The sequence below is a fragment of the Sporosarcina sp. FSL K6-5500 genome, assembly GCF_038005665.1.
In the GTDB taxonomy this organism is placed as follows: Bacteria; Bacillota; Bacilli; order Bacillales_A; family Planococcaceae; genus Sporosarcina; species Sporosarcina psychrophila.
The window spans coordinates 1,875,686-2,252,500 of sequence record NZ_JBBOTP010000001.1 but is presented as its reverse complement, the minus strand read 5'-3'; the positions used below and the strand labels follow the sequence as shown (position 1 = coordinate 2,252,500).

At 42.0% G+C, this 376,815-nt stretch carries 375 protein-coding genes, 12 tRNA genes, 4 rRNA genes, 3 pseudogenes, 6 riboswitches and 2 other annotated features (2 of these 402 only partly in view); of the genes and pseudogenes, 85 read left to right on the top strand and 309 right to left on the bottom strand.

Going from position 1 to position 376,815, the window contains the following annotated elements; all coding sequences use genetic code 11:
* From MKX62_RS10625 to MKX62_RS10595, 7 genes are all read right to left on the bottom strand, one after another.
* Positions 1-560, bottom strand: the start of a protein-coding gene (locus MKX62_RS10625) for an NCS2 family permease (protein ID WP_067205559.1). 775 nt of this gene lie to the left of the window's left edge; 560 of the gene's 1,335 nt are visible here — the first part of the coding sequence; its start codon is at positions 558-560; the stop codon falls past the left edge of the window.
* Between the two features lie 94 nt (positions 561-654).
* A riboswitch (purine riboswitch) is annotated at positions 655-756 on the bottom strand.
* Complete coding sequence (gene guaA, locus MKX62_RS10620; protein ID WP_340742574.1) at positions 748-2,055, bottom strand: glutamine-hydrolyzing GMP synthase; 1,308 nt, start codon at positions 2,053-2,055, stop codon at positions 748-750. Its footprint overlaps the riboswitch before it by 9 nt.
* Positions 2,056-2,241: 186 nt before the next feature.
* Positions 2,242-2,342: riboswitch (purine riboswitch) on the bottom strand.
* 31 nt (positions 2,343-2,373) lie between these two features.
* Positions 2,374-4,560: a DUF4129 domain-containing transglutaminase family protein gene (locus MKX62_RS10615; RefSeq protein ID WP_340741373.1), complete on the bottom strand. Its 2,187-nt coding sequence runs from the start codon at positions 4,558-4,560 to the stop codon at positions 2,374-2,376.
* Complete coding sequence (locus MKX62_RS10610; RefSeq protein WP_340741372.1) at positions 4,557-5,762, bottom strand: DUF58 domain-containing protein; 1,206 nt, start codon at positions 5,760-5,762, stop codon at positions 4,557-4,559. The genes MKX62_RS10615 and MKX62_RS10610 overlap by 4 nt, the downstream gene beginning before the upstream one ends.
* On the bottom strand, positions 5,759-6,709 hold the full coding sequence (locus MKX62_RS10605) for an AAA family ATPase (RefSeq protein WP_067205537.1): 951 nt from the start codon (positions 6,707-6,709) through the stop codon (positions 5,759-5,761). The genes MKX62_RS10610 and MKX62_RS10605 overlap by 4 nt, the downstream gene beginning before the upstream one ends.
* A gap of 144 nt (positions 6,710-6,853) precedes the next feature.
* Positions 6,854-7,678: an ammonia-dependent NAD(+) synthetase gene (gene nadE, locus MKX62_RS10600; RefSeq protein WP_340741371.1), complete on the bottom strand. Its 825-nt coding sequence runs from the start codon at positions 7,676-7,678 to the stop codon at positions 6,854-6,856.
* A 15-nt stretch (positions 7,679-7,693) separates the two neighbouring features.
* Positions 7,694-9,163 (bottom strand): nicotinate phosphoribosyltransferase, encoded by a 1,470-nt coding sequence (locus tag MKX62_RS10595; RefSeq protein ID WP_340741370.1) that lies wholly within the window; start codon positions 9,161-9,163, stop codon positions 7,694-7,696.
* 175 nt (positions 9,164-9,338) lie between these two features.
* On the opposite strand from MKX62_RS10595, the gene MKX62_RS10590 reads away from it, so the two are divergent.
* Positions 9,339-9,509, top strand: coding sequence for a hypothetical protein (locus tag MKX62_RS10590; protein WP_187046592.1), 171 nt, complete (start codon positions 9,339-9,341; stop codon positions 9,507-9,509).
* Positions 9,510-9,587: 78 nt separating this feature from the next.
* Here MKX62_RS10590 and MKX62_RS10585 read toward each other — a convergent pair whose 3' ends face one another.
* The 3 genes from MKX62_RS10585 to MKX62_RS10575 are packed head-to-tail and all read right to left on the bottom strand — an operon-like array spanning position 9,588 to position 14,391.
* Positions 9,588-11,399: an ABC transporter substrate-binding protein gene (locus MKX62_RS10585; protein WP_340741369.1), complete on the bottom strand. Its 1,812-nt coding sequence runs from the start codon at positions 11,397-11,399 to the stop codon at positions 9,588-9,590.
* 36 nt (positions 11,400-11,435) lie between these two features.
* The gene (locus MKX62_RS10580; RefSeq protein WP_338653669.1) at positions 11,436-12,932 is read right to left on the bottom strand and encodes an ABC transporter permease; all 1,497 of its coding nucleotides are present in this window, start codon (positions 12,930-12,932) and stop codon (positions 11,436-11,438) included.
* Positions 12,933-12,945: 13 nt separating this feature from the next.
* Complete coding sequence (locus MKX62_RS10575; protein ID WP_340741368.1) at positions 12,946-14,391, bottom strand: ABC transporter permease; 1,446 nt, start codon at positions 14,389-14,391, stop codon at positions 12,946-12,948.
* A gap of 127 nt (positions 14,392-14,518) precedes the next feature.
* Between MKX62_RS10575 and MKX62_RS10570 the strand changes: the two genes are divergently transcribed.
* Entirely contained in the window at positions 14,519-16,258 is a 1,740-nt protein-coding gene (locus MKX62_RS10570) for an ABC transporter ATP-binding protein (protein ID WP_340741367.1), read from the top strand.
* Between the two features lie 240 nt (positions 16,259-16,498).
* A complete protein-coding gene (locus MKX62_RS10565) occupies positions 16,499-17,542 on the top strand; it encodes an AI-2E family transporter (protein ID WP_067205520.1) in 1,044 nt (347 codons plus the stop codon).
* A 37-nt stretch (positions 17,543-17,579) separates the two neighbouring features.
* Here the strand turns inward: MKX62_RS10565 and MKX62_RS10560 are convergent, their stop codons facing one another.
* Both MKX62_RS10560 and MKX62_RS10555 read right to left on the bottom strand, forming a co-directional pair.
* Positions 17,580-18,092 (bottom strand): methylated-DNA--[protein]-cysteine S-methyltransferase, encoded by a 513-nt coding sequence (locus MKX62_RS10560; protein WP_370569954.1) that lies wholly within the window; start codon positions 18,090-18,092, stop codon positions 17,580-17,582.
* Positions 18,076-18,709: pseudogene (locus MKX62_RS10555) on the bottom strand (bifunctional transcriptional activator/DNA repair enzyme AdaA). Before MKX62_RS10555 ends, MKX62_RS10560 begins: the two are co-directional and overlap by 17 nt.
* Before the next feature lie 119 nt (positions 18,710-18,828).
* Here MKX62_RS10555 and MKX62_RS10550 point away from each other — a divergent pair.
* A complete protein-coding gene (locus tag MKX62_RS10550; RefSeq protein ID WP_067205513.1) occupies positions 18,829-19,740 on the top strand; it encodes a DNA-3-methyladenine glycosylase family protein in 912 nt (303 codons plus the stop codon).
* A 257-nt stretch (positions 19,741-19,997) separates the two neighbouring features.
* Here MKX62_RS10550 and MKX62_RS10545 read toward each other — a convergent pair whose 3' ends face one another.
* Together MKX62_RS10545 and MKX62_RS10540 are read right to left on the bottom strand one after the other, a co-directional pair.
* Positions 19,998-20,498 (bottom strand): DUF2812 domain-containing protein, encoded by a 501-nt coding sequence (locus MKX62_RS10545; protein WP_340741366.1) that lies wholly within the window; start codon positions 20,496-20,498, stop codon positions 19,998-20,000.
* Positions 20,488-20,835, bottom strand: a complete 348-nt coding sequence (locus MKX62_RS10540; RefSeq protein ID WP_067205508.1) for a PadR family transcriptional regulator — start codon at positions 20,833-20,835, stop codon at positions 20,488-20,490. Before MKX62_RS10540 ends, MKX62_RS10545 begins: the two co-directional genes overlap by 11 nt.
* Before the next feature lie 149 nt (positions 20,836-20,984).
* On the opposite strand from MKX62_RS10540, the gene MKX62_RS10535 reads away from it, so the two are divergent.
* The 8 genes and pseudogenes from MKX62_RS10535 (at position 20,985) to MKX62_RS10500 (ending at position 28,661) form a co-directional block, all read left to right on the top strand.
* Positions 20,985-21,716 carry an ABC transporter ATP-binding protein gene (locus MKX62_RS10535; RefSeq protein WP_067205506.1) on the top strand — a complete coding sequence of 244 codons (732 nt, stop codon included), beginning with the start codon at positions 20,985-20,987 and terminating at the stop codon, positions 21,714-21,716.
* Complete coding sequence (locus MKX62_RS10530) at positions 21,713-22,468, top strand: ABC transporter permease (RefSeq protein ID WP_067205503.1); 756 nt, start codon at positions 21,713-21,715, stop codon at positions 22,466-22,468. Before MKX62_RS10535 ends, MKX62_RS10530 begins: the two co-directional genes overlap by 4 nt.
* Positions 22,469-22,545: 77 nt before the next feature.
* Positions 22,546-22,652: riboswitch (SAM riboswitch) on the top strand.
* Between the two features lie 77 nt (positions 22,653-22,729).
* Entirely contained in the window at positions 22,730-23,851 is a 1,122-nt protein-coding gene (locus tag MKX62_RS10525) for a methionine biosynthesis PLP-dependent protein (RefSeq protein ID WP_340741365.1), read from the top strand.
* Complete coding sequence (gene metC, locus MKX62_RS10520) at positions 23,848-25,032, top strand: cystathionine beta-lyase (RefSeq protein WP_187046583.1); 1,185 nt, start codon at positions 23,848-23,850, stop codon at positions 25,030-25,032. The genes MKX62_RS10525 and metC overlap by 4 nt, the downstream gene beginning before the upstream one ends.
* Positions 25,033-25,078: 46 nt before the next feature.
* Positions 25,079-26,197, top strand: coding sequence for a 5-methyltetrahydropteroyltriglutamate--homocysteine S-methyltransferase (locus MKX62_RS10515; RefSeq protein ID WP_340741364.1), 1,119 nt, complete (start codon positions 25,079-25,081; stop codon positions 26,195-26,197).
* Between the two features lie 28 nt (positions 26,198-26,225).
* A riboswitch (SAM riboswitch) is annotated at positions 26,226-26,336 on the top strand.
* An 82-nt stretch (positions 26,337-26,418) separates the two neighbouring features.
* Positions 26,419-27,876: an MFS transporter gene (locus MKX62_RS10510; protein ID WP_338653684.1), complete on the top strand. Its 1,458-nt coding sequence runs from the start codon at positions 26,419-26,421 to the stop codon at positions 27,874-27,876.
* Between the two features lie 122 nt (positions 27,877-27,998).
* Positions 27,999-28,208: pseudogene (locus MKX62_RS10505) on the top strand (hypothetical protein); the annotation flags it as partial.
* Between the two features lie 135 nt (positions 28,209-28,343).
* The gene (locus MKX62_RS10500) at positions 28,344-28,661 is read left to right on the top strand and encodes a hypothetical protein (protein ID WP_082786473.1); all 318 of its coding nucleotides are present in this window, start codon (positions 28,344-28,346) and stop codon (positions 28,659-28,661) included.
* Between the two features lie 199 nt (positions 28,662-28,860).
* Here the strand turns inward: MKX62_RS10500 and MKX62_RS10495 are convergent, their stop codons facing one another.
* Both MKX62_RS10495 and MKX62_RS10490 read right to left on the bottom strand, forming a co-directional pair.
* Positions 28,861-29,358: a flavin reductase family protein gene (locus MKX62_RS10495; RefSeq protein ID WP_255428568.1), complete on the bottom strand. Its 498-nt coding sequence runs from the start codon at positions 29,356-29,358 to the stop codon at positions 28,861-28,863.
* Positions 29,359-29,456: 98 nt separating this feature from the next.
* Positions 29,457-30,299: a pirin family protein gene (locus tag MKX62_RS10490; protein WP_067205490.1), complete on the bottom strand. Its 843-nt coding sequence runs from the start codon at positions 30,297-30,299 to the stop codon at positions 29,457-29,459.
* A 284-nt stretch (positions 30,300-30,583) separates the two neighbouring features.
* Between MKX62_RS10490 and MKX62_RS10485 the strand changes: the two genes are divergently transcribed.
* The gene (locus tag MKX62_RS10485) at positions 30,584-30,943 is read left to right on the top strand and encodes a winged helix-turn-helix transcriptional regulator (RefSeq protein ID WP_187046581.1); all 360 of its coding nucleotides are present in this window, start codon (positions 30,584-30,586) and stop codon (positions 30,941-30,943) included.
* Between the two features lie 61 nt (positions 30,944-31,004).
* On the opposite strand, the gene MKX62_RS10480 is transcribed toward MKX62_RS10485, so the two are convergent.
* The 4 genes from MKX62_RS10480 to MKX62_RS10465 form a co-directional block, all read right to left on the bottom strand.
* A complete protein-coding gene (locus MKX62_RS10480; RefSeq protein ID WP_082786472.1) occupies positions 31,005-31,571 on the bottom strand; it encodes an NADPH-dependent FMN reductase in 567 nt (188 codons plus the stop codon).
* Positions 31,572-31,989: 418 nt separating this feature from the next.
* Positions 31,990-32,139: a hypothetical protein gene (locus MKX62_RS10475; RefSeq protein ID WP_340741363.1), complete on the bottom strand. Its 150-nt coding sequence runs from the start codon at positions 32,137-32,139 to the stop codon at positions 31,990-31,992.
* Between the two features lie 242 nt (positions 32,140-32,381).
* On the bottom strand, positions 32,382-34,676 hold the full coding sequence (gene metE, locus MKX62_RS10470; protein ID WP_340741362.1) for a 5-methyltetrahydropteroyltriglutamate--homocysteine S-methyltransferase: 2,295 nt from the start codon (positions 34,674-34,676) through the stop codon (positions 32,382-32,384).
* Positions 34,677-34,721: 45 nt separating this feature from the next.
* Positions 34,722-36,593: a bifunctional homocysteine S-methyltransferase/methylenetetrahydrofolate reductase gene (locus MKX62_RS10465; RefSeq protein WP_340741361.1), complete on the bottom strand. Its 1,872-nt coding sequence runs from the start codon at positions 36,591-36,593 to the stop codon at positions 34,722-34,724.
* Between the two features lie 159 nt (positions 36,594-36,752).
* A riboswitch (SAM riboswitch) is annotated at positions 36,753-36,861 on the bottom strand.
* Between the two features lie 439 nt (positions 36,862-37,300).
* Here MKX62_RS10465 and MKX62_RS10460 point away from each other — a divergent pair.
* Positions 37,301-37,498, top strand: coding sequence for a hypothetical protein (locus MKX62_RS10460; protein ID WP_197485359.1), 198 nt, complete (start codon positions 37,301-37,303; stop codon positions 37,496-37,498).
* A 219-nt stretch (positions 37,499-37,717) separates the two neighbouring features.
* On the opposite strand, the gene MKX62_RS10455 is transcribed toward MKX62_RS10460, so the two are convergent.
* Positions 37,718-38,674, bottom strand: a complete 957-nt coding sequence (locus tag MKX62_RS10455; protein WP_067205476.1) for an ABC transporter substrate-binding protein — start codon at positions 38,672-38,674, stop codon at positions 37,718-37,720.
* Between the two features lie 112 nt (positions 38,675-38,786).
* Here MKX62_RS10455 and MKX62_RS10450 point away from each other — a divergent pair, with 112 nt between their 5' ends.
* A complete protein-coding gene (locus MKX62_RS10450) occupies positions 38,787-39,785 on the top strand; it encodes a FecCD family ABC transporter permease (RefSeq protein WP_067205474.1) in 999 nt (332 codons plus the stop codon).
* Positions 39,782-40,834, top strand: a complete 1,053-nt coding sequence (locus tag MKX62_RS10445) for a FecCD family ABC transporter permease (RefSeq protein ID WP_187046579.1) — start codon at positions 39,782-39,784, stop codon at positions 40,832-40,834. The genes MKX62_RS10450 and MKX62_RS10445 overlap by 4 nt, the downstream gene beginning before the upstream one ends.
* A 564-nt stretch (positions 40,835-41,398) precedes the next feature.
* Here MKX62_RS10445 and gntK read toward each other — a convergent pair.
* The 7 genes from gntK to MKX62_RS10410 all read right to left on the bottom strand — a co-directional run bounded on the left by gntK (position 41,399) and on the right by MKX62_RS10410 (position 49,399).
* Positions 41,399-42,943 carry a gluconokinase gene (gene gntK / locus MKX62_RS10440; RefSeq protein ID WP_067205469.1) on the bottom strand — a complete coding sequence of 515 codons (1,545 nt, stop codon included), beginning with the start codon at positions 42,941-42,943 and terminating at the stop codon, positions 41,399-41,401.
* Positions 42,944-42,945: 2 nt separating this feature from the next.
* Positions 42,946-43,668: a GntR family transcriptional regulator gene (locus tag MKX62_RS10435; protein WP_067205466.1), complete on the bottom strand. Its 723-nt coding sequence runs from the start codon at positions 43,666-43,668 to the stop codon at positions 42,946-42,948.
* 319 nt (positions 43,669-43,987) lie between these two features.
* Positions 43,988-45,721 carry a hypothetical protein gene (locus MKX62_RS10430; RefSeq protein ID WP_340741360.1) on the bottom strand — a complete coding sequence of 578 codons (1,734 nt, stop codon included), beginning with the start codon at positions 45,719-45,721 and terminating at the stop codon, positions 43,988-43,990.
* A 54-nt stretch (positions 45,722-45,775) separates the two neighbouring features.
* Positions 45,776-46,072, bottom strand: a complete 297-nt coding sequence (locus MKX62_RS10425; RefSeq protein ID WP_067205462.1) for a hypothetical protein — start codon at positions 46,070-46,072, stop codon at positions 45,776-45,778.
* Positions 46,065-46,640 (bottom strand): hypothetical protein, encoded by a 576-nt coding sequence (locus MKX62_RS10420; protein WP_067205459.1) that lies wholly within the window; start codon positions 46,638-46,640, stop codon positions 46,065-46,067. The genes MKX62_RS10425 and MKX62_RS10420 overlap by 8 nt, the downstream gene beginning before the upstream one ends.
* 187 nt (positions 46,641-46,827) lie before the next feature.
* A complete protein-coding gene (gene ltrA, locus MKX62_RS10415; RefSeq protein WP_340741359.1) occupies positions 46,828-48,090 on the bottom strand; it encodes a group II intron reverse transcriptase/maturase in 1,263 nt (420 codons plus the stop codon).
* 625 nt (positions 48,091-48,715) lie between these two features.
* On the bottom strand, positions 48,716-49,399 hold the full coding sequence (locus tag MKX62_RS10410; RefSeq protein ID WP_067205457.1) for a hypothetical protein: 684 nt from the start codon (positions 49,397-49,399) through the stop codon (positions 48,716-48,718).
* Positions 49,400-49,722: 323 nt separating this feature from the next.
* Between MKX62_RS10410 and MKX62_RS10405 the strand changes: the two genes are divergently transcribed.
* Positions 49,723-50,766, top strand: a complete 1,044-nt coding sequence (locus MKX62_RS10405) for a hypothetical protein (protein WP_340741358.1) — start codon at positions 49,723-49,725, stop codon at positions 50,764-50,766.
* 290 nt (positions 50,767-51,056) lie between these two features.
* Positions 51,057-51,719, top strand: coding sequence for an exosporium glycoprotein BclB-related protein (locus MKX62_RS10400; RefSeq protein WP_187046575.1), 663 nt, complete (start codon positions 51,057-51,059; stop codon positions 51,717-51,719).
* Between the two features lie 557 nt (positions 51,720-52,276).
* Here MKX62_RS10400 and MKX62_RS10395 read toward each other — a convergent pair.
* The 5 genes from MKX62_RS10395 to MKX62_RS10375 form a co-directional block, all read right to left on the bottom strand.
* The gene (locus MKX62_RS10395) at positions 52,277-54,505 is read right to left on the bottom strand and encodes an S-layer homology domain-containing protein (protein ID WP_340741357.1); all 2,229 of its coding nucleotides are present in this window, start codon (positions 54,503-54,505) and stop codon (positions 52,277-52,279) included.
* A gap of 301 nt (positions 54,506-54,806) precedes the next feature.
* Positions 54,807-55,397, bottom strand: a complete 591-nt coding sequence (locus tag MKX62_RS10390) for a superoxide dismutase family protein (RefSeq protein ID WP_187046573.1) — start codon at positions 55,395-55,397, stop codon at positions 54,807-54,809.
* Positions 55,398-55,641: 244 nt separating this feature from the next.
* Positions 55,642-56,688 (bottom strand): anti-sigma factor domain-containing protein, encoded by a 1,047-nt coding sequence (locus MKX62_RS10385; protein ID WP_340741356.1) that lies wholly within the window; start codon positions 56,686-56,688, stop codon positions 55,642-55,644.
* 22 nt (positions 56,689-56,710) lie between these two features.
* Positions 56,711-57,415, bottom strand: a complete 705-nt coding sequence (gene sigI, locus MKX62_RS10380; protein ID WP_340741355.1) for an RNA polymerase sigma-I factor — start codon at positions 57,413-57,415, stop codon at positions 56,711-56,713.
* Between the two features lie 136 nt (positions 57,416-57,551).
* Positions 57,552-58,232, bottom strand: coding sequence for a hypothetical protein (locus MKX62_RS10375; RefSeq protein WP_340741354.1), 681 nt, complete (start codon positions 58,230-58,232; stop codon positions 57,552-57,554).
* Between the two features lie 886 nt (positions 58,233-59,118).
* Here MKX62_RS10375 and MKX62_RS10370 point away from each other — a divergent pair.
* On the top strand, positions 59,119-60,498 hold the full coding sequence (locus tag MKX62_RS10370; RefSeq protein WP_340741353.1) for a hypothetical protein: 1,380 nt from the start codon (positions 59,119-59,121) through the stop codon (positions 60,496-60,498).
* Between the two features lie 362 nt (positions 60,499-60,860).
* Here MKX62_RS10370 and groL read toward each other — a convergent pair whose 3' ends face one another.
* Positions 60,861-62,495, bottom strand: coding sequence for a chaperonin GroEL (gene groL, locus MKX62_RS10365; protein WP_340741352.1), 1,635 nt, complete (start codon positions 62,493-62,495; stop codon positions 60,861-60,863).
* A 56-nt stretch (positions 62,496-62,551) separates the two neighbouring features.
* Positions 62,552-62,836 (bottom strand): co-chaperone GroES, encoded by a 285-nt coding sequence (gene groES / locus MKX62_RS10360; protein ID WP_067205358.1) that lies wholly within the window; start codon positions 62,834-62,836, stop codon positions 62,552-62,554.
* A 185-nt stretch (positions 62,837-63,021) separates the two neighbouring features.
* Here groES and MKX62_RS10355 point away from each other — a divergent pair, with 185 nt between their 5' ends.
* Positions 63,022-63,759: a CPBP family intramembrane glutamic endopeptidase gene (locus tag MKX62_RS10355; protein ID WP_222618001.1), complete on the top strand. Its 738-nt coding sequence runs from the start codon at positions 63,022-63,024 to the stop codon at positions 63,757-63,759.
* A 43-nt stretch (positions 63,760-63,802) separates the two neighbouring features.
* Here the strand turns inward: MKX62_RS10355 and tatC are convergent, their stop codons facing one another.
* The 3 genes from tatC to MKX62_RS10340 form a co-directional block, all read right to left on the bottom strand.
* Entirely contained in the window at positions 63,803-64,603 is an 801-nt protein-coding gene (gene tatC, locus MKX62_RS10350; protein WP_187046560.1) for a twin-arginine translocase subunit TatC, read from the bottom strand.
* A gap of 17 nt (positions 64,604-64,620) precedes the next feature.
* On the bottom strand, positions 64,621-64,806 hold the full coding sequence (locus MKX62_RS10345) for a twin-arginine translocase TatA/TatE family subunit (RefSeq protein ID WP_187046559.1): 186 nt from the start codon (positions 64,804-64,806) through the stop codon (positions 64,621-64,623).
* Positions 64,807-64,899: 93 nt separating this feature from the next.
* The gene (locus tag MKX62_RS10340) at positions 64,900-65,550 is read right to left on the bottom strand and encodes a redox-sensing transcriptional repressor Rex (RefSeq protein WP_067205350.1); all 651 of its coding nucleotides are present in this window, start codon (positions 65,548-65,550) and stop codon (positions 64,900-64,902) included.
* A gap of 123 nt (positions 65,551-65,673) precedes the next feature.
* On the opposite strand from MKX62_RS10340, the gene MKX62_RS10335 reads away from it, so the two are divergent.
* Complete coding sequence (locus MKX62_RS10335) at positions 65,674-67,602, top strand: ABC-F family ATP-binding cassette domain-containing protein (RefSeq protein ID WP_067213814.1); 1,929 nt, start codon at positions 65,674-65,676, stop codon at positions 67,600-67,602.
* 376 nt (positions 67,603-67,978) lie between these two features.
* On the opposite strand, the gene tsaD is transcribed toward MKX62_RS10335, so the two are convergent.
* The 30 genes from tsaD to acpS all read right to left on the bottom strand — a co-directional run bounded on the left by tsaD (position 67,979) and on the right by acpS (position 89,722).
* Entirely contained in the window at positions 67,979-69,001 is a 1,023-nt protein-coding gene (tsaD, locus tag MKX62_RS10330) for a tRNA (adenosine(37)-N6)-threonylcarbamoyltransferase complex transferase subunit TsaD (RefSeq protein WP_338653722.1), read from the bottom strand.
* Positions 68,998-69,456, bottom strand: coding sequence for a ribosomal protein S18-alanine N-acetyltransferase (gene rimI / locus MKX62_RS10325; RefSeq protein ID WP_067205345.1), 459 nt, complete (start codon positions 69,454-69,456; stop codon positions 68,998-69,000). The genes tsaD and rimI overlap by 4 nt, the downstream gene beginning before the upstream one ends.
* Complete coding sequence (gene tsaB, locus MKX62_RS10320) at positions 69,443-70,153, bottom strand: tRNA (adenosine(37)-N6)-threonylcarbamoyltransferase complex dimerization subunit type 1 TsaB (RefSeq protein WP_338653726.1); 711 nt, start codon at positions 70,151-70,153, stop codon at positions 69,443-69,445. Before tsaB ends, rimI begins: the two co-directional genes overlap by 14 nt.
* Positions 70,150-70,602, bottom strand: coding sequence for a tRNA (adenosine(37)-N6)-threonylcarbamoyltransferase complex ATPase subunit type 1 TsaE (gene tsaE, locus MKX62_RS10315; RefSeq protein ID WP_067205339.1), 453 nt, complete (start codon positions 70,600-70,602; stop codon positions 70,150-70,152). Before tsaE ends, tsaB begins: the two co-directional genes overlap by 4 nt.
* 289 nt (positions 70,603-70,891) lie before the next feature.
* Positions 70,892-70,967, bottom strand: a tRNA-Asp gene (locus tag MKX62_RS10310).
* A 67-nt stretch (positions 70,968-71,034) separates the two neighbouring features.
* Positions 71,035-71,150, bottom strand: a 5S ribosomal RNA gene (gene rrf, locus MKX62_RS10305).
* A 300-nt stretch (positions 71,151-71,450) separates the two neighbouring features.
* Positions 71,451-71,526 (bottom strand) — tRNA-Asp (locus MKX62_RS10300).
* A 68-nt stretch (positions 71,527-71,594) separates the two neighbouring features.
* Positions 71,595-71,710 (bottom strand): 5S ribosomal RNA (gene rrf, locus MKX62_RS10295).
* An 80-nt stretch (positions 71,711-71,790) separates the two neighbouring features.
* Positions 71,791-74,722 (bottom strand): 23S ribosomal RNA (locus tag MKX62_RS10290).
* Positions 74,723-75,047: 325 nt separating this feature from the next.
* Positions 75,048-76,599 (bottom strand): 16S ribosomal RNA (locus tag MKX62_RS10285).
* The 16S, 23S and 5S rRNA genes sit together here with 7 tRNA genes alongside, the layout of an rRNA operon.
* A 318-nt stretch (positions 76,600-76,917) precedes the next feature.
* A tRNA-Gly gene (locus MKX62_RS10280) sits at positions 76,918-76,991 on the bottom strand.
* A 103-nt stretch (positions 76,992-77,094) separates the two neighbouring features.
* Positions 77,095-77,181: transfer RNA gene (locus MKX62_RS10275), tRNA-Leu, on the bottom strand.
* Between the two features lie 69 nt (positions 77,182-77,250).
* A tRNA-Lys gene (locus MKX62_RS10270) sits at positions 77,251-77,323 on the bottom strand.
* Between the two features lie 96 nt (positions 77,324-77,419).
* Positions 77,420-77,493 (bottom strand) — tRNA-Gln (locus MKX62_RS10265).
* Between the two features lie 104 nt (positions 77,494-77,597).
* Positions 77,598-77,672, bottom strand: a tRNA-Glu gene (locus tag MKX62_RS10260).
* Between the two features lie 186 nt (positions 77,673-77,858).
* Entirely contained in the window at positions 77,859-78,320 is a 462-nt protein-coding gene (locus MKX62_RS10255) for a SprT family protein (protein ID WP_067205335.1), read from the bottom strand.
* A 20-nt stretch (positions 78,321-78,340) separates the two neighbouring features.
* The gene (locus MKX62_RS10250) at positions 78,341-80,497 is read right to left on the bottom strand and encodes a Tex family protein (protein WP_340741351.1); all 2,157 of its coding nucleotides are present in this window, start codon (positions 80,495-80,497) and stop codon (positions 78,341-78,343) included.
* Between the two features lie 729 nt (positions 80,498-81,226).
* Positions 81,227-81,823: a PP2C family serine/threonine-protein phosphatase gene (locus tag MKX62_RS10245; protein ID WP_067205329.1), complete on the bottom strand. Its 597-nt coding sequence runs from the start codon at positions 81,821-81,823 to the stop codon at positions 81,227-81,229.
* Positions 81,823-82,668, bottom strand: a complete 846-nt coding sequence (gene sigB, locus MKX62_RS10240; protein WP_340741350.1) for an RNA polymerase sigma factor SigB — start codon at positions 82,666-82,668, stop codon at positions 81,823-81,825. Before sigB ends, MKX62_RS10245 begins: the two co-directional genes overlap by 1 nt.
* Positions 82,643-83,122, bottom strand: coding sequence for an anti-sigma B factor RsbW (gene rsbW / locus MKX62_RS10235; protein ID WP_067205326.1), 480 nt, complete (start codon positions 83,120-83,122; stop codon positions 82,643-82,645). The genes sigB and rsbW overlap by 26 nt, the downstream gene beginning before the upstream one ends.
* A complete protein-coding gene (locus MKX62_RS10230) occupies positions 83,109-83,450 on the bottom strand; it encodes an STAS domain-containing protein (protein ID WP_187046556.1) in 342 nt (113 codons plus the stop codon). The genes rsbW and MKX62_RS10230 overlap by 14 nt, the downstream gene beginning before the upstream one ends.
* Positions 83,451-83,517: 67 nt before the next feature.
* Complete coding sequence (locus MKX62_RS10225) at positions 83,518-84,531, bottom strand: PP2C family protein-serine/threonine phosphatase (protein WP_338653739.1); 1,014 nt, start codon at positions 84,529-84,531, stop codon at positions 83,518-83,520.
* 14 nt (positions 84,532-84,545) lie between these two features.
* The gene (locus MKX62_RS10220; protein ID WP_338653740.1) at positions 84,546-84,947 is read right to left on the bottom strand and encodes an anti-sigma regulatory factor; all 402 of its coding nucleotides are present in this window, start codon (positions 84,945-84,947) and stop codon (positions 84,546-84,548) included.
* Positions 84,948-84,949: 2 nt separating this feature from the next.
* Positions 84,950-85,312: an STAS domain-containing protein gene (locus tag MKX62_RS10215; protein ID WP_067205320.1), complete on the bottom strand. Its 363-nt coding sequence runs from the start codon at positions 85,310-85,312 to the stop codon at positions 84,950-84,952.
* Positions 85,309-86,139 carry an STAS domain-containing protein gene (locus MKX62_RS10210; protein ID WP_067205318.1) on the bottom strand — a complete coding sequence of 277 codons (831 nt, stop codon included), beginning with the start codon at positions 86,137-86,139 and terminating at the stop codon, positions 85,309-85,311. The genes MKX62_RS10215 and MKX62_RS10210 overlap by 4 nt, the downstream gene beginning before the upstream one ends.
* 170 nt (positions 86,140-86,309) lie before the next feature.
* On the bottom strand, positions 86,310-86,660 hold the full coding sequence (locus MKX62_RS10205; RefSeq protein ID WP_067205315.1) for a type II toxin-antitoxin system PemK/MazF family toxin: 351 nt from the start codon (positions 86,658-86,660) through the stop codon (positions 86,310-86,312).
* A 4-nt stretch (positions 86,661-86,664) separates the two neighbouring features.
* Complete coding sequence (locus MKX62_RS10200; RefSeq protein WP_231885814.1) at positions 86,665-86,955, bottom strand: transcriptional regulator; 291 nt, start codon at positions 86,953-86,955, stop codon at positions 86,665-86,667.
* 134 nt (positions 86,956-87,089) lie between these two features.
* The gene (gene alr, locus MKX62_RS10195; RefSeq protein WP_340741349.1) at positions 87,090-88,229 is read right to left on the bottom strand and encodes an alanine racemase; all 1,140 of its coding nucleotides are present in this window, start codon (positions 88,227-88,229) and stop codon (positions 87,090-87,092) included.
* 73 nt (positions 88,230-88,302) lie between these two features.
* Positions 88,303-89,310 (bottom strand): LolA family protein, encoded by a 1,008-nt coding sequence (locus tag MKX62_RS10190; protein ID WP_067205307.1) that lies wholly within the window; start codon positions 89,308-89,310, stop codon positions 88,303-88,305.
* A 58-nt stretch (positions 89,311-89,368) separates the two neighbouring features.
* Entirely contained in the window at positions 89,369-89,722 is a 354-nt protein-coding gene (gene acpS / locus MKX62_RS10185; RefSeq protein WP_067205304.1) for a holo-ACP synthase, read from the bottom strand.
* A gap of 108 nt (positions 89,723-89,830) precedes the next feature.
* Here acpS and MKX62_RS10180 point away from each other — a divergent pair, with 108 nt between their 5' ends.
* Positions 89,831-90,442, top strand: coding sequence for a rhomboid family intramembrane serine protease (locus MKX62_RS10180; protein WP_067205301.1), 612 nt, complete (start codon positions 89,831-89,833; stop codon positions 90,440-90,442).
* Positions 90,443-90,542: 100 nt separating this feature from the next.
* Here MKX62_RS10180 and MKX62_RS10175 read toward each other — a convergent pair whose 3' ends face one another.
* The 8 genes from MKX62_RS10175 to MKX62_RS10140 form a co-directional block, all read right to left on the bottom strand.
* Positions 90,543-92,030, bottom strand: coding sequence for a PH domain-containing protein (locus MKX62_RS10175; RefSeq protein ID WP_340741348.1), 1,488 nt, complete (start codon positions 92,028-92,030; stop codon positions 90,543-90,545).
* The gene (locus tag MKX62_RS10170) at positions 92,023-92,502 is read right to left on the bottom strand and encodes a PH domain-containing protein (protein WP_067205295.1); all 480 of its coding nucleotides are present in this window, start codon (positions 92,500-92,502) and stop codon (positions 92,023-92,025) included. Before MKX62_RS10170 ends, MKX62_RS10175 begins: the two co-directional genes overlap by 8 nt.
* Before the next feature lie 356 nt (positions 92,503-92,858).
* A complete protein-coding gene (locus MKX62_RS10165) occupies positions 92,859-94,382 on the bottom strand; it encodes a DEAD/DEAH box helicase (protein WP_304627121.1) in 1,524 nt (507 codons plus the stop codon).
* Between the two features lie 413 nt (positions 94,383-94,795).
* Positions 94,796-95,488, bottom strand: a complete 693-nt coding sequence (locus tag MKX62_RS10160) for an alpha/beta hydrolase (RefSeq protein ID WP_067205289.1) — start codon at positions 95,486-95,488, stop codon at positions 94,796-94,798.
* Positions 95,485-96,870 carry a UDP-N-acetylmuramoyl-tripeptide--D-alanyl-D-alanine ligase gene (locus MKX62_RS10155; protein WP_340741347.1) on the bottom strand — a complete coding sequence of 462 codons (1,386 nt, stop codon included), beginning with the start codon at positions 96,868-96,870 and terminating at the stop codon, positions 95,485-95,487. The genes MKX62_RS10160 and MKX62_RS10155 overlap by 4 nt, the downstream gene beginning before the upstream one ends.
* 12 nt (positions 96,871-96,882) lie before the next feature.
* A complete protein-coding gene (locus tag MKX62_RS10150) occupies positions 96,883-97,953 on the bottom strand; it encodes a D-alanine--D-alanine ligase (protein ID WP_340741346.1) in 1,071 nt (356 codons plus the stop codon).
* Positions 97,954-98,035: 82 nt separating this feature from the next.
* Positions 98,036-98,350: a DMT family transporter gene (locus MKX62_RS10145; RefSeq protein ID WP_067205281.1), complete on the bottom strand. Its 315-nt coding sequence runs from the start codon at positions 98,348-98,350 to the stop codon at positions 98,036-98,038.
* Complete coding sequence (locus MKX62_RS10140) at positions 98,350-98,682, bottom strand: DMT family transporter (RefSeq protein ID WP_067205278.1); 333 nt, start codon at positions 98,680-98,682, stop codon at positions 98,350-98,352. The genes MKX62_RS10145 and MKX62_RS10140 overlap by 1 nt, the downstream gene beginning before the upstream one ends.
* A gap of 184 nt (positions 98,683-98,866) precedes the next feature.
* Here MKX62_RS10140 and MKX62_RS10135 point away from each other — a divergent pair, with 184 nt between their 5' ends.
* Positions 98,867-100,054: an FtsW/RodA/SpoVE family cell cycle protein gene (locus MKX62_RS10135; protein WP_340741345.1), complete on the top strand. Its 1,188-nt coding sequence runs from the start codon at positions 98,867-98,869 to the stop codon at positions 100,052-100,054.
* A 111-nt stretch (positions 100,055-100,165) separates the two neighbouring features.
* Positions 100,166-101,350, top strand: a complete 1,185-nt coding sequence (locus MKX62_RS10130) for an FtsW/RodA/SpoVE family cell cycle protein (RefSeq protein ID WP_067205272.1) — start codon at positions 100,166-100,168, stop codon at positions 101,348-101,350.
* Positions 101,351-101,538: 188 nt separating this feature from the next.
* Here MKX62_RS10130 and MKX62_RS10125 read toward each other — a convergent pair whose 3' ends face one another.
* Positions 101,539-101,679 (bottom strand): Lmo0850 family protein, encoded by a 141-nt coding sequence (locus tag MKX62_RS10125; protein ID WP_186672238.1) that lies wholly within the window; start codon positions 101,677-101,679, stop codon positions 101,539-101,541.
* A gap of 383 nt (positions 101,680-102,062) precedes the next feature.
* Between MKX62_RS10125 and MKX62_RS10120 the strand changes: the two genes are divergently transcribed.
* The gene (locus tag MKX62_RS10120) at positions 102,063-103,241 is read left to right on the top strand and encodes an MFS transporter (RefSeq protein WP_340741344.1); all 1,179 of its coding nucleotides are present in this window, start codon (positions 102,063-102,065) and stop codon (positions 103,239-103,241) included.
* A 78-nt stretch (positions 103,242-103,319) separates the two neighbouring features.
* Here the strand turns inward: MKX62_RS10120 and MKX62_RS10115 are convergent, their stop codons facing one another.
* Complete coding sequence (locus tag MKX62_RS10115; RefSeq protein WP_340741343.1) at positions 103,320-104,618, bottom strand: MFS transporter; 1,299 nt, start codon at positions 104,616-104,618, stop codon at positions 103,320-103,322.
* A 123-nt stretch (positions 104,619-104,741) separates the two neighbouring features.
* Here MKX62_RS10115 and MKX62_RS10110 point away from each other — a divergent pair, with 123 nt between their 5' ends.
* The gene (locus tag MKX62_RS10110; protein ID WP_340742573.1) at positions 104,742-105,965 is read left to right on the top strand and encodes a helix-turn-helix transcriptional regulator; all 1,224 of its coding nucleotides are present in this window, start codon (positions 104,742-104,744) and stop codon (positions 105,963-105,965) included.
* Between the two features lie 343 nt (positions 105,966-106,308).
* On the opposite strand, the gene MKX62_RS10105 is transcribed toward MKX62_RS10110, so the two are convergent.
* Positions 106,309-107,634 (bottom strand): L-cystine transporter, encoded by a 1,326-nt coding sequence (locus MKX62_RS10105; protein WP_082786789.1) that lies wholly within the window; start codon positions 107,632-107,634, stop codon positions 106,309-106,311.
* 230 nt (positions 107,635-107,864) lie between these two features.
* On the opposite strand from MKX62_RS10105, the gene cls reads away from it, so the two are divergent.
* Positions 107,865-109,316, top strand: a complete 1,452-nt coding sequence (gene cls, locus MKX62_RS10100; RefSeq protein ID WP_067205257.1) for a cardiolipin synthase — start codon at positions 107,865-107,867, stop codon at positions 109,314-109,316.
* A gap of 201 nt (positions 109,317-109,517) precedes the next feature.
* Here cls and MKX62_RS10095 read toward each other — a convergent pair whose 3' ends face one another.
* Positions 109,518-110,447, bottom strand: coding sequence for a M15 family metallopeptidase (locus MKX62_RS10095; RefSeq protein WP_340742572.1), 930 nt, complete (start codon positions 110,445-110,447; stop codon positions 109,518-109,520).
* Positions 110,448-110,562: 115 nt separating this feature from the next.
* Here MKX62_RS10095 and MKX62_RS10090 point away from each other — a divergent pair, with 115 nt between their 5' ends.
* Positions 110,563-111,717: a 3-phenylpropionate MFS transporter gene (locus MKX62_RS10090; RefSeq protein ID WP_340741342.1), complete on the top strand. Its 1,155-nt coding sequence runs from the start codon at positions 110,563-110,565 to the stop codon at positions 111,715-111,717.
* Positions 111,718-111,877: 160 nt separating this feature from the next.
* Here the strand turns inward: MKX62_RS10090 and MKX62_RS10085 are convergent, their stop codons facing one another.
* The 4 genes from MKX62_RS10085 to MKX62_RS10070 all read right to left on the bottom strand — a co-directional run bounded on the left by MKX62_RS10085 (position 111,878) and on the right by MKX62_RS10070 (position 114,456).
* A complete protein-coding gene (locus MKX62_RS10085) occupies positions 111,878-112,126 on the bottom strand; it encodes a hypothetical protein (protein WP_067205252.1) in 249 nt (82 codons plus the stop codon).
* Positions 112,127-112,227: 101 nt separating this feature from the next.
* Entirely contained in the window at positions 112,228-113,103 is an 876-nt protein-coding gene (gene yidC, locus MKX62_RS10080; RefSeq protein ID WP_340741341.1) for a membrane protein insertase YidC, read from the bottom strand.
* Positions 113,104-113,573: 470 nt separating this feature from the next.
* Positions 113,574-113,927 (bottom strand): hypothetical protein, encoded by a 354-nt coding sequence (locus MKX62_RS10075; protein WP_340741340.1) that lies wholly within the window; start codon positions 113,925-113,927, stop codon positions 113,574-113,576.
* Between the two features lie 82 nt (positions 113,928-114,009).
* Complete coding sequence (locus tag MKX62_RS10070) at positions 114,010-114,456, bottom strand: GNAT family N-acetyltransferase (protein WP_340741339.1); 447 nt, start codon at positions 114,454-114,456, stop codon at positions 114,010-114,012.
* Positions 114,457-114,554: 98 nt separating this feature from the next.
* Between MKX62_RS10070 and MKX62_RS10065 the strand changes: the two genes are divergently transcribed.
* Positions 114,555-115,055 (top strand): GNAT family N-acetyltransferase, encoded by a 501-nt coding sequence (locus MKX62_RS10065; RefSeq protein WP_340741338.1) that lies wholly within the window; start codon positions 114,555-114,557, stop codon positions 115,053-115,055.
* 45 nt (positions 115,056-115,100) lie between these two features.
* Here the strand turns inward: MKX62_RS10065 and MKX62_RS10060 are convergent, their stop codons facing one another.
* The 5 genes from MKX62_RS10060 to mntR form a co-directional block, all read right to left on the bottom strand.
* Positions 115,101-115,574: a DUF4064 domain-containing protein gene (locus MKX62_RS10060; protein ID WP_187046541.1), complete on the bottom strand. Its 474-nt coding sequence runs from the start codon at positions 115,572-115,574 to the stop codon at positions 115,101-115,103.
* A 352-nt stretch (positions 115,575-115,926) separates the two neighbouring features.
* Complete coding sequence (locus MKX62_RS10055) at positions 115,927-116,208, bottom strand: GNAT family N-acetyltransferase (protein ID WP_340741337.1); 282 nt, start codon at positions 116,206-116,208, stop codon at positions 115,927-115,929.
* A 56-nt stretch (positions 116,209-116,264) separates the two neighbouring features.
* Positions 116,265-117,155: a DUF1002 domain-containing protein gene (locus MKX62_RS10050; RefSeq protein ID WP_187046540.1), complete on the bottom strand. Its 891-nt coding sequence runs from the start codon at positions 117,153-117,155 to the stop codon at positions 116,265-116,267.
* A 66-nt stretch (positions 117,156-117,221) separates the two neighbouring features.
* Positions 117,222-118,085: a CvfB family protein gene (locus MKX62_RS10045; protein WP_340741336.1), complete on the bottom strand. Its 864-nt coding sequence runs from the start codon at positions 118,083-118,085 to the stop codon at positions 117,222-117,224.
* On the bottom strand, positions 118,085-118,510 hold the full coding sequence (gene mntR / locus MKX62_RS10040) for a transcriptional regulator MntR (protein WP_067205228.1): 426 nt from the start codon (positions 118,508-118,510) through the stop codon (positions 118,085-118,087). The genes MKX62_RS10045 and mntR overlap by 1 nt, the downstream gene beginning before the upstream one ends.
* Before the next feature lie 121 nt (positions 118,511-118,631).
* On the opposite strand from mntR, the gene MKX62_RS10035 reads away from it, so the two are divergent.
* Positions 118,632-118,787 (top strand): lmo0937 family membrane protein, encoded by a 156-nt coding sequence (locus MKX62_RS10035; protein WP_370569949.1) that lies wholly within the window; start codon positions 118,632-118,634, stop codon positions 118,785-118,787.
* Between the two features lie 182 nt (positions 118,788-118,969).
* On the opposite strand, the gene MKX62_RS10030 is transcribed toward MKX62_RS10035, so the two are convergent.
* From MKX62_RS10030 to MKX62_RS10020, 3 genes are read right to left on the bottom strand one after another with little or no spacing between them, the layout of a single operon-like run.
* Entirely contained in the window at positions 118,970-120,082 is a 1,113-nt protein-coding gene (locus tag MKX62_RS10030; RefSeq protein ID WP_067205225.1) for a GNAT family N-acetyltransferase, read from the bottom strand.
* Between the two features lie 27 nt (positions 120,083-120,109).
* Entirely contained in the window at positions 120,110-122,218 is a 2,109-nt protein-coding gene (locus MKX62_RS10025) for a heavy metal translocating P-type ATPase (RefSeq protein ID WP_340741335.1), read from the bottom strand.
* The gene (locus MKX62_RS10020) at positions 122,205-122,573 is read right to left on the bottom strand and encodes an ArsR/SmtB family transcription factor (RefSeq protein ID WP_067205220.1); all 369 of its coding nucleotides are present in this window, start codon (positions 122,571-122,573) and stop codon (positions 122,205-122,207) included. The genes MKX62_RS10025 and MKX62_RS10020 overlap by 14 nt, the downstream gene beginning before the upstream one ends.
* 205 nt (positions 122,574-122,778) lie before the next feature.
* Here MKX62_RS10020 and MKX62_RS10015 point away from each other — a divergent pair, with 205 nt between their 5' ends.
* A complete protein-coding gene (locus tag MKX62_RS10015; protein WP_067205217.1) occupies positions 122,779-123,198 on the top strand; it encodes a universal stress protein in 420 nt (139 codons plus the stop codon).
* Between the two features lie 81 nt (positions 123,199-123,279).
* Here the strand turns inward: MKX62_RS10015 and MKX62_RS10010 are convergent, their stop codons facing one another.
* The 8 genes from MKX62_RS10010 to MKX62_RS09975 form a co-directional block, all read right to left on the bottom strand.
* Complete coding sequence (locus tag MKX62_RS10010) at positions 123,280-125,664, bottom strand: penicillin acylase family protein (RefSeq protein ID WP_340742571.1); 2,385 nt, start codon at positions 125,662-125,664, stop codon at positions 123,280-123,282.
* A gap of 475 nt (positions 125,665-126,139) precedes the next feature.
* Positions 126,140-126,520, bottom strand: a complete 381-nt coding sequence (locus tag MKX62_RS10005) for a Na+/H+ antiporter subunit G (RefSeq protein ID WP_067205214.1) — start codon at positions 126,518-126,520, stop codon at positions 126,140-126,142.
* Entirely contained in the window at positions 126,498-126,782 is a 285-nt protein-coding gene (locus MKX62_RS10000) for a Na(+)/H(+) antiporter subunit F1 (protein ID WP_067205211.1), read from the bottom strand. Before MKX62_RS10000 ends, MKX62_RS10005 begins: the two co-directional genes overlap by 23 nt.
* A complete protein-coding gene (locus tag MKX62_RS09995; RefSeq protein ID WP_067205208.1) occupies positions 126,782-127,264 on the bottom strand; it encodes a Na+/H+ antiporter subunit E in 483 nt (160 codons plus the stop codon). The genes MKX62_RS10000 and MKX62_RS09995 overlap by 1 nt, the downstream gene beginning before the upstream one ends.
* Before the next feature lie 46 nt (positions 127,265-127,310).
* Complete coding sequence (locus MKX62_RS09990) at positions 127,311-128,795, bottom strand: Na+/H+ antiporter subunit D (protein WP_067205205.1); 1,485 nt, start codon at positions 128,793-128,795, stop codon at positions 127,311-127,313.
* Complete coding sequence (locus MKX62_RS09985; RefSeq protein ID WP_067205202.1) at positions 128,788-129,126, bottom strand: Na(+)/H(+) antiporter subunit C; 339 nt, start codon at positions 129,124-129,126, stop codon at positions 128,788-128,790. The genes MKX62_RS09990 and MKX62_RS09985 overlap by 8 nt, the downstream gene beginning before the upstream one ends.
* A 3-nt stretch (positions 129,127-129,129) precedes the next feature.
* The gene (locus MKX62_RS09980; protein WP_067205198.1) at positions 129,130-129,552 is read right to left on the bottom strand and encodes a Na(+)/H(+) antiporter subunit B; all 423 of its coding nucleotides are present in this window, start codon (positions 129,550-129,552) and stop codon (positions 129,130-129,132) included.
* Positions 129,542-131,953: a Na+/H+ antiporter subunit A gene (locus MKX62_RS09975; RefSeq protein WP_197485357.1), complete on the bottom strand. Its 2,412-nt coding sequence runs from the start codon at positions 131,951-131,953 to the stop codon at positions 129,542-129,544. The genes MKX62_RS09980 and MKX62_RS09975 overlap by 11 nt, the downstream gene beginning before the upstream one ends.
* 534 nt (positions 131,954-132,487) lie before the next feature.
* On the opposite strand from MKX62_RS09975, the gene MKX62_RS09970 reads away from it, so the two are divergent.
* A complete protein-coding gene (locus MKX62_RS09970; protein ID WP_067205195.1) occupies positions 132,488-133,162 on the top strand; it encodes a histidine kinase in 675 nt (224 codons plus the stop codon).
* A 221-nt stretch (positions 133,163-133,383) separates the two neighbouring features.
* On the opposite strand, the gene murB is transcribed toward MKX62_RS09970, so the two are convergent.
* Positions 133,384-134,304, bottom strand: a complete 921-nt coding sequence (gene murB, locus MKX62_RS09965; protein WP_067205193.1) for a UDP-N-acetylmuramate dehydrogenase — start codon at positions 134,302-134,304, stop codon at positions 133,384-133,386.
* Positions 134,305-134,502: 198 nt separating this feature from the next.
* Here murB and MKX62_RS09960 point away from each other — a divergent pair, with 198 nt between their 5' ends.
* Positions 134,503-135,030, top strand: a complete 528-nt coding sequence (locus MKX62_RS09960; RefSeq protein WP_067205190.1) for a YceI family protein — start codon at positions 134,503-134,505, stop codon at positions 135,028-135,030.
* A 238-nt stretch (positions 135,031-135,268) separates the two neighbouring features.
* On the opposite strand, the gene MKX62_RS09955 is transcribed toward MKX62_RS09960, so the two are convergent.
* Entirely contained in the window at positions 135,269-135,907 is a 639-nt protein-coding gene (locus tag MKX62_RS09955; RefSeq protein ID WP_340741334.1) for a DsbA family oxidoreductase, read from the bottom strand.
* A gap of 102 nt (positions 135,908-136,009) precedes the next feature.
* On the opposite strand from MKX62_RS09955, the gene MKX62_RS09950 reads away from it, so the two are divergent.
* Positions 136,010-137,386 (top strand): FAD-dependent oxidoreductase, encoded by a 1,377-nt coding sequence (locus MKX62_RS09950; RefSeq protein ID WP_067205185.1) that lies wholly within the window; start codon positions 136,010-136,012, stop codon positions 137,384-137,386.
* 106 nt (positions 137,387-137,492) lie between these two features.
* Here the strand turns inward: MKX62_RS09950 and MKX62_RS09945 are convergent, their stop codons facing one another.
* Together MKX62_RS09945 and MKX62_RS09940 are read right to left on the bottom strand one after the other, a co-directional pair.
* On the bottom strand, positions 137,493-138,419 hold the full coding sequence (locus MKX62_RS09945; RefSeq protein WP_338653784.1) for a manganese-dependent inorganic pyrophosphatase: 927 nt from the start codon (positions 138,417-138,419) through the stop codon (positions 137,493-137,495).
* A gap of 39 nt (positions 138,420-138,458) precedes the next feature.
* A complete protein-coding gene (locus tag MKX62_RS09940) occupies positions 138,459-138,902 on the bottom strand; it encodes an RrF2 family transcriptional regulator (RefSeq protein ID WP_067205180.1) in 444 nt (147 codons plus the stop codon).
* 162 nt (positions 138,903-139,064) lie between these two features.
* Between MKX62_RS09940 and hmpA the strand changes: the two genes are divergently transcribed.
* Complete coding sequence (gene hmpA / locus MKX62_RS09935) at positions 139,065-140,252, top strand: NO-inducible flavohemoprotein (RefSeq protein WP_067205177.1); 1,188 nt, start codon at positions 139,065-139,067, stop codon at positions 140,250-140,252.
* 729 nt (positions 140,253-140,981) lie between these two features.
* Here hmpA and MKX62_RS09930 read toward each other — a convergent pair.
* The 4 genes from MKX62_RS09930 to MKX62_RS09915 all read right to left on the bottom strand — a co-directional run bounded on the left by MKX62_RS09930 (position 140,982) and on the right by MKX62_RS09915 (position 144,789).
* A complete protein-coding gene (locus MKX62_RS09930; protein ID WP_338653786.1) occupies positions 140,982-141,782 on the bottom strand; it encodes an alpha/beta fold hydrolase in 801 nt (266 codons plus the stop codon).
* A 426-nt stretch (positions 141,783-142,208) separates the two neighbouring features.
* Positions 142,209-143,264, bottom strand: a complete 1,056-nt coding sequence (locus tag MKX62_RS09925; protein WP_340741333.1) for a YkvI family membrane protein — start codon at positions 143,262-143,264, stop codon at positions 142,209-142,211.
* 331 nt (positions 143,265-143,595) lie between these two features.
* Positions 143,596-144,111, bottom strand: a complete 516-nt coding sequence (locus MKX62_RS09920) for a type 1 glutamine amidotransferase domain-containing protein (RefSeq protein WP_340741332.1) — start codon at positions 144,109-144,111, stop codon at positions 143,596-143,598.
* A 63-nt stretch (positions 144,112-144,174) separates the two neighbouring features.
* Positions 144,175-144,789: a DNA-3-methyladenine glycosylase gene (locus MKX62_RS09915; RefSeq protein WP_340741331.1), complete on the bottom strand. Its 615-nt coding sequence runs from the start codon at positions 144,787-144,789 to the stop codon at positions 144,175-144,177.
* Between the two features lie 163 nt (positions 144,790-144,952).
* Here MKX62_RS09915 and MKX62_RS09910 point away from each other — a divergent pair, with 163 nt between their 5' ends.
* Positions 144,953-145,276, top strand: coding sequence for a nucleotide pyrophosphohydrolase (locus MKX62_RS09910; protein WP_445683549.1), 324 nt, complete (start codon positions 144,953-144,955; stop codon positions 145,274-145,276).
* A 586-nt stretch (positions 145,277-145,862) separates the two neighbouring features.
* Here the strand turns inward: MKX62_RS09910 and MKX62_RS09905 are convergent.
* The 14 genes from MKX62_RS09905 to MKX62_RS09840 all read right to left on the bottom strand — a co-directional run bounded on the left by MKX62_RS09905 (position 145,863) and on the right by MKX62_RS09840 (position 159,547).
* Complete coding sequence (locus MKX62_RS09905; protein WP_338653792.1) at positions 145,863-146,753, bottom strand: glycine betaine ABC transporter substrate-binding protein; 891 nt, start codon at positions 146,751-146,753, stop codon at positions 145,863-145,865.
* A gap of 14 nt (positions 146,754-146,767) precedes the next feature.
* Positions 146,768-147,406: an ABC transporter permease gene (locus tag MKX62_RS09900; protein ID WP_067205160.1), complete on the bottom strand. Its 639-nt coding sequence runs from the start codon at positions 147,404-147,406 to the stop codon at positions 146,768-146,770.
* Positions 147,403-148,371 (bottom strand): ABC transporter ATP-binding protein, encoded by a 969-nt coding sequence (locus MKX62_RS09895; RefSeq protein ID WP_067205158.1) that lies wholly within the window; start codon positions 148,369-148,371, stop codon positions 147,403-147,405. Before MKX62_RS09895 ends, MKX62_RS09900 begins: the two co-directional genes overlap by 4 nt.
* The gene (locus MKX62_RS09890; protein WP_340741329.1) at positions 148,368-148,910 is read right to left on the bottom strand and encodes an adenylate kinase; all 543 of its coding nucleotides are present in this window, start codon (positions 148,908-148,910) and stop codon (positions 148,368-148,370) included. Before MKX62_RS09890 ends, MKX62_RS09895 begins: the two co-directional genes overlap by 4 nt.
* Positions 148,910-149,557, bottom strand: coding sequence for a uracil-DNA glycosylase (locus MKX62_RS09885; protein WP_067205154.1), 648 nt, complete (start codon positions 149,555-149,557; stop codon positions 148,910-148,912). The genes MKX62_RS09890 and MKX62_RS09885 overlap by 1 nt, the downstream gene beginning before the upstream one ends.
* 120 nt (positions 149,558-149,677) lie before the next feature.
* Positions 149,678-150,019 (bottom strand): DUF6054 family protein, encoded by a 342-nt coding sequence (locus MKX62_RS09880; protein WP_067205151.1) that lies wholly within the window; start codon positions 150,017-150,019, stop codon positions 149,678-149,680.
* Between the two features lie 108 nt (positions 150,020-150,127).
* Positions 150,128-151,333, bottom strand: a complete 1,206-nt coding sequence (locus tag MKX62_RS09875) for an MFS transporter (RefSeq protein ID WP_338653794.1) — start codon at positions 151,331-151,333, stop codon at positions 150,128-150,130.
* Positions 151,334-151,423: 90 nt separating this feature from the next.
* Entirely contained in the window at positions 151,424-152,233 is an 810-nt protein-coding gene (zupT, locus tag MKX62_RS09870) for a zinc transporter ZupT (protein ID WP_067205145.1), read from the bottom strand.
* 102 nt (positions 152,234-152,335) lie between these two features.
* Positions 152,336-154,390: a FapA family protein gene (locus MKX62_RS09865; RefSeq protein ID WP_340741328.1), complete on the bottom strand. Its 2,055-nt coding sequence runs from the start codon at positions 154,388-154,390 to the stop codon at positions 152,336-152,338.
* A gap of 220 nt (positions 154,391-154,610) precedes the next feature.
* Complete coding sequence (locus MKX62_RS09860) at positions 154,611-155,585, bottom strand: siderophore ABC transporter substrate-binding protein (RefSeq protein ID WP_340741327.1); 975 nt, start codon at positions 155,583-155,585, stop codon at positions 154,611-154,613.
* Between the two features lie 86 nt (positions 155,586-155,671).
* Positions 155,672-156,433, bottom strand: coding sequence for an iron ABC transporter ATP-binding protein (locus MKX62_RS09855; protein ID WP_067205137.1), 762 nt, complete (start codon positions 156,431-156,433; stop codon positions 155,672-155,674).
* Complete coding sequence (locus MKX62_RS09850) at positions 156,430-157,380, bottom strand: iron chelate uptake ABC transporter family permease subunit (protein WP_067205134.1); 951 nt, start codon at positions 157,378-157,380, stop codon at positions 156,430-156,432. The genes MKX62_RS09855 and MKX62_RS09850 overlap by 4 nt, the downstream gene beginning before the upstream one ends.
* Positions 157,373-158,323, bottom strand: a complete 951-nt coding sequence (locus tag MKX62_RS09845; RefSeq protein WP_067205131.1) for an ABC transporter permease — start codon at positions 158,321-158,323, stop codon at positions 157,373-157,375. Before MKX62_RS09845 ends, MKX62_RS09850 begins: the two co-directional genes overlap by 8 nt.
* A 345-nt stretch (positions 158,324-158,668) precedes the next feature.
* Positions 158,669-159,547, bottom strand: coding sequence for a DUF6612 family protein (locus tag MKX62_RS09840; RefSeq protein ID WP_187046527.1), 879 nt, complete (start codon positions 159,545-159,547; stop codon positions 158,669-158,671).
* Between the two features lie 222 nt (positions 159,548-159,769).
* On the opposite strand from MKX62_RS09840, the gene MKX62_RS09835 reads away from it, so the two are divergent.
* Positions 159,770-161,488, top strand: a complete 1,719-nt coding sequence (locus MKX62_RS09835) for an ABC transporter ATP-binding protein (protein ID WP_067205125.1) — start codon at positions 159,770-159,772, stop codon at positions 161,486-161,488.
* A 695-nt stretch (positions 161,489-162,183) separates the two neighbouring features.
* On the opposite strand, the gene hflX is transcribed toward MKX62_RS09835, so the two are convergent.
* The 5 genes from hflX to MKX62_RS09810 form a co-directional block, all read right to left on the bottom strand.
* The gene (gene hflX, locus MKX62_RS09830; RefSeq protein ID WP_067205122.1) at positions 162,184-163,455 is read right to left on the bottom strand and encodes a GTPase HflX; all 1,272 of its coding nucleotides are present in this window, start codon (positions 163,453-163,455) and stop codon (positions 162,184-162,186) included.
* A gap of 94 nt (positions 163,456-163,549) precedes the next feature.
* Positions 163,550-164,251 carry a VOC family protein gene (locus MKX62_RS09825; RefSeq protein ID WP_340741326.1) on the bottom strand — a complete coding sequence of 234 codons (702 nt, stop codon included), beginning with the start codon at positions 164,249-164,251 and terminating at the stop codon, positions 163,550-163,552.
* 71 nt (positions 164,252-164,322) lie between these two features.
* Positions 164,323-165,807 carry a sodium/proline symporter PutP gene (gene putP, locus MKX62_RS09820; protein ID WP_187046525.1) on the bottom strand — a complete coding sequence of 495 codons (1,485 nt, stop codon included), beginning with the start codon at positions 165,805-165,807 and terminating at the stop codon, positions 164,323-164,325.
* A gap of 388 nt (positions 165,808-166,195) precedes the next feature.
* Positions 166,196-167,830: an AMP-binding protein gene (locus tag MKX62_RS09815; protein ID WP_067205116.1), complete on the bottom strand. Its 1,635-nt coding sequence runs from the start codon at positions 167,828-167,830 to the stop codon at positions 166,196-166,198.
* Positions 167,831-168,021: 191 nt separating this feature from the next.
* The gene (locus MKX62_RS09810; protein ID WP_187046524.1) at positions 168,022-169,581 is read right to left on the bottom strand and encodes an FMN-binding glutamate synthase family protein; all 1,560 of its coding nucleotides are present in this window, start codon (positions 169,579-169,581) and stop codon (positions 168,022-168,024) included.
* A gap of 90 nt (positions 169,582-169,671) precedes the next feature.
* Here MKX62_RS09810 and nfsA point away from each other — a divergent pair, with 90 nt between their 5' ends.
* The 3 genes from nfsA (at position 169,672) to MKX62_RS09795 (ending at position 172,019) form a co-directional block, all read left to right on the top strand.
* Positions 169,672-170,403 carry an oxygen-insensitive NADPH nitroreductase gene (gene nfsA, locus MKX62_RS09805; RefSeq protein WP_187046523.1) on the top strand — a complete coding sequence of 244 codons (732 nt, stop codon included), beginning with the start codon at positions 169,672-169,674 and terminating at the stop codon, positions 170,401-170,403.
* A gap of 11 nt (positions 170,404-170,414) precedes the next feature.
* A complete protein-coding gene (locus MKX62_RS09800) occupies positions 170,415-171,581 on the top strand; it encodes a class I SAM-dependent methyltransferase (RefSeq protein WP_187046522.1) in 1,167 nt (388 codons plus the stop codon).
* A gap of 111 nt (positions 171,582-171,692) precedes the next feature.
* The gene (locus MKX62_RS09795; RefSeq protein WP_067205106.1) at positions 171,693-172,019 is read left to right on the top strand and encodes a nucleoside triphosphate pyrophosphohydrolase; all 327 of its coding nucleotides are present in this window, start codon (positions 171,693-171,695) and stop codon (positions 172,017-172,019) included.
* 90 nt (positions 172,020-172,109) lie between these two features.
* Here MKX62_RS09795 and MKX62_RS09790 read toward each other — a convergent pair whose 3' ends face one another.
* Positions 172,110-172,769 carry a Dph6-related ATP pyrophosphatase gene (locus MKX62_RS09790; protein ID WP_340741325.1) on the bottom strand — a complete coding sequence of 220 codons (660 nt, stop codon included), beginning with the start codon at positions 172,767-172,769 and terminating at the stop codon, positions 172,110-172,112.
* Positions 172,770-173,130: 361 nt separating this feature from the next.
* Between MKX62_RS09790 and MKX62_RS09785 the strand changes: the two genes are divergently transcribed.
* The gene (locus MKX62_RS09785; protein ID WP_340741324.1) at positions 173,131-173,628 is read left to right on the top strand and encodes an RNA polymerase sigma factor; all 498 of its coding nucleotides are present in this window, start codon (positions 173,131-173,133) and stop codon (positions 173,626-173,628) included.
* Complete coding sequence (locus MKX62_RS09780) at positions 173,625-174,497, top strand: RsiV family protein (protein WP_340741323.1); 873 nt, start codon at positions 173,625-173,627, stop codon at positions 174,495-174,497. The genes MKX62_RS09785 and MKX62_RS09780 overlap by 4 nt, the downstream gene beginning before the upstream one ends.
* A gap of 56 nt (positions 174,498-174,553) precedes the next feature.
* On the opposite strand, the gene MKX62_RS09775 is transcribed toward MKX62_RS09780, so the two are convergent.
* From MKX62_RS09775 to MKX62_RS09715, 13 genes are all read right to left on the bottom strand, one after another.
* Positions 174,554-175,054, bottom strand: a complete 501-nt coding sequence (locus MKX62_RS09775; protein ID WP_340741322.1) for a PCYCGC motif-containing (lipo)protein — start codon at positions 175,052-175,054, stop codon at positions 174,554-174,556.
* Between the two features lie 131 nt (positions 175,055-175,185).
* The gene (locus MKX62_RS09770) at positions 175,186-175,584 is read right to left on the bottom strand and encodes an HIT family protein (protein ID WP_340741321.1); all 399 of its coding nucleotides are present in this window, start codon (positions 175,582-175,584) and stop codon (positions 175,186-175,188) included.
* A 15-nt stretch (positions 175,585-175,599) separates the two neighbouring features.
* A complete protein-coding gene (gene fumC, locus MKX62_RS09765; protein ID WP_067205095.1) occupies positions 175,600-176,982 on the bottom strand; it encodes a class II fumarate hydratase in 1,383 nt (460 codons plus the stop codon).
* 14 nt (positions 176,983-176,996) lie between these two features.
* Entirely contained in the window at positions 176,997-177,479 is a 483-nt protein-coding gene (locus MKX62_RS09760; RefSeq protein WP_340741320.1) for an NUDIX hydrolase, read from the bottom strand.
* A 59-nt stretch (positions 177,480-177,538) separates the two neighbouring features.
* Positions 177,539-178,471 (bottom strand): HD-GYP domain-containing protein, encoded by a 933-nt coding sequence (locus MKX62_RS09755; RefSeq protein ID WP_340741319.1) that lies wholly within the window; start codon positions 178,469-178,471, stop codon positions 177,539-177,541.
* A 117-nt stretch (positions 178,472-178,588) separates the two neighbouring features.
* Complete coding sequence (locus MKX62_RS09750) at positions 178,589-179,875, bottom strand: ABC transporter permease (RefSeq protein ID WP_340741318.1); 1,287 nt, start codon at positions 179,873-179,875, stop codon at positions 178,589-178,591.
* Entirely contained in the window at positions 179,865-180,563 is a 699-nt protein-coding gene (locus MKX62_RS09745) for an ABC transporter ATP-binding protein (RefSeq protein ID WP_340741317.1), read from the bottom strand. The genes MKX62_RS09750 and MKX62_RS09745 overlap by 11 nt, the downstream gene beginning before the upstream one ends.
* Positions 180,564-181,343: 780 nt before the next feature.
* A complete protein-coding gene (locus tag MKX62_RS09740; RefSeq protein ID WP_340741316.1) occupies positions 181,344-182,906 on the bottom strand; it encodes a flotillin family protein in 1,563 nt (520 codons plus the stop codon).
* Between the two features lie 17 nt (positions 182,907-182,923).
* Positions 182,924-183,457, bottom strand: coding sequence for a hypothetical protein (locus MKX62_RS09735; RefSeq protein WP_067205081.1), 534 nt, complete (start codon positions 183,455-183,457; stop codon positions 182,924-182,926).
* Positions 183,458-183,547: 90 nt separating this feature from the next.
* Positions 183,548-184,159 (bottom strand): response regulator transcription factor, encoded by a 612-nt coding sequence (locus MKX62_RS09730; protein WP_067205079.1) that lies wholly within the window; start codon positions 184,157-184,159, stop codon positions 183,548-183,550.
* A complete protein-coding gene (locus MKX62_RS09725; protein ID WP_067205077.1) occupies positions 184,156-185,259 on the bottom strand; it encodes a sensor histidine kinase in 1,104 nt (367 codons plus the stop codon). The genes MKX62_RS09730 and MKX62_RS09725 overlap by 4 nt, the downstream gene beginning before the upstream one ends.
* Positions 185,259-185,987, bottom strand: a complete 729-nt coding sequence (locus MKX62_RS09720; RefSeq protein WP_340741315.1) for an ABC transporter permease — start codon at positions 185,985-185,987, stop codon at positions 185,259-185,261. The genes MKX62_RS09725 and MKX62_RS09720 overlap by 1 nt, the downstream gene beginning before the upstream one ends.
* On the bottom strand, positions 185,984-186,595 hold the full coding sequence (locus tag MKX62_RS09715; RefSeq protein ID WP_340741314.1) for an ABC transporter ATP-binding protein: 612 nt from the start codon (positions 186,593-186,595) through the stop codon (positions 185,984-185,986). Before MKX62_RS09715 ends, MKX62_RS09720 begins: the two co-directional genes overlap by 4 nt.
* A gap of 249 nt (positions 186,596-186,844) precedes the next feature.
* On the opposite strand from MKX62_RS09715, the gene MKX62_RS09710 reads away from it, so the two are divergent.
* The 4 genes from MKX62_RS09710 (at position 186,845) to MKX62_RS09695 (ending at position 191,342) form a co-directional block, all read left to right on the top strand.
* Positions 186,845-187,465, top strand: coding sequence for a DUF47 domain-containing protein (locus tag MKX62_RS09710; RefSeq protein WP_067205068.1), 621 nt, complete (start codon positions 186,845-186,847; stop codon positions 187,463-187,465).
* 11 nt (positions 187,466-187,476) lie between these two features.
* The gene (locus MKX62_RS09705) at positions 187,477-188,475 is read left to right on the top strand and encodes an inorganic phosphate transporter (RefSeq protein ID WP_067205066.1); all 999 of its coding nucleotides are present in this window, start codon (positions 187,477-187,479) and stop codon (positions 188,473-188,475) included.
* 158 nt (positions 188,476-188,633) lie between these two features.
* Positions 188,634-188,834 (top strand): cold-shock protein, encoded by a 201-nt coding sequence (locus MKX62_RS09700; RefSeq protein ID WP_067205063.1) that lies wholly within the window; start codon positions 188,634-188,636, stop codon positions 188,832-188,834.
* A 375-nt stretch (positions 188,835-189,209) separates the two neighbouring features.
* Positions 189,210-191,342, top strand: coding sequence for an MMPL family transporter (locus MKX62_RS09695; protein WP_340741313.1), 2,133 nt, complete (start codon positions 189,210-189,212; stop codon positions 191,340-191,342).
* 56 nt (positions 191,343-191,398) lie between these two features.
* Here the strand turns inward: MKX62_RS09695 and MKX62_RS09690 are convergent, their stop codons facing one another.
* The 4 genes from MKX62_RS09690 to MKX62_RS09675 all read right to left on the bottom strand — a co-directional run bounded on the left by MKX62_RS09690 (position 191,399) and on the right by MKX62_RS09675 (position 193,727).
* Positions 191,399-191,557 (bottom strand): hypothetical protein, encoded by a 159-nt coding sequence (locus MKX62_RS09690; RefSeq protein WP_156475938.1) that lies wholly within the window; start codon positions 191,555-191,557, stop codon positions 191,399-191,401.
* Positions 191,554-192,030, bottom strand: coding sequence for a hypothetical protein (locus MKX62_RS09685; RefSeq protein ID WP_067205058.1), 477 nt, complete (start codon positions 192,028-192,030; stop codon positions 191,554-191,556). Before MKX62_RS09685 ends, MKX62_RS09690 begins: the two co-directional genes overlap by 4 nt.
* A gap of 43 nt (positions 192,031-192,073) precedes the next feature.
* Positions 192,074-192,727, bottom strand: coding sequence for a pentapeptide repeat-containing protein (locus MKX62_RS09680; protein ID WP_067205055.1), 654 nt, complete (start codon positions 192,725-192,727; stop codon positions 192,074-192,076).
* 130 nt (positions 192,728-192,857) lie between these two features.
* Complete coding sequence (locus MKX62_RS09675) at positions 192,858-193,727, bottom strand: methyltransferase domain-containing protein (protein ID WP_340741312.1); 870 nt, start codon at positions 193,725-193,727, stop codon at positions 192,858-192,860.
* Between the two features lie 158 nt (positions 193,728-193,885).
* Here MKX62_RS09675 and MKX62_RS09670 point away from each other — a divergent pair, with 158 nt between their 5' ends.
* Both MKX62_RS09670 and MKX62_RS09665 read left to right on the top strand, forming a co-directional pair.
* Positions 193,886-195,013 carry a CAP domain-containing protein gene (locus tag MKX62_RS09670; RefSeq protein WP_340741311.1) on the top strand — a complete coding sequence of 376 codons (1,128 nt, stop codon included), beginning with the start codon at positions 193,886-193,888 and terminating at the stop codon, positions 195,011-195,013.
* A 73-nt stretch (positions 195,014-195,086) separates the two neighbouring features.
* Positions 195,087-196,226: a zinc-dependent alcohol dehydrogenase gene (locus MKX62_RS09665; protein WP_187046509.1), complete on the top strand. Its 1,140-nt coding sequence runs from the start codon at positions 195,087-195,089 to the stop codon at positions 196,224-196,226.
* Between the two features lie 81 nt (positions 196,227-196,307).
* Here MKX62_RS09665 and MKX62_RS09660 read toward each other — a convergent pair whose 3' ends face one another.
* Complete coding sequence (locus MKX62_RS09660; RefSeq protein WP_067213806.1) at positions 196,308-196,835, bottom strand: superoxide dismutase family protein; 528 nt, start codon at positions 196,833-196,835, stop codon at positions 196,308-196,310.
* A gap of 314 nt (positions 196,836-197,149) precedes the next feature.
* Here MKX62_RS09660 and MKX62_RS09655 point away from each other — a divergent pair, with 314 nt between their 5' ends.
* Positions 197,150-197,470 carry a hypothetical protein gene (locus tag MKX62_RS09655; protein ID WP_067205045.1) on the top strand — a complete coding sequence of 107 codons (321 nt, stop codon included), beginning with the start codon at positions 197,150-197,152 and terminating at the stop codon, positions 197,468-197,470.
* Positions 197,471-197,536: 66 nt separating this feature from the next.
* Here MKX62_RS09655 and MKX62_RS09650 read toward each other — a convergent pair whose 3' ends face one another.
* The 5 genes from MKX62_RS09650 to MKX62_RS09630 form a co-directional block, all read right to left on the bottom strand.
* Entirely contained in the window at positions 197,537-198,529 is a 993-nt protein-coding gene (locus MKX62_RS09650) for an LLM class flavin-dependent oxidoreductase (protein ID WP_067205042.1), read from the bottom strand.
* A 4-nt stretch (positions 198,530-198,533) separates the two neighbouring features.
* Entirely contained in the window at positions 198,534-198,749 is a 216-nt protein-coding gene (locus tag MKX62_RS09645; RefSeq protein ID WP_067205039.1) for a DUF896 domain-containing protein, read from the bottom strand.
* 40 nt (positions 198,750-198,789) lie between these two features.
* On the bottom strand, positions 198,790-199,743 hold the full coding sequence (locus MKX62_RS09640; RefSeq protein WP_340741310.1) for an LLM class oxidoreductase: 954 nt from the start codon (positions 199,741-199,743) through the stop codon (positions 198,790-198,792).
* Positions 199,744-199,775: 32 nt separating this feature from the next.
* Positions 199,776-200,258, bottom strand: coding sequence for an RrF2 family transcriptional regulator (locus tag MKX62_RS09635; protein ID WP_187046506.1), 483 nt, complete (start codon positions 200,256-200,258; stop codon positions 199,776-199,778).
* A gap of 148 nt (positions 200,259-200,406) precedes the next feature.
* Positions 200,407-201,090, bottom strand: a complete 684-nt coding sequence (locus MKX62_RS09630) for a phosphoribosylaminoimidazolesuccinocarboxamide synthase (RefSeq protein WP_067205032.1) — start codon at positions 201,088-201,090, stop codon at positions 200,407-200,409.
* A gap of 765 nt (positions 201,091-201,855) precedes the next feature.
* Here MKX62_RS09630 and MKX62_RS09625 point away from each other — a divergent pair.
* The 7 genes from MKX62_RS09625 (at position 201,856) to MKX62_RS09595 (ending at position 208,267) form a co-directional block, all read left to right on the top strand.
* A complete protein-coding gene (locus tag MKX62_RS09625; RefSeq protein ID WP_067205029.1) occupies positions 201,856-202,575 on the top strand; it encodes a YebC/PmpR family DNA-binding transcriptional regulator in 720 nt (239 codons plus the stop codon).
* Positions 202,576-202,648: 73 nt separating this feature from the next.
* Positions 202,649-202,757: riboswitch (TPP riboswitch) on the top strand.
* 545 nt (positions 202,758-203,302) lie between these two features.
* A complete protein-coding gene (locus MKX62_RS09620; RefSeq protein WP_067205027.1) occupies positions 203,303-203,908 on the top strand; it encodes a thiamine phosphate synthase in 606 nt (201 codons plus the stop codon).
* The gene (gene thiO, locus MKX62_RS09615; RefSeq protein ID WP_340741309.1) at positions 203,892-204,992 is read left to right on the top strand and encodes a glycine oxidase ThiO; all 1,101 of its coding nucleotides are present in this window, start codon (positions 203,892-203,894) and stop codon (positions 204,990-204,992) included. The genes MKX62_RS09620 and thiO overlap by 17 nt, the downstream gene beginning before the upstream one ends.
* Positions 204,955-205,161 (top strand): sulfur carrier protein ThiS, encoded by a 207-nt coding sequence (thiS, locus tag MKX62_RS09610; protein WP_187046503.1) that lies wholly within the window; start codon positions 204,955-204,957, stop codon positions 205,159-205,161. The genes thiO and thiS overlap by 38 nt, the downstream gene beginning before the upstream one ends.
* On the top strand, positions 205,158-205,931 hold the full coding sequence (locus MKX62_RS09605) for a thiazole synthase (protein WP_340742570.1): 774 nt from the start codon (positions 205,158-205,160) through the stop codon (positions 205,929-205,931). The genes thiS and MKX62_RS09605 overlap by 4 nt, the downstream gene beginning before the upstream one ends.
* Positions 205,928-206,944 carry a ThiF family adenylyltransferase gene (locus MKX62_RS09600; RefSeq protein ID WP_067205017.1) on the top strand — a complete coding sequence of 339 codons (1,017 nt, stop codon included), beginning with the start codon at positions 205,928-205,930 and terminating at the stop codon, positions 206,942-206,944. The genes MKX62_RS09605 and MKX62_RS09600 overlap by 4 nt, the downstream gene beginning before the upstream one ends.
* A 465-nt stretch (positions 206,945-207,409) precedes the next feature.
* A complete protein-coding gene (locus MKX62_RS09595; protein WP_067205014.1) occupies positions 207,410-208,267 on the top strand; it encodes a YitT family protein in 858 nt (285 codons plus the stop codon).
* Positions 208,268-208,460: 193 nt separating this feature from the next.
* Here MKX62_RS09595 and MKX62_RS09590 read toward each other — a convergent pair whose 3' ends face one another.
* From MKX62_RS09590 to MKX62_RS09495, 20 genes and pseudogenes are all read right to left on the bottom strand, one after another.
* The gene (locus MKX62_RS09590) at positions 208,461-209,075 is read right to left on the bottom strand and encodes a TerD family protein (RefSeq protein WP_340741308.1); all 615 of its coding nucleotides are present in this window, start codon (positions 209,073-209,075) and stop codon (positions 208,461-208,463) included.
* A 14-nt stretch (positions 209,076-209,089) separates the two neighbouring features.
* Positions 209,090-210,160, bottom strand: a complete 1,071-nt coding sequence (locus tag MKX62_RS09585; protein WP_067205006.1) for a toxic anion resistance protein — start codon at positions 210,158-210,160, stop codon at positions 209,090-209,092.
* Positions 210,161-210,165: 5 nt separating this feature from the next.
* The gene (locus tag MKX62_RS09580; protein ID WP_067205004.1) at positions 210,166-211,794 is read right to left on the bottom strand and encodes a YceG family protein; all 1,629 of its coding nucleotides are present in this window, start codon (positions 211,792-211,794) and stop codon (positions 210,166-210,168) included.
* A gap of 60 nt (positions 211,795-211,854) precedes the next feature.
* Positions 211,855-212,658 carry a hypothetical protein gene (locus MKX62_RS09575; RefSeq protein WP_067205001.1) on the bottom strand — a complete coding sequence of 268 codons (804 nt, stop codon included), beginning with the start codon at positions 212,656-212,658 and terminating at the stop codon, positions 211,855-211,857.
* Positions 212,655-213,767 (bottom strand): cysteine protease StiP family protein, encoded by a 1,113-nt coding sequence (locus tag MKX62_RS09570; RefSeq protein ID WP_340741307.1) that lies wholly within the window; start codon positions 213,765-213,767, stop codon positions 212,655-212,657. Before MKX62_RS09570 ends, MKX62_RS09575 begins: the two co-directional genes overlap by 4 nt.
* 16 nt (positions 213,768-213,783) lie before the next feature.
* On the bottom strand, positions 213,784-215,160 hold the full coding sequence (locus tag MKX62_RS09565) for a phosphoribosyltransferase family protein (RefSeq protein ID WP_082786462.1): 1,377 nt from the start codon (positions 215,158-215,160) through the stop codon (positions 213,784-213,786).
* Positions 215,123-216,301: an HpcH/HpaI aldolase/citrate lyase family protein gene (locus MKX62_RS09560; protein ID WP_187046499.1), complete on the bottom strand. Its 1,179-nt coding sequence runs from the start codon at positions 216,299-216,301 to the stop codon at positions 215,123-215,125. The genes MKX62_RS09565 and MKX62_RS09560 overlap by 38 nt, the downstream gene beginning before the upstream one ends.
* A gap of 78 nt (positions 216,302-216,379) precedes the next feature.
* Positions 216,380-217,135: a TerC family protein gene (locus MKX62_RS09555; RefSeq protein WP_067204993.1), complete on the bottom strand. Its 756-nt coding sequence runs from the start codon at positions 217,133-217,135 to the stop codon at positions 216,380-216,382.
* A 57-nt stretch (positions 217,136-217,192) separates the two neighbouring features.
* Positions 217,193-217,771 (bottom strand): TerD family protein, encoded by a 579-nt coding sequence (locus MKX62_RS09550; RefSeq protein ID WP_067204991.1) that lies wholly within the window; start codon positions 217,769-217,771, stop codon positions 217,193-217,195.
* Between the two features lie 244 nt (positions 217,772-218,015).
* On the bottom strand, positions 218,016-218,594 hold the full coding sequence (locus tag MKX62_RS09545) for a TerD family protein (RefSeq protein ID WP_067204989.1): 579 nt from the start codon (positions 218,592-218,594) through the stop codon (positions 218,016-218,018).
* Between the two features lie 31 nt (positions 218,595-218,625).
* Positions 218,626-219,243, bottom strand: a complete 618-nt coding sequence (locus MKX62_RS09540; protein ID WP_067204987.1) for a TerD family protein — start codon at positions 219,241-219,243, stop codon at positions 218,626-218,628.
* A gap of 374 nt (positions 219,244-219,617) precedes the next feature.
* Positions 219,618-219,998 (bottom strand): hypothetical protein, encoded by a 381-nt coding sequence (locus tag MKX62_RS09535; protein ID WP_067204984.1) that lies wholly within the window; start codon positions 219,996-219,998, stop codon positions 219,618-219,620.
* Positions 219,999-220,137: 139 nt separating this feature from the next.
* Positions 220,138-220,593 (bottom strand): GNAT family N-acetyltransferase, encoded by a 456-nt coding sequence (locus tag MKX62_RS09530; RefSeq protein ID WP_340741306.1) that lies wholly within the window; start codon positions 220,591-220,593, stop codon positions 220,138-220,140.
* Positions 220,565-221,083, bottom strand: coding sequence for an NUDIX hydrolase (locus MKX62_RS09525; protein ID WP_067204979.1), 519 nt, complete (start codon positions 221,081-221,083; stop codon positions 220,565-220,567). The genes MKX62_RS09530 and MKX62_RS09525 overlap by 29 nt, the downstream gene beginning before the upstream one ends.
* Complete coding sequence (locus MKX62_RS09520; protein WP_340741305.1) at positions 221,080-221,805, bottom strand: nucleotidyltransferase domain-containing protein; 726 nt, start codon at positions 221,803-221,805, stop codon at positions 221,080-221,082. The genes MKX62_RS09525 and MKX62_RS09520 overlap by 4 nt, the downstream gene beginning before the upstream one ends.
* A gap of 15 nt (positions 221,806-221,820) precedes the next feature.
* Entirely contained in the window at positions 221,821-222,189 is a 369-nt protein-coding gene (locus MKX62_RS09515) for an NUDIX hydrolase (RefSeq protein ID WP_340741304.1), read from the bottom strand.
* Between the two features lie 774 nt (positions 222,190-222,963).
* Positions 222,964-223,518 (bottom strand): GNAT family N-acetyltransferase, encoded by a 555-nt coding sequence (locus tag MKX62_RS09510; protein WP_340741303.1) that lies wholly within the window; start codon positions 223,516-223,518, stop codon positions 222,964-222,966.
* Between the two features lie 30 nt (positions 223,519-223,548).
* Positions 223,549-223,749 (bottom strand): annotated as a pseudogene (locus tag MKX62_RS09505) (DUF3977 family protein).
* A 22-nt stretch (positions 223,750-223,771) separates the two neighbouring features.
* On the bottom strand, positions 223,772-224,320 hold the full coding sequence (locus MKX62_RS09500) for a GrpB family protein (RefSeq protein WP_340741302.1): 549 nt from the start codon (positions 224,318-224,320) through the stop codon (positions 223,772-223,774).
* A gap of 57 nt (positions 224,321-224,377) precedes the next feature.
* Entirely contained in the window at positions 224,378-225,199 is an 822-nt protein-coding gene (locus tag MKX62_RS09495) for a VanW family protein (protein WP_340741301.1), read from the bottom strand.
* A gap of 188 nt (positions 225,200-225,387) precedes the next feature.
* On the opposite strand from MKX62_RS09495, the gene MKX62_RS09490 reads away from it, so the two are divergent.
* From MKX62_RS09490 to MKX62_RS09475, 4 genes are read left to right on the top strand one after another with little or no spacing between them, the layout of a single operon-like run.
* Positions 225,388-226,107, top strand: coding sequence for an ABC transporter ATP-binding protein (locus tag MKX62_RS09490; protein WP_340741300.1), 720 nt, complete (start codon positions 225,388-225,390; stop codon positions 226,105-226,107).
* Positions 226,108-226,119: 12 nt separating this feature from the next.
* Positions 226,120-226,863, top strand: a complete 744-nt coding sequence (locus tag MKX62_RS09485; RefSeq protein WP_338653869.1) for an ABC transporter permease — start codon at positions 226,120-226,122, stop codon at positions 226,861-226,863.
* A gap of 60 nt (positions 226,864-226,923) precedes the next feature.
* The gene (locus MKX62_RS09480) at positions 226,924-227,382 is read left to right on the top strand and encodes a LytTR family DNA-binding domain-containing protein (protein WP_338653870.1); all 459 of its coding nucleotides are present in this window, start codon (positions 226,924-226,926) and stop codon (positions 227,380-227,382) included.
* The gene (locus MKX62_RS09475; RefSeq protein WP_067204957.1) at positions 227,379-227,789 is read left to right on the top strand and encodes a DUF3021 domain-containing protein; all 411 of its coding nucleotides are present in this window, start codon (positions 227,379-227,381) and stop codon (positions 227,787-227,789) included. The genes MKX62_RS09480 and MKX62_RS09475 overlap by 4 nt, the downstream gene beginning before the upstream one ends.
* Before the next feature lie 175 nt (positions 227,790-227,964).
* On the opposite strand, the gene MKX62_RS09470 is transcribed toward MKX62_RS09475, so the two are convergent.
* The 13 genes from MKX62_RS09470 to MKX62_RS09410 form a co-directional block, all read right to left on the bottom strand.
* On the bottom strand, positions 227,965-228,585 hold the full coding sequence (locus MKX62_RS09470; protein WP_067204954.1) for a LysE/ArgO family amino acid transporter: 621 nt from the start codon (positions 228,583-228,585) through the stop codon (positions 227,965-227,967).
* Between the two features lie 119 nt (positions 228,586-228,704).
* Positions 228,705-229,907: a class I SAM-dependent rRNA methyltransferase gene (locus MKX62_RS09465; RefSeq protein WP_067204951.1), complete on the bottom strand. Its 1,203-nt coding sequence runs from the start codon at positions 229,905-229,907 to the stop codon at positions 228,705-228,707.
* 74 nt (positions 229,908-229,981) lie between these two features.
* On the bottom strand, positions 229,982-230,425 hold the full coding sequence (locus MKX62_RS09460) for a hypothetical protein (protein WP_340741299.1): 444 nt from the start codon (positions 230,423-230,425) through the stop codon (positions 229,982-229,984).
* A gap of 3 nt (positions 230,426-230,428) precedes the next feature.
* Complete coding sequence (locus MKX62_RS09455; RefSeq protein WP_340741298.1) at positions 230,429-230,626, bottom strand: helix-turn-helix transcriptional regulator; 198 nt, start codon at positions 230,624-230,626, stop codon at positions 230,429-230,431.
* Positions 230,627-230,772: 146 nt separating this feature from the next.
* Positions 230,773-232,848, bottom strand: a complete 2,076-nt coding sequence (locus MKX62_RS09450) for a DUF2339 domain-containing protein (RefSeq protein ID WP_340741297.1) — start codon at positions 232,846-232,848, stop codon at positions 230,773-230,775.
* Positions 232,849-232,950: 102 nt separating this feature from the next.
* A complete protein-coding gene (locus tag MKX62_RS09445) occupies positions 232,951-233,547 on the bottom strand; it encodes a hypothetical protein (protein ID WP_255428558.1) in 597 nt (198 codons plus the stop codon).
* Between the two features lie 544 nt (positions 233,548-234,091).
* Entirely contained in the window at positions 234,092-234,820 is a 729-nt protein-coding gene (locus MKX62_RS09440) for a MerR family transcriptional regulator (RefSeq protein ID WP_340741296.1), read from the bottom strand.
* 75 nt (positions 234,821-234,895) lie between these two features.
* Positions 234,896-235,702 carry a hypothetical protein gene (locus tag MKX62_RS09435; RefSeq protein ID WP_340741295.1) on the bottom strand — a complete coding sequence of 269 codons (807 nt, stop codon included), beginning with the start codon at positions 235,700-235,702 and terminating at the stop codon, positions 234,896-234,898.
* 146 nt (positions 235,703-235,848) lie between these two features.
* Entirely contained in the window at positions 235,849-236,268 is a 420-nt protein-coding gene (locus MKX62_RS09430; RefSeq protein WP_338653882.1) for a GyrI-like domain-containing protein, read from the bottom strand.
* A gap of 101 nt (positions 236,269-236,369) precedes the next feature.
* Complete coding sequence (locus MKX62_RS09425) at positions 236,370-237,800, bottom strand: carbon starvation CstA family protein (protein ID WP_187046485.1); 1,431 nt, start codon at positions 237,798-237,800, stop codon at positions 236,370-236,372.
* 257 nt (positions 237,801-238,057) lie between these two features.
* Positions 238,058-238,786 (bottom strand): LytR/AlgR family response regulator transcription factor, encoded by a 729-nt coding sequence (locus tag MKX62_RS09420; protein ID WP_338653885.1) that lies wholly within the window; start codon positions 238,784-238,786, stop codon positions 238,058-238,060.
* Positions 238,786-240,486, bottom strand: a complete 1,701-nt coding sequence (locus MKX62_RS09415) for a LytS/YhcK type 5TM receptor domain-containing protein (protein ID WP_445683527.1) — start codon at positions 240,484-240,486, stop codon at positions 238,786-238,788. The genes MKX62_RS09420 and MKX62_RS09415 overlap by 1 nt, the downstream gene beginning before the upstream one ends.
* A 75-nt stretch (positions 240,487-240,561) precedes the next feature.
* Positions 240,562-240,708: a hypothetical protein gene (locus tag MKX62_RS09410; protein WP_187046484.1), complete on the bottom strand. Its 147-nt coding sequence runs from the start codon at positions 240,706-240,708 to the stop codon at positions 240,562-240,564.
* 77 nt (positions 240,709-240,785) lie between these two features.
* Here MKX62_RS09410 and MKX62_RS09405 point away from each other — a divergent pair, with 77 nt between their 5' ends.
* Positions 240,786-241,415 carry a hypothetical protein gene (locus tag MKX62_RS09405; protein ID WP_338653888.1) on the top strand — a complete coding sequence of 210 codons (630 nt, stop codon included), beginning with the start codon at positions 240,786-240,788 and terminating at the stop codon, positions 241,413-241,415.
* Between the two features lie 345 nt (positions 241,416-241,760).
* Here the strand turns inward: MKX62_RS09405 and MKX62_RS09400 are convergent, their stop codons facing one another.
* The 17 genes from MKX62_RS09400 to MKX62_RS09320 form a co-directional block, all read right to left on the bottom strand.
* Positions 241,761-242,363 carry a maltose acetyltransferase domain-containing protein gene (locus MKX62_RS09400; protein WP_187046482.1) on the bottom strand — a complete coding sequence of 201 codons (603 nt, stop codon included), beginning with the start codon at positions 242,361-242,363 and terminating at the stop codon, positions 241,761-241,763.
* Between the two features lie 18 nt (positions 242,364-242,381).
* Positions 242,382-244,235 (bottom strand): GH32 C-terminal domain-containing protein, encoded by a 1,854-nt coding sequence (locus MKX62_RS09395; protein WP_340742568.1) that lies wholly within the window; start codon positions 244,233-244,235, stop codon positions 242,382-242,384.
* Positions 244,236-244,419: 184 nt separating this feature from the next.
* Entirely contained in the window at positions 244,420-245,292 is an 873-nt protein-coding gene (locus MKX62_RS09390) for an ROK family protein (protein ID WP_445683548.1), read from the bottom strand.
* Between the two features lie 18 nt (positions 245,293-245,310).
* Complete coding sequence (locus MKX62_RS09385; RefSeq protein WP_340741292.1) at positions 245,311-246,768, bottom strand: glycoside hydrolase family 32 protein; 1,458 nt, start codon at positions 246,766-246,768, stop codon at positions 245,311-245,313.
* Between the two features lie 18 nt (positions 246,769-246,786).
* Positions 246,787-248,391, bottom strand: coding sequence for an extracellular solute-binding protein (locus MKX62_RS09380; RefSeq protein WP_187046480.1), 1,605 nt, complete (start codon positions 248,389-248,391; stop codon positions 246,787-246,789).
* Positions 248,392-248,409: 18 nt separating this feature from the next.
* On the bottom strand, positions 248,410-249,285 hold the full coding sequence (locus MKX62_RS09375) for a carbohydrate ABC transporter permease (protein ID WP_187046479.1): 876 nt from the start codon (positions 249,283-249,285) through the stop codon (positions 248,410-248,412).
* Between the two features lie 20 nt (positions 249,286-249,305).
* Positions 249,306-250,241, bottom strand: coding sequence for an ABC transporter permease (locus MKX62_RS09370; RefSeq protein ID WP_187046478.1), 936 nt, complete (start codon positions 250,239-250,241; stop codon positions 249,306-249,308).
* Positions 250,242-250,357: 116 nt separating this feature from the next.
* Positions 250,358-251,323, bottom strand: coding sequence for a LacI family DNA-binding transcriptional regulator (locus MKX62_RS09365; protein ID WP_340741291.1), 966 nt, complete (start codon positions 251,321-251,323; stop codon positions 250,358-250,360).
* 328 nt (positions 251,324-251,651) lie between these two features.
* Positions 251,652-251,960: a hypothetical protein gene (locus MKX62_RS09360; protein WP_340741290.1), complete on the bottom strand. Its 309-nt coding sequence runs from the start codon at positions 251,958-251,960 to the stop codon at positions 251,652-251,654.
* A 161-nt stretch (positions 251,961-252,121) separates the two neighbouring features.
* Positions 252,122-252,634, bottom strand: coding sequence for a YcxB family protein (locus MKX62_RS09355; RefSeq protein WP_340741289.1), 513 nt, complete (start codon positions 252,632-252,634; stop codon positions 252,122-252,124).
* Positions 252,635-252,722: 88 nt separating this feature from the next.
* Entirely contained in the window at positions 252,723-253,040 is a 318-nt protein-coding gene (locus MKX62_RS09350) for a hypothetical protein (RefSeq protein WP_340741288.1), read from the bottom strand.
* The gene (locus MKX62_RS09345) at positions 253,033-253,935 is read right to left on the bottom strand and encodes a DMT family transporter (protein ID WP_340741287.1); all 903 of its coding nucleotides are present in this window, start codon (positions 253,933-253,935) and stop codon (positions 253,033-253,035) included. Before MKX62_RS09345 ends, MKX62_RS09350 begins: the two co-directional genes overlap by 8 nt.
* A 61-nt stretch (positions 253,936-253,996) precedes the next feature.
* Positions 253,997-255,013, bottom strand: a complete 1,017-nt coding sequence (locus MKX62_RS09340; protein WP_340741286.1) for an NAD(P)H-dependent flavin oxidoreductase — start codon at positions 255,011-255,013, stop codon at positions 253,997-253,999.
* A gap of 516 nt (positions 255,014-255,529) precedes the next feature.
* Positions 255,530-256,618 (bottom strand): copper resistance D family protein, encoded by a 1,089-nt coding sequence (locus MKX62_RS09335; RefSeq protein ID WP_340741285.1) that lies wholly within the window; start codon positions 256,616-256,618, stop codon positions 255,530-255,532.
* 3 nt (positions 256,619-256,621) lie between these two features.
* Complete coding sequence (locus MKX62_RS09330) at positions 256,622-257,176, bottom strand: copper resistance CopC family protein (RefSeq protein ID WP_340741284.1); 555 nt, start codon at positions 257,174-257,176, stop codon at positions 256,622-256,624.
* A gap of 153 nt (positions 257,177-257,329) precedes the next feature.
* Positions 257,330-258,493, bottom strand: coding sequence for a PstS family phosphate ABC transporter substrate-binding protein (locus MKX62_RS09325; protein ID WP_340741283.1), 1,164 nt, complete (start codon positions 258,491-258,493; stop codon positions 257,330-257,332).
* Between the two features lie 56 nt (positions 258,494-258,549).
* A complete protein-coding gene (locus MKX62_RS09320) occupies positions 258,550-258,684 on the bottom strand; it encodes a DUF5412 family protein (protein ID WP_445683526.1) in 135 nt (44 codons plus the stop codon).
* Positions 258,685-259,062: 378 nt separating this feature from the next.
* Here MKX62_RS09320 and MKX62_RS09315 point away from each other — a divergent pair, with 378 nt between their 5' ends.
* Entirely contained in the window at positions 259,063-260,109 is a 1,047-nt protein-coding gene (locus MKX62_RS09315; RefSeq protein WP_340741281.1) for an ArsR/SmtB family transcription factor, read from the top strand.
* Positions 260,110-260,130: 21 nt separating this feature from the next.
* Complete coding sequence (locus MKX62_RS09310; RefSeq protein WP_340741280.1) at positions 260,131-261,375, top strand: MFS transporter; 1,245 nt, start codon at positions 260,131-260,133, stop codon at positions 261,373-261,375.
* A 35-nt stretch (positions 261,376-261,410) separates the two neighbouring features.
* Here the strand turns inward: MKX62_RS09310 and MKX62_RS09305 are convergent, their stop codons facing one another.
* A complete protein-coding gene (locus MKX62_RS09305) occupies positions 261,411-261,602 on the bottom strand; it encodes a YwbE family protein (RefSeq protein WP_338653908.1) in 192 nt (63 codons plus the stop codon).
* Between the two features lie 3 nt (positions 261,603-261,605).
* The gene (locus MKX62_RS09300; RefSeq protein WP_340741279.1) at positions 261,606-262,211 is read right to left on the bottom strand and encodes a class I SAM-dependent methyltransferase; all 606 of its coding nucleotides are present in this window, start codon (positions 262,209-262,211) and stop codon (positions 261,606-261,608) included.
* Between the two features lie 123 nt (positions 262,212-262,334).
* Here MKX62_RS09300 and MKX62_RS09295 point away from each other — a divergent pair, with 123 nt between their 5' ends.
* Complete coding sequence (locus MKX62_RS09295; RefSeq protein WP_067204903.1) at positions 262,335-262,781, top strand: MarR family winged helix-turn-helix transcriptional regulator; 447 nt, start codon at positions 262,335-262,337, stop codon at positions 262,779-262,781.
* A gap of 2 nt (positions 262,782-262,783) precedes the next feature.
* On the top strand, positions 262,784-265,252 hold the full coding sequence (locus MKX62_RS09290) for an MMPL family transporter (RefSeq protein ID WP_340741278.1): 2,469 nt from the start codon (positions 262,784-262,786) through the stop codon (positions 265,250-265,252).
* Positions 265,253-265,308: 56 nt separating this feature from the next.
* Here MKX62_RS09290 and MKX62_RS09285 read toward each other — a convergent pair whose 3' ends face one another.
* Together MKX62_RS09285 and MKX62_RS09280 are read right to left on the bottom strand one after the other, a co-directional pair.
* Positions 265,309-266,199 (bottom strand): aminoglycoside phosphotransferase family protein, encoded by an 891-nt coding sequence (locus tag MKX62_RS09285; RefSeq protein ID WP_340741277.1) that lies wholly within the window; start codon positions 266,197-266,199, stop codon positions 265,309-265,311.
* A 48-nt stretch (positions 266,200-266,247) separates the two neighbouring features.
* Complete coding sequence (locus MKX62_RS09280) at positions 266,248-267,816, bottom strand: amidohydrolase (protein WP_340741276.1); 1,569 nt, start codon at positions 267,814-267,816, stop codon at positions 266,248-266,250.
* Positions 267,817-267,923: 107 nt separating this feature from the next.
* On the opposite strand from MKX62_RS09280, the gene MKX62_RS09275 reads away from it, so the two are divergent.
* From MKX62_RS09275 to pstB, 5 genes are all read left to right on the top strand, one after another.
* On the top strand, positions 267,924-268,364 hold the full coding sequence (locus MKX62_RS09275) for a YtoQ family protein (protein ID WP_338653922.1): 441 nt from the start codon (positions 267,924-267,926) through the stop codon (positions 268,362-268,364).
* 369 nt (positions 268,365-268,733) lie between these two features.
* On the top strand, positions 268,734-269,666 hold the full coding sequence (locus MKX62_RS09270; protein ID WP_067204890.1) for a PstS family phosphate ABC transporter substrate-binding protein: 933 nt from the start codon (positions 268,734-268,736) through the stop codon (positions 269,664-269,666).
* 92 nt (positions 269,667-269,758) lie between these two features.
* Positions 269,759-270,697 (top strand): phosphate ABC transporter permease subunit PstC, encoded by a 939-nt coding sequence (gene pstC, locus MKX62_RS09265; RefSeq protein ID WP_340741275.1) that lies wholly within the window; start codon positions 269,759-269,761, stop codon positions 270,695-270,697.
* A gap of 1 nt (position 270,698) precedes the next feature.
* Complete coding sequence (pstA, locus tag MKX62_RS09260; protein WP_067204887.1) at positions 270,699-271,571, top strand: phosphate ABC transporter permease PstA; 873 nt, start codon at positions 270,699-270,701, stop codon at positions 271,569-271,571.
* Between the two features lie 61 nt (positions 271,572-271,632).
* Positions 271,633-272,406, top strand: a complete 774-nt coding sequence (gene pstB / locus MKX62_RS09255; protein WP_231885811.1) for a phosphate ABC transporter ATP-binding protein PstB — start codon at positions 271,633-271,635, stop codon at positions 272,404-272,406.
* Positions 272,407-272,543: 137 nt separating this feature from the next.
* Here pstB and glmM read toward each other — a convergent pair whose 3' ends face one another.
* From glmM to MKX62_RS09195, 12 genes are all read right to left on the bottom strand, one after another.
* Entirely contained in the window at positions 272,544-273,893 is a 1,350-nt protein-coding gene (gene glmM / locus MKX62_RS09250; RefSeq protein ID WP_340741274.1) for a phosphoglucosamine mutase, read from the bottom strand.
* Between the two features lie 39 nt (positions 273,894-273,932).
* Positions 273,933-275,204, bottom strand: coding sequence for a CdaR family protein (locus tag MKX62_RS09245; protein WP_187046465.1), 1,272 nt, complete (start codon positions 275,202-275,204; stop codon positions 273,933-273,935).
* Positions 275,197-276,033 (bottom strand): diadenylate cyclase CdaA, encoded by an 837-nt coding sequence (cdaA, locus tag MKX62_RS09240; protein WP_067204877.1) that lies wholly within the window; start codon positions 276,031-276,033, stop codon positions 275,197-275,199. The genes MKX62_RS09245 and cdaA overlap by 8 nt, the downstream gene beginning before the upstream one ends.
* Positions 276,034-276,291: 258 nt before the next feature.
* Positions 276,292-276,927 carry an anti-sigma factor gene (locus MKX62_RS09235; RefSeq protein WP_340741273.1) on the bottom strand — a complete coding sequence of 212 codons (636 nt, stop codon included), beginning with the start codon at positions 276,925-276,927 and terminating at the stop codon, positions 276,292-276,294.
* A 12-nt stretch (positions 276,928-276,939) separates the two neighbouring features.
* Positions 276,940-277,503, bottom strand: a complete 564-nt coding sequence (sigW, locus tag MKX62_RS09230) for an RNA polymerase sigma factor SigW (RefSeq protein ID WP_067204872.1) — start codon at positions 277,501-277,503, stop codon at positions 276,940-276,942.
* Between the two features lie 1,019 nt (positions 277,504-278,522).
* Complete coding sequence (gene rocF / locus MKX62_RS09225; RefSeq protein ID WP_067204869.1) at positions 278,523-279,428, bottom strand: arginase; 906 nt, start codon at positions 279,426-279,428, stop codon at positions 278,523-278,525.
* An 88-nt stretch (positions 279,429-279,516) separates the two neighbouring features.
* A complete protein-coding gene (locus tag MKX62_RS09220; protein WP_340741272.1) occupies positions 279,517-281,241 on the bottom strand; it encodes an EAL domain-containing protein in 1,725 nt (574 codons plus the stop codon).
* Positions 281,242-281,563: 322 nt separating this feature from the next.
* Positions 281,564-281,638, bottom strand: a tRNA-Gln gene (locus MKX62_RS09215).
* A gap of 153 nt (positions 281,639-281,791) precedes the next feature.
* A tRNA-Tyr gene (locus MKX62_RS09210) sits at positions 281,792-281,875 on the bottom strand.
* 82 nt (positions 281,876-281,957) lie between these two features.
* Positions 281,958-282,029: transfer RNA gene (locus MKX62_RS09205), tRNA-Glu, on the bottom strand.
* Positions 282,030-282,047: 18 nt separating this feature from the next.
* Positions 282,048-282,123 (bottom strand) — tRNA-Thr (locus MKX62_RS09200).
* 3 nt (positions 282,124-282,126) lie between these two features.
* A tRNA-Asn gene (locus tag MKX62_RS09195) sits at positions 282,127-282,201 on the bottom strand.
* A 196-nt stretch (positions 282,202-282,397) separates the two neighbouring features.
* Here MKX62_RS09195 and MKX62_RS09190 point away from each other — a divergent pair.
* Positions 282,398-283,060 carry a hypothetical protein gene (locus MKX62_RS09190; RefSeq protein WP_340741271.1) on the top strand — a complete coding sequence of 221 codons (663 nt, stop codon included), beginning with the start codon at positions 282,398-282,400 and terminating at the stop codon, positions 283,058-283,060.
* 73 nt (positions 283,061-283,133) lie between these two features.
* Here the strand turns inward: MKX62_RS09190 and MKX62_RS09185 are convergent, their stop codons facing one another.
* Entirely contained in the window at positions 283,134-283,814 is a 681-nt protein-coding gene (locus tag MKX62_RS09185; RefSeq protein ID WP_340741270.1) for a KinB-signaling pathway activation protein, read from the bottom strand.
* 144 nt (positions 283,815-283,958) lie between these two features.
* Between MKX62_RS09185 and gerD the strand changes: the two genes are divergently transcribed.
* On the top strand, positions 283,959-284,579 hold the full coding sequence (gene gerD / locus MKX62_RS09180) for a spore germination lipoprotein GerD (protein ID WP_338653935.1): 621 nt from the start codon (positions 283,959-283,961) through the stop codon (positions 284,577-284,579).
* 23 nt (positions 284,580-284,602) lie between these two features.
* Here gerD and MKX62_RS09175 read toward each other — a convergent pair whose 3' ends face one another.
* The 3 genes from MKX62_RS09175 to MKX62_RS09165 form a co-directional block, all read right to left on the bottom strand.
* Positions 284,603-285,661 carry an Mrp/NBP35 family ATP-binding protein gene (locus MKX62_RS09175; RefSeq protein WP_370569990.1) on the bottom strand — a complete coding sequence of 353 codons (1,059 nt, stop codon included), beginning with the start codon at positions 285,659-285,661 and terminating at the stop codon, positions 284,603-284,605.
* 81 nt (positions 285,662-285,742) lie between these two features.
* On the bottom strand, positions 285,743-286,459 hold the full coding sequence (locus tag MKX62_RS09170; RefSeq protein WP_067204853.1) for an N-acetylmuramoyl-L-alanine amidase: 717 nt from the start codon (positions 286,457-286,459) through the stop codon (positions 285,743-285,745).
* 256 nt (positions 286,460-286,715) lie between these two features.
* Positions 286,716-287,012 (bottom strand): rhodanese-like domain-containing protein, encoded by a 297-nt coding sequence (locus MKX62_RS09165; RefSeq protein WP_338653939.1) that lies wholly within the window; start codon positions 287,010-287,012, stop codon positions 286,716-286,718.
* 448 nt (positions 287,013-287,460) lie between these two features.
* Between MKX62_RS09165 and MKX62_RS09160 the strand changes: the two genes are divergently transcribed.
* Complete coding sequence (locus tag MKX62_RS09160; protein WP_340741269.1) at positions 287,461-288,414, top strand: helix-turn-helix transcriptional regulator; 954 nt, start codon at positions 287,461-287,463, stop codon at positions 288,412-288,414.
* A gap of 60 nt (positions 288,415-288,474) precedes the next feature.
* Here MKX62_RS09160 and MKX62_RS09155 read toward each other — a convergent pair whose 3' ends face one another.
* The 70 genes from MKX62_RS09155 to MKX62_RS08810 form a co-directional block, all read right to left on the bottom strand.
* Positions 288,475-289,149 carry an ATP-binding cassette domain-containing protein gene (locus MKX62_RS09155; protein ID WP_067204845.1) on the bottom strand — a complete coding sequence of 225 codons (675 nt, stop codon included), beginning with the start codon at positions 289,147-289,149 and terminating at the stop codon, positions 288,475-288,477.
* A gap of 12 nt (positions 289,150-289,161) precedes the next feature.
* A complete protein-coding gene (gene modB, locus MKX62_RS09150; protein WP_067204842.1) occupies positions 289,162-289,851 on the bottom strand; it encodes a molybdate ABC transporter permease subunit in 690 nt (229 codons plus the stop codon).
* An 18-nt stretch (positions 289,852-289,869) separates the two neighbouring features.
* The gene (gene modA, locus MKX62_RS09145) at positions 289,870-290,658 is read right to left on the bottom strand and encodes a molybdate ABC transporter substrate-binding protein (RefSeq protein ID WP_187046457.1); all 789 of its coding nucleotides are present in this window, start codon (positions 290,656-290,658) and stop codon (positions 289,870-289,872) included.
* A 197-nt stretch (positions 290,659-290,855) separates the two neighbouring features.
* A complete protein-coding gene (rpsI, locus tag MKX62_RS09140) occupies positions 290,856-291,248 on the bottom strand; it encodes a 30S ribosomal protein S9 (protein ID WP_067204837.1) in 393 nt (130 codons plus the stop codon).
* A gap of 19 nt (positions 291,249-291,267) precedes the next feature.
* Positions 291,268-291,705 carry a 50S ribosomal protein L13 gene (gene rplM / locus MKX62_RS09135; protein WP_067204834.1) on the bottom strand — a complete coding sequence of 146 codons (438 nt, stop codon included), beginning with the start codon at positions 291,703-291,705 and terminating at the stop codon, positions 291,268-291,270.
* A gap of 169 nt (positions 291,706-291,874) precedes the next feature.
* Positions 291,875-292,621, bottom strand: coding sequence for a tRNA pseudouridine(38-40) synthase TruA (truA, locus tag MKX62_RS09130; RefSeq protein ID WP_067204830.1), 747 nt, complete (start codon positions 292,619-292,621; stop codon positions 291,875-291,877).
* Positions 292,622-292,634: 13 nt separating this feature from the next.
* Positions 292,635-293,432 (bottom strand): energy-coupling factor transporter transmembrane component T family protein, encoded by a 798-nt coding sequence (locus MKX62_RS09125; protein WP_067204827.1) that lies wholly within the window; start codon positions 293,430-293,432, stop codon positions 292,635-292,637.
* Positions 293,432-294,301 carry an energy-coupling factor ABC transporter ATP-binding protein gene (locus MKX62_RS09120; RefSeq protein ID WP_340741268.1) on the bottom strand — a complete coding sequence of 290 codons (870 nt, stop codon included), beginning with the start codon at positions 294,299-294,301 and terminating at the stop codon, positions 293,432-293,434. The genes MKX62_RS09125 and MKX62_RS09120 overlap by 1 nt, the downstream gene beginning before the upstream one ends.
* The gene (locus tag MKX62_RS09115; RefSeq protein ID WP_067204821.1) at positions 294,277-295,122 is read right to left on the bottom strand and encodes an energy-coupling factor ABC transporter ATP-binding protein; all 846 of its coding nucleotides are present in this window, start codon (positions 295,120-295,122) and stop codon (positions 294,277-294,279) included. The genes MKX62_RS09120 and MKX62_RS09115 overlap by 25 nt, the downstream gene beginning before the upstream one ends.
* Positions 295,123-295,689: 567 nt before the next feature.
* Positions 295,690-296,070, bottom strand: coding sequence for a 50S ribosomal protein L17 (gene rplQ, locus MKX62_RS09110; protein ID WP_067204818.1), 381 nt, complete (start codon positions 296,068-296,070; stop codon positions 295,690-295,692).
* A gap of 32 nt (positions 296,071-296,102) precedes the next feature.
* Positions 296,103-297,047 carry a DNA-directed RNA polymerase subunit alpha gene (locus tag MKX62_RS09105; RefSeq protein ID WP_067204816.1) on the bottom strand — a complete coding sequence of 315 codons (945 nt, stop codon included), beginning with the start codon at positions 297,045-297,047 and terminating at the stop codon, positions 296,103-296,105.
* A gap of 133 nt (positions 297,048-297,180) precedes the next feature.
* Positions 297,181-297,570, bottom strand: a complete 390-nt coding sequence (gene rpsK / locus MKX62_RS09100) for a 30S ribosomal protein S11 (protein WP_067204813.1) — start codon at positions 297,568-297,570, stop codon at positions 297,181-297,183.
* 25 nt (positions 297,571-297,595) lie between these two features.
* Positions 297,596-297,961, bottom strand: coding sequence for a 30S ribosomal protein S13 (gene rpsM / locus MKX62_RS09095; RefSeq protein WP_067204810.1), 366 nt, complete (start codon positions 297,959-297,961; stop codon positions 297,596-297,598).
* 24 nt (positions 297,962-297,985) lie between these two features.
* The gene (gene rpmJ, locus MKX62_RS09090) at positions 297,986-298,099 is read right to left on the bottom strand and encodes a 50S ribosomal protein L36 (RefSeq protein ID WP_067204807.1); all 114 of its coding nucleotides are present in this window, start codon (positions 298,097-298,099) and stop codon (positions 297,986-297,988) included.
* A gap of 39 nt (positions 298,100-298,138) precedes the next feature.
* Positions 298,139-298,357, bottom strand: coding sequence for a translation initiation factor IF-1 (gene infA / locus MKX62_RS09085; protein ID WP_067204804.1), 219 nt, complete (start codon positions 298,355-298,357; stop codon positions 298,139-298,141).
* 424 nt (positions 298,358-298,781) lie between these two features.
* Positions 298,782-299,435 carry an adenylate kinase gene (locus tag MKX62_RS09080; protein ID WP_067204801.1) on the bottom strand — a complete coding sequence of 218 codons (654 nt, stop codon included), beginning with the start codon at positions 299,433-299,435 and terminating at the stop codon, positions 298,782-298,784.
* A 55-nt stretch (positions 299,436-299,490) separates the two neighbouring features.
* Complete coding sequence (secY, locus tag MKX62_RS09075) at positions 299,491-300,783, bottom strand: preprotein translocase subunit SecY (RefSeq protein WP_067204799.1); 1,293 nt, start codon at positions 300,781-300,783, stop codon at positions 299,491-299,493.
* Entirely contained in the window at positions 300,783-301,223 is a 441-nt protein-coding gene (gene rplO / locus MKX62_RS09070) for a 50S ribosomal protein L15 (protein ID WP_067204796.1), read from the bottom strand. The genes secY and rplO overlap by 1 nt, the downstream gene beginning before the upstream one ends.
* Positions 301,224-301,256: 33 nt before the next feature.
* Entirely contained in the window at positions 301,257-301,439 is a 183-nt protein-coding gene (rpmD, locus tag MKX62_RS09065) for a 50S ribosomal protein L30 (protein WP_067204794.1), read from the bottom strand.
* A 13-nt stretch (positions 301,440-301,452) separates the two neighbouring features.
* Entirely contained in the window at positions 301,453-301,953 is a 501-nt protein-coding gene (rpsE, locus tag MKX62_RS09060; RefSeq protein ID WP_067204791.1) for a 30S ribosomal protein S5, read from the bottom strand.
* Between the two features lie 22 nt (positions 301,954-301,975).
* The gene (rplR, locus tag MKX62_RS09055) at positions 301,976-302,338 is read right to left on the bottom strand and encodes a 50S ribosomal protein L18 (RefSeq protein WP_067204790.1); all 363 of its coding nucleotides are present in this window, start codon (positions 302,336-302,338) and stop codon (positions 301,976-301,978) included.
* Positions 302,339-302,371: 33 nt separating this feature from the next.
* Complete coding sequence (gene rplF / locus MKX62_RS09050; protein ID WP_067204786.1) at positions 302,372-302,911, bottom strand: 50S ribosomal protein L6; 540 nt, start codon at positions 302,909-302,911, stop codon at positions 302,372-302,374.
* Positions 302,912-302,941: 30 nt separating this feature from the next.
* Positions 302,942-303,340 (bottom strand): 30S ribosomal protein S8, encoded by a 399-nt coding sequence (gene rpsH, locus MKX62_RS09045; protein WP_067204783.1) that lies wholly within the window; start codon positions 303,338-303,340, stop codon positions 302,942-302,944.
* Between the two features lie 30 nt (positions 303,341-303,370).
* Complete coding sequence (locus tag MKX62_RS09040; RefSeq protein WP_067204781.1) at positions 303,371-303,556, bottom strand: type Z 30S ribosomal protein S14; 186 nt, start codon at positions 303,554-303,556, stop codon at positions 303,371-303,373.
* A 19-nt stretch (positions 303,557-303,575) separates the two neighbouring features.
* Positions 303,576-304,115, bottom strand: a complete 540-nt coding sequence (rplE, locus tag MKX62_RS09035; protein ID WP_067204779.1) for a 50S ribosomal protein L5 — start codon at positions 304,113-304,115, stop codon at positions 303,576-303,578.
* Between the two features lie 26 nt (positions 304,116-304,141).
* Positions 304,142-304,453 carry a 50S ribosomal protein L24 gene (rplX, locus tag MKX62_RS09030; RefSeq protein ID WP_067204776.1) on the bottom strand — a complete coding sequence of 104 codons (312 nt, stop codon included), beginning with the start codon at positions 304,451-304,453 and terminating at the stop codon, positions 304,142-304,144.
* Positions 304,454-304,489: 36 nt separating this feature from the next.
* Positions 304,490-304,858 (bottom strand): 50S ribosomal protein L14, encoded by a 369-nt coding sequence (gene rplN / locus MKX62_RS09025; protein WP_067204773.1) that lies wholly within the window; start codon positions 304,856-304,858, stop codon positions 304,490-304,492.
* 40 nt (positions 304,859-304,898) lie between these two features.
* Positions 304,899-305,165, bottom strand: coding sequence for a 30S ribosomal protein S17 (rpsQ, locus tag MKX62_RS09020; protein WP_067204770.1), 267 nt, complete (start codon positions 305,163-305,165; stop codon positions 304,899-304,901).
* Positions 305,166-305,182: 17 nt separating this feature from the next.
* Positions 305,183-305,383 carry a 50S ribosomal protein L29 gene (rpmC, locus tag MKX62_RS09015; protein WP_025783856.1) on the bottom strand — a complete coding sequence of 67 codons (201 nt, stop codon included), beginning with the start codon at positions 305,381-305,383 and terminating at the stop codon, positions 305,183-305,185.
* Complete coding sequence (gene rplP, locus MKX62_RS09010) at positions 305,373-305,807, bottom strand: 50S ribosomal protein L16 (protein ID WP_067204766.1); 435 nt, start codon at positions 305,805-305,807, stop codon at positions 305,373-305,375. Before rplP ends, rpmC begins: the two co-directional genes overlap by 11 nt.
* A 1-nt stretch (position 305,808) precedes the next feature.
* Positions 305,809-306,471 (bottom strand): 30S ribosomal protein S3, encoded by a 663-nt coding sequence (rpsC, locus tag MKX62_RS09005; protein ID WP_067204763.1) that lies wholly within the window; start codon positions 306,469-306,471, stop codon positions 305,809-305,811.
* A gap of 3 nt (positions 306,472-306,474) precedes the next feature.
* On the bottom strand, positions 306,475-306,819 hold the full coding sequence (gene rplV, locus MKX62_RS09000; RefSeq protein WP_067204760.1) for a 50S ribosomal protein L22: 345 nt from the start codon (positions 306,817-306,819) through the stop codon (positions 306,475-306,477).
* Positions 306,820-306,838: 19 nt separating this feature from the next.
* Positions 306,839-307,117, bottom strand: a complete 279-nt coding sequence (gene rpsS / locus MKX62_RS08995; protein ID WP_067204757.1) for a 30S ribosomal protein S19 — start codon at positions 307,115-307,117, stop codon at positions 306,839-306,841.
* Positions 307,118-307,177: 60 nt separating this feature from the next.
* Positions 307,178-308,008, bottom strand: coding sequence for a 50S ribosomal protein L2 (gene rplB / locus MKX62_RS08990; RefSeq protein WP_067204755.1), 831 nt, complete (start codon positions 308,006-308,008; stop codon positions 307,178-307,180).
* Positions 308,009-308,054: 46 nt separating this feature from the next.
* Positions 308,055-308,339, bottom strand: a complete 285-nt coding sequence (rplW, locus tag MKX62_RS08985; protein WP_067204752.1) for a 50S ribosomal protein L23 — start codon at positions 308,337-308,339, stop codon at positions 308,055-308,057.
* Positions 308,339-308,962, bottom strand: coding sequence for a 50S ribosomal protein L4 (gene rplD, locus MKX62_RS08980; RefSeq protein WP_067204749.1), 624 nt, complete (start codon positions 308,960-308,962; stop codon positions 308,339-308,341). The genes rplW and rplD overlap by 1 nt, the downstream gene beginning before the upstream one ends.
* A 25-nt stretch (positions 308,963-308,987) precedes the next feature.
* Entirely contained in the window at positions 308,988-309,617 is a 630-nt protein-coding gene (gene rplC / locus MKX62_RS08975) for a 50S ribosomal protein L3 (protein WP_067204747.1), read from the bottom strand.
* Between the two features lie 43 nt (positions 309,618-309,660).
* Positions 309,661-309,969: a 30S ribosomal protein S10 gene (rpsJ, locus tag MKX62_RS08970; protein ID WP_067204744.1), complete on the bottom strand. Its 309-nt coding sequence runs from the start codon at positions 309,967-309,969 to the stop codon at positions 309,661-309,663.
* Positions 309,970-310,223: 254 nt separating this feature from the next.
* Positions 310,224-311,543 carry a Na+/H+ antiporter family protein gene (locus MKX62_RS08965; RefSeq protein WP_067204741.1) on the bottom strand — a complete coding sequence of 440 codons (1,320 nt, stop codon included), beginning with the start codon at positions 311,541-311,543 and terminating at the stop codon, positions 310,224-310,226.
* Positions 311,544-311,763: 220 nt separating this feature from the next.
* A complete protein-coding gene (gene tuf / locus MKX62_RS08960) occupies positions 311,764-312,951 on the bottom strand; it encodes an elongation factor Tu (RefSeq protein ID WP_067204738.1) in 1,188 nt (395 codons plus the stop codon).
* A 129-nt stretch (positions 312,952-313,080) separates the two neighbouring features.
* The gene (fusA, locus tag MKX62_RS08955) at positions 313,081-315,159 is read right to left on the bottom strand and encodes an elongation factor G (RefSeq protein WP_067204735.1); all 2,079 of its coding nucleotides are present in this window, start codon (positions 315,157-315,159) and stop codon (positions 313,081-313,083) included.
* Positions 315,160-315,209: 50 nt separating this feature from the next.
* The gene (gene rpsG, locus MKX62_RS08950) at positions 315,210-315,680 is read right to left on the bottom strand and encodes a 30S ribosomal protein S7 (protein ID WP_067204733.1); all 471 of its coding nucleotides are present in this window, start codon (positions 315,678-315,680) and stop codon (positions 315,210-315,212) included.
* A gap of 68 nt (positions 315,681-315,748) precedes the next feature.
* The gene (gene rpsL, locus MKX62_RS08945; RefSeq protein ID WP_067204730.1) at positions 315,749-316,171 is read right to left on the bottom strand and encodes a 30S ribosomal protein S12; all 423 of its coding nucleotides are present in this window, start codon (positions 316,169-316,171) and stop codon (positions 315,749-315,751) included.
* A gap of 102 nt (positions 316,172-316,273) precedes the next feature.
* A complete protein-coding gene (locus tag MKX62_RS08940; RefSeq protein ID WP_340741267.1) occupies positions 316,274-316,522 on the bottom strand; it encodes a ribosomal L7Ae/L30e/S12e/Gadd45 family protein in 249 nt (82 codons plus the stop codon).
* A 145-nt stretch (positions 316,523-316,667) separates the two neighbouring features.
* Entirely contained in the window at positions 316,668-320,255 is a 3,588-nt protein-coding gene (gene rpoC / locus MKX62_RS08935) for a DNA-directed RNA polymerase subunit beta' (protein ID WP_067204724.1), read from the bottom strand.
* 129 nt (positions 320,256-320,384) lie between these two features.
* A complete protein-coding gene (rpoB, locus tag MKX62_RS08930) occupies positions 320,385-323,918 on the bottom strand; it encodes a DNA-directed RNA polymerase subunit beta (protein WP_067204721.1) in 3,534 nt (1,177 codons plus the stop codon).
* 230 nt (positions 323,919-324,148) lie between these two features.
* Complete coding sequence (locus MKX62_RS08925) at positions 324,149-324,751, bottom strand: class I SAM-dependent methyltransferase (protein WP_067204719.1); 603 nt, start codon at positions 324,749-324,751, stop codon at positions 324,149-324,151.
* A gap of 154 nt (positions 324,752-324,905) precedes the next feature.
* Positions 324,906-325,265 (bottom strand): 50S ribosomal protein L7/L12, encoded by a 360-nt coding sequence (gene rplL / locus MKX62_RS08920; RefSeq protein ID WP_067204716.1) that lies wholly within the window; start codon positions 325,263-325,265, stop codon positions 324,906-324,908.
* Positions 325,266-325,332: 67 nt separating this feature from the next.
* Positions 325,333-325,833 (bottom strand): 50S ribosomal protein L10, encoded by a 501-nt coding sequence (rplJ, locus tag MKX62_RS08915; RefSeq protein WP_067204715.1) that lies wholly within the window; start codon positions 325,831-325,833, stop codon positions 325,333-325,335.
* A 31-nt stretch (positions 325,834-325,864) separates the two neighbouring features.
* Positions 325,865-326,012 (bottom strand) — a sequence feature (ribosomal protein L10 leader region).
* A gap of 42 nt (positions 326,013-326,054) precedes the next feature.
* Positions 326,055-326,756 (bottom strand): 50S ribosomal protein L1, encoded by a 702-nt coding sequence (rplA, locus tag MKX62_RS08910; protein WP_067204712.1) that lies wholly within the window; start codon positions 326,754-326,756, stop codon positions 326,055-326,057.
* Between the two features lie 120 nt (positions 326,757-326,876).
* Entirely contained in the window at positions 326,877-327,302 is a 426-nt protein-coding gene (gene rplK, locus MKX62_RS08905; protein WP_067204710.1) for a 50S ribosomal protein L11, read from the bottom strand.
* A gap of 168 nt (positions 327,303-327,470) precedes the next feature.
* Positions 327,471-328,004, bottom strand: a complete 534-nt coding sequence (gene nusG, locus MKX62_RS08900; protein WP_187046454.1) for a transcription termination/antitermination protein NusG — start codon at positions 328,002-328,004, stop codon at positions 327,471-327,473.
* Positions 328,005-328,168: 164 nt separating this feature from the next.
* Positions 328,169-328,354 (bottom strand): preprotein translocase subunit SecE, encoded by a 186-nt coding sequence (gene secE, locus MKX62_RS08895; protein WP_067204707.1) that lies wholly within the window; start codon positions 328,352-328,354, stop codon positions 328,169-328,171.
* A gap of 52 nt (positions 328,355-328,406) precedes the next feature.
* Complete coding sequence (rpmG, locus tag MKX62_RS08890) at positions 328,407-328,556, bottom strand: 50S ribosomal protein L33 (protein ID WP_082786457.1); 150 nt, start codon at positions 328,554-328,556, stop codon at positions 328,407-328,409.
* A gap of 198 nt (positions 328,557-328,754) precedes the next feature.
* Entirely contained in the window at positions 328,755-329,402 is a 648-nt protein-coding gene (gene sigH / locus MKX62_RS08885) for an RNA polymerase sporulation sigma factor SigH (protein WP_187047753.1), read from the bottom strand.
* 74 nt (positions 329,403-329,476) lie between these two features.
* Entirely contained in the window at positions 329,477-329,992 is a 516-nt protein-coding gene (locus MKX62_RS08880; protein ID WP_067204704.1) for an NYN domain-containing protein, read from the bottom strand.
* Complete coding sequence (gene rlmB / locus MKX62_RS08875; RefSeq protein ID WP_067204702.1) at positions 329,989-330,765, bottom strand: 23S rRNA (guanosine(2251)-2'-O)-methyltransferase RlmB; 777 nt, start codon at positions 330,763-330,765, stop codon at positions 329,989-329,991. The genes MKX62_RS08880 and rlmB overlap by 4 nt, the downstream gene beginning before the upstream one ends.
* Positions 330,762-331,193, bottom strand: a complete 432-nt coding sequence (locus tag MKX62_RS08870; protein ID WP_067204700.1) for a Mini-ribonuclease 3 — start codon at positions 331,191-331,193, stop codon at positions 330,762-330,764. The genes rlmB and MKX62_RS08870 overlap by 4 nt, the downstream gene beginning before the upstream one ends.
* On the bottom strand, positions 331,190-332,590 hold the full coding sequence (gene cysS / locus MKX62_RS08865) for a cysteine--tRNA ligase (protein ID WP_067204697.1): 1,401 nt from the start codon (positions 332,588-332,590) through the stop codon (positions 331,190-331,192). The genes MKX62_RS08870 and cysS overlap by 4 nt, the downstream gene beginning before the upstream one ends.
* Complete coding sequence (gene cysE, locus MKX62_RS08860; protein WP_067204694.1) at positions 332,587-333,249, bottom strand: serine O-acetyltransferase; 663 nt, start codon at positions 333,247-333,249, stop codon at positions 332,587-332,589. Before cysE ends, cysS begins: the two co-directional genes overlap by 4 nt.
* Before the next feature lie 447 nt (positions 333,250-333,696).
* Positions 333,697-333,914 (bottom strand) — a binding site (T-box leader).
* A 41-nt stretch (positions 333,915-333,955) separates the two neighbouring features.
* On the bottom strand, positions 333,956-335,419 hold the full coding sequence (gene gltX, locus MKX62_RS08855; protein ID WP_338654025.1) for a glutamate--tRNA ligase: 1,464 nt from the start codon (positions 335,417-335,419) through the stop codon (positions 333,956-333,958).
* A gap of 70 nt (positions 335,420-335,489) precedes the next feature.
* Positions 335,490-335,966 (bottom strand): 2-C-methyl-D-erythritol 2,4-cyclodiphosphate synthase, encoded by a 477-nt coding sequence (gene ispF / locus MKX62_RS08850; protein WP_338654027.1) that lies wholly within the window; start codon positions 335,964-335,966, stop codon positions 335,490-335,492.
* 226 nt (positions 335,967-336,192) lie between these two features.
* Positions 336,193-336,876, bottom strand: coding sequence for a 2-C-methyl-D-erythritol 4-phosphate cytidylyltransferase (ispD, locus tag MKX62_RS08845; RefSeq protein ID WP_340742567.1), 684 nt, complete (start codon positions 336,874-336,876; stop codon positions 336,193-336,195).
* Between the two features lie 37 nt (positions 336,877-336,913).
* Positions 336,914-338,017, bottom strand: coding sequence for a PIN/TRAM domain-containing protein (locus MKX62_RS08840; RefSeq protein WP_067204683.1), 1,104 nt, complete (start codon positions 338,015-338,017; stop codon positions 336,914-336,916).
* 187 nt (positions 338,018-338,204) lie between these two features.
* Positions 338,205-339,581, bottom strand: coding sequence for a DNA repair protein RadA (gene radA, locus MKX62_RS08835; protein ID WP_067204680.1), 1,377 nt, complete (start codon positions 339,579-339,581; stop codon positions 338,205-338,207).
* A 79-nt stretch (positions 339,582-339,660) separates the two neighbouring features.
* On the bottom strand, positions 339,661-342,135 hold the full coding sequence (locus MKX62_RS08830) for an ATP-dependent Clp protease ATP-binding subunit (RefSeq protein WP_067204678.1): 2,475 nt from the start codon (positions 342,133-342,135) through the stop codon (positions 339,661-339,663).
* 356 nt (positions 342,136-342,491) lie between these two features.
* Positions 342,492-343,580, bottom strand: coding sequence for a protein arginine kinase (locus MKX62_RS08825; protein WP_067204675.1), 1,089 nt, complete (start codon positions 343,578-343,580; stop codon positions 342,492-342,494).
* Complete coding sequence (locus MKX62_RS08820) at positions 343,570-344,124, bottom strand: UvrB/UvrC motif-containing protein (RefSeq protein ID WP_067204672.1); 555 nt, start codon at positions 344,122-344,124, stop codon at positions 343,570-343,572. The genes MKX62_RS08825 and MKX62_RS08820 overlap by 11 nt, the downstream gene beginning before the upstream one ends.
* 32 nt (positions 344,125-344,156) lie before the next feature.
* The gene (locus MKX62_RS08815; protein ID WP_067204668.1) at positions 344,157-344,627 is read right to left on the bottom strand and encodes a CtsR family transcriptional regulator; all 471 of its coding nucleotides are present in this window, start codon (positions 344,625-344,627) and stop codon (positions 344,157-344,159) included.
* Positions 344,628-345,594: 967 nt separating this feature from the next.
* Positions 345,595-347,295, bottom strand: a complete 1,701-nt coding sequence (locus MKX62_RS08810) for a hypothetical protein (protein WP_340741266.1) — start codon at positions 347,293-347,295, stop codon at positions 345,595-345,597.
* 224 nt (positions 347,296-347,519) lie between these two features.
* Between MKX62_RS08810 and MKX62_RS08805 the strand changes: the two genes are divergently transcribed.
* Complete coding sequence (locus MKX62_RS08805; RefSeq protein ID WP_340741265.1) at positions 347,520-348,131, top strand: GNAT family N-acetyltransferase; 612 nt, start codon at positions 347,520-347,522, stop codon at positions 348,129-348,131.
* A 50-nt stretch (positions 348,132-348,181) separates the two neighbouring features.
* Here MKX62_RS08805 and ltrA (MKX62_RS08800) read toward each other — a convergent pair whose 3' ends face one another.
* The 6 genes from ltrA (MKX62_RS08800) to MKX62_RS08775 form a co-directional block, all read right to left on the bottom strand.
* Entirely contained in the window at positions 348,182-349,567 is a 1,386-nt protein-coding gene (ltrA, locus tag MKX62_RS08800) for a group II intron reverse transcriptase/maturase (RefSeq protein ID WP_338652480.1), read from the bottom strand.
* A 478-nt stretch (positions 349,568-350,045) separates the two neighbouring features.
* Positions 350,046-351,050 (bottom strand): biotin synthase BioB, encoded by a 1,005-nt coding sequence (gene bioB, locus MKX62_RS08795; RefSeq protein ID WP_340741264.1) that lies wholly within the window; start codon positions 351,048-351,050, stop codon positions 350,046-350,048.
* A gap of 1 nt (position 351,051) precedes the next feature.
* A complete protein-coding gene (locus MKX62_RS08790; RefSeq protein ID WP_067204657.1) occupies positions 351,052-351,648 on the bottom strand; it encodes a biotin transporter BioY in 597 nt (198 codons plus the stop codon).
* A 148-nt stretch (positions 351,649-351,796) separates the two neighbouring features.
* On the bottom strand, positions 351,797-351,982 hold the full coding sequence (locus tag MKX62_RS08785; protein ID WP_156475936.1) for a histidine kinase: 186 nt from the start codon (positions 351,980-351,982) through the stop codon (positions 351,797-351,799).
* 57 nt (positions 351,983-352,039) lie between these two features.
* The gene (locus MKX62_RS08780; protein ID WP_067204654.1) at positions 352,040-352,426 is read right to left on the bottom strand and encodes a hypothetical protein; all 387 of its coding nucleotides are present in this window, start codon (positions 352,424-352,426) and stop codon (positions 352,040-352,042) included.
* 639 nt (positions 352,427-353,065) lie between these two features.
* The gene (locus MKX62_RS08775) at positions 353,066-353,248 is read right to left on the bottom strand and encodes a hypothetical protein (protein WP_340741263.1); all 183 of its coding nucleotides are present in this window, start codon (positions 353,246-353,248) and stop codon (positions 353,066-353,068) included.
* Between the two features lie 194 nt (positions 353,249-353,442).
* Between MKX62_RS08775 and MKX62_RS08770 the strand changes: the two genes are divergently transcribed.
* Positions 353,443-353,835: a thiol-disulfide oxidoreductase DCC family protein gene (locus MKX62_RS08770; RefSeq protein ID WP_187046448.1), complete on the top strand. Its 393-nt coding sequence runs from the start codon at positions 353,443-353,445 to the stop codon at positions 353,833-353,835.
* 54 nt (positions 353,836-353,889) lie between these two features.
* Here the strand turns inward: MKX62_RS08770 and MKX62_RS08765 are convergent, their stop codons facing one another.
* From MKX62_RS08765 to MKX62_RS08730, 8 genes are all read right to left on the bottom strand, one after another.
* Positions 353,890-354,246, bottom strand: a complete 357-nt coding sequence (locus MKX62_RS08765; protein ID WP_340741262.1) for a DUF779 domain-containing protein — start codon at positions 354,244-354,246, stop codon at positions 353,890-353,892.
* 276 nt (positions 354,247-354,522) lie between these two features.
* Positions 354,523-356,064, bottom strand: coding sequence for an aldehyde dehydrogenase (gene adh / locus MKX62_RS08760; RefSeq protein ID WP_340741261.1), 1,542 nt, complete (start codon positions 356,062-356,064; stop codon positions 354,523-354,525).
* A 308-nt stretch (positions 356,065-356,372) separates the two neighbouring features.
* Positions 356,373-357,140 (bottom strand): 3-hydroxybutyrate dehydrogenase, encoded by a 768-nt coding sequence (locus MKX62_RS08755; RefSeq protein WP_340741260.1) that lies wholly within the window; start codon positions 357,138-357,140, stop codon positions 356,373-356,375.
* Positions 357,141-357,161: 21 nt separating this feature from the next.
* Positions 357,162-357,926: an SDR family NAD(P)-dependent oxidoreductase gene (locus tag MKX62_RS08750; protein ID WP_340741259.1), complete on the bottom strand. Its 765-nt coding sequence runs from the start codon at positions 357,924-357,926 to the stop codon at positions 357,162-357,164.
* A 12-nt stretch (positions 357,927-357,938) separates the two neighbouring features.
* The gene (locus MKX62_RS08745) at positions 357,939-358,871 is read right to left on the bottom strand and encodes a 3-hydroxyacyl-CoA dehydrogenase family protein (protein WP_340741258.1); all 933 of its coding nucleotides are present in this window, start codon (positions 358,869-358,871) and stop codon (positions 357,939-357,941) included.
* Positions 358,872-358,947: 76 nt separating this feature from the next.
* Positions 358,948-360,261, bottom strand: coding sequence for a GntP family permease (locus tag MKX62_RS08740; protein WP_187046443.1), 1,314 nt, complete (start codon positions 360,259-360,261; stop codon positions 358,948-358,950).
* A 31-nt stretch (positions 360,262-360,292) separates the two neighbouring features.
* On the bottom strand, positions 360,293-361,573 hold the full coding sequence (gene hisD, locus MKX62_RS08735) for a histidinol dehydrogenase (protein WP_067204627.1): 1,281 nt from the start codon (positions 361,571-361,573) through the stop codon (positions 360,293-360,295).
* A 90-nt stretch (positions 361,574-361,663) separates the two neighbouring features.
* Positions 361,664-362,650 (bottom strand): LacI family DNA-binding transcriptional regulator, encoded by a 987-nt coding sequence (locus tag MKX62_RS08730; protein WP_340741257.1) that lies wholly within the window; start codon positions 362,648-362,650, stop codon positions 361,664-361,666.
* Positions 362,651-362,793: 143 nt separating this feature from the next.
* Here MKX62_RS08730 and MKX62_RS08725 point away from each other — a divergent pair, with 143 nt between their 5' ends.
* The 8 genes from MKX62_RS08725 (at position 362,794) to MKX62_RS08690 (ending at position 372,065) form a co-directional block, all read left to right on the top strand.
* Positions 362,794-363,960, top strand: a complete 1,167-nt coding sequence (locus MKX62_RS08725) for a S1C family serine protease (protein ID WP_340741256.1) — start codon at positions 362,794-362,796, stop codon at positions 363,958-363,960.
* A 114-nt stretch (positions 363,961-364,074) separates the two neighbouring features.
* Positions 364,075-364,776 carry a response regulator transcription factor gene (locus MKX62_RS08720; protein ID WP_340741255.1) on the top strand — a complete coding sequence of 234 codons (702 nt, stop codon included), beginning with the start codon at positions 364,075-364,077 and terminating at the stop codon, positions 364,774-364,776.
* The gene (locus MKX62_RS08715; protein ID WP_340741254.1) at positions 364,773-366,188 is read left to right on the top strand and encodes a sensor histidine kinase; all 1,416 of its coding nucleotides are present in this window, start codon (positions 364,773-364,775) and stop codon (positions 366,186-366,188) included. Before MKX62_RS08720 ends, MKX62_RS08715 begins: the two co-directional genes overlap by 4 nt.
* A 129-nt stretch (positions 366,189-366,317) precedes the next feature.
* Positions 366,318-367,112, top strand: a complete 795-nt coding sequence (locus MKX62_RS08710) for a hypothetical protein (RefSeq protein ID WP_340741253.1) — start codon at positions 366,318-366,320, stop codon at positions 367,110-367,112.
* A gap of 112 nt (positions 367,113-367,224) precedes the next feature.
* The gene (locus tag MKX62_RS08705) at positions 367,225-368,115 is read left to right on the top strand and encodes a peptidylprolyl isomerase (RefSeq protein ID WP_340741252.1); all 891 of its coding nucleotides are present in this window, start codon (positions 367,225-367,227) and stop codon (positions 368,113-368,115) included.
* 314 nt (positions 368,116-368,429) lie between these two features.
* On the top strand, positions 368,430-369,617 hold the full coding sequence (locus MKX62_RS08700; protein ID WP_340741251.1) for a hypothetical protein: 1,188 nt from the start codon (positions 368,430-368,432) through the stop codon (positions 369,615-369,617).
* Between the two features lie 40 nt (positions 369,618-369,657).
* Positions 369,658-370,893 (top strand): Zn-dependent hydrolase, encoded by a 1,236-nt coding sequence (locus tag MKX62_RS08695; protein WP_340741250.1) that lies wholly within the window; start codon positions 369,658-369,660, stop codon positions 370,891-370,893.
* Entirely contained in the window at positions 370,890-372,065 is a 1,176-nt protein-coding gene (locus MKX62_RS08690; protein WP_340741249.1) for a M20 metallopeptidase family protein, read from the top strand. The genes MKX62_RS08695 and MKX62_RS08690 overlap by 4 nt, the downstream gene beginning before the upstream one ends.
* Here MKX62_RS08690 and MKX62_RS08685 read toward each other — a convergent pair whose 3' ends face one another.
* Complete coding sequence (locus tag MKX62_RS08685) at positions 372,066-372,335, bottom strand: hypothetical protein (RefSeq protein WP_340741248.1); 270 nt, start codon at positions 372,333-372,335, stop codon at positions 372,066-372,068. It lies immediately after the preceding gene.
* A 59-nt stretch (positions 372,336-372,394) separates the two neighbouring features.
* On the opposite strand from MKX62_RS08685, the gene MKX62_RS08680 reads away from it, so the two are divergent.
* A complete protein-coding gene (locus tag MKX62_RS08680; protein ID WP_187046433.1) occupies positions 372,395-372,937 on the top strand; it encodes a hypothetical protein in 543 nt (180 codons plus the stop codon).
* Positions 372,938-373,612: 675 nt separating this feature from the next.
* Here MKX62_RS08680 and MKX62_RS08675 read toward each other — a convergent pair.
* From MKX62_RS08675 to MKX62_RS08665, 3 genes are all read right to left on the bottom strand, one after another.
* Entirely contained in the window at positions 373,613-374,830 is a 1,218-nt protein-coding gene (locus MKX62_RS08675) for an amidohydrolase (protein WP_340741247.1), read from the bottom strand.
* Between the two features lie 18 nt (positions 374,831-374,848).
* Positions 374,849-375,460: a small-conductance mechanosensitive channel gene (locus MKX62_RS08670; protein WP_340741246.1), complete on the bottom strand. Its 612-nt coding sequence runs from the start codon at positions 375,458-375,460 to the stop codon at positions 374,849-374,851.
* 142 nt (positions 375,461-375,602) lie between these two features.
* Entirely contained in the window at positions 375,603-376,310 is a 708-nt protein-coding gene (locus MKX62_RS08665; RefSeq protein ID WP_340741245.1) for a DUF5058 family protein, read from the bottom strand.
* A 230-nt stretch (positions 376,311-376,540) separates the two neighbouring features.
* Here MKX62_RS08665 and MKX62_RS08660 point away from each other — a divergent pair, with 230 nt between their 5' ends.
* Positions 376,541-376,815, top strand: the 5' portion of a protein-coding gene (locus tag MKX62_RS08660) for a helix-turn-helix domain-containing protein (protein ID WP_340741244.1). Its footprint extends 1,537 nt past the window's final position; only the first 275 of its 1,812 coding nucleotides appear in the window; its start codon is at positions 376,541-376,543; its stop codon lies beyond the right edge, outside the window.

The window sequence follows — 376,815 nt, the reverse complement described above, 5'->3', positions numbered from 1 at the left end:
AGACCAAAAATCGCCAGCAATGTCGGCCCCTTCGTTAAATCACCCAAAGTTACAAGCGTGTTAGGGTCAGCAACAATAATGTTGGCATTTTGAAATCCAAGGAATGTAATGAAAAGACCTATACCGGCACCAACTGCATACTTAAGTTGTGTAGGTATTGCATTAATAATCGTTTCGCGGAGACCAGAAAGTGATAATACAATGAATATGAGACCTGAAAAGAGTACACCCGTTAATGCTGTTTGCCAAGGAATCCCCATACCCAATACTACACTGAATGCAAAGAATGCATTTAATCCCATACCCGGCGCAAGTCCAATTGGATATCTCGCGATAAGTCCCATAAATAAAGAACCTACTGCTGCGGCCAATGCTGTTGCGACAAATACAGCGCCTTTGTCCATACGCATTTCGTCCGGAATGCCCGTTATGCCATCAAGCGACAACATTAACGGATTGACAATAAGAATATATGCCATTGCAAGAAACGTTGTCAGACCACCGATAACTTCTCGGCGATAATTTGTTCCGAGCTTATCGAACTCAAAATACTTTTTCATGTATAACTTCCTCTTCAAATAGTTTTTTTAGATAAAAAAAGCATGCGATAGTACTTCGCATGCTTCCCTAAAACAAATTCAAATAGAAGGGTTATCCCCCTTCTATTTGAATCGTAGTCGGGAAATTTAAGGTGTCCCGGTAGAAACTTCCGAGCCATATCCTCGGTTTTATACGATATCTTCTATTTTATTCCCACTCGATTGTGCCGCCTGGCTTTGGAGACAGGTCATAGCATACGCGGTTTACATTTTTCACTTCGTTAATGATCCGGTCAGTGATTTTCAGAAGAATTGGCCAATCGATTTGTTCCACTGTCGCTGTCATCGCATCTACTGTGTTGACGGCACGAATAATGATTGGGTATTCATACGTGCGCTCGTTGTTGCGTACACCGACAGACTTGAAGTTCGGAATGATTGTAAAGTATTGCCAAACTTTCTGATCCAATCCTGCGAGTGCAAATTCTTCGCGTAAAATAGCATCTGATTCGCGTACCGCTTCAAGACGATGAGGCTCAATTTCACCTAAAACGCGCACACCTAGACCAGGTCCTGGGAATGGTTGGCGGTATACCATATCGTGCGGAAGACCTAACTCAACACCACACGCACGGACTTCATCTTTGAATAGTTGGAATAACGGCTCCACTAATTCAAATTGCAAGTCTTCTGGAAGTCCTCCAACATTATGGTGTGACTTCACAACTTTATGCGTTTTTGTACCAGATTCTACGATATCTGGATATATTGTTCCTTGTGCTAAGAAGTCAATTCCTTCAAGTTTACGCGCTTCTTCTTCAAATACGCGAATAAATTCATTGCCGATAATTTTACGCTTCTCTTCTGGCTCGTCTACCCCTTTTAGTTTACCTAAGAAACGCTCGCTTGCATCCACGTAAACAAGGTTATCCCCCAAGTCTTTTTCGAACATTTGAACAACGCCCTCAGACTCGTTTTTACGCATTAAACCATGGTTTACGTGCACACAAATTAATTGCTTGCCGATTGCCTTAACTAATAATGCCGCAACAACAGACGAATCTACACCACCTGAAAGAGCCAATAATACTTTCTTATCGCCTACCTGTTTACGGATTAAAGCAACTTGATCATCAATGAAATTTTTCATATTCCAGTTAGCTTCTGCCTTACATGTATGGAACACGAAATCTTTTAACAGTACTTTCGTTTCCTTTTCACTTGGCCATCGCTCGAATGTTTTAAGTGCTTTCGTAGAAGGATGACCCACACTAATTACCGGAATGTTTAAAGCGAATATTTCATCTAATACGTCAATCGCTTCACCATCAACGATATTATTTTCACCACCATTTAAAATAATTCCTTTTACCGTTTTTAACCCTTCAATCGTTTGTGATGTAATATCATGAGGGTGAATCTCACTATATACACCTAAATCACGAATCCAACGGGCTATTGTCGTATTCTCACTACTACCTAAATCCAATACTAAAATATTGTCCTGCTTCAAGATGATACAACCTCCTTTTAATTTTATTATTCCAGCCTTTTCCGGCTATTTTACCAATATTTCATCGTGCAACATAACTATATTCCAAACGTTCCACAAGGCCTTTTCAAATAGAGAAAAACGCGTCAGAAAGTCCAGCTTTCTGCGCGTCTCATCATCTATAAAAAAGCGAACAAAGCTCATTTATCAATGAGCTAAATCCACCTTCATAGCCAAGTCATTTTCGGTAACTTGTAGAAACATCCGAACCGTATTATCGGATATATATGAGGGCACCTTGGGCTTGTTCTTTTTTCATCTTACTTCTATTTACGACAAAAATCAACCCGAAGACCTATTGATTAAATCTTCCCATATTTCCCGCAACACTACCCATTCGTGTTCAGTTATATTTCCACCGTAAAATCCCTTTTCATATGCAGTTGTAAGCATTTTCATTCTTTCTCCACCGAAGTAGTTGTCAACACTCGTTGCATAATCAGATAATGTCATACCAGTTGCCCGCTTCAAACCAGAACGATCCAGTTGTTTCAATAAACTGTTATAGCGCTTTGTAAATGTTAACCAATCTTCTTGTTTAGTACGATGGACATAAACTAGCACTTTAGGCAGCCACTTTACCCTACTAACGAATATTCGCCAGCCGGCAAAAATGACTATTAACACAATCACACCTATTATCCACATATTATTCCGGATCCAAGTACCCATAGTTTTGAAAATCTCACTATTTTTGAAGTTCCTATCTGCTTTTACCGTTTTTTCAGCCTGCTCTTTCTTTGGTTGTTCAGGCTTTTTCACTTCCGGTGTTAGTGTATCATCAAGGTTCAACTCGATATCATATTCAATATCCGTTAAGCTACTAAATCCAATTGTCGGTTCGTATGGCATCCAGCCAATACCAGGCATATATGCTTCAACCCATGAATGCGCCTCATTATTCGTAATTTGATAAACTTTCTCCCCCTCGTCATTTAAGACAAATTCTCCGGGAGCAAAACCTTTTACCCAACGTGCTGGAATATCAATCGAGCGCAACATGACAACCATAGACGTGGAAAAGTTATCGCAGTATCCCTGTTTGGTATCAAAGAGGAACTGATCTACATAATCATCGCCTGCTTTTGGAATAGCGACACCTTGCTGAGTATAAACAAAGCCATTTCTTCCAAAGTACTTTTCGATTGCCTTCGTCTTCTCGTAAACACTTTCCTGATTTTCTGTTATGTTTTTTGCAAGTTCCTCCACCCGTTCAGGTAATTGCTCTGGAAGTTGTAGGTACTGAGTTAAATCTTCAGCTACCTCTGAAAAATCTTCCATCCTAGTAGCCCTTAACTTTTTCAAGCTGTAATCAGGCTCTGTGAATTCGACTTGATACGAATCTAGGACCCCTTCCTTGCCCTCAATTTCTGTACTGTACTTTCCTGCCCCTTCCAAGTATTGAAAAACAACATCCTTTGTTGCGTATACTTTATTCATCCCATAAGGATAAACGATGAAAGAAAAGTCTTCCGACACCTTCAAATCCGCAAGTTGTTGGGCTGCAGCGTCCACATTTCCTTGACTCGCAATTTCCCCTATCTCCATACCAGGAGTATAACTAGTCTGGGAATCGTCAACAGATACCTGTTCCCAACCTTTTGAGGTGTATGTGTTTTTCGTTTCAATTTTCCAGTATTGTTCATTAGCCACTTTTGCTTCAATGACTAATGTAGAATCCTGCACAAACGAACCACCCAATGTGGAATCATTCGTATCGTATCCACTTTTAGCCACCCCACCTTCCCCACTCCCTTGTACAAATGACTCAAAATAAGGTAGCGGATCTGGCCAGATGGGATCCTGTTTCGGTAGAATGTTTGCAAGCGTTCCACTCACAACAACTGCGAAAAGAAGTGGAACGGATATCGCTAGGAACGCACCTGTTGGGACTGATGTGTTGTGCTTCTCCGCAAGCCTAGTAATGGCAAGCAAACCAAGAAGGAGTAATCCAGTCACCATGATTCTAAAGATAGCGCCACCTGCAGCATATCCACCAAACGTATCAATGAAAGCTATAAATAGAATTGTCATGATATAAAATAGCAAAATACTTTTCCTTACTTCAATCCAATGACGGATAAGATAGGTCGTCATCCATAGTAGCGCGAAAAACAACACAGTCCTAAATGGATTCGTAATACTTTCCCAGTCACCATTCATGATAATTGGGGCATTCGAAAGGAAGTCACCCGATACATGTACTAGTGTTTCCTTTGTAAAAAGTACCTTTTCAAAAAATACATAATGAGTCGCTACTACAATGAAAATCAGCTTTGTAGGAACGACTATCCACCACTTTGCTTTTATTAAGGCCAAAAAAAATGATAGCGCCACAAATAATAAAAACAGTGTTAAATGATCTGAATTGGTCAATTCAATAACCGGAATTAGCCATTCCCTTAAAAGGATCAATGCCAGTATATAAAGAATTAGTAGCAGTTGCCTATCAATTCGCGCTCCAGTCATATTCGCACCGCCTCTTTAAAAGCATCTGAAAACTGCTTCTGTTCTAATAAATGCACGGTAATTCCCTTCGATTTTGCAAGTCTAATATCCTCTTCAATCCTTTGCAATGCTGGATCATCACGTTTCACTACGACCATGCAAATGATAGATTCAACGTTGTCCACACTTAGCAGGACTGATTGTATGAAAGGCCCATCGGGGTTCCCCGTGATCAATACAATACTGCCCCCGTGTTGAAACGTGGTTCCAAAGTCAGCTAATGATGCTTCATTCGCAGGCTTAATCTTTGCCAAGTGAACCAATGCCATATGAAGTTGCTCTTCCGACTGTATAAATGGGAATAAGGAGGGTTTAGGACCCGTCGTCATCAAGGCAAGATCTGCCTGATGATTTGATGCTTCTTTCAATATTGAAGCAGTAAGTTCTACTAGCTCCTCAAACATTTTCGACTCTCTGCCATCCATGATTATAAATAACTCTTGTGATCGTCTATCTTCAAACTCCTTTGTCATCAAGGTCTGCGTTCTAGCAAACGATTTCCAATGAATCCATGTCACCCGATCACCTGACTGGTAATTGCGTACACCCGTTGCCATCGTCGTATCTTTGACGATATTTAATGGCGAGGCCATCGTACCTTGGTCATATTGTGTATTAAATGGTACATAATGAATACCTGTCATTTTGGGATACACTAGAATCATATTCTCTACTTCAATAAATTTCGTTTTTCGGAGCCAGCCAAAAAAGTCGGAAATCTCGACTTTCACCCCTTGAAGTATATGTTCACCCCTGGGTATTTTTTCGATTTCGTATTCCCACTCAACTTCTTGACGTAATCCAAAAACAAACAGGCGTTTTAACTTTTCACCTGCCAAAACAACTATTTCGGGCTCTGCCCACTGTTCACTTACAACGGTATAAAGTAAGGGAAATCGATCTTTACGTTTAATAGATAAAGAAACAATCAACTTCTCACCATTTTGCACATGAGGTGTCCGAATGGTACGTTCCACAGTCATTTTCGACATTGGATAGAAAAATAGTAATAGAGAATAGATTATAAAAGGCAATATAATATAAAAAATAGTCCAACTGACCATGCCGCCTTGGAACATGGCAAAAACAAATGTAGAAACCAAGACGAACAAAACAAATAGTAACCGGCTCGAAATATCAATCATTTTCCTAACAGTTGTCATTTCAGCTGAACCTTATCTACAGGTACACGTACTTTCATCAAAATTCGTTCTATAATTTCCGAAGTGGAAATCCCTTCATACTTGGCTTCAGGGCGTAAAATCATGCGATGTCCAAAAACGAATGGCGATAAGTACTGAACATCATCCGGTGTAACGTAAGTTCTCCCTTTTATCATCGCATACGCCTGACATGCCTTCATAAGCGCAAGAGATCCTCGGGGACTTACACCTAAATAGACATATGGATTATCACGCGTCTGCGAAGCACATTCTACGATATAGGACTTAATAGTATTATCGACTTTAACTTCTGTTACAGCCTTTTGGAGTTCGATTAATTCTTCAAGTGATACTACGGTTTCTAACGTGTCAATTGGAACGGCCTTCTCCGCACGATCAAGTACTTCAATCTCTTCCATTTTCGTCGGATAACCCATCTTCAGTTTAAATAGAAAACGGTCAAGTTGCGCTTCAGGTAGCGGGTATGTACCTTCATATTCAATCGGATTTTGTGTTGCCATGACAAAAAAGGGTTGCGGAATTCGCATCGTTTCACCATCTATCGTCACGGTGGACTCTTCCATCCCTTCCAATAGAGAGGATTGTGTCTTTGGAGAAGTCCTATTAATTTCATCGGCTAGAATAATATTCCCCATGATGGGTCCTGGCCTAAATTCAAATTCCATTTCTTTAGGGTTATATATTGAAACGCCTAGAACATCGGAAGGAAGTAAGTCCGGTGTAAATTGAATTCGCTTAAAATCTGCCCCAATTGACTTAGCCAACGCTTTTACCATCATCGTTTTTCCAACACCTGGCACGTCTTCAAGTAGGACATGCCCTCGGGCAAGAAGTGCGGTAACACTTAATTCGGCGATATCTCTTTTCCCAATCATCACTTTTTCGATATTGGTTAAGACTTTTTCAATCATCTCTTTATGTGTCATTTCAATTCCCCCAATTGTCTATTACGCTAAATTTGTCCGAAAATTAACAAAACATACCTTTATAATACAGGATATCTAATTCTCACACAACTTAAGCACTGATTAGAAAATAAAAAGGAGCCCCAATTAAGGAGCCCCCTGAAGTCATTTCCAAAAATCATCAAAAATTGTAATCGGCATATGCCGTTTATGCTTTGAACGGAGAAAATGATTCTCGATTGCTGTACGGGATCCCTCCGGCAACTTTTTACCTTCAAGATAATTATCGATATCGTCATAGGTAACACCAAGCGCTACTTCATCAGGAATAGCCGGTCTGTTTTCTTCAAGATCCGCTGTCGGAACTTTCAAGTAGAGATGTTCAGGGCATCCAAGTTCCTTAAGTAGTTGTTTCCCTTGCCGTTTGTTCAGCCTGTAGATCGGCATAAGGTCTGCACCGCCATCCCCGAATTTCGTATAAAATCCGGTAATGGCTTCCGCTGCATGATCACTCCCGAGAACAATACAATCATGCATGGCCGCAACTGAGTATTGAACCTTCATACGTTCCCGTGCTTTTTCGTTTCCTTTAGCAAAATCGGTCAACGTAACGCCACCTGCTGTCAATGCACGTTCACTCGCATCGACAGCTTCTTTTATGTTAATCGTGTAGATTAGAGACGGCTTAATGAATTCCAATGCATCCTGGCAATCCTCCTCGTCAAACTGAGAACCATAAGGCAACCGGATTGCAATGAATTTAAATCGCTTAGTGTCCTCTTCATCATTTAATTCATCAACAGCGAGTTGAGCAAGTTTCCCGACAAGCGTCGAGTCTTGCCCACCTGAAATTCCAAGAACAAAGCCATTTAAAAATGGGTTTTCCCTTACATATTCTTTCATGAAGTCAATCGATTTCCGGATTTCCTCTTTAGGTTCAATGATTGGCTGCGCCTTTAACTCAGCGATAATTCTATCTTGTAATGTCAACTTCAACAAACCTCCTTAGCCATTAATAAAGTCTTCCACCATTTCCTGGACTTCCTGGATATTACGCATCTTATTGTCCCAACATTTTTGGCTTAAGTCGACCGGATACTCTTCGGGATTAAGGGATCGTTTATATTCATCCCATAATAATTCCAAGTTTTCTTTTGCGTAATCACGCATTTGTTGAAGAGTCGGATTATTATAGATGATAACCCCTTGTTCTACGACTTTGACGTGTAAGTCCTTCGCTTCAAAATTCGTAACAAACTTCGAGATGAATGTATGGACGGGGTGGAACATTTTGATGCGTTTCTCGGATGCAGGATTTTCATCATGCATCGTAATATAATCCCCTTCTGCCTTACCATTTTCTCGGTCAATAATTCTGTATAACTTTTTACGTCCAGGCGTCGTTACTTTTTCGGTTGTCGACGAAATTTTAATCGTATCTTCCATTTCACCGGCATCGTTTTCTATGGAAACAATTTTATAGACGGCCCCAAGTGCAGGCTGGTCGTACGCTGTGATCAATTTCGTTCCAATTCCCCATACGTCTACCCTTGCACCTTGTGCTTTCAAGTTGAGAATTGTATATTCATCCAAGTCATTTGAAACGAAAACTTTCGCATCCAAGAATCCAGCTTCATCCAACATACGGCGCGCTTCCTTGGATAGGAATGAAATATCACCGCTATCTAAACGAACGCCGATGAAATTGATTTTATCACCAAGTTCTTTAGCTACTTGGATTGCCGTCGGAATGCCTATTTTTACTGTATTATACGTATCGACAAGGAAAACACAGTCCTTATGACGTTTAGCGTATGAATGGAATGCTTCGTATTCACTTTTATAAGCCTGAATCATTGAATGAGCATGCGTTCCCGCTACAGGAATATCGAATCTTTTCCCAGCGCGGACATTACTTGTCGCTTCAACGCCGCCAATGAACGTAGCACGTGCACCCCATATCGCCGCATCCATCTCGTGTGCACGCCGACTGCCAAATTCCATCACTATTTCGTCTTTGACGACTTGTTTGATGCGGCTTGCTTTCGTCGCAATAAGCGTCTGATAATTAACGATATTAAGTAGAGCGGTCTCAATCAGCTGTGCTTCGATAAGTGTCGATTCCACGCGAATAATAGGTTCATTCGCAAAAACCAGCTCCCCTTCAGCCATGGAATAAACAGTGCCTGTAAAACGTAGCTCCTTTAGATAAGAGGTGAAGTCATCTTCATAGCCGAGATCATCCTTTAAGTAAGCAAGATCACTTTCACTAAAATGAAACCCTCTTAAATAATCGAGAACTCGCTCAAGCCCCGCAAATAACGCATAGCCATTACCGAACGGCAAGTTTCTGAAAAAAAGTTCAAAAACCGCTTTTCGTTCATGTATTCCATCCGCCCAGTATGATTCCGCCATATTGATTTGGTATAAATCCGTATGTAAAGCCAAGCTGTCATCCGCATATTTCGAACTCATGTCAATCTCCTTCTTCCGCATTCTAATGGTTCAAGTATACACTATTTACCCTATATTCGACTTAACATAACATGATGTGACATATCCTTTTATACCTTTTTCACAATTATGAATGAATTTGTCCTCCCGAGCCATATTAAAAAGAACTGGTTCTAATATACGAGGAGGTATTTTAATGAAACAAGACAATGAACGAGATGCAAACAAAAACGAGACCTTATCCGAAAAAATAAAAAAAAGAACGATCGATCAAAACGGCATTCATGAAGAATTATCCCGTGAGTTCGCAACCCTCGGTGACCGAAAAAAAGCGATGATTGATTTTTATCGTTCGACAGAAAAGTAAAACATGAATAAAAAAATGTGAGACTAAATCCTAGTAACAACGGATTTAGTCTCACTTCATTAATAATACGAATAGATATTAGTTACCCGCTTTATAATCATTCAGAAACTCTTGAACTTTAGCTGGATCTGCCTTCAATTCATTCCCTGTGTCTACCAGTGGGCTGACCGTAGAAACAGCCTTCTTCTTGTTCCCTTGATAGAAATTCAGAATTTCATCTTGGTTGATAGAGTAAAGAACGGCTTTTCTTAACTCTTCACTCGTTGATACTTCACGATTTTTTGTATTGAAAAGCAAGTAACTTACAGCATTACTATCATTTTTTTGCAAGAACAGTTTGCTGTCACCTTCAACTACGTCGTATTTTGTTTCTGGTACTCCGTTGAAAATATGGATTTCACCATTGCGTAAAGCTGAAAGCGTGCTGTCCGGATCTTGGATGAAGCGAACTGTTACATCTGAAATTTTCGGTTCGTGCTCTGTCCCCACCATATAAGCAGGGTTTTTATAGAAAATACCTTCGTAATCATTTTTGTGTGACAAAATATATGGGCCACTCGCGTACAATGTATTATTGTATTTAGCACCCTCTGTGACTGTGTTCTGATCTCCGTAAGGAATGTCTTTACTCACATCAAACGAAGAAACATCATACGTATTAATACTCTCAACTTGTTTTTTCGAGACAATCCCCGCAGATTGGTGAGCTAAATAGTTCAGTACTTGTGGGAATGGAGCCGTTGTTGTCATTTTTACCACTTGATATTTCCCAGTCGCGTTATCGGCTTCTTTTTTATCAGAAACAAGCTCCCCGATTTTCACATCCAAGTTCTTCTCAAGCCCTTCTCTGACTGTTGCATCGCTTCCTGATTGCAAAATATCGAGATCAGATAGATCTGTGACTACTTCCACTTCGTTAATATGTTCATGTAAACTATACGTACGGTGATCCGGTACTGAATTCGGGTCTTTTGCACGATTCATCGAGAAGATGACATCGTCCGCTCCTACGCGTTCACCAGTATCTACAGCTTTTCCGTCTGTAATTGACGCAAAATTGATATCATCACGAAGAAGGAAGTAATAATCTGAATTGCCCTCTGCGATGCTGTGATTATAAGATAATGAGCCGTCTGAAACAACAACGTCATCATCTGTCAAGTTGACGAGACGCACATACATATTTGTATTCAATGTATTGATAGATCCATCGTTCCCTTTAATAGGATCGAGGGACGTCAAAGTTCCAATAGCTTGCTGAATGATTAATGGATCCGTATCTCTTTTAGATTTGTCAATGAAATCAATAGGTTCCCAGGCAATTGCACGTGATTTAGCAAGCCTAACTGTGTCTACGTCGAGAATGTCTTTATTAACTCCCTGTGCTTTAAATGAATTATAAAGAGGTGCAATGTAAGCTTTGTCAAACACTAAACGCTGTTCTAATTGTTTGTATGTCTCTGCAAACTCATCAGACGTTTCTGTACTTGCCTTTTCAATCAATGCATCAACTTCATCATCAGCCATAATACTGTTATCACCGTCTGATTTGAACAGTGCTCGAACAGCATAATCGGGGTTCCCCGTAACTGTCGTCCAGCTAGATAATGCGACATCATAATTCCCTGCATCTTTCTGTGCAGTGAAGCTTCCGTAATCAGGCTGAATATTCAATTTCACATCAAAGCCATTTTTTATAAGCTGATCTCGTACAATATTCATATCTTCTTCCCCAGAACCCATACCCAAAAGTTCGATGACCACCTTACTTTTATCCGTCTTTGGTTCTGTATTGTCATTCTTTTTATCGGAAACATCCGATTTCGTACTTACACATCCGGCCAACACCACCATAATTGCTATTAAAATCGTCAATAAACTTTTCTTCATTATTAATTCCCCCTTATTATTGTTTGGTATTTATGTTCAATCCATTCTTGGATCAAATGCATCACGCAATCCATCTCCCAAAAAGTTAAACGATAATACAAGTAAGATAATCGCAAGCCCCGGGATAATGGCTAAATAGGAATGCGATTCCAAGTATGTGCTACCGATTTTTAAAATATTTCCCCATTCTGGAATATGCGGTTCCACACCGAGTCCTAAGAAACTTAAGCTACTCGTCGCGATGACAGCGCCCCCGATTGTCAGTGTTGCCTTGACAATCATCGGCGCGAGCGAATTCGGCACTATCTGTCTAAAGATAATAGAGAAGTCCGATGAACCGAGCGCACGTGCTGAATCGACAAATTCATAGTTCGACACCATCATGACATTCGCACGCATCGTTCGGGCATAGGTTGGGATGGACCCCACACTAAGCGCTAAAATAAGATTCGTCGTATTTGCTCCAAATGCCGCAATGATAGCAATTGCCAATAAAATTCCAGGAACGGCATATAGTACATCAAGCAATCGCATTATGATATTGTCCGTCCGCTGACTGTAATACCCGGCTAATGCACCTAAGAATCCACCAATAACTACCGGTATGGCCGTTGAAGCAAACCCTACAAGAAGCGAAATTCTTGCACCAAAGATGATTCTTGAAAACAAATCCCGTCCGAAATTATCAGTGCCAAACGGATAGACAAGGCTCGGTTTTTGAAGTATTGCACCATAATCATTTTCAACTGCCATATCGTAGTCAAACGTAAATACACTGCAAACGGATATGGAAAACATGAGAGTGATGAAAAACAAACCAAGTATCGCCGTTGAATTACGGGTAATCTTCTCCCACATCGTATTCCACTTCGAAATCCTAGACTGATCATGACTGCGAACCTTTAAAATCAAGCTATAGCCAAGCAATAGTGCAAAAATATTACCCGTCAATGCGGTAAACAGAAGTAATATGGCAACAATCATCATCCAAGCTGGCGCACTTTCTTCCTCAACATATTTCGCTGTGAGAACAAGTGTCACGACTTGAAAAATCATTATTCCTAGCAAGATAATCATTGCCGTTAAAAATGAATCCGCCACATATGACTTGAATAAATTAAGTGATGATATCGCGATGATAAAAACCTGAGTAAGCAGCATATAAACGGCAAACGTATATTCAGGTGTCTTCTTCTTTTTAATAAGATTAAATGCAAATGCTACAGTGAAAATATTACCCGTCATTATACTAAACAGCTGTATGTAGCCGAGCTTTCTTGTCGAACTTCGAATTTCACCTATTGTCAGAAGGTCTCGCTTCACCATCCACGTAAGAATCATTTGAAAAATAGTGAACAACGCATAGGCCGCAAATAAGCTGAAGACCGAACTTTTCAACTCCCCTTCTTTGAAATTGAAACTGTTCAGTAGCAAGACGACTGTCAGGATTAAAGAAATAATCCATGTGAAATTTGCTTGTGTATATTCCCTCGATAATTTCAATGCATGTTTTTTATTTAGATTCACCTTCACACCTTCTCCTGCTCTACGATTGCTTCATCTTCGAACGGATGCGAGGATCGAAAAACGCATACAAAATGTCGATGAGCACATTGACTAATGAAATCGTTATTGCAATATAGATAACTCCACCCATAATAGCGGGAATATCGGGAATGAACTGCTTGTCTACGATGTAACTTCCGATTCCGCTAATGTTAAATACTTTCTCAGTCACCGCCGCTCCCCCGAGCATTCCTCCGAATAGCAGACCAATGACTGTAATAATTGGTATCATTGCATTGCCAATCGCATGTTTCCAAAGTACTTGAAGCCGATTGAGGCCCTTCGCTTTAGCGGTAATGATGTAGTCCTCATTGATGATTTCCAACATCGAAGAACGTGTCATCCTCGCGACAGATGCAGTCAATGCAGTTCCAAGCACAACAACGGGCATGATGATAGAAAGCCAGTTTTGAGGACTATATGTGGCCGGTAACCATTGTAATTTAATAGAGAAGTTCAAAATAAATAGTAATCCTTGCCAAAAGTTCGGAATCGATAATCCAATCAATGCAATAAACATGAATGAATAGTCCAAAAATGAATTCGGCCTTGTCGCAGAAATGATGCCTACCGGGATAGCGATGACAACTGCCATCAGTAATGATAAAACCGCAATCGTTAATGTGATTGGGAATTTATTCGCTATACTTGCTGCGACATCCTCATTGCCGGCATAAGAAGCACCTAAATCAAACGTCGCGATTCCTTTTAGCGCATTCCATAATTGTGAAAGATATGATAAATCCAAACCATGTAATTTATTGAATGATGCGATTTGTTCCTTCGTCGCCGCCTCGCCAAGAATATTCGCGGCAGGATCAAACGGCGATAAGTAAAGTATCGTGAACACAAGAACTGCAACGCCAGCAATAACAAAGATACTCATAATCAATCGTTCAACTATAAACTTGATGTACGGATTGCTGAACAAAAGAATAAGTAGATACATAAAGATGCCTGGAATGAATGAAGCAAGCAAGAACAACGGTTTTCCAAGCAATGATTGAAAGTAAGTTGAATACGTAACTTGTTGAACACCTTTCTGTTCCGCTAGCTGATTTGTTTTTTTCGTTAGCGTTTTTCTAAATTGTTCTTCGGCAAGCTCCTCCACTTGCCTATCTATTTCTCGCTCATTTACTTCTTTATTGAAGAATGATTGTTTCCGTAGTAATTGTTCTTTAAAATCAAGCATCGACGCTTCTTTATAACCTGATGCTGTCAATGATGCCCTTACCTCTTCATAAATTGAAGAGTATGTATTGTCTCCTCTTTTCGACAGATAGAATAGAAATACAATAACATGAACCGGCAAACCTAAAATTAGTAGCAAATACTTATAAGTCGGTCGTCTTCCCATTTTGCCAAACGTATATCGGAGAACATCTGATAATCTAAAATAGGATGTCGCTTCTTTATTCACTTCCATTGAAGCAATTCCTCCTTCCCGATATTGTTTAATTCCTATTGGTATAGTAAAGTATAGATTCGGTAACTATTTAAGTCAATGTAATTTTTAGTTAAATATAATTTCAGATAATAGGCAGGTGTTTTTATTGGAAACAGTATTAAAGGTAAGTGATCTACGCGTCTCGTTTTTGGGCCACGACAAGGAATTTGAAGCAGTCCGTGGTGTCAGTTTTGAAGTGAAGAAAGGTGAGACGCTTGGTATTGTAGGTGAATCAGGAAGTGGAAAAAGCGTGACAGCCCGCTCAATTATGCGCCTCCTCCCCTCTCCCCCTTCATATCTAAAAGATGGAGAGATTGAATTCCAAGGTGAAGATCTCGTGCAAAAAACGGAAAAAGAGATGGAGAGTATCCGCGGTCGCGATATAAGTATGATTTTTCAAGATCCGATGACTTCATTAAATCCAACAATTCAAATCGGTAAACAAATTGCGGAAAGTTTAATTAAACATCAGAACTTATCTAAAAGAGATGCGAAAAACCGTACCATTGAACTTTTGAAACTTGTAGGTATCCGTAATAGTGAAGATCGTTTTAGCCAATATCCGCACGAGTTTTCAGGTGGAATGCGGCAGCGCGTCATGATTGCGATTGCACTCGCTTGCCGTCCGACACTACTGATTGCGGATGAACCCACGACTGCACTTGATGTGACAATACAAGCCCAAATCTTAAATTTGATGAAAGATATGCAGCAACGTTTTGGAACATCCATCATATTGATTACCCATGACCTAGGCGTTGTTGCCGGCATGTGTGATCGTGTCGCTGTTATGAAAGACGGGGAAATTGTGGAGACCGGAACGACGGAAGAAATTTTTGATAACCCAAAACATTCCTATACAAAGAAACTGCTCAATGCCCTTCCTCGCCTTGACGAGAAAAAGAAGCCTAAACGCACTCCTTTACGTACCATTGGTATAGAAAAAGGGAAACCCCTGCTAGAAGTGAAATCACTAAAGCAGCATTTCGACGTTGGGAAAGGCAATATAGTGAAAGCCGTGGACGATATCAGTTTTCATATCAAACCCGGAGAGACGCTCGGTCTTGTTGGCGAGTCGGGATCAGGTAAGTCAACGACCGGCCGCGCCATTTTGCGCCTTCACGAACCGACAGACGGAGATGTCTTGTATCAAGGGATGGCCATTAACCGGCTTTCGAAAAATGAAATGAAAACGATGCGGCGCCATATGCAGATGATCTTTCAGGATCCGTACTCTTCACTTAATCCACGCTTTAAAGTGCTTGATATTATCGGTCAAGCATTAGACATTCATCGGTTGAGTAAAAATAAAGAGGAACGAAAAAAGAGGGTAGAAGAGTTGCTTGTTATGGTCGGACTCGAACCTTCCCATGCAATGCGCTATCCACATGAATTTTCCGGTGGACAGCGCCAAAGAATTGGTATTGCACGTGCACTTGCCGTAGAACCTGACTTCATAGTATGCGACGAACCGTTATCCGCACTCGATGTTTCTATCCAGTCGCAAATTGTGGAATTACTGGAAGATCTTCAGCATCGGCTTGGACTCACCTACCTGTTCATTGCGCACGACTTGTCTATGGTTAAGCACATTAGTGACCGGGTCGCAGTTATGTATGCGGGGAAAATTGTTGAGCTTGCCGAAAGCGAAGAGTTGTACTCTAACCCACAGCATCCCTATACAAAATCGTTACTCTCAGCGATTCCAATTCCTGACCCTAAAATAGAATCGAAGAAAAAACGAACGCTAATGGAAGATCAAATTGAGGAGGATAAATATCAACTATTGCAATCTGAGCTAATCGAGGTTTCAAAAGGACATTGGGTAGCCATCCCTATCAATTAAAATATGTTTCAAACTTCATTTATTGCAACAACTATAATATAATAAAACATGAGCTGAGGAGATATAACCTTTTCCTGTGTATAACTCCTTTTTCACAGCTAGTGCTGCATATTCGTTCGTAAGCTATTTTTTAAAAGAGATTTTCTAATTTATAATCTCTACAAATCATGGCAATACTAACAATGAAAGGTCTCATTTCTCGTTTTCACTTGTAATTATTTATGAAGGAGCTAAAGTCATATGAATGGGTTATTAGACATTTTCGAGAAAAAGGGACCACGGCGTATTCTTATTTTCGCTTTGATTATTTTAATTCTTTACAGCGTCAAAAGTATGATGAATATTATATTGCTTACCTTCATTTTCGCTTTTTTGTTGGATCGACTTATTGAGTTTACGCTCAAACGTGTACATTTTAACCGCAAGCTGCTAGTCATTCTCCTGTATACAGTGATTGTTGGCTTACTGACAGTTGGTGTTGTTAAGTATTTGCCTATAATCACAATGGAAATCAGTCAAATTATTGTAAGAATTACAAACTTCTATTCCACACCTCATGATAGTGTACTGCTCACCTACTTAGAATCCGTCATATCTAGTAATCAAATTGCAGCCTATTTGGAAAATGGTTTTTCATTTTTGTTAAAATATTTCTCTGATATTAGTAAAACAAGTATTCAAGTCATACTTGCCCTCGTATTAAGCTTATTTTTCCTGCTAGAAAAACCACGGTTAATAGAGTTTACAAACAAATTTAAAGATAGTAAGATTGCTCCCTTTTACTTCGAAATTGAGTTCTTTGGTAAAAAGTTCACGCGTACATTCGGAAAAGTGATTGAAGCCCAATTTATCATTGCAATTGTTAATACAATATTGTCCGTGATCGTATTACTCATACTCGGATTCCCACAAATAATCGGTTTGGGAATTATGATTTTCTTTTTAGGACTCATTCCCGTTGCCGGGGTCATCATTTCACTTGTCCCTCTGACGATAATTGCTTTTACAATCGGAGGATTCCTGAAAGTTGTTTATGTTCTCATTGCAGTTATGATTATTCATGGCATTGAAGCATATATCTTAAATCCAAAACTGATGTCCTCCAAAACAGATTTACCCGTTTTTTACACGTTTATCGTACTGATTTTCTCACAAAACTTCTTTGGCGTCTGGGGACTCATTATCGGTATTCCCGTGTTTGTCTTCCTACTTGATATACTTGATGTCACGAATAAAGAACCTGCGAATCACATACCTGTTCCAAAAAGCAAAAAGACAAGGTGAGATTAACTTCTCCCTTGTCTTTTTTTATGTCGAAACACTATCTTTCCAGTTCTAGAAGTTGCTCTTTCATCTCTAAACCGGCCCTGAAACCACCTAACTTACCACTTTTCGCAATGACACGATGACAAGGAACAATAATTAAGACCGGATTGGCACCAATAGCGGTTCCAACAGCTCGTACCGCATTCGGCTTTTCAATCCGTTCTGCAATTTCCGAATATGAAACAGTCCGTCCGTACGGAATTTCTTGCAAGGCCTTCCAGACAATTTGTTGAAAAGGAGTACCGTGAAGATCGATTGGCAATGCAAAATCCCTGCGTCGCTCTTTCAAATAACCCATTAACTCAACTGCGTGTGGCTGTAAGATATCCGCTTCTTCTATCAGAACATGACTTGGAAGCCGTTTGTTCACCCACGCTTCCAGTTCTCCGAATGGTGCATTCGGGGTACCTATATAGCAAAGCCCCTCTGTCGTCGCAGCTATATACATATTCCATTGTGAGTGATTAAGTAATGTCCAATACACGTTATTTTTACTGTTCTTCTCCACTAACCTCTACCTCCTTCACTAGTTTTCGATATTGTTTTGGTGTTTGTCCAGTTTTCATTTTGAATAGCGTGATGAAATAGGACGGATTACGAAGCCCCACGCTTACCCCAATTTCAGCAATGGATTTATATGGATTTATCGGTTGTAGTAAGTTCAGACATCGCTTTCGTTATTCTGATCTTTTGGATATATTCAACAGGCGTCAGCCCCGTGATTCTTTTAAATGTTCGCTGTAGGTGATAAGGACTTCCATGGCACATGTCTGCAAGTATTTCTAACGTCAATGGCTCCTGAAAATGCTCGTTTATATATTCTCCAATTTGGATAGTCCATTCTTCATCAGGTAAACGCAGCCCACCCGGCTTACAGCGTTTGCAAGGTCGGAATCCATCCGCTAGCGCTTCCGCCGCATCATTGAAAATACGGACATTCTCTTTTTTTGGATCTCTTGATTTGCAAGATGGTCGGCAAAAGATACCCGTCGATTTCACGGCATAAATGAAGATTTCATCAAACCTTACGTCGTTATGTCTAATTGCTTGCCACTGTTCGTCAGTCAACTGCCTGACTTGTTGATGATCGCTCACGGAATCACCTCTTTCTCTTACCCTAAGTATACCCCCTCTATTTCCAAAATAAATGCTTTTCAGGACGTAACAGCAAGATAGCGAAACTTTTCCACCTGGGATTATGGTACAACTAAACATATAGATAAGATGCAGAGGAGATTTTTAAAATGCTAGTTAATCAACAAGATCATTTGATAATAGCCGTTCCGAAAGAGTTCAATTTCAAAGAAAATATCAGCTATATGTCCAGGTCAAACAATGAGTGTATGTTTGAAATCCGTGATGGTAAAGTGATCAAGGCAATTCCAGTTGGGAATGAGATTCTATTAGTCGAAGTCAGCGAAAATACAGAGGGTAACCTTCTGGTTCGGTTTATAGAAAAATATACACCGTCTAACGATAGCGTCCGGGATATGGTCGTCCATTATGTACGTGATTGGTTCGATCTCGATACTGATTTGAAACCTTATTATGAGATGGCGAAAAGGGATCCATTGCTTCAACAAGCAGTAAGTGAGTTTTACGGATTGCGAAACATCGGAATCCCTGACCTGTTTGAAGCGTTATGTTGGGGAATTCTTGGACAGCAAATCAATCTGACATACGCATATACGTTGAAAAGGCGCTTTGTGGAGACGTTCGGAAATTCGATTGAATGGGAAGGACAGTCATACTGGATATTCCCTGAACCAGAGTACATTGCGAAGCTTACAGTCGAGGATTTATCGTCATTAAAAATGACCGTAAAAAAATGTGAGTACCTGATTGGGGTTGCACAGCTTATCGCAGATGGAAGCCTATCCAAAGCTCAGGTATTGGAAACTGGGAACTTTAAGGAAGCGGAAAACATGCTTATCAAAATCCGTGGAATTGGGCCCTGGACCGCAAACTATGTCTTAATGCGCTGTTTGCGTTTCCCAAATGCATTCCCAATTGCTGACGTCGGACTTCATAACGCCATCAAACATTTGACAGGAGCAGAAGAAAAGCCGACGAAAGAAGAAATTTTAAAGCTTGCTGCACCATGGGAGAACTGGGAGTCCTATGCGACGTTTTACTTGTGGCGTTTTCTTTACTAAGATCAAGTAATTTCATGATTGGTTATTCAATCACTTCCCCTTGGAGATAAAATAGAAGGGCAAACTCAAATTGTTTGCCCTCCACTTTTTCATTAAATCATCTCGCTTTATTTACCAAGGGGGTTTATCTTCATTCGATAATCCAATCATATATATAGAAAAGAATATCGCTAAAAAAGCAGTTACAATCAAGGTTGTAATGACGATTGGTGAATGAATTTCAAATAGTACTTGCTGAAATAAGCATCATTTATTAGTCAATAAAAATCAATTTTTCTCTTCAAGGAAATAAAAACGTACAAGTACAAAAGAATAACAAGCATAATGATAACCGTCATAATTATTTGAGTCAACTGACCTTTCCACGTCAAAAACAATCCAATTTGCGATGTTAAAAAGATTATAAATAATATCAGATAAAATTTCATCATCCGCTGAAACGTTTCTTTTACTGACTCACCATCAGAGTAAATCTTTTTTACCCCTGACTCATTTGCTTCTGTACGAAAATAATGAAATTGCTTTAGAGCGCTGTCTACATATTGCCAACCGGCATCTTTACATAGTTGCATATACACTTCATTCGCATCCCGGAAATCAATTTGATAGACATATGATTCATTAGGATTTTCATCGAAGGTATAGGTAAATAATCCATACTTTTTAAAATGAAATCCTTGGCGTGACATATCCGTCAGCCACTGCTCTTCTTTATCAACACTCGAAGCAAGAAAAATCTTGAACCTTTTAACAGTCATCTTCTTCGCCCTCCATTTCTTTTATGATGCTCCTGGCGTTTTTCACAAGTGATTCAAGCCTCTTAAACTCAAGCTGAAGCACTTCTTTACCTAAGGGTGTCAGCTGATTATACTTGCGGCGTTCTGCATCATCTATGTCTACTTTTTGAATGATTTTCTGCTTTTCTAATTTTCCTAGTGCTCCATATAATGTCCCGGGACCCATTGTAACTTCCCCCTGACTTATTTTTTCTACGTCCTGCATAATGGCATATCCATGACGTACTTCCCTTAAGGACAGTAAAATATAATATGTTGCCTGCGACAATGGTAAAAAACTTTCTGGCTGTTTTATCATTCTTTCACCTTCTCACTATATCGCTTATCGCTATATCGATTAACGATATAGTAACAAACATTTTTTGGAATTGCAATAGATTTTCCTTGCATGACAAAACTACCTAGATTAGAATTATTATAAATAAGAAACTGGTAGGAGAGAATGTAATGTCCAATTTTTATAAACCCGCCCTACACTTTCATGACGCCAATTATTCCATTGGTGACGTACATATTTTAAAAAATATTACGGGCTCCTTTCCGGAAGGGAAAATCACAACGCTCGTCGGCCCTTCTGGAGCAGGAAAAACAACATTGCTTAAATTATGTAACGGGCTGATCTCATCTACTTCAGGAGATATTTTCATTCACGATAAACTCATTTCCACATATGAACCCGTTGAACTACGCCGCCATGTCGGAATCGCACTTCAAAGCGCACCAATGATTAAAGGCACCGTCTATCATAACTTAGCTCTCCCTATGGAACTTCAAGGTAAAAAATTGCCTGAACAGGATGCCATTAAAATTCTAGAAGACGTCGGATTAGATGTGCAATTTTTACATCGTAAAACCAATGAATTATCCGGTGGTCAGCGTCAAAAAGTATCCATTGCTCGCACACTAATCAACCGCTCTGAAATCCTATTACTGGATGAAATCACATCCGCCTTGGACCGAACATCTTTACATGAAATCGAAGAATTAATCGTCAAGATTAACCGGGTGTATGGCACAACCATCATCTGGATAACACATAATTTAGAACAAGCCTTATCAATTGGAGATTACACTTGGGTTCTAATGAATGGTCAAGTCATTGAAACTGGCGAAAGTGACTTATTGAAATCACCAACAAATGAATTTGTGAAGCAGTTTGTGCAAGGAGGCGTAGAATGAGCTATCTTACGTTATCCATTACACTTATATTTGTAATCATACCTTTACTACTATCAAAGACTCTACGTTTAGATTTGGAAAAAGACACAATCATTGCGACAATTCGGTCCATTATCCAATTGCTTATGGTCGGCTATATTCTTAAATTTGTCTTCGATTCTGAAAACATATTGTACATTTTGTTAATGGTTACATTAATGATTGCAGCGGCAACACAAAACACCCGTAAGAAAGGAAAAGCAATCAAGGGAATCACTTGGAAAATCGCGGTCACATTACTTTTTGTAGAAGTACTAACCCAGAGTATTCTACTAGGCTTTCAAATCGTACCGCCAACCGCACAATACATCATTTCAATTAGCGGCATGGTGATTGGCAACTCAATGGTGCTATCAATCCTATTCCTTAACCGGTTCACAGCTGAGATTGAAACGCATCGTGATGAAACCGAACTCATCCTTTCTCTCGGTGGAACGCCAAAACAGGCCATTCATAGACAACTCATCAACGCAATCAAGGCAAGCATGATCCCGACAATCGAAAGTCAGAAGACAATGGGCTTGGTTCAACTTCCAGGTATGATGAGTGGTCAAATCATCGCAGGTGCGGACCCCATCCAAGCGGTTCAGTTCCAATTGCTCATCATATTCCTATTATTGACGACCGCTGCAGTGACAAGTGTATTGCTTGGCTTTTTATCATATCCAAGTCTATTCAATCAACGGATGCAGCTGCTGAAAGACAGATTTTAATAATTCGCTCTTGTTTTATTTTCCATGTCATGATAAAGTTATTGAAATTGTTCTTTTCACATAATTCCATAATTTGATTCTTATCAAGAGAGACCGAGGGATTGGCCCTATGACGTCTCAGCAACCAGCCTGTTCAGGTACGGTGCTAATTCCTTTAGGTGTTCATTTCCCTAGAAGATAAGAAGATAGTCTACGATATTTCGGGGACCCTCTTCTTATAGAGGGTCCCCTTTTGTAATCTAAAAGAAAAGGGTGACTACAATGACAAAACAAAGTTTGAATACAATCCTAGTCCAATTAGGCAACAACAGTGATCCGAAGACGGGCGCTGTCAACCCTCCGATTTATTTATCAACTGCGTACAAACATAAGGGGCTCGGTCAATCGACTGGCTACGACTACACACGGACAAAAAATCCAACCCGCTCCATATTGGAAGATGGAATTGCAAACTTAGAGAGCGGTGATGCAGGGTATGCATGCAGTTCTGGTATGGCGGCGATTCAGCTTATCTTAACGCTGTTCCGTCCTGGAGATGAATTGATTGTCCCAGAAGATATTTACGGTGGCACATATCGCTTGCTCGAACAGTATTCCGACGTTTATTCAATCGGTACAACGTATACGAGTTTCGCCGATGTGAACGAGACCGAAAAGTTGATCACTTCGAAGACAAAAGCGCTCTTCATAGAAACACCGACCAATCCACTCATGCAAGAATTTGATATTCGGCAGTATGCAGAACTGGCTCAAAAGCATGATTTACTGTTGATTGTTGACAATACATTTTTAACGCCTTATTTCCAGAGACCGATTGAATTCGGGGCTGACATTGTCATGCACAGCGCAACGAAATATATCGGTGGACATAACGATGTCCTCGCGGGACTTGTCGTTGCAAAAGGTGAAAAACTTTGCGAACAACTTGCCGCCAACCATAATGCTATCGGCGCAGTCCTCTCCCCTTCCGATTCTTGGCTAATCATCAGAGGGCTGAAAACACTGCATTTAAGAATGAAACAGCATGATGAAAACGCGAAAATAATCGTCAATTATTTGAAAGATGAACCACTTGTTACGGACGTTCTCTATCCAGGAAAAGGTGGAATGCTATCATTTCGGCTGAACGATAGTGAATCGGTCGGGCCATTCCTTGAAAATCTGCAGCTCATTACATTTGCGGAAAGTCTTGGTGGAGTGGAAAGTTTCATCACTTACCCTGCAACGCAAACACATGCCGATATTCCTCGTGAAGAACGAATACGACGTGGCGTCTGCGACCGACTTTTACGTTTCTCTGTCGGAGTCGAAGAGGCTGACGATTTGATCGCAGATTTGAAGCAAGTGTTTGCAACTTTGAATAGCGGGGTGCTACAACGATGAGTTTGAATAAAGAACGGTTGGAAACGACTATTATCCATGCTTCGACCCGCGGAGATTACGAACAAAAAACAGGTGCTGTCAACGTTCCTATCTACTTATCTTCAACGTTCCATCAGGAAAGCTTCGATGCATTCGGGCCGTATGATTATAGCCGTTCGGGCAATCCAACGAGGGATGCGTTGGAAAAAACGATTGCCTCACTAGAAGGCGGTTCGCGCGGATTGGCCTTCGCTTCCGGAATGGCTGCCATCTCAGCTACATTTATGCTCCTTTCTTCGGGTGACCATATCGTGGTTACCGAAGATGTCTACGGCGGCACATACCGATTCGTAACCGAGGTATTACCGAAATTCGGTATCGACCATACTTTTGTAGATCTAGCGAATGTAGATGAAACCGCACGTGCAATCCGTCCAAATACAAAAGTGATCTATATTGAAACACCATCCAACCCGCGTTTGGGCATTACAGATATTGAAGCGATAGTTGACCTTGCAAAATTGAATGACTGTCTGACGTTTCTCGACAACACATTCATGTCGCCACTTTACCAGCGTCCACTAGATCTTGGAGTTGATATCGTTGTTCATAGTGCTACCAAATTTTTATCGGGGCATAGCGATATCATTGCTGGGCTAGCGGTTACAAAGGGGGAAGAACTTGGCAATCGATTGGCATTCATTCAAAACTCTTTCGGCTCTATTCTAGGCGCACAAGATTCTTACGCGTTAATTCAAGGAATTAAAACGCTAGGTGCCCGTTTAACACAGTCATCCGAATCGGCGAGTAAAATAGCCTCGTACTTGAACGACCACCCGTTAGTAGAAGAGGTGTTTTATCCAGGGTTAGCAAGTCATCCAGGACACGTAATCCACTCGAAACAATCGACAAGTCCAGGCGCTGTCTTATCTTTCCGTTTGCCAAACAGAGATGCAGCAAAGGCCTTTGTTGAAAACGTTCGGATACCCGTTTTCGCAGTAAGTCTAGGCGGAGTTGAATCAATTCTCTCCTATCCTGCAACGATGTCCCATGCCGCCATGCCTAAAGAACAACGGGAGAAACGTGGTATTACCGATGGTCTGCTACGTTTTTCTGTTGGACTCGAGCATGTCGATGACTTGATTGCCGATTTTGATCAAGCCTTGATTAAAACAAGTGAAAAAGTTGCCATACCTAATTAAGTACCATTAAAGAAAACATTATTATATTGGAAAGAAGGAATTTAAATTGACAAAACCTATAGCCGAACAAACTTTGACGAAAGCACCATTTAAAGCAGATCACGTCGGGAGCTTTTTAAGACCAGAACGCCTAAAGCAGGCTCGTTTGCAAAGAGAAACCGGTGATATCACTGCCGAGGAATTACGCACAATCGAAGACGAAGAAATTACAAAGCTCGTCGAAAAACAAAAAGAAGCTGGACTAATTTCTGTGACAGACGGAGAATTCCGCCGGAAATGGTGGCATTTTGACTTCCTTTCTGGCTTTGACGGCGTTGAGTTTTTCGAAACAGATAAAGGACTCCAATTCAATGGTGTTGTAACGAAAGCACACGGCATTAGAGTGACAGGAAAAATTGGGTTTAGCGACCATTACATGATTGAACACTTCAAGTTCCTGAAAAGCATCGCAGGTAATGCAGTTGCAAAATTCACGATTCCAAGCCCGAATATGCTGATTCACAGAGCGACATTCGAAGAAGGCATCTATGCAAATGATGAAGAATTATTTGATGACTTGGTTACTGCCTATCAAGACGTAATTCAAGCACTGTACGATGAGGGATGTCGTTATCTTCAAATCGATGACACGTCATGGGCTTCCTTCTTGTCGGAAGAAGGAAGGGAAACATTGAAAGCGAAGGGGCAAGATCCTGACAAACTTGTACAACTATCCGCACGGGCCATCAATGAATCCATCGCGAAAAGGCCTGCCGACTTGCTCGTGACGATGCATATTTGCCGCGGCAACTTCAAATCGACCTATTTTTCTAGTGGTGGCTACGAGGATGTATCCGAAACAATTTTCGGCGGATTAGATGTTGACGGTCTTTTCCTTGAGTTTGACGACGAACGCTCCGGCAGTTTTGAACCGTTGCGCCATGTCAATCGCCCTGACCTTTTCGTCGTATTAGGCTTGATCACCTCTAAATTCGGCGAATTAGAGGCCCCTGAACAGCTTAAAGCAAGAATAGCAGAGGCCACAAAGTATGTTCCTTTAGATCAACTATGCTTAAGCCCACAATGCGGCTTCGCATCAACAGAAGAAGGTAATCAGTTAACTGAAGAACAACAATGGGAAAAAGTTCGTCATGTTGTAACTATCGCGCAAGACGTTTGGCAGTAACCTTTACAAATTAAATAGGCTAATAAAACTCTTATGAAGAGCGGTGGAGGGGCTGGCCCTATGAAACCCGGCAACCATTCAACAATCATGTTGATAAGGTGCTAATTCCTGCAAAGCACTATGCTTTGGAAAATGAGAGGGTATTTTCTCTCGAATGCCTCTCTACTAACACAGTGGAGGGGCATTTTGTTTTATTAACAATAGAATTGGATGTGTGAGGAATGAAAAAGGAAGGCTTGCAAAGGTATCATACGATTTGGGGCTTGTTATTTTTAGGTTGGTTTGTTTCTTACGTTGACCGGGTTGCAACTGGGCCGATCATTACATATATGATTGAAAATGAAGTTTCTTTTTTTGCAGACGTGGCAAACCCCCATGGAATTGGCGGATTGATTGGTAGTTTATTTTTTGCCGGTTTTATGTTAATGCAATTTCCTGGTGGCTACTTTGGGGACAGGTTTGGCTATCGTGCTATTATCATTTTAAGTATTGTTTGGGCTGGAATCGCCACTTTATTAACAGGTTTGGTGGGGGGCCTTGTTGCATTTATTCTTTTCCGAGTCCTACTCGGGCTAGGCGAAGGCGTTTTTTATTCGAATGACCGCTCTTATATTGCCTATCATACACCTCCTGAAAAAATTGGATTAGGAATGGGCGTGGCGCTTACCGGACTTTCTGTTGGTCTGACAGCAGGCACACTTGGCGTCCCTTATCTTATTACAGTCGCAGAACCATTTATGGGTGAAGGGGCTTGGCGCTTTCCTTTTTTCGTGACCGGAACAATTACACTCATTATTGCACTCCTACTATTTAAATATATGAAGCCCAAAAACGATTCAAGTGCTTCTGTAGATTTGTCTTCACCTGGTATTAAAGCACAGTTTGGCAAAGGGCTATTGTACATGTCCATGTACTCAGCCGTTTTTCTTGTCATAGTGATGGGCATCTATTACTTTTCCGTCAAACTAGGTCTATCCTCTATCGCGATTGCGGTCATTCTTGTTGCACTTTGTCCGCTCTTAATACTTTATTTATACACAACGAAGAAGTCTGAAATAAAACCGTTAATAGCGAATAAGAATCTTTTCTTATTGTACTTGTTCTTTATCCCTATCATGTGGCATCTATGGTTTTACGGATTTTGGTCCGTCTCTATCGTCAAAGATTTCGGTGGCGGTGCGTTAATGGCTGCCGCTTTGATTGCATCGTTTAATGGTTTGGCCGGAATCATTGGTTTTCCTCTTGGCGGCAAAATTTCTGACATAGTGGCCAATCGTCCAAATGGGCGACGTAACGTCCTTGCTGTACTAACCGCTGTACTGACTGTAACTATTTTTATATTTGCAGTCTATGTCATGATGGGCAATAACAACCCCATCGTTATGTCTGTCATTTTGTTTGTCTCCGGATTATTCTTTTTTGCATTGCAACCGGTGGCACATGCTCTGGCTTCCGATTTGACGCCCGAAAAAAGCAGAGGATCCATGTTTGGAATGCTCAATTTGATTGGAGAAATCGGAGCAGTTCTCTCACCTGTCGTCTCCGGAGTCATTCGAGATAACACCGGCAGCTGGGGCTTGCCACTTCTACTCGATGGCGCATTAATGGCGGCGGGCCTAGTTCTAGTGCTAGCCATCTCCAGTAAGGCGGTCCGCAAGAACGTTGTATCCTTGGCTTGAGAAAAGCGCAAGATGCCCTTTAAGATGCAACAGGCATAATTCAATCAAAGGAAGTAGGCAGGCTAAGATCGCGATGTTCTGCGGCAATGGCTCGTGGGGCTAGACACTATTCCAGGTGATCTGCAACTAAATATTTGAACAACTATCTCACTTGGTTTCAAGTATTAGAAAGTAGCCAATATCAGAGAAATGAAGTCACTTTGAATGACTTGATTATCAGAGGAAATCTAACACAAAATACAGAAACCTATGATGCACCTATATATGTTGAACTAATGGTTCTATATAATCTCCAGCGAAGGCGCCTCATAGGGGTAGCCGAGCGTTGTTGAGTGGATTCTTTATGTCAACATATATAGGATTCGCACTATAAAAAGTAGTTCTTATTCAACTAACGGACCATTTAATGGAATAAACTATGTTAAAATTGAATCAATTCAAAAGCAAAAGAAAGGAGGGATTATAATATGGGCTCAACTTTGGAATTTGTGCGTATTTTACTACCTATTGTAATAGTGGGTGGAATTGCAGTATTTGTAATTCTAAGAATGAAACATAAGTATAAGAAAGGCACGCTTGGTAAGAAAAAGTCAAAAAGTGCTCAAAATTTATTAGATAGTTTAATACCATTCGGAATGATGATTGGATTCGCTATTGCTGTACTTTTAAACATATTTTCCCTAATTCCCTTACTATCTGCAATTGCTTGGGGACCTGGGATAGGTTTATTAGTTGGCTATTTTGCTTATGAAATTTATAGCAAAAAAGAAGAAATTTATCCCTAACAATTATTTTCCATAAATGGGTACCTTAGTATAAGAAGACTGTACTACGAATTAGAACTTCTGGATAATTGGAAGTTCTAATTTTTTCCTATATCAACATTAAACTTTTACAGAGCCTCTTTTTCAAGAAAAAAAGGCGTGTCATCAGTAGATTAAACTGATGACACGCCTTTCTACACTGAAGATTGTATAGACACTGTCAGCTATAAAATTCTTCTGGAATTGCACCTATAGTTCTACGGTGATACAGAAGAGGTTCTTTACTTTCATTCTGAATATCTAATACTTCGCCTATTAATATCGTATGATCTCCAGCTTCAATTTGTTGCACCGTCTTACATTGTAAAACCGCAAGCGAATTTGAAAGTACTGGTAGGTTTAAATCCGATTCTTTCCAATCACATTGACTAAATCGATCAGCAACCCTGCTCGAGAATAACGTACATAACTCACTTTGATCTGCTGCCAAAATATTCACCGAAAATTTTTCAGCATCTAGAAAGTCACTATAAGTGGATACTCTTTTATCAATGGACCATAAAATTAGTAAAGGCTCTAATGATACCGATGCAAATGAATTGACCGTTAATCCCATCGGTTTTTTATCTGCATCAAATGCTGTAACGACAGTGACTCCCGTCGGGTAATTCCCCATTGCTTCTTTAAAACTCGCTACCTGCTCTATCTTACTTCCCATATCAGCAACTCCCATTTTCTTATTTCACTTAAAATCATATCAAATCTATTAGAATATTTCATACTTTGTGATTCCGCACTAAATTCACTGGTACATGTTCACTCGAATCTTCCTTCTCTGTAATCTTTATAGGCCTGCATAATCTCTTCTTCTGAATTCATCACAAACGGGCCGCGAGCTACTACTTTTTCTCCGACAGGCTTACCTGCATATAACATGATATGCAGTTTCTCTTCTGCGTGAATCTTCACTTCAGTTTGTTCTTCATCTGTTCCACGTTCCAACCAGAGAACCTGCCCCTTCTTCCCCTCCACGCTTTCACTGCCAAATGTCCCTATTCCTTCTATTATATACAGAAATCCATTGTAACTGCCGGGAAGGTCCTGTGTAACAGTGGTACCGGGTTCAATGATCAATTCAACCATCGTAACAGGCACGTGATTTTTCGTGTCAGCCGTAACACCTTCCGAAGAACCGGAAAAGACACGTATCGTAGCGCCGTCTTCATGACGGACCGACATATCTTGTGCACGCATGTTCTGGTAACGCGGTTCCGTCATTTTTTTATCACTTGGAAGATTGACCCACAGTTGCAGGGATTGAACCGTTTCCCCAACAGCCGGATCCTCTGTATGAATGATTCCTTTACCCGCTGTCATCCATTGAACGTCTCCTGGATGTAGTTCTCCTCCCCCAGTCTTATTGTCAAAGTGTTCTAGCGTCCCATCAATGACGTACGTAACAGTTTCAATACCACGGTGTGGATGCATGCCAAATGTTCCACGCACGAAAAAGTCTTCAGCCATCAATAGAAATGGATCGACTTCTTCCCAGTTTCCCGGTTCAATGACCAATCCTACTTTATGAGTTGGCGAGTGTTCCTGATAAACGACATCCCTTACACTTCTGATTCCCCTTGAAAAGACCGATTTATTATTCATATTAAATTCCTCCTTCTGTTTTTGGTTGTATATGTTGAATTAAAAGATCCCATTGTATTAGCAACGGTGCTAAGGAGTGCCCCGTCCTAAGACAGGCTTCAGCTGCCCCTTGCAAGGCTCTTTCGCAAAGTTTAGAAAGGTGTTCATTTGTTCAGCATATATAGCTAAATTTTACCGAATAGTAATGGATCACTATATATGTTATTATGGAATAAATTCACCAAAATGTGAAGTACACACTTCAAAGTGCTATAGTATACAAAAAGATACTAATGGAGGTTATTATGGGGATAAAGCCTGAACTATGTAAAGTTGACGAAGCTTTAGGTATCTTGGTAGGTAAATGGAAACCAATCATTTTACTGCATTTATTTACTGAAGGAACACAGAGGTTTAGTGAATTAAAAAGATTAATGCCAGGGATTACCCAAAAAATGTTGACCAAGCAATTAAGGGAATTGGAAGATGAAGATATTATTAACAGAGTCATCTATCCACAGGTCCCCCCGAAAGTTGAGTATTCTATCTCGGATTACGGAAAAAGCTTACAGCCCATCTTAGCAATTATGCACGAATGGGGCACCGGTCATGCCACACATATTGAAAAGAAAAGAATTAGCCAGAATACCAGCGACGCACTATAATGGATAAATCAAAAACAGACACTCTCCAGGGAGTGTCTGTTTTTGATGATCAGGAGATTTCTTAAGCTTTAACTGTAGTATTTGTTTTGTTATAGAACTCAATAAAGTTAAATACTACTGAATCCAAGAAATCGATCGTAGCTTTATCAGTAAGTTCACCAGCTTCGTTCATTTTCTCATGAACTGAACCGATGTATACTTCGTTACCTGGCAGTAAGATAGGAGCTAACGCCGGATTTGACAGAATTTCTCTTAAGTGGAGTTGCGCACGGATACTTCCGAATGCTCCCATAGATGATCCTACGATGAAGCCAGGTTTGTTTTTAAGTGTGAAATCTCCACCACGTGATAACCAGTCGATTGCATTTTTCATTGCGCCTGGAATAGAGAAGTTATATTCAGGAACTGCAAATAATACAGCATCTGAATCTTTTACATTATTTTTAAAATCAACTACGTTTGCAGATGGGTTGCTTTCTATATCAATTGAAAACATATCAAGATCATTGATAAAGACAGGTGTAATGTCTAATTGATCTGCATAACGACTTCTCATATGTTCAACTATTTTTAAGTTGAATGAAGTTGAACTTGTACTACCGATAATTGCCTTAACTTTAATTGCCATGATGTAAAACTCCTCTATTATATATGATTGTGATTGTAATTCAGCTTCCTATACTAATTATACACAAGTAAATCAAATTAGGTAGTACGCACTTCAAAGTGCCATAGTATACGAAAGGATACCACATAAGCAAAAGTAAAAATGCTGACCTAAGCTCATCATATTTTCCTGCGTAACCGAGCATATCCTTCGCGCGACCAATCATATACCACGCAAACCGATCATATACTTCGCGCGACCAATCATATCCCTCACCAACCAAGCATATACTTCACCCGACCGATCATATACCCCGTCAACCGAGCATATACTTCACCCGACCAATCATATACCACGCAAACCGATCATATACTTCGCTCGACCAATCATATCCCTCACCAACCAAGCATATACTTCACCCAACCGATCATATACCCAGTCAACCGAGCATATACTTCGCTTGACCAATCATCCTACGACAACCGAGCATATACTCCGCGCGACCAATCATATCCTCCGCAAACCGAGCATATACTTCACCCGACCAATCATATATCCCGACAACCGAGCATATACTTCGCTCGACCAATCATATCCCTCGCCAACCGAGCAAATACTTCACGCAACCGATCATATCCCTCACCAACCGAGCATATACTTCGCAGACCAATATTCCCCCGACCACAATAAAAAGGTATCTCCCCGTCATTAATGCACGGGAAGATACCTTTTTTATTGTGAACATATGAATACATGTAATAACAAAGCAATGGTGCCTTACTGAGGTAGCCTAAGCGGATTTGAAATGAATCTTCATTTCAACTTAAATAATTAATTCTTAAGCGTAGCCAATTGACTTTCTCTAACTTCTTTCGCCGCTTCAACCATGATTTTCAAAGCGCCAATTGTCTCTTCTTCTTTTCTTGTTTTCAAACCACAATCCGGATTAATCCAAAATTGTTTTGGATTAATTGTTTTGAGTGCACGATTAATATTTTGTTTCATTTCTTCCTTGCTTGGAACACGTGGACTGTGGATGTCATAAACGCCTAAGCCAATTTCTTTATCATACGTATTGTTCTCAAATGCAGCGATAATTTCGCCATGACTTCTTGACGTTTCGATTGAAATAACATCTGCATCCAGCGCGCTAATGGATTTGATAATACCGCTGAATTCCGAGTAACACATATGCGTATGAATTTGCGTGTCATTTTCAACAGAAGAAGTTGCCAATTTGAATGCATAGACAGCAGCATCTAAGTAACTTTCACGTTTATCTTGATCCAACGGTAAACCTTCTCGAAGCGCAGGTTCATCTACCTGAATCATGCGAATACCGTTCTTTTCAAGCTCTTCAATTTCTTTACGAAGTGCAAATGCAATTTGGTTCAATACGTCGAAACGTGGAATGTCATCTCGGACAAAGGACCAATTCAAAATCGTTACAGGGCCCGTCAGCATACCTTTTACAGGCTTCGTCGTTAACGTTTGAGCATAGACACTTTCTTTCACAGTAATTGGTTCACTAAACGCAACATCACCTAAAATGAGTGGTGGCTTGACGCAACGCGAACCATAAGACTGAACCCAGCCAAACTGTGATACTGCAAATCCTTCGAACTTTTCACCGAAGTATTCAACCATATCTGTTCTTTCAAATTCACCATGGACCAAAACATCAATGCCGATGTCTTCTTGAATTTCAATCCATTTGTCAATCTGATCTTTGATAAATTGCTCGTAGGCCTCGTTTGTAATTTCTCCTTTACGCCATTTAGATCTTGTCTGTCTTACTTCTGGCGTCTGCGGTAAACTCCCGATTGTCGTTGTCGGCAGAAGAGGCAAATTAAAACGTTTTTGCTGCTCGATAATTCGTTTTGCAAATGGCAATGAGCGATTTACATCTTGCTCAGTTAGATTTTCAATCGTTTCTTTAACTTCAACGTTTTGCCGATACTTCGAGTTATTTAGACGAGCAAGTGCGTTCCTGCTCTCCTCAAGTCCTGTCGCAATCGTTTCAGTTCCATCGTGAATCCCCCGACTAAGGAGCACAATTTCAGCTAGCTTCTGATCAGCGAATGACAGACCGCCTTTAATAATTGGATCCAATTTCTCTTCAGTTTCCGTACTGACAGGAACATGAAGAAGTGAAGAGGAAGGTTGAACAATCAAACGGCTTTTATCAACATGTAACTGAATTTCTTCTAATAGCGTTACTTTTTTATCCAGATCCGCTCGCCACACATTTCGACCGTCAATGACACCCGCCGCAAGTACTTTGTCTTGAGGAAAACCATATTTTTGTAGCAATTCAAGCGAATCGCCATGAACAAAGTCTAAACCAAATCCGTGTACTGGCAGCGCAACAACTGCTTCATAATTAGCTACTTTTTCAAAATAGGTTTGTAGGATAATCTTTAATTGTGGCACTGCTTCATGAATTGCTGCGTATGCCTTTTGCACATGTTGGAAATCCTCTTCTGTCAACTTACTTGTAAGAATCGGCTCATCAATCTGAACCCACTCAACGCCTGCCACTACAAGCTCTTTCAATACTTCAATGTACAACGGCGTAAACTGTTGCAATAAAGTAGAAAAATTCTCTTCGCCAAAAGATTTTGCCAGTTTAATATATGTAACTGGGCCTAGGATAACCGGCTTGCCATCAATACCCAGCTTTTCTTTTGCTTCCTTATAAAAAGCGAGCGGGCGGTTCTCTACTAATTGCGGCGTTACACCTTCTAGTTCCGGAACAATATAGTGATAATTTGTATTAAACCATTTTGTCATCTCTGAGGCAACCGCATCTTTAGTTCCACGCGCAATTGCAAAGTATGTTTCCAAAGGTACTTTACCACCCGCATACTCGAAGCGTTTTGGTACGACACCAAACATAATAGATGTGTCCAGCACATGGTCGTATAATGAAAAATCTCCAACCGGAATTAGATCAACACCGAATTCTTTTTGTTTCTGTAGACTTTCTAAACGAAGCGTTTCCGTTGTTTTCAGTAGCTGTTCTTCTGATGTTGCCCCATTCCAAAAACTTTCCAACGCCCTTTTCCATTCACGTTTTCCACCGATTCTTGGATATCCACTAGTTGAACTTTGTACTTTTACCATTGTATGTTAGCCCCTTTATTTTTTATTGTATTTTTTCAACCTGTTTTAATACACGATACTCTCGGTTTGGACCACCTCCCTTGCTACAATCACGTCCACTTTACCGTGTATATACTCCGTCAAATTCACAGTCATGTCATAGCGCATAAAGGGAGTGATTAAATAGATGCCATGAAAATGCTCCAGCGCCACATCGATCAATTCTTTCGAAACCTCTAAACCTTCTTTCGTAGACTGCTCACGATTACCATCAGATAAAGCCATTCTTGCACGTACTTGATCCGTCAACTTAATGCCTGGTACCTCATTGTGTAGAAATTCGGCGTTTTGCGATGAAGTCAGCGGCATAATTCCGATGTAAATTGGCGTCTCAATATGTTTTGTTGCCTCGTATACTTCAATTATCTTCTCCGTGCTATAGATAGGCTGGGTAATAAAATAGTCGGCTCCCGCTTCTATTTTTTTCTCTAATCTCTCCACAGCACGATCTAAATGACGCACGTTCGGATTAAAGGCCGCTGCCACAGTAAAGGATGTTTTCTGTTGCAATGACTTTCCAGACTTTGAAATGCCCTCATTGAATTGCTTTATGAGTTGAATCAATTCAAAGGATGTCACATCGAAAACGGATGTTGCTCCGGGGAAATCACCAATTTTCGTAGGGTCCCCCGTAATCGCTAGCAATTCAGTAATACCCAGTGTGTGTAATCCCATGAGATGTGACTGTAATCCAATTAGATTGCGATCTCGGCATGTAATATGGACCAAAGGTGTTGCACCAATCTTTTGTTTAACAAGAGAAGCCATTGAAGCGTTGCAAATTCTTGGCGTCGCTAGGGAATTATCAGCCAGTGTAATGGCATCCACGCCTGCATCCTTTAACGCCTGAGCCCCCTCAAAGAACTTGCCCGTGTTTAAATGTTTGGGCGCATCAAGTTCAACAATTATCGAATGTCTTTTTCTCACTGTTTCAAGCAATGTTGGGGGTTGAGATTCCTTCAATTCAGACTCCACAACCTCTGTCTTTACCTCCTTCTTCTTAACAAGCTTTTCTTGAATTGGTTCCCGAATTGTAAGTCCTTTCACTAGGGCCCTAATATGTTCTGGCGTCGTCCCACAACATCCTCCTATTAAACTAACTCCTGCCTTCCGAAAACTCAGTGCGAACTTCTCGAAATATTCAGGCTCATTTTCGTAAAAAAGTTTCCCATCCTTATATCCTGGATAACTAGCATTCGGATACACCGAAAGTAAAGCACGCTTCATCAACGGCACAGTTTCTAGAGACTTCAGCATATGGTGAGGGCCAAGGCGACAGTTAATGCCTACTATATCTGCACCTAAATCCTCCAACTGCTGTAAGGCATCTATGAGCTCTATCCCATTTTGGAGCACCCCCGCCTCATGCATTGAAACATTCGTAATAATCGGGATATCTGTCTCCTCACGTGCAATTTTGAGCACGGTTGTTAATTCATCAAAATCGTAATAAGTTTCTAAAAGTAGGCCGTCCACTCCCTCAAGAAGTAAGCAATATAGTTGTTCCCTAAAACTGCGCTTGATTTCATCCTTTGTTCCAATGGATGTTCGAGATCCATGAATACCCCCGATAGTTCCAAGGACGAACGTATTTTTACCCGCTGCTTTTTTCGCAATTTGAACTGCGGCTTTATTTATCTTTTTTACACTGTCCTCTAACCCATGACGTGCTAACTTGATATAATTCGCACCATACGTATTAGTTTGAATAATATCCGCACCTGCCTCTATATAGGCTTGGTGGATGCGAAGCACTTGATCTGGATGTGTCAAGTTCAGCTCTTCAAAACAAAGATCCACACCGTGTGAATAAAGTAGAGTTCCCATTGCACCATCACCGATCAAAATTCGTTCTTTCATAGTATCTAGTAAATTCACGACTATCACTTGCTCCTTTCACTTTCCCAAAGTCCCGTTCCGGAAACTCTCTTCATCATTCTTCAAAATATGTTACTTAATGGGAAAATTAGTTAAAATAAAAAGAGCCTCTTCCTATGTTGAATAAAGGAAGTAGACTCTAAATCTGAATAAGTCTTCTCCTCATCTACCAAGTCGTGTTATCAACTTGCTGGAATTAGCACCATGCCATAAAATGGCGGTTGCTGAGGTGTCATCGGGCCAGTCCCTATACCTCTCTAGATAAGAAAAACTATTAAATTGGATTTGCTTAGTTACGTTATTACAGACTTTACATCATTGTTGGAAAATTAGCAACACCTTTTTGGAAAGTAATTAATTTATTTCACAGATTCAGACTATTGCTTGCCACTTTAAACAACATAGTTGCTAAACAGCCTTTCGCCATCCTTCATTTAAATTCTTACGTCCCTCTTAGCTTAAATAGGTCAATCAAGGTACCAATAAGTCACTTCTGTCAATTGATCCTTTTCCAGAATTGATTGCGTAACCCGCCGCTCTTGCTCCCCCATCCTAAGTGAGCTAAATGCACATAATAATAATATTAATAATGAGTCCATTAACCACTGTCCCCTCTGTAACCCTGCATATAATAAACTATAAGAACAATAACGAACGACCCGTTTACTCAGTTGTTGTTCCCATCAAATTGAAGGGAGGTCATTGACTTGAAAACTTCCTTGGGCATCTGGATTGGTTGGTTAGCAATAATTTTAGCGGCTATAGGGTTCTTTTATGCTCCTTATTGGTTAGGTGGTGGCGCACTCGTTTTAGGCTTAGTCTGTTTAGCTTCTCCACAAAAAGCATTGGCATGGATTTCAATCCTGCTTGGAGCCATCGTATTATTAATCACGATGTTCCAGTAGCCGGATAATTAATGATACTTCAAGGTATGTTTGGGCTCCTACCATACATACCTTTTTTATTTAATTTGTATGCTTACGATTTACTAGTTAGTTTTTTTGCAGTTCGGCCACAGCTGAACAGTAAATTATGTATAAAAAAACAGCCCAGTGAAGCGAGTAAATATCGCATCATCGGGCTGTTTTCTGTTTTCATCTTTTTATTATTTCATTCCATTTAAATTACTTTTTCAAGAAATACTCCTCAATATCATCCAGCATTAAGTTCGCTGCTAATACACCACCAGCAGTGTTCCAAATGATGTCATTTACTTGTGAGACGTTTCCACTTTTCGCGACATTTAGATTTTTAAATAATGGATCCTCAATCCAGTCGTTTGTAAGCTTCGTTGCTTCGTTATCTCCAGTTTCATAAGTGAAGTAAAAGAGCACATCGCCATCCATAGCTGGAATACGTTCTTTCGTGAGGCCTTTTTCAGCAAAATCGTCCACATCTTGTCCATCTGCGCGCGCAAATCCAAGTTGATCTAGAATCACACCCGAGAAGGAATCTTTATGGTAAATGCGTACATCTCCCGCCATAAAGCGAACCATTGATATTTTTTTATTTGTTTGATCCCCTAATTCAGTCTTGATTGTTTCAACGCGATTATTGTATGCACCTAATACCTCGTTACCTTTTTCTTCTTGATTTACTGCTTTCGCATATAATTTAAAGTTTTCCTGCCAATCCCCGCGAAGCGTTTCTGCAAAAACAGTTGGGGCAATTTTGCTTAACTGTTCGTAAACTGCTTCGTGACGCATTTTATTCCCAATGATCAGATCTGGTTTTAAAGATGCTATCTTTTCTAAACTTGGTTCTGATTCAATACCCACAGATTCAGTACCTGTCATGTCCATATGATCATACCAAATTTTCTCAGCGGGTGATTGAACTGCACCTACAGGTTGAATTCCCATTGATAGAAGGGCTTCAGCACCTTCGTTTGTTAAGATTACAATGCGTTTTGGTGTTCCTTTTACATCTGTACTTCCCATTGCATGATCGACAGTATATGTTTCTACATCAGCTGGTTGTGCACTTTCACCTGAATCTTTTGACTCCTTAGTAGCCCCACAAGCCGCTAATACAAGAATACTCATAATAAGTATGAGGGATGATATTTTTCGCATGTACATTATTTCCTCCTGTTAATTGAGAATGAAAATCATTTACACTTAGTATGCTATATGCTAATATATTTCATGTCAACAGTGAATTGAAAATAATTCTCAATGAAGTGAGGAAGTCATGATACATACATCAAGGGGTAAGTGGATTGCTCTTATCGTAAGTAGTTTAGTTTTCATTCTTTGTTTTTTTTCTAGTATTGTATACGGCTATACAGATACAAGCTGGTCCACTGCCTTTTCCGCATTTAAAGAAAATGACGGATCAACTGAACATCTTGTCATTCAAAATGTACGCTTACCACGTGCATTAATTGCTGCAGCTGTTGGAGCTTGTTTAGCCACTTCAGGTGCAATTATGCAATCCATAACGAAAAATCCATTAGCCTCTCCAAGTATTCTAGGTATTAATGCTGGTGCTGTTTTCTTTGTCGTAATTGGGGTTGTGTTCTTCCAAGTGCAAAGCCTTCAATCTTATATGATGTTCGGATTAGTCGGAGCGGCCGTTTCCTTCGGGATTGTCTTTGTTTTAAGTAGTATTGGCAGAGAAGGGTTAACGCCAATGAAGCTTATATTAGCAGGAGCAGCAGTTTCCGCTTTATTCTCATCCATGACACAAGGATTCCTAACAATTAACGAAACAGCACTCGATCAAGTATTATTTTGGCTCGCAGGTTCCGTAGCCAATCGGCCTATCGGTCTATTAATTACAGGATTGCCTTATATGGTGATTGGATTGCTGGTAGCCTTTGTTTTGGCGAAGCAAATGAACCTACTAGCAATGGGTGACGATGTTGCGTCTGGATTAGGTCAGAATGTAGTGCTATTAAAATTTGTTTTTTCTCTTATTGTAGTTGTATTAGCAGGTATTTCTGTAGCAATTGCGGGTCCTATCGGCTTCATCGGAATCATTATTCCTCATATCGTTCGATCATTCATCGGGATCCAACACCAGTGGGTATTTCCATTTTGTGCATTATACGGTGGAATTCTCTTACTCGTATCTGATATTGCAGCCCGATACATTATAATGCCCAAGGAAGTGCCGGTTGGAGTCATGACTGCATTAATCGGTGTTCCATTCTTTATTTATGTGGCAAGAAGGAGATTTGGGGCATGAAAAATAAAGTGACAGTTCGAATAGGAAATGTTGCTTCGTTTATTTTAGATAAGAAATCTTTGTTTACAACGATGATTGCAACGTTGCTTTTAGGGTTAGTAGCTATTCTATCGATGAGTTCTGGTGAGTTTTTCATTTCACCTTTAAATGTCTTAAAAGTTATTTTGGGTATTGGTGAGTCTTTTGATCAAACGATTATCTTTGAATTTCGGCTACCTCGTATTATGATGGCCATTTTAGTTGGAATCGGCTTAGCGACAGCGGGCGCCATTTTGCAAAGTGTATCTAGAAATCCTCTTGGTTCCCCAGATATCATTGGGATTACGGCAGGAGCTTCATTTGCAGTTGTATTATTTCTAGCATTGTTTTCAAATGAAAGTAATGCGCTAACAGTGAGTCAAGATTGGATGCCGTTATTTGCTTTCGGTGGTGCGATGATTACAGCCGCGATTGTGTTCACGTTATCTTGGAAAAACGGCATTGCCCCCTTCCGAATGTTACTTATAGGGATTGGAATTTCAGCATTTATGCATGCTGGAACAACCGTACTTATGCTTGTTGGACCAATCCATCAGGCGAGCCAAGCGAATATTTGGATCACTGGAAGTATCTACGGTTCAAATTGGACTGAAGTTCGAATGATTGCGATATGGATTACTATTCTTTTTTTCATCACGCTTGCCATGACGAGGGAAATGAACGTTTTAGAACTTGGTGATGATTTGGCGAAAAGTGCTGGATCCCCAGTTCAAAAGAACCGAATTATTTTCCTTTTACTTTGTGCCGCCTTGACGGGTGCCTCCGTTTCTTTTGCCGGCGGTATTGGGTTTGTTGGGTTAATCGCACCACATATTGCAAAAAGAATTGTCGGCCCTACCTTTGGTTCAATGGTAGGTTTATCCGCAATCATTGGAGCAATTCTCGTTGTTGTTGCAGACTGGATTGCTCGTGTTGCCTTTGCACCGATTGAAGTGCCTGCAGGTGTATGGACAGCCGTAATAGGGGCACCTTACTTTATCTATTTGCTTATCAAACAAAGAAGTCGATAGAAAGAGGACAAGTAAGTTTAGACAATTTCCAAATAACGCATACGACGATTCTGCACATAGATCATGTCGCTTTCCATGTTAAAGATTTTTTTATTCCCATGACAAGACAAGACACTTTAGTAGATATGAAAGAAGTTCTAGATAATTCAAATCTAGCTGTCACTAACTCTATATTCGGAAAACGTATTGGTTTGTTGGCAGCGATTTTCACCTATGCCTATTTCCAGTCTGGAATAAAATACAGAGTGCGCTAGAATTGTGGCAATGGTCCCTGGAGGCTACATGGGATGTTTGGGGCTAGCGGACTTCACGTTTTTGTTTTTGGCTCCACCATCTCTTCTTCGTTCAATAGGGCAGCTTTGATATGCAATAAACAATAAAAAATGATCTTTCGTAAGTTCAATGTGAACTCATGAAAGATCATTTTTTATTACTTAATTAAAGATGGAAATGACATGCCCTACAACTTTTCTCAAACCTAATTAATAGTCTTTTTTTTCTCCGAAATAATCGTTTCAAGCACCGTCCGTGTTACATTTTTTCTTTTAGGGTCAAACTTTTTTGTTACTCTTTACTTAAGCTTCTCTGATAATCTGCGATGCTTGTGTATTCCTTTTCCAATACTCTGGATAAATTAATGAATATCGGTAATAGTTTTCTATATTCTTGCACATTAGAATCCATAGGTGTGTGCTTATAAGTACTGCCAATCATTTCAGATACCACGTCAAATGATTCAATTTCCCCCGTAGCGTAAAGCCCTAAGATGCAAGCACCTAGACATGAACTTTCATAACTTTCCGGGACAATTACTTCCAAATCGAATATGTCGGCCATCATTTGGCGCCATAAATCAGACCTTGCAAAGCCACCAGTTGCTTGAATTCGGATAACTGGTTCATCCATGACTTCAATTAGTGCTAAAAATACTGTGTACAGATTATAAATCACACCTTCAAGAGCCGCCCGAATCATATGTTCTTTTTTATGTGTCATTGTTAAACCGAAAAATGAGCCGCGCACGTCAGGATTCCACAACGGTGCACGTTCACCCGCTAGGTATGGATGAAATAACAATCCATCAGATCCCGGTCTTACACGTTCAGCAATCTTCGTTAACACTTCATATGGATCAATCCCTAGTCTTTTTGCTGTTTCTACTTCTGATGATGCAAATTCATCTCTAATCCATCGAAGTACCATTCCACCATTGTTTACTGGCCCACCAATGACCCAATGTTTCTCAGTTAATGCATAGCAAAATATCCGTCCTTTCTCATCGGTTTGAGGACGGTCAATGACTGTTCGGATTGCACCACTTGTCCCAATCGTTACCGCTACTTCACCCTTACCAATTGCATTCACACCTATATTAGAAAGCACTCCATCACTTGCGCCAATGACAAATACAGTTTGTGGATCAATGCCAAGCTTACTCGCTATTCCTACGTTACAATTATTAAAAATCTCGGTTGTCGGTACAAGTTCAGATAGCTGCTCCGGCGTGACACCCGCTATCTCCAATGCTTCTTCATCCCAATTCAATCTTTCCAGATTCATCATCCCCATTGCTGAAGCCAAAGAATGATCTACAACATACCGACCAAATAATTTCTTGAAAATATATTCTTTAATGCCTATATATTTTTTAGCCTTTGTCGCTATTTCAGGACGATCATGCACAATCCAAGCAATTTTACTTAAAGGGGACATTGGGTGAATAGGTGTTCCAGTCCGTTTGTATACCTCATGCCCATTTAACTCTTCTTTTATTTTACGTGTCCAAGCTTCACTTCGATTATCTGCCCAGGTGATACACTGCGTTAGGGGCTCATCATTTTCATCCATTACAATAACGCTATGCATCGCACTACTAAATGAAATGAACAATAACTTTTCCGAAGAGATTTGAGATTTCCCCATTATGGTTGAAATTGCTTGTAATACAGCTTGATATATTTCCTCTGGATTCTGTTCAGCTGTCGAAATATCTGGTGTGTAAAGAGGATAACCGATATTCTCCTGTTGAATAATTTCACCTTTTTCTGTAAATAGAACTGCTTTAGTACTCGTTGTACCAATATCTACACCTAGCATATAGTTCGTCATAGTTATCGCTCCCTTCCTTTTTCGAGCATTTGTTGGGACATCCAAAGGTCTGCCACTTTATCTTGAACATCATCAAAGTTTTGATGCAATGCTTGAATCATGATATCTCTATCCTTTATTTTTATGGCTTCAATGTAGATTTCATGATTTTTCAATACACGTGAAAAATCATCGTATTTCTTCTCTAAACGCATTCGCATCGATAAAAGTATTAAACTTTCCATCACAGGTTTCGTATTATTCCAAATCAACATGATGTATGAATGGTCAATTGAACGAATAATCGTTTCATGAAATAAAACATCTTGATAAGAAAATTCATCTGCATCTCCGTATTTAATGGCGACTTCCATCAATTCAAGTATTTTACTTAGTTCTTTCACTAATTCACTTGTATCTATTTTAACAATCCGTTCATAAACGAAGGTTTCTATCAGTAAACGAACATCGTAAATTTCCTCGATATCCTTCTCGGTTAACCCAACTACAACCGCTCCCATTCTTTCTAATCGAATAATATTTTCTGATGCCAATACTTTTAGTGCTTCCCGGATAGGAGAACGACTTACTTCAAATTCCAACGCTAATTTATTTTCCGATAAAACAGTACCCTTTTCTATCATGCCAGAAATAATCCGCATTCTAAGCTCGCACGCTAAACGCGCTCCCATGGAAGCGTTCGCAATCCATTTTTCAGGATATAGTAATTCCTTGTATTCACTCATGATTTCACTTCCCCACTTGCTGCCCGATATACTTGTATACAAGTATGATAGGTCAATTGTGACGAAATGTAAACGCTTAGATTAAGGATTAACAAAGGGGTTCATTTTTTTTGCGGGTGTTACTTTTACAAAAGACGGATTAGTGATAGCTTAATAGTCGCTATGTCCATACTCTATAATAGAACATAACAAAAAAGGCTCAGAACTTTTCGAGAAAAGGTTGAGCCTTATGGGTAATCCTATTGAGTTTCAGGTAAATATAGAACACCAAAATGCAATCTACTTTACTCGCTACCATCCTATTACACACCAATAATCGTCAAAATTCTTTTAAAACCCTCCCCTCTATACTAAAAATCTTTATTCCGTCAATTTCATCAGTAAGTTGATCTAATTTCTGTTCCAAATTATTAACAACAAGCAACTTCGCATCTAATTTCTCTTCGTAATCCAACGTTTTGGCTACTACCTCTTTTATTTGATGGTCTAAGTAGATAAGTGTTTCAGTATCAATAGTAGGTGTAGAAGAATGATAGTCCATCCCTGCTTGACTATCATTCTTCTGGTTCAATTTTATTTCTAGCATTGTAAAAGCTTCATTATGCTTTTCATGTTGTTCTTTTAAATCCGCTATTTCATGCTGGAGTTTTCCTATAGCAGTATTTTTTTCTTCTAGTTCTTTTAGTAATCGCCGTCTCACCTTTTCGAACTGGGTATGCTCTTTGTTGGCTATGGCTAACTTCTCCAGTTGCGTGTGTACTTGTTTATTTTCTCCTTGAATGAGATCCACGAGCTTATATTCAAGCTGCTCTATAGTCGTTTTATTAGTTAGATTTTTTTCTTCTATTGCAATAGCATCAATGTGCTTTTCATGTTGTTCTTTTAAATTCACTATTTCATGTTGGAGTTTTCCAATAGTCGTATTTTTTTCTTCTAGTTCTAGTAGGTATTGTTGTCTCACTTTTTCGAACTGGGTATGCTCTTTATTAGCTATGGCTAACTTCTCCAGTTGCGAGTGTACTTGTTTATTTTCTTCTTGAATGAGATCAACAAGCTTATATTCGAGCTGAGCTATAATCGTTTTATTAGTTAGATTTTTTTCTTCTATTGCAACAGCCACAGTATGCTTTTCATTTTGTTCTTTTAAATTCGATATTTCCTGTTGGAGTTTTCCTATACTATTATTTTTTTCTTCTATTTCTATTAGTAATCGTTGTCTCACTTTCTCGGACTGGGTATGCTCTTTGTTGGCTATGTCTAACTTCTCCAGTTGCGAGTGTACTTGTTTATTTGCTTCTTGAATGAGATCAACAAGCTTATATTCGAGCTGCTCTATAGTCGTTTTATTAGTTAGACTTTTTTCTTCTATTGCAACAGCCACAGTATGCTTTTCATTTTGTTCTTTTAAATTCGATATTTCATGTTGGAGTTTTCCTATAGTATTATTTTTTTCTTCTATTTCTATTAGTAATCGTTGTCTCACTTTCTCGGACTGGGTGCGCTCTTTGTTGGCTATGTCTAACTTCTCCAGTTGGGAGTGTACTTGTTTATTTGTTTCTTGAATGAGATCACCAAGCTTGTATTCGAGCTGTTCTATAGTCGTTTTATTATTAGCAAGTTTTTTATGAAGAGATGTAACTTGCCTGTCATGTTTTTTGTATCTATGTTGATCGGTATTAGCTCCGTCTTTCAATTTATTAATAACTTCAGCTAGCTGTTTGCTAATTGGTAGTAGATCTGTTTTTGTTTTCTGAAAGGAATCAATAGAAGTGATGTATCTTTTCCCTTGTAATCCTTGCAATTGGACAGATCCTTTATAATCGATAGCCCTTTTTTCAAATTCTTGATTTAACTTAACTAACTCCTCAGCCAGTTCTTTTTTTTCGTTAGTCAATTGTATATTTTCTTGCTCAAGGTTTTCTACTAATGAATAGTGATAGCTATCTTGATACTTTTTAACTTCGTATTTATATTTAGCTAATTCCGCCTTTAAAAAGATGATTATTTGTTGAAGTTGTAAGGGATCGTTATTTTTGACGTTCTCACTATTCACGTCATTCCCTCCTATCGCAGCTATTTTCCAAGCAAAAGGCTGTATCAAATGAATTTAGATTCTTTCTTTAAGTAGAGTGATGATTTCCTCAAAGTCCTCTTTGTTGGCCATAATTGCCTGTTCAAGTTCCTCTAAAATCTTCACGTCAGAATCTCCTTTTGCCTCTTTATCAGGCCGACGCTCACCATTCATCAACATATACATAATCAACATATTCAATGTGCTTTTCTCTAAATAGACAAAACTATTGTTGTTTTCCTGTTTATCTTCTGTTTGTTCGTTAAACTGATCTTTCATAATTTGACGTATTATATGCTTCATTATTAATTCTATTTCATCTGTTTTACTCATTCTCTACCCCCTCTACACGTACAGTCCCATTGAGATTGATGGGATTAATCACGGCTATTCCATCTTTCAGTTGATCACTATACGTAAATCCCATAATAGTACCTGCATATGATTCTACTGGTAACCATTTTATCTGGAAGTTTGAAAATGAAATGGTCTCATTAGGTTCAAGGGATGTTTTACCCAAAGGTTTTAGCCAAAATTCCTCTTGATTCGTTTTATCATTTATTCGTTCCCATCCACCGGCATTCTTCAATGACTGTTTGAAGTTTTCATAAACATATCGCCCGGAAAATGAAAATGGAGATTCTTCAGGAATTTTTATACACAAATAAGGATTTGTGATTGGCTGATTCCCCATATTATGTACATGATAAGTTCCTAGGCATAAGCTCTCCTGTTCAGGATCGTGAGAAATGTTTAATGAATAAGTAAAATAGCTAATTATATTCATTCTGGCAGAATCATTGAGCTCATCTACCAGCTTTTTAATTTCATATACATATGATTTTGTTTGATGCTGAAGCTGCGTAATCTTTGTTTCCAAATCTTTGTGATTATTACTCATTATTCTCTACCCCTTTTCCATTAGAAAACTCGACTATTACCGAGCCTTTAGGTGACAGCAGAGCCCTAATTGGCTTAATAAGGTTATTCATGAGCTTATATTTTTTGACGTTAATCGAGTAGGAGGGAGTGATTAACTCCCGACCTCTCACACCACCGTACGTACCGTTCGGTATACGGCGGTTCAATTAAGATTGATAACGCAAAGTTTCGTAACGTGACAGTAGACTTTTGAGCCCTTGGGAACTCCAGTAGGAGTTTCCGAGGGTTCTATGTAATACGGGACTTTTAGAAATTCTCCAGTAACTTTTACGTGAGTTACCCCATTCGTATGCCTTATCTTTCGGCGCACCTAATCCAATGAGTTTCCTCACCTTCGTACTTGGCTTTTTCCAGTTCTTCCACATACACATCCGGAGTCTTCTTTTAATCCAAGAATCGAATTTAATGAACACGCTTGGCGTATCTGCCAATGCGAAATAGCCACACCAACCCATCAGATATTGATTGAGTTTCTTTATCCGATATTCCATGGGATAAGGTTTCTTCCTTGAAGTGATTTCGCGAATTTTATTCTTCATCCGTTTCACACTTTCTTTGGCGATGCGAACCTTCGGTTCTTTACCATTGGTGAAACTGAATCCGAGAAATTTCCTCTTCCATGGACGGTCAACTGCAGATTTACCCAGATTCACTTTCAACTTAAGTTTCCCTTCAATAAATGAAGTGACAGAACTCATGACCCTATTACCTGCTCTCTGTGTTTTCACATAGATGTTACAGTCATCAGCGTATCGGACAAATTTATGTCCTCTTTCCTCCAATTCTTGGTCTAGTTCATCAAGGACAATATTGGAAAGTAATGGACTGAGTGGGCCACCTTGCGGCGTACCTTCCTCACTGGTTGTCACGATACCATTTATCATGATTCCTGATTTCAAATAGTCACGGATTAGCTTAAGCAGACGTTTGTCTTCGATTCGTTTCGAAAGTGTTCCCATTAACCTATCATGGTTCACTTTGTCGAAGAACTTCTCCAAGTCTATATCGATTACCCACCGATTACCTTCCTGTATATATCCTTTCGCTTTCCTTATTGCGCCGTAGGCGCTTCGCTTTGGTCGAAAACCATAGCTATGGTCGGAAAACGTTGGATCATACAAAGTAGATAATACTTGGGCAACGGCTTGCTGAATGAGACGATCCGTCACGGTAGGGATACCTAATAACCGCACGCCACCGTCAGGTTTCGGGATTTCGACCCTGCGGACAGGTTGCGGCTTATAAGTACCCTCAAGAAGTTCCATTTTCATGGATTCCCAGTGTTCCAAGATGTGCTTTCGTAGGTTTTGTACGGGCATTTCATCTACACCATGGCTCCCTTTATTGCGTTCCACCCGTTTCAGGGCAGAAAGCAGATTTTCACGCGACAGTATTCGTTCCATCAACATTGGTTACGCCTCTTTCCGTGAACAACGCTTCTTCTTATACCAGCTCTGCTCCACCATCTCGAAGTCCCCCGTGGGATTCACCACTTCCTCCTTCAAGCATGCCTTATCGGTTATCTGTGTTCTTCGCAGGTTACTGAATGCCAAGATGTTGTTCTCTCTTAATTGTTCAGCCCTTCCCATTCTTCTCGAGTTCGAATGGTACTATGGCTTCTGCTGACTTCTGATTGTTCAGCTACCCATCACTGAGTAGGTTACCAAGTGTACTTGGCGTATCAATCAGACCTCCCCAGGTAAGAACGTAGTCTTTCCCTCCACCTATCTGCTTCATTTACTACATACGACCTTCGGCAGAAAGGGCTTTGTTTTGTTTGGCAAACTCACCCAATCGTACATAGCCTTATATGAAGTTCGTGTTCCTCAGACCGGAGGTTTGCTGCTCGCTTCCTTCAGATTCCACGTCACCATGGACACCCTTGCGTTAAGCTAACTGTTACTTCTGCCTTCACAGTTCGGGACTTGCACCCTATAGACTACACCCATGCTGGGCGCACCAAAAAAATGAAGGGAGGAATATCCTCCCTTCATTATATGTTTGAGGCTTACTCGTTATCACCATTAGCCGACATTAGTGGCAGCAATGTCCGGTATCAGGGAAAACAACAGAGCATTGTTGCGGGCGCAATGGTGGAGGGCACGCAGTTGGTAAATCATCTCTTGGTTCACAGTAATCAGCTAAAAATTCAACAGTTACCGGGAATGTCGATTGAATGCTTTGGCAAGTAGCTACAGAGAGATTTAAGCCAGTAATTACGATTGAACCAGCAGCAGTACCCGTTGGTACAGTGAGTGTCCCAGGAGAACACACGAAACAGTCTAGATCCGTATACGTAATTACAACGTCTGTTCCTTCAGGTGCACATAAGGTAACTTGTTCACAACGGGTAAGCGGAATAGCCGCACTTCTCAGCACCGTTCCGTTTGTTAAAGTCACGACAATTGTTACCACAAAGTTCTTACGAATGTGAAGCTGTTGAAGAAGAACAGTCTTTCCATCAATACAAAACGGGCGATTCTCACGACTTAGAATCTCGATTGGAAACGCCATAGCAGGGCTCACTTCACATGTAACTGTCGCACCAGTAAGCAGTCCTGCAGTTGCTGAAGTTGGTACTGAACCCGTTGGAGTAAAAGCAATTGGTCCCGTTGGAAGTGCAAAATCAAACGAATTTTCTTTCACAATCCAGTCGTACACCTTGTCGACATTTATACAAATTAGTTCTTTCCCATCACAATGATCTTTTCCTTGCATGTTGCAGACACCTCCAAATTTTTTATCTTTCGTTCGTAGCATATGATGTGGAAAAATCAGTGTATGGGCAAAGAAATGATTTATCGAGATATTTATTAACTTAGACACATAAAGGATGGAGGAAGGAAGTAATTAATACTAATTAAGTAGTTCAGAAAGGATATCGTCCCCTGAGAATCCATTTCTTCATCATATATAGAACCGAGGCTGAAAGTGACAAATAATTTATCACTGAGTAACTTTACGTCTAACAGGAAACAATTTGTCACGCAATGAAAACATCATTAATAGAATAGTAATGTACTGCAAAGGGGTGAAAATTGATGGGAGACTCTAAGTTATACTCCGCTGAGGACATTGAAAAATTAAAGCAGAAAATTGCGACTTACAAAGATACACTAACCACATTAAAAATTGGAAATTCGGTTGACGATTATCTAGCCTTGAAGATAGAAGCGAATGGTTTCAAAACAAAAGTCTCAAAATTAGAAGGTGTAATGGAACTAATAAATGAAAAGCAAAGTTTACAACTGGAGGAGTATGAGCAACAAATTAAAAGTTTTTCAGTACAAATGGACTCCCTTAATCAAACAATCGAGGAGTTGAATCAAGACTTTTCCTTAGTCAAGAATAAATTAATAAAAGATGGTAGCAAGGATCTTATAGAAAAAGTAATTTCTCCAGTTGATGTAGCAAGATCTATAAGTATCGCCAATAATATTGAGGAAAAAGAAGAGGTCCATATAGAAGAAACTACATCTAATACTTCCATGAGAAAATCTAATCGCCCACCATCTTATAGGCAACTGCAAAATCTGGTAGGAAACGCTAATAACATCCAAGAAGTTTCGAGTGATACAACGCCTATAGTAAGTATGGATATTCAAAAGGAATATCCAGCAGAGCAGCAATTCGGTAAGCAAAGTTTTCCGTATACTGGCATTCATACTGGGCAAATCCATAATAGGCTGTACAAAAATGTAAATAGGCCATTGACCATTCATCTGACTAACGTTGTGAAACAACAAGCGATTCCAATGAACGTAAACGAGAATTCAGATCCGGCTTTGTTAGTAACAACCAGCGAGCCGGAAATTAACGAATCAGTGACACCGAATCCGGCTTCCATACTCACGACTAGCGAGCTTGAAATTAATGAAACAGTGATGCCGGATCCTGATATGTTACTCACGGCTAGCGAGCCGAAGATTATCGAAACGGTAACGCCGGAACCTGAGGAAGTGCATAATGCAACTACAATTGAGGAGGACAAAGCCCCAATTGTAATTTCGAATGAAATGAAACGACAACAACATAAAAACAAAGAAACATTATCGCTGTTCAATATTTTTCGGAAGAAGCAATAATTTAGAGCTACTGAAAAATAATTGCTAGTCAGATTAATTTCCTGAATTCGGCATATTATATACCCCATTTAAAATAGCCATTCTGACTTAGTGTCAGAATGGCTATTTTTTTAAATCTAGTAAGAAGGTCAGCGGAATTTAGCTAGCTGTAGCGCTTCGAAAGCTACACAGTTGATCCAAATAATCTACATTACGCTAGGATGAGTTAAAAACTATTATTAACGATTAGTTAATTGCCCGTCCGCCCTGCAATTGTTTTGAATAGGATAACAAAGAAAGGAGGTGTTAAAATGAATTCTAATAATTTTAAACTTCATGGATGTAGTGGATGTGGTGGATCTGGTGGATCTCGTCACGGAAGTTCTGGTTGCTTCCGTGTCGATACTGGGCACGTCAATTGTAATTTGGGACCATTCAGAGCTATTGATGCAGCTTGTATAATCCCAACAGCCAACACTGGTTCGATTATCCCATTCGCTTCTGGACTAGTACCTGTTGCATTGACTTCTCTCGTAGGTGGATTAGCTGGTATCCCCTTTTTCATTGGATTTGGCACTGCCATTCCGAGCCCTGTCGTTCTTGGCACCACGATAGACTTGACAGGTTTGATAAATGAAGCCTTTTCAGTTCCACGGGCAGGTAGCATAACGGCTATTTCCGCTGCTTACACAATAACTACTGCATTGAGTATTGCAACAACTGCAACTGTCAATGCACAAGTCTATCGCGCACCTGCTGGAAGTAATACCTTCAGTCCAACAGGTATAAGCGTGAATTTAGCCCCAACTCTAACAAATCTCTTGACAGTAGGCACTACACTTAGTGGATCAGCGAGTTTCGCACCCGTACCGGTATCGGTAGGCGATCGATTGCTAATGGTATTCTCAGTATCTGGTGCTCCTTTGGCCGCTACTGTTATAGGTACTGCAAGTGCTGGTATAACTATTTCGTAAACAACTGACCGTAGAAAATAAGGTCAAAAGAAAGAGTACAATTTTTTCTGTAGCCCCTTTCATTTCAACAATGTAAAGGGGTTTTTATTTCCATCAGAATATAAATACACTAAAAATCCGATCCAAAGAGCGATTATGCGACGAAAGTCAAATAGTTTATAGCCTTAATGGATCAAGCAATTGATTTTTACGCTTTCGATAATAGTTGAAGCAAAAAAAAACGATCCTACCTTTGCAAATTAAAGGTAGGATCGCTTTTTAATAAGGAATATGATCACGATTGACCTTGTAGCTATCTAAAAATTTGATAGATAAAAGGCTTTCTTACATCGATGTTGGCAAATCAGAATGATAATAGTATTTCCATAATTAGGAGAGTAACCAATACGATGGTTGCTACGATTTTAGTCGGAGATAATTCGTAATCGGTGATATACATTCATTTAAAACAGGTGTTACCAACTGAAGAAATTGGTAATAGATTAGACAAACTAAACCCCTCCACCGTTTGAGTTCTTATACGGTGGAGGGTTATTAAATAGTTATATCCTTACATTTCAATAATTCAGGCCCCTGCCTTTTTCAGTTATTTCTCGAGCTAGCTTAATAATTGAAACTGCTAACTCGGCATACGTCGCTTCTCGTTCAGGGTTAAAGTGATTTTGGTCAGTCTTTAATAATCCCAGTGATGTTGCCAAAGCTACATAGCCTGTGTATTCTTTTTGCACCTTATTTGCATCAACAATATCAAGTTTATAAATACTGCTTTGCTTAGCTGCTTGCTCAAGACCTAGAGCACGTATATACCAAGCTGCCAATTCTTCTCTTTTGACGGGTGCATCCATATCAAAGCTCTGACTGTCTCCTTTAATAATGCCCATTTCAACGGCACGTTCGACCGATTGATAGAGCGGGTGTTTGGAATCTATATTATCAAAAGTCTGATTCGTATTTTCATTTCCTCCATAATCCCTGCCGGAATAAATATAAGTCAGTGAACTCATGATGATTTTTATCGCTTCCCCTTTTGATACAGAGGCATCACCATTAAAGTTTTTAGTATCTTTAATGTCTAAGATTTTGGCATTAATAAGATAATTAAGTTCCTCTTCTGCCCAAGGATGTGAAATGGCGGTTGAATTTCCGCCACCATACAAGCTACCCCATTCTCCCGTCTTAGCATTTAAAAAACTAAGGTCTGCATCATTAAAAACAGGTGAATAGACTAAATCATAGTGATGATTATCTTTGTTGTTCCCTTGTTTCATATAATTAAGTTTTAGGCTTAGTGCTTCTTTCAAGGTAGCAATCGCATCTTCTTCAGTAATAACTTCATTAATTGATGGCCATTTTTCCATCTCTTGATAACTGACATTAAGACTATTTAAAGAACCATCGCTGGCTATACTTACACCAATTTGATCACCCATCACTGTGATTCCATTTACAATTCTCGGGAAAGAAAAGTAATAAGTACCTTGTCTCTCTACAAAATGTGCTTCCTCTATAGGCATAGCATAGTGATGTGCATTAGACGGAGCCCATTCCTTAATATATTTCACTGCTTGAGCGAGGGCTTCCTTCTGGGACAAAGCTTTCTCTTTTTCAGGTTTGCCTTCAGTTCGTTCTAGCATGTCACTTTTTATATCACTGTATTGAATAATCTCACCCGTATTTTTATCTAATTCCAAATTCGTTCCAGTTCCTCCATTCGCATATTCATACATATACTGAATGCTAATAACTGCCTGTCCGTTTTGGTTTTCTATTTCATCGATAGATTGAATATTTAGCTTAACCTTATCTGATTTTATGGCAAGTAATTGTTCAGCAATTTTCTTTGCTTCTTCTAAAGTAATTCCATTCTGTTTTGCCGGTAGTGAATCAGCTGTAATTTTTTCAATTTTCGTTTTCCCTGGAAAATCCGCTGAGTACCCGTCTGTAGTCAACCACTTACCTGATAGTGCGTTAACCCCTTGTAATTTTGTTGTTGGCTGGTAAACAAGCTGAACTTGGCGATCACCTGTTCGATAATCCGTATCAATATGATATTGCAAATCTACGGCAAGATTTTCTTTTACTTTCTTTAAAACTTCATTTTTATCAAGTACTTGTTTTAGATCATCAAAGGTTGAAGTTTCCAACTCCACAGGATTTCTGTGAAAACTAACAACTTCACCATTGCCAAGAACAGATACTCCTATTGTTTGATTAGATATGGATACTTGATTTTCCGTCCGGGCAAAAGAGAATGAGTAACGTATTGGTTCAGTTAGCATTTGATTTGGATAATAGTTATAGATATCCGTTTCTAATTGAAAATCATCTCCACCCAGAATATTCTTGATAAAATCAGTGGCTATTTTCTTAGCCTCCTCTTTTGAGACCTTGGCGGGAAATAAAGCTTCTGCTTCATTCGAAGGTTGATAATAAAATTGCTCAATTTCTAAATTCTCTCCAACAAATCCAATATTACCATTTACTTGCTTACCATCAATTGTCTTAAAGAAGGATAGGCCATAACGTAACGTATCATCTTCAGGATAAAAGAAACTATTTTCCACACGAAAATCACTATTCGATAAAAAATCAAACTGATCGGGGAACAAAGTACGAAACCTCTTAATTAAATCATTTTTCGAAAAAACTGTTTCCGTTGAAGCAACTTGAATTTGTACTTTGGCAGGTTGTCCAATCGTTGTGGTTGAAGCATTGGCAACAGACGCGAACATTCCAAATGTTAAAGCAGAAGAGCTTAATATGACCCCAATTTTTTTAAATTTCACCAAAATTTCCCTCCAAAATTAGTAGTCTATAAATTGTACAATAGATTCAGCGAATTGTGAACAAGAGATTTTTTCAAATTCTCTTTATAGTGATACCCGCTCTGCCTTATCTCTTACAACACCGAAACTCACACTCAATCTTCCTCATTGATGATTACACACAATTACATTGATACTATGATTGCTGTTATGAGAACATACCTACCTTGTTATCAGTTTCGCACTCGAATACATTCGAAAAAACACCTTTTCCACGGATTCATCCCCGTAAAAAAGGTGTTCGACGTAATATTATTTATTTTTATTCCACAATTCCACACGCAATACGATCTCCGGAATCACCGGATGGCTGAGTTTTCCCATCGTCCGCTCCCGCGTGGATGACTAGGGCTGTCCCGCCAACTTGTAACAAGGAATTATCTTTCCCGCTTTCCAGCGTGACATGCTCAGCCAAAAACTCATCCTCTACTGTTCCATCCGCACCGACTTCTAGATTAGGTAAATCGCCCGCATGCGGTCCTTCTTTCTCTTCCAGCCCATGGCTGGCACCAGTCGGGTTAAAATGTCCGCCCGCTGATTCAAAATCTGGGGCTTCACATTTCCCTGCCTCATGAAAGTGATATCCGTGGGGACCTTCTGGCAAGTCCGTCACATTCACCTTTACTCGTACACCGTTATCTTCTTCAGTCAATTCCGCTGTGCCAACCGACTTTCCTTCACTATTTATCAAAACCGCAGAAGCAAAGGATAATTCTTTATCACTCGCCTCTTCCGCATCCTTCCCGTCCGTTTCGGTGGATGGAGCCGGGTCATCTTTATCTTTACCATCACCGCACGCTGCAAGGACCATAGCAAGAACAAATACTGAAAGTACTACTAACCATTTTTTCATTTTCACACTCTCCCTCTTGTAAAGTATCAACAACCTTACCATTCACTATATTTCGTAAGTTAAACGTGATTTGAGGAAGTTGTTTAAAAGAGTTATAGAACTAATTCCGTTTTCCCGTTGTACGAATAACGGAATTAGTAAAAGTATTCATGGACTATCTAATAACTTTGACATGATAATAATAAAACAAGCCAGAGGAAAAAGTTATCCACTGGCTTTGCGATTAGAAAGATCAACAGTAAGGCTATTTCACACCGTTCCCGACTAATGGTCGTTCTTGTTTTCCATGACTATTACCGGTTTCCGGCAGCTTCTGCTGATTCGGATTTCCCTTAGGGTGTTTTGGAACTGGTTTTTGATTTTCATTGTTGGGGTTACTATTTTTCGGTGCTGGGTTAGTTAATTTCCCCTTCTCTGCCGGGGAATACTTAAACTTTTCTTCCTGCACTTTATTCGATTTTGTCTCAGGTTGCTTCAGTTTTGGTTCATTAAGTTCATTTGATTCCTTCGATTTTTCATTCACATTGTTTTTCTGGTTAGACGGCAAAGTAGGTTCCGATTGCAGACCCGGATTTTTGTGAGTATCTTTTTCTCTTTGCTGATTCATTGTATTTGTTTTCTTATGGGGATCGATTTCCGTAGACGGCTTCTCTTCATTCATCGGAGGACCTTGTTGACTCACTTTGAATTTATGAATGGACATTTCATGCTTATTCGCCATCGCTCTTTCCTCCGCCGTGCTGTCAGCAACTTCCCACGCCAATTCTTTATGTGCACTTCGTACTTCCCGAACCGCGCTCCCAACAATTCCTTGCACCTTATGTTGGCTTTTGGCATTTGGGAAGATTGTTGTAATAATTACTTGCACACCACTGGTCCCTGTCGATAATTCCTTCACGGCAGTGTCCAACACTATACGGATAGGATACCCCTTCCACTCAGCAAGACTATTTTCAGGTTCAGCAAGGGTTTCGTTCAGATAACGTAAGGAAATAACCTTTCCTTTCTGGTTGACCCCCAACTCCAATGCCAAGTCCGTTTCCAATTGAACGTACGCCATCACTTTATCATTCATAGGAATTAAAGATGCTACGATGGAAAAGAGAAGCACTGCAGCAATCATGACTGCTCCAACGAATCGTGGCTTCACTTTTCTACTAAATAGAGAAGGCGTAGAAACCAGCTGAAAATCGACTTCATCTCCAATATCCGGTGTTTCACCAATTGGAATTCCTCGTAGAAAATCACCTTTATCCGTCAGGAACACAGTATATTTATTTTTTTGTCGCAAACAATGCCTCTGTATGTCCGCATCATATAAGTTCCCCTTTTATATATTCCTTTATGTACACGAATTGACTATTGAGCAATAACGTAACTGCGATTATATGCCTTCTATGTCGTTCTATCGTCTTTCTTGAAACCTCGACAGTCGTTTCAAGTTCTTTCATCGGCAACCTTTTGTTTGCCATAAGATAAGTATAGAATTCAGGTGTTTCAGCGATGATTTGCGCAATATGAATAGCTGTCTTCCTTGAATCTGCATGTTTTGGAGATGACATAGCAAGCTCATGGAATGATAAACCATAGTCCTTTAGAAGTTTGGTATATTCCATAATCTCTTCACGACGTTCTGCTGCTTGTTGTTCTCTCGAGTAGGATGCAATCGACGATTGCTTAAATACGTAATGTTGTGCATCTGAACCTGTAGTTTCATCCTCAGCTTTTACTAAATGAATGGCGTCGTTTCTCGTTGCCTCTTTTCGAAAATGATCAAAGAGTCTCCTCTTTATTATCAAATGTGAAAATGTCGTCAATGATGAATTTTCTCCCGGACTGAATTGTAATACCGCTTCATGAAAGCCACTCATAGCAATACTAAATTCGTCATCATGCTCATCAACGAATCGTTTGCATACGAAAGAAGCCGTTTTTTTCATGAACGGAGTAAATGCGATAAGAAGGTCATTCATGACCTTCTTATCGCCTCTCTTTGCCTTCAATACAAGCTCATTCAATGCTGTATCAGACTACTTATTGAATACTCCTTGCATGATAGACAAAAGCATAGATACCCCTCCGTTCCCATTAGATCCGATTGCTTTTGATATTAATGGGTGCAACGGAAAATGAAAAGAAGTTTGCTAGGACTAATCAGTTTTTCTTTTCATTTCCCGCTTGCTTTTTTTGTTCTTTATCCGCTTTACGCTCAGTTTTTAAAGCTTCACGCTCTACTTTTTGATTTGCTTTCAATTCTTGTCTTTGTTCTTTGTGCTGTGCATTCAATACTGCCTGAGGAGCTTTTTCCTGTTTCACTTTAGCAGGTTTGTCTTCCTTTAACGGCGCTTCTTGCTTATCTGCTTCTTCTGTTACCTCTGGCTGCTCAGGAATTTCGGTTTCTTCTTGCTCAGGAGTTACAGTTTCCAACTGCTTATTCTCCCATTTTTCAATGGAACGCTCCATATTACGTTTAATAGATGCTTTTGCGGTTGGATTTTGAACCTTTTCATAGGCTTTTCCAAGCGCAACTAGATTTCCAGCAGTATATCCTTCTGGAATTTCTAGAAGCACACTTCCCTCTATTTCTGTTGCTTTATCTTCATTTACTTCTTTTACTTCTTTGTCTGTTTCATCTTCTTTACTAACACTTTCCACTTTTGGCAATTCCAGTTTTCCAGTTGGATCTTCCACTACATTAGTAGTCGAATTTTTTCCGAGTTGACTAAGATCTATTGGTTCATTCGCTTTTTCATCCGCCCACGCATAGCTTGTTCCAGTTACTGTTAATCCTGCAATTAGCAATACTGCTCCAGTTTGTTTCCACTTCTTCTGCATTATAAATCACCTCAACATTTTTTTGTCCTTTTGTGGACATACCAGTTATTCGTATGGGACTCTCTTTTTGTGGGGGTCGATGAAAAAACTTTTTGCTTGAATCAATGTAAGCATAATAATGAAATGTAGGTATTATTATTAGCATTTCCATTAAGGTAGTTTGAGAACGTTAGAGTGAATACTTAATCATTGATAAACAAATGAAGGGTTGAGTAGATGCTTACCTATAGTAGAGTAATCGTAAATGGTGGGAGTATTTTTCGACTTACTTTTAACTGATTTTGTTGCGCTTATGACCAATAATATGACCATGCGTAGATGAATCATTACTTAACCTTTAATATAACTGGGGTAGAGCCATTCATTCATAACTTTTTCAGTTATACTACTTCTTACATTTCTGAATGTAATATTTGAAATTGATCAACGTTAGATCGTTTAGACCATTCAATAATGATGTCCAAAAAGTAATATGATACGTTTGTATCGCACTATAACGATTCCTTTCAAGAAAGGAATAAACTGGATTAAGAGGGCGGGTCTATTAGAATAGGCCCTCTTTTTAGTCTCTGGTCAATTATGAGTTAGGACTCCTGGAGTGTTTTTCATTTATGACAAGGGTTAATATTTCCATGGAAAATTGTTACTTGTTCGTTACACTCTTGTTATTTCCTTTTGTTATTGTTGTTAATAAGCAGAAGGGGCACTGCTAAATTTATTCATTTGAAAAACTTCATAACGGATATTTAAAAAACTGACCCTGATTTTAGGCTCTGGCTTGTGAAGGAGGTAGATGTACATAACTGCTTAATAGAATGAGTGTTATTTCAATTTCTTATTTAGTAGTCGAGATTAAAAAATTCAATTAAAGGGAGTTTGATGATTCTTGGTTAAAGAAACTAATCAAAAAGGGAAAAGCACGAACAAGAAGATTTTGCCGTTTGTAATGTCAACCTCAATGATAACAGCTGCTATTTTCGGAGCAGGTGGCTCGGCTTTAGGAGCTGAAAATGGTGAGGAAACAGCGTTTAAAAATCACGGTGCAGAGGTTTCATCTTTTGCATCAAGCATTCCGGGTTCACCTGAAAAAGGAAAAATAATGCGTACAATTGCAAATCAAAATTTGCAGGAAATCGCACCGAATGAAGATGATGATTCGGATAATCTTACAGATGAAGACGAAGCATCAGATGTACCTGTTGATGAAGATGAAGCAACAGATGCACCTGTGATTGAAGAGAATGCAACTGATCTACCTGTAATTGAAGACGATGCAACTGATCTACCTGTTGTTGAAGACGATGCAACGGATGCACCTGTAATTGAAGACGAAGTAACTGATCTACCTGTCGTTGAAGAGGATGCATCGGATGCACCTGTAGTTGAAGACGATGCAACTGATCTACCTGTTGTTGAAGACGATGCAACGGATGCAACTGTAATTGAAGACGATGCAACTGATCTACCTGTTGTTGAAGACGATGCAACGGATCTACCTGTAATTGAAGACGATGCAACTGATCTACCTGTTGTTGAAGACGATGCAACGGATGCAACTGTAATTGAAGACGATGCAACTGATCTACCTGTTGTTGAAGACGGAGCAACTGATCTGCCTGTAATTGAAGAGGAAACTGTAGTTGAAGAGGAACCTTCAGAGGTGCCTGTTGATGAAGATGAGTCAACAAATGAAACTAATGAAAAAGAAAAGCCAGCTGACGATAATATCAATGAAGATACTATGTCACCTGACCAATCTACTGATAGTACTATCATAACAGAAGAGCAAATAAATGAATATAAATCAGTCATACAAAATTATGGAAGTTTAATTGATTACTACGATTTCCTAATCCAAGAACATCTTGGTATGATCTTACCAGATGAAGATGGCAATGTAGCGGAAGAAACTGCTGAGGATGCAGTAGAAGTACCTGTTGTTGGTGATGATGATGCTGTGGAAGTGCCTGCTGAAGATGTAGCAGAAACACCTGTTGATGGTGACGTTGCTGCGGAAGAAACTGCTGAGGTTGTAGCAGAAACACCTGTTGATGGTGACGATACTGCGAAAGAAACTGCTGAGGATGGTGACGTTGCTGCGGAAGAACCCGCTGAAGATGTAGCAGAAACACCTGTTGATAGTGACGATACTGCGAAAGAACCTGCTAAAAAGGCTGTTCAATCAACGGTTTGGGATAACTTAGTCGGTTACTATCAACAAGTTGTTACAGCTTACAATTCTTTATTTAACTCACTAAAAAAATAAAATGACAATTAAAATTATATAAATAATTTATTTAGCGGGAAGTGATATCATTCCGCGCCTTAACCCTATGATTTACGGTTGATCACATTGAGAATTTAATGATGACAAAACTTTGTGCCCTTGGAAACTCTATTAGGAGTTTTCAAGGGCTTTATGTAGTATAGGTTAGTTATAAATTTCTCACTACCACCAATAAAACTAGTAGCGCTGTAGCGAATTGAATGGAATTCTATAGTTCAATCTAGATAAACTAATTTGAAAAGAATAAAAAATAACCACCTCTCCAATTTTATGAGAAGTGGTTATTCCTATACTAATTAATTATGAACGAGACAGCTTCACAAGATAGCTTGTGAAGAGAATTACATCATGCCGCCCATACCGCCCATGTCAGGCATTCCGCCACCCATTGCGCCTGCTGGTTCAGGTAGGTCCGCAACTACTGCTTCAGTAGTCAAGAACATAGCTGCAACAGATGCTGCGTTTTGGAGTGCATAACGTGTAACCTTAGTCGGGTCAACGATTCCAGCTTCCATCATGTTTACCCATGTACCTTCTGCTGCGTTGAAGCCAATTCCTACTTCTTCGCGTTTCAGACGGTCTACAACGATTGATCCTTCAAGACCTGCGTTGTTAGCGATTTGACGTACAGGCTCTTCAAGCGCACGAAGTACGATTTTAATACCTGTAGCTACATCGCCTTCAGTAGACTCTAGTAATGTTGCTACTTTGCTATAGACGTTTACAAGAGCAGTACCTCCACCAGAAACGATACCTTCTTCAACAGCTGCACGCGTTGAGTTCAATGCGTCTTCGATGCGAAGTTTACGTTCTTTAAGTTCAGTTTCAGTAGCTGCTCCGACTTTGATAACTGCAACGCCGCCTGCAAGTTTAGCAAGACGCTCCTGCAATTTCTCTTTATCGAATTCAGAAGTTGATTCTTCAAGTTGAATACGGATTTGGTTAACGCGCGCCTGAATGAGTTCTGAATTGCCGCTGCCTTCAACGATTGTCGTATTGTCTTTTGTAACAACAACTTTCACTGCATGACCAAGTTGTGAAATATCAGCTGATTTAAGATCAAGACCTAGGTCTTCAGTGATAACTTCCCCACCAGTTAAAGTTGCAATGTCTTCAAGCATCGCTTTACGGCGATCTCCGAAGCCTGGCGCCTTAACAGCAACAGCATTGAATGTACCACGTAGTTTGTTCACAACAAGTGTTGCAAGTGCTTCGCCTTCAACGTCTTCTGCGATCATAAGAAGTGGCTTACCTTGTTGGACTACTTGCTCAAGAACAGGAAGTATTTCTTGGATGTTCGTAATCTTTTTATCTGTGATCAAGATATACGGATTGTCCAAAACTGCTTCCATTTTGTCTGTATCTGTTGCCATGTAAGCAGAAGCATAGCCGCGGTCAAATTGCATTCCTTCAACAACATCTAGTTCAGTCGTGAAGCCTTTTGACTCTTCGATAGTAATGACACCGTCGTTGCCAACGCGCTCCATTGCTTCAGCAATGAGTTTTCCAACTTCTTCGTCTCCAGAAGAAATAGATGCGACTTGTGCAATCTCTTCTTTTCCTTCGATTTCATTGGAGATTTCTTGAAGGCCTTCAACAGCAGCTATAACCGCTTTTTCGATTCCTTTACGGATTCCGACAGGGTTAGCACCTGCAGTAACGTTTTTCAGTCCTTCACGGATCATTGCTTGCGCTAGAACTGTTGCAGTTGTTGTACCGTCACCAGCGATTTCGTTTGTTTTAGACGCTACTTCAGCCACAAGTTTTGCACCCATGTTTTCGAACGCATCTTCAAGTTCGATTTCACGTGCGATTGTTACACCATCATTTGTGATAAGTGGTGAACCAAATTTTTTCTCAAGAACGACGTTACGTCCTTTAGGTCCAAGCGTTACTTTTACAGCGTTTGCCAATGTATCGACCCCACGTAGCATTGCGCTTCGTGCGTCTTCGTTGAATTTAATTTGTTTAGCCATTTATAAGTACCCTCCTGATTTTTCGTGTATTTTTAAACGGGCTGTGCATCAGTCTATTAGCCAATAATCGCTAAGATGTCACTTTCACGCAAGATCAGATATTCATTACCTTCATGTTTGATTTCAGTGCCTGCATATTTTGAGAAGAGGATTCGATCTCCTTCTTTAACTTCCAATTCGATACGTTGTCCGTTTTCAAGAACGCGTCCAGTACCTGTAGCAAAAACTTTACCTTCTTGCGGTTTTTCTTTTGCAGAGTCCGGTATAACAATACCGCTTGACGTTTTTTCTTCTGCCTCGATTAGCTCGATAACAATACGGTCACCTAATGGTTTCAACAATTGAAACAACCTCCTCAGATAATATCTCCCTTTTAGCACTCGATAGACATGAGTGCTAATACATTTCTAATCATAATGAACATTTGCATATATTGCAAGTGAAATACTCCGAACATTTTCTCTTTGCTTATCTCGCCCTAAACAGCTAAAATTGACCTCAACCACAGTTGAAAGGGTGGCGTTACATGAAGAATTGGAAAATCTCTCTCGCTTTATTAATCACTTACATCCTGATGCATGTAAGCAGCATCTTTTTATCAGAGGGCTTATTCTTATACTTTCCTTGGGATGAGCAATTCACTAAACAGGATATGGCATATCGGGCAAGTTCTTGGACTCTTTTCACCGTTAACTTAATTGCAGCTATCATTTTCCTGGTATTAATCGTACCGAAGAAAAACTTCTTTCAAGTTTTCAAAGGGAAAAAATCTTCCATTGGCAATTCGGTTCTTTGGGGATTCATTGGCTTCTTTCTAGCATTGGGTGGACAAATGCTGGCTGGTGCTATCGAGGTTGCAATTGGAATAGAACCAGGATCCGATAACACTGCAATCCTTTCCGACATCGCGAAAGTGTCACCAATCATCATCCTATCAATCGTACTATTCGCACCATTCCTGGAAGAAATCATTTTCAGAAGGGTTGTCTTTGGAGGGGTTTATCAAAAAACGAATTTCTGGATTGCAGCCATTGTCAGTGCTTTAGTGTTTGCTGCTGTTCATAATGAATTCGAACACCTTCTAATCTATATGATGCCCGCTTTCGTATTCTCTTACTTGTATTACCGGACGAAACGCATACTGACACCAATGATTGCCCATTTACTAATGAATGGATTTGTCGTTGTCCTCAATTTAAACATTGAGAAGATACAACAATGGCAAGAGGATTTGAAACAAGCCATAATCTTCTTTATGCACTAAAAAAGTCTTCCACATCCCTACTTAGGGTTGTGGAAGACTTTTTTCATTTCTGCTGTCGCTCATTAACTTCATCAATCTGACGTTGTTGTTCAGCTTTCGCCTCTTCGAATTGTCGCTGCTGTTCAGCCTTCAAGTATTTTCTGTGACCAAAACGTGAAATGAAAATACTAATTTCATAAAGCGCAAACAATGGAACTGTAACGAACATATGAGACAACAAGTCAGGTGGTGTAATGAACGCCGCAATTACAAATAGAACAAAGTATGCATATTTCCGTATCTTCACAAGTGTCGTCGGATCCAAAATACCAAGTCTTGTTAAAAATAACAAGACTACCGGTAGCTGAAAAACAATACCGAATGGAATTAACAGTTGGAAAAGGAACGAGAAATACTCATTAATGCCGATTGTCTGGGTTATATCGAGCTCCGTGGATAAATTCATCATGAATTTCATCACATAAGGTAGCAGAACGAAATACGAAAACGCAATACCACCAACAAACAAGAAAAATGTAAACGGAATATAATTCAATGTTGCGCGCCGCTCAGTTTCATGCAATCCGGGTGAGATAAAGGACCATAATTGGTACATAAGAACCGGTGAAATGACAATGAATGCGATAAAGACAATCACTTTCACGTAAATCATAATCGGGTCAAGTACATTGAAAGCATTTAAGGCAATATTATGTGCTTCTCCATCATTTTGCAGGAACTGAATAAGTGGTTTTGCTACAAAAAAGGCTCCCACTACAGCTACAACAAAGAAAACGACGATAACCATCAGCCGTTTTCTAATTTCATCTATATGCTCAATGACTGTTAAGTTTTTTTCTATCATCGGACAGACACCCTAACTTACTTCAGTTCTTCTTTCTTAACTTCAACTTTTTTTACATCGTCGTCTTCTACAAGACCTTTTGTCGCATGTTTGAATTCACGCAATGACGAACCGAAGGCTTTCCCGATTTCAGGCAGTTTCTTGGGACCGAATACGAGCAAAGCAATAACAGCAATGATAATCAGACTTCCTGGACCTGGCATCTCGGACACCTCCTTCTTAAAACTAGGGATTGAACTCAATCCTTCTTGTGTCTATTTTACACGAATGGTGACTGAAATACTATTTACAAAGCATTACATATGTGAATCTTTTACGTCGTTTTTAATAAAGTAAATAAGTGTTTGTAACTCGACAGACAAATCGATTGTATGAACCCGTAACGAGTCGGGGACCGTCAGCCGAACCGGAGTAAAGTTAAGAATTCCTTTCACACCGATAGTAGCAAGCTTATCAGTCACTTCTTGGGCTACACGTGAAGGCACAGAAAGAATGACAAGCTCGATTCCTAATTCCTTGATTTTATCCTCAATCGTATCAGGATGAAAAACTGGAATTCCACTCATCTCTGTCCCTTCATGCGTACCTTTCGGATCGAATGCAATGATGATTCGTGTATTGTGATTTTTATGGAAATTATATTTCAAAAAAGCGTTCCCTAAACTACCAACGCCAATGAGCGCTACATCTGTTACTTCATCCTGATCGAGTGCCTGACGAAAAAAGTCGACAAGATAATGTACATCATACCCGTACCCTTTACGGCCAAGTGCGCCGAAATGTGAAAAATCACGTCGAATGGTGGCAGCATCAATTTTCATAGCTTCGCTTAATTCACTGGATGATACTCGTTTCTTCCCTGAATTCGCGAAATTTTGAAGGAACCTATAATATAAAGGCAAACGTTTGGACGTCGCCTGTGGAATTTTGATTGTTTCCCCTATCATGTTAACCCTCCTGAGTGTATCTAAAGGCGATTCTATCGTACAGTAGATAATGAATGTTGTAAAGTCGACCGTTGCACGCTTGACGCCATTCATTTAAACTGAAGAGGAATAGAGGTGCTTTATTTGATTGTATTACAAGTGAACGGACTAACAAAATCATTTTCAGGAACAGATATATTAGAAAACGTAAAGCTCGAAGTTCAACATCGCGACCGCGTCGCACTTGTTGGCCGCAATGGGGCTGGAAAATCGACATTACTTAAAATAATCGCTGGTGAAATGAGCGCTGATTCGGGTGATTTAATCGTCCCTAAAGATATCCGGATTGGGTATCTTGAACAGCATTCAGGTATCGACTCTGTATTGACGGTTTGGGAAGAGATGATGACTGTATTCGAACCACTCCATAGCATTGAAAGGCGGCTTCGATCGCTTGAAGGGCTTATGGCAGATTCCTCTGTCTACGACAACCCGAGCGACTATGAACGCGTCATCAAAGAGTACGATGCTCTACAAATCGAATTCAAAGATTCTGGTGGCTATCAATATGAATCTGATACTCGTTCGGTGCTTCATGGGATGCGTTTTTATCCTGAGGATTATAGCAAAAATGTCAATCTTCTTTCCGGTGGTCAGAAGACACGATTGGCACTTGCTAAAATGCTGCTTAGTAAACCGGACCTCCTCATCCTTGATGAACCGACAAACCATTTGGATATCGAAACGCTCGGCTGGCTAGAGAAATACCTAGTGTCTTATGAAGGCGCAATCTTAATCGTCTCCCATGACCGCTACTTCTTAGATGAAATCGTGACAATCGTCTACGAAGTATCGAGAAAAAAAGTAGCGAAGTATACAGGAAACTATAGTGCGTATCTTGACGAAAAAGCGAAAAACTATGAACGTGATCAAAAACTTTACGTCAAGGAAATGGGTGAGAAGGCCAAACTTGAGGATTTCGTTCAGCGCAATATTGCGCGAGCATCGACATCAAAAATGGCGAAAAGTCGCCGCAAAACGCTCGAAAAAACTGACTGGATGGGCTCTCCTGATGGCAATGAGAAATCCGCAAACTTTACCTTCTCGATTGATCGTCCCAGCGGAAATGATGTACTAGCACTGGAAGATGTAGCAGTCGGTTATGACAGTATACCGGTTTCAACTGGTATCGGCTTGCGTGCCTACAAACAAGACCGCATTGCACTTATCGGACCTAACGGGGTCGGGAAATCAACAATTTTGAAGACCATCGTCAAGTTCCAAGAACCACTAGCAGGCAAAATTCGTTATGGTACAAATGTTCAATTTGGCTATTACGACCAAGAACAAGCGACACTTATCGGAACTGGAACCGTTCTTCAGGAACTTTGGGATGATTGGCCGATGATGAATGAAAAAGATGTTCGTTCAGTACTTGGACGCTTTTTATTTACCGGTGAAGATGTTGAGAAGCCTGTCACTTCCCTATCAGGTGGAGAAAAAGCTCGATTATCACTTGCTAAATTAATGTTACAAAAGTCAAACACGCTTATCCTCGACGAGCCAACGAACCATCTTGACTTGGATAGCAAGGAAATTCTTGAAAATGCATTAGATGATTTCCCGGGCACCCTCATCTTCGTGTCGCATGATCGGTACTTTATCAACCGCATCGCAACAAAAGTAATCGACATTAGCGCAACAGGTACAACCGAATACCTCGGTGATTATGATTATTTCATTGAGAAAAAACTGGAACAGGAAGAGTTGCTTGCCGACTCAAATGCCGCTAAAGCAGCTGCAACTCCTGTCATTGAAAGAAAAAATGATGATGATAAAGAACTAAAAAGGCAGGAAAGAAGGCTGACTAGAGCTATTGACGAAGTCGAATCACAACTTTCTGTTCTGGAAGATGAAATAGTAGCACTTCAAGATGAACTTTCCACTCCTGAATTTGCAGACGATCATGTGAAATTAATGGAGTTACAGGCACAGATTGATGCACTTCAGGCACAGCATGACAGCAAATCAGAAAATTGGCTTGGACTTCAAGAAGAACTAGAGGAATTATAAAATGAGCGTAAACGTCATGTTAAACCAGAACCAATGGTTTATCGTGACGTTTTGTCATTTCTTGCTGTCGTAACCTATCAAATAAAAGTACGAAACGATATTCTCTTAAAAAGAGTTTCCACAGTTTTATCCACACATAGAATGTAGTTATACTTGTAATCCACTGTTATTATCCACACTATCCACAAAAAATGTATTTCTTATACACATAGTTATCCTCCAACCACTGTTACTAAATGTGCATATACAATTGTTATGCACAACTTATCCACAATTGTGCATAAGTACGAATGTTCCCTATTGACATCTTCAAAAAAATCGGGATAAAAAAACACGAAAGTTGTCACAATATGACGACTTTCGTGTTTTTACTTATTTATTGTTTCCATGAAACAAGGGACATGCCAGGCTTACCATTCATAGCAAGATTTCCGCGTATTCCGTCTATAAACATAGCCGATCCCGCTGCAGCAATCATTGCCGCATTATCTGTACATAGTATGATTGGTGGAACGTAAAAAGGTATCTCTTCTTTCTTAAATGTTTCTTCAAGAGAAGAACGTAACCCTTTATTCGCTGCTACCCCGCCAGCCGCAATTACCTGTTTCACCCCGAACTCTTTCGCTGCCCTTAACGCTTTAGTAGTCAGCACTTCAACGACACTCGCCTGAAAACCAGCCGCGACATGAGAAGGGTTTACAGCCTCACCACGTTGCGCAAGATTATGCTTATAGTTAATCACTGATGATTTAAGACCACTAAAGCTAAAGTCATAAGAACCCGGCTCTAGCCAAGCTCTCGGGAATTCAACTTGTCCATCACTTTCAGCTGCCAACTTATCGATTTGAGGACCACCCGGGTAAGGGAGGCCCAGTACACGAGCTACTTTATCGTAGGCTTCACCAGCAGCGTCATCACGTGTTTCTCCAACCAGTTTAAACGAACCATGCCCCTCCATTATTACCAGCTCTGTATGGCCCCCTGAGACGATGAGTGCAAGAAGCGGGAACTCCATGGGTTGCATTAGTTGGTTAGCATATATATGTCCCGCAATATGATGAACGCCAATAATCGGTAGACCATTGGCAAAAGCAAATGCTTTTGCAGCATTAACCCCAATCAACAAGGCCCCAACTAAACCAGGTCCTTCTGTCACAGCAACGGCGTCAAGATCCGCAGGTTCTAGTTCAGCAATCGCAAGTGCTTCTTCAATTACTAGTGTAATTTGTTCAACATGGTGTCTCGATGCAATTTCCGGTACTACTCCGCCAAATCGTTTTTGGCTAGTAATTTGAGATGCTACGACATTCGATATAATTTCCGTTCCATTTTTCACGATGGATGCAGCTGTTTCATCACAGCTCGTTTCAATTCCTAATATATAGATATCTTTTGTCATTTGAATTCCACCCACATGACGAGCGCATCTTCATGGTCGTCCGTATAATAGTTTTTCCTAATTCCGCCGTCCTGGAACCCAAGCTTACGGTAAAGGTTTTGAGCCGTAGTATTGGTCATCCGCACTTCCAGTGTCATTAACCGGACTTTTTTTTCTATACAAAGTGCAATCGCTTCTTTCATCAGAGCTTCGCCGATGCCATTGCCCCTTAAATGCTTCCGTACCGCAACATTCGTAATATGACACTCATCCAGTACGATCCACATTCCGCAATGCCCAATCACTTCTTCTTCAAAGACTGCAACAACGTAATGCGCATAGTCATTTCCAGTCATTTCGTGCTCAAAAACTTCTGCAGTCCATGGTGTCGCAAATGCTTCCTTTTCGATTTCAACAACAGAAGGAATATCTTCTATTCCCATCTCTCTATAACTAATCTCTTTATCCACGATCATTGTCCTTCCCCTGCTCTTTTAACCAATTTGCCTCAGCTTCAGCAATACGTCGATATTCCGGAACAAATGCATGTATATCCGTTTCTGCTTCTGATTGCAAGGCAATATAAATAAGTGAAGAGGCTCGTGGTAGATTAAACTGAAGAGGCGCTAGAACTGCACGTTGTCCAAGCTGCTCAATAAGTTTTTGCTCATGCATTGCTATATCTTTTCCAACGAATAAAATAGGACTACTATGCTGCTCAAGCAAGTGTACCAACTCTTCCAAAGAGTAATGGCCATCCTCAATAACTTCAGTAAGCTTTCCTGCATCAAATTGATAAACGCCAGCATAGACATTGTCCCGTCTTGCATCGACAATTGGACAAACCAAACCATTGAAGAATAATGCATTTGCCGCTAGTGCTTTTAATGTGGATACGCCAACAAGAGGTTTACCAAGTGTCCAAGCAAGTGTCTTCGCTATCGTCACTCCGATTCGCACCCCTGTATAAGAGCCTGGCCCTTCTGAGACTGCAATTGCATCAATATCCGCCGGTACTAACCCTGCTTGTTCCAACAGCTCCTCAATTGCTGGCATAGCACGTAGCGAGTGGTTAATAGCAATCGCTGAAGTTCCTTCTATTAATAGTTCGCCATCTTTCACAAGTGCAACTGAAATGGGCGTGTTAGCCGTATCTATACCTAGCCAGATCATAAGAAAATCCCCTCGCAAATCTTTTCATATCTTTCACCTATTGGCGTGAATATAATCATCCGGTTATCTCCGCCACCGTGAACTAGCTGAATTTCCAGACGTTCTGCCGGCAAATCATCTTTAATAAGATGCGCCCACTCGATAACAGATATTGCATCTCCATAAAATAGTTCATCCCAGCCAAGATCCTCATCGCTGCCAGCTAAGCGATAGACATCGAGATGATTGAGTGGGTAATTACCTTCGTACTGTTTGATGATTGTGAATGTCGGACTGTTAACCGTGCGTGTAACGCCCAGTCCTTTTGCAAGCGCCTTTGTAAATGTCGTTTTACCTGCACCTAAATCGCCTTCAAGCGTAAGTACATCCGGTGGTGTAAGGAGTGCTGCAAGTTTCGTTGCAATTAGCTCTGTCTCCTCGACAGAATTTACTTCTATTTTCTGAGTCATAGATTATTTCCTTTCTGCTTCTTTGTTATAGTGTACCGAAAACATGTTATATCAGAAAGTATCTACCCTTGATAGATGTGTTTTCGTAGTAAATGATCTTTATTTCTCATAGAGTGTTGTTTACTTTGCTGAAAACGTTGTCTTCTTTTACGATAACATTGTTTAGTTTCTCAAGAGTGTTGCTTACTGCTTTTTTTAAAAAGCATTTTAGTTAAACCTTAGAATTCTATATACAAAAAAACCAATCCCGGAATTAATCCCTAGAATCGGTTCTGAATTTAAAATTTAATGGCGGTCCCGACCGGGATCGAACCGGCGATCTCCTGCGTGACAGGCAGGCATGTTAACCGCTACACCACGGGACCTAAATATGTAGTAATTTTCGACTTTTTAATTAACTTCATCACATTTATGTCGAAAGTAAATATGTGAGACCGGCGACGTCCTACTCTTGCAGGGGGAAACCCCCAACTACCATCGGCGCTGAAGAGCTTAACTTCCGTGTTCGGGATGGGAACGGGTGTGACCTCTTCGCAATCGTCACCAGACCTACATCATCTTTTCTCAAAGACAATACTTAGTATAGCACGTCTTACGATAATTACAAGAACTATTTTTATGGACGGTTCTAATTCGTTCATAATGAATGAAATAAGCATCATTATTGATGAATAAGGATGATAAAACTCTTTTCAAATACCGTTAAGTCCCCTATTTATTAGAATCTACTTCCTTACTATAGCGTACCTAGATTGAATTGCCTCAAAGTTCATTTATCTTTTATTTCGCAATACAAAAAATCGACTCCGGAATTAATCCCTGGAATCGGTTCTGAATTTAAAATATAATGGCGGTCCCGACCGGGATCGAACCGGCGATCTCCTGCGTGACAGGCAGGCATGTTAACCGCTACACCACGGGACCTTAACATGTAATAACTTTCGACTTTTCAATTAACTTCACCACATTTATGTCGAAGTATAAATGTGTGAGACCGGCGACGTCCTACTCTCGCAGGGGGAAACCCCCAACTACCATCGGCGCTGAAGAGCTTAACTTCCGTGTTCGGGATGGGAACGGGTGTGACCTCTTCGCAATCGTCACCAGACTCTTTGAGCTTGTTCGCTCAAAACTGAATAAAACAGACATTGTGCTACACGAATCAGGGTAATCAAGCCCTTTTCAAAATTGGTTAAGTCCTCGATCGATTAGTATCCGTCAGCTCCACACGTCGCCGTGCTTCCACCCCAGACCTATCAACCTCATCTTCTTTGAGGGATCTTACTTACTTGCGTAATGGGAAATCTCATCTCGAGGGGGGCTTCATGCTTAGATGCTTTCAGCATTTATCCCGTCCATACATAGCTACCCAGCGATGCCTTTGGCAAGACAACTGGTACACCAGAGGTATGTCCATCCCGGTCCTCTCGTACTAAGGACAGCTCCTCTCAAATTTCCTGCGCCCGCGACGGATAGGGACCGAACTGTCTCACGACGTTCTGAACCCAGCTCGCGTACCGCTTTAATGGGCGAACAGCCCAACCCTTGGGACCGACTACAGCCCCAGGATGCGATGAGCCGACATCGAGGTGCCAAACCTCCCCGTCGATGTGGACTCTTGGGGGAGATAAGCCTGTTATCCCCGGGGTAGCTTTTATCCGTTGAGCGATGGCCCTTCCATGCGGAACCACCGGATCACTAAGCCCGTCTTTCGACCCTGCTCGACTTGTAGGTCTCGCAGTCAAGCTCCCTTATGCCTTTGCACTCTACGAATGATGTCCAACCATTCTGAGGGAACCTTTGGGCGCCTCCGTTACTCTTTAGGAGGCGACCGCCCCAGTCAAACTGCCCGCCTGACACTGTCTCCTGCCCCGATAAGGGGCATGGGTTAGAAGTCCAATACAGCCAGGGTAGTATCCCACCAACGCCTCATCCGAAGCTAGCGCTCCGGAATCCAAGGCTCCTACCTATCCTGTACAGGCTGCACCGGAATTCAATATCAGGTTACAGTAAAGCTCCACGGGGTCTTTCCGTCCTGTCGCGGGTAACCTGCATCTTCACAGGTATTATAATTTCACCGAGTCTCTCGTTGAGACAGTGCCCAGATCGTTACGCCTTTCGTGCGGGTCGGAACTTACCCGACAAGGAATTTCGCTACCTTAGGACCGTTATAGTTACGGCCGCCGTTTACTGGGGCTTCAATTCGAAGCTTCGCTTGCGCTGACCTCTCCTCTTAACCTTCCAGCACCGGGCAGGCGTCAGCCCCTATACTTCACCTTGCGGTTTTGCAGAGACCTGTGTTTTTGCTAAACAGTCGCCTGGGCCTATTCACTGCGGCTCTCTCGGGCTTTAACACCCTACCAGAGCACCCCTTCTCCCGAAGTTACGGGGTCATTTTGCCGAGTTCCTTAACGAGAGTTCTCTCGATCACCTTAGGATTCTCTCCTCGCCTACCTGTGTCGGTTTGCGGTACAGGCACCTCCCGCCTCGCTAGAGGCTTTTCTTGGCAGCGTGAAATCAGGGACTCAGGGATAAATCCCCTTGCTGTAACAGCTCAATGTTATAGGAACGGGATTTGCCTCATTCCACACCTCACTGCTTAGACGCGCATAACCAACAGCGCGCTCACCCTATCCTACTGCGTCACCCCATTGCTCAAACGGCGGGGAGGTGGTACAGGAATATCAACCTGTTGTCCATCGTCTACGCCTTTCGGCCTCAACTTAGGTCCTGACTAACCCTGAGCGGACGAGCCTTCCTCAGGAAACCTTGGGCATTCGGTGGAAGGGATTCTCACCCTTCTTTCGCTACTCATACCGGCATTCTCACTTCCAAGCGCTCCACCAGTCCTTACGGTCTAGCTTCGACGCCCTTGGAACGCTCTCCTACCACTGACATCTAAGATGTCAATCCACAGTTTCGGTGATTCGTTTAGCCCCGGTACATTTTCGGCGCAGCGCCACTCGACCAGTGAGCTATTACGCACTCTTTAAATGATGGCTGCTTCTAAGCCAACATCCTGGTTGTCTGGGCAACGCCACATCCTTTTCCACTTAACGAATACTTGGGGACCTTAACTGGTGGTCTGGGCTGTTTCCCTCTCGACTACGGATCTTATCACCCGCAGTCTGACTCCCAAACATAAATCATCGGCATTCGGAGTTTGTCTGAATTCGGTAACCCGGGATGGGCCCCTAGTCCAAACAGTGCTCTACCTCCGAGATTCTTAAGTTTGAGGCTAGCCCTAAAGCTATTTCGGAGAGAACCAGCTATCTCCAGGTTCGATTGGAATTTCACCGCTACCCACACCTCATCCCCGCACTTTTCAACGTACGTGGGTTCGGGCCTCCAGTAAGTGTTACCTTACCTTCACCCTGGACATGGGTAGATCACCTGGTTTCGGGTCTACGACCCCATACTCTATCGCCCTATTCAGACTCGCTTTCGCTGCGGCTCCGCATTCACTGCTTAACCTTGCATGGAATCGTAACTCGCCGGTTCATTCTACAAAAGGCACGCCATCACCCATTAACGGGCTCTGACAACTTGTAGGCACATGGTTTCAGGATCTATTTCACTCCCCTTCCGGGGTGCTTTTCACCTTTCCCTCACGGTACTGGTTCACTATCGGTCACTAGGGAGTATTTAGCCTTGGGAGATGGTCCTCCCGGATTCCGACGGAATTTCACGTGTTCCGCCGTACTCAGGATACACTCTGGAGAGAATGGACTTTCAACTACGGGGCTTTTACCCGCTACGGCGGACCTTTCCAGGTCGCTTCGTCTAATCCATTCCTTTGTAACTCCGTATAGAGTGTCCTACAACCCCAAGAAGCAAGCTTCTTGGTTTGGGCTCTTCCCGTTTCGCTCGCCGCTACTCAGGGAATCGATTTTTCTTTCTATTCCTCCGGATACTTAGATGTTTCAGTTCTCCGGGTGTGCCTCGTTTACGCTATGTATTCACGTAAACGTACTGTCCCATTATGGACAGTGGGTTTCCCCATTCGGAAATCTCCGGATCAAAGCTTACTTACAGCTCCCCGGAGCATATCGGTGTTAGTGCCGTCCTTCTTAGGCTCCTAGTGCCAAGGCATCCGCCATGCGCCCTTTCTAACTTAACCCTTTGGTTTTCAACAAGCTTACGCTTCTTGAATTCCTCTTTGGTGAATTCTCCTTTACAGCGATGTAAATCGGAATTCGTAAAAGGCATTGCATGATTAGCTCATTTGCATGCGCTAATCTAGAGAAACGAATTTCTCTACGTTGATTACTTGATTTGTTGCTATCAATGTCGTTTCATTCAGTTTTCAAAGAACAAGTTTTGAATGTTCATATATAGAGGCTTCTTCAAGCGAAAAAACGCTTAAAAAGCTTAATGAACCTTCAAAACTGAACGCAAAACATCAATGTGTAAACCCGTGGTTTACATTCCGTAATAATCCTTAGAAAGGAGGTGATCCAGCCGCACCTTCCGATACGGCTACCTTGTTACGACTTCACCCCAATCATCTGTCCCACCTTCGGCGGCTGGCTCCCGTAAGGGTTACCCCACCGACTTCGGGTGTTACAAACTCTCGTGGTGTGACGGGCGGTGTGTACAAGACCCGGGAACGTATTCACCGTGGCATGCTGATCCACGATTACTAGCGATTCCGGCTTCATGGAGGCGAGTTGCAGCCTCCAATCCGAACTGGGAATGATTTTATGGGATTGGCTCCCCCTCGCGGGTTGGCAACCCTCTGTATCATCCATTGTAGCACGTGTGTAGCCCAGGTCATAAGGGGCATGATGATTTGACGTCATCCCCACCTTCCTCCGGTTTATCACCGGCAGTCACCTTAGAGTGCCCAACTGAATGCTGGCAACTAAGATCAAGGGTTGCGCTCGTTGCGGGACTTAACCCAACATCTCACGACACGAGCTGACGACAACCATGCACCACCTGTCACCACTGTCCCCGAAGGGAAAGGCGTATCTCTACACCGGTCAGTGGGATGTCAAGACCTGGTAAGGTTCTTCGCGTTGCTTCGAATTAAACCACATGCTCCACCGCTTGTGCGGGTCCCCGTCAATTCCTTTGAGTTTCAGCCTTGCGGCCGTACTCCCCAGGCGGAGTGCTTAATGCGTTAGCTGCAGCACTAAGGGGCGGAAACCCCCTAACACTTAGCACTCATCGTTTACGGCGTGGACTACCAGGGTATCTAATCCTGTTTGCTCCCCACGCTTTCGCGCCTCAGCGTCAGTTACAGACCAGAAAGCCGCCTTCGCCACTGGTGTTCCTCCACATCTCTACGCATTTCACCGCTACACGTGGAATTCCGCTTTCCTCTTCTGTACTCAAGTTCTCCAGTTTCCAATGACCCTCCACGGTTGAGCCGTGGGCTTTCACATCAGACTTAAAGAACCGCCTGCGCGCGCTTTACGCCCAATAATTCCGGACAACGCTTGCCACCTACGTATTACCGCGGCTGCTGGCACGTAGTTAGCCGTGGCTTTCTAATAAGGTACCGTCATGGCACGGGCAGTTACTCCCGTACGTGTTCTTCCCTTACAACAGAGCTTTACGATCCGAAAACCTTCTTCGCTCACGCGGCATTGCTCCATCAGACTTTCGTCCATTGTGGAAGATTCCCTACTGCTGCCTCCCGTAGGAGTCTGGGCCGTGTCTCAGTCCCAGTGTGGCCGATCACCCTCTCAGGTCGGCTACGCATCGTTGCCTTGGTAGGCCATTACCCCACCAACTAGCTAATGCGCCGCGGGCCCATCCTACAGTGACAGCCGAAACCGTCTTTCAGAGTTTGTCCATGCGGACAAACTGATTATTCGGTATTAGCCCCGGTTTCCCGGAGTTATCCCCATCTGTAGGGCAGGTTGCCCACGTGTTACTCACCCGTCCGCCGCTAAAATCAGAGAGCAAGCTCTCGTCATTCCGCTCGACTTGCATGTATTAGGCATGCCGCCAGCGTTCGTCCTGAGCCAGGATCAAACTCTCCATAATAGAAGAAAATGAATAGCTCATTTCTTGCTGACTCGAATCCGAAGATTCTTGTGTGTGTTTCTTTTCAACCAACCGAAGCTGATTTAGTTAGAAACGTTTTGCTCAAGTGCGTTAGCACTCTCGCTGTATTTCATTGATGTTTTGCTGTTCAGTTTTCAAGGTTCATCGTGTTGGAATTAAGTTGAATTCCTAACACTTCTTTTAGTTATCAACCAAACGACAACTTCTTAAGTTTAGCATATCCTTTTCGCGAAGTCAACAACTATTTCAAATTAACTTCTGAAGCGAGATTTGCTTATGTGTTTCATAAAAATAGTATGGAGCGGGTGAAGGGAATCGAACCCTCATCATCAGCTTGGAAGGCTGAGGTTTTACCACTAAACTACACCCGCATAATATTGGCACATCCGACGTTAGTTGAATGATAACCATTTCTTTCTTAATGTATCACTATACCCACCGAGGTAAAAGGGTCTTTTAATGAATCAAGTTGTTTGGTGCGGTAAAGAGGACTTGAACCTCCACGGGGTTAACCCCCACTAGGCCCTCAACCTAGCGCGTCTGCCATTCCGCCACTACCGCATTGCTTTAGCGACAAACTTTATTATATACCATACAGTTCATTTGTCAATACTTTTTTCAAGTTAATGATGAGCCATGCAGGATTCGAACCTGCGACCCTCTGATTAAAAGTCAGATGCTCTACCAACTGAGCTAATGGCTCTCTATTATATAGAAGAAGTAGTCCATGCATTCCTAAGAACCGAGATACTCTTCTTTTGTAGCACAACTTCTCGTATGCTTTAGCATTCTGAAAGTTTGGCTGGGGTAGCTGGATTCGAACCAACGATGACGGAGTCAAAGTCCGATGCCTTACCACTTGGCTATACCCCACCGATACGGTAATAAGTCGTCTTTCATGTTGTATAAAGTTCTTTCAGCACTTCGCATGAAGTTCATGTCAGACTCTTTTCAACACTTCGTTTCAAAAAAAATAATGGTGACCCCTACGGGATTCGAACCCGTGATACCGCCGTGAAAGGGCGGTGTCTTAACCGCTTGACCAAGGGGCCATATAAGATGTTTGTCTTATGTACGGGAAACGCTTTTGTTAATGTCGTGCGCGCCGTTCCCAACCGACTTTTCTTATTATAAACAGAGTTTCTCATTTCGTCAACACTTTTTCATCAATTAATTTTAAGTATTATTGAGAACACGATTAGAGTGCGGTTTGCAGGCTCTCACCGTGTCCTCAACAATCATTTTACAGCTTGTACTACTACAATTTGCCCTGCACATTTCCCACATCTATATTTTCTAACGTCCATCCTTCTTCTTCGGTTATAAAGTAGCTTACATGATGTACACTCATATACATAGATAGAATAGGTCTTCTTATTCTTCTCAGTAAGTGGTCGGCAAAACCTTGGGGAAGAAGTGCGCTTTAGCAACTCTCTAAAATCTGCATCGCGATGACGGTAACCTCTTCCTTCTATATGGAGATGGTAATGACAGAGTTCATGTTTGATTACACCAACCAACTCTTCAGTTCCATACAACTCCAAAACCAACGGATTAATTTCGATCGAATGATTTGAAAGTATATAGCGACCGCCTGTTGTTCTTAGTCTACTATTAAACCGAGCAATATGAAGGAATGACTTTCCGAATGCTTCTAAAGAAACACTTTCAATAAGCTCCTTCAATTCTTCATCCGTCATAGCCACCCCTCCTTTAGTCGTCATTTTGCAGACGGCGGTAACATCGTCAGCGAAATACGTCCTTTTCCTTTATCTACACCTTCCACCCACACAGTTACAATATCTCCTGAAGAAACGACGTCTAGTGGATGTTTTACATATCCTTTTTTCAATTTCGAGATATGGACGAGACCATCTTCCTTTACACCGATATCCACAAAGGCACCGAAGTCCACAACATTTCGAACGGTTCCTTGCATTTCAAGACCTTCATATAGATCCTTCATGTCGAGTACATCTGCTTTTAATAGTGGTTGCGGATAATCATCGCGCGGGTCCCGATTTGGTCTTTGAAGTGTTTCGATAATATCTTTCAATGTCACTTCCCCAACATCTAACTTAATCGCTAAAGCTTTGATGTCAAGTGCAGACAATGCATCCCCAGTTTCTTTCTTACCGAGCAACTTCTTGCTTGCATTCGCTTCTTCTAGTATTTGTTCCGCCAATTGATAACTTTCGGGGTGAATCCCCGTCGAATCAAACAGATCTTTTGCATCAGGTACCCGTAAGAAACCAATCGCTTGTTCATAAGTCTTCGCTCCGAGGCGGGGTACTTTCTTCAATTGATTGCGCTTCGTAAACAATCCATTCTCTTCCCGCGATTTCACAATATTTTCCGCGACGGTTTTGGACAACCCTGCCACATATTGAAGTAGCGAGGATGATGCAGTGTTAACATCTACTCCTACCCGGTTCACAGCTGTTTCAACTACGAATGATAATGATTCGGAAAGACGTTTTTTAGCTACGTCATGTTGGTATTGTCCAACACCAACCGAGCCTGGATCAATTTTCACAAGCTCAGATAACGGATCCTGTAAACGCCTTGCTATCGAAACCGCACTCCGCTGTTCAACTTGAAGATCAGGGAACTCATCCCGCGCTTGAGCCGAAGCTGAATAAACACTGGCACCCGCTTCATTTACAATGACATACGAAACACCTGCTTGTGCTTCTTTTATACATTCAACTATGAACAATTCCGATTCACGCGAAGCTGTTCCGTTACCTATTGCAATGATTGTGATCGGATACTTTTTCAGTAACTCCAAAATAGCATGCTTCGATTTTTCCTTTTCCATTTTGGGTTGATGCGGATAAATTACGGATATTTCAAGTAATTTCCCTGTTTCATCAACTATGGCAAGTTTACACCCTGTCCGGAAGGCCGGATCAAGACCTAATACCACTTTCCCTTTCAATGGAGGTTGTAGGAGAAGACTTTTCAAGTTTTCCGAAAACACATGGATTGCTTGCTCTTCGGCCTTTTCAGTAAGCGCCGCCCTAATTTCCCGCTCAATCGATGGAGCAATCAATCGTTTAAATGCATCTTCAATCGCTTCTTTTACATGTGGTGCAGAAGGCGAATGTGATTTACGAATCAACTCACGCTCAAGTCCTCCGATAATTCGTTCACTCGGGAAAGAAATACCGACACGTAACACATCTTCTTTTTCACCGCGGTTTAATGCAAGAACACGGTGTGGAACGATTTTTTTCAAAGGCTCTTCATACTCATAGTAATTTTCGAAAACGTCACGCTTGTCCTCTGCCCCCTTCCGGACTGCAGAAACAATCATCCCATCTGACCACGCTAACTTTCGTATGTTTTCCCGTATTGCGGCATCATCCGCAAATTGTTCAGCTACAATGTCCCGAGCTCCAGCCAATGCGTCTTCAACCGCATTTACGCCAATTTCTTCATTTAAGAAAGGCAAAGCAAGATCTTCCGGTGAATTCCCTGGAAACTCCATCAGTTTTTTCGCCAGTGGTTCAAGACCACTTTCAATTGCAATCATGGCACGTGTCCGTCTTTTTTGTTTGAAAGGTCTGTACAAGTCCTCAATTCTTTGCAAAACGGTAGCGCTTTCAATTGATTTCCTCAAATCGTCATCCAGTTTACCTTGTTCATCGATAAGGCGAATCACTTCTTCTTTGCGCTGTTCAAGTCCTTTCACATAGCTATAAGCATCTTCAATCGCTTTAATTTGCACTTCGTCCAACGAACCAGTTTCTTCTTTTCGGTAACGCGCGATAAATGGGACAGTATTTCCTTGGTCAAGTAATGCGATTACCTTTTCAGCTTGATGTATACTGACGGCCGCTTTCCCAGCTGTAGCCTCAACAATATGCTTCATCAATAAAACCACCCTTCCTTCTATAGATTCATTTTAACATAAGAAAAGCGCAAGGCGCCTTCTAGACGCGACAGGCATAAGTCGAGCCAGCGACGTGGCGCTCTTTGCCACATAGCTGGATTGCTTATGACCCCGAGCGGCTGGCGCCTGAAGCTAGACACTATTCTAAGTCAAAAAAACGTATACTTTCTTACCTGCGAACAAAAGCACAAGCGCCTGTTCTGTGGCGACAGGCATAAGGCGGGCTGGCGAAGCGGCGTTCTTTGCCGCACAGCCGGACCGACTTATGACCCGAGCCTCTAGGCGCTGGAGTCTGGACGGAAACAAAAGCGCAAGGCGCCTAAATGGATCGCAGCTTAAGTGCGCCACTTCCTGTGGCAATAGCTGCATGACCTACATCCTGTAGGCCCGCGACAGGCATAAGTCGGGCCAGCGACGTGGCGCTCTTTGCCACATAGTTGGATTGCTTTTAAGGAACCTAGCCTAAGTACGCCGCGTCCTGCGGCAATGGCTAGGTGACCCACATCCTGTGGGCCTCCAAGCGGCTGGCGCCTGGAGCTAGACACTATTCTAAGTCAAAAAATCGTATACTTTCTTACCTGAAAACAAAAGCGTAAGCGCCCGTTCTAACCGATATGGATTTGAATCTAGATGGGAAATCTCCATATTGCATTCTATCCGCAATCCAAGACTTTATAATTTCCCGCAATAAAAAAGCCCACCTCCAACTCACAGAAGTAGGCTTCCAGCTATAAATGTTGCATCGTCACCGTGTTCAATTGAAGCCAGCACTTTTTGATATAGCTCACAAGGTCCCGAACTTTCCTTCAATGAAGCTTTCGGGCTTCTAAGTATGACGCCATCTGAATGGAGGAAAAATAGGTCTCCCTTTTCATAGTTGTATTGTTGCGTTTTTAACTTTTGCGGTCTCCCTGAAAGATAGCCCATTACCGGTAAAGGATAAATCATCTTATCGCAATCATGAAGCATATAAAAACGGACATTGCCAACACAACTATACTGAATTGTTTTTTGCTTGTAATCGACTTTGACGATAGCTACTGCCGCACCACGCTTTTGCACCATATGTTCATTACAGCGGCTAAGTAATTCGTCTATTGACTCATGATGATATTCTTTCAACACTTTAGGAAGAATTTGAGAAGATTGGCGTGCAATCGGTCCATTACCTAATCCATCCGCAATTGCGCAGATGAAATAGTCTTCCTCCGCATGGATAAAATAAGAGTCACCACATTCTCGATTTCCAAACTTCGCTTCCTGATAAACATACGCTTCAACATGCTCAGTTATTATCGAATCCACTATAACGCACCACCAGCCGACAATATTGCTTCCTGTAACTTCTTAATCGCTTTGCGTTGTAATCTTGAAACATGCATTTGAGAAATACCGAGTCGTTCTCCTGTTTCTTTTTGGCTCAGTTGTTCAATATATGTATACTGGATGATTTGTTTTTCACGTTCCGATAATACATTTAGAGCATTCGCAACAACCATACGTTGATCTGTTTTCTCAAAGCCACCATCATTCTCACCAATAATATCGAATAGTGTTATCGTGCCCCCTTCAGAATCAGCATCGAGAGTATGATCCATTGAGAGTGCTTGATAACTTCTCCCCATCTCCATCGCTTCGAGGACCACTTCTTCTTCTACATCAAGGTATTCCGCAATTTCACTAACAAGAGGAGAACGTTGCATTTCTATTGTTAACGTTTCGACAGCTGCCTTGATTTTTGGTCCCAGTTCTTTTATACGGCGTGGAACATGTATTGCCCATGTCTTATCGCGGAGAAAACGCTTAATTTCACCGATGACCGTTGGCACCGCAAACGCTTCAAAACTTCTTCCATATTCCGGATTATACCTACGTATCGCTCCAAGAAGTCCTAGCATGCCGACCTGGGCAATATCTTCATGAAAGGACTTACCGTTAGAGTACTTTCGGGCGATTGATTGAATGAGACGTTCATAGTGTAGAACCAAATTTGTCTGCGCCTCATCATCATTGGTTTCTTGATAACGTTTAATCCATTCAAGGACTTCTAGCTTCGTTCCACTTCCACGGAGAGATGGTTCGCTTCCTCCTGCTTGAGAAAGGGATTGTTCTTCCGTTTTAGATTCAAGAGGAGATGGTTCTTTCGACATCGACATCCTCATCCCCCCGCTCTCCACCGAGATATTTAGTCATAAAGACTGTCACACCCTCCTCATGAAGCACTTTTACATCATCCATCAGTGTCTCCATTAAATAGAGGCCTAGTCCACCTTCACGAAGAAATTGAACTTCTTCCTGTTCATTGTATGGTCCTACGCGTTTCTTCGTTTCCTCAAAATCAAAACTTTTCCCATGATCCGCGACCATAATTTCTAATTTGTCCACAAAAAGAGCACAACCAACTACAACTTCCCCTTCATCATCCTCTTTATATGCATGCTGAACTGCATTAGTAATCGCTTCACTCGAGGCAATCTTTAAATCTTCAATTTCATCATAAGTAAAACCAAGTCGGCTTGCCAGTCCTGAAATCGCGAGTCGAGCAACTCCAACATATTGCGCTTTTGCGGGAACCTTGATTTCAATATAATCATACGGTTGCATCTCTGTCCCTACTTTCTACCATTACGATATCCATAACTTCAGCTAAACCAGTTATTTCGAATAATCTTTTTAAACGAGTGTTTACACCAACTATTTTCACATGCCCTCCATTAGCCTTGACAGCTTTATAGAACCCGACAAAAATACCAAGTCCAGTGCTGTCCATATATCCAACTTCAGATAAGTCTAATTCTGCTTGCATGTTTTCCACATTTTCTGCCGATGCAAGACACTCTTTTAATTTTGGTGCTGTGAACGCATCTATTTCTCCAACAATTTTAAATCGTTGAACACTATTTTCTTCCACTAAGTCGACTTGCAAATTCATAATTACACCCCGAATTCCTTTTTTTAAAATAGCATAGTAGAGATACATATACCCTACTCATAAAATCTTAAACCTTATCGTTCTCTTTTTTGAAAATAACAATCGTAAAATCATCGCGTAAATGAAAGTTTTGGAGATACGCTAGCCTTTGGTATACTGTATCAGCAATTTTTTGTGCAGATTCGTCTTTCACTTCCGCTAAGATCAATTTGATCACTTGATCATCAATGAAACCAGTATCCGTTCGTACTTCGGTAACGCCATCCGTCATCATCACGATAAAGTCGCCTTCTTCTAGAAGGACTGATTTCTCTTCATAAACGACATTTGGATGAACACCAAGGAGAAGTCCTTTTGCATGAAGTTCCGTAAATTCCCCCGTCGCCGCCTTATATAGGAGGGCAGGTTCATGTCCCGCGGTAGCATATGAAAAACTAGAGTCCCTTGCATCATACTTTCCATAAAACATAGAAATGAACATCGAATCATCAACACTTTTTTCTACGATTCTGTTAACAATATCAAGGACATTCCTCGGACTTGTATTTTCGTTCTGCAAACCGTCCATTCCAAACTTGATCATTGACATGCAAAGTGCCGCCGGAATCCCTTTTCCGATAACATCAGCTACAGCCACACCCGCTTCGTAACTATTATCATTCAGGAAATAAATATAGTCGCCGCTCATCTGCTTAGCCGGCTCTGTTACGAATCCAATATCAAGCTCTTTAAAATCTGGCTTCTTCGTTTTCAGAAGCGTATCTTGTACTTTTGCCGCTACATTCATTTCAATCTGAATTTCTTCTTGTTTTTGAATGAGACTCTGATGCTCCCTAAGAGCAAGCCCGTAATGAATCATCATTTCAATCAAAAAGTCAAACGAATGCCATAGCTTTTCCGGCATATCCGGCAAGACTTCAGTGAGTGCTGTTTTATGGATACTGATAACGTCTTCGGGCGATATATCCTTCTCTATAAATTGCCTGCTAAACTGTTGTCCAACATAAAGATCTTCTTCATTTTGTCCATCAACATATTGCTTCAATATTTCTTTATACTGCTTCCCAACTTCCAGAGGCATTCATCATCATCTCCTCATCGGAGCCATTTTGTAGTTGTAATCGTTGTTCCTACTCCAGGCTCCGTGTCCACTTTAAATTCATCCATAAGCCTTCTCACGCCCGGCATACCTGCACCAAGTCCTCCAGAAGTCGAGAATCCGTCTTCCATCACTTTACGCATGTCCGAAATTCCTGGGCCATTATCTGAAGCTATAATCGTAATTCCGTACAGGTCATTTTCAGACAACCGCTTTATTTCTATCTTACCTTTTCCAGCGTATAAATAGATATTACGTGCTAATTCACTAATTGCCGTTGTGATACGTGCCTGATCGACCGTACCGAAGCCGGACTTCTTCGCTTCATTCCGGCCCAACTGGCGGGCAGCAACAATGTCCCACTCCGTGTATATGTCTACAGAAGACCAGTACTCCATTGTTAGGCCTCCAATTCTTTACGCAGTTTGTCCAATCCGTTTTCGAGATCGAGTGCCGTCAAAACGTTCTCCAAACGAATCCCAAGTTCGATAAGCGTAATTGCAACGGCAGGCTGAATCCCTGTAATGACGACTTTCGCCCCCATTAAACCAGACATACTGATAACATCTCCCAACACTTTTGCAATAAAAGAATCGATGAAATCAATTGGTGTCAAATCAATAACAACACCCCTTGCCGTCGTTTCATGCATTTTCCTCAATAAATCCTCTTGAAACTGGAGGGCCGTCTGATCGTCAAGTTCCCATTGAACAGAAACAATTAATGTGTCATTTAATTTCAAAATCGGAATTCTCATATTCATGATTGTTCAACCTCCACTACTGTCCGGTTCGTCAGTCCAAGTGCCTCCTGCATTCCGCGCTGCAACGTGCTAGTTGTTGTGAAATCATTCAAGTTAATACCAAGCGTAACGATGGTTTGGGCAATTTCCGGCCGAATTCCAACCAGCATACATTTTGCTCCGACAAGACGGACTGCATCCGCTGCCTGGATGATATGATGAGCAACCATTGTATCCACGACTGGTACACCGGTAATATCAAGAAGTACTACTTCGGCGCGCTGCTTGACTACACCTTCCAGTAAGTTTTCCATAATTAATTTTGCCCGCTCGGTATCGATCGTACCAACAAGCGGCATTACTGATATCTTTTCGAAAACCGGTATCAATGAAGCCGACAGTTCCTGCAAGGCGATTTTCTGCAAACTGACGGTCCGTTCCCATTCCACGGAATAGGCTTCTATGATACTTTCGCGTAAAGGCAAAATCCAATTATCGAAAAGTGTCATATAAAACCGTAAATTACTTTGTTCAATAACCCCTTTTTCCTCCAATAATTCGAAAACAATTTTCGAAAAGTTATCAATTGCTTTATTTACAAATTTAATAGACCAACCAAATCGGACAACCTTCACAGTAAATTCCTTCAACTTCTCAGTATTGACAATGTCTTGTTCATAAATATTCGATGTCATCAACGCCGCAAACTCACTGCTCGTCTTTTCTACAAGTTGTTCAGGCATAAAATGAAAAAACTTCTCTCCCTTTTCATCCTTCATTAGTAATTGCCATCGTTCAATAATCTCATTAATATTTTCGTTTACGCCTTCCACCAGTTGAATACTCATAATTGTTCCAATAAGCCTCCTTGTGAATTCCAAATTTACGTATCTTCATTGTAACGAAAAGAGTGATGCAATACACTCTTTTTGTCATATTACTTAGGTAACGGAAAAGTGACTGCAATGAAAAGAACACCATAGAAACGAATCCATGGTGTTTTTTCTTATATGTATGCTCAGAATTTGATGAGGCCGAAACTTACTTCGAGCGCTTCATCGACCTGTTCCATCAAAAATTCATCTAGATGCGTAATCTTATCTGTAAGCCTCGACTTGTCGATTGTGCGGACCTGCTCGAGCAGAATAACCGAATCCCGCTCGAAGCCGTATCGTACCGCATCAATTTCAACATGTGTAGGCAATTTCGCTTTTTGAATTTGCGCAGTGATTGCCGCAATAATTACCGTCGGACTAAACCGATTTCCAATATCATTTTGGATGACAAGGACCGGTCTCGTACCTCCCTGTTCAGAACCAACAACAGGCGACAGATCTGCAAAAAAGACGTCTCCACGTTTTATTGCCAACTTTTCATCCTCCGCTTACGAGACGTTCTACCGTATGCTGGGCTTCAAATTCCACATGCAAGCATTCCGTGGCGATTCTAAGGTTGATTTGCGACATTTCGAGATAACCGTTCATCATCTCTTCCCTGATCGTATCCGATTCATAGTCAGTTACATATCGCTTTGTCGAAATATAAACGAAATCACCACGGTCCAGTTCCTGATGAACGACCGTATGTTCATTTTCATTCAGCATCCGTTTCGGAATTTTAACAATAACTTCTTTAAAGTTTTTATTTGCACGCAACGTTAGCACCTCCGACAAAACCGTTCCCTCATTTCAATACAAGTCCATCTTACCATTGTATACCGACAATGAGAAGACACGAAAGGAATTTTATTGACAGGATTCTGCAAAGCTGCTAGGTTTTTTTGTCGAATGTGCGAATATTATATATTCTGTCCATCTTTCCCTGTGTATATTCTCGGTACTCGCTTCGCAATGGAAACAGCAATTTCATATGGAATCGTGCCGAGTCGCTCCGCCCACTCCTCCATCGTAACTTCTTCTTTATCTTGACGACCTATTAGAACAACTTTTTCGCCAACCGCCAGTTCTCGCGGAAGCTTCACCATGCATTGATCCATGCAGATGGTTCCAATAATAGGCATTCGTTCTCCATCAATGAGTACTTCCTGTCCGCGCAGACCACGTCTCAAACCATCTGCATAACCAATCGGGATTGTGCCGATCCATTCTGCACTCGAAGTTACATAGGTACCGCCATAACTGATTCGATTGCCCACCTCCAACAACTTTACATAAGCAAGTTCGCTTTCGATTCGCAATGATCTTTCAAGACGAAACGGCAATTTCCCTCCTACATATTCCGAAGGCGCGATGCCATAAAGTCCGATTCCGAAACGGACTGCATCAAGCGCATATTCGGGATAGAGGAGGGACGCCGCGCTATTCGATGCGTGAACAAGTCGTGGTTTTTCCGACAGCGTCTGCACTAACCTCATGAACTTAATAAATTGTTCTTCTGTGTTTTCAGTGTTTTCTTCATCAGCACAAGCGAAGTGTGTGAAGATACCGTCCAGTAGCACTTGTTTAGAACTATTTACGACCGACATAAGGGACCGAAGAGCATCCTCATCCCTCAATCCGATTCTACCCATTCCACTGTCAATTTTTACATGTATCTTCAATTGTTGCACGAACTTTTCACTAACGTCTAATGCCGATTTCAACCACTCGGCACTCGAAACTGTTAGTATAATCCCCAATTCAGCTGCTTTTTCAGCAAACACAAGCGGAGACGGTCCCATAACAAGAATGTCCCCACTAATACCAGCCATTCGGAGTCGTATCGCCTCGTCAGGTGTTGCCACCGAGACCATTTCTGCACCAGCTTCAAAAGCAGCTTGAGCCACTTCAACTTCACCGTGACCGTAACCGTCTGCTTTCACAACTGCAATTACTGCGGTTTCACTTCCCAAATACTCTTTCAAATTCCGAACATTGGCCCGAATCGCCGCTAGATCGACGATGGCTGTTGTAGGACGATAATGAATAGAGTCTTCCATAACAATCCCTCATTTGTACTGTAGTACTCTCCATTATCCATCCCTTGCCCTTTCTTCGTCAACCTTAGTTATATTATTTCATCCCCTCCACTTGCATCGATCCTGCTACTTCAATCAGTTCATCTTGCGTCAAATTATCGGATGCGATGAAGAATGAAACGCCTCCACTTTCCCAACGAATCGAATTTTCCGTAAGGGCTGCAACAGTAAATCCAAGATCGACAGGATCACCTTCAATGGAGACTGCCATTTTATTTTCCGCTCTAACTGCTGGCTCTTGAACAATAATGAACTCTTTTTCTCCTCCAAAAGTCATGAATGTTCGTGTACCGCTATCCATTTTCACGATTTCTTCATCAACAAGAGTGCCATCCGCCCAAGCTACTGATGGATAATACGTTGAGAGTCCTGTTGCTTCATCATCTGCGGCTGGTTCAGTTTCTTTACCTGTATTCGTCTCATCCATATCTACTTTGTAATCGCCAGCTTTTCGTTCGACGCCAAGTGTAATCTTATTGAACGTAATGCGAATCTTCTCCACCTTGTTTTCATCCAGTACGGAGACATACGTTGGTAGCAATGTCTTTTTGTCAATATGGATCTGTTGGGTTGGCAAAACCTTCTTATGGTTATTTCTCGTGGCCGTTTCAAAGACGTACGTTTTCTCTTTTTCCGTCATTGTCGCATTTTTATCAGCTTTAATATCTTCCGACAACGCACCTATTAAATACGCCTGGCTATTTTGAGAAGGCCAGTCACTTTGGAACTTGTAGGTCTTACCGAGTGATGGGGTAACAACAAAAACACCTTCTTTATTACGTACAATCATCTGGGAATCCTTACTTCCTGCCTGCGTTACATTAACGCGATAGAAAGACGGCTTCGTATGCCAAACAGCGACCTCATATGAACGCGGCTCGGCTCCAGTCTTAATTTCCATGGTCGCTTGCAAATCATACCCCTTCGCTTCATTCCACTTTCCACTGAGTTTCTTCATGACATCCTCTTTCGACGGCGATCCACATGCCGCAAGGACTACCATGACTACAACTAACAAAAGAGCAACTATTCGGCTACGCATACAGTTCATCCTTTCTCATTTCAATCGGGTAGGTCATCTTATGAGGAAGGACGAACAATTATGCAAGAAGGATAACTTGAGCTGCTGCTACGGTTCGCGTATGAGTTATAGATATGAAACCAGTGATTGAATCTCCTTTGAAAAACACAGTCGGTTTGCCACTCAGTTCAGGCAATATGCTGATATCCAAGAAACTACACTGCGTGCCAATTCCTGTTCCTTTCGCTTTAGCAAACGCTTCTTTCCCAGCAAAACGACCCGCAAGGAATTCTATTCGCCGATTAGTCGTGTGCGATTCGTAAATTTCCAGCTCTTCCATAGTTAAAATGCGCATACGGAATTTCGGAGACCTAGCATCCAACTTGGCGATTCTATCCAATTCGACGATATCAAGCCCAATTCCTGCAATCAAAATAATTCCTCCTTCCAAAGTTTGCAAAAAAATCGTCGACACCTTGATCAAGCACTGGAGCCTAGACGATAAAATATGTATAATGAAGTCATAGATTGAGGTGAATACATGTTTAGCCGTACAGAAAGCTTCTCGCAATACATCCGCCTCTATCCGGTGGTGACGTTTTTCCTTGCTTTGAATATCCTTATTTATCTCGTGACGATCATCCCGGTTATCGGGACACAAGTATTATACGCCGGCGTCGGCGTCAACTTCCTTATCTCCGACGGGGAATGGTGGAGACTTCTAACACCGATGTTCCTTCACGGTGGTATCATGCATCTACTGTTTAATATGTTCTCTCTTTTCATTTTCGGACCTGAACTTGAGAAAATCGCAGGTAAGGCACGCTTCCTGACAATATATATGCTATCGGGCATTTTCGCTAATATTGCCACATTTTTCCTACAAGCCCCTAACTATCAAAGTCTCGGCGCAAGTGGTGCAGTTTTTGGGATTCTCGGAGCATTTGGAGCACTTGTCTATTATACGAAGCATATCTTACCGCAGCTAAGACAGATTATCCTTCCAATTATTGTTATCAGCATAGTTATGACCTATGTCCAGCCCAACATTAATGCGACCGCCCATATTGCGGGGTTAATCGTCGGATTTTTAATAGGACTTAGCTATTTTCATCCCAAACGGATCGTCAGTTGGAAAAGTAAAAAAAGATAAAGAAAACGCCGGAGTCTAGACACCGCTCCAGGTGAAAAACTTATCTTTAGGTAAAAGAGCAGGGTTATCCCTGCTCTTTTTTGTACCTATTGAAAGCGAATCAAGCATCCTTCGAATTCTTCTCATACCACGAAAGCAGCTTCTCGGCTTCTGACTCTTCCATATGATGTACTTGTGCACTAAAAGTACTCATACCAGATTTGATGTTAGTGGCTAATGTGGCTACACTTTTTCGTTTGTGGAAGTAGTTTTGTTTCATTTCCATCGATTGAATTCTTTTTTTCATCAAGAAAGCGGTCTGAAGGCTAAGGTTCCTGAATCGCATCGTCAGCTGATTACCCGATATCCCGTAAGCAGCCGATCGATGTTGCCATAATCCGAATAGGACAATGACCGGTACGATGAGGAGTGACAACAACCCGTATGGAAAGAAAAAGTATGTCAATGCGCCGATCGCAGGAATCATCCATAGGAAATCGCTACGATAGAAAAAGCGCTTGCCGCGTGCTGGCAGTTTTTCCGTCGGTTCATCAAGTATAAGATCCGGGAATATCTCTTTCAATGGTCCATTGATATCCGCTTTTTTTACCAAAGGAAATAAATTTATTTTCGCCCCTTCCGCTCCGCCTCCTCCCGCACTATCAATTGCAACAGCAGCGTAGCCGAATAGTTGCCTAAAAGGATTCTCAATAATACGTACGCTTTGAACCCTGTTCAGCGGCACTGTCATCCGTTTTTTCTCAAGTAGACCGCGCGTAATAACGATGTCTTCTTTTTCAAGTGAAACAGTAAAACCGTAATATGCCAGGAATGTCATGGCAACCGATATCCCCCACACAAAAACGAATCCTAAAAACACAGCAATTGCAACGATAAGAAGACCGAACTTGATGAAGCCTGAAATCTCTTCATACATCCATTGAAACGGTATCATCTCCGCAAACTGCGATAAGAAGATCCCCACGCCCGAAAGAATAATTCCAATCCCACCTGATGTAGTTGCTAGGATAAGCAGACCTTTCGATGACATTGTAAAAACTGATTTCCTTTGCGGTTCTTCCACTGCTTGAATTATTTCTGGCAGTTCTCCATTTTCCAGCAAAGTTTCCTTCTTACCACTTTTCGCCTGCGCTATTTCCATTTCAATTCTACTTGCCGCCTCTTTCGTAATCGCGGTCAATTCTGCCTCCGACTTTTTCGAAGAGGAGCTACCTGCTGTCTCCACTTTCACTTTGACAAGTTTGAAAGGTCGGTGCAAAATCCCTTCCGTATAATCGAGGCTTTGAATTCGGTCAAACGGAATATAGCGTTTCTTTTTCACAAATAACCCATATTCGATTCGAAGTTCATTATCTTCAAACCAGTATTCAAAACGTTTCCACTTAATAATACCTGTGATGAAAAAAGCGATAATGAGGACTCCGAAAATGATGAAGGATAAGTAATCCAAATACCATTTCCCAGATCCCACATCATTCAGCCCATTAGCGAACACGAGGACAATAATCGGTAATATCGCATCTTTCGCCGTCTTCAATACTTCAATAATGGCTGTAATCCAGTGTAATTTATAGCGTGTCTCAGACATCTTCTTCCGCCACCCTTGCAAGCGCTGATATCCTGCTCCGAAGTTCATCCGCCTCTTCCATCACAAGAGCAGGTATTGTATGATTCGTCGCCGCCGTGGAAATCGTGATTTCCGCCAAGTTATATTTTCGTAAAATCGGTCCTTGCGCGGTGTCTACGTGCTGAACACGCACCATTGGAATCAACGTCCGTTTGACGATAAAAATACCATGTTGCAGCTCAATTTCTGATTCACGCACTTCATAGCGCCATCGCATCCATTTAACTTTTGGAAATAAATAAATGAAAAAGTACGCGAATAAGATTACGACAACCGCAGCCACCGCATATATCCACCATGGACCTTCAAATATATAAGCCAATACCCCCGCGGCAATTGCTACAAGTAAAAGGAATCCTGTTTCCATAATGCCGTATAATCTCCATACCTTTAATCCTTTTTCCGATATACGATTCACCGGTTGTTCTCTCATATGAACACCTCTTCCTCTCTACTTATTCTATACGATTAAGAGCGCGAAATGTTTCATTTTGATGGATTGTTGCTAAGAGGGTTGAGGGAGTGTTGTTTAGTTTTCGCGTAGTGTTGTTTAGTTTGGAGATTGCGTTGCATACCTTGAGCTATATGTTGTCTAGTTCAGACGAAACGTTGCTTTGTCGTGTGGATGTTGCTTAGTTTCGGCTTTGTGTTATTTAGTTCAGAGACTTCGTTGCATACCTCGGACTTGGTGTTGCCTAGTCCTCACATTCCCCTTCGAACTTTATTGTATACAAAAAAAGATCCGGGTAAGCGCTCATTGCGCTATCCGGATCTTTTAAAGGTTCATTATTAACGATCTGATTTAGTTGTACGTGAACGACTGCTGCTGTCTCTTCTAGCTCCGTCACGGCTACCGCTTGGTGCGTTGCCGCCACTTCCGCCACTACGACGAGCTCCGCCGCCATAACCACGTCCGCCGCCACCGCTTGATGGACGTCCGCCGCTACGGTTACCTTTATAACCACCGCCGCCGCCGCGAGAATTTCCGCGTGATGGTAATGGACGCTCTTCCGAAATTGATACAGGTGTATCATTCGGTTCGCGAGTTAATGAACGAAGTGCTGCTGCAACTAGATCTTTAGCTTCGAATTTCTCAAGTAAATCAGCTGCAAGATGTGTATAATCACTCAATTCATTTTTAGTAACAATTTCAGTAAGTTGTTCCACAGCCACACGTTGCTGACCAAGAATTGCTTCGTCAGAAGATGGTGGGTTCAATGGAGTCATTTGTTTTTTAGTTGTTTCTTCTACAATACGAAGGTAACCCATTTCACGTGGTGTTACGAATGTAATTGCTACTCCACTTTTCCCTGCGCGTCCTGTACGACCAATACGGTGAACATAGCTTTCAGGATCTTGTGGAATATCGAAGTTGTAAACGTGTGTTACGCCTGAAATATCGAGTCCACGTGCCGCAACGTCAGTTGCAACAAGGATATCAACTTTACCTTCTTTGAATTGCTTAAGGACAGACATCCGTTTCGCTTGAGTCAAGTCGCCGTGAATTCCTTCAGCAATGTATCCGCGGATACCTAGTGCCTGAGATAGTTCGTCAACGCGACGTTTTGTACGACCAAAGATGATTGCAAGTTCAGGTTGTTGAACATTTAGAAGACGTGAAAGGATATCAAACTTTTCGCGTTCTTGTGATTTAACGAAGAACTGTTCGATATTTTCAACAGTCATTTCTTTAGACTTGATTTTAACCATTTCCGGGTTTTTCATGAACGTTTCTGCAATTTTGCGGATTGGTCCAGGCATAGTAGCCGAGAATAGAAGTGTTTGGCGCTCAGCCGGTACACTCGCAAGAATTGTGTTGATGTCTTCGATGAAGCCCATGTTCAACATTTCATCTGCTTCGTCAAGTACAAGTGTTTGTACGCCGTCTAATTTCAATGTTTTACGTTTGATATGGTCAAGAATACGTCCTGGCGTACCAACGATGATTTGTGGGTTATTGCGCAATGCACGGATCTGACGTCCAATTTCTTGTCCACCGTAAACAGAAAGAATGCGTACACGTTTGTCAGCACCAATTCTGTAGATTTCTTCAGAAACCTGAATAGCCAATTCGCGTGTTGGAGCAATTACAAGTGCCTGTACTGCAGTGTTTCTGATATCAACCTTTTCAATGATTGGAATACCAAATGCAGCTGTTTTACCAGTACCAGTTTGTGCCTGGCCGATAACGTCGCGACCTTCCATACCAAAACGGACAGTACCTTCTTGGATTGGTGTTGCTTCTTCAAACCCCATTTTAGCTAGTGCGCGTTGTGTTGATTCACTGATATTTAAATCCGAAAAATTAGTCAAACTTATCAATCTCCTTTGTTTTTTCATTTGACAATTGGTTACATTTGCAAATGAAGGCACGGCAAATTCGAGCCTGTTAAAAGGGAACGTTTCCGATATTTTGCATTCTCTATAGTATAAGTAGAGGTTATGGTTGAAAAGGAAAGCCCGGTCTTTGCCGAGCGGTTCGATCAATGGACAATTCGTCCAACTTATATGAGCAAACCGTTATATTCAAAAAAAGTACCCTTCACTTCTTGAAGAGTGCTACGTAAATGTATCCAATGTTCATCACAGTATACCATGGGAAAAAGCACTTCGCAATCAATCCGCTTAAGTAGTAATAATCAGTTTACTCACCAAAAAGCGAAAGCGGCTCGCCTAGACGCTGGATCTAGACATCATCAAAAAGCCAATTTTTCACTCACCCATGGTCAATCTTCCCGCATGAACCGAAGCACTTCATTGAACCAATTGTCACAGTCATCGCTGTAACAGATATGATGCTTCCCAACAGGTGATTTTATGAATTCCTTTTTTTCGGAGCCAAGTTTTTTTAACAAGTGCTCAGCGGTAGTAAACGGGACAATTCCATCTTTCTCACCTTGAACGATACATACAGGTGTTTTAATCAAACCATAATAAGGTTTGACGATGCTCACAATGCGTAAAAATTCGAAGACTGCACGCAACGGTGTGTGTGCAAGCTTATATTCATACAAATGATAAAATGTATTTGGTGGATATTTTTTCATAAGCGGTTTTGCCAACATGATTCTCATCTCTTTCAAAAGGATGCGTGGACTTATATATCTTGCCGCCGCGCTTAACAAGACAAGTTTGTCGATTTTATACCTCAGTCCAAGATACATCGCAATCAGTCCGCCCATCGAAAAGCCGACCACGATTACGCGGTCGACTTCTTTTTGCAGTCTTTTAAGTGCAAGTTCCGCTTCCATCAACCAGGAAGCAGCGGATCCTTTTTCAAGATTCAGCGTGATGCCATGGCCAGTCAATGTCGGTATAGCTAACTGCCAGTTCGTTTTCATTTTCAAGAAATTCACAAGCGGCCTTACTTCAAATGGACCGCCTGTAAAGCCATGTATGAATAGCACGCCCGTTTTCATTTCCCGGCTCCTTTACCCATCAGATCTTCTAGAATATATTCAAGTGCCATTCCACGTGAACCTTTTAACAGTACAATCGAATCTACGCCAGTATATTCCCGGAGTGCGTTCACAATAGGAGTATAATCCTTTTCTGACCAAAATAGCCGCGTTTCCATGCCACCGTTTTGCAATTTATCATGTAACCATTTCATACGCGGACCATAGAGTAGAATGCCTTCTAGCTTCATCGCAACCAGTTCATCGGCTAGATTTTCATGATAAACCTGCTCTTCGTCACCCAGTTCTAACATATCAGCAAGTACAACCCATTTTTCTTTACGTAATTCAGTATCCTCCATGAAAGCAAGTGCTGCACGCATTGATGTCGGTGCTGCGTTGTATGCGTCATTAATGAACAATGCACCATTATCGACACTAACCGGCTGCATACGCATATCCGTTAAGGACGCTTGGCGAAGTGATCCGCGGATGTCATCGACACTGATAGCTGCTTCATTTGCAATAAGAATTGCAGCCAGCGCATTTTTAACTTGATGCGCCCCGTATACAGGGATTGTGAATTCTCCGTCTAGTAAGCCAGTGACTGTAAAACGACTTCCTTCATCGCCAGATTCAATCTTTTCGAGTGACAACATCGTTTCTTTTTCATAGCCAAACGAAACAGCTTGAACTGCAGTAAGCTGATCAACAAGACCTTGTAGAAGCGGTTCGTCGCCGTCGTAAAATAGCTTGCCACCTTCTTGCAATCCATCGATAATTTCGAATTTCGCTTTGGCGATTCCTGCACGCGATCCAAGATCCTGCATATGCGCTTCTCCGATATTCGTAATCACAGCAAAATGTGGTTTCGCCAGTTTCGATAAAAAGGAAATTTCCCCGAACCCACTCATGCCCATTTCCAAGATTGCAAACTCGGTATCTTCCTCAAGCGACAATATCGTCAATGGTAAACCAAGTTCATTATTATAGTTCCCTTCCGTTTTTCGGACGTTGAAATACGGAGACAATACACTTGCAATTAAATCCTTTGTTGATGTTTTGCCATTCGACCCTGTAATGCCGACGACTTTACATTGAAGCATCCCCCGATAAATGCGTGCCATTTCCTGGAGCGCCAACTCGGGATTCTCGACGAAAATTAACGGCACATTTGCAGGTGGATCCGGTTCATCTTTCATCCATAAAGATGCGACAGCACCCTGTTTAATCGCTTGTTCCACATAATTGTGACCATTTACTTGTTCCCCACGAAAAGGGATAAATAGGTCCCCCGCCGATGCAGTTCTTGAATCAATGGACACACCCGTTGCGAATATGTCTTCTAAATTTTGGCCAGCCGCCTGTATCCAATCAGCGATTTCGCTTAACTTCCGTTTCACTTCAAATCACACTCAATCCATCGTATATTGTAATGTTTGCTTTTCCGCATGTCGTTCCAGTGCTAGTTCGATCAGCCCGTTGATTAATTCAGGATAAGCTACACCTGTTTTCTGCCATAGTAGCGGGAACATGCTTGTCGGTGTAAAACCTGGCATTGTATTCACTTCATTAATCAAGACTTCGTCGTCCGAAGTGACAAAAAAGTCTGCACGGACGAGTCCCGAACAGTCAAGCACTTTAAAGGCACGGACAGCCATGTCTTCCATTGTCTTTTTAACTTCCTCAGTTACTTGTGCAGGAATGGCCAGTGTTGTGTTGCCATCTGTATATTTCGCTTCATAATCGTAAAATGCCGCAACAGGTTTAATCTCCCCTGACACTGAGCATAGCGGTTCGTCGTTACCCATGACGCCCATTTCGATTTCACGTGCAGTTACGCCTTGTTCGACGATGATTTTCCGGTCGAATTTCAGGGCAATATCCACAGCTTCGATTAAACCTTTGCGGTCCGTTGCCATGCTTATACCCACACTGGAACCAAGATTCGCAGGTTTTACGAACATCGGCCAGCCGAGCTCTGTTTCCATTTTGTCGACTAACTGTTGCTGTTCTTTAACCCATCCAGTACGGATAAAGTGTACATAAGGCACTTGTTTCAATCCTACTTGCGCGAATAACTGCTTCATGACGACTTTGTCCATTCCCGCTGACGATGCCAGTACACCATTACCGACGTAAGGGACATTCATCACCTCAAAGAACCCTTGAACCGTTCCATCTTCACCATTTGTTCCGTGCAAAAGTGGAAAAATGACGTCTGGAGCGCCCGTTCCTCCATTCAAGAAAGCATGTATACTATCTGGTTGACTGGAACCATTCCCCTCAAGGCGAAGCTCTTCAATCGTTTTCGCAGAGCTTTCAAGTGATTCTCCTTTTCTCCACTCACCGTCGTACGTTATATAAATTGGAACTACTTCGTATTTATCAAAGTCCACCGCTTGTGTCACTGCACGTGCAGTCGACAGCGACACCTCATGCTCAGCTGATTTTCCACCGTAGACCAATCCTAGTTTTTTCTTCATATTTTCCCCTCACAATCTATTAGTTTCATTCCTTCAGTTTACCATGAACAGCTCACATTCATGATGATTTTATGTAAGATATTCAACCAAACAACTTAAGTCCCGTAACACCTGCAATGATGAAGGATAAAAACAGGAACTTTAGCGCACTTCGCTTTTCACGAAAAAAAACCATGCCAATTAGAACACTACCTGCTGCACCTATTCCCGCCCAAACGGCATACCCTGTTCCAACGGGTAAATCTTTTATAGCAACTGATAATAAAAAGAAACTGAGTGCTGCTGTTAGAACAGTCAATACTGTATATTTTTTATTTCGGAATCCTTCCGATAATTTCATCATAATAACGAACGCCACTTCGAATAGCCCCGCAATAATTAAGATTATCCAAGACACTATTTAGTCTCCCCCTGTCCATCAGCAAGTTTAAGTCCGACGATGCCAACAAGAAGAAGCACTAGAAAAAACAGTTTACCAATACCTGCTCCTTCATTGAATAGGATAATACCGACAATTGCTGTTCCAGCCGCACCGATTCCTGTAAAAATAGCATATGCAGTACCAATGGGTATTTTCTCCATTGCTTTCGCGAACAGGAAAAAGCTAACTATGATGAAAACTAGCGTTACTATTGAAGGGAGAAGGACTGTAAAGCCCTGCGCTTCTTTTAATCCAATTGCCCAAATGATTTCAGTCATGCCTGCGATCAGTAAATAAATCCATGCCACAACGAAAATCTCCTCTCATATTCACACAGTTAAAATAGACCTTAAATTCCCCACAAGTTTAGCATGCCCATCTTTCAAGAGGCAACTTCGCGGTTGCCTTTACGTCCAATATGAGGAAATGCATACTCTACTCCGATGAGCTATACTTAAGAATGCTAGATTAGATGGAAAAACAGGTGATAATATGAAACAAACAAACAAGCCTGCAGATCGTTTCGACTGGACACTAGCCTTTATTTTATTGCTATTTTGCATTATAAGCATATTTACAATTGCTTCCGCTCAAACATCCGGGCAGTATTCAATAAACTTTGTGCCATTACAAATTAGATGGTATATCGTAGGCGCATTCATCATTGCTATGGCGATGTATCTGGAACCTGAACAATATAAACAGATGGCATGGTACTTATACGGACTCGGAGTTTTTCTTCTCGCCTTCCTCTTTTTCGCCCCAGGAGGAGATGGACAAATTGCTGAAATGCGACTTGGCGCAAAAAGATGGCTTCATCTTCCGGCTATCGGAACAATTCAACCTTCTGAATTCATAAAAACATTTTTCATCCTAGGCATGGCGCGCATGGTGAGTTCTCATAATGAAAACTTTGTGGAAAGAACAATAAAAACGGATTTTCTTCTCCTTGGAAAGATTATGGTTGTTCTACTCCTACCGCTCGCATTCATTGTGAAACAGCCTGACCTCGGAACTTCTTTAGTATTCATGGCAATTACGGCCGCCGTCATTGTCGTTGCAGGAATTTCATGGAGAATTCTGTTACCACTTTTCGCAGGAACAGCCGCAATTGGTGGGGGATTATTATGGATGGCCCTCTATGCGCAAGATTTCATGGAAGACACACTCGGTTTTTCCCGCTACCAGTTTAAAAGAGTTTATTCGTGGCTCGATCCATATTCTTACCCTTCTGATGAGGGTTATAACCTACTAACCTCCATGACAGCTATCGGCTCAGGTGGTATTAACGGCAAAGGTTTTCAAAGTCGCGAAGTATACATTCCAGAAAATCATACCGATTTCATATTCAGTGTTATCGGAGAAGAATACGGCTTCATAGGCGCTAGTCTCGTGATTACATTGTTTTTCATCCTTATTTATCATTTGACGCGTGTTGCACTTGAACTAAAAGATCCATTTAGCGTGTATGTCTGTACAGGTATTATCGCCATGATTACGTTCCATGTCTTTGAAAACATAGGCATGACAATCCAGTTACTTCCGATTACCGGAATCCCCCTACCATTCATCAGTTACGGCGGGAGTTCGCTAATGAGTAATATGCTCGCAATCGGTTTAGTCTTCAGTATGAAATTCCATCATCGAACGTATTTGTTCGACTCTGATGATGAAGATTGATTAGCAGAGTTCATTAGACAATAGTAAAAAAAGAAACCATCGCAACTCCTTTCCGTTATACTAAGAAATGTAGAAAGTAATCCTATTTTAGTGAAATCAAGGTGACTATATATGAAAATACCTAATAAACCGGCAGATCGTTTTGACTGGACACTTGCATTTATCCTGCTGTTATTTTTCCTTGTCAGCTTGTTCGCGATCGCTTCGGCTCAGACGACTGGCCAATACACCATAAACTTCGTACCCTCGCAAATTCAATGGTACTTCATCGGATGTGTTATTATCGCGATTACGATGTTTTTAGAACCGGATCAATATAAGAAAGCTGCCTGGATTATTTATGGCGGCGGTGTATTTATTTTAGCCCTGCTAATTATTCTTCCGGATAGCATGGAGCTTGTGGCAAAAAGAAATGGTGCAAAAAGCTGGTTTCACCTCCCTGGGGTAGGAAGCATCCAACCCGCTGAGTTCATGAAGACATTTTTCATCATCGGCATGGCGCGCATGATTACGACGCATCACGAAAAGTTCGTTAAGAAAACATTGAAGACCGACTTTTTTTTACTCGGGAAAATAATTGCTGTTCTATTCTTGCCGTTGCTTTTCATCATGATGCAGACCGATCTTGGTACTGGACTTGTCTTCATAGCGATTACAGCAGCATTCGTCGTTGTAGCAGGAATTACGTGGCGAATAATTTTGCCAGTATTTGTCGGGACCGCGACGATTGGAGCGACTTTGCTGTGGATGACACTCTATGCACAGGACTTCCTTCAAAACAAACTTGGTTTAAGACCATATATGTTTGAACGTATCTATTCATGGCTCGATCCTTATTCCTATTCTTCGAATGAAGGGCGTCACCTTATTACGTCACTCAATGCGATTGGCTCGGGTGAAGTTTTCGGAAAAGGTTATAAAGGCCGCGAAGTGTACGTCGCAGAAAGCCACACCGATTTCATCTTCACAACGATTGGGGAAGATTGGGGATTCATCGGCGCTAGCTTAGTTATTTGCTTGTACTTTTTCCTCATTTATCACTTGACGAAAATTACGCTTGAATTGAAAGATCCATTTAGTACGTATATATGCGCAGGTATTATTGCAATGATTACGTTCCATGTCTTTGAAAACATCGGGATGACGATTCAGCTACTCCCGATTACTGGCATCCCGCTGCCATTCATCAGTTATGGCGGTAGTTCACTAATGGGGAATATGCTCGCAATTGGATTAGTATTCAGTATGAAGTACCATCATAGGACGTACATGTTTAGTTCGGATGATGACGAATAAAGAATAGCGGAAAGCGCCCGCTTAGACGCGACAGGCATAAGTCGATCTAGCGACGTGGCGCCCTTTGCCACATAGCTGAATTGCTTATGACCCGAGCGGCTGGCGCCTGGAGTCTAGACACCAAGACAAAAAAAGCTTCGACGGAAAAATCCGTCGAAGCTTTTTTTGTCTTGGTACTATCACTTTCTTTATTGAGATTGAATTTGTGGGGCTTGTGCAAGTGGCGCGAGGGCTTTCAGCATTTCCAGACGGGATTTCGTCATCGTAGCCGAAACACCCAACTTCGCCAAGTTGGAGATGATTGTTTTCAAATCAACTTCTTTAGCCATCTTTTCCACCTCGACCTTTCTATTAGTTCTAGACGAATATGCATCAGTAAAGTTTCGTTCTACAGGTAAATGTCGTTCTATTTTGCTCGTACTACAATTATACCACTCCTGTCCACTTTTAAATCTTTCATTATTGTTACAGTTATTAACTTTTTGTAAATGTTTCATACATCAAGGTAGGTAATTTGACAAAAAATCTATTTGCAGATGAATTTTCCGGGTAGCGTTGTTTACTTTGGACAAAACGTTGTTTACTTTCCACTTAGTGTTATCAACTTCAGACAATACATTGTAAACCTACCACCTCCTCCCCTTTTCCATTGTCTGATTTACATACGAAGGGTAGAATGAATATATTGATTCAGTCGAAAGTGGGTTTGAATATGAAAAAAGCAATCCTTTTACTTATGTCCGTACAATTTTTTGTTTATCTTGGGTTTGGTATTATAATTCCAATTCTTCCTGAAGTTATCTTGCAGCAAGGATTATCTGAAGTACATGTTGGCGGATTACTGACTGTTTATGCACTAGCTTCTTTCTTTACCGCGCCGCTATGGGGGGCTTTGTCAGACAGAACCGGAAGAAAAAAGCTCATTTTAATAGGACTAATTGGCTTCAGTCTTAGTTTCTTCCTATTTGCTTTGTTCATCGAGAACTTGCCGCTATTGTACGCGTCACGCGTTGTGGGAGGGATATTCTCTGGTGCACTTTACACCGCTGTTACTGGATTCGTTGCAGATATGACGGATGAAGAAAACCGTAATAAATATATGGGACTGCTTGGTATGTCAATTGGACTTGGTTTTATTTTCGGACCAGCAATCGGGGGCATACTTGGTAATGTCAGTCTTCAATTACCATTCATTGCTTCAGGTACCTTGACAGTGCTCCTTATGATTTATGCAGGAATTATATTGAAGGAACCGGAACGACGTGGAGAGGCGAATAAACGTGCTCTCCTCCCAAAAGGTGGAGCTATGCTTTGGCAATATCGTATCCGTTATCTATTTCTATTCTCGTTCATGGTGACATTCCTTCTCGCCGGGCTTGAATCTACGTTCCAGCTGTTCCAAATCTCCAAAATTGAAATCACACCACTTCAGCTTGGTTACTTGTTTATGGCTAGTGGTTTCGTCGACGCGGCAATTCAAGGCGGCGTCGTTCGCCGTGTGAAAAACGGAACGGAAACGAAATGGATTATTGGGGCGCAGATCGTTACCGCACTTGGCCTATTCCTTATTCCGTTTACATCAAGCCTTTTCTGGGCCGGTTTTGCGCTGAGTGTCTTCACTGCGGGGAACGCACTTGCCCGTACGGTACTCGTTTCATTAACAACAAAAGAGTCTGGCGGAAAATACGGAACGGCTGCTGGGATGACATATTCTATGGACAATATGGGACGCATCATCGGTCCGCTGCTATTCACATGGATTTTCACGCAAGAAGCCGCCAATATGTACTTCATTTCCACAGTTCTTGCAGTTCTATCTATCGGGCTAATCTTTGCCTTTAGGAAGTCTGCTAAATCGTTGCGGAATTTGGAAGCAACGCTGAATAACTAATACGAATAGTAAAGACCACCTTTCTAAAATTGAAGACAGGTGGTCTTTGCTATTTCACATTAAAAATGTTGCTAATAATTATTCTGAAATAACCTCTGATTCCTTCACATTTGAATTTCCGAGTTCCGGATGAGCTTTAATCATGACTGATGGCCGCGCCAACACGAGAATAACCCCAATTAGTATTAGACTCGAAACAATGAGAATCCATTGTGCCGGGAATATATCATATAAGAACCCGTAGATAACTACTCCAAGGGGCATAAGTGCCATCGACATTGTTTCCAGGATTGCAAATACGCGTCCTTTATAATCATCGTCAATCATTTTCTGCATCATTACTTGCATGGGCGTATTTACTATAATTATTGTTGCTCCAAAGCTAAACATGACGAATGCATAAAACCCAAACATAAAATTATAGTGCATAGGTATTAAAAGAGGAATTGCTACGCTTCCCATAATGGCACCCATTCCGAGAATGCCTCGTTTTGAGACAAGCAACGGATACTTCACTTCTTTACGCATCGTCAGATAGATTGACAATAGTAGCATCCCCACCGCAAATGCACCTTCCGTCAATCCAAAATGTGTCGATACCATCTTCATCTTTTCAATAAGAATGAAGGAATAACCGACTTGGAATGCACCAAATAGAAAGTTGATGAATAAAGCAATCCAAATCAATGTCATCAGAATTGGTTGTAATTTTAAATAGGCTAATCCAGCCTTCATACTTTGCATCATCGATTCATTCGGTTCCCCATCGACTATTTCTTTACGTTTCGCAAATAACTTGAAATTCATCGTTGATTCTAGAAATACCCCAATAATCGAAGCAGTCATATACATTATGAGAAATACCGGCATCGGGACTGTTCCATACAATAAACCACCTACCGCCGGGCTTCCGATTGCCGCAAATGAAATGGACATTTGGTTCAGAGACATCGCTTTTTGAATTCGTCCTTCATCAATAAGTCCAGTAATAGAAGAGCTGAATGTTACGCCCGAAAATGTTGATGTGATCGATAAAACAACAGTTGTAGTGTAGATTGCAATTAAAGACAATCCAGAAGTCAGACTTACAATCAAGAGCCCCCCGATTGCAAGAGTTGAAGCAACTTGAGCGGTAATAATGATTGTCTTTCTTGAATACCGATCAGCCGCGTAGCCTGCAAAAGGCGCAACGAGTGTCCGTGGTAAAAGGTTGCAAATAAGGTTCGTCGCAAAACTTGTTGCGGATCCAGTTAGTTGTAAAATGTAAAAACTAATAGCGAATGCATATACCTGTGCCCCGAACGAAGAAATGAGCTTACTGATTGTGAACGTCCACAGATGATAAGTAGCTTTTTTAAGCTTTAAAACCTCTTGCATACAAACACTCCTGTCTGAATTGTTTAATTTCATTAAACGAATAATAACATGATAAACACTTCCATTACAAGTTAAAGTTTAATATAATTAAACTACGTAATTAAAACAGTGGAGGTGTGACCTATCGAAACGTTAGGTGAGCGAATACGCAAATTACGAAAACAACGGAAATTGACGTTGGAGGCTTTAGCGGGTGATGAGCTAACAAAAGGCATGCTCAGTCTCATCGAGAATAACAAGGCGAATCCTTCGATGGAAAGCCTGTCTTATATAGCAGAAAGACTCGGTGTAGAAGTGGTGGAGTTATTGGAAGAAGTAAGCACATATGAACTAAGAGCACTGCTTGAGAAAGCGGAGATTCTATATAATACCGAATTTGATGTACGGACTGATGAATACACTCAGCTCATCACGCTAGTTGAGCCCTATGTCCCAAAATTGACACAAGGTTATGAATCAGCGCGCCTATTGGAAATATATAGTCGCTGTATTTATTATGAAAAAAAGAGTGGATGGCAAGTATTTTCCGATCGAGCTGCAACAATGTATGATCTGATGAACATCATTCCGAGGCGCGCAAGCATAGGAATATTCCGGGCATTTGTCAAATTTACCGAGCATAACTATGCACAATCACTAAGTACTTTGCTCCACGAACGTTCCGAAATCGAAGCTCGAAATGCATTTATCGATCCGATGACACGGCTTGACCTCGATTATATGGAAGCTGTTCTCCTTTTTGCAGTAGGAGATTCCGAGTCTGCCATACGAGTCATGAAAAGCGGTATTGAATTCTCAAGGCAGGAGCGGGTGTTTTATCGTATCGACCACTTATATAGGCTAGCAACCGCTCATGCAATAATGGAGGAAGATGAAGACCAATACGCTTATTATTTAAAGAAATTAACCCAATACGGGGATTTCACGGAAGATAAAGAAGCAATATTTTTCACGAAGTTTGCGGAAGTCCATTATTTAAATTCTTTCAAAAAGTCCTACAAGGAAGCGCAAGAACAATGGGATCAGTTCTTAGATAAAGGTAAGTATTCTAATGACTACAGTCCCTTTATTAATCTAGAAAAAGGAAAATCCTTTTTCGGATTAAATGAATTTGAACATGCACTCGTGGCCCTCGAAAAAGTGAAGATTGCAGACTATACCCATCATCCATTCGACTTGTCGATTTTTTATGAAAAGGATGCATATAAAGCACTTTGCTACATGGAATTAGGCAATCTTATTGAAGCGAGACGCCTTGCAGGACTTGCCATGCAGAACATTTCAATGATGCCCCGTACGCCTTATAAAGATTTCATTTTGGAGACATATGAATTGTTAACAAAATAAAAATACCGCAGAAGACAATCGCGTCTTCTGCGGTATTTTTTGTTTTATGATTGGTCTGAAGTGATATATGATCGGTCGACCAAATTTATGCTCGATTGCACGATTATATGATCGGTCAAGCAAATTTATGCTCGATTGCGATATTATATGATCGGTCGAACAAGTTTATGCTCGATTGCGATATTATATGATCGGTCAAGCAAGTTTATGCTCGATTGCAAGATTATATGATCGGTCAAGCAAGTTTATGCTCGATTGCAAAGTTATACGATCGGTCAAGCAAATTTATGCTCGATTGCGATATTATATGATCGGTCAAGCAAGTTTATGCTCGATTGCACGATTATACTTCAGCCGTCTGTTTATCAAGCGGAGCGTTGTACATGTCTTTATCCAATTCACCCGTTACACGTGCAGTCGTAACACCCGCCGTCATGGATCCACTGACGTTTAATGCTGTACGGCCCATGTCGATGAGCGGTTCTACTGAAATCAGCAGTCCTGCTAATACAATCGGCAAGTCCAGTGCTGATAGAACAAGAATCGCAGCGAATGTTGCTCCGCCACCAACTCCAGCAACTCCGAATGAGCTGATTGCCACGATAGCGATCAATGTAACAAGGAATGTTGGTTCAAGTGGGTTCTGTCCTACTGAAGGTGCAATCATCACTGCAAGCATCGCAGGGTAGATACCAGCACAACCATTTTGACCGATTGACAGGCCGAATGAGCCGGCAAAGTTGGCAATACCATCAGGTACGCCGAGACGATTCGTCTGTGTATCAATGTTTAGTGGAAGCGCCCCTGCACTCGATCTTGAGGAGAAAGCAAATATCAATACTTCCCCTGCTTTTTTCACGTAAGTGATTGGGTTTAATCCCGATAGCGTAATAATGATTAAGTGAATGCCGAACATGATTAAAATCGCTACATACGAAGCAAGTACAAACTTGCCTAGACTATAGATAGCCGCAAAGTCAGACGTCGCTACGGTCGTTGCAATAATCGCTAAAATACCGTATGGAGTCAAGCGCAAGACAATCTTTACAACACCCATGATCAGAGAATAGATTGCATCGATTCCCTTTTTCACAGTAGCTGCATTTTTTTCATCTCTTCTTGTAAGTGTCAAATACGCAAATCCAAGGAATGCCGCAAAGATGACAACCCCAATTGTTGAAGTTGGTCGTGCACCTGTGAAGTCAAGAAACGGATTCGCAGGCAATAAGTCTATTAACTGATCAGGCAACGGACGGTCCGCGACTCCTTCCGATCGTTCTTCAATAGAAACACCGCGAGCAAGCTCAGCTTCTCCCTGCACTATTTCCTTCGCATCAAGGCCGAAAAGAAGTGTAACAGAAATCCCGATAACCGCGGCGATTGCAGTTGTTCCAATAAGAAGTCCTAATATCAATCCCGCCATCTTACCAAAATTCTTGCCGATTGTTATTTTCGTGAATGCCCCAAGAATTGAAATGAAAACGAGTGGCATAACAATCATCTGAAGTAATTTAACATAACCTGTTCCTATCAAGTTAAACCACGGCATAGACTCCTGCAATACTGTTGAATCTGTACCGTATGCGAAGTGTAAAATAAGTCCGTATGCGATTCCGAGACCCAGCCCGGTGAAAACACGTTTTGAAAACGAAACCTTTTTGCGATGCATACTATATAGTATACCGACGAGCAAGAGCAACCCGGCAATGTTTAAAATAAGTAATAATGTATTCACTTTTCTTCCTCCTAAGTTTTAGATAGCGTGTAGCATAAAGCACACTTTAAACCATTAATGTCTATCAGTCAAGTAGGTTTTATCTTAACTTCCACTGTTACTTCTTTTTTCTAAGTCTTCCGTTATACTAGTAAGATAAGCATTATATGTAAAGGAGGCCGCTTATGACTCAACTAATCAGCATCTCGGTTACAGCAGTTTTTATTTTGAATATATTTCTTGCGATTGCCCTTATCTTTCTAGAAAGAAGAGACCCAACCTCAACTTGGGCATGGCTCCTCGTCATATTTTTCATTCCATTTTTCGGTTTCTTTATTTACCTTTTACTCGGCAGGCAACTGAGGGAAAAACACCTTTTCCGGTGGGAAGGACGGAGTAAAATTGGTATCGATCAATTGATTGATTATCAAATTGAAGCAATAGAAGAAGATACCCTCGAATTTAGGCTAGATGATACAGCTCACTACAAGGATATGATTTACCTTCATCTTAGAAATAACCACGCTGTCTTGACGCAAGACAATGACGTTCAGGTTTTCAACGATGGCGCAGCTAAATTTGATGCACTTATCCATGACCTCGAGCAAGCAAAGGATCATATTCATTTTCAAACTTACATTTTCAAATTGGATACCCTGGGGACTAGGATACTAAACGTTTTAATACGAAAAGCGAAGCAAGGCGTAAAAGTGCGTGTACTCTTCGATGATATCGGTTCACGAGGGCTTCGCAAGAGACACTTGAAGGAACTGATTGATAACGGAGGAGATGTTGAAGCGTTTTTCCCAGCTACTATGCCGCTTATCAATCCTCGAATGAATTTCAGGAACCATCGTAAAATCGTTGTTATCGACGGGCGAATTGGTTATGTTGGTGGATTCAACGTAGGCGATGAGTACTTGGGGCTGAACAAGAAGTTTGGTTATTGGCGCGATACACATCTGCGGATTGAAGGAAGTGCGGTACACCCGCTTCAGACGAGGTTTATATTGGACTGGAACCAAGCATCTGAAAAAAATGATATCGAATATGCAGAACACTTCTTCCCTGCTATCCCTCGTAAAGGTTCCGTCGGGATGCAGATTGTGTCGAGTGGACCCGACTCAGAATGGGAGCAGATTAAAGACGGTTATTTGAAAATGATTTTCATCGCGAAGAAATATATTTATATTCAAACGCCTTATTTCATCCCAGATATCAGCTTCTTGGACGCGCTACGCATTGCATGTCTCTCTGGAATCGATGTGCGGATAATGATTCCGAACAAGCCTGACCACATGTTTGTATACTGGGCAACCTATTCAAATGTTGGTAAATTATTAAAAGCAGGAGCAAAAGTTTATATTTATGAAAATGGCTTCCTGCATACCAAGCAAATCGTCGTTGATGATGAGCTTTCAACCGTCGGAACTGCCAATATCGATGTCCGCAGCTTCAAATTGAATTTTGAAGTCAACGCCTTCATTTATGATCGTGAAAAATCACATGAATTAGCTGAGCTTTTCGAACAGGATATGCAATTATCGACTGAATTAACCTATGAAATGTATTTGGAACGTTCTCGTCTCATTAAATTAAAAGAATCAGTTTCAAGACTACTTTCACCAATTTTATGATATAAGAAAAGCTTAATACGCCCGCTAGACGCGACAGGCATAAGTCGAGCGGCTGGCGCCTGAAGCTAGACACTAAGAAAATCGCAAGATGTCTGGAGTCTAAATACCGACCTAAATACTTTCTTTTCATAGAACAAAAGGGACGCACCGCTAAAACGGTACGTCCCTTTTGTTCTATGAAAATATGAGTCACTTATGTGTTTATTGGACCCCTAAATATTCTTCTAACGTAAGATTTTTCTTGAAAATTTCGTCCGCAATTTCAAGACCAACATAACGGAAATGCCAAGATTCATGCATATATCCTGTAATCTGTTCTTTCCCCACTGGATAGCGCATAACGAAGCCGAATCGGTGAGCGTTTGCTGCCACCCATTTTCCTGCTTCTGTTTCCCCAAATGATGATGAAGCAAAGTGCTGTTCGAAATTCACTTCACCAATATCGAATGCCAGCCCTGTTTGATGTTCAGAATAACCCGGGCGTGCACTGTAGGTATCGGCCGCTTTCTCACCATCACGAGCAACATATCTCTCGTAAAGTGTCGTCTGGTATTCAAATGAGCGATAGGTGCTGAATGCATTGAGATTAAAACCAGTAAGTTTCGCTTCTGCCGCCATTCTTTCAAATGCCCCACGCGCTTTTTTGTCTTCTCCAGGTGCGTATGTTGCCGGAAGCGGATACTTTTTATTGGCGAGTAAAATCCCTTTTACAAACTTCGGTTCTTTAGGAAGCGTCTGACCTTCGATATATCCTCCGTTGTCAATCGCTGGATTCGGCTTTACTTCAGTACCAGATCCTGCACCGTTGTTTTTTGTTGGTTTGGATGGAGATTCAGGCGTAACCTCCTGCACTTTCCCCGGTTCGTCCTCTTCTTTCGTTTCTTCAGCATCTGGTTGCTCTACAAGGTCAGGGAGTTCGGTTGGTTCTGTTTCGTGGGCTGCGTCCTCATCTCCATTTGCAACAGACATACCAAAGACTTCTTGCCCTTTTTTAATACTTTTTTCTACATCCCAGTCATTCATTCCAAGTCCAATTAGGAGTCCTGTCATAATGAAGCCGGAAATAATTAAAGTGATTGTTAAAGCTTTACCCTTTTTTTTCTTATTGGTATAGTTGTTTTTTCGTTTCATCAATAAGCCTACCTTCTCAATATATATGTATAGTCTACCATCATTTTTCTTTGTGGTCTGCGTATGCTATCATTTAATTTCACGATTATTGAATAGTTTGCAAGGGAGCGATAGGATGAAGAACCAAAGATGGCTTTCGATGAGTTTTTTCGCTTTTTTCTTTACTTGGGGCGTATTTCTTCCCTATTGGACTGGCTGGCTAACAATTGAAAAAGGTTTATCCGTAACAGCAGCAAGTTTTATTATGGGTGCTGGAATGATTGCACGATCGTTATCCACATTCCTTATCTTCCCGTATCTGACACGAAAAATGTCCATGATCCGCGTGATGAAATGGATTTCACTTACAGCACTTATTTTAACGCTCCTCTATTTACCAGACTCACCTTTCATCGTACTTCTTATTATTACCGTTCTATTCAGTGCAATCTATCCGATGATATTGCCTGCCGTCGAAAGCGGCGCGTCTATTTTAATGCAGATAGAAGGAATTCATTACGGAAAGAGCCGATCGTTCGGATCAATTGGCTACACTATTGCTTTGTTATTAATCGGAGCAGCTACAGCTATTTGGACTGAGCAAGCAATCCTTTACATAATGATTGTTGGGTTAACTATCTTAACATTATTTTTCATGCGACCAGCACCAGAAGCTTTGCGATTAAATCCAGTTCATGACGACACTACTAAACAAGCCATCAATTTCAAATCGCTCTTGACGTCCAAAGAATTTGCAATCGTCTTGCTACTCGCCATCCTTTTACAAGGGGCGCATGCGTCCTATTATAACTTCGGATTCATCTTCCTAGATAATCTTGGTGTTAATGGTCTTTATATCGGGATTATCTTGAATATAGCAGTGTTATTTGAAATATTGTTTTTTACACGTGCTGATCGATTGCTTGCAAACCTTAAAGTCTCCACGATGTTTCTCATAGCAGGGATCGGATCCACGGTAAGATGGGTACTAATTGCTTTATTTCCATACATATCTGTTTTCATCGGTACTCAAATACTCCATGCCTTGTCGTTTGGTGTAGCCCATTTTGCGTTCATAAAATTCATTTCTCAAAAACTGCCCCATGATCAACTTGCTACAGCACAAGGAATGTATGCAGCATTCGCGATGAGCCTGAGCACCGCAATCCTGACATTTTTAGGTGGTTACTTATATGACGTTTCGCCACGGCTCGCATTTCTCGGTATGATTATTTGTTCTATTCCGGCTATCATCATCGTGCTGATGACTAGAAAGAAATATGCCTATTAATAGAATAGACGCTTACCGGAAATTTCAGTTCCCGGTAAGCGTCTTTTCTTTACCTATATGTGTTGAAATAAAGAATCCTACCAACAACGCTAGGGGACGCCTTCGCTGGAGATTATATAGAATCACTCATTCAACATATATAGTTAATCATATGTTCAACTTACCTAACAATATTAAATATGAGCAACACTACAAAAGCGCCTCCGAAAAAAATAGACATCCATAACATCCATTTCGACTCGCGTACCATACCCTGCTCACGAAATGATTTCGCCCGAGCCCCATTTGTCAATGAAAACAGAGCCACCATCGACAAAACAGCGTTGTTCAAGTCGAGCTTGATGATGAAATAGACCGAAGCTAATGCGGCTGCTACAATCCCGATTCCAAATAACCATTTAGTCTGCACATCGATAACCTCCTATGCCTTGTAATCTACATATGTTGACCATTATCTGATTCCTGTAATCTGACCAGAAAAAAGGCCGAAGATTTCTCTCCAGCCTACTTTCATTTATCGTCTTTAGTGTCTATCTTTTTTACTTCTTTTACTTCTTTTACTTCTTTTACTTCTTTTACTTCTTTTACTTCTTCAGCATTTATAACCTCTTCAGCATCTTCTACAACCAGTTCAGGATGCTTGTAATAGAACTTGCGGCCTAAGTACGTTTGGAAGATAAGGAGAAGTCCCCCAACTGCCCAGTAAAGGGGTAGTGCTGCCATCGCCTTGAATGAAATGAACATAATCATAACTGGCGATAAGTAAATAAATGCTTTCATCTGTTTCTTCTGCTGCTCCGGCATTGTCCATAGTGATACACGTGCTTGGACGAAGTAAACTGCACCAGCAAGAACCATCATAATCATATCCGGCTCTCCGAGATTAAACCAAAGAAACTCATGTGTTTGTACTTCAGTAGAATTGAGGATAGCAAAGTAGAGACCCATGATGATTGGCATCTGGATGACTAACGGAAGACAACCCATATTAAGTGGATTGACACCATGCTTCGAATAAAGTCCCATCATTTCTTGCTGAAGCTTCACTTGCTCATCTTTTTGTTCTTTTTCTTTTGCTTCTTTCAAACGCTTTTGAATGTCTTCCATCTCAGGGCGGAGCGCATCCATTTTAACTTTCATATTCTGTTGCGACTTATAGTTTTTCAGCATAAGCGGCATTAGGACCAACCGGATTAATACCGTAATGAGTATAATCGACAGGCCGTAATTCCCATTGAAGAAATCACTGAAAAAATGCAGTAACCAATCCATCGGCTTAACGAAAAGATTATAAAATGTACCTTCTTTGTTCTCGATGCCTGCACAACCGCTTAGAAAAACGGCAGTGGTCATTAACATCGTAACTAATCCAATTTTCTTCTTCATTAGATTCACCTTCACTATTTCAAACTATTAAAAAGTATACCTTACCTAGTCCTCAAATTACAACGATTGACCGTTCGGAAAATTTTTTCTTCCCCAGTAATGGAGTAACGAAAATAATCTCCTGCCAGACCTCTTCGGAATTGCCTAGGTGTTTGACCGGTTTATTTTTTATCTATGCGTGTGAAATAACTTTGATTACAAAATAGAATCGCTCAGATATATCAGGAATTTTATTTTCAGGAAAACATAGGTAGTATTGAGATTCTTCCAGAGCACAAAATTTTCGTATGTACTTCATAAATTTCATTCTGTTCCGTCTTCACGAGTAGAATCCTGGAGGAGCTTCTGGGTTGTTGCCTGTCGTATATATATTTCATTCTTCCCTCAATACCCAAATGCAAGAATCCCTAACATAATTTAATAAAAAAACACTTCCATGTAGGAAGTGTTTTTGGTATCGTACTACATTTTTATTTGATGGATTGTTCCGCGCCTGATTCGTTTTGTTCTTTTTTATGGTAGAGTCCATCTGTTTCAGGGGTCATCTTCACATCATCTTCAATTTCTTGGTTATAATAGTGGACACTCGTTTGAGCACCTTCACTTACCATTTTGTTATCTTGAAGATCATATGGATCCGAATGTCCGACTTTAGTTTCGGAAGATCTATTCAACTTTTGTGATTCGATGAATGAATCAACTTTTGTTTTCATATTACTAAAAGCCACTTGTGCCTTATCCCTATTTTCTTTTTTACTGAAGTAGGCATAAGCCCCCGCCGCCATCGTTGCAAGTAATAAATTATTATTTCGTTTACGACCCATTCAAATCATTCCTCCCAGATTTAATGAAAAAAGTATTGTATAGAGAGTATACCCTCATCTGCCAGTTTAGAAACTTTCATTTTCATACGTTTAATAAAATCATATCCACATGCGGAATTCCACCATCTTCATAAGGCTCCGAAATCGCATTAAATCCATGCTTCTCATAAAATCCAACAAGATGTTGCTGAGCCTGCAATCGAATCTTTTCAGGTTTCCAATGTTTCTTTGTAAAGTCAACGCTTCGTTCCATAAGAATATGTGCAAGCCCTGTGCCCCTTTTGTCCTCTCTGATGATGACCCGACCAATGGATGGCTCCATATACTTCACACTAGCCGGAAGAAGCCGTGCATAGGCGGCCAGTCCTTCCTCATCGCAACAGAATATATGAATCGCATCGTAATCATGACCATCAACTTCATGATACGCACAATTTTGCTCCACGATGAATACATCAACACGTAACTTCAACATTTCATATACTTCATGACCGCTTAATTCCCCAAATTCGTTATAAGTCCACTTCATCCAGCATCTCTCCCATATATATCATTTTCATTACATTGGTAGTTTTCATCCAAGTTATTTGTTATGATTACAAAAAGAAATGCAGAGGTGACAGTGCAATGATCCGACTAATGACTGCCATGGATAGTATGCACGTTCAACAGATTGTTTTTAAGACTTGGAACGAAACCTATAAAGATATTATTCCAGCAGAAATCCAAAAGAAATTTATCAATCGCTCCTACTCAGAAGCGATGCTACTGAAGCGCATGGAGAAAACGTATGTGCTAGTAGCCGAATGTGAAGGTATTCCTATCGGTTTTTCCAGTTTCACGAAAAAAGATGAAGATGGCGATTCTGAATTGACTGCTATGTATATTTTACCATCGCATCAGAAAATGGGCTATGGTAAAAAGTTAGTTGAATACTCTCTGTCGTTACTTTCAGACGCACAGAAATTATTTGTTTATGTAGACGAACGCAATACGGTTGGACGAGCCTTTTATGAGAAACAAGGCTTTGAGTTACTTGATGTCTTTGAAGAATATTTCGAGGGCTACCCTGTAGTAACAGCCCAATATGTATTTTGTATTCATTCCCCAGCACTTGCCTTACACTAAAAAAACACTTTCCCCCAATTGGAGGAAAGTGTTTTTTTTACATTATTATAAAGGTCTCATTGTTCCATCATACTTATCATCCACGAACTGCGACTCCTGTGTTAGTGGTGGTTTCTTGGTAAAACAAAGGATTCCAGCAATGTACAGAAGAATTGAAGTCAATGAAATAATCCCAGCAGTCAAACCGGCGATAATGAACATAATCCCAGCAAGCTTAGGATTTTTGTTCTTCCAAATGCTCACAATCCCAATTATCGTCAAGATAAAACTAATGATTAAGCTGATAATGATTAACCACATAAACCCACCTACTAGGGAAAAGACCGAATAAATTGACTCTAGTTCCATTGGTGTTAGCGTCGGATCATATGCCATCATCTCCGAATCGAATTCTACACGGAACATCGGCTCCGACTTCACATAGTTAAATAAAGCCAGTGAGGCGAAACTTAGAATAACACCTACTGCCGTAAATATGACACTTATTATCGATAATACTCTTTCTACTGTACGGCTCATGATATACACCTCTCTCTTAATCTCTATATATGATTATACGTTCAACTGAAGGATAGGTTTCACTTTTTCAAACAATAACATGACAAAGATGTTTCATTAAATAGTGAACGGGTATTCTGTATATATGCAGGCATCATAGCCCAAATTAGGAAAGGGGACGATACAAATGGAGAAGAAACTGATTTTCAGTCAAGCCGACATGATGTATACTGTCGCCGGCGCTACTGTATTAACTAGTATAGTGTACTTAATTACTTTATTGTGAGGGATTTGAATGAATCGAACTTTACCGCGTGAAATATAAAAGGCAATCCTTAGTTTTATAACTAAATGGATTGCCTTTTATTATTTTTCACACTTTTACATCATCATAATCTTTGTAGCGTTCAAAAGCTGTTACAACATACGAGCAGACAGGCTCCATTTTTAACTCATGTTCACGCGCATAACTCGCTGCACGGTCCAGTATTTTTTTTGCAACGCCTTGTCCTCGGAGTTCAGGTGAAACGAATGTATGATCCATCACCATCACATCCCCAAGAATTGTCCATGTAATTTCTGCAAGCATCGCTCCATTTTGTTCATAACGGAACGCGAATGCATCCCCGCCCAATTCAACAAATTCGAATTCCATCTAAACTACCCCTTTTCAATAAATTCTCCTTCATAATACAACATTTTACTTCCCGATTACTTAAACCAAGACTGAACGGATTCGAAAAGGTTCGCAAAGAACTCCTTCACACTTTCCCAAAAGCCAGGATCAATATCACCGAGTGTTTCTTTTATTTTCGATGTCATATCCGATAATTGCTCAGATAATTTATTGAAATCGATATCTAAATTTCTAATTCTGTCCATTAAGTCTATGAGCAATTGCCGATCCGCATCACTTAAATTAATATTAAGCTTTTTCATTTGCTCTGTGACAATTTTCTCAACCTCTTCTTTTGTCGCCGGATTTTTCTCTGCGATTTGCTTTTTAATTTCCGTTAGAAGCTCGGCTACTTTGTCACTATCGACACCGGGTTCTTTCGCAAACTTCGTCGCAAGATTCAATTCATCATTTGCGACATCAGTCCGCTCTGTATCAAGTTTCTCACCAGTCACTTCATAGGCTTTGTATATTCCAACTAACGCGGAATGGCCCGTCACTTTTTTCGGTGAGGCTACCTCGACAATTGCGTCTTCGATTCCGGCCGTTAACATTGCCGTTGCATAGATTTCTGGTGTCACCTGTGTAATATTATCCTGTGTAACAATCGTGATGACAAGCCCTTTGCCTTCTTCCTGCCTCGTGATTTTAGCTGAAGAATACATACGTGCCTTGCCATTGCCATCTTTAATATATTTCACAAGGTCACTGCCATCAACGGATATTTCTTCCACTTCCGCTTCTTGTGCAACGCCCAAACTATTCTTCACACTTTCTTTTTCTGCGTCTGATAAATCTGCACCGTAAACAACGATTGGTACACCTAGTTTTTCATTGATGACTGGATCTTCTGCATGTACGGTCGCCGGAACCGTGATTCCGATTACCAGTACAGCCGCCATCATTATTGTCAGTAGACGTTTCATGTTGATTCCCCCTCTTTCTAGGAATTAATACGATTCCCGGTTGATAAAGGTTCCCGAACTTCGGTATTATTTCAACAATGTCCATCCATCATTCTGTTCAATTCTGCCTTCTTTCATGAGTTTACCAAGTGCACGTTTGAATGATGCTTTACTCATATTGAACATTTCTTTTATCTCGTCAGGTGTTGATTTATCCGTGAAGGGCATACGTCCCTTAGCTTCATTCAAATAACGAAGGATTTTTTCAGCATCGTCTCCCTGACGCTCCTCTTTACGAGGCAACATCGATCCGTTCACTGTTCCATCTTCACGGACACCAATAATACGGACAGTCATTTCTTGGCCGAGACGAGGTTCACGTTCCTGTTCTGTATTGTGGATGAAAATACGGTAATTTTCAGGAATGCTAAGCATAAACGAACCAACTGGTAACAAGCGATACGCTCTTGCCTTCAAGTCCATGTTAAAGACGGAAGTAGGTGCTTCAATGATTTGTTCTAATACGCGTTCTTCTGTAGCAAGTCGGCCGAAAATAGTACCGCCCAAATCCATTCGAAGCGTCATATACAACGCATCGTCTACCTTCGGCCATAGAGCCCGCACTTTAGGCATATCATTTTTATTCACAAGCACTTCGATTGAAGAACCGATATCAACATAAACACCTTCATGGTCATCCACACGTATTACACGTGCCCAGCCAAATGTCTCAGCTGTCATGTGTGGAATCTGCATCGTCGCAGAAAGCTCTCCGCGTCTATTCATGTAAAGGAAAACTTTTACTGTATCTCCTTCTTGAATGTTTTCGTCTGCATCAGATGCATTCAACATAATATGTTCTTGTTCGCTATCGCCACCCAATATCCATCTTGAACCGTCTTGCTCCAACACTTCTAACTCCACCGCATAACCTGATTTTAGTTGTTCCATTATTTATCTACCTCTTTCTCCTGATCCATTACACGTAATTTTCTAACAAATTCTTCGTCTTGTCCCATCGCTTCGACCAGATCAGTTATTCGATCCATCGCATTCCAGCTTAGGTGATGTTCAATTCCTTCCACGTCCCCATAAATATTTTCTTCATCGACTCCAATAATGCGAAGAAACTGTTCAAGGAGATCATGACGTCGAACAAGTTTTTTTCCGAACGAAAACCCTTTTCCTGTCAATTCGAGACCTTTGTAGCGTTCATAAACAATATAGCCTTCCTTGTCGAGACGCTGAGCCATTTTTGTAACGGATGAAGGGAGAACCGCCAAGGATTCAGCTACATCCGATACACGTGCAACGCCTTTCGCTTCGATATGCAAATAAATCTGTTCAAGATAATCTTCCATACCTGGTGTTGCCAACTGTACCGCCTCCAGTATGTATACCCAGTCTCATTCCCAATCACTACTTTTCAAACGTCCCTAGTTTAACTTTTAATTGGCGGGGGTAAAGATAGAATACATCAGTAAAGGGGGAATTCACATGGGTCGAATTATATGGTTACTCATTGTAGCATTATTCGTGTTTTGGTTGTTAGGTCTCGTATTCAAGATTGGCGGAGGACTAATTCACATTCTTCTAGTCATCGCGGTTATTGCATTTATTTTCAATCTTATTTCCGGAAAACGAAGCGTGTAACGAAAGGGATGTCGACATTAGTCGGCATCCCTTTTTTAGTGTCTAGCTTCAGCGGCCAGACGCTCGGGTCATAAGCCAGACCAGCTAGGAAGGATTGAAGTGCATCCCTCCCGGGTAAAGAGCACCGCGTCGCCGGTCCGTTTTATGCCTGTCGCGTCTATACGGGCCGCTTCCGCTTTTCTTTAGTCTATTTTCGCATAGATGCATGTATTTCGTAAAACATTACCATCGGGTGATAAGGAATCTTGTTTCAAAATTCCTTCGAGGGTGAACCCTGCACGTTCTGCGACGCTACGACTTTTCATGTTTTCTTCATCACAACGAATTTCCACTCTGCGCGCTCCAAGCTTTTCGAAGGCAAATTTTTCAATATGTTTAACGGCTTCGGTCATATAGCCCTGGCCTTCAAATTCTGTAGCTAGCCAGTAGCCAATCTCGAATTTCGGAATCGACCAATCGATTCGATGTAGTCCCGATGAACCGACAAACTTCCCGGTTTCTTTATGGTAAACATGGAAGCGCAGGTCTTGTCTTGTGATGAAATTTGCAACTGCTTTTCGCAAGCTTTCTTCTGTCATATGCAGCTCCGGTTCCGGTTGCGCCCATGGCATCCACTTGCGAAGCGCAGGTAATGAAGCCCTAATCGCATTCCAAGCATCTGTTGCATCGCCAAGTTCAGGAGCCCGAATGACAAGCCGTTCTGATTCGAATGACTCCGCGAAATCCGGGATACGAGGGGATGCCGCAGAACCTCGTGACTTCTCTCCGTCTTCCCAAATCACAGGCGTTGTCGTTCCCGCCATGAAATCTTCCCGCGTAATACCATAGGTCACTGCATCATAATAGGAATGTTCTTTAGGCGAAAACCAAGCTTTCCGAAGATGTGCTTCCTTGACAAAGCCTGCACGTTCGAACGTTTTTCGCATCGCAAGATTATCTTGTCTCGTATGACCTTCGAGACGAATTTTCTTGCCTGGCAATCCGAATACATATTCCGCGACAAGTCGAAGAGCCTTCGGGCCGTAGCCATATCCCCTCGACATATCTGCAATACGTAAATCGAACAACGGAATTTCATCTTGCAAGTCGTAAATTTTTACGATTCCTACTTTTTCTCCGGCGTCATTTTCCACCCAAAACGTTTTGACTTCATCCGACTCATAGCCGCCCTCTTCGATTGTTTTTTCAATCAAATGACGTCCCGGATCAGAGTTACCGTGGTAAGGCCACGTATTAGTTGTCATGAAATGAATAAGTTGCTCCTGCTCTTCCATTGTCCACTCTTGTAAATACATTAGAATTCGCCTCCGTATAGAAACTACTTACTTATGAACGCGTAGCAACCGCAACGAGTTCAGCACAACGAGTAGCGTGGCACCCATATCCGCGAAGATGGCAATCCATAATGTCAGCCAACCGGGAATGATAAGAAGCAATGCTATAATTTTTAAGCCTAATGCAAACATAATGTTTTCTTTGATGATTCGCAATGTTTTTCGGCTTAATTTCATTGTATAAGGTAATTTCCCTAAATCATCTGCCATTAGTGCAATATCTGCTGTTTCCAATGCAGCGTCCGTTCCTGCTCCACCCATTGCTATACCAACTGAAGCTGCAGCTAAGGCAGGCGCGTCATTGATGCCATCACCAACCATGGCAACACGGCCATATTCGTCACTCAATTGTTTAATCGCTGTTAATTTGTCTTCCGGCATTAGTCCGGCGCGTACATCCGTAACACCGAGCTCAGCAGCAATTGCTTCTGCCGTTACTTGGTGATCGCCTGTCAGCATGACTGTATGACGGATACCTATACTTTTCAGTTGTTCAAGGACGTCACGACTTTCCGCACGTATGGGATCCGCCACGGCTAGCAGTCCGCTAAAATCAGTACCCGTGACAATCGCCATGACAGACTTTCCTTGTCGTTGAAGGGATGCCGCTTGCTGTAATATGTCTTCTGGCAATGAAGAAAGTTCTTGTGCCCAGCTTAGGCTGCCAATATAAGTCGTCATGCCATCAATTTCAGCATAAGCGCCTTTTCCGGTAACCGATTGAAAATTGGACACAGCGACTATCTGCGCACCATGTTGATGCGCGTAATCGACAACCGCTTTTGCAAGCGGATGCTGTGACATTGACTCGACTGCTGCGATTGCACTTAATAATTGCTCTTGAGCGATTTCTTTACCTACGATGAAATCCGTTACTTCCGGATACCCTTTCGTTAACGTTCCGGTTTTATCGAACGCAATAACGTCAAGTCTTCCTGTTTCTTCGAGGTGGATACCGCCTTTAATCAGCACGCCTTGACGCGCCGCGTTACCAATCGCTGTGACAATCGCAACTGGTGTAGAGACAACAAGTGCACACGGACAGCCGACGACGAGTACAGCAAGACCTTGGTAGATCCACGCGTTCCAATCGCCACCGAGTAATGGTGGTATTATGGCCACAAGAATTGCAATCACGATGATTGCAGGTGTGTAGTATTTCGCGAATTTATCAACGAACTTTTGAGATGGTGCTTTTTCTGCTTGCGCATCTTCTACGAGATGGATGATCTTCGCAATTGTTGTATCGCCGACAAGCTTTGTAACCGTTACTTCAAGTGCACCCTCTTCATTAAGCGTGCCCGCGAATACATTATCACCAGATTTTTTTTGGACAGGGATGGATTCCCCTGTAATCGCTGCTTGATTGACCGTAGATGAACCCGTTAGAACAGCGCCGTCCATAGCGATTTTCTGACCTGGTTTTACGATTAGAATATCGCCGACGATGATGTCTTCTGTCGGAAGTTCCATAAACGTTTCCCCTCGTTTTACGAGGGCGGAAGGCGGTGCAATATCCATCAATTGTCGGATGGACTGTCGTGCTTTATTCATTGAATAGGCTTCTAACGCTTCACTAACCGCAAACAGGAAGACGACAACCGCACCTTCACGCCATTCCCCAATAATGGCAGCACCAATAATGGCAATCGTCATCAGCGTTTTCATATCGAATTCGAAACGGACCAAATTTCGCAATCCTGTTTTGAATATGCTTGTTCCACCAATTACAATGGCAATTGCAAATAGGGCAATTGCTGCAGGATGTGTTTCAGCGTAACGAAATGACACATACATCCCTATTAGTAAGAAAAGCAATGAAAAAAGGGTAACGAGATTTTCTTTCCGTTTAAAGAAAGACGTTTTCGGCTCAATCTTCTTATTCTGAAGTGGGACAACTTTAATGCCGTCAAAAGCACCTGCTGCTTCGAGGTCTTCAATCGTTGCACTGCCACTAAATGCTAATTTTGATGCACCGAAATTCACTTGTACATCCTCAATAGAAGGCAGGTTTTTAACGTTTTTTTCAAACTTCATCGCACAACTGGCACATGTTAGATTCTCCAACCTATATTCTTTTTTCTCAACCGTTGCCATGCTCAACACCCTCTATCGTATGCTCGTGTGCGACTTTCACAAGTTGGTGGACGTGATCGTCTGCGAGCGAATAGTAAACCATCTTCCCTTTTCTCCTTGATTTAGCAAGTGCTTGTTCGCGCAAATAACGTAAGTGATGGGAAGCTGTCGCAACGGAAGAACCAATCACTGCCGCAACGTCACATACACACATTTCTTCTTCTAGTGTCAGCGAAAAAGCAATTTTTAATCTGGTTTCATCCGCCAACGCCTTAAATATCGCAACAGCCGCACCCACATCAGGGAGCGCCTTCTGTACCCGATTCACAACTTCTTCATGAACCGTTGTCACTTCACAAACTTCTTTTACCGTCATATTTACACCTCATTCAAATGGTTGTTTGATTAACTTTAGTATATGTAATTCCTCTTGTAATTGCAAGGCTAATCAAACGGTGCTTTGAATGTGAATTTCCGCTTGATTTATTACTCAAAAGAAGGGTTTAACAGATAGGCGTAGAAGACTTATACTTACTAACAATGTAACTTTACATGTCAGACATACGAAAGTAGGGATTCCGATGTATAACCGAATACTAGTCGCGGTCGACGGCTCAGTAAACTCGCACCGCGCAGCCAAACATGCCGCTCAACTTGCCTCGTTATGCCAAGGAGTGGCCGTTGAAATCCTTTATATCCTTGAGTTTGACCGAACACGTTCAGATGTACTTGATAATGCTAGCAGTGATGATCTCCATATCGATCGCAAGAAGCGACTCATGCCCATCGAGGAGGCTTTCGAGCAGTTTCAAATCCCCTTTAAGCTTGTCATCAAACACGGTGACCCTGGACCAATCATCGTTAATTTTGCCAATAGTGGTGAATTCGATCTTGTCGTTCTCGGTAGCCGTGGCCTGAATACTTTTCAGGAAATGGTGCTAGGCAGTGTGAGTCATAAAGTAGCAAAACGTGTGACAGCACCGGTTTTGATTGTTAAATAACAGAGGCTCTTAGCGGTGGATAAGATAATGCATCGGTTTACCCGCGTTTCCAAAGTTTCACCAAATTAAAAACGGGGCGCATTAGCGCTCCGCTTTTAACTTCAACGTATATCCTTCTTTAATGTCCCCATCCAAAACAGTTTCATGGTAATTACCATTCACCCAGTCATCTGCTTGATCGTGGAACCATTGCGATTTTATATGGCCACTTTGACCCGGCCCTACAATATGATTCGCTTTCGATAAATCGGACAAATCGGCAACAAAGCGCCAAGGTGCACCGTGATTTACAGTACCATCTGCCTGAAATGCTGCAGCCTGGACTGTAACATTCGAACCGCCGATTGCCTGTTTCTTCGGATTTAAGAAATATTCAAAGATTGGAGATGCGCCTGATAGAGCGTGCGGAAACTCCAACTGATGGAAATCTCCCCATTGCCAATCCGCGATTTTATCACCGAACAATCCTTCAATCTCTTCGATTGAATTTACAAATGAATCGAAGACCCACTTATCAACACCGCCATACTCTTCCACCCAGGCCCCTGGTTCACCCGCATAAGCGTCGCGCAACATTTTGTCGGTAATTGTCCCTTTCGCCGGCAGAAGCTCATAAACGTCCTCAGGCATCGTTGCACTGAGCATGCCAATTGGCAATTGTTTTATCCATTTATGAAAGACAAGTGGTGCCGCCGCATCTGCGGAATCATATTGATCCCACTCGCGAAGCATTTTTACAATTTCTTTGTACTTTCCGACAGCGGCGTCTTTCATTTCAATTGAACCAATCATATCGTCCAAGAACTCACGAGCGTATAAGTTCTTCTGATCCATCTGCAATTTCATCATATCTTCCGCCGTGAAATTATCTCCTTCGCGAAGCACTTCCGCTATTCGTTCATAGCGATAAGGCTGTGCCCAAAGTTTTGTAATATGATACGGATATGAATCGTCAACAATTTGATTATTTGCTGTGGCAATGAACCCTTCTTTAGGATTCACGACACGCGGTAATTCATCATATGGAATGTAGCCCGTCCAGCCATAATCGGAAGAGTCGCCTGGTACAGGCAATTGCGCATCCCCTTGTTTCCTGATAGGAATACGACCGTTCGCTTTATAAGCAATAGTGCCGTCATTCGCCGCAAACACAAAGTTCTGTGCTGGTGCATGGAAGTCTTCCAAAGCCATCTCAAAACTTTCCCAGTTGGAAGCTTTGTTCATCTTCATAATCGCTTCGAGTTCTTTTGTCGGTTCCAGTGCTGTCCATTGCATTGAAAACAGCGCGTTTGGATCTTCATCTTTGTAAAGAATGTCCGAAATAATCGGGCCATGTCGCGTAACCATTACTTCAAACGGTACATCCTCCTCGCCTTTTACAGAAATCGTTTCATCTCTTACCTCAGCCTGTTCCCATTCTCCATCATAGAGAAATTGTGTCCGATCTTCAGGATTTGGAGTTTCGATATATAGATCTTGTACGTCAGGTCCAACGTTCGTCACACCCCATGCAACGTCGTCATTATGCCCAAGAATAATTCCTGGAATCCCTGCAAAAATAACACCGCTAACGTTTTGTTCAGGTGATTGCAAATGCATCTGATACCAGATCGCCGGCGTATCAAGCCCGAGATGCGGATCATCTGCTAGAAGCGGTAATCCTGAAGCCGTTTTATCCCCCGACACGACCCAGTTGTTACTACCGTTGAATTCAGGCGGCACAAGACCAGGGTCGAACTGACCAGCCACAGCGACCGGATTCGCAATGTTAGCCTCAATAATAGAAGACGCATTTTCCGGATAAACGGTGAACAACTCCCGTGCTAATTCTTCCGAGAAATTATTCAACGCCCAATGCCTGACAGCTAAACTATCCCAGTTTCCGCCGAGGTCATAAGCCATATACTTACCTATCGTCAGCGAATCGATTTCTGTCCATGGTTCAGGCGTGTAGCCCAGGACCTTGAATTCATAAGGAAACTTCCCATCTCGCTCCGCCTCCTCAATGAATGCATTGACTCCTTCCGCATACCAGCTGAGCACCTTTTTCCCTTCCTCACCATAGCCGTCATAAGACGCTTCGGCCGCCGAGCGCAAGCTAAATGTACGGAACTTCTTATCCGTTCCAACAGCCACTTCCCCAACTACTTCGGATAATCGACCACTCGCTTGCCTACGAGCCATATCCATTTGAAATAAACGGTCTTGGGCTTGCACATAGCCTTGAGTCCTATACAAATCCGCGTCCGATTCCGCCGTTATATGCGGTACGCCAAACTCATCCCGGACGATTGTCACATCTTCATCTAGAATTTCCACACTTACTTCTCCATCAATAAACGGTTTCGACTTCGCTATGTAACTATTTACAATAAGTAGTACCACAATAGCCAAAACTATAATTGATCCAAACACCGACAACATAACTTTTGGCCATTTCCCCATCCGTTTCCCCTGTTTCACCATTTCACGCACCTTCCCTATCTCCCTTAATGGTATTCTACTATTTCATTTATATTCCTTCTTTCTCCAAACAAACCTTAGGGCAAAAGTGGTAACTCAACACAACCGATTATATATCCGCGATACCGAGCATAAACGAAACACAACCGATCATATATCCGCGATACCGAGCATTAACGCAGCACAACCAATCATATATCCCTCACACCGAGCATTAACACAACACAAACAATCATATCCCCGACACCGAGCATTAACGCATCACAACCGATCATATATCCGCGATACCAAGCATTAACGCAGCACAACCGATCATATATCCCCGACACCGAGCATTAACGCAGCACAACCAATCATATATCCGCGATACCGAGCATTAACGAAACACAACCGATCATATATCCGCGACACCGAGCATTAACACAGCACAACCAATCATCCATCCAAATCCCCTCAACAAAAAAGGATAGGACAGCCACTAACGGCCGGTCCCATCCTCTTCTATTTTATCCTTATGCAAAACCTCATATAATTCATCCTCAGTAGAAATATCCGCTAACTTCACATTCGACCGGTAAGCCGCTCGGACGATCAAATGTCCGGCAACCGGTGCAGTTAGAAAGACGAACACAATTCCTAAAAGAAGGCGTACACTTACGAAATGTTGACTAAACAAAAAGTAAATAAAAGCACCTGACAAGGTTAGCAAAACAGCGAGCGTCGAACTTTTCGTCGCAGCATGAGATCTCGTGTAGACATCAGGCAGCCGAAGCAATCCAAAGACACTGATTACGCTCGCAACTCCGCCTGTTAAAATCAGAAACGCGCCTACGAATTCACCTATCGTGTTTACGTTCAACGATAACACCCCTCTCGATGAATTTAGAGAAGGCAATTGTACCAATGAACGATAGAATTCCCAAAATAAGAATGACTTCTAAAAATGCTTTCGTGTTCATCACCACTGAAATTACGGCTATCATAGCAATCAAGTTTACACCAATCATATCGAGCCCGATAACGCGGTCCGGCATCGAAGGGCCGAGAATGATTCGTATGACAGCTATTGCAATCGTTATTGAGAATAATACGAGCGAAGTCGTCAGCATTGCTTGAATCATCAGCGGGTCACCTCCATGATTGCTCTTTCAAAGTTATGCAGTTGCATCAAAAGTCCATCGCGAGATTGTTCGACGTCCATCGCGTGAATAAACAGGACATTTCCTTCAGGGGATACTTCCATGACGACAGACCCCGGGGTCAGCGTCAAAAGCAACGACAGCATCGTCACTTCTGAATCACTCTCTAAGACTGTTTCATATTTAAAAATACCCGGTTTAATTTTCAGCTTTGGGCTAAGTATTTGTTTCAATACAACTACGCTCGATTTGGTCAATTCGGATATGAAGATGAAAAGCAGCTTGAATGTCGCATACAAACGGCGCAAGTAGAATTGCGTGCCGAAAAATCTATGCATGAAAAATATGATTCCTATCCCAACCAGGAAGCCGGCAAAGAAAGTCGTAAACTTTAGCTCATCCTCATCGATTAAGAGCATCCAGAGCAGAGCTATAAATAAATTCAACAGTAACTGGGCTGGCATTAGCCTTCACCTCTTCTTTTCGGTCATTGGACGGGATTGTCTTCGATTAACGGTTGTCATTCAAAACCGCGTCTATATAGATATCAGGATTTGTCAGTGTTCGGGCTGCATCTGAAACGTATGGCGCAAGTGCCTCTGCTCCAACTCCCAGCGCAATTGTCAGTACACCAAACAGGACGAGTGGAATAAGCATCCCTTTTTTAAGCGGTACATCGTCATCTTCATTGATAATCGTTTCGCCCCAAAAGCAGTTTAGGAAAATCCGCAGAAGTGAATACAAAACGAAAATACTTGATAGGAACGCGATTGCAAGCAAGACGAACGCACCCGCCTCAATCGCCCCTTGGCCAACGTACACCTTTCCGATGAACCCGCTAAGCGGCGGAATTCCCGCAAGTGACAGCATTGTGATGAAGAACAGCCACCCAAGTAATGGATAATTGCGAATCAACCCACTCATATTTTCAATCCTTGCAGTTCCAGTTAAGTAGATCATCGTCCCTGCGATAAGGAATAACAAAGCTTTAATAATCATGTCATGGATAAGATAATAAATAGACCCTTGAATCGCCACTTCTGTCGAGACAGCAAGGCCAACGAGTATAAACCCTACTGCAATGACGACGTTATAGGACACAATCTTCCGGATATCATTGTAGGCGATTGCACCAATACTACCGCCAATCATCGTGATTCCCGCCATAATGCCAATCATCAAATGTGTAACACCAGGCTCGTGATAAAAAATGAGCGTAAACACGCGGAACATTGCATAGATACCGACTTTCGTAAGCAAAGCACCGAACAAAGCCGCAACTACTGTCGGTGGTGCACTGTATGACCCTGGCAACCAGAAATATAGAAGTAGTCCAGATTTCAAACTAAATACAATGAGGAAGACAATGCTAATCACTGTCAACAGCGGCCCTTGCCCGACTTCTGCAATACGTACTGATAGATGTGCCATATTAAGCGTACCTACCGTACCATATAAGTACGCGATTCCAACGAGGAAAAACCACGATGACAGTACATTTATAGTTATGTATTTAATTGATTCGACGAGTTGAACTTTCCTGCCTCCAAGTGTTATGAGCACATAAGAAGATAGAAGCATAACTTCAAAACAGACGAATAAGTTGAACAAGTCACCCGTTAGAAATGAACCATTAACGCCCGCAATCAGGAAAAAAACGAACGGATAAAAGAACATATTCTCATGCGCTCGACCAATCGACGAGAACGCATAAATTAGAAGGATTCCTGTTACAATCGCTGTCGTCAATACAAGTAGCATAGAGAATGAATCTGCGACAAATGAAATTCCGTATGGTGGCAACCAGCCCCCGAAATCGAGCCGTAAAATACCGTCCGCCTGAATCATGTTCAAAATATAAACACTGATCGCTACGGTTGCTACGATTGAAACAAGACTGAACGCCCGTTGAACTTTCACATAAGGCCGGAGAAATACAAGTAAAATCCCTGTTAACAAAGGTATAATCATTGGCATAACTATAATATTATTCATCTTTGAACCCTCTCAATGCAGCGAGATTGTCCGACCCAGTCTCTTTGTATGTTCGATATGCAAGCACCAGTAAAAAGGAAGTCACTGCGAAACTGATCACTATTGCAGTCAGGATAAGTGCCTGTGGAAGAGCATCCGTGTAGCTCTCCGCATTTTCACCTAATAGTGGGACTGCTCCTTTTTTCAAGCCGCCCATCGTCATTAATAGCAAATGCACAGCATGCGACAGGATTGCCGTCCCTAAAATGACCCGAACTAGACTTTTAGATAGCAGCAAGTAGACAGCGACCGTTACAAGGACTCCAACGAGTATCGTTATTAACGTTTCCAACAGCTACACATCCTCACTAATACTTAAAATAATCGTTACAACAACACCGACAACAGTCAGTGCAACCCCTGCCTCAAACAGCACGACCGTCGCTAATTCCGTTTCCCCAAACACTGGCAAGTTGAAATGACTAGCCGTCTGTGTAAGGAATGATGCACCGAATAGAACTGACCCTAACCCCGTTCCGACTGCAAGCAATACACCAAACGCTGCAATCTTCTTGAAATCGAATGGGATGCCCTTATGGACTGTTTCGATATCGAACACCAAATAGAGAAGAACGAATGCGGAAGATAGGACGAGACCACCAATGAATCCACCTCCCGGATTATTATGACCGGAAAGGAACAATTCCACGCCGAACGTCAAAATGATGAAGACAACAATCTTCGTTACTGTCTGTAAAATGACATCATTAATCTTCAACGTCCTCGTCCCCCTTTCCAGCCTTCAGTTTAATCAATGTAAACACGCCAATACCGGCGATAAAAAGTACAACTACTTCGAGCATCGTATCGAATGCCCGGAAGTCACCCAATATCGTATTGACGATATTCTTTCCTCCCGCCAACTCATAAGCATCTTCAAAGTATACTGAAATCGACTCGAACATCTTATTGCCTTGTACGACGAGTGCAAGAACTGTAACAACCGTTCCTACCGAAATGGCAATAATGCCTTTGAAAACTTTTAATGACCTTGTCGATTTCTCCTTGCTCCATTCAGGTAAGAAATAGAAACATAAGAGGAATAACGCAGTCGTCACGGTTTCTACGATAATTTGTGTCAAAGCCAAATCCGGTGCCCGGAACACGACAAAGAGAATAGCAATTGAATAACCGAGAACACCATTTAACAGGATTGCCGTCATACGTGATTTTACAAAGATGATCGCAATACTCGCACCCATCATTACGAAGATGATGATATACTCGCTAACCGTAATGGGAGCATCGTTAGAAAAATCGATTGAAAACCCACCGGTCCATAACAGGCCGCCACCGACAGTTAGGATGAAAAAAACAAATATATATGCAAGATAATCCCTAAGGTATCCCGTCATATAAGTCCGAGTCAAGAAAGATGAAGCTTTCTCCGCCTGCGTCAACAAGCCGTTATACATAGAATCGAGATTCCAGCGCATAGGTGCAAGCGAGTAAACCCCGCGCCAATAACGAAGGAAGAAGTATAGCAATGCGCCCACTACGATAACACCAATTGTCATCATGATAGCTCCATTAAAACCATGCCAAGCAGTTATATGCGGGACAAGGCCTTCCGCACCTTCAAACGGAGGTAAAACCGAAGCCATTGCAGGCTTTAACAAATACTTTCCGACTACATTCGGGAAGAAGAAAATACCTACAACGAACAGTGCCAGAATCGACGGAGCAATCAGCATCCCAACTGGCGCTTCAAATGCTTTTCTATCAAGACGGTCCGGTTGATGTTTCCCAAGAAATGTCTGAAAAACGATAATCATGCTATAAACGAATGTCAACACGCTTGCAATCCAAGCAACAACAGGCAATAAGCTTCCCATCAGCGGCCCCATTGCGAAAATGTCGAGATTACGCACATTCAGTACGGATTCGAAAAACATTTCCTTACTAAGGAAACCGTTAAACGGCGGTAATCCTGCCATCGAAAAACTGCCGATAACAGCGATTGTAAACGTCACGGGCATGAGTGACATCAGTCCGCCAAGTCTACGAATATCTCGCGTTCCAACTTGATGATCGACAATACCAACGACCATAAAGAGAGCACCTTTGAACGTTGAATGGTTAATAAGATGGAACAAAGCGGCAAATGTCGCCTGTGTATAAATAACTGAGTCCGCGCTGTAGCCTTCGTTAAGCGCCGCTGAACCAAGTCCGAAGAGGCTCATGATCAGACCCAGTTGACTAATTGTTGAGTAGGCGAGCAATGCCTTCAGATCCGTTTGCCGCACCGCATTGACGGATCCCCAGAACAATGTAAATATCCCCACGCCAGTAACTGTATAGAACCACACCGCTTCCCCACCAAATACAGGTGTGAAGCGTGCGACAAGGTAAATCCCTGCCTTAACCATTGTCGCGGAATGTAAATAAGCACTGACCGGTGTCGGCGCTTCCATGGCATCTGGTAGCCAGATGTGGAATGGAAACTGGGCTGACTTCGTAAATGCACCAAGCAAAACGAGTAGCATTGCCGGTAAAAACAAACTTTCATTTGTATACTGACCAATTGTTGCAATGATTTCGCGCACACTGAACGACCCAGTCATTGTATGCAACATGATAAAACCAACAAGCATCCCTACTCCGCCAGATACAGTGATGAGCATTGACTTTTGTGCACCATACCTAGACTTTTTGCGGTGGTACCAAAATGCGATTAAAAGAAACGACGAAATACTCGTCAATTCCCAAAAAACATATAGCACCATTAAGTTGTCCGAGAATATTACTCCAAGCATCGAGCCCATGAACATCAAAAGATAAACGTAAAAACGCCCTAATGCTTCGCGTTCAGACAAATAATATATGGAATAGAGAATTACGAGGCTCCCTACCCCAGTAATTAAAAGGCCAAAAATCATACTGAGACCATCTAGATACGTCGTAAAATTGATCCCAGCAGAATCAATCCATTTAATCGTATGTATATATGTTTTCCCTCCTGCAATCGCGGGAATGAAACTGGCAAGATATATGAATAGGACGAGTGGAACGGACATGACAAACCACCCGATATTGCGACTGCGCACCCTCTTATAAATGAACGGGACGAGTAGAGCAGCCAAAAACGGGATAAAAATAGCTATCGTTATCGCCAACAAATGCAAACCTCCAATACTAAACAGATTAAGAAAAGCGCAAGGCGCGGTTTAGCCCCGATAAGTAGAAGGGATTAAGTTCGGACCCTCCCTACTGGTAATCTTGAAGATAAAGGCGTACTAAGCCTTTTCAGCCAGACCAAGGCTAATGGAAGGAAGTCTGAAGTCTAGACATCGGCCCATGTAGAAAAATTTGTACCTTCTTACCTTTTAAAACAGTTGTAATAAACCACCTGAAAATCTACAGAAATACACATTCCATATTATGTATTACTTGTAAAACTCATTATTATATTGGGCAAACTTGACCTTCAGCGTGACTGGCGGGATAATAGGGAGCTATAGATAATAGTATTAGGGGAAGCTCAAAGAGATTACACAATAAATTATACACTATTACCATACTCTTAGCACTTTGAAGCATTCGCATCTTGTCAAATCGTTCATTTTCATATATAATTGTTTGGTTTTCAATCAGTACTAAACTTCTAACATGAATTCGACTAACCAAAATATAATTAAGAGGTGACTACCGTCATGGGCAAAGTAAAAGGTCGTATGGACGAGAGTATTCTCGTTTGTGTCTACTACGGTCCAAATGGTGAGCGTCTCATTAGGCGCGGACATAAAATTGCAACGATCATGGATTGTCCAATGTATATTTTAACAGTGGACCCGCTTCCTTATGATGAATTTGACGCGGAAAAATCCGAATATATCGATCGTTGGAAAGAACTCGCTGAAGAACTTGAAGTAGAAGATTTCATAATCCGGGATAATGAAAAACGTACTTCCGCAAAAGTTATTAAGGAAGTAGCTCATACACATAACATTACCCAAATCATTCTTGGGCAAACTGCTCAGAGTAGATGGGAAGAGATTACTAAAGGTTCGTTCATGAACGTATTGTTACGAGAAATCACATTCGTTGACTTCCATGTCGTTTCTGTCGATCGCGCCATCAGAGACGAGATTGACGGCATGTTCGAAAAAGGCGTACGTGCCTACTTAGTCGAAGACAGTAACGGTTTCCGCGTCAACTTCACGCTTTCAAAAGAAGTTCGCTTTGAAGGTATTTTCTTCAAAGAAGTTGGAACTGACTTCAACAATGGGATCTTCAAATTCATGAGTAACAATAAAATGTGCCAAGTGCACATTACAGACGACCAAGTAACCGACCCTGCACTGCTCTCTTGTAAAAACGCCAGATGATAAGAAAAGCGCAAGGCGCCTTTTAACCCCAACAAGCGCTGGAGAAAAAGGCGATCTCTGCCTTTAAATAAAGGACTGAAACTCAAAGAAGACAGTCTAAATTTGCGACTTTGTGTTGAGATTGATGCCTGGAGCCTAAACACTGCTCTACGTCAAAAAACATATAGTTTCCTAAAAAAACAAAAAAGCGGATAGCCCAATCATGGGTCATCCGCTTTTTGTTATTCCGTTATTTCTTCGCCGACGATTTTCACTTCAAGTTCCAGTTCAACGCCGAATACTTTTTTCACTTCCGCTTTCACCATGTTAATTGTCTGAATGTAATCGGATGCGGTCGCATTATCTTTATTGACGATAAAACCAGCATGCTTCAATGAAACTTCTGCTCCGCCATGCCCTTTTCCCTGAAGACCGCAATCTTGAATAAGTTTGCCCGCAAAATAGCCCGGTGGTCGTTTGAACACACTTCCGGCCGATGGATACTCAAGCGGTTGCTTTGATTCACGCTGGAAGGTTAAGTCTGCTACCTTCCCATCAATGACACCCTGGTCTCCTTGTGCGAGTTGGAAATCTGCCGAGAGAACGTAGTAGCCCTCTTGCGATATAATACTCTTCCTATAACCGAGTTCAAGTTGTTCTTTTGAAAGAACTAACCGCTCTCCAGCTTTCGTTAACACTGTTGCCTGCACAATTATATCTTTTATCTCCCCACCATACGCGCCGGCATTCATCGCCATTGCGCCCCCGATGGAGCCTGGAATTCCACAGGCAAATTCGATACCCGACAGTGTAGTCGCTGCCGCACGTTTTGAAACGTCAATGATTAGTGCCCCCGCCTCGGCATGCACAAGTGATCCTTCAATCCTTATCGTATTGAGTTGTGACAAGTGAAGGACAATTCCTCTTACACCGCCATCCCTGACGACCATATTCGACCCGTTTCCGAGTAATAATAATGGAATATTATTTTTATATGCGTAACGTACTGTCGCCTCTGTTTCATCTATTGTTCCAGGTATGACAAGAAGGTCTGCAGCTCCTCCAAGTTTTGTCATCGTGTATTTACATAGTGACTCGTCAATTAATAATGTACCTGTTGTAATTGTTTTCTGAAGTTCTTCATACCATTGATGTTTCGACATCAACATTCAATCCTTTCAATTTAAAGCTTTTCATCTTTAATAGTATGCTTGCAAACTTATACTTTGACAAGGAATACTAATTAGAATAAAGGTCTTACTATTCACCTTATTCAAATTAAATTCGTTTAAATACCTTGACTTCAAGATACTTATCGAATATAGTAAGAACATAACTTATTCAGAGAGGAAGTTTTTCCAATGACAAAATGGACAGTAGACGCTTCACATACAGGTGTTGGTTTTTCAGTTAAGCATATGATGGTTTCTAAAGTAAGAGGACGTTTTACAGGCGTAGAAGGTACAATCGAAGGGAATCCTGAAGATTTGACGGGTGCTAACATCAACTTCACAATCGACGCTACAACAATTCATACAAATAGCGACGATCGTGACAACCACCTTCGTTCTGCTGATTTCTTCGATACAGAAACATTCCCGACAATCACATTCGTTTCAACAGATATCGTAAAAAAAGGCGATAACGAATATGACGTTACTGGCGATATGACAGTTAAAGATGTAACGAAAAAAGTTACATTCGAAGCTGAGTATGAAGGTACAGGTAAAAACCCTTGGGGCGTAGACGTAGCTGCTTTCGAAGTCGAAGGGAAAATTTCAAGAAAAGAATTCGGTCTTACATGGAACCAAGCGCTTGAAGCAGGCGGCGTTCTTGTAGGTGACGACATTAAAATCACAATCGATTTACAAGCAAACCCAGCTCAATAATAACAAAAGCGCAAGCGCCTGCTAAGCCCCGACAAGCGCCGGAAGGCTTGAAGGGAAAGGCGTTCTTTGCCTTTATCAGCAAGCCTGAAGCGACTCGAGGGGCTAGGCGCTGGAGTCTAGACGTGAAATCTCTATGTTGTAACTTATCCTAGTTCGAGATTTTATAATTTAATAAATAACTTAAAAAATCGGCCATGCGATCATTATGATCACATGGCCGATTTTTTATTTCTTTTGTTTAAACTTCTTCTTCCGCGGCTTGTCGAAGTGCATTTGCAAATGCTTCTGCCGGCTGCGCTCCTGAGATTGCATATTTGCGATCGATAACGAAAAACGGAACACCTTTCACACCTATTTGCTGGGCTTCTGCGATATCCATTCTTACATCATCTGCAAACTCATCAGAATCAAGAACTGCTTTCGCACGGTCGCGTGAAATTCCTGCTTCTTCGGCAATGCGAAGCAATACGTCTTCTGCACCTATTTTTTCACCATCTATGAAATGAGCTTTCAGTAAACTTTCCGATACAGTCTTATCGAAACCTTCCTGTTCAGCAAGTTTCGCTAGACGGTGTGCATTAAATGTATTCGCTGGCGTCATTACGTCAAAGTTATAGTTCAGACCCACAGATTTTGCCTGGTCAACTACATTATCAGTCATCTTCTTCGCTTCTTCCACACTCATCCCATACTTCTTCGCAAGGACTTCTGTCATCAGTGTATCGGATACTGCGGGCGAATTCGGATCTAGTTCATATGCTTTGAAAACAACTTCAGCCTTTTCCCCAAGACCAGTTTGCTCTAATGCCTCTTCTAATCTGCGCTTTCCAATATAACAAAATGGACAAACATAATCTGACCATATTTCAATTTTCATTTTTCCCGCCACCTTTCATACTCTTCATTTTAAATTCAATCAAAGAAGGGAACAATGAATATGCTTACTACTATTTCAAGCAGACTTGACGGAGGTTATTTTATGTCCAATTCATTATGGCTTAGTACTGCATATCCACGTGAACCATATCCAAAACTTGAGGGCGATGTCACCTGCGACGTCTGCATCATCGGGGGCGGACTAAGTGGAATTGCAAACGCCTATTTTCTAGCTAAAGAAGGGAAAGATGTTATCCTTCTCGAAAAAGATACAATCCTTGCGGGAGCTACGGGCAACTCCACGGGAAAACTGACTGCCCAACATGACTTCGTTTATGCAAAGTTACTAAAACAGTTTGGACGAGACAATGCAAAAATGTATTTTGAAGTGAACGAAGAAGCCGTTCAATTTGGGAAATCTATTGCAATAAAAGATGAATTAAAGGCAGCTGATTCTATTCTTTATTCTCAATCTAAGCTTGGCACTGAATTACTCCGTTATGAGATGAATGCATACAAGGAACTTGGCATCCCAGGTGAACTGGGGAGGAATTCTGAATTACCGATTCAGATTGACGCAACACTTACATTGAATAACGAAAGTCAGATTCACCCTGTGCGATTCGGACAACATCTTGCGCGTCTTGCGGTTGAAGCAGGAGCGCGTATTTACGAACATTCGGATGTTTTATTAATGGATTTAAAGAAACGTCTACTTTCTATGAAATCGGGACATGAAGTTCAATTCAAGGAACTAATATTATGTTCACACTACCCGATTGAAGCACTGCGTGGGCTACAAATTATGAAATTGTCTGTCGATCGGTCTTATATCGTCGCGGCAGAAGGTGATATGCCACTTCGCGGGCAGTATATTGCAGTCGATGAACCAAAACGGTCCATCCGAACGGCACAAATCGATGGAAAAACGTATTTTCTGCTGTCTGGGGAAAGTCATCAGGCGGGAATGGAAAGCGATACACAGATACATTACAATCGGCTTTACACCGATTTGCAAGATGTGTATAACCTCTCTCCCCTGACTCATGGCTGGTCCGCGCAAGACCCGCAGACACCCGATCTGATTCCATACGCGGGAATTATTTCTTCCAGCATGCCTTACGTCTATTTAAGTACGGGATATCGAAAATGGGGACTATCGAATTCAATGGCGAGCGCCCGGATTATCAGCGATCTAATTGTCGGCAAAGAGAATCGTGCTTCCGAACTTTATTCGCCTGATCGAACAGGGTTTGGTACATTCTTACTGCAAGCTTTGAAAAATACTGGGCTTGTCTTAAAAGAGTTTACTGGCGGTCATATTACACGGACGGACTCCCCCATCTGTACGCATATGGGCTGCCGGACGAGGTGGAATGCCGGCGATGAAACATGGGATTGCCCGTGCCACGGCTCACGCTTTCGAAAAGACGGCTCCGTCCTCGAAGGCCCTGCGACGAAACCACTTGATTTGAAATAGGATATGGCTATCATAACTAATCCGAGATACCAGCTCATCCTCAATTAAAACAAAAAGGTTGCAATCCACTTTACGCGGACTGCAACCTTTTCCTATTCACTTCATATCATTTCAATGCTTCAGTCAATACTGGAACAATTTGCATCTTACGGGAGACGACACCTTTCAATGTTGCCGTATTGTTCACGAGTGTAACATTGAATGCTTCGCTAGCGCGCCCCGCTTCTTTACCAAGTGCCAATACGATTGAGTCGTTGTTCAATATGTCAGTTACGACAAACAAAAACAGGTCGAGCCCTTTTTCAGCAATGACACGGTATAGAAGGTCTTCCAAATCGGCTTGACGATTCATAACATCATTGATGTCAATTGCATTCACTTGTGCAATTTCAATCTTCACTTCATTGATACCAAATTCTTTCGCATCAAGTTTCACAAGGTCTTCGAGCGTTTTACCACTTAAATCTGCACCAGCTTTCAACATAGCCAGTCCATATTCTTGTGCATCCACACCTGTGATAGCAATCAATTCTTCAACCGCAGCACGGTCTTGGTCTGTATACGTCGGTGACTTGAATAATAGTGAATCCGAAATAAGTGCAGACAGCATAAGCCCAGCAATATTTTTCGGTATTTCAACACCGTTTTCTTTATATAGTTTGTTTAAAATCGTTGCCGTACATCCTACCGGCTCTGCACGGTAATAGAGAGGATCGTTCGTTTCAAAGTTAGCAATTCTATGATGATCGACAACTTCGATTACTTGCACATCATCAATATCATCCACACTTTGCTGTTTTTCATTATGGTCGACGAGAATGACTTTCGCTACTTCTGGCGCGGCTTTTTCGATAAGACGTGGCGCTTCAAAACCAAAATATTCAAGCGCATATGCCGTTTCATTCGTTACATCACCGAGTCTTACTGCTTCTGCATTCATTCCCAATTGCTGCTTTAAATACGCGTAACTGATTGCCGATGAAATTGAATCGGTATCAGGATTTTTATGTCCAAAAACAAAAACTTTTCCCATGAAAAATAGCCCCCTGTTTTTATATTCTTTTTCATTTTATCATAATGGATGGTCAAACAAAATCGCTTTGAGCTCATCTTTATTAATGATAAAATCTGCCACTGTATAGTTATCTAAAACTGCTAAATAAGCATTCAACGCTTCGTGTAATGCACCTTTTAATCGGCAAACCGGGGAAAGAATACAACTATTCGACTCAGAATTAAAACATTCAACAAGATGAAAATCATCTTCCGTCCTTCGAACTAGTTTTCCAACGTTGATGTCTTTAGGTTCCACTTTCATCCTGATGCCACCACCACGACCGCGTATCGTTTCGATTAACCCCATCTTCCCAAGCTCGTGCACTACTTTCGTCAAATGATTTTTCGAGATATTGTATGTATCTGAAATTTCCTGGACCGTTGATAATTCCCCTGGCTCTTTTGCTCCCAGATAAATTAAAACACGCAACGAAAAGTCTGTGTACATCGTTAGACGCATAACTTCACCGCTCTTTCAAATACCATTATAACGTTTGTGGCAATTACGTGAAAGAAATGTGACTAACTTTCTAACACTCTCTAAAGATGTATTATAAATATATCTTTAAGCGCTTTTATAGTTTAAGCTTGAGTTAACAACTACGAAAGGTCGTGCTACAACATGCTATCACAAGAAACCATTACCATTATCAAATCAACCGTACCTGTATTGGAGCAACACGGTAAAACAATTACAACAGTGTTTTATAAAAATATGTTCGAGGCTCACCCTGAACTGTTGAACATCTTCAACCATGCCAATCAATCCCAAGGACGTCAACAAAACGCACTTGCAGGACTGGTTTACGCGGCAGCTGCAAATATCGATAACCTCAGCGCTGTTTTACCTGCTGTCGTTCAAGTTGCGCACAAACACAAATCACTCAACATTACACCAGAACAATATCCAATCGTCGGCTACTACCTATTAGGCGCTATAAAAGAAGTATTAGGTGAAGCTGCAACTCCTGAAATTATTGGTGCTTGGGGAGAAGCCTATGAAGTTATCGCAGGTGTCTTCATCGGTATCGAAAAGGAAATGTATGCCAAAGCTGAGGAAATGGATGACGGCTGGAAAACATTCAAAGACTTTGTAATCGCGGATAAAGTAGTTGAAAGTGATGTTATTACATCATTCTATTTAAAACCTGTTGATGGCAAAAAAGTACCCTCATACAAACCAGGACAATACATCACGTTACGTGTCACAATTCCAGGCGAAGACTATATCTTGAATCGCCAATACAGTTTGTCACAAGCACCAACAGGCGACTCCTACCGCATTTCTGTTAAACGCGAAGATGAAGTCACACCGAACGGTAAAATGTCCGTTAACCTTCATCGTGAAATGAATGTCGGTGACACAGTTGAAGTTAGTGTTCCAGCGGGTGTATTCCACCTTGATATGGAAAGTAAAAATCCAGTGACACTTATTAGCGGCGGTGTTGGTATCACGCCAATGATGAGCATGTATGAATCCATCGCCAAAACAACACCAGAACGGCCGGCTGCATTCCTACATTCGGCACGTACACGCAAACACCAAGCATTCGATGCAAAATTACGCACGTTGAATGAATCTATGCCTAGTTCCACATATGCCGTGCTCTACTCAGATGAGGGGGATGGCTTTATCAACCCCGACTTCCTTGCCGCTAACGTCATTGAAGGCAGCGATATCTTTGTTTGTGGGCCAACACCTTTCATGCAAGCTGTCATTAAAGGTCTATATGCACTCGGTGTTCCAGAAGAAAAAATAAACTTCGAATTCTTCGGCCCTGCTGAGGAACTAGAACTTGTAAACGCATAATCCGTGACACCTGTTGTTTAGCCAAGAGTAACCAGTGACTAACATGATCAGCTACTGGGCGCTACGTGTATAGTTGACTTTGGATTGTTTAGGATTGAATGACTTCTATACGATTACGGAATTTCTGGATGTGTAGAGATGCGAATTTGTCGCATCCCTACACATTTTTTCGGTAATCGTATGGTGATCCTTCATCCTTCGCGCTCCAAATGCATAAGTACACGAAGTGCTAAAGCTTTTCGGGACGAAAGAATAAAGGGGCATCTACCCGGATAAAAGCCGCCAAAGATGCAATTTTGGCGGCTGATGCTTTCTTTAGGATTTTCACTTCTTTACTAGTAAAGAAGTGTCGCTTTCTATAAGGTCTCACATAATTACATGCAGAATCTTTGCTAAAAGTAAGCAAGGAACCAATTATACAAAGTGCAAGAGTGCCCGAAATTGCATCTTCGGACACTTACACTCTCCATAGAATGTCATCTATTCTTTTCTTCCAAAACTACTGCATTTTTCACTTGAACATTGAAGGAACGCGACAGGCAACTATTCGCAACAGTATTACTGAAAAGAGTATGGCCCCCTCAGTAAATCTGTCATGAATAGTTAGTCGAAAGCGGGCCGAAAATAGTGCAGTGAAAATGAAGGTCATCAAGCCCTACTCACCAGTATTTCATGCAAATAAATGGTTGTTCAACAGACGTGATCATTCGTCAATCTGCAGAAAAGCCGTCATCCCAGTTGGATGGCGGCTTTTCTTTGTTCGATTTTAGCTATATAATCGATGGCTAACTTATTGAACATTTCCGGTTGGTCGATATTACAAACATGGCCGGACTTTTCAATTTTAACGAATTCAAATCCTTTATTTTTACGAACAACTTCCTCAATCGGCGGAATGAACAAATAATCTTCCTCACCCATCAAAAATAATGTTGGAATGGCCGTTGTCGATGCTTGTAAGCGGGTCAAGTATGGATTTATAAGCTTAGTAAGGGAAAACCATTTGATAAATTCCTTCTGGTACACTTTTTTGGCTTCATTTACGAAAGCCATTCGCGATTCTTCGTGCTGTTTACGCGGCATAATAATATAAGCAAATAATTTATAAAGGAGCATATAAGGGACAAAACGCTTTACTACACGTCCCCCCAATAATAATAACTTTGTTCGGATATCAAAACGAATAATCGCTCCACCAAGAATGAGTGAGTTTACACGTTCTGGGAAGTTATCTGCCATAGTCTGTGCGACGATCGTCCCAAGTGACATGCCGATAACATGCGTGTCTTTTATGCCAACCTCGTCTAGCACTTCAATTACTTCCTTCGATATATCCATAAATGTATCGCCTTTTTTCCACATTCCACCGGCAGATTGTCCGTGCCCCCGAAGGTCAATTAGGAGAACATTATGTTGTTTTCTAAATTCCCGAATTTGTTTGTACCAGACGGAAGAGCTTCCGCCCGCGCCATGTATGAATGTTACCCAAGGGGTTGTCGGGCTAATTTCGTAAGTTCTATAGTGAAGCAAGCTGCTCACCCTTCCAAGTTAACTATGTCTATTAAACCATCATACATGGAACCAACTCAACCTTCATAAGTGTTCAATCGCTTTATTCTCTGAAAGAGCGACTTCTTTTCGACACAAACTGCAGTAAGAAAAGCGTAAGTGCGTTGGAGACTAGACGTGAATTATCACTTTTCACTATATAAGTTGAAAAAAAGATTCCCTTCAAATCCGCTACGGCGCTCGGGTATGCCTCCCGCCCTAAGCCAAGCAGCTTCGCCGCCAGTCTTAGGGCTTCGGCTCCCCCTTGTAAGGCGCCTTCGCTCAGTTAATATAGGTATTCATTTGTTCAACATATATAGAAAGAGATTTTGTAATTTCCCAAGCCACAAAAAACAAAAACGGTCATCGAAGCTCAGCTCCGTGACCGTCCCTGTTTTTGAAATAGCTTTAGCTCTTAACCTTTGCAGGAAGTTTGAATGATGCGTAAATCAGCGCTACAACAAGGAACAAACCAAGATATCCGATTGTTGGATAGAGTTTAGCTACAAGTTCCTTAAAGCCGACAAAGCTCAATCCAAATCCGATAATGAGGGTGATAAATACGAAAACATTGAATTTCTTCGTACCAATTTGAATGAAACGTGCTCCGAAAGAATAGAACATGCCGACCGCAGTATTGAATATCATGCCGTATAGGATGAACGCCATGAATATGCCAAGTATAGGCGAAACATCGTTGATGATTGCCAACATTGGCATCTCAGCATCTCCAACTGTTTCGATTTTAGCGAAAATCGCCAAGTGGCTAAGCAAGATAAGAATCCCTAAACCAAGTCCTCCGACAAATCCGCCCCATGCCGCTATTTTCTCATCCTTCTCTGTTCCTCCCATGACAATGGTCATTGAGGCTCCTACAGCTATGTTAAACGACACATAGTTGATTGCCGAGATGAACCAGTTTGGCAATGTCGTTTTTACGCCTTGAGCAATTGGATCGAGGACTGCAAAAGAAGTGTCCATGGTTGTTAAACAATAAATAGATACAAGGACAACCGCAAGAATAAGGAATGGTGTAATACTTCCAATTATGCCGACGACCTTATCGACATTAAGCATAACCGTCAACATGACAAGAACAATCATAAGAAGACTGCCGACAAATGGCGGCAACCCGAACTGCTGGTTCAAGTTTGCACCTGCCCCTGCAATCATAACAACCCCTACACCAAATAACGTAATAATTATTATGTAATCAACAATAATCCCTAAGTAACGACCACTTATTTTATAAATGACCTCTTTATGAGAAGTGGTCTGCATACGACTTCCAAGTCGAGTGAGTACCATACCGAGATAAGCAAAAAATGCTGTCGAAATAATTGCCCCCACAATACCAAGAAGACCGAAACTTGTAAAAAATTGTAGAACTTCCTGTCCGGAAGCAAAACCTGCTCCAACGATTATACCGATGAAAGCGCTTCCCATTTTAAGTACTTTTTTCATGATGTCCCCCTAGTTAGTACACGGCACTAAAAATTAGCAACTCCATAAAACCGTCACATTTTTAATATTAAGTGTTATAGTACTCTTCTAATTTATCACTCTTCGGATACCTTTTCAACAATAACAAAAACTTAAGCGCCTAGTCAAGACCGGCAGATATAGGGCAGAACAGCAGAGATGCGTTTCAGTTGGCATATCCCCGACACCCCTTAAGCATTGAAGTTTAGACGTGAAACCTTCTCCACAGTTTGAGTTTTATAGTCTCCTACTAATACAAAAAAGGCCGTATAATCGGCCTTCTTTGTATTATTTGCTATTCTGCTAATACTATTTACTTTTCGAGAAGTTTTAATGATTCACGATTAAACGCTGGTATGTCCTCAGGTGTACGACTTGTCACAAGCTGATTTTGGCACACGACAACTTCTTTATCCACATATTTCACACCTGCATTTTCCATGTCAACTTTTATCGATTTATAACCCGTTGCATCTCTTCCTTCAAGGGTTTTAGCTGTAATTAAAAGCTGAGGACCATGACAGATTGCAAATACCGGTTTTTTATCATCCATGAACGTCTTCGCAAATTGCACGAAGCGGTCGTCTGCACGTAACTGATCCGGGGAGAATCCTCCAGGGATAAATAATGCGTCAAAGTCTTGCGATTTTACATCATCGATGCCGAAATCCGTCTTAACTTTTGCAGTACCTTGCTTCCCGGTCACTTCTACACCTGCTGATTTTTCAATTGTCACTACTTCATGTCCAGCATCCTTGAATGCTTTTGCTGGTTCCGTGTACTCCGAGTCTTCAAATAGATTCGTGATTAAAGTTGCTATTTTAGCCAATTTAAATGCACTCCTTTTTTTGTTTGTACTCTTGTTCTATACCTCTTTGAGCTACATTTAAACTTAAGGACGATACTTGGAGACATAAGGATTATCTTTTTCATAAAAACGCCATGGATAATGAACTGCTTCCCCGGAGTTTCCAATACCCACTCGGGGACCTGCCATAATTTCTTTAGGTGCAGCACCTGCGGCAATAAATAGCGGTTCATCTGTCCAATGATGACCGTAATACTTCATTGTCACACCAAGTGCTTTCGATAATTTCCCTGGGCCATTTGTCCAATCTGTCATTTTCAAATGAGGACCGCGATTCTCCTGTATCAGTTCTAATCCAGCCACTGGCTCTCCTGCCCTGATAAGAATGGCATGGGGTGTTCCAATTGCTCCGCTCACAACATTCATTAAGGTATGTGTATGCATTTGATAGGTATAAATAAGTCCAGCAATTCCAAACATGATTTCTGTCCGCTTCGTTCGACGATTATCAAAACTATGCGCCGCTCTGTCTTCAGGTCCATGATACGCTTCCGTTTCAACAATACGAACCACAATATCCCCTTCTGGCTGTTTGTGCACAATATACTGTCCGAGCAAATTTCGGGCCAATTCGAGTACAGGTGCCTCAAAAAATAATTTATCTATAGGTGTATAAATCGCAATCGCCCTCCACTTCATTATTAGTATTCCCTAGAATCACAAGTCTAAGTAACGTATACTCAAGAAAAGCACAAGGCGCCGTCTAGCTCCGACAGGCATACGACGGTTTGTGGAGAGGGCGTTCAACAGCCCTCGCAATAAAACGCCTAATGTCCCGAGGAGTTGGCGCCTGCAGCTGGACATCAAGAAAAACTGTCGAAAGGATGAGATAAATTTGGAAAAGCTACAAACTGAAATACGTGAATTTACGAAAGCTCGCAATTGGGGCGGAAATCATGATGCTCGAAATCTCGCCATTTCAATTTCTTTGGAAGCAAGTGAGTTACTAGAACACTTCCAATGGAAATCTGGAGAAGAAGCAGTCGCTCATAATAAACAGGAAATCGTGGATGAGGCAGCGGACGTATTTATTTATCTATTACAATTCGCTGATCTCATCGGCATAGATTTGGAAGAAGCTGCACGTGCGAAGATGAAGAAAAATGCAGAGAAATACCCTGTATGAATTAAGTAAACCGTTCCCAGTCTTGCGGGAACGGTTTCTTTCTTTAAAAGTTAAAGTATTTGGTTTTCGACCTGGGTCAGCATCTATATACTAGGCACTATTAATTTAGAATTCGATAGAAACTTTAATAATCTCCTTGTATGATGAATGATTCTAGCGAAGGAGCGTCAAGTGTGAGCCGAAGTAATGAGACCGACAGTAATCTTCTGGCGGGCTCATTACGGGAGGCCATCACCAAGCGACGAAGCGGTATCAGAAACTGCTTCCTAGTATCCCATCACAAAAAACCACTTGCTTTCCATTTGTTAAGTGCCAAGTATATAGCGCTTGTGCTTTTCTTTATTGTCTAGCTACAGCGCCTAGCCCCTCGAGTCGCTTCAGTCCTTAAGTTAAAGGCAAAAAGCGCCTTTCTCTTATGGTCCTCCAGCGCTTTTCGGGTCTACCAAGGCCCTTGCGCTTTTCTTTATTGTCTAGCTACAGCGCCCAGAGGCTTGGGTCATAAGTCAGTCCAGCTATGCAGCAAAGAACGCTGCTTCGCTAGCCCGTCTTATGCCTGTCGCCTCTACCAAGGCGCTTACGCTTTTCTTTATTCCTTAATTAATTCTTTTTCAATCAAAAACGCGCGGGCAACGTCTTCTGGTTTCTCTTTATCCAAATCAACGCGGGCATTCATTTTCAGCATATCTTCTTCCGTAATTTTTCCTGCTAAGCTATTAAGCACTTTTTCAAGATCAGGAAACTTCTTCAATGTTTCCTGACGCACGACTGGTGCTGCATCATATTTCGGGAAAAATCCTAGATCGTCTTCCGTTGTGGCAAGATCGAACATCTGAATACGGCTGTCTGTTGTGAATGCTGGAATAACATCAACATCCCCATTTTTCACCGCTTCATACATCACATTTGGGTCCAGGCTCTTCGTGTCTTTGAATGTAAATGGATAAGAAATTACCATATCATCATAGCCATCGCCTTTACGCTCATAGAAAGCATGCGGTGCTCCAAATATCATTTCTTCATCTGCGGAAATTCCTGCGAGGTCGGAGTATGTTTTCGCATTGTATTCTTTATCCTTCGTGAAAGCCAACGTATAGCCGTTTTCGAAACCAAGTGGCTCTAGCCATGTCACTCCAAATTTATCTTCATAGCCTTTTTTCACACGTTCCAAAACGCTTTCAGAACTCTCTCCCGCTTTCGATTCTTCTTTCAGAACGTCTTTCAAACCCGTTCCTGTATATTCTACGTAAAGATCGATATCGCCTTTTTCAAGTGCAGGCGTCATGATAGCTACTTCACCTAGACCATCTTTATACTTCACTTTATAATCCGTTTCTGCCTCAATATATTGCCCTAAAATATGCGGCAGTATGAATTGCTCTGTCCATGGCTTACCACTGATAACAATTTCATCTTTTCCGCCGCACGCCCCAAGTAGCAGTGTCAACGACATTAAAATAATTCCTAATCCTTTTTTCATCCTTCTTCCCCCTATCAATGTTGTACGCCTTTTGGAGTTACCTTCTTCTCTACCCATTTTAGGATGAAGTCAAAAGCGATGGCGAGTAATGCAACTGGCAGCGCTCCTGCAAGAACAAGCGCATTATTATAAGATTGCAAACCCCTATAAATAACATCTCCCAGTCCGCCTGCCCCGACGAATGTTGCAAGCGTGGCAATACCTACCGTCAGCACAGTCGCTGTCCGAATACCAGCCATGATAACAGGCAAGGCAATCGGAAACTCAATTTTCTTCAAGATTTGGTTGGGCGTCATCCCCATCCCGCGTCCCGCTTCGACAATCGCCTCATCGACACCTGTAAGACCCGCATATGTATTGCGTACGATTGGTAACAATGCGTAAATAATAAGTGCAATAAGAGCCGTTTTTGAGCCTATTCCGATTAACGGAACAAGAAAACCGAACAATGCAAGGCTTGGTATCGTCTGTAAAATCGCTGCTACACCAATGATTGGCTCTGCAAAACGACGATGACGGGCAACCAGCATTCCAGTTGGTAGAGCAATGAGTATCCCGATGGCAAGTGCTACGAAAGACAGAAAGATATGTTGGAGAAAAGCTTCTGTAATCATGTCTGAACGACTAGTCACTGTCTCGATAAAGTTCTTCATGATTTCACCCACTTCCCGTTATCCATTGACGCTTGCAAGAGCGAATGATGACCAATATAGCCAATCACAACTCCGTCTTCAGCTACGGCAAGACGACTGCTAGGATGGGCATCCAGGACAGTAATTGCATCATCGACTGTCAGCATTGAAGTCACTTCTCTTACTTCGCCTGTCCATGTTTCATCATAGAATCTAACGAACTCTTTAATAGGTCTCTGACCGAAATTACGCTGTCTGTCAATTCGTTCCTGTCCAATGAATTCACGAACGAAATCATTTGCCTGATTTTCAATCAATTCATCAGGCGAAGATATCTGCTCTATTTGCCCCTCCCGCATCACGATAATTACATCCGCAATTTCGAGTGCTTCGTCCATATCGTGTGTTACAAATACAATTGTCTTTTTGATTTTCTTCTGTAGCTTCTTCAATTCTTTCTGGAGCTGTTCACGGCTGATAGGATCGAGTGCCGAAAAGGGTTCGTCCATTAAAATAATGTTCGGGTCACTCGCAAGTGCCCGGCTTACGCCGACCCGCTGCTGTTGACCGCCTGAAAGCTCAAAAGGGTAACGTTTCTTAAATACAGCCGGATCAAGATCCACCATATCAAGTAATTCATCGACACGAACAGCAGTTTTCTCTTTATCCCACTTGAGTAATTCAGGAACAAGTGCAATATTATCTTCAATCGTCATATGAGGAATGAGACCGATTCGTTGAATAACATAGCCGATTGAACGGCGTAGCTCCACTTCGTCTCGTTCGAAGATTGGCAGCTCATCGATATAGATGGCACCTTCTGACGGTACTTCCAGCCGATTAATCATCCGCATAAGCGTCGTCTTTCCACAGCCAGAAGGGCCAATAATGGCCGTTAACTTATTTGTCGGGATTGTCACGGACACATTCTTCAACGCTTCCGTTCCATCCGCAAAACGTTTTGTTACATTTTCAAAGCGAATCATAGAACTCCTCCTTTTGTATTTCTTTGCGGTGTAGTCGCTAACCATCTTTCAACTTCAACCGATGTCTTCAGCAGTACGACATCCGCTTGAGTTTTCCGCAAAATGTCTAACACAACCGGTCGAACGTCTTTCGGATAGCGCCAAATCCAGCGGACAAAATTCATATCAATCTTTTCGGGACATCCCTCCGCCATATCTGGACGTGTCTGTCCCCAATAACTCCATACCCTCTTCGTGACCCGTGATAAGCAAAGCCAGTTCGAAAAATCAAGAAAGATGATTAGATCCGCATATTGTGCTCTCATTTCAAGTGTGGAATTGAAATGCCCATCGATGATCCATTCAGGCTGCGCTACCACGTCTTTCAACATCTCACGGAATTCCGGTTTTGGTGTAGGTATCCATCCTTCATTCCAAAACAGTGCATCAAGATGATGCAAAGGCAATCCCCACCTCATAGCGAGCTTGCGTGACAGGGTCGACTTTCCAGCTCCACTGCAACCGATAATCAGTACTTTTTTATGATGAATCGCTTCCACTAATTCATCTCCCCCAATATACGGCCAATCTCCAACCAATCTGCATCTAATGAGGGTCTATGCGACGGCCTGTAAAAGATAGACGCGGGATGAAATGTCGGCACTATCCTGTACAACTTCTGTGTCAAGTTGAAGCTCGTATCATCTAATTCTTTTAAAAATTGAATGGGGCGATCCAACAGCTGCCCGTGAAGCTCCGTCACCTTCGCCTCTTTGCCAAGTAATCGTTGCAATCCGACGTTACCAAGCGTGACAATGAGCTTCGGCTCAATATTTGCTAGTTCATAATCGAGCACTGGCGCATGTGCCAAAATTTCTTTCATGGTTGGTGGCCGATTATATTTCCGTTCTGTCGTGGTTCCGTCACGGTTATTTTTCGTTCCCCATCTATATGGCCTGCTGCGGACTGCACTTGTAATATAAACGTCTTCACGTGTTAAACCGATTGTCTCGAGTGACTTCATCAGTTCCTTCCCAGCACGACCGATAAAAGGAATACCATCAACCAATTCGAATTCACCAGGTGCTTCGCCGATTAGCATCAGCTCCGGTTTTATGGGACCTTCTCCGTAAATAAACCCCTCCACAGGAAAACCTTCTATCCGTTCCCGGCCAAGGTTCGCAATCGATTCAGGTATACGGAACATCTAAGCACCCCTCTCTTGTGTTTTCATTTTAACAAAATAAGCCTTTCCATCAAAAGGAAAGACTCTGGACTATGTCGCTATTGGTTTGTTGCGTTGATTATTTTTGCCTATCTCTTCATTCTAACCCACTATATACGATCCCAATGCAGACTCCACACTGTTTGCAAAATTATTTCCAGCGCCCCAATCAAAGCGCAGGAACATCCCTTCTGAACCGCCGGATGCGACCGCATGGACTTTCGTTTGTCCTTCTAAATTATCGATTGTCACAGTAAGCGACGCGCGGTTGCTGGACCTCATATAATACTTTTCCAACACTAGGACATGGACTTCGTAATCGCCTAGCCGCCTCACATACCGATCGACAAGCGTTCCACTGATACTCCCTCTGACTACAAATTGCTCAATAACATCCATTGCCGCCGCTGGTAAAATAGATACAGTAAATTCGCGTACTGACATATTCTCATCCCCTTTATCCTTACCTTCTTTTACGGATGAATAGCGGTGGAAGTTTCATTTGATTAATTTTAAAAAAGCCTGCCCTCATCACAAAAGGCAGGCCATCATTCATTCCAATTCAGTCTGTTTCGTTTCTGTCCCTAAAAAGACAACGGCTATCACACCGATAATAATCGCGCCACAGAAGATACCGAATACCAAATCGAATCCGTAACCTGCCGCAAGAAGTGTACCGATGAGTAACGGTCCGAATATACCGCCAATACGGCCAACCGCTGCCGCCATTCCAGATCCTGTTGCCCGGATTGCAGTCGGATATTGTTCTGGTGAATACGCGTACAAAGCTCCCCAAGCACCTAAGTTAAAGAAGGATAACAATGCACCCGAAGTGAGAAGCAATGGAAGTGTTTCTGCGTTACCAAAGAACAATGCACTTGCTGCAGTTCCAAGAAGATACGTGGCGAGAACAAATTTCCGTCCTGCTCTCTCGATTAACCAAGCAGCTGTAAAATAGCCTGGCAATTGAGCAAGCGTCATAATAAGAACGTATTTGAAGCTATGAATCAAATCAAAGCCTTTCATTACCATAACACTTGGTAACCACAGGAACATGCCATAATATGAAAATACTACCGTGAACCAGACGATCCAAAGCATGAGTGTTCGTCGTGCATACTTTTTCGACCACAGTGTTTTAATCTTTTCTACAGCTGACTGTTTCGGTTTGCCATCCAGCTCAAACTTCGGAGAATCCGGTAATCTGCGTCGAAGATAGATGGCGTAAAATGCCGGCAATGCTGTAATAATTAACGCAAGTCTCCAGCCATAGTTCGGAATAACAAAGTAGGCGATGATTGCGGCTAGCAACCATCCTGCTGCCCAAAAACTTTCAAGGAGCACGACAACACGCCCCCGTTCATGCGCCTCAACGCTTTCAGATACTAATGTCGATGCGACTGGCAACTCGCCACCAAGTCCTGCTCCGACAAAAAAGCGGAGGATCAGAAAAGCAGTAAGCGTCATCGTTAACGCAGATAATCCACTAGCCACAGAGAACAGGACAAGCGTCATCATAAATACGTTTTTCCTACCGATTTTATCCGCAAGCATTCCAAATCCTAATGCACCAACTGCCATCCCAATCGAGTTGACGCTGCCTATCCAACCCATTTGAGATGGCGTCAACTGCCATTCTACTGCAAGTGCCGCGATAACGAACGACAGAATTCCGACGTCCATCGCATCGAACATCCAGCCCGTTCCCGCAAGCCCTAATAATTTATTTCGGGAAATTTCCTGTTTCTGTTTCTTCATAACGTCTCTACCCCTCGTAGTGTAGTGTGTAACCTGGTGTCTTTACACCTGTCATTATACCTTACACACCGAATCCACACAAAGGTTTTTTTACGCGACAAGCACGAGACTAACAGCCATTACTGCCATTCCAGCCATAAAACCGTAGACCGACAAATGCGCTTCGCCGTATTCCCGAGCAGCAGGCAGTAATTCATCGATTGAAATGAATACCATAATTCCTGCTACAGCAGCAAAGATAACGCCGAACATAATACCGTTCAAATAAGGCATCAAAATAAGATAGGCCACAATCGCACCAACTGGTTCTGCCAATCCAGAAAGAAACGATAACTTAAATGCTTGCTTACGATTACCCGTCGCAAAATAAATAGGTACGGCGACAGCAATCCCTTCTGGAATATTGTGTATCGCAACTGCGATGGCAATAGCAATTCCAAGCGTAGGGTCTTGCAACGCCGAAGTGAATGTTGCAATTCCCTCTGGAAAGTTGTGTATGGCAATAGCGAGGGCTGTAAACATACCCATTTTTTTCAGCTTGGCATATTCGTCATTCGTCGGACCTGCATTCACGTCTTCTACACTCTTTACCTCATGCGGATTCCCAATCGCAGGAATCAGACGATCGATAAGTGCAATCAACAGCATTCCGCCGAAAAAGCCGGCGATTGTCACCCAATAGCCATTGGTTAAGCCCAAATCTAACACAAGTGCATCTTTAGCTTTTACAAATATTTCGACAAGTGACACGTAAATCATAACGCCCGCTGAAAATCCGAGGGCTATCGAGAGGAACTTTGTATTCGTCCTTTTTGTGAAAAATGCAAGTAAGCTACCGATTCCCGTTGCAAGTCCCGCAAAAAGAGTAAGGGCGAATGCAAACAGTACATTTCCATCCATGTATACATCTTCTTTCTATTTCTAGGTTAGAACTATTGTATGCTATGAGTTTCCCTAACTCAACATCTGGCCTGTACTATTTTCATGTTCAACAGGAATTCTTTATTTTATCAATAGCATTCCTTCATCATCCAGACGAGCAAAAACACCCATTTCATTGGCTGTAAATGTATAAGACCTATTTCCAACATGAATTTCTGTTCCCGCATGCGCATGCCCAATTGTGATATTCCCTTTTTCTCCTGTTCGGACAACTGTCTTAATTAAGTTTACGGACCCTGTATTTTGGAGGGATATTTTATTGGCTGCGATGATTTCCCCACCGCGGCAAACACCACGCACTTTTATATCGTGACCTGCTGTAACCGAACTATGATAAAGCCCTTTCGAGGTCACCTCAATATTGCCATTACTATATAACACGCTATTAATGGCATAGGGTACTGAAAGGTATAATTTCGGAGCTGCTTTCTCACCATACAATTCCACAAGCGTTTTTACTTCCCCGATTAAAAGTTCGAAACCACCCATGTCTTTCAATTGCTTATTTTCAGAAGTTATAAATACCTCATATAATTTGGCTGCCATTTCACTCCATTCTACCGGCAACTGGAGAGAATGATTTTTAACTTTTTGGAGGAAGTGCCTATTCAAATCTTGGAATGCCGTATATTTCTTTTCGAGCAAGAGCCTAATAAGATGGTTCAACTCAGCTGAACTGAGGCTATCGTCCGTCTCTCCCCGTATCAGGAGTATCTGTTGGATTGCAGCTTGAATTAGTTCCAGATACCCCTTAATTTCACTAAGTTGAGTTGTTAGTTCTCCTATTATAAACTCATGTTGCCCGACGCTAATTGTGGAGGAAAAAACATTCCCTTTTACGACAGCCGATTTCATGGCATGAATCGTCGCTTTCGTCACAGACCCCCCTATGTTAACTGTTCCTGTCGCCCCCACGAACATTGAAGGTTGTATATTCCCTTGTATACTTACGTTCCCCTCAAAGCGAATATTTCCGCTCGCCATATCGACTTCCCCTTGGTGATGAAATTCATGATTGACATCAATTTTCACAAGCTTATATCGCCATTCCACGGATGGTTTCCCAGAAATCGCTGCAACAATATCATTGTCCACCTGCGTTACATTCACACCAAGACGCAGGACAATGTCATTCGCCTTTTTCACAGGAATCGCTTTCCCAAGAAGGCTACTGCCTGGTGTTCCCTGAACCGGTGGTATATAGGTTGCAATGACTTGTCCAGCTTCTACCGACACAATCAGGTTCATCTCATGAAAATCCACCTTTTCCAATTCCCCCGGTGTTTTTTCCTGATAGTCGATATGCATTTCTAAATCGCCATCCAGTCCTTCAATTGGAGGTACCCCTTTTGCCACAATCGTTTCAAACGGTTTGATCGCGTCCGTCACTTTCTTGATAGCCGGGAAGAGCAACCCTTTTTGTATGCCTAATGATTTCAGGTGCTCAACAATTACTTGAGGGTCTAAATCATTGTAGTACTCAATTTCCTCATCTGCTTCAATATGAAGAACTTGTTCGAACTCCGTATCGCGTAAAGTGTGCTTCACCTTTTTCCCAGGTGTGAAAATAAGCATGGCAAGCATGTCATGCTCAATCAATTGAATTTCAAAATGTGGTGGTATAAGCCCATCGCTTACTGTCACTTCTACTTTATCTCCAGGTGAAATAATTGTTTGCCGCTTTATTTGTTTTCCATTGATTGAGAAATTAACATTTGAACCAGGAACGACTATGGGGTATTTTTTACCTAAAAACTGTATATCAATCTTTTCATTGCTAATACGTGCCCCAGCTACTTTACTAATTGCTGATGACAGGCCACCCAGAGGCTGGGCATCGTTCCATTCCCGATTCGTCCCTTCTGTTGGTACTAATCTATCGAGATATTGTTCGATTGCTAGATTCCGATCTTGCGTCTTTTTCGTAGCGGATGGTGATTCTATGATTTGTGTAACATTTACTTCAGCCAGCGTTTTTCGTAAGCCAAAAAGATTCTTTCGCGGATTCGACAACACTTCAATATGGACTTCTTCCAATTTCAATTCTGTAATCGATAAGGCTAGCCGGACAGCTTCCTCAATCGTTTCTGCTTTTACCGTAATAGATTTCCCCATATCTTCCCCCCCATTTCAAATCTAATTTCCGTTTTAGGCTAGTACATTAATATTATCATATTTTTCTGTATTTTCTATCATTATACCCAGTGTTTAGATAGTAAATGTGTAAATGCGACCTAATTCGCTAAGTGTTGTCCACAGGCCGATAGTTTTATATTTTTCTATACAACAAAAAAGAGCCGGTTCACTTTTCAGTGGATCGGCTCTCTTGCTATTTTTACAATACCGCTTCGACTTCTTTAATCATTTCTTTCACAGATTGAAGTCCGCCACCAGACAGGTACCAATAGTCAGGATCTAAGTAAATGATTTTACCGTCTTTATAAGCGTTTGTTTTCTTCACAAGGTCGTTTTCAATTGAATCTTTTGCACTTGCATCGCCGCCAATCGCAGCGTCACGGTCTATAACAAAGAGAATGTCTGGGTTTGTTTCAAGGATATATTCGAATGTGATGCTTTGACCATGAGTCGATACTTCAAGTTTTTCATCAGCTGCTTTAAAGCCAAATACATCATGAATAATACCAAAACGTGAACTCAGTCCATAAGCACTTACTTTTCCTTCATTTCCAAGAATGATCAATGATTTCGCATCGCTCTTGCTTGATTTTTCATTAATCGCTGCAATTCTTTCGTCAATGTCTGCAAGTTCTGCTTTCATTTCATCTTCCTTACCAAAGAGTTCAGCAACCATTTCCATGTTTTCTTTGAATGACTCCATGTAGTTTGTTGTATCCACTCCTACAAAGATTGTTGGAGCAATTTCACTTAGTTCATCGTACATAGCAGATTGACGTCCTGAGATGAGGATAACATCTGGCTTCATTGCATGGATTGCTTCAAAATCAGGTTCTTTAAGACCGCCAACGTTTACATACTTTGAATCTTCATATTTTGACAAGTATGAAGGAATGTTCTTTTGTGGAACACCTGCTACTTCAACGCCAAGCTCGTCTAGCGTGTCAAGCATACCAAAATCGAATACGACAACTTTTCCAGGATTTTTTTCGACTGTAGTTTCGCCAAGGTCGTGCGTAATTACCATTGGTTCTGCTGTTTCAGTTTCTTCAACTTTTGGCTCTGTTTTGTCACCAGTTGTTTTATCGTCTGTTGCATCTTCGTCTTTCGATCCACAAGCTACAAGTACAGCCATTAATGCGAACAACATCATTGTCATTAGTATTTTCTTCATCATTACCATCCTTTTAGTTATATTGTAAGTTTAAATCTCTTTACTTGAATCGATTTATAAACTCCAGGTAACTACACTTTTCTTGATTAAGAGTCGAAGTACACACATATACGACAATTAGCCATTTGTTTAATTGGAATATCCATATCGTAGATATCCTTTAATGCATCAGAAGTGATGATTTCATCTGTCGGACCGTCTTTGACGACACGTCCCTCTTTAAGCGCAACAATCCGATCCGAATAAACGGATGCGAAGTTAATGTCATGTAAGACGATGACAACTGTTTTCCCTAAATCATCTACAAGTCTTCTCAATATTTTCATGATCTGGACGGAGTGCTTCATATCCAAGTTATTCAGCGGTTCATCAAGCAATATATAATCCGTATCCTGCGCGATAACCATTGCGATGAATGCCCGCTGGCGTTGTCCACCTGACAGTTCGTCGAGGTAATCGTCCTGCATATCCATTAGATCCATATAATCCATCGCTTGATTGACGAAACGAAGATCTTCGGCCGTCAGTCTCCCCCTTGAATGTGGGAATCGACCAAACGACACTAGTTCACGAATTGTTAAACGGACGTTCATGAAGTTCGACTGTTTCAAAATCGAAACTCGTTTTGAAAAATCGTTCGATTTCATCTGTTTTACATTGTCTTTATCAACCAGCACTTCCCCCGTATCTGCATCTAGCAGACGGCTTACCATTGATAGAAGTGTCGATTTACCAGCACCATTCGGTCCGATAAAAGACGTGATTTTTCCGCGGTGGATATTCACGCTTACTTTTTCAACGACCGCTTTTTTACCATAAAACTTCGATAGCTCACGGACTTGGATCATGTAGATCGACTCTCCTTTAATAGTAAGTAGATGAAGTAAATGCCGCCGATGAAGTTAATAATGACACTGAGAGTCGTCGAGAACGTGAATATTCGTTCAACAACCCATTGTCCCCCGACAAGCGCGATAATACTCATAATAGACGCACCCGCAATAAGGATGCTATGCCTATACGTTTTGAAAAACTGATAGGACAAATTCGCAACGATCAAACCAAAAAATGTGATTGGACCTACTAGTGCAGTTGAGACCGCTATTAAAACAGAAGATAGGATTAGCATGGTCTTGACGACTTTGTCGTAAGAGACACCTAAATTAAGTGCGGTGTCCCTTCCAAGCGACAGAACATCAAGTTGGTTGAAGTATCTCCATCCAATGACGAGACTGATGATAACGATGGCAAATGCCCACCAAACGAGTTCACCGCTGACGTTGTTGAAACTGGCAAACATCCTATCCTGTACAAGCATGAATTCGTTCGGATCAATTAACACTTGCAAAAATGTCGATATGCTTCCGAAAAATGTCCCGACGATAATTCCTACAAGAAGCAGGAAGTAAATTGGGCGTTTGCCCCCCTTGAATAAAAATCGATAGAGGATAAGCGCGAATACAACCATTGCAGAAACAGATATTATAAAATTCACCTGTTTATTGACGATTATCACATGACCCGAACCAAGGAAAAAAATGATTGCGGTCTGCAACAATAAGTACAGTGAGTCAAGACCCATAATACTCGGTGTCAAAATACGGTTATGTGTAATTGTTTGGAAAATGACCGTTGAGTACGCGATTGCAACACCCGTGATGGCCATTGCCATCACTTTGATACCGCGGCGTGGTAACGCATAGTCAAAGCTTCCGTTTAACCCTTGGAAAAGATACAGAATACAGAATATAGCTGCGATTACAGAGAGAATGATGAGTTTCGTTGAGTTACGCATAGGCCTTCCTCCTAAACAATAAATAGAGGAATATTCCACTGCCAATAACGCCTACCATCAAACTAATTGAAATCTCATACGGATAGATAAGCACTCTACCTAAAATGTCACAGACAAGCAGGAATATCGCGCCTAGCAGTGCTGTATGAGGCAATGTCTTCTGTAAATGATCTCCTTTAAAAATAGAAACGATATTCGGAATGATCAATCCAAGGAAGGGAATCATTCCGACCGTCAAGACGACGGTAGTGGTAATAAGCGCAACAAGGATTAGTCCGATATTGACGATCCGCCTATAAGCAAGCCCGAGGTTTTTCGAGAAATCTTCACCCATTCCCGCAACAGTAAACCGGTTTGCGTACAAATATGTGATGATTAGCACGGGAATGCTTATGTATAGAAGTTCATAACGTCCTTTCATAATCATCGAAAAATCACCTTGTAACCATGCCGACATATTTTGAATGACGTTCGCTTTGTAAGCGAAAAACGTCGCAATAGATGACAAAATATTACCGAACATAAGCCCAACTAACGGAATGAAAATCGCATCCTTGAATTTGATACGGTCAAGGATTTGCATAAACAGTAGCGTGCCGGCAAGCGCGAATACAAATGCGACAATCATCTTTTCAATTGTGGATGCGTTTGTGAATAACAGCATCGAAACAAGAATCCCGAGCCGTGTCGCATCCAAAGTTCCTGCTGTTGTCGGTGAAACGAATTTATTTCGGCTCAGCTGTTGCATAATGAGACCTGCTATACTCATCCCTGCTCCTGCAAGAAGAATAGCGACAAGTCGCGGCACGCGGCTGATTAGAAAAATTTCGGTTGCTTCCGATTTAAAATCAAGCAGACCCATTGGCGTAATATGGCTCACTCCTACAAATAACGATAGGAATGAAAGACTGATAAGTGCGATGACTAAGTAACGTATCTTCATGGGTATCCCCGATATCGATTATTTACTACCAATTGAGAATCCGTTAATGAAAACAGTTATCAATTAGCGCAAATTCAATTATAGCATGCTAGAAACAACTGTCAATGAATAACTGAAAATCATTATCAGTGAGAATACAAGAACAAGTAGGCTACCCTTGGCTACCACTTTTCATATAGTCAGTCATGCGAGTTTATGGACGGTTTGGGATTTGTTGTTATTAATCTTCCGGGTTTTATGATTGGTCTGAGTTTTTTACTGGTCTGGCAGTGTTTCTGATAGATTCCCTTGTTTTTACTTATTGCAATAAAAAAACACCGGAGTGGATAACCGGTGCCCATTGTTTCACTGCCCCATCGATTCATTGATATCGACAGCGTTATCTAGTATTTCTTGTGGAATTTTAATTGTGTCGATTTCGTTAATTTTACTGATGTCGGCTTTTACTTTCTGGTCAATATGCATTTCTTCGCCTTCGACTTCCATCGTCATATCCATATTCATATTGAACGCATTTGTGTAGAATGTCTTTTTGTCGATGAAGATTTCATACTCGAGTGATTTCACTTCCATATTTTCCATCACTTCCGCCTGTTCTTCATTCATTTCCATACCAGCAGGCATGTTTTCAGTAGCAACTTTTTTGAATAGCTTGCTGAATTTATCGCCTGCTGCGGATAATGTAAGGATGTAAGCATCATCCGTTTGCTCAAACTTGAAGTCATCTGTAAATTCTTTGAACATGTTCATGTCAAGTGTCGGATCCGCTCCTCCGGACAGTTGGCCACTCATTTCCTCATACATTTCATTTGGTAGCTTAATCCAATCACCCGACTCCGGATCTTTCATGAAGAAGCCTGCATCTGTCATATAGATTTCCATGTCCATCTTCCCTTGCTCACCCATGTCCATATTCATCTTCTGATACATCGAGAGTGGTTCCATAACCATATCCATGTCCATATTTATCTTACTGTTCATTTCAAACTCTTGGCTTGGTACTTTAATCAGCTGATCGATATCCATTTTGGCGTGCATACTCTTTTGCTCTTCCGAAACTGCCATCACCTTCTCATAAACTTCCTGCGCTGTCATGTCGCTCTTATTTTGGACTTCTACCTTCTTGCCCGTATCAGGATCTGTTTTCGGCTCCGCTGTCTTACCGCATGCACCAAGTCCAAGTACAAGAATTCCTGCTGCAATACCCTTCATCAAATTGTTCATATTATCCGCTTCCTTCCAATTGCTAATTTTATCTACATATACTCATACGGCTCAAAACACAAAGAGTTCCACATTTCAAAGTAATTGAATATTATTACTCAATTACTTATTCACATCTATTGAACTACATGAGTATTATTTCGGTTTCAGAAATTAATTATCGTCTTCTGTCGCTTTTTCCGCTATACTAGCAATTATCAGACTAAAGGGGATTAAAACGATATGCTCAAAAAGTTCTTTTCATATTACAAACCACATAGGCGACTTTTCATCATCGACTTTTCAAGTGCTATTTTCGTAGCATTGCTCGACCTTGCGTTCCCAGTCGCGGTCCAGTGGTTCATTGATGATTTGCTGCCTAAAGGCAATTGGGGACAAATCACGACGATAAGTATTCTATTATTGGTCGTTTATTTACTGAGTACATTCCTTCAATATATCGTCAGCTATCTTGGTCACAAACTCGGCATCAATATCGAAACCGATATGCGCCAGCAGCTATTCAACCATGTACAGCGGCAATCCTTCCGATTTTTCGACAACACGAAGACCGGACATATTATGAGCCGGATCACCAATGATCTGTTCGACATCGGGGAACTCGCCCACCATGGTCCAGAGGACGTCTTCATCGCGATCATGACGCTTATTGGGGCATTTGCCATCATGTACAGCATCAACCCTGAACTTGCACTGATCGCAATTATTATGGTTCCATTTCTCATTATCCTCGTCACATTCTGCAACATCAAAATGAATGCGGCATGGCAAAACATGTACGGTAAAATTGCTGACGTCAATGCACGCGTAGAAGATTCCGTGTCAGGTTCACGCGTTGTCAAATCATTCACGAACGAAGACTTCGAAATTGCGCGCTTCCGCATAGACAACGGGAATTTCAGAATAGCCAAGCTTGTCGCCTATAAAGTGATGGCCTGGACCCATTCGAGTATGTTCATGATGACCCGACTTGTCACACTTATCGTACTTGTTGTTGGAGCGTGGTTCACACTCAACGACAAATTGTCGAGTGGCGAACTCGTAGCATTTGTACTGTTCGTCAATGTGCTCATTAAGCCTGTCGATAAAATCAGCGCGCTATTGGAACTGTATCCAAAGGGTATGGCAGGATTCCGCAGGTTCCGTGAATTAATTGAACAAGAGCCTGAAATTAAAGATCGTCCAGACGCAGTGGCTGTTGCCCATTTGAACGGAGATATTATCTTCGATGATGTAGATTTCCACTATGACGATAACAAAGCCGTACTAGAAGGTATTAATTTAAACATACGCGCGGGTCAAACGGTTGCATTTGTTGGGCCATCTGGAGCCGGAAAAACAACGATTTGCTCGCTTATTCCGCGTTTTTACGATGTCACTGAAGGTGCGATTTCTATTGACGGGATCGATATCCGCGATATGACGCAGCACTCCTTGCGTTCACAAATCGGTATCGTTCAGCAGGACGTCTTCTTATTCACCGGGACCATTAAAGAAAATATTGGCTACGGAAAATTGGATGCGATGGATGATGAAATTATTTCAGCAGCGAAAAAAGCGCATCTAGAAGACTTCATCGCTTCACTTCCTTATGGCTATGAAACTCAGATTGGAGAACGCGGCTTGAAATTATCCGGCGGCCAGAAACAACGTCTTGCCATTGCCCGCATGTTCTTGAAAAACCCGCCAATTCTTATTTTAGATGAAGCGACATCCGCTCTCGATACAGAAACGGAACGCATTATTCAGCAGTCACTCGCTGAACTTGCTGAAAACCGGACAACCCTTGTTATCGCACACCGATTGGCGACAATCCGTGATGCTGATCGCGTTGTCGTTGTCACAGAAAACGGGATTGCGGAAGATGGCAAGTACGATGAGCTTGTGAAGAAAGGCGGGATTTTTGCCCGACTGCATAACAATCAATTCCAAGAGGTTTAACTTTCATATAAGCGGGCATACTAGAACTATTCCACCCCCTTTCTCTTAGATAGAAAAAACAGCACTACATGACCTCCCTAGTCATGTGGTGCTGTTTTTTGTTTTTTAAAAGATAAGAAAGTATGAGTTTTTTGGACTTAGAATAGTGTCTAGCTCCAGCGCCTAACCCCTCGAATCGCTTCAGTCCTGAAGATAAAGGCAAAGTGCGCCTTTATCTTTAGGCCCTCCAGCGCTTGTCGGGTCTACCAAGGCACTTTCGCTTTTCTTAGTGTCTAGCTCCAGCGCCTAACCCCTCGAGTCGCTTCAGTCCTGAAGTTAAAGGCAAAGTGCGCCTTTATCTTTAGACCCTCCAGCGCTTGTCGGGTCTACCAAGGCGCTTGCGCTTTTCATTAGTGTCTAGCTCCAGCGCCTAGCCCCTCGAGTCGCTTCAGTCCTGAGGTTAAAGGCAAAGTGCGCCTTTATCTTCAGGCCCTCCAGCGCTTGTCGGGTCTACCAAGGCGCTTGCGCTTTTCTTAGTGGCTAGCTCCAGGCGCCAGCCGCTCGGGTCATAAGCAATCCAGCTATGTGGCAAAGTACGCCACGTCGCTGGATTGACTTATGCCTGTCGCGGGCCTACAGGATGTAGGTCATGCAGCTGTTGCCACAGGAAGTGGCGCACTTAAGCTGCGTTCCTTTTAGGCGCCTTTCGCTTTTCATTAGTGGCTTACGATAAATTCTTCAATCTTGGCTCGCTCTGAAATATCCATTTCCACAGTCATCAGCGTTCCATCTTCTTCATACTCCGTACTTTTGACGTTTGCTTTGTCATTCAAATAGGACACGATATCACCACGGTCAAATGGAATAAGTAGCTTGCATGTACTATATTGTTCAAAAATCTTTTTCTTGATCAACTCGATAAGTTCATCTAATCCTTTTCCTTCACGTGCAGAAATCCACACACTATCATCGCTCACTACTGGATAGGGAACATCTGCAAGATCAGCTTTATTGTAAATATTAAGCGTCGCTACATTCTCTACTCCAACTGCCTGCAATGTGTCATTTGTTACTTCCATCATATAGCCGTGTTCCGAATTCGACACATCCACTACATGTAATAGGAGATCCGCATCACGCGCTTCTTCTAATGTCGAACGGAATGCTTTTACAAGATGGTGTGGCAGTTTCGAAACAAAACCGACTGTATCCGTCAAGATGAATTCTTTGTTATCCTCAAGCTTCACTTTCCGAATTGACGTATCGAGTGTCGCGAATAACATATCTTCCTCATACACTTGCTTCGCATTGTCTACGTCCATCTTCAGCAGCAATTTATTCATAATCGTCGACTTGCCAGCATTCGTATAACCGACAATCGAAACAACAGGGATACCACTCTTTTTACGTTGCTTGCGCTGAGTTTCACGCTGATCCTTCACATGATCAAGGTCACGGCCAAGTTTGGAAATCTGGTCTTCGATTTTTCGACGATCGAGTTCAAGTTTCGTTTCTCCTGCCCCTTTATTTTGAACACCGCCGCCTGCTCCGCCGCCCTGTCTACCAAGGGATGCACGTAAACCGACAAGTCTAGGAAGCATGTATTGCAGTTGCGCAAGTTCAACTTGCATCCGCGATTCACTCGTTCTCGCACGCCGTACGAAAATATCAAGAATGAGCATTGTCCTGTCAATCACTTTACAGTCCAGTTCCCGCTCCAAATTACGAATCTGAGACGGAGACAATTCATCATTGAAGATAACAAGGTTAGCATCTAATTCTTCGTAGAAGTTCTGAATCTCTTCCATTTTCCCTTTCCCGACATAAGTAGACGGGTTACGCTTTTCCATGTTTTGCGTCACTTCTCCAACGACTTCAACATCGATTGCTTTAGCAAGGTTTTTTAATTCTTCCATTGCATATTCAAAGTGCTGATCCTTTTGTTCATGGACCCCCACAATTACTGCGCGTTCGACTAAAAATTCCATAGAACTACCCCTTCCAGACAAGCTATAAGTATGTTTAGTCTACCATATGTGACGAAATTGTATGTCAGACAGGTCGAACTGCACAACTACTCTGTCACTGTTGGTCAGTTTGCCCAACGATAACATCCGTCAATCTATCTTTGTCGCCATCATGTGCAACAAATTTCAGCACAACATTCGGCAAGACGATGTCATCAGTATTGCCAACTTTCTGCGACAATAAAATGGCCCACTCCGCTGTTGCTCTTAATGGATCTTCGACACTAAAAACACACTCCGTAATTTCCAACTGTTCATTGTTCAAGGGAAGCGTTCCCTCTTCACGTAGTTTCGCAAAACGTGTTTCTTCCTGCTCCTCCCACTCGATGAAAAACGGATAGGGTAACTCATTCGATACGGGTTGATCGATGAACAACATTTTCCACTTCCGCAATTGGCCATCAGCCGTTCTTCGCTCAGCATCGAGCACACCTGACGTTCGGAATCCTTTATTTTCAACTTCATCATTGAATTTCTCAATACTTTCGACAGACAGACAAATCGTCCCCCACCCATCGCTTTGTTCAAGATCATGCAGCAATAACTTAGTCAGCGGGTGCTCCACTTGTTGCGCAATCCCCATTTTCTCGACTGACAACCATTCAATATAAGCATTCTTCGTATAGAGTAGTGCATTATGCGTACCCCATTGTTCATGACGACCACCGACTACAGCGTGACGTCCACTCGCTTGCTGTTCCACTACGATTTTCTCCGGTTCTTTATTCGTGAAATAGACAGTATGATCAAGCTTCATAGTAATAACCTCACCTTCTTAATTTTAAATAAATGAAAAGCCTGCAGTAGTAGATACCGCAGGCTTCCAAATTACTTATCTTCGTTAAGGATTTCAAGTGCTGCTGAGAATTCTTTATCAATCTCGGCATTTGGTTTATATGTGATATTACTAACGACAACTGTAACAATCAGGCAGAGGAGGAAACCAGGTACGATTTCATAAAGGGTGCCCGATAAAGCATCGACGTTCCCCCAAATCATAACTGTTATTGCTCCAACTATCATTCCCCACAGTGCACCTTTCGTTGTAAGTTTGCGCCAGTAAAGAGATAGCAAGATGATTGGACCAAATGCAGCACCAAATCCAGCCCATGCAAACGATACGATTTTCAAAATGGATTCATTGTTAGGCCAAGCAAGTACCATAGCAATTACTGAAACTGCAAGGACGGCCATTCTTCCTAAAAATACATAATGCTTATCCGTTGCGTCTTTTTTCATAAACGTTTTGTATAAATCTTCAACTAGCGCAGAAGAGGATACAATCAGTTGCGAAGAAATTGTACTCATAACAGCTGCAAGAACAGCCGCAAGCATGATTCCCGCAATGAATGGATGGAAGATAATCTGCCCTAAGACAATAAATACCGTTTCATTATCCACCAGTGTTGCATTCGTGTTCTGCTGATAATAAGCAATTCCGATAAGTGCAGTTGCAACTGCACCGAATAAACTCAAGAACATCCAACTAATTCCGATACGACGTGCTTTTTTCGCTTCTTTGTGCGAGTTAAGCGCCATAAAGCGGACGATGATATGCGGTTGACCGAAATAACCCAGTCCCCACGCGACTGCAGACAAAATACCTAGGAACGTTGCACCAGATACGAAATTCAGCAATTGTGGATCCACAGCACGGATACTTGTCGCAGTTTCTGTAAATCCTCCTGTGATGAAGATACCGACAATCGGCACAAGTAGGAGCGCAAAGAACATAACGATACCTTGGACAACGTCCGTGTAACTAACCGCCAAAAATCCTCCGAATAGTGTATAGAAAATAACGACACCCGAAACAATCAATAGGCCTACGTGATAGTCCAACCCGAATGAGCTAAGGAAGAACTTCCCGCCTGCAACCATTCCCGAAGACACATAAAACGTGAAGAATATTAGAATAATAATCCCTGAAGCAATACGTAAGAGACGGGATTTATCTTTCAGACGACTTTCCAAGTAACTTGGAATTGTAATGGAGTCACTTGAAACTTGTGTATACACACGTAAACGAGGTGCAACAAAGACCCAGTTCAAATATGCTCCAACTGTCAAACCGACCGCAATCCATGCTTCAACTAAACCGTTGAGATAGATTGCACCCGGCAACCCCATAAGCAACCAGCCCGACATGTCAGCAGCACCAGCACTGAGAGCGGTTACAGCCGGCCCAAGCGAACGCCCACCTAACATATAATCCGTGAGATTGGATGTGCGTTTGAATGCATACCATCCAATGAAAATCATCGCCGCCATGTATATAATAATTGCAATTAATTGATACCCTTCATTTGACATGATGAATCCTCCTTTTATTAGATTGCCTCTATCATATCACCTTTTTAATAAATAATAATCTGTTTTTTAAAATAACCGATAGTAAATAATGTATATTGAATAGACAGAATACGACGAAGTTATTTCATTCACCTTATATTTCCCAGGAAATAATGCATATTCGACAAGCAACCTTTTTATAACACACAAAAACAGGCGGATACCCCTATGTCTAGAGGTATACACCTGTTTTTTATGAGGGCACTGAAAAAGTACGATTTCCTTCAATCCCGTTGATTTCCGGTCCGAGCGAGGTCTTCAGTTCGCGCTGTTCCCACTGGAGTCGCCGCTCTTCACTACAATCAATTAGTTCTAACTATAAAAAGAACTTTTTCAATGGTTTCGTTTTTTATTGGTATGACTTTTCTACGGACATTTCTCGCAGTTTGAACTTTTGTATTTTCCCCGAAGCAGTCATTGGATATTCTTTTATAAACTCAATGTACTTTGGTATCTTATGATGTGAAATACGCCCCTTACAAAATGCGCGTACGGACTCTTCATCAAGATTCAGGCCTTCTTTCAGAATAACCCACGCCATTAGTTCCTCACCGTATTTCGCATCTGGCACACCGACGACCTGTACGTCTGCGATATCAGGATGCGTATACAGAAATTCCTCAACCTCTTTCGGGTAAATATTTTCGCCACCACGGATGACCATATCTTTGATGCGCCCCGTAATATCGATGTAGCCATCTGCATCCATCACTGCAATATCGCCCGTATGAAGCCAACCTTCTGCATCAATCGCTTCACGTGTTGCTTCCGCATTGTTGTAATACCCTTTCATAATGTTATAACCACGCGTGCAAAGTTCCCCTGGCACGCCAACCGGCAGCTCTTCACCCGTTACAGGATCAATAATTTTGACTTCAACGTTCGGATGCGGCTTGCCTACTGTCGATACGCGTTTTCCGATTGGATCATCTGTCTTCGTCTGTGTAATGACAGGGGACGCCTCTGTCTGGCCGTAACAAATCGTAATTTCACTTGCTCCCATATCTTCAATAACACGTTTCATAACTTCAATCGGACAGACAGATCCAGCCATAATACCGGTACGAAGCGTAGATGTATCGTAGTTCTTAAAGTCAGGGTGATTCAACTCTGCGATGAACATCGTCGGCACCCCATGAAGTGCTGTACACTTCTCATCTTGTACCGCTTGAAGTACACGCAATGGATCGAACTGTTCGAGTAAAATCATCGCAGAACCGTGCGTAACCGCCGCGAGCGTTCCTAGTACACAACCAAAACAATGGAAAAATGGAACAGGAATACAAACGCGGTCCTGCTCTGTCAGTTTCATGTAATCCCCAATTTGTTTACCGTTATTCACGACGTTATAATGTGTCAGCATGACCCCTTTAGGAAAGCCTGTTGTGCCAGAAGTATATTGAATATTAATGACATCATCGGGATCAAGCGATTGAAATTGTCCCTCAAACTGCTCATCCGTTACTTTATCAGCTTGCGCCATGAATTCCGACCATTTGTACATACCTTGTTCTTCTCGTTCCGTCATCAGGATGATTCGTTTGAAATGAGGCAGTTTGACACTTGATATAGAGCCCCTCTCACTCGTCACCAGTTCAGGACAAACCGTACGGATAATATCTATGTAACTCGTTCCTTTAAAGCTTTCATCCAGAATGAGCGTAGTTGCATCAGATTGCTTCAGCAAATATTCCAGTTCTGTAGCTTGGTAATTCGTATTTACGGTGACCAGGACTGCCCCCATCTTCCCTGTTGCATATTGGCTAAGCAGCCATTCCCTTTTATTGTCTGACCATATGGCAATGTTTTCCCCTTTTTCGATGCCCATAGCAATAAATGCTTTTGCAAGTTTGTCCGTTTCTTTATCAAATTCTTTATATGTTCTTCGAATTCCATGTTCCGGATAGACATAAGCTTCCTGGTCCGGATAAAGCTCCGCTTGTTCCCTTACAATTTGCCCCACTGTTTTACGTAGCAATGTCATGTCCATTCCCCTTTTCTGAAACAATCATATAGCAATATGTTATCACGAAGTTCAGATTATTGAAAATTAATTTCAGGTTGTAGTGTATTTGTTGTGAGGTTCCGATGGAGCGTTGTTTTCTTTTGGCGAAACGTTGCAAACACCACAAAAAATACCGTTCCACCTCTCAAGGCAGAACGGCATACTTCAATTCATTCCACAGGGAAGACGCGTCCCCGTTCATCTTTGTAAACGACATGATGTCGTTCGAGTTTCGTTGGAGAATCCAGACCTGCCGCTGCAGCGACACGGAAAAGTCCTTCTCGCATCGTCAAAATATAATTTGTGACACGGTACTTTTTCTCTTCGACGACGAGGCCTTGCTGTAATTTCTTATCTGTCGTCGCAACGCCCGCTGGACAATCATTCGTATGACAACGGTGCGCCATAATGCAACCGACCGAGATCATAAAACCACGCGCAACTTGAACAAGATCTGCTCCCATTGCTAGAACTATTGCTGCTCGGTCCGGTGTCGTAATCTTACCCGATGCAATAATTTTCACGCGGTCACGTACTTCAAATTTTCGAAGTGCATCGTCCAGAAGAATAATTGCTGACCGCAACGGTAATCCAACGCTATCAGCAAGATCCTGGTATGTAGCGCCCGAGCCGCCCTCCCCACCATCTAATGAGATAAAGTCGGGACCCATACCTGTTTCATGCATGAATGACGCAAGTTCCTCTGCATCCTGTTTCCCACCGAGGACAACCTTAATACCAACCGGTTTACCCGAATGCTGACGAATTTGATCAATGAATTCAAAAAGTGTTGGGTAATCATCAAACTGGTGAAAGCGGTTTGGACTATTAATAGAGACAAACGGGACAACATTACGAATTGCCGCAATTTCTTCCGTTACCTTCGCCCCTTCAACGTGCCCACCGCGCATTTTCGCACCTTGCGCTAATTTAATTTCAAACGCTTTGACTTGCGGAATATCCGCTTTTTCACGAACCCGCTCAAAACTGAATTCGCCATCCTCCGTTCTAAATCCGAACAAACCCGAGCCAATTTGTGCAATTATATCTGCACCGCCCGCCAAGTGATGCTGGGACAGACCTCCTTCGCCGGTATTCATCCAAGCCCCTTGCGCCATGCCAATCCCTTTTGACAATGCAGTGATTGCATTTTCCCCGAGTGCCCCATAACTCATCGCGGATTGACCAAGCATGCTGCGGACATGAAATGGATGCTCACAGTTCGGACCAATGACGATTGCATCCTCTTCTGGCAACAACCAAGGCAATGTCGGAATATCTTCGCGGTGTTCTTTACGTGAAAAGAGATTATCTTCATCAACGACATAACGCATCGTATCTATAAGGTTTGAATTATCAACGCGCATTTCCTCATTTTGCTTCGTAAACATTGCGTTGCGGATATAATAACCCGATTCTTCAAAATCACGTTTCGAGCCAAAGCCAATGACACTATTCAAATATTTCCCTGGCATAACCATGTGTAGGTATTCTTCACGATTGAATGGTTCGCCGTCATTATCGTCGTCAAACAGATATTGACGAAGCTCAGGACCCGTCTTCTCCATCACATAACGCATCCGCCCTAAAATCGGGAAATTCCGAAGAATCGCATGTTGCTTTTGGCTTTTGTCATAAAAGTATAGATATATGGCAATTGTAATTGGTAAGATGACTAGAAATAAAATTAACAACGCCGTGGTAATTGAAATACTTTCCGCCCAATTCATAACAACACCCCTTTGTTAAGCTTTAAAGGTAGTTTACCACTATCACAGTCTGTTAATCTTAATTAATAAAACATTTTTTGGAGGGATTCCATGGTTATCGACTTATTATCTGCCCACGCATCTGTTCGAAAATATAAAGACATTACACTATCAAAAGAAGAAGTACTTGAACTCATTCGGGCCGGGCAGCATGCCGCAAGTTCGCACTTTGTCCAAGCATACTCTGTCATTTATGTAACGGATGTTGAAAAACGCAAGAAACTAGCGGAATTCGCGAAGAACCCGCAACAGATTTTATCAGCTGGCGCCGTTTTGGTCTTCTGCGCGGACTATTGTCGATTGAAAAAGGCAGCTAACTTAGTCGGAAAAGACATTGATTTCTCCTCTGCTGAAAGTGTCCTTGTCGGCTCCATTGACGTTGCTTTATTCGCCCAAAATGTAGCGATTGCGGCCGAATCAAAAGGTTACGGCATCTGTTATATCGGGGGAGTACGTAATGCACCTGAGGAAATAAGCGAATTGCTATCGCTTCCCAACGGTGTTGCTCCACTATTCGCCATGACAATCGGCGTTCCTGACGAAGCGAATGAAGTGAAACCGCGCTTACCGGTAGAAGCAATTATTCACGAAAACAGCTACAATACCGATAAATACGACGAACTTATACCTAAGTATGATGAAACAATGAACGACTATTATTTAAGCCGTGGCTCAAACCGTAAAGACGCCGCCTGGTCCGATTCCATGGCAGACTTTTTAGAAGTCCCTCGTCGAACGCATATGAAAGATTTTTTGAAGAAACAGGGATTTGAGTTTAACTAGGAGTGATGACAATGCAATTTGAGGAATTAGTGGACGAATTCACACGACGGATAACAGACGGGTCTTTCATTGGCGGGACAATCAGCCAATCCCGCACAAAAACAGATGAATTAAAACGGGTGAAAGTGAAACCTGTGGAAATAAAAGGACAGCTGCATATTCAATTTGAATACCAGTACGAACGAGTGCTGAACCATGAAAATGTTACCCCTGATGCATTGCGAGCACATTTACAACAACTGCTCGAGCGTTTCAGACAAATACACGCTGAGTTTTCGGATGAAAAAGTCCAGGTTCAGCTGACGAAAAAATTTAAAGTAATGTGGAAGTCTGAAAAAGTAGCATCTGAAAAAGTAGTTGACCTTTCACACAACCGCAAGAAAAATTATTTATTGGATGAAAATACTCCCTATCCATTTCTAGTACGACTTGGCGTCCAAACGCCCGACGGCAAAGTGAAAAAACAAAAGCACGACAAGTTTAGGCAAATTAACCGGTTCGTCGAATTCATCGACGATTCTCTTGCGCACTTACCGAAAGATCGAACTGTACGTATTCTTGATTTCGGTTCCGGTAAATCATATTTAACATTTGCCCTCTATCATTATTTACGTATCGAAAAAGGACTGGATATCAAGGTAACTGGTCTTGATTTAAAAAAAGAAGTGATTGAGGAATGTAGCACCATTGCGAAGGATCTTGGTTACGATAATCTTGAATTTCTAGTAGGAGATATCAATGATTATAATGACGAAACATCAGTTGACATGGTCGTCACCTTACATGCATGCGATGTTGCAACAGATATGGCGCTTGCCCGTGCGGTGAAATGGGGAGCGAAAGTCATTTTGAGCGTTCCATGTTGCCAGCACGAACTATTCTCGCAGGTTAATTCCCCCGCGCTCGACGTTATGCTTCAACACGGACTCATCAAAGAACGGTTCTCAGCACTTGCTACTGATTCCATTCGTGCCGAGCTGTTATCACTCGTGGGTTACGAGGCTCAGTTACTCGAATTCATCGACATGGAGCACACACCCAAAAACATTTTGATTCGAGCTTATCAGACCGGACGAGAAGCTTCTGCTGATGAAGTGAAACGGTACACTGAATTTAGGAAGCTGTTGAATGCAGATCCTTTTTTAGAGAAAGAACTGGGCGATTTATTGAATATATGATTAAAGCCATCCACATTTGCCTCATGCGAATGTGGATGGCTTTTTCAATTTAAAGAATCACATGTTATCATTTAGAATAATTAGATTTAGTGATTAAAAGGAGACAACAACATGCCGATATATAATAAATTAGTACGCGACCGTATTCCCGAAATCATCGAAAAGTCCGGTCTGATTTGCAATACACGCCTTTTGAATGAAGACGAATACATTAACGAAATCAACAAAAAAATGCACGAAGAACTGGAGGAATACGAATCCACCGAGACGACAGATGACGCCATCGAAGAACTTGCGGATTTGTTGGAGCTCATCCATGCAGCCGTTTCATATTACGGGGTATCATTTGAAGATCTAGAAAAGGTAAGAGTAGAAAAGGCTGAGAAACGCGGCGGATTCGAAGAGCAGATTTTCCTTATGGATGTTGAAGAAGACTGATACCCGATGGTTCACCCTACTTAATAATGCAATGCTGTTCGCGACATTAAGTTCGCGGACTTCTTCCCTTACGAAACTTCCCATCCACACTTATTTCCCCAATGATACATCCAAAAACACATAGTCATCCCGTTTATGCTGCCCTGAAAAAACGACCGGGACCCGTTCACTAAAAATCGGTCCGTCTACAACCACAGTGTGAAATTCTCCAGATTCCCCGCATGAATCAATGCCGAGCGCATCGAGTTCATCCATCAGTTCGATAGTAAATTTACGGCCTATGAAGTGGGCAGGCATCATTGTTGTATTGACGACAACGATGTATGCCTCGAATCCGCCCTCTATAAACTCATCCAATATCTTGCGACGCGGCTCCATCCATAATGGATGAACTGCTTTCATATTGACTTTCGCACATGTTTCTTGAACCCACTTCAAATGGTCTTCAAGATCGATATCCCCGAAAACCCCGTGGCTGATGCCTGACTCAACACATTCTTTCATCGCGTCTAAAAATTGCTCTTCATACCCTTTCCAGCTTGCTCCCCGTATCATTAAAGGGACGCCGATCCTTTCAGCTTGGGCTGCTACGACTTCAAAAGGCAGCGCATGTGATTTTGACCGTTCTTCATCCTCTTCAAACATTGTCCATAACCGTTTCGGAATGCCACCCGCTTTCATTGCGCGGTAATAAGCCATCGCAGAATCTTTTCCGCCGCTCCATGATGCAACAAATAATATATCCTCCATCTTGATTTCTCCTCCGTATAGCAGATTTTTTTGTTTTTAAGCATCAGTACTTCTCTCTCAAGATCAGCAATTTTTTCGCAGTGCTTTTCAAGATCCGAAAACTCCCTTACAAAAAAGAAATAAAACTTTAAAGAACTATAAATCCTCCTAGAAACACAATACTAAAATCTACATTATCGCCATGGCCTACACCCTTACGTTATATTTATTTTACCATGAATTTTCCAATGTTTCATAAAGGATTCTTTTAATTGATTTTTTTCAGCGAATGAAAACATAAAACTTTTCAGACATGTACCCCGTCAAATAACTATAACGTGTTCGCGACATGTTGGAAATTGGAGAAGGTGAATCTTTTGTCATGACAAAAAATGAGAAGTTTGAGCTCGTAGAAAAATTTATAGTAGAGAATCGTGAAGCCCATTATCGCCTTGCATACAGCTATGTTAGAAATAAAGAAAATGCACTTGATATTGTACAAGATGCCATTTTAAAAGCCCTCAATTCAATTGATCGACTTGAAGAGATTGCCTATTTGAAAACTTGGTTCTACCGGATCATCGTTAATACATCCATTGATTTCATCCGAAAACATCAGCGTATTACAGTGATGGACGATGACATTCTCGGCATTCATTTGCCACAGTTAGAGGATGACATTATCGACATGGACTTACATGATGCCATTGACCAGTTGCCTCCTAAATACAGATCTCTTATTATTCTTAGATTTTTCGAGGATTTGAAAATTGATGAAATCGCTGTAGTGATGGATGAAAATGTGAATACGATTAAAACAAGATTATATGCAGCATTGAAAAAGTTACGCATTGAAGTTGGGGAGGAATTCAGGTTATGAAAGAATTGAAAAAGTTGAAAAAGAACTATGACGAAACGGAGATTCCGTCTGAGTTGGAAGACGTCGTAAAAGCTTCGATTCGTCGAGCAGAAGCGTCACAGAAAAGACGTCCATTTCTAAAACAATGGACGATTGGAGCCGCCGCTGCTGCTGCTCTATTCATCGGTAGTATAAATGTCAGTCCATCCTTCGCACAGGCAATGGCAAATGTTCCGCTTCTTGGAGCGATTGTGGATGTATTTACCGCACAACAATTGACTGTCGATGAAAAAACGTACCAAGCAAATGTCGCCACACCAGCAATTGAAGGATTGACTGATGAAGGACTGCAAGCTTCTCTGAATGAGAAATACCTTGAGGAAAACAAAGTACTTTTCGAACAGTTCCAACAAGAGGCCGCGGAATTGGAAAAGGCAGGTGGCGGTCATCTTGGCATCGACACTGGCTATGAAGTGAAAACAGATACTGACCAGCTTCTATCGATTGCTCGCTATGAGGTGAATACGGTCGGATCCTCTTCAACAACAATGAAGTACGACACAATTGATAAGCAGAACAGCGTGTTAATCACATTGCCAAGTCTTTTTAAAGATGACAAATACGTAGATGCTATTAGCTCATATTTAGTAAGTGAAATGGAGCGACAAATGGCAGCAGATGAAGTGGTCTCTTACTTTTTGAATAGCGAATTTTTCGATGACTTCAAAACAATCCAAGCCGATCAGTCATTCTATATTACAGCTGATAATAAGCTTGTCATTTCATTCGATAAATATGAAATTGCACCTGGTTATATGGGTGTCGTGACGTTTGAAATTCCGTCAGAAATTTTGAGTGATCTACTGGTCAGTGACACATACATTAACTAATTCCTTTCCTATATAAAAAAGCAGACACATTCGCGTGTCTGCTTTTTATAATTCAATTATGCTGGCATCGGCGTTTTTGTTGGTTCTGCGTAGCCTTCTTTATAATTTTCATCGATGAATTCACGGATTTCTTTTAACGATTTACCTTCTTGCTTCATCATTACAGATTGCACGGCGATATCCAGACAAACTTGGCAACGTGTGCCATGGTCATCCCAGACAACAGAACCGTCTTCACGAACTTCGTCGATGAAACAATTCAAGTTACTGTCATGACCTGCGCTTTCACCGCACCCACAATAGCAAGGCATCCACTCAATAATATCCGTTGCAGTTCCCGCCATTTGATAGACAAGACGCATATCCTCCGACTTATCATCTAGGAACGACGGTAAAATATCGGCAGAAGCTGTTACTTCTTGCAAGTCACCGTTTGGTACATGCTGCTGTTCCCCATGTGCCATGTCATGTTCTTTCTCGCTTGGCTGTGCTTTTTCTCCGCATGCTGAAAGGACAAGAATTGCCGCAAGCAAGATGAATATCCATTTCTTTTTCATATACTGCCCACCCCTTATTCGCGTAGTTGTCCTTTCATCATAACCCAAAACAACACGTTTATAAGTTACAGTTTGATGGACAATAAAGTTATTCTTCAATCAGAGGGGTCTTACTGCCCGTTAATGAGGGATCAAACACGACGGTGATTAGCCTCTTGCTTAATCCAATGCCTGATACCCTTCCCGGCATACGGCTCATCCGCAAATCTCGGAATCACATGTAAATGCGCGTGTGAAATCGATTGCCCGCCTGTTTTTCCCGTATTCCAACCAACCGAATAACCATCGTGCCCGTACCGCTCTTCCAAATAAGCTTTCGCTTTCATTAGCAGTTCCTGTGTATCAATCCATTCCTGCGCGGTTAATGAAAATACATCGACTGCATGCCGTTTCGGAACGATGAGCCCGCTCCCTACCAACACAGTTTGCTCGGAAGGCTTTTGAATATAAGCGCATGTCGCATTTTCAAAGATAATTTGTTGCTCAGGATCCGCTAGCAAATTGCAATATGGACACTCTTTTTCGTACATACTGAAGTCGACTCCTTATTTCCCAATCATTTTTGAAGGAACGACATACTCGTCAAATTGTTCTTCTGTCAGCAAGCCAGATTTAAGTGCCGCCTCTTTTAGCGTTGTTCCTTCCGCATGTGCTGTTTTCGCGATTTTCGCTGCATTTTCGTAACCGATATAAGGATTAAGTGCCGTCACAAGCATAAGTGAGTTTTGAACTTTACGATCAATTTCTTCACGATTTGGTTCAATTCCAACTGCACAGTTATCGTTGAAACTGATCATCGCATCGCTCAACAACGTCACGGATTGAAGGAAGTTGAATATGATAACCGGTTTGAAGACGTTCAGTTCGAAGTTCCCCTGGCTCGCTGCGAAACCGATTGTTGCGTCATTCCCCATCACTTGTGCGACAACCATCGTCAATGCTTCACTTTGAGTCGGGTTCACTTTTCCAGGCATGATGGAACTGCCTGGTTCGTTCTCAGGAATTGTAATTTCACCAATACCTGAACGTGGTCCACTAGCCAACCAGCGCACATCATTCGCAATTTTCATTAGGTCTGCTGCAAGTGCTTTGATAGCGCCATGAACGTAAACAATTTCATCATAGCTCGTAAGTGAATGGAATTTATTTACCGCAGACGTAAATTCGATTCCTACTGCTGTGCTGATTTCAGTAGCAACACGGTCCCCAAATCCTGCAGGTGCGTTAAGTCCTGTACCAACAGCTGTTCCACCGATTGCAAGTTCTTTCATCGACTCGACGCTGTCCGTAATCATTTTTTCTGTTTTCTCGAGCATCCGGTGCCAACCGCTAATTTCCTGGCCAAGCGTTAAAGGTGTCGCGTCTTGTAAATGCGTACGGCCGATTTTAATGATATCCATGAACTCTTCGGACTTCTTGTTAAGTGTTTCTTTCAATACACCAATTGCCGGTACGAGTTGTTGTTGTACTGCCACGACGCCTGCAACATGCAATGCTGTAGGGAATGTGTCGTTTGAACTTTGTGATTTATTGACATCATCGTTCGGATGAAGGCGTTCTTCCTCGCCCCACTCTTCAAGAAGTTGATTTCCACGGTGTGCAAGCACTTCGTTCATATTCATGTTTGACTGCGTACCGCTTCCTGTTTGCCAAACGACAAGTGGGAAATGATCATCCAGTTTGCCAGAGACTACTTCATCCGCCGCTGCAGAGATAGCCTTCATTTTTGCTTCTGAGATAGCACCGTGTGCATGGCTCGCGATTGCTGCAGATTTTTTCAAATGGGCAAATGCACGAATAACACCAATTGGCATTTTTTCTCCGCCAATTTTAAAATTTTGTTTACTGCGTTGCGTTTGCGCTCCCCATAGCTTGTCCGCAGGTACTTTAATTTCACCAAATGTGTCGTGTTCAATACGATAATCCATCATTCATCCCTCTTTCAATTGTAAGTATTTCCATTATCGCTGATTGGCACCTTTTTTTCATCCGCCCAGTCTCGGATAAATGCTTTTTGCCTAGGGTTTAGGTTCGTCGGCAATTCATCTTTTCCGAAAAAACGATGTGCTTTGCTTTCTGTACCGCCCTGTTTTAGTTCACCCAAATAGTTTTCTGTTTGAAAAATAACTTGCACGCTATATACTTGATCACCATTCGGATACGTCACAAAACAGGCCTCTCCGGAATAAAGACCAAATAGCTTAAGCCCCTCCACATGCAGTCCCGTTTCTTCATATGTCTCCCTTTTCACCGTTTCTTCAAACGTTTCCCCAAGCTCCATCACACCACCAGGAATACACCAATTGTCCTCATCTGTGCGGTGTTGAAGCAAGATTTTATCTTCATTTGTAATGATGACGCCGCAACCCACCGTTAGTAGTGATTCCTTACCAATCATTTTCCTCATCGTTTGAATGTAATCCATAGCATTCCCCCCTTTTTTTATATAGAAAAGACCCAGTTTCCCGAGTCTTTTTCCATTCTTCATTTCCAATTGAATTGGTTTTTCTTTAATATCTCTATAAATGCATCGACTACTTTAGGGTTAAATTGTGTCCCTCTTCCGCCCTCTAGTTCTTTCACAGCTTCTTGTATAGAAAGGGCCTTCTTATACACTCGATCGGTTGTCATTGCATCAAATGCATCAACGACCGATACGATGGCGGATTCTAGCGCAATTTCATCACCTTTGAGACCATACGGATAGCCTTTTCCGTCGTGTCTTTCATGATGTTGTTCGACAATGAATGCAGTATCTGCTAGCCATTCGACAGCATGCTCACGCATAATCTTTGCACCTTCTGTCGTATGAGTCTTCATAATTTCCCACTCTTCAGCTGTCAGTTTCCCAGGCTTATTAAGAATTTCTAGCGGGACAACGCGCTTGCCGACATCATGAAAATAGGCGCCCCATCTCAAAGTGCTAAGGCTTTCTGTTGGGAGTTCCAACTGTTTCCACACTTCGATTGAATAATCCTTAATTCGGTTGCAGTGCATATAAGTATAGCCATCGACCGATGCAATCGCATCCGCCTCTTCTTGGAGGATTTGTGTTTCGAAAAATCTGTACTCAAAACTTTCAGCTTCCATTTTAATTAAAATATCTGCTTCCGTTTTCCCATAAAACGAAATAATATGTTCATAACTCGATGCTTCAATTGTCTCACCGATTTCCAATAGACGGCGCTTTCCTTCGTATTCCATTTCTACGACCCCGTTAAGAAGCTTATAGGACTCTATGAAGGCGTCTTCTGCATCGTATTGGACCCAAAATGAGCCATTCTTGTGCAATGAATAAAGCGCATTTGACAATCCGTTCCATCTTCCGAGCAATACGACATCCGCATAACCGAGATGAAGTACCGGATATCCTTCGCTAGTTTGATTGCTATACGACTGGTTTAAAATAGTGTACATAAGCGTACTCCTAGGGTTAAGGCATATGATCATCAAAGCATGTCTGAATATTACCATTATAACAAGGCACGCCAACGTTTCATACACCTTTACTCGATTGATGCAAAAATATGTCGATTAGAGTTCCTGCCTCAACGCATTGATGACATCAATTTTCGTCGCTTTACGCGCTGGTCGCCACCCTGAAATCATTGCGACGCCTATGCTGATCGTAGAAGCGATAACCACAAGTTGCCATGGAATAACGGAGAACGTAACAGTCATATCTCCAAAATCTTCTTCACCGAGCGCCGCCGTAACAATTATCGGCAGCACATAATTCGACACAATGCTCACCCCATAGGAAATAACAACTGCAAGAACCGTCCCAACTATACCAATCCACGCACTTTCCATCAGGAATAGTCGTTGGATTAATTTCGGATCTGCCCCGATTGCTTTCATAACTCCGATTTCACGCGTCCGCTCTGTCACAGCCATTGTCATCGTGTTAAATATTCCAATAGATGCAATTAAGATCGCAATTGTCCCAACGAATACAAGTCCAGCTTTCAACGCTAGGAAAAAGACATCTAATTGATCAAGTTCTTCGGATATGGAATACACACTATATCCATCGTCTTTTAATTCAGTAGAGATTGCTTTCACATTTTCTAATTTATCCGCATAGACGTTTACATTGCCATAAAATAATTGCTGTGCGTCTGTATTATCATCCACTGGCTTGTCTACATGTGCATAATAGATTTTTTCTAACTCTGGAATAATAGATGCGTCAGCGTATATTTTTTGATCCTGCTCCCAATCTTTCGCAGGTTTCTTTCCGATTCCCACTATCGTGAGCATCATTTTATCCTCAATCATTTCACCTTCATCGTCACCGATTTGATAGTTGAACTGTTCACCAATCAATTTTCCGTCATACGTAGTAAATTCACCATCTTCATTTTCATCTTGTTGATTCATTAAGGAATCTGCGAAATTGCTTCCCACGACGACTTCGTTCATTTTTTCAGGTAAACGTCCTTCCTGAAGCTCGAAATTCGCTTTCTTTTCTTCTGTAAAATCCGTCACAACGAGTTGACTATTCCCAGTGAAATCACCAATTGAAGACAGCTGTTCTGCCCCTAAGTTTTGGCGGAATACAACTGCTTTTACATGATCCCGTTTCTTCAGCTCTACAACTTTCTCTTCATCCATCTCACTTGAGAACACTTCAATTTGTGTCACAAGTCGGTTCGATAAGACCTCTCCCCGAATCGTTTCGTGTAGGCCGAATCCAACGGACGCGAGCACAATTAAAAAGGCTGTTCCCATCGTGGCCGCAAGCACGGTCATAAAAACACGCATTTTATTTTTCTTGATATGTTGCCCTACGAAACTAATCTGGTCCTTAAATTGCATGCTGTGCACCGCCTTCCGTTAATACGCCGTCATGCATTCTGTATACGCGATTCGCTGTTTGTGCCACTTCATCGTCGTGTGTAATGATGACGAATGTGATGCCCCGTGTTTTATTGAGCGACTGGATAAGCAAAAGAACGTCCTGTTCGGTTTCCGAGTCGAGACTACCTGTCGGTTCATCGGCGAAAATGATTGGCGGATCCGTTATAAGCGCACGCGCAATACTGACTCGCTGTTGCTGACCTCCCGATAATTCATTTGGATAATGGTCTTGCACATCCGTGAGTCCAACGCTCTGCATCAGGTCTTTTACTTTCTTCTGTCGCTCACTTTTGTTGATGCCCTTCAATGTCAGTGGCAGTTCAACATTTCCAAATGCTGTCAATCCAGGCATGAGTTGAAAGTTTTGAAAGACGAAACCGAAATGATCTAATCGAAACTTCGCACTTTCTACCTCGTTGAATGCAGAGGTCTGAATGCCTTGCACACTGATTTCTCCACTTTCAGGCGTTAGGAATCCTGCCATAATATGAAGAAGCGTTGATTTACCCGAACCACTTTTGCCAACAATCGATACAATTTCACCCTCCGCAACATCAAACGTTAACCCTTTCAACACCGGAACTCGCTTTTCTTTACCTTTCTTGCCGATTTTGAATGAATGATTTAAATTTTGCACACTAATCATCTGTTCCCCTCCAACTTTCTTTATTTCCTTCATTATATAGGGAGAATCTTAAGGGTTTGTAAGGATAGATATGAAGAATTTCTTAAGATGTTGGAGGTGGATGCTGGATATATGATTGGTCTGGCAGGGGTTATGATCGATCGCGCGAGAGTTATGATTGGTTGGCGGATTTTATGATTGGTCGTGCGAGGATTATGATCGGTTAGGGAGTTTTATGATCGGTCATGCGAGGCTTATGATCGGTTGCAGGCTTATATGATTGGTCTGGCAGGGGTTATGATCGGTTGGAGGCTTTTATGATCGGGCGTGCGAGGGTTATGATCGGTTGGCGGTTTTTATGATTGGTCGTGCGAGGGTTATGATCGGTTAGGGAGTTTTATGATTGGTCGTGCAAGGTTATGATCGGTTGGAGGCTTTTATGATCGGGCGTGCTAGGATTATGATCGGTTGGCGGATTTTATGATTGGTCGTGCGAGGATTATGATCGGTTAGGGAGTTTTATGATCGGTCGTGCGAGGCTTATGATCGGTTGGCGGATTTTATGATCGGGCGTGCGAGGGTTATGATCGGTTGGCAGCTTTTATGATTGGTCGTGCGAGGGTTATGATCGGTTGGCGGCTTTTATGATTGGTCGTGCGAGGGTTATGATCGGTTAGCAGCTTTTATGATCGATCGTGCGAGCTTTATGATTGTTTCCTTACTTTACGCTCGCTGAGGGGGCCAACAACATAAAAAAAGCCCCGACGCACTACTGCGTCGGGACTCTCCTCTAGTTAGATATTATTCAGCTTCTTCAGCTGCAACTTCTTTTCTTGCAATCACTTGTTGAGTGGGTTGCTTCGTATTTGTTGCTTTTATCTCATTTGTCAGCTGGTCAATACTTGGGCGGATATTGCCTTTGCCCGTGTAGTTTTCAAGCATTTCCTTAACGTCAATGCCCGATGATGCTTTCAAGGATTCTTGCAATGTTGCCATTAAGTTAGTCGCATACGACGTTACTTTATTGGCTCCGCCGCCTTCACCACTACCCGTGTCAACAACAGTAATTTTATCAATATTCGCAAGCGGGCTTGCAATTTGTTTCGCATATTCAGGAATCATTTTAACAATCATATCAAGCATGGCAGCTTGGCCGTACTGTTCGAATGCTTCCGCAATTTTACGTTTCGCTTCTGCTTCTGCAAGACCTTTTAGACGAATAATGTCAGCTTCAGATTCCCCTTGCGCGCGCATCGAATCGGCTTTCGCCTGCCCGTCGAGACGAACTTTTTCTGCATCCGCAAACGCACGTGCTTCAATGCGGTACTTTTCAGCATCAGCTTCCGTAATTTGTTTCGATTTTTGAGCTTCTGCATTTTGTTCGATTGCATAGCGATCCGCGTCAGCTTTTTTCTTAACTTCAGAATCATATTGCTTCTCACGACGCAGAATCTCTTTCTCTTCAAGTTCAATCTGTTTTTGACGTTCAATGATTTGAATTTGCATTTCCTGTTCCATAACTTCCTGTTTCGAGACGGCCGTTTGAAGTTCGTAAGCTTGGTCGGCACGTGCTTTTGCAACATCCTGATCACGACGGTAATCCGCAACCTTCAATTGATTCTCTTTTTCAGCTTCCGCAATTTCAGTCGCACGTTCAATTTCCGCTTTTTGTGCTTCTTTAGATGCTTCCGCATTTTTAATACGCGTTTCTTTTTCTGCTTCAACTGTTGCGATATCCGCATCACGCTTCACTTGTGCGATACGTGGTTTCCCGAGTGAATCGAGATAGCCATTTTTATCGCGCACATCTTTAATTGTAAATGAAACGATGATGAGTCCCATTTTGGAAAGATCCTGTGAAGCAACACGTTGCACTTCCTGAGAAAACATATCGCGATTTTTGTAAATTTCTTCTACTGTCATTGAACCAAGAATCGAGCGCAAATGACCTTCCAATACTTCTTTTGCTTCATTTTCACGGTCAGCTTTTGATTTCCCTAAAAATTGTTCAGCAGCTGTTGCAATCTCTATGATTGAGCCACCAATTTTAATAATTGCTGTTCCATCTGCCATAACAGGAACGCCTTGCTCCGTGTACACTTCCGGCGTTGTAACCTCAAGCTTACTTGACAAAAGGCTAAGCGGTGCCGCTTGTTGGAACACTGGCAACAGGAACGTCCCGCCGCCGCGGATGATTTTAATACGATTTCCCGAATCATCCTTATGTACATTTTTAGAACCAAGATAACTTCCTGTCACGATTAGTGCTTCATCTGGCCCGACTGTGCGGTACTTTGTGATGAAGACGAGAACCAGCGCCAGTAAAACAAACGCGACGACTCCAATTGCAATCCAAATTTCCATCTGTTTTTCCCCCTTTTTTATTTGAAGCGGAATGGTTCATACTCTTTAACGATGAATGTTCCATCTCTCACTTCAATAATCAATACTTCTTTTCCGTACTCAATTGCTGTGTTTTCGTACCCTACCGCCCTCTTAGAAATCATGCCATTTACCGATTCGATAACAATTTCACCGAATCCATCAACAGGGACAGGTACAATCACTTTTCCAACCCTACCCATCAGCGACTCATCCGTATATGCGAGGGACACTTCAGCCGATTTCAGTGGAAGAAGGACAAATAAGTACAATAGAAGATCGAGTACAAAAGCAGTAACAAGTGCAATTACCAAAATGATTCCGCTGCCCCATGTTGTAACAAGTTCTAATATATAACCGCCAGCCGCTACAAATGTTATGAATGCAAGTATCACCGCCGGATCCAAGAAAGGACTAGCATCGCCGATTCCTTCCGCCATGTCACTAAATAAGATATAAAGTAACGTTGCAAGGCCTGCAACAATTAGCCCAACCATATAGACTTGCACAATTGGCATCCCAAACAGTTCCATTTCAACACCCCACTTTCACCTTTTTTGTCTCACCTATATATACGTCCCATCATCCCGAAAGTTTCAATTTACTGAAAATTTTTCACAAATTTATTCCATATCAATTAAACCGTTTTTCCTGGCAACGTGAATTGCCTCTGTCCGACTTTTTACTTGCAACTTTTGAAAGATGTCCGAGAAGTAGTTTCTTACTGTTCCCTCCGACAAAAATAACTGCTTGCTGATTTCTTTATTCGCCAAACCTTTTGATGCCAGCATAAGAAGCTCTTGCTCCCGCTCGGATAACTGATCTTTTTCTGTAAATAGTGAAAAGGCCAGTTCTGGATCGACAACTCGCTGACCCGCGGCTACTATGCGAATTGCTTCGGCAAGTGCACTACTCGGTCCGTCTTTCAATAAGAAACCTTTTACGCCTGCATTCACTGAACGCTGTAGATAACCAGTTCGGCCAAACGTCGTCAACATGATGATCGCCACACCGGGGTATTTCTCCACTAATCTTTCTGAAGCTTCCAAGCCGTTCATAATCGGCATTTCAATATCTAAAATACAGACATCAGGCAGTAATCGCTCGACTGCCTCAATCGCTTCCAAGCCATTTGCTGCCTCACCGATGATTTCTAAGTCCTCTTCTATAGAAAGAAGTGCTATTAAAGCCCCCCTCACCATCGCCTGATCTTCTGCAATTACGACGCGTATCACGAGACGACACCCACCTTTTCAATACTTTTCGGTAGCGGAATGAATAACTGAACGACTGTCCCTTCTTTACCGCTTTTCCATCCAATCGTTCCATTAATAAGCCCAATCCGGTTTTGCAGGCCTGTCATACCATGATTTGGAACCGCTTCATCGATACCTTTTCCGTTATCAGCGACTTCAATTAATACACCTTCCACTGAACGTGCAATGTTAATTTGACACCATGATGCAGCGCTATGTTTAACGACATTGGTCACAAGTTCCCGAATTGCCATCACAGCAATCTTTTCATACCCACGATTAATGGAATGGATTTCTCCGTTTACTTCAGAATTGATTCCTGCACTGTGTAAATGTTGCCGGCTGGCAGTCAATTCATCGACAAGCGTGCCTGTATCAAGGTCTTCCACAAGCTCCCGCATCTGTGTTAATGTTTCGCGCGAGATTGTAATCACTTCCCGTAACTCCCCCGCGGCTCTTTCTGTGTCTGAAACGAGTAGCTTCTCGGCAAGCTCAGTTTTCAATGTAATCATCGACAGCTTTTGTCCAAGTGTATCATGCAAATCACGCCCGATTCGCTGGCGTTCTTGCTGCTTCACCAATTCATCAATCCGACTATGTGCTTTCTCCAATTCTCGCTGGGATTCATTCCATTTTCGTCTTGATGAAATCATATAAGCATTAAAGATGGCGAGCAGAATAGGTACAAGCGACATGGATGTTTGCACTATATTTAAGTCCTTAGCTACGCCATAGACAATCCCAACCACTATATAGACGCCGACAGCTGCGATGCGCTTGCGTCCGGACAATAACGAAATCATATTTGAAGAGAAGGCACTCAACCAGAAAAAAACCGGTCCGAACATATACACCCAAAAACCAATAATAATCGCTTGCACAATGACGAACACTAGATAGCTGTTACGCCAATAGGACTGGCGATAGACGAATAAAAAGGGAGCAAGTAGAAGGATTGAAAACATACGCTCCATGCCCTCTAAAAAGAACGCCCCTATGAGCGGAAACAACATATAGATTAAAATAGTATACGGTTCCCTACCTAAACCTTCGGGAAATACTGCAAATCTCCTGCTCATTAATTCGCCGCCCTTCTTTTTATATAGCCTCCAACCCAGTAAACCCCTATAAATAATAGCGTATAAAAGATAAGTCCCCCCATTTGACCAATCAAAGGATAACCTCCACCCAGTAAACGGAAGGCACCCGCTATCGCGATCGCTCCTGGAGACCCGCTTGCAATAGGTTGCACCCAGCCCGGAAACTGTTCAATCGGAACCCACGTCCCTGCAGAAAACATCACAAATATCCACGTAAAGTTTGCAATACCAGAAACAGTACCCTGTTTCCCAAATGAACTGATGGCCACACCCAACGTCATGAACACCGCGGACACACCGATAAACCATACCGCAATCATACACCATTGCCCTACACTGCCTGGGAGCCCGTGAATCGTCTGAACAAAAACGATTAAGATCACAACCGTGATACTATTCAATAAGAGCTGTGACATCAGTTTCGCACCTGAAACGACTAATTCGGAAACCGGCAATGCCTTCATAGATGTACGCCAAGGTCTGCTGTTGTCGTATGCAAGTCCAATAGCAAATGTCGTGACAGCTCCCGACAACAAACTGAAGACAAGCATTGCGATAAGTAGATATGCATAGTGCTCTGGTTCATTCGAAAGCGAAAAGATTAGGTAGTAGACGATGGGAAGAACGATGGCATAAATGACAAAATAGCGGTTTCTTAGCATGCGCAACACTTCAATTTTTGTCAACAATAAAAAGGGCTTAGTCATTGCACAACCCCTTCCTTCAACAACACAATTCGATGTGCAAGAACTTCTCTTTCTTCCCTGGAATGTGTAATCAGTAAAACGGCAAGCCCTTCATCAACAGCAAGCTTTAGTTGTTGATAGAAATGTTTTTTCATTTCCTCGTCCATTCCCGCAGTTGGTTCATCCGCAATCAGCACGAGTGGTCTACCTGCCATCGACAATGCAAATGACAGCCGCTTACGCTCACCGCCTGATAATTCATGTGTCTTTTTAAGGAGCATATCTTGCAATAATCCAAGACGGACAAGCTCGTTGAATGAGTAAGGACTTCTATAGAAGGATTGAAATAAACAAAGCATCTCCTTGACCTTCACATTATCCATGAATTCGGCGTGTTGGAACATGAAGCCTATTTCCGATTTCATTTTCCTTCCTAGTGGTTTCCCTGCCAGTAGAATTCTCCCGCTTAAAGGATGGACGATTCCTGCTATAACGGATACGATTGTTGATTTCCCCGCTCCATTTGCTCCACATAGCGCAACTACTTCCCCAGATGCAATTTCCAAGTTAATATCTCTTAACACGTTTTTCCGTTTAAACTCCACACAAAGATTAATAATTCCCAACATACTCTCACCTCTTACGTTAACTTTACTGATAAAGAGGGTATTCTGTGGAGTACATTGAGTCATTTTTCCTTCATGACAATTGTCACTTTTTCTATACAGATTTGATTTTTGTGAATCCTTTGTAGGGTCTTTGTAAAGATTGTGTAAAGTTTGTGCAGATATCGTCGAAATTTGTAGGTATCTCAAATTGTTTTTGATATGATGGGATTGTTAAAAAATTATTTCCCATACTGGGACGGAGGTACAACAATGTTCAGCTCACGTAAACCTGACCCTTTTTTCATAGCATTATTAACCATTGCTGAAAATGTGCAAGAAGCGGTTCATTATGCCAACGACTTTAAAGTGGTGACAGTTGCCGACTTGAAAGAAGTAAGCATTAAACTTAAAAATTACGAGACGGAAGGTGACACGCTCATCCACGATCTCATTACTAAGCTTAACAAGTCGTTCATGACACCAATTGAGCGGGAAGATATCATGAATTTGGCCATTAAGATGGATGATGTTCTTGATGGTATTGAACATTTTGCAGCACATCTTGAAATGTTCTCTCTTACTGAAATTGATGAGTATGTACAGAAATTCATGGAAAACATTGTGAAAAGTACCGACGAAATCGTTAAAGCGATGAAATTGCTTGCGAGGAAAAAACTTGAAGCGATGCACGATCATGCAGTACTTATTAAAGATTACGAACGAGTTTGTGATGAAGTTTTCCGTACATCGGTCAAACAACTCTTCATTAATGAAAAGGATCCAATTCGCATTATCCAATTCAAAGACATATATGAACAGCTTGAAGATGTCGCCGATTATTGCCAAGATGTTGCCAACACAATCGAATCAATTATTATGCGTAACGCATAAGGGGGAGCCAAATGGATACAATACTTCTCCTTACCATACTAGTCGTTGTTTTCGCACTCGCTTTTGATTTCATCAACGGATTTCATGACACGGCGAATGCCATCGCAACATCCGTTTCGACTCGTGCACTGAAACCGAGAACTGCTATTATGATGGCAGCTGTCATGAACTTCGTCGGCGCTCTCGCATTTACAGGAGTCGCAAAAACGATTTCAAAAGACATTGTCGATCCATTCGTTCTCGAAAACGGTTCGCTTGTCATCTTAGCGGCACTTATATCAGCAATTGCGTGGAATCTGATTACCTGGTATTTCGGAATCCCATCCAGTTCATCCCATGCTTTAATCGGTTCAATCGCTGGCGCGGCTATTTCAGCAGCAGGTTTCGGCATTTTAAATTACAGCGGTTTCCTAAAAATATTACAAGCGCTTCTTATTTCTCCGTTCATTGCACTTGCAGGCGGTTTCCTTGTAATGTCGATATTCAAAGTGACCTTGAAGAACAAGAATTTATTTAAGGCAAATAAACGAATTCGTTATATGCAAATCGGAACAGCAGCGCTTCAATCGTTCACACACGGTACAAATGATGCGCAAAAAGCCATGGGTATAATTACAATGGCATTGATTGCAGCAGAATTGCAGACGTCGGACGATATTCAACTTTGGGTCCGGATTGCTGCAGCGACAGCGATGGGGATCGGAACATCAATCGGTGGCTATAAAATCATTAAGACTGTCGGCGGCAAGATTATGAAAATCCGTCCAGTGAACGGCATAGCAGCTGATTTGTCATCTGCTATGATTATTTTTGGAGCGACACTTATCCATTTACCGGTTAGTACAACACACGTCATTTCTTCCGCAATCATGGGTGTAGGTTCAGCTCAACGTGTAAAAGGTGTCAATTGGGGAGTCGCTAGAACGATTGTCACGACATGGATTATTACTTTACCAATTTCAGCAACAATCGCTGCGATTGTCTATCAGATCCTTAACTTGTTTTTTTAATTCAAACATTTCTCTTGCAATGTGCTAATATCCCTGTTATGATAAAGAAGAATTATTTTTGTTCGGCATGATGGTCTCGAATAAATCTTGACCGCTTCAAGACTTGAGCAAGGATAGTAATACAATGTATGCACAAAGCATACGAGGAGGAAACACACATGGAACAAGGTAAAGTGAAATGGTTTAACGCAGAAAAAGGATTTGGCTTCATCGAACGCGAAGACGGAGACGATGTATTCGTACACTTCTCAGCTATTCAAGGAGAAGGCTTCAAGTCTCTTGAAGAAGGCCAAGATGTAACGTTTGAAATCGAGCAAGGCCAACGCGGTCTTCAAGCTACAAACGTAAACAAAAACTAATTTGAATTAACCATTCAAAAGCCATTTCCTTCGGGGAATGGCTTTTTTCTTTGTCCAAAATTAATTGTGGTGACTACTAAGTACTTATAATAAACTGAGCATTGGAGCCTTACTAGGGGTATCAGAAACCTAAGACTGGAGGGTAGCATCCCCTAGCGAATTCAATGTAATTCTTATTTCAACCTATATACGATGAACTTCCCTCCAGGATGCAACCCATTATTACCTACATAGACTCGTTTAGTAACCGCTTGCGGATTTTCACTCATGCTAGATTCCCTAACCTGTGCCGCCTCCTTCGATAAAAGACATTCCCATCATTTTCCGTTATTATAGAAGAATAGAGTCAATCTATACACAGGAAGGAATGATTGTATGCGTACACTTGCGCGTTTTGTAACAAACGCACATAAATATATTATCTTTGCATGGATTGCAATCTTCGTCATATTGACGCTATTCGCGATTAAGTTGCCCGGACTTTTAGAAGGTGACGGCTTCCAAACAGATGGCGAACATGCCGCAGTCATGGATATTGTATCTGATGAATTCGATATGCCGGCAGAAACCATGTTCCTCGTTTTCGATAATGTGTCAGATGAAAAAATAGTATCTACACTCACTAACGTAGATAAACTTAAGGTCACTTCAGAAATCGTGTCACCGTTTGACAACGATACACAGTATAAAAACACTGCTTCCTACGCACTTCTTCATTTTGATAACGCGGAGAAAGATATGTCTGTTATCGTCACGGATATCCGAGAGGCTGTCGGTAATGAAAAAGGAATCACACTTACAGGTGCTTCCGCTATTTCAAAGGACATTAACACTGCTAGCCAACGTGACTTAATGACAGCAGAGGCAATCGGGTTACCGATTGCAATTATTATACTTCTTTTCGCTTTCGGAACTGTCGTCGCTTCATTCGTACCATTAATTATTGGTATTGTAACTGTCGTATCCTCTTTCGGTGTATTGGCCATTCTTGGCGGAAAAATGGACCTGTCCATTTTTGTCTTGAATATCATCCCAATGCTGGGACTTGCGCTTAGTATAGACTTTGCTTTGTTGTTCATCAGCCGTTATCGTGAAGAACGCAAAAAGAGCGACATGCATGAAGCTATCTCCACTACGATTCGAACAGCAGGAAGATCCGTCATCTTTTCCGCTTTCTGTGTGTTCATCGGACTTGGCGCAATGATGCTTATACAGGTCGACATTTTCCAAAACATTGCAATCGGCGGTATGATTGTCGTGGCAATGGCTGTCCTGGCATCTATAACCTTGTTACCTTCCGTACTTATTGCGCTTGGCGACCGGATTGACAAATGGCAGCTATTGAAAGAAAAATCAGCTGAAGCAAACGGTTGGCGCAAATTTGCCAACGCAGTTATTAAGCGTCCCGTTATGATAACAATTGTTGCGTTTATCCTACTCGGTATCGCAATAATTCCAGTGAAAAATATGGATTTAACAATTCCAGCAATTGATTCATTGCCAAAGTCGTATGATACGCGCCAAGCTTTTGAATTGATTGATAAAGAGTTTGGGCTGGCTGACCAAGCCGCTGTCTATGTCATTGCAGAACGTGCGGACGGCTGGGTGGATGAAAAAGGTCTCCAGTCCATGAAAGAACTTGAAAAAGAACTTTCAAACGATCCGCTTGTGGATAAAGTAACGACAATTTTTACTGCAAGTGACATCGATTCCGTCGAACAATGGGAGCAAGCGATGTTGGCGCCTGAAATCGCCGCCGGACTCTCCCCTCTTATTGAAACATTTGTGAAAGACGACAAGCTGATGATTCCTGTGACACTTAGAGCTAATGGTAGTTCAGATGCCGCACAAGATTGGGCGCGCGACTGGTCCGACAAGGAAACGGAGTGGAACTTATCCATCGGTGGACAACCAAAGTTCAATCAGGAAATCTTCGATGAAATACTGGATAAGATTTTGTACGTTCTGTTGGTTATCCTTGTCTCGACGTTTTTCATCCTAATGATTGCTTTTAAATCTATTTTAATACCGATTAAAGCAATTTTGATGAACATCGTCGGATTGGCTGCCACATTCGGTATTCTCGTCTATATTTTCCAGTATGGTCATTTCGGATTGGAAGCAGGCACAATTGCGCTTATCATCCCTGTCATCGTCTTTAGTCTTGTCTTTGGACTAAGTATGGACTACGAAGTGTTCCTCATCTCAAGGATGCAGGAAGAGTATGCGAAAACATTGGATAATGACCACTCAACTGTTGAAGGTCTTGCAACAACAAGTAAGATCATCACGTCTGCGGCACTGATCATGATTGTTCTGACAGGGGCATTCGCCTTTACGGACGTTATGCCAGTGAAACAGATTGGTGTCGGCATCGCGATAGCAGTCGCCATTGACGCAACGATTATTCGCCTATTGCTCGTTCCAAGCCTAATGAAACTGTTTGGCAAATGGAACTGGTGGTTACCGTTTAGAAAAGGGCCCTATAAACCTGGGAATTGGCATTAAAGAGTAAAAAATTAGAAAAAGCACACCAAGGATTAATCCCTGGTGTGCTTTTTCAATTAGCGATAATCAACTTCTTCTATCAATTCAACAACCGTCACAATCGATGCCATCCCATTTTCCATATTATTGACTGTTGCCTTCATCGTGAAATAAACAGCAATAATACTTAATAACGTAATTAGCACAAGGCCGATGACAAGGTTTTTACCTTTCACTGCGCATCATCCTCGTCTTCAACTCTGACGAATTCCTCTTCAATCAAATAGACGTCCGCTTCGTTATAATCACCGAAACTTTCTTCAAGATTCAAGCCGTGATACAAATTCCAGAAGCCTTGCTCTTCCATAAGGATTAGCTCTTCACCTTCATTGTTCACAAACTTTTGTACAATAGCCTGCGGTTCAGGTGCTCCTTCAGATAAAGCCTTGATAGAATCTGCAATAATTTTCCGTAGTTCCTCTTCTGAAGCTTCACGGATATTGACGAGACCACGTTCATCCGTATCATAACCAGGAATTCCCGCTACATAGATAAAACCGTTACCGTTCGGGTGAAGATGCTGAACGACGACTGTTTTTTCATATAAGCTTTCTTCATAATGATAGTTGACCCGTTTCATTGACACATCTTTACGTGTAAGTTCGGGAATTGTTTCGATAATCTGTTGTTTCTCTTCAAATGTCAACATATATGTTCACTCTTTTCCACTCTGATTTCGTTTAAGTATACCATTATTCTTCTTTCACGGATAATCCAAGCACACGTGCGAAGCCAATTGCCTGATCTTTTGACACAATACAGCCTGCAATTTTCGGGAGCGTGACTTCAATCCGGTCATATGTACTATCAGACAAGTCAACACCATTCAAGTCCGTTTCAGTGAAGTTAATATTATCCAGCTTACACAACTTAAATTGCACGTTATTAAATGAGCTTTCATAAATATCGCCATCTGTTAAATTACACTCAGCGAATTCAACTTCCTTCATGCTAGAGAAGCTGAAGTTAATATAGCGCCCATCACATTCCTTGATTAACGTATGCCCCACTTTCGCATTCGCAAAGTCCGCACCCGTCAGTTTCGAATTAACGATTTCACACCTGTGGAACATGGCACTTTGAAAATTAACATTGGATAAATCGCACGTATCAAACACTACATCAACAAATTCTGCTCCCGCTAAATCACTTCCCGCAAACGATACATCTTTAAAGATCACGTCATCGAAAGTCAGTCTTTCACCTTCCGCACCTGTCATATGACCTCCGTCAATGCGGACTTTTTCAATGTATCCTTCATTATCGAGAATCGCTTCCACTTGCATAGCCTTATGAGTAACAGACAACTTCGGTTTCTGTCGTTTACTAACCTTTTTTTTAGTCATAAATGAATCCCCCTTTAGCGCGTCTTCCATTCCATAATAATAATAAATAGTATAACTACCGCAATCGCGAGAATATAAAACCAGCTTGGAACACTGCTAATTCCACCAAACATCTTCCTCGCCCCTTTCTTTACTCAACCCTCTTCACACCTGAAATGACGGTGAAGTCGATTGTAATGTTCTGTATATCCATTCCTAGCGCTTCTTCAATCTTTTCCTCACTCGCGCCCCACGTGAGCGGAGTCATGCGGATAAGCGGTGCAAGAAGCCCCGACGATAACGGGAATACATACGTAATCCGTTCCGTTGTGACAGCGTCATAGTGTTGCGCAAAGCGCGCAACGGGATCCGTATCGCCTGTGCGCTCTTCATCATCATAAAAAACAGCTCGTAACTCCTTTAGATAACCGCTTTCCGGTACTGCTTTCACAAACAATCCATCTGGTTTTAGAAGACGTGTAAACTCTGCGTAATTTGCCGGCGATAAAATATTTAAAATAACATCGAATTGGCTTTCTTGGAACGGGCAGTTCGCCAGGTCCGCGACACTCCAAATTGAACCTGGATACTCTTTCGCCGCCGCAGTAATCCCCTCTTTTGCAAGATCAATGCCTATTCCAGTTGTTTTACCAGGCAGCTGTGAAAGAATTGCCGACAAGTGCGTGCCTTCCCCGCAACCCGCGTCCAGAATGAAGGCCTGTTCCCGCCCTTCTATATGCTCATGAACTTTATGTGTAATAAATTCCAGAACCTGATTGAAAAACCCACTGCTCATTACCGTTTTTCTTGCTTCAAATAGCGATTTATCATACTTCGTCACATGTGCCTGCGGTGCTAAATTGACATAGCCATTTTTTGACAAATCGAATGAGTGATTGTCTACACAAACGAGCCGCCACTTGTCCTCCATGACCATTCCAGATGCGCAGATTGGACATCTAAATAAATGCGAGTTGCTTTCCATCACTTGTGCATTGAATATTTTTTTTGATATAGTCATACGTTGAAAACCCCGTTCATCAGTTGTTCTATTAGTATACAGCTTTTCGACGAGTACTGGAAATGGAGCGAACCCAGTTTATTACCGTCACCATAAATACCTTCATACTGTATTCAACTAGTCCCATGGGGTTACAATAGCAGGTAGGAGGCGATTCCATGAAACGATTATTCTTCTTCATCCTTTTCATTGCTGCACTTTATTTCACAAAACCGTACTGGGAAGAACCAGTCTCACAATATGTCGACATCTCTTTTCTAGAACCTGTCGATGAAAAAATCGATACTCTTTTGACAAAGGAATCCCTCGACACAACAATCCGTTCCATCAGCAACACCATAGATAAAGCACTATCTTACCTAACTTCAAAGACAGCTGAAACCGAAGAATCTATCCCTGTTGCAGAAAAACCAGTGTTGGATAAACCCTTGAAAACACAGGTCTCAATCCACAATATCGAACTTGGTAGCCCACAAGAAAAAGTGACAGCTGAACTTGGGGAACCAAAAAATCAATCCATGAACGAATACGGTACCGAATGGTTCACTTATCATGATGGCTATCAAAACTTCGTCATGGTTTCGTTCGATGATAAACAGATAGTGAACGCCATTTATACAAATGACGACCTCATTTCATCAACTGCTGGCATCAAATATGGTTCTCTAAAATCAACGGTGCGTGAAACATTCGGCGAACCGATTAAAGAAATCCGAAAAGGGTTGAACATTTACATGCTCCAGGAAAGTGAAGGTTTTGACGTCTTCAAATCAGGCGATACCTACACTTATGTTTTTTATGATTTACATCAAAATGACAAAGTTACAGCCATCCAGCTAATTAACGATTCATTGGAAAAGAAAAAAACCGGCATCTATGCCGGCGGTGATGCAAACTTACGAAACGGGTTCGAACAACAACTTTTCGACTTAACAAATGCAGCACGCGTCCGTCACGGGCTTTCCATCCTAAAATGGGAGTCAAACGTAGCAGTTACAGCGCGCAAACACAGTGCGGATATGGCAGATAATGAATATTTTAGCCACGAAAACAAGCAAGGGAAATCCCCATTCGATCGAATGAAAGATGACGGCGTCAGTTTCCGGGGTGCAGGTGAAAATCTTGCATATGGCCAATCAAGCAGTATTTTTGCGCATGAAGGCCTTATGAATTCCGAGGGACATCGTGAAAATATTTTGCTAGATACTTACAGCCACCTGGGTACGGGCGTTTCGTTCAATGATAAATTGCAGCCTTATTATACAGAGAACTTTTTGCTTAAATAAACTCCATTTAGGATTAATGGGTCATATTCAAGGAATTGGATAGACTATTAAGCATAATGGAGGGGATTTATCAATGAAAGCTGTTACATTCCAAGGTGCAAAAGATATTAAAGTAAAAAAAGTGGATGACCCAAAAATTGAAAAGCATGATGACATTGTCGTCAAGGTAACTTCTACTGCCATTTGCGGATCAGATTTGCACATCTATTTGGGCGCTATACCGACGCATAAGGACTATGTCATCGGCCATGAACCGATGGGTATTGTCGAAGAAGTCGGGCCCAATGTGACGAAAGTAAAAAAAGGGGATCGCGTCGTAATCCCGTTCAATTTGGCATGCGGGCATTGTTTTTATTGTGACCATGAAATGGAAAGTCAATGCGACAATTCGAATCCGAATCCCCATGTGGACACGGGCGGTTATCTTGGATTCACCGAACGCTACGGCAATTACCCAGGCGGACAAGCCGAGTATTTACGTGTTCCTTATGGCAACTTTACACCGTTTGTCATCCCTGAAACATGTGAGCTCCCTGATGAAGCCCTTCTTTTCATGTCGGACGTCCTGCCGACAGCTTATTGGAGCGTAGAAAATGCGGGTGTTAAAAAAGGTGATACGGTCGCTGTCCTCGGATGCGGGCCAGTCGGTCTTATGGTTCAGAAGTTTGCTTGGATGAAAGGCGCTAAACGTGTGTTGGCAATCGATCACGTTCCATATCGCCTAAACCATGCTGTTAAAATGAATAAAGTGGAAGCACTGAACTTCGAAAAATTCGACGATATAGGCAGCCACATTAAAGAGATGACCAGTGGCGGGGTCGACATAGTCATTGATTGTGTCGGAATGGACGGTAAAAAGAACATGCTTGAGAAAGCTGGACAGAAATTGAAGCTGCAAGGCGGAACATTAAGCGCTATTGATATCGCTTATAAATCCGTTCGAAAGTTTGGGACCATCCAGCTAACAGGCGTTTATGGTTCCCTTTACAATATGTTTCCTCTCGGTAATCTTTTCGAACGCAATATTACGCTAAAAATGGGACAAGCGCCTGTCATTCATTACATGCCGATGCTTTTCGATAAAATCACGAAAGGCGAATTCGACCCGACAGAAATCATTTCCCACGTGGTCCCACTTGAAGAAGCTGCCACCGCTTATCAGCGTTTTCACGATCATGAAGATGAGTGTATTAAAGTCATATTGAAGCCTTGAATGAAAAACCGGTGGATGCACATCTTAGTGATGTATCCGCCGGTTTTTTGTGGTCTAAAGTATACTTTTCATGACTATCCCTTACTTCTTTTTAATAACCGCACAGGCAATTCGATCACCTGAGTTACCCGATGGATCCGTTTTGTAGTCATCTACTTTTTCATGAATAACAAGCGAACTGCCGTCAGCATCAAGAAGTGAGTTCTTAACGTCTGGCTTTAGCGTAACTAATGCAGTCGTCACTTCAGCAGTGACCTTACCATCTGCATCGACTTCGAGGTTCGGTAGATCACCTAAATGAAACCCTTTTGGATTATCAAACCCGTGTTCTTTATGTCCCGGATTGAAATGGTCTCCTGCAGATTTAAAATCAGGTGGTGTACACACAGCCATTTCGTGAATATGAACGCCATGTTTGCCTGGCGACAATCCTTCAGCCTGGATATTGATTGTCACACCGTCGATTCCTTCAACAAAGTTGGCTTCACCAATTTTATCCCCTTTCGTGTTCAAAATCGGCGACATCACCGACTGGACGCTTTCTCCAGTGACTGGTAATTTCACTCCATTCTTTCCACACCCACCAGCAATCAATAGCGCAGACAACATAATGGATAGTACAATTTTTTGTTTCAATATAATTCCTCCTCACTATCTCTTTACTAAGGAGGATGGCTTTAATTCATTTTAATATGTATGGAAAGTAGAATTATTTTCCTATCTAAGTTGAAATAATGATTCCCTTCAATTACGCTTCAGCGCTTAGGGAGTGCCTTCACTCCCTTTTTACACGTATTCATATGTTCAATTATCTATATCTTATAGTTTCTTCTGCGATTGCTTAAACACAGATCGGGTTAACACACCAGGAAACTAATTCCATATCACTTCGTCTTACCTTTGACAGAAAGGGTGGAAATCGCATGTCTTTCTTGACAATTACAATGTCTTTAGCTGATTTGCAAAGTTATTTGAATAAAATTGATGAATTGTTAATCATCGGATTGCTATCAAGTATTGTCTTTATTTGGAGAAGTAAAAAGCTTGGAATAGCTCAGTATTTACTTTACATCATCTCAGTTATGTCGATAGGTGTTGCTGGCTATACTGGAATTCTTGGTGGAATCCTAGCCGATGAATTAAATTTGGGTGGAACCATCGTTCGTGAACTAATCGTTATTTCACTAGGTATCTTCACTATATTTTATACACTTGAGAAATCGGCAAATGATACAAACAAGTAAAAAAACCGCTACCAATTCCAGTTTACGTCGAATTGGCGGCGGTTTATCTCTTTTATTTAATTAACTTTAAAACAGTTCCTTCGCTAATAAACGATAAACATCCAAGCGTTTCTTTTGCGAATGAGGAATGCTGCAAATCATGGCTTCATCAAATCCGTAATGCTCCTGCTCTGTTTGTAACAGCGTCGCAATCTCTTTAGCTGTTCCCACTAAATGCAGTTTACGATTTTCTTTAATGGTCATACGATCCATTTCCGTCAACGGATAATCTTGGGCCTCTTCAGGTGTTAAGGATTGCCCGAGGTGACCTTTCATTAGCATTAAACGGGCAATGTCCTGAGGTACAGCTTCGAATTCAGCCTCTTCTTTTGTTTCAGCTACCGTTACCATATAGGACACATTGATTTCCGGTTTTTCCAAGAACGCCGAGGGTTGGAAATTCTTTTTATATGCATCTAAAATCTCTTTAGTCATACCGCCGTTGAAGAACTGCGCAAACGAATAGCCTACACCCATCCGACCTGCCTGGATTGCGCTGTTGCCGCTCGAACCAAGCAACCATGCTTCCGGTAAAACGATAGTAGAAGGGGTTGCGATTGTTTTGTTGTACAAATTGTCTTCCGGCACTTCATCGTTAATCAATTGGAGTGCCGTCTCAAATTTCTCATACATATCATTGACCATCGGTTTGCGGCCTTCTGATAATGCATAAATGGCTTGGTTATCCCCACCCGGCGCGCGACCGACACCAAAGTCAATTCGACCAGGAGAAAACGCACTCAATGTTTTAAACACTTCAGCTAGTTTCAATGGCGAATAATGCATCATCATTACACCGCCTGTACCAATACGAATGTTTTTCGTTTTGGCAGCCAAGTGAGCTGCTGTTACTTCGGGTGCTGAACTTGCAAATGATTTTGTTCCATGATGTTCAGCCATCCACATCCGATGATAGCCTAATTCATCTGCCAAGATAGCCAGTTCTTCTGCTTTTTTCAAAGCACCTGGGGCAGTATTTCCACTAGTAACAGGTGCTTGATCTAGTATACTTAATCTCATATGTTTAGCGTCCCTTCTCTTGGCGAAGCTTCTCAGGTGTGACATCTTCCCCGAGTGGGTCAATCACAGTTATACCTGAAACAGTGTTCAGAACTTGCCCACGAATTTCTCGTAAGTAGTCTTGCTGCAATACTGTTTGTTCAACCATTTCGGCATTTGTCAAACCTTCTTCACGTTGTTTTTTTGCTAGCTCATTAATGCGGTCTAAGTCTTTAATCATTTTTTCTCCCTCTTCCCCTATCATTTACTTTTCAATGGCTTCACTTCTCAATTGATGGAAAGTGAGGAAGTACATATTCCCCTATTTCCTGAATTACATCTTCCACGGGGCGGTTACCCGTTTTCAAACCCAATATGACATGATTAACACCAATATTTTGTAAAGCATACAAGTAATCGATTAGAAACTTATGACCTGACCTAAAGCCTACTTTTATAGGTACTGGGTTCGGTGCGGCCAACGGATTCTCTGATAAGTCGATAACCAATGGTTGTATAAATGGTTTAAACTCATCCGTTGCCTGTCGCCAAAGTTTGATCATTTCACGCTGACGATTTGCTTCTTGCGCATAAAACATCCAGCCATCCATATGTTCTGCCAGCCATTCAGTCGTTTGACCAGAATAGCCTGTTGCTAAAACGGGGATATCGGCTAAGACAGGCTTGGGAATAATATCCCCTTCTGTCATGGCAACCCTTTCTGTATGAACCTGTGGGTATGATTCTTCCCACACTTTTTTCATGACCGTTAACGACTCCCGAAACAATTCTGCCCTATCATTATGCTCCACTTTAAATGCGGGAAATTCGATTGGGCGGTCACCAGTTGCAGCGCCAAACAAGAAACGTTGATTAGACATTTCATCCAAAGATGCAGCTGATTTGGCTAAGTGCAGGGGGTGACGTAATGGTGTGACGACACTTGCAGTACCAAGCGCGAGTTTATTCGTATGTGCTGTTACATAGGCGAGAAAAATAAAAGGATCATATATAACACCTGTATCTCCAAATTTAGGATCGAATAACGGAGAATCTCTAACAAACAAAGAAGCAAATCCTAGATCTTCTACTTTATTCACAAGCGTCATTTGCTCTTTCAAATCCATCTTGGGGAGACTTCCAGCATCCGGCTCCAAAGGAAACATAAACCCAAGCGTTAATTTGTTTTCCTTAAACGTTCGTGTAAAACCATTATGTGATTGGAATTTCCCCATAATGCCATCCTCCTAGCTGCCACTCTTTTCAATCACAGAACCATTTTTTCGCGAATCAATTCTTGTAGAAATTCCACTTTCTCTTGATAGCGCTCTGTCTGAATTCCATCTGATAGGGATGCGATTGTTTCACGCTTCAGTACGGATTTCCAAACCGATTCAGCTTCTCCCATTAAGTCCGTTAACAAACAACCTGTATCTTCTTTTTCCAAATCAAGCATGTCGTCGAGAATCCCACTCGCGGAATAAAGGGATTGCTGACCCTCTATTGCGAGATAAATATCGTATATCCGGATCTCTTCGGGCTTTTTCTTTAATTTGAACCCACCTTTTACACCTGACACAGAAGTAATCAAGTCTGCACTGACCAGTTTTCTCAACAACTTTTGAAAATATGTTGGTGAGGTTCCCAGTTGCTGGCTGATTGCATCTCCTGGTAGTACTGCTCTATCCGGCAGCATGTTTAGCATGAGAATCGCATAAACAGACTGCTCAACGCCTGTTTTCATTTGCATAAAATTCGCCTCTTTTATTAATCTAATGTAGATATTCATTATCCTCTTTATCGAATTTTATCTTACAGTACTCGTAAAGTACATTTATTTGATTGTAATAAAAACCGCTGCCAACTCCAGTTTCGTGGAATTAACAGCGGTTTGTCATTTATGCAAGTATCAATTTTTCAAGATCCATTGGTGCAATATATGTACCGTCTTTATAGACGCGCATATTACCACCGGAAATTTCGTCAATCAGCATGATCTTACCTGATTCAGCGTCGCGTCCAAACTCGAGTTTAATATCATACAAGTCAAGACCTTTTGCTGCAAGTTCAGCTCTAACTACGCCTGAAATCTCTTTCGTTAATGCTTCGAGCGTAACGTATTCATCAGTTGTCAATAGACCAAGTTGTGCTAGTCCATCCTTGTTTATCGGCGGGTCGTTACGGTCATCGTCTTTGAGCGTGACTTCTACGAAGGCATCCAAAGGTTGTCCTTCTTCACAGTACGCACCGTATCTACGCAAGAAGCTTCCAACAGCACGGTATCTGCAAATCACTTCAAGGCCTTTGCCGAATACCTTCGCTGATCGTACTGTCATCGTTACTTCATCAATATTAGCATCTACATAATGAGTAGGAATATCTTTATCCGCCATTTTTTCAAAGAAATATTTCGTCATCCGAAGTCCGGATTGCCCCGCGCCTTCAATCGATAAGCCAACTGTGTTCGCGCCAGGATCGAAAACCCCGTCTTCTCCGGTTACATCATCTTTAAATTTCAGTAGTACATTGTTGCCGTCCAATTTGTATACATCTTTCGTCTTCCCTTTATATATGAGTTCCATGCGTCTGTTCCCTTCTATAGTAGGATGAACGTTCACCTTTAGTATAATTGAGAATCGTCATAAGAAAAAGAGTTTTTCTTAAATATCGGTTAATGTTCTTTCTATCACGCCAAAACTGTACGATAGTAGACAAATTCTCATAATTGAAAGACAGTATATATGTTGAACAAATGAATACGGCGTATGCGCTTTACAAGGGCTTTTGGGAGGCTACTGAAAAAAACCTTGTACTTGAAATGAATTAGGATTCCCCCTAATACCGCTTCGGCGCTTTGTGGATGCCTCCCGCGATAAGCCAGAAAGGAAACCACTTTCAGTCTTATCGCTCCGGCTACCACGAAGACGCGCCTGCGCTAGATAGTCTATGTGAGAAAGAGCTTTTCATTATCTGCGATGAAAACTGCAACCCGGAGTGTGTCTTTCTTGATTAGAATTAGTAGCAAAAAATAAGCACATTATAATCTCGGCGTATACATCTCAAAATCACATTTCTCTCGATAATGAACATCCTAGCGCAGGCGCGCGGCAAAGGCATCCCCAAAGCGCCAAGCGTTCTACAATCCACACCCCGATTTAATACTCACTCCTTATTAAGCGCCACAGTAAATTTAGTGGGATTCCTTAATTCAACTTAAATAGGTAAAAACTTTCTCCCTTACACAACCTAATAGCCCATTTTTAATAATTCCCACTCGTCTACTTGCATATAATTGTTGTATACTTATTGTAGTAAATCTATGCTTAATCGAAAGTGAGTGGAAATTCATGGGCCGTAAATGGAACAATATCAAAGAGAAAAAAGCGTCAAGAGATGCGGACACGAGTCGCATTTATGCAAAATTCGGACGTGAAATTTATGTAGTAGCGAAGCAAGGCGAGCCTGATCCTGAATTGAATCAAGCGCTAAAATTTGTCGTAGAACGCGCAAAAACATATAGTGTACCAAAAGCAATTATTGACCGGGCAATTGAAAAAGCAAAAGGTGGTTCAGAAGAAAACTTTGACGAGCTTCGCTATGAAGGATTCGGACCAAATGGCTCGATGGTTATTGTCGATACACTGACAAATAACGTAAATCGTACTGCATCAGAAGTACGCGCCGCATTCGGTAAAAATGGCGGTAATATGGGTGTCAGCGGATCCGTTTCCTATATGTTTGATGCGACTGCAGTTATCGGAATTGAAGGTATGTCCGCCGACGACGTTCTCGAACTTCTAATGGATGCGGACGTCGAAGTGCGTGATATTCTAGATGAAGAGGAATCGGTCATCATCTATGCTGAGCCAGACCAGTTCCATGCTGTACAGGCAGCTTTAAAAAGTGCCGGTATTACAGAATTTAACGTCGCTGAAATAACAATGCTTGCACAAAACGACTTGACTCTGTCACCAGAAGCTCAAGCACAATTCGAGAAAATGATTGACGTACTGGATGATTTGGAAGATGTTCAACAAGTGCATCATAACGTCCACTTAGACGACTAAGCGCAACTGTTCATCCTTTCATTCATTCCATTGACGTGCTATGCTACTAATAGATTGACAACTTCATAACATATTCGACCATTAGGGGAATCCTTTTAAAGGACTGAGAAACGAGTTCCACTCCGCTACCCTTATCACCTGAACAGGTTTGTACCTGCGTAGGGAAGTGGCGTGTCTTCCTATCAGTGCATTCTAATGCCATCGACAGACCACTTTCCATACCTGGAAAGTGGTCTTTTTTTATCAAGAAAAGCAGAAGGCGCCGCTCAGCTCCGACAGGCATAAGACGGTTTACGAAGAGGGCGTCCTTCAGCCCTCGCAGTAAAACGACTTATGACCCGAGGAGTTGGCGCCTGGAGCTAGACAACAAGAAAAGCGGAAGGCGCCGTTTAGCCCCGAAAAGCGCTGGAAGGCTTGACGATAAAGGCGCTCTTTGCCTTTTCGGCAAGACTGAAGCGACTCGAGGGGCTGGCGCCTGGAGTCTAGACAACAAGAAAAGCAGAAGGCGCCGCTACAAATGAACGCAGCTTAAGTGCGCCACTTCCTGTGGCAACAGCTGCATGACCTACATCCTGTAGGCCCCCGACAGGCATAAGACGGTTTACGAAGAGGGCGTCCTTCAGCCCTCGCAGTAAAACGACTTATGACCCGAGGGGTTGGCGCCTGAAACTAGACCCTATTCCCAGGTGAAAACATATACTATTTCTTTTCGATAAGGAGGAGTTCGATGAAGATAATTGCCGTAACAGATGACAAAATGGAACGTAGCCAATTGCTTGATACATTGCTAGCAATCGAACCTTTTATCGACGCAGCCATCTTACGTGAGAAATCGAAAATGGATTCAGAAATAATAGCGTTGATTCGACAATTAATCGAATCTGGCTTTGATTCAACTAAACTAATTGTCCATGGGCGAACGAATGTCGCTTCAATTACCGGGATTAACAAAGTTCAACTTCCCGGATACGGCGAACCGCTAACGCTACTCAAAAAAAAATTCCCGGCTATCTCCTTCGGCAGATCTGTCCACTCTTATGGTGAAGCTGAAACTGCTTATAAAGAAGGTGCTGACTGGATTCTTTATGGTCATTTATTCGAGACAAGTTCAAAAGTCGGCCTCCCTCCCCGTGGAACCAATGAGCTTTTTCAAATCGTCGAATCCCTACCAATTCCTATCTACGCAATTGGTGGAATTCAGCCCCATCACCTTCCGCAATTAAATCAAGGCGGAGTTGCAGGAATTGCAGTGATGTCGTCCATTTTTGGCAGTGACAATCCTGAAGTTGCCACAACAGCCTATAAGGATGCCAACCATGTCACAACCAGTTGATGTTGTCGTTATTGGGGGAGGGATTATTGGTTGCAGTACAGCTTATTATTTAGCAAAAGAGGGTTTGTCAGTTCACCTTGTTGAACGCGATAAAATCGCTCAAGGCACTACTCGGGCGGCTGGCGGCATGCTTGGTGCACACTCTGAATATTTGAATGACACCTTTTATTCATTCGCGCAAGAAAGTCAGGTACTGTATTCAGAATTCCAACGTGATGCAGGGGTTGACTTCGGTTATACAACTGGTGGTATTGTTCAGTTTGCTTGTTCCGAAGAAGAACGAATTGCCCTTTCCCGTTGGAATAACGCGGTTTATCTTTCAGCTGAGCAAGTTCGCGAACGAATTCCGCATGTTGCTCCACCTGCTTTTGGTGCGTATCTTTTTGAAGAAGACGTCCATGTTCATCCTGAAAAGGCTTGTCTGGCATTTTGCGCAGCGGCTAAAAATTTGGGTGCTACTATTTCAGAACAGGCCACAGTCGATGAAATCACACTGTTACATGGTGGCTATCAGATACGCATTGCGTCGTCCATTATCAACGCAAAACATCTAGTCATCGCAAGCGGTGCAGCGAGCACCAAGCTTGTGTCAGGGCTGCAAATGACCGCAGTGAAAGGCCAATGTATGCAACTCAATGCGGTAGGCATGCAATTACCTTATACACTTTTCCATAAAGGCTGTTACGTAATTCCACGCTCGGGTGGAACGCTCGTCATCGGGGCCACGATGGAATACGGACATACAGACTTGCAGATAACTGATGCCGGTAATTTGGCATTAAGTGCTATTGCGGAACGTTTTATACCTGGTCTTTCCCGCCTTCCTGTTATGAACAGATGGGCAGGTCTACGTCCAAAAACCGTTGACGACTTACCGTATATCGGTCGGATTCCAGGGAATGAAAATATGTATATTGCAGCTGGTCATTTCAGAAATGGGATTTTATTGGCGCCCGCAACCGCCTGCTTGATTCGTGATTTGATCATCGGAAATGAAGTGAATACAGAACGGATTAAGGCATTTGATCCGAAAAGGGGGATTTTTCATGAAGCGAACAATCGAACTGAACGGCAATCGGTATGACATGCCCGCAGAAGTTGAAAATGTGCAGGAACTGCTTGGGCATCTGGAACTTGCGGAACGCATCGTCATCGTGGAAATGAACCGAGATATTCTTGCGAAAGACGCATATGACAAACCGATCAACGACCGCGACCAAATAGAAATCATTCACTTTGTAGGAGGAGGATAATTATGCTAACAATCGGCAATAAAAAATTCAATTCAAGACTATTACTAGGTACAGGAAAATACCCGTCATTTGATGTGCAAAAAGAGGCAGTGCGTGTATCGGAGTCAGAAATTCTTACGTTCGCAGTAAGACGTATGAATATCTTCGAGCCATCACAACCAAATTTCTTGGAACAACTCGATCTTTCGAAATATACACTATTACCAAATACAGCGGGCGCAAAAACAGCGGAAGAAGCGGTACGCATCGCGAAACTGGCGAAAGCATCAGGACTTTGTGACATGATTAAAGTTGAAATCATCGGTTGTGACCGATCATTACTCCCGGATCCAGTAGAAACACTTCGGGCAACTGAAATGCTGTTAGATGAAGGATTCATCGTCCTGCCTTATACGTCAGATGATGTTGTGCTCGCACGTAGGTTATGCGAAATGGGCGTTCATGCAATCATGCCAGGCGCATCCCCTATCGGATCAGGGCGCGGTATTTTGAATCCACTTAACTTGTCGTTCATCATTGAACAATCCAATGTACCCGTTATTATCGATGCAGGAATTGGCTCGCCGAAAGATGCAGCTTATGCAATGGAGCTTGGCGCTGACGCAGTTTTATTGAACACAGCGGTATCAGAAGCTGGAGATCCGATTAAAATGGCCCTTGCCATGAAGCTCGCGATTGAAGCGGGACGACTCGGCTATGAAGCAGGCCGGATGCCGATGCGCGATTATGCGGTTGCAAGTAGCCCACTGGAAGGACTTGTAACGAATTGATTGAAAAATATTCACGTCAGGCATTATTCGCTCCAATTGGCGATGTCGGCCAAAAAAGGATTCGTAAAACTAGTATTTTCATATTAGGTGCCGGCGCGCTTGGCTCATCCGGTGCTGAAATGCTCGTCCGTGCAGGCGTTGGACGTGTAACGATTGTGGACCGGGATATTATCGAGTCGACCAATCTGCATCGCCAGCAATTGTATACGGAACAAGACGTCATTGAGCAATTGCCAAAAGCAGTTGCGGCGGAGAAACGATTGACGGCGATTAATAGCGATGTAGCTATAACAGGTATTGTAGTCGATGTAACGCCACAAAACGTCCTCGATCTAATGACCGACCATGATTTAGTATTGGATGCAACAGACAATATTGAAACACGGCTGCTAGCGAACGATGCAGCGCTGAAACTCGGCATCCCCTTTTTCATGGGGGCATGTGTCGGAAGTTATGGCCTAACGTTTCCGATTGGCATTCAAGACAACCAGCCGTGTCTACATTGCTTGCTAGAAACATTGCCATCACAGACATTAACATGTGATACAGTCGGCGTCATCAGCCCGGTTGTGGTTACTACAGCGGCTCGGCAAGTTACTGACGTGTTGAAATATATAACGGGAACACCTTTTGGACCGAAACTCGAATCTGCTGATTTATGGACAGGCGACCGCGCTTCAATTGGAGTTGCAAGCATGAAGAAAGCCGGTTGCCCAAGTTGTTCCGAAAATGCAGTATATCCGTTCCTTTCTGCTCGTGAGTCTATGAAAACAGCGGTGCTTTGTGGACGTGACACCGTTCAATTATCTTGGCCTAAAAGTAGAAAGTTTGAACTCCTCCCTTTTGCCGAATCAATTCGCGGAAGCGTCTCAAAATTAATTCACAACCCGCATCTAGTCGCCTGTGAATACAACGGTCACCGCATCGTGCTGTTCCGTGACGGTCGCATGCTTGTACATGGAACGAAAGATATTGTAACTGCGAAGAAAATTGCTGCCGGGTTGCTAGGATAATTGTTGAATGAAAAAAGAGCATAGCTTTTATGCTCTTTTTTCAGTTCCCCCTCGTATAGGTAAACCAAATGGTCCCCCCTAATTGCGAAAACTAAAAATGGTGAACAACTGAATACCTACATAAACTAAGCGAATGCGCCTTAACAGGAATAGCTGGAGCCACGAGATCGGCTAGTGGTTTTTCTACTGGCTTATCGTGGGGGGCATCCCCGAGCGCCACAGCGAATTCAATGGTATTCTTTACGTCAACTTATAAAATACAATTCCCGCCATATACATGCTTTAAGGACAGCTTTTTAATAATGCTAGCAGTACTTCCCCTCCCCACTCTCATCAAACACAACATAAATTCCCTCCAACAGGAATTTCATCAAACGTTTAAGGGTACCATTTCTATATATGGTTCGTTACAATGGAAGTTCTAACAAGTTATTTTATCTTTATTGAAAACAACAGGAGGTTGTCATGTTTTTCTTAGAAGCAAAACGCATTATTGTCGTTATCTTTGGTTCCTTGTTACTTGCAATCTCGCTTAACTTCTTTTTAATCAATGCAAATGTCTATGCCAGCGGATTTGCGGGTGCTGCGCAACTGACATCTAGTGTATTAAATGATTTCATCGGCGTTGAGATTAGTACAGGAATATTATTGTTACTATTCAATATTCCCGTCTTTATATTAGGATGGTACAAAGTAGGTAAAGGATTTACCATCTATAGCATCGTTTCCGTTATCTTTGTTACAATTTTCTTAGAACTCTTACCTGTCCTATCTCTATCAAACGATATTATTCTAAATGCAGTGTTTGGCGGTGTAATTGCAGGTGTAGGTGTTGGGATTTCGATGAAACTTGGGGCATCTACAGGCGGAATGGATATTATCGCTATGGTCCTATCACGCTTACAAGATAAGCCTATTGGAACCTATTTTTTACTGTTGAACGGTATCATAATCGTCTTGGCAGGCTTTCTGTATGAACCGGAAAACGCATTATATACGATGTTAGCGTTGTATGTAACTACAGTTGTGATTGACGCACTCCATACGCGTCACGAAAAAGTGACCGCCATGATTGTTACACAAAAAGCAGACGAATTACAGCATGCGATTCATCAGAAAATGGTACGTGGCATAACGATTCTTCCCGCAAAAGGCGCGTATTCAAAAGAGGATAAGCATATGCTTTATCTTGTGATCACTCGTTATGAATTATATGATTTGGAAAAAATAATTAACGAAATAGATCCAAATGCGTTTACGAATATTGTTCAAACTGCTGGTGTTTACGGATTCTTTAGACGTGAAGGCGATCAAGTTAAATAAACCTATAACACTGAATTCCAAATAAGTTGAAATAAAGATTCCCTTCAACACTGCTACGGCGCTCGGGGATGCCTGCCCCCCCTTGTAAGGCGCCTTCGCTCAGTTAACATAGGTGTTCATTTGTTCAACATATACAGTACTAAAAATGACCAGACATCAATTGATGTCTGGTCATTTTTAGTAGATACCGATTTTACTTCGAACCAGCTTGCCAACTCATTCCCCATCCATAAGCCTGGTCCATCTTGGCATGCCCTGGAAAATAGTCGACAAGTCTTTTGACGCTAAACGTCTCGTTTTGTACATTTTCAATCATTGCAATTGCACACATAATTTGTCCGTTGCGGTGCTCATCAAGCTTGACGACAATATCTTCTCCACCGCCGTATGTCAACTTGACGATCCCGCCCGCTTCTGACCAATTCGCAGCGCCCTCATAAATGAATGCATATACAAGCACTCGTTTAATGTCCTTAATACGAGAACCATTGATACGTAAATTTTCTCCGCCTGTGGAAGCCCCCGTACGATCGTCGTGGTCCAGCTGAATATAAGGGAAATCCTTCAACGAGCCAAATGCGTTACCAAGGGCCTGAACACAGCCCTTTTCTCCCGAATTCAATTCATACAGGCAACCAAGATCTAAATCAAAGTTTTTCTGTCCGCCACCAAACAGCGAGGATAGGAATCCGCCACTTTTAGCCGCTTTGGAGTTTTGATTCCAGTTTAAGTTAACTAGAATCTCACCTACATCATTTCCTTTTTTCGTTAAATTTATGGACTGCCCTTTTTTCTTCAGTTCGATCATATCGGTTCCTCCAGTCACTTACCGAAATTTTTCATACTGTCCTGTAGCTGTGCAATCCGTTTCATGCCATCTTCCCTTGTACGTTTGTTTTCATCTTCAATAGCTCTCGTTTCCTCGAGCCCTTTCACGATTGTGCTCCAACTTTCTTCAATCGTTTCAATTTTAATACTCGGACCACCTGCAGTACGGGCAATTTCCACACTTTGCCTAGCGATATTCTGCGAGTTTTTTAGTAGCATTTCATTGGTCCTTTTATCAAGTTCGTCCATAGAATCCGCTACAAGTTTTTGACGTTTCGCAGCAACTGCTTGGATAATGCCGTTTTTAAATATTGGAATCGTTGTAATGAATGCCGAATTGATCTTCCCAATAAGTTTCGTGTTTCCGCGTTGTAGGACCCGGAGCTGGGGTGCTGTCTGCAACGCGACCATTCTTGCCATTTCAAGGTCATAGACCCGCTCTTCAAGCGACTGTATCGCATTATTCATAGTATCTAATTCCATCTGCGCTAATTGATCGCCGCCTGCTGATCTTTGTTCAAGACCTGGAACGAGCGCCCGCAGCTCTTCAGCTTTAATCTGCCCAGCTACAACATACTTTTCAAGTGCCATGTAATAGTTATAGTTTTGGTCATACATTTCGTCCATATTGGTCGTTGAACGAATCATTTCGTCTTTATACTTTGAAATTTCGATGTGTATGCCTTCGATTTCCTTGCCGAGCGTTTGGTATTTGCCGAACACTTTTTCAATTAATTTATCTCCACGCTTGAAAAACTTGCCCAAAAAACCTTTTGGCTCGTCAAAGTCATTTTTATCGAATTTATCCATCGTTTTCCCAAGTTGTTTCAACATCTCGCCTGAATCAGTTACACTCGATGAACGCATGGAAGCCAATATGCGATCAGCAAAAGTGGAAATTTCAACGGCCGGTTCTTTCCCAAATTCTAATAATCCGGTCTGGTTTCTAGTATCGATTGACCGGACTAAATTTTGAACCTCTGGATCCTGTCGTAACTGTAAGCGTAGTGCTTCCGCTTTGTTTTCCGTCAATACTTCCACTTCATAATTCTTTGTTTCTTCCATGCCATTCAATCCCTTCCGTTAAAAAGTCGATTTAAAAAACCGCTTACAATTGATGCATCCTTTTTATTCTCCTGAAAGGATAGATCGAACACCATGTCTTCCAGCATATGATGATCAAAATATTCTTTCCCAATAAAGTGCTCCAGATCATTGTGACCGGGTGGATTATATAAGATAATATCAAGTCCAATTTCATTCAACAGTAACAGTAATGCTGCATCTGCCCTAGACAAAATACCATTAACTTCATTGTTATATAAAATCACTTTTGGAACCTCTTGCGCATAATCAAACGTTTGCAAAAGATTGATCAATTCTTCCGGTATGGAAGTTGCCTGTGTGAACAAATAGAGAGAGACTTGTTCCGGTGTTTCCCCCGGTTGTGCCTTCATTTTCGAATGGGCGCAAATCCTTGAAATGGCCGCCGCGAGTCCTAGTTGAGCACCGTCATGTAGTTGACCGTACTGCCACCAGTTGCTTTGCATCATTTTTTCCGGGACCAAACGACCATCTTTGCCAAGTGCATGCTGGTAATGATATTGGTTATTCGCTTTCGTTTCTTGTATGAATGGGAATTTTTTCACTACTACACAATTCGGTTGGCTAGTGAGCCGATGCATTTTATCCCAATATTCTTTTCGGCTGGTTGAAACGCCGGAAACTTTCGCGAACAATGCGGGTATCTTCACTTCATCCCCATTGGCAGAGAAATTTGGTCGTATAAATGCCTTTTCTTTCGCCAATAGAAAAATCTCGTCATATGTCGTTTTTAATGTAACTGCCACGGGGAGATGGTTGCGGAATTGCCATGGCTTATAATAAGCAGAACCTTCATGGTGAAGTACGTGATCGATTTCTTTCGAAGCACGGTATGCGACTGTCCCTTGTCGTTTCGGTTCTTCTTGCGGAAAAGGTTGGATTTTCATGGTGGTCGGATATTCCGTCAAGAAGGACCAGTTGTTGTCAGGATCAAGCTCTTTAAAATCGTCTTTTCCTTCCGGATGAAGAATGACAACATCCATTCCCAATAAGATTGTATAGAACAGAAAATACATCTGACTTTTGTTCATATCGCCGTACCAGATAATGTGTGGGATATCCTTATCGATCGGTGTTCCCTTGACCCATGGATCAATATGATTCCACGTCCATTTGATGATATCAAGAAAAACTCGTCGGAATTCCGGATGATGAAATGCACCCGCATGATTTTTCTTGAATAGTTCAAATACCTCAATGAGTGTTGACCGGATTAATCTATTGAAATCAGGGTCTTCGCCATACTTTGGAAGCAGTTGTGCCCCCTCCAAAAAAGCTACAAAGCGGTTAATCGATAGATTCGGTTTTTCCTGAATAAGATCATAAATTCGCTGGATGGCTTGAAATCGTTCTGGTGGCATGTTCTTATCAAGTGTTTCAGATAATACATACACACCAGGGGCCTGGCTCGCTGTGTATAATTCAATCATATATTCTGTTTCATCAAAACCTGATCCGACAATACGTGTAGCAATCTGACTGTATTGTATACGTTCTTCTCCCAATTGATAATCAGGGCGGGTAGCAATTGGCTTGCTGAGTTCGGTTGCCCAATTCGAGTATTCAACCTTCTTAAGTATCAGTTTCCTTATCATCTTCACTCCCCCCAATCACCTATTTTTTTGCGTCAATGGAAGGGGCGTAGTCCGATATCGTCAACGGATTCCAGGAGTTAATTGGAGACGCTTCGAAAGAATAGCTTCAATGATTTCCTCCGATGCCAAAATCCCTGTTTTTTGTGTCAGTCCTAGATGACCAAATTTAGCTGCCGCTTCCCCGTGCCGTGGTATCAGACCAAACTCCGCCTGTTCAATCAAGCAGACATCCAAATTGGAATCCCCTGCCGTATAAACCGTTTGCTTTCCTTCTTTTTTTGCAACATAGTCCACCGCATCCCATTTATTGATGAATGATGGAATGAAGTAAACTTTTCTGCCTTGAACTGAAAATGCCCAGTCATGCGCTGCCGCCCACTGTGAATAATAATTGATCCGCTCAGCTGATAGCGGTGGGTCAATAATCAAGTACACAAAAAATCGCTCTACCACACGAATGGATTTCAACCAAGACGCATCCGCAGTCTCTTCTATTTTCCGCTTCACATCATCCACTGAAGCGGTACTTCCATCTATTTTAGTACGGATATAATCCTGCCAGTGCGTATCTATATGTCCATCTTTCAGCACAACGCCGCCATTACAAGTAATCGCGTATGTAGGACGTATTTCTTCATGAAATAGTGAGACTCGATTATACTGTTCAATTGTTCTTGTCGTTACAGGAACAAACATCATCTCATCGGACAGTTCGCGTAATAGCGCAATCGCTTTTTCTGTCATGAATGAAATGTCTCTTCCATTATATACTTCAATATTACGAACAGATACATTCAAGGTTTCCTCGCCAAAGCGCCGGTTCGAATAAATAAGTGTTCCATCTAAATCGCTTGCGAACATCATACTTTTTTCTCCAACGGTTTGATAAGTCCACAACAAGTATAAGTCATCTGTTCATAAACCTCCACAGGTACAGCTCTTTCCTTTGCAAGTTGGAAAATATGTTTAAGCCGCACATCGTTTAAATCCTTAACTAATATCTTCCATGGTAGACGTCGTAAAAGAACACGTGTCGTCTCTCCAACACCAGGTTTGATGAGATTCACATTTTCAATGCCGTAGTGCTTCTGAATTGATGCAATTGTTTTCATTCCCTGCCATGTCGGGCTCATATCTGTTTTCTTTAAAGCCTCTTTCGCCGCTTCGATTAACGTTGCTGCCGCTTCAAATTCTGCCGTAATGACATCAATATGATGATTCGATACATCTTTATCCTGAAGTTCCGAATAGAATTTCGCTCCGTGGAAATCCGTCGCTCCTATCCAGCGGCTGTTCAGAACCGTTCGGCTAACTAGGCCTGATACTGTTGAATTCAAACAGGCGCTTGGGATTAGAAAGTCCTCCCGCGTCCCATATAAGGAAGAGCAGTGACCCGGATCCGCCAATACAACGAGTTCGTCGTCCAGTAGGATACCATATTTTTCTTTAAACGACTCCACAGACTTTGTCAGCTCCATAGATATCGCACCTTTACCAGTCCAACCGTCGACAAAAACGACGCGCTTATCAGGATGTTGACTCGTAATATACAGCATCGCATTTTCATCGATGCCACGTCCTCGAATGATCGATATGCTATAATGCGGTAAATTCAACCCATATACCGCATTAATATAACGTTTCATCAAGATACCTATCGGCGTCCCAGCCCTCGCAAGGGAAACAAGAACAAGTTCCTTCCCTTTTTTCTCAATGAGGAGTTCCGAAACTGCGCCGACCGCTGTTGCTACTTTTCGCTTTGAAGTATTGAGTGACTCGTAAAAAAGATTTAAATAGGCTTCGGTTGGCTCATATTCAATGGGAAGCATTTCCGAATAATGGGCGCCGCCTTGAATAGCCTCTTCCCGTTCATTCAGGCTTCTTTCAAGGCTCGCATCTGACAGATCTTTCAATAGAAAAACGACATCTTCAGATGAATAACTTCCAGTCACTGTTTTAGTCATTTGTTGCATTTTCTACTCACACCTTTCAAGTGAAGTCTACAATATAGATTGCAGGTAATCCTTTGAACTGGCGTAATATCGGTTCAAGCCTGTTGTCATCTATAGGACGTTCGAAAAATAAAAAGACTTCATCGTATTCCATGTCGGATACATTATATGCATAATTCATAGTTGCTGGATCTTCAGGACTTTCAAAAGCCATTCGACTTTTTATCGGATAACCTTCTCGGTCAATTGGGAATATCGGGCTTCTCGTTGTTGAATGATAAGATACACCTTCGCCCATGTAAACAGCCGTTTTCATGGGGATATGCATGAATTCCCCAGTACCTAAACATAATGTCCGTTTTCCTGTCCGATACTTCCTCAAATATTCTCCTGCACTCTGACAGTATGCTTCAACATCCTCTTTGTTGTCCGACGAGATACCGAATCTACCAGTCAGAGACAAATAACTTGAATCATTTTTAAATCCAAAAGAATCAATTGAAGAATAAGGATAGTGAGGAAGAGGGATAGGCAATGACTTCAGACTGATTCTCTCAAAATCGGGAACTTTAACAACCAATTCGTCAATGACACTGGCATCTTCAGCTAAACCAGGTGTGCCTTCTAATTGGATTGTTCCCGTCAATAAAGCATACGTCGTGATGCGTACATCATGCAATTTCTCAAATGCCTTCAATCGTTGCTGATCTTCTACACTTCGCCAGTCCAACAGGGATAGTATTGTGTATTCCTTACGTGGAAAACGCTTTTGAATAGAAGCGATGATATTCAATGCTGTCTTGCCTGTCGTAATTTCATCATCTACCAGACAAATCGAGTGGTCATTATTCAAATACTGTTCCGGTGCATAGCAACGCTGATCTGTAGCGTGGGAATGCTCTTCTTCAAAGTAGAGCGTCACCTCTTCATCAGCAAGCATTTCTCTAGTCGAATGAATGTAGGTAGCATCCGAAAAACAGTCAAAAACGCCATGACCGAGGGCCGTTGCCGTTTCCGCAAAACCGATGAACACAACCGGCTCATCAAGTTGACAGTGTAGTTCCTGTACAATTGAATATGCTGTTTGCAAGTTTTTAGTGGAACCGTCCTTAACTGCTTCGATGAGCTGTTCTTTTCCAGGCATTTGTTTGCTTGTCTTACCTTCATAATAAGCAGAGGCCAGCAATGCTGATGCAATCAAGGGCAGTTGAGGCGGAATAGAAATATGTTTCCCGAGTACTTTACTGACGAATAAAAAAGAACGTTTTTTGTTAATTCTTGCGGCCATCTCATATAAACTTTCAACTGAAAGCTCATATGGATTTTGGTCAATTTGTACATGTACTTGCATGGTTTCGCAAACTTCATGCGTGTACCTACTCGGATAATAAATCGATGAATGTAATGTTTTCATTGTACACCCCGTATATATCAGACTTAATTAACACTTTTTGTGCCCAGTATAAATGGGGCTTAATCTCATTCATTTTGTTCATAAATTCACTTTTGAACACACCTTTTTCACCTGTGGCCTGCTGGAAGATACTAAGTGCGTCCACATATTCTTCCTTCGTGACGACATGCAATGCCTGCACAGGCAAAAGGTGAGACGGATGAATGATTGTTTTCCCAACTAAGCCGTTCGCTCTATCTAGCAACGTTTCCTGAATTAGCCCGTCAAAATCTTTCCGTATCAATTCTTTTCTGAGTAGAAGACCCACTGAACCTGAACTTTCTTGAAATGGCGTCTCACGCAGTTGTGGTTTTAAGATACGACCGTTTGATGAGAAATGTTCCCACACTGGACCCGATACCACGAAACCGTCATGTTGCCTGGCAAATATATTGACAACATCCGTAATTAGCTCATTGACAATGGAAATCTCATAGACAGTCGTCTCACTATCCCTCCTCAACCCGTAAAGTCCACATAAATCCGTAGCACCAATCCGGATATTCAGAATGAAGTCAGCATACCGATCAACTATCTCCTTTAAACTAAGCAACTCTGCCAAGCGACGCTCCTTGTAAAGAACATTCGGCGATTCAAGAATTGGCATACCATATAAAACTGTATTCGCTTGCTCATTCAACTGTCGCAGACCCGATAAGTAGTCCTCCGCATTATCCGATGCAAACTTAGGAAACACAAAGCCTACGAGGTTCTTCAACGAATCACCGAGCCGCTCCCCTATGTCCAGCATCTGTTGTGCACTTCTTACCCGAACAAAAATAAGTGGAGTCGTTTCTTCCGTAAGTCGACCATCCTGAACTGCAGCACTAATTTGTTGCATATGCGTAATCAGTTTATTTTCCGCCCGTTCAACTTCATGATCACCTATTGCATCTTCAAGACAGATCGCTACTGTGACAAGCTCCTTAAATTTGTTGGTAATAATGAGATGGGCTATATCCTCACGGGTTGCTGGCATATACAATAAAGCCCCCAGACTGTATGATAGCCGTTGTTTATCGGTATGCTTCGTAACCGTCTCCGGTTTCCGATAAAATAAATCTTCTAAGCCAATAGCAGCTAAGTCATTAAAATACCTCAATCTGAGCACCAACCTTATTTATTATTCGATTTAGGGTAAAAGAAAAAAGAAGGGGCTAGCCTTCTTTTTTTCTTTGTATTAAGCCATTTTCTTTTTATTCATGTTGTGAACAACGAATGTGGCAATGAACGTAAGGATTAGAATGATAAAGAATACGTAGTGGTGGACGTCAATACCAACAACGCTCAATCCCATTTTAATCGCTATTAACATAATCAGCACATATGCTGACGTTTCAAGTTCTGGTACCTTGTCGATTAACTTCAAAAATACGCCGGCAATTCCACGCATCATCAAGACACCGAGCATTCCTCCAAGAAGAAGTACCCAAATCTGTTCACTGACACCGAAAGCAGCAAGAACACTATCTACTGAAAAGGCGATGTCCATAATCTCTACAGCAGCGATTGTTCCCCAGAATGTACCGAAAAGACGGATTAGAATACCTTCTGTTTTCATCCCTGCAATTTCTTCGTCATTACCTGCCTCTTTAGACTTATCCATAAAGTATTTAATCGCCAACCATGCGAGATAAGCCGCACCTAATGCCTTGACCCACCACAATTTAATGAGGAAAACACCGACCCCAATTGCGATAAAGCGGAAGACATAAGCACCAAGAAGCCCGTAAAACAGAGCTTTTTTTCGTTGTTTTTCTGGTAAATGTTTGACCATGACCGCCAAAACGAGAGCATTATCAGCTGACAATAGCCCCTCAAGTATGATGAGGGTACCGATTAAGCCCCAACTGACTGGATCCGATAATACTTCCACCCACATACCCCAATCAAAAAAAGCGGCATATGTATCGATTATTCCATTAAGTATCTCCATTAGTTCCTCCTGATAATAAAACAATAAAAGACTCCGACCTTTTATCAGCCCGTAAATTTATACTTCTAAACCATAATTCCGGCAAAGTGCCCCTAGCCCTCCAGAGAAGCCACTACCGATTGCATTAAATTTCCAATCGTTACCGTGCCTGTACAGTTCGCAAAAAACAACTGCCGTTTCAATCGAGAAATCCTCTCCTAAATCGAAACGTAGCACCTCTTCTCCGGTCGCTTCATCCGATAATCGAACAAAGGCATTTGATACCTGACCAAAGTTTTGACTTCTTCCTTCTGCATCGTGAATCGTAACCGTAATACCAATGCGGTCAACGTACGCAGGGATTTTAGGGAAATCAACGATTACTTGCTCGTCATCCCCATCTCCTTCGCCCGTCCGGTTATCGCCAGTATGTAGAAGAGCGCCACTCGGATGCTTAAGATTATTATAGAAAATGAAGTCATGATCATTCTGGCAACGATTGCTTGCATCGACAAGAAACGCCGATGCATCAAGGTCAAACTCCTGACCGCCAGAGTATTTATTCGTATCCCAACCTAGTCCGATAACACCTCTTACAAGGCCGGGATTTGTCTTCGTCAAATCGATTTTTTGACCTTTTGATAAAGTAATCGCCATCTGAATCACTCCTGTTTATCATGATTAGAATTCAAAACTTCCATAACTATATAGATTGAATAGATGATTCCATTCAACTCCGCTCCGGCGCTTAGGGGATGCCTCCCGCGCCATAAGCCAGAAAGCCTTCGCCACCAGTCTTACGGCTTCGGCTCCCCCTGTAAGGCGCCTACACTGAAGTTCAAATACAAACCCGATGTCAGCAACTGGCACCGGAAACAACATATATAGTTATATCAATTAATTAAGCTTGTAGTCCGTAGTCCTTAACAAGTGAACCAAGTCCGCCCTGATAGCCGCTACCAATTGCATTGAACTTCCACTCACTACCATGTCTGTAAAGTTCCCCTACAACAACAGCCGTTTCAATAGAGAAGTCTTCGCCAAGGTCATAACGGATTAACTCTTCACCGTTTGCATCGTTGACGATTCGTACATAGCTATTTGAAACTTGCCCGAAATTTTGGCTACGTTGTTCTGCATCATGAATTGTAATTGCGAATGCAATTCTTTCAACTGTAGTTGGTACAGTTGAAAGGGAAACTTTGACTTGCTCATCGTCTCCATCACCTTCACCAGTCAAGTTATCACCAGTATGAACGACGGAACCATTTCCACCCTCAAGGTTATTGAAGAAAACGAAATCTTTTTCATTTGCACATACACCCGCTGCATTCAATAAGAATATAGAAGAATCTAGATCAAAATCTTGTCCACCGTCATATTTATTCGTATCCCAGCCAACACCAACCGTAATATTCGTTAATCCCGGGTTACTTTTCGTCAAATCTACTTTTTGTCCTTTACTCAATGAAATAGCCATTTATGTCATCCTCTTTTCTGTTTTTTATAGTTTATGAGTACCTTTTAACCATTTCGCCAAGACCTGCATCAGATGATCCTGATCCAACAGCGCCGAATTTCCATTCACTGCCGTGACGATAAATTTCTCCAACAGTTAAACTAGTTGAACCTGCATAGTTTTCGGACAGGTTGAATTTAAGTAATTCCTCATTGTTCGCTGAATTCATGACACGGATAAACGCATTTTCTACTTGGCCGAAGTCTTGCTTACGTTTTACACAATCATAAATATTAACAACGAATACAAGTTTGTTAACGTTTGCGGGTACCTTTTTCAAGTCAACAATCACTTGCTCGTCGTCTCCGTCGCCTTCTCCAGTGATATTATCACCAGTGTGCGTTACGCTACCACATTTACTTTTCAAGTTACCAAAGTAAACCAAGTTGTCATTGCTCGCAAACTTATCGTCTTGAAGCATGATAACAGAAGCGTCTATATCCATATTTGTAGCACCGCTACCACCACCACCGAAAAGTCCGCCGAGTAATCCGCCAGCTTTTTTCTGACTTTGAATTGGGTCCCAACCGAGGCCTACTATAATCTTCTCAAGACCTGGATGACCTTTTGTTAAATCAATTTTTTGACCCTTTTGTAAAATAATTGCCAAACCAATCATTCCTTTACATTTTAATGAATTTTTTATCTTTTCGTAAAAACACCATCATTATATATTTTACTACATCTGATACCGAACTACCAAAATGATGATTACCTATAGCATTTTCCACCCTGCAATGCCAAATTCAACTTTCATGAATATTCTAATCGTCATTGGATAATGAATAGTAAACCTCAAAGATGACCTGACGAACCATCCAAACATCTTGGATTCCACAATGCTTGTGTTGACAGCAATATCATATAGCACAGATATTATGCAATAATGACTACTTTCCAGTTCATCACAATCATCTCTTGTTACTAGTACGTACGAACATGCCAAATGGTTTCAAAAAAAAGAAATCCACAGCACTTAAGTTCCTACATCTTCAATGCACTACTCATTTCAAACACATCAAAGACATTTTCCTTAAAAATGAGTGACATGATTTTCCCTTCTTTTTCGTAGAAGTGGATATTCCCTTTTTGTTCATCTTCAAGTTCCGTCCAGCCCCACTTTTTTATTTCCTCCAAGTAGTGCTCCGGCGGTTCTCCCTGCTCCCCGCCAATATCGTTCAACTTGTACTTTGCCGATTTCGAAATTTCCGTCGTACACGCTTCTGGCTTTAGTTCACTCGCATTTTTCGGAACCGGGAAACCATGATTGATAACCGCCATGCGATAGCCCTCTTCTGCGCTATACACATTCGAACAGCCTGCCATCATACCAACAATGAAAAGAAGTATGAGTATCCGTTTCATAGCGTCATCGCCCCTTACAGAAAATTCACAACATATCACTTCTATTTTACTAGATGGATAGTGACTTGTCACGGGACGTATTTGTGACAAAGTAGATGAAATGGTTCATAGCTGTAATCAAGCATAGATTACTTTATGATTATACAATTTCCATCGACAGTCTAATCATATCCCTGCACTGGATACCGTTTTCAATGATCTCTTCCTCGTAGTGATCAACGAAAAAGTCTTTTATAACACCATCGATACGAAACCCAGATTTCTGATAAAAAGCCAATTGACCAATGCTGGAGTTACCCGTCCCAACTTCCAGGAACTTGCAGCCCAACACCTTTGCGGTCTGGATTGCGTCACTCATTAACTTCTTCCCAAGCCCGCGACCATGTATACGCTCATCTACAGCTATATTTATAATCTCCATCGTTGTTATACCTAACTTCACTAGCACATAGACACCTACGATTTCGCCTTCCTCTTCAGCAACACGGCACTCCCCATTAGCTATATACAGCTCTACCTGTTCTCGCGATGGGTCGGCAAGTAGCAAGAGTTCGAAAGGTGGGGCTTCATGTTGTAGTAATTTCCTGATTTTCATTTAGGCACCTTCCTTGCACCTCACACATAATTTTTTCATACGTTGCATGCCAACCTTTATAGTATTTGGAGACGTCTTCAAAGGGGATGAAAATTCTTCTGCTTGATTCATACTTCGCTTCAAAAGGATGTAATTCAGTTATGTCCATTTTGTAAAAAACCTGATAACCCACTTTCGGATAAGGACTGTGTTCATTCCACAACGGATTTTCATTATGGTCGATTTCTATTGAACCGAGGAGTACACAATCTCCCGTTACATAACCTTCTTCCATTGCCTCACGTCTAAAGCACACCTCCGCAGTTTCATCGACTTCAATATGACCGCCCGGAAAATCCCAACCCCGATCATCCAAATCGACCATCAACAGTTGCCCGTCCTTAAAACAGAAGCCATGGACACTCGTGATCAAATCCCTTTCCGGCAAAAAACCACTTTCCCATGTCAGCTTCAGCTTATGGCCCCCCCAATCTACATATGTACTTGTCATATACGGTCTCCTTTCCCCATTGAATACCCTTCAAATAGCCTGCCACCATATGGTTTCAACACTTCATCTGCAAGATCGATAATTGCATCTTTATTACCCGTTTTATAAAATGCATCGAATGCTTGTACAAACGTTCGCGCAAAGTTCTTATCAAATTGATTTAAAGCACGCATAATCCATTTTGACGCACCAATCCATTGAACATTTGTCCGCAAGAAGAATTCATGTATGGCATCGGCAAGTGTATTCGCTATGAAGATTTCTTCCGCACGATTGGTTGAACCAATGAGATCATCGAGCGCATCCGTTATCATATACCGTTTCATTTCTATCGTTTTTATCGACCATACTTCAGGACCTTTTTTCAATAGTTCATTAGCTTCTTCCTTTATTAAAGAAACAACTCCTGAATCGAATAAGATGATTCCTTCAGACACCATTCGCGGCAATGAAGGTCGAGCCCATTCACAGTCTTCCTTAAAAAACACCTTGTAAGACGAAAAGTTATGAACGAACACTTCGATTGGCCATCCATACTCTATAAGCGACTCACGATACGCCGATTCTATCTTTTCATCAAAAACAACGATATCCAAGTCTGATGTTGCTGTTTCTTCGCCCCTGATAACACTCCCCGCAAGCAATGCAGCTTGGCAATCCGCGAAGTGTTCTGTTATAAACCTTTTTGCGGCTTCGACGGGCTGTAATCTACTCCTGTTCATAATCTCACCTTTCTCCTAACAATTTAAAGTTCTATATAAGGAATACACTTTTTCTGCAATCTCAATCGGATGGACATCTAACGATAACAGGTTATCTAACTCAATCCACGTCGACTCATAGGTCCCCCTATCCCTAACTTTCCCGCCAAACTCTTTGCCTTGCCCCGTACCGAATGTCCCCCCAATAACTTCAGCAATGAAAAAGTACTGCACGCCAGTATAATTAACAATTCCAAGGCTATCTTTAATGCTAATATGAACGCCTAATTCTTCAAACGTTTCCCTTATTGCGGCTTGTTCTGGACTTTCCTCGTTTTCAATGCCACCGCCTGGAAAAACATAATACTCTTGTCCTTCTCTAACTCGTTTAATCAATGCAACCACGTCTGTTGATTAACCATTTTCTTGCATAAATAACAAGTTAGGAAGAGGCTTGAAAACCTCCATTTTCACTGGATCATTTCCGGTTCGCTTTCGGCACACTATTCACGATATGATTAACGGGGGAGCGGGTGTGGCTAGAAATGACTTCGTCATTCCTAGCCACACCCTTTTCGGTCATCTTATTGTGAATAAGTACCTGTCGCAAACCTACACTGTTTAAGTGAAAAATGCAGTTGCTTTAGAAGTAAAGAAGAGCATCCTTTTTCACAGGTTATCAGTGCCCGAAGATGCAATTTCGGGCACTCTTGCACGTTATACGATGCGTTCTTTGCTTATCTTTAACAAAGAGTATGCTCCTTATTATGTGATGCCTACTAGAAAGCGACACTTCTTTATTAGTAAAAAAGAGAAAACCATATAGAAAGTTTGAGCCGCCAAAATTGCATCTTTGGCGGCTTTTCTCCAGTTAAGAAGCCAGCTATTCTTTCGTCCCAAAGAGCTTCAGCACTATGTGTACTTATGCATTTGGAGCGCGACGGATGAAGGGCCACCATACGATTACCGAAATAAGTGTGTAGGTATGCGACTTTGTCGCATACCTACACATCCAGACATCTCGGTAATCGTAATAGAAGTCATTCGATCCAAAGCAATCCAAAAACGTAACTACACAAGTAATGCCAGGGGGGATCAATTTTTGGTTATTTTTGGTTAATCAACACGAATGCAATGCAACTTTATTGTTCTCGATGATAACGGAAGAACCCCTATTTCTCATACATCCACACCCGCTTTAGAGAGATACTCAATTAACCAACAATCCCTGTATTCCCCTTCATGCAATTCATTTTTCAGGAGCAATTTCACTTTTTCAAACCCGCATTTTTCATAACAACGAATGGCTCGTTCATTCCACGTTTGTGGGTCCATCACAATCCGGTCCGCGCCTTTTTCTTGAATTAAATAAGCCACCATCGCACGGACAATCTGTGTCCCGACGCCTTTATTCCAATACGCTGATTCCCCGATGAACTGATCCATCCCATAGAGTGTTTCTATTGAGTCGCTGTAGCCATAGGTTTGTCTTTCATCCTCATCGACTTCATAAAACTGGACATAACCTATTGGGCCCTCATCGAATTCAATTATGCAGCGTGTAGCATCGGCTTCTGCTTCGAAAAACTTCTGTTCCACTTTCTTCACATCAAACGGATTATCCCGCCCTTCGTAATACTGCAAAATTTCTGGATCTGAAAGCCATTTGGAAAGGAGGTACTTATCCTTCCATTCCAATTCGCGGATGAGTAGATTTCCTTTTTGAAACAGCATTTCATTCACCTCTTTGCTTGGAATTCAAAATCATTTACTAACCACACCAAAAATCAATTTAAATTTGTTGCGGCTCTTTTTCACCCTTTTAAAACCTTCTCTTATATCCAATATGAAAACAGTTTTAAATATCCACACTCTCATATATATCGCATGAATTTTTAGCGGACCGATGATGCCTTATTCTTCGAATTCAGTACCATCTTCTAACTCTGTTTCCGTCCTCAACAACCATCTGTTCCCAAATCCAGGCTCAACGAATTACATCAATCTCCCCTTCTCGCAAGAGTATTATCCTGTCTACAAAATCCTTTTTACCCTCTGCATAGGAACGCTCATTTGTAGGAAACGCTTCCGCCATTTCCTTCTTCAGTACTTCATATTGTTTTGCGACTTCGGGATGGTCATTTAAATAATCTCGGAAAAATATGTGCTTTTGCCACCAGTCCCCACCATATTCCACAACATGAAGGACATGTGTCTTCGTTAAGTTCTCCAAATTTGAGAACTTGGCAAACACTTCTTTCCCTTCGATCTGAACACGAGCTAAATGGTAAATGTTCGCCTCTTTCAACTTGTGCTTATCAAATTTCTGCGCGTCTCCCATCGACCTAACGCCCACGAGTATATCGAGAAGCGGCTTAGCGGCGATTCCGTCAATCGCCGTGCTACCGATATGTTGGATATCTACTACATGCTCACCTACCAACGAGTTCAATAGACTTTTTTCCACCTTGAAAAGTTTTTTCCAGTTATTCGTGTGCTCCACTAATTTCACTACGTCTTTATTTAAACCTAACATTCCAAACCCACTCCCAATTTAAGACTTCACTTGTGGGATCAACCGAATATTCCCGCTTCACTTCTCATATGTCAAAAATGGCTCATACATCGCGATTGCATGATTTTCTGTGATGAATTCGTCATCGATAAGTTCTCCGTTCAGGTTGTACGCTTTCCTATAGATCGTATTATGGCGCACATAGCCGCCCCACGATTCACGCGTGAAACTATGGTCTTTTTCGTATACTTTATACGTTCGATTCGCACCCATATGCGCACGCCATTCACCAACAAGCGATGTGTCCGTCAAATAGATGAGGAGCTGATACGGCACATTCATTTCGTTCTTTATTTGTAAATCTAGGTAGTTATAAGCGCATGTTGCACCACTTCCGAATGGCTGTTTCCGTTTCGAGTCTGGGAATACGTCATAACTATGCCGGTATCGCTCAGTAATCGTGAGCGGCGTGTGAAGTGTCATCCAGTAAATCAGGTTCGACAACTGACACAAACCGCCTCCAACGCCTTTCGTCACTTGCCCGTAATGCAAAATCATTCCGTCAACGTAACCTTTTCGCTTCGTCGTACTGCCTATCAAGCGCCAATAGGAAAATGTCTCTCCAGGCTGGAGCATAATTCCGTTCAATCGTTTTGCTGCTATTTTCAAATTCGTAATTTTGTTTGTTTCCAATTCCATCTCTACATCTTTCAATTTGCGGAGTAACGGCGTTCGATGTTTGAAGATGACATGGTTTAATTTCTCCATTGACCGCCTTGTTGCATACTTTTTTTCGTCCATGTACCACTCCGAATACCGCCTCAATCGGTACACTTTCTTCCCGAAGAATATTCGCAACTTGCTGCGCTTTTTTGGTTGCAATGAATTCAATCGCGTCATCCCCTCTTCTACTTATTCTCTTCTCTACCAGCTTTGTCCTTTTAATTTATCGGAAAACCAAATGCATTTCATAGGACGTTTTCTACAAGTCACCTTCCTATTATTGCGGTTCACGGGAATACCGAAGACAGCAAGACCGAGACAACATACACTTTGGTTACAAAGAACTTTCAAACGGAGGGATAGCAATGAATATCATCAACGTTAGCAACTTGAAAAAAGCTTACGGAACAAACGTCGTTTTAAAAGGGGTGGATTTTCAAGCACAAGAAGGCGAAGTAATTGGGGTTATCGGGAAAAACGGGGCGGGCAAATCAACGTTCCTTGAAATTATTATGACCATTAAACAATACGACGCTGGAACAGTCTTCGTTTTCGATGAAGATATTAAAGCACTTTCTATAAACCGGATGGAACAAGTTCGAAAACAAATTTCCGTCGTCCTGCAGCCTACACAGTTCTATCAGACACTGAAAGTACAAGAGTTACTACGGTTATTTAAAGCCTATTACAAATCCCCAATTGACATCGAAACAATCATCTCTGACTTTAAGTTACAACCGCATCGAAAAAAGTACTTCGATAAACTTTCTGGAGGATGGAAACAGATTGTAAGCTTGGCCATCGCCTTTTTATCACAACCGAAACTTCTAATTTTAGATGAACCGACAACTGGTCTGGATCCGCATATGCGCAATATTCTTTGGACGTATATTACCGATTACAACGAGAAAACAGGCGGTACAGTCATTCTGACAACACATAATATGGATGAAATCGAATTGTACTGCGACAAGGTAATGCTTATAGATAATGGTGTGAATGAAGTCTTCGATACGACAGAAGCTATTTTGGCATCAGGCTATAAATCCATCAATGAATTTTATCTCGAGAAAGTATCCATATAAGGAGGAGAAAATATGTTAGCGACTCAGTTAAAATACGACTTACTCATGTTTTCAAGAGAATTATTTTACTTAGTTTTCACGATTGTGGTACCGCCTGTTACGTACATTTTCATGGGGCAATTGTTCGGAGACCAAACCTACGCGGGTAACTTAAGTTATGCACAAACATATACACCCTCGTATATTTTACTTATCACGTTCACCACTGTATTTTTCGCTTTCGGGTTCGACCAGGTGACGCATCGTACGACGGGTGTCGAAAAACGAATTAGACTTTCTCCCGTTTCTAAAAATATGCTTCTGCTATCCAGTATTATCCGCTCCATTATCATTACAAGTTTTGGCTACCTGTTCGTTTATGCGATTGGTATGCTCTTGTATGATTTGCAGTTTCACGTACTGAATTTCATCTTGGCCTATGGATTTTTCATCGCACTCAATGCTGCTCTGCTCGTTATCGCATCTGCCATCTACTCTTTTTTCAACGAGATGAAAAGTGCATTAGTGTTCTCCATCGTTATTTTCCAAGTCGTTATCTTTACAGGTGGCTTTGCATTTCCAATTAATATGATGCCGAAATTTATACAAGTTATCGCCGAATTTAATCCGCTCTATCATATGAATAATTTGTTCATTGGTGTTTGGAATGAACAGCTTACTTTTGACAACAGTACGCTTATATCCGTCGTCTATATTTCTTGTTTAGTGATTGTCGCATTGTTCGTTCTCCATATTTCTACTAAAAGACGTATTTGACAGACTACCAGGCAATGGTAAATTTAATGTATATACTATTGCCGATAGGGGTGCATCGCAATGAAAGTATCATTAAACATTGATCGCGATTATGAAGAAACCAAGGTGACGATTGAATGCCCGACATTGGATGATTCCGTACAAGAAATTCTAGATTTTATCAAAGGGCAAGACACAGAATTCCTCGTCGGAAAAGACGGCGATATGCAACATATTTTAAAACCGGCAGAAATTCACTTTTTCCATACAGAAAAAGATAGCGTTATCGCCGTGACTTCTGCTGGCTCATTTAAACTAAAAGAAAAGTTATACGAACTTGAAAAAATTCTTCCGGCGAGTAAATTCATTAGGCTCTCTAAATCTGTCATTGCAAATCTACATGAATTAAGCCGCTTCGAAGCGTCGTTTAATGGAACACTTTGTGTGTATTTTAAATCAGGTACAAAAGAATACGTCTCTCGAACATACGTCAATGCCATTAAAGAATCCTTGAAAATGAATAGGAGGAAAGGCGAATGAAAACCTTTTTATATAGAAGCTTCATCGGTATTCTGTTCGGTGCATTTATTGCAGTCATATTGACGAATTCTGTTGTGCTATTCAGCGGTAAAGATATGCTAGACGGACAATTATTCTTAAAAAACTCACTCGGTTCCATCTTCTGTGGTTGGTTTTTCACAGTCACACCGCTCTTTTTTGAAAATACGTCTTTGCGTTTGTCCCAACAGACCGCATTACATTTCGTTACGGTAGTTATCCTTTACTTCATCCTCGCGTTCGGAATCGGTTGGGTTCCATTTACAGTGAAAAGCTTTTTACTCGTATTCGGAATGTTTGTTGTCTGCTATTCCATATTTTGGACTTCCTTCTATCTGTATTTCAGAGGGCAGGCAAAGAAGTTGAATGCGGAACTCCAGGAGCTTTGATTTATTACTATTCATTCCTAATCTTTGTGTTATGACCGGCATGGAAGTAGTTATGCTCGATACGATGCACGTTATGACCGCCATGGACGTGGTTATGCTCTCCATGAGGCTGATTATGACCCGCATTAGGTTAAATTACAGAAAAACCGTGCCAGTTTGTTACTCGGCACGGCTCTTACATCATATTCTTGATAAGTCTGATTGCCATATACACAGCAACTCCCCAAACGACTAAAGCGGATACTTTATTCAGCAGCGCCATTAGTTTCCCACTCGAATCCAACTTTCCGAAATAGCGTCCGCCCGTTGCAAGCCCGATAAACCAAAGCCATGAAACGATGATTGTCGTCAGCGTAAATGCAATTCTTACGTCCCCCTCATAATTGAGTGAGCTTGACCCGATAACTCCAATCGTATCGAGGATTGCATGAGGGTTCAATAAAGAAACCGATGCTGCAAAAATGATTTGCTTTTTTGTAGAAAATCTCTCTCCATCCACCTTCGTCGACATCGCATCACTTTTCCATAAGACAAAACCGATATAGAGTAAAAAGAGAATACCGATACTGAAGATAATGTTTTCCAACCAGGCAAACGTTAGGACAAGAAGTGATACGCCCGACACCGCCGCAACAATCAAGATTGTGTCACAAATACCCGCGGTCACGACTACAGGTAGGGCTCTCATGAATGTCGGTTGCAATGCCCCCTGATTAAAAACAAACACATTTTGGACACCTAATGGCACAATAAGTCCAAATGCAAGGATAATTCCATGTAAAATTGCCTCAGTCACATGCCCACCCCTATTCAATCTCCATCCTAATCAATTCTCGATTGAAAGGCTTAGTCCTCTTTTATGAATAAATAAAAGCCGTACCAGAAAAATCCTAGCACGGCTTTTGTATTCCACATTTATTTCGTCTTCTGCACAATAACAACTTTTAAATAGTTGAATTCAGGGTAATCACGGTTTGTCCGGAAGTCTTTCGGCAATGTTGATTCCTCAAGAATTTTATACCTGGATCCTGCTTCTTCGAAGGCCTGCTCGATGAACGTTTTGAATTTCTTCATTCCGAAACTCGCATTATTTGTCGATGCAACAATGATGCCGTTTTTCTCAGTAATCGCAATCGCATCCATAAGAAGTGCCGGATAATCCTGCGCTGTACTGAACGTATACTTTTTAGTACGAGCGAAACTAGGCGGGTCAAGAATGATTAGATCGAATTTCAAATCATTCCGTTTTGCATAGCGGAAGTAGTCGAAGACATCCATCACTTTGATATCCTGCTGTTCGTAATCTATGGCATTCACACTGAACTGCTCGATTGTTTTCGCATTGCTACGCTTCGCCAAGTCAACGTTTGTCGTCTTAACTGCGCCGCCGAGTAGTGCTGCAACGGAAAATGCGCCCGTATACGAGAATGTGTTCAACACATTTCTTCCCTCGGAATACTTATCGCGAACCGCTTTACGCATATCACGCTGATCAAGGAAAATCCCAGTCATTGCGCCGTCATTTAAATTGACTGCGAAATTCATGCCATTCTCTTTGACGATAATTGGGAAATCACCTTGCTCCCCTTTAACGAAATCATCCTGTTCGATGTATCCGCCTTTTGTGTCAAAGCGTTTCTTCTCATAAATACCTTTGTAATCAATGATTTTATCAAAGACGCTGTAGACATGATGCTTCAGCGAATAAATTCCTTCGCTATACCAACTCACCATAAAATAGCCGTCGAAATAATCAATTGTCAGTCCGCCGATGCCATCGCCTTCACCATTGAACACGCGGAACGCTGTCGTGTAGGCATCCGCAAATAAAGCTTCACGTCTCGCAAATGCTGCGGCGATTCTTGATTCGAAGAAGTCAAAGTCGATTACTTCTTCCTCTTTCCTCGTCAGTACCCAGCCAAGACCTTTATTTTGCAAGCCGTAATAGCCTTTCGCAACGAAGCGACGGTCTTTATCCACTAATCGTACAATCGTTCCTTCCGCTTCCGTTGCAAGCACGCCAGAATTAATAATCGCATCTTTTAAAATTAACGGATAGCCTTTTTTGAAATCTTTAATATTTCTTGCATTTACTTGTAAATCGATTGTTTTTGTCATTTCGTCATCCTTACTTGATCGTTTTCTTTATTATCGCACGTTTTATCATTAATTGCGAAACCGGCAAGTTTTATTCATGATTCCGTCCGCATCATCCGAAAATCTATAGCTCTTCGAATAATCATCGTAATTGTGGTCACCGTAAAGAAAGTCGTTGAAAATAATATGCCCGAGCTATTAGACAGTTTGCCGTTTTCTGTAAGGATAAACACATCACTCCAGATCGATTGTCCAATGACAAACCAACCAAATAATACAACAAGCCCAAACATCGGAATATAGACATTTGGATTCTTCTCCTTTTTACTCGTATACGCACCTTTCCAAATTGCCATCACCGTCAAGTACATCATTGGAATATATATGAGTACCAATATTTCCATCAGAGGATCCGCCCAACTATAATTCATTTTTATAATGCCATTCACAACAATGAGCGCTATTGTCAAAATGAATGCTTGATAACCAATACGATGTCTCTTCGCAATTTGAAATTCATCAAAGCGATCATTTTGCATCTTTCATCCCTCCCAAAATAATTCATCTAATGTTTTATCCAACACTTTACATACGGCAATGCATAATTTCAGGGAAGGATTGTATTCACCATTTTCAATGGCATTCATCGTCTGCCTCGTAATTCCGATTGCCTCTGCAACATCCTTTTGTGACATATCCTTAGCCGCCCGCGCAGCCTTGACTCGTAAATTCTTTGTCATGGTAAACCTCCCGTCAACAGAATTATACTGAAAATTAAAACCATAAGTCAAATATACCTGACATAAGGTAACTTATATCTTCCCCCATTTATATGAAAAAGCAGCGGAACTAATCATTCCGCTGCTTTTTCATATTGCTTCTTTTCTTAGTCTTCCTTTAATAACGTCCGTGAATATACCAGTCCTACAACACCAACGATGGTGAACAATATTGCCCTAACAAGAATAGAAATGCTTGATAAGTCTACGAGGAAGAGCTTCAGCACACAAATGATAATGAGCACCGCTCCGATAATTTTGACATACTTCCAATTCATTTTCCCACCGATACTGATGGACACAAACGCAAAAGCAAACAGCAAGAACGTATGCGCAAACAACACATATTCCAAATCCCATTCATAAGCTGTCGTGAAGGCTAAGTACCATTTATTTAGGACGATGAAATAGATAATTTGCAGCACAATCGCCAGTTGCGGTGTCTCCCACTTCAGCTCTTTGCCCGAAAGATAGAAACGGTCTTTTACAATCGCCCACACTACAGCCGTAAAAGCGGCCACAAAAGCAAATTGCACAAAGAAATTAAATAAAAACTCGCCGTGTTTATAATATGAACCCAAGCCCGTCAGCAGCACTATCATACCTGCTATCAGAAACAGAATAACTGCCCCATGCGTCAAGTACAGTCCTTTACTCCACTTGTGGAAGAAATACATAGCACTAAGTACCACCAATAATACAAACGCATGAACATGATTAGCTGTGTCAAACGATACATAAGTATTCGCAAGCCCTAGCTTTGTTAATTTAAAAATATAGACAAGAACAAGCAGTTGACCAACGATCAAACTTTTGTCAATTGACTTCGTTTTCCCCAATAAACGAGAAGGCGTAAATCGGTAAAGCGTGTAAAATATCCAACTGAATGAACCAATAAAGACAAGCCACACCGCATTCTCCATGGACCAAAATGCATTTATTTGCATTGTAGTCAGGACTGCTGGAACCGCAAATAAGTAAATTACTGAACCGGTCACAATTGTCCTAAGTGTGTTGAAGCGCAAACCTACCCAAATTCCAATTGCCCCATTCACTAGAAGCAATATTAGAATAACCCGAGTATCATCCATGTCAAAGGACAGGATGAATACAGTGACTGCAAATACAGCTACAGCAGACAAAATACCTCGTAGCGCGCTTTCTTTCTTCCAAAAAGAATATACCGCAAGCAGACTATACAACAGCGCCAACAAGCCGTAAACAGTCACTTCCTGCATATGGTCAAGTAGTTTTATCCAGCCGATTGTTAAGACAAAATTCGAGTAGAGAAGTGCTTCTGAAAATACATCCCTTGAAATTCGACCTTTTAAGTAAAACAATAAAATCACACCATGCTGAATTAACACCGTCGCAACAAGTATCGATTCTTCCGCAAACGCACTCTCGAGAAGTGCATAAACGAACAACGTTAAATGGAATAGTGAGAACATGACGTAGAACGTATACTTATACTTTTGACTGAGTGACACATAAAACAGTGATAAAAATAACAACAGGATGTACGCACAGAATTGAATGGAAGTTGCTCCTTCTCCTTCTAATAAAAAAGGAAGTAAAAATCCTGCAATCCCAGAAAATATCGTCAACGTTTCCGATTTTGTTTTTCTCGATAACAACAACCCTGCGATAATATAAGCCACGCCTATCACAAATGCAATCGTGAAATTCAGATAGCCATATAAAAGATGTGCCGCGAATGTCGTCAAAATTCCGAGTCCGATAAAACCGCCAAGTAATGTTAGACCAAACCCTTTTTTTCCACCATTGTAGTAATGCGTCCCAAGAAAATAGAGCAAAATTGTTCCTGTGTAGCCCATTCCAACTCGTACTGGATTGGTGATAAATCCATTATCCATTCCAACTTTCAATCCCCATAAAACTCCAAGTAGTAGAATAAACATAAATATTCGCGGAAGCCAGTTGCTTAACGCTTTCTCAAGATCGAATTCTTTCCTTATTTTCTGCTGAATCGGAACTTCTTCCCGAACTGGTTGCTCAGGCAAACGTGCCATTATCGAGGCTAAATGAACTTTTTCCACTTTCTCCGTAACAGGGCTTGGAGGGATTTTCATTTCAGCCAATTGCCGCTTCAACGTGCTTACTTCACCTTCTAGATCAGACACCCGTTGCAAAATAACCTTCAGTTCTTCATCCAACTTCATTCCTCATTTCCTACTTACTAGTTTCAAAGAACTTAAACCGGGTATAAAAAAGAGAGTCCCCTCGATAAACCGAAGTACTCTCACGATAAATAGGTTACTTATTTAGGCCAGTAATCGAAATGCTAAACTCTTCCACACACTCATACGGATAGGCTGTCGTTCTTGTTGGCCCCTCGTCTGATCCAAATACGTCTGTAAATCACCTTCAAAAACAGGCTCCAAACAGGGCAATTGTGAAAAATGATGTGGCTGCACTAAACTTGGTGAAATATTAAACATTTGTAAGCCGCCTTCATTTACGACCATCGCCACAAATTGTGAACAGAAAAATGCATGCTTACGTTGAATTCCCTTATTCAGAGCCACGCCAAATAAACCAATGAAATTATATTTATAAAGTTCTTTATTCTGTTCAATTAAGCGGATTTTATCAAGCATGCGTGTGTATTCTTCAATTGTCACTTCACAACTATAAACCTCACATGTTGCTTGCCGGAATATGCCCTCTGTAGCACTTTCTTTCACAAACCCACCTACGAAAGGATTATGCCGCTGCTTTCGACCGAAACTGTACATCTCGTTCAGCTGTTCATCAAACGCGATTGACGTATGATTTAAATCCTTCCGCGTATACATCCCAATCGCTTTTGACAGCAACGTCCCCGTATCCGTAAGCACGATATATATTGTTTTTTTCATGACTATCAACCCCTTGCGATCTCTTACTGTTACATCCATTATGTACGTTCCGATAGGTTAACTAAACCGGCTGTGGATGGAAACTGTCTAAGACCCGGGACCTAGATAGTAACGGGTATTTAAGACAGTTGATAAAGTTAATCTTCAATCAGAGGGGGGTTATCATCCCCCTCTGATTGTTAGTTTAACCATTCGGGCTTTTACGGGCAGTTGATCCCCCACTTATTCTTCTCGTGTCCTTGATGACTTGAAGTGGGGATCTTACTGCCCGTTATTGCGGGATAAACTAAATTTCTTTATACTTACTATACGTTTCATAAGGGGCTGGGGTTTCATTTTCCCGAGAAGGTTCGGATACCGAATCAAAAAAACAGAGCGAACGAATTTGTTCGCTCTGCGAATTAGTACAGCCATAATAGACACCCATTTGTTCGGGTGCCCCCATTTTAAAGTCCTTGTTCTACTATACGTCTCTCGTGAGCCATTATACATGACTTTAACACAGACCTACAGAGATGCAAAGTTATATCCTAGACTCTCTGTCTTATTTTCCCTTTTCGACATAAACCGCCATCGCATCCCTCATAAACAGTGCAAGACCATCTCCAAACTGGTCGATATTCTTCGTAAATCTTTCATCCGCAACATACATTTCACCAAGTGCTTTAAAGGCCTCAAGCGAGTACGTTCCAAAATTAGTATTCAGCATATTGAACCAATCGCCGATTGCTTCTTGCGCTTCGTCCGAAGACGGTGAAGTATTGCGGAGCTCCGCAAGATTAAAGTATATGCGATTCATTTCCTCTTGAATTTCCGGTCCGAACTGTGCAACCTTCTTTTTAGATGCATCTACCGCTTTATCGCCCCAACGCGCTTTCGCCTCTTGTTCATATGGGTTCTTGCTGAAATCGAACCCTTTAAATTTCTCTTCGTTTGTCATTACTAATTCCCCTTTTCCATGTTGAATTGTCTTCTCAATCGTTTTGATCATACTATCAAGCTGCTTGCGCTTTTCATGGAGCATTTTACGCTGCATTTCAAAAGCTTCCTGCCGACTAAATGCAGGACTCGTAAGCAGTTCTTTGATTTTTTTCAAAGAGAAGCCAAGTTCACGAAAGAACAGAATTTGCTGCAACGTCGCCAAATTATCGTCCGAATAAAGCCGGTACCCTGCTTCAGTCGTACAATCTGGCGTTAACAAACCGATGTCATCATAATGATGGAGTGTGCGCACACTAACACCGGTCAACTGCGATACTTCTTTCACTTTCATCGCTTCCCGCCTCCCTTCAAAACTAACTATAAAGTATGACGTAACGTGAGAGTCAACACCTAAAAGAGATTTAATTCATCCTTTGAGCCATAGGAAAAACACCATTGTATACGCCAGCTTTTCATCGGATGAAATATGTGCCCCGAACTGGATATGCTCATGATGGGCAGTACTTTGAAAGATCGGTCTCATTGCATACGGAAAAATACCAAAACGGTATCTGGCCGTCATACGCCCCTCATCATCTTTCACGTCGAGATCGCCCGCTATTGACTTCGCTTCAAGTTCTCGCCAGACCGAACCATCTGCATGATACAAAACGCCTTGATTTTTGAGTTTTGCTTTCCAATGTTGCTGCACGTAAGCGGCCATGACTGTACCATCCGGTTCCTTTAATGTAAGTTCGTCACGCTTTATATTACTTCGGATTGTGATTGTCGCTAGCAGTTGTCCGTTTGTATCTACGACGTCGTAGTGCACCGGAATGATAAACCCCTTCTCAAATAGTTCGAAAAATGTTAGCCATCTCGACAACCGCCCTTTGGATGGTTCAATGACAAACAGTGAATTGCCATCTGAATCGACGTTATACATTTTGAACAAAAAAGAAGGAATTCGTTTGAGAATCAATTCATCTAAATTCTCCAAGTTCAATGTGCTCACTGATATGTCGATTGTTTCATTGACTAATTTCTCATGTACGCTTTTGAATCGAAATCCCGTCCCGATCGAACATAACGCAAATATGCCGTTTATAACTAGCACATCTCCATTTTCCATGAAACTTGTATAACCAATGAAGTAAAATAAAATGCAAAAAATCGCCAACCCTATCCCGATAACAAAACCGGAAATCCATGTCTTTCTATAGATTTCTATCAATCTTCTTCCTCACCATCCCTTACATTTATGTTGATGGATTAGACTACCAATTGTCAACTACTATCCAAATGTTCTAACAATAGAAAAGAGATCCACGGAATGAACCGTAATCTCTTCATTGCACACAATTCGTTACCTTTTTTCTATCACTCAATCGGTAGCCAAACCTCAATGTCATACCCGTTCGAACCTTCAGGATGAACATATCGTTCAAAACTAAAACAATTTCGCAGTTGAATACCATCCGTTTTCATAAGTGCATTAAACGCGGTTGGTATCGCGTGGACTCCACCTTCTACCTTTGCAACGACGAACTTGCCAGCTGGGACCACAGCTTCTTCTGTATTCTGCAATCCTTTGGCAAGATTCGATTTGACGCCGGCGATGTAGTGAATTTCCCCATCTTTCATCGCTAAGCAAAGTCCAAATGATTCTTCTGCAACGATTCCGTTCTCGGCAAGTTCCATATTCAGCACATCCCATTTACCCGGAATTTCTGACAGCGGTCCTTTCAATCCATACCCTTTAACATTGAACTCCTCAACTTCAATGACGCGTGTTTCCATGTGAATCTCCTCCTTTATTCAACTATACAATGATAATTCAATCAGAGGAATTTTTGCTGTCCATAAAAAAGATGAACTCAATTGAGTCCATCTTTTTATCCTTATTCAATAATTACATCTGTCTCTATCTTATTTGCTTTATTTTTCTTAGCTTTCACAAAGAACATCACCGCCAAAATAGCAGTTAACACAATCCCAACTATAAACGATAATTTTAAATCTAAGTTAAATCCGATCTTTTGATTTAAAATATAAACGAATACCATATAGGTGATAAACAACGCGGGTACTAACGACACAAAGTAGTTCTTCCCTTTAATAAATAGATACATGGTCGCTATCCATAATGCGATAGCGGCAGTCGCTTGGTTTGCCCAAGAGAAGTATCTCCATAACAGGTTGAAGTCAATTTGTGTTAATAAAGCAGATACAACAAACAAAGGAACAGCAATCATTAAACGTTTCACTAATTTTTTCTGATCAATCTTCAAGTAATCAGCAATAATAGATCGTGCGGCACGGAACGCTGTATCCCCTGACGTAATGGGTAGTACAACAGCACCTAATACAGCAATCGTTCCACCAACAGCTCCTAATAATGTCATGGATACTTCATTGACAACAGAAGAAGGTGTCCCTGTTTTGATGAATTCACTTAATGTTTGCCCATCCAACATACTCATCGCTGCAGCAGCCCAGATCATCGCAATAACAGCTTCAGTAATCATCATGCCATAAAATACATAACGCCCCTGCGATTCTTTTTGCACTGTTCGAGAAATAATTGGTGATTGTGTCGCATGAAATCCAGATAAAGCACCACAAGTAATAGTGAAGAAAAGAATTGGGAAAATCGGTACATTATCTGGATGCAAATTAGCTAATGTCAATTCCGGAATCGTATAATCCGAGAATAGCAAAGCGCCTCCGACCCCAACTGTTCCGATCAACAGAACAGCACCAAAATACGGGTATAGTCTACCAATTATTTTATCAATCGGAAGAATTGTAGATAAGAAATAATAAATAAAAATGACAGTTATCAAAATCCATATAGCTACTTTACCATTTAATAATAAACTTAATAACGATGCTGGAGTCGTGACAAATACAGTTCCAACTAATAGAAGGAGTAACAAAGCGAAAACGTTTACAATATGTTTAGAAACGTTACCCAAGAATTTTCCTGCCAATTCCGGAATATGTGCCCCTTTATTCCGAATTGAAATCATGCCCGTTAAATAGTCATGCACTGCCCCAGCAAAAATCGCTCCAAAAACAATCCACAAGAACGCAACTGGTCCAAATAAAGCACCCATAATAGGTCCAAAAATCGGGCCTGTTCCTGCTATATTCAGGAGTTGGATTAACGCATTTTTATGTTTGTTCATCGGCACATAGTCAATGCCATCTGCATTTGCATAAGCAGGTGTCTTTCGAGCATCAGCAGGATCAAAAATCTTTTCAATGAATTTTCCGTACGTAAAGTATCCGACGACTAACAGTACAATTGCGCTAAAAAATGTAATCATTTATACACCCCTATTCACTTTTGTTAAATCTACCGTGCCACACTACCTACTCTTCATTCCCCTTTTCAGAATGTAATCCCATATATTCAGTCTATGGCAATTTTTCTGAAATAGAAGCTTTTCGGCGTAACATGCTAGTTTGGCAGAATAACAGGCAAACAAGGAGGCTCAACAGGTATATAATGAATTAACAAGTTAAACCACTTCAGACTTTCACGCGGTGATTATAGCTAACAAGAATTAGATTCAGTTGAAAATCATAATTCCAACCTTTCCCGCAAATTCTTCACATAATTTCTACTGACGGAAAGTTTCTCATCCAGACCTTCCAGTTCAAGCCGATAAGCACCGTTAAACCAGGGCGTCAATCGGCTGACATATATCAAATTAACGAGGTAGCCTTTATGAATCCTAAAAAATGAAAACGGTACCAATCGACTTTCAAGTTCTTTTAATGTTGTCCGTATTTCATAGTTATCCGTTCGAGTTATGATTTTGGTCACTTTTTCATCCCGATACATATACAAAATATCTTGTGGAAGAATATAATCAATCTCGCCACCTGCTTCTACTGCCAATTTTCCAAGTTTTTCTGCGGTATCAGGTGGTAGAGATGGATACACTATTTTTTCAATCCGATGAATCGTTTGCTTCAACTGCTCTTCATCATACGGTTTTAATAAATAATCAATGGCATTAATTCGAAACGCTTCCGCTGCAAATTGGGGATAAGCGGTTGCAAAAATGATAAGCGGGACTTTTTTTAATTCTACCAGTACTTTAGCTACCTCAACCCCATTCATTTTGGGCATCTCCACATCCAAAAAAACGACGTCTGGCATTAACTGCACTGTTTTTAATATGGCAGCCTCTCCACTTTCTGCCTCCCCCACCACTTGCACATCGGGAAATTTGCTGAGTAAATATGTTAATTCTTCACGGGCATATCGTTCATCATCTACGACTAAGGTACGGATTGTTCGCATCACACGCCTACCTCCAATTTGGGAATACGAAACGAAATTGTTGTCCCCTCATTTCGTTCACTCTTGATTGATAATGCGGCTTGGTCACCAAACGTCATCATTAAGCGGCGATTGACATTGAATAGCCCCACTCCAGTTCCAGTTTCAGACTCAATCTGGGCCGAGCCCAAAATCGCAATCCGTTCAGGAGTGATTCCTTTCCCATTGTCTTCCACTCTGATTTCGATTTCTGTACCTACATTATGCACGGTCATTTTGATGATACTGTTTTTCTCCATATCATTAATGCCATGGTGAATCGCATTCTCAACAATTGGCTGCAATGTGAAAGGGGGAATCTTTTCATCCAATAGATTGTCATCGACATCATACAAAATCGTCAGTCTATCTACAAATCTTGCTTCTATAACTTCCAAATATGATTTTACATGCGATAGTTCTTGTTCTAGGGATATTTGAGTTGCCGTTGTACCTGTCACGTTTTGCCGTAAAAAGTAAGACAAAGACGTCAGTAACTTTCGCGCCTGATCGGGATCCGTGCGAATCAAGGACATAATCATATTTAGAGAATTAAATAAAAAGTGAGGACTAATCTGAGCCTGCAATGCCTTGATTTCCGCTTCTTTTGCCAACTGATACGCACGATCGGTTTCCGCGATTTCTAATTGGTTACTTAATAGTGAACTCAGTCCGGCAATCAGTTCGATGCTGACATCCGTAATCACTTTTTCAGATGGATAATACAGTTTTAGTGTCCCAATCGTTTCTCCACGCCTTATGAGGGGAGCAATTACTGCTGCTCCTAATCGACAGCCCGGATAATCACAATGGATGGTACCATCATTGACAACAACCAATTTGCCATGACGAATGACATCTTTTGTTTCATCCGTACGAATCGGGCTGCCTACCTTGTGATGATCACTCGCTATTCCAACATGGGCAAGGATATCCGTTTTATTAGTCATGGCGACCGCACTGGGTTGTAATTCACGGAATAAAATCGTGCAGACAGCTTGCGCGGTGTCAGTGTTCATGCCAGTTCTCAAGTAGCCGAGTGTCTGGTTCGCAATGCGCAGCGTTTTCTGGGCCTGCATTGCCGTCACTTTCTCCTGTTCACTGATGACATTATGGACGATCAACAGAAAAAGGGCCGTACCGACACCATTGGCCAGAATCATCGGCACGCCGATTACCTCAACCAAAGTGAACGCTTTCTCAAACGGTTTGGAAATCAACAGAATCATGCTCATCTGCATGGCTTCCGCAAGTGCACCAATGCCAAAAACGGTAAGCGGTTTAAGTGCTTTCCCTTTCCGATAAAAAGCACCAGCCACCACGCCTGCAACGATTGTTGACAGGCCGCAAGAGATTGCAGTAAACCCACCCAAGGTCATGCGATGAATACCGGCAATCAGTCCAGCCCCAATCCCCACACGATAGCCACCTAACAAACCCGCAACAACAACGCCAATAACACGCGAGTTCGCAATTGCCTCATCCGAAGTCAATACCGTTGCAACACTATTAAAATGCAGTGTATTCATATTAAGCGCAACCCCAAAATACGTACCCACAATACCGAAAAAACCAAAAAACAAAATCGCCGTAAGCTCCTGCTTGCGATTCAATTTGTCATGATGAACCAAATCTTTAAAGAACTGAAAACGAGTTAAAATGAAGGCAACTGCTACAATCATGCCCACTCTTTCCAACATTATGACAAGCAAGTCTAACAGCGAAATCCCCCCAATTTAAAAAGAACATTCCCTAAATTATACTTTAAACTCACTTGTATACATATCTTTATTTTCAGTTTTTAATAAAGCAGGGAGTGAGTTTATGATTAGCAAAAGCAACACCGTTCCCTGTAAATAACCGAGGATAATTTCACAAACCTTGTCCACAACTACCAATGTCATCTATCCACTTCCTCACTGTCAATACTGGTTATTTATGGTATACTTTCATAAACAAAGCCATTATGGAGGATGATTAAATGACGACTATGCAAACAATGTCGATCCATCGCGCTTTATCAGAATTAAAAACCTTAAACGAGCGCATTGCGAAAGCTATTAATGAAGCAGATCATGTGGCAACAGACCGCAAATCTGCTCAAAAAATTAAAGGCCTTTCCATCGAAGACTACGAAAAAACAATCCAATCAGGTTTTGATAAAGTCGTTTCATTAATCGAACGACGCATCCACATTAAAGATGCAATTGTACAATCGAACGCAATGACAGAAGTAATCGTCGCTGGTGAAACTATGACTGTTGCCAAAGCAATCGAGCGTAAAACCTCTATTGAAAATGAAGAAAAGTTACTGACCTCCATGATTGAAGCCCGGAGAATAGCCATCAACAAGCTCACAAAAGAAAATGAGTCCCTTCCAAAACGCTTAGAAGAGTACTTAACGGCTATTTTAGGTAGCAAAGAAAACGCAAAAAAAGAAGAAGTTGAGCTACATACAAAGGCATTCATGGAACGAAATGAATATATTTTAATCGATCCACTCAAAATCAGTACACGAATCGAAGCATTAGATGAAAAAATTACAAACTTCAAAGCAGAAGTAGACGCAGTGCTTTCTGAATCGAATGCACTTACAACAGTTAACGTATAACTAGCCTTGCATGAGTATTCGAAAACGATATCCACAAGACCCTTCTTTTGTTGGTATTTCTTTGGGGAACAAGTAAAACCAACACCCAACTTACAACTTAATCTACAAGTAATGATGATAAAAGCTCAAGGCTTAAATCTCAAAGCTGTAAAACTTACGCATTAAAGTTCTTTACTGTTTAAAGGTCAACGTTCAGCACTCAAACCTCTTTTAAATCTTGGACAAACAGTTACGGGATTCTTGTGTTCGCCCATCGTTGTCTGCCAAGCTGAATATATTGTGCAAATTAAAATCGGTTAGAGAAATGATTATTTCTCTAACCGATTTTTTCTTCGTATTATGAATCTACCCGCGTTTCTCAAAATCCGCTGAATTAAGTAGGCGTCCCTCTACATCAATCTCTTTAATAATTTTCGCCGGGTTCCCACCTACAATCACATTATCCGGTACATCTTTTGTCACAATCGCTCCTGATGCGATCACTACATTATTTCCGATGGTTATTCCAGGGTTAATAACAGCTCTCCCACCAATCCACACATTATCACCAATTGTGACTGGCTTGCCATACTCTACACCCGAAATTCGTTCCAATGGATTTACTGGATGTGTAGCTGTGTAAATATGTACACCGGGAGCAATCATACAATTATCACCAATCCTAATTTCACATACATCCAAAAACACGCTATCAAAATTAGCGTAGAAGTTATCACCGACATGAATATTAGATCCATAATCACAACGCAAGCTAGGCTCAATATTAAGTTCCTTACCAGTTGAACCAAATAGCTCTTTTAATAATTTAGTCCGTTCCCTATGTTCATTTTCCATCGTCCCATTAAATAACCTCGTTAAACGACGAGCGTTTTCCCGTTCTTTTGTTAATTCAAGATCCGAGGGACAATACAATTCGCCAGCTAGCATTTTTTCTTTCTCTGTTTTCATTGTGATTCTCCTCCTCTATTACGAATGAACCCTAACCTTCATCACTTTCGTAACCTTTCCAGCCGCATCACTCACGGTGATATTTGTAACACCTGGTTCCAAAGCTTCCAAAGAAATCGTTGAATCATTCTGCTCTGTGATTCCCACTACATGCGACTGTTCAACTTCCCATGTATAGCCCTCATCATAATCATAACCATTCGGCTTCACCTGCGCATGAATGGTTGTTGTTTCTCCAACTTTTAATGTGGCATATTCTTCGCTAACTACAATACCCGTCATTTCATCCGCCTGTGAACGTTCTCGCCATGTCGAATGCGACTCAAAGAAGTCCAATAGCACGACATCCACGCTGCCACCCTTTGTATACAATTCAATGGCATTATTCGTCGGCTTTGTATAAATCAATTTAGTAAACGCGAATTCACCTTCATTAATAAATAACTCAATGGAAGATTCATCTACAAGACCTCTTATTTTAATCTGTTTTCGCTCCATTGGATAATCTGTTTCGTGACGGTTACCAAACTGATACATATTTCCGTTCCGATCCGTCAATTGTTCCAGTCCTGCATTTGAACGATCCAAGAAGATTTTATTCGTTGCTGTATCGACGCCAAATACGGCTTCTTCCTCTTCGGATTGGCGAAGGCGAATACCGAACTCCTCTACATCATCCCATTCCACGATCATTTCAAATTCAAATGTTGTACTCGCAAATGCATCAATCGGATGATCGCCCTCTAACCGGAATGCCTCCACATGATGAGCATTTGCCCGCAAGCTTTCTATTTCCTTAATAGGTCCTTGGAAAAGCCGAATACTACCACCTTCGATTGTCCGAAGTGATAACTCACGCGGAATCGACATGGAGCCCATCCATGGATCTGTTGGAGATTGGTATGGATAGCGCCAATTCGCCATCCAGCCTAGCCAAATTCTTCTGCCATCCTCATCGGGGATATCAGAAAATGACTGTGCCGCATAAAAGTCTTGTCCGAAATCAGTCGTTAGCACTGTTTCTGGGGAATTGTCATTAACAAACTTCGTTCCATCAAACTCTCCGATGAAATATTGAGCTGTTGAACCATTCGTTACATCATTATCTCCAACACTCACATGCAGAACCCACCTCTGATTCCCCAGATTTCCATTGATTGGTAGCTGGAATAAATCCGGACACTCCCATACAGCAACATGTGAGCCTTCATCATCTCCAAATTGACTTTGAAACGTCCAATCAATCAAGTTATCAGAGTTGTAAAACGCAACACTCTGATTCGTAGAAATCACCATGACCCACTTATTTGTATCCTCATGCCAAAATACTTTTGGATCGCGGAAGTCTTTGATACCGGGATTTTCAATGATTGGGTTGCCTTCATAGCGCTCCCATGTTCTCCCTTTATCTTTACTATACGCCATCCCCTGCGCTTCGCCGCCCTCGGTACTCGTATAAAAGGCAACTAAACCAGAATTCCCATCAAATAATCCACTGGAATCATTCCAGTCTACAACTGTACTCCCCGATAAGGCTTGTCCAAGAAAATCATGCTCCAAAGCGACAGGAAAGTGTTCCCAATGGAGCATATCTGTACTAATGGCATGCGCCCAGTTACCATTCTTTTGATGAAATAAATGATATTCTCCTTCAAAATAAATAAGTCCATTTGGATCCGCTAAATTCCCTGATGGCGTTGAAAAATGATATTGTGGCCGATACATTTCCGTATAATAATCAGCATTCGCTGCCTGCTTCTTACGAAGACCCACTGCCTTCAAATCTTTATCCCCCTTTACATCTGGTTCAACTTCACTGCATCCGACTAGAAAAACCAACATCCCCATCATCGTAACAATTAGTCTTTTCATTTTCAAAATATCTTCACTCCCCCTAATTTAAGCGCTTTTAAGCAAAATTTAAGACCAAACCAATTGCAATAAAACAATCGATTTGATCTCTTATTTTGATTCTAGATAGGTTAAAATAAAGAATGTCATTGAATTCACTGCGGTGCTAGGGGGTGCCTCTCGTCAAAGCAAGTTCAAAGGGTCCCTATTGCAACTCACCCTTAGCCAAATAAAACGCACCTTTAATCGCTGAAAACCCTTCGATGCCAGGTGTTACAATATAATTAGCCATCTGGTCCTCCAGCTGCGGGAAAACTAAATAATGATTATTCATCGCCTGCAAATGTTTGTAAATAACGGGCAACAATTGTCTTTGCCTCATGACCCCACCACCTAGAATAATTCTTTCGGGTGATAGCGTTAGAATATACGTCATTAACGCTTGAGCGATATAATAGCCTTCGATTTCCCACACTTCCGGTCGACCTTCAAGCAACATAGCTTTCTGGTCCCATCTTTTTTCAATCGCTGGTCCAGAAGCTAGTCCCTCCAAACAATCTAGGTGGAAAAGACAACCGCCCTTGAAATGATCATCTGGATGTCTTCTGACCGTGACATGCCCCATCTCAGGATGACTAATTCCATGCAGCATTTTGCCATTATTCACCGCGCCCACGCCGATGCCAGTCCCAATCGTGATATAGATACAGCTATCAACATCCTGAGCAGCTCCAAACTCCGCCTCTCCCAATGCTGCAATATTGACATCCGTATCGAACACTATCGGGACATCCAAGTACTCTTTTAACGAAGACAGGATATTAAAATGCTGCCATTGTACTTTAGGCGTCGTTGTAATACAACCATAACTTGCAGAGTTCGGGTTAATATCAGCCGGACCGAATAAGCCCACTCCTAATGCTTGAATCTCAAATTGTTGAAAGAATTCCTGAACTTTCTCCATAGTCTTAGTAGGGGTTGTTGTTGGAATTTCAATCAGCTCAATTACATTAAAATCCATATCCCCCACAGCACAGACAAACTTTGTTCCACCTGCTTCAATTGCACCTAGCAAGATACATTCTCCTCTCCATACTTATAATGAGTGAGATACTGAAATATAGCTATTTGTTAATTGGATAGCTCCACCTGATGCGAATAGGGCAATCTCTTCACAGACCTTATCCGGATAAATCAGGCTCGTTAAAGCATAAGCACCCTCATTCAAGAATATTTCAATAGAAGAAGAATCTACAATAATACGCAATTTCATCTGATTTGTAACTTGCAGGTTCAACTCTTGGCGATTCGAAAAGTTTTCCGAGAATGTAATCTCTCCCGAATTCTTTCTATCCAACGTGACATAATTCGTCTCTGCATCTATCGTTAGCAACGTTTTTTGGCTTTCCGTATGGGACAACTCGACACCGAATTGCTTCGCATCATGATTATCAATCGTTAAAACAATCTCCACACTCGACTTATCCACCGCAAACGTTTTTGTCTCTTCGCCGTTGATTAGCACATCGTCAATTTCAACAACTTTCGTAAAGTATGAATCTAGTTCCTTGACGGGATTTTGAACGACCAGTAGCTGATCTCCAACATGTTGTAACGCTAACGTTCTCGGCAACGTCATCTGGCTTCTCCAACCCTCAGTCGGTACTTCGTTGGCATAGCGCCAATTACTCATCCAGCCCAGATATATTCTTCGACCATCCTCAGTAGGAATATCTGAAAAACTAACACCAGCATAATTGTCTTTTCCAAAATCTAGCCATTGAATCTCTTGATGGTCAGCTGTAAAAGTAGAGCCATCAAAAGAACCTACAAAGTATTGCGTTCTTGAGCCACTATCAAATTGAGGGTTGTCCCCAATACTGACCAATAACACCCACTTCTTCTCTTCACTATTATCCACGACTAATTCAAATAGATCAGGACATTCCCAAACACCATCATGGGAGCCAATATTATCCCCAAACTCACTTTCAAATTGCCAGTCTATTAAATTCGGTGACGAGTAAAAAGTCACCGTTTGTCCTGTTGCTAACGTCATCAGCCACTTTGCCGTTTTAGTATGCCAAAACACTTTCGGGTCCCTAAAATCTACTTTTGTCGGGTGCCCGAGTACAGGATTCCCTTCGTACTTCGTCCATGTTCGGCCTTGGTCATGACTATAGGCAAGACTTTGCGTTTGAATAGCCGTCGTTCCATCAGCCTTATCCAAATGATGCGTAAAAATCGCTACAATTCCTGGCTCATCCGGGAAAAGACCCGTTGTATTATGCCAGTCTACTACAGCACTTCCTGAAAAAATGGTCCCTAGTTCATCTGGATAGAGGGCGATCGGCAATTCCTGCCATTCAATCATATCCCGACTGACAGCATGGCCCCAATGCATGGGACCCCATATGCTATCATTTGGATTATGCTGAAAGAATAAATGATATTCACCTTTAAAATAAACCATTCCGTTCGGATCATTCATCCAATTTTTCTGTGGTGCAAAGTGCAAGGTTGGTCTATACTTCTCAAGATTATAAGTCGGCAATTACTATTTCCTCCTCTGTTAGTTTGAATTTCGGTCATAGCCATCTTGTTTAATTTGTAGCCAAGTAGGGAAATTCAATCGATCTAGCTCCGCCAAATACTCGCCCCACTCTTCTTCTGCCTTTCCATTTTTAATCCACTCCGCTCGTTTTCTGTGGACATAAGCGAATAAATCTGCTTCGATTGTCGATAGCTCTTTTAACTCATCAAGAGAGAAAAATACTTTCGGATAAATATTGTCGGCATTCATATGCGGTGACATGACTTCCTTCATTAAATCCAATCTTTCTATTGCGTCATCTGGCTTTGTCGTAACAGTGCCATAGTATTCATCAAGAATAGCCAATGGTCCGCCAATATTTGTTTTTTGTCTTAGCTCAACGGGGGCAGTTCCTTCCAGTGCAAGATGTTTTAGCTTATTGGTATTCTCGTCAAACTCAAAGATATTTTGTTGCTCTGTATCTCCATAAGTTCCCCAGTTATTTTGCACAGATTGCACAGGATCATAAAGTTGGTCAATCCATTTAGCTGTTAACTCTAAGTTTTCATTGGCACTTGTGATAACCATTTTCCCTCTGTCAAAGCCCATGCCATTTGTGCGCGCAACATGGATATTACCTTCAGCATCAGCAAGCGGAGGCATCAGTTCATAGTGATCGTTGTCGCCACTAATGTTCGCTTTATCCCACGTGAAATATAAACCATATTTCTCGTCTTTTCCTTTTGCCACATACGTATTGAAGTCTTGTTCAAAAGCTTCTTCATCAATGAGGTTATTTTTATACAGGTCCGCAAAGTACATCATGGCATCACGGTAACCTTCGTCTGCTGCTGTAAAGATTACTTCACCGTCGTTGGAAACGACCGTGTGATCCCAATTATCCCCCAAGCCAAATGGATTGAACAAAAATGCAAGATCCTCCCCACCTTTGTTAATGATGAAAGAAAGCGGGATTTCATCGGCTTGTCCATTGCCGTTTGGATCGTCATCTTTGAAGGCTAGCAACACTTCTTTTAACTCTTCTACATTGGTTGGCATGTCCAATCCTAAGTTGTTTAGCCAATCCACGTTAATCCATGGAAACGTGTCAATGGAGTGAATGTTTTCTTTACCTGCTCCTAATTCCTCAATCCAAGGGAATGCGTAGATATGGCCATCTGTTGCCGTAATCATAGACCTGTATTCCGGTTTTGCTTCTAATACCTTTTGCAAATTCGGCATATACTGGTCGATGAGATCTTCCACGGGAATAATCGTGCCATCCTTCCCTAATTTTTGAAGATCATAGTCACTGTAAGCGGCGTCTAGAATAGCATCTGGCAAATCACCACTCGCAACCGTCAAGTTTCTCTTTTCAATAAATGAATCAGTCGTATAGTTTTTCCATTCAATATTGACACCCGACTTTTCTGCTAATCGTTTGTAAATTAGCTTTTCATTCGGGTCTGTCGGTGCTAAAGGTGAGCTTTGTGTCATGAATTTTAAGCTCACTGCTTCTTCCAATGGAAATGTGATATCTTTTAGCTCATAAGCTTCAGATGACGTGCCACTATCTTTGCTACATCCCGCAAATAATAATCCCGTCACGAGTAAAGCTGATAGTGCCTTGTTGCTCTTTTTCATACTAAAACCCCCATTTTTTTATTTTATTGAACCAACCATTACGCCTTTTTCAAAATACTTCTGGAAGAAAGGATACATAATGATTAGAGGTAAACTAGAAAGAATAATAGATGAGTATTTAATCATTTCCGACATCTTTTTCAACTCTGCCATGGCAAGCTGATCGCCAATCATACCAGGCTGTACTTCATTTTGGATAAGAATCGAACGTAACACCAATTGCAATGGATGCAATTTAGCATCCTCTAAGTAAATCATGGCGTCAAAATAAGAATTCCATTGTCCTACAAAGGCATATAAGGCAAGAACAAAAATAATCGGTTTAGATAGCGGTAAAATAATCTTGAAGAATATAAGTAAATCAGATGCCCCGTCGATTTTTGCCGCTTCCTGTAGTTCCTTTGGAATGGCTTTGAAATATGTTCTAGCTAAAATAATATTCCAGACACTAATCGCACCTGGCAAAATAATAGCCCATATGCTATTTAACATCCCTAGATCCTTGATCACTAAATACGTCGGGATTAAACCACCACTGAAAAACATTGTGATAAGGAAGAAAATCATAATGACTTTCGTACCCCTAAAGCCCTCAACCGATAATGGATAAGCAGCTAGTATGGAAACAATAACTGTCACCAAAGCAAATCCAACTGAGTACAGAATCGAGTAAAAGAACCCTCTAATAATCGCTTCGTTTTGCAAAATTTTCACATAGCCTTGCACACTCCAATCGTCCGGATTGAACGATATGCCTTTACTTAGCAAAACGTTAGGTTCTAAAAATGAGGCTAACAGCACATAGAGCAAAGGCAACAGAATAATCAACGTCGCAATAATGAGGAAATACTTATTTATCATGAGCAGAAATCGATCTTTTTTCGAATAATTCATATCTCTATCTTGTCCCCCTTTTAATAAAGACCTTCACCTTCATTTAGTTTTTTAACTACGTAGTTCACAAAAATAAGCAAAATCACATTGATAATGGAGTTAAATAATCCAACTGCCGATGAGTATGCATAGTCTCCGGCTTGTAGCCCCACTTTGTAAACATAGGTTGCAATAATTTCAGACGTTGGAATATTCATGGCGGTTTGCATCAAATAGGCTTTCTCAAATCCAATGCCCATGATTCCACCTGCCGCCAGGATAAATAGAACAGCCATCATAGGTTTTAATGTCGGAAGATCGATATGCTTTACTCTTTGCAACAATGATGCTCCATCAATGGTTGCTGCATCATGTAGCTGAGGATCCACATTAGAAAGCGCTGCCACATAAATGATAGAAGCCCAGCCTGCACCTTGCCAAATACCCGAAAGAATATAGATGGATACAAATGCATCTGGATCAGACATGAACGAAATCGGCTTGTCCATGAAAAACGATAAAATCGTATTAATAGGTCCCGTTGGTGACAAGAAGATAAATAGCATCCCTGTAATAACAACAACTGAGATAAAATTCGGTGCATACAGAATGAGTTGAATATTTTTCTTAATGGATGCTCGTTTCACCTGATTTAACATTAATGCCAGAATAATCGGTACCGGAAATCCTAACACTAACCCGAAAACACTTAGTTTAAGCGTATTCATAAAAATGTCTCCGAAGTTTGGGGACGTTAAAAATTTTGTAAAATGCTCAAACCCTACCCAATCACTTCCCCATATCCCTTTCATAGGACTAAAATCTTTAAAGGCAATAATTGATCCGTACATTGGAATATATTTAAAGATAATTGTCAAAATAATCGCTGGAGCTAAAAATAAATACAGCATATAGTTTTGTTTCATATACTGAAACAAACTTTTTCTCTTACGGTTTGTTTTTGAATCAGTAATCATCTCTATACATAGCCCCCTTAAGTATTTTTTGATTTGTGAGTTAATAGTATGTTAACCGCTTTCATATGTCAACCGCTTGACATAAAATAAAATAAAAAAACCTAATCCCATGAAAATTAGGTCGTCTCATTGATTAATAGCTGAACTGGCAACACCGTTTCATACGGACCTGAAAGTTCCGAGTTATCAATCATATCCATTAATTTTTTCACAGAAGTTTTAGCAATTTCCTCAATTGGTTGTTTAATCGTCGTGAGCTGAGGTAATAAGCTCCTCGTCGTTTTTGTTCCATCATAACCAATGACCTTTAATTGTTCGGGTACTTGAATGTTCAATTCTCTTGCAACTTGCAAACAGGCGGCTGCCATCAAATCATCACTGGCGAATATGCCATCTGTTTCAGGGCGTTCCAATAAAATTTTTCTGATTGATAATACAATATCCTCTTCATCAAACTGCAGTTCATATGTAACGGGATTATCGACCAGATCCTCATAAGCTTTTCTTCTATATTGGGTGGGGGTTTCTAATTCAAGAGGACCATTAATATGAATAATTGACAGACATCCTCGATCGATTAAATGCTGAACCGCCAATTTTCCACCCATATAATTATCAGAACCGACTACAGGTATTGTCGGTGCCAAGTAATGGTCAATCGCAACAATCGGGAGCTTCGGGTACTTATACGTATCGATTCCCCGGTTATACGAACAAACAAGAATACCGTCTACTTGATGTCGAATCAGCATCGTCGAATAAGCCTTCTCTTTTTCAAATTGCCCTGAACTATTACAAAGAATAATTTTATACCCTAAAGATGAGCAGATATTTTCAATATACAACGATAATTCTCCAAAAAAAGGATTACTAACCGTCGGAACGATTAGTCCGATAAAATTCGTTCTCTTTTTGAACAGAGACCTTGCAACGTCATTCGGGTAATAATCCAATTCTTCGATGGCGTCCTCTACTTTTTTCTTCGTCAGCTCACTAATGTAACCTCTATTATTCAATACCCGAGATACAGTCGTTGGGGACACCCCGGCTGCTTTCGCAACATCTTCTAATTTAACTTTCATAATATGTCTCCTCATATATAAAGTATATTTATTCCCAATATTAATTACATCTTAGCATATATTACTATTTAGTACGGGCCAAGGAAGCCACTTACAAGCAAAGTCGTAAGATAAAACGCAAAAACCCCGTCCTTCTTCATCGACGGGTTTTCTTGTCTATGCTGCGTTATATAGGTTGAAATAAAGAATTCCATTGAATCCGCTATGGTGGGAGGCCCCCCTATGAAGGCTTCTTCGCTCAGTTTTAAAAAAGGCACTGGCACTAAAACAATCATGTCATTTCAAACAAATGGGATTGTTTGAACTTTCACGACTGAACGAGTGCCTGTCACCTTTTTTCTGCCCCATTGGAATACAGCTCTTTTTCAATTTGCACCCATGCTTTTAACTGTTCCCGCCCTGGGTATGATTCTTCGTATTTTTTATGTTCTTCCAACAACTCAATTCCTTTTTGAGTTAAACGGGCTGCATTTAGAGAGAATTCATCATTTATCCTTAAAACTCTCTCTAGATACCCTTTGTTCTCTAAAAAAAAGATATTGTTTTCAAACTCTCTTTCTTTTAACCCGTAATCATTTGCTTTAGGTATGAAGCTTTTCCTATGAATTTCCCTTAAAATGCTATAACCCGCTCTCAACCAAGTCCCACCTTTGATAAACCGTAATGACGGTACGAAAAATGTATACTTTTCACTTCAGCAGGCAGAAATTAAAGTGCTAAAAGAGTGAATACATTTTCGGTGTATTTTTATTCTCCCTTCAAAAAAACTTCTATGCATTTAGTTCTTCAATTGCTTTTTTACTGCATTAAATTCGATTGGATATATTGTCTCATTTCGTCTACATCATCTATCTCTCTTTTAGGCAGGATATAGGAACTCACTGAACTATTGTAAAGAAAGAAATATCCATCGTCTTCTTGGAAACTTGTAATGCCTAACCAAGTTACTTTTGTTTCTTTATTTGAAGACGTATCCATTAATCCTTCTTCCGTCAATTTCAGTTGATGATTCCCTATTAGGCCATCATTGTTACCTTCTTTAATCATTTTCTTAGCATTACGGGCAATGAGGCCATAAAAGTACTTCGGATAAAACATAACCCATAGAATACTCGTTACTAAAAAAATGATAAACAGCGGTAGAAACGGCATGTCACTTATCAAGGAGTAAATATAGGAGATAATGATAAAGAATAATGGCGTTATAAACCTTTGTAACGCCAACGCCCGCTTACCAGTTTTAGAATTTTTGATGTGATACAAATTGAAGTGTATGTAATCTTCCTCAGTTAACTTGTAGTGTATTTCCATTGTAATCTCCTTTTTCTTTAAATCATCTTTTCCGTGACTGTCATCGAAAATTTACTGTCTAGGATTGAGAGGGATGGACACTCCCTATCTACTTTTCCAATTTTCTTTCAAACCTAAAGTAAGAGTATATTCTATATAACACTGGAAGTAAGGCTATAATTGAGACCCACTTCATCGAACCAAAAGCAAATCCGATACTCACTAAGACTGCGGCGACAAACAAAAAGTTACCCGGAAAACCGTTAAGTGGTTTATTGTCTAAAAAAAGTCCCCTGAACCCTTTCAAGTCTTTCACATAACAATCTTCATGATAAGCGACTATAACAAAAAATAAAGTTGCGGTTACTAAATCTCCCCTAAACTTAATTTCTTTAGAACATTTTTCACAATAAACAGCCTTAGACACCGTCATCCCGCCTTTCAAGCATTCCGTTCAGCTGTTTCTTTTTCAAAAAACTAAGCTTCGTCTCGGATAATACAATCGCTCCAAGAATAAGGATGGCACCAATTCCCATTTTCACCGTCATCACTTCACTTAAAATCGCAACGGAAAATGCCATGCCCCAAAATGATTCGGTGGATAGAATGATTGCCGCTTTTGTTTCCGTTATGTACTTTTGGGCAACTGTCTGTAATAGAAATGCGATTGTTGTCGAAAAAACTGCCAGATAGAGGAGTGGAATCAAACCTTCCGTTTGCGTAGAAAAAGTTGTTTCACCTTTAAATACTACAAACAGACACCCGATGACTGCTGCTGCCATCATTTGAATAATCGTTAGCTGGATAGGGTCCTCGTCTTTTACAAATTTAGAGGTGTAGAAAATATGGAAAGCAAATCCAACTGCACAGCATAATGTTAGTAGATCCCCTACGTTGACTTCAGAAGAGAATTTAAGTGATAGTACCGCTACTCCGATTATCGCCATAAATGCCCCACAGAGTTCAAAAATATCGATTTTCTTTTTATAAATGACGAGCCCTATAAAAGGAACAATAACTACATTGATAGCAGTTAAAAATGCATTCTTTGAAGGTGTCGTATATTGTAAACCTACCGTTTGAAGCGCAAAGGCGATATAGAGGAAAATCCCCAATATCGACCCTTTTATAAATGTGCTTTTCTTTATCGTTTTTAGCCGTTTATTAAATACGATTCCTAAAATGAGTACGCCGATTAAAAAGCGCCCTGCCAGTATTTGATACGGCGTGTAGTATTCCAAGGCTACGGCACTGCCCACAAACCCGCTGCCCCAAATAATTGCTGTAATGATAAGTCCAATTTCCCCAATATATTTCCGCATATGATGCACCGCCGTTTTTATATCTAGTGTACCAAATCAGATTGACGAATGGACTATGTTGTTAGACAAATCTTTCAATAATGTTCTTGAGTTTTCCACTGGTGCTTAAATGCACACTTTCACCCGCCCATAATGACATGAATTCAGTATCCCCTTGCTTTGCCGCCTCTTTACGAATCTCTTTTGTTAAATCATTCTGAAATGGGTACGGAGCAATGATTGCTTCATTCATTTCACTGATGAAGCGGTTGCTAATTCCGCGTGCCATTTTACCGGAGAACGCCTTTGTTAACACTGTACATCTTTTATCCACGTCCAAAACTGCCTGCTTATAAAGCGGATGTGCACCACTTTCGTCAGCAGCTAGAAGTACAGTTCCGATTTGAACAGCTTGTGCCCCGCTAGCTAACAGATCCACCATTTTTTCTTTACTTGCAATGCCGCCCGCTGCAATAACTGGAAGTCGAACGGAGGAGACTACTTTCAGCAGTAATTCATTCAATGAAATCAATTTTAATTCGCCTACAAAGGAACCACGATGCCCACCTGCTTCACTACCTTGTACTACAACCGCATCCATTCCCACCTGCTCCGCCAGTTCTGCCTCTTCTATTGAAGTCGCTGTCCCTATTAGAAATACATCATTTCCCTTCAATAATTGCACAGTTTTTTCGTCCGGCAGTCCGAAAGTAAATGAACAGACTTTCACACCTTCTTCTATTAGTACCTGAACTTGCCCTTCAAATTCCGTTTTTGAAAATGGCGTATTCCACTGAGGAATCCCGAGTTCCTTACCTATCGGTTGGAGTGCTTCATATGCCCCCCGTAATTGCTCCTGACTCGGATTCACCGTTTCTGGAACAAACAAATTCAACGCAAATGGCTTCATCGTAAGACTTTTCACTTCACGAATGAAATTCCGCGTCTCTTCGGCCGAAAGATACCCAGCCCCAATTGAACCGAGAATCCCCGCTTCTGCAGATGTTGCTACAAACTCTGGCGTCGTCACACCCGCCATTGGTGCTTGGATGATTGGATGCTCGATTCCTAACATTGCCATCAAATTCAGCTTATTCATTCGACTCTCCTCCAATTCTCTGCGTTCAACGTAAATACCGCTATATATGTTGGACAAATGAAACCTATATTAACCAAATGAAGGCGCCTCACAAGGGGTAGCCACTGAAAAAGTTCTTTTTTATAGTAAAAACTAGTTGATTGTAGTGAAGAGCGGCGACTCCAGCGGGAACAGCGCGAGCTGAAGACCCCGCAGGAAGAGCCGTTACGAAGAACGGCTTTTGCGAGCAAAAGCGCTAGCGTTGGGAGCACGGGGCAAGAATGCCTTAATTTCTGCAAAGAACGCAGAAATACGGCAAATCGAACCCTTTGCTGTTCGATTGGCTGAAGCCGTGCCCGCGGAAAGCGTCCGCTCGGAACGGAAATCAACGGGATTGAAGGAAATCGTACTTTTTCAGTGCCCTCGCTTAGTTCAAGAGGCATCCCGAAGCGAATTCACTAGAATTCTTTATTTTAATCTCTATAGTACCCATTATATAGAAAAAAAGGTAGCTAAGTCAGCTACCTTTCACTTTTTCTATTGGATACTAAGTAGTAAAGCTAAATAACTTGTAAAGATGAAAAGAATACTCAAAATGAAAGTTACGATTACCGGTGCTTTCTTAATAAATGAGTACACAGTTAAAACGACGAAAAGAATCGCTAACAGTATAAGAGAGAGACCTGTGGCATTTGCTACAAGTTCGACATTCATTCCTTGCTGAAACTGACCTTGATAAAAGAAACTGAACAGCTTGGAAAGTCCTTCATTTTTCAATATGTTTTCGCTAGGCGGCGATTGTTGACCTAATGCAGCCGTTATCGAAAAAACAACCAAAATAAGTATGCTTTCCACTCTTGTCCAAGGTATTGGATTAAAGTCATTATCCTTAAATAACTTCTTTCTAATAAGTATGCTGTTGATCCCTGCATATACCAGTAATGGAATGATCGTTAAATGTTTTAATAACAATAATTGACCATACGGAAGCATCCACGCATTGGCATATTCATTAAACTCCACTACAAATGTCATTAAAATAAGTCCTGACACAATGGTGATGCTAAAACAAATAATGGCAACAGGCGAGAACCATTTCAAGAAATTCAACCAGTTTGAATGATCTTTTGAAAACCAGCTAACTACAAGCAAGATTCCTACCCAAATACTCACCGCTGTAAAATGGCTTGTATGCGTTAAAAATCCTTTGACATGATCAAGGGAACTAGCGTGACTAGCCCAACCAATTCCCATGATTAAAATGACAACAAAAATGATTCCTATATAAGAGTAGATTGGTTTCTCACGATCATCAAACCAAACGATAAAAATGAACAAGACATTGACAACTAGAAAAGTGAAAATCCATGCTTTGCCGACTTCAAAAGTAAGTAGAACTGTCTGTAGTGTTTCAGAAAGTCCCATATTCTCGTACAAATATATGATTAGCACTAAAACAGGCGCAAATGAGAACACTGCGATACCGAGTGTAGCTATAATTTGTACACTTCTTGGTATGTTTACTTCCGGTCGAAAAGAACTCGGTACTAGAGCTATAAGAAAACTTCCTATAAGAAGCGATACGCAAAGATATAAAAGTATTTCACTAACAATTACCATAAACATTTATTATTTTTTTCTCCTTAACCCGACGAAAATCCCCACAATAATTGCAATTAAGACAATAACGATTACAGGAATGAGATAAGAAGGTAATTGACTTTGTTCATTTGTTTTAGTATCTTCAACATTTTCTAATGGTGTTTCATCTTGATTTACATCCTGTGAATTGGCTTCGGCTTCGGATTCATTTTCAACTGCTGTTTCAGATACAGGAACATCTACAGTGAAAGAAAATTCTCCTGCAATCGGATGACCATCTGCTCCAATAATATTCCAAACAACTGTATAGTCACCATTTTCCAAGGCATTTGTAAACGTCCCTGTCATTTGCGTATCTGCTATGGAAATATCTTCAACTGGAATAGATTGGCCATTTGAATTACTGACCTCTAACGTTCCTCCTTGTTCGATTTTCCCTTCGTAGGTTAAGGCTATCTCGCGCATTTCTTCTGTAACAACTTCTCCATCTTCTGGGGAAGACGTTTCTAACCCTGTATGTGCCAGAGCACTGGTAGTAAAAATAAACATGAAGACAAATGTAATTAATAATAACTTTTTCACTGTAATACCTCCTAATTTAATTGCTGATTAAAACTACGAACTTAAAAACTTGAACATAATCAAATCAATTTCAGTGTAGCTTTTCGTTGTGAAAAATTCGTGAAGTGTTTTTATTCCTTATACTATTACGAGTAAAGCAATCCCGTTTTCAGCCTATCGGTTTGTAACATACCCCGTCTTCTCGATGATCGCCTGTCCTTGGTCAGACAAAATCCAATCGATGAATTTCTCGATATGCGGATTATCACTGCCCGCAGTCACGGCATAAATATCAGCCGTAAGAGGATAATCTTCAGACTGGATTGTTTCTGATGACGGTTCAATTCCTTCAATTTGAAGCAATCGGATTTTATCGTTAGTGACCATTTCGGTTGAATAATATCTGAAAGTAAAGCCTAATGCATTGTTGTAGTTCGTATAGTCCGATACCTCATCAATAATTCCTCCCATAAGATCAATCACATTTTCAACCGGAGGATCCATGATCGACACGTCACCCATCAGGTTTTGAAGTGCAGTCTGACTGCCGCTGTCTTGTGGCCGCTGGAATGCCCGTATCGCTTTTTTCTTTCCGCCTACGTCTTTCCAATTTGTTATTTCTCCGGAATAAATCCCTTTGATTTCATTCATCGTCAAGGTTTTTACAGGGTTTTTCGCATTGACGAAAAAAACGAACGCTTCTTTACCGATTGGTGTCAGCGTTAATTCTTTGCCAGCTCGTTCTGCTGATGCCAATTGAGTAGAAGAAGGACCTGCTACAAAAATCAGATCGACTTCCCCATCAATGAGCTTTTCGTAGGCTACGTTTGTCTTATTCGACATCACTTCGCTGTTATAAAGGTTGTATTCCTTTTCTGGATAGACTGCCTGTGCGAATCCAGCATACATTGGGTAAAGCGCGGTCGCACCATCTATGATAGGTAAATCCGATTCCAGCTTCAAGGTCGCTGGCTCGTCCAGTTTCATAGCTTTCGTCCCAGATGCGAACGGACTGTATTGTTGCAGGTTCACTTCTGTATCCTCCAACCTGTCCAAGTTCTGCTTATATATACCGGAAGCCGTGAAAGACAATGCCACAACGGCTATCAGCGCAGCAACGCCATAAAAAGCTTTTTTTCCGTTCGGATATTTCGTCCAACCTATCGTTTTGAATAGAATCAGAACAACCAGTATTACGTAGATTGCAATAAGCAAAGGTATTATATAATGCATATTCGGCGTTATGAATAAAACAGATATAAAAGCCAATGGCAACGCCACTATCGTCGCCGCTACAATAATCATTAGGATGGTTGCAATCATTAGGATGTTTTTCAAGCTGAGTCCCCCTTAGTATTAAAGCATTTCTGTATAGCGAACCTCATTTGAGCCCGTTACTGTTCTCTCCAATCATACACATCTTTTTGCGCATTAAGTTCAACACCGTTGATTGAAACTGTATTACTATCAATCCATACGATTTCCGCTTGATTTTCCCGGTTACTTTTAGAACAATCTTCATTGTGCACCCACTCCTATCGAGACGTTTCTTTCCATACAAATGTTTCCAATACACATTTGTTGATGAACCAATAAATGACTGTTTGCATTTGTGTTTAAACACTAGAAGCCCTATACACAGTTGCTCTCGGATCACTTTGGCCTGAACAACTACTGCATCATTATTGAGATTTCTTACTGCGGAGGGTGAACGCTCGTCCATCACTCTCAAACAAATCTAAAACAAACGTGATTTTTTAAACTTTCACGTTTGATGGATAAAAGTCACAACCTATCTATTTATGATTTATATGTCATAGTTCAAAATTAATTGAACAAAATATTCTAAAATTATTGAACTTCGCATTCCAAATAGGTATACTTTACCAAGTAGGAGGCGAATTAGTATGAATACACTAACAATTACAGGTAGAAAAAGAGAATCGTACAAAGTGGAGCTCGAGTATTCTCTATTATGGGAATGTGCATTAGGTATTGCAGCGATCACAAATACACCGCTGCTAGACACGCTCGAGAAAAAAGGTTCATTTGAAACACTTCGAAATGAAATGCCTGACGAGTTAGTTAGCGAACTGAATTACGTTGAAGAACACAATACATGGAAAAGTTTACTTCAACTTTTACACGCTTTTGAAAAAAATTCGAATGACATTGAAAAATTCAAGATTTATGTCAACAATTTAAGCGATGTGGAACTGAAGTATACTTGTCTCCCATACTTCGGAACAGATTTACAAGAAAGTAGGATGCTTGCGGCGAATGGTGATAAAGTTGCTGTCGATTTAATAAAACAAGTAGCAAAGGAAAACCCTTTTCTACCTGCTTATATTGACTTTATCAGCAATGTAAATGGCGTTGACTTTAAAAAGCATTTACTAACTGTCATGTCTTTGTGGACTGAAACAGTTCTTGATGCAGACACAAATCACTTGTTGGCCATCTTGGAAAGAGATCTCAATGAAAAAAGAAGTATGAAAGACAAACTGACGCCTGAAGAATTTGTTGCATGGGCCACAAATGGAACAGAGTATATTCCTGAGCCAAGCGTTCATCGTGTTTTATTGATTCCCCAATTGACGTACCGGCCTTGGACGATTGTATCGGATATTGAAGAAACGAAAGTTTTTTATTATCCGATTCCGAACACAAGCATTGATCCAACTGATAAGTACCTTCCCGATTACTTTTTAATTCAGAAACATAAAGCATTGGGAGATGAAGTCCGGCTCCGTATGGTTAAGCTTTTATCTGAACAAGATTGCACGTTAAAGGATATAACTGAGCAGCTCGAATTAGGAAAATCAACTGTTCATCACCATTTAAAAATTTTAAAGGCCGCCTCTTTAGTTGGTCAAAAGTCCTCCAATTATTATTTGAAAGAAAAGTCTGTTGCTTCCTTGCCCAAAGAGTTGGAACTCTATTTAACCCAATAATACTTGAAGGAGCCGCAGCTTATGAACACTACTGTCTTAAAAAATAGGGGCTTCGTTTCATTGTGGGCGGGGAGTGCCATATCCGAACTGGGCGGCTCCTTTGGCACGTTTTGCAATTCGATTATTGTTTATGAACTCACGGGGTCAAAACTGGCGTTGGGTAGTATGTGGTTACTGTACTTTCTCCCCTCAATCGTGTTTCAACTCGTCAGTGGGCCGTTCATTGATAAATGGAGTCGCAAATGGATTATGATTTTCTCACAGTGGACACGGGCATTGATTTTTCTGGTGCCACTTTTATCAATGTTCCTTGGCCATTTGGAAGTTTGGCATATCTATGTAGTTCAGGTCATCATTGGCCTTGTCACCCCACTTTACGTTCCTGCAAGTCAAGCGATTACACCGACAATCGTAGCTAAGGAACAGTTAAGTACGGCCAATGCTTATCTCGATGGTACAACGAGGCTTATGATGTTCTTGGCACCCATGGCTGGTGGAGTTGTTATTAATTATATAGGGACGGATTTCACTTTGTTACTCGTGTTTATATTACTTGCGCTAAGTGGATTTTTGCTGTTACGGATGGACGAGCAACGAGTTCCGCAAGATATACGGAAGACTTGGTTGGAACAATTCCAGGAAGGTATCCATTACTTTTTTAAAGAACGAACAATCGTGTGGCTGGGAATCTTCCTTGCATTCGTCCAATTTGGCGTTGGTGTCACAATGGTGATTAATTTACCGTATATCACGGATGTGCTGAAGGGGAATTATGAAGATTATGGCCTCTTTATGGCTGGCTTTCCATTGGGTTATGTCATCGGATCTCTGTTAATTGGAAAGATAAAATTCCGAAGTCGAAGAATGTTCATGTTAGGATCCCTAGTAATCGGTGGATTAACCTACATTTCGTTAGGAATTATTAATGCAATCATTTTAGCGATTATCGTCGAAATTATTGCAGGAATTATGATGGCTTTCTTCAGTATTCACAACATCACAATTTGTCAGCGGGCGATTCCGAATCATATGATGGGGAAAGTGATGTCGGTTAGATTAGTAATTAGTAGAACGGCAATGCCAATTGGGATTGTTTTTGGAGGTATTGTTAGTGAGTTATGGGGAATTAGACCTTTATATATAATGATTGGATTAGCGATAAGTTTGGTATCTATCATTGGTATCGTCTTTCCTTATTTCAAGTTCATTGATGGTCCACCCCAACCTGAATTATTACCTAAAAAGAATAACTACGCGCGGCAATAGACTGCGCATGGTTATCCTTTTTAGGCCTTTTCTTATTATAAAATCTCGCAAACCCGTCCAACTTGTCCGTCTTCTAAGCGTACTTTAATGCCATGCGGGTGGAAACTTGAGTTCGTCAATAAATCTTTAACGACACCTTCCGTTTTCGAGCCCGACCGCTGATCTTTTTTCAAGATAACTGCTACTTTTAAGCCTGGTGTTACATCTGCACGATTCTGTCCATTCATATATTATTCTTCCTCTCTTTTTTGAAACATACTTTGCACGACGTGTGCGGTTCCTGTATGAAGTTGGCCTTCCACGCGATTGACTTCCCCGATATGGAAGTGTTTGACGAAATAACCATCGAATTGTTCGAGCATCTTAATAGGATTACACAGCATTTCTTCAACCCGTGGGCCGCCTGTTCCGTACTGGAGCTGTTCTTTCGTATACAACTCACTTACATAGCATCCACCAGGTTTTAATGCCTTTTTAATCCCTGCTAGTGTACGGTCCATAACGTTTCCCGGGAAATGTCCGAAGATATGAACGATGGCATCCCACTGCTCTTCTTCCCATGCCACTTCTGCCAAATCGTGCAGTTCCATTTTTACAACGACACCTTTTTCACCCGCCAACTGCTTTGTCTTCTCCAGTCCTGCCGGCGCATAATCCCATGCTGTCACATCAAAGCCAAGCGTTGCCAAGTAGACCGAATTACGCCCTTCACCTTCCGCGATACAAAGCACTTTACCCTTCGGTAATTGCTGTGCCGCCTCCACAAGAAATCCGTTGGGTTCTTTGCCATAGACGTATTCTTCAACGGAAAAACGTTCATGCCACATATTTGTCATAGCTTCTCAGTCCCCTTTGTATCTACTTCCTTCAGTTTATCATAAAATGGCCGATTACTTTGCCGTTGACATTTATTCGTTTACCCCCTAAACTACTATTATTGGTTTAGGGGGTAGACTATATTGAGAGAAAAACTACTAGAAGCTGTTGATTTATTCGAAGAAGTAATGATTTTCGGGACAGAACATGTTATTAAAAACATGGATATTCCCATTTGGAAAGAGTATTCTCCTGAGCAAATTCAAGTACTCAAAATCCTTTCTACTTATGGAGCACTTTCGAGCGGAAAGCTTGCCACAATTCAAGGTGTACATAAAAGCGCCGTCTCGAGCCGTTTAAAAAAGTTGGAGGAAAAAGGACTTGTGACATCCGAGCGTGACGAAAACGATCAGCGTGCCAAAATCATACGACTTACATCGGAAGGTATCGAGGTTCTTCAAACGTCCAATAATGCGGTCTATGAAAATATTGAAAAACTTTTTAAAGATCGAATTGATGAAAAGGAACTGGAGACATTCGTTGAGACCTTCCGAAAACTTAAAGAGATTTTACAAATGAAGGAGATGTAATTTTGAGAGCTATTTTAAAATTCAAATGGCCGATTTTCATCGGCTTACTTACATTGACAATTGCGTTATTCATTTTAGCACCAAATTTGGCAAAACAAGCAGAAGAAGCAGGCTCACTACAACTTCCAAGCAGTGCTGATTCGCAAAAAGCGGCTGATATGCTAGAAAAAGCAGGTGCTTCCGAAGATACGATTTCACTCGTCTATCCGCTGAAAAAACCAGTAGATGCTGCGATGAAAAAAGAAATTCAATCGGTTGTAGACAAACTTGAAGCCCTGGGCAAGCCAGTTTCAGCAATACTTAACCCTTTTGAAAGTAAAGAACTGGAAGCGCAACTTGTTTCAAAAGATCAGAAGACAGTCCTCGTACCAATTACTGTGGACGGTACATTTGATGAAATTATTGCCCTTGCTGATAAAATTCATAGTGATATTTTACCCAAAAACCAGACAGTCTATTTAACAGGTGAAGCGATTATCGGCAATGATGTAAACCAAAGCGCACAAGACGGCTTGAAAAAAACAGAAATTATTACCGTCGTGCTTATTTTCGGTTTGCTTCTCATCGTATTCCGCTCAATTGTCACACCATTTATACCGCTTATTGCGGTAGGGATCTCCTATTTACTCAGTCAATCATTTGTTGCCTTTTTCATTGACTGGTTCGGATTCCCTGTTTCTAATTACACACAGATTTTCCTTGTAGCTATCCTCTTCGGACTAGGAACGGATTATTGTATTCTGTTGCTCAGCCGATATAAAGAAGAATTGCTAGCAGGTCATAGCATCGAGGATGCAGTCGTTAATACGTATAAAACTGCAGGTCGTACACTGTTCATCAGCGGTCTTGCCGTCTTTATCGGATTTGCAGCAATCGGATTTGCAGACTTCCCGATTTTTAAATCAGCTGTGGCCGTCGCGGTCGGAATTGCCGTGTTGATGGTCGTGCTATTTACAGTTGTTCCATTGTTCATGGTTTTATTGAAAGACAAATTGTTTTGGCCTTCAAAACAAGCTGCATCGCATAAAGACAGTAAAATATGGGTTGCCTTCAGTAAAGTTTCGGTCAAGCGGCCGCTCATTTCTATGCTAATTGTGGCAGTTATCACAGTCCCTCTTCTATTGACATATGATAATGATTTGTCATTCAACACAGTCGATGAGATTGATAAGAGTAAAGAATCGGTCATGGGCCTCAATGCTATTTCTGAAGCATTCGGGAAAGGAGATTCGTTGCCAATCCAGGTTTTATTGAAAAAAGACGGCCCGATTGTCAATGAAACTGACGTCACCTATCTCGAAGCAATCAGCCGGGATATCGAGAAGATTGACGGCGTGAAAACGGTCCGGACGATTACGCGTCCAACTGGTGAAATTATCGAAGACTTGTATGTAGACCACCAGCTTGGTCTTATGTCAGAGGGTCTTGGTGATGCGACTGGTGGACTGGATGAGGTAAAAAAAGGACTGACAGAAGTTCAAGGCGGACTGGACCAAGTGACCGGCATGTTTTCTACCGGTTCTGCAGCTGAAGTCAATGGTGCTGGACTTGCACAAGCCGCAGGTGGGATCGGGCAGCTTTCTGCAGGTGTTGGTGCTTCTACTAAAGGCCTGGATGAAATCGGTTCCGGTCTTGGCGAATTATCCGCATCATTAAAAGAAATGAGTGAGTCGGACAGTGTGCGTGCTACCGGTTTGTTCATACCGTCAGGCACGCTCAGCAATGAAACGTTCAAGCCGGTGATTGACCGTTATACGTTCGGAGCCGAATCAGGGATTTTACTTGAAGTGATTTTGGACTATGATCCTTATTCAAGGGAAGCGATCCAAACGGTGCATGACATTAAAGACAGCGTAACCCGTTCAGTTATCGGAACACCTTTCTTTGACGCAGAGCTTGCATATAGCGGAGTATCCAGTATGAATTCGGATCTGTATGATATTTCGTCAAAAGACTTCAAGCGCACAGTCATTATTATGCTTGCCAGTTTGTTCGTCGTCTTGACGTTCTTATTCCGTTCTGCAATCATGCCTTTGTATATGATTGGCTCCTTGCTGCTCACATATTACACATCTATCGCTGTAACTGAACTCATCTTTGTCAATATGTTGGGTTATGATGGTATCAGCTGGGCAGTTCCATTCTTTGGCTTCATTCTGCTTATTGCGCTCGGTGTGGATTACTCCATTTTCTTACTCGACCGCTTCCGTGAGGAGAGCATTAATGGGCTGAATATACGAGAGGCCCTTACGATGTCGATGGCTAAAATGGGTACGGTCATCATTACTGCATCCATCATACTCGCCGGAACATTTGGTGCAATGATGCCTTCAGGCGTGTTGAGTCTCGTACAAATCGCTACAATTGTCATTACAGGACTCCTTCTGTATGGACTCATCATTCTTCCATTACTCATTCCGGCGATTACTGTATCGTTTGGCAGAGGGGTATGGTGGCCGTTCAGAGGTTGATCCTATATGTAAAGCGTCCCTTCCTTTTATGGGGAACGGACGCTTTTTTAATGATTCTACTCTTTGTTACTGATACTCTCCATATATTGATCCAATCGTGCTGCCATCATTTCATCCGTCAAACCTGTAACACCAAACGCCGCCCAGCCACTATATACAACAGGAGGTCCGTCCAAAAAATCAAAAACGGAGACAATATCCCAATAGGGTTCATACGAAAATGAGGGTTCAGCATGTCTTTGATAAGCTTGTAAAAATAGGTCTGCCACTTCGACGCTATGCAACAGCGCGAGGTTCACACGGCAATGACCCACGTCGATACCCGCTGGACCGCGGCATGCATTCGGCCAATCGACAATCCCACTGACTTCTTTGTTAGTCCACAACACGTTTGCAGGATGAAAGTCGCGGTGAATGAACGTCTCGAGAAATTCAGGCTCCGTTCCATGGAAACGTTCAAATGCCGCCTGCCACACATCCCGTTTCTTCGTCCATTCGGGGAATTTGACGTCCGCCCGTTTTGTATATGGCGCATATTTCCATGTAAAATCATTCGCTTTAACTTGATGAATTTGCACAAGTGCTTTTGCCAACCCATCCGTCCATTGGTTGAAATCATCTGGCAGAAGCTCTACTTTCCCTTCAACTTTCGTCATAAGGATAGACGGCAACCCGCTCAGCTTTCCTGTTTCATCAGACCCAATCAGCGCTGGAGTCGGCAGCCCACTATCCGAAGCTTTTCGAAGGCTCGACGATTCGTGCTTTACGAGATCAGGTTCTTCAAGAAGCCACTCCTCATTGTCAATTTGTCGCAAAACCATTTCCGAGTCTTCCGTTTTCAATTCATAAAGAAGAGAGGAAGTACTGCCTGGAAGCCGTTTCATCCAATGGACGGCACTCCCTATTTCTTGCTGCACCCAGATTTTTGTTTTTTCGATTGGTCGCATATTTCAACTCTCCTTTTGGCATGAATCATGGATTAGGCCAGTCCCATTTCACCCTCTATACATCACTTCCCCAGCAACAACGGTCATCACAACATTCGCGTTCACGATCTCTTCATCTTCCACTCGGAATAAATCCTTGTCGAGCACAGTGAAATCAGCATCGAACCCGGGCGCAAGCTTACCGCGGACGTCCGCTTTTCCGATTGTTCCCGCACTCCCCGTCGTAAAGAGGCCGACCGCTTCAAAGCGACTTAGTTTTTCATCTGGCAAATAGCCTTCGTGGGTTTCCCCAGGCTTCCGACGCGTTGCCGCTGCATAGATGCCAAGCAATGGGTCGACCTCCTCGATTGGCGCATCCGAACCGCCGCCGCAAATGAATCCACGGTCAAGCAGCTTTTTCCACGCATAGGCCCAATCAAGACGGTCTTCCCCTAAACGATCCATGACCCATGGGAAGTCTGATGATACAAACACCGGCTGTATATCAAGGATGACTGGCAACTTTTCCATCCGCTCGACTAGATCTTCACGCAAGATATTTACATGGATAAGTCGATCACGTTTGCCAGTAGGTACCGGGTACTTCTCTATCGCATCTAGTGCTTTTTCAACAGCAGCATCCCCAATGACATGAACAGCAATTGCTTCGCCATACTTGCGTGCGAGCGACACTATCGCACCAATTTCTTCATCCGTAATGACTGTCATGCCGAATGTTTCGGGCGTATCTGCATACGGTTTACTTAACAAAGCCGTTTTACCGCCAAGCGCTCCGTCGATGAAAAACTTCATCTCGCCGGGCTCAATCCAAGGTTCATTATAAGTAGCTTGCTCTTCCTTCAATTGCTGGAAAACAGTTGACCGTCGTAATAAATGTGCGCGGAATTTCTTCTGTTCACCAATAACGTTTTTGAATGCTTGTAGCGGGTTTTTATAATCCCCATAATACCCGAGGTCATCCGTCACTCCCCCTGTCAGTCCAAGTGACAGCAAATCATCAACTGACTTTTGTAAGGCCCGAGTCAATGATTCTTCTGTCGGCTCTGGAATAAGGGCAAGTACAATCTCCTGCGCTCCTTCTTTCAAGTAGCCCGTAGGTTCCCCGTTCGCATCACGCATAATGACACCATCTTCGGGATCAAGTGTATCTTTTGAAATACCTGCCAGCTCAAGCGCTTTTGAATTGGCGAGCGCCGCATGTCTACATGTCCGTTTCAAAATCATAGGGGAATCCGTCACCTTATCCAATTCATGTCGCGTGAGGATCTTTTTATCTGGGAAGTTATTTTCATTCCATCCCTCTCCGATAAACCATTCGTCAGATTTCAAATCAGGATGAGTATTTATCAGCATATCCATCATGTCATCAGCGGACGTTGCCTTCGATAAGTCCAAACTTAGTAATTTTTCGCCGTGACCAATCATATGCATATGACTATCGACGAATCCTGGATAAAGAACGGAACCCTGTAAGTCAATTTCATTATCTGCTCGTTCTTTTAAATCGCCATATGTGCCAACTGCACTAACCTTACCGTTTTCTGTGAGCAGCGCCTCAACTTGGTCTCCTTCTTGCTCCATCGTATACATCGTGCCATTATGCCAAAGTGTTTTCATCTCAATTCCCCCTATCTCTCTAGTTATAGTCTAAACTTTCGGTCATTCACGAGCAACATTTTGAATATGAATGCTACAATTAAGATTAATGATTAGGAGGGGTTAAGTTGAGATTAACTGTTTACCTGGCAGGGGAAATCCATAGTTCATGGCGTGAGGAAGTAAAGATGAAAGTGGCTGCACTTAAGTTGCCAATCGATTTCGTCGGTCCCATGGAAGACCATGACCGTTCTGATAACATCGGGGAAGATATTCTAGGCAAGCAGCCGAATTCAATTTCCAAAGATGCTGCGGCATCAAACTTTAATAATTTGCGTACGGAGCTATTAATGAAGCAAGCCGATCTTGTCATCGCTTTATTTGGGGAGAAGTATAAGCAGTGGAATACCGCGATGGACGCGAGTGCCGCCGTCGCATTCGGCAAACCACTCATCCTAATTCGTAATGAAGCACATCATCATGCACTAAAGGAATTGTCCCGCAAAGCAAACGCTACCGTCGAAACTGTCGATCAGGCTGTAAAAGCACTGCATTATATTTTCGAATGAACTAAGAAAAGCGCAAGCTGCCGTTTAGCCCCGACAGGCATAAGACGGTTTGCGAGGAGGCGTACTTCAGCCCCATAGCAAAACGACTTATGACCCGAGGGTTTGCGCCTGGAGCCTAGACACTGCTCCAGGTTGAAAAAACTTATACCTTTTTAAATACCATCCCACGGGCTGTCCTCATCAGGGCAGTCTTTTTTAATGGCGTTCCTACACCGATCATACAACCGCGAAGAACAATCATATACCCTTCCACACCGATCATATCCCCCTATCTCGTTTACAAAACCTTAACGATTCCTTCATACCCGCTCAACAATTCTCCTCTATCATTTGAATTGTAGTCAAAACACTCTAGGGGGGCAACAACAGATGAAAAACATGAAAACACTCGCAACACTCGGACTTGCATGCTCGATCTTTCTCGCTGCTTGCGGTGGAGCGGACGGTAATACATCAGCTAAAACTAGCGAAGGCTTAAGCGGTAGTGTAGCAGGGGACGGATCGTCGACTGTTGCGCCAATCATGGAAGCGATTGTTGAAGAATATGCACAAGCTGAAAAAGACGTTAAAGTATCCGTAGGTGTTTCCGGTACAGGTGGCGGATTTGAAAAATTCATCGCTGGTTCAACAGACTTCTCAAATGCATCCCGCCCCATTAAAGATGAAGAGAAAGCAAAGCTTGACGAAGCAGGCGTTGATTATACAGAACTTAAAATTGCAAACGACGGTTTAACAATCGTTGTAAATAAAGAAAACACTTGGGTCGATTCACTTACTGTTGAAGATCTCGCGAAAATGTGGGCAGAAGATGGATCAGCAAAAAAATGGTCTGATATCAACCCAAGCTGGCCAGCTGAAGAAATCGTCTTCTATTCACCAGGTACAGATTCTGGCACATATGACTACTTCAATGAAGTTGTCTTGGAAGATGCTGATCTTGTAAAATCTGCAACACTTTCTGAAGATGACAACGTTCTTGTTACAGGAATTAAAGGTGACAAAAATGCAATTGGATTTTTCGGTTATGCTTACTACGAATCAAATAAAGACGCGCTAAATGCAGTATTAATAGATGGTATTGAACCGAATGCACAAACAATCGAGTCTGGCGAATACACTCCATTCTCTCGCCCACTATTCATTTATGTCAGCAACGATGCAGTTAAAGAGAAAAAAGAAGTTCGTAACTTCATGGAGTTTGTTATCGACAACTCAGCAGAAATGGCCGAAGCAGTTGGTTATGTACAACTGCCTGAAGCAGACTATGAAGAAGGACGTAAAGCATTGGATTCTCTGAAATAATAGAACGATTCCTGGCTGTCCTGCATAGTAGGGCAGCCATTATCCTTTCAACACCGTAACTAAACAACGTTATCCAATAGGAGGTCCATAGATTGACTTCAATAAAACCGACAGATAAGTTGCGAACACGCGATGTCATTGCTGCTGCTAAAAAGAATGAGAAGTTTGGCAAACTCATCCCGCATCTTTTACTCGCTGTCACTTCCATCACTGTACTGGCAACATTTGGGATTATCTACACATTACTGAAAGAAACATTCATCTTTTTTCAAGAAATAAAGATCACTGACTTCATTTTTGGAACTGAATGGGCACCTTTCTCCAATGCTGATCAGGCATTCGGTATACTTCCCTTAATCGTCGGGACTTTAAAAATCGCAGGTGTTGCGCTTCTTATCGGGGTCCCTTTCGGACTTGCGTGTGCAATTTTCCTCAGTGAATATGCGTCACCAAAAATCAAAAAGTTCATCAAACCAATTATTGAGTTACTGGCTGGAATTCCAACGATTGTTTACGGATTTTTTGCCTTAACAGTCGTGACACCATGGCTCCAGTCTTTCATTCCACAATTGAAGTTATTTAACGCACTAAGTGCCGGTATTGTAGTCGGTATTATGATTTTACCAATGATAATCTCGCTTTCGGAAGATGCACTTTCTGCTGTTCCTGCTTCATTCCGCGAGGGGTCTTACGCGCTTGGGTCTACAAAATTTGAAACAGCTATCAAAGTCGTCTTTCCAGCAGCAATTTCCGGTATTGCAGCATCGATTATCCTTGCTGCTTCACGGGCTGTAGGAGAAACAATGATTGTCTCACTTGCCGCAGGTTCCACGCCAATATTCAATATGGACTTTACAGGTTCAATTCAAACGATGACTTCTTATATCGTTCAAGTCGCAACAGGCGACGCAGGCTATGGCACAACAATCTATTATTCCATTTACGCTGTCGGGTTCATGCTATTCTTGTTCACATTCCTAATGAACCGGGCCGCTTTGTACATCAAGACGAAATTCAGGGAGGAATACTAATATGGACCGCGTTCTTCAGTCAAAAACAAATCGTCGACTTACAAAAGATTCAGCGATGAAATGGCTGTTCGGTGCAATCGCTGCCGCCGTCCTCGGAATTACATTCTTCCTGTTTTACGGCATTGGTGCAGATGGCGTCGGACGGTTGAACTTTTCATTCTTTACGAATTTCGGATCCCGCTTCCCTGAAAAGGCGGGCATTAAAGCAGCTCTTGTCGGTACACTGGCTCTCATGGCCGTCGTTATTCCGGTATCCATGTTCCTAGGCCTTTGTTCCGCTATTTACCTTGAAGAATATGCTAAAAAAAATAAATGGACCTCTTTTATTGAAATGAATATCAGTAACCTTGCCGGCGTTCCTTCCGTTGTCTTCGGACTTCTTGGTCTAACTGTTTTTGTCCGTGCATCATCATTAGGCAATAGTATCTTGGCTGCTGGATTGACGATGAGTTTGCTAATCTTACCAATCATCATCGTAGCTTCCCAAGAAGCACTTCGTTCCGTTCCAGACACACTTCGAGAAGCTTCATATGGCATGGGTGCAACAAAATGGCAAACAATCATTCATGTGATTTTACCGTCCGCAGCAGGTTCTATTTTGACAGGTAGCATCTTATCCTTCTCACGTGCCATCGGTGAAACAGCACCGCTCATTGTTCTTGGGATACCGGTTATCGTTCAATTCCTGCCAACTGGACCGCTTAGTACATTTACAGCTCTTCCGATGCAAATTTACGACTGGGCTAAACGCCCACAACCCGAATTTGCAGATGCTGCCTCAGCAGGAATTATCGTGCTTATGATCTTACTCATTACAATGAACGGATTTGCGATTTACTTTAGAAATAGATCACAAAAAAAGCTTAAAAATTGATAGGAGGATTATTATGACAAAAACACTCGTTCGACCTACTGAAGATGCTAAGCTTCGTGTCATGAAAAATGAAAATTGGACAAAAGCAGTTTATGAAACAAACGGTTTAAATCTCTGGTATGGCACGGCGCACGCGCTTAAAAACATCGACTTGTCCATCAATGAAAAAGAAGTAACAGCAATCATCGGCCCTTCCGGCTGCGGAAAATCTACGTATTTAAAAACACTAAACCGGATGGTAGAAAACGTAGGCGACGTCACCATTTCTGGTAATGTTACATTTATGGGCAATAATATTCTTGGCAAAGCGATGTCCGTGGAATTGCTTCGTTCAAAAGTCGGCATGGTATTCCAAAAACCCAATCCATTCCCGAAATCCATCTATGAAAACGTTGCATACGGGCCGAAGATTCACGGTATCCGTAACAAAGCAATGTTAGATACAATTGTTGAAGACAGCTTACGTAAAGCAGCCTTATGGGATGAAGTAAAAGACCGTCTGAACAAAAGCGCATATGGACTTTCCGGCGGACAGCAACAACGGCTCTGTATAGCACGCTGCCTCGCAGTTGACCCAGAAGTAATCCTAATGGATGAGCCAACTTCAGCACTAGACCCGGTATCGACACATAAAGTCGAAGAATTGATTCGCAACATCAAAAACGATGTAACAATAGCAATCGTTACACATAACATGCAACAGGCAGCACGAATTTCCGACCGCACTGCATTTTTCCTAAACGGAGAAATCGTAGAATGCGATCGTACATCCACACTATTTAGTACGCCGACAGACGAACGCACCGATGACTACATCAACGGGCGATTCGGTTGATAATCTCATTTGGTAAACAAAAAGGGCATCTCGAGTTAGTGTTTTCCTCACTATCTTGAGATACCTTTTTGTTTTCGGCAAAATAAAAAACCGAAGATATCGTCAATAACGACATCTTCGATCAATGGTTTAGTCTCTTATTCAGTTCCCATTTCTGCTTGCACAACGTCAACAATACGCTGAACAAGACGTATACAATCTTCTTCAGAAGGCGCTTCTACCATGACGCGCACAAGCGGTTCAGTGCCCGAAGGACGAACCAAAACGCGGCCATTGCCTGCCATCTCTTTTTCTACTTCTGCTATTACTTCTGCTACTAATGCATTATCCGTCACAGCATTCTTATCCGTAACACGTACATTAACAAGTTTTTGTGGATAAATTTTCATGCCTGCCGCAAGTTCAGATAGCTTACGTCCAGTTATTTTCATAATGTTAACGAGCTGAAGTCCTGTAAGAAGCCCATCGCCTGTTGTATTGTAATCGTGGAAGATAATATGGCCTGATTGCTCACCGCCAAGATTATAATTTCCTTTTCTCATTTCTTCTACAACATACCGATCACCAACGGCTGTCTGAATGCTCTTCATGCCGTGTTCCGTCAATGCTTTATAGAAACCTAGATTGCTCATAATCGTTGAGACAATCGTTCCTGATTTAAGGCGGCCTCCTTCATGTAAATGACGTGCGATGATGAACATAATCTGGTCACCATCAACAACTTCTCCACGTTCATCTACAGCGATAAGACGATCTCCGTCTCCGTCAAACGCTAAACCAATATGGGCACCTTTTTCAACAACGAGTTTACCCAATTCTTCAGGATGAGTCGAACCGACACCGTCATTAATGTTCAAGCCGTTTGGCGATGCTCCCATTGTTGTTAGGTCTGCATCAAGATCAGCAAACAAATGTGTTGCCAGTGTAGATGTCGCACCATGTGCACAATCGAGTGCAACATGAATTCCCGCGAATTCCTCGTCGACCGTCTGTTTTAAGTACTGAATATATTTATGTCCGCCTTCAAAATACTCTGTTATAAAACCAACGTCTGCTCCAGTCGGACGCGGCAACGAGTCTTCTTGTACGTTTAACAGTTGCTCAATTTCTTCTTCCTGTTCATCCGTCAGTTTATAACCATCTGCACCAAAAAACTTGATGCCATTGTCTTCGACAGGATTATGTGAAGCTGAGATCATGACTCCGGCCTGTGCATTCATGACGCGCGTCAAGTAAGCGACACCTGGTGTGCTAATAACCCCAAGAGTCATCACTTCAATCCCCGTCGATAAAAGACCCGCAATTAGGGCATTTTCAAGCATCTGACCCGAGATACGCGTATCCCTGCCGACGAGTACTTGTGACTTCCCTGATGATTCTTTTGTTAACACATGCCCACCAATTCTACCCAATCTAAATGCGATTTCCGGTGTCAATTCCTTATTTGCAACCCCACGGACGCCATCGGTCCCGAAATACTTTGTCATTTTCATTCTCCCTTTCAATCCTGCACATTCAACTGTATGTCAGGCAAGTTCAATATGCATCGTTACTTCTTTATCTGATAGTATCCATTTCACATCTAGGGGTCCTTCAACCAAGACTGAGAAATTCTGTTCTCCTTCGTCCGTGGTTTCAGACGCATCGATATAAACGGTGAAATCTGATTTCTCCAATGTATCAATTACATCCTGTTCCGCCGTGACAGTTAGTACAACCAAACCGGCCGCCGGTTTCTGAAATGAACTCGTGAAACTTTCATCAAGTCCTTTTACAGTAACAGGCATGTCTTTAAATTCCTTCGTAACTACTTTTACATCCTCAACAGGCGGCTCCGGGTTGATTACTTCCAAGTCTGAATCAATCACTGTTGCATCTATTTTCACTTTAACTTTATCTAAAGACATCTTTGTAACACCTTTAGGTTTTTTCAAATCAATCGCCATTGTTCCTTGTCCTTTTACTTCGGATACATCCACATCAACACTGAATTCTTTAATTTGATCCAGTACTTTCCGTGGACCGAATAAACTAATCGTTTTATCCTGAGCAGAAATGGCATCGACAGTGACACCAGTAACAGGAACTCCACGCGATTTAAGTACGATTGGCACTTCTTTACTATATTCGGAAATCTCAACTTTGACAGTCACTTGTTCAGGAACAATCGTCACATTCAGCTTCGTTAAATCTTTATCTAAGACCCGAACCCGTGCTTGCTGCTCGAATGATTTGTTAATTTCCTTGTCTCCTGTTATTGAGGCTTTTACAAAACTGATCGATTCAATAACACTCTTCGCCCCCGTCACTTCGATAGTTGACGGATCGACATCTATCTTAACGACATTGAACTCTTCAGCAAGCAGACGTTCATTCAGTTCAGGATCAACACGGAATGTTTGTGTGATTTTCTCTTCGATTACGACTTCGATTGTCGCGGGATCGAAGATGACTTTCAGCTTCTCAGAAACATTCTCACTTTGAATCTCAACTGTATGCTTACCCATTGGCAAACTAGACAAATCGACTCGTAGCGTAAAGTCTTTTAATAATTTCGTTGTCTGGACAATATTCGCTGGGCCTTCAATGGTCATATTGACCGTTTCTGGAACTCCCGTCACGACAAGATTTTCATTGTCATAAAACACTTGTACAGGGAAATCCTGAATGATGTCCCTCGCATCTCCAACTGCTTTGCTACCCTTTTTTTCTTCTGCCTGCACAGTAAAAAAAAGAATAATTGCAAGGAATAAGGCTGTCAAGCGAAGAAACCATGGGCTATTCATAAACTTATCCATTTTTTCTCCACCTCCACTTCCAGATGGAAGAATCCTGCTTTTCAGTTGTTAAACCGAACCAGACTCTCCGCAACCGCGCTTCAAATTCCTCCATATCAAGATTCCGATCTATATCCCCATTTGCAGTAAGGCTTACTGCTCCAGTTTCTTCTGACACGATAATCGTGACAGCATCCGTTACTTCACTAATTCCAAGGGCTGCACGATGTCGTGTTCCAAGCTCCTTTGAGATGAACGGACTCTCCGACAGCGGCAAATAGCATCCTGCTGCCGCAATGCGATTACGCTGGACAATGACTGCACCATCATGGAGTGGCGTGTTCGGGATGAAGATATTGATAAGAAGTTCTGACGTAATCAGCGAATCCATACCTGTACCGGTTTCAATATATTCACTTAGACCTGTTTCCTTTTCAATTGAAATAAGCGCACCAATTCGCCGTTTCGCCATATAGCTAACAGATTTCACAAACGCTTCAATCAGACGATCACGTTCCTCTTCTTCCTGCATCATTGTACGAGCAAATAGCCGTCCTCTACCAATCTGTTCAAGCGCACGCCGTAGCTCGGGTTGGAAGATGATAATAATAGCCAGAAATCCAAACGGAAGAACCTGATCCATCATCCATTGAAGCGTATCAAGTCCAAAAAACTCAGTCAGAATACGAGCAATGAGAAGGACAAAAATCCCTTTTAAAAGTTGAACCGCTTTCGTTCCTTTTATAATCGTAATCAATTTATAAAAAACAAACCAGACGAGAAGCACATCTACAATATTAATAAATGCCGCTACTGGACTGAAATCAACTAATTCTTGCCATTTTGGCATGTGCTTCGCCTACCTTCATAAACAGTTTCTTATGCGTATAGTATAGCATAACAGCACTGCACTGTCCTTTCTTAGAAAAGAACAAAAGCGCAAGCAGCTGTTATAAATGAACACAGCCAAAGTATGCCACGTCCTGCGGCAATGTCTGCGTGAAGTCTCTATATTGCAGCCAATCCACTGTACGTGATTTTATAGTTTCCTAAGCAATGAAAAAGAGCGACCGGTTACCAACTCTAAACGGTCGCGGGGTCGCCCTGTCTACTTTTCATCTTGCTTGTCATCTTTTGATGATGGAAAGATGTCTTTAGCTGTTGTTTTTATTTTATACCAAAGCCAGTCAAACACTTTGTCAATTTCCTCGCTCTTACCAGTTACAATCGCTGTAGAGGCCATGTATTTAGAACCCCTAATAACTGTAACGTTGCCATCCACTTCTCCTTCGATACGGAGGGTGCCATTTTTAACGACTATGTCACCTTTAACTGTTTCACCGGCGGGCACGAGTACCGTTTGACCCTCGACAACAAGATTCGGCTGTTTCGTCACCGAAAACTGCTGGTCATTTCCATAACTTGAAAATAGTGTTGCACTCATAAGGATTAAAAACATGGCTGCAGCTGCCAAAAGTGGATGGCTACGCAACCAGCGTTGAACACCCGCTTGGGATTTTTCTTTGGGAAGTCGTGCCATAACACCGTTGACAAAGCTGTCCGGCGCCTTTATTTTTGAAGCACTTCCTATAAAAGCAATAGACTCAGTCAATCCATTCATAATTTCCTTACATTCTTTGCAGCTATCTAGGTGTTCTTTCAATAGCCGCTCTTCGTCACGGCTAATATCACCGTCTAAATACGCGTGCATATAGTGAACGATTTGTTCCGGACACGTATTCATATTAATTCCCTCCTACATATTACCTATCTGTTTCCGAAGTGCTTCCCGCCCTCTATGGACACGGGTCTTTACGGTCCCTAGTGGTAATTCCAAAATGTCACCAATTTCTTGTAGCGGTAATTCCTCGATATACCTTAAAATAATGACGGAACGGTATTTATCAGGAAGTCTTCCGATTTCGTAGTGGATTCGTTCCTGTAATTCCATTCTTTCGACTTCATCTTCAGGTAGCTCGCCGGATGCGGCAATTTGTGAGTACATATTCAGACCATCTGTACCCGGGACATTTGCATCGAGATAATAATCAGGTTTCTTCTTTCGAATTCGGTCGATGCATAAATTCGTCGCAATCCGAAACAGCCACGTTGAAAACTTCCGTTTTTGATCGAATGTATGAATATTGATATAGGCACGGACAAATGCTTCCTGCGCAATATCTTCTGCTTCTTGTGCGTTGCCAAGCATCCTGTAACATACTTGGTATAGGCGATGCTGAAATAAAGTCACTACTTCTTCAAATGCATTTTGATCGCCTTTCAAGACTTCATTTATTCGTTTATTGATCAGTTCATCCAATGTATTTCACCCTCCGCTCTATGCGGCTGTCCCTTCTATACGTTTGAAGGTGTCGACAGGTTTCATTTTTTTTCATTAATTTTATTTTAACAGATATTGCTAGTTATTTCCTCACTATATTTAATGATTGGAAAAGTAAATGGCTTTTGATTAAAGTGGGATGTGGGATTCGAAACTTTTGTGTCAGTGACACATGGCGTTTTTGGGATTACCTGCGATTCTCCAGAAAAAAATCCACTTCTATTGATTAACCATCTATTTGCATAAAACATTAGTGAGAAGGGATTGAAAGCCTCCATTTTCACTGGACTATTTTCGGCTCGCTTTCGGCGAACTATTCATGTCAGATATACTGAGGTGTCCTAGTGTGGCTAGAAGTGACTCCGTCACTTCTAGCCACACTTTTTTCAGTAATCCTGTTGCGAATAGTTGCCTGTCGCGTACCTACAATGTTCAAGTGTAAAATGCAGTTGTTTTAGAAGAAAAGAGTAGATGACATTCTATGGCGAGTGTAAGTGCCCGAAGATGCAATTTCGGGCACTCTTGCACGTTGTATAATGTGCTTCTTGCTTACTTTTAACAAAGAGTATGCATCTAATCATGTGATGCATAAATAGAAAGCGATACTTCTTTACTAGTAAAAAAGAGAAAACACTCAAAGAAAGTTTCAGCCGCCAAAATTGCATCTTTGGCGGCTTTTATCCAGGTAGATAGATACCCCTCTATTCTTTCGTCCCAATAAGCTTTAGCACTTCGTGTACTTATGAACTTGGAGGGCGACGGATGAAGGACCACCATACGATTACCGAAATAAATGTGTAGGGATGCGACAAAGTCGTATCCCTACACATCCAGACATCTTGGTAATCCTATAGAAGTCATTCGATCCAAAGCAATCCAAAGTCAACTACACACGTAGCGCCCAGTAGGTGATCATGTTATTCACTGGTTATTTTTTGGTTAATCAACAGGTGTGAAAAAAGCCCATCTAAGTTACCAGATGGGCTTTCAAGAACTGATTAAATTAGTTTTTCTCCAAACAGTGAGCCCATTAAACCTACCGCAACATCAGCTGTTTTATTCTTCTCATCCAAAATCGGATTTACTTCTACAAATTCAGCCGAAGTAATCATGCCTGAGTCTTCCAGCATTTCCATCGCTAAATGGCTTTCCCGATAACTAATTCCCCCTGGTACCGGCGTTCCGACTCCTGGTGTATACAGCGGATCAAGCCCATCTAAGTCAAGCGACAAGTGGACACCGTCGACATCACGTGAACGTAGATAGGCGAGAGCGTCTTCCATAACCGAAGTCATTCCGTAGCGATCGATTTCATGCATCGTGAACACCTTAACACCTTGCTCCTTGAGCAATTGACGTTCTTCCGGATCCACAGAACGTGCTCCGATGATGACAACATTCTTCGGTTTTACTTTTTGACCTTCACTATGTATATTAACGAGACTTTCATGCCCTAGCCCAACACTTACGGCAAGAGGCATTCCATGAATATTACCGGAAGGCGATGTCTCTGCAGTATTAAAATCTGCATGCGCATCATACCAGATGACACCGAGATTTTTATATTTTTCCGACAAGCCAGCAAGTGTTCCAATAGCGATGCTGTGATCGCCTCCTAAAACAAGTGGGAATCTACCCGCATCCACAACTTCAGCAACTTTTCGCGCAAGCTCCGTAGTCGCTTGAATGACTTCATCTAAGTTCTTCAAATTCGTATCACTATGTTTTTTTCTTTCTACAGCACTTACCTGAACATCGCCCTCATCCGTAACCTGATGGCCAATCGATTCAATTCTCCCTACAGCACCTGCATATCGGATTGCACTTGGCCCCATATCCACCCCACGACGACTTTGTCCAAAATCGAGTGGTACACCGATTAATGAAATATTCAAATGTTGCATGTCAAATTACCTCCCCTTATCTATATCTCTAGTATAAGTCCATGAGAAGGTTTGGCTCAACTCAACAAGTATCTGAATATTTATTCGTTTACAATCTTTTTCCCATGAACTGTTCACATGCATCAGGAGACGTTGGTTTGCTATAGTAATAGCCTTGACCCTCACGACAACCTAAATTCATTAGGATAACGGCTTGTTCTTCATACTCCACACCTTCTGCAATGACGTTTAAGCCCACAGTATCTGCTAAAGTTACAATAGCCTTAACGATTGCCTGGCTATCTTCATTAAGGTGTATATCGCGCACAAAGGACATATCGATTTTAATCGTATCAGCTGGTAGTTCTTTGATATAACTAAACGTACTATAACCTGTTCCAAAGTCATCGATAGACACCGTAATACCCAACGCCCTTATTTCACGAATTCTTCCCTGCATATCATCCCGGTTGGCAAATGCACTTTCAGTTAATTCGATTTCAATCAAATCTGTTGTGACACCCGTCTCTTCAAGAATTGTTTTAATCGTATGCAAAATAGTTGGTTCTTCCAATTGCACGGCTGACATATTGATAGCCACCCGAAACGGTCCATATCCATTATCTTGCCACTTTCTTGCCTGCCCGCAAGCTTCACGCAGTACCCATTCCCCGAGAGGTATAATGATTTTCGTCTCTTCCGCCACGGGAATGAACTTATCGGGTGGTATTCTGCCAAGATCGGGATGATTCCACCGCACTAACGCTTCAACACCTATCAACTTCCCTGTCTTCAAGTTCACTTTAGGCTGATAATCAAGATGGAGATGACCCAAATGAACGCTTTTCCGTAATTCATTCTCCAGCAAGATCCGCTCCAATGTTTTGGCCGCTGTTCCGTGCTGATACATCTCACATCCTCCGCCGCCATGCGTTCTGGCGATAGAAAGAGCTTTTTCTGCTTTCATTGCAAGCTCTGAAGGTTTTTTAGCATGCTCCGGATACAAGGCAATCCCGAAACTTAAAGATGGTGTGTGCATTTGGTCCTTTACTTCAATAGGTTCCTCAATATATTGCTGAACTTCTTTTGTCAGTTGTTCAGCGTGTTGTGCATCACGTACATCTAGAAGGAGGAATGCAAATTCATCACCTGAAAGTCTGCCAATAACAGTTTTTTCTTTTAGAATTGTCCTTAACCTCTTCGCAATAACAGACAAAATATAATCACCTACCTCGTGTCCAAGCGAATCATTCACATAGCGAAGACGGTCGACATTCATATAGATACAGGCTCGTTTTGTTCTCTGTTTTTTCGCTACTTCTATTTCTTGATAAAACATTTTCCGAAATGAAGTTCGATTAGGTAAACTGGTCAATTGGTCATTATAAGCAAGGTCGCGTATCATCCGCTCAGACTCTTTACTTTTAGTGATGTCATAGCGGATGGATATATACTGATAGGGCTTTCCGTTATCATTTAAAAATGGAACTATCATCGTGTCGACCCAATAATAAGATCCATCTTTGGCTTTATTACAGATTTCACCACGCCATGTATTTCCCCTGCCGATTGTCGCCCATAGCTCTTTGAAAAACGAAGAAGGATGAAAGCCTGAATTGATAATCCGATGGTCTGACCCCACAAGTTCCTCCACGCTGTATTGCGCTATTTTTGTAAACAACTCATTCACATACACTATTTTCCCTGTCTGGTCTGTGACAGCAACAATAGCTGACTGATCAAGTGCATAGGCAATGTCCCTAAGCATTTTTTCCGGACTATGACTACCATCATGGCGAATTAAATCATCTACCATTTTATTATTTCCTTGCATAAAATCACTTCTTTCCTAAAAACCTTTTTCAACCTACGGGGGCCTGCAAAAATAATTATAACCCCATTTACTCTACTATAAATTCGTTCTTTCGGGCTATATATGGTGAAATAAAGAACTCCAGTAAATTCGCTTCGGAGCTAAGGGATATCTGCCGGCTTCAGCTATCTTTTTTATGGCACCTTCACTCAGTTCATATCGGTATTTCATTTGTTCAATATAGAGAATTATATCTAGTTGAAAATAGAAAAAAACCCTTTCATTTTGGCGAAAGGGTTAATAAAGCTATTTGCAATTCACATGGTTTGGTAAAGCAAGAAAATGGCTGGGGTAGCTGGATTCGAACCAACGAGTAACGGAGTCAAAGTCCGTTGCCTTACCACTTGGCTATACCCCACTAGTATTTAAGTTTAATTCTTTTCGGTGCTTTGCATTAAAGTAAGATCTACTCTATTCAATGCTTTACATAACAACCTTAAAGTAAACTCTTTTTAACGCAAAACGTTAAAATCAAGGAATACTGTTTTCAACGCAATCGTTGAAATAGTATTGGTGGTGGGGGGCAGATTCGAACTGCCGAACCCGAAGGAGCGGATTTACAGTCCGCCGCGTTTAGCCACTTCGCTACCCCACCATGTTAAAATATGTATTATTAGATTCAAAACCTTAAGTAACAAGCAAACTTCTTTCAACATTTCACGCTGAAAAAGTTTTAATGACCCCTACGGGATTCGAACCCGTGATACCGCCGTGAAAGGGCGGTGTCTTAACCGCTTGACCAAGGGGCCTCATTCTTAAAGTTGCTCTGGAGCTTCCAACCGGATTCGAACCGGTGACCTCTTCCTTACCATGGAAGCACTCTACCTACTGAGCTATGGAAGCATATGGCTCCGCAGGTAGGACTCGAACCTACGACCGATCGGTTAACAGCCGATTGCTCTACCACTGAGCTACTGCGGAATAATAAGTATTCATTTAAATTTGTTCATGTCGTTCAGGACAAACTCCATTATAACAAACATTAAATATTTTTCAAGACCTTTTTTAAAGTTTGTTTTGTTCCCGACAGCAACTTATATATATTATCACGTCTTTTGCATATTTGTCAACACACTTTCATAAACTTACGGTAGATTGTGCAAAAAGGGGACAACATATGCGAAACAAGTACATGATCACTGCCATTATTTGCTGCGCGCTCTTCCTGCTCCTTCCCGCTTTACCTAAACAACTATCTCTTGTATCCGTGTTCCGCGTAACGGAGGAACCTGCTGTTATTGTACGCGGCGCTAGTGGTTCCGCACTGACCGTAAATATTTCATTCGGGGATATAGAAGTGGAAAAATGGATCCAAGAACTCAGTAAACCTTATCCACTTCTACTCGTTGATATGAAATGGGCTGGTCGTTTTCCAGAAACCGTGCAACTCATCAAAGAAAAAAATATTTCTATAGGGTTACTCGGCGATAAGGGTGTAACCTATGAACAAAACACAATTTTGTTCATAGAACAACTTGAGCAGTTCGAAAAAACTTTCGGGGTAAAACCTCTTTGGTTTCGTACCATTGATGAAGTTTTTCCAGCGAACTTGCATAGTATGCTCTGGGATGCGGAAGTTAATGCACTGGGTTCATCTGTTGTTTGGAATGGTGGCGACCTCCCTTCTGTCACTAAAGGAGAAATTATTTCTGTCCCCCATCATCGGGAAAACCGTGTTAATTTGGCTGAGTTAAAAAAGTTAGATAAAGATCGAACTTTTATATCTGTGGAAGCCATGTTATTCGGAACGAAGGTGAATGTCAAAAAAATACCCGAATAACCCAACCGCCTCACCTACTCTTATAAAAAAACAGCACAATCCGCCATTATCAACTGGCTGGTGTGCTGTTTTTTTATTTTGCTTTAGCAGACTTCGTAACTTTGCCTCGTGCTTTTCTGCGTGCTTCCAGCTTCACCTTATCTTCATCAGACTGCTTGTTGAACTTCGGCAGTACTAAGATTTGATACGCATTCACTGCAAGAAGCGGGAAGAGCAGGATTGTGACCCATGAATCGATATTACCTGAACGTACCATCAACGCAGGTAACCATTCAAGTGTTGTAATAACGATCATGAAGAATAGTGCTGAAATGAGCGTGTGTTTCTTCGTCCATTTCGCCTTGAAATAAGCGGTTATCGCGGAAACACCTACTAGTGTTGCAAGTAATCCTAGGTACAGAACTGTACGACCTGTCTCATCTGACGTCAATTGGAATCTGAAGAAGATAAGGTCAAATAGGACAATCGCAATGATTAATAGCTGAACCCAATTCCACAATGTGAGTGTTTTAAAGATATTCACACCGAATTGATGGACCGTTAAATAAGCAAAAAAGCCCATTTGCGCAACGACGCTCATCGTAAACCCAAGGAAGATCATCCAAAGAAATGCACCTATGAATTGACCGTATTCACCATTGGATAAATATTGAGAGAAGAACTCCCAGCGGACAATTAATCCTACAACCGCCGTCATGAAGCCTCCGATTAGTAATGCTGTAAAAAAGAATTTGACCCAATTTCGTATTGTCACGATAGTGATCCTCCGTTTTGTTTTTCCTTCCAATAGTGTAACAACGTTTTGATGAAAAATCTATTTCATTAAACGATTCATGCATATTCTACGTCGTATTGTGAACAATAAATGAAAATGCATCTGGAAGGGAATTTGATTTCCATGAAAAAAAGAATTGGTCTATTCCTGTTTTCGGCCCTTTTATTGACTGGATGTAGCATGCAGCAGGCTGCTCCGACATACGACGAAACAAAAAAAATGATGACCGATGCACTCCAGACGGAGGAGGGGAAAAAAGCGGTTCGGCAAATGTTCGCAGATCCGGAATTTAAGGAACTACTTATTCTAGAACAACCTGAAGTAAAGAAATCCGTCGAAGACACTCTCCTTTCTAAAAAAGGGGAAGATTTTTGGAAAAAAACGTTCGAAGATCCAAAGTTCACTGAAACCATTGCAAAAAGCATGAAGGAACAGCAGCAAGATATCATGAAACAACTGATGGATGATTCATCATTCCAAAAACAGTTGGAAGAGTTTTTCACCCAGCCCGACATGTTAAAGCAGTTAGAAACCGTTACCCAGTCGGCAAATATGAAGAAACATCTTGAAAAAGTTGTTGAAGAAACCATTAACAGCCCTTTACTGCAAACGAAATGGCAAGAACTGATTTTAAAAGCCGGTGAACCGAAACCAGAGGAGAGCGGTGGAGGTAGTGGTGGAGGTGCTGGCGGAAGTGGCGGAGAAGACAAGCAGGAAAAAAGTAATGGCGGAGGAGGCAAATAGCCTTCTCCACCTTTTTACATCCATTATTGTTTCGTAGTTTTTTTAATAATATTTTCCGCAATGTCCATGTAAATTTTCCCGATAGGATGATCTTCTGCATAGACGGAAGGTGCAAAATCTTCTTCATCCCAGTCCGGTTGGCCAAGAGGAATTTGCCCAAGTAACTCTGTACGAAGTTCCTCAGCTAATTTTACGCCGCCGCCTTGACCGAATACGAATTCACGTTCACCTGACGTTTTCGATTCGAACCAAGACATATTTTCAATTACACCAAGCAATTCATGGTCGGTCTGAAGCGCCATTGCTCCTGCACGCGCAGCAACAAATGCAGCTGTCGGATGCGGAGTCGTTACAACGATTTCTTTAGACGTCGGAATCATCTGGTGGATATCAAGCGCAACATCCCCTGTACCTGGCGGCAAATCGAGGAATAGGTAGTCAAGATCTCCCCACTCAACGTCGCGGAAGAACTGGTCGAGTGCTTTCCCAAGCATTGGACCGCGCCATACAACTGGTGCGTTATCCTCAACGAAGAAGCCCATAGAAATAACTTTTACGCCTAGACGTTCAACTGGGATAATCCGGTCACCCCGAACAACTGGCAAATCAGTTACACCCATCATATCTGGTACACTAAAGCCATAAATATCAGCATCAATTAAACCGACCTTTTTCCCTAGACGCGCAAGTGCTACAGCAAGGTTAACCGACACAGTCGATTTCCCTACGCCACCTTTACCAGACGCTATTGAAATAAATTCAACGTCATTCAGCGGTGACAATAAATCTTGTGCTTCCGATTCCGTCACTTTTCCACGGAACTGTTCCAGCACTTCTGCCGGTAATTCTTCGAAACGGATACCAACAGAATCAGCACCTGCTCCTTTCAATGCATCGACCACTTGTGTTTGAAGACCCATCTGTTCAGCAGTATTAATTTTAGCGATAGCTATCTTCACGCTAACATGCTTCTTCTCTGGCTTGATTGTTACGCCTGTAATTCCACTCGTCTCCGCAAGCGTTTTATGTAAAAACGGATCTTTCAGTTGCCCCAACAATTCACGTACTGTTTCTTCATTCATCAATGTAGACACCCCTTGGAGGTTTATTCATTCACCTCCAAGTATACCATAATAAGCTACCCGCAAATCCCATTAAGGCTCTCACTTTTCATCTGCAGTATGAAATTCAACGATACCTTCCATGATCGCATCAGCTACCTTGCCTTGATAAGCAGGGTCAATTAGAAGGGCCCTTTCTTCATTGTTTGACAGAAAACCTGTTTCAACGAGAACTGCTGGAGTCGGTACTTTTTTCAGCAAATAGACACCCTTAATTGCCATTGCTACTCGTTCCGTATTTTTTAAATTAGTCTGGAATGATTCTTGAATAGCTTTTGCCAGAAATTCACCATTAGGATCTCCCCCCGGATGATAAAAAACTTGAGACCCGCGCCATCTTTCCTCTGGTATTGCGTTAACGTGAACGCTGATGAACATATCAGGTTTTTCACTGATTGCAATGCTTTCCCTCAATTTCAAATCAGCCATTTTGCGTTCGCGAGTTGTTCCGAATTTCTCAGCCGGGGCATGTTCGGCCAACGCGTCGCCATCTTGTGTCCGCGTCATGATAACTGTCGCCCCTTTCTTTTCAAGCCGCTTCTTCAATTCATGAGAGATACTCAGTGTAATATCCCGTTCTACGACATCTCCGGATGAAGCGCCCCCGTCCATACCTCCATGTCCCGGGTCGATAAGTATCTTCACCCCACCAAGCTCTGCGGGCATGAAAAAATTCCGATCTGACGAAGCCTTAACGCCATACATGACAATTCCAAGAGAACACACAAATAATAAACAGATCACAAACCACCGTTTCATATGGACACCGCCTTTTTCCTTCACTATACGCAGATTCAGCGGCAGATATGTCCTACTTTGAGTAGAGATTGGGGGTAGAATTAGTTTTTACTGAACGAAGCAATGCTTTGCCAAAACCAAACGAGACTACAGCAATAGTTCACAACACTTTCATAAATTTCCACAACGCTTCCCTTAAACTAAACAACAAGCCAACTGTACCCCTATATTCCTAAAACCAAAAAAGGAACCCCGCAAGGTTCCTTTCCAAAAGTACTTATTCAGTAGCGCCTTCCCATTCCAGCATGCCGCCTAGCATGTTTGTAACATCATAGCCTTCATCCGCTAGGAACTCTTGCGCACGCCCACTACGGCCGCTTGAACGGCAAATCAGTATATATGGCTTAGAGCTATCAAGTTCACTCATACGCACCGGTACCTCGCCTAGAGGGATGTGAATTGCACCAGGGATCATCCCTGCCGCTACTTCATCTGCCTCGCGCACGTCGACCAAGTTAAGCTGCTCACCTTTTTCTATCCGTTCTTGTAATTCGGTAGTTGTGATTTCTTTCATAGCAAATCCTCCTCACATTTTATCCTTTCTACTTTACCATAGAAGCGGTGATATTCACGAAAAACAGCTGCCTTCAACGACAAGTTCCAGCTGAAGCTCAATTAGGTTCTGCCTAAAAGCTTTGGTATACTACATATATTGAAATGAAGAATCCCATTGAATCCGCTTCGGCGCTCGGGGATGCCTCCCGCCTTAAGTCAAGCAGCTTCGCCGCCAGTCTTAGGGCTTCGGCTACCCCTTGTAAGGCGCCTCCGCTCAGTTTATATAGGTATTCATTTGTCCGACATGTATAGTTAGAAATGATTTGAGAACTAGTATAAATTGAAATTAAGACTTCTTTCAAATCCACTACGGTGCTTTAAAGAGGCTTGTACTCTATTTATACACTGTCTTTAATACCTCGGTGGAATCTAGATTATCATGCAGCACGAAGGAGGACGAATCGAGCATGAAAGAAGATATTTCATACACGACCGAAGAAATTGCTCAGATTTTGAAAGTGTCCAAATTGACGGTCTACGATTTGATCAAAAAAGAACAATTGCCCTCGTACCGGGTTGGACGACAAATACGAATAGACGCCCATGACTTGGCTGATTATAAAGAACAAACTAAAAGTAGAAGAAACGTAAATAGAGTGGACGCGCACTTTAACGGAAACCCTCCCGATGAAAGTAAGTCATTTACCACACCAACTAGACAAATCATAATTAGCGGGCAGGATTTGAGCTTAGACATATTGGCTAATTACATTGAGAAGAATTCGACTGGGTATCGTCCGCTTCGCTCGTATACAGGCAGTTTGAATAGTTTAGTTTCCATGTACCAAGGGGAGGCAGATGTCGTAAGTACTCACCTGTTTGACGGAGACACAGGGGAATATAATATTCCTTACGTCCGCAAAATCCTCGTCGGACAACCTTACCTCATAATCAATTTCCTATCACGCTGGGAAGGCTTTTACGTGAGAAAGGGAAACCCTAAAAACATTCAATCTTGGACCGATTTAACGAAACCAGGAATCTCAATGGTCAACCGGGAAAAAGGATCCGGTGTACGGGTTTTAATTGACGAGAAGTTTCGGATAGAAGGCATTTCTCCTCAACATGTATCTGGCTATGAAGTAGAAGTATTGAACCACATAGGAGTTGCCAGCAAAGTTGCAAGCGAAGAAGCCGATGTAGGGATAGGCACTGAGAAAACTGCCCACCTCGTTGACGTTGACTTTATTCCCCTCATCCAAGAACAGTATGATCTCGTCATATTGAAAACTCCACAAAATGAAGGGCTTATTAATTTGATAACACATATTTTACATTCAGATTCATTTCAGAAAGAGATCCAATCAATTGGCGGTTACGATTTATCCAAAACAGGGAAAATCATATATGAAACATTTTAACGAAGTCTAAAAAAGTTCCTCCCTTCAACGATTTGACTCAGTTGAAGGGAGGAACTTTTTTCAATTCGAAACAGCTATCCTTTTATGCAAATTATCGACAGTCTTTATTACCGACCCCTTTTCAAGATACAGGATTGTATCTCCAAGCTTCTCCGCCTCATTCATGTCATGCGTAACGATAATGAACGGAATTCGCCAAATCTCATGGAGTCTTAACAGTTCGTCCTGGCACTCAATCCGCGTTTCATGATCTAACGCAGACAAGGGCTCGTCAAGTAATAAAATGGATGGTTCTGTTGCTAAGGCACGCGCAAGTGCAACTCTTTGCTTCTCTCCGCCAGAAATTTGGTGGGGATATTTTTGTAACAAATGCTCTATCCCTAACACGCTAACTAAGTGTTCAATCCGAAACGGGGGCTCACCCTCTTTTTTCTTTTTCATTCCATAGGCAATATTTTTTTCCACAATCATATGAGGGAAAAGTGCATAATCCTGAAAGAGATAGCCGATGTTTCTGTTTTTAGTCGGTAGCGGTTTGCCTCCTTCACTGAAGTACGTTTTTCCATTTAACTTGATATATCCTGCGTCGGGTTTGTCCAACCCTGCTATATTATTTAAAATTGATGTTTTCCCGGATCCAGAGGGTCCAAATAAAACAAGAATTTCATCTTCTACCTTCAATTCAATATCCAACAAAAAGTGAGGTAGCTTTTTTTTGATGTGTACTTCGAGCATACAATCATCCTCTTATCCATTGTCATTTTTATAGCGACGCATGTTCCGCCTGCTCCACCAATTTAACCACATGATTGTACTAAATCCTAAAGCAACGATAATAACTACCCAAAAGGTAGCCTTCTCCATTTGCCCCGATTCTACCGCAAAGTAGATGGCCATCGGAATCGTATCTGTTTTTCCAGGAATATAGCCCGCCAACATCAACGTAGCCCCGAATTCCCCGAGTCCCCTTGCAAAAGAGAGGACTAAACCAGCAAGAAGACCCGGCCAAGCAAGACGAAACGAAATGGTCCAAAAAACACGCCACTCCGAAGCTCCCATTGTTCTAGCCACATTCTCCAACTTTGAATCCAAGTTTTCGAAAGCCGCACTTGCACTTTGATACATCAAAGGAAATGAGACGACAATTGAAGCTATAACCGCGCCAAGCCACGAGAAAATGATTTGAATACCGAACACGGAATATAGCCAACTTCCGATAAACCCATTCTTCCCAAAAAGTATCAGTAATCCAAACCCAACGACAGTCGGAGGTAAAACGAGTGGCAAAAGGAATAACGTTTCGATAAACCCTTTTCCAAAGAACGTTTTGCGTGCCAGTATTCGTGCGAAGAAGACTCCTCCTATAAAAACGAAAAGAGTGGAGATGCCCGCTACTTTTAACGATAAAAGTAATGGCGTATAATCCGTCTCATTCACATGCATCCCTCTTTCTACTTACTTGAATCCGTATTTCTTCAAGATTTCTTTGCCTTGCTCGCCTGCGAGAAACGCTAAAAATGCTTTCGCTTCTTCAGGGTGCTTCGAGTCGGCAATGACGGCCCCCGGATAAACAATTTGATCATGCCATTCAGGTTTAGCCGTAGCCACTACTTTTACCTTATCTGAAATCAATGCATCACTGGCATACACAACGCCAATATCCGCATTGCCCATTTCAACATGTGTCAGAACTTGGCGTACATCCGAACTCAAAACCAACTTACTTTGTAACGGCTCCCAAAGCTTCAATGTTTCAAGTACCTCTTTCGAATAACGGCCAACAGGCACGCTTTCTGGCTCGCCGATAGCAAAATGATCAATAGTTGCTGGATCTATATCTTCAAATGAGGATAAATTGAACGGTTTTTCTTTATTCGTAATTAACACCAGCTCGTTTGTAGCAAAATCTATTCGTGTATCTTCAAGTAGCAGATTTCCCTCCTGCAGCTTATCCATATCTATTTTACTTGCCGATAGGAACACATCTGAGGGTGCACCTTGCTCAATTTGTTGCGCTAATTTACCTGAGCCCCCGGGATTGAACGACAAGGTAATGGTCGAATGTTCACTTTCAAAACTAGTTTTCAGTTCATTCAATGCATCTGTTAAACTGGCCGCGGCCGAAATTATTAATTCAACTTCATCATCTGAATCACTGACAATTGGTTGTTGACCATTAGAACACCCTACCGAAATCAATAGCAAGCATAGTAAAACAAGGAAATAACTCATCTTTTTCATCATCATAAGCCTCCCTTTTCTCATGTCTATTATAACTGGATATAACTAGTTATATCCAGTTATGCTCCAATAGCTCTAATTATGAATTGCCATATACTGTAGGTCAAGTGATTTTCTTAATTAACTAACTACCTTCTCAGGATACAACCATAAAAAAGCCCTCTTCCACGAATGGAAAAGGGCTTTTTTTAATTGAAAGATTAACGTTTTGAGAACTGTGGTGCACGACGTGCGCCTTTAAGACCTGGTTTTTTACGTTCTTTCATTCTTGCATCACGTGTAAGAAGTCCTGCTGATTTAAGCGCTGGACGGAAGTCAGGGTCTACTTGAAGTAGAGCACGTGCAACTCCGTGACGGATTGCTCCTGCTTGTCCAGTGTATCCACCACCATCAACGTTTACAAGGATATCGTAGCTTCCAAGAGTTTCCGTAATTACAAGTGGTTGTTTGATGATTTCGCGAAGTGTTGCAAATGGTACGTAGTCTTCTACGTCGCGTTTGTTGATGATAATTGTGCCATCTCCAGGAACTAGACGTACACGAGCTGTTGAGCTTTTACGACGGCCTGTGCCGAGATATTGTACTTGTGCCAAGTTGTTTCCTCCTCTTTAATTAACCGCGAAGTACGAATACTTCTGGTTGTTGTGCTGCGTGCGGGTGATCTGGTCCAGCGTATACATTAAGTTTTCTATATGTTTGACGGCCTAAAGGACCTTTTGGAAGCATTCCTTTAATTGCAAGTTCAAGCATTTTTGTCGGGAAGTTTGTACGCATTTCAAGAGCCGTACGTTGTTTCATGCTACCCGTGTAACCTGAGTGACGGTAGTAAATTTTGTCTTTCAATTTGTTACCTGTAAGATGAATCTTTTCTGCATTGATGATGATGACGTGGTCACCTGTATCAACGTGTGGTGTGAACGTAGGTTTATGTTTGCCGCGCAAAAGTGATGCAACTTCAGAAGCAAGACGACCAAGCGTCTGTCCTTCAGCGTCGACAACGAGCCATTTACGCTCTACTTCGTGACCTTTAGCCATGAATGTTGTACGCATAATTTTATCCTCCTAAATGAATCTCTATTAGTTCCCGTTTTCTCTATCCCTAAACACAAGTTTACCTTCCGGGGCTTATTTGTGGGGTTATTGAAATACCATTACTCATCTTATACTGAATTCCACATTAAGTCAAGCGATTCCTCTAAATACGCTAGGAAAAGTTGCCTTAGTCTTTGTAGCTCACTTCATCTAGATACAAACCGTGTGCTGGCGCGGTTTTAACGTTCGCTTTACGGCTGCAAGATTCAAGTATTTGCTTGACGTCTGCCGGCGTTTTCCAGCCGTTCCCTACGACAAGAAGCATACCTGCAATGCTTCTTACCATATTATATAAAAAGCCATTTCCTTCAATTGTCATGATGAGATAATCGCCTTTTTTTTCGAGTGTCAGCATTCTCACCGTTCTGACTTTATTGGAAGTCGCGGTTTTTGATGAACAGAAACTTGTGAAATCATGCGTCCCAATTAAATAGGCAGCAGCTTCCTTCATCAACTCAATATCAGGATGTGATCTACCGAGATGAACGGAAAAATCACGCTCAAACGGACTATGCACTTCGCTATAGGACCACTTATAAACGTACGTCTTGCCAGTAGCAGAATAACGCGCATGGAAATCTTCGCTGACGTATTCAACTTCAACCAGTCGGATATCTGTAGGCAAAAGGACGTTTAACGCCAGCTTCCATCGATCTATCGGCAAGTTCAGCGGTGTATCAAAGTGAATCACTTGGCCATTTGCGTGTACACCCGAATCCGTCCGGCCGCTTGCGACCGAAAAAATTTCCTTGTCTTTATGCATTTTCACTAATGCTTTATCAATTTCCAATTGCACCGTTCGCATTCCCGGCTGTATCTGGTATCCAGAAAATCGAGTACCATCATACGAAACAATTGCTTTAACACGTTGCATTTGTATCCACCTCCTATGCCCTAAGCAGAAAGAGGACGACAACTAGAACAGCAAGCAATACCATTATCGTGGTATCACGCCAGTGCCACTTCAGCTGCCTGTACCTCGTCCTCCCCTCGCCTCCACGATAGCCACGAACCTCCATGGCGACTGCAAGGTCTTCAGCGCGTTTGAACGCACTCACAAAGAGAGGTACGAGCAAAGGAATGACTGCACGAATTCGCTGCTTAATAGAACCCGTACTAATGTCCGAACCTCTCGCCAATTGCGCTTTCAATATCTTATCCGTCTCATCCATCAATGTGGGGATGAAGCGCAGGGAAATTGACATCATCAGCGCAAGCTCATGAACAGGCAATTTAATTCGCTTAAATGGTCCCAGCAAGTCTTCCATACCATCCGTGATTGAAATCGGCGATGTCGTCAACGTCAAGATAGACGTCAGCAAAACCAATACAAGAAAACGAATGGAAATAAAAATACCTTGCCTCAACCCTTCTTCATATATCTTGATGAACTTCCAATCGACGAGAAGTGCTCCTTCTTTCGTAAAAAAGATATGCATGAGTAGCGTGAAAATAATCAAGAAAAGAATTGGTTTCAATCCGTTAAATAGGAAATACAACCGAATCCTTGAACTTAAAATTACGAGTAACGTAAATCCTAATAACACGGCGTACGTAACAGTATTATTTGCAAGGAAGACTCCAATGATGAAAAGAAAAACAAATGACAGCTTCGAACGAGGGTCGAGCTTGTGGACAAATGAATTGCCTGGAATATAGCGTCCGAAAATCATCTTTTCCAACATTAACGGCCACCTTCTTCCGTAGCGGCAAATGCAATTGTCTTGGCAAGCTGAGCTTCCGTTAATGCCAGTCCCTGGAGAGGACGACCAATTAACTTCTCAATGTCACGCTGGAACTTTACTGAGCGCGGTAGACCTAATCTAAAGGAGGTCAGCTTCTCTTCGTCAGCGAACACTTCCTGAGGCGTCCCAGACATGACTGAACTTCCGTTATGCATAACGATAATATTGTCCGCATAACGTGCAGCATCTTCCATACTATGCGTCACAAGAATTGTCGTTAGTTTTTCTTCCACATGGAGACGTTTGAAAAGTTCCATAATTTCAAGCCGCCCCCGCGGATCAAGTCCCGCAGTCGGCTCGTCCAATACGAGCACAGAAGGTTTAAACGCGAGTACACCCGCAATCGCAACCCGGCGCATCTGCCCTCCCGAAAGATCGAAAGGAGACTGCTGGGCAACCTCTGGAGGAAGTCCTAGCAATTCTATCAGTTGATGCGCTCGTCTCCTTGCCTCTTCTTCAGGTACACCAAAGTTCATAGGACCGAACATAATATCTTTTTCAACAGTCTCTTCAAAAAGCTGATGCTCTGGAAACTGGAATACAATACCCACATGCCTCCGGACATCTTTCAGTCCTTTCGCTTTCGTACCGGCAGTAATTGTCGTATCTCCAATTTTCACAATCCCTTCTGAAGGCTTTAACAAACCATTCAGATGCATAAGAAGTGTCGATTTTCCTGATCCGGTATGTCCAATTATTGCAGAATAAGAGCCAGAATGTATTGTCGCATCTACACTCTGCAATGCCCTTTTCTCAAAAGGAGTATCTTTTCCATACAAATATCCTACTTGCTGAAGTGAGATGTCCATAATTCATTCACCAACTCTTCTTCCGTCATATGCTCACCGACAAGATCCAGCCCATTTTCACGTAACAAACTGGATACTCTTAAAGCGAATGGTAAGTCCAAACCAATTTCCTCAAGTTCATTTCCCCGAGCAAATATCTGCTCCGGCGTACCAACAGTCAGAACTTTCCCCTTGTTCATGACAATAATACGATCTGCCAACAGCGCCTCTTCCAAATCATGTGTAATGGAAATGACCGTGAGGCCCGTCTTACGCTTTAATTCTTCTACTAAATGAATTACTTCATTACGTCCTTGTGGATCAAGCATCGACGTCGCTTCATCCATAATAAGAAGCTTTGGATGTAACGCGAGCGCCCCAGCTATTGCAACTCGTTGCTTTTGTCCGCCTGAGAGATGGTGAGGCTCCTGGTCGAGGAAATCACTCATGTTTACTTGCGCAAGTGCCTCATGAACCCGAGTCACCATTTCTTCGAAGGGAACTCCATTGTTCTCTAGCGCAAATGCAACATCATCTTGAACTGTCGAACCAACAAACTGGTTATCTGGATTTTGAAAAACAAAACCCATCCGTGAACGAATTTCCCATATATTGTTCTCAGTCAGTTTTTCAATAAATACGTTAACGTCCCCTTCTTCTGGGAACAAAAGTCCAATCATCAATTTCGCAAGTGTCGATTTACCGGAACCATTATGGCCAACAATAGCAATCCATTCATCTTCTTGTACCGTAAACGACACGCCGTCGACTGCTTTCTTTGCTACCTCGTCCTCAGAGTCATAGGAATAAGACACATTATCCATCGACAGAATTTCCTTCATCGCCTACCACCTCCGGCTACATTCACATTATGTATACTACGAAGGATCCCCTGCCAATTGACAAGGAATCCTTTTTTAAAAATGCGCTAGGCACCGTCACAAATGAACGCAGCTTAAGAACACCATTTCCAGGGGTAATAGCTGCATGACCTACATCTTGTAGGTCCGCGGCAGGCATTAGAGGGACCGGCGAAGCGGCGTTCTTTGCCAAGGAAGGCGTAAAAGAAAAGCAAGTTTAATCCTTCCTAGCTTACCCTCTTATGACCCGTGCGTCTGGTGCCTAGACATCATATTAGTCAAAAACTTATATATTGAAAAATCTGGACATTATTTTTGGATAAAAAAAAGCGCGCACCTCATCCGAAGAAATGCGCTCATATCTATGACTGGTACCAGGTGCTCAATCCGGTACCGCGGATGAGGTGCGTAGAGCTAGACCAGACGGTATAAACCGACGATCGTAACACTCAGCTTTTAAAGTTGTCGTATAAATTTTTAAAAAAAGGGTGCGGCTCTGGGTACGCCAGACACACCCCTTGAAGATTTAATCAATTGCCATTGTATATATTAAACGAGTTCGATTACAACGACAGGTGCTCCGTCGCCGCGACGAGGTCCCATTTTCATGATACGTGTATATCCACCTTGACGCTCAGCGTAACGTGGTGCAACATTATCAAAAAGTTTTTGGATTGCGTAGATTTCTTTCTCGTTGCCTTCACCGTCTGCCACTGTAACCAGTTCGCGACGGATAAATTGTGCAACTTGACGACGTGCATGCAAGTCTCCACGTTTACCAAGCGTAATCATTTTCTCAACAACTGAACGCAATTCTTTCGCACGAGCTTCTGTCGTTTGAATACGTTCGTGTACGATTAGATCTGTCGCTAGGTCGCGAAGCATTGCTTTACGTTGTGAACTTGTACGTCCAAGTTTTCTGTATCCCATAGAAGTTTCCCTCCTTCAATCTATAAATTCGCTCAATCTTCGGTGCGTAACACTAGGTTAAGCTCGTCCAATTTCGCTTTCACTTCTTCAAGTGATTTACGGCCAAGATTTCGTACTTTCATCATTTCGTCCTCTGACTTGCTAGCAAGTTCAAGAACTGTATTGATGCCTGCACGTTTTAGGCAATTGTAAGATCTAACTGAAAGGTCAAGTTCCTCAATAGTCATCTCGAGTACTTTCTCTTTCTGATCTTCCTCTTTTTCTACCATGATTTCTGCAGTTTGTGCTTCATCTGTCATGCCGACAAATATATTTAGATGCTCAGTTAGGATTTTTGCCCCAAGTGAAACAGCTTCTTTAGGACCGATGCTACCATCTGTCCAAACATCAAGTGTCAACTTATCAAAGTTCGCCATTTGGCCAACCCGAGTATTCTCCACTTGGAAGTTAACTCGTGAAACCGGAGTGTAAATAGAGTCGATTGGAATAACGCCAATTGCGAGATCCTCACGTTTGTTTTGATCAGAAGGTGCGTAACCACGTCCACGTACAGCATACATACGCATGCGCAAGTGACCGTTTTTACCAAGTGTCGCGATAGGAAGTTCAGGATTCAACACTTCTACGTCACTATCATGTGTAATGTCCGCAGCTGTGATAACACCTTCGCCTTTCACGTCTATCTCAATCACTTTCTCTTCATCTGAATAGATTTTGAGAGCCAGTTTTTTCACGTTCAAAATAATTGATGCGACGTCTTCGACGACACCTTCAATTGTTGAGAATTCATGAAGCACACCATCAATCTGGATAGATGTAACAGCAGCTCCTGGCAGTGAAGATAGAAGGATGCGACGTAGGGAGTTTCCTAACGTATTTCCGTATCCGCGTTCAAGTGGTTCGATGATAAACTTACCGAACTTGATGTCTTCGGCGATCATAATTGTTTCAATCTTCGGTTTCTCAATCTCGATCATTCATTTACCCTCCTTCAAAACATCAATGTATAGGCCGTTCCATATTGAAATCGATTTTCATAGACGGCAAATTGCAATCGCACAATCATTGTTGACATAAATTGTGTTTCTCAATCATATGGAGAAGAAGCCATTATACACGACGGCGTTTTGGCGGGCGGCATCCGTTATGTGGAACCGGGGTAACGTCTCTGATTGCAGTAACTTCAAGACCTGCAGCCTGTAATGAACGAATTGCTGCTTCACGTCCACCACCTGGACCTTTAACAGTAACTTCCAAAGTTTTCAGACCGTGCTCCATAGATGATTTAGCAGCCGCTTCAGCAGCCATCTGTGCAGCGAAAGGTGTTGATTTACGAGAACCCTTAAAGCCTAATGCACCTGCACTTGACCAAGATATTGCGTTCCCTTGCATGTCAGTGATTGTAACAATTGTATTATTGAACGTCGAACGGATATGTGCAATACCGGATTCAATATTCTTTTTCACACGACGTTTACGAGTTTGTTGTTTACGTGCCATGTTAAGAAGATACCTCCTTTACCTATTATTTTTTCTTGTTCGCTACTGTCCGTTTAGGACCTTTACGAGTACGTGCGTTATTTTTCGTGTTTTGTCCACGAACAGGAAGTCCGCGACGATGACGGATACCACGGAAGCTACCGATTTCCATCAAACGTTTGATGTTAAGGGAAGTTTCACGTCGAAGGTCACCTTCAACTTTAAGCGTGTCCATTTGTTCACGGATTTTATCAAGCTCTGCGTCAGTAAGATCGCGAACTCGTGCGTCCTCAGATACTCCAGCTGCCGCCAATACTTTTTGAGCAGTTGTTTTTCCGATTCCGAAAATGTAAGTTAATGAAATGACTACGCGCTTATCGCGCGGAACGTCTACACCAGCAATACGTGCCATATATATTGTGCACCTCCTTCAGAATTAGCCTTGTCTTTGTTTATGTTTTGGATTTTCACAGATTACCATTACTCGGCCGCGTCTGCGAATAATTTTACATTTTTCGCACATCGGTTTTACAGATGGTCTAACTTTCATCTTACCCAACCTCCTTCAGTATTCCGGAGTTACAAAAGTTTATTTAAAACGGTATGTGATACGACCACGTGTTAAATCATAAGGCGAGAGTTCCATTGTCACTTTATCGCCAGGTAGAATACGGATAAAGTGCATACGGATTTTGCCAGATACATGCGCAAGAATCGTATGGCCGTTTTCCAGCTCTACTTTAAACATTGCGTTTGGCAGTGTTTCGAGTACGGTTCCTTCAACTTCAATTACATCATCTTTCGCCATCAACCCAGTCTCCCTTCTATATCCAATAAAGGTTCTCACCATCGAGCGGCATCAGTCGCCTTTAAAGCTTCCTTCAACATATGTCCGGATTGCATGAGTGATGTTCGAAAGAGGTCTGCCACATTCCGTTTCCCTTAAGTCCGTCCTCGACTTCTTGTTATGGAAAATCGCGTCGAAATGGACACGACTGTCCAGAATGCCGTGGATGAGTTCCCAGTTACGTTATACAGTTCTTTCCACGAAATCCATTATACCTACCAAAGCAAGAAAATGCATTTACTATGTTTCAGAACCATAACCCTGCTAAAAACCATCTAGTTGTTATACCGGGCATCATATGCTTTTGCAGCTCGTTGAAACGTCCTTCTATGCTTCTATGCTATACTGCCCAAAAAATGCGTATAATATCTAAGTTCGAAAAGGATTATTGTCCGCTTCCTTGCAGAATAACGTCCAGATCCTTGAAAACGTCTTTGATGTCTTTTTGTCCATCGATATTTACCAACACCTCTTTGGAATCGTAAAACGCCAAGAGTGGTGCGGTTTGTTTCATATTTACTTCCAGACGGTTCGTGACAGTTTCCGGATTGTCATCGGCTCGCTGATAAAGTTCTCCGCCATCCTTATCACATTTACCTTCAACCTGTGGAGGATTAAAAAGCAAATGATAGGATGTACCGCAAACTTTACAGATGCGGCGGCCTGTCAGCCTCGCGATAAGTTCTTCTTTCTCGACTTGGATATTGAGAACATGCTCAATTCTCCGACCCATGTCAGCCAAAAGCTGATCAAGTGCTTCAGCTTGTGGAACTGTACGTGGGAAACCATCGAGTAGGAATCCATTATCGCAATCGGATTTGCTTAGTCTTTCACGAACAATTCCGATTGTCACTTCATCAGGGACAAGTGCTCCCTGATCCATGAACGATTTTGCTTTGACTCCAAGTTCCGTGCCTTCTTGGATAGCAGCACGGAACATATCGCCTGTAGAAATATGAGGGGTTCCGTACTTTTCGACAATTCTGTCTGCCTGTGTACCTTTACCGGCTCCTGGCAGACCCATTAATACGATATTCATACGTATTGCACTCCCATTCATATTCACATCACATAGAGATGAACCTTTGTGATTATTACTTCATGAATCCTTTGTAATGCCTTTTCACAAGTTGTGATTCAAGTTGTTTCATCGTTTCAAGTGCAACCCCGACGACGATGATTAAACTTGTTCCTCCAATTTGCGCAGACTGTGGAAGGTTTGCGATATTGATGAAGAATATCGGCATGATTGCCACTGTAGCGAGGAATATTGCCCCCACAAATGTCAATCGATACAAAGTGCTCGTTAGGTAATTTTGTGTATTTTGTCCTGGACGAATGCCCGGGATATAAGCGCCTTGCTTTTTCAAATTATCCGCAATATTCTCCGGATTCACCTGGATGAATGCGTAGAAGTATGTGAATGCAATGATCAGTATCAGGTAAAATACCATTCCAACCGGTTTCGTATAATCGAAAACGTTTGTAATTGTAGTTGTTACACTGTTAGTGCCAAAGAAGGTCGCTATTGATTGTGGTGTAATAAAAAATGCAGAAGCAAAGATTACCGGGATAACCCCTGCCGCATTAAGTTTCAAGGGCAAGTGTGTCTGTTGGCCTGCAGTCGTTTGACCTCGTCCAGTGACACGTTTCGCATATTGGATCGGAATTTTCCGTAGTGCTTCTTGGAAGTAAATAATTCCGACAGTAATCGCAATGACCAAGACGAGTAGAAGAGCCATAACTGCCAGTTTAATGAACAGTGCGTCGCCCGCATCTTGAATCTGAGTTGCGTAAAGTTGGTTGACTGCATTTGGGATTGCTGCGACGATACCAGCGAAGATTATGATGGAAATACCATTCCCAACACCTTTTGCTGTAATCTGTTCACCAAGCCATAAAAGAAATGCAGTTCCTGCCGTCAATACGATCGCGATAACCACGTATGTCGAAACACCTTCGTCTTTTATCAGTGTACCACCATACATTTGGTTGAAACCAAATGACATAGCAATTGCTTGAATAAAGGCTAGGATTATTGTGAAATACCTCGTGAACTGCGCAAGTTTCCGTCTTCCAACGTCTCCTTGTTTCGCCCATTCAGTAAATTTAGGTACGACATCCATCTGCAATAATTGCACGATGATAGATGCAGTGATGTAAGGCATAATTCCCATTGCAAGGATCGAGAAGTTCGCAAGGGCACCCCCACCAAACACGTTCAGTAAGCCAATAAGATTATTATCAGTTTGCTGTAGTGCAGTTGCATCAACGTTTGGGACTGGAATAAATGTTCCTAGTCTAAAAACAATGAGTACCAGTAGTGTGTAAAAGATTTTAGACCGTATATCTTTTACTCGCATAAAGTTGGCGATTGTCTGAAACATTAAACCACCTCGGTCTGTCCGCCCGCCTTCTCGATTGCCTCTTTAGCAGAAGCAGAGAATTTGTGAGCTTTGACAGTGATCTTTTTCTCAAGAATTCCGTTACCCAGAATCTTAATACCTGATTTAGCATTGCTCACGATGCCTGATTCAATTAGTAGCTCAGGCGTAACTTCAGTACCTTCGTCGAAACGATTAAGTGTGTCTAGGTTTACGATTGCATAATCCTTACGGTTGATGTTCGTAAAACCACGTTTAGGAAGTCTTTGGAAAAGTGGAATTTGACCACCCTCGAATCCAAGACGTACGCCACCACCCGAACGGGAGTTTTGTCCACCGTGACCTCTACCAGAAGTTTTACCAAAACCTGAACCGATTCCGCGACCAATACGCTTACGCTTAGTACGTGAACCTGCAGCAGGCTTCATAGTGTGTAATTTCATCTCATTGGCACCTCCTTATTCAAAAAATCGTAATTATAGTTCTTTAACTGTTACTAGGTGGTCTACTTTGTTGATCATGCCACGAATTGCAACATTATCTTGATGTTCGACCATTTGGTGTAATTTACGTAGTCCAAGCGCCTCCACAGTTTTACGCTGTGCTGGCTTCGAGCCGATTACACTTTTTGTAAGGGTGACTTCAAGTTTGTTCGCCATTGCATTTCCCCCCTTAACTATACAGTTCTTTCAAGGATTTACCGCGCAATTTAGCAACATCTTCAGCGCGTTTCAAATTCGATAATCCTTCGAATGTCGCACGGACCATGTTAATTGGTGTGCTTGAACCAAGTGATTTCGAAAGGATATCCGTGATGCCTGCAAGTTCTAGTACCGCACGGACAGGTCCGCCTGCGATAACTCCAGTACCTGGAGCTGCTGGTTTGATAAGGATTTTACCTGCTCCAAAATGTCCAAGCACTAGGTGCGGAGTAGTTCCTTTAACCATTGGTACAACGATTAAATTCTTCTTCGCATCTTCGATAGCTTTACGGATTGCATCTGGAACTTCTTGTGCTTTACCAGTACCAAAACCGACACGGCCATTTTTATCTCCGACAACTACGAGAGCAGTGAAACGGAAACGACGTCCGCCTTTCACAACTTTCGCTACGCGGTTAATGGTAACTACGCGTTCTTCGAATTCGCTTTTATTCTGATCATTACGACGCATGAAATGTATACCTCCTTCTTAATTAAAATTCCAGACCGTTTTCACGTGCTGAGTCTGCAAGAGCTTTCACACGGCCGTGAAATAGGTATCCGCCACGGTCAAATACTACTGACTTAACGTCCTTTTCAACAGCTTTCTTTGCGATCATCTCGCCGACTTTTACTGCTGCTGCAGTGTCTGCTTTGGATTCAGATCCGAAATCTTTTTCCATTGAAGAAGCACTTACAATCGTTACTGCATTCACGTCATCAATCAACTGAGCATAGATATGCTTGTTTGAACGGAATACGTTTAGGCGTGGACGAGCTGCAGTCCCGCTGATTTTACGACGTACGCGTGCATGACGTTTCTTACGAGTAGCATTCTTGTCTTTTTTCGTAATCATCGTGATCACTCCTTCCAGATGCCTTAAGCGGCATTATTTACCAGTTTTACCTTCTTTACGACGGACAACTTCTCCTTCGTAGCGAATCCCTTTGCCTTTATACGGCTCTGGTGGGCGTACTTTTCTGATGTTCGATGCAAGAGCACCAACGCGTTCTTTGTTGATACCACGAACAGTAATTTTAGTGTTAGCAGGAACTTCAACTTCAATTCCTTCTTCAGGTGTAAATTCAACTGGGTGAGAGAAACCAATGTTCAACACTAATTTCGAACCTTGAAGTGAAGCACGGTAACCAACACCAACTAGTTCAAGTTTGCGTTCGAAACCTTCTGAAACGCCAACCACCATGTTATTGATAAGTGAACGTGTCGTTCCATGAATAGAACGGTGTTCTTTGGATTCAGAAGGACGGATCAAAGTGATCACGTTGTTCTCCTGTTCAATTTTAATATCCGAGTTAAATGTGTTTGTAAGTTCGCCTTTAGGACCTTTAACTGTAACGAAGTTACCTTCTGCGATAGTAACAGTCACGTTTTCAGGTACCTCAATCGGCTTTTTGCCAATACGGGACATTCAAGTGCACCTCCATTCATTTGTTACGAATTACCAGACGTAAGCTACTACTTCTCCGCCTACTTGTTTAGCGCGTGCTTCTTTGTCTGTAAGTACGCCATTTGATGTAGAAACGAGGGCTATACCAAGACCGTTCAAAACTTTAGGAACTTCGCTAGTTTTAGCATAAACACGAAGACCAGGTTTTGAAATACGTTTAAGACCAGTAATAACACGTTCGTTATTTTGACCGTACTTAAGGAAAATGCGGATGATACCTTGTTTGCTATCCTCGACATATTCAACATCACGTACGAAACCTTCACGTTTCAAGATTTCTGCGATTTCTTTTTTCATGTTTGAAGCAGGTACTTCAAGCTTTTCGTGACGAACCATATTGGCGTTACGAATGCGTGTAAGCATGTCTGCGATCGGATCACTCATTGTCATTACATTTACCTCCTTCCCAAATTTAGGGGTTTACCAGCTGGCTTTTTTGACGCCAGGAATTTGTCCCTTATATGCTAACTCGCGGAAACAAATACGGCAAAGCTTGAACTTACGATATACCGAATGCGGACGACCACAACGCTCACAGCGTGTGTATGCTTGTACCGCGAATTTTGGTGTGCGTTTTTGTTTAGCAATCATTGATTTTTTAGCCACGTTTACGCCTCCCTCTTATTTACTTTTGGAACGGCATGCCGAACTGCGTTAGTAACTCATGTGCTTCTTCGTCCGAGTTTGCAGTCGTAACGATGACGATATCCATACCGCGTATTTTAGAAACTTTATCATAATCAATTTCCGGGAAAATTAGTTGCTCTTTTACGCCAAGCGTATAGTTACCGCGACCGTCGAATGCTTTTTTAGAAACACCACGGAAGTCACGTACACGAGGCAACGAAACAGCAATCAGTTTGTCTAGGAATTCATACATACGCTCACCGCGTAGTGTAACTTTCGTTCCAATAGGCATACCTTCACGAAGACGGAATCCCGCGATTGATTTCTTTGCTTTTGTGACAACAGGTTTTTGACCTGAAATAATTGTTAAGTCTTCCACTGCCGCATCTAGTGCTTTCGTGTTTTGAACAGCATCACCAACACCCATGTTAATGACGATTTTGTCGACTTTTGGTACTTGCATAACTGATGTATATTCAAACTTGCTCATAAGAGCAGGAGTGATTTCGCTTTTAAACTTTTCTTTTAAACGGCTCATCTGTTGGACCTCCTTTCATCCGTTACTTAGTTATCCAGCAATTCTCCGGATTTTTTAGCAACACGAACTTTTTTGCCATTTTCGATCTTGTATCCTACACGAGTAGGCTCGCCTGTCTTAGGATCGATCACCATGACGTTTGATACATGGATAGCTGCCTCTTGGCTGATGATTCCACCTTGAGGATTTTCCTGGTTAGGTTTCGTATGTTTCTTGACGATGTTAACACCTTCAACAAGCACACGATCCTTTTTAGGGAAAGCAACTAGGATCACACCGGTTTTACCTTTGTCTTTACCTGTGATGACCATAACTTTATCGCCTTTTTTAACATTCATTCTGTCGCACCTCCTTGATTTGGCACTATCATGTGATTAAAGAACTTCAGGAGCAAGTGAAATAATTTTCATGAAGTTGCTGTCACGAAGTTCGCGAGCAACTGGTCCGAAAATACGAGTTCCACGTGGGCTCTTGTCGTCACGGATAATAACACAAGCATTTTCATCAAATGTAATATATGAACCGTCTTTACGGCGTACTCCGCTCTTCGTGCGAACGATAACAGCCTTGACAACTTCACCTTTTTTAACAACGCCACCTGGTGTTGCTTTTTTCACCGTTACAACGACTACATCACCGATGTTTGCTACTTTACGGCCTGAACCGCCTAATACCTTAATTGTAAGTACTTCACGAGCGCCTGAGTTGTCGGCGACTTTCATACGACTTTCCTGTTGGATCATTGAGGCTACCTCCTCCCGGATTTATATACCCGAACGTTAATTAAATGATGACCGCTGTTTCGACTACTTCAAGTAGACGGAAACGTTTTGTTGCTGATAATGGACGAGTTTCCATTATACGAACAACATCTCCGATTTTAGCTTCGTTCAGCTCATCGTGGGCCTTGAATTTCTTAGAATACTTAACACGTTTACCGTATTTAGAATGTTTCTTTTGCGTTTCGATCATAACAGTAACTGTTTTATCCATTTTGTCGGATACAACGCGGCCTGTATATACTTTGCGCTGGTTACGCTCCTCAGTCATGGCTGCAACCTCCTTCATCAGTTATTTGCACTGATTTCTCTTTGACGTATAACTGTCTTCATGCGCGCAATCGATTTACGAACTTCTCGGATGCGTGCAGTGTTTTCTAATTGACCTGTCGCAAGTTGGAAGCGAAGGTTGAAAAGCTCTTCTTTCAGTGATTTCACCTTTTGCTCAATCTCTGCAGTTGTTAAGTCACGGATTTCATTAGCTTTCATTAGATTCACCACCGATTTCTTCACGTTTTACAAACTTAGTTTTAATAGGAAGTTTGTGAGATGCCAGGCGAAGCGCTTCACGCGCAACTTCTTCCGATACACCTGCTATTTCGAACATAATACGACCAGGTTTAACAACTGCTACCCAGCCTTCTACAGCACCTTTACCTGAACCCATCCGTACTTCAAGAGGCTTCTTTGTATATGGTTTGTGCGGGAAGATGTTGATCCATACTTTACCGCCACGTTTCATGTAACGTGTCATTGAAATACGTGCTGCTTCGATTTGGCGGTTTGTAATCCATGCCGAATCAAGAGCTTGTAGACCGTATTCTCCGAATTGAACTGTTGCTCCGCCTTTTGTAGTACCACGCATTTTACCACGGAATACACGACGATATTTAACTCGTTTAGGCATTAACATATTAGTTGCCTCCTTCCTCAGAGTTCTTCTGTTTCTTCACTGGAAGGACTTCTCCACGATAAATCCATACTTTAACGCCAAGCTTACCAAACGTTGTGTCTGCTTCAGCATGTGCATAATCAATATCTGCACGTAATGTATGGAGAGGGACAGTACCTTCACTATAATGTTCCGACCGAGCGATGTCAGCACCGCCAAGACGTCCAGAAACTTGTGTTTTAATTCCTTTAGCGCCAGAACGCATTGTGCGTTGGATTGCTTGTTTTTGTGCACGACGGTATGATACGCGAGTTTCTAGTTGACGAGCAATTGACTCTGCAACTAGTTTAGCGTCAAGATCCGCACGTTTAATTTCAATGATGTTGATGTGAACGCGTTTACCAGTGATGTCGTTCAACATTTTACGAAGTGTTTCGACCTCAGTACCACCTTTACCAATAACCATTCCTGGTTTAGCAGTGTGGATGCTGATGTTAACACGCTTTGCAGCACGTTCAATTTCAACTTTAGAAACAGAAGCTTCTACAAGACGTTTTTCGATGAACTCACGGATTTTCAAATCTTCGTGCAAGAGAGTCGCATAGTCTTTTTCTGCGTACCATTTAGACTCCCAGTCACGGATGATACCGACCCGTAAACCGTTAGGATGTACTTTTTGACCCACGAATTATCCCTCCTTCTTTTCAGATACCACTAATGTGATGTGGCTCGTACGTTTATTAATTGCGCTCGCACGTCCTTGTGCGCGTGGTCGGAAACGTTTCATAGTCGGACCTTCATCAACGAATACTTCGCTGATAAATAGGTTTTCGACATCCATTTCATAGTTATGTTCAGCATTTGCAATCGCTGATTTCAAAACTTTTTCTACAACCGGAGAAGCCGCTTTTGGCGTCAGGCGTAGAATCGCGATAGCTTCACCGACTTTTTTGCCTCGGATAAGATCAACGACCAAACGGACTTTACGAGAGGCAATACGGACTGTGCGGGCAGTAGCTTTTGCTTGTTGCATCAGAATAACCTCCTCTCAATTAACGTCTTGTTTTCTTATCGTCGGCGCCATGACCTCTGTATGTGCGCGTAGGTGCAAATTCACCAAGTTTGTGACCAACCATATCTTCAGTTACATAGACGGGAACGTGTTTACGTCCGTCATATACAGCAATTGTCATTCCGATGAATGTCGGGAAGATTGTTGAACGGCGTGACCATGTTTTGATAACCTGTTTTTTCTCAGATCCACTTTGTGCTTCGACCTTCTTCATTAGATGATCGTCTACAAATGGTCCTTTTTTCAAGCTGCGGCCCATGTCGGAACCTCCCTCCGTGTTTGTACTACGGTCCAATCATTGAACCGCAGTGCATTACTATTACTTCTTACGACGACGTACAATAAGCTTGTCGGATTTGTTGTTTTTCTTACGTGTTTTATAACCAAGTGTCGGTTTACCCCATGGAGTTACTGGAGACTTCATACCGATACCAGTTTTACCTTCACCACCACCGTGTGGGTGATCGTTAGGGTTCATGACAGAACCACGAACTGTTGGGCGTTTACCCATCCAACGTGAACGTCCTGCTTTACCAATGTTGATTAGTTCATGTTGCTCATTACCAACTTGACCAATTGTCGCGCGGCATACAGCAAGAATCATGCGAACTTCTCCAGATTGAAGACGTACAATAACATACTTATCTTCACGGCCAAGTAGTTGTGCAGAAGTTCCTGCTGAACGTACTAGTTGTCCACCTTTACCTGGTTTCATTTCGATGTTATGAATTGTAGTACCCATTGGAATGTTTTCTAGTGGAAGTGAGTTACCCACTTTGATATCTGATTCCGGGCCTGACATAATAGTTGCTCCAACTACAAGACCTTTTGGAGCGAGAATGTAACGTTTCTCTCCGTCTACGTAATTGATTAGAGCAATGTTAGCTGAACGGTTTGGATCGTATTCGATCGTAGCAACGCGTCCTGGTATGCCATCTTTCCGGCGTTGGAAATCGATGACACGGTATTGGCGCTTGTGGCCTCCACCATGGTGACGAACAGTAATCCTACCAGTGTTGTTACGGCCGCCTTTCCGCTTAAGCGGTGCAAGCAATGATTTTTCCGGTTTGTCAGCAGTAATCTCAGCAAAATCGGATGTAGTCATGTTACGGCGTCCGTTGGAGGTAGGTTTGTATTTCTTAATCGCCATTTGTGTTCCCTCCTTCATATAATTAGATATCTATTAGTTGTTTAACTTAGACTTCGAAAAGTTCGATGTCTTTTGAGTCAGCAGTTAGTGTAACAATCGCTTTACGGCGTCTGTTCGTATAACCAGAATGCTTGCCCATACGCTTAAGTTTACCTTTGTAATTCTGTACGTTCACTTTTTCAACTTTAACACCGAAAACTTCTTCGATAGCTTGCTTAATAAATGATTTATTAGCGCGCGTGTCAACTTCAAAAGTGTACTTTTTGAATTCCATTTGTTCAGAAGTACGCTCGGTAATGACCGGACGTTTTATAATATCACGTGCTTCCATTAACCTAGCACCTCCTCTATTTTTTGAACTGCTGCTTTAGTCATAACTAGTTTATCGTGACCGATAAGATCAAGTACGTTAATACCTGTCGCTGTTACGACACTGATTCCAGGGATGTTACGTGCAGACAAAGCCAAAGTTTCATCTAAGTCAGCTGTTACGATCAACGCTTTTCTGTTAATCGAAAGATCAGCAAGTACTTTGATAAAATCTTTTGTTTTTGGTGCATTGAATGTTAGTCCTTCAAGAACGATTACATCTTCTTCACGAACTTTCGTAGAAAGAGCTGAAAGAAGAGCCAATCTGCGGACTTTCTTCGGTAATTTGTAGCTATAGCTTCTTGGTGATGGACCGAATACGATACCACCTCCACGCCATTGTGGTGATCGGATTGAACCTTGACGGGCACGACCTGTACCTTTTTGACGCCATGGTTTACGTCCTCCACCAGCAACTTCGCCGCGACTTTTTACTTTATGATTCCCTTGACGCAATGAAGCACGTTGTTGAACCAATGCTTCGAATAAAACAGATTCGTTTGGTACGATACCAAAGATTGCTTCATTTAGTTCGATGTCTCCGACAGAAGTTCCTGCCTGATTTAATACGGATACTTTAGGCATTCCTGTTTCCTCCTTTCTTTAGTAGTCAGTTTCCTTTGATAGCGCTGCGCACTTGTAAAAGTGATTTGCGTGCTCCAGGAACGTTACCTTTAACTAGTAGCAAGTTGCGTTCAAGATCAACTCGTATAATTTCAAGGTTTTGAACTGTTACTGTTTTGCCACCCATACGACCTGGCATTTTTTTACCTTTGAATACACGTTGAGCGTCAACAGATCCGATTGAACCTGGTGCGCGGTGATGACGTGATCCGTGGGTCATAGGTCCGCGTGAATATCCGTGACGCTTGATAACACCCTGGAACCCTTTACCTTTTGATGTACCTGTGATGTCGACGATATCGCCTTCAGCAAAAGTATCAACTTTGACTTCTTGACCAACTTCGTAGCCACTAACGTCTAATTCGCGGAATTCGCGAATGAAGCGCTTAGGTGCAGTATCAGCTTTTGCAACGTGCCCTTTTTCAGGTTTGTTAGCAAGCTTTTCGCGTTTATCTTCAAATCCGATTTGGATTGATTCGTAGCCGTCTGTTTCCGTAGTCTTCTTTTGAAGAACAACGTTTTGTCCAGCCTCAATCACTGTTACCGGGATAAGATCTCCGTTTTCAGCAAAAATTTGCGTCATACCGAGTTTTCTTCCCAAGATTCCTTTGGTCATTTAGTCCACCTCCTGAATTAATGTGTGCTTTATTTAGTATCGATTAAAGTTTAATTTCAATGTCAACGCCTGATGGTAAATCGAGTTTCATTAAAGCATCGACAGTTTGTGGTGTCGGATTAACGATATCGATTAGACGTTTGTGAGTACGCATTTCGAACTGCTCGCGCGAATCTTTGTATTTATGCACCGCACGAAGAATCGTGTAGACAGTTCTTTCAGTCGGTAGTGGAATCGGACCCGATACACTAGCACCCGAACGTTTTGCTGTTTCTACGATCTTTTCAGCTGATTGATCAAGAATTCTATGATCATATGCTTTTAAACGAATACGAATCTTTTGTTTTGCCATTATTTTCCCTCCCTTGCGCCTATTTTGTTATAGACATTCTCCACGAAAATTTCCCACACACATGCCATGGCAAAGCGGCCTGGTGTGTCGGCAACCTCTCGCTTCATCGCAGTCAAAGACCAACATTCAATATTATACACATAAAAAAAGAATAACGCAAGTGCCTTGGCGAAATTCTTTTCTCAACTTTATTATTATAATTCTTTCTCTCACTCATTGCAAGTCCGAGAGTACTAACTCGGACTATTGACTACTTAATTAAAGAGCATGACTGTTACCCAACCAAACAACAACAACGGAATGTTGTAGTGAATGAATGTCGGTACACATGTATCCCATATATGATTATGTTGTCCATCGACATCAAGTCCCGCAGTTGGCCCAAGCGTAGAGTCAGATGCAGGCGAACCAGCATCACCGAGTGCCGCTGCTGTCCCAACAAGTGCAATGATGGCTAACGGACTGAATCCAAACGCCATACTAAGCGGCACGAAAATCGATGCAATAATTGGGATTGTCGCAAATGATGATCCAATACCCATTGTAACGATTAACCCGACAAGTAACATAGCGAATGCTGCCATCCCCTTATTATCCCCTAGAGCAGTGCTCGAGTATTCCACCAACTTAACAATATCTCCTGTCTCTTGAAGCACAGCAGCAAATCCATTTGCTGTAATCATGACAAATCCTACGAATGCCATCATACGCATTCCTTCATTGATTAAACCATCAGCATCTTTCCACTTAAGTGCTCCCGTAATATACAGAATCGCAATCCCAGTCACCGCACCTGCAATCATAGACTGTGTTGGTATCTGTACAGCAAGTGTGCCAATAAGTGCTAGTACTGTAAAGATGATATTACGTGTTTTAACAACCACCACTTCTTCAGTGATTTTTAACTGCTTGTCCTCATACTCTCTCGGCTTGCGATAAGAGAAGAAAATAGCAATTAGCAGTCCTACGAACAGACCAAGAACAGGAAGTGCCATCGCTTTCGGTATGTCCGCCATATCAATCGCCATACCCGCTGCCGCCATTTGCTTAGCAAGAATTTCATGGAAGATGAAACCGTATCCATATGGAAGCAAGATATATGGTGCTGTTAACCCGAATGTCAGAACAGATGCAATGAGACGACGATCTATTTTCAACATATTTAAGACATGTATAATCGGTGGCACCAATAAAGGAATAAATGCAATATGGATTGGAATAAGATTTTGCGAGAATATGGCCATCGCTAGAAGCATTAAGACAATCAATACTTTTCCTAGTGCTGTACGATCAGGCTCCCCCTCTTTCTTCACAATCCGCAACATAGCTTCAACAAGCAATTGAGGAATGCCAGTCTTCGATATAGCTACCGCGAATCCACCAAGTAATGCATAACTAAGGGCAATTGTTGCTCCTTCACCTAGACCACCAGTAAACGAGACAATCGTTTCATCAACTGATAAGCCTCCTGTAAATCCTCCCACAATCGCTCCTACAACTAGGGCTAATACAACGTTCACCCGTAATAAACTTAAAGCCAACATAACGACTATGGCGATAATAACTGCATTCATTTGTATTCCCCCTATGATTTGTTTCTTTATCCAGCTAAAGTGATGAAGCATAGTTATTAAGATAGCAGAGGATATTTCTTCTGTCAATGAATTTTTAGCGCAGCATCAGAGTCAGGATCTTCAATGAGTAATCCTTATGTTGTAGCTTGTCCATTTAACGAGATTTTATAGTTTCCTAGGCAACAAAAAAACCGCCACAAAGGGCGGTTTTAAGAAATAATTATTTAAGGATTGTTGCTACAACGCCAGCGCCTACAGTACGTCCACCTTCGCGGATAGAGAACTTCGTACCTTCTTCAAGAGCGATTGGAGCAATCAAATCGATTGTCATTTCAATGTTATCTCCAGGCATAACCATTTCTACGCCTTCAGGAAGTTCGATAACACCAGTTACGTCAGTTGTACGGAAGTAGAACTGTGGACGGTAGTTAGAGAAGAATGGAGTATGACGTCCACCCTCTTCTTTTGAAAGAACATAAACTTCAGATGTAAATTTCGTGTGTGGAACGATAGTTCCTGGTTTAGCAAGAACTTGCCCACGTTGGATGTCATCACGTGATACCCCACGAAGTAGTGCACCAATGTTGTCGCCAGCTTCTGCATAATCAAGAAGTTTACGGAACATTTCTACACCTGTTACAGTAGTAGCTTTTGGTTCTTCAACGATACCGATGATATCAACAACATCACCGATTTTAACTACTCCACGCTCAACGCGACCAGTAGCAACAGTTCCACGTCCTGTGATTGAGAATACGTCCTCAACAGGCATCATGAATGGTTTTTCAGTATCACGTGGTGGTGTTGGGATATACTCGTCAACAGCAGCCATAAGTTCCATAATTTTATCTTCATAGCCTTCGTCGCCTTCAAGCGCTTTAAGAGCAGAACCTTTAATGACAGGAATGTCATCGCCAGGGAAGTCATATTCAGAAAGAAGGTCGCGAATTTCCATTTCAACAAGCTCAAGAAGCTCTTCGTCATCAACCATGTCACATTTGTTCATGAAGACAACTAGATGTGGAACACCTACTTGACGTGAAAGCAAGATGTGCTCACGTGTTTGTGGCATAGGGCCGTCAGCTGCAGAAACAACTAGGATTCCGCCGTCCATTTGTGCTGCACCAGTGATCATGTTTTTAACGTAATCGGCGTGACCTGGGCAGTCAACGTGTGCGTAGTGACGAGTTGCAGTTTCATACTCAACGTGTGAAGTATTGATTGTAATACCGCGTTCTTTTTCTTCAGGTGCGTTATCAACGTCAGCATAAGATGCTGCTGTTCCACCTAGTCTTTTTGCTAGAACTGTTGCGATTGCTGCAGTTAGTGTAGTTTTACCATGGTCGACGTGACCGATTGTACCAACGTTAGCATGCTGCTTGGAGCGGTCGAATTTTTCTTTTCCCATTATGGAAATCCTCCTCGAAATATAAAAGTTTTTTTGTTTTTATATAGATATAGGTGCTAAAGGGGGCCCCCTCTAACATCCCATATCTATCTATTCATTAATTTAATGGATAGCAGGCTAAAATAAAAATTATTCGCCTTTGTTTTTCTTAACAATTTCTTCTGCAACTGATTTCGGCACTTCTTCATAGTGATCGAATGACATTGAGAAGTTTCCGCGTCCTTGTGTGTTAGAACGTAGAGATGTTGCATAACCAAACATATTAGCAAGTGGAACCATTGCACGAACTACTTGTGAATTACCACGAGCGTCCATACCTTCTACACGGCCACGGCGTGATGTAACATCGCCCATGATATCGCCCATGTATTCTTCAGGAATTTGAACTTCTACTTTCATCATTGGTTCAAGTAGAACTGGGTTAACTTTTGATACAGCATTTTTCAACGCCATAGATGCAGCGATTTTAAATGCCATTTCGTTTGAGTCGACATCATGATAAGAACCGTCGAATAGACGGGCTTTAATGTCGATCAAAGGATAACCAGCGATTACACCATTATTAAGTGAATCACGGATACCCGCTTCTACTGCAGGAATATATTCACGTGGAACTGATCCCCCGACAACGTTGTTAATGAATTCGAATCCTTTTCCTTCTTCGTTAGGAGAGAATTCAATCCAAACGTGACCAAACTGTCCACGTCCACCGGATTGACGCACGAACTTACCTTCAACTTCCGCCGAAGCGCGGAATGTTTCACGATAAGATACTTGCGGAGCTCCGACGTTAGCTTCAACGTTGAATTCACGGCGCATACGGTCTACAAGAACGTCAAGATGCAACTCACCCATACCAGCAATGATTACTTCTCCAGTTTCTTGGTCTGTATGTGCGCGGAATGTCGGGTCTTCCTCTTGAAGCTTAGCAAGAGCCATACCCATTTTATCTTGGTCGGCTTTTGTTTTCGGTTCAACAGAAAGTGAAATTACTGGTTCCGGGAAGTCCATTGACTCAAGAATGATCAGTGCACCAGCCTCACAAAGTGTGTCGCCAGTTCCTGTATCTTTAAGTCCAACTGCAGCAGCAATTTCTCCTGAATGTACTTCAGAAATTTCTTCACGAGAGTTCGCATGCATTTGTAGAATACGTCCTACGCGTTCACGCTTACCTTTTGAAGAGTTTTGTACGTATGATCCTGATTGAAGAACTCCAGAATACACACGGAAGAATGTCAGTTTACCTACATAAGGATCCGTCATAACTTTGAATGCAAGTGCCGAGAAAGGCTCGCTGTCGTCTGAGTGACGCTCGATTTCTTCATCAGTATCAGGATCTGTACCTTTCATAGGTGGGATGTCAAGTGGTGATGGAAGGTAGTCGATAACAGCATCAAGAACAAGTTGTACACCTTTGTTTTTGAAAGCAGTTCCGCATACAACCGGATAGAACTCAACAGCCAATGTCGCTTTACGAATCGCTTGTTTGATTTCTGCGTTTGTAATTTCATCTTCATCCAAGAATTTGTTCATAAGAGCTTCATCGAATTCAGCAACCGCTTCAATTAACTTTTCACGGTATTCTTCTGCTTGCTCACGATATTCTTCTGGGATTTCTCTTGTTTCAGCATTTAAACCTGTATCATCTTCATAGAAAACTGCTTTCATTTCAACTAAATCGATAATTGCTGCAAAAGTATCTTCTGCACCAATCGGCAATTGAATTGGATGAGCGTTTGCTCCAAGACGGTCTACAAGTGTACCTACTGAATAAAGGAAATCAGCACCAGTTTTGTCCATTTTGTTTACGAAAACTAGGCGTGGTACGCCGTAGTTAGTCGCTTGACGCCATACTGTTTCTGTTTGCGGTTCAACGCCCGATTGAGCATCAAGTACCGTTACAGCTCCATCAAGAACACGAAGTGAACGTTCAACTTCAACAGTGAAGTCTACGTGACCTGGAGTATCAATGATGTTTACGCGGTGGTCTTTCCACTCAGCAGTTGTAGCAGCTGAAGTGATTGTAATTCCGCGTTCTTGCTCCTGCTCCATCCAGTCCATTTGAGATGCACCTTCGTGCGTTTCCCCGATTTTGTGGATTTTACCAGTATAATAAAGGATCCGCTCAGTCGTTGTTGTTTTACCAGCATCGATGTGAGCCATGATACCAATGTTACGTGTATTCTCTAAGGAGAATTTTCTAGCCATGATATGATCTCCTTCCGTCTCGGATTAGAGTAGTAATGAATCGCTGAATCTTACCAGCGATAGTGAGCGAATGCTTTGTTAGCATCAGCCATTTTGTGCATTTCTTCACGGCGTTTCACAGAAGCACCAGTGTTGTTAGAAGCATCAAGGATTTCATTCGCAAGACGTTCTTCCATTGTTTTTTCTCCGCGTGTGCGTGAGTAGTTAACAAGGTAACGAAGTCCAAGAGTTGTACGGCGATCAGGACGTACTTCAACTGGTACTTGATAGTTTGCTCCACCTACACGGCGTGCTTTAACTTCAAGAACTGGCATTACATTAGTAAGTGCCGCTTCGAATACTTCAAGTGGATCTTTTCCAGAACGTTCTTTCACAAGCTCGAACGCACCATAGAGGATTTTTTGAGATGTACCTTTTTTACCGTCAACCATCATTTTATTAATAAGACGTGAAACGAGCTTCGAATTGTAAATCGGATCCGGAAGTACGTCACGTTTTGCAACAGGGCCTTTACGTGGCATGTTGTATTCCTCCTTTCAAGGTTTTTAAGCGATTTCGCTTAAATAACCATCAATCATGATTATTTTAATTAGCTTTTTTTAACTTTAGGTTTTTTAGCTCCGTACATAGAACGGCTTTGCATACGGCCAGTTACACCAGCTGTATCAAGTGCTCCACGAACGATGTGGTAACGAACACCTGGTAAGTCTTTTACGCGTCCTCCGCGAAGTAGAACAACACTGTGTTCTTGAAGGTTGTGGCCTTCACCAGGGATGTATGCATTGACTTCCAATTGGTTAGTCAAGCGTACACGTGCATATTTACGAAGAGCCGAGTTTGGCTTTTTCGGTGTCATTGTGCCAACACGCGTACAAACACCTCTTTTTTGTGGTGAGTTTACGTTTGTCATTGACTTTTTGAAGCTGTTATAGCTTTTTCCGAGTGCTGGTGATTTAGATCCCGTCACTTTTGATTTACGTGGTTTACGGACCAATTGATTAATTGTAGGCATCGGTTTTTCCTCCTTTCGAACTTCTTTTTGTAAGACCACACATCCAGGTGGTTCATTTTTGGGGTAAAAACAAAGTCTTTGTGCTTCAATGCACAAAAACTATTAATCAGTAATCGCAACCACAGCTGCACCGACTTGAATGCCACATGCATTTCCGAGTTTATCTCTCGAATCAACATACGTCACTTGAATGTCACGAAGTTTGGCTTCCTCCATTACTGGAGCAATAATCCGTTCTTCTGCATCCTGCGCAATAATAATCTCTATCACTACCCCTGCACGGATTGCTTTCACTGCCTGCTTTGTACCAATGATTGTCTTCTTTGCCTGCTCGACTTTTTCATAAGACATTTCCATATCCTCCAAAGTACAGACATCCAACTATCAACCTTTTGTATTTTATCACCTGTAAGGTAAACTGTCAACACATAAACGAAAAGTCGGGGGAGTTACTTTCGTATTCCCCCGTTTTCAGTTTAAGTTACAGAATCATAACTTACTTAGTTGTAGCTTTTTCTTTTTCTTGTTCCATTACAATATGACGGTAACGCTGCATTCCTGTTCCAGCTGGAACAAGTTTCCCGATAATAACGTTTTCTTTCAAGCCTAGTAACTCGTCCGTTTTCCCTTTAATAGCTGCATCTGTCAAGACACGAGTTGTCTCTTGGAATGATGCTGCTGATAAGAAGGATTCCGTTTCAAGTGAAGCTTTCGTAATACCGAGAATAACAGGACGACAAGTCGCTGGAATTTTATTGACTTTAAGTACTTCCGCATTCGCATCTGAGAATTGGTGAATGTCGAGTAGTGAACCTGGCAATAGATCCGTGTCCCCTGCTTCGATGATGCGCACTTTACGAAGCATTTGGCGAACCATTACTTCAATGTGCTTATCACCGATTTCAACACCCTGCATACGGTAAACTTTTTGAACTTCTTTCAAGAGATAGACTTGAACGGTAACGACGTCTTTAACAACAATCAGTTCTTTCGGATCGATAGAACCTTCTGTTATGACTTCACCTCGGTCAATCATATCACCGACATCAACTTTAAGACGGGCGTTGTATGGCGTCAGATATTTCCGCGTTTCTACTTCGCCTTCAATCGTAATTTCTTTCTGACCTTCACGTATTTCATCAATTTCAATGATTTGACCTTTGATTTCCGAAATAACTGCAACCCCTTTAGGATTACGCGATTCGAAAATTTCCTGGATACGTGGAAGACCTTGTGTTATGTCGGACCCCGCAACTCCACCTGTATGGAACGTACGCATTGTAAGCTGTGTACCCGGCTCACCGATAGATTGTGCAGCGATAATACCAACCGCTTCACCAACCTCGACTGTTTCACCTGTTGCCAAGTTAATGCCGTAACATAATTTACAAACGCCGTGCTTCGTATTACATGTGAACGCAGAACGAATTGTTATTTGTTCAAGTCCCGCATCCAAAATGGCACGAGCTGCATCAGCAGTAATCAAGCCATCTCGTTTAAGAATCAAAGCGCCTGTTTCAGGATGATAAATCGATTTCTTCGTGTGACGGCCTTCGATACGTTCATCTAGACCTTCGATTACTTCCGTTCCATCCATAAGTGCTCCGATATCCAATCCGCGATCTGTACCACAATCATCTTCACGGACAATTACGTCTTGTGCAACATCGACAAGTCGACGTGTCAAGTAACCTGAGTCGGCTGTCTTAAGAGCAGTATCCGCAAGTCCTTTACGAGCACCGTGTGTTGAGATGAAGTACTCAAGCACTGTCAGACCTTCACGGAATGACGATTTGATTGGTAGTTCAATGATTCGACCGGCCGGATTGGCCATCAGACCACGCATACCAGCAAGCTGCGTAAAGTTTGACGCGTTACCCCGGGCACCCGAGTCACTCATCATATAAATCGGGTTTGAGTGGTCAAGTGAGTCCATTAGTTTGTCTTGGATTACATCCTTAGCATGGCTCCAGTAAGAGATAACGCGATCATATCGCTCTTCCTCTGTAATGAGACCACGACGGAACTGTTGTAACACTTTATCCACTTTTGCTTGTGCTTCATGCAAGATATCATCTTTATTAGGTAGAACGACAATGTCGGATATACCAATTGTAATTCCTGCACGAGTAGAATATTTGAATCCAAGATTTTTCATGCGGTCAAGCATTCTTGACGTTTCTGTAATATGGAAACGTTTGAAGATCTCCGCAATGATATTTCCAAGGATTTTTTTCTTAAACGGTTCAATTAGTTCCTGTTCAGCAACATGCTCTTTTATATTGACAGTTCCAGATACAAAATACTTGTCTGGTGTTTCAATTTGCAAGTTGAAGTCTGACGGTTCGTTAATATACGGGAACGATTTCGGCAGAATCTCGTTGAAAATCACTTTTCCGACTGTCGTTATAAGAAGTTTTGCATTCTGTTCCTCAGTGAAAGTAGGATTATTCAAAGACCTTGCCTGAATAGCGATACGTGAATGAAGATGCACGAAACCGTTATGATAAGCAATTAGTGCTTCATCCGCATCACGGAATGAAGTACCTTCTCCTGACGCGCCTTTACGTTCCAGTGTAAGGTAGTAGTTTCCTAAAACCATATCCTGAGAAGGCGTAACGACCGGTTTTCCGTCTTTCGGGTTCAAAATGTTTTGTGCTGCTAGCATAAGTAGACGCGCTTCCGCTTGTGCTTCTGCGGATAACGGAACGTGGACTGCCATTTGGTCACCATCAAAGTCAGCGTTATAAGCTGTACAAACCAGTGGGTGAAGCGTAATCGCACGCCCTTCTACAAGGATTGGTTCGAATGCTTGAATACCAAGTCGGTGAAGAGTCGGGGCACGGTTCAATAAGACCGGATGCTCCTTAATGACTTCTTCAAGAACGTCCCACACTTCTGAATGGAGGCGTTCAATTTTACGTTTGGCACTCTTAATGTTGTGCGCAAGACCTCGTTCAACGAGTTCTTTCATAACAAACGGTTTAAACAGTTCAATCGCCATTTCTTTCGGCAGACCACACTGATACATTTTCAGGTTAGGTCCTACGACGATAACGGAACGACCAGAATAGTCAACACGTTTTCCTAGTAAGTTTTGACGGAAACGTCCTTGCTTACCTTTCAACATATGAGAAAGGGATTTCAATGGACGGTTACCAGGTCCTGTAACCGGACGGCCACGACGACCATTATCGATGAGCGCATCGACTGCTTCTTGCAGCATCCGCTTCTCATTCTGAACAATGATTCCTGGTGCTCCTAAATCTAATAGGCGTTTCAATCTGTTGTTCCGGTTGATGACCCTTCGGTACAGGTCGTTCAAGTCGGATGTTGCAAATCGTCCACCATCAAGTTGTACCATCGGGCGAAGCTCCGGCGGGATGACTGGTAACACTTCAAGAACCATCCATTCAGGTTTATTGCCCGAGTTACGGAAAGCTTCAACAACCTCTAGACGCCTGATTGCACGCGTACGACGTTGCCCTTGAACTGTTTTCAATTCTTCTTTCAAGAACTCCATCTCTTTTTCAAGATCGATAGCTGCAAGAAGACGTTCAATCGCTTCAGCGCCCATGAGCGCTTGGAATTTAGAACCATACTTTTCGCGGTAGATGCGGTATTCCCGTTCAGAAAGAAGTTGCTTTCTTTCAAGCGGAGTATCCGCAGGGTCAACGACTACATAAGACGCGAAATAGATGATTTCCTCCAGAGCACGTGGTGTCATATCAAGGATAAGACCCATTCGGCTTGGAATTCCTTTGAAGTACCAAATATGTGTAACTGGAGCTGCTAGTTCAATATGTCCCATGCGTTCACGGCGGACTTTTTGACGCGTCACTTCTACTCCACAACGGTCACAAACGACGCCTTTATAACGAACGCGTTTATACTTTCCGCAATGACATTCCCAATCTTTTGTAGGTCCAAAAATACGTTCACAGAACAGACCATCTTTTTCGGGCTTCAATGTTCGGTAGTTAATTGTTTCCGGCTTTTTCACTTCACCATATGACCATGAACGGATCTTATCAGATGAAGCAAGCCCTATTTTCATATACTCAAAATTGTTTACATCTATCAAGGAGCCTACCTCCCTCTAGTCTTATCGCTGCAATTGGCTTTTCCGAGCAAGCGCACACTTTATATTCAAAAGATAAAGGGGAAAACGTTAATTTCCCCTTAGATTCATTTATATCATTCACTAGGCTAATCAAACAGGCTGATTTTCTTTTATAAGATTCAAAGCATCTGTTGGTTGCATATCATCGTCTTCATCAAGATCGCGTAACTCGATTTCTTCAAAATCAATCGATAGCATCTTAACATCCAAACCAAGACTTTGAAGTTCTTTTATAAGAACTTTAAAGGATTCTGGAACACCTGGTTGTGGAACACTTTCGCCTTTAACAATCGCTTCGTACGTCTTCACGCGTCCTACCACGTCATCCGACTTCACAGTCAGAATCTCTTGAAGCGTATAAGCTGCCCCATAAGCTTCGAGTGCCCACACTTCCATCTCACCGAAACGTTGTCCACCGAACTGAGCTTTACCGCCCAGTGGTTGCTGTGTGACGAGTGAGTATGGCCCTGTTGAACGGGCGTGAAGTTTATCGTCGACCATGTGGGCCAGTTTGATAATATACATGACACCAACTGATACACGGTTATCGAAAGCTTCTCCTGAACGACCGTCATACAGAATAGTTTTTCCGTCACGATCCATCCCGGCTTCTTCCATCGTTTCCCAAACATCCTGTTCGTTCGCCCCATCAAATACAGGAGACGCCATATGGATGCCGAGGGTACGAGATGCCATGCCAAGATGCATTTCAAGAACCTGTCCGATGTTCATACGTGATGGAACACCAAGCGGGTTAAGCATGAGGTCAATTGGTGTGCCGTCCGGTAAATAAGGCATATCCGCTTCAGGTAAGATGCGGGAAATAACCCCTTTGTTTCCGTGACGTCCAGCCATTTTGTCCCCAACGGAAATTTTCCGTTTTTGAACGATGTATGCGCGGACCAATTGGTTAACGCCCGGTGGCAATTCATCGCCATCTTCACGATTAAATACTTTCACATCTAGAACGATCCCACCCGCGCCATGCGGTACTTTGAGGGATGTATCACGGACTTCACGTGCTTTTTCACCAAAAATAGCATGTAAAAGTCTTTCTTCAGCAGTCAGTTCAGTTACGCCTTTCGGAGTCACTTTCCCAACAAGAATATCACCATCACGAACTTCGGCTCCGATACGAATAATTCCACGGTCGTCCAAGTTACGAAGCGAATCTTCACCAACGTTCGGAATGTCGCGCGTAATTTCTTCAGGACCAAGTTTCGTATCTCTCGCTTCAGATTCGTATTCTTCGATATGGACCGAAGTATAGACATCATCTTTCACAAGACGTTCGCTCATGATTATCGCATCTTCATAGTTGTAGCCGTCCCATGTCATAAATGCCATCAGAACGTTACGACCAAGCGCTAGCTCTCCTTGCTCCATTGAAGGACCATCTGCAAGAATATCAAGAGGTTTAACGCGATCCCCTACACTACAAATTGGACGTTGGTTATAACATGTCCCTTGGTTCGAACGGATAAAGTTTTCAAGACGGTATATTGTAAGATCGCCTTTTACTTCTTTTCCATCAACTGTTTCAATACGACGAACACGAATTTCTCTAGCCTCGACATGTTCGACAATTCCATCAAACTTCGCAAGTACAGCTGCACCTGAATCGCGTGCTGATATGTGTTCCATACCAGTTCCTACGAAAGGTGATTCCGGATTGAGAAGAGGGACTGCTTGACGTTGCATGTTCGCTCCCATAAGGGCACGGTTAGAGTCATCATTCTCAAGGAATGGAATACATGCTGTTGCCGCAGAAACTACTTGTTTAGGCGAAACGTCCATGTAGTCAATTTGTTCGCGTTTAAAGACAGTGTTATCCCCTTGGAAACGACCGACGACTCCTTCACTAACAAAAGAACCATCTTCTGCAAGTATTGCGTTTGCTTGTGCTACGACGTAATTATCTTCTACATCCGCAGTCAAGTAATCGATTCTAGAAGTGACCCGACCAGAGATAGGATCAACTTTTCGATATGGCGTTTCAATAAATCCGAACTTATTCACTTTCGCAAACGTAGAGAGTGAGTTAATCAGTCCGATATTCGGTCCCTCTGGTGTTTCAATTGGACACATACGTCCGTAATGGGAGTAATGCACGTCACGTACTTCCATTCCTGCACGTTCCCTTGTCAAACCACCAGGTCCAAGTGCAGACAGCCTGCGTTTATGTGTTAATTCGGCAAGCGGATTCGTCTGATCCATGAACTGAGAAAGTTGAGAACTACCAAAGAACTCTTTAATAGATGCGATAACGGGGCGAATATTAATCAGCTGTTGCGGTACGATTGACTGCGTATCATTAATGGACATACGTTCTTTTACGACACGTTCCATACGAGAAAGCCCGATACGGAACTGGTTTTGAAGAAGTTCACCCACTGAACGTAGACGACGGTTACCGAGATGATCGATATCATCCGTGTTACCCACACCATGAAGAAGGTTGAAGAAATAACTAATTGAAGCAACGATATCTGCCGGCGTTACATGCTTGATAGAATCATCGACATACGCGTTCGATATTACGTTGATTACTTGTTTTTCTTCACTTTTCGGAGAATAAATTTTGATGGACTGGATTGTTATTTTTTCGTCAAGAACTCCACTTGCATGAGTGATCTCTTCGAAACCGATTCCTTTTTCCAAATGCGGAAGAAGACGGTCCAATGCACGGCGATCGATGAGTTGGTCTTTTTCAAGCAGAATTTCACCAGTTTCAGGGTCGACAAGTGTTTCAGCGACAACCTGGTTGAACAAGCGATTTTGTGCATGAAGCTTCTTATTCATCTTATAGCGACCTACATTCGCTAAATCATACCGTTTTGCATCAAAAAATCGTGAGAACAAAAGGTTCTTCGCGCTATCTAGTGTTGGTGGCTCACCTGGACGAAGACGTTCGTATATCTCAAGCAATGCTTTTTCAGAGCTTTCAGTGTTGTCCTTTTCAAGTGTGTTGCGCAAATACTCATTATCACCGATTAAATCAATGATTTCCTGGTCGGATGAGAATCCTAGTGCACGAAGGAGTACTGTAACTGGCAACTTACGTGTCCGATCAATACGGACGTGAACAACATCTTTTGCATCTGTTTCATACTCAAGCCAAGCACCGCGATTCGGAATAACAGTTGCACCGAAACCACGTTTACCGTTTTTGTCCGTTTTATCACTGTAATAAACACTTGGGGACCGGACGAGCTGGGAGACAATTACCCTCTCCGCACCATTAATAACAAATGTACCATTTTCTGTCATGAGCGGAAAATCACCCATAAAGACATCTTGCTCTTTTACTTCTTCCGTCTCTTTATTGTGGAGACGAACTTTTACACGTAGCGGCGCTGCAAACGTTACATCACGCTCTTTCGATTCCTCTACAGGGTATTTAGGATCCCCAAGAGTATAATCGATGAACTCCAACGATAGATTTCCCGTAAAGTCTTGAATCGGAGAAATATCGCGGAACATATCCAGCAGTCCTTCTTCTAAGAACCACTCATAAGATGCCGTCTGGATTTCAATCAGATTCGGCAGATCGAGCACTTCGCTGATCCGTGCGAAACTTCTCCGCTGACGGTGTTGACCATACTGAACTAAATGACCTGTCAACTCTTTCACCCCTTATAAAACAATATTAGTTCTTTGCGAAACCACAAAAATAGTGTATGATATCGAAAAAACAAAAAGAAAACGAGTTCTGGCAAGAGCTCATTTTCGGTTTTACCATCTTTTATACATTGTCAGTATGCCTTTCATTTCCATTATTCATGCAAAAGGGCATACGACCGCACTATAATAATTTATGCATTTTATAACATTACCATATCAATACTATCGAGTCAATTTTTTTCGACTCTTAAAATATAATAACCCTTCTTCTTAACGACTGTCTCAACATTGCCGAATAGCCCTGTTAAACAATCTATCGTCGAAGGTGCACCCTGTTTCTTTTGAATGACGATCCACAACTCACCGCCAACTTTAAGTTTCGAAAAAGCGCCTTCGTAAAATTTGAATACCGTCTCTTTTCCTGCACGGATAGGCGGATTCGTCAAAATTGCAGCAAACCCCTCTGCCGTGACATCGGATAATGCATCACTTGGATAAATCTCTGCATTTGAAATGCCGTTTTGTTTTGCATTATGCGCAGCAAGAGCGAGTGCACGTTCATTCACGTCGACCATGTGAACGCTCCGTTCCGGAAAAGATGCGGCAATCGATAAACCAATTGGACCATACCCACAACCAATATCGAGAATTAAACCTTCCGTTTCCGGCAAGACAAAAGCCTCAGCTAAAAGTTGCGAACCGAAATCCACTTCACCTTTACTAAACACGCCAGCATCCGTTTTAAATCGAAATGTTTTTCCGCGTAACTCTGCAGACCATTCTTTTGGATCACTCTTCACTTTCGGATTTTCCGAGTAGTAATGTTCAGACATACCAGTCTTCCCCCTCGTATAGAGACTTGAAACGCAAAAAAATAAGATAGCTTACGTACACTATCGGTTCGATGACCTGCTTGTCACAAGTTCAGATAAAAAAACGAAGAAAAGCTTGCCCAAATCCGACAAGCTTTTCTTCATTATTCAAAAATTACTTAACTTCGACGCTTGCGCCTACAGCTTCAAGCTTCGCTTTGATTTCTTCAGCTTCATCTTTAGTTACGCCTTCTTTGATTGCTTTTGGAGCTTCATCAACAACTGCTTTCGCTTCTTTCAAGCCAAGGCCTGTAATTTCGCGAACTGCTTTGATAACTTTGATTTTTTCTTGTCCAGCAGCAGTAAGAATTACTTCGAATTCAGTTTGCTCTTCTTCAGCAGCAGCACCAGCACCAGCCATTGCAACAGGTGCAGCAGCAGTTACGCCAAACTCTTCTTCGATTGCTTTTACAAGGTCGTTTAATTCAAGTACTGTCATTTCTTTGATCGCTTCAAGGATGTTTTCTTTAGTCATTATAATTTCCTCCTAATATTCTTTTTTTGTCGGGCTTAACCCGCAAGTGGTATTTCAGGCTGCTTTATTAAGCGCCTTGTTCTTCTTTTTGCTCTGCAACTGCTTTTGTTGCAAGCGCAAAGTTGCGCATTGGAGCTTGAAGTACGCTGAGAAGCATAGATAGTAGACCTTCGCGTGACGGAAGTTCCGCCAATGCTTTAATGTCTGCTTCTGATGCAAGTAGACCTTCGATTACGCCAGCTTTAATTTCAAGCTTATCGTTTTTCTTTGCAAAATCGTTAAGGATTTTTGCAGGAGCAACAACGTCTTCGTTTGAAAATGCAATCGCATTAGGGCCTGTTAGATGTTCGTTCAACCCTTCAAGTCCTGCAGCTTCAGCAGCACGGCGTGACATCGAGTTTTTATAAACTTTGAAGTCGATACCTGCTTCACGAAGTTGTTTACGAAGTTCCGTAACTTGACCTACAGTCAGACCACGGTAGTCGACAACAACAACAGATGCTGCTGATTTCAACTTATCAGTAATTTCACCAACTACTGCTTGTTTAGCTTCTAATACTGTGCTCATTTGGACACCTCCTAAAAAGTTTGGGTCACTTATACCGGTATGAAAAGCCCTCAATCTACCTAAGTAGACTGAGGGCTGAAAAGTCGTCATCTTTTAAAAGAAAAAGAGCGTCTTGTCCTCGGCAGGAATATTTAAGCGGCATGCGCTCCTGCTGTCTACGGTACAAATGGTTATATTCACAACAAAAATCATCTTATCAAAAGATTATCTGTTTGTCAATATTATTTATTTACTGCTACGCTTGAAGGATCAACTTTTACAGAAGGACCCATTGTCGTCGTAATGTTAACCGACTTCATGTATGTTCCTTTTGCAGTAGCTGGTTTCGCTTTAAGAACAGTTTCAAAAACAGTTGCGAAGTTTTCCGCAAGTTTAGCATCGTCGAATGAAACTTTCCCGATTGGAGCGTGGATGATTCCAGCTTTGTCCGCACGGTATTCAACTTTACCTGCTTTGATTTCTGCTACAGCTTTCGCTACGTCAAATGTTACTGTACCTGTTTTCGGGTTAGGCATAAGTCCTTTTGGTCCAAGAACACGACCAATTTTCCCTACTTCACCCATCATGTCAGGAGTTGCAACGATAACGTCAAAGTCAAACCAACCTGATTGAATTTTAGCGATATATTCAGCATCGCCTGCATAGTCTGCACCAGCAGCTTCAGCTTCTTTAAGTTTTTCGCCTTTAGCAAAAACGAGAACGCGTTGAGTTTTACCAGTACCGTTTGGAAGTACTACTGCCCCACGGATTTGTTGGTCATTTTTACGAGTGTCGATTCCAAGACGGAATGCAACTTCGACAGTTGCGTCGAAATTAACTGTGCTTGTTTTTTTCGCAAGTTCGATCGCTTCAGTAGCGCCGTATGCTTTCATGTGTTCAACTAGCTTTGCAGCTTCTGTGAACTTTTTACCTTTTTTAGCCATTTAATATTTCCTCCTCGATTGTGGTTTTAACGGGTTAAACCTCCCACGAATAAGGGTTGCGCGCTCCGGAGAACAAGCGCAACCCCCACTACAAACAACTATTGATTTATAAAATCAAGATCAGTCTTCGATCGTGATTCCCATACTGCGAGCAGTACCTTCAACCATTGCCATCGCTGCTTCAACTGACGCCGCGTTTAAATCTTCCATCTTTTGTTCTGCTATTTCGCGAACTTTATCACGTTTCACAGTAGCAACTTTCTTTTTATTCGGTTCACCTGAACCTTTTGTAAGATTAGCTGCAACCTTCAGCAAAACTGCTGCCGGTGGAGTTTTTGTAATAAAAGTAAATGAACGGTCTTCGAATACAGAGATTTCAACAGGAATAATAAGACCTGCTTGATCTGCAGTACGCGCATTGAATTCTTTACAGAATCCCATGATGTTCACACCTGCTTGTCCTAACGCCGGTCCAACTGGCGGAGCCGGATTCGCTTTCCCTGCAGGAATTTGCAATTTAACAACCTTAATGACTTTTTTAGCCACGAGACACACCTCCTTAAGTCCGTGATGTGGTAATAGGGTTGCCCCTCCCACTCATATGTGCCTGCCGACTTACGTCGGTAGAATTTGATAGTTCGTCCAGACCATTTGTTTACAGTCTGACCTTTGAAATGATACCACTATTTCACGATATATGCAAGTGGTAAACGTTTATATTTTTTGTACTTGTTCGAAGTCGAGTTCCATATTTGTCTCTCGGCCGAACATATCGACAGATACTTTCACTTTACCTTTATCTTCATCAATTTCTTCCACTTTACCTTGGAAGTTCGCAAATGGTCCTTCAAGTACTTCAACCATTTCGCCAAGCGCGAAGTCAATTTCAACTTTACGCTCTTTAACACCCATTTGTTTGAGGATGAATTCGACTTCTTCAGGAAGTAGTGGTGTCGGTTTTGCGCCGCCGCCTGACGAACCGATGAAACCCGTCACGCCCGGTGTGTTACGTACAACATACCAGGAATCGTCCGTCATAATAATTTCCACAAGAACATAACCTGGGAACGTCTTTTTCAGGACCGTGCGTTTTTTACCATCTTTGAAATCCGTTTCTTCTTCTTCCGGGATGACAACTCGGAATATCTTGTCAGACATACCCATCGTTTCAACACGTTTTTCCAGATTGGCTTTCACCTTATTCTCATAACCGGAGTACGTATGAACGACGTACCAATTTTTTTCCATATCCATAGTGACGAGGACTAAACGTCCGTCCCTCCTTTTTCCCTACAATTAAATAAAAACGCAAGCGCCTGGATTAAAGAGACGCTGGAGTTTAGGCAATTGAAAAATCCCGTTCATACTGTCAGACGGGATATTTTTCAAGGGGAATATTTATAGTGCTTTTATTATAACGCAATGTACCATTCCAACACTCGTGAAATGCCAAGGTCAACAAGTCCGAAGTAGACTGCCATGAAAACGACTGTCGAAAGAACAACAATTGTGTAACGCGTTAATTCTTTACGTCTCGGCCAGCTGACTTTTCTCATTTCCGAGCCAACGTCTTTGAAAAAACCAGTTAACTTGCTCATTATACCGTAAACCTCCGAATATAAGTATGATCCTGCTTCCTAACTAACCGCTTCATGCCGTTTGCCTATGCAATGTATGTGCATTGCAATGCCTGCAAAACTTTTTAATCGACAAACGTTCTGTTGGCTTATCTTTCCGTGCCGGCACGGAATAGTTTCGTGATCCGCATGTATCGCAACTTAAAATAATTTTTTTAGACATTCCCTCACCCCTCACGACTCAATGTTCTAAATCCGAAAAGAGTCGAGGTAACGCATGTTAAAATGCGCTAGGAGCAGAGATAAAAGCTGATAAATAGTGCTGCAACCTTATGTCCCCTGACTTCTTGAACATCTTCTCATAGTCTTGCTAAAGGGTACCATCTACCATTCATGATGTCAATACAAGGGAAATGGACGTCTACCGCACTGTATCAACTTGCATATACCGCTCGAGTTTACGTTTTATCCTCTGAAGCGCATTGTCTACAGACTTAACTTGCCTGTTTAGCTCCTCGGAAATTTCCTGATAAGACTGGCCGTCTAAGTACAGTGCCAGTACTTGCTTCTCAAGACCACTTAGTACTTTGTTCATTTCATCTTCCATTTGAACAAAATCTTCCCTGTGAATCATGAGGCCTTCAGGATCATCCAATACTGGCCCGGCTATTACGTCGAGCAATGTGCGATCGGACTCTTCGTCAAATACCGGCTTGTCCAATGACACCGAGGTATTAAGCGGGATATGCTTCTGCCTTGTCGCAGTTTTAATAGCCGTGATAATCTGCCGCGTGATGCAAAGTTCCGCAAACGCCTTGAATGAACTCAATCGATCCTCTTTAAAATCACGAATTGCTTTGTACAGGCCGATCATACCTTCTTGAATGATATCTTCCCGGTCTCCACCGATAAGAAAGTATGAGCGCGCTTTCAATCTAACAAAAGATTGGTACTTCCTAATAAGGAAATTAAGCGCATCCGTGTTACCTTCGTGGATGATTGCTATGATTTCCCCGTCGGATAATCCGGTGAAATCCGATATGCTGCCTTCAACGTATGTTTTCTCCACCACCTGGATCACCCCGGTTCGTTATCACTATTATATAACAAGTATACCGTATGGGAAATTTTTACGTCAACCGTTCATTTCATTCCTCGTCGCCATTTTTCAAATATTTCAGCAACTTCGTCAGTTAAAGGAATCTTCGAAAGCGGCCGCTGCCCTTGGATTGCCTTCACTTTTGCCGTAATGAGATCATCGATTTTATTTACTTCAAGTTCTAGCTCACGAGCTGACTTTCGGAGTGCACCATGCGCAAAAATGACCCATTGTTCTGTCAAATCTGATGTAGCTACATGAATTTGTACCCGTCTCCCCTTCAATTCAGAGACGAGCTTTTCAATTCTTTCATCTGCTGTTTCTTTTTCCCGAGTAAAGACAATCTCGACATTGTGATGCCGTTTCTTTTTTTCAATACCTGGCACAAGATGCGCATCAAAAATAATAATGACCCGCCACCCTGTATGCGCCTTGTACTCTGCCATTCTTTCGATCAAACGGTCACGTGCATCCGCGAGCTTTTTCCGCTTCATCCCGCCCAGCTCCTCCCATGCTCCGATGATATTGTATCCATCGACTAGGAGTATATCTGTTGTCATCTGCCAGACGTATGCGGTTGACGCTTGCGCAGTACCTCGTACATAAGAAGGGAGGCTGCTACAGACGCGTTCAATGATGTAACATGCCCAACCATCGGTAAATGATAGAGGAAATCGCATTTCTCTTTCAAAATACGCGACATTCCTTTCCCTTCACTTCCAATAATGATAGCAAGCGGAAGAGTCGCATCCATTAGTCTGTAATCCACCGATTTAGCAGCATCTGTCCCCGCAATCCAAACACCACGTTTTTTCAGGTCCTCCACCGTTTGCGAAAGATTGTTCACACGCACGACAGGGATATGTTCGATTGCACCAGTGGATGACTTTGCAACAACACCCGTCAACCCGACAGCACGGCGTTTTGGTATAATGACTCCGTGAACACCCGACGCGTCAGCTGTCCGTAATATGGAGCCCAGATTATGAGGATCTTCAAGTTCATCAAGAATAAGGAACAATGGATCTTCTCCACGCTCGGTTGCAACAGTAAATAGATCTTCGAGTTCCGCATATTCGTAAGCCGCAACCGAAGCGACAATCCCTTGGTGATTTACATCAAGCAAACCATCCAACTTTTGTTTCGGGACCGCCTGCACGATAATTCCTGCTTTTTTTGCCAACGATAGGATTTCACCGATGCTTTTCATATTAAGTCCTTCAGCAACCCATATCTTATTTAATTCCCTACCCGAGCGCAGTGCTTCTACAATTGGATTTTTCCCGCCGATTAATTCAGATTCAACTTCATTTTCGTTTTCATGTTCATTCATTTTGACTCTTCCTCCTTCGGCATTTCAATAAATCGAATTGCCTCACTGATTATTTCTTGCACGCGTTCTGTTCTTCCTAATAAGTGTGAATAACCGATGACCGCTTCAAAGCCTGAACTGTAATTGTACGTTACGACATCCGTATTTTTAGGTACTGAACCAGATTTCGCATTGCGACCACGTCTCATGACCGCCTCTTCTTCTTCCGTCAGAAAGCCTGATGCCTGCATCATCTTGAGTGTAGCTGCCTGTGATTTCGCGGAGACATAATGCGTTGCTTCTCTGTGCAGCACATTCGGTTTTACACGCCCCGAACGCAAAAGGTGCTCCCGTATCGCCTGTTCGTACACCGCGTCGCCCATGTAGGCAAGAGCCAGTGCTTTTATTTGTTTCACATCTATATCACGTAAGTTATATACGTTGCTCATCCTCTTTTCCAGCGCATGCCTTGTGCTGTATCTTCTAGAATGATACCTTGCGCTTTCAATTCATCACGAATTTCATCCGAACGCTTGAAGTCTTTGTTACGGCGAGCTTCGAGTCGTTCTTCGATTAACGCTTCGACATCTTCATCCAACAGTCCTGTTTCTTCGTCCATCGGCAATCCAAGAACCGTCAGTAGTCCGTCAAATGTGCGGATGAAATGCTCTAGCACATCGGATTGTGTGTTTTTTTCTACTAAATAGACGTTTGCCAGTTTCGCTAATTCGAATACCGATGCGATAGCGTTTGCTGTGTTAAAGTCATCATCCATTGCCACTTCAAAGTCGTTCTTGATTTCATCCACTTTATGAATCCAGATATCTTTCTGATCGCCGAGATCCGCAGACGTCGCAAGTCGGTGCTTCAAATTATTGTACGCTGTACGGATACGCGCAAGTCCATTCTCTGCACTGACAACAAGATCTTGCGAGAAATTGACTGGGTGTCTGTAATGAACTGACAATATAAAGAAGCGAAGTACTTTCGGATCAATCTGCTTCCTAATATCATTCACAAGAACAAAATTGCCAAGTGATTTAGACATTTTTTCGTTGTCGATATTAATGTAACCATTGTGCATCCAATAGCGCGCAAATTGTTTGCCTGTCATCGCTTCGGATTGCGCAATTTCATTTTCATGATGTGGAAACGTTAAATCTTGGCCACCTGCGTGAATATCTATTGTATCGCCAAGGTGTTCTCTTGCCATAACAGAACATTCGATATGCCAGCCCGGACGTCCCAATCCCCATGGACTTTCCCATGAAATTTCGCCAGCCTTAGCAGCTTTCCATAAGGCAAAGTCCAGTGGATTTTCTTTCTTGATGCCCTCTTCGATACGTGCACCGACCTTCAACTCATCCGTCGATTGGTGGGACAACTTTCCGTAGCCTTCAAATTTCTGCGTACGATAGTAGACATCCCCTTGCGATTCATAAGCGAAACCTTTATCGATTAGTACTTTCACGAATTTGACGATGTCTTCGATATGATCCGTCACACGCGGATGTACGTCAGCCTTACCGCAACCGAGCGCTGAAACATCTTCAAAGTAAGCAGCGATGAAGCGGTCTGTTAGCTCGCCGACCTCTTCCCCTAGTTCATTAGCCGCTTTAATAATCTTGTCGTCAACGTCCGTGAAATTCGAAACGTACGTTACATCATACCCTCGATATTCAAGGTAGCGTCTCACTGTATCAAAAGCGATAACCGGACGCGCATTTCCGATATGAATGTAGTTGTAAACAGTGGGACCGCAAACGTACATTTTTACTTTGCCCTCTTCCAATGGAATGAAAGGCTCTTTTTTGCGTGTCAGCGTATTGTAAATTTGAATTGTCATGATAAATCTCCTTCCTTTACTTTGGAAACATTTAAATGTTCGAGCCTATTTTTCAATTCACTAATTTCATCTTCAAGTGTCTGGCATCTATCCGCCACAGGATCCGGCATGTCACGGTGATCATGTTTACTCTTCACTCTAACACCGTTCGAAATGACGACTTTCCCCGGAATACCTACAACCGTCGATTCCGGCGGGACGTCTTTCAGGACAACTGAACCCGCTCCTACTTTACTGCCTTCACCAATCGTTATGGAACCGAGCACTTTAGCACCCGATGCAACAAGTACATTATCATGAAGTGTCGGATGCCGTTTGCCGCTTTCTTTACCTGTACCACCAAGAGTCACGCCTTGGTAAATAGTGACGTCGTTGCCGATTTCACATGTTTCCCCAATTACAACACCCATTCCATGATCTATGAAAAACCTACGCCCTATTTTTGCACCAGGATGAATTTCAATACCTGTGAAAAAGCGGCTAATTTGCGAAACGAGCCGTGCCAAAAACAACAACTTCCGTTTATATAAAGCATGTGCAATACGATGAGACCATAATGCGTGTAAACCTGAGTAAGTTAGAACAACTTCAAAAACAGTACGTGCTGCCGGGTCCTGTTCAAATATACATCGAACGTCTTCTTTCATTCTCTGAAACAACTCGTTCCCCCCTATAATTTCTGTGTCTAACTCCAGCGACCAAATGCTCGGGTCATAAGCCAGCCCTACTACGCGGGATAGTGCTCCGCTTCGCAGGTCCGTCTTATGCCTGTCGCAGGCCTACAGGATGTAGGTCATGCAGTGGAGAGGGATTGAACTACATCCCTCTTTGTTGCCAAGGCCAGCATGAAGCTGGTCATGCAGTCGTTGCGACAAGACGTCGCGATTTTAGACTGCCTTCCTCTTAAGTGGTGCACTTAAGCTGCGTTCATTTGTAAAGGCCGCTTCCGCTTTTCTTGTCTAGCTACATCGGCCAGATGCTCGGGTCATAAGCCAGCCCTACTACGCGGGATAGTGCTCCGCTTCGCAGGTCCGTCTTATGCCTGTCGCATCTACACGGCCGATTTCGCTTTTCTCATAAAAAAAATACGTCCCCGTCAAATAAATGACAGAGACGCATTGAATGCGCGGTTCCACTCCGCTTGGAAGGTGTTGGCCTTCCCGCTTGACGCCTATAACGCTGGCGATGCGTCCGGCCTACTTATACTTTCGGCACAGCACTCAAAGGGGCATTTCCACATTACAGAGGCACAGATCATTTACAGCCGATGATGATCCTCTCTGAAGAGCTTGCAATGTGTACTTATCCTTTTCTACGGTTTAGTTATTAACTTTCATTTTACATTTCAAACGATGAAAGTCAACGTTATTGTTTTGCGTATTTAGCGACTCGTTCAATTGTTTTTTCTTTCCCAATCAATGCAATAGATGCCTGTAATTCAGGTCCATGCATTTGACCAGTTGTTACAACACGAATCGGCATAAATAAGTTTTTCCCTTTATGGCCCGTTTCCTTTTGGACTGCTTTAATCGCGTCTTTAATAGATGCAGCATCGAATGTTTCTAGCGCTTCCAGCTTTTCTTTGAATGCAGCCATTACCTCAGGCACTTGCTCCCCAGCGAGTACAGCTTGGGATTCTTCATCATATTCAATCTCGTGATCGAAAAACTGGGCAGATAATTCAACAATTTCCGCGCCAAAGCTTAACTGATCCTGATAAAGAGCGATTAAATCATGTGCCCATGCAGCTTCTGACTCAGTCATTTCTTTATTAATGAGACCGGCATCTTGCAGATGTGGCAATGCAAAATCAATTACTTCTTCAAGATTCATCTTTTTCACGTATTGATTGTTCGTCCATGTCAGTTTTTGTTTATCGAACATGGAAGGGGATTTAGATAGACGGCTTACGTCGAACATCTTGATAAGTTCTTCGTGCGTGAAAATCTCCTCTTCTCCACCCGGCGACCAGCCAAGCAGCGCAAAGAAGTTGAACATTGCTTCAGGTAGATACCCAAGATCTTTATATTGAGAGATGAATTGAATGATCGATTCATCACGTTTTGAAAGTTTTTTACGGTCTTCGTTGACGATGAGTGTCATGTGGCCGTATTGCGGAGACTGCCAGCCAAAGACGTCAAAAATCATCAATTGTTTTGGTGTATTCGTCAAATGTTCTTCACCGCGGAATACATGGCTGATTTTCATCAAATGATCATCGATAACAACCGCAAAGTTATAAGTCGGGATGCCATTCGCTTTTACAAGAACCCAGTCGCCGACGTCTTTAGATTCGAATGATACGGTTCCACGAACTAAGTCTTCCACTTTATACGTTACGTTTTCTGGTACACGCATGCGAATAGTATGTGTAAGTCCAGCAGCTTCTTTTGCTGCCGCTTCTTCTGCACTTAAATTCCGGCATTTACCACCGTACATTGGTGCCGCAATTCCAGCAGCCTTCTGCGTTTCGCGCTCTGCTTCTAGTTCGTCTGATGTACAGAAACATTTATAAGCATGACCGCTTTCCAACATCTCTTGACCATATTTTGTATAAAGGTCAAGACGTTCCATTTGGCGATAGGGACCGTATGGACCACCAATGTCGACCGATTCATCGTAATCGATGCCAAGCCATTTTAAGTTTTCAAGTTGAGAAAGTTCTCCCGCTTCGATATTACGCTCAGTATCTGTATCCTCGATTCGAACAATGAATTTCCCACCGTGGTTACGTGCAAAAAGATAATTAAAAAGTGCTGTCCGTGCCCCCCCAATATGTAAATGGCCGGTTGGACTTGGCGCGTAACGTACGCGTACTTCTGAAGTCATATGAATTCTCTCCAATCTGATTTTACTACTGTTTGCTATTTTACCACTTGCCAGGGCTGTTTAAAAGGTGTTACGCCTTAATGAGCAGAATCGTCGCCATAGAAGCAATTCCTTCTTCTCTTCCAGTGAAGCCTAATTGTTCCGTTGTCGTCGCTTTAACATTCACTTGTGAAATATCCGCTTTCAATAGCTCAGCAATACGTTTACGAATTACTTCAATATAAGGTGACATCTTCGGCTTTTGCGCGATAATCGTGCAATCGATATTGCCAAGTTTATAGCCTTTCCCTTCTACAAGAGCCCAAATCTTTTCTAATAGCACCGTAGAATCAGCATCTTTAAATTCAGCACTTGTATCTGGGAAATGACGGCCGATATCCCCTTCAGCGATTGCTCCAAGTGCTGCATCAGTAATAGTATGTAAAAGCACATCCGCATCAGAATGCCCTGTCAGCCCCCTGTCATGCGGTATCGTTATACCACCAATGATAAGTGGGCGACCCTCTTCAAATTTATGCACATCAAAACCTTGTCCTATCCGAATCATCAAAAAACCTCCTATTTTTCTTCTAACGAAAAGCGTAAGCGCCTATAATAAATGAACGCAGCCTAAATGCGCCACTTCCTGTGGCAACAGCTGCATGACCTACATCCTGTAGGCCACCGACAGGCATAAGACGGTTTGCGAGGAGGCGTACTTCAGCCACACAGCAAAACGGCTTATGACCCAAGGGGCTGGCGCCTGGATCTAGACACTAGTTCAGGTTAAAAACTTATACTTTCTTTCTTCTCAATAAAACCTCTCCGAACAGGAGATCTTCCTGAGTGGTCATCTTCACATTGTCATACGTACCTTCAACGATTCGTACGGATTCTCCAAAACGTTCGACCAACATCGATTCATCCGTACCGAGAAATCCTTTCGCCTGCGCTTCGTCAGATGCTTCTTTCAGCAATGCATAGCGAAATGCCTGGGGCGTCTGGATGATCCATAACCTCCCACGATCCACCGTCTCCTCGACAATGCCACCCTCTGCATATTTCATCGTATCTTTTGCCCGCACACCTACAATTGCTGCACCGTGCTCGTCAGCCACTTTTACAAGCTCAGTAATGACTGTTCGACGAATGAACGGCCTTGCAGCATCATGGACAAGGACAATGCCGCCCTTGCCATGCGCTTTCATACATGCAGCCACGCTATCTTGTCGCTCCCCGCCACCGTCGACCATTGCTACCACTTTTGTAATCGCAAACTGTTCAAGCATTGACTCGATTTGCATACGTTCGTCCGGTTTTACCGCAAGGATGACCCCGTCACACGCTGGATCCTCCTCGAATACTTCAAGTGTATGGATAAGAATCGGTTTGTCATCTAATTTCAAAAAAAGTTTATTGTAGCCGGCGCCCATTCGCTGACCGCTCCCAGCTGCTGGCATCATAACTGTATAGTTCAAGACTTCTCTTCCTTTTCTTTTCATGATTAAAAACTACTTAATTCACCTTTGAAATCTTACCGTTTTTAAGTTTCGCAAATATCATTCGTCCTGCCGATGTCTGCAATACACTTGTTACGACAACGTCGATTGCATTGCCAACGTGGAATTTCCCATCTTCAACAACAATCATTGTGCCATCATCCAAATAAGCGACGCCTTGGTTATGTTCTTTACCGTCTTTAACAATAACAACATGCATATCCTCACCAGGAATAACAACCGGCTTCACCGCATTTGCAAGGTCATTGATGTTTAGCACGGAGACACCGTGTAAATCCGCTACTTTATTCAAATTAAAATCATTTGTCACAACGAGTCCACCCATCTTTTTCGCTAGATGGACGAGCTTCATATCGACTTCAGGAACGCCAGCAAAATCTTCATCTGTGATTAAGATATTCGGACCATCATCAGTTTGCATACGCTTCAGAACGTCCAGCCCGCGTCTGCCTTTCGTCCGTTTCAACGTGTCTGAGGAATCCGCAATATGTTGTAATTCAGTCAACACAAACTGCGGTACAACAAGCACTCCTTCAAGAAAACCGGTTGCCGAAATATCAGCAATCCGACCATCTATAATAACACTTGTGTCCAATATCTTGTAAAGCTTACCTTTAGTCTGAGTAGATGTATCCTCCACTTCTTTCTTTTTGAGTCCACCGCTTTTTGTAGATTGCACCGTGTGAATTATTTCCTCCCGTTTCTTAAACCCGACTTGAAAACCTAAATAGCCAAGAATAATCGACAACAGGATTGGAAGGACAGACGTTATAATCGGTATCTGGATACTGCTCACTCCAAAACTGACTAGGAACGCGACACTCAAACCGACAACAAGACCGATTGTACCGAATATCAGATCAAAAACCGGTGCTTTCAATAACCTTTCTTCCATCCACTTAATGAAATTAACAATTGGTTCTGTTAGGAAAAGGCTGATTAAAAAGAGCAATATTGCTCCTAGGATTGCAGACACGTATGGATTATTAATCCATGGGCTCGTAGTAAAAGAAAATAATTTAAATAAATGCGGTAAAAATAATACACCCAGTGTTCCACCGATAAGCAAAAATGAAACTTGAACTACCTTTTTCAACATATGAACCACCTCCTTTATTTTTTAATTATACATGTTTCCGCTTCAAACCGCCTTTATAAGGTCAGGTAAGTGTGATATTTCCTTCTATTCTGTTAGGACTCCCTCCAACATGTGAAAGTTTCTCATTTACTGCATCTTTACAGTATAAAAGTGACAGGACTGCCACAATTGCAGCCCCGTCTTCTACTCAATCTTTAAAAGCAATTTTCAGTGCATCACTGACTGTTTCTACGCCTATTACGCGAATGCCTTTCGGATATTCCCAACCGCCAATATTTGAAGCGGGAATAATCGCACGCTCGAACCCGAGTTTTGCGGCTTCGGTCACACGTTGTTCAATTCTCGATACTCGTCGTACTTCACCCGTCAGCCCGACTTCACCGATAAAGCAGTCAGACAAACCAGCCGCCAAGTCACGATAACTGGAAACGATGCTCATTAGCACAGCCAAGTCGATTGCCGGTTCATCCAACTTCACGCCGCCCGCCACTTTAATATAGGCATCCTGAGCCTGCAACAGCATCCCCATACGTTTCTCAAGTACAGCCATTAACAATGACACTCGGTTTTGATCGAGCCCAGTAGCCATACGTTTTGGATAGTTAAAACTAGATGGTGTGACAAGTGCTTGAATTTCAACGAGAATCGGCCGGGTTCCTTCCATAGATGCAACAACCGTTGAACCCGCTCCCCCCTGGGATCTTTCTCGAAGGAATAGCTCGGACGGATTCAGTACTTCTTTCAAACCGGACTGCAACATTTCAAATATCGCAATTTCATTCGTAGAGCCAAAACGGTTTTTCACACTGCGTAAAATTCGGTAAGTATGATGCCGCTCCCCTTCAAAATAAAGAACTGTATCCACCATATGCTCAAGTAACCGCGGTCCTGCAATCTGCCCGTCTTTCGTTACGTGGCCAACAAGGAAAATAGCAATATTTTGCGTTTTAGCAATGCGCATCAGCTGAGCTGTACATTCACGCACTTGAGATACACTTCCTGGTGCTGATGCTACTTCGGGATGATGTACGGTCTGGATGGAGTCGACAACGACAAACGTCGGTTTCACATCCGCTATCGTTTCGTGAATTAATCCCAAATCAGTTTCTGCATAAATATAAAGTTCATCTGATTTTACGCCAAGTCGTTCTGCACGTAGTTTTGTCTGTCGAATTGATTCCTCACCTGAAATATAAAGAACACGTTGCCCTTTGTTCGCCAACAGTGAAGATACTTGAAGAAGGAGTGTCGACTTTCCTATACCCGGATCTCCACCGATTAAAATAAGTGAGCCGGGGACAATTCCGCCACCCAAAACGCGGTTGAACTCCTCCAAGTCTGTGCCAATTCTTGGTTCTTCTATCATCTCGATTGAGCTGATAGGCAGCGCCTTTTGACGGACGCCCTCTGTATGCTGAAATGCACCACGTGGCCCTTTTTGAACGGCTACTTCAACTTCCTCTTCCATCGTATTCCATTCTCCGCAACCTGGGCACCGCCCCATCCACTTCGCCGATTCATAACCACATGATTTACACATAAACTTCGATTTTCTTTTTGCCATGGAATCCTCCGAACACGAAAAGGACAGCCCATTCCTACCGAAAAGAACTGTCGGTGGGATGGACTATCCAGTTCACACTTTATTTTTCGAGTACTTCTTCTTTTTTCGCAACTTTCGGTTGTTCAGCGTCGATTCCTGTCTTGACGACAAACTCTCCATCAACCACATCGACAAGTACTTTACTACCTACCAGTACTGTTCCTTTTAGAAGTTCTTCAGACAAACGGTCTTCAATGTGTTTCTGGATAGCGCGGCGTAGTGGCCGAGCACCATATTCCGGATCATAACCAACATCAACGATTTTGGTTTTCGCTTCATCTGTCAACTCTAGTTCAATCTCTTGTTCGCCTAGACGTTTCGTCAATTCATTCGACATAAGCGAGACGATTTTACGCAAATGTTCTTTTTCAAGTGCATGGAAGACAATCATTTCATCCACACGGTTTAAGAACTCGGGACGGAACGCTTTCTTCAACTCTTCAAGCATCGCTGATTTCATGCCTTCGTAATCGCGTCCCGCATCTCCCAGATTAAATCCGACATAACGATTTTTCCGCAATTCTTGTGCTCCTACATTGGAAGTCATGATAAGAACTGTGTTTCGGAAATCTACTAAGCGTCCTTTTGAATCCGTCAATCTGCCATCTTCCAGTACTTGAAGGAGAATGTTAAAGACATCCGGATGAGCTTTCTCGATTTCATCTAACAAGACTACCGAATAAGGTTTGCGACGAACTTTTTCTGTTAACTGTCCGCCTTCTTCATAGCCGACATACCCTGGTGGTGAACCGACTAGACGCGATGTCGAATGTTTCTCCATGTACTCGGACATGTCAACACGAATCATTGCATCTTCATCGCCAAACATGACTTCCGCAAGCGCTCTTGCCAATTCCGTTTTCCCGATACCTGTTGGTCCAAGGAAAATGAACGAACCAATCGGACGTTTCGGATCTTTCAAACCTGCACGTGCACGTCGTATTGCCCGGGAAATAGCAGTTACTGCCTCACTTTGGCCAATGACACGTTCGTGTAGCATTTCTTCCATGTTGAGCAGTTTTGCAGATTCCGTTTCAGCTATTTTAGATACCGGTATTCCAGTCCACATCGCTACAACTTCTGCGATATCTTCAACTGTCACTTCGGATTCTTTTTGACCCTGCTTTTCTTTCCAATCTGTTTTCGTTGTTTCAAGTTCTTCTTTCATCTTTTGTTCTTTGTCGCGGAACGATGCCGCTTTTTCGAATTCTTGGCTTTGGACAGCTGCATTCTTTTCAGAACGAATTGCTTCTAATTTCAATTCCAGCTCTTTCAAGTTAGGCGGTGTCGTGTATGAACGAAGGCGTACTTTTGAACCCGCTTCGTCGATTAAGTCAATCGCTTTATCCGGAAGGAATCTGTCAGAAATATAACGATCCGACATTTTAGCAGCCGCTTCGATTGATTCATCTGTAATTTTCACACGGTGATGCGCTTCGTAACGGTCACGCAAGCCATGGAGAATTTGGATTGTTTCATCGACAGTTGGCTCGTCGACTTGGATCGGTTGGAAGCGTCGTTCAAGCGCAGCGTCTTTTTCAATATATTTACGGTATTCGTCAAGCGTCGTTGCACCGATACATTGCAATTCACCGCGTGCCAGCGAAGGCTTCAGGATATTAGATGCGTCGATTGCACCTTCAGCTCCTCCTGCCCCAATCAGCGTATGCAGTTCGTCGATGAATAGGATGATATTGCCCGCTTGGCGAATCTCTTCCATTACTTTTTTCATGCGATCTTCGAATTCACCACGGTATTTCGTACCCGCGACGACTGTTCCCATATCGAGTGTCATAACACGTTTGTCACGGAGAATTTCCGGCACTTCGTTATTAATGACTTGCTGTGCGAGTCCTTCAGCAATTGCAGTCTTACCAACACCTGGTTCTCCGATAAGTACTGGGTTGTTTTTCGTTCGGCGTGCTAATACTTCAATAACACGTGTAATTTCCTTGCTACGTCCGATAACCGGATCGAGCAAGCCTTCACGTGCCACTTCCGTTAAATCACGTGCCAAGCTATCCAATGTCGGCGTTGCAGCAGAATTCGAAACGCCTTGACCTGTAGCCGAGCTATCATTACTTCCCAGTAACTGAAGTACTTGTTGACGCGCTTTGTTGAGACTAACGCCAGCGTTATTCAAGACACGCGCTGCAACCCCTTCACCTTCACGGATAAGTGCTAGCAAGATGTGCTCTGTTCCGATATAAGAATGACCCAGCTTACGTGACTCATCCACGGATAATTCAATAACTTTTTTTGCTCTAGGTGTGTAATGAACGATTGGACCGACATCCTTTGTTCCAGCACCTACAAGTTTTTCTACACCTTGTACGATTGTTTCAAAGTTGACACCTATCGCTTCAAGCGCTTTTGCAGCAATACCTCCGCCTTCACGAATAAGTCCAAGTAAAATATGTTCTGTTCCAATGGACTCGTGTTTCATGCGGATTGCCTCTTCTTGGGCAAGTTGCAATACTTTCTGTGCACGCTGTGTAAATCGATTAAACATCATATTCAGTCCTCTCCTTCTATACTATATATATACAATCAATTCCCCAAAAAACCATACATTACTCAAATGAATTCCTTTTCTAGAAAAGCGCAAGGCACCGTTCAGCCTCGACAGGTAGGAGGAATAATGCATTTCACAATCCCTCCCACGGCATATTGGCCTAGGGGCTGGCGTCTAGACACCAATCCATGCAGTATAGCTTATGTTTTCTTTCCTCTCTAGAAAGAGGTAAGAAAACAGCCACCCTTTTATACGTATTCAACCGAACACGCAGGAACTCCTTTATTGGGAAAATTGACTTTGACTATCTTTGACCTAACTATACCTAAACAAAAGACAATGTGCAAAATACCTGCTCATTCTTCCGTATTAATCTCAGTCGGAGGAGAGGATTTCTCTACATTGAGTCGTTCTCGAAACAGTTTCGCTCTGAATATATCCCGTTCTTCTTGTGATAACTCCGTGCTTGCATATTGTTGTAGGAAACCTGCCTGCATGAATATCATCAGTTCGTTCAAAATCGACATGTCAACGTCCTGGATGATGCCAAGATCGATACCGAGTCTGACGTCCGAAAGGCATCGTGCTGCCTCGCCTGACGGTAATAGTCGCGCATAACTAATTGTACCCAATGAACGGAATAGCCTGTTCTCAAGCGCAATTCGCGACTTTGAAAGTAACAATTCCCGCGATTTCCGTTCATGCCCAATTAACCGAGATGCAATGTTTCCAAGATCTGCGAGAATCTCTTGCTCCGTTTTACCAAGCGTCGTCTGATTTGACACTTGATAGACATTGCCAGGTGCTTCACTTCCTTCGCCATAACTCCCTCGGACGATGATTCCAAGCCGTGAGATAGCCGGGATAATACGATCAATCTGCTTCGTCATTGTAAGTGCCGGTAAATGCATCATCACAGATGCGCGCATGCCGGTTCCCGTATTCGATGGACAGCTTGTCAAATAACCAAAGTCTTCATCAAAAGCATACGGCAGTTCTTTTTCAAGGTAATCGTCAACCTGATCAGCCTGTTTATAGGCATCCTCAAGCTGTAACCCAGGATAGATGCATTGAATGCGGATATGGTCCTCCTCATTCACCATGACACTTATGGTCTCGTCTTCTGATAGAAGAACTGCGCCATGCCTGTCAGGAATTGCGAGTTGCGGACTGATCAGATGTTTTTCAACAAGTACTTGGCGTTCCAATGCAGGTAGATCGGACATCTTAGTATAGGAATAGCCACTTTGCATGGTATCAAGCAAAACACCCGTAACCGCTCTGTCTACCGCCATCGCTTCTTCTTCAGTGAACGCGATAGGAAAACGATAGCCTGTCAAGTTGCGTGCAAGTCGAATTCGCGTCGACATAACGATGTCCGAGTGCTCTCCGTAAGCAGTCATCCAAGGGGTTACCGCATCACGCATGAATTTTTCAATCGACATCGTTTTCTTCACCTCCAAGGGAAAGGTGTTGCTTTAGTGTATTCGCTTCATCACGCAAAGCTGCCGCTTCTTCAAAATGCTCAGCTTCTACAGCTTCTTTCATCTTCACTCGGATCTCTTCAATTTTCTTTTTAACTGCATATATTTCATTAAATGAAACCGGTACTTTCCCGGTATGAGTTGAATGGCCATTGTGAAGCTTGCCAAAAACTTGCGGTAAGCTGCCACGAAATGTGTCATAACAGTCGGCACAGCCAAACTTCCCAATATCAAGGAACTTCGGAAACGTTAAACCACATGAGGGACATTCGGGTCCTTCAAACGACTCTCCCCGCGTTTGCGGTTGTGCCTGGAAAGGATCAGAACCGCTAAACCAGTGAGATAGGAACTGCTGAATGGACAACGGCTCTTGATTGGGGTCGAAATGGAATGTTTGTGATTGAAATGCGCATTTCTCACATAAATGGCGTTCCAGCGATCCGACTACACTTTCTTGCGTAATCGTAATGGACGCAGTTCGTTCTTTACAATTTTCACATATCATCGAAAGCCACCTCATATCAGTTGGATTGGTGATTAGTTACGCTGTTCGTAAATAAGCGTCAAGAGCATTGCTTGTAAAATGCGTGCACGCATGATATCGCGGTCTGGAAGTGGCTGATGGATAGTTCTTCTATCAACCGCAGCAAGAATGAGCTTTGATTCGCGCTCCGTTATGACTTCTTCTTCAATTAGTCTGTAAACAACATCTAAAGCCATCGTATAAGAGGCTCCCGATTGGATACCGCCTAAAATATGTTCTATCAATTCTTTACGGGAATTCGCCTGAACGCGGAAAATACGTATGTAGCCACCGCCTCCACGCTTCGATTCAACCGCATAACCACGCTCCGCCGTGAAGCGGGTCTTAATAACATAATTGATTTGAGACGGGACGCACTGGAACTTTTCAGCGACTTCATTGCGCTTAATTTCGATGGTTCCACACTGTCCCTCTTCGATTATTGCTTTCAAATATCCTTCAATAATGTCGGAAATGTTTCTCATACCCTCACCTCTTTCATACGGGGGATAAGCCGTTGACTTTGACTATCTTTGACTTGATTGTACATGATATTCCGCATGTTCCGCAATCGATACGCACCAGACTTAACAAGTATCGGCATGTGACAATACGTTTTAACCGTACGAAAAAACAAAAGCGGAAGCGCCTGTTCAGAAGCATAGGAGTTCGGACGTGGAATAGCTCCTTTTGCAGGTTATCCACTGTACGAGACTTTATAGTTTTCTATATATGTTGAACAGAGGAATACGATGTATACGCTTTACAAGGGCTTTTTGGAGGCCGCTGAAAAGTCTAATACTTGGACTCCTATCAATACCGCTTCGACGCTTTGTGGATGCCTCCCGCGATAAGCCAGAAAGAAGATCCCTTTCAGTCTTATCGCTCCGGCTACCACGAAGATGCGCCTTCGCTGGATGGTCAATGTGAGAAAGAGCATTTCATTATCTGTGATGAAATCTGCAAGTTGGAGTACGTCTTTCTTGACTATAAGTAGTATCAACTAGTAATCACATTATAGTCTCGGCATATACATCTCAAAACCACATTTCTCTCGATAATAAACACCCTAGTGCAGGCGCGGCAACGGGCTCGCCAAAGCGCCAAGCGTTCTACAATCCACACCCCGAATTAAGAAGCCACTGAAAAAGTTCTTTTTTAATAGTAAGAACTAGTTGATTGTAGTGAAGAGCGGCGACTCCAGCGGGAACAGCGCGAGCTGAAGACCCCACAGGAACGCAGTGACGAGGAGGCTGAAGCCGTGCCCGCGGAAAGCGTCCGCTCGGAACGGAAATCAACGGGATTGAAGGAAACAGGACTTTTTCAGTGGCCTCCGAATTAATACTCTCTCCTTATTGAGCGCCACAGTAGATTCAATGGGATTCTTTAATTCAACATATATAGCAACTAAAAATGGAGTGCAAGGCGAATTCGCCTTGCACTCCATTTCCGTTATTCCATGCTAACATTCGTCAACTCTTTCACAGGCAAGAATAGTTCACCCGTCTCTAAATATGTCACAACAAGCTTATCGCCTTGTTGAACATAGATCGAGAGTGGCACAGCTTCCGAAGAGACGATGAAGTTGCGTCCATCATCCGCTAAAAACGAAACAAGTGTAAAATCACCGACGCGCTCTTTGAATACACGCACGACCGTTACGGCCGCTTTCGCCTCTTCCGCACTCGAGCTACCATCTACACTGCTACCTCCGCGCTGAAGAGCTGTCTTATACAATTTCAATGCTTCGTTCGGCGTATTGCCGTAAACCGATATTTCCGGATTCGCTGCTGATACAATGAAGTAATTTTGCAGGAATCCATTTGAATCGAGCACTGGCGTTAACCAACTCGCTTCTCCGTAGAAGTTATACAAGACCGGCATTTCGCCGGACCATTTCTTTTCGATGAATTTCTTCTCGATAATCTGCAGTGCCCCTTGCGAATCCATATAGGACTCTTCCAGATTACCTGAATAATACGTTGCTTTTCCTGTCTTACCATCCGTCAACGCATAGCCAAGCATCGAGTCGACACCTTCTTTTGGACTTGTAAAGTCTGTGAAGTAATACATATGACCATTCTCGTCAAAAATCGGGCTTACATTCGCCTCTGTTCCTTCATCAGATGGCAACTTGACATCTTTCTTCCCAACGACTGAATTCCAGAAACCGTGGATATAGTTCCCGAAGTAACTATTTTGCAAACTGACCGCTTCAGGTGAAACAGCCCCGTCGATGAATTCAGGTATATCTGCAAGCGAATACTTTTTCACATCACCATTAGCAGGATCGACCATTACAATCCCTTTTACATCAAAGCCGTTACGCGCGGAAATAAATTCCCCATAAGAACGGATATAATACGGTTTTCCATCGTCGTCAATTTCAAGTTGAACATCCCCGTAAAAAATAAGGTTCGGCATTTTCATCCGTATATGACGCTCCACTTGTTTGTGGAAGTAGGACGACGGTGTATACGTCATTTCTGCTTTCACAAATTTCGGGTTATCAGCCGAGTCTGTTGCACTCATCGTAAAGTAGCCAGGCGTTGTATCAGCACTCCACCATTTAAAGAAGCCCGAAAACTCCACGGGTGCAATGTAGACAAATTTGCCATCGACTTTTTGAATTTGCAGACTGCCGAGCTCATAGTAACTCGTATTCGGAACTTGCCCGAATGCTTTCTTCATCTTATTGCGCGCAAACTTCGGTGGAACACTTGCCGGCGTTTTTGTTTCATCGAACGCTGAAATCTCCACTTGCTGATCCATTTCAACTGCTTTGTATTTCTTGTCGGCGTTGAAGAGCGGCGCGCTAAGTATATATGCACCAAAAACAAGTGCACCGAGGAACAGGACCAATTTCACTTTGCGGTCTTTGCCACCTGCCGACAAAGCACCTAGCAATGTAACGACTAAAAGCACCATCCACAGAGACGTCCAGTTACGGTCCATGTTTGTCGTATAGTAAAACACGAATACGGCTATAGCAGATAATATAGCTACGGTAACAATCGCAGCTCCTCTATTAAAAGGAGTTCTTACAGTTTCCTCATCCGCACCACGCTTCGCTTGAGTACTTAATATAAATGGGACAATAACTAGACTGAACACGATGCCCACAATAATTGAGAATATAAGTAAATTAAACATATATACACCCTTTTCCACTGAGTAAGATTTTTTGTTGTTAGCTAAGTATACGGATAATCTAGGAAATAGTTTCATTTACTTAATTAAAACCGAGCAAGTTTATTTATTTAAAATAATGGGTATACAGTAGAATAGAGGATTTTTTACTACCCTTCTTTTTTCCTCGGTCTCACAATCCAAAACAAAAAACTCCGGGGTAAATAAACCATTGGAGGCAACACATTTTGAATTGGTATGAGAAGCTAAATGAATACTTCCCCGTTGAAGAGATGAAGTCAAAGGAACATATGGATGCGTTACTAACTGACAAGAAAAGTGTTTATAAGAAGGATGAAGGACCTCATCATGTGCTCATGTATGTCGAGTTCGAGAAGTTTATATTCGTCGACTACTTGTTCGTTTCAACACAATCACGCGGCATGGGACTTGGCAGCAAATTATTAACAATGTTAAAATCCAAGAATAAACCGATTCTCCTTGAAGTGGAGCCAGTCGATTATGAAGATACAGATACTGCAAAACGACTTAAATTTTACTCACGTGAAAACTTCACACATGCACAGCGCATCGGCTATAATCGTCGCTCCCTTGCAACAGGCGAAAATACGGTACTTGAAATCTTATACTGGTCACCAACTGATTCAGGTGAAGAAGAAATCTACAATGCAATGACACAGACGTACGATGAAATCCACACTTATAAAGATGAAATATTTTATGGTAAAAAGTACGATCCTACTGATAAAGTACTTATTTTTCACACAAAAGGCAAAAGAGATATTCTGCAACCATTTGATACACCTGAATCGAGTAGAGTGAACGAATCAGAAATTTGATTCGTTCGTCCCTCTCACACCACCGTACATACGGATCCGTATACGGCGGTTCAATAATTTGAGTGTACAAACTGGTACTTCACGGATATATCCATATATCCGAGTTGTGCCAGTTTTCTATCTGTTAAAGACCTATGAAGGATATAACTGGAAGAAATCCTCCAGTAACCCTTTCGGGTATTTGACCATTCAAAGGCTTTTCGCTCTTCGGTACCTAGTTGAATTAGATTTTTACATTTCGTTCGTGGGTTTTTCCACTGTTTCCAAATGTATTGCCTGATTCGTCGTTTCAACCAACCGTTTAATTCATTCATAAAGCTTTTCATTTCACCAATACCGTAGTAGTTTATCCACCCCGTCATTAGCTGCTTGATTTGCTTGAATAGAACTTCAATGCTTCTCCCTCTGTTCCGCTTTGTTATTTTCTTCAACTTTTGCTTCACAGTAGATTTCGCCTTTTGATGTGGTCGAATTTTGACGCCGTTTTTAGTTGCCAATAGGCAGAACCCTAGAAACTTTCGTTTCAGTGGACTTCCTACCGCACTTTTCTCACGATTTACGGTTAATTTTAGTTCGCCTTCAAGGAAGTTGGTTGAACTCTCCATCACTCGATAACCTGCCCGTCTACTTTTGACGTAAATATTGCAGTCATCCGCATAACGGACGAATTTGTGCCCACGTGTTGTGAGGAGTTTATCGAATTCATTCAAGTAAATATTACTTAATAGCGGCGATAAGTTCCCCCCTTGCGGGGTTCCTTCTTCGGATGCTTGAAATAAACCGTTTACCATAATACCGCTTTTGAGATATTGGCGGATAAGACGTAAAACACGCTTATCTTGAACCTTTTCCTCAATATAGTGCATAAGTTTATCGTGGTTTACTGTGTCAAAATAAGCTTTCATATCCATATCTACAACATATTTGTATCCTTGTTCGTAGTACGACTTCGCTAGGGTGATAGCTTGATGTGCACTACGCTTTGGACGAAACCCAAAGCTATTATCGGAGAACGTAGGGTCAAAAATGGGTTGTAAGACTTGATTGATTGCTTGTTGAATCATCCGGTCGATTACAGTTGGAATTCCTAGTTTTCTTACACCACCGTCTGGTTTAGGAATTTCAACCCGCAACACGGGTTGCGGGCGGTAAGTTCCGTTATGTAATTTCACTAGTAATTCTTCCCTGTGCTCCTTCAAGTATGGGAGTAGCTGGTCATAGGTTATACCATCTGAGCCTGCGGCTCCCTTATTTCTGACAACTTGTAGGTAAGCTTGATTGAGATTATTCCTTGAGAGGATTTTCTCAAACAGATGTACACCATTTTGATTGTTCAGTTCACCATGGAAATTACTATGCACTCCGTCATACCCTTCATGTTCCACATTATCTCTCTGACGGTAGCTAGGTTTCCCTATTTTCTGCGGTTTTCGCAATTTCCACACCTCCTTGTATCCTCAAAATTATTATTGTTCAGTCCTTCATGTCCTGTCAGTGAACACTACTATGACCTCTGCTGACTTCTTACGATTCATCTTCATGTCACCACAGAGATTGCACTGGTTCGTTATCATTTAACTTGCACTGTGCCCTCGTAAGACCTCCCCCGGTAAGAGCGAATACTTTCCTCCCATGTAACTGCTAGATTTACTGTATAGGTTTCGGGCAGTATTGGACTTCGGTTTGTCATGCAACCTTATCCGACCTAATTCAGCCTTCTATCTAGTTTCTGTTCGTCAGTTCAGGAGTTTGCGTCCGACTTCCTTCAGCCACTACCTCACGATAGCCACCTTGTCTTTCGCTAACAGTTCCTACTGCCAAGCCTGTAGTGGACTTTCACCACCGAGTATTCGCCCATGCAGGGCGCACATGAAAAAATGGACATCCCGTCGAAATGGGATGTCCATTTTTCAATCACACTGGAACAGGCTGTTTTGCTAAAGGTTCTAAGTCTATTTCGAATCCCATATCCTTCAGCGTTTGATAGTCTCTTTCACTTTCCTGGCCGGTTGTCGTCAAATAATCCCCAATAAAAATCGAGTTTGCCGGGTATAGCCCTAACGGCTGAAGACTGCGTAAGTTCACTTCACGCCCGCCGGAAATCCTGATTTCCTTTGTGGGATTAATGAATCTGAACAAGCATAGTACTTTCAAGCAATAGATCGGTGTTAACTCGTCTGTCCCGCCAAGGGGTGTCCCATCCACGGCATGTAAAAAGTTCACCGGAATCGAATCTGCATCCATTGCATACAAACTGCGTGCCATTGAAACGACGTCTTGTTTCGTTTCACGCATACCAATGATAACGCCAGAACACGGTGAAATACCCGACTGCTTCACAAGATCGACCGTGTTTACGCGGTCCTCATATGTATGAGACGTTGTGATACTTTCATGGTGGGCTTCCGACGTATTGATGTTGTGATTGTAACGGTCGACGCCAGCATCTTTCAATCGGGACGCTTGGTCCGGTTTTAACAGTCCAAGACATGCACAAACGGTCATATGCTCATACTTCGACTTGATTTCCTTCACGGAATTAATAACAATTTCGAGTTCACGGTTTGCAGGACCTCTCCCGCTAGCCACAATACAGTAGGTTCCTGCATTCAATTCGGCTGCTCTAGCTGCACCTGCTACAATTTCTTCTTTTTTCATCATGGCATATTTTTCGATTGGCGCTTTTGAAATAATCGACTGTGCACAATACCCGCAGTTTTCCGGGCATAAGCCAGATTTCGTATTCATTATCATATTAAGCTTCACTTTATTCCCATAATAATGTTTCCGGATTATATAAGCCGCGTGCAAAAGCGGCAGCAAGTCCTCTTCTGGACTCCCCAATATCGATAGGGCTTCCTCATCCTTCAGGACATGTCCTTCTAGAACACGTTCAGCTAACCCAGTATACTTCGTCATATTAGCGCCTCACTTTCAATACCTTATACATACGGTGTCCAAAGATTCCAGCAAGGACGGCAAGGATAATATCTTTCGGCAACGGCGGTACCATCCATAGCCACGCTACTTTGTATGTAAAGGCATCCGGTGCCGCAGCCCAGAGCTTATAGGCATAATACATCCAGTTCGTTCCGATTACATAATTTAGAACCATTCCAACGATTGCAGCAATAATATAACCATGTAATTTCCCGTTCTTTTCGACGATTTTCCCCACGATGAATGCTACTAAAATGTAAGATATGATAAATCCGAATGTCGGACTGATAATTGATCCAAAACCACCACTGAATCTCGCAAATACAGGCGCCCCTGCAAGCCCGATGAACATATAGACCGCCATTGCCAGTGCACCCCTGCGACTACCAAGAATAAGTCCCGCAAGAATCGCAAAAAATGTCTGCAATGTAATCGGCACACCACCCACAACTAGAAATGGTACAAATGCGGTAATATTTGCGCCAATCATCATCAGTGCTGCGAACATTCCACTGTAGACAAGTGTTAACGGACTCATTGCGCTTTTACTTTTTGTTTTTACTGTAGCTGTTGTCATGATCTGATACACCCCTAAAGTTTATGTTATCTTTAACAGAGTAATAGATAACACATTATGAGTCAACAAATATTTAACGCAAGTTAACACAAATGACGTATTAGCAAATAAACAAAAGACCGATAGCAAATTCGCTATCGGTCTCTCTTTAGGATTTTTCGCCTTCGTCTTTTGGAAATAAAAAGTAAGAAATGATCCCGCTCAAAATCATCGCACCAATTATAATAGCCAAGCGCGTTAATCCGGGCACTTCTTGGAATTCTTTCGTCAATTTCATCCAGCCAAACCCTCCAACGAGCAGCATGACTGGAATGACAAATTTAAAAGCTCTCAACAAACTCACCTACTGTATATCATTATGGTAGCTTTATTCTACCATAAATCTGACCTATCACCAGCCGCGGCGATTTCCACAGCCACAACCGGGACGATGTCCACAGCCAGGACGATTACCGATACCGCCAACTTGTGGACCGAATCCGCCCATTCCTGGTCCCATACCTGGACCCATTCCGCCCATTCCTGGACCGAAACCTGGTCGAGCAGGGAGTGTTTGCCCCATCACATTCTGTGTTGTTTCTGTGAAATAGTGACGTGGAATTTCAACGTTATGCACCCGATTCACATTGACGATCGGATGGATATAAGGAACTTCACGCGGTACAAATTGATCGTGACAACGATACTGCGTCGGACATACTACCGGGCGTACTTGATTACCACCCATCATATTCCCTTGATGACAATTTGGCTGCTGCCAATTACCTTGTTGCATCATACTATCACCTCCTCCTTCTAGTAGATGTGAAAAGAAGGAAGACAAACGGGCGATAGACACTATGAACTTTAATGAATATTGGATAGTTTACTAACTACAGATGTTGAAATAAAGATTCCATTCAAATCCGCTGTGGCGCTCGGGGATGCCTCCCACGAGGGACACAGGAAATAATAGAATTACTTCTTGGTATAAACTGTATAATTTATGCAAAGTACGCAAAAATTATACAAACCGAACTCTTCGTTGTTCGGTTGGCTGCCCCTTTTAAGGCGCCTTCACCCAGTTTCCACATGTATTCTTATATTCAATATAGATTATAGCGCTTAGTCTTGAACTCCTGCATTACGCATTCTTCTGTAGTATAGAAACACTCGAGTCACTAGAAAGAGTGGGCTGATGGAACTGGCAATCAGAAAAGCCAGTATTACTTTATGGACGAGAGATCTATCATAATCAATATTAAAATTCATCCATAACACAAATGTCAGCAATGCGACTGAATAACTCGCCATAATACCATTCATAATCATTATTCTTCGCACTTGCCCTTTTCGTTCCGCCTCATCGAAGCTCTTTATTTCAACCTATATAGAGCATTAAAAAAACAGAAAAACCTCACATCGCTGTGAGGTTTAGTTATTGGTAATCACGCGGAAGTTTTTTTTCATCCTCGAAGGAATCGGACTTTTCTCTTCTTTTCTCAAGCATTTCATATTGCTCATAAATAGGACCACCTTCGCCAATCATTTTTAATTTGGCGATGAAATCCTTATTAGTCCTAAGCTCCATTTCTGACGACTCAATAGGTAAACGTTCCATAGTCTATCATCCTCTCATCATTTTGCCGGGGCTAAATGCGGTGGAAAACATCCAAACGTTTATAGCATGTTCCATTTCTTTTCACTACTATTATACTAAATATTCTGCCACATGTAAATAGTAACACCTTTCACGTTTTATCGATTCACTAACAGGCTATACTATAGAAGATAAGTACGCCGGGAGGTTATTTTATGAAAAGAATTATTTTATTTGACGGTGTTTGTAATTTTTGTGATGCAAGTGTGCAGTTCATTATAAAGCGAGATCCTGCCAATCATTTTCTATTTACTTCATTACAAAGCGAAAAAGGACTGGAACTCACGAAAAAATATGCTATCCCGGAAGACGTTGACAGCTTGGTTTTGATTGAAAACGGTAAAGCGTTCACCAAGTCTTCAGCAGCGCTCCGTATCGCAAAAAAACTGGACGGATTATGGCATCTATTCTTCCTATTTATACTCGTACCACGTAAAATCCGTGACGGCGTATATAACTACGTCGCTAAAAATCGCTATAAATGGTTTGGCAAGAAAGAAGATGCGTGTATGTTGCCATCGCCAGAACAGCGGAAACGCTTTATTTAACCAACGACAAAAAGGGCCCTCCGAGTTTTCATCGAGGGCCCTTTTGTTATTCACTTACACCTGTAGCTCTTTGTTTTCCTCAGCCGTAAATGCACGTGACCTGGTCAAAAAGCGTTTGCCTTCGACACCTTCGAGTGAAAACATGCCGCCGCGACCGTTGACAACGTCAATGATTAGCTGTGTATGCCTCCAATACTCGAATTGGTTTTTGTGCATATAAAACGGTGTTTCACCAATAGTACCAAGTAGGACATCCTGATCACCTATAATCAGTTCCCCATTCGGATAACACATTGGCGATGAGCCATCACAGCAGCCGCCCGACTGGTGAAACATGAGTGGACCGTGTTTCTCTACCAAAAACGCAATGAGTTCCAGTGCAGCGTCAGTTGCGAGTACGCGTTCCGTCATCCGCACTACCTCCCTCCTTTTCGAATCAATCACGCCTCGGCGTGATTGCGTCCAGATTTTGAATTGAGCTTGAGGCCTACAGGATGTAGGTCATGCAGTCGTTGCGACAGGAAGTCGCGAACTTAGACTGCCTTCCTTAACTCCCTTCAAAATCTGTGACATCCGCCGGAGGCTTTGGGCCAACAGGATGTTGGTCATTCAGACGTTGCCGCAGGACGCGGCGTTCTTAGTCTGAGATCCACAATTCAGCGGGGTTTGAACCCCCGCTGAATGAAATTAAAAGAAACCTTGTTTGTTTTCGCTGTAGCTAACAAGCATGTTTTTCGTTTGTTGGTAGTGGCTCAACATCATTAAGTGGTTTTCACGTCCAACACCGGACGCTTTGTAACCACCGAACGCAGCATGCGCTGGGTACATGTGATAACAGTTCGTCCAGACCCGCCCCGCTTGGATGCCGCGACCGAAACGATATGCCGTATTCATGTCGCGCGTCCAGACACCCGAACCTAAGCCGTATAGCGTATCGTTCGCAATTTCAAGCGCTTCTTCTTTTGTTTTGAACGTTGTAACCGAAACAACAGGACCAAAGATTTCTTCCTGGAAAATCCGCATTTTATTATTCCCTTTAAAGACAGTTGGCTTGACGTAGTAGCCGTCTTTCAAATCGCCTTCAAGCTGATTTTGCTCTCCGCCAATCAGGCATTCCGCACCTTCCTGTTTGCCGATATCTAGATAGGAAAGAATTTTCTCCAACTGTTCAGTTGACGCTTGCGCACCCATCATGACAGTTGGGTCAAGCGGATTTCCAGTTTTAATCGCTTTTACGCGCTCAATTGCGCGGTCCATGAATTTATCGTAAATGGATTCTTGAATCAATGCACGCGATGGGCATGTACATACTTCACCCTGGTTCAGTGCAAACATGACGAAGCCTTCTACTGCTTTGTCCAAGAACGAATCGTCTTCGTCCATAATGTCTTCGAAGAAGATATTCGGTGATTTACCACCTAATTCGAGTGTGACAGGGATTGCGTTTTGTGAAGCGTATTGCATAATCAGACGCCCCGTTGTCGTTTCACCTGTGAATGCAATTTTCCCGATACGTGAGCTCGATGCAAGTGGTTTACCTGCTTCAAGACCAAAACCGTTCACGACATTCAAAACACCCGGAGGTAATAAATCTTCTATCAATTCTATAAGTACAAGAATCGATGCCGGTGTCTGTTCAGCAGGCTTCAGCACGACACAGTTTCCTGCAGCAAGTGCTGGCGCTAGTTTCCATACCGCCATCAGAATAGGGAAGTTCCACGGAATAATCTGTCCAACGACACCGATTGGCTCATGGAAATGGTACGCTACAGTATCGTCGTCAATCTGACTAACTCCACCTTCTTGCGCACGGATTGCACTAGCAAAATAGCGGAAATGGTCGATAGCAAGCGGCAGATCTGCATTCAATGTTTCACGAACCGCTTTGCCGTTATCCCACGTTTCAGCAACAGCTAGCATTTCTAAGTTTTGTTCAATGCGATCAGCAATTTTCAGTAACGTATTCGCACGTACCGTAACAGACGTTTTGCCCCAAGCATCTTTTGCAGCATGTGCCGCATCCAACGCAAGTTCAACATCCTCTGCAGTCGAGCGTGCTACTTCTGTAAATACTTTCCCCGTTACCGGCGTCACGTTATCAAAGTATTCCCCTTTAACCGGTGCTGTCCATTTTCCACCGATAAAGTTATCGTAGCGTTCTTTAAAGTTTACTTTCGCACCTTCCGTATTCGGAAAAGCATAAATCTGATTTTCTACCGCTTGTACCATTTTTCCATTCCTCCCTGTGAGTTGAATTTTTCACACAATGCCACTATATGTCGCAAACTTCCTCCGTATGCGCCTCTACCAGAAACAATTAATGTATGCGCTTACAATAGACTTGAAATAAAAAAGAAGCTTGTCCTCTTATTCTGTCAGACTATGTTGATTATTTCAACTACTAGACTTTTAAATCGTTCGACATAGATTGACAGGTTCATCGGAGGCTACTTTATTATCCGTGCGGGGTAAAATAAAGGACCCTCCCATCAGTCTATAAATCGACTTACGAGTTGGTCCTTTAAATAACACTGGTTTTACTGAGCTGTGTAGCCGCCATCCAAAATAATCGCTTGTCCAGTCATACCTTTCGCGGAACCACTTGCAATATACAAAGCTAAATCCGTTATCTCCTTCACATCGAGCAATCTTTTTTGAGGAACTAATGGGTATAGTACTTCTTCTAAAACTTGTTCAACTTCAATATTTCTTGTTTTTGCAAGGTCAGCAAACTGGTTCCTCACTAATGGTGTATCGACATACCCAGGACAAATCGCATTGACAGTAATTCCATCTGCAGCCGATTCGAGAGCAGCTACTTTCGTTAAACCAATTACCCCATGTTTTGCGGAGTTGTAAGCAGCTTTTCCAGCAAATCCAATGACGCCATTAATAGAAGCCATGTTAATAATTCTTCCAAACTGTTGTTTCTTCATATGAGGCAGTGCATGTTTGATGGCTATAAATGGTGCCGTCAACATAATTTTCACAAGCAGTTCAAACTTTTCAGTAGGGAAATCTTCGATAAATGATACATGTTGCATCCCCGCATTGTTGACAAGAATATCAATCCGCCCAAACTTCTCAACCGTAAATTCAATTGCCTTTTTGATGTCCTCTTCTTTTGTAACATCACAGACAATTCCTTCGACATTTTTTTCAATTTTGGAAAGTGCTTCATCGACGGCTTGTTGCGTTAAATCAGAGATAACAACTTTAGCACCAGCATCAGAAAACGCCTTTGCAATATCGAATCCAATTCCCCTTGCTGCTCCAGTTATAAATAACACTTGATCTTGCATCATATTCTTTGCCACCTTTACCTTTTAGATTGCTGTCCATCCACCATCTACTTTAATCGTTTCACCTGTAACAAAATTTGATAGGTTCGATGCCAAGTAAAGAACCGCTCCTGAAATATCTCCCGGTTGTGCCAATTTGCCTAAGAGAATTCGACTTTCTACATCATTTTTAAATGCTTCATCTTCAAACATTTTAGTCGTCAATTCTGTTTCAATAAATGTCGGAGCAACGGCATTTACATTTATTCCACTTTGCGCCCATTCGACTGCCAACGCTTTTGTCAGTTGAACCGCTCCACCTTTACTTGCACAATACGCCGCCCTATTATAATAACCAACAAAAGCCATTTGGGATACGATATTGATGATCCTCCCACTGCGTTGCGGAATCATGTAAGTAGCGGCTTCCTGACTGCAAAAGAACGTAGATTTTAAATTTGTATCGAGCACTTGATCCCAATCATCTTCCGTCACTTCTATCGCCGGTTTAGCGATATTAACCCCCGCATTGTTCACCAATACATCTACCGTTCCAAATTGGGCCGCTACCTCATCAACCATCGCCCGAACCTGCTTGATATCCTTTAAGTCCGCTTGAATCGATTTACATTTCGTATTGTATTGGTGTAATTCCACTAGCGTGTTATGTAGTGCATTCTCATCTCGACCTACGATAACGACATTCGCTTTTAGTTCAGCGAATGTCCGGGCAATTTCTTTTCCAATACCCTTACTACCGCCCGTTACAATAACCGTTTTGTTTTCTAAATCTGAAAAGTATGGTTTCATATTAGCATCCTCCTACTCTTTCCGATCGTTTTTTAGGAAGTGAATAAGCGTTTTCTCCCGCTCTGCATTGATTGTTTCAGAAGTTTCTTGATCCCACATATAGAATCCTTCACCACTCTTATCACCGAATTTCTTTTGATTGACTAGATTTGATAAGTGAACTCCCGATTTACTTTCATTGCTAAGATCTTCAAACAAGTAATTTGAAATCGCAGAGAAAACGTCAAGGCCTCCCATGTCCGCAGTCATTAACGGTCCCGTTATCGGCAAGCGTCTCCCAATGCTATACGTTACAGCTGCATCGATGTCTTCTTTCGTCGCAACACCTTCATCGAGCAGCGATTGTGCCTCGCGGAATAAAGCATACTGCAGCCGGTTCCCGATGAATCCCGGGACTTCTTTGTTTATCAAAATCGGCTTTTTATTCATTTCGTTCAATAAATTCATAGCACGCTCAATCGTTTCCTGATCAGTTTTCTCTCCTTTAACCACTTCGACAAGGGGGATTAAATGTCCCGGATTCCAAAAATGTGTAACGATAAAACGATTCGGGTACTCCATTTCTACCGCTAAAGAAGTTGGCGTAAATCCAGACGTATTACTCGCAAGAACAGTATCTTTACCACATATTGCTTCAATCTCTTTATACAATTCCCGCTTCATTTGACTATGCTCTGGAATGACCTCAATTATAAATGTTGCCCCTTGTACAACCTCTTCTAATGAAGTTGAAAATTCAATGCGCATACGAATTTCCTCAGCCATTGCTTCATTAAATAAATCATTGTGTACCATCACCGTTAATTTATTGCGAAGCCCTTTGTCTGCTGTTGCTAGGTCTTGTTCATTCATACCAGAGATTTTGACTTCTATCCCTGCCCACGCTGCTGATAGCGCAATTGAATGTCCCATCGTGCCACAACCGATGATTGCTAGTTTTTCCATAACGGTCTACCTCCATTTTTCGATATGATAAAATACCCAACAAACTATAACAATTAGCTTGTTGGGTATCTATTACTTACATGCCTAATGAGAATAATACGACAGCTAACACGACGCCGAGTATTGGTACTATGACCGTTAATGCGCCAAACGCAGGATATGCATCTTTATGCGTTTCGCCAGCAATTGAACGAATTGTCGTTACAACATAACCGCCCTGTGGCAATGAATCCAAAGAGCCTGAAGAAATTGCGACCACACGGTGTAACGCATCCGGATCGACACCCAAATCTAAATAATGCGGTGCAAGCAACGGTAAAGCAATCGCCTGTCCACCTGATGATGATCCAGTTAAACCTGCAATAACCGCTACTGCAAGTCCTCCTCCTATGAGAGGACTGCCTGGTATAGCCGTCATAAAACTAACAGCATCACCAAACGCGGGCGTTGCTTTTATGACTCCGCCAAACCCTACAACCGCGGCTGTATTGGCAATTGCAATAACTGCACCCATTGTTCCTTCTGAAACCGCTTTCCCAAAGTTCGAGAAATACTTTCTGTTGATTAAATACGTTGCGATTACACCACTCGTAAGAGCAACAATTAACGCAGATGTCCCCAATGAGTTATGGAATATAAATGAGATAATCAACACAACAAGTAAGGGAATTACACTTAACAATGGACTCGGTAAATGCTCCCTCACCTCATGATGATCCGTTTCTCTATCAACAAAATGTTCGCCTTTTGCCAACGCTTTTGAAATCATTTTTTTCAGCCACCAATAGCCGAAGATCGCCATAAATGCAGCTACAATTGCACTTACTTGCCATCCAGCATATGCAGTTGTTCCAAGGAACTCAATTGGAATCCAGTTTTGAATTTCTGGTGAACCCGCAGAAGTCATGGTAAACGTTGTAGATCCAAATGCTAATGTCGCTGGGATGAATCTTCTTGGTAAGTTTGCTTCTTTAAACAAACTGATGGCCATTGGATAAACAGAAAATGCAACGACGAATAAACTAACTCCCCCATACGTCAGGATTGCACAGGCGATTACAACAGCAAGAGCTGCCCGTTTCATGCCAAGCTTGCCTACAATCCATTTCGAAACACTTTCTGCTGCACCGCTATCTTCCATAACTTTACCGAAAATTGCTCCAGTCAAGAACATTAAATACCATGAGCCGATGAAACTTGAAAAACCGCCCATATAATTTGTTACAAAGTTAGCTATCCCTTCATCCGGTACTCCCGGAAATAATGGAAGGCCACTTAATAGTGCAACAACGAGCGCTGACAGCGGAGCAGCAATTAGTAAGTTCATGCCCTTCATTGTCAAATAAATCAATAATGCTAGTCCCCCAAATAACCCTATCATCCCTAACATCGAATCGCCTGCCCCCTCTGCAGAAAAGAAATTATGCTTTCTTTCCGTACCTTCTTACTCGTAATAACGCTTGTTCAGCATGACCTGCAAAGTTCTCCAATTGACAGAGACGCGCTGCATATTCGCCGATATAAGCACTCGCTTCAGGTGTCACTTTTTGGTACGTTACCGTTTTGATAAACTTACCTACCCATAGACCGCCAGTATAACGAGCTGCACCTTTTGTTGGTAATGTATGATTCGTTCCAATCACTTTATCGCCGTATGCAACGTTCGTTTCAGGCCCTAGGAATAGACAACCGTAATTTGTCATGTTTTCTAAGAAATAATTCGGATCTGCTGTTAGAATTTCAACGTGTTCAAACGCTAGTCGGTCGGCTTCTACAAGCGCTTCTTCAATGCTATCCACTAACAGGATTTGGCCGTAATCATCCCATGAAACGCGTGCAACGTCAGCCGTTGGTAATACTTTAAGTTGTCTTTCGATTTCTTCTACAGTTTCATAAGCAAGTTTTTCCGAAGTCGTAATTAAGGCACCCGGAGATGTTGGACCGTGTTCACCTTGTCCAAGAATATCCGTAGCAATCATTTCAGCATCTGCTGTTTCATCCGCAACAACTAATGTTTCAGTAGGTCCAGCAAACAAGTCAATTCCTACGCGACCAAATAGTTGTCTTTTTGCTTCTGCCACGAAAGCGTTTCCAGGCCCGACAATCATATCGACAGATTGGATCGTTTCAGTTCCAATCGCCATAGCAGCCATCGCTTGAATTCCACCTAATAAATAGATTTCGTCCGCACCCGCCAAATACATTGCCGTGATTGTTGCATTCGGGATTTCACCGTTAATTGGCGGCGTGCAAGCGATTACACGCTTGACACCAGCAACTTTTGCTGTCAACACGCTCATATGAGCAGAAGCAACCATAGGGTAACGTCCACCAGGAATATAACAGCCGACGCTGCTTACAGGGATATTTTTATGCCCTAAAATAACGCCTGGAATGTTTTCTACTTCTACATCGTTCATTGACGCTAATTGCGCTTCTGCAAATTCACGAATGTTCTTTTGAGCAAATTTAATATCTTCGATTACTTCCGCAGGTACTTGCGCTACGATTTCTTTAATTTGTTCTTCGGTTAATCTGAATGCCTCAGGCGACCATTTATCAAATTTCTCGGAGAACTCACGAACCGCTTCGTCTCCTCTATTCTCAATTTCTTGAATAGCATTCGCTACAATTTTCGATACTTCAAGATTGTTTTTAGTCAATTCTTCTTGTGATTTACCAGCTTTCAATACTCTAACCATTTTATTTCCTCCTCTTTCTTTCTTGCATACGTATGCAAAGCACTTTATAGGTAAAGAGTATTTCAAATACTCTAGGAAGTCAACCTTTTTTTATGTCGTTTTACGCTCGATTAAAATCCCATTTACCTCTATATTGTCAGCAAAACCTGTGTACTCCTCTATTTCCGACATTAAATAACTGACTGTTTGATTTACCATTTCATTAATCGGTTGTGCCCAAGTCGTTAGACTATACGTCGGCCACGAAGCCATTTCAATATTATCAAACCCAATTACTTTCGTAGCTTCCGGAATAGCAATCGAACTTTCACGAAGTGCATCCAACACGCCTAACGCCATGATATCGTTCGCCACAAAAAATGAATCTGGAATTCCATTTTCATTTATCACTTGCTGGGCAATTTTATATCCGCCCTCATATGTATAATCCGATCCAATCCTTTTCAGGGCAATGTTATTTTTCGTAAGAGCTTCAGTAAAGCCTTGTTCCCGCTCTTTACTTGTCGATGTATTTTGATTCCCTGCAATATAAATGATATCCGAACTACCTTTATCAACAAGAAATTGTGCAATTTCCTTACTTGCCTCTAAATTATTACAACACACAGAGTAAAAATCATTACTCGCGATTTTTCTGTTAAAAAGCACCAAAGGAATTTTATATCTTTTAAAGTCTTCTATAGCATTTAAAGACAGTGACGCGTCTGTAATAATGACACCTGCAACATTATAATTAAATAAAATATCGATATCTTCTTTTTGTATTTCGTCATTATTCGTGTATACAAACATAATGCTATAGCCCAAACTTTTAAAGGTCGTTGTAAATTGCTTTAAAACTTGAGGATAAAAAGGATTTTGAATACCCTTCATCACTATACCAACGATTTTCGTTCGATTCGTAATTAAACTCCTCGCCAACTCATTTGGCCGATAGCCTAATTCTTTCGCGGCAGCTAGCACCTTTTCCCTTGTTTTCGCAGACACTGTGGCACCTTCAAAGTAAACTCTGGACACAGACGATTGAGATACGCCCGCATGTTTTGCGACATCCATCGCAGTAATTAACTTTTGCACTTCACTCACACCTTTGGAATCATATTATTGATTCAACTATACCCTCAAAACAGCTACTTCATCAATCGTTAACTTCTTGGTAATAGTTTGTTCATATCTGCCAACTAGAATAAAGAGTATCAGATGAAACGGGAGGAATTATCATGGAGACAGAAAATAGAAACAAACCGGGTAAACGATTTTTAGCAACACTAGGAGCAGGTGTTATTGGTTCGGTATTAACGTTAGCGGTCGTAGTCAATACAGATCTACTACAAGGCGGTTCCGCTGAAGTGGTACCTGTCACTACGGATACGGTTCCCTATAATGTACAGCAAACAAGCACTAAAGATATACCGTCACTTTCCGATATGGTAGAACAGTCTTCCGGTGCAATTGTCGGGATTGTCAATTACCAAAAAGGGAATAATCCTTTTTCACAGCAAGCTGAAAGTACCAAGAGCGGTTCCGGTTCGGGTGTCATTTATAAAATAGAAGGTGACAAAGCATTTATCGTGACGAATAACCACGTCATCGAAGGCGCAGAAAAGCTTGAGGTTTCACTTGAAAGCGGAGAGACAACAACGGCTACGCTCGTTGGAAAAGATGCACTAAGTGACCTTGCTGTCCTAACTATCGATGCGAAGTATGCACACACTTCCCTAGAATTCGGCGACTCCGATAAACTTCGTGCAGGAGACGATGTCATCGCCATCGGTAATCCCCTTGGCCTCGACTTCTCCGGTACAGTAACCCAAGGGATTGTTAGTGCAGTCAATCGGTCCATCAACGTGAAGACTTCTGCGGGCGAATGGGAAATGAATGTAATCCAAACGGACGCAGCCATTAACCCCGGGAACAGCGGTGGCGCACTCCTCAATGCAGCAGGACAAGTCATTGGCATTAACAGCTTAAAAATTTCTGAAAGTGGTGTCGAAGGACTTGGCTTTGCGATTCCAAGTAACGAAGTCATTCCATTAATTGAAGAAATGACAACAAATGGACAAGTTGAACGCCCATATATCGGGATTGGACTTGCGGATCTTGATCAGGTGCCACGGACCTATTTGCAAGGTCTTCCGAGTGAAATTAAAGCTGGCGTGGTAATTGCAAATATTGATCCTGAATCTGCAGCAGGAAAAGCGGGCCTCGATGTAGAAGATATAATAACAGCGATTAATGGTACTGAAGTGAAGAACTCAACAGAGCTACGGAAGTTCTTGTACACGAATCTTGCTGTCGGTGACAAAGCAACATTTACGATTTATCGCGGTTCCGAGTTGAAAACGGTTGACGTTTTACTTACGAGCAATGTATCCACGGCAAATTAATATATTCGTCCAAACACCTCTCCTTCATTCCATGGGAGGGGTGTTTGCAGTTGCTAATTTCTCGTTTTCGATTTACCTTGAAAGGAATGGCAGTGCAACAGGAGGCGTGTTTTAGTGAGAATTTTAGTAATTGAAGACAATGAAAGTGTATCTTCCATGATTGAGCTATTCTTCTTGAAGGAAGAAATCGATGGTTCATTCATAAAAAATGGTTTGGAAGGGTTCGAAATTGCGAAGCAAGGCGGCTGGGATTGCATCATTATCGACTGGATGTTGCCTGGCATGGATGGTATTTCGATTTGCCATAAACTACGGTTAGCAAAAATTGCTACGCCCATTATTATGCTAACCGCAAAAGATGGTGAATCAGACCAAGTGCTCGGACTTGAAATGGGTGCAGATGATTATGTCACAAAACCCTTCAGTCCACTGGCGCTAATGGCTCGCATTAAGGCGGTAACACGCAGGTATTCAACGCTGAAAGACAAACCACTGCAAGATGGCGTCGTCGAAACCGCCCATTTTAAGATTAACCTCAACACACGTGACGTATTGCTCGATGGAGTACGAATACAAAACCTGACTCCAAAAGAATTCGATCTACTATACCATTTTGTCCAGCATCCGAAACAAGTTTTCTCACGTGAACAATTGCTGGATAACGTGTGGGGATATGACTTTTACGGTGATGACCGAACTGTCGATGTGCATATCAAACGGCTTCGCACGAAAGTCTCAACGGATGAACAACCTTTTTTCCATACTGTTTGGGGCGTCGGTTACCGATTCGACGAAACCATAGGTGACTCAAAGTGAAAGTAAAATACTTATACCAGCAACTTGTCAGTCACTTCAGCGTAATCGTCATTGCATTTTTATTATTAAGCTTGCTATTTTCACACTATATCGAGCGATTTGTCTATGCTAATAAAACAGAAGAACTTCAGACATATGGGCAATCTATTTTACGAGACATCCAACAAGACCAGCGAAGTTCTGACAGGATCCTAAAGTCTTATGGACAAGTCCTAAATGGTCGGGATATTCAATATAGTTTATTCGACGAAAACTCGGCCATCATTTATTCGACAGGCATAAAAACGCCCCTCATTAGTTTGAGTGAAAAAGAATGGCACGATATTAAAAATGGTCAACCTGTAACTGTGAAGCAGGATTTCAAACGATTCAACGAAGCCGTCACATTTGTTCTACTTCCCTATGTCCAAAACAATCGATTTGTCGGCGGTATACTTTTGACGTCACCCATAAAGGGCTCACGTGAAGTTATTTCTCAAATGAATACTTATTTGCTTATTACAACATTCATTGCACTGACCATTTCGCTTCTTCTCAGCTGGATTTTATCGACTTTTCACGTTAGGCGTATTAAACGGCTTCAAGATGCAACTTCTGCCGTCGCACAAGGTGATTACTCAGTACGCATCCCCTCCTCGGATTTTGACGAAATCGGTGAACTTGCGGGTGATTTCAACGAGATGGTTGAAAAGTTGGATGCCTCAATGGAGGAAATTGAAAATCTCGAAAACAGGCGTCGTCAATTCATGGCCGATGTGTCACATGAATTACGAACACCCCTTACAACAATAAGAGGCATGATTGAAGGACTAAAAAATAATATGATTCCTGAATCTGAAAAAGAAAAGGGATTGCAACTCGCCACTAATGAAACGTTGCGACTTATCCGTCTGGTCAATGAAAACTTGGATTACGAAAAAATCCGCTCCAACCAAGTCACACTCTTTAAACAGGACATCCAGCTCGTTGAACTATTAGAAATCATCAAAGATCAGCTCGATGGCGTTGCGGCGGAACGAAATAACGAGATTTTTGTGGCTGTAGACCCAAATATATTGGTGTTTGCAGATTACGACAGACTCACCCAGATATTGATCAATATCACAAAAAATAGTATCCAATTCACCGACAACGGTAGGATCTATCTTCGCGGTTATATGAGCAATACAAACTGTATCATTGAAATCGAAGATACAGGTATTGGGATTGACCCTGATGATGTCGAGAAAATTTGGGGTCGTTTTTATAAAGCCATTGTATCTAGAACAACGAATCCATACGGCGAATTCGGACTTGGCTTGTCGATTGTAAAAAGTCTCGTCATGATGCATAACGGCGCAATCGATGTAACAAGCGAAAAAGGAAAAGGTACAAAATTTACGCTGTCGTTCCCTGTACAAAATGAAAACTAAAAATCTGTTTTAGCTGCTATGCATTGTGCATAGCAGTTTTTTTAATATCTCGTTCATACGCCTGTCATAATTCGTTCATATTCTTCGGGCATACTAAAATTAATCAGTTCCATGAAGGAGGAAAATAAAATGAAGAATAATGCAATGAAATATGTTTTAGCAACCGTATTGACTCTCGGTGTAATTGGGTCGGTAACTGCCTATGCGAAAGAGGACAGCGAGACGACGAAAAGCTCCCCTTCGTTCGAACATAAACATGGTGATCAAGGAGATGCTAAAAAGTTTATTTCGGAGAAGGCAGAAGAACTTGGTATTAAAACTGACGGCAAGGACACGAAAGTAATTTTCGAAGAAGTACAAAAAGCCATGACCCTAAAACACGCGAAAGAACTAGGCATTGATACTGAAGGTAAAGAAATAAAAGCCCTTCAGAAAGAAATTTGGAATGCGAAACTTCAACTAGCAGCTACAGAGTTGGGCATTGATGCAACTGGCAAGGACGATGAAACTTTAGCAAAAGAAATTCGCGAAGCACAAATTACGAAAGAAGCAAAAGAGCTTGGTATCTCCACTGTTGGCAAAGAATTCAAAGCACTTGCAAAAGAAGTTGGGCAGGCTAAAGTATTAAAAAAAGCAAAAGAACTGGGTATTGAAACAGATGACAAAGAAATTTTCAATGCTGCTGAAAAACTTGGCATCGATACAGCGAACAAATCCGCACGTGAACTAATGAATGAAATCCGTACAAATTACACCGACAAAGTTGAAGATTTGGACTTGTTCCCTTCTAAGGTAGAAAAAGACTTTTTCTTCGATAGACCACGTGATGGTAAAGGAGAACATTTTGAAGGTCGACGTGACCATGACAAAGACGACAATGGGGGGAAATCACAAGTACCAGAAAAAAGTAATACCCAAGAATAAAAAGACTGAACGAAAAAACGAATCTGTTTTTTCGTTTTTTTATTCTCCGTAATAGTTTGTTCATATTTCTCCTGTAGAATGAAGTTATATCAAACATTGGAGGAATTAAAAAATGCGTAAAAAAAGGTTATTCCCATTGTTAGCAGTCAGTCTACTCGCAATTATTCTAACTGTCACAACAGGCTGCTCAAAAGATTCAAAGGCGGCAGATGAAACTGTTGCAACTGTCGGTGATGAAAAAATTACGAAAGATGAATTATATGAAGTTCTCGTTCAATCTGCTGGAAAAGAAGCACTTACTGCAATGATTGACGATAAAGTCGTTGCACTTGAGTTGAAAAAAGAAAAAATCTCTATTTCAGATAAAGAAGTAGATGCAGAACTTGCAATATATATCGAAAATGCAGGTGGACAAGAAGCGTTTGACGCAGCACTTAAGCAGAATACAATGACTGAGAAAGAATTCAAAGAGAATATTATTGACTATTTATCTATCCGAAAAATAATTGAGCCACGTATTGAAATAACTGACGAGGACATCAAAGCGTACTTCGAAGAAAACAAAGAGTCCTTTAACGAGGAAGAACAAGTCGCAGCCAGCCATATTTTAGTGGAAGATGAAGCCACAGCGAAAAAAGTTGCGAAGAAACTTGCAGCTGGTGAGGATTTCGCAGCACTTGCAAAAGAATTCTCAACAGATACAATGAGTGCAGAAAGTGGCGGAGAATTAGGCTTTTTCCCACGTGGTAAAATGGTAGCCGAATTTGAAGAAGCAGCATTCTCCATGAAAGTTGATGCAATTAGCGACCCTATAAAAACAGAACACGGTTATCATATTATTCATGTAACCGATAAGAAAGCAGCAAAAGCTGCAACATTTGATGATCATAAAGAAGAAATAAAAGGACTATTACTAGAAGAAGGTGTACAAGCAGAGTACGTTAATTGGTTAGATGAAGTAAAATCAGACTATAAGATTAAGAATTCGTTACTCACAGAATAAGTTAAATATCGAAAAAACGGACTCCCTTCAATGCAGAATGATAGATACTGCGTTGAAGGGTTTTATTATTCGTTCTGCTTACATAGTTAAACGAATAATAAAACCCTTCAATATGCTGTACATACATAACAATTTGATTCATTTCAGATGAATTTCACCTACTAAAATAGTCGATTTACTACAACTTGCTAGAAAGCGCTTTCACTCACTCCCTTCGCGATATATTATATACAATGTATAAATTTCGCTACTATTCGACAGAATTTTATGCTATTCTAATTAAAATTCTATATTGTCTGAAAGGGGAGAATACTATGTCTCAAATGCTAGCTTTAGTTATCTTGGTCGCTATTTTATATATCGGAGATGTCGTCTCTGTCCGGACGAAAGCGTGGATTCCATCCGTTTTCGTCTGCGCTGTCCTCTTCCTGCTAGGTTATTGGACGTTTTTCCCGCAAGATATTGTTTCGATTGCCGGTGTACCGCCTACTGTCGCATCAATGATGATTTATTTACTCATTACCAATATGGGTACATTGCTATCACTTCAACAACTGAAAGAACAATGGAAAACCATTTTAATTTCCCTTGCTGGAATTTTAGGGATTATCGTTGCTCTATTCGGAATCGGCACAATGCTATTTGGTATTGAAACAATTATCGTTGCAATTCCACCTCTCGTCGGCGGCGTTGTATCTGCGTTGATCATGTCGGAAGGCGCTGCCAACGCCGGACTCGCAACATTGGCTGTATTCGCGATTGTCATTTACGTGATGCAAGGCTTCGCGGGTTATCCTCTTACGTCAATTGTTCTTAAAAAAGAAGGTAAAATGCTTCTTGAAAAGTATCGTAAAGGCGAACTGAAGGAACAAAAGACCGGTACTCAAGCTTCAGTTTCAGAACGACATGAACTTAAGCTATTTAAGAAGATGCCGGATAAATTCAATACAGACTACTTTAAGTTTTTCCGACTCGCACTCGTCGGATTCCTTGCGTATCTCGTTTCTACATTGCTGGCACCTATCGTGGTAATTAGTCCTTATGTGCTTTGCTTATTGTTTGGTATTATTGCAACAAGTATCGGCTTTTTGGAACGTCACGTACTGCAAAAAGCAAATGGGTTTGGATTAGCAATGATGGCACTTATGCTGTTTATCTTTGACGGTTTGAAAAAAGCGACACCTTCCATGATGATGGAAATTTTGTATCCACTCGTCGGCTGTATCGTATTGGGCGTCGTCGGTATGTACATCTTCTCGTTGTTCATGGGGAAAGTACTGAAAGTCAGTAAAGAAATGGCATTTGCTGTTTCGTTAACTGCGTTATACGGCTTCCCAGCGGACTATATTATTACCAACGAAGTCATCAATTCATTAACGGAAGATGAAAAAGAAAGAGAAGCACTGACAAGTCACATGTTACCGCCAATGCTCGTCGGCGGATTTATAAGTGTCACGATGGTTTCGGTTATCCTTGCGGGCCTCTTCGTCGGATTCTTGTAATGAGCTAATTTAGAAACTAATCAAACGAGGAGGACTAGATATGACAGCCAATCAACAACGGATTGAACAACATATCGAATTGTTGAGCCGATTTACAGCTACACCAGGTGCGGGTGTAACGCGGCTTACATATAGCCAAGAAGATTTACAGGCTCGGAATTATATTAAAGAAAAAATGGTGGAGTACGATCTAACAGTGACGGAAGACGGGTTCGGCAATATCTTCGGCAAGCTTGAAGGAGCTTTACCTGACGCACCTTCCGTTATCGTCGGCTCTCACTTTGACTCTGTTCCAAATGGTGGCGCGTATGACGGTGCTGCAGGTGTTGTTGTCGGATTAGAAGTGGCTGCACTGTTCAAAGAGAACAATCTTAAGCCAGCCTACCCGCTTGAAATCATTGCGCTTGTTGAAGAAGAAGGTTCCCGTTTTGGCGGTGGCCTAATGGGCTCACGTGGGATGATGGGTTTATTGACAGCAGAAGATTTCAAAACACTTGCTGATAAAGATGGCGTTTTAGCAGTAGATGCGATGGCAGATATCTCGGTCAACCCAGCGAATGAGAAAAAACGAGATCCGAAAACGATTAAAGCCTTTCTAGAGTTGCACATCGAACAAGGCCCTATTCTCGAGGAGACAAACATTCAAATTGGTGTCGTTGAAGCAATTGTTGGACTGACTCAATTAGAAGTGACTGTACAAGGCCAAGCTGGACATGCCGGTACAACACCAATGGATCGACGCTCCGATGCACTCGTTTCCGCGGCACAAATCATTGCCTCCCTGCCAGGTATTGCAAGCGGTGAAGGTCAAGGAACGGTCATTACAACGGGTCGATTGAATGTCTTTCCGAATGGCGCAAATGTTATCCCAGATAAAGTTGTCTTCAGCGTAGACATTCGTTCAGGTAAAGAAGAGCATGTATTGAATGCAGTTCGCAAAGTGGAAGAATTGATTGTACAACAAGATGGCAATGGTATTCGCACGTCAATTGAACAGCAACTCTACATTGAACCGAAAGAACTCGATAGCAGCATCCGCTCTTTATTAAAAGAAGCGAGCGACCATCTTGAAATTCCTTATTGTTCAATTAATAGCGGTGCGGGCCACGATGCAATGGTATTCTCAGATTATACGGCTTGCGGAATGGTGTTCATCCCAAGCAAAGACGGGCTAAGTCATTGTCCGGAAGAATGGTCGGATCCAGGTCACCTTGCAGACGGCACGACTATTATCTATGAAGCGGTAAAGCGATTAACGGAGGCTAAAATAGTATGATCAATCAAAAAATAAAAGAAGCTATCACAAACTATAGCGACGAACTGACGGCACTGCGACGCAAATTACATAGCGAACCAGAACTGTCGTTTGAAGAAGTAAAAACAACAGCGTTCGTTTGCGCCTATTTAGATGAACTCGGTATTCCCTACCGCAAGACGGAACCTACAGGCGTTATTGCTGAAATTAAAGGCGCGGCGGGCGGCAAAACAGTCGCACTGCGCGGCGATATGGATGCACTCTCTGTTGAACAATTAAACACGCATGTACCTTATGCTTCCAAGATTGAAGGAAAAATGCATGCATGCGGCCATGATGCACACACATCGATGTTGCTAATCGCTGCAAAAGCATTATCCGATGTGAAAGATGAACTGCCCGGTAACGTACGCCTGCTCTTCCAACCTGCAGAAGAAATTGCACAAGGCGCAAAAGCGATGGTCGATCAAGGTGCCATGGACGGCGTCGACAATGTTTTCGGCATCCACATTTGGTCGCAAATGCCGACGCATAAAGTTTCTTGTACACCAGGGCCCTCATTCGCTGCAGCTGACATTTTCAAAGTCCACTTCACAGGTAAAGGCGGACATGGTGCCATGCCTCAAGACTGTATCGATGCAGCACTCGTTGCTTCTTCGTTCGTCATTAATGTCCAGACTGTCGTTTCACGGACGATTGACCCGCAACAAGCAGCGGTCCTGACTGTCGGTAAAATGGAGGTCGGCACGCGTTTCAACATTATCGCTGAGAATGCTCTGATTGAAGGAACCGTTCGTACGTTCAATCAAGACGTCCGCGATCAAATCGAAACAAGCATTTCACAATACGCCAAAAGCGTCGCTGACATGTTCGGCGCAACTGCGGAAGTTGAGTATATTCGTGGAACAGAACCGGTTATCAACGACGAAGAGAGTGCGAACCTTGTTCAACAAGTTGCAACTGAAGCATTCGGTCCAGACGTTGTCTATGATGAAAAACCGACGATGGGCGCCGAAGATTTCTCGTTCTTCCTCGACAAAGCGCCCGGCAGTTTTGCACTTGTTGGTAGTGGAAATCCTGAAAAAGATACGGAGTGGTCGCATCACCATGGCAACTTCGATATTGATGAAGATGCGCTCGTTACTGGAGCAGAACTATATGCGCAGTATGCATGGTCTTATTTGAATAAGTGATTAATTGAAGGAACGGAAAAGCTGGTTTGGCTTTTCCGTTTTTTTGTGCTTGGCGGTGATAATAGGCTCGATGGCGGTGATAAACCCCATTGAGTCGGTGATAACACGCTCGATGCCGGTGATAAACACAGTTGTGTCGGTGATAACACGCTCGATGTCGGTGATAAACACAGTTGAGTCGGTGATAACACGCTCCATGCCGGTGATAAACACAGTTGTGTCGGTGACAATATACTCCGCGGCGGTGATAATCTTGTTGCAGTTAGTCATATAATCGGTGTGCTATGATAAATCTACTCACTACAACTCGATTGAAAAGAGGTGTTCCTATGAATTTCATTGCTTGGACAATCGTTGCGTGCGAAATTGGTTTCTGGGTCGTCATTGCTCTCGGACTTATCACCCGCTATATTTTCAAACGCGAAAAGCTCGGTTTTTTCTTCCTTGCTTTGACACCAGTTATCGATTTACTATTACTCATCGTCACAGCAACTGATCTATACAACGGGGCAACCGCAACACAAGTGCACGCAATCGCGGCAATCTATCTCGGGTCTTCTATCGCGTTCGGCAAAAGCATAATCCGCTGGGCTGATGAACGGTTTCGTTACTACATTCAAAAAACGGGCACAAAACCGGTACGTAAAGCCGGATTTGAATACGCTCGACACTCGATGAAAGGCACATTGCAGCATCTGCTCGCTTATATTATCGGCGGAGCTTTCCTTGTCGCAATGATTTATTTCATTGGGGATCCAGCAAGGACAGAAGTACTATCCTCTACTTTGAAAGTATGGGCACTCGTTCTCGGGATTGACTTTGTCATTTCTATTTCGTACTTCATCTGGCCGCGTCCAGAGAAAGTTAAATAAGCTAATTGCAAAAGCCGATCTTTTCGAAAGATCGGCTTTTGCAATGAAGTTACTTATTTTTGTTCTAATCGTTTAATAGTACTCCAGATGCCTAGACATACTTCGGTTTTTATAAGGCATATGATCGGATGTGCGGGGGTTATGATCGGGTCACTTGTTATATGATCGGCTGCATGGGGTTATGATCGGTTCGTCTGTTATATGATCGGACGCTCACCGGTTATGATCGGTTCGCCTGTTATATGATCGGACGCTCACCGGTTATGATCGGTTCGTCTGTTATATGATCGGACGCATGGGGGTTATGATCGGGTCGCCTGTTATATGATCGGACGCTCGTGGGTTATGATCGGGTCACTTGTTATATAATTAGATGCACCAGGGTTATTATCGGGTCACTTGTTATATGATCGGATGCATGGGGGTTATGATCGGGTCGCCTGTTATATGATCGGACGCTCGTGGGTTATGATCGGGTCACTTGTTATATGATCGGTCACACCAGGGTTATGCTCGGTTCACAAGATATATGATCGGCCACACCGGGGTTATGCTTGGTTCACAACATATACGCTCGGACGCACTGAGGTTTTATGATCACCCATTCTTTCACCAAAGGTCAACTAGTTTCCAAACAAAAAAACCGACCTATTCAATTGGCCGGCTTTCGTCTCATTAACCAATATCGTAATAACTACAGACAACTTCAGCAACAGATTTTGCTGAAACCAGAAGGGCATCTTCATCAATATCAAATTTCGGGTGATGATTCATGAACGCCCTTTCTACGCCTTTAGGTTTGCAACCGATATTAAAGAAAACACCTGGGACTTTTTCCAAGTAATACGCAAAGTCTTCTGACCCCGAAAAGACGGGGAATTCCACTACTTGCTTGATATCGGGATCATCTGATTTTTTCAAAATGGAGACAACTTCTGCAGTCACCGCTGGGTCATTATAAAGCGGCGGATAATCAGCCGTATACGTCAACTCGCACGTGACGTCAAACTCCAGTTCAATGCCGCTAACAATACGATGAATTTCCCGGGAAATTAACTGCTGGGTATCCTCATTCATATACCGGACATCACCTTCAAGCTCTATGCTATCTTTGATAACATTAAACGAACCTTTTCCGTCAAATGAACCGATTGTAACAACACCCATTTCAAACGGATTTAAACGCCTACTGACAATGGTCTGGATTGCCGTTACAAAATGAGCACCTGCAATAATCGGATCGTTCGACTGATGCGGGGATGATCCATGACCGCCACTTCCTTGAATCACCAATTTAAAATACGTTCTCCCCGCCATTGCAAAGCCGCTGCGATAACCAATCGTACCTGTTGAATGCGAAGGGAATAAATGCGTCCCAAAAACCAGATCCAAATCATCTAGCACACCTGATTCAACAATACTCTTTGCTCCACCCGGCGGCGTTTCCTCCGCATGTTGGTGAATAATTTTAATTGTACCCGCAATCGATGATTTCATCTGAATGAGACAATCCGCAAGAATTAACATGTACGCGGTATGCCCGTCATGTCCACATGCATGCATCACGCCGTCATTTTTCGATTTGAACGGAACATCTGTCGCTTCATGAATCGGCAACGCATCAAAGTCAGCACGGAGTCCGATTGTCTTACCGGGCTTATCCCCTTTAATTGTTACGATGATTCCATATCCATTGCCAACATTCGTCTGCACTTCTACATCTTTTCCTTTATAAAAGTCAGCGATATATTGTGCAGTTTTTTCTTCTTTAAAAGACAGTTCTGGATTCTCATGTAAAAAGCGTCGAATTGCTATCATTTCATCTTTACGACTTTCTAGCAGTAGCATTAATTCCTTTTTCGTCTCAATTACTTCTTCTACTCGTTGACTCATAACTAGTAGCTCCCTTTATTATTCTGCTGCCTTTTTATTTTTTAACTTCTCAAGAAGTATACAAGCAACGACTGTTCCTAGTATACAAAGAAACGTTTTCATTGAAGCCGGCACCGGGCCCAAGTTAACCAGTAGTCCAAAAGCCAATCCAACGATGCCCCATAGCGGTTTCTTAATGGCAAATTGAGCAATAACACCACCAAAAATGGCTGGCAGGACAAACTGGAAGCTAGCGGTCAATGTTGCCGGCAACAGTGCAATTAGATATGAACCGAAAAGAATCGCGAACACAAGAATGACTGTATTGACGATGGAAGCCGCTGCTATAGCGAGCGTTGCTGTTACTTCCCCTTTTTTCGTCCCAGGTTCCGCACCGACTACACTTTGAGCAATTGATGCACTTGGCAGACACATATTACCTATATTGCCAGTTAAAAAAGCAAGATAAGTGCCCGAAACACCCAAAATCGGATAATAACTAATTGGCTCAATAAACCAGACTACCGCAATAATCGATGCATAAGCAAGGAACCCGGACAGTATTGGTGACCATCCCGGATGAAAATCAAGACCAAACGATAGATAGAGAGGCAAAGCCAACGTCAGTACGATAACACTCCAAATCGTCAAGCGTCCTCAAAAATGTGATTTAGCATGAAACGTTGCAAAGTCGAGTGTTGCATCTGTCTCGTCCGTCCGTAAATCCCCTTGCATCATCACTTCAGTTTCCCCTTCATTCATAATCGTCATACCGTTTCTCCTGCCTTCCTCGTTAAGTTAGTAACAGTCCTATTGATAACCCCACAACAATCACTAATCCGAGAGACCATTCTCTTAACCAATTCATTTTAAACTTATTAGAAGCCCATATGATAACCGGCATGACAAGAAATGCAGCTATAAATACCACCGTCTCATTGATCCCTTTTATCATTTGCCCTGCACCAAAATAACCAAAAGCCCCTATCATTGCTGCAGTCGAAACAATACTCAACAGTTTAACATTGTTATTTTTTCTCGAAATTTTCTCTTGAAACTTACCTAGTGATTTCGTGAATAACGCAGTAACCAATAACCAGCCCATTCCACCAAGACACATGACCCAAACTGCAGTCGTGAATGCTTGTTCAGTAAATGTCGACGAACCCAGTTCCGAGCCGGCCGCCTGTGCTCCTAGACTCGCGCCGACCGTTTCGATTGGTGCCGATCCGACGATACCGATTCGCATGAGTGTAACCGGATTTCCAAGGAAAGTAATTAAGGAAATCGCGACGATAATAATTGCAAAAGAAGGCCCTAACGAACTGATTGCCCCCGTCCGCACGACCGACCTCACCTCCAAAGTTGTCAGTCCAACAGAGGGAGCTGTTTTTGAAGCAAGCCTGATGAAGACAACTGCTTGGAATATAACAATACCAATGACGAGAGCCGCAATAATCCATATTGGGAAGCTGTTTGCTACTTTCAAAACTTGTTCCATCTTCTTTCCTCCTCATTACGTTTTGTCACCAGCAATTTTATACGGTTACTATTTTCGTATTACAACTAATTCATAGGGTAAATAATAAAGCGCTCACATTGTTAGAATTTTTAATCTTTTCAATTTATGTTCATTACTATACACTGGAATTAGTGTGATAACAATGTTCATTCATACACTGTTTTAGTGAATTATATAGATATCTCTACACCACCGGAAGGAGAAAAGAGATGAAAACAGATAAGACAACTAATCCTTTATTACAAGGGAAGTTAAGAGATGTTGAACTGACAGTTTTAGTCGACAGCATTCGTTCAATCACTTCCAGTTTGGACCTTGACGAAGTTTTGGGGGAAATCATGCGGAATGCACTCAAAGTGATTCCAGCTACAGATGCAGGGTATTTAATGCTTTACGACGTGGGGACAGAGCGGCTACTAGTAAAAGCACCACTTGGGTTTAATGACAACATTTACAATTTCAAAGTGAAACCAGGAGAATCTAT

What these genes read in the sequence shown, in the direction of transcription:
- MKX62_RS10615 (WP_340741373.1), bottom strand. Translation starts at nt 4,560, where the DNA reads ATGACTGGAGCGCGAATTGATAGGCAACTGCTACTAATTCTTTATATA.
- MKX62_RS10610 (WP_340741372.1), bottom strand. Translation starts at nt 5,762, where the DNA reads ATGACAACTGTTAGGAAAATGATTGATATTTCGAGCCGGTTACTATTT.
- MKX62_RS10605 (WP_067205537.1), bottom strand. Translation starts at nt 6,709, where the DNA reads ATGACACATAAAGAGATGATTGAAAAAGTCTTAACCAATATCGAAAAA.
- MKX62_RS10595 (WP_340741370.1), bottom strand. Translation starts at nt 9,163, where the DNA reads ATGAGTTCGAAATATGCGGATGACAGCTTGGCTTTACATACGGATTTA.
- MKX62_RS10590 (WP_187046592.1), top strand. Translation starts at nt 9,339, where the DNA reads ATGAAACAAGACAATGAACGAGATGCAAACAAAAACGAGACCTTATCC.
- MKX62_RS10585 (WP_340741369.1), bottom strand. Translation starts at nt 11,399, where the DNA reads ATGAAGAAAAGTTTATTGACGATTTTAATAGCAATTATGGTGGTGTTG.
- MKX62_RS10575 (WP_340741368.1), bottom strand. Translation starts at nt 14,391, where the DNA reads ATGGAAGTGAATAAAGAAGCGACATCCTATTTTAGATTATCAGATGTT.
- MKX62_RS10565 (WP_067205520.1), top strand. Translation starts at nt 16,499, where the DNA reads ATGAATGGGTTATTAGACATTTTCGAGAAAAAGGGACCACGGCGTATT.
- MKX62_RS10550 (WP_067205513.1), top strand. Translation starts at nt 18,829, where the DNA reads ATGCTAGTTAATCAACAAGATCATTTGATAATAGCCGTTCCGAAAGAG.
- MKX62_RS10545 (WP_340741366.1), bottom strand. Translation starts at nt 20,498, where the DNA reads ATGACTGTTAAAAGGTTCAAGATTTTTCTTGCTTCGAGTGTTGATAAA.
- MKX62_RS10540 (WP_067205508.1), bottom strand. Translation starts at nt 20,835, where the DNA reads ATGATAAAACAGCCAGAAAGTTTTTTACCATTGTCGCAGGCAACATAT.
- MKX62_RS10535 (WP_067205506.1), top strand. Translation starts at nt 20,985, where the DNA reads ATGTCCAATTTTTATAAACCCGCCCTACACTTTCATGACGCCAATTAT.
- MKX62_RS10530 (WP_067205503.1), top strand. Translation starts at nt 21,713, where the DNA reads ATGAGCTATCTTACGTTATCCATTACACTTATATTTGTAATCATACCT.
- MKX62_RS10525 (WP_340741365.1), top strand. Translation starts at nt 22,730, where the DNA reads ATGACAAAACAAAGTTTGAATACAATCCTAGTCCAATTAGGCAACAAC.
- metC (WP_187046583.1), top strand. Translation starts at nt 23,848, where the DNA reads ATGAGTTTGAATAAAGAACGGTTGGAAACGACTATTATCCATGCTTCG.
- MKX62_RS10510 (WP_338653684.1), top strand. Translation starts at nt 26,419, where the DNA reads ATGAAAAAGGAAGGCTTGCAAAGGTATCATACGATTTGGGGCTTGTTA.
- MKX62_RS10500 (WP_082786473.1), top strand. Translation starts at nt 28,344, where the DNA reads ATGGGCTCAACTTTGGAATTTGTGCGTATTTTACTACCTATTGTAATA.
- MKX62_RS10495 (WP_255428568.1), bottom strand. Translation starts at nt 29,358, where the DNA reads ATGGGAAGTAAGATAGAGCAGGTAGCGAGTTTTAAAGAAGCAATGGGG.
- MKX62_RS10490 (WP_067205490.1), bottom strand. Translation starts at nt 30,299, where the DNA reads ATGAATAATAAATCGGTCTTTTCAAGGGGAATCAGAAGTGTAAGGGAT.
- MKX62_RS10485 (WP_187046581.1), top strand. Translation starts at nt 30,584, where the DNA reads ATGGGGATAAAGCCTGAACTATGTAAAGTTGACGAAGCTTTAGGTATC.
- MKX62_RS10480 (WP_082786472.1), bottom strand. Translation starts at nt 31,571, where the DNA reads ATGGCAATTAAAGTTAAGGCAATTATCGGTAGTACAAGTTCAACTTCA.
- metE (WP_340741362.1), bottom strand. Translation starts at nt 34,676, where the DNA reads ATGGTAAAAGTACAAAGTTCAACTAGTGGATATCCAAGAATCGGTGGA.
- MKX62_RS10455 (WP_067205476.1), bottom strand. Translation starts at nt 38,674, where the DNA reads ATGTACATGCGAAAAATATCATCCCTCATACTTATTATGAGTATTCTT.
- MKX62_RS10450 (WP_067205474.1), top strand. Translation starts at nt 38,787, where the DNA reads ATGATACATACATCAAGGGGTAAGTGGATTGCTCTTATCGTAAGTAGT.
- MKX62_RS10445 (WP_187046579.1), top strand. Translation starts at nt 39,782, where the DNA reads ATGAAAAATAAAGTGACAGTTCGAATAGGAAATGTTGCTTCGTTTATT.
- gntK (WP_067205469.1), bottom strand. Translation starts at nt 42,943, where the DNA reads ATGACGAACTATATGCTAGGTGTAGATATTGGTACAACGAGTACTAAA.
- MKX62_RS10435 (WP_067205466.1), bottom strand. Translation starts at nt 43,668, where the DNA reads ATGAGTGAATACAAGGAATTACTATATCCTGAAAAATGGATTGCGAAC.
- MKX62_RS10425 (WP_067205462.1), bottom strand. Translation starts at nt 46,072, where the DNA reads ATGAGTAAAACAGATGAAATAGAATTAATAATGAAGCATATAATACGT.
- MKX62_RS10420 (WP_067205459.1), bottom strand. Translation starts at nt 46,640, where the DNA reads ATGAGTAATAATCACAAAGATTTGGAAACAAAGATTACGCAGCTTCAG.
- ltrA (WP_340741359.1), bottom strand. Translation starts at nt 48,090, where the DNA reads ATGTTGATGGAACGAATACTGTCGCGTGAAAATCTGCTTTCTGCCCTG.
- MKX62_RS10410 (WP_067205457.1), bottom strand. Translation starts at nt 49,399, where the DNA reads ATGCAAGGAAAAGATCATTGTGATGGGAAAGAACTAATTTGTATAAAT.
- MKX62_RS10405 (WP_340741358.1), top strand. Translation starts at nt 49,723, where the DNA reads ATGGGAGACTCTAAGTTATACTCCGCTGAGGACATTGAAAAATTAAAG.
- MKX62_RS10400 (WP_187046575.1), top strand. Translation starts at nt 51,057, where the DNA reads ATGAATTCTAATAATTTTAAACTTCATGGATGTAGTGGATGTGGTGGA.
- MKX62_RS10390 (WP_187046573.1), bottom strand. Translation starts at nt 55,397, where the DNA reads ATGAAAAAATGGTTAGTAGTACTTTCAGTATTTGTTCTTGCTATGGTC.
- MKX62_RS10375 (WP_340741354.1), bottom strand. Translation starts at nt 58,232, where the DNA reads ATGCAGAAGAAGTGGAAACAAACTGGAGCAGTATTGCTAATTGCAGGA.
- groL (WP_340741352.1), bottom strand. Translation starts at nt 62,495, where the DNA reads ATGGCTAAACAAATTAAATTCAACGAAGACGCACGAAGCGCAATGCTA.
- MKX62_RS10355 (WP_222618001.1), top strand. Translation starts at nt 63,022, where the DNA reads ATGAAGAATTGGAAAATCTCTCTCGCTTTATTAATCACTTACATCCTG.
- tatC (WP_187046560.1), bottom strand. Translation starts at nt 64,603, where the DNA reads ATGATAGAAAAAAACTTAACAGTCATTGAGCATATAGATGAAATTAGA.
- MKX62_RS10345 (WP_187046559.1), bottom strand. Translation starts at nt 64,806, where the DNA reads ATGCCAGGTCCAGGAAGTCTGATTATCATTGCTGTTATTGCTTTGCTC.
- MKX62_RS10340 (WP_067205350.1), bottom strand. Translation starts at nt 65,550, where the DNA reads ATGATAGGGGAAACAATCAAAATTCCACAGGCGACGTCCAAACGTTTG.
- tsaD (WP_338653722.1), bottom strand. Translation starts at nt 69,001, where the DNA reads ATGACAAAAGATATCTATATATTAGGAATTGAAACGAGCTGTGATGAA.
- rimI (WP_067205345.1), bottom strand. Translation starts at nt 69,456, where the DNA reads ATGATCGTGGATAAAGAGATTAGTTATAGAGAGATGGGAATAGAAGAT.
- tsaB (WP_338653726.1), bottom strand. Translation starts at nt 70,153, where the DNA reads ATGATCTGGCTAGGTATAGATACGGCTAACACGCCCATTTCAGTTGCA.
- tsaE (WP_067205339.1), bottom strand. Translation starts at nt 70,602, where the DNA reads ATGACTCAGAAAATAGAAGTAAATTCTGTCGAGGAGACAGAGCTAATT.
- MKX62_RS10255 (WP_067205335.1), bottom strand. Translation starts at nt 78,320, where the DNA reads ATGACGGATGAAGAATTGAAGGAGCTTATTGAAAGTGTTTCTTTAGAA.
- MKX62_RS10250 (WP_340741351.1), bottom strand. Translation starts at nt 80,497, where the DNA reads ATGAAGCATATTGTTGAGGCTACAGCTGGGAAAGCGGCCGTCAGTATA.
- sigB (WP_340741350.1), bottom strand. Translation starts at nt 82,668, where the DNA reads ATGTCGAAAGAACCATCTCCTCTTGAATCTAAAACGGAAGAACAATCC.
- rsbW (WP_067205326.1), bottom strand. Translation starts at nt 83,122, where the DNA reads ATGCAACCGTATGATTATATTGAAATCAAGGTTCCCGCAAAAGCGCAA.
- MKX62_RS10230 (WP_187046556.1), bottom strand. Translation starts at nt 83,450, where the DNA reads ATGAATTTGCAAGTCGACTTAGTGGAAGAAAATAGTGTTCAACGATTT.
- MKX62_RS10225 (WP_338653739.1), bottom strand. Translation starts at nt 84,531, where the DNA reads ATGCCTCTGGAAGTTGGGAAGCAGTATAAAGAAATATTGAAGCAATAT.
- MKX62_RS10220 (WP_338653740.1), bottom strand. Translation starts at nt 84,947, where the DNA reads ATGGAGTACTGGTCTTCTGTAGACATATACACGGAGTGGGACATTGTT.
- MKX62_RS10215 (WP_067205320.1), bottom strand. Translation starts at nt 85,312, where the DNA reads ATGAATATGAGAATTCCGATTTTGAAATTAAATGACACATTAATTGTT.
- MKX62_RS10210 (WP_067205318.1), bottom strand. Translation starts at nt 86,139, where the DNA reads ATGAGTATTCAACTGGTGGAAGGCGTAAACGAAAATATTAATGAGATT.
- alr (WP_340741349.1), bottom strand. Translation starts at nt 88,229, where the DNA reads ATGGAAGACTCTATTCATTATCGTCCTACAACAGCCATCGTCGATCTA.
- MKX62_RS10190 (WP_067205307.1), bottom strand. Translation starts at nt 89,310, where the DNA reads ATGCGTAGCCGAATAGTTGCTCTTTTGTTAGTTGTAGTCATGGTAGTC.
- MKX62_RS10180 (WP_067205301.1), top strand. Translation starts at nt 89,831, where the DNA reads ATGTTTAGCCGTACAGAAAGCTTCTCGCAATACATCCGCCTCTATCCG.
- MKX62_RS10175 (WP_340741348.1), bottom strand. Translation starts at nt 92,030, where the DNA reads ATGTCTGAGACACGCTATAAATTACACTGGATTACAGCCATTATTGAA.
- MKX62_RS10170 (WP_067205295.1), bottom strand. Translation starts at nt 92,502, where the DNA reads ATGAGAGAACAACCGGTGAATCGTATATCGGAAAAAGGATTAAAGGTA.
- MKX62_RS10160 (WP_067205289.1), bottom strand. Translation starts at nt 95,488, where the DNA reads ATGAAAACGGGCGTGCTATTCATACATGGCTTTACAGGCGGTCCATTT.
- MKX62_RS10150 (WP_340741346.1), bottom strand. Translation starts at nt 97,953, where the DNA reads ATGAAGAAAAAACTAGGATTGGTCTACGGTGGAAAATCAGCTGAGCAT.
- MKX62_RS10135 (WP_340741345.1), top strand. Translation starts at nt 98,867, where the DNA reads ATGAAACAAACAAACAAGCCTGCAGATCGTTTCGACTGGACACTAGCC.
- MKX62_RS10130 (WP_067205272.1), top strand. Translation starts at nt 100,166, where the DNA reads ATGAAAATACCTAATAAACCGGCAGATCGTTTTGACTGGACACTTGCA.
- MKX62_RS10125 (WP_186672238.1), bottom strand. Translation starts at nt 101,679, where the DNA reads ATGGCTAAAGAAGTTGATTTGAAAACAATCATCTCCAACTTGGCGAAG.
- MKX62_RS10120 (WP_340741344.1), top strand. Translation starts at nt 102,063, where the DNA reads ATGAAAAAAGCAATCCTTTTACTTATGTCCGTACAATTTTTTGTTTAT.
- MKX62_RS10115 (WP_340741343.1), bottom strand. Translation starts at nt 104,618, where the DNA reads ATGCAAGAGGTTTTAAAGCTTAAAAAAGCTACTTATCATCTGTGGACG.
- MKX62_RS10105 (WP_082786789.1), bottom strand. Translation starts at nt 107,634, where the DNA reads ATGCATCGCAAAAAGGTTTCGTTTTCAAAACGTGTTTTCACCGGGCTG.
- cls (WP_067205257.1), top strand. Translation starts at nt 107,865, where the DNA reads ATGACTCAACTAATCAGCATCTCGGTTACAGCAGTTTTTATTTTGAAT.
- MKX62_RS10095 (WP_340742572.1), bottom strand. Translation starts at nt 110,447, where the DNA reads ATGAAACGAAAAAACAACTATACCAATAAGAAAAAAAAGGGTAAAGCT.
- MKX62_RS10090 (WP_340741342.1), top strand. Translation starts at nt 110,563, where the DNA reads ATGAAGAACCAAAGATGGCTTTCGATGAGTTTTTTCGCTTTTTTCTTT.
- yidC (WP_340741341.1), bottom strand. Translation starts at nt 113,103, where the DNA reads ATGAAGAAGAAAATTGGATTAGTTACGATGTTAATGACCACTGCCGTT.
- MKX62_RS10075 (WP_340741340.1), bottom strand. Translation starts at nt 113,927, where the DNA reads ATGGGTCGTAAACGAAATAATAATTTATTACTTGCAACGATGGCGGCG.
- MKX62_RS10070 (WP_340741339.1), bottom strand. Translation starts at nt 114,456, where the DNA reads ATGAAGTGGACTTATAACGAATTTGGGGAATTAAGCGGTCATGAAGTA.
- MKX62_RS10065 (WP_340741338.1), top strand. Translation starts at nt 114,555, where the DNA reads ATGATCCGACTAATGACTGCCATGGATAGTATGCACGTTCAACAGATT.
- MKX62_RS10060 (WP_187046541.1), bottom strand. Translation starts at nt 115,574, where the DNA reads ATGAGCCGTACAGTAGAAAGAGTATTATCGATAATAAGTGTCATATTT.
- MKX62_RS10055 (WP_340741337.1), bottom strand. Translation starts at nt 116,208, where the DNA reads ATGGAATTCGAATTTGTTGAATTGGGCGGGGATGCATTCGCGTTCCGT.
- MKX62_RS10050 (WP_187046540.1), bottom strand. Translation starts at nt 117,155, where the DNA reads ATGAAACGTCTACTGACAATAATGATGGCGGCTGTACTGGTAATCGGA.
- MKX62_RS10045 (WP_340741336.1), bottom strand. Translation starts at nt 118,085, where the DNA reads ATGGAACAACTAAAATCAGGTTATGCGGTGGAGTTAGAAGTGTTGGAG.
- MKX62_RS10035 (WP_370569949.1), top strand. Translation starts at nt 118,632, where the DNA reads ATGGGTCGAATTATATGGTTACTCATTGTAGCATTATTCGTGTTTTGG.
- MKX62_RS10030 (WP_067205225.1), bottom strand. Translation starts at nt 120,082, where the DNA reads ATGTATTTACAAGAGTGGACAATGGAAGAGCAGGAGCAACTTATTCAT.
- MKX62_RS10025 (WP_340741335.1), bottom strand. Translation starts at nt 122,218, where the DNA reads ATGGCAACGGTTGAGAAAAAAGAATATAGGTTGGAGAATCTAACATGT.
- MKX62_RS10020 (WP_067205220.1), bottom strand. Translation starts at nt 122,573, where the DNA reads ATGACGGTAAAAGAAGTTTGTGAAGTGACAACGGTTCATGAAGAAGTT.
- MKX62_RS10015 (WP_067205217.1), top strand. Translation starts at nt 122,779, where the DNA reads ATGTATAACCGAATACTAGTCGCGGTCGACGGCTCAGTAAACTCGCAC.
- MKX62_RS10010 (WP_340742571.1), bottom strand. Translation starts at nt 125,664, where the DNA reads ATGGTGAAACAGGGGAAACGGATGGGGAAATGGCCAAAAGTTATGTTG.
- MKX62_RS10000 (WP_067205211.1), bottom strand. Translation starts at nt 126,782, where the DNA reads ATGATTCAAGCAATGCTGACGACTTCGCTCGTATTATTCTCAATAACG.
- MKX62_RS09995 (WP_067205208.1), bottom strand. Translation starts at nt 127,264, where the DNA reads ATGCCAGCCCAGTTACTGTTGAATTTATTTATAGCTCTGCTCTGGATG.
- MKX62_RS09990 (WP_067205205.1), bottom strand. Translation starts at nt 128,795, where the DNA reads ATGAATAATATTATAGTTATGCCAATGATTATACCTTTGTTAACAGGG.
- MKX62_RS09970 (WP_067205195.1), top strand. Translation starts at nt 132,488, where the DNA reads ATGGGCAAAGTAAAAGGTCGTATGGACGAGAGTATTCTCGTTTGTGTC.
- murB (WP_067205193.1), bottom strand. Translation starts at nt 134,304, where the DNA reads ATGTCGAAACATCAATGGTATGAAGAACTTCAGAAAACAATTACAACA.
- MKX62_RS09960 (WP_067205190.1), top strand. Translation starts at nt 134,503, where the DNA reads ATGACAAAATGGACAGTAGACGCTTCACATACAGGTGTTGGTTTTTCA.
- MKX62_RS09955 (WP_340741334.1), bottom strand. Translation starts at nt 135,907, where the DNA reads ATGAAAATTGAAATATGGTCAGATTATGTTTGTCCATTTTGTTATATT.
- MKX62_RS09950 (WP_067205185.1), top strand. Translation starts at nt 136,010, where the DNA reads ATGTCCAATTCATTATGGCTTAGTACTGCATATCCACGTGAACCATAT.
- MKX62_RS09945 (WP_338653784.1), bottom strand. Translation starts at nt 138,419, where the DNA reads ATGGGAAAAGTTTTTGTTTTTGGACATAAAAATCCTGATACCGATTCA.
- MKX62_RS09940 (WP_067205180.1), bottom strand. Translation starts at nt 138,902, where the DNA reads ATGCGTCTAACGATGTACACAGACTTTTCGTTGCGTGTTTTAATTTAT.
- hmpA (WP_067205177.1), top strand. Translation starts at nt 139,065, where the DNA reads ATGCTATCACAAGAAACCATTACCATTATCAAATCAACCGTACCTGTA.
- MKX62_RS09925 (WP_340741333.1), bottom strand. Translation starts at nt 143,264, where the DNA reads ATGAAAAAAGTACTTAAAATGGGAAGCGCTTTCATCGGTATAATCGTT.
- MKX62_RS09915 (WP_340741331.1), bottom strand. Translation starts at nt 144,789, where the DNA reads ATGAAGTGGAGGGCGATTGCGATTTATACACCTATAGATAAATTATTT.
- MKX62_RS09905 (WP_338653792.1), bottom strand. Translation starts at nt 146,753, where the DNA reads ATGAAAAAAGGATTAGGAATTATTTTAATGTCGTTGACACTGCTACTT.
- MKX62_RS09900 (WP_067205160.1), bottom strand. Translation starts at nt 147,406, where the DNA reads ATGAAGAACTTTATCGAGACAGTGACTAGTCGTTCAGACATGATTACA.
- MKX62_RS09895 (WP_067205158.1), bottom strand. Translation starts at nt 148,371, where the DNA reads ATGATTCGCTTTGAAAATGTAACAAAACGTTTTGCGGATGGAACGGAA.
- MKX62_RS09885 (WP_067205154.1), bottom strand. Translation starts at nt 149,557, where the DNA reads ATGTTCCGTATACCTGAATCGATTGCGAACCTTGGCCGGGAACGGATA.
- MKX62_RS09880 (WP_067205151.1), bottom strand. Translation starts at nt 150,019, where the DNA reads ATGTCAGTACGCGAATTTACTGTATCTATTTTACCAGCGGCGGCAATG.
- MKX62_RS09875 (WP_338653794.1), bottom strand. Translation starts at nt 151,333, where the DNA reads ATGAAGAAACAGAAACAGGAAATTTCCCGAAATAAATTATTAGGGCTT.
- zupT (WP_067205145.1), bottom strand. Translation starts at nt 152,233, where the DNA reads ATGGATGGAAATGTACTGTTTGCATTCGCCCTTACTCTTTTTGCGGGA.
- MKX62_RS09865 (WP_340741328.1), bottom strand. Translation starts at nt 154,390, where the DNA reads ATGGGGAAATCTATTACGGTAAAAGCAGAAACGATTGAGGAAGCTGTC.
- MKX62_RS09860 (WP_340741327.1), bottom strand. Translation starts at nt 155,585, where the DNA reads ATGAAGAAAATACTAATGACAATGATGTTGTTCGCATTAATGGCTGTA.
- MKX62_RS09855 (WP_067205137.1), bottom strand. Translation starts at nt 156,433, where the DNA reads ATGATCCAAGTCCGTGAGCTATCGAAGTTTTATGGTAAAAAAGCGGTC.
- MKX62_RS09850 (WP_067205134.1), bottom strand. Translation starts at nt 157,380, where the DNA reads ATGCGTAACTCAACGAAACTCATCATTCTCTCTGTAATCGCAGCTATA.
- MKX62_RS09845 (WP_067205131.1), bottom strand. Translation starts at nt 158,323, where the DNA reads ATGAAGATACGTTACTTAGTCATCGCACTTATCAGTCTTTCATTCCTA.
- MKX62_RS09840 (WP_187046527.1), bottom strand. Translation starts at nt 159,547, where the DNA reads ATGAACAATTTGATGAAGGGTATTGCAGCAGGAATTCTTGTACTTGGA.
- MKX62_RS09835 (WP_067205125.1), top strand. Translation starts at nt 159,770, where the DNA reads ATGCTCAAAAAGTTCTTTTCATATTACAAACCACATAGGCGACTTTTC.
- hflX (WP_067205122.1), bottom strand. Translation starts at nt 163,455, where the DNA reads ATGGAATTTTTAGTCGAACGCGCAGTAATTGTGGGGGTCCATGAACAA.
- MKX62_RS09825 (WP_340741326.1), bottom strand. Translation starts at nt 164,251, where the DNA reads ATGAAGCTTGATCATACTGTCTATTTCACGAATAAAGAACCGGAGAAA.
- putP (WP_187046525.1), bottom strand. Translation starts at nt 165,807, where the DNA reads ATGTCAAATGAAGGGTATCAATTAATTGCAATTATTATATACATGGCG.
- MKX62_RS09815 (WP_067205116.1), bottom strand. Translation starts at nt 167,830, where the DNA reads ATGACATTGCTACGTAAAACAGTGGGGCAAATTGTAAGGGAACAAGCG.
- MKX62_RS09810 (WP_187046524.1), bottom strand. Translation starts at nt 169,581, where the DNA reads ATGAATTGGGCGGAAAGTATTTCAATTACCACGGCGTTGTTAATTTTA.
- nfsA (WP_187046523.1), top strand. Translation starts at nt 169,672, where the DNA reads ATGGTTATCGACTTATTATCTGCCCACGCATCTGTTCGAAAATATAAA.
- MKX62_RS09800 (WP_187046522.1), top strand. Translation starts at nt 170,415, where the DNA reads ATGCAATTTGAGGAATTAGTGGACGAATTCACACGACGGATAACAGAC.
- MKX62_RS09795 (WP_067205106.1), top strand. Translation starts at nt 171,693, where the DNA reads ATGCCGATATATAATAAATTAGTACGCGACCGTATTCCCGAAATCATC.
- MKX62_RS09790 (WP_340741325.1), bottom strand. Translation starts at nt 172,769, where the DNA reads ATGGAGGATATATTATTTGTTGCATCATGGAGCGGCGGAAAAGATTCT.
- MKX62_RS09785 (WP_340741324.1), top strand. Translation starts at nt 173,131, where the DNA reads ATGACAAAAAATGAGAAGTTTGAGCTCGTAGAAAAATTTATAGTAGAG.
- MKX62_RS09780 (WP_340741323.1), top strand. Translation starts at nt 173,625, where the DNA reads ATGAAAGAATTGAAAAAGTTGAAAAAGAACTATGACGAAACGGAGATT.
- MKX62_RS09775 (WP_340741322.1), bottom strand. Translation starts at nt 175,054, where the DNA reads ATGAAAAAGAAATGGATATTCATCTTGCTTGCGGCAATTCTTGTCCTT.
- MKX62_RS09770 (WP_340741321.1), bottom strand. Translation starts at nt 175,584, where the DNA reads ATGTACGAAAAAGAGTGTCCATATTGCAATTTGCTAGCGGATCCTGAG.
- fumC (WP_067205095.1), bottom strand. Translation starts at nt 176,982, where the DNA reads ATGGATTATCGTATTGAACACGACACATTTGGTGAAATTAAAGTACCT.
- MKX62_RS09760 (WP_340741320.1), bottom strand. Translation starts at nt 177,479, where the DNA reads ATGGATTACATTCAAACGATGAGGAAAATGATTGGTAAGGAATCACTA.
- MKX62_RS09755 (WP_340741319.1), bottom strand. Translation starts at nt 178,471, where the DNA reads ATGTACACTATTTTAAACCAGTCGTATAGCAATCAAACTAGCGAAGGA.
- MKX62_RS09750 (WP_340741318.1), bottom strand. Translation starts at nt 179,875, where the DNA reads ATGCAATTTAAGGACCAGATTAGTTTCGTAGGGCAACATATCAAGAAA.
- MKX62_RS09745 (WP_340741317.1), bottom strand. Translation starts at nt 180,563, where the DNA reads ATGATTAGTGTGCAAAATTTAAATCATTCATTCAAAATCGGCAAGAAA.
- MKX62_RS09740 (WP_340741316.1), bottom strand. Translation starts at nt 182,906, where the DNA reads ATGGAAATTTGGATTGCAATTGGAGTCGTCGCGTTTGTTTTACTGGCG.
- MKX62_RS09735 (WP_067205081.1), bottom strand. Translation starts at nt 183,457, where the DNA reads ATGGAACTGTTTGGGATGCCAATTGTGCAAGTCTATATGGTTGGGCTA.
- MKX62_RS09725 (WP_067205077.1), bottom strand. Translation starts at nt 185,259, where the DNA reads ATGAGCAGGAGATTTGCAGTATTTCCCGAAGGTTTAGGTAGGGAACCG.
- MKX62_RS09720 (WP_340741315.1), bottom strand. Translation starts at nt 185,987, where the DNA reads ATGACTAAGCCCTTTTTATTGTTGACAAAAATTGAAGTGTTGCGCATG.
- MKX62_RS09715 (WP_340741314.1), bottom strand. Translation starts at nt 186,595, where the DNA reads ATGTTGGGAATTATTAATCTTTGTGTGGAGTTTAAACGGAAAAACGTG.
- MKX62_RS09710 (WP_067205068.1), top strand. Translation starts at nt 186,845, where the DNA reads ATGTTCAGCTCACGTAAACCTGACCCTTTTTTCATAGCATTATTAACC.
- MKX62_RS09705 (WP_067205066.1), top strand. Translation starts at nt 187,477, where the DNA reads ATGGATACAATACTTCTCCTTACCATACTAGTCGTTGTTTTCGCACTC.
- MKX62_RS09700 (WP_067205063.1), top strand. Translation starts at nt 188,634, where the DNA reads ATGGAACAAGGTAAAGTGAAATGGTTTAACGCAGAAAAAGGATTTGGC.
- MKX62_RS09695 (WP_340741313.1), top strand. Translation starts at nt 189,210, where the DNA reads ATGCGTACACTTGCGCGTTTTGTAACAAACGCACATAAATATATTATC.
- MKX62_RS09685 (WP_067205058.1), bottom strand. Translation starts at nt 192,030, where the DNA reads ATGTTGACATTTGAAGAGAAACAACAGATTATCGAAACAATTCCCGAA.
- MKX62_RS09680 (WP_067205055.1), bottom strand. Translation starts at nt 192,727, where the DNA reads ATGACTAAAAAAAAGGTTAGTAAACGACAGAAACCGAAGTTGTCTGTT.
- MKX62_RS09675 (WP_340741312.1), bottom strand. Translation starts at nt 193,727, where the DNA reads ATGACTATATCAAAAAAAATATTCAATGCACAAGTGATGGAAAGCAAC.
- MKX62_RS09670 (WP_340741311.1), top strand. Translation starts at nt 193,886, where the DNA reads ATGAAACGATTATTCTTCTTCATCCTTTTCATTGCTGCACTTTATTTC.
- MKX62_RS09665 (WP_187046509.1), top strand. Translation starts at nt 195,087, where the DNA reads ATGAAAGCTGTTACATTCCAAGGTGCAAAAGATATTAAAGTAAAAAAA.
- MKX62_RS09660 (WP_067213806.1), bottom strand. Translation starts at nt 196,835, where the DNA reads ATGTTGTCTGCGCTATTGATTGCTGGTGGGTGTGGAAAGAATGGAGTG.
- MKX62_RS09655 (WP_067205045.1), top strand. Translation starts at nt 197,150, where the DNA reads ATGTCTTTCTTGACAATTACAATGTCTTTAGCTGATTTGCAAAGTTAT.
- MKX62_RS09650 (WP_067205042.1), bottom strand. Translation starts at nt 198,529, where the DNA reads ATGAGATTAAGTATACTAGATCAAGCACCTGTTACTAGTGGAAATACT.
- MKX62_RS09645 (WP_067205039.1), bottom strand. Translation starts at nt 198,749, where the DNA reads ATGATTAAAGACTTAGACCGCATTAATGAGCTAGCAAAAAAACAACGT.
- MKX62_RS09640 (WP_340741310.1), bottom strand. Translation starts at nt 199,743, where the DNA reads ATGGGGAAATTCCAATCACATAATGGTTTTACACGAACGTTTAAGGAA.
- MKX62_RS09635 (WP_187046506.1), bottom strand. Translation starts at nt 200,258, where the DNA reads ATGCAAATGAAAACAGGCGTTGAGCAGTCTGTTTATGCGATTCTCATG.
- MKX62_RS09630 (WP_067205032.1), bottom strand. Translation starts at nt 201,090, where the DNA reads ATGGAACTCATATATAAAGGGAAGACGAAAGATGTATACAAATTGGAC.
- MKX62_RS09625 (WP_067205029.1), top strand. Translation starts at nt 201,856, where the DNA reads ATGGGCCGTAAATGGAACAATATCAAAGAGAAAAAAGCGTCAAGAGAT.
- MKX62_RS09620 (WP_067205027.1), top strand. Translation starts at nt 203,303, where the DNA reads ATGAAGATAATTGCCGTAACAGATGACAAAATGGAACGTAGCCAATTG.
- thiO (WP_340741309.1), top strand. Translation starts at nt 203,892, where the DNA reads ATGTCACAACCAGTTGATGTTGTCGTTATTGGGGGAGGGATTATTGGT.
- thiS (WP_187046503.1), top strand. Translation starts at nt 204,955, where the DNA reads ATGAAGCGAACAATCGAACTGAACGGCAATCGGTATGACATGCCCGCA.
- MKX62_RS09595 (WP_067205014.1), top strand. Translation starts at nt 207,410, where the DNA reads ATGTTTTTCTTAGAAGCAAAACGCATTATTGTCGTTATCTTTGGTTCC.
- MKX62_RS09590 (WP_340741308.1), bottom strand. Translation starts at nt 209,075, where the DNA reads ATGATCGAACTGAAGAAAAAAGGGCAGTCCATAAATTTAACGAAAAAA.
- MKX62_RS09585 (WP_067205006.1), bottom strand. Translation starts at nt 210,160, where the DNA reads ATGGAAGAAACAAAGAATTATGAAGTGGAAGTATTGACGGAAAACAAA.
- MKX62_RS09580 (WP_067205004.1), bottom strand. Translation starts at nt 211,794, where the DNA reads ATGATAAGGAAACTGATACTTAAGAAGGTTGAATACTCGAATTGGGCA.
- MKX62_RS09575 (WP_067205001.1), bottom strand. Translation starts at nt 212,658, where the DNA reads ATGATGTTCGCAAGCGATTTAGATGGAACACTTATTTATTCGAACCGG.
- MKX62_RS09570 (WP_340741307.1), bottom strand. Translation starts at nt 213,767, where the DNA reads ATGCAACAAATGACTAAAACAGTGACTGGAAGTTATTCATCTGAAGAT.
- MKX62_RS09565 (WP_082786462.1), bottom strand. Translation starts at nt 215,160, where the DNA reads ATGAAAACATTACATTCATCGATTTATTATCCGAGTAGGTACACGCAT.
- MKX62_RS09555 (WP_067204993.1), bottom strand. Translation starts at nt 217,135, where the DNA reads ATGGAGATACTTAATGGAATAATCGATACATATGCCGCTTTTTTTGAT.
- MKX62_RS09550 (WP_067204991.1), bottom strand. Translation starts at nt 217,771, where the DNA reads ATGGCGATTACTTTATCAAAAGGTCAAAAAATCGATTTGACGAAGACA.
- MKX62_RS09545 (WP_067204989.1), bottom strand. Translation starts at nt 218,594, where the DNA reads ATGGCTATTTCATTGAGTAAAGGACAAAAAGTAGATTTGACGAAAAGT.
- MKX62_RS09535 (WP_067204984.1), bottom strand. Translation starts at nt 219,998, where the DNA reads ATGAAACGGATACTCATACTTCTTTTCATTGTTGGTATGATGGCAGGC.
- MKX62_RS09530 (WP_340741306.1), bottom strand. Translation starts at nt 220,593, where the DNA reads ATGAAAATCAGGAAATTACTACAACATGAAGCCCCACCTTTCGAACTC.
- MKX62_RS09525 (WP_067204979.1), bottom strand. Translation starts at nt 221,083, where the DNA reads ATGACAAGTACATATGTAGATTGGGGGGGCCATAAGCTGAAGCTGACA.
- MKX62_RS09520 (WP_340741305.1), bottom strand. Translation starts at nt 221,805, where the DNA reads ATGAACAGGAGTAGATTACAGCCCGTCGAAGCCGCAAAAAGGTTTATA.
- MKX62_RS09510 (WP_340741303.1), bottom strand. Translation starts at nt 223,518, where the DNA reads ATGCTGTTTCAAAAAGGAAATCTACTCATCCGCGAATTGGAATGGAAG.
- MKX62_RS09500 (WP_340741302.1), bottom strand. Translation starts at nt 224,320, where the DNA reads ATGTTAGGTTTAAATAAAGACGTAGTGAAATTAGTGGAGCACACGAAT.
- MKX62_RS09495 (WP_340741301.1), bottom strand. Translation starts at nt 225,199, where the DNA reads ATGACGCGATTGAATTCATTGCAACCAAAAAAGCGCAGCAAGTTGCGA.
- MKX62_RS09490 (WP_340741300.1), top strand. Translation starts at nt 225,388, where the DNA reads ATGAATATCATCAACGTTAGCAACTTGAAAAAAGCTTACGGAACAAAC.
- MKX62_RS09485 (WP_338653869.1), top strand. Translation starts at nt 226,120, where the DNA reads ATGTTAGCGACTCAGTTAAAATACGACTTACTCATGTTTTCAAGAGAA.
- MKX62_RS09480 (WP_338653870.1), top strand. Translation starts at nt 226,924, where the DNA reads ATGAAAGTATCATTAAACATTGATCGCGATTATGAAGAAACCAAGGTG.
- MKX62_RS09475 (WP_067204957.1), top strand. Translation starts at nt 227,379, where the DNA reads ATGAAAACCTTTTTATATAGAAGCTTCATCGGTATTCTGTTCGGTGCA.
- MKX62_RS09465 (WP_067204951.1), bottom strand. Translation starts at nt 229,907, where the DNA reads ATGACAAAAACAATCGATTTACAAGTAAATGCAAGAAATATTAAAGAT.
- MKX62_RS09460 (WP_340741299.1), bottom strand. Translation starts at nt 230,425, where the DNA reads ATGCAAAATGATCGCTTTGATGAATTTCAAATTGCGAAGAGACATCGT.
- MKX62_RS09455 (WP_340741298.1), bottom strand. Translation starts at nt 230,626, where the DNA reads ATGACAAAGAATTTACGAGTCAAGGCTGCGCGGGCGGCTAAGGATATG.
- MKX62_RS09450 (WP_340741297.1), bottom strand. Translation starts at nt 232,848, where the DNA reads ATGAAGTTGGATGAAGAACTGAAGGTTATTTTGCAACGGGTGTCTGAT.
- MKX62_RS09445 (WP_255428558.1), bottom strand. Translation starts at nt 233,547, where the DNA reads ATGAAAAAAACAATATATATCGTGCTTACGGATACGGGGACGTTGCTG.
- MKX62_RS09440 (WP_340741296.1), bottom strand. Translation starts at nt 234,820, where the DNA reads ATGAAAGTGAAAGAAGTATCGCAGTTGACCGGTGTTAGTGTGCGCACA.
- MKX62_RS09430 (WP_338653882.1), bottom strand. Translation starts at nt 236,268, where the DNA reads ATGGAAACACGCGTCATTGAAGTTGAGGAGTTCAATGTTAAAGGGTAT.
- MKX62_RS09425 (WP_187046485.1), bottom strand. Translation starts at nt 237,800, where the DNA reads ATGATTACATTTTTTAGCGCAATTGTACTGTTAGTCGTCGGATACTTT.
- MKX62_RS09420 (WP_338653885.1), bottom strand. Translation starts at nt 238,786, where the DNA reads ATGCGAACAATCCGTACCTTAGTCGTAGATGATGAACGATATGCCCGT.
- MKX62_RS09415 (WP_445683527.1), bottom strand. Translation starts at nt 240,486, where the DNA reads ATGATTGTAGCAGTTGCCTTCATTTTAACTCGTTTTCAGTTCTTTAAA.
- MKX62_RS09410 (WP_187046484.1), bottom strand. Translation starts at nt 240,708, where the DNA reads ATGACATTGGTAGTTGTGGACAAGGTTTGTGAAATTATCCTCGGTTAT.
- MKX62_RS09405 (WP_338653888.1), top strand. Translation starts at nt 240,786, where the DNA reads ATGACGACTATGCAAACAATGTCGATCCATCGCGCTTTATCAGAATTA.
- MKX62_RS09400 (WP_187046482.1), bottom strand. Translation starts at nt 242,363, where the DNA reads ATGAAAACAGAGAAAGAAAAAATGCTAGCTGGCGAATTGTATTGTCCC.
- MKX62_RS09395 (WP_340742568.1), bottom strand. Translation starts at nt 244,235, where the DNA reads ATGAAAAGACTAATTGTTACGATGATGGGGATGTTGGTTTTTCTAGTC.
- MKX62_RS09380 (WP_187046480.1), bottom strand. Translation starts at nt 248,391, where the DNA reads ATGAAAAAGAGCAACAAGGCACTATCAGCTTTACTCGTGACGGGATTA.
- MKX62_RS09375 (WP_187046479.1), bottom strand. Translation starts at nt 249,285, where the DNA reads ATGAATTATTCGAAAAAAGATCGATTTCTGCTCATGATAAATAAGTAT.
- MKX62_RS09370 (WP_187046478.1), bottom strand. Translation starts at nt 250,241, where the DNA reads ATGATTACTGATTCAAAAACAAACCGTAAGAGAAAAAGTTTGTTTCAG.
- MKX62_RS09365 (WP_340741291.1), bottom strand. Translation starts at nt 251,323, where the DNA reads ATGAAAGTTAAATTAGAAGATGTTGCGAAAGCAGCCGGGGTGTCCCCA.
- MKX62_RS09355 (WP_340741289.1), bottom strand. Translation starts at nt 252,634, where the DNA reads ATGGAAATACACTACAAGTTAACTGAGGAAGATTACATACACTTCAAT.
- MKX62_RS09345 (WP_340741287.1), bottom strand. Translation starts at nt 253,935, where the DNA reads ATGCGGAAATATATTGGGGAAATTGGACTTATCATTACAGCAATTATT.
- MKX62_RS09340 (WP_340741286.1), bottom strand. Translation starts at nt 255,013, where the DNA reads ATGAATAAGCTGAATTTGATGGCAATGTTAGGAATCGAGCATCCAATC.
- MKX62_RS09335 (WP_340741285.1), bottom strand. Translation starts at nt 256,618, where the DNA reads ATGTTTATGGTAATTGTTAGTGAAATACTTTTATATCTTTGCGTATCG.
- MKX62_RS09315 (WP_340741281.1), top strand. Translation starts at nt 259,063, where the DNA reads ATGAATACACTAACAATTACAGGTAGAAAAAGAGAATCGTACAAAGTG.
- MKX62_RS09310 (WP_340741280.1), top strand. Translation starts at nt 260,131, where the DNA reads ATGAACACTACTGTCTTAAAAAATAGGGGCTTCGTTTCATTGTGGGCG.
- MKX62_RS09305 (WP_338653908.1), bottom strand. Translation starts at nt 261,602, where the DNA reads ATGAATGGACAGAATCGTGCAGATGTAACACCAGGCTTAAAAGTAGCA.
- MKX62_RS09300 (WP_340741279.1), bottom strand. Translation starts at nt 262,211, where the DNA reads ATGACAAATATGTGGCATGAACGTTTTTCCGTTGAAGAATACGTCTAT.
- MKX62_RS09285 (WP_340741277.1), bottom strand. Translation starts at nt 266,199, where the DNA reads ATGCGACCAATCGAAAAAACAAAAATCTGGGTGCAGCAAGAAATAGGG.
- MKX62_RS09280 (WP_340741276.1), bottom strand. Translation starts at nt 267,816, where the DNA reads ATGAAAACACTTTGGCATAATGGCACGATGTATACGATGGAGCAAGAA.
- MKX62_RS09270 (WP_067204890.1), top strand. Translation starts at nt 268,734, where the DNA reads ATGAAAAACATGAAAACACTCGCAACACTCGGACTTGCATGCTCGATC.
- pstA (WP_067204887.1), top strand. Translation starts at nt 270,699, where the DNA reads ATGGACCGCGTTCTTCAGTCAAAAACAAATCGTCGACTTACAAAAGAT.
- pstB (WP_231885811.1), top strand. Translation starts at nt 271,633, where the DNA reads ATGAAAAATGAAAATTGGACAAAAGCAGTTTATGAAACAAACGGTTTA.
- glmM (WP_340741274.1), bottom strand. Translation starts at nt 273,893, where the DNA reads ATGACAAAGTATTTCGGGACCGATGGCGTCCGTGGGGTTGCAAATAAG.
- MKX62_RS09245 (WP_187046465.1), bottom strand. Translation starts at nt 275,204, where the DNA reads ATGGATAAGTTTATGAATAGCCCATGGTTTCTTCGCTTGACAGCCTTA.
- cdaA (WP_067204877.1), bottom strand. Translation starts at nt 276,033, where the DNA reads ATGCCAAAATGGCAAGAATTAGTTGATTTCAGTCCAGTAGCGGCATTT.
- MKX62_RS09235 (WP_340741273.1), bottom strand. Translation starts at nt 276,927, where the DNA reads ATGAATACGTGTCCGGAACAAATCGTTCACTATATGCACGCGTATTTA.
- rocF (WP_067204869.1), bottom strand. Translation starts at nt 279,428, where the DNA reads ATGCAACATTTGAATATTTCATTAATCGGTGTACCACTCGATTTTGGA.
- MKX62_RS09220 (WP_340741272.1), bottom strand. Translation starts at nt 281,241, where the DNA reads ATGCAAGGAAATAATAAAATGGTAGATGATTTAATTCGCCATGATGGT.
- MKX62_RS09190 (WP_340741271.1), top strand. Translation starts at nt 282,398, where the DNA reads ATGCGAAACAAGTACATGATCACTGCCATTATTTGCTGCGCGCTCTTC.
- gerD (WP_338653935.1), top strand. Translation starts at nt 283,959, where the DNA reads ATGAAAAAAAGAATTGGTCTATTCCTGTTTTCGGCCCTTTTATTGACT.
- MKX62_RS09175 (WP_370569990.1), bottom strand. Translation starts at nt 285,661, where the DNA reads ATGAATGAAGAAACAGTACGTGAATTGTTGGGGCAACTGAAAGATCCG.
- MKX62_RS09170 (WP_067204853.1), bottom strand. Translation starts at nt 286,459, where the DNA reads ATGAAACGGTGGTTTGTGATCTGTTTATTATTTGTGTGTTCTCTTGGA.
- MKX62_RS09165 (WP_338653939.1), bottom strand. Translation starts at nt 287,012, where the DNA reads ATGAAAGAAATCACAACTACCGAATTACAAGAACGGATAGAAAAAGGT.
- MKX62_RS09160 (WP_340741269.1), top strand. Translation starts at nt 287,461, where the DNA reads ATGAAAGAAGATATTTCATACACGACCGAAGAAATTGCTCAGATTTTG.
- MKX62_RS09155 (WP_067204845.1), bottom strand. Translation starts at nt 289,149, where the DNA reads ATGCTCGAAGTACACATCAAAAAAAAGCTACCTCACTTTTTGTTGGAT.
- modA (WP_187046457.1), bottom strand. Translation starts at nt 290,658, where the DNA reads ATGATGAAAAAGATGAGTTATTTCCTTGTTTTACTATGCTTGCTATTG.
- rplM (WP_067204834.1), bottom strand. Translation starts at nt 291,705, where the DNA reads ATGCGTACAACATTCATGGCTAAAGGTCACGAAGTAGAGCGTAAATGG.
- truA (WP_067204830.1), bottom strand. Translation starts at nt 292,621, where the DNA reads ATGCAACGTGTTAAAGCAATTGTTTCGTATGATGGTACTCGATTTTCT.
- MKX62_RS09125 (WP_067204827.1), bottom strand. Translation starts at nt 293,432, where the DNA reads ATGTTGGAAAAGATGATTTTCGGACGCTATATTCCAGGCAATTCATTT.
- MKX62_RS09120 (WP_340741268.1), bottom strand. Translation starts at nt 294,301, where the DNA reads ATGGACATCTCACTTCAGCAAGTAGGATATTTGTATGGAAAAGATACT.
- MKX62_RS09115 (WP_067204821.1), bottom strand. Translation starts at nt 295,122, where the DNA reads ATGAAGGAAATTCTGTCGATGGATAATGTGTCTTATTCCTATGACTCT.
- rplQ (WP_067204818.1), bottom strand. Translation starts at nt 296,070, where the DNA reads ATGGGATACAGAAAACTTGGACGTACAAGTTCACAACGTAAAGCAATG.
- MKX62_RS09105 (WP_067204816.1), bottom strand. Translation starts at nt 297,047, where the DNA reads ATGATCGAGATTGAGAAACCGAAGATTGAAACAATTATGATCGCCGAA.
- rpsK (WP_067204813.1), bottom strand. Translation starts at nt 297,570, where the DNA reads ATGGCACGTAAACAACAAACTCGTAAACGTCGTGTGAAAAAGAATATT.
- rpsM (WP_067204810.1), bottom strand. Translation starts at nt 297,961, where the DNA reads ATGGCACGTATTGCTGGTGTAGACGTTCCGCGCGATAAGCGCGTAGTC.
- rpmJ (WP_067204807.1), bottom strand. Translation starts at nt 298,099, where the DNA reads ATGAAAGTTAGACCATCTGTAAAACCGATGTGCGAAAAATGTAAAATT.
- infA (WP_067204804.1), bottom strand. Translation starts at nt 298,357, where the DNA reads ATGGCGAAAGATGATGTAATTGAAGTTGAAGGAACCGTACTCGAAACA.
- MKX62_RS09080 (WP_067204801.1), bottom strand. Translation starts at nt 299,435, where the DNA reads ATGAATATCGTATTAATGGGTCTGCCAGGAGCCGGTAAAGGTACACAG.
- secY (WP_067204799.1), bottom strand. Translation starts at nt 300,783, where the DNA reads ATGTTTCAGACAATCGCCAACTTTATGCGAGTAAAAGATATACGGTCT.
- rplO (WP_067204796.1), bottom strand. Translation starts at nt 301,223, where the DNA reads ATGAAATTACACACTATGAAGCCTGCTGCAGGTTCACGTACTAAGCGT.
- rpmD (WP_067204794.1), bottom strand. Translation starts at nt 301,439, where the DNA reads ATGGCGAACAAACTTGAAGTCACCCTTACAAAAAGTGTAATCGGCTCG.
- rpsE (WP_067204791.1), bottom strand. Translation starts at nt 301,953, where the DNA reads ATGCGTCGTAATGATCAGAATAAAAGCGAATTCGAAGAACGCGTAGTT.
- rplR (WP_067204790.1), bottom strand. Translation starts at nt 302,338, where the DNA reads ATGATTACGAAAAAAGACAAGAATGCTACTCGTAAGAAACGTCATGCA.
- rplF (WP_067204786.1), bottom strand. Translation starts at nt 302,911, where the DNA reads ATGTCCCGTATTGGCAAAAAGCCGATTGAGGTACCTGAAAACGTGACT.
- rpsH (WP_067204783.1), bottom strand. Translation starts at nt 303,340, where the DNA reads ATGACAATGAGTGATCCGATCGCAGACATGCTTACACGCATTCGTAAC.
- rplE (WP_067204779.1), bottom strand. Translation starts at nt 304,115, where the DNA reads ATGAGCCGTTTAAAAGAAAAGTTTAAAAGCGAAATCACTCCTGCTCTT.
- rplX (WP_067204776.1), bottom strand. Translation starts at nt 304,453, where the DNA reads ATGAATGTTAAAAAAGGCGATAAAGTTATGGTCATCACAGGTAAAGAC.
- rplN (WP_067204773.1), bottom strand. Translation starts at nt 304,858, where the DNA reads ATGATCCAACAGGAAAGTCGTATGAAAGTCGCCGACAACTCAGGCGCT.
- rpsQ (WP_067204770.1), bottom strand. Translation starts at nt 305,165, where the DNA reads ATGACTGAGGAGCGTAACCAGCGCAAAGTATATACAGGCCGCGTTGTA.
- rpmC (WP_025783856.1), bottom strand. Translation starts at nt 305,383, where the DNA reads ATGAAAGCTAATGAAATCCGTGACTTAACAACTGCAGAGATTGAGCAA.
- rplP (WP_067204766.1), bottom strand. Translation starts at nt 305,807, where the DNA reads ATGTTAATGCCTAAACGAGTTAAATATCGTCGTGTATTCCGTGGTAAA.
- rplV (WP_067204760.1), bottom strand. Translation starts at nt 306,819, where the DNA reads ATGCAACAAGCAAAAGCTACTGCCCGCACAGTCCGTATTGCCTCTCGT.
- rpsS (WP_067204757.1), bottom strand. Translation starts at nt 307,117, where the DNA reads ATGGGCCGCAGCTTGAAAAAAGGACCATTTGTAGACGATCATCTAATG.
- rplB (WP_067204755.1), bottom strand. Translation starts at nt 308,008, where the DNA reads ATGGCGATTAAGAAATACAAACCTACCTCCAACGGACGCCGTAACATG.
- rplW (WP_067204752.1), bottom strand. Translation starts at nt 308,339, where the DNA reads ATGGAAGCACGTGATATTATAAAACGTCCGGTCATTACCGAGCGTACT.
- rplD (WP_067204749.1), bottom strand. Translation starts at nt 308,962, where the DNA reads ATGCCTAAAGTATCCGTATTAAATCAGGCAGGAACTTCTGTCGGAGAC.
- rplC (WP_067204747.1), bottom strand. Translation starts at nt 309,617, where the DNA reads ATGACCAAAGGAATCTTGGGAAGAAAACTCGGTATGACGCAAATTTTT.
- rpsJ (WP_067204744.1), bottom strand. Translation starts at nt 309,969, where the DNA reads ATGGCAAAACAAAAGATTCGTATTCGTTTAAAAGCATATGATCATAGA.
- MKX62_RS08965 (WP_067204741.1), bottom strand. Translation starts at nt 311,543, where the DNA reads ATGAATGCAGTTATTATCGCCATAGTCGTTATGTTGGCTTTAAGTTTA.
- tuf (WP_067204738.1), bottom strand. Translation starts at nt 312,951, where the DNA reads ATGGGAAAAGAAAAATTCGACCGCTCCAAGCAGCATGCTAACGTTGGT.
- fusA (WP_067204735.1), bottom strand. Translation starts at nt 315,159, where the DNA reads ATGGCTAGAAAATTCTCCTTAGAGAATACACGTAACATTGGTATCATG.
- rpsG (WP_067204733.1), bottom strand. Translation starts at nt 315,680, where the DNA reads ATGCCACGTAAAGGCCCTGTTGCAAAACGTGACGTACTTCCGGATCCG.
- rpsL (WP_067204730.1), bottom strand. Translation starts at nt 316,171, where the DNA reads ATGCCTACAATTAATCAATTGGTCCGTAAACCACGTAAATCAAAAGTG.
- MKX62_RS08940 (WP_340741267.1), bottom strand. Translation starts at nt 316,522, where the DNA reads ATGTCTTATGAAAAAGTCGAGCAGGCAAAGAAGACAATCATTGGTACA.
- MKX62_RS08925 (WP_067204719.1), bottom strand. Translation starts at nt 324,751, where the DNA reads ATGTCTGAACATTACTACTCGGAAAATCCGAAAGTGAAGAGTGATCCA.
- rplL (WP_067204716.1), bottom strand. Translation starts at nt 325,265, where the DNA reads ATGACTAAAGAAAACATCCTTGAAGCGATCAAAGAAATGACAGTACTT.
- rplJ (WP_067204715.1), bottom strand. Translation starts at nt 325,833, where the DNA reads ATGAGCACAGTATTAGAAGCTAAACAAGCAGTAGTTGGTGAAATTACT.
- rplA (WP_067204712.1), bottom strand. Translation starts at nt 326,756, where the DNA reads ATGGCTAAAAAAGGTAAAAAGTTCACAGAAGCTGCAAAGCTAGTTGAA.
- nusG (WP_187046454.1), bottom strand. Translation starts at nt 328,004, where the DNA reads ATGGAAAAAAATTGGTACGTCGTTCATACGTACTCCGGTTATGAGAAT.
- secE (WP_067204707.1), bottom strand. Translation starts at nt 328,354, where the DNA reads ATGAGCAAGTTAACTGGTTTTTTCAAAGACGTTGGCTCGGAAATGAGA.
- rpmG (WP_082786457.1), bottom strand. Translation starts at nt 328,556, where the DNA reads ATGTCTAAAAAAATTATTTTAAGTTGCGATACATGCGGATCACGAAAC.
- MKX62_RS08880 (WP_067204704.1), bottom strand. Translation starts at nt 329,992, where the DNA reads ATGACAACAGATATACTCCTAGTCGATGGATACAATATCATCGGAGCA.
- rlmB (WP_067204702.1), bottom strand. Translation starts at nt 330,765, where the DNA reads ATGAATGAACATGAAAACGAAAATGAAGTTGAATCTGAATTAATCGGC.
- MKX62_RS08870 (WP_067204700.1), bottom strand. Translation starts at nt 331,193, where the DNA reads ATGAGCAACGTATATAACTTACGTGATATAGATGTGAAACAAATAAAA.
- cysS (WP_067204697.1), bottom strand. Translation starts at nt 332,590, where the DNA reads ATGACAATTCAAATTTACAATACGCTGACACGCAAAAAAGAGCCTTTC.
- gltX (WP_338654025.1), bottom strand. Translation starts at nt 335,419, where the DNA reads ATGACTTCAGAAGTACGCGTACGTTACGCGCCAAGTCCAACCGGCCAT.
- ispF (WP_338654027.1), bottom strand. Translation starts at nt 335,966, where the DNA reads ATGATTCGGATAGGACAAGGTTTTGATGTGCATAAATTTGAAGAGGGT.
- MKX62_RS08840 (WP_067204683.1), bottom strand. Translation starts at nt 338,017, where the DNA reads ATGTTGAAAAAGGTAGTTCAAGTTTCATTTTTGCTTATCGGTGGAACA.
- radA (WP_067204680.1), bottom strand. Translation starts at nt 339,581, where the DNA reads ATGGCAAAAAGAAAATCGAAGTTTATGTGTAAATCATGTGGTTATGAA.
- MKX62_RS08830 (WP_067204678.1), bottom strand. Translation starts at nt 342,135, where the DNA reads ATGATGTTTAATCGATTTACACAGCGTGCACAGAAAGTATTGCAACTT.
- MKX62_RS08825 (WP_067204675.1), bottom strand. Translation starts at nt 343,580, where the DNA reads ATGTCGATTGAAAAATTCATGCGTGATGCGGTAACCCCTTGGATGACT.
- MKX62_RS08820 (WP_067204672.1), bottom strand. Translation starts at nt 344,124, where the DNA reads ATGATATGTGAAAATTGTAAAGAACGAACTGCGTCCATTACGATTACG.
- MKX62_RS08815 (WP_067204668.1), bottom strand. Translation starts at nt 344,627, where the DNA reads ATGAGAAACATTTCCGACATTATTGAAGGATATTTGAAAGCAATAATC.
- MKX62_RS08810 (WP_340741266.1), bottom strand. Translation starts at nt 347,295, where the DNA reads ATGTTTAATTTACTTATATTCTCAATTATTGTGGGCATCGTGTTCAGT.
- bioB (WP_340741264.1), bottom strand. Translation starts at nt 351,050, where the DNA reads ATGACGAAGTATACTGGGTTAGCTGAACGTGTTCTAGAAGGACATGTC.
- MKX62_RS08790 (WP_067204657.1), bottom strand. Translation starts at nt 351,648, where the DNA reads ATGACAACAGCTACAGTAAAAACAAAAAGTAAAAGCGCAATGAGTCCG.
- MKX62_RS08780 (WP_067204654.1), bottom strand. Translation starts at nt 352,426, where the DNA reads ATGATGCAACAAGGTAATTGGCAGCAGCCAAATTGTCATCAAGGGAAT.
- MKX62_RS08775 (WP_340741263.1), bottom strand. Translation starts at nt 353,248, where the DNA reads ATGGAACGTTTACCTATTGAGTCGTCAGAAATGGAGCTTAGGACTAAT.
- MKX62_RS08770 (WP_187046448.1), top strand. Translation starts at nt 353,443, where the DNA reads ATGAAAAGAATTATTTTATTTGACGGTGTTTGTAATTTTTGTGATGCA.
- MKX62_RS08765 (WP_340741262.1), bottom strand. Translation starts at nt 354,246, where the DNA reads ATGACGGAACGCGTACTCGCAACTGACGCTGCACTGGAACTCATTGCG.
- adh (WP_340741261.1), bottom strand. Translation starts at nt 356,064, where the DNA reads ATGGTACAAGCGGTAGAAAATCAGATTTATGCTTTTCCGAATACGGAA.
- MKX62_RS08755 (WP_340741260.1), bottom strand. Translation starts at nt 357,140, where the DNA reads ATGATGCAAGATCAAGTGTTATTTATAACTGGAGCAGCAAGGGGAATT.
- MKX62_RS08750 (WP_340741259.1), bottom strand. Translation starts at nt 357,926, where the DNA reads ATGAAACCATACTTTTCAGATTTAGAAAACAAAACGGTTATTGTAACG.
- MKX62_RS08745 (WP_340741258.1), bottom strand. Translation starts at nt 358,871, where the DNA reads ATGGAAAAACTAGCAATCATCGGTTGTGGCACGATGGGACATTCAATT.
- MKX62_RS08740 (WP_187046443.1), bottom strand. Translation starts at nt 360,261, where the DNA reads ATGTTAGGGATGATAGGGTTATTTGGGGGACTAGCATTATTGATTTAT.
- hisD (WP_067204627.1), bottom strand. Translation starts at nt 361,573, where the DNA reads ATGGTTAGAGTATTGAAAGCTGGTAAATCACAAGAAGAATTGACTAAA.
- MKX62_RS08725 (WP_340741256.1), top strand. Translation starts at nt 362,794, where the DNA reads ATGGAGACAGAAAATAGAAACAAACCGGGTAAACGATTTTTAGCAACA.
- MKX62_RS08710 (WP_340741253.1), top strand. Translation starts at nt 366,318, where the DNA reads ATGAAGAATAATGCAATGAAATATGTTTTAGCAACCGTATTGACTCTC.
- MKX62_RS08705 (WP_340741252.1), top strand. Translation starts at nt 367,225, where the DNA reads ATGCGTAAAAAAAGGTTATTCCCATTGTTAGCAGTCAGTCTACTCGCA.
- MKX62_RS08700 (WP_340741251.1), top strand. Translation starts at nt 368,430, where the DNA reads ATGTCTCAAATGCTAGCTTTAGTTATCTTGGTCGCTATTTTATATATC.
- MKX62_RS08695 (WP_340741250.1), top strand. Translation starts at nt 369,658, where the DNA reads ATGACAGCCAATCAACAACGGATTGAACAACATATCGAATTGTTGAGC.
- MKX62_RS08690 (WP_340741249.1), top strand. Translation starts at nt 370,890, where the DNA reads ATGATCAATCAAAAAATAAAAGAAGCTATCACAAACTATAGCGACGAA.
- MKX62_RS08685 (WP_340741248.1), bottom strand. Translation starts at nt 372,335, where the DNA reads ATGACTAACTGCAACAAGATTATCACCGCCGCGGAGTATATTGTCACC.
- MKX62_RS08680 (WP_187046433.1), top strand. Translation starts at nt 372,395, where the DNA reads ATGAATTTCATTGCTTGGACAATCGTTGCGTGCGAAATTGGTTTCTGG.
- MKX62_RS08675 (WP_340741247.1), bottom strand. Translation starts at nt 374,830, where the DNA reads ATGAGTCAACGAGTAGAAGAAGTAATTGAGACGAAAAAGGAATTAATG.
- MKX62_RS08665 (WP_340741245.1), bottom strand. Translation starts at nt 376,310, where the DNA reads ATGGAACAAGTTTTGAAAGTAGCAAACAGCTTCCCAATATGGATTATT.